This is a genomic window from Pyxidicoccus sp. M6, from assembly GCF_055568925.1.
Map to the genome: position 1 here is coordinate 2,501,614 of NZ_CM145714.1, position 454,076 is coordinate 2,955,689.

373 protein-coding genes, 17 tRNA genes and 2 pseudogenes (2 of these 392 only partly in view) are annotated in these 454,076 nt (G+C 69.9%); 197 read left to right on the plus strand and 195 right to left on the minus strand.

The window, feature by feature from the left end; all coding sequences use genetic code 11:
- From ACVTJA_RS10365 to ACVTJA_RS10375, 3 genes are all read right to left on the minus strand, one after another.
- Positions 1–202: the 5' end (the start) of an ExbD/TolR family protein gene (locus tag ACVTJA_RS10365; RefSeq protein WP_206721325.1), read on the minus strand. It extends 212 nt beyond the left edge of the window; 202 of the gene's 414 nt are visible here — the first part of the coding sequence; the start codon lies at positions 200–202; its stop codon lies beyond the left edge, outside the window.
- A gap of 136 nt (positions 203–338) precedes the next feature.
- Positions 339–1,022, minus strand: coding sequence for a MotA/TolQ/ExbB proton channel family protein (locus ACVTJA_RS10370; RefSeq protein ID WP_465836022.1), 684 nt, complete (start codon positions 1,020–1,022; stop codon positions 339–341).
- A gap of 68 nt (positions 1,023–1,090) precedes the next feature.
- Positions 1,091–1,840 (minus strand): energy transducer TonB, encoded by a 750-nt coding sequence (locus ACVTJA_RS10375; protein WP_465836024.1) that lies wholly within the window; start codon positions 1,838–1,840, stop codon positions 1,091–1,093.
- A gap of 227 nt (positions 1,841–2,067) precedes the next feature.
- Here ACVTJA_RS10375 and ACVTJA_RS10380 point away from each other — a divergent pair, with 227 nt between their 5' ends.
- The 4 genes from ACVTJA_RS10380 to ACVTJA_RS10395 all read left to right on the plus strand — a co-directional run bounded on the left by ACVTJA_RS10380 (position 2,068) and on the right by ACVTJA_RS10395 (position 8,803).
- The gene (locus ACVTJA_RS10380) at positions 2,068–5,277 is read left to right on the plus strand and encodes a TonB-dependent receptor (RefSeq protein ID WP_465836026.1); all 3,210 of its coding nucleotides are present in this window, start codon (positions 2,068–2,070) and stop codon (positions 5,275–5,277) included.
- Between the two features lie 30 nt (positions 5,278–5,307).
- A complete protein-coding gene (locus tag ACVTJA_RS10385; RefSeq protein ID WP_465836028.1) occupies positions 5,308–6,099 on the plus strand; it encodes a hypothetical protein in 792 nt (263 codons plus the stop codon).
- Between the two features lie 133 nt (positions 6,100–6,232).
- A complete protein-coding gene (locus ACVTJA_RS10390) occupies positions 6,233–7,795 on the plus strand; it encodes a radical SAM protein (protein ID WP_465836030.1) in 1,563 nt (520 codons plus the stop codon).
- A gap of 93 nt (positions 7,796–7,888) precedes the next feature.
- Positions 7,889–8,803 carry a hypothetical protein gene (locus ACVTJA_RS10395; RefSeq protein ID WP_465836032.1) on the plus strand — a complete coding sequence of 305 codons (915 nt, stop codon included), beginning with the start codon at positions 7,889–7,891 and terminating at the stop codon, positions 8,801–8,803.
- Positions 8,804–9,056: 253 nt separating this feature from the next.
- Here the strand turns inward: ACVTJA_RS10395 and ACVTJA_RS10400 are convergent, their stop codons facing one another.
- Positions 9,057–9,668: a hypothetical protein gene (locus ACVTJA_RS10400; protein ID WP_465836034.1), complete on the minus strand. Its 612-nt coding sequence runs from the start codon at positions 9,666–9,668 to the stop codon at positions 9,057–9,059.
- A gap of 9 nt (positions 9,669–9,677) precedes the next feature.
- Positions 9,678–10,250, minus strand: coding sequence for a DUF4920 domain-containing protein (locus ACVTJA_RS10405; protein ID WP_465836035.1), 573 nt, complete (start codon positions 10,248–10,250; stop codon positions 9,678–9,680).
- 89 nt (positions 10,251–10,339) lie between these two features.
- Between ACVTJA_RS10405 and ACVTJA_RS10410 the strand changes: the two genes are divergently transcribed.
- Positions 10,340–10,771 (plus strand): DUF2752 domain-containing protein, encoded by a 432-nt coding sequence (locus ACVTJA_RS10410; protein WP_465836037.1) that lies wholly within the window; start codon positions 10,340–10,342, stop codon positions 10,769–10,771.
- 10 nt (positions 10,772–10,781) lie between these two features.
- Positions 10,782–11,360, plus strand: a complete 579-nt coding sequence (gene plsY / locus ACVTJA_RS10415; protein WP_465836039.1) for a glycerol-3-phosphate 1-O-acyltransferase PlsY — start codon at positions 10,782–10,784, stop codon at positions 11,358–11,360.
- Here plsY and ACVTJA_RS10420 read toward each other — a convergent pair.
- The 3 genes from ACVTJA_RS10420 to ACVTJA_RS10430 all read right to left on the minus strand — a co-directional run bounded on the left by ACVTJA_RS10420 (position 11,277) and on the right by ACVTJA_RS10430 (position 16,101).
- On the minus strand, positions 11,277–12,518 hold the full coding sequence (locus ACVTJA_RS10420; protein WP_465836041.1) for a THUMP domain-containing class I SAM-dependent RNA methyltransferase: 1,242 nt from the start codon (positions 12,516–12,518) through the stop codon (positions 11,277–11,279). The two genes, plsY and ACVTJA_RS10420, sit on opposite strands and share 84 nt — an antisense overlap.
- A gap of 51 nt (positions 12,519–12,569) precedes the next feature.
- A complete protein-coding gene (locus tag ACVTJA_RS10425; protein ID WP_465836042.1) occupies positions 12,570–12,854 on the minus strand; it encodes an antibiotic biosynthesis monooxygenase family protein in 285 nt (94 codons plus the stop codon).
- A 127-nt stretch (positions 12,855–12,981) separates the two neighbouring features.
- The gene (locus tag ACVTJA_RS10430) at positions 12,982–16,101 is read right to left on the minus strand and encodes an FtsK/SpoIIIE family DNA translocase (RefSeq protein ID WP_465836044.1); all 3,120 of its coding nucleotides are present in this window, start codon (positions 16,099–16,101) and stop codon (positions 12,982–12,984) included.
- Between the two features lie 250 nt (positions 16,102–16,351).
- On the opposite strand from ACVTJA_RS10430, the gene ACVTJA_RS10435 reads away from it, so the two are divergent.
- From ACVTJA_RS10435 to gatB, 4 genes are read left to right on the plus strand one after another with little or no spacing between them, the layout of a single operon-like run.
- On the plus strand, positions 16,352–16,687 hold the full coding sequence (locus ACVTJA_RS10435) for a TFIIB-type zinc ribbon-containing protein (protein ID WP_465836046.1): 336 nt from the start codon (positions 16,352–16,354) through the stop codon (positions 16,685–16,687).
- A gap of 22 nt (positions 16,688–16,709) precedes the next feature.
- The gene (gene gatC, locus ACVTJA_RS10440) at positions 16,710–17,018 is read left to right on the plus strand and encodes an Asp-tRNA(Asn)/Glu-tRNA(Gln) amidotransferase subunit GatC (protein ID WP_465836048.1); all 309 of its coding nucleotides are present in this window, start codon (positions 16,710–16,712) and stop codon (positions 17,016–17,018) included.
- A gap of 19 nt (positions 17,019–17,037) precedes the next feature.
- Complete coding sequence (gatA, locus tag ACVTJA_RS10445; protein WP_465836049.1) at positions 17,038–18,498, plus strand: Asp-tRNA(Asn)/Glu-tRNA(Gln) amidotransferase subunit GatA; 1,461 nt, start codon at positions 17,038–17,040, stop codon at positions 18,496–18,498.
- 34 nt (positions 18,499–18,532) lie between these two features.
- Positions 18,533–19,972 carry an Asp-tRNA(Asn)/Glu-tRNA(Gln) amidotransferase subunit GatB gene (gene gatB, locus ACVTJA_RS10450; protein WP_465836051.1) on the plus strand — a complete coding sequence of 480 codons (1,440 nt, stop codon included), beginning with the start codon at positions 18,533–18,535 and terminating at the stop codon, positions 19,970–19,972.
- Here the strand turns inward: gatB and ACVTJA_RS10455 are convergent.
- Positions 19,969–20,157: a hypothetical protein gene (locus ACVTJA_RS10455; RefSeq protein ID WP_465836053.1), complete on the minus strand. Its 189-nt coding sequence runs from the start codon at positions 20,155–20,157 to the stop codon at positions 19,969–19,971. The two genes, gatB and ACVTJA_RS10455, sit on opposite strands and share 4 nt — an antisense overlap.
- 10 nt (positions 20,158–20,167) lie before the next feature.
- Positions 20,168–21,130, minus strand: a complete 963-nt coding sequence (locus ACVTJA_RS10460) for an isopenicillin N synthase family dioxygenase (RefSeq protein ID WP_465836055.1) — start codon at positions 21,128–21,130, stop codon at positions 20,168–20,170.
- Between the two features lie 175 nt (positions 21,131–21,305).
- Between ACVTJA_RS10460 and ACVTJA_RS10465 the strand changes: the two genes are divergently transcribed.
- The gene (locus ACVTJA_RS10465; RefSeq protein ID WP_465836057.1) at positions 21,306–23,603 is read left to right on the plus strand and encodes a protein kinase domain-containing protein; all 2,298 of its coding nucleotides are present in this window, start codon (positions 21,306–21,308) and stop codon (positions 23,601–23,603) included.
- 45 nt (positions 23,604–23,648) lie between these two features.
- Here the strand turns inward: ACVTJA_RS10465 and ACVTJA_RS10470 are convergent, their stop codons facing one another.
- Entirely contained in the window at positions 23,649–24,008 is a 360-nt protein-coding gene (locus ACVTJA_RS10470; protein WP_465836059.1) for a hypothetical protein, read from the minus strand.
- A gap of 258 nt (positions 24,009–24,266) precedes the next feature.
- Between ACVTJA_RS10470 and rplU the strand changes: the two genes are divergently transcribed.
- The 7 genes from rplU (at position 24,267) to ACVTJA_RS10505 (ending at position 30,903) form a co-directional block, all read left to right on the plus strand.
- Positions 24,267–24,575, plus strand: coding sequence for a 50S ribosomal protein L21 (rplU, locus tag ACVTJA_RS10475; RefSeq protein ID WP_206721304.1), 309 nt, complete (start codon positions 24,267–24,269; stop codon positions 24,573–24,575).
- A gap of 39 nt (positions 24,576–24,614) precedes the next feature.
- Positions 24,615–24,887 (plus strand): 50S ribosomal protein L27, encoded by a 273-nt coding sequence (rpmA, locus tag ACVTJA_RS10480; protein ID WP_465836061.1) that lies wholly within the window; start codon positions 24,615–24,617, stop codon positions 24,885–24,887.
- Between the two features lie 129 nt (positions 24,888–25,016).
- Positions 25,017–26,504: a GTPase ObgE gene (gene obgE / locus ACVTJA_RS10485; RefSeq protein ID WP_465836063.1), complete on the plus strand. Its 1,488-nt coding sequence runs from the start codon at positions 25,017–25,019 to the stop codon at positions 26,502–26,504.
- 4 nt (positions 26,505–26,508) lie between these two features.
- Positions 26,509–27,186 (plus strand): TrmH family RNA methyltransferase, encoded by a 678-nt coding sequence (locus ACVTJA_RS10490; RefSeq protein WP_465836065.1) that lies wholly within the window; start codon positions 26,509–26,511, stop codon positions 27,184–27,186.
- Positions 27,187–27,336: 150 nt separating this feature from the next.
- Complete coding sequence (lolA, locus tag ACVTJA_RS10495; protein WP_465840356.1) at positions 27,337–28,209, plus strand: outer membrane lipoprotein periplasmic chaperone LolA; 873 nt, start codon at positions 27,337–27,339, stop codon at positions 28,207–28,209.
- A 10-nt stretch (positions 28,210–28,219) separates the two neighbouring features.
- The gene (locus tag ACVTJA_RS10500; RefSeq protein WP_465836066.1) at positions 28,220–29,737 is read left to right on the plus strand and encodes a hypothetical protein; all 1,518 of its coding nucleotides are present in this window, start codon (positions 28,220–28,222) and stop codon (positions 29,735–29,737) included.
- Between the two features lie 197 nt (positions 29,738–29,934).
- The gene (locus ACVTJA_RS10505; protein ID WP_465836068.1) at positions 29,935–30,903 is read left to right on the plus strand and encodes a hypothetical protein; all 969 of its coding nucleotides are present in this window, start codon (positions 29,935–29,937) and stop codon (positions 30,901–30,903) included.
- A 56-nt stretch (positions 30,904–30,959) separates the two neighbouring features.
- On the opposite strand, the gene rimO is transcribed toward ACVTJA_RS10505, so the two are convergent.
- The 5 genes from rimO to ACVTJA_RS10530 form a co-directional block, all read right to left on the minus strand.
- A complete protein-coding gene (rimO, locus tag ACVTJA_RS10510) occupies positions 30,960–32,357 on the minus strand; it encodes a 30S ribosomal protein S12 methylthiotransferase RimO (RefSeq protein WP_465840358.1) in 1,398 nt (465 codons plus the stop codon).
- A gap of 32 nt (positions 32,358–32,389) precedes the next feature.
- The gene (locus ACVTJA_RS10515; RefSeq protein WP_465836069.1) at positions 32,390–33,496 is read right to left on the minus strand and encodes a DOMON domain-containing protein; all 1,107 of its coding nucleotides are present in this window, start codon (positions 33,494–33,496) and stop codon (positions 32,390–32,392) included.
- 12 nt (positions 33,497–33,508) lie between these two features.
- Entirely contained in the window at positions 33,509–34,006 is a 498-nt protein-coding gene (locus ACVTJA_RS10520; protein ID WP_465836071.1) for a YajQ family cyclic di-GMP-binding protein, read from the minus strand.
- A gap of 21 nt (positions 34,007–34,027) precedes the next feature.
- Positions 34,028–35,668 carry a ribonuclease J gene (locus ACVTJA_RS10525; RefSeq protein ID WP_465836073.1) on the minus strand — a complete coding sequence of 547 codons (1,641 nt, stop codon included), beginning with the start codon at positions 35,666–35,668 and terminating at the stop codon, positions 34,028–34,030.
- Positions 35,669–35,848: 180 nt separating this feature from the next.
- Complete coding sequence (locus ACVTJA_RS10530; protein WP_465836075.1) at positions 35,849–38,533, minus strand: serine/threonine-protein kinase; 2,685 nt, start codon at positions 38,531–38,533, stop codon at positions 35,849–35,851.
- Between the two features lie 404 nt (positions 38,534–38,937).
- On the opposite strand from ACVTJA_RS10530, the gene ACVTJA_RS10535 reads away from it, so the two are divergent.
- The 3 genes from ACVTJA_RS10535 (at position 38,938) to ACVTJA_RS10545 (ending at position 41,833) form a co-directional block, all read left to right on the plus strand.
- Entirely contained in the window at positions 38,938–39,132 is a 195-nt protein-coding gene (locus tag ACVTJA_RS10535) for a hypothetical protein (RefSeq protein WP_465836077.1), read from the plus strand.
- A gap of 1,006 nt (positions 39,133–40,138) precedes the next feature.
- Positions 40,139–41,032 carry a MaoC/PaaZ C-terminal domain-containing protein gene (locus tag ACVTJA_RS10540; RefSeq protein ID WP_465836079.1) on the plus strand — a complete coding sequence of 298 codons (894 nt, stop codon included), beginning with the start codon at positions 40,139–40,141 and terminating at the stop codon, positions 41,030–41,032.
- Between the two features lie 348 nt (positions 41,033–41,380).
- Positions 41,381–41,833 (plus strand): hypothetical protein, encoded by a 453-nt coding sequence (locus ACVTJA_RS10545; protein WP_465836081.1) that lies wholly within the window; start codon positions 41,381–41,383, stop codon positions 41,831–41,833.
- 79 nt (positions 41,834–41,912) lie between these two features.
- On the opposite strand, the gene ACVTJA_RS10550 is transcribed toward ACVTJA_RS10545, so the two are convergent.
- Complete coding sequence (locus ACVTJA_RS10550; RefSeq protein WP_465836083.1) at positions 41,913–43,127, minus strand: polysaccharide deacetylase family protein; 1,215 nt, start codon at positions 43,125–43,127, stop codon at positions 41,913–41,915.
- A gap of 218 nt (positions 43,128–43,345) precedes the next feature.
- On the opposite strand from ACVTJA_RS10550, the gene ACVTJA_RS10555 reads away from it, so the two are divergent.
- On the plus strand, positions 43,346–43,906 hold the full coding sequence (locus ACVTJA_RS10555) for a hypothetical protein (RefSeq protein ID WP_465836084.1): 561 nt from the start codon (positions 43,346–43,348) through the stop codon (positions 43,904–43,906).
- Between the two features lie 239 nt (positions 43,907–44,145).
- Entirely contained in the window at positions 44,146–49,569 is a 5,424-nt protein-coding gene (locus ACVTJA_RS10560) for a CARDB domain-containing protein (protein ID WP_465836086.1), read from the plus strand.
- 65 nt (positions 49,570–49,634) lie between these two features.
- On the opposite strand, the gene ACVTJA_RS10565 is transcribed toward ACVTJA_RS10560, so the two are convergent.
- The 21 genes from ACVTJA_RS10565 to ACVTJA_RS10665 all read right to left on the minus strand — a co-directional run bounded on the left by ACVTJA_RS10565 (position 49,635) and on the right by ACVTJA_RS10665 (position 56,421).
- Complete coding sequence (locus tag ACVTJA_RS10565) at positions 49,635–52,457, minus strand: AAA family ATPase (RefSeq protein WP_465836088.1); 2,823 nt, start codon at positions 52,455–52,457, stop codon at positions 49,635–49,637.
- Between the two features lie 220 nt (positions 52,458–52,677).
- The gene (locus tag ACVTJA_RS10570; protein ID WP_465836090.1) at positions 52,678–53,286 is read right to left on the minus strand and encodes a cytochrome C; all 609 of its coding nucleotides are present in this window, start codon (positions 53,284–53,286) and stop codon (positions 52,678–52,680) included.
- 244 nt (positions 53,287–53,530) lie between these two features.
- A tRNA-Ser gene (locus tag ACVTJA_RS10575) sits at positions 53,531–53,615 on the minus strand.
- Positions 53,616–53,877: 262 nt separating this feature from the next.
- Positions 53,878–54,420, minus strand: a complete 543-nt coding sequence (locus ACVTJA_RS10580) for an HNH endonuclease (RefSeq protein ID WP_465836092.1) — start codon at positions 54,418–54,420, stop codon at positions 53,878–53,880.
- A gap of 22 nt (positions 54,421–54,442) precedes the next feature.
- Positions 54,443–54,516 (minus strand) — tRNA-Leu (locus ACVTJA_RS10585).
- 58 nt (positions 54,517–54,574) lie between these two features.
- Positions 54,575–54,648 (minus strand) — tRNA-Leu (locus tag ACVTJA_RS10590).
- A 101-nt stretch (positions 54,649–54,749) separates the two neighbouring features.
- Positions 54,750–54,821: transfer RNA gene (locus ACVTJA_RS10595), tRNA-Met, on the minus strand.
- Between the two features lie 32 nt (positions 54,822–54,853).
- Positions 54,854–54,927, minus strand: a tRNA-Arg gene (locus ACVTJA_RS10600).
- Positions 54,928–54,933: 6 nt separating this feature from the next.
- A tRNA-Ala gene (locus ACVTJA_RS10605) sits at positions 54,934–55,004 on the minus strand.
- A gap of 25 nt (positions 55,005–55,029) precedes the next feature.
- Positions 55,030–55,103 (minus strand) — tRNA-Thr (locus tag ACVTJA_RS10610).
- A 130-nt stretch (positions 55,104–55,233) separates the two neighbouring features.
- Positions 55,234–55,306: transfer RNA gene (locus tag ACVTJA_RS10615), tRNA-Phe, on the minus strand.
- Between the two features lie 21 nt (positions 55,307–55,327).
- Positions 55,328–55,397 (minus strand) — tRNA-Cys (locus ACVTJA_RS10620).
- A gap of 9 nt (positions 55,398–55,406) precedes the next feature.
- A tRNA-Asn gene (locus tag ACVTJA_RS10625) sits at positions 55,407–55,478 on the minus strand.
- 21 nt (positions 55,479–55,499) lie between these two features.
- Positions 55,500–55,571 (minus strand) — tRNA-Gln (locus ACVTJA_RS10630).
- A 7-nt stretch (positions 55,572–55,578) separates the two neighbouring features.
- A tRNA-Gly gene (locus ACVTJA_RS10635) sits at positions 55,579–55,649 on the minus strand.
- A 5-nt stretch (positions 55,650–55,654) separates the two neighbouring features.
- Positions 55,655–55,725: transfer RNA gene (locus ACVTJA_RS10640), tRNA-Lys, on the minus strand.
- A gap of 74 nt (positions 55,726–55,799) precedes the next feature.
- Positions 55,800–55,871, minus strand: a tRNA-His gene (locus ACVTJA_RS10645).
- An 8-nt stretch (positions 55,872–55,879) separates the two neighbouring features.
- Positions 55,880–55,950, minus strand: a tRNA-Ile gene (locus tag ACVTJA_RS10650).
- A gap of 21 nt (positions 55,951–55,971) precedes the next feature.
- Positions 55,972–56,046, minus strand: a tRNA-Pro gene (locus tag ACVTJA_RS10655).
- 25 nt (positions 56,047–56,071) lie between these two features.
- Positions 56,072–56,158, minus strand: a tRNA-Tyr gene (locus ACVTJA_RS10660).
- A gap of 98 nt (positions 56,159–56,256) precedes the next feature.
- Positions 56,257–56,421 (minus strand): hypothetical protein, encoded by a 165-nt coding sequence (locus ACVTJA_RS10665; protein ID WP_465836094.1) that lies wholly within the window; start codon positions 56,419–56,421, stop codon positions 56,257–56,259.
- 423 nt (positions 56,422–56,844) lie between these two features.
- Here ACVTJA_RS10665 and ACVTJA_RS10670 point away from each other — a divergent pair, with 423 nt between their 5' ends.
- The 4 genes from ACVTJA_RS10670 (at position 56,845) to ACVTJA_RS10685 (ending at position 61,407) form a co-directional block, all read left to right on the plus strand.
- Complete coding sequence (locus ACVTJA_RS10670; RefSeq protein WP_465836096.1) at positions 56,845–58,551, plus strand: HAD family hydrolase; 1,707 nt, start codon at positions 56,845–56,847, stop codon at positions 58,549–58,551.
- A 41-nt stretch (positions 58,552–58,592) separates the two neighbouring features.
- Positions 58,593–60,371, plus strand: a complete 1,779-nt coding sequence (locus ACVTJA_RS10675) for an SLC13 family permease (protein ID WP_465836098.1) — start codon at positions 58,593–58,595, stop codon at positions 60,369–60,371.
- A 362-nt stretch (positions 60,372–60,733) separates the two neighbouring features.
- Positions 60,734–61,150 carry a nucleoside diphosphate kinase regulator gene (rnk, locus tag ACVTJA_RS10680; protein ID WP_465836100.1) on the plus strand — a complete coding sequence of 139 codons (417 nt, stop codon included), beginning with the start codon at positions 60,734–60,736 and terminating at the stop codon, positions 61,148–61,150.
- Between the two features lie 26 nt (positions 61,151–61,176).
- Complete coding sequence (locus ACVTJA_RS10685) at positions 61,177–61,407, plus strand: hypothetical protein (RefSeq protein WP_465836102.1); 231 nt, start codon at positions 61,177–61,179, stop codon at positions 61,405–61,407.
- 50 nt (positions 61,408–61,457) lie between these two features.
- Here the strand turns inward: ACVTJA_RS10685 and ACVTJA_RS10690 are convergent, their stop codons facing one another.
- The 4 genes from ACVTJA_RS10690 to ACVTJA_RS10705 form a co-directional block, all read right to left on the minus strand.
- A complete protein-coding gene (locus tag ACVTJA_RS10690) occupies positions 61,458–62,039 on the minus strand; it encodes a HesA/MoeB/ThiF family protein (RefSeq protein WP_465836104.1) in 582 nt (193 codons plus the stop codon).
- Positions 62,040–62,048: 9 nt separating this feature from the next.
- Positions 62,049–62,297 (minus strand): hypothetical protein, encoded by a 249-nt coding sequence (locus ACVTJA_RS10695; RefSeq protein WP_465836106.1) that lies wholly within the window; start codon positions 62,295–62,297, stop codon positions 62,049–62,051.
- Positions 62,298–62,480: 183 nt separating this feature from the next.
- Positions 62,481–63,785: a S8 family peptidase gene (locus ACVTJA_RS10700; protein ID WP_465836107.1), complete on the minus strand. Its 1,305-nt coding sequence runs from the start codon at positions 63,783–63,785 to the stop codon at positions 62,481–62,483.
- Positions 63,786–63,898: 113 nt separating this feature from the next.
- Positions 63,899–65,233, minus strand: a complete 1,335-nt coding sequence (locus tag ACVTJA_RS10705; protein WP_465836109.1) for a reverse transcriptase family protein — start codon at positions 65,231–65,233, stop codon at positions 63,899–63,901.
- A gap of 293 nt (positions 65,234–65,526) precedes the next feature.
- Between ACVTJA_RS10705 and ACVTJA_RS10710 the strand changes: the two genes are divergently transcribed.
- A complete protein-coding gene (locus tag ACVTJA_RS10710; RefSeq protein WP_465836111.1) occupies positions 65,527–66,363 on the plus strand; it encodes a phytochelatin synthase family protein in 837 nt (278 codons plus the stop codon).
- 6 nt (positions 66,364–66,369) lie between these two features.
- Here ACVTJA_RS10710 and ACVTJA_RS10715 read toward each other — a convergent pair whose 3' ends face one another.
- From ACVTJA_RS10715 to ACVTJA_RS10725, 3 genes are all read right to left on the minus strand, one after another.
- Positions 66,370–67,488, minus strand: a complete 1,119-nt coding sequence (locus ACVTJA_RS10715) for a hypothetical protein (RefSeq protein WP_465836112.1) — start codon at positions 67,486–67,488, stop codon at positions 66,370–66,372.
- Between the two features lie 182 nt (positions 67,489–67,670).
- Positions 67,671–69,032 (minus strand): hypothetical protein, encoded by a 1,362-nt coding sequence (locus tag ACVTJA_RS10720; protein ID WP_465836114.1) that lies wholly within the window; start codon positions 69,030–69,032, stop codon positions 67,671–67,673.
- A gap of 16 nt (positions 69,033–69,048) precedes the next feature.
- Positions 69,049–70,077 carry a hypothetical protein gene (locus ACVTJA_RS10725; protein ID WP_465836116.1) on the minus strand — a complete coding sequence of 343 codons (1,029 nt, stop codon included), beginning with the start codon at positions 70,075–70,077 and terminating at the stop codon, positions 69,049–69,051.
- A 222-nt stretch (positions 70,078–70,299) separates the two neighbouring features.
- Here ACVTJA_RS10725 and ACVTJA_RS10730 point away from each other — a divergent pair, with 222 nt between their 5' ends.
- Entirely contained in the window at positions 70,300–71,001 is a 702-nt protein-coding gene (locus ACVTJA_RS10730; RefSeq protein WP_465836118.1) for an endonuclease V, read from the plus strand.
- Between the two features lie 21 nt (positions 71,002–71,022).
- On the opposite strand, the gene ACVTJA_RS10735 is transcribed toward ACVTJA_RS10730, so the two are convergent.
- On the minus strand, positions 71,023–71,502 hold the full coding sequence (locus ACVTJA_RS10735; RefSeq protein ID WP_465836119.1) for a hypothetical protein: 480 nt from the start codon (positions 71,500–71,502) through the stop codon (positions 71,023–71,025).
- A gap of 304 nt (positions 71,503–71,806) precedes the next feature.
- On the opposite strand from ACVTJA_RS10735, the gene ACVTJA_RS10740 reads away from it, so the two are divergent.
- From ACVTJA_RS10740 to ACVTJA_RS10755, 4 genes are all read left to right on the plus strand, one after another.
- Complete coding sequence (locus tag ACVTJA_RS10740) at positions 71,807–74,119, plus strand: GMC family oxidoreductase N-terminal domain-containing protein (protein ID WP_465836121.1); 2,313 nt, start codon at positions 71,807–71,809, stop codon at positions 74,117–74,119.
- A 108-nt stretch (positions 74,120–74,227) separates the two neighbouring features.
- Positions 74,228–74,737: a DUF2267 domain-containing protein gene (locus ACVTJA_RS10745; protein WP_465836123.1), complete on the plus strand. Its 510-nt coding sequence runs from the start codon at positions 74,228–74,230 to the stop codon at positions 74,735–74,737.
- 2 nt (positions 74,738–74,739) lie between these two features.
- Entirely contained in the window at positions 74,740–75,585 is an 846-nt protein-coding gene (locus ACVTJA_RS10750) for an SIR2 family protein (RefSeq protein WP_465836125.1), read from the plus strand.
- 15 nt (positions 75,586–75,600) lie between these two features.
- Positions 75,601–76,158, plus strand: coding sequence for a non-canonical purine NTP pyrophosphatase (locus ACVTJA_RS10755; protein ID WP_465836127.1), 558 nt, complete (start codon positions 75,601–75,603; stop codon positions 76,156–76,158).
- Between the two features lie 3 nt (positions 76,159–76,161).
- On the opposite strand, the gene ACVTJA_RS10760 is transcribed toward ACVTJA_RS10755, so the two are convergent.
- From ACVTJA_RS10760 to ACVTJA_RS10775, 4 genes are all read right to left on the minus strand, one after another.
- On the minus strand, positions 76,162–76,533 hold the full coding sequence (locus ACVTJA_RS10760) for a hypothetical protein (RefSeq protein WP_465836129.1): 372 nt from the start codon (positions 76,531–76,533) through the stop codon (positions 76,162–76,164).
- Between the two features lie 17 nt (positions 76,534–76,550).
- Positions 76,551–77,549 (minus strand): hypothetical protein, encoded by a 999-nt coding sequence (locus tag ACVTJA_RS10765; protein ID WP_465836131.1) that lies wholly within the window; start codon positions 77,547–77,549, stop codon positions 76,551–76,553.
- A gap of 36 nt (positions 77,550–77,585) precedes the next feature.
- On the minus strand, positions 77,586–79,361 hold the full coding sequence (locus ACVTJA_RS10770) for a VWA domain-containing protein (RefSeq protein WP_465836132.1): 1,776 nt from the start codon (positions 79,359–79,361) through the stop codon (positions 77,586–77,588).
- A 303-nt stretch (positions 79,362–79,664) separates the two neighbouring features.
- Positions 79,665–80,372: a metallophosphoesterase gene (locus ACVTJA_RS10775; RefSeq protein WP_465836134.1), complete on the minus strand. Its 708-nt coding sequence runs from the start codon at positions 80,370–80,372 to the stop codon at positions 79,665–79,667.
- A gap of 411 nt (positions 80,373–80,783) precedes the next feature.
- Between ACVTJA_RS10775 and ACVTJA_RS10780 the strand changes: the two genes are divergently transcribed.
- Together ACVTJA_RS10780 and ACVTJA_RS10785 are read left to right on the plus strand one after the other, a co-directional pair.
- On the plus strand, positions 80,784–81,452 hold the full coding sequence (locus ACVTJA_RS10780) for an RNA polymerase sigma factor (RefSeq protein ID WP_465836135.1): 669 nt from the start codon (positions 80,784–80,786) through the stop codon (positions 81,450–81,452).
- A gap of 46 nt (positions 81,453–81,498) precedes the next feature.
- A complete protein-coding gene (locus ACVTJA_RS10785; protein WP_465836137.1) occupies positions 81,499–82,683 on the plus strand; it encodes a hypothetical protein in 1,185 nt (394 codons plus the stop codon).
- 59 nt (positions 82,684–82,742) lie between these two features.
- On the opposite strand, the gene ACVTJA_RS10790 is transcribed toward ACVTJA_RS10785, so the two are convergent.
- The 4 genes from ACVTJA_RS10790 to ACVTJA_RS10805 all read right to left on the minus strand — a co-directional run bounded on the left by ACVTJA_RS10790 (position 82,743) and on the right by ACVTJA_RS10805 (position 85,730).
- The gene (locus ACVTJA_RS10790) at positions 82,743–83,918 is read right to left on the minus strand and encodes an AraC family transcriptional regulator (RefSeq protein WP_465836139.1); all 1,176 of its coding nucleotides are present in this window, start codon (positions 83,916–83,918) and stop codon (positions 82,743–82,745) included.
- Positions 83,919–83,929: 11 nt separating this feature from the next.
- A complete protein-coding gene (locus ACVTJA_RS10795; protein ID WP_465836141.1) occupies positions 83,930–84,475 on the minus strand; it encodes a zf-HC2 domain-containing protein in 546 nt (181 codons plus the stop codon).
- Positions 84,468–85,115 carry an RNA polymerase sigma factor gene (locus ACVTJA_RS10800; RefSeq protein ID WP_465836142.1) on the minus strand — a complete coding sequence of 216 codons (648 nt, stop codon included), beginning with the start codon at positions 85,113–85,115 and terminating at the stop codon, positions 84,468–84,470. The genes ACVTJA_RS10795 and ACVTJA_RS10800 overlap by 8 nt, the downstream gene beginning before the upstream one ends.
- A gap of 126 nt (positions 85,116–85,241) precedes the next feature.
- Complete coding sequence (locus ACVTJA_RS10805) at positions 85,242–85,730, minus strand: PaaI family thioesterase (RefSeq protein ID WP_465836143.1); 489 nt, start codon at positions 85,728–85,730, stop codon at positions 85,242–85,244.
- A gap of 125 nt (positions 85,731–85,855) precedes the next feature.
- Here ACVTJA_RS10805 and ACVTJA_RS10810 point away from each other — a divergent pair, with 125 nt between their 5' ends.
- A complete protein-coding gene (locus ACVTJA_RS10810; protein WP_465836144.1) occupies positions 85,856–88,165 on the plus strand; it encodes an ATP-dependent helicase in 2,310 nt (769 codons plus the stop codon).
- Positions 88,166–88,183: 18 nt separating this feature from the next.
- Here the strand turns inward: ACVTJA_RS10810 and ACVTJA_RS10815 are convergent, their stop codons facing one another.
- A complete protein-coding gene (locus ACVTJA_RS10815) occupies positions 88,184–89,212 on the minus strand; it encodes an outer membrane protein assembly factor BamB family protein (RefSeq protein WP_465836146.1) in 1,029 nt (342 codons plus the stop codon).
- A gap of 101 nt (positions 89,213–89,313) precedes the next feature.
- Between ACVTJA_RS10815 and add the strand changes: the two genes are divergently transcribed.
- The 4 genes from add (at position 89,314) to ACVTJA_RS10835 (ending at position 93,491) form a co-directional block, all read left to right on the plus strand.
- A complete protein-coding gene (gene add / locus ACVTJA_RS10820) occupies positions 89,314–90,474 on the plus strand; it encodes an adenosine deaminase (protein WP_465836148.1) in 1,161 nt (386 codons plus the stop codon).
- Positions 90,475–90,542: 68 nt separating this feature from the next.
- Positions 90,543–91,322: an SDR family NAD(P)-dependent oxidoreductase gene (locus tag ACVTJA_RS10825; protein WP_465836149.1), complete on the plus strand. Its 780-nt coding sequence runs from the start codon at positions 90,543–90,545 to the stop codon at positions 91,320–91,322.
- 161 nt (positions 91,323–91,483) lie between these two features.
- Positions 91,484–92,911 (plus strand): RtcB family protein, encoded by a 1,428-nt coding sequence (locus ACVTJA_RS10830; protein ID WP_465836151.1) that lies wholly within the window; start codon positions 91,484–91,486, stop codon positions 92,909–92,911.
- A 142-nt stretch (positions 92,912–93,053) separates the two neighbouring features.
- Positions 93,054–93,491 (plus strand): hypothetical protein, encoded by a 438-nt coding sequence (locus ACVTJA_RS10835; protein ID WP_465836153.1) that lies wholly within the window; start codon positions 93,054–93,056, stop codon positions 93,489–93,491.
- An 8-nt stretch (positions 93,492–93,499) separates the two neighbouring features.
- Here ACVTJA_RS10835 and ACVTJA_RS10840 read toward each other — a convergent pair whose 3' ends face one another.
- Positions 93,500–94,015 carry a GNAT family N-acetyltransferase gene (locus ACVTJA_RS10840; RefSeq protein WP_465836155.1) on the minus strand — a complete coding sequence of 172 codons (516 nt, stop codon included), beginning with the start codon at positions 94,013–94,015 and terminating at the stop codon, positions 93,500–93,502.
- 7 nt (positions 94,016–94,022) lie between these two features.
- Positions 94,023–95,252, minus strand: coding sequence for a glucose-1-phosphate adenylyltransferase (glgC, locus tag ACVTJA_RS10845; protein WP_465836156.1), 1,230 nt, complete (start codon positions 95,250–95,252; stop codon positions 94,023–94,025).
- A 229-nt stretch (positions 95,253–95,481) separates the two neighbouring features.
- On the opposite strand from glgC, the gene ACVTJA_RS10850 reads away from it, so the two are divergent.
- Both ACVTJA_RS10850 and ACVTJA_RS10855 read left to right on the plus strand, forming a co-directional pair.
- A complete protein-coding gene (locus tag ACVTJA_RS10850) occupies positions 95,482–96,363 on the plus strand; it encodes a diguanylate cyclase (protein WP_465836158.1) in 882 nt (293 codons plus the stop codon).
- Positions 96,364–96,366: 3 nt separating this feature from the next.
- A complete protein-coding gene (locus ACVTJA_RS10855) occupies positions 96,367–96,519 on the plus strand; it encodes a hypothetical protein (RefSeq protein WP_465836159.1) in 153 nt (50 codons plus the stop codon).
- Between the two features lie 36 nt (positions 96,520–96,555).
- On the opposite strand, the gene ACVTJA_RS10860 is transcribed toward ACVTJA_RS10855, so the two are convergent.
- The 5 genes from ACVTJA_RS10860 to ACVTJA_RS10880 are packed head-to-tail and all read right to left on the minus strand — an operon-like array spanning position 96,556 to position 105,336.
- Positions 96,556–97,584: an NAD-dependent epimerase/dehydratase family protein gene (locus ACVTJA_RS10860; RefSeq protein WP_465836160.1), complete on the minus strand. Its 1,029-nt coding sequence runs from the start codon at positions 97,582–97,584 to the stop codon at positions 96,556–96,558.
- Complete coding sequence (locus tag ACVTJA_RS10865; RefSeq protein ID WP_465836162.1) at positions 97,581–102,002, minus strand: AMP-binding protein; 4,422 nt, start codon at positions 102,000–102,002, stop codon at positions 97,581–97,583. Before ACVTJA_RS10865 ends, ACVTJA_RS10860 begins: the two co-directional genes overlap by 4 nt.
- Before the next feature lie 8 nt (positions 102,003–102,010).
- Positions 102,011–103,621, minus strand: coding sequence for an NPN-dependent hydroxyacid isomerase, LarAH14/15/16 family (gene larAH, locus ACVTJA_RS10870; RefSeq protein WP_465836164.1), 1,611 nt, complete (start codon positions 103,619–103,621; stop codon positions 102,011–102,013).
- A gap of 12 nt (positions 103,622–103,633) precedes the next feature.
- On the minus strand, positions 103,634–104,299 hold the full coding sequence (locus ACVTJA_RS10875; RefSeq protein WP_465836166.1) for an HAD family hydrolase: 666 nt from the start codon (positions 104,297–104,299) through the stop codon (positions 103,634–103,636).
- Positions 104,300–104,355: 56 nt separating this feature from the next.
- On the minus strand, positions 104,356–105,336 hold the full coding sequence (locus ACVTJA_RS10880; protein WP_465836168.1) for an NAD-dependent epimerase/dehydratase family protein: 981 nt from the start codon (positions 105,334–105,336) through the stop codon (positions 104,356–104,358).
- 388 nt (positions 105,337–105,724) lie between these two features.
- Between ACVTJA_RS10880 and ACVTJA_RS10885 the strand changes: the two genes are divergently transcribed.
- The 6 genes from ACVTJA_RS10885 to hemH all read left to right on the plus strand — a co-directional run bounded on the left by ACVTJA_RS10885 (position 105,725) and on the right by hemH (position 114,074).
- Positions 105,725–106,039 (plus strand): SWIB/MDM2 domain-containing protein, encoded by a 315-nt coding sequence (locus ACVTJA_RS10885; protein WP_465836170.1) that lies wholly within the window; start codon positions 105,725–105,727, stop codon positions 106,037–106,039.
- Positions 106,040–106,216: 177 nt separating this feature from the next.
- Positions 106,217–109,318: a malto-oligosyltrehalose synthase gene (gene treY, locus ACVTJA_RS10890; protein ID WP_465836172.1), complete on the plus strand. Its 3,102-nt coding sequence runs from the start codon at positions 106,217–106,219 to the stop codon at positions 109,316–109,318.
- The gene (gene glgX / locus ACVTJA_RS10895; RefSeq protein ID WP_465836174.1) at positions 109,315–111,459 is read left to right on the plus strand and encodes a glycogen debranching protein GlgX; all 2,145 of its coding nucleotides are present in this window, start codon (positions 109,315–109,317) and stop codon (positions 111,457–111,459) included. Before treY ends, glgX begins: the two co-directional genes overlap by 4 nt.
- Positions 111,460–111,576: 117 nt before the next feature.
- The gene (locus tag ACVTJA_RS10900; RefSeq protein WP_465836176.1) at positions 111,577–112,530 is read left to right on the plus strand and encodes a TerC family protein; all 954 of its coding nucleotides are present in this window, start codon (positions 111,577–111,579) and stop codon (positions 112,528–112,530) included.
- Positions 112,531–112,590: 60 nt separating this feature from the next.
- On the plus strand, positions 112,591–112,977 hold the full coding sequence (apaG, locus tag ACVTJA_RS10905; protein ID WP_465836178.1) for a Co2+/Mg2+ efflux protein ApaG: 387 nt from the start codon (positions 112,591–112,593) through the stop codon (positions 112,975–112,977).
- Complete coding sequence (gene hemH, locus ACVTJA_RS10910) at positions 112,977–114,074, plus strand: ferrochelatase (RefSeq protein ID WP_465836180.1); 1,098 nt, start codon at positions 112,977–112,979, stop codon at positions 114,072–114,074. Before apaG ends, hemH begins: the two co-directional genes overlap by 1 nt.
- Here hemH and ACVTJA_RS10915 read toward each other — a convergent pair.
- Entirely contained in the window at positions 114,022–115,035 is a 1,014-nt protein-coding gene (locus ACVTJA_RS10915; RefSeq protein WP_465836182.1) for a hypothetical protein, read from the minus strand. The two genes, hemH and ACVTJA_RS10915, sit on opposite strands and share 53 nt — an antisense overlap.
- An 81-nt stretch (positions 115,036–115,116) precedes the next feature.
- A complete protein-coding gene (locus ACVTJA_RS10920; RefSeq protein ID WP_465836184.1) occupies positions 115,117–115,704 on the minus strand; it encodes a hypothetical protein in 588 nt (195 codons plus the stop codon).
- 144 nt (positions 115,705–115,848) lie between these two features.
- Here ACVTJA_RS10920 and ACVTJA_RS10925 point away from each other — a divergent pair, with 144 nt between their 5' ends.
- The 4 genes from ACVTJA_RS10925 to ACVTJA_RS10940 all read left to right on the plus strand — a co-directional run bounded on the left by ACVTJA_RS10925 (position 115,849) and on the right by ACVTJA_RS10940 (position 120,955).
- A complete protein-coding gene (locus ACVTJA_RS10925) occupies positions 115,849–117,066 on the plus strand; it encodes a M24 family metallopeptidase (RefSeq protein ID WP_465836186.1) in 1,218 nt (405 codons plus the stop codon).
- A gap of 129 nt (positions 117,067–117,195) precedes the next feature.
- Positions 117,196–117,609 (plus strand): low affinity iron permease family protein, encoded by a 414-nt coding sequence (locus ACVTJA_RS10930; RefSeq protein WP_465836188.1) that lies wholly within the window; start codon positions 117,196–117,198, stop codon positions 117,607–117,609.
- A gap of 251 nt (positions 117,610–117,860) precedes the next feature.
- Positions 117,861–120,332, plus strand: coding sequence for a right-handed parallel beta-helix repeat-containing protein (locus ACVTJA_RS10935; RefSeq protein WP_465836189.1), 2,472 nt, complete (start codon positions 117,861–117,863; stop codon positions 120,330–120,332).
- A gap of 128 nt (positions 120,333–120,460) precedes the next feature.
- Entirely contained in the window at positions 120,461–120,955 is a 495-nt protein-coding gene (locus tag ACVTJA_RS10940) for a group II truncated hemoglobin (protein WP_465836191.1), read from the plus strand.
- Positions 120,956–121,015: 60 nt separating this feature from the next.
- On the opposite strand, the gene ACVTJA_RS10945 is transcribed toward ACVTJA_RS10940, so the two are convergent.
- Positions 121,016–121,699 (minus strand): cyclase family protein, encoded by a 684-nt coding sequence (locus ACVTJA_RS10945; protein ID WP_465836193.1) that lies wholly within the window; start codon positions 121,697–121,699, stop codon positions 121,016–121,018.
- 376 nt (positions 121,700–122,075) lie between these two features.
- Between ACVTJA_RS10945 and ACVTJA_RS10950 the strand changes: the two genes are divergently transcribed.
- Entirely contained in the window at positions 122,076–123,284 is a 1,209-nt protein-coding gene (locus tag ACVTJA_RS10950) for an FAD-dependent monooxygenase (RefSeq protein WP_465836195.1), read from the plus strand.
- A 42-nt stretch (positions 123,285–123,326) separates the two neighbouring features.
- Here ACVTJA_RS10950 and ACVTJA_RS10955 read toward each other — a convergent pair whose 3' ends face one another.
- From ACVTJA_RS10955 to ACVTJA_RS10970, 4 genes are all read right to left on the minus strand, one after another.
- Complete coding sequence (locus ACVTJA_RS10955; protein ID WP_465836197.1) at positions 123,327–124,994, minus strand: sensor histidine kinase; 1,668 nt, start codon at positions 124,992–124,994, stop codon at positions 123,327–123,329.
- Positions 124,995–125,284: 290 nt separating this feature from the next.
- Entirely contained in the window at positions 125,285–126,466 is a 1,182-nt protein-coding gene (locus ACVTJA_RS10960; protein ID WP_465836199.1) for an MFS transporter, read from the minus strand.
- A 14-nt stretch (positions 126,467–126,480) separates the two neighbouring features.
- Positions 126,481–127,662: a sterol desaturase family protein gene (locus ACVTJA_RS10965; protein ID WP_465836200.1), complete on the minus strand. Its 1,182-nt coding sequence runs from the start codon at positions 127,660–127,662 to the stop codon at positions 126,481–126,483.
- A 451-nt stretch (positions 127,663–128,113) separates the two neighbouring features.
- Entirely contained in the window at positions 128,114–128,830 is a 717-nt protein-coding gene (locus ACVTJA_RS10970; protein WP_465836202.1) for a tyrosine-type recombinase/integrase, read from the minus strand.
- Between the two features lie 776 nt (positions 128,831–129,606).
- Between ACVTJA_RS10970 and ACVTJA_RS10975 the strand changes: the two genes are divergently transcribed.
- From ACVTJA_RS10975 to ACVTJA_RS10995, 5 genes are all read left to right on the plus strand, one after another.
- Entirely contained in the window at positions 129,607–131,118 is a 1,512-nt protein-coding gene (locus tag ACVTJA_RS10975) for an ABC transporter substrate-binding protein (RefSeq protein ID WP_465836204.1), read from the plus strand.
- 454 nt (positions 131,119–131,572) lie between these two features.
- A complete protein-coding gene (locus ACVTJA_RS10980) occupies positions 131,573–132,709 on the plus strand; it encodes a serine hydrolase domain-containing protein (RefSeq protein ID WP_465836206.1) in 1,137 nt (378 codons plus the stop codon).
- Between the two features lie 221 nt (positions 132,710–132,930).
- Positions 132,931–133,491 carry a hypothetical protein gene (locus ACVTJA_RS10985; protein WP_465836207.1) on the plus strand — a complete coding sequence of 187 codons (561 nt, stop codon included), beginning with the start codon at positions 132,931–132,933 and terminating at the stop codon, positions 133,489–133,491.
- Between the two features lie 87 nt (positions 133,492–133,578).
- A complete protein-coding gene (locus tag ACVTJA_RS10990) occupies positions 133,579–133,770 on the plus strand; it encodes a hypothetical protein (RefSeq protein WP_465836209.1) in 192 nt (63 codons plus the stop codon).
- A gap of 131 nt (positions 133,771–133,901) precedes the next feature.
- Positions 133,902–134,177: a hypothetical protein gene (locus ACVTJA_RS10995; RefSeq protein ID WP_465836211.1), complete on the plus strand. Its 276-nt coding sequence runs from the start codon at positions 133,902–133,904 to the stop codon at positions 134,175–134,177.
- 88 nt (positions 134,178–134,265) lie between these two features.
- Here ACVTJA_RS10995 and ACVTJA_RS11000 read toward each other — a convergent pair whose 3' ends face one another.
- The 3 genes from ACVTJA_RS11000 to ACVTJA_RS11010 form a co-directional block, all read right to left on the minus strand.
- Positions 134,266–135,657 (minus strand): di-heme oxidoreductase family protein, encoded by a 1,392-nt coding sequence (locus ACVTJA_RS11000; protein WP_465836213.1) that lies wholly within the window; start codon positions 135,655–135,657, stop codon positions 134,266–134,268.
- 99 nt (positions 135,658–135,756) lie between these two features.
- Positions 135,757–136,578, minus strand: a complete 822-nt coding sequence (locus ACVTJA_RS11005; protein ID WP_465836215.1) for a hypothetical protein — start codon at positions 136,576–136,578, stop codon at positions 135,757–135,759.
- 1,430 nt (positions 136,579–138,008) lie between these two features.
- Positions 138,009–138,278, minus strand: a complete 270-nt coding sequence (locus ACVTJA_RS11010; protein ID WP_465836217.1) for a hypothetical protein — start codon at positions 138,276–138,278, stop codon at positions 138,009–138,011.
- Between ACVTJA_RS11010 and ACVTJA_RS11015 the strand changes: the two genes are divergently transcribed.
- Together ACVTJA_RS11015 and ACVTJA_RS11020 are read left to right on the plus strand one after the other, a co-directional pair.
- Complete coding sequence (locus ACVTJA_RS11015) at positions 138,234–138,662, plus strand: Rid family hydrolase (protein ID WP_465836218.1); 429 nt, start codon at positions 138,234–138,236, stop codon at positions 138,660–138,662. The two genes, ACVTJA_RS11010 and ACVTJA_RS11015, sit on opposite strands and share 45 nt — an antisense overlap.
- A 329-nt stretch (positions 138,663–138,991) precedes the next feature.
- Complete coding sequence (locus tag ACVTJA_RS11020; protein WP_465836220.1) at positions 138,992–139,636, plus strand: dioxygenase family protein; 645 nt, start codon at positions 138,992–138,994, stop codon at positions 139,634–139,636.
- A 251-nt stretch (positions 139,637–139,887) separates the two neighbouring features.
- Here the strand turns inward: ACVTJA_RS11020 and ACVTJA_RS11025 are convergent, their stop codons facing one another.
- The gene (locus ACVTJA_RS11025; protein WP_465836222.1) at positions 139,888–140,544 is read right to left on the minus strand and encodes a glutathione S-transferase family protein; all 657 of its coding nucleotides are present in this window, start codon (positions 140,542–140,544) and stop codon (positions 139,888–139,890) included.
- A gap of 422 nt (positions 140,545–140,966) precedes the next feature.
- Between ACVTJA_RS11025 and ACVTJA_RS11030 the strand changes: the two genes are divergently transcribed.
- Entirely contained in the window at positions 140,967–141,983 is a 1,017-nt protein-coding gene (locus ACVTJA_RS11030; RefSeq protein ID WP_465836224.1) for a hypothetical protein, read from the plus strand.
- Between the two features lie 108 nt (positions 141,984–142,091).
- Here the strand turns inward: ACVTJA_RS11030 and ACVTJA_RS11035 are convergent, their stop codons facing one another.
- The gene (locus tag ACVTJA_RS11035; RefSeq protein ID WP_465836226.1) at positions 142,092–142,613 is read right to left on the minus strand and encodes a hypothetical protein; all 522 of its coding nucleotides are present in this window, start codon (positions 142,611–142,613) and stop codon (positions 142,092–142,094) included.
- A gap of 215 nt (positions 142,614–142,828) precedes the next feature.
- Positions 142,829–143,782 carry an AraC family transcriptional regulator gene (locus ACVTJA_RS11040; RefSeq protein WP_465836228.1) on the minus strand — a complete coding sequence of 318 codons (954 nt, stop codon included), beginning with the start codon at positions 143,780–143,782 and terminating at the stop codon, positions 142,829–142,831.
- Between the two features lie 91 nt (positions 143,783–143,873).
- Here ACVTJA_RS11040 and ACVTJA_RS11045 point away from each other — a divergent pair, with 91 nt between their 5' ends.
- The 11 genes from ACVTJA_RS11045 to ACVTJA_RS11095 all read left to right on the plus strand — a co-directional run bounded on the left by ACVTJA_RS11045 (position 143,874) and on the right by ACVTJA_RS11095 (position 161,875).
- The gene (locus ACVTJA_RS11045; RefSeq protein ID WP_465836230.1) at positions 143,874–144,962 is read left to right on the plus strand and encodes an alkene reductase; all 1,089 of its coding nucleotides are present in this window, start codon (positions 143,874–143,876) and stop codon (positions 144,960–144,962) included.
- A 337-nt stretch (positions 144,963–145,299) separates the two neighbouring features.
- A complete protein-coding gene (locus ACVTJA_RS11050) occupies positions 145,300–148,062 on the plus strand; it encodes an endo alpha-1,4 polygalactosaminidase (RefSeq protein ID WP_465840360.1) in 2,763 nt (920 codons plus the stop codon).
- Positions 148,040–151,558, plus strand: coding sequence for a tetratricopeptide repeat protein (locus ACVTJA_RS11055; RefSeq protein WP_465836232.1), 3,519 nt, complete (start codon positions 148,040–148,042; stop codon positions 151,556–151,558). Before ACVTJA_RS11050 ends, ACVTJA_RS11055 begins: the two co-directional genes overlap by 23 nt.
- A 47-nt stretch (positions 151,559–151,605) precedes the next feature.
- The gene (locus ACVTJA_RS11060) at positions 151,606–152,988 is read left to right on the plus strand and encodes a PelD GGDEF domain-containing protein (protein ID WP_465836234.1); all 1,383 of its coding nucleotides are present in this window, start codon (positions 151,606–151,608) and stop codon (positions 152,986–152,988) included.
- Positions 152,933–153,865, plus strand: coding sequence for a hypothetical protein (locus tag ACVTJA_RS11065; RefSeq protein WP_465836236.1), 933 nt, complete (start codon positions 152,933–152,935; stop codon positions 153,863–153,865). The genes ACVTJA_RS11060 and ACVTJA_RS11065 overlap by 56 nt, the downstream gene beginning before the upstream one ends.
- On the plus strand, positions 153,862–155,403 hold the full coding sequence (gene pelF / locus ACVTJA_RS11070; protein ID WP_465836238.1) for a GT4 family glycosyltransferase PelF: 1,542 nt from the start codon (positions 153,862–153,864) through the stop codon (positions 155,401–155,403). The genes ACVTJA_RS11065 and pelF overlap by 4 nt, the downstream gene beginning before the upstream one ends.
- Positions 155,375–156,748, plus strand: a complete 1,374-nt coding sequence (gene pelG / locus ACVTJA_RS11075; protein ID WP_465836239.1) for an exopolysaccharide Pel transporter PelG — start codon at positions 155,375–155,377, stop codon at positions 156,746–156,748. Before pelF ends, pelG begins: the two co-directional genes overlap by 29 nt.
- A gap of 183 nt (positions 156,749–156,931) precedes the next feature.
- On the plus strand, positions 156,932–158,497 hold the full coding sequence (locus ACVTJA_RS11080; RefSeq protein ID WP_465836241.1) for a DUF4832 domain-containing protein: 1,566 nt from the start codon (positions 156,932–156,934) through the stop codon (positions 158,495–158,497).
- Between the two features lie 195 nt (positions 158,498–158,692).
- Positions 158,693–159,892, plus strand: coding sequence for a CotH kinase family protein (locus ACVTJA_RS11085; RefSeq protein ID WP_465836243.1), 1,200 nt, complete (start codon positions 158,693–158,695; stop codon positions 159,890–159,892).
- 276 nt (positions 159,893–160,168) lie between these two features.
- Positions 160,169–160,918: a DUF6345 domain-containing protein gene (locus ACVTJA_RS11090; protein ID WP_465836245.1), complete on the plus strand. Its 750-nt coding sequence runs from the start codon at positions 160,169–160,171 to the stop codon at positions 160,916–160,918.
- Positions 160,919–160,921: 3 nt separating this feature from the next.
- Positions 160,922–161,875, plus strand: coding sequence for a hypothetical protein (locus ACVTJA_RS11095; RefSeq protein WP_465836247.1), 954 nt, complete (start codon positions 160,922–160,924; stop codon positions 161,873–161,875).
- Positions 161,876–161,942: 67 nt separating this feature from the next.
- Here the strand turns inward: ACVTJA_RS11095 and ACVTJA_RS11100 are convergent, their stop codons facing one another.
- Positions 161,943–162,905 (minus strand): L-threonylcarbamoyladenylate synthase, encoded by a 963-nt coding sequence (locus ACVTJA_RS11100; RefSeq protein ID WP_465836249.1) that lies wholly within the window; start codon positions 162,903–162,905, stop codon positions 161,943–161,945.
- 31 nt (positions 162,906–162,936) lie between these two features.
- On the opposite strand from ACVTJA_RS11100, the gene ACVTJA_RS11105 reads away from it, so the two are divergent.
- The 5 genes from ACVTJA_RS11105 (at position 162,937) to ACVTJA_RS11125 (ending at position 169,056) form a co-directional block, all read left to right on the plus strand.
- On the plus strand, positions 162,937–164,355 hold the full coding sequence (locus ACVTJA_RS11105) for a TIGR01777 family oxidoreductase (RefSeq protein WP_465836251.1): 1,419 nt from the start codon (positions 162,937–162,939) through the stop codon (positions 164,353–164,355).
- 78 nt (positions 164,356–164,433) lie between these two features.
- A complete protein-coding gene (locus ACVTJA_RS11110) occupies positions 164,434–165,363 on the plus strand; it encodes an ABC transporter ATP-binding protein (RefSeq protein ID WP_465836252.1) in 930 nt (309 codons plus the stop codon).
- Positions 165,360–166,082 carry an ABC transporter permease gene (locus ACVTJA_RS11115; protein WP_465836254.1) on the plus strand — a complete coding sequence of 241 codons (723 nt, stop codon included), beginning with the start codon at positions 165,360–165,362 and terminating at the stop codon, positions 166,080–166,082. The genes ACVTJA_RS11110 and ACVTJA_RS11115 overlap by 4 nt, the downstream gene beginning before the upstream one ends.
- Positions 166,079–167,947: a Gldg family protein gene (locus ACVTJA_RS11120; RefSeq protein ID WP_465836256.1), complete on the plus strand. Its 1,869-nt coding sequence runs from the start codon at positions 166,079–166,081 to the stop codon at positions 167,945–167,947. Before ACVTJA_RS11115 ends, ACVTJA_RS11120 begins: the two co-directional genes overlap by 4 nt.
- Entirely contained in the window at positions 167,944–169,056 is a 1,113-nt protein-coding gene (locus tag ACVTJA_RS11125) for a hypothetical protein (protein WP_465836258.1), read from the plus strand. Before ACVTJA_RS11120 ends, ACVTJA_RS11125 begins: the two co-directional genes overlap by 4 nt.
- A 25-nt stretch (positions 169,057–169,081) precedes the next feature.
- On the opposite strand, the gene ACVTJA_RS11130 is transcribed toward ACVTJA_RS11125, so the two are convergent.
- From ACVTJA_RS11130 to ACVTJA_RS11145, 4 genes are all read right to left on the minus strand, one after another.
- Positions 169,082–170,002 carry a GvpL/GvpF family gas vesicle protein gene (locus ACVTJA_RS11130; protein WP_465836260.1) on the minus strand — a complete coding sequence of 307 codons (921 nt, stop codon included), beginning with the start codon at positions 170,000–170,002 and terminating at the stop codon, positions 169,082–169,084.
- 131 nt (positions 170,003–170,133) lie between these two features.
- A complete protein-coding gene (locus ACVTJA_RS11135) occupies positions 170,134–170,544 on the minus strand; it encodes a response regulator (protein WP_206721221.1) in 411 nt (136 codons plus the stop codon).
- Positions 170,541–172,652, minus strand: a complete 2,112-nt coding sequence (locus ACVTJA_RS11140; RefSeq protein WP_465836262.1) for a PAS domain-containing sensor histidine kinase — start codon at positions 172,650–172,652, stop codon at positions 170,541–170,543. Before ACVTJA_RS11140 ends, ACVTJA_RS11135 begins: the two co-directional genes overlap by 4 nt.
- A gap of 4 nt (positions 172,653–172,656) precedes the next feature.
- Positions 172,657–172,875, minus strand: a complete 219-nt coding sequence (locus ACVTJA_RS11145; protein WP_465836263.1) for a hypothetical protein — start codon at positions 172,873–172,875, stop codon at positions 172,657–172,659.
- Positions 172,876–173,179: 304 nt separating this feature from the next.
- On the opposite strand from ACVTJA_RS11145, the gene ACVTJA_RS11150 reads away from it, so the two are divergent.
- Genes ACVTJA_RS11150 through ACVTJA_RS11160 form a run of 3 tightly spaced genes read left to right on the plus strand, consistent with a single transcriptional unit; the run spans position 173,180 to position 175,192 of the window.
- Entirely contained in the window at positions 173,180–173,668 is a 489-nt protein-coding gene (locus tag ACVTJA_RS11150; protein ID WP_465836265.1) for a hemerythrin domain-containing protein, read from the plus strand.
- Between the two features lie 58 nt (positions 173,669–173,726).
- Positions 173,727–174,401 (plus strand): DNA-3-methyladenine glycosylase family protein, encoded by a 675-nt coding sequence (locus ACVTJA_RS11155; RefSeq protein WP_465840362.1) that lies wholly within the window; start codon positions 173,727–173,729, stop codon positions 174,399–174,401.
- A 38-nt stretch (positions 174,402–174,439) separates the two neighbouring features.
- Positions 174,440–175,192: a hypothetical protein gene (locus ACVTJA_RS11160; protein ID WP_465836267.1), complete on the plus strand. Its 753-nt coding sequence runs from the start codon at positions 174,440–174,442 to the stop codon at positions 175,190–175,192.
- Between the two features lie 66 nt (positions 175,193–175,258).
- Here ACVTJA_RS11160 and ACVTJA_RS11165 read toward each other — a convergent pair whose 3' ends face one another.
- The 4 genes from ACVTJA_RS11165 to ACVTJA_RS11180 all read right to left on the minus strand — a co-directional run bounded on the left by ACVTJA_RS11165 (position 175,259) and on the right by ACVTJA_RS11180 (position 179,136).
- Positions 175,259–176,035 (minus strand): hypothetical protein, encoded by a 777-nt coding sequence (locus ACVTJA_RS11165; RefSeq protein WP_465836269.1) that lies wholly within the window; start codon positions 176,033–176,035, stop codon positions 175,259–175,261.
- A 5-nt stretch (positions 176,036–176,040) separates the two neighbouring features.
- The gene (locus ACVTJA_RS11170; protein ID WP_465836271.1) at positions 176,041–176,820 is read right to left on the minus strand and encodes a hypothetical protein; all 780 of its coding nucleotides are present in this window, start codon (positions 176,818–176,820) and stop codon (positions 176,041–176,043) included.
- Between the two features lie 65 nt (positions 176,821–176,885).
- Positions 176,886–177,668, minus strand: coding sequence for a hypothetical protein (locus ACVTJA_RS11175; protein WP_465836272.1), 783 nt, complete (start codon positions 177,666–177,668; stop codon positions 176,886–176,888).
- Positions 177,669–177,885: 217 nt separating this feature from the next.
- Positions 177,886–179,136: an MFS transporter gene (locus ACVTJA_RS11180; protein ID WP_465836274.1), complete on the minus strand. Its 1,251-nt coding sequence runs from the start codon at positions 179,134–179,136 to the stop codon at positions 177,886–177,888.
- Between the two features lie 276 nt (positions 179,137–179,412).
- Between ACVTJA_RS11180 and ACVTJA_RS11185 the strand changes: the two genes are divergently transcribed.
- Positions 179,413–180,840 (plus strand): APC family permease, encoded by a 1,428-nt coding sequence (locus tag ACVTJA_RS11185; RefSeq protein ID WP_465836276.1) that lies wholly within the window; start codon positions 179,413–179,415, stop codon positions 180,838–180,840.
- Positions 180,837–181,436: an SAM-dependent methyltransferase gene (locus ACVTJA_RS11190; RefSeq protein WP_465836278.1), complete on the plus strand. Its 600-nt coding sequence runs from the start codon at positions 180,837–180,839 to the stop codon at positions 181,434–181,436. Before ACVTJA_RS11185 ends, ACVTJA_RS11190 begins: the two co-directional genes overlap by 4 nt.
- A 45-nt stretch (positions 181,437–181,481) precedes the next feature.
- On the opposite strand, the gene ACVTJA_RS11195 is transcribed toward ACVTJA_RS11190, so the two are convergent.
- The 5 genes from ACVTJA_RS11195 to ACVTJA_RS11215 all read right to left on the minus strand — a co-directional run bounded on the left by ACVTJA_RS11195 (position 181,482) and on the right by ACVTJA_RS11215 (position 185,504).
- A complete protein-coding gene (locus ACVTJA_RS11195) occupies positions 181,482–182,774 on the minus strand; it encodes a pyridoxal phosphate-dependent aminotransferase (RefSeq protein WP_465836279.1) in 1,293 nt (430 codons plus the stop codon).
- 60 nt (positions 182,775–182,834) lie between these two features.
- On the minus strand, positions 182,835–183,641 hold the full coding sequence (locus tag ACVTJA_RS11200) for a hypothetical protein (RefSeq protein ID WP_465836281.1): 807 nt from the start codon (positions 183,639–183,641) through the stop codon (positions 182,835–182,837).
- 170 nt (positions 183,642–183,811) lie between these two features.
- Positions 183,812–184,288 (minus strand): DNA starvation/stationary phase protection protein Dps, encoded by a 477-nt coding sequence (dps, locus tag ACVTJA_RS11205; protein ID WP_465836283.1) that lies wholly within the window; start codon positions 184,286–184,288, stop codon positions 183,812–183,814.
- Positions 184,289–184,418: 130 nt separating this feature from the next.
- Positions 184,419–184,943 (minus strand): carboxymuconolactone decarboxylase family protein, encoded by a 525-nt coding sequence (locus ACVTJA_RS11210; protein WP_465836285.1) that lies wholly within the window; start codon positions 184,941–184,943, stop codon positions 184,419–184,421.
- 6 nt (positions 184,944–184,949) lie between these two features.
- Positions 184,950–185,504: a peroxiredoxin gene (locus tag ACVTJA_RS11215; protein ID WP_465836287.1), complete on the minus strand. Its 555-nt coding sequence runs from the start codon at positions 185,502–185,504 to the stop codon at positions 184,950–184,952.
- A 236-nt stretch (positions 185,505–185,740) separates the two neighbouring features.
- Between ACVTJA_RS11215 and ACVTJA_RS11220 the strand changes: the two genes are divergently transcribed.
- Entirely contained in the window at positions 185,741–187,330 is a 1,590-nt protein-coding gene (locus ACVTJA_RS11220; RefSeq protein ID WP_465836289.1) for a sigma 54-interacting transcriptional regulator, read from the plus strand.
- A gap of 7 nt (positions 187,331–187,337) precedes the next feature.
- Here the strand turns inward: ACVTJA_RS11220 and ACVTJA_RS11225 are convergent, their stop codons facing one another.
- On the minus strand, positions 187,338–188,651 hold the full coding sequence (locus ACVTJA_RS11225) for a cation:proton antiporter (RefSeq protein WP_465836290.1): 1,314 nt from the start codon (positions 188,649–188,651) through the stop codon (positions 187,338–187,340).
- A 108-nt stretch (positions 188,652–188,759) separates the two neighbouring features.
- Positions 188,760–190,118 carry a hypothetical protein gene (locus tag ACVTJA_RS11230; RefSeq protein WP_465836292.1) on the minus strand — a complete coding sequence of 453 codons (1,359 nt, stop codon included), beginning with the start codon at positions 190,116–190,118 and terminating at the stop codon, positions 188,760–188,762.
- A 114-nt stretch (positions 190,119–190,232) separates the two neighbouring features.
- Between ACVTJA_RS11230 and ACVTJA_RS11235 the strand changes: the two genes are divergently transcribed.
- The 3 genes from ACVTJA_RS11235 to ACVTJA_RS11245 all read left to right on the plus strand — a co-directional run bounded on the left by ACVTJA_RS11235 (position 190,233) and on the right by ACVTJA_RS11245 (position 193,142).
- The gene (locus tag ACVTJA_RS11235; protein ID WP_465836294.1) at positions 190,233–191,702 is read left to right on the plus strand and encodes an ABC transporter permease subunit; all 1,470 of its coding nucleotides are present in this window, start codon (positions 190,233–190,235) and stop codon (positions 191,700–191,702) included.
- A gap of 8 nt (positions 191,703–191,710) precedes the next feature.
- The gene (locus ACVTJA_RS11240; RefSeq protein WP_465836296.1) at positions 191,711–192,445 is read left to right on the plus strand and encodes an amino acid ABC transporter ATP-binding protein; all 735 of its coding nucleotides are present in this window, start codon (positions 191,711–191,713) and stop codon (positions 192,443–192,445) included.
- Positions 192,446–192,530: 85 nt separating this feature from the next.
- Entirely contained in the window at positions 192,531–193,142 is a 612-nt protein-coding gene (locus ACVTJA_RS11245; protein ID WP_465836297.1) for a Uma2 family endonuclease, read from the plus strand.
- A gap of 3 nt (positions 193,143–193,145) precedes the next feature.
- Here the strand turns inward: ACVTJA_RS11245 and ACVTJA_RS11250 are convergent, their stop codons facing one another.
- From ACVTJA_RS11250 to ACVTJA_RS11265, 4 genes are all read right to left on the minus strand, one after another.
- Positions 193,146–194,585, minus strand: a complete 1,440-nt coding sequence (locus tag ACVTJA_RS11250; RefSeq protein ID WP_465836299.1) for a cytochrome B6 — start codon at positions 194,583–194,585, stop codon at positions 193,146–193,148.
- A gap of 149 nt (positions 194,586–194,734) precedes the next feature.
- A complete protein-coding gene (locus ACVTJA_RS11255) occupies positions 194,735–195,586 on the minus strand; it encodes a 5-oxoprolinase subunit C family protein (RefSeq protein ID WP_465836301.1) in 852 nt (283 codons plus the stop codon).
- 26 nt (positions 195,587–195,612) lie between these two features.
- The gene (locus ACVTJA_RS11260; RefSeq protein ID WP_465836302.1) at positions 195,613–196,899 is read right to left on the minus strand and encodes a LamB/YcsF family protein; all 1,287 of its coding nucleotides are present in this window, start codon (positions 196,897–196,899) and stop codon (positions 195,613–195,615) included.
- A gap of 303 nt (positions 196,900–197,202) precedes the next feature.
- Positions 197,203–198,678, minus strand: coding sequence for a c-type cytochrome (locus tag ACVTJA_RS11265; RefSeq protein WP_465836304.1), 1,476 nt, complete (start codon positions 198,676–198,678; stop codon positions 197,203–197,205).
- 141 nt (positions 198,679–198,819) lie between these two features.
- Between ACVTJA_RS11265 and ACVTJA_RS11270 the strand changes: the two genes are divergently transcribed.
- A complete protein-coding gene (locus ACVTJA_RS11270; protein ID WP_465836305.1) occupies positions 198,820–199,956 on the plus strand; it encodes an aminotransferase class V-fold PLP-dependent enzyme in 1,137 nt (378 codons plus the stop codon).
- Between the two features lie 102 nt (positions 199,957–200,058).
- Here ACVTJA_RS11270 and cysK read toward each other — a convergent pair whose 3' ends face one another.
- Positions 200,059–200,982 (minus strand): cysteine synthase A, encoded by a 924-nt coding sequence (cysK, locus tag ACVTJA_RS11275; RefSeq protein WP_465836306.1) that lies wholly within the window; start codon positions 200,980–200,982, stop codon positions 200,059–200,061.
- A gap of 18 nt (positions 200,983–201,000) precedes the next feature.
- The gene (gene epsC, locus ACVTJA_RS11280; RefSeq protein ID WP_465836308.1) at positions 201,001–201,846 is read right to left on the minus strand and encodes a serine O-acetyltransferase EpsC; all 846 of its coding nucleotides are present in this window, start codon (positions 201,844–201,846) and stop codon (positions 201,001–201,003) included.
- Positions 201,847–202,112: 266 nt separating this feature from the next.
- On the opposite strand from epsC, the gene ACVTJA_RS11285 reads away from it, so the two are divergent.
- From ACVTJA_RS11285 to ACVTJA_RS11295, 3 genes are all read left to right on the plus strand, one after another.
- Positions 202,113–203,762 carry an AMP-binding protein gene (locus tag ACVTJA_RS11285; RefSeq protein ID WP_465836310.1) on the plus strand — a complete coding sequence of 550 codons (1,650 nt, stop codon included), beginning with the start codon at positions 202,113–202,115 and terminating at the stop codon, positions 203,760–203,762.
- A 98-nt stretch (positions 203,763–203,860) separates the two neighbouring features.
- Positions 203,861–204,109 (plus strand): addiction module protein, encoded by a 249-nt coding sequence (locus ACVTJA_RS11290; protein ID WP_465836312.1) that lies wholly within the window; start codon positions 203,861–203,863, stop codon positions 204,107–204,109.
- An 8-nt stretch (positions 204,110–204,117) separates the two neighbouring features.
- A complete protein-coding gene (locus ACVTJA_RS11295; RefSeq protein WP_465836314.1) occupies positions 204,118–204,441 on the plus strand; it encodes a type II toxin-antitoxin system RelE/ParE family toxin in 324 nt (107 codons plus the stop codon).
- Between the two features lie 32 nt (positions 204,442–204,473).
- Here the strand turns inward: ACVTJA_RS11295 and ACVTJA_RS11300 are convergent, their stop codons facing one another.
- Genes ACVTJA_RS11300 through ACVTJA_RS11310 form a run of 3 tightly spaced genes read right to left on the minus strand, consistent with a single transcriptional unit; the run spans position 204,474 to position 206,764 of the window.
- Positions 204,474–205,049 (minus strand): TfoX/Sxy family protein, encoded by a 576-nt coding sequence (locus tag ACVTJA_RS11300; protein ID WP_465836316.1) that lies wholly within the window; start codon positions 205,047–205,049, stop codon positions 204,474–204,476.
- Positions 205,050–205,067: 18 nt separating this feature from the next.
- Entirely contained in the window at positions 205,068–205,856 is a 789-nt protein-coding gene (locus ACVTJA_RS11305; RefSeq protein ID WP_465836318.1) for an endonuclease/exonuclease/phosphatase family protein, read from the minus strand.
- The gene (locus ACVTJA_RS11310) at positions 205,853–206,764 is read right to left on the minus strand and encodes a LysR family transcriptional regulator (RefSeq protein WP_465836319.1); all 912 of its coding nucleotides are present in this window, start codon (positions 206,762–206,764) and stop codon (positions 205,853–205,855) included. The genes ACVTJA_RS11305 and ACVTJA_RS11310 overlap by 4 nt, the downstream gene beginning before the upstream one ends.
- Positions 206,765–206,834: 70 nt before the next feature.
- Here ACVTJA_RS11310 and ACVTJA_RS11315 point away from each other — a divergent pair, with 70 nt between their 5' ends.
- Positions 206,835–208,205, plus strand: coding sequence for an MFS transporter (locus tag ACVTJA_RS11315; protein WP_465840364.1), 1,371 nt, complete (start codon positions 206,835–206,837; stop codon positions 208,203–208,205).
- Between the two features lie 120 nt (positions 208,206–208,325).
- Here ACVTJA_RS11315 and ACVTJA_RS11320 read toward each other — a convergent pair whose 3' ends face one another.
- From ACVTJA_RS11320 to ACVTJA_RS11330, 3 genes are all read right to left on the minus strand, one after another.
- On the minus strand, positions 208,326–209,924 hold the full coding sequence (locus ACVTJA_RS11320; RefSeq protein ID WP_465836321.1) for a fibronectin type III domain-containing protein: 1,599 nt from the start codon (positions 209,922–209,924) through the stop codon (positions 208,326–208,328).
- A gap of 198 nt (positions 209,925–210,122) precedes the next feature.
- Positions 210,123–212,174: a fibronectin type III domain-containing protein gene (locus ACVTJA_RS11325; protein ID WP_465836323.1), complete on the minus strand. Its 2,052-nt coding sequence runs from the start codon at positions 212,172–212,174 to the stop codon at positions 210,123–210,125.
- A 107-nt stretch (positions 212,175–212,281) separates the two neighbouring features.
- Complete coding sequence (locus ACVTJA_RS11330; protein ID WP_465836324.1) at positions 212,282–213,976, minus strand: fibronectin type III domain-containing protein; 1,695 nt, start codon at positions 213,974–213,976, stop codon at positions 212,282–212,284.
- 208 nt (positions 213,977–214,184) lie between these two features.
- On the opposite strand from ACVTJA_RS11330, the gene ACVTJA_RS11335 reads away from it, so the two are divergent.
- Positions 214,185–215,051 carry a DUF2339 domain-containing protein gene (locus ACVTJA_RS11335; RefSeq protein ID WP_465836326.1) on the plus strand — a complete coding sequence of 289 codons (867 nt, stop codon included), beginning with the start codon at positions 214,185–214,187 and terminating at the stop codon, positions 215,049–215,051.
- Position 215,052: 1 nt separating this feature from the next.
- Complete coding sequence (locus tag ACVTJA_RS11340; protein ID WP_465836327.1) at positions 215,053–215,724, plus strand: hypothetical protein; 672 nt, start codon at positions 215,053–215,055, stop codon at positions 215,722–215,724.
- On the opposite strand, the gene ACVTJA_RS11345 is transcribed toward ACVTJA_RS11340, so the two are convergent.
- The 3 genes from ACVTJA_RS11345 to ACVTJA_RS11355 all read right to left on the minus strand — a co-directional run bounded on the left by ACVTJA_RS11345 (position 215,708) and on the right by ACVTJA_RS11355 (position 218,604).
- Positions 215,708–216,955 carry a serine/threonine-protein kinase gene (locus ACVTJA_RS11345; protein ID WP_465836329.1) on the minus strand — a complete coding sequence of 416 codons (1,248 nt, stop codon included), beginning with the start codon at positions 216,953–216,955 and terminating at the stop codon, positions 215,708–215,710. The genes ACVTJA_RS11340 and ACVTJA_RS11345 overlap by 17 nt on opposite strands.
- A 36-nt stretch (positions 216,956–216,991) precedes the next feature.
- Complete coding sequence (locus ACVTJA_RS11350) at positions 216,992–218,143, minus strand: oxygen-binding di-iron domain-containing protein (protein WP_465836331.1); 1,152 nt, start codon at positions 218,141–218,143, stop codon at positions 216,992–216,994.
- Positions 218,144–218,298: 155 nt separating this feature from the next.
- Positions 218,299–218,604: a hypothetical protein gene (locus ACVTJA_RS11355; protein WP_465836333.1), complete on the minus strand. Its 306-nt coding sequence runs from the start codon at positions 218,602–218,604 to the stop codon at positions 218,299–218,301.
- A gap of 181 nt (positions 218,605–218,785) precedes the next feature.
- Here ACVTJA_RS11355 and ACVTJA_RS11360 point away from each other — a divergent pair, with 181 nt between their 5' ends.
- Together ACVTJA_RS11360 and ACVTJA_RS11365 are read left to right on the plus strand one after the other, a co-directional pair.
- Positions 218,786–219,256, plus strand: a complete 471-nt coding sequence (locus tag ACVTJA_RS11360) for a YqaA family protein (protein WP_465836335.1) — start codon at positions 218,786–218,788, stop codon at positions 219,254–219,256.
- A gap of 166 nt (positions 219,257–219,422) precedes the next feature.
- Complete coding sequence (locus ACVTJA_RS11365; protein ID WP_465836337.1) at positions 219,423–221,144, plus strand: lamin tail domain-containing protein; 1,722 nt, start codon at positions 219,423–219,425, stop codon at positions 221,142–221,144.
- An 81-nt stretch (positions 221,145–221,225) separates the two neighbouring features.
- Here the strand turns inward: ACVTJA_RS11365 and ACVTJA_RS11370 are convergent, their stop codons facing one another.
- Complete coding sequence (locus ACVTJA_RS11370; protein ID WP_465836339.1) at positions 221,226–222,407, minus strand: AI-2E family transporter; 1,182 nt, start codon at positions 222,405–222,407, stop codon at positions 221,226–221,228.
- Between the two features lie 119 nt (positions 222,408–222,526).
- Here ACVTJA_RS11370 and ACVTJA_RS11375 point away from each other — a divergent pair, with 119 nt between their 5' ends.
- Positions 222,527–222,943: a DoxX family protein gene (locus tag ACVTJA_RS11375; RefSeq protein ID WP_465836341.1), complete on the plus strand. Its 417-nt coding sequence runs from the start codon at positions 222,527–222,529 to the stop codon at positions 222,941–222,943.
- Positions 222,944–222,947: 4 nt separating this feature from the next.
- On the opposite strand, the gene ACVTJA_RS11380 is transcribed toward ACVTJA_RS11375, so the two are convergent.
- The 4 genes from ACVTJA_RS11380 to ACVTJA_RS11395 form a co-directional block, all read right to left on the minus strand.
- Complete coding sequence (locus ACVTJA_RS11380) at positions 222,948–224,204, minus strand: threonine/serine exporter family protein (RefSeq protein WP_465836343.1); 1,257 nt, start codon at positions 224,202–224,204, stop codon at positions 222,948–222,950.
- A gap of 95 nt (positions 224,205–224,299) precedes the next feature.
- Positions 224,300–225,646: a hypothetical protein gene (locus ACVTJA_RS11385; RefSeq protein WP_465836345.1), complete on the minus strand. Its 1,347-nt coding sequence runs from the start codon at positions 225,644–225,646 to the stop codon at positions 224,300–224,302.
- The gene (locus ACVTJA_RS11390) at positions 225,592–226,068 is read right to left on the minus strand and encodes a phage holin family protein (protein ID WP_465836347.1); all 477 of its coding nucleotides are present in this window, start codon (positions 226,066–226,068) and stop codon (positions 225,592–225,594) included. Before ACVTJA_RS11390 ends, ACVTJA_RS11385 begins: the two co-directional genes overlap by 55 nt.
- A gap of 14 nt (positions 226,069–226,082) precedes the next feature.
- The gene (locus ACVTJA_RS11395) at positions 226,083–226,523 is read right to left on the minus strand and encodes a hypothetical protein (RefSeq protein WP_465836349.1); all 441 of its coding nucleotides are present in this window, start codon (positions 226,521–226,523) and stop codon (positions 226,083–226,085) included.
- Positions 226,524–226,713: 190 nt separating this feature from the next.
- On the opposite strand from ACVTJA_RS11395, the gene ACVTJA_RS11400 reads away from it, so the two are divergent.
- On the plus strand, positions 226,714–227,520 hold the full coding sequence (locus ACVTJA_RS11400) for a pseudouridine synthase (RefSeq protein WP_465836351.1): 807 nt from the start codon (positions 226,714–226,716) through the stop codon (positions 227,518–227,520).
- A gap of 53 nt (positions 227,521–227,573) precedes the next feature.
- On the opposite strand, the pseudogene ACVTJA_RS11405 reads toward ACVTJA_RS11400, so the two are convergent.
- The 4 genes and pseudogenes from ACVTJA_RS11405 to ACVTJA_RS11420 form a co-directional block, all read right to left on the minus strand.
- Positions 227,574–227,768: pseudogene (locus ACVTJA_RS11405) on the minus strand (RBBP9/YdeN family alpha/beta hydrolase); the annotation flags it as partial.
- 14 nt (positions 227,769–227,782) lie between these two features.
- Positions 227,783–228,607 (minus strand): aminotransferase class IV, encoded by an 825-nt coding sequence (locus tag ACVTJA_RS11410; protein WP_465836352.1) that lies wholly within the window; start codon positions 228,605–228,607, stop codon positions 227,783–227,785.
- Positions 228,608–229,177: an anthranilate synthase component II gene (locus ACVTJA_RS11415; RefSeq protein WP_465836353.1), complete on the minus strand. Its 570-nt coding sequence runs from the start codon at positions 229,175–229,177 to the stop codon at positions 228,608–228,610.
- Positions 229,174–230,613, minus strand: a complete 1,440-nt coding sequence (locus ACVTJA_RS11420; protein WP_465836355.1) for an anthranilate synthase component I family protein — start codon at positions 230,611–230,613, stop codon at positions 229,174–229,176. Before ACVTJA_RS11420 ends, ACVTJA_RS11415 begins: the two co-directional genes overlap by 4 nt.
- 154 nt (positions 230,614–230,767) lie before the next feature.
- Between ACVTJA_RS11420 and ACVTJA_RS11425 the strand changes: the two genes are divergently transcribed.
- A complete protein-coding gene (locus tag ACVTJA_RS11425) occupies positions 230,768–231,058 on the plus strand; it encodes a hypothetical protein (RefSeq protein WP_465836357.1) in 291 nt (96 codons plus the stop codon).
- Between the two features lie 2 nt (positions 231,059–231,060).
- On the opposite strand, the gene ACVTJA_RS11430 is transcribed toward ACVTJA_RS11425, so the two are convergent.
- From ACVTJA_RS11430 to ACVTJA_RS11440, 3 genes are read right to left on the minus strand one after another with little or no spacing between them, the layout of a single operon-like run.
- Positions 231,061–234,540: an ATP-binding protein gene (locus ACVTJA_RS11430; RefSeq protein ID WP_465836359.1), complete on the minus strand. Its 3,480-nt coding sequence runs from the start codon at positions 234,538–234,540 to the stop codon at positions 231,061–231,063.
- Between the two features lie 22 nt (positions 234,541–234,562).
- On the minus strand, positions 234,563–235,573 hold the full coding sequence (locus ACVTJA_RS11435) for a hypothetical protein (RefSeq protein ID WP_465836361.1): 1,011 nt from the start codon (positions 235,571–235,573) through the stop codon (positions 234,563–234,565).
- Positions 235,560–236,780, minus strand: a complete 1,221-nt coding sequence (locus tag ACVTJA_RS11440) for a DUF559 domain-containing protein (protein WP_465836362.1) — start codon at positions 236,778–236,780, stop codon at positions 235,560–235,562. Before ACVTJA_RS11440 ends, ACVTJA_RS11435 begins: the two co-directional genes overlap by 14 nt.
- 403 nt (positions 236,781–237,183) lie before the next feature.
- Here ACVTJA_RS11440 and ACVTJA_RS11445 point away from each other — a divergent pair, with 403 nt between their 5' ends.
- Positions 237,184–237,309 carry a hypothetical protein gene (locus ACVTJA_RS11445; protein ID WP_465836364.1) on the plus strand — a complete coding sequence of 42 codons (126 nt, stop codon included), beginning with the start codon at positions 237,184–237,186 and terminating at the stop codon, positions 237,307–237,309.
- Here ACVTJA_RS11445 and mhpA read toward each other — a convergent pair.
- Positions 237,282–238,898, minus strand: a complete 1,617-nt coding sequence (gene mhpA / locus ACVTJA_RS11450; RefSeq protein ID WP_465836366.1) for a bifunctional 3-(3-hydroxy-phenyl)propionate/3-hydroxycinnamic acid hydroxylase MhpA — start codon at positions 238,896–238,898, stop codon at positions 237,282–237,284. The genes ACVTJA_RS11445 and mhpA overlap by 28 nt on opposite strands.
- Positions 238,899–238,937: 39 nt before the next feature.
- Positions 238,938–239,957: a hypothetical protein gene (locus tag ACVTJA_RS11455; protein ID WP_465836368.1), complete on the minus strand. Its 1,020-nt coding sequence runs from the start codon at positions 239,955–239,957 to the stop codon at positions 238,938–238,940.
- 245 nt (positions 239,958–240,202) lie between these two features.
- Here ACVTJA_RS11455 and ACVTJA_RS11460 point away from each other — a divergent pair, with 245 nt between their 5' ends.
- Genes ACVTJA_RS11460 through ACVTJA_RS11505 form a run of 10 tightly spaced genes read left to right on the plus strand, consistent with a single transcriptional unit; the run spans position 240,203 to position 260,625 of the window.
- Positions 240,203–240,868, plus strand: coding sequence for an FHA domain-containing protein (locus tag ACVTJA_RS11460; protein ID WP_465836370.1), 666 nt, complete (start codon positions 240,203–240,205; stop codon positions 240,866–240,868).
- A gap of 29 nt (positions 240,869–240,897) precedes the next feature.
- The gene (locus ACVTJA_RS11465; protein ID WP_465836372.1) at positions 240,898–242,685 is read left to right on the plus strand and encodes an FHA domain-containing protein; all 1,788 of its coding nucleotides are present in this window, start codon (positions 240,898–240,900) and stop codon (positions 242,683–242,685) included.
- Complete coding sequence (locus tag ACVTJA_RS11470; protein WP_465836374.1) at positions 242,682–244,346, plus strand: PP2C family protein-serine/threonine phosphatase; 1,665 nt, start codon at positions 242,682–242,684, stop codon at positions 244,344–244,346. The genes ACVTJA_RS11465 and ACVTJA_RS11470 overlap by 4 nt, the downstream gene beginning before the upstream one ends.
- On the plus strand, positions 244,343–246,559 hold the full coding sequence (locus tag ACVTJA_RS11475) for a hypothetical protein (RefSeq protein WP_465836375.1): 2,217 nt from the start codon (positions 244,343–244,345) through the stop codon (positions 246,557–246,559). The genes ACVTJA_RS11470 and ACVTJA_RS11475 overlap by 4 nt, the downstream gene beginning before the upstream one ends.
- A complete protein-coding gene (locus ACVTJA_RS11480; protein WP_465836377.1) occupies positions 246,559–248,646 on the plus strand; it encodes a hypothetical protein in 2,088 nt (695 codons plus the stop codon). The genes ACVTJA_RS11475 and ACVTJA_RS11480 overlap by 1 nt, the downstream gene beginning before the upstream one ends.
- 17 nt (positions 248,647–248,663) lie before the next feature.
- Entirely contained in the window at positions 248,664–251,888 is a 3,225-nt protein-coding gene (locus ACVTJA_RS11485; RefSeq protein ID WP_465836379.1) for a tubulin-like doman-containing protein, read from the plus strand.
- Between the two features lie 13 nt (positions 251,889–251,901).
- Positions 251,902–254,271 carry a hypothetical protein gene (locus ACVTJA_RS11490; protein ID WP_465836381.1) on the plus strand — a complete coding sequence of 790 codons (2,370 nt, stop codon included), beginning with the start codon at positions 251,902–251,904 and terminating at the stop codon, positions 254,269–254,271.
- Positions 254,268–257,033 (plus strand): hypothetical protein, encoded by a 2,766-nt coding sequence (locus tag ACVTJA_RS11495; protein WP_465836383.1) that lies wholly within the window; start codon positions 254,268–254,270, stop codon positions 257,031–257,033. Before ACVTJA_RS11490 ends, ACVTJA_RS11495 begins: the two co-directional genes overlap by 4 nt.
- Positions 257,034–257,066: 33 nt before the next feature.
- The gene (locus ACVTJA_RS11500) at positions 257,067–258,461 is read left to right on the plus strand and encodes a serine/threonine protein kinase (RefSeq protein ID WP_465836385.1); all 1,395 of its coding nucleotides are present in this window, start codon (positions 257,067–257,069) and stop codon (positions 258,459–258,461) included.
- 31 nt (positions 258,462–258,492) lie between these two features.
- On the plus strand, positions 258,493–260,625 hold the full coding sequence (locus ACVTJA_RS11505) for a protein kinase domain-containing protein (RefSeq protein ID WP_465836387.1): 2,133 nt from the start codon (positions 258,493–258,495) through the stop codon (positions 260,623–260,625).
- Positions 260,626–260,637: 12 nt separating this feature from the next.
- On the opposite strand, the gene ACVTJA_RS11510 is transcribed toward ACVTJA_RS11505, so the two are convergent.
- Together ACVTJA_RS11510 and ACVTJA_RS11515 are read right to left on the minus strand one after the other, a co-directional pair.
- Positions 260,638–261,570 carry an NAD-dependent epimerase/dehydratase family protein gene (locus ACVTJA_RS11510; RefSeq protein WP_465836389.1) on the minus strand — a complete coding sequence of 311 codons (933 nt, stop codon included), beginning with the start codon at positions 261,568–261,570 and terminating at the stop codon, positions 260,638–260,640.
- Positions 261,567–262,388, minus strand: a complete 822-nt coding sequence (locus tag ACVTJA_RS11515) for a lysophospholipid acyltransferase family protein (RefSeq protein WP_465836391.1) — start codon at positions 262,386–262,388, stop codon at positions 261,567–261,569. Before ACVTJA_RS11515 ends, ACVTJA_RS11510 begins: the two co-directional genes overlap by 4 nt.
- A 112-nt stretch (positions 262,389–262,500) precedes the next feature.
- Here ACVTJA_RS11515 and ACVTJA_RS11520 point away from each other — a divergent pair, with 112 nt between their 5' ends.
- Genes ACVTJA_RS11520 through ACVTJA_RS11530 form a run of 3 tightly spaced genes read left to right on the plus strand, consistent with a single transcriptional unit; the run spans position 262,501 to position 265,987 of the window.
- Positions 262,501–263,457, plus strand: a complete 957-nt coding sequence (locus ACVTJA_RS11520) for an ABC transporter ATP-binding protein (RefSeq protein ID WP_465836393.1) — start codon at positions 262,501–262,503, stop codon at positions 263,455–263,457.
- Positions 263,454–264,482, plus strand: a complete 1,029-nt coding sequence (locus tag ACVTJA_RS11525; protein WP_465836395.1) for an ABC transporter permease — start codon at positions 263,454–263,456, stop codon at positions 264,480–264,482. Before ACVTJA_RS11520 ends, ACVTJA_RS11525 begins: the two co-directional genes overlap by 4 nt.
- A gap of 14 nt (positions 264,483–264,496) precedes the next feature.
- The gene (locus ACVTJA_RS11530) at positions 264,497–265,987 is read left to right on the plus strand and encodes a methyltransferase family protein (protein WP_465836397.1); all 1,491 of its coding nucleotides are present in this window, start codon (positions 264,497–264,499) and stop codon (positions 265,985–265,987) included.
- Positions 265,988–265,997: 10 nt separating this feature from the next.
- Here ACVTJA_RS11530 and ACVTJA_RS11535 read toward each other — a convergent pair whose 3' ends face one another.
- A complete protein-coding gene (locus ACVTJA_RS11535; RefSeq protein ID WP_465836399.1) occupies positions 265,998–267,530 on the minus strand; it encodes a class I SAM-dependent methyltransferase in 1,533 nt (510 codons plus the stop codon).
- A gap of 104 nt (positions 267,531–267,634) precedes the next feature.
- Between ACVTJA_RS11535 and ACVTJA_RS11540 the strand changes: the two genes are divergently transcribed.
- The 4 genes from ACVTJA_RS11540 (at position 267,635) to ACVTJA_RS11555 (ending at position 275,752) form a co-directional block, all read left to right on the plus strand.
- Positions 267,635–271,534: an SDR family NAD(P)-dependent oxidoreductase gene (locus ACVTJA_RS11540; RefSeq protein WP_465836400.1), complete on the plus strand. Its 3,900-nt coding sequence runs from the start codon at positions 267,635–267,637 to the stop codon at positions 271,532–271,534.
- A gap of 85 nt (positions 271,535–271,619) precedes the next feature.
- Positions 271,620–273,662, plus strand: a complete 2,043-nt coding sequence (locus tag ACVTJA_RS11545) for an FtsX-like permease family protein (protein WP_465836402.1) — start codon at positions 271,620–271,622, stop codon at positions 273,660–273,662.
- 3 nt (positions 273,663–273,665) lie between these two features.
- The gene (locus ACVTJA_RS11550; protein ID WP_465836404.1) at positions 273,666–274,976 is read left to right on the plus strand and encodes an ABC transporter permease; all 1,311 of its coding nucleotides are present in this window, start codon (positions 273,666–273,668) and stop codon (positions 274,974–274,976) included.
- Positions 274,976–275,752 carry an outer membrane lipoprotein-sorting protein gene (locus ACVTJA_RS11555; RefSeq protein ID WP_465836406.1) on the plus strand — a complete coding sequence of 259 codons (777 nt, stop codon included), beginning with the start codon at positions 274,976–274,978 and terminating at the stop codon, positions 275,750–275,752. The genes ACVTJA_RS11550 and ACVTJA_RS11555 overlap by 1 nt, the downstream gene beginning before the upstream one ends.
- A 27-nt stretch (positions 275,753–275,779) precedes the next feature.
- On the opposite strand, the gene ACVTJA_RS11560 is transcribed toward ACVTJA_RS11555, so the two are convergent.
- Positions 275,780–289,357: an amino acid adenylation domain-containing protein gene (locus ACVTJA_RS11560; protein ID WP_465836407.1), complete on the minus strand. Its 13,578-nt coding sequence runs from the start codon at positions 289,355–289,357 to the stop codon at positions 275,780–275,782.
- An 18-nt stretch (positions 289,358–289,375) separates the two neighbouring features.
- Positions 289,376–290,875 (minus strand): hypothetical protein, encoded by a 1,500-nt coding sequence (locus ACVTJA_RS11565; protein ID WP_465836409.1) that lies wholly within the window; start codon positions 290,873–290,875, stop codon positions 289,376–289,378.
- A gap of 22 nt (positions 290,876–290,897) precedes the next feature.
- Here ACVTJA_RS11565 and ACVTJA_RS11570 point away from each other — a divergent pair, with 22 nt between their 5' ends.
- Positions 290,898–291,236: a hypothetical protein gene (locus ACVTJA_RS11570; RefSeq protein ID WP_465836411.1), complete on the plus strand. Its 339-nt coding sequence runs from the start codon at positions 290,898–290,900 to the stop codon at positions 291,234–291,236.
- Here ACVTJA_RS11570 and ACVTJA_RS11575 read toward each other — a convergent pair.
- Positions 291,200–292,393 (minus strand): cupin-like domain-containing protein, encoded by a 1,194-nt coding sequence (locus ACVTJA_RS11575; RefSeq protein ID WP_465836413.1) that lies wholly within the window; start codon positions 292,391–292,393, stop codon positions 291,200–291,202. The two genes, ACVTJA_RS11570 and ACVTJA_RS11575, sit on opposite strands and share 37 nt — an antisense overlap.
- Before the next feature lie 134 nt (positions 292,394–292,527).
- Here ACVTJA_RS11575 and ACVTJA_RS11580 point away from each other — a divergent pair, with 134 nt between their 5' ends.
- From ACVTJA_RS11580 to ACVTJA_RS11600, 5 genes are all read left to right on the plus strand, one after another.
- The gene (locus tag ACVTJA_RS11580) at positions 292,528–292,710 is read left to right on the plus strand and encodes a Xan family putative trans-acting RiPP leader peptide (protein WP_465836415.1); all 183 of its coding nucleotides are present in this window, start codon (positions 292,528–292,530) and stop codon (positions 292,708–292,710) included.
- An 18-nt stretch (positions 292,711–292,728) separates the two neighbouring features.
- Positions 292,729–293,727 (plus strand): Rieske 2Fe-2S domain-containing protein, encoded by a 999-nt coding sequence (locus tag ACVTJA_RS11585; RefSeq protein ID WP_465836416.1) that lies wholly within the window; start codon positions 292,729–292,731, stop codon positions 293,725–293,727.
- Between the two features lie 38 nt (positions 293,728–293,765).
- Positions 293,766–294,716, plus strand: a complete 951-nt coding sequence (locus ACVTJA_RS11590; RefSeq protein ID WP_465836418.1) for a c-type cytochrome — start codon at positions 293,766–293,768, stop codon at positions 294,714–294,716.
- A gap of 106 nt (positions 294,717–294,822) precedes the next feature.
- Complete coding sequence (locus tag ACVTJA_RS11595; protein ID WP_465836419.1) at positions 294,823–296,718, plus strand: hypothetical protein; 1,896 nt, start codon at positions 294,823–294,825, stop codon at positions 296,716–296,718.
- Between the two features lie 25 nt (positions 296,719–296,743).
- Entirely contained in the window at positions 296,744–297,832 is a 1,089-nt protein-coding gene (locus ACVTJA_RS11600; RefSeq protein ID WP_465836420.1) for a hypothetical protein, read from the plus strand.
- Between the two features lie 19 nt (positions 297,833–297,851).
- Here ACVTJA_RS11600 and ACVTJA_RS11605 read toward each other — a convergent pair whose 3' ends face one another.
- Positions 297,852–299,132 carry a TldD/PmbA family protein gene (locus ACVTJA_RS11605; protein ID WP_465836421.1) on the minus strand — a complete coding sequence of 427 codons (1,281 nt, stop codon included), beginning with the start codon at positions 299,130–299,132 and terminating at the stop codon, positions 297,852–297,854.
- Positions 299,133–299,277: 145 nt separating this feature from the next.
- Between ACVTJA_RS11605 and ACVTJA_RS11610 the strand changes: the two genes are divergently transcribed.
- The 3 genes from ACVTJA_RS11610 to ACVTJA_RS11620 all read left to right on the plus strand — a co-directional run bounded on the left by ACVTJA_RS11610 (position 299,278) and on the right by ACVTJA_RS11620 (position 302,407).
- Positions 299,278–300,669, plus strand: a complete 1,392-nt coding sequence (locus ACVTJA_RS11610; RefSeq protein WP_465836422.1) for a metallopeptidase TldD-related protein — start codon at positions 299,278–299,280, stop codon at positions 300,667–300,669.
- Between the two features lie 52 nt (positions 300,670–300,721).
- Positions 300,722–301,606, plus strand: a complete 885-nt coding sequence (locus ACVTJA_RS11615; RefSeq protein ID WP_465836423.1) for a pirin family protein — start codon at positions 300,722–300,724, stop codon at positions 301,604–301,606.
- A 156-nt stretch (positions 301,607–301,762) separates the two neighbouring features.
- The gene (locus ACVTJA_RS11620) at positions 301,763–302,407 is read left to right on the plus strand and encodes a hypothetical protein (RefSeq protein WP_465836424.1); all 645 of its coding nucleotides are present in this window, start codon (positions 301,763–301,765) and stop codon (positions 302,405–302,407) included.
- A 41-nt stretch (positions 302,408–302,448) separates the two neighbouring features.
- Here the strand turns inward: ACVTJA_RS11620 and ACVTJA_RS11625 are convergent, their stop codons facing one another.
- Positions 302,449–302,907, minus strand: a complete 459-nt coding sequence (locus ACVTJA_RS11625) for a carboxymuconolactone decarboxylase family protein (protein WP_465836425.1) — start codon at positions 302,905–302,907, stop codon at positions 302,449–302,451.
- Between the two features lie 136 nt (positions 302,908–303,043).
- Positions 303,044–304,516 carry a MocR-like pyridoxine biosynthesis transcription factor PdxR gene (pdxR, locus tag ACVTJA_RS11630; RefSeq protein ID WP_465836426.1) on the minus strand — a complete coding sequence of 491 codons (1,473 nt, stop codon included), beginning with the start codon at positions 304,514–304,516 and terminating at the stop codon, positions 303,044–303,046.
- A 203-nt stretch (positions 304,517–304,719) separates the two neighbouring features.
- Between pdxR and ACVTJA_RS11635 the strand changes: the two genes are divergently transcribed.
- The gene (locus tag ACVTJA_RS11635) at positions 304,720–305,031 is read left to right on the plus strand and encodes a TetR/AcrR family transcriptional regulator (protein WP_465836427.1); all 312 of its coding nucleotides are present in this window, start codon (positions 304,720–304,722) and stop codon (positions 305,029–305,031) included.
- Here ACVTJA_RS11635 and ACVTJA_RS11640 read toward each other — a convergent pair.
- A complete protein-coding gene (locus ACVTJA_RS11640; RefSeq protein WP_465836428.1) occupies positions 304,953–305,342 on the minus strand; it encodes a VOC family protein in 390 nt (129 codons plus the stop codon). The genes ACVTJA_RS11635 and ACVTJA_RS11640 overlap by 79 nt on opposite strands.
- Positions 305,343–305,723: 381 nt before the next feature.
- Between ACVTJA_RS11640 and ACVTJA_RS11645 the strand changes: the two genes are divergently transcribed.
- The 3 genes from ACVTJA_RS11645 (at position 305,724) to ACVTJA_RS11655 (ending at position 307,939) form a co-directional block, all read left to right on the plus strand.
- A complete protein-coding gene (locus tag ACVTJA_RS11645) occupies positions 305,724–305,930 on the plus strand; it encodes a cold-shock protein (RefSeq protein WP_465836429.1) in 207 nt (68 codons plus the stop codon).
- Between the two features lie 77 nt (positions 305,931–306,007).
- Entirely contained in the window at positions 306,008–306,190 is a 183-nt protein-coding gene (locus tag ACVTJA_RS11650) for a hypothetical protein (RefSeq protein WP_465836430.1), read from the plus strand.
- A 69-nt stretch (positions 306,191–306,259) separates the two neighbouring features.
- Positions 306,260–307,939 (plus strand): hypothetical protein, encoded by a 1,680-nt coding sequence (locus ACVTJA_RS11655; protein WP_465836431.1) that lies wholly within the window; start codon positions 306,260–306,262, stop codon positions 307,937–307,939.
- A 97-nt stretch (positions 307,940–308,036) separates the two neighbouring features.
- Here the strand turns inward: ACVTJA_RS11655 and ACVTJA_RS11660 are convergent, their stop codons facing one another.
- Entirely contained in the window at positions 308,037–308,906 is an 870-nt protein-coding gene (locus tag ACVTJA_RS11660; RefSeq protein WP_465836432.1) for a LysR family transcriptional regulator, read from the minus strand.
- Between the two features lie 106 nt (positions 308,907–309,012).
- Here ACVTJA_RS11660 and ACVTJA_RS11665 point away from each other — a divergent pair, with 106 nt between their 5' ends.
- Positions 309,013–310,053 carry an alpha/beta fold hydrolase gene (locus ACVTJA_RS11665; protein WP_465836433.1) on the plus strand — a complete coding sequence of 347 codons (1,041 nt, stop codon included), beginning with the start codon at positions 309,013–309,015 and terminating at the stop codon, positions 310,051–310,053.
- A 190-nt stretch (positions 310,054–310,243) separates the two neighbouring features.
- Here the strand turns inward: ACVTJA_RS11665 and ACVTJA_RS11670 are convergent, their stop codons facing one another.
- From ACVTJA_RS11670 to ACVTJA_RS11690, 5 genes are all read right to left on the minus strand, one after another.
- Positions 310,244–310,990: a DKNYY domain-containing protein gene (locus ACVTJA_RS11670; RefSeq protein ID WP_465836434.1), complete on the minus strand. Its 747-nt coding sequence runs from the start codon at positions 310,988–310,990 to the stop codon at positions 310,244–310,246.
- A gap of 49 nt (positions 310,991–311,039) precedes the next feature.
- Complete coding sequence (locus ACVTJA_RS11675; protein WP_465836435.1) at positions 311,040–311,348, minus strand: hypothetical protein; 309 nt, start codon at positions 311,346–311,348, stop codon at positions 311,040–311,042.
- 123 nt (positions 311,349–311,471) lie between these two features.
- Entirely contained in the window at positions 311,472–312,317 is an 846-nt protein-coding gene (locus ACVTJA_RS11680; protein ID WP_465836436.1) for an SDR family oxidoreductase, read from the minus strand.
- 102 nt (positions 312,318–312,419) lie between these two features.
- Positions 312,420–313,049 carry a TetR/AcrR family transcriptional regulator gene (locus ACVTJA_RS11685; protein ID WP_465836437.1) on the minus strand — a complete coding sequence of 210 codons (630 nt, stop codon included), beginning with the start codon at positions 313,047–313,049 and terminating at the stop codon, positions 312,420–312,422.
- Between the two features lie 54 nt (positions 313,050–313,103).
- Positions 313,104–313,940 carry an SDR family NAD(P)-dependent oxidoreductase gene (locus tag ACVTJA_RS11690; protein WP_465836438.1) on the minus strand — a complete coding sequence of 279 codons (837 nt, stop codon included), beginning with the start codon at positions 313,938–313,940 and terminating at the stop codon, positions 313,104–313,106.
- 71 nt (positions 313,941–314,011) lie between these two features.
- Between ACVTJA_RS11690 and ACVTJA_RS11695 the strand changes: the two genes are divergently transcribed.
- Entirely contained in the window at positions 314,012–314,776 is a 765-nt protein-coding gene (locus ACVTJA_RS11695) for a TetR/AcrR family transcriptional regulator (RefSeq protein WP_465836439.1), read from the plus strand.
- Positions 314,777–314,784: 8 nt separating this feature from the next.
- On the opposite strand, the gene ACVTJA_RS11700 is transcribed toward ACVTJA_RS11695, so the two are convergent.
- Positions 314,785–315,426: a helix-turn-helix transcriptional regulator gene (locus tag ACVTJA_RS11700; protein ID WP_465840365.1), complete on the minus strand. Its 642-nt coding sequence runs from the start codon at positions 315,424–315,426 to the stop codon at positions 314,785–314,787.
- A gap of 79 nt (positions 315,427–315,505) precedes the next feature.
- Here ACVTJA_RS11700 and ACVTJA_RS11705 point away from each other — a divergent pair, with 79 nt between their 5' ends.
- The 6 genes from ACVTJA_RS11705 to ACVTJA_RS11730 all read left to right on the plus strand — a co-directional run bounded on the left by ACVTJA_RS11705 (position 315,506) and on the right by ACVTJA_RS11730 (position 324,073).
- Positions 315,506–316,672: an epoxide hydrolase family protein gene (locus ACVTJA_RS11705; protein WP_465836440.1), complete on the plus strand. Its 1,167-nt coding sequence runs from the start codon at positions 315,506–315,508 to the stop codon at positions 316,670–316,672.
- Positions 316,673–316,813: 141 nt separating this feature from the next.
- Complete coding sequence (locus ACVTJA_RS11710; RefSeq protein ID WP_465836441.1) at positions 316,814–319,246, plus strand: DNA polymerase domain-containing protein; 2,433 nt, start codon at positions 316,814–316,816, stop codon at positions 319,244–319,246.
- Positions 319,247–319,252: 6 nt separating this feature from the next.
- Positions 319,253–320,143: a hypothetical protein gene (locus ACVTJA_RS11715; protein WP_465836442.1), complete on the plus strand. Its 891-nt coding sequence runs from the start codon at positions 319,253–319,255 to the stop codon at positions 320,141–320,143.
- Between the two features lie 90 nt (positions 320,144–320,233).
- A complete protein-coding gene (locus tag ACVTJA_RS11720) occupies positions 320,234–321,067 on the plus strand; it encodes a VWA domain-containing protein (RefSeq protein WP_465836443.1) in 834 nt (277 codons plus the stop codon).
- Between the two features lie 9 nt (positions 321,068–321,076).
- On the plus strand, positions 321,077–321,841 hold the full coding sequence (locus ACVTJA_RS11725; protein WP_465836444.1) for a protein phosphatase 2C domain-containing protein: 765 nt from the start codon (positions 321,077–321,079) through the stop codon (positions 321,839–321,841).
- The gene (locus tag ACVTJA_RS11730; protein WP_465836445.1) at positions 321,842–324,073 is read left to right on the plus strand and encodes a BUD32 family EKC/KEOPS complex subunit; all 2,232 of its coding nucleotides are present in this window, start codon (positions 321,842–321,844) and stop codon (positions 324,071–324,073) included.
- Between the two features lie 9 nt (positions 324,074–324,082).
- Here the strand turns inward: ACVTJA_RS11730 and ACVTJA_RS11735 are convergent, their stop codons facing one another.
- Together ACVTJA_RS11735 and ACVTJA_RS11740 are read right to left on the minus strand one after the other, a co-directional pair.
- A complete protein-coding gene (locus tag ACVTJA_RS11735) occupies positions 324,083–325,246 on the minus strand; it encodes an FIST signal transduction protein (protein WP_465836446.1) in 1,164 nt (387 codons plus the stop codon).
- 420 nt (positions 325,247–325,666) lie between these two features.
- Entirely contained in the window at positions 325,667–326,497 is an 831-nt protein-coding gene (locus ACVTJA_RS11740; RefSeq protein WP_465836447.1) for a DUF6597 domain-containing transcriptional factor, read from the minus strand.
- A gap of 85 nt (positions 326,498–326,582) precedes the next feature.
- Between ACVTJA_RS11740 and ACVTJA_RS11745 the strand changes: the two genes are divergently transcribed.
- Both ACVTJA_RS11745 and ACVTJA_RS11750 read left to right on the plus strand, forming a co-directional pair.
- Positions 326,583–326,990: a DUF3224 domain-containing protein gene (locus ACVTJA_RS11745; RefSeq protein ID WP_465836448.1), complete on the plus strand. Its 408-nt coding sequence runs from the start codon at positions 326,583–326,585 to the stop codon at positions 326,988–326,990.
- A gap of 71 nt (positions 326,991–327,061) precedes the next feature.
- The gene (locus ACVTJA_RS11750) at positions 327,062–327,511 is read left to right on the plus strand and encodes a GFA family protein (RefSeq protein ID WP_465836449.1); all 450 of its coding nucleotides are present in this window, start codon (positions 327,062–327,064) and stop codon (positions 327,509–327,511) included.
- A gap of 63 nt (positions 327,512–327,574) precedes the next feature.
- On the opposite strand, the gene ACVTJA_RS11755 is transcribed toward ACVTJA_RS11750, so the two are convergent.
- Both ACVTJA_RS11755 and ACVTJA_RS11760 read right to left on the minus strand, forming a co-directional pair.
- Complete coding sequence (locus ACVTJA_RS11755; protein WP_465836450.1) at positions 327,575–328,855, minus strand: RNA polymerase sigma factor; 1,281 nt, start codon at positions 328,853–328,855, stop codon at positions 327,575–327,577.
- A 71-nt stretch (positions 328,856–328,926) separates the two neighbouring features.
- A complete protein-coding gene (locus tag ACVTJA_RS11760; RefSeq protein ID WP_465836451.1) occupies positions 328,927–329,997 on the minus strand; it encodes an aldo/keto reductase in 1,071 nt (356 codons plus the stop codon).
- Positions 329,998–330,116: 119 nt separating this feature from the next.
- Here ACVTJA_RS11760 and ACVTJA_RS11765 point away from each other — a divergent pair, with 119 nt between their 5' ends.
- Positions 330,117–331,067 carry a LysR family transcriptional regulator gene (locus ACVTJA_RS11765; protein ID WP_465836452.1) on the plus strand — a complete coding sequence of 317 codons (951 nt, stop codon included), beginning with the start codon at positions 330,117–330,119 and terminating at the stop codon, positions 331,065–331,067.
- Here the strand turns inward: ACVTJA_RS11765 and ACVTJA_RS11770 are convergent.
- Together ACVTJA_RS11770 and ACVTJA_RS11775 are read right to left on the minus strand one after the other, a co-directional pair.
- A complete protein-coding gene (locus ACVTJA_RS11770) occupies positions 331,013–331,429 on the minus strand; it encodes a hypothetical protein (protein ID WP_465836453.1) in 417 nt (138 codons plus the stop codon). The genes ACVTJA_RS11765 and ACVTJA_RS11770 overlap by 55 nt on opposite strands.
- Positions 331,430–331,457: 28 nt before the next feature.
- Entirely contained in the window at positions 331,458–331,859 is a 402-nt protein-coding gene (locus ACVTJA_RS11775; RefSeq protein WP_465836454.1) for a DoxX family protein, read from the minus strand.
- Positions 331,860–332,068: 209 nt separating this feature from the next.
- On the opposite strand from ACVTJA_RS11775, the gene ACVTJA_RS11780 reads away from it, so the two are divergent.
- The 4 genes from ACVTJA_RS11780 (at position 332,069) to ACVTJA_RS11795 (ending at position 334,854) form a co-directional block, all read left to right on the plus strand.
- On the plus strand, positions 332,069–332,590 hold the full coding sequence (locus ACVTJA_RS11780; RefSeq protein WP_465836455.1) for an SET domain-containing protein: 522 nt from the start codon (positions 332,069–332,071) through the stop codon (positions 332,588–332,590).
- Positions 332,591–332,613: 23 nt separating this feature from the next.
- Positions 332,614–333,036, plus strand: a complete 423-nt coding sequence (locus ACVTJA_RS11785; RefSeq protein WP_465836456.1) for a PaaI family thioesterase — start codon at positions 332,614–332,616, stop codon at positions 333,034–333,036.
- A gap of 162 nt (positions 333,037–333,198) precedes the next feature.
- Positions 333,199–334,347, plus strand: coding sequence for an aspartate aminotransferase family protein (locus tag ACVTJA_RS11790; RefSeq protein WP_465836457.1), 1,149 nt, complete (start codon positions 333,199–333,201; stop codon positions 334,345–334,347).
- A 48-nt stretch (positions 334,348–334,395) separates the two neighbouring features.
- Complete coding sequence (locus ACVTJA_RS11795) at positions 334,396–334,854, plus strand: GNAT family N-acetyltransferase (protein ID WP_465836458.1); 459 nt, start codon at positions 334,396–334,398, stop codon at positions 334,852–334,854.
- 54 nt (positions 334,855–334,908) lie between these two features.
- On the opposite strand, the gene ACVTJA_RS11800 is transcribed toward ACVTJA_RS11795, so the two are convergent.
- Both ACVTJA_RS11800 and ACVTJA_RS11805 read right to left on the minus strand, forming a co-directional pair.
- Positions 334,909–335,220 (minus strand): putative quinol monooxygenase, encoded by a 312-nt coding sequence (locus ACVTJA_RS11800; RefSeq protein WP_465836459.1) that lies wholly within the window; start codon positions 335,218–335,220, stop codon positions 334,909–334,911.
- A gap of 35 nt (positions 335,221–335,255) precedes the next feature.
- Positions 335,256–335,657, minus strand: a complete 402-nt coding sequence (locus ACVTJA_RS11805) for a helix-turn-helix domain-containing protein (protein ID WP_465836460.1) — start codon at positions 335,655–335,657, stop codon at positions 335,256–335,258.
- 135 nt (positions 335,658–335,792) lie between these two features.
- Between ACVTJA_RS11805 and ACVTJA_RS11810 the strand changes: the two genes are divergently transcribed.
- Both ACVTJA_RS11810 and ACVTJA_RS11815 read left to right on the plus strand, forming a co-directional pair.
- Positions 335,793–336,152: a hypothetical protein gene (locus ACVTJA_RS11810; protein ID WP_465836461.1), complete on the plus strand. Its 360-nt coding sequence runs from the start codon at positions 335,793–335,795 to the stop codon at positions 336,150–336,152.
- 125 nt (positions 336,153–336,277) lie between these two features.
- Positions 336,278–336,568: a hypothetical protein gene (locus tag ACVTJA_RS11815; RefSeq protein ID WP_465836462.1), complete on the plus strand. Its 291-nt coding sequence runs from the start codon at positions 336,278–336,280 to the stop codon at positions 336,566–336,568.
- 12 nt (positions 336,569–336,580) lie between these two features.
- Here ACVTJA_RS11815 and ACVTJA_RS11820 read toward each other — a convergent pair whose 3' ends face one another.
- Positions 336,581–337,894, minus strand: a complete 1,314-nt coding sequence (locus tag ACVTJA_RS11820; protein WP_465836463.1) for a sigma 54-interacting transcriptional regulator — start codon at positions 337,892–337,894, stop codon at positions 336,581–336,583.
- Positions 337,895–338,141: 247 nt separating this feature from the next.
- Between ACVTJA_RS11820 and ACVTJA_RS11825 the strand changes: the two genes are divergently transcribed.
- The 3 genes from ACVTJA_RS11825 to ACVTJA_RS11835 all read left to right on the plus strand — a co-directional run bounded on the left by ACVTJA_RS11825 (position 338,142) and on the right by ACVTJA_RS11835 (position 345,250).
- Entirely contained in the window at positions 338,142–341,198 is a 3,057-nt protein-coding gene (locus ACVTJA_RS11825) for a tetratricopeptide repeat protein (RefSeq protein ID WP_465836464.1), read from the plus strand.
- Between the two features lie 208 nt (positions 341,199–341,406).
- Positions 341,407–342,666: an RICIN domain-containing protein gene (locus ACVTJA_RS11830; protein WP_465836465.1), complete on the plus strand. Its 1,260-nt coding sequence runs from the start codon at positions 341,407–341,409 to the stop codon at positions 342,664–342,666.
- Between the two features lie 16 nt (positions 342,667–342,682).
- Complete coding sequence (locus ACVTJA_RS11835; RefSeq protein WP_465836466.1) at positions 342,683–345,250, plus strand: family 16 glycosylhydrolase; 2,568 nt, start codon at positions 342,683–342,685, stop codon at positions 345,248–345,250.
- Positions 345,251–345,271: 21 nt separating this feature from the next.
- Here the strand turns inward: ACVTJA_RS11835 and ACVTJA_RS11840 are convergent, their stop codons facing one another.
- Both ACVTJA_RS11840 and sigJ read right to left on the minus strand, forming a co-directional pair.
- Positions 345,272–345,673, minus strand: coding sequence for a RidA family protein (locus tag ACVTJA_RS11840; protein ID WP_465836467.1), 402 nt, complete (start codon positions 345,671–345,673; stop codon positions 345,272–345,274).
- A 15-nt stretch (positions 345,674–345,688) separates the two neighbouring features.
- Positions 345,689–346,585, minus strand: coding sequence for an RNA polymerase sigma factor SigJ (sigJ, locus tag ACVTJA_RS11845; RefSeq protein WP_465836468.1), 897 nt, complete (start codon positions 346,583–346,585; stop codon positions 345,689–345,691).
- Positions 346,586–346,842: 257 nt separating this feature from the next.
- Between sigJ and ACVTJA_RS11850 the strand changes: the two genes are divergently transcribed.
- Positions 346,843–347,208 carry a VOC family protein gene (locus tag ACVTJA_RS11850; RefSeq protein WP_465836469.1) on the plus strand — a complete coding sequence of 122 codons (366 nt, stop codon included), beginning with the start codon at positions 346,843–346,845 and terminating at the stop codon, positions 347,206–347,208.
- 18 nt (positions 347,209–347,226) lie between these two features.
- On the opposite strand, the gene ACVTJA_RS11855 is transcribed toward ACVTJA_RS11850, so the two are convergent.
- The 3 genes from ACVTJA_RS11855 to ACVTJA_RS11865 form a co-directional block, all read right to left on the minus strand.
- Positions 347,227–348,078, minus strand: a complete 852-nt coding sequence (locus ACVTJA_RS11855; RefSeq protein WP_465836470.1) for a lysostaphin resistance A-like protein — start codon at positions 348,076–348,078, stop codon at positions 347,227–347,229.
- A gap of 103 nt (positions 348,079–348,181) precedes the next feature.
- On the minus strand, positions 348,182–349,588 hold the full coding sequence (locus tag ACVTJA_RS11860) for an alpha/beta fold hydrolase (RefSeq protein WP_465836471.1): 1,407 nt from the start codon (positions 349,586–349,588) through the stop codon (positions 348,182–348,184).
- Between the two features lie 90 nt (positions 349,589–349,678).
- Positions 349,679–350,539 carry an SDR family oxidoreductase gene (locus ACVTJA_RS11865; RefSeq protein ID WP_465836472.1) on the minus strand — a complete coding sequence of 287 codons (861 nt, stop codon included), beginning with the start codon at positions 350,537–350,539 and terminating at the stop codon, positions 349,679–349,681.
- A gap of 75 nt (positions 350,540–350,614) precedes the next feature.
- Between ACVTJA_RS11865 and ACVTJA_RS11870 the strand changes: the two genes are divergently transcribed.
- On the plus strand, positions 350,615–351,586 hold the full coding sequence (locus tag ACVTJA_RS11870) for an AraC family transcriptional regulator (protein WP_465836473.1): 972 nt from the start codon (positions 350,615–350,617) through the stop codon (positions 351,584–351,586).
- 11 nt (positions 351,587–351,597) lie between these two features.
- Here the strand turns inward: ACVTJA_RS11870 and ACVTJA_RS11875 are convergent, their stop codons facing one another.
- Positions 351,598–352,020 carry a hypothetical protein gene (locus ACVTJA_RS11875; protein WP_465836474.1) on the minus strand — a complete coding sequence of 141 codons (423 nt, stop codon included), beginning with the start codon at positions 352,018–352,020 and terminating at the stop codon, positions 351,598–351,600.
- Between the two features lie 47 nt (positions 352,021–352,067).
- On the opposite strand from ACVTJA_RS11875, the gene ACVTJA_RS11880 reads away from it, so the two are divergent.
- Positions 352,068–352,757, plus strand: a complete 690-nt coding sequence (locus tag ACVTJA_RS11880) for a MerR family transcriptional regulator (protein ID WP_465836475.1) — start codon at positions 352,068–352,070, stop codon at positions 352,755–352,757.
- 137 nt (positions 352,758–352,894) lie between these two features.
- Positions 352,895–353,830, plus strand: coding sequence for a hypothetical protein (locus ACVTJA_RS11885; protein WP_465836476.1), 936 nt, complete (start codon positions 352,895–352,897; stop codon positions 353,828–353,830).
- Here ACVTJA_RS11885 and ACVTJA_RS11890 read toward each other — a convergent pair.
- Together ACVTJA_RS11890 and ACVTJA_RS11895 are read right to left on the minus strand one after the other, a co-directional pair.
- On the minus strand, positions 353,824–355,653 hold the full coding sequence (locus tag ACVTJA_RS11890; RefSeq protein ID WP_465836477.1) for an aspartyl protease family protein: 1,830 nt from the start codon (positions 355,651–355,653) through the stop codon (positions 353,824–353,826). The two genes, ACVTJA_RS11885 and ACVTJA_RS11890, sit on opposite strands and share 7 nt — an antisense overlap.
- Positions 355,650–356,483 (minus strand): TrmB family transcriptional regulator, encoded by an 834-nt coding sequence (locus ACVTJA_RS11895; protein ID WP_465836478.1) that lies wholly within the window; start codon positions 356,481–356,483, stop codon positions 355,650–355,652. Before ACVTJA_RS11895 ends, ACVTJA_RS11890 begins: the two co-directional genes overlap by 4 nt.
- Positions 356,484–356,591: 108 nt before the next feature.
- On the opposite strand from ACVTJA_RS11895, the gene ACVTJA_RS11900 reads away from it, so the two are divergent.
- From ACVTJA_RS11900 to ACVTJA_RS11915, 4 genes and pseudogenes are all read left to right on the plus strand, one after another.
- Positions 356,592–357,047 (plus strand): Rrf2 family transcriptional regulator, encoded by a 456-nt coding sequence (locus ACVTJA_RS11900; RefSeq protein ID WP_465836479.1) that lies wholly within the window; start codon positions 356,592–356,594, stop codon positions 357,045–357,047.
- Positions 357,040–357,996: an alpha/beta fold hydrolase gene (locus tag ACVTJA_RS11905; RefSeq protein WP_465836480.1), complete on the plus strand. Its 957-nt coding sequence runs from the start codon at positions 357,040–357,042 to the stop codon at positions 357,994–357,996. Before ACVTJA_RS11900 ends, ACVTJA_RS11905 begins: the two co-directional genes overlap by 8 nt.
- 96 nt (positions 357,997–358,092) lie before the next feature.
- Positions 358,093–358,191, plus strand: a pseudogene (locus ACVTJA_RS11910) (hypothetical protein); the annotation flags it as partial.
- Positions 358,192–358,279: 88 nt separating this feature from the next.
- Positions 358,280–358,630: a nuclear transport factor 2 family protein gene (locus ACVTJA_RS11915; RefSeq protein ID WP_465836481.1), complete on the plus strand. Its 351-nt coding sequence runs from the start codon at positions 358,280–358,282 to the stop codon at positions 358,628–358,630.
- Positions 358,631–358,705: 75 nt separating this feature from the next.
- Here the strand turns inward: ACVTJA_RS11915 and ACVTJA_RS11920 are convergent, their stop codons facing one another.
- Both ACVTJA_RS11920 and ACVTJA_RS11925 read right to left on the minus strand, forming a co-directional pair.
- On the minus strand, positions 358,706–359,554 hold the full coding sequence (locus ACVTJA_RS11920) for a hypothetical protein (RefSeq protein WP_465836482.1): 849 nt from the start codon (positions 359,552–359,554) through the stop codon (positions 358,706–358,708).
- Positions 359,551–359,745, minus strand: coding sequence for a hypothetical protein (locus ACVTJA_RS11925; RefSeq protein ID WP_465836483.1), 195 nt, complete (start codon positions 359,743–359,745; stop codon positions 359,551–359,553). Before ACVTJA_RS11925 ends, ACVTJA_RS11920 begins: the two co-directional genes overlap by 4 nt.
- 296 nt (positions 359,746–360,041) lie before the next feature.
- Here ACVTJA_RS11925 and ACVTJA_RS11930 point away from each other — a divergent pair, with 296 nt between their 5' ends.
- Positions 360,042–360,989, plus strand: a complete 948-nt coding sequence (locus ACVTJA_RS11930; RefSeq protein WP_465836484.1) for an aminoglycoside phosphotransferase family protein — start codon at positions 360,042–360,044, stop codon at positions 360,987–360,989.
- 6 nt (positions 360,990–360,995) lie between these two features.
- Here the strand turns inward: ACVTJA_RS11930 and ACVTJA_RS11935 are convergent, their stop codons facing one another.
- Together ACVTJA_RS11935 and ACVTJA_RS11940 are read right to left on the minus strand one after the other, a co-directional pair.
- Positions 360,996–361,910: a type VI immunity family protein gene (locus tag ACVTJA_RS11935; RefSeq protein ID WP_465836485.1), complete on the minus strand. Its 915-nt coding sequence runs from the start codon at positions 361,908–361,910 to the stop codon at positions 360,996–360,998.
- A complete protein-coding gene (locus ACVTJA_RS11940; protein ID WP_465836486.1) occupies positions 361,907–362,734 on the minus strand; it encodes a hypothetical protein in 828 nt (275 codons plus the stop codon). Before ACVTJA_RS11940 ends, ACVTJA_RS11935 begins: the two co-directional genes overlap by 4 nt.
- 54 nt (positions 362,735–362,788) lie before the next feature.
- Here ACVTJA_RS11940 and ACVTJA_RS11945 point away from each other — a divergent pair, with 54 nt between their 5' ends.
- Positions 362,789–363,748, plus strand: a complete 960-nt coding sequence (locus ACVTJA_RS11945) for a WD40 repeat domain-containing protein (RefSeq protein WP_465836487.1) — start codon at positions 362,789–362,791, stop codon at positions 363,746–363,748.
- Between the two features lie 36 nt (positions 363,749–363,784).
- Here the strand turns inward: ACVTJA_RS11945 and ACVTJA_RS11950 are convergent, their stop codons facing one another.
- Complete coding sequence (locus ACVTJA_RS11950) at positions 363,785–364,432, minus strand: TetR/AcrR family transcriptional regulator (RefSeq protein ID WP_465836488.1); 648 nt, start codon at positions 364,430–364,432, stop codon at positions 363,785–363,787.
- A 95-nt stretch (positions 364,433–364,527) separates the two neighbouring features.
- On the opposite strand from ACVTJA_RS11950, the gene ACVTJA_RS11955 reads away from it, so the two are divergent.
- Entirely contained in the window at positions 364,528–365,193 is a 666-nt protein-coding gene (locus ACVTJA_RS11955) for an O-methyltransferase (protein WP_465836489.1), read from the plus strand.
- Between the two features lie 174 nt (positions 365,194–365,367).
- The gene (locus tag ACVTJA_RS11960; protein WP_465836490.1) at positions 365,368–367,293 is read left to right on the plus strand and encodes a coiled-coil domain-containing protein; all 1,926 of its coding nucleotides are present in this window, start codon (positions 365,368–365,370) and stop codon (positions 367,291–367,293) included.
- A gap of 94 nt (positions 367,294–367,387) precedes the next feature.
- Here the strand turns inward: ACVTJA_RS11960 and ACVTJA_RS11965 are convergent, their stop codons facing one another.
- On the minus strand, positions 367,388–368,206 hold the full coding sequence (locus tag ACVTJA_RS11965) for a M57 family metalloprotease (protein ID WP_465836491.1): 819 nt from the start codon (positions 368,204–368,206) through the stop codon (positions 367,388–367,390).
- Positions 368,207–368,440: 234 nt separating this feature from the next.
- Here ACVTJA_RS11965 and ACVTJA_RS11970 point away from each other — a divergent pair, with 234 nt between their 5' ends.
- Entirely contained in the window at positions 368,441–369,826 is a 1,386-nt protein-coding gene (locus ACVTJA_RS11970; protein WP_465836492.1) for a hypothetical protein, read from the plus strand.
- Between the two features lie 52 nt (positions 369,827–369,878).
- The gene (locus tag ACVTJA_RS11975; RefSeq protein ID WP_465836493.1) at positions 369,879–370,640 is read left to right on the plus strand and encodes a GntR family transcriptional regulator; all 762 of its coding nucleotides are present in this window, start codon (positions 369,879–369,881) and stop codon (positions 370,638–370,640) included.
- Here the strand turns inward: ACVTJA_RS11975 and ACVTJA_RS11980 are convergent.
- Positions 370,616–371,536, minus strand: a complete 921-nt coding sequence (locus ACVTJA_RS11980; RefSeq protein WP_465836494.1) for a ribokinase — start codon at positions 371,534–371,536, stop codon at positions 370,616–370,618. The genes ACVTJA_RS11975 and ACVTJA_RS11980 overlap by 25 nt on opposite strands.
- A gap of 194 nt (positions 371,537–371,730) precedes the next feature.
- Here ACVTJA_RS11980 and ACVTJA_RS11985 point away from each other — a divergent pair, with 194 nt between their 5' ends.
- Both ACVTJA_RS11985 and ACVTJA_RS11990 read left to right on the plus strand, forming a co-directional pair.
- Positions 371,731–372,600 (plus strand): hypothetical protein, encoded by an 870-nt coding sequence (locus tag ACVTJA_RS11985; RefSeq protein WP_465836495.1) that lies wholly within the window; start codon positions 371,731–371,733, stop codon positions 372,598–372,600.
- Complete coding sequence (locus ACVTJA_RS11990; RefSeq protein WP_465836496.1) at positions 372,597–373,817, plus strand: Kelch repeat-containing protein; 1,221 nt, start codon at positions 372,597–372,599, stop codon at positions 373,815–373,817. The genes ACVTJA_RS11985 and ACVTJA_RS11990 overlap by 4 nt, the downstream gene beginning before the upstream one ends.
- 44 nt (positions 373,818–373,861) lie before the next feature.
- Here ACVTJA_RS11990 and ACVTJA_RS11995 read toward each other — a convergent pair whose 3' ends face one another.
- Together ACVTJA_RS11995 and ACVTJA_RS12000 are read right to left on the minus strand one after the other, a co-directional pair.
- Positions 373,862–375,085, minus strand: a complete 1,224-nt coding sequence (locus ACVTJA_RS11995; protein ID WP_465836497.1) for a HupE/UreJ family protein — start codon at positions 375,083–375,085, stop codon at positions 373,862–373,864.
- A 56-nt stretch (positions 375,086–375,141) separates the two neighbouring features.
- Positions 375,142–376,368 (minus strand): DUF3500 domain-containing protein, encoded by a 1,227-nt coding sequence (locus tag ACVTJA_RS12000; protein WP_465836498.1) that lies wholly within the window; start codon positions 376,366–376,368, stop codon positions 375,142–375,144.
- 238 nt (positions 376,369–376,606) lie between these two features.
- Here ACVTJA_RS12000 and ACVTJA_RS12005 point away from each other — a divergent pair, with 238 nt between their 5' ends.
- The 8 genes from ACVTJA_RS12005 (at position 376,607) to ACVTJA_RS12040 (ending at position 388,053) form a co-directional block, all read left to right on the plus strand.
- Positions 376,607–378,940, plus strand: coding sequence for a patatin-like phospholipase family protein (locus ACVTJA_RS12005; protein WP_465836499.1), 2,334 nt, complete (start codon positions 376,607–376,609; stop codon positions 378,938–378,940).
- Positions 378,941–378,997: 57 nt separating this feature from the next.
- Positions 378,998–379,480: a DUF6232 family protein gene (locus ACVTJA_RS12010; RefSeq protein WP_465836500.1), complete on the plus strand. Its 483-nt coding sequence runs from the start codon at positions 378,998–379,000 to the stop codon at positions 379,478–379,480.
- A 121-nt stretch (positions 379,481–379,601) separates the two neighbouring features.
- Complete coding sequence (locus ACVTJA_RS12015; RefSeq protein ID WP_465836501.1) at positions 379,602–380,204, plus strand: TetR/AcrR family transcriptional regulator; 603 nt, start codon at positions 379,602–379,604, stop codon at positions 380,202–380,204.
- Between the two features lie 102 nt (positions 380,205–380,306).
- Positions 380,307–381,419, plus strand: coding sequence for an efflux RND transporter periplasmic adaptor subunit (locus ACVTJA_RS12020; RefSeq protein ID WP_465836502.1), 1,113 nt, complete (start codon positions 380,307–380,309; stop codon positions 381,417–381,419).
- A 42-nt stretch (positions 381,420–381,461) separates the two neighbouring features.
- The gene (locus ACVTJA_RS12025) at positions 381,462–384,584 is read left to right on the plus strand and encodes an efflux RND transporter permease subunit (protein ID WP_465836503.1); all 3,123 of its coding nucleotides are present in this window, start codon (positions 381,462–381,464) and stop codon (positions 384,582–384,584) included.
- 135 nt (positions 384,585–384,719) lie between these two features.
- On the plus strand, positions 384,720–386,177 hold the full coding sequence (locus ACVTJA_RS12030) for a TolC family protein (protein WP_465836504.1): 1,458 nt from the start codon (positions 384,720–384,722) through the stop codon (positions 386,175–386,177).
- Positions 386,174–387,499 carry a POTRA domain-containing protein gene (locus tag ACVTJA_RS12035; protein WP_465836505.1) on the plus strand — a complete coding sequence of 442 codons (1,326 nt, stop codon included), beginning with the start codon at positions 386,174–386,176 and terminating at the stop codon, positions 387,497–387,499. The genes ACVTJA_RS12030 and ACVTJA_RS12035 overlap by 4 nt, the downstream gene beginning before the upstream one ends.
- Before the next feature lie 2 nt (positions 387,500–387,501).
- Positions 387,502–388,053, plus strand: a complete 552-nt coding sequence (locus ACVTJA_RS12040; RefSeq protein ID WP_465836506.1) for a TetR/AcrR family transcriptional regulator — start codon at positions 387,502–387,504, stop codon at positions 388,051–388,053.
- A gap of 12 nt (positions 388,054–388,065) precedes the next feature.
- Here ACVTJA_RS12040 and ACVTJA_RS12045 read toward each other — a convergent pair whose 3' ends face one another.
- Together ACVTJA_RS12045 and ACVTJA_RS12050 are read right to left on the minus strand one after the other, a co-directional pair.
- Complete coding sequence (locus ACVTJA_RS12045; RefSeq protein WP_465836507.1) at positions 388,066–389,307, minus strand: M56 family metallopeptidase; 1,242 nt, start codon at positions 389,305–389,307, stop codon at positions 388,066–388,068.
- 14 nt (positions 389,308–389,321) lie between these two features.
- Positions 389,322–389,684 carry a BlaI/MecI/CopY family transcriptional regulator gene (locus ACVTJA_RS12050; RefSeq protein ID WP_465836508.1) on the minus strand — a complete coding sequence of 121 codons (363 nt, stop codon included), beginning with the start codon at positions 389,682–389,684 and terminating at the stop codon, positions 389,322–389,324.
- Positions 389,685–389,805: 121 nt separating this feature from the next.
- Here ACVTJA_RS12050 and ACVTJA_RS12055 point away from each other — a divergent pair, with 121 nt between their 5' ends.
- The gene (locus tag ACVTJA_RS12055; RefSeq protein ID WP_465836509.1) at positions 389,806–390,198 is read left to right on the plus strand and encodes a GFA family protein; all 393 of its coding nucleotides are present in this window, start codon (positions 389,806–389,808) and stop codon (positions 390,196–390,198) included.
- Positions 390,199–390,203: 5 nt separating this feature from the next.
- Here the strand turns inward: ACVTJA_RS12055 and ACVTJA_RS12060 are convergent, their stop codons facing one another.
- From ACVTJA_RS12060 to ACVTJA_RS12070, 3 genes are all read right to left on the minus strand, one after another.
- Positions 390,204–391,769, minus strand: coding sequence for an MXAN_6640 family putative metalloprotease (locus tag ACVTJA_RS12060; RefSeq protein ID WP_465836510.1), 1,566 nt, complete (start codon positions 391,767–391,769; stop codon positions 390,204–390,206).
- On the minus strand, positions 391,766–392,749 hold the full coding sequence (locus ACVTJA_RS12065; RefSeq protein ID WP_465836511.1) for an HmuY family protein: 984 nt from the start codon (positions 392,747–392,749) through the stop codon (positions 391,766–391,768). Before ACVTJA_RS12065 ends, ACVTJA_RS12060 begins: the two co-directional genes overlap by 4 nt.
- A 153-nt stretch (positions 392,750–392,902) precedes the next feature.
- Positions 392,903–393,199, minus strand: a complete 297-nt coding sequence (locus ACVTJA_RS12070; protein WP_465836512.1) for a LysR substrate-binding domain-containing protein — start codon at positions 393,197–393,199, stop codon at positions 392,903–392,905.
- Between the two features lie 30 nt (positions 393,200–393,229).
- On the opposite strand from ACVTJA_RS12070, the gene ACVTJA_RS12075 reads away from it, so the two are divergent.
- Positions 393,230–393,529, plus strand: coding sequence for a hypothetical protein (locus ACVTJA_RS12075; RefSeq protein WP_465836513.1), 300 nt, complete (start codon positions 393,230–393,232; stop codon positions 393,527–393,529).
- 419 nt (positions 393,530–393,948) lie between these two features.
- On the opposite strand, the gene istB (ACVTJA_RS12080) is transcribed toward ACVTJA_RS12075, so the two are convergent.
- Both istB (ACVTJA_RS12080) and istA (ACVTJA_RS12085) read right to left on the minus strand, forming a co-directional pair.
- Positions 393,949–394,737, minus strand: coding sequence for an IS21-like element helper ATPase IstB (gene istB / locus ACVTJA_RS12080; RefSeq protein ID WP_465836514.1), 789 nt, complete (start codon positions 394,735–394,737; stop codon positions 393,949–393,951).
- Positions 394,734–395,978 carry an IS21 family transposase gene (gene istA, locus ACVTJA_RS12085; RefSeq protein WP_465836515.1) on the minus strand — a complete coding sequence of 415 codons (1,245 nt, stop codon included), beginning with the start codon at positions 395,976–395,978 and terminating at the stop codon, positions 394,734–394,736. Before istA (ACVTJA_RS12085) ends, istB (ACVTJA_RS12080) begins: the two co-directional genes overlap by 4 nt.
- A 711-nt stretch (positions 395,979–396,689) precedes the next feature.
- Here istA (ACVTJA_RS12085) and ACVTJA_RS12090 point away from each other — a divergent pair.
- From ACVTJA_RS12090 to ACVTJA_RS12115, 6 genes are all read left to right on the plus strand, one after another.
- A complete protein-coding gene (locus ACVTJA_RS12090) occupies positions 396,690–397,421 on the plus strand; it encodes an alpha/beta fold hydrolase (protein WP_465836516.1) in 732 nt (243 codons plus the stop codon).
- A 749-nt stretch (positions 397,422–398,170) separates the two neighbouring features.
- Positions 398,171–398,656 (plus strand): glycine-rich domain-containing protein, encoded by a 486-nt coding sequence (locus ACVTJA_RS12095; protein WP_465836517.1) that lies wholly within the window; start codon positions 398,171–398,173, stop codon positions 398,654–398,656.
- 32 nt (positions 398,657–398,688) lie between these two features.
- Complete coding sequence (locus ACVTJA_RS12100; protein WP_465836518.1) at positions 398,689–399,399, plus strand: class I SAM-dependent methyltransferase; 711 nt, start codon at positions 398,689–398,691, stop codon at positions 399,397–399,399.
- Positions 399,396–400,274 (plus strand): hypothetical protein, encoded by an 879-nt coding sequence (locus ACVTJA_RS12105; protein ID WP_465836519.1) that lies wholly within the window; start codon positions 399,396–399,398, stop codon positions 400,272–400,274. Before ACVTJA_RS12100 ends, ACVTJA_RS12105 begins: the two co-directional genes overlap by 4 nt.
- Positions 400,271–404,593 carry an excinuclease ABC subunit UvrA gene (locus ACVTJA_RS12110; protein ID WP_465836520.1) on the plus strand — a complete coding sequence of 1,441 codons (4,323 nt, stop codon included), beginning with the start codon at positions 400,271–400,273 and terminating at the stop codon, positions 404,591–404,593. The genes ACVTJA_RS12105 and ACVTJA_RS12110 overlap by 4 nt, the downstream gene beginning before the upstream one ends.
- A 35-nt stretch (positions 404,594–404,628) precedes the next feature.
- A complete protein-coding gene (locus ACVTJA_RS12115) occupies positions 404,629–405,372 on the plus strand; it encodes a class I SAM-dependent methyltransferase (protein ID WP_465836521.1) in 744 nt (247 codons plus the stop codon).
- A 193-nt stretch (positions 405,373–405,565) separates the two neighbouring features.
- Here the strand turns inward: ACVTJA_RS12115 and ACVTJA_RS12120 are convergent, their stop codons facing one another.
- On the minus strand, positions 405,566–407,230 hold the full coding sequence (locus tag ACVTJA_RS12120; RefSeq protein WP_465836522.1) for a TIGR04141 family sporadically distributed protein: 1,665 nt from the start codon (positions 407,228–407,230) through the stop codon (positions 405,566–405,568).
- A 17-nt stretch (positions 407,231–407,247) separates the two neighbouring features.
- Complete coding sequence (locus ACVTJA_RS12125) at positions 407,248–407,487, minus strand: hypothetical protein (protein WP_465836523.1); 240 nt, start codon at positions 407,485–407,487, stop codon at positions 407,248–407,250.
- 1,306 nt (positions 407,488–408,793) lie between these two features.
- Between ACVTJA_RS12125 and ACVTJA_RS12130 the strand changes: the two genes are divergently transcribed.
- Together ACVTJA_RS12130 and ACVTJA_RS12135 are read left to right on the plus strand one after the other, a co-directional pair.
- Complete coding sequence (locus ACVTJA_RS12130; protein WP_465836524.1) at positions 408,794–413,908, plus strand: ATP-binding protein; 5,115 nt, start codon at positions 408,794–408,796, stop codon at positions 413,906–413,908.
- A complete protein-coding gene (locus tag ACVTJA_RS12135; protein ID WP_465836525.1) occupies positions 413,905–415,500 on the plus strand; it encodes a hypothetical protein in 1,596 nt (531 codons plus the stop codon). The genes ACVTJA_RS12130 and ACVTJA_RS12135 overlap by 4 nt, the downstream gene beginning before the upstream one ends.
- Before the next feature lie 102 nt (positions 415,501–415,602).
- Here ACVTJA_RS12135 and ACVTJA_RS12140 read toward each other — a convergent pair whose 3' ends face one another.
- The 4 genes from ACVTJA_RS12140 to ACVTJA_RS12155 form a co-directional block, all read right to left on the minus strand.
- The gene (locus ACVTJA_RS12140) at positions 415,603–417,114 is read right to left on the minus strand and encodes a hypothetical protein (protein ID WP_465836526.1); all 1,512 of its coding nucleotides are present in this window, start codon (positions 417,112–417,114) and stop codon (positions 415,603–415,605) included.
- A 249-nt stretch (positions 417,115–417,363) separates the two neighbouring features.
- Positions 417,364–418,437, minus strand: a complete 1,074-nt coding sequence (locus ACVTJA_RS12145) for a hypothetical protein (RefSeq protein WP_465836527.1) — start codon at positions 418,435–418,437, stop codon at positions 417,364–417,366.
- Complete coding sequence (locus ACVTJA_RS12150) at positions 418,434–419,222, minus strand: RNA polymerase sigma factor (RefSeq protein WP_465836528.1); 789 nt, start codon at positions 419,220–419,222, stop codon at positions 418,434–418,436. The genes ACVTJA_RS12145 and ACVTJA_RS12150 overlap by 4 nt, the downstream gene beginning before the upstream one ends.
- A complete protein-coding gene (locus ACVTJA_RS12155) occupies positions 419,219–420,331 on the minus strand; it encodes a hypothetical protein (protein WP_465836529.1) in 1,113 nt (370 codons plus the stop codon). Before ACVTJA_RS12155 ends, ACVTJA_RS12150 begins: the two co-directional genes overlap by 4 nt.
- Before the next feature lie 654 nt (positions 420,332–420,985).
- Between ACVTJA_RS12155 and ACVTJA_RS12160 the strand changes: the two genes are divergently transcribed.
- Positions 420,986–421,828: a protein kinase domain-containing protein gene (locus ACVTJA_RS12160; protein ID WP_465836530.1), complete on the plus strand. Its 843-nt coding sequence runs from the start codon at positions 420,986–420,988 to the stop codon at positions 421,826–421,828.
- On the opposite strand, the gene ACVTJA_RS12165 is transcribed toward ACVTJA_RS12160, so the two are convergent.
- The 3 genes from ACVTJA_RS12165 to ACVTJA_RS12175 form a co-directional block, all read right to left on the minus strand.
- The gene (locus ACVTJA_RS12165; protein ID WP_465836531.1) at positions 421,816–421,968 is read right to left on the minus strand and encodes a hypothetical protein; all 153 of its coding nucleotides are present in this window, start codon (positions 421,966–421,968) and stop codon (positions 421,816–421,818) included. The two genes, ACVTJA_RS12160 and ACVTJA_RS12165, sit on opposite strands and share 13 nt — an antisense overlap.
- A 159-nt stretch (positions 421,969–422,127) precedes the next feature.
- Positions 422,128–422,529, minus strand: coding sequence for an ATP-binding protein (locus tag ACVTJA_RS12170; RefSeq protein WP_465836532.1), 402 nt, complete (start codon positions 422,527–422,529; stop codon positions 422,128–422,130).
- A 205-nt stretch (positions 422,530–422,734) separates the two neighbouring features.
- Positions 422,735–423,046, minus strand: coding sequence for a transposase domain-containing protein (locus ACVTJA_RS12175; protein ID WP_465836533.1), 312 nt, complete (start codon positions 423,044–423,046; stop codon positions 422,735–422,737).
- 534 nt (positions 423,047–423,580) lie between these two features.
- Between ACVTJA_RS12175 and ACVTJA_RS12180 the strand changes: the two genes are divergently transcribed.
- The 4 genes from ACVTJA_RS12180 to ACVTJA_RS12195 all read left to right on the plus strand — a co-directional run bounded on the left by ACVTJA_RS12180 (position 423,581) and on the right by ACVTJA_RS12195 (position 428,017).
- On the plus strand, positions 423,581–424,432 hold the full coding sequence (locus ACVTJA_RS12180; protein WP_465836534.1) for a reverse transcriptase domain-containing protein: 852 nt from the start codon (positions 423,581–423,583) through the stop codon (positions 424,430–424,432).
- A 741-nt stretch (positions 424,433–425,173) separates the two neighbouring features.
- Complete coding sequence (istA, locus tag ACVTJA_RS12185) at positions 425,174–426,679, plus strand: IS21 family transposase (RefSeq protein ID WP_465824713.1); 1,506 nt, start codon at positions 425,174–425,176, stop codon at positions 426,677–426,679.
- Positions 426,676–427,437: an IS21-like element helper ATPase IstB gene (gene istB / locus ACVTJA_RS12190; protein ID WP_465824711.1), complete on the plus strand. Its 762-nt coding sequence runs from the start codon at positions 426,676–426,678 to the stop codon at positions 427,435–427,437. Before istA (ACVTJA_RS12185) ends, istB (ACVTJA_RS12190) begins: the two co-directional genes overlap by 4 nt.
- 100 nt (positions 427,438–427,537) lie before the next feature.
- Positions 427,538–428,017 carry a group II intron maturase-specific domain-containing protein gene (locus ACVTJA_RS12195; RefSeq protein ID WP_465836535.1) on the plus strand — a complete coding sequence of 160 codons (480 nt, stop codon included), beginning with the start codon at positions 427,538–427,540 and terminating at the stop codon, positions 428,015–428,017.
- Here ACVTJA_RS12195 and ACVTJA_RS12200 read toward each other — a convergent pair.
- From ACVTJA_RS12200 to ACVTJA_RS12225, 6 genes are all read right to left on the minus strand, one after another.
- Entirely contained in the window at positions 427,963–429,570 is a 1,608-nt protein-coding gene (locus tag ACVTJA_RS12200) for an IS66 family transposase (protein ID WP_465836536.1), read from the minus strand. The two genes, ACVTJA_RS12195 and ACVTJA_RS12200, sit on opposite strands and share 55 nt — an antisense overlap.
- A gap of 64 nt (positions 429,571–429,634) precedes the next feature.
- Positions 429,635–429,976 carry an IS66 family insertion sequence element accessory protein TnpB gene (gene tnpB, locus ACVTJA_RS12205; protein WP_465836537.1) on the minus strand — a complete coding sequence of 114 codons (342 nt, stop codon included), beginning with the start codon at positions 429,974–429,976 and terminating at the stop codon, positions 429,635–429,637.
- Complete coding sequence (gene tnpA, locus ACVTJA_RS12210; RefSeq protein ID WP_465836538.1) at positions 429,973–430,323, minus strand: IS66 family insertion sequence element accessory protein TnpA; 351 nt, start codon at positions 430,321–430,323, stop codon at positions 429,973–429,975. Before tnpA ends, tnpB begins: the two co-directional genes overlap by 4 nt.
- Before the next feature lie 24 nt (positions 430,324–430,347).
- Positions 430,348–430,593, minus strand: a complete 246-nt coding sequence (locus ACVTJA_RS12215; protein WP_465836539.1) for an ATP-binding protein — start codon at positions 430,591–430,593, stop codon at positions 430,348–430,350.
- Between the two features lie 131 nt (positions 430,594–430,724).
- Positions 430,725–431,258: a Mu transposase domain-containing protein gene (locus ACVTJA_RS12220; protein WP_465836540.1), complete on the minus strand. Its 534-nt coding sequence runs from the start codon at positions 431,256–431,258 to the stop codon at positions 430,725–430,727.
- Positions 431,150–432,001, minus strand: coding sequence for a transposase (locus ACVTJA_RS12225; protein WP_465836541.1), 852 nt, complete (start codon positions 431,999–432,001; stop codon positions 431,150–431,152). Before ACVTJA_RS12225 ends, ACVTJA_RS12220 begins: the two co-directional genes overlap by 109 nt.
- A gap of 408 nt (positions 432,002–432,409) precedes the next feature.
- Between ACVTJA_RS12225 and ACVTJA_RS12230 the strand changes: the two genes are divergently transcribed.
- The 7 genes from ACVTJA_RS12230 to ACVTJA_RS12260 all read left to right on the plus strand — a co-directional run bounded on the left by ACVTJA_RS12230 (position 432,410) and on the right by ACVTJA_RS12260 (position 440,444).
- Entirely contained in the window at positions 432,410–432,640 is a 231-nt protein-coding gene (locus ACVTJA_RS12230; RefSeq protein WP_465836542.1) for a hypothetical protein, read from the plus strand.
- Between the two features lie 343 nt (positions 432,641–432,983).
- The gene (mxcH, locus tag ACVTJA_RS12235; protein WP_465836543.1) at positions 432,984–435,737 is read left to right on the plus strand and encodes a TonB-dependent siderophore myxochelin receptor MxcH; all 2,754 of its coding nucleotides are present in this window, start codon (positions 432,984–432,986) and stop codon (positions 435,735–435,737) included.
- A 45-nt stretch (positions 435,738–435,782) separates the two neighbouring features.
- Positions 435,783–436,997 (plus strand): hypothetical protein, encoded by a 1,215-nt coding sequence (locus ACVTJA_RS12240; protein WP_465836544.1) that lies wholly within the window; start codon positions 435,783–435,785, stop codon positions 436,995–436,997.
- Between the two features lie 30 nt (positions 436,998–437,027).
- On the plus strand, positions 437,028–437,780 hold the full coding sequence (locus tag ACVTJA_RS12245) for a MotA/TolQ/ExbB proton channel family protein (protein WP_465836545.1): 753 nt from the start codon (positions 437,028–437,030) through the stop codon (positions 437,778–437,780).
- A 3-nt stretch (positions 437,781–437,783) separates the two neighbouring features.
- Positions 437,784–438,212 carry an ExbD/TolR family protein gene (locus ACVTJA_RS12250; protein WP_465836546.1) on the plus strand — a complete coding sequence of 143 codons (429 nt, stop codon included), beginning with the start codon at positions 437,784–437,786 and terminating at the stop codon, positions 438,210–438,212.
- Positions 438,209–439,048 carry an energy transducer TonB gene (locus ACVTJA_RS12255; RefSeq protein WP_465836547.1) on the plus strand — a complete coding sequence of 280 codons (840 nt, stop codon included), beginning with the start codon at positions 438,209–438,211 and terminating at the stop codon, positions 439,046–439,048. The genes ACVTJA_RS12250 and ACVTJA_RS12255 overlap by 4 nt, the downstream gene beginning before the upstream one ends.
- Before the next feature lie 43 nt (positions 439,049–439,091).
- Entirely contained in the window at positions 439,092–440,444 is a 1,353-nt protein-coding gene (locus tag ACVTJA_RS12260; RefSeq protein ID WP_465836548.1) for a PepSY-associated TM helix domain-containing protein, read from the plus strand.
- Here ACVTJA_RS12260 and ACVTJA_RS12265 read toward each other — a convergent pair.
- From ACVTJA_RS12265 to ACVTJA_RS12300, 8 genes are all read right to left on the minus strand, one after another.
- Positions 440,438–440,935 carry a Fur family transcriptional regulator gene (locus ACVTJA_RS12265; protein ID WP_465836549.1) on the minus strand — a complete coding sequence of 166 codons (498 nt, stop codon included), beginning with the start codon at positions 440,933–440,935 and terminating at the stop codon, positions 440,438–440,440. The two genes, ACVTJA_RS12260 and ACVTJA_RS12265, sit on opposite strands and share 7 nt — an antisense overlap.
- A gap of 60 nt (positions 440,936–440,995) precedes the next feature.
- On the minus strand, positions 440,996–441,607 hold the full coding sequence (locus tag ACVTJA_RS12270; RefSeq protein WP_465836550.1) for a cell wall protein: 612 nt from the start codon (positions 441,605–441,607) through the stop codon (positions 440,996–440,998).
- Between the two features lie 381 nt (positions 441,608–441,988).
- The gene (locus ACVTJA_RS12275; protein WP_465836551.1) at positions 441,989–442,696 is read right to left on the minus strand and encodes an outer membrane beta-barrel protein; all 708 of its coding nucleotides are present in this window, start codon (positions 442,694–442,696) and stop codon (positions 441,989–441,991) included.
- A gap of 299 nt (positions 442,697–442,995) precedes the next feature.
- Positions 442,996–444,519 (minus strand): hypothetical protein, encoded by a 1,524-nt coding sequence (locus tag ACVTJA_RS12280; RefSeq protein ID WP_465836552.1) that lies wholly within the window; start codon positions 444,517–444,519, stop codon positions 442,996–442,998.
- Positions 444,520–444,648: 129 nt separating this feature from the next.
- Positions 444,649–446,241, minus strand: coding sequence for a DUF1501 domain-containing protein (locus ACVTJA_RS12285; RefSeq protein ID WP_465836553.1), 1,593 nt, complete (start codon positions 446,239–446,241; stop codon positions 444,649–444,651).
- Between the two features lie 7 nt (positions 446,242–446,248).
- Entirely contained in the window at positions 446,249–447,250 is a 1,002-nt protein-coding gene (locus ACVTJA_RS12290; RefSeq protein WP_465836554.1) for a hypothetical protein, read from the minus strand.
- A gap of 1 nt (position 447,251) precedes the next feature.
- On the minus strand, positions 447,252–449,030 hold the full coding sequence (locus ACVTJA_RS12295; protein ID WP_465836555.1) for a hypothetical protein: 1,779 nt from the start codon (positions 449,028–449,030) through the stop codon (positions 447,252–447,254).
- A 253-nt stretch (positions 449,031–449,283) separates the two neighbouring features.
- Complete coding sequence (locus ACVTJA_RS12300; RefSeq protein WP_465836556.1) at positions 449,284–450,318, minus strand: zinc-binding alcohol dehydrogenase family protein; 1,035 nt, start codon at positions 450,316–450,318, stop codon at positions 449,284–449,286.
- A gap of 124 nt (positions 450,319–450,442) precedes the next feature.
- Between ACVTJA_RS12300 and ACVTJA_RS12305 the strand changes: the two genes are divergently transcribed.
- On the plus strand, positions 450,443–451,015 hold the full coding sequence (locus ACVTJA_RS12305) for a LysR substrate-binding domain-containing protein (RefSeq protein WP_465836557.1): 573 nt from the start codon (positions 450,443–450,445) through the stop codon (positions 451,013–451,015).
- 134 nt (positions 451,016–451,149) lie between these two features.
- Positions 451,150–451,350, plus strand: coding sequence for a hypothetical protein (locus ACVTJA_RS12310; protein ID WP_465836558.1), 201 nt, complete (start codon positions 451,150–451,152; stop codon positions 451,348–451,350).
- 299 nt (positions 451,351–451,649) lie between these two features.
- Here ACVTJA_RS12310 and ACVTJA_RS12315 read toward each other — a convergent pair whose 3' ends face one another.
- Positions 451,650–452,804, minus strand: coding sequence for a serine/threonine protein kinase (locus ACVTJA_RS12315; RefSeq protein ID WP_465836559.1), 1,155 nt, complete (start codon positions 452,802–452,804; stop codon positions 451,650–451,652).
- A gap of 175 nt (positions 452,805–452,979) precedes the next feature.
- A protein-coding gene (locus ACVTJA_RS12320) for a serine/threonine protein kinase (protein ID WP_465836560.1) crosses the window boundary here: on the minus strand, positions 452,980–454,076 show its 3' portion. It continues 694 nt past the right edge of the window; 1,097 of the gene's 1,791 nt are visible here — the last part of the coding sequence; its start codon lies off the right edge, out of view — the gene reads right to left on this strand; its stop codon occupies positions 452,980–452,982.

A 454,076-nucleotide genomic window follows, 5' to 3' on the forward strand; every position in this document is an offset into this window, starting at 1 on the left:
TGATGGAGAGGACGAGCGGATCAGCGTCCTTGCCCTTCTCCTTCTCGATTTCGGTGGCCTTCGGCAGCTCCACGGACTTGCCGCGCTGGAGCATGGGGGTGACGACCATGAAGATGATGAGGAGCACCAGCACCACGTCCACCAGCGGCGTGACGTTGATCTCGCTCTTGATGCCCCCCTTGGGGCCTGCTGACATTCCCATGCGTGTACCTTGCTTCCTGGATGGAGGCGCCCGCCCTCTGCCCGGCGTGCTCCAGCTCCTCTAGATAGAGGAAGCTGGAGCGCCGCTCAGTCGAGGGGCGGGCCTCGGGTCGTCCCCGGGGCTCGCCCGTGGATGCTCAGGCCGCGTGCGAGGAGTGCGCGCCGCCGCCCAGGTGGCGGGCCACGACGTCCAGGAACTCGTTGGAGGACTCGGAGATGTCCACCGAGCGAGCGTCCACCCAGCCCTGCAGGAAGTTGTAGGCCATCACCGCGGGGATGGCCACGATGAGACCGAAGGCCGTGGTGATGAGCGCCTCGGCGATACCGGCCGAGATGGTGCCCAGACCGCCGGAGCCGGCCGCCGCCATGAGGGAGAAGGCGTTGACGATACCCATCGTCGTGCCGAGCAGACCCACGAACGGCGCCGTGGAGCCGACCGTGGCCAGCAGGCCGAGGCCGCGCTTCATGCTCTGCACCTCGCGCTGCGCCTGACGCTCGAGCGCGCGCGCCACGGACTCCACCGCCACGTCCTTGTTGCTGGGGCTGATGCGGTACGCCGTCAGGCCGGAGTTGATGACGCGGCCCAGGTGGCCCACGTCCTTGCCCAGGTTGGTGTTGGCGGCCGTGTTCAGGTCGCCCTTGGCCAGGATGGTCCCCATCTTCGCGGCGAAATTGCGGCTGTCCGCGCGCGTCTTGCGGAACACGAGCATGCGCTCCGCCATGACGACCAGCGACGCCACCGACATGATGGCCAGGGTAAAGATGATGCAACGAGCGAAGAGGCCCGTGTGCGCCCAGATTTCAGCGAGAGTGAATTGCATGGTTGGGTTGAGCGCTCCTCCTCACGAGCGCGGGGTAGTCTGCGGTGATGCGGTACGGCGTGCCTGGATCAGCGCGGCAGCTTGAAGTTCAGGGTGAAGGTGTAATCCACCTGGACCGGGCGACCCTGGAAGGTGACCGGCTTGTAACGCGACGAGGTCAGGGCGTCGAGGACGGCCTTGTCCATGTGGGGCAGGGGCTTGATGATCCGGCAGCGCTCCACCCGACCTTCCACGGTAACGACGCACTTGACGATCATGGTGCCCGCCACGCGGGCCTCCAGCGCCTCACGCGTGTACTCCGGCTGGGGACCGGAGACCTTCTCCGGGCGAGTCATGCCCGCGCCGAAGGGGAGCACGTCCGTGCCCGTGCCGCCCAGCTGACCACCCACCACACCACCAATCACACCACCCACCACGCCGCCCACCACACCACCGGCGACGCCACCTTCGACACCACCCTCGACCTCTTCCTCGCTGGCCTCTTCCTCCTGAGGAGGCTCCTCGCTGGGCTCGGCCTCCTTCGGGACCTCCTTCGGAATCTCCTTCGGCTGGACGATCTGGTCCGGCTTCTTGGGCTTCTTCGGCTGCGTCTTCGGCTTGGAGGAGGACGCGGGAGGAGGCGGCGGAGGAGGCGGCGGCGGCGGGGCCATGGTGGCCTTCAGCGTGACCTCGATCTCCTTCTCCTCTACAGGAGGCGGCCGGGTCGACAGCCAGAGCGCGAGGCCGAAGAGCCCCACGTGAAGGATGACCGAGATGGTGGCCCCCACGCCAAACTTCGGCTTGGGCCCCTGACCACGGTCAAGGACTGAATCGAACATGAACTAGACTCCTCTAACCAGTGGACACCGACACGCCCTGCCGGGTGAAAGGGCGCGTCACCATACAGAAACCGGCTCCGGGTTCAAGCGACCCTGTCAAGCCTGCCTGCGCTGATCGCGCAATTGCCCCACTGGTCACCAAAAAGCAACGGTCTATTGACAACTGCTCGACCTCGGATATTTTCCCGAGTCATTTTCGGTTGCAGCCCACCTTGGAGGGGTATGGTATGCACTTGAACCGAGTGCTCCGGGAAACCGGAGTTGTTCTGGCCGCAGGTCTGCTTTACGGATCGGCGGCTTTCGCGCAGTCGAGCACGATGATCGGAACGGTCATCGACGCTCAGAGCCGGCAGCCTGTTCCTGACGTCGTCGTGACCGCGACCTCGCCCAACCTTCAGGGTGAGCAGACCGTGGTTACTGACGCGCAGGGCAACTACCGTATTCCCCAGCTTCCGCCGGGTGTGTACACCCTGCGGTTCGAGAAGGAGCAGTTCCGTCCCTACGCTCGCGCTGACGTGCAGTTGCGCCTCAACCGCACCATCCGCGTGAACGTGGAGCTCCTCCCCGAGTCTCTCGGTGAGGTGGTGGAGATCACCGGTACCCCGCCGACGATCGACGTGGGCTCCACGACCACGGGCGTCAACGTGGATCAGGAGTTCATCAAGCGCATCGCGGTGGCCCGTCCGGGTGGCAAGGGTGGCGCGGCGCGCTCCTTCGAGTCCCTGGCCGAGCTGGCGCCTGGCGCCCAGACGGACAACTACGGTGTGTCGATCAACGGCGCGACCTCGCCTGAGAACGGCTACGTGGTGGACGGCCTGTCCACGAACGACCCGGCCTACGGCGTGAACGGCAGCCCGCTGTCCATCGAGTTCGTGCAGGACGTGAACATCATCACCGGCGGCTACATGCCGGAGTTCGGTCGCTCCACGGGCGGCGTGGTCAACGCGGTGACCCGGTCGGGCTCGAACGAGTTCCACGGCTCCGTGTTCGCCAACTGGACCCCGGGCAGCCTCGAGGGCGACCGCAAGCTGGTCCGCGAGGAAGGCACGGTCATCACCGGCCTCAACGAGCTGCAGAACCTCGGTGACTTCGGTGCGACCCTCGGCGGTCCCATCCTGAAGGACAAGCTGTGGTTCTTCGCCGGTTTCGCCCCGTCGTTCACGCGCTACCAGCACACGCGCACCCTGAACGCGCTGCAGGTCGACACCGAGAACAACGAGTACGTGACCGATGCGAACGGCTTCACGGTCTCCAATGTCATCCCGGGCTCGGCGCGCCAGTACTACGCGGACTCCCGCTCGCTGCAGTACATGGGCAAGCTGACCTACCTCATCAACCAGGACCACAACGTCTCGTTCGCCCTGAACGGCACCCCGTCCTCGACGGGCGGCCGCGGCAAGCTGACGCTGGATCCTCGCACGGGTCTGCTCCCGGGCGCCCAGACGGCGCGTCCTGGTGACTTCGGCGTCACCGAGAACAACACCAACGCCACGTCGCTCGCCTTCAAGTACGCCGGCGCGTTCATGGACAAGAAGGTCCTGGTCGACGCCAACCTCGGTTGGTTCCACCAGACCGCGTCCACCCTGCCGGCGGACGGCAGCAAGCTGGGCAGCAAGGAGGGTCTGGCTGGCTACTCCCGCATGAACTACCTCTTCGAGCGCAATCTGACGGCGTTCGAGGGCCTGCCTGCGGGCCAGGAGGAGGTCTGCAACCCCCACACCTACACCGTCATCAACGACGAGGGTGAGGAGGAGGAGCACGTCCTTCAGCGGTGCCCGGTCACCGGTTATGCGGTGGGCGGCCCCGGCTTCATGAGCGACGCGAAGCTGGACCGCTACCAGATCAACGCGAAGGCCACCTACCTCCTGAACGCCCTCGGCACCCACGTGCTGAAGGCTGGTGTGGACACCGAGTTCCTGGTGTACGACCAGACGAAGGCGTACGGCGGTGGCGTGTTCTTCCAGGAGGGCTTCGCGTACGACGGCGAGACGCCGGCGATCACGGACTTCCGCCGCTACGGCTACCAGACGGGGCCTGACACGCCCATCACCCAGCTGACCCAGCAGTCGAAGACCACCGGCACCACGGTGGGCGGCTTCGTGCAGGACTCCTGGTCCATCGCGAACCGCGTCACGCTGAACCTCGGCGTGCGCTACGACGTGCAGGCGATGTACGGCGGTGATGGCGACCTGGCCCTCATCCTGGGCAACCAGTGGTCGCCCCGTATCGGCGCCATCGTCGACCCGTTCGCCAACGGTCGCGCCAAGTTCTTCGTGAACTTCGCCCGGTACTACGAGGCCGTTCCGCTCAACCTGCTGGACCGCGCCTTCCCGGGTGAGCGCCGCTACAGCGCCCGCCGCCAGCTGGCCGAGCCGGGCAGCGGCGCGGAAGGGTGCGATCCGTCCAACCGTGACAGCCTGGCCACCGCGTGCCAGTCCTCGGATTACGTGCTCGTCAACCCGGAGAGCAGCCGTAACCCGAACCGCCTCTACACGGGCGGCAAGGTGGAGAACGAGCCGGTCGACCCGGACATCACCCCGCAGTCCTCCGACGAGCTCGTCGTGGGCGCGGAGTACGAGGTCCTCGCCAACACCCGCGTGGGCGCGAGCTACACGCACCGCGACATGAACTCGGTCATCGAGGACATGAGCCGCGACGACGGCAACACGTACTTCCTCGGCAACCCGGGCTCGGGCTTCGCCAAGGAGTTCCCGAAGCCGGAGCGTAACTACGACGCCGTCACCGTCTACCTGAACCGCACCTTCGCGGACGGGTGGCTCGCCCAGGGTAGCTACACCTGGTCGCGTCTGTACGGTAACTACCCCGGTCTGTTCCGCCCGGAGACGGCGCAGCTCGACCCGAACATCCTCTCGGACTTCGACCTCGTCGAGCTCCTGGAGAACCGCACGGGTCTGCTGCCCTTCGACCGCACGCACGCCATCAAGGTGTTCGGCGCGAAGGAGTTCAACGTCACGAGCGAGCTGTCCGCCAGCGTCGGCGTGTCGTACCGCGGCAACTCCGGTACGCCGATCAACTACTTCGGCGCGCACGCCGAGTACGGCACGGACGAGTCCTTCGTCCTTCCCCGTGGCGCCGGTGGCCGCACCCCGTGGATCAACACCATCGACTCCAACGTGGGTGTGAACTACCGCGTCAGCAAGGACAGCGTCGTGTCCTTCACCCTGGATGTGTTCAACCTCTTCAACTTCCAGGGCGTTGACCAGGTGGACCAGACGTACACCACCCTCAACGTGGCTCCTCTGAAGGACGGCACTCCTAACGACATCCGGGACCCGGGCGTTCTGGAGTGGCAGGAGGGCTCGGAGCGTACGGCGCCGTTCGGTTCGGTGGACGGCGACATCAACAAGAACTTCAAGAACCCCACCCGCTACCAGCCGCCCCGCCAGGTGCGTTTCGGTGTCCGGTACACGTTCTAATCCCCAGCCATCCACGGAACTCCAAGTCACATGACCAAGAACATCCTCAAGACTGTGCTGGCCGTCGCCAGCATGGGCAGCCTGATGGCGGGTTGCGACTTCGAGCAGCCTGAGGCTGGCTGCTTCGTGCAGGACGCCACCAACTGGTACGCGAAGTACGACCTGGTCTCCGAGCCCAAGCTGGAGGACGGCACGGCCTGCACGCTCAAGCCGCCCCTCGGCGAGCGCATCGGCGTGTACAAGTTCGTCAACCCCGACAACGGGAACAAGACGATCCTGACCATCCGGCCCACCGGCCTGGTGAGCCGCGCTCAGGACGACTCGAGTCCCCCGTCCCAGCAGACGGCGACTGGCGACTTCGCCAGCGAGCCGGACGGGGACGACTTCTGCCTCGCGAACAACTTCAGCGCTGCCACGCTGGACGCGGTCTTCGTGCCCGCGGTTCCTCCCAAGGACCCGACTGACCCGGATGACCATGGCACGCCGGCGCGGCCCGCGACGAAGGTGACGTACGAGTTCAGCAACGTCCGGGTGTACTCGGCGCCGAGCTCGCCGGGCACGCAGCTGACGGGCGAGCTGAAGTGGACGAAGGACGGCTGCTCCTCGACGTACGTCGTCCGCGCCCTGTGGCCGGCGGTCATCTGCATCCCCGGCTCCACCGCAGGTGAGACGAGCTGCGGCGACGGCTCCGGTCTGAACCCGGACTTCGCGGCGGAGTGCGGCGAGCCCGCGGCCCCCAACTGCGGCGCCACGGCTGCCCAGGTCGCGGCGGGCTTCACCGGCTGCTGCATCCCGTCGAAGAAGATCCCGTCGTTCAAGTAGTGCGAAGACAGGCCTCCCATTGAGGCACGCCACCTGAGAAGGTGGCGCAACGCGGCCCCGGCAGCCCTCCCCCACGCGGGAGTGGCCGACCGGGGCCGCGGTGTTTACAGAGCTGTACCTTGCTGGAGGCGCATTGGAAGGTCGTTACTCACTGGTGGAGCATGTCCGCTCGCTGCTGGCGGACGAAGAGGGCACGCTCTACAAGGCGGCGCCCTACCGGGTGGCCCTCTGCTATCCGAGCCCCTACCACGTGGGCATGAGCTCGCTCGGCTTCCAGGCCATCTACCGGGAGCTGCACGAGCACCCCGGGGCCACCGCGGAGCGCGTCTTCCTCCCGGACGACGTGGACGCCTTCAAGAAGACGCGCGCGCCGCTCTTCACCTGGGAGTCGCAGAACCCCGTCTCCAGCTTCGACATGCTGGCCTTCTCCGTGGCCTACGAGCTGGAGCTGACGGGCTTCTTCTCATTGCTGGAGCTGGCGGGACTGCCGCTGCTCGCCGAGGAGCGCCGTGACGGGGGCTACCCGCTGGTGGTGGCTGGTGGGCCGCTGACGTTCTCCAACCCCGACCCGCTCGAGCCCTTCGTGGACGTGCTCGTCCAGGGCGAGGCCGAGGACCTCATCCACGTCCTGGTGGACGCGGCCGCCTCCATTCAAGACAGGGATGCGCTGCTGGCGCACCTGGCACGCATCCCCGGCTTCCGGGTGCCCGGCCGGGGAGGGACGCGTTACCACGTCACCAAGGCGACGGACGCCCGGCTGCCCGCCCGCACTCAGATTGTCACGCCGCACACCGAGCTGCGCTCCATGTTCCTCATCGAGCCGGAGCGGGGCTGCTCGCGGGGCTGCCACTACTGCGTCATGCGGCGCACCACCAACGGGGGCATGCGGACGGTGCCGCCGGAGCGAGTGCTGTCCCTCATCCCTGACACGGCGAAGCGGGTGGGGCTGGTGGGCGCGGCGGTGACGGACCACCCGCGCATCGTGGAGTTGCTGCGCACCATCGTCGACTCGGGGCGCGAGGTGGGCGTGTCCTCGCTGCGGGCGGATCGGCTGACGCAGGAATTGGTGGATCAGCTCCGGCGCGGCGGGGCCACCAACCTCACGGTGGCGGCGGACGGCGCCTCGCAGCGGATGCGGGACCTGGTGGACCGAAAGCACTCCGAGGAGCAGATTGTCCGGGCCGCGAACTTCGCCCGCACGGCGGGGATGAAGCAGCTCAAGGTCTACAACGTCGTGGGCCTGCCCTTCGAGGGCGACGAGGACATCGACGAGCTGATCCGCTTCACCACGGAGCTGTCGCGCATCCTCCCGGTGGCGCTGGGCGTGGCGCCCTTCGTGGCCAAGCGGAACACGCCTCTGGACGGGGCGCCCTTCGCGGGCATTCGCGAGGTGGAGAACCGGCTGGAGCGCCTCCGCAAGGGCCTGAGGGGCCGCGCCGAGGTTCGCCCCACGTCCGCGCGGTGGGCGTGGGTGGAGTACATGCTCGCCCAGTGCGGCCCGGAGGGCGGGCTGGCGGCCATGGATGCCTGGCGCGCTGGGGGCAGCTTTGCGGCCTGGAAGCGCGCCTTCGAGGCGCGGGGCTGCGAGCCATACCTGGCCCGACGGGTGCCGGACGGGCGCCGTACCCCCGTGGAGTGGCCCACCGTCCCCAAGGTGGCGCCCCCGGAGGCTCCCCCGCCGGCGTCCGCCGCCTGACGCGGAAAGTGACGTAGCGGTGCACGGCTGCCCTCACTTCCGCTAGAAGGCCGCTGGCGCCGATGGCCGGCGTCCAGGGCAGCGGAGAACCGTGTGAGCACGCAGCGTGTGGACAAGTCGTGGCAGCAGAAGGGCCTGAAGGAGTACCCGACGGAGGCCCTGCTGGGCACGCTCGGCCACTACGGGCTTCCCGTGGGCGAAGAGGATTTCCGCAAGCTGGCGGAGACGTCCTTCCCCCTGGGAATCGCCCAGGAGTGGAAGCAGAAGTGGAAGGGCACCGGCCCCTTCAAGGACTTCGTGGTGGCGGCGGCCGTGGAGCTGTGGCGCCGCTGGCTGCCCGACAGGGTGGCTCCGATGGAGCTGGCCGACTCCCTGATGGGCCTGATGAACGCCTGCGCGCAGCTGCTCAATGGCAAGCAGGATGCGCCGGTGACGGAGGCCCTGGAGAAGATGAATGGCCTGCGCTCGCGCATGCCGCTGGATGAGCGCGGCGCGCCGCAGGAGCGCTTCATGCGCGAGGCGCTCGCGCCCTTCACGGAAAAGCAGGCCGAGGTGTTCGACAGCCTCGCCGAGGCGCTCGCGTCCGCGGGCCATACCGCCCACGCGGAGGCCTTCGCCGACATCGAGGAGTTCCTCCTGCCGGACCGCAAGGGCATTGCCCGCGCCATGGTGCGCGCCGCGCGTGGTGAGGTGGACGCCGCCACGGACGACCTCGTGAAGCTCACCGAGGACACCGCGCGCAGCCCGATTGCGCGCCTGCTTGCGGTGGACGGCCTCATCCACGTGAAGGCCCACGGCCGCGCGGCCGCGGCGGCCCGCACGCTGCTCGACTCGGCGGAGAAGGGGGGGGACCTCCACCTCGCGCTGGACCTCGTTCCCCGCCTGGAGCACATCTACAAGGCGCAGAACGACCGCGAGTCGCTGCTCGACCTCATGCGCATCTCCGCGCGTCTCGAGGAGGCGCATGACAAGCTGCACCCCGGCCACCGGCGTCACCGCCACGGCTGAAGTGCCTTGAAGGAGCCCGAGCGGTCGGCATGAGCCTGCCGACCGCTCCCGCCACCCGCCGCGTCCGCGAGCGGGATGCACCTGGGATGGTCTGGCGCGCTCGAGGCGCTACCGCGCTTCGGAGCAGCCCGCCCGCGCAGTTCGCCCCGGGCATGGAGTGGCGTCCGCGACGCTCTCAGCCTGGCCCGTCAGCGCACTCCGCTTCACCGTCGAGGCGGAGGCAGGCGGGCGCGGAGCCGGAATCCTCCACGCCTCAGCCCAGTCCGTCTGGCCCGCCGGCCTCGTCCTTGGGGGCCGGCGCAGGCACCATTGGTGCCTCAAGGCCGGAGGCGGCGTCTTCGCCCTCCGCGGCGCGCGCGGAGCGCTTCAGCGGCACGCGCAGGACGCCGGACACGCCCTCGGAGACGTCTCGCACGGACACCACCGCGCCCACCGTCGTGTAGCGGATGGCTCCCGTCTGCGTGAAGGCGTGCTTGAGCGGGTAGTCCTTCGCGCGGGGGAGGAACCACTCGCGCGTGGCGCGCATGGGCAGCACGTGCAGCTCGCCCTGCGAGAGGAAGACATAAATCAGCAGGTCCGCGCCGCTGTAGAGGAAGCAGCCCGGGGTGTCCTTCTCCAGGTTGGACACCAGCTCGAAGAAGTAGCGGCGGCGGGTGGCGTTGCGGTCGCCCTTCACTTCGATTCCGCGCACCTCGCCCGAGGGCAGCTCCCAGAGGAGGTCCACGCCGCGGTGCTGGAAGCGCGGGTCCGCCTGCACGTCGTGCACGCGGGAGCCCGGCTCCGTTTCCAATAGCCACGTGCGGGCGTGCTGGACGGCGCGGTCCGCCGCGCCCTGCACACCGCGCATGCTGAAACTTCGCGCCATGTCGTCAGGTCAGCGGCGCAGCTCGACGCCCGTCGCCACGAGCTGGACCTCGCGCGGCTTGCCGTCCGCGCCGCGCGGGACGATGGCGCCCTCGGACTCGTAGTGCTGCGCGTGGCCCTCGCTCAACTCGGCGACCTTCACCACTCCCTCCACGCGCGCCTTCGAGCCGGCCGAGTCCAGCGGCACGAAGAAGCCATAGTCCTTGAACGTCACCCGCACGCCGGGGCTCTTGTCCTTCGTGTCCGTCGCAAGCTCCATCCAGCAGCCCTTGCGCTCGCACGCCTTGCGTACCGTGCCCTCCACGAGCACCGTCTTGCCATCGTGCGCCTGCGGCTTCGCCAGCACGTCCGCCAGCTTCGTCACCTGGGTGCCCTTGATGGGCTCGCCGCGCGTGAGCTTCCAGCCATCCTGGGCGGGCGCGGCGGCCGGCGTCCCGGCCTTCGCGGCTTCCGGGGCCTCGGCGGGGTGGTGACAGTCGCTCTCGGCGGCCTTGGAGGAGGCCTTGGCGGGCGTCTTGTCACCCGCGAGCGCGACCAGGGGAACTGCGACCAGCAGCATCAGGGAGGTGCGGAGCGAGCTCATGGGGCCTACGCTTAGCCAGAAGTCCTTGCTCCGGCAAGCCGGCGCTCGTACTAGAGTCTTCCTGTTCGCGCATCATCCCGCGAGGCCGCATGAAGGTCGTCATCCCTCCTCGCAACCGTCGCTTCAGCACCGTGGATGCCCTGGGGCTCGCCGGCCTCGTGGGGCTGCTCGTGGCCCGCTACATCCCGGTGGCGCGCATCATCCCGTTCTGGGGCTGTGTGCTACGCGAGCGGACGGGCTGGCCCTGCCTCGGTTGCGGCCTGACGCGCGTGGCGGACCGCGTCGCGCACTTCAACTTCGTCGGCGCCTGGGAGGCCAACCCCCTGGGGACGGTGGCCGCCTTCCTCTTCGCCCTCGCGGCGGTGGTGATGGTGCTGCACATGGTCTTCGGAATGCCCATTCCGGAGCTCCAACTCTCCCCGCGCGAATGGGGCGTGGTGCGGGTCGTCATGCCCGTGGTCATCGTCGTCAACTACGCCTACGTGGTGGTGAAGACGCGCTTCCCCCACCTGCTGCTGTAGCCTGCGCGCCGTGCCATACGCGCTCGTCGTGCTGGGCTACCTCTCCGGCTCCATTCCCTTCGGTGTCCTCCTGACGCGGTGGCTGCGTGGCGTGGACGTACGCCAGAAGGGCAGCGGCAACATCGGCGCCACCAACGTCACCCGCGTGGCGGGCAAGAAGCTGGGCGCCGTCGTGCTGCTGCTGGATGCCCTCAAGGGCGCGCTGCCGGTGGCGCTCGCCTTGCGCATGCTGCCGGGACAACCCACGGTGCACGTCCTCGTGGGGCTGTCCGCGGTGCTCGGCCACGTCTACCCGGTGTGGCTGAAGTTGCAGGGCGGCAAGGGCGTGGCCACCGCGCTGGGGGTGCTCGTGGTGCTGGTTCCGCTCGCGGCGCTGGCGGGCGCGGTGGTGTATGCGCTTTTCCTCGCGGTGTGGCGGGTGAGCTCGCTCGGCTCGCTGGCCGCGGGGGCCACGGCGGTGGGTACGTCCGCCGTGGTTTCACGCGAGGTGGAGTACGCCGGCCTCTCAGCGGTCCTCTTCGTCCTCATGCTGTGGACGCACCGGGGCAACATCCACCGGCTCCTTCGCCGCACCGAGCGGCGCTTCTGAGCCGTCCTCCGCCGCGCCTCCCGCGGGCCGGTAGCCCAGCAGCGTGCAGGCGATGGGGCCGTTCCACATGTCCCGCCTCGCGGAGGGGCGCGCGTGGAAGGCGCTCTCGAAGGCCGGGTTGCCGGAGAGCACCCAGACGCGCCAGCCCGGCACCCGCAGGGACTCGCCGAGCTTGAAATAGAAGCTCTTCATGCCCTTCTGACCGCCGGAGCCCAGCCGGTCTCCATAGGGCGGGTTGGTGATGATGAGGCCGCCACTGGCGGGCAGCGGCGGGAGCTTCGTCGCGTCGCCCTCGGTGAGCTGGATTTCCTCCGACAGCTTCGCAGCACGCACGTTGCGGCTCGCGGCCTCCAGCGCCTCCGGGTCCTTGTCGAAGCCCATGAGCGGCACCGTCACCTTGCGCTCGTTGCGCCGCGCGTCCGCGCGCAGGTCCGCGAGCAGCTCGCGCGCCCGCGTGCCCAGCCCCGGCCAGCGCTCCACCGCGAAGTCTCGGTTGATGCCCGGCGCGCGCTTGCGCGCGATGAGCCCCGCCTCGATGAGGAGCGTGCCGGAGCCGCACATCGGGTCCACCAGCGCTTCCTCGCCCGTGTAGCTCGCCGCGCGCAGCAGGGCCGCGGCCAGCGTCTCCTTGAGGGGCGCCGGGGTGGGGCGCACACGGTAACCACGCCGGTGCAGCGGCTCCCCGCAGAGGTCCAGCGAGAGCGACAGCGTGTCGCGCGACAGGTGCGCCACCACGCGCACGTCCGGATCTCTCGTATTCACGTCCGGCCGAGCACCCACCGCGTCGCGGATGCGGTCCACGATGGCATCCTTGACCTTGAGCGCGACGAAGCCCGAGTGCGTGTGCTCGCTGTCCTTCAGCGTGGCATCCACCGCGAAGGTGGTGTCCGGGTCGAGGTGCTCCTCCCAGGGAATGCTGGCGGCGGCCTCATACAGCCCTTCCGCGCCGTGGGCCTCGAAGGCGCCCAGCGGGTAGAGCACGCGCATGGCGATGCGCGACCAGAGGCACACCATCAGCGCCTCGTCGAGGGTGGCCATGAAGCGCACGCCGCCGCGGTCCTGGCGGATGCGGCGCGCGCCGAGCTCCTTCAATTCATCGGCGAGGAGGTCCTCGGTGCCGCGGGCGGCGGTGGCGAAGAGGGCAATACGTTCAGCCATGGGACACCGCCCATATGCGACGCGGGCCCGCTTGGGAACCGGCAACGCGCATCAAATGCCCACCACCTCGTAGATGGCGAAGGTGGCGCCCTCCTGCTCGGCGCTGGCCTCCTTCGCCCGCCGGAAGTCCTCGGACTGGAAGTAGGCACGCATCGACTCCCTGTCACGCCAGCGCGTCACCAGCAGCAGCTCCGGCGAGCGCTCGAAGGAGCGCAGCACCTCCAGCCCCAGGAAGCCCTCGTGCGCGTCCACGCGCCGGGTGCGGTCCTGGAAGCGGGCGACCAGGCGTTCCGCGTCCTCGGGCGCGGCGCGGAAGCGGGAGATGGCGACAATCATTCGGCACGCGTCCTTCGTGAAAGCAGAAGGGGCGCCCGGGCCCCGTGCCCGAACGCCCCCGTGAAGAAGAACCCCTTGCACCGCCGCGCCCGTTCCCACCGGCGCGACGGCCACCCGGGCCTCCGGGCTACATCGCCCCGGCGCCGGGCATTTCGCCCACGCCGCGGATGAGCACCTCGCGGGGCTTGGCCCCGTCCGCCGCGCCCACCACGCCGTCGCGCTCCATGCGCTCAATCATGCGCGCCGCGCGGTTGTAGCCGATGCGCATCTTGCGCTGGAGCATGGAGATGGAGACGGCCCGCATCTCGCTGACCGCCGCGAGCGCCTGGTCATACAGCTCGTCGGACAGCTCGTCCTCCTCGCCACCACTGCCCGCGCCCTCTTCGTCGCGCGGCTTGAGGATGGACTCGTCGTAGACGGGCTTGCCCTGCGCCTTGAGGTGGTCCACCGCCTTCTTGATTTCGTTCTCCGACACGAAGGCGCCGTGCACGCGCTGCAGGTGCGCGCTCGTGGGCGGCATGATGAGCATGTCGCCCATGCCCAGCAGGGCCTCGGCGCCCACCGTGCCCAGAATCGTCATCGAGTCCGGCTTCGAGCGCAGCATGAAGCTGACGCGCGTGGGGAAGTTGGCCTTGATGACGCCGGTGACGACGTCCGTGGACGGACGCTGCGTGGCCACCATCAGGTGGATGCCGGACGCACGCGCCATCTGCGCCAGGCGCGCCACGTAGGTCTCCACCTCGCGGCTGGCCACCATCATGAGGTCCGCCAGCTCGTCGATGATGACCACGATGTACGGCAGCTTGGTGCGCTGCTTCTTCTCCGGCGTCTCCGCCGCGGCCTCGAGCTCGTCCTCGGGCTCGGCCTCCACCTCGGGCACCTCGGGAGCCTCGGGGGCTTCCTCGGACGCCACGGTCTCGCGGATGTCGTCCTCGTCGTCGCGCGGCGCGGCCACGCCCAGGCCGTCGCTGGCCACGGGCCCCTTGTTGCTGACCTCCGCGTCCACCACGAGCACGTTCTTCGGCTTGGACTTCTTCTTCGGCGCGGGCTCGGTCGCCGCGTCCTTCACCTCGGTGGCGGTGCTCTCCACCAGCTTGTTGTAGCCGCCGATGTTGCGCACGCCGGCCTCGGACAGGAGCTGGTAGCGGCGCTCCATCTCCTCCACGGCCCAGCGCAGCGCGAGCGCCGCCTTCTTCGGGTCCGTCACCACCGGCAGCAGCAGGTGGGGGATGCCCTCGTAGACGGAGAGCTCCAGCATCTTCGGGTCCACCATGATGAAGCGGACCTCCTCGGGCGTGGCCTTGAGGAGGATGCTCATGATCATGGAGTTCACGGCCACCGACTTACCGGAGCCCGTGGTACCGGCGATGAGCAGGTGCGGCGCCTTGGCCAGGTCGAGGATGTACGGCATGCCCTCGATGTCCTTGCCCACGCACATGGTCAGCTTGCTGCTGGCCTTGTGGAAGACATCCTGCTCGGCGATTTCCTTGAGGAAGACCGTCTCGCGGTCCTTGTTCGGCACCTCGATGCCCACCACGCCCTTGCCGGGGATGGGGGCGACGATGCGCACGCGCATGGCCTCCATCGCCATGGCGAGGTCGTCCGCGAGCGCCGCAATCTTGCTCACCTTGATGCCGGGTCCCGGGAGGAACTCGTACATGGTGACGACGGGGCCGGGGCGGATTTCCACCACCTCGCCGACGATGCCGAAGTCCGCCAGCTTCGCGCGCAGCTTCTCCGCCGTGACGAGGAATGCGTCCTTGTCCAGCGCGGAGCGCTCCTTCTTGTCGCACTCGAGCACGTCCAGCGGCGGCAACGAGAAGCTCTTGCGGTCGCCCACGAACTCGAACTGGTCCTGGCTCTTCTTCGGCGCGGTGGGCTTGGGCGGGGCCTTGGGCTCCACGATGAGCGGCATGCGCGACGCCTGAGCGGCCGGAGTCGCGGGGACGATGGCGGCCGGACCCGCCGGAGCCGCGGCGGGCTGCACCGGCGCTGCGGCGATGGGCGGCACCACGGCAGGAGCCACGGGCTCGGCTTCAGCGGCCTGCACGGCGGCCAGCGCCTGCGCGGGCACGGGCGGCGTGGACGGCGTGGGGGCGGTGACGATGTTGGGCGTCTTGCGGCCACGGCGCTGCGGCGGCCCCTCGGCACCTTCCTCGGCGGCGGGCACGGGACGCGGCTCGGGCGCGAGGAAGGACGCGGCCCAGGCCGGGTCCGCGCCGGGGCCCAGGCGCTTGGGCGCGGGCTTCTCGGTGACGGCGGCGGCGGGCGGAAGCGACTCGTTCTCCTCCGCGTCGTCCTCTTCGCCGGCCACGGGGTTCTTCGCCGCGAGCTGCTTCTCCAGCTTCGCGCGCTCGCGCCCCTCCTTGAGGGCCAGCTTCGCGGAGGCGGCCTGCTCCTTCTCCTGCTGCTTCGCGAGGCGCACGGCCTCCTCGGCCATGGCCTCCGCCTCGGCGGCCTCGGCCTCCTCGGCCAGACGCTCGGCTTCGGCGAGCTCCTCCTCGTCCGCCTCGATCTGCGCGAGGAAGGCGGCCTCCTCCTCCTTCTCCTTCGCGGCGCGCTCCTGGCGCTCCTTGTACGCGACCTTCTGCGCCTCCCAGAAGACGAGGAAGGACTCGCGCAGGCGGTTGCCCAGCACGCACATGCCTGCCCACGCCAGAGAGCACAGCTTGAGGAAGGTGTACTGCGTGCCGACGATGAGCGCGGCGGCGCTGATGGCCGTCACGAGGATGACGGTGCCGACGGTGGAGAACAGCCCCTCCAGCAGGCCGCCGAGGCTCGCGCCCAGCGCGCCACCCGGCGGGTGCGCCCAGCCCTTGTCGCCCGCGAACATGAGCTGAGCGAGCACGGACACGCTGGCCGTCAGCATGAAGAGGCTGATGATTTGCGCCCCGCGCTTGCGCTCGCGGCTGCCCACGAAGAGCACCATGGCCGCGTAGACGCCACCCACCGGAACCAGGTAGGCGCACACGCCCAGCATGCCCCGCAGCGACTCCGCGATGAGGTGCCCCATGGGACCCACCGCGTTGCGGAAGCCCGGGCCCACCCTGTCCCTCGCATCGAATGTGGCCACCGCCAGCAGGGACAGCAGCGAGCCCGCCAGCAGGAACACCCCGGTGATGGCCCGCCCGGCAACCCCGTTGCCCGAGCCGGCCTTCATCCGCTTGTCCGCAAGCTGCCTGCGCCGCGTCGCGATTTCCTGCCGGGACAGGACCGCCTTCTCCGCCCGACCCTTCTTCGCCGTCATGACCCTCTTCCCTCTGCGCGTCTCAGTCGCGTAGCGGGCTGTAGCAATGCCCGTGGCGAGTGTAGGGAGGGTGGGGGGGCGGTCAATTTTCCAGCAGTCGGCCGAGGGCCTCGCGAGGGGAGCGGAAGCCAGCGGACGCGAGGCCTACATTTCGGCTGCGCCCCTCCACGAAGGGGGTATGTTGCCGACCATCAACGCCGCCCGGACGCGCAGCGTCGCGGGGTGGCTGGACTTCGCTAAGGAGCACCCCATGGCCGACGCCCGTACCGACAAGCCGTCTTCCACCGAGGAGGAGTACTTCGCCCGGGAGGAGATTGAAAAGAAGCGCAAGCTGGCCATCCAGCAGGCCGCCGAGACGGCCGCGAAGCAGCGCGAGGAGCTCAAGCAGCTGCACTACATGAAGTGCCCCAAGTGTGGCATGGACCTGCATACGCTGAAGCACGGCGAAATCGAAATCGACACCTGCTTCAACTGCCACGGCGTCTTCCTGGACGCGGGCGAGCTGGACTCGATTCTCAAGCGCCACGGCACCGAGGGCAGCGGCAAGTGGATGGGCGCCGTCCTCAACCTCTTCAAGGGCAAGTAGTCACACCGCGAGGTACGCATCCATGGCTCTCACGCTCGAGCAGGTGCGCCACGTGGCCACGCTGGCGCGGCTGGCGCTGACCCCGGAGGAGGAGCAGCGCTTCACCACGCAGCTGTCCGCCGTGCTGGACGCGGTGGCGCAGCTCCAGTCGCTCGACGTGGAGGCCGTGGAGCCGACGACCCATGCCTCGCTCGCGGCCGACCACGCCACGCTCGCGGCCTCGCTCTTGCGCGAGGACGTGACGCGGCCGTCGCTGCCGCCGGAGAAGTCCCTGGCCAACGCGCCGGCGAAGTCGGGCACCAGCTTCGCCGTGCCCAAAATCATCGAGTAGCCCGGAGGTTCCACATCCAATGCAGCTCACGGACCTCACGATGCTGGAGCTGGCGGCGAAGCTGGCCGCGCGGGAGGTGTCCTCCGAAGAGGCCACCCGCGCGTGCCTGGAGCGCATCCGCCAGGTGGACCCGAAGGTGCGCGCCTTCCTGCGCGTGGACGAGGAGGGCGCCCTCGCCGCCGCCCTCGCCAGCGACGCGCGCCGCAAGGCCGGCAATCCCGCCAGCGCCCTGGACGGCGTGCCGCTGGGGCTCAAGGACATCTTCCTCACGGAAGGCGTGGAGACCACCGCGGGCTCGCGCATCCTGGAGGGCTTCGTCCCGCCCTTCGACGCCACGGTGGTGCGCCTGCTCAAGGAGGCGGGCCTGCCGCTGGTGGGCAAGCTGAACATGGACGAGTTCGCGATGGGCTCGTCCAACGAGTCCAGCGCGTACTTCCCCACCCACAACCCGTGGGACCTCACGCGCACGCCGGGCGGCTCGTCGGGAGGCTCCTCGGCGGCGGTGGCGGCGCGCGAGGTGTTCGGCGCGCTGGGCACGGACACCGGCGGCTCCATCCGCCAGCCCGCGGCCTTCACCAACACCGTGGGCCTCAAGCCGACGTATGGCCGTGTGTCGCGCTTTGGCGTCATCGCCTACGCCTCGTCGCTGGACCAGCCCGGTCCCATGACGCGCACGGTGGCGGACGCGGCGGCGCTGCTGCAATTGATTGCACGGCATGACCCGCGGGACTCCACGTCCGCGGCGGTGGATGCGCCGGACTACCAGGCGGACCTGGAGGGTGGGGTGCGCGGCCTGAAGCTGGGCGTGCCGCGCGAGTACTTCACCGAGGGCATGGACCCGGAGGTGGAGGCCACCGTGCGCTCCGCGCTCCGCGAGTACGAGCGGCTGGGCGCGACGCTGGTGGACGTGTCGCTGCCCCACACGAAGTACGCGCTGGCCACGTACTACCTCATCGCCCCGGCGGAGGCGTCCAGCAACCTGGCCCGTTACGACGGCATCCGCTACGGCCTGCGGGCGAAGGACGCGCGCGGGCTGAAGGAGCTCTACGCGCAGACGCGCGAGCGGGGCTTCGGGCCGGAGGTGAAGCGCCGCATCATGCTGGGGACGTACGCACTGTCCGCCGGCTACTACGACGCCTACTACCTGCGCGCGCAGAAGGTCCGCACCCTCATCCGCGAGGACTTCACGAAGGCCTTCCAGCAGGTGGACGCGGTGCTGTCTCCCACGTCGCCGGTGCCGGCCTTCAAGCTGGGCGAGAAGGTGGGCGACCCGCTGTCCATGTACCTCATGGATGTCTTCACGCTGCCGTGCAACCTGGCGGGCCTGCCCGGCCTGGCCGTGCCGTGCGGCTTCACGAAGGCGGGCCTGCCGGTGGGCCTGCAGATTCTGGGGCGGCCGTTCGACGAGGGCCGCCTGCTGCGCATCGCCCGCGCCTACGAGCGCGAGCACGACTTCTTCCGCCGTCCGGTGCCCCTGTAGGGCGCACCGGGCCGCACGCCTTGGTGACTCCGCCATGCCCGTGAGCGATTTCCAGCCCGTCATCGGCCTCGAGGTCCACGCGCAGCTCCTCACGCAGTCGAAGATTTTCTGCGGCTGCTCCACCGCGTTCGGCGCCGAGCCCAACCGCAATACCTGCCCCGTGTGCCTGGGCATGCCGGGCGTGTTGCCGGTGCTCAACCAGCGCGTGGTGGAGTTCGCCGTGCGCACCGGGCTCGCGCTGGAGTGCACCGTCAAGAAGACGAGCGTGTGGAGCCGGAAGAACTACTTCTATCCGGACCTGCCGAAGGGCTACCAGGTGACGCAGTATGACTTGCCCATCTGCGAGCACGGGCGGCTCGTCATCGACACGCCGCAGGGCGAGAAGGTCATCCGCGTCCGCCGCATCCACATGGAGGAGGACGCGGGGAAGAACGTGCACGACGCGGACGTGGGCCAGAGCCTCGTGGACCTGAACCGCGCGGGCGTGCCGCTGCTCGAAATCGTGAGCGAGCCCGACTTGCGCGACGCGGACGAGGCAGTGGAGTACCTCAAGGTGATGCGCGACGTGCTCGTGTACCTGGGCGTCAACGACGGCAACCTGGAGGAGGGCAGCTTCCGCTGCGACGCCAACGTGTCGGTGATGCCGAAGGGCTCATCCACGTACGGGCAGCGCTGCGAGCTGAAGAACCTCAACTCGTTCCGCTTCCTCAAGCAGGCCATCGAGTACGAGATTTCGCGGCAGGTGGACGTCCTCGAGTCTGGCGGCAAGGTGGACCAGGAGACGCGCCTGTGGGACGTGAACAAGGGCGTCACCCGCTCCATGCGCAGCAAGGAGGAGGCGCACGACTACCGGTACTTCCCGGAGCCGGACCTGCCGCCGCTGCACGTGAGCGACGCGGCCATCGACGCGGCGGCGAAGGCGCTGCCGGAGTTGCCTCGCGCGAAGCTGACGCGCTTCATGAGCCAGTACGGGCTGCCCGCGTATGACGCGCGCATCCTCACCGCCGAGCGCCCGCTGGCGGACTTCTTCGAGGCGTGCGCGGCGCACTACGCGGACGCGAAGAAGCTGTCCAACTGGTTCCTCGGCGAGCTGATGCGCCTGCTGAAGGAAGAGGGGACGCCGCTGTCCGCGCTGCGCTTCACGCCGGCGCAGCTCGCGGAGCTATTGGGCGCGGTGGACAAGGGCACGGTGTCCGCGAACGCGGGCAAGGACGTGCTCGGGGAGATGTTCCGCACCGGCAAGGCGCCCGCGGACATCATCGCGGAGAAGGGGCTCACGCAGGTCAGCGACACGGGCGCCATCGAAGCGGTGGTGGACGACATCCTCGCGAAGAACGCGGGCGAGGTGGAGAAGTACCGCGCCGGCAAGAAGCAGGTGTTCGGCTTCTTCGTGGGCCAGGTGATGCGCGCCATGAAGGGCAAGGGCAACCCGGCCCTCGTCAACGACCTGCTGAAGAAGAAGCTCGGCGACTAGAGGGGCACGGCGACGTGGAGGCACTCCTCCATCGTCGGAGGCCTCATTCGGCGCCATGTGCTCAGCATGGCCCACCACTCCGCGAGCGCCCCGCGCGTCATCGCCGCGTTCGTGGTGCGGCAGCGGCGCACGAGGGGCAGGTGCCCCATCAACCCCAGCGCCGCGCCCACCATCTCCGGCCACACCGCGAGGGCGTTACTTCAGCAATCCAATCTCCCGCAGGCGCTGCTTGAGGAACGCATCCGCGGTGATGGGCGCGTGGCGCGCGGGATTGTCCGGCGTCTGCGTGCACGGCAGCGGTTCCAGCACGCAGTCCGCGTACGGGTGCACGAAGAAGGGCATGGAGTAGCGCACCGTGTCCTCGGCCGGGCTGCGCGGGTTCACCACGCGGTGCGTGGTGGCGGGGATGACGTTGTTCGTCACCCGGCTGAGCATGTCGCCCGAGTCCACGACAATCTGCCCTCGCAACGTGTCCACCGGCAGCCACTCGCCGTCGCGCGTGAGCAACTCCAGACCGCCCGCGGTGCCCTCGCACAGGAGCGTGATGAGGTTGATGTCCTCGTGCTCGGCGGCGCGCACCCCGCCGGGGATGAAGCGCTCCTTCAGCGGCGGGTAGTGGATGAGCCGCAGCACCGAGTTGCCATCCGTGGCCATGCCGCTGAACGTGTCGCGCTCCACGCCGAAGTACTCCGCCAGCGCCTGGAGCATCACTCCCGCCGCGCCGTCCAGCGCGCGGAAGAGGGACAGCGTGTGCTCGCGGAACGTGGGCACCTCCTCCGGCCACACGTTGGCGCCGTAGACGTCGTGGTAGCGGTGGCTCTTCGGCAGCTCGCGGCCCACGTGCCAGAACTCCTTCAAGTCACCCACCTTGCGATTCTTCGCGTGCTCCTGGCCGTAGCCGATGTAGCCGCGCTGGCCACCCCGCTCGGTGTCCGCGTAGCGGGCCTTCACCGCCTCGGGCTGGGCGAAGAAGTGCTCCACGTCGGAGTAGGTGCGACGGATGAGCGCGTCATCGACGCCGTGGCCCTCCACGGTGACGAAGCCGAATTCCTTCAGGCCATCGCCAAACACCTGCACGAAGCGGGCGCGCTGCTGGGGCGTGCCGGTGCGGTAGTGGGAGAGGTCGACGACGGGGATGCGACGTGCGGTGGAAGACATGGGGCCGCACTCTAGCCACCTGATGGATTCTCGGCAGGAGGGGCGTCCTGCGCGGGACGGTTGCCTGCGACCGCAGCACCGGGTGGTCAAGTACTACGCGACATCCGCCCGTACCGACAGTGGATGCATGACTTCCCCGGTGTCCAAGCTGTGAATGCAGGCCGGGGGGAGCGGTATGGCCGAGGTGAGCAGTCATGAGTGCGCGGCGTGCGGCAGGGCGCATGGGGCTGAGGCGCCTTGCTCGACGCTCGTGCGAGCGGATGGGGACAGTGGGGGAGCGCCCCGGCAGCGGTGTGCGCTGGGAGCCGAGGAGGTGGACCCGCTGGTGGGCCAGCGGTTTGGCAGCTTCCGTCTGATGCGCCGGCTGGGGCGGGGCGGCATGGGCTCGGTGTACCTGGGCGAGCACGTGTCCATCGGCAGCCGCGTGGCGGTGAAGGTGCTGCACGACCACCTGGCCATGTACCCGGAGCTGGTGCAGCGCTTCCACGCGGAGGCACGGGCCGTGAATCTCATCGGCCACGAGAACATCGTCAGCATCTTCGACCTGAACGCCGCGCCGCCGCGCCCGTACCTCATCATGGAGTACCTGGACGGTGCGCCGCTGTCCGCGTGGGTGGGCACGCCGCTGCCGGCCGCGGCGGTGGTGTCGGTGCTGGCGCAGGTGTGTGAAGCGCTCCAGGCCGCGCACGCGCGAGGCATCGTCCACCGCGACCTCAAGCCGGACAACATCTTCCTCGTGCGGCGCGGGCGGCACTCGCCTTTCGTGAAGGTGTTGGACTTCGGCATCGCCAAGCTGCTCGACGCGCACATGCCGCAGACGCACGCGGGCATCATCGTGGGCACGCCCGAGTACATGGCCCCGGAGCAGTCCGTGGGCGGCAGGTTGGACGGGCGTGCGGACCTGTACTCGGTGGGCGTCATCGCCTACCAGCTCGTCACCGGGCGGCTGCCCTTCACCGACGAAGGTATCGCCGCTCAGCTCGTGGCCCATCAGACGCGGTCGCCACCGCCGCCGCGCTCGGTACACCCGGGAGTGCTGCCCGCCATGGAGCGCGTCATCCTGCGCGCGCTCGCCAAGGCGCCCGAGGACCGCTACCCGACCGCGTCCGCGTTCAGCGCCGCGATGCAGGCCGCCATCGCGGAGGATTCGCGGCAGGGAGCGGGGGCTCTCGGTGCGACGCCGCCCGCGCGAGGCCCTTCCGCTCCACGCTCCGGGGGACCGGCGCCGTCTGACCGCGGAAGCGCGTCGAAGGAGCAGGTGGCGCCCGTGTCGTCCACGCCACCCGCGCGGGGCTCCTCGGATGATGGCGAAGAAACGGGGCATGTCGCGCGCGTCGCCTCCGTGCCTCCCGCGCGGGCCGTCTCCGGCGGTGACGAGGGGGCAGGGCCGGCCGAGTCTGCTTCGTCCAGGCCTCCCGCGCGGGCCGGCTCCGGCAGTGGCGACGAGGCGGGGCCGGTCGCGCCAGGTTCCTCCGAGTCTTCCGCGCGGGCCGGTTCCGGCCACGACGCCGCCGCGCACGCCTCCCCGATGCCTCCCGCCCACGCTGCGACGCCTCCCTCCCGACCCCGCTCGGTGGAGCTGCCGGTGCAGGTGGTGCTGCGCCAGGGCGAGACGCCCGTGCGGCTGACGGGCTCGGACCTGTCGCGGGGCGGCCTGTTCCTGCGCAGCGAGGGCTCGCTGCCGCCACTGTGCGCGCGGCTATCCGTGGTGCTGGAGCTGGAGTCGGGCCCGCAGTCGGTGCTGTGCGAAGTCGTCCGCCAGGTGCCTCCCGAGCAGGCCCGCGTCTGGGGCATGCCCACCGGCTTCGGCGTACAGTTCGTGGAGGCCACCGCCGCCCTCAAGGCCGCGGTGGATCAGCTCATCAGGGGCGAACCGGTGCGCCGCCAGACGCCCGGTCCTCGCGGGGACGACGCCGAGGCGGCCCGGGTGCTGGAGGCCTGGCGCCAGCGCTCCGCGGGGAACCATTACGCCGTGCTGGGCCTGCTCCCGGACGCGGACATGGAGACGGTGCGGGCCCGGACGCGCGAGGCCTGGAGCTCGCTGGAGGCCCTGCGCCAGCGGCCCCTGTCGCCCTCGCAGCGCGCGCAGCTCGACGCGGTGCGGGTGCGCGTGCGCGAGGCCGGGGACGCGCTCGGCGCTCCCGTGCAGCGGGCGCTGTACGACGCGGAGCGCGGCAACCACCTGGGCGTGGCGCGGTGCCTGGAAGGGGGGCTCACGGCCGAGCAGCTGGAGTCACTGCGGCGTGAGTTCCTCGCCCGCCACCCGAAGGCCGCGGGCCCCGCGCGCGTGCACTTCCTCTCCGGGGGAGGCCTGGAGCGCGACGGACAGCTCGCCCGGGCGCTGGAGCACTATGAGCGCGGCCTGGCGCTGGACCCGCTGGAGCCGGGCCTGCTGCAGCGCTACCGCGTGGTCCGCCGCGCCCTCGCGGCCCGCGCCGTGACACCCCGAAACGACAGGGCCCGGTCCCCCTGAGAGGGAGCCGGGCCCCGCGGTACTCCCGAGGTACTTCAGACGCCGTCAGTCCGCGAGGCAGGCCTCGCTCACGCCATTGAGCTTGGCGCCGCAGGCCTCGTAGTCCTCGGCCCACGCCGCCTCCTGGCCCGACTTGCAGCTGTCCAGGTCGTTGACGCAGTCGATGTAGTCCTTGTACTTGTCCTCGTCCGAGTCGCTGCACTCGTCGAGGCGGTCCTTACACTCGTCGATGTCGGAGTCGCTCGGCTTGAGCGCCTTGAGGAAGGTGTTGATCTGGTCACAGTCCTCGGTCTTGTCGATGAGGGTGTCGATGGAGTCCGCGGTGTCGTCGCAGAGGTCGCCGCCGCAGCCGGTTCCAAACACGAGAGACGACACGGCCACGAGGCCGAACATGAGCTTCTTCATTGTGGATTCCCCCTCGAAACGAGGTTTGGTAGAGCGGCGGCCATATAGGCCGCCGCATGCCCGCTTTCCAGTTAACAATGGATTTGGGGGCGAGTAAACCACCGGAGGGTGTGCGGGATGATCCTTCATCCGCCTTGACTCCCCAGGGCATCTCCCGTAAATCCCGCCGCCTTTGGCGCGATTGGATGGTGGACCCGTCCGAAATGCGCGGTCGATTCCAAGGGTTGACCCAACCCGAAAGCTGACAGGGGTTAGACGATGTACGCAGTCATTCGCACGGGCGGGAAGCAGTACCGAGTCGCCGAGGGCGATGTGCTCCGGATCGAGAAGATCGCCGGCGACATCGGCGCCGAGGTGACCTTCACGGACGTCCTCATGCTGGGTGGTACGGACAGCCCGAAGGTGGGCAAGCCGACCGTCTCTGGCGCTCGCGTGGTGGGCAAGGTCCTCGCGCAGGACAAGCACCGCCGCGTCCTCCACTTCCGCAAGGAGAAGGAGGGCTGGACGCGCCGCCGCGGTCACCGTCAGCCGTACACCGAGGTGAAGGTCACCTCCATCGCCGGCTAGTCCGGACGGATTCCCCCCCAACTTCAGGAGCAAGGTGTCATGGCCCATAAAAAGGGACAGGGTTCTTCGCGCAACGGGCGTGATTCCAACCCGCAGTATCGTGGTGTGAAGGTGTACGGCGGTGAGACGGTGACGGCGGGCAGCATCCTGGTGCGCCAGCTGGGCACGGTCATCCACGCCGGTTCCAACGTGAAGCTCGGCCGCGACTACACCCTCTACTCGGTGGTCGACGGCGTGGTGAAGTACGAGCGCCTGGGCCGCGACAAGAAGAAGGTCTCGGTCTACCCGGCCGCCCAGCAGCCGAGCGCCTGACGGTTCGCCGGCCGCCTGGCCGGCATGCCGTGTTGGCACCCACGAGCGGGTCGCTTCTCCAAGTCCACGCGCCCTTTTTCGGCGGCGGGACGCGAGGGCGGCCCGCTCTGCGTTTTTCCAGGAGTGTCTATGAAGTTCGTCGACGAGGTCCGCATCTTCGTGAAGGCGGGTGACGGCGGGAATGGCGCCGTCTCCTTCCGGCGGGAGAAGTTCATCGAGCGCGGTGGCCCCAACGGGGGCGACGGTGGTGACGGAGGCTCCGTCATCTTCGTGGCGGACCCGCAGCTCACCACGCTGCTCGACTATCGCTACCAGCAGCACCACCGTGCCAAGGGTGGCGAGCACGGCATGGGCAGCGACTGCAACGGCCGCGCTGCCGAGGACATGGTCCTCAAGGTGCCGGTGGGCACGCTGGTGAAGGACGCCGGCACGGAAGAGCTGCTGGTGGACCTGAGCGAGCCCGGCCAGCAGTGGGTGGCGGCGAAGGGCGGGCGGGGCGGCCTGGGCAACATGAACTTCGCCACGTCCACGCGGCAGACGCCGCGCTTCGCGCAGGATGGGACGAAGGGCGAGGAGAAGACGCTGCGGCTGGAGCTGAAGCTGCTGGCGGACGTGGGCCTCTTGGGCTTCCCCAACGCGGGCAAGAGCACGTTCATCTCCCGCGTCAGCCGGGCGCGGCCGAAGGTTGCGGACTACCCCTTCACCACGCTGGTGCCCAACCTGGGCATGGTCCAGTACAAGGACGGCCTGTCCTTCGTGATGGCGGACATCCCCGGCATCATCGAGGGTGCCAGCGAGGGCGTGGGGCTGGGGCACCAGTTCCTGCGGCACGTGGAGCGCTGCAAGGTGCTCATCCACCTCATCGACATGGGGGCGGAGGGCGAGGGGCGCGCGCCGCTGCACGACTTCGACGTGCTCAACGCGGAGCTGGCGAAGTACAGCGAGCAGCTCGCGGCCAAGCCGCAGGTGGTGGCGGCCAACAAGCAGGACCTGCCCGACGCGCAGGAGAGGCTGGCCCCGTTCACCGAGGCCCTGCGCGAGCGCGGCATCCGCGTCTACCCCGTGTCCTGCGCCACCGGCGAGGGCATGCAGGCGCTGATGGACTCGGTGGCGGAGGTGCTGTTCACCGGGCGGACGGAGAAGCTGCACGTGGAGAAGCCGGCGCCCGCGCGCAAGGCCGCTCCGGCGCGCAAGGCCACCCGCACCGGTGGTGGCGCGGTGAAGAAGGCGGCTCGCAAGGCCTCGGGCGCGGAGCGTTCCGTCGCGAAGAAGGCCCCGGCGCGCAAGGCCTCGGGCGCGGAGCGTTCCGTCGCGAAGAAGGCGGCTCGCAAGGCTTCGGGCGCGGAGCGTTCCGTCGCGAAGAAGGCCCCGGCGCGCAAGGCGGCGGCTCCGGCTCGCAAGACGGGCAAGGCGGCTGCGAAGACGCCGGTTCGCAAGGCTCCGGCTCTCAAGGCCGCAGCGAAGAAGGTGGCCGCTCGCAAGGCGCCCGCTCGCAAGGCGCCCGCTCGCAAGGCGCCCGCTCGCAAGGCGCCCGCGAAGCGCGGGGCGGCGGCGAAGCAGACGCGTTCCGCCGCGAAGAAGGCCCCGGCGCGCAAGCCCGGCGGCAGGAGGTCCTGAGGCGATGTCCGGCGGAGGTGCTCGCTACGAGCGCTACGAGAAGGAGAAGTACGAGCCCGAGCAGTTCCTGCTCGACGTGCGCAAGGAGAAGATCGACCGCGTCGTCAGTCAGCGCACGCGCAACTTCACCATCGTCCTGGACCGGCTGGAGGACAGCTTCAACATGGCCGCGGTGCTGCGCACCTGCGAGTCCTTCGGCGTCCAGGAGGTGCACGTCGTCATCAACCCGGAGGCCCCCTTCCTGCCCAACTCGAGGGTGGCCCAGGGCTGTGACAAGTGGCTCGACGTGAAGCTCTACAAGAGCTTCGCCGAGTGCCGCGAGCACCTGAAGTCGCGCGGCTTCCTCCTCTACGCCTCCGCCATCCGTGAGGGCGCCACCAGCCTCTACTCCATGGGCTTCCAGGCGAAGACGGCGATCGTCTTCGGCAACGAGCGGTACGGGGTGAGCGAGGAGGTGCTGAACACCGTGGACGGCACCTTCTGGGTGCCCATGCGGGGCTTCAGCCAGAGCCTCAACATCTCCGCCGCCGCCTCAGCGTGCATCAGCCGGGCGATTGCCTGGCGGGACGAGCACCTGGGGGGCTCGGGGGATTTGTCGCCCCAGGAGGCCCAGGAGCTGCGCGAGCGCTTCTACGTGCTGGCCATCAAACAAAGGAAGCGGCTCTTCAAGAAGCAGCCATGAATGCCGGGCCCCCGGCCCCCGTCGGTATGGGGTAGATGGACGCCGCGAGCCCACACGGCCCGCCTGGAGACGCACGCCATGTTCCTGGAAACCCTGCTCGTCACGCTGCTGTCCGCGCCATCCGCCGCCGCGGCCTCCGCTGCCCGGGCCCTGCCCGCCGCCGAAGCGGAGAAGCCCGTGCTGGTGGCCCAGGCCGCTCAGGCCCCGGCTGCCGCTCCGAAGCCCTCGGGTGAGACGGGCAAGGCGGCGAAGCCCGCGGAGACGCCGGCCGCCGCCGCCCCGGCGAAGAGCACCGAGGCCGCGAAGGCCCCCGCCGCGCAGGCTCCGGCCACGCAGCAGGGCAAGCCCGCGGAGGCCGCGAATGCCCAGGCCGCGCAGCAGGGAAAGCCGGCTCCGGCGGAGGCCGTGAAGCCGGCTCCGGCGATGACGCCGGAGGTGAAGTCGCTGGTGGACCGGATGCAGGCCTTCTACGAGAAGACGGGCGACTTCCGCTCCAGCTTCCGGCAGGACTACAAGTACAAGACCTTCCGGCGCACGCAGACGTCCGAGGGCACCGTCACGTACAAGAAGCCGGGCCTGATGCGCTGGGAGTACCAGAAGCCCACGGCGCGCACCTTCGTGCTGGCCGGCAACAAGGTCTACGCGTACGACGCGGCCGCGCAGAGCCTCACGGTGGGCAGCGTGGACACGAGCCAGCTCTCCGCGTCGGTGACGTTCCTCTTCGGCCAGGGGAAGCTGGCGAACGAGTTCGCCATCACCAAGGGCACGTGCAAGGACTGCAAGGGCACGCTGCTGGTGCTGGACCCGCTGAAGGCCGAGCCCCGCTTCCGCCAGGTGCGCCTGGAGGTGGACCCGTCCACGGCGCAGGTGCTCAAGAGCACCGTGGTGGACCCGGACGGCAGCGAGAACACCATCTCCTTCCTGGGCCTGAAGACGAACGTGGGTATCGACGCGGACAGCTTCAAGCTGGACGTGCCGGACGACACCCGCGTGGATGACTTCACCAAGGGCAAGAAGCAGTAACCTGCGGGACGTGCGCGGCGCGCTCCTCCTCACGGGTGTGTTGATGATGGCCGGGGCCGGGTGCCACCAGGGCACGACGGCCTCCGGCCCTGCGCGTCCCCAGGGCTTCGAGGGGCAGACGCTGCCCCTGCTGGCCTCGCCCGCGCTGCGGCTCACCGTGGCGGGCAGGCTGGGCACGCATGCCGTGCCGGTGGTGCTGGACGTGGCGCGGCCGATGTCCCTCGTCTCCCGGGGATGCTTCGCGGGAGAGCTCCCGGCGCCCGAGGGCACGGTGCGCGCGCCGGAGCCCGCGGGAGGCTTCCGCTCGTGGCCGGTGGTGCGGCTGCCCGACTTCTCCGTGGGGCCGGTGTCCTCGCCGATTCGCACGGCGGGCCTGTCGGGTGAGAAGGCCTGCGCGGTGACGCTGGGCGCGGACGTGCTGGAGCCGTATGCGCTCACGGTGGACCCGCTGCGGCGCGAGGTGACCTTCTCCGCGTCCCGTCCACGCGAGGCGTATGCGGCGGAGGCCGCTGTCTCCGATGCGGCGCGCGAGGTGTACGTGGTGGAGCTCAGCCGCGAGCCGCAGGGGGACTGGCCCCTGCTGGCCGCGCGCGTGAAGCAGGGCGAGGCGGACCTCACGGGGCCGTTCGTCCTCGGCTCGCGCGAGCCGTTCTCGCGGCTGGCGGTGGGCCCGGCGGAGGCGCAGGGGCTGCAGCCGCTGGAGACGGCGGCCAATCTGCCGGCGCGCACCTTCGCGGTGGACGCGGTGGAGGTGGCGAACGGCGTGGGTGTCTCGCCGCTGGTGGTGGAGGCGGCGGGACGGTGGGACTCGCCGAGCAGCCTGGGGCGGCTGGGGCCGGACGTGTGGGGACGCTTCACCGCGACGCTGGATGCGAAGGGTGGGGTGCTGGTGCTGCGCAGGCCGCGAGTGAGCGCGGCGGGTGGACCCGCGACGCCTTCCACTTCGACGTCGGTTCCTGATGCGACGGGCTCTGTCTCACCGCCGGGTCCGACTTCGGCTCCCGCGCCTGCTTCCTCCGAGCGCCAGCAGTGCGCCAGCCCGGGCGGCACCTTCAGCGAGGAAGCCTGCTACGGCCTGCACGTGCGGCGTGAGCCGGATGGCAGCGTCTCCGTCAGCGGCGCCGTCTACCGCGACCTGCCCGAGGGCGGGCGGCTGCACCTGGAGCCCGTGGGCGCTGACGGTCAGCCCCTGGAGACGGGCTGTGGCGTGGGACTGAGCTTCCCCTCGACCAGCCGGGGGCTCACCACGCAGCACCGGCTGCCATGGCTCTCGCTCGTGCAGGCGCTGCCCACCTGCGGTGCCGCCCTGTCCATCGCCACCGGCTTCAAGCTCGCCCTCTTCGAGGAGGGCCGCCAGCCCGAGTGCCCCACGGCCTGCGCCTTCGTCACCGAGACCGCTTCGCGCCGCACCGTCTGCGAGTGCCAGCCCACCCCCCTGGGTGAGGGCGTCGGGCTTCCCTCGCGTACGTCGCGCTCGCGCGAGCCGCCTCCCGAGGAGCGCGAGCTGGAGCCCGAGGACCCGAAGTAGCCACACCCGCCTGCCATGAGGGGCGCGCGGTCCGGTCGAGGATGCACAAAGCACCCACAGGCCCGGCGGCGTCACGGGCGTGGCGGCCGGGGCGGAGGGCTGGCGGGGGGGCCTCGACAGTCCCACTTCGGTTGCCTGGACAGTCGGCGGGGCCTGCGTTCTGCTCCGGGCTCCACGCCTCACGACTCTCCATCTCCATGCGACCGCCCCCGACCGAGTTCGACCGTCAGTACACCGAGCAGCGCCGTTCCATCGAGCTGGCCCGCCAGTACCTGGAGAAGGAGGGCTTCGCGCGGATGCATCGCGTGCTCGCGAAGGACATGGAGCGCGGGACGCTGTCCACCGAGGAGGCCGCGGGCGCCGTCCGCTACGCGCTGCTCGCCGTCGTCGAGCGCGTCGCCGCGCGCGTGGGCTGCACGCGCTACGTCGAGCTGATGAAGGACAAGGAGATGGCCGAGGCGATGCGCTTCGCCCTGGACGACATCAGCGAGCGGCGCGGCATCAACGCGCCCGAGGCCCGCGAGCAACTGCGCCAGTCCACCTTTCAAACGGTCCTCCGGCACTGGCACCTCGTCGCCCACGAGCAGCGCGGCCGGCAGCGCTACGAGGTGACGGCGGACCTTGCCCGGCGCCTCCTGCGAGAGACTCCGCCCACGCTGTCTTGTGACGGGGTGAAGCTGCCCGTGGACTCGCTGGTGTTGGTGGTGCCCGAGGAGGTCGGCCTCGTGGGCCGGCTGCCCGGCGGCGGCCTGGCGCCCATCACCGAAATCTACGCGGTGGAGTCTCCTGCGCCCGAGGGGCGCTACTGGTTCCTGTGGCTCTGCCTGCGCGAGCCGTCGGGCACCGCCGCGTTCTCCCTCGTCAACGTGTACCTGGGGCAGGGGATGAGGCTGGGGGACGCCATCGTCCTCACGCGCAACGAGGGTGGCCCCGCGCAGGACCCGGGCTGGGAGAATGCCTGCGTGCTCCTGGCGGGCGCGGCGCACTACCTCGCCAACGGGGGCCACACGCGCACGGAGTGGTACGACGAGACGGCGCGCGAGCTGCACGAGAAGCTGGCCGCGCTGCCGAAGGGTGCACAGAAGGAGCGGGAGAAGCTGCACGAGCGCCTGCAGGCCATCAGCCCGGGCCGCCGCATCGTCCTGGAGGATGCACCGACGAAGTGAGCTCACCGCCGGGCCGTGGCGTCCTCACACGGCCCGGAGGCACTGCGAACGACTGACTACTCCGCGTGCGTCGCCGCGCGCGGCTTGGTGCCCAGCGACACGGGCGCGGGGTGCGCGTCTCGCGCTGTGTGCGTGCGCTGCTTCGGGTCCGGGCGCTCCACCACGCGAGCCACGAGGTCGTAGTCGTGGGCCTCCGTCACCTCCACGGTGACGATTTCCCCCGGATACGCGAGGCCGTCGTTGATGTAGACCATGCCGTCGATGTCCGGTGCCTGGCCCTGGTGGCGGCCCACCAGCAGGTGCTCCGTCTCGGGCGCCGGGCCCTCCACCAGCACCTCCAGCCGCTTCCCCACGAGCTTCTTGTTCTGCTCGCGGTTGATGCGCTTCTGGATGGCCATCACCTCGCGCCACCGGCGCTCAATCGTCTTCTGCGGCACCTTGTCCGGCAAATCGTACGCCGCGGTGCCCTCCTCGTCGGAGTACTGGAAGACGCCGAGCCGCTCGAAGCGCTGCTGCTTCACGAACTCCTTCAGCATCTCGAAGTCTTCTTCCGTCTCGCCCGGCAGGCCGACGATGAGCGACGTGCGCATCACCAGCCCGGGCACGCGCTCGCGCAGCTTCGTCAGCAGGCTCTTGAGGAACTCCGAGTTGCGGCCGCGCTTCATGGACAAGAGCAGCTTGTCGCTGACGTGCTGCACCGGCATGTCCAGGTACCGGGCAATCTTCGGCTCCGTGGCCATGACCTCGATGAGCTCGTCCGGGAACACGCGCGGGTAGGCGTAGTGGAGGCGGATCCACTTCACGTCCACCTTCACCAGCGCCTTGAGCAAATCATGCAGCTTCGGCTTGCCCGGCAGGTCATGCCCGTACGCGGTGAGGTCCTGCGCGACGAGGTTCAGCTCCTGCACGCCGCTCTCCGCCAGCCGCGTCGCCTCGGTGACGATGTCGTCGATGGGGCGCGAGCGCTGGCCACCGCGCAGCGTGGGGATGATGCAGAAGGCGCAGGCGTTGTCGCAGCCCTCGGACACCTTGAGGTATGCCGTGTACTTCGGCATCGAGTTGACGCGCGGCGTGTTGGCGTCGTGGATGTAGTCGGGGTCCGGAATCACCTGACGCGGCGACGCCTCGGCGGCGAGCAGGTCGCCAATCTGCGCGTAGGCGCTGGTGCCCAGGAAGTGGTCGACCTCCGGCATCTCCTTCGCCAGCTCCTGGCCGTAGCGCTGGGACAGACAGCCCGTCACCACCAGCGTCTGGCAGGCGCCGGACTTCTTCAGCTCCGCCATCTCCAGGATGGAGTCCACCGACTCCTGCTTCGCCGGGCCGATGAAGGCGCACGTGTTGACCACGATGACCTGGGCCTCGGTGGGTTCCTGCACCAGCTTGTAGCCGTGGTGCTGCAACGTGCCCAGCATCACCTCGGAGTCCACCCGGTTCTTCGGGCAGCCGAGGGTCATCATGTACAGGCTCTTGGTCTCTTCCACTGCGTCTACCGCTTTCCGAGTTCGGTTCGCTCGAAGTGGTCTCCACTCCAGGCGAAGTTCATGGTCGCGCCGTTCGAGTAACCGATGGTCAGCGCTCCCTCTTCATCCAGCTCCATCGAAGCGGCCCGGCCCAGCGCGCAGGTGGCGGCCGGCCACTCGAGCACCCGAAGCGCCGTCTTCCCCGTAACGAGGTACAGCCCCAGCCGCACCTCGCTTTCGGCGTCACACCGACCGTCGACGGCATAGGGATTCTTCCCCGTGAGCACCGAGACGACCGGACGCCCGTCCGGCAGGCTGAGTGTCTCCGGGACATTCACGCCTGCCTGCTCCGCGTCCACCGCGTTTGGCACCACCAGCGCTCTCAACGAGGCGGGTGTCAGGGGCGCGTCTGCCTGCGCCCAGGCCGGGTAGCTGAGCAAATCCCACCCGAGCCAGCCGTCCTTCGCAGGCTCCAGCGCGGTGACGGCCTCCGGCGGCTTCAGCTTCAGTGCCTTGCGCACGTCGTCCGGCAGCCGGAGCGCCTCACCCACCATGCCGCCGTTCTTGCAGTTGGAGACGGGCACCGCCTTGCCGCCCGAGCCATCCACGTCGTCGTAGGTGAGGCACAGGTCCATCACCAGCGGCTCCTTCGGATTCGCCGGGAAGCGAGGGAAGGCGCGCACGGGGATGGCGGCCATGAGCTCCAGCGTGTTGCCCCGGCGCTGCACGGCCGCGTTCACCCTCTCCTGGGCGAAGGCCGGCGTGCCGCTCTCCGGGCCGGACGCGCGCTTGCCGTCGAAGGCGAAGCGCCACGTGTAGCCGGTTGCGGTGGGGCCGGCGCTTGGGAAGAAGAGGGACACGTTGAGCATGTCCGACGCGCCGAGCTGGTCGTCCGTCACCTCCGCGCCCACGTAGAGCGTGTCCTTGCGCAGGCCCACCTTCGCGGTGAAGGACGCGCTGGCGCCGGCCGCGGCCACGGGCTTGAGCACCAGCGGCGAGGCGATGCTCTTGAGGCCCCCCTGGAAGCCCGGCGCCTTCGTCAGCGACGGCACCGGCTTCGAGGGACGCTCGTCCTGGGCGGAGGCCACGGCCGGGGCGCAGAGCATGAAGAGGGACAGGGCGGCGGCGCGCATGGGGCGTCTTTTCTAATCGCGGAAGTTGGTGAACTGCATGTCCAGCTTCAGCCGGTCCTGCTCCTTGCGGAACAGGGCGATGGCCGCCTGCAGGTCATCCTTGTTCTTCCCGGTGATGCGGAGCTGGTCCGCCTGGATGGAGCCCTGCACCTTCATCTTCGAGTCCTTGAGCAGCTTCACCAGCTCCTTGGACTTCTCCACCGGGATGCCCTGCTGGAGCTTGATGACCTGCTTCACGTTGTGCAGGCCCGTCTTTTCGATGTCGCCGTACTCCAGCGCGCGGAGGCTCACGTTGCGCTTGGCCAGCTTCGCCAGGAGGACTTCCTTGGCGGCCTGGACGCGCTCCTCGCTGTTGGCCTTCACGGTGATGGCGGTATGGTCCGGGGCCACCACCACGTCCGCCTGGGCGCCCTGGAAGTCATAACGGGTGCTGAGCTCCTTCTTGGTCTGGTTGACCGCGTTGTCGAGCTCGGCGAGGTCGATTTTCGAGACGACGTCGAAGGATGGCATCGGCCGGGGCCCTTACCACACCTACACCCGGACGACCATGGGCACCACCAGCGGGCGCCGGGAGGTGTACAGCTTGAAGGCGCGGCGCACCGCCCGGGTGAGCTCTTCTCGCACCAGGGCGTCATCTCCCCGGAGGTGGGGGGACAACTCCTCGAAAATGGCCCTGGCCTCCTGGGCAACCCGGGGGAGCACCACCTGTTCGTCCAGGTTCAGGCCCTGGCCGGACAACTGTGGCCCGGCCACCAGCTTCTGGTTGTCCCGCTGGAGGACGACGACGGCGGCCACCATGCCCGTCTCGGACAGCTTCAGGCGCTCCTGCAGGGCGTCCGGGGTGATGATGCCGCTGCTGGAGCGGTCCTTGAGGATGCGGCCCGCCGGCACGCTGCCGCTGAAGCGGCCCCGGCCCTGCTCGAAGGTGACGACGTCTCCGTCCTGCGCGAGCAGGCACTGCGCGGGGTCCAGGCCGGCCTCGCGCGCCGTGGCGAGGTGCCGGTGCAGGTGGCGGCCCTCGCCGTGCACGGGGACGAAGTGGCGCGGGCGCACCAAATCCAGCACGCGCCGCTGCTGCGGCCGGCTGGCGTGGCCGGAGACGTGGACGCCCGGCTCCAGCTGTGCGTAGGCGACCTTCGCGCCGCGCCACTGGAGCTCGTCGATGAGCGCGCCCACGGAGCGCTCGTTGCCGGGGATGGGGCGCGAGCTGAGCACCACGAGGTCTCCCGGGTCCAGGCGCACGGGCCCGTCTCCGGAGGCGAGCTGTGAGAGGCCCGCGCGCGGCTCACCCTGCGCGCCGGTGGTGAGCACCAGCACGCGGTGGGCGGGGAGCTGCGGCGCCGTGTCCACGTGGATGAAGAGCGAGTCGGGCACGTCGAGGTAGCCCAGCTCGCGCGCCATCTCCACGTTGCGAATCATGCTGCGGCCCTGGAGGGCCACCTTGCGCCCCAGCCGCTCGCACAGCGACAGGAGGTGCCGCACGCGGTGGAGGTTGGAGGAGAAAAGCGCGACGATGATGCGGCCGGTGGCGCCGGTGAAGAGGCGCTCGAAGGTCTGCTCCACCACGCGCTCGCTGCCGGTCTCCTCCGTCAGCTCGGAGTTGGTGGAGTCCGACAGGAGGCACAGCACGCCTTCCTCGCCGGCCGCGCCCCAGCGCTCCAGGTCCGTGCGCAGCCCGTCGATGGGGTCCGGGTCCAGCTTGAAGTCGCCGGTGTGGATGAGCGTCCCCTCGGGGGTGCGGATGATGTAGCCCACCGCGTCCGGCACGGTGTGCGTGACGCGGCTCGCCTCCACCTTGAACGCGGTACCGACATGGAAGGGCTCGCGCGGCTCGATTTCGCGCAGGTCCGCATCCAGGCCCAATTCGTTGAGCCGGTGGCGCGCCATGGCCAGCGTGAAGCGCGTGCCGTAGACGGGGACAGGCACCTCGTTGAGCAGGTAGGGGAGCGCGCCCAGGTGGTCCTCGTGGCCGTGCGTGAGCACCACGCCCTTGAGCTGGGCGGCGTTCTGCTTCAGGTGGGTGAAGTCCGGGATGATGATGTCCACACCGGGCATCCCCTCCGAGGGGAACATCAGCCCGGCGTCGATGAGCAGCATCTCCCCGCGACAGGCGACGACCATGGAGTTGAGGCCGATTTCGCCGAGGCCGCCCAGGGGAATGACGTGAAGCATTTGCCGGAAGTCTAAGGACTCACCTCGTCTCGCGCGTCGGAAAGTTGCACGGAGAGGGAGCGGGTGGCCGTCCGAGCCCGGCCGCCGGCCCTCCGGGCGGGTGGCCGGAGGTGCCTCCTACCTTCTACGAGATGCGGATGGGGATGCCCTTGCCGCGCGTCCCGCCGCAGTCCATCAGCTTCAGGGCTCAGGTCCGTTGGGACCCGGACGCACGGTGGGGGCGCGGCGGCCCAGGAGCCACTCGCGGGCGTGGCCGGCCTCTTCGGAGAAGGTCGCGTCCGAGGCGTAGAACTCCAGGGCCTGGGTGGCCAGGGCGCGGGCCCGGGCGGAGTCCCTCGAGGCCAGGGCGCGCGCGAGGGCGAAGCGCGTCTTCGCGAGGTCCTCTCCCGGGCCGGGATTGCCGGTGCGCAGGGCGAGCGCGCGCTCCAGCGAAGCGAGTGCCTCGCGCGACTGTCCCTGGGCCAGCAGCGCCTGCCCCAGCGTGGTGAGCGGAGCGGCCACGTCGGGGTGGTCCTTCTGGAAGGCCTCGTAGGCCTCCACGCCGCGTCTGGCGAAGCCCACCGCGTCGCGCGTCCTGCCCTCGCGCAGGGCCAGCTCTCCGAGCGCCGTGAGGTCCGTCGCCGTCTCCGGATGCGCGGAGCCGTAGGCCTTCAGGTCGAGGGCCAGCGCGCGCTCGCGCAGCGGGCGGGCCTCGGCGTAGCGGCCGAGGGCTTCCAGCGCGTCGGCGAGGTTGTTGAGCGGGTAGCTCAGCGTGGCGCTCTCGGGGCCCAGTGCCTGCTCCTCCAGAGCGATGGCCCGTTGGAGGTAGGGCATGCCCTCCTCGAAGCGGCGGATGGAGACGAGGTGGTAGCCCACGGCGTTGGCGGCCCTGGCCGTCTGCGGATGGTCCGGGCCCATCACCCGCTCGGTCGTCTCCAGCACGCGGCGCAGCAGACCCGCGGCGCGCTCCGCGTCCGGCGTGCGGGACAGGGCCGCGGCCTCGTTGCGCAGCGACTCCACGGTGAGCAGGTGGTCAGCGCCGAAGACCTTCTCGCGCAACCGGGCGGAGCGGCCGAAGGCCTCGGCGGCCTGGACGTACTGGCCCCGGAGGAAGGCGTTGCGGCCCAGGCTCGTCTGGAGCAGGGCCTCCAGGTCCGGAGCACCACCGGCGCGCTCGATGGAGGAGCGCGCCTGCGCGACGCTCCACTCCTCCAGCGTCGGCTCGGAGGAGACGGTGGTGACGAGTCGCGCGGCGGCGCGCGCGGCGAGCTGGTCATGGCGGACGGCCTCCGCGGTGAGGAGCGACTCGCGCAGCGCGGTCCGGGCTCGGGCCTCGTCTCCGGTGACGAGCCCGAGCCGGCCCTCCAGCTCCAACGCTTCCGCGAGCACCGGCCGGGCTCCGGACGCGCGGGATTGCTCCAGGGCCTTCTTGAGCTCCTCCTGCGCCTGCACATATCGGCCCGCGTCCACCAGTGCGGTGGCGCGGTCCACGTGGGCTCGAAGGGCCTCCATGCGCTCGCGCTGCTCGGGGGACTCGGGGAGGCCGCGGCGCAGGGCCTCCACGTCGGCGCAGCCGGACACGGGCGGCAGCCGCTGCGCCGTGTCCAGCGCGGCGTCGAGCGACTCCACGTCCGTCTGCGCGAGCACGCCCGCCACCGCACCGAGCGCGGAGCGGCGCCGGTCCAGACACGCCATGCGCAGCGACAGCACCTCGTCGGACTGGTGGCCTCGCACGCGGGTGGCCTCGCAGGCCTCGCGGTGCATGCCGGCCCACTCACGTGCGAAGCCGTCGAGCACCGCCTCCACGCGGGTGAAGGCCGCGGCGGCGTGGGGCCTGCCCGTGGCGGTGAAGGCCTTCTCGAGGTCGGCCTTGCGCTGTGCGTCCCAGACACCGGCGAGCCGCGTCTCCGCGCCCACGCACGGGGCCGGGCGGCGGCTGCCCGCCCACCACGTGACTCCCACCGCGCTGGCGAGCAGCAGCACCGAGACCGCCACGACTCCGCGCTTGTGCCAGGCCACCGAGGGGTCCTGGTTGAGCGCTTCCAATAGCGCCGCCATCGTCGGGTAGCGCGCCTCGGGAGCGGTGGAGAGGCCGCGCGTGACGGCGCGGAAGAGCCAGGCGGGGACGCGGCTGCCTCGGGGCGGTGGACGCACGCGGCCCGCGAGAACCTCGATGAGGTATTCCTCCGAGCGCTTCCCCCCGAAGGGGAGCTGTCCGTAGAGCGCCTCGTAGAGCGAGGCGCAGAAGCTGAACTGGTCTCCGCGCGCGTCGGTGCGTCCGTCCTCGTGCTGCTCGGGAGGCATGTACGCGGGCGTGCCCATGACGCGGCCGGCCTCGGTGAGGGGCGACTCCAGCAGGTCATCCTGGACGACGGGGACGAGCGTGGGCGCGGTGCGCCGTCCGGCCTCCGCCGCTTCGACGTCCGCGGTGGTGCGCGCGAGCCCGAAGTCCGTCACCTGCGCGCGGCCGTCCTGATTGACGAGCACGTTGGCGGGCTTGAAGTCCCGGTGCACGAGGCCCGCCGCATGCGCCGCGGAGAGTCCCTGGCCGGCCTGACGGAACACGGCGAGCACCTCGCGCCAGGTGCGGTGCTCGGCGCGGAGCCAGTGGCGCAGCGAGAGGCCGTCCACGAGCTCCATGGCGATGAAGACGCGCCCCGCGAAGGTGCCCGCGTCGTACACGGAGACGACATTCGGGTGCGAGAGGCGCGCCATGGCCTGGGCTTCGCGCAGCAGGCGCGAGGCGCCATCGGCTCGGGCAATGGTGTTGGCGTCGGGGTGCAGGAGCTTGATGGCGACGTGCCGGTGCAACTCCGGGTCATAGGCCCTGTAGACGACGCCCATGCCGCCGGAGCCCAGCTTGTCGAGGATGTGGTAGCGGCCCACCGTGGCGCGTGAACCCTGCTCACGGCCCGCGGGGAGCTTGCGCCCGGGGACGGTGGGGACTCCGTCGGGAGAAGGAGGCGGCTCGGGCGGAGCGGAGCGTTCGGATGGCGCGACACGCTCGGGTGAGGCGGCGCGCTCGGGCGGAGCTGCGCGCTCGGGCGGAGCGGAGCGTTCGGGGGAAGGGGAGCGCGTGCCGGCTCCTGGAGCTTGCGAGGGTGGGGGAACCCGCATGCTGGCGCCCCTGGGCGGCGCGGGAGGCGGGGCGATGAGCGTCACCGGCGCGCGCGGAGTGGCGGCGGGTGCGGCGGCGGCCGGTGCAGGAGCGTCATGCTCGGCAGCTGACGCTGCGGAGTTCGGAGCAGATGGCGCCGGCTTGTTCGTGGGGGCGGCGGCGTTCGGAGCGGATGGAGCCGGCTTGCTCGTGGGAGCGGTGGCGCTCGGAGGAGCCGCGGAAGCTCTCGCTGCGGCTGCCCCCGGACCAGGAGCTGCAGGTGCTGCTGCTGACGTGGCGCTGCCCGGAGCAGGGGACGCTCGTGCCGCGGCACCGCTCGGAGCAGGTCCCCCCGAGGTGGAAGTTCGTGCCGCCGCGCCACCTGTGACAGGAGACGCAGGCGCGGAAGCTCGCGTTGCGGCACCGCCAGGAACAGACGCCGCATGCGTGGCGGCGGGCGCGGCGGAGGCCGGAGCCGCACTGGAATCCAGGGCATCGGCGCTGCTCGGCGTGGCCTTCCCAGCCGGCGCGGCTGCACCATGAGCGGCGGACGCAACGGCAGCGGCACCCGCATTCGCACCATTCGCCGGCACCGGAGTCGCGGACCGCCTGGCCGGCTTCGAGGAACCCGACGGCGCGGCACTGTTGCCAGCCACCGCGTTTGCAGTCGGAGCGGCCGCGCCCGCAACAGGCCCCGCGGTTCCCCGTGAAGTCGCCGGGCCCGGAGTCGGCAAGACAAGCGTGGGCGACCCGGGCCGCGCCGTTGGCGAGACATCCGTGGGCGGCTCCGGCGGCAGCGGTGGCGCCGACACAATCGTGGCGGGCGCACGCGGCGCGGGCGAAGGAGAGATGAGCGTGGCGGGCTCGGGCGCGACGTTGCGCTCGGTGCGTGCTTCCGCCGAGTCGTGACCTGCACCCTCGCGCGCATTGGAGAGCCGCGCGAGGACGATGGGCTCGGTGACGCTCTCCTCGTACGCGCCGTCCTGTGCCTCAATCCGTGGCGCGGGGATGTTCTGGACCGTCGCCTCGTCCTGCGGCTCCATGGACAAGGGCCGGTACGCAGCCGTCCCCGGCGGCGTCACCCGGGCCAGGAGTGACGCGCACTGGCGGCACCCCTCCGCATGGCGACGCAGCCGGTTGGCTTCCACGGACGGAAGCATCCCGGCGGCGAGCGTGCGTGCGGTCTTCTCATCGAAGCAGGACACGGTCGGGATGTTCTCCCACGCTCCGTGCCCGTGAGAAGAGCCCTACCCCCGGCGCGGGCACTTGCTTTCGCCGCGAAACCACCTCCCGTCCCGCCCGCGCCCGGCCAGACAACCGGAGACGCCCCTTCCCGTCGGCCGCGACGCGTGGTGCCATGGGCCCCGTCCGGCCGATTCACGACAGGAGCCCCCGTGTCCGCCACTCCGCAAGTCCTCGAGCTCACCTCGCCTCCGCCGCTCGCGCGGGAGTTGCTGCGCGCCGCCGTGGCCCGCCGTCCCTCACGTCCGGGCGAGGTCCCCCGGCTGGAGGTGAAGCTCCGTCACTTCGCTCCGGACCCCGTCCAGCTCGCGCGCTACCGCGAGGTCTGCGGCTTCCCCTCCGACGGCTACCTACCGCTGACCTTTCCCCAGGTCCTCGCCGCGCCGCTGCACATCGCGCTGCTCAACCACCCGGACTTTCCCTATCGCCTGCTCGGCATGATTCACGTGCGCAATCGCATCCAGCAGCACCGCCGGCTCGCGGAGGGCACCGCGCTCACCGTGCACACGTGGGTGGAAGGCCAGCGCGAGGTCCGCCTGGGGCGCGAACTGGACCTGCACACGCACGTCGAGGCGGACGGCACGCCCGTCTGGAGCGCCCTCACCACCATGCTCCGCCGCCTGCCCGGCGCCGACACACGTCCTCGCGAGCCGAAGCCCACGAACGCGCCCACCCCCGAGGAGGACCCGCTCTTCGCCCACAGCCGCCCCGCGAGCTGGAAGGTGCCCGAGGATGCCGGCCGCCGGTACGCGAAGGCCTCGGGGGACTACAATCCCATCCACCTGTATGCGGTGACGGCGCGCTTCTTCGGCTTCCCGCGCGCCATCGTCCACGGCATGTGGACGGTGGGGCGCTGCGTGGCGGAGATGGGCGAGGCCGCGGAGGCATCCGCCCTCACGCTCACCTCGGAGTTCCGCCGCCCGTTGCTGCTCCCATCCAACGTGGTGTTCCAGACGGCGAAAAAGCCAGACGGCGCCGTGGCCTATCGCGTGAAGTCCGAGGACGGGCAGCTCCACGTGCAGGGCGAGCTGGCGCCCGGCGCCTGAACCCGGTCAGCCCAATCCCACGCACAAGGAGCTGACGCCGGGAGCCCTGAGTCGCGTCAGCTCATTTCCGCGTGCAGGTGAGGTGACGCCGACACCTGGACCTCACTCATCCGCCCGTTCCCGGAGAGGGGATTCCCCGTCTTCACGGGCTCCTGGTGGGTGCATCGAGGGAGCCCGCTGGACTGGCGTACCATGGCGCGCATGACGTCATTGCCCGAGCCCGTGCGCACACTCTCATCGGAACCTGGCCCTCCGCTGTACCGGGTGCGGCGGGTGGCTCGGCGAACCACTCCGGGGGCCTCTTCGACGCACCCGTATGACCGGGGCTGGCGCCGGGTGCAGTTGCGAATGATTGCGTTCGTGGCCTTCTTCATCCTGTCCATGGGGGCGCTGCTCTATCGCAAGCTCGTCTCCCTCTACGGCGCGAGCGTGCCCGCGTTCCTCGGCGTGGGGGTTGTCGTGGTCGCGGTGGCGATGGGTGCTCGTGCGTATGCAGCACGCAGGCACCGAACGGCAGTGACCGGCGACGAGGAGCTGGAGGTATCCGGTCCCGAGGTCGAGCGCGCGCTCCAGGATGGCGGGTTCTCCCCCGGTGACCTCATCCGGGAGAACGGGCACTGGACGACGCTGGTCGAGAGCATGCGGTTCGGTGAGACCGCGGCGATTGTCGAGGCCAGGGCTCGTCGCGGCGCTCAGGTCAGGATGGCCATTGCGATTGGCCTGGGGGTTCCCGCCGCGCTCGCGCTCCTCTTCTTCTTCGCGAACTTCACCACCGTCATCCACTGGCTCATCAAGGACTGATGACAGGGAGACGGAGCTCCGCCAATCACACCCCGGGGCAGCGCGGCGGCCCATGCCGCGCCGGCCCCGAGGCGCGTGCTCAGCGCGGAATCAGCGAGATGTCATCCAGGTACACCGCGCCCTGGTCTCCGCCCGACACGTCCTGGAAGTAGAGGTCCACCAGCGTCCCGGAAGTGATGCCAAGGCTGCTGAGGGACACCGTCACCTTCTGCCACGTGCCCGCGGCGATGGGCGCTCCCAGCGCCGCGTCCAGCGACACCGCGCCCAGCGTCTGCGTGCCGTCATGCAGCACGAGCTGCACGGCCTGCCCACCGGTGGTGCCGCCGTGCACCCACAGCTCGATGGACTGGTACTGCGACACATCAATCCCCGAGTGGTGGAACATCAGCCCGGCCCAGCCGTCCGGCTCGAAGCTGATGGCGCTGGAGCCCGCGTGCACCACGCCCGTCTCGTCGAGCGAGTGCGTCGCCCAGCTCCAGTCCGCGAAGCCGCCCTCCAGTGAGTCCACGTAGATGGGCATGCCGGCCGCCGGGTCCGGCTCCGTGCGGCCCTCCATCATCGCCACGCCCTGGGCCAGCGTCACGGTGAGCGCGTTGCGCGTGCGGATGTAGTCGAGGATGGCCGTGAAGTTGGCCGTCTTGTACTGCGTGTCGCGCGTGGGCGTGCCGTCCAAGAACTCGTGGAACACGAGGATGAGCCAGCTCTTCTCGGCGATGGCCTGGTCAATCCACCCCTTCACCGTGTTCACCGTCACCGAGCGCGCCACGTCATTGGCGCGCAGCTCGTACACAATCGTGTCGGCGAAGTTGCGGCCGGCGTTCACCGTGCGGCTGCTCGCGTAGTACTGCTTGATGCCCGTGAGCACGGTGCCGTTGTAGATGCCGTACGGCACCACGAAGTTCGGCACGGAGGGCAGGTTCAGGTTGCTCACCAGCCACGCCTGCGAGTCCTGCAGCTCGGCGGTGAGCTGCGCGGGGTCCAGCGTCGTCAAATCCGGGTGCGTGAGCGTGTGGCTCGCGATGTCGTTGCCCTCGGCGACGAGCGTCCGCACCTGTGCCGTCGTCATGTAGCCGCCCCAGCTCTGCGCCTGGGCGTTGGAGATGAGCGCGTAGGTGGCGTCGATGTTCCGCGCGTTGAGCGCCGGACGCGCCTTCGTGTACTGCGTGGCCCAGCCGTCATCCAGGGTGATGGTGACCATCCCCTGGGGAAACGGGTTGGCGGCGGACGCGGGCAGCGCCAGCGCCAGCACGCACAATGTGACAATTCCTCTCAAATCCTTGCATGAATCCGACATGGTTTGCCCCCTCCCGTCGCCACGCGGGGTGTGGCGCGAGGTGAGGGGGCGATAGCAGACGTCCCGCGGGCAGGGCAATCGAACAGACATGCGCTCGAGTCCCGCCACGGCGGTCACGTTTTGAGCTGCAAGTCCTTGGAAAATGGCGGGGATTCACGAGTGGCTTCGCCCTGTTCGTGATGACTCGAAGCACTTCACTCACGAAAGGGATACGTCACATGAGGAAGATCGCGGCGCTCGCATGCCTGTTGGGTCTGTTTGCAGCCATCCCCGCCCAGGCCGCCGAGCTCAAGGACGTATTCGGCAAGGAAGTGCCCATCGGTCAGGGCCGTCCCACCCTGGTGCTCTATGCCAACAAGGGCACCCGTGACGAATTGCGTCAGAGCATCTACAAGTTCATCTACAGCGTGCGCGAGCAGAAGCCCATCGTCGTGGTCCACGTGGACCTGCGCGACGTCCCCGGCCTCTTCAAGGGCATGGCGAAGGGCGAAATCAAGAAGAGCCACCAGGAATCGCTCGACCTGATGCGCAACGAGTTCCGTGCGCATGGGCAGTCGGCGCCGGCCGAGATGGAATCGTCGCTCTTCATGGTGGCGGACTCCAAGGGCGAGCCGCATCAGTCCGTCGGGCTGAGCAAGGGCTTCAAGCAGGTGGTCGCCACGGTGCTGAACCCCTCCGGCCAGGAAGTGGCGCGTGGCCCCTTCCCCGATAGCGCCCGCAAGCTCAGCCAGGCCATGAGCACCCAGTCACCCGCCACGGTGGCCAACCGGGCGCCCTGACGAAAATTGTCAGCGGCTCGCCTCCGCTGACGCAAGCCGCTCAGGCGGCTTCTCCCTCCAAAGGGTCGCTGCGTACCTGGCTGCTCTCACTCCGAGTGATTGTCTTTGTCACGAGTGGGAGCCATACCCGGCGCGTGCTTTTCTCCCTTTCAGTCTCCCTGCTAGGAGCTTAGGCGTGCATCCGGCTGAGGGCCCGCCCACGTCGGCGAGCTCCGGATGCCGTCACGGCAGGAGACTTCATGCAAAGGCTGATGCCTGTAACGAGAGCCACGTCCCTGTGGCTCGCGATGGGTTGGCTCGTGGGATGTGGAGGCTCGAATCCTCCCACGCAGCAACCCGCCCCCCATACCCAAACGAGCGCGCTGGAGCAGTACGGCCCGGACCTGGTGGTGACGGAGGTGCACGCCCCTCCGAGCCTCCGGAGTGGCCAGGCCTTCACGGCCACCGTCAAGGTGTGCAACCAGGGCACGGACCCGGCGACCACCTACTACAGCTGGATTTCCCTCGAGCTGTACCTGTCCCTGGATGACTCGCTCTCGCTCCCGCCGAGCGGAGGTCCGTACCCGACGGACCAGCAGAGCGTGGGCTTCGTCCAGGTGCCGCCGCTGGACCCGGGACAGTGCAGCGTCCAGACGGTACAGGCCACCGCGTACCTGCCGCAGGCCGCGCAGGGCGACGGCGCCTTCTACCTGGGCGCCATCATCGACCCGAACCAGGCGCTGACCGAGGCGGACGAGACGAACAACGCCTTCGTCGCCGGCAAGGTGGGCGTGGGCAACCGCTCCGACCTGGTGGTGACGGACATCACCGCCCCCAAGAGCGTGCGTCCCGGCGATGCCTTCACGGCCCGGGTGCGCGTGTGCAACCAGGGCACCGAGGCCACCAGCTACTACAGCCAGTCGGCGCTGGAGCTGTACCTGTCCCTGGATGACGTCCTCTCGGCCCCGGGCTCGACGCCGGGGACGCCGCCCCCGACGGACCAGCGGATGGTGGGCAGCGTCAGTCTGCCTTCGCTGAACGCGGGGCAGTGCGTGACGCGCGACGTGAATGCCACCGCGTACACGCCACCGGACGCGCAGGGCGACGGTGCCCTCTACCTGGGCGCCATCGTGGACGCGTACCAGTCCGAGCAGGAGCTGCGCGAGGACAACAACGTCACCGTCAGCGGCCTCATCGGCGTGGGCCATCGCGCGGACCTCGTCATCACCGAGGTGAAGGGCCCCGTCAGCGTGCACCATGGCGATGCCTTCACGGCGACCGTGAAGATCTGCAACCAGGGCACGGAGGGCTCCAGCAGCTACGGCAACTCGTGGGTGGAGCTGTACCTGTCGGTGGACGACAGCATCGTCCCGCAGCAGCCGGGCCCTGGAGGGCAGTCCCCCACGGACCAGCGGGTGGTGGGCGGAGTGGACGTGCCCTGGCTGTCCGCGGGGCAGTGCGCGACGCGCACGGTGAATGCCTCGGCGTGGCTGCCGCCGGATGCCCAGGGCGACGGGGCGTACTACCTCGGCGCCATCGTGGACGCGTACCAGTCCGAGCCCGAGCTGCGCGAGGACAACAACACCTTCATCGGCGGCCTCGTCGGCGTGGGCTACCGCTCCGACCTCGTCGTCACGGAGGTGAGCGGTCCCACCAGCGTGCGTTCCGGTGACTCCTTCACGGCGAAGGTGACGGTCTGCAACCAGGGCACCGAGTCCACCAGTGTCTGGTATGGCCAGACGCAGGTGGAGCTGTACCTGTCCATGGACACCACGCTCACGCCGCCCCAGTTGTCGGGCCCGGGCGCGTCCCAGGCCTCGGACCAGCGCCTCATCGGCACGCTGAGCCTGCCTTCTCTGAGCGCGGGTCAGTGCATCACGCGCGACGTGAATGCCTACGCATCCGTGCCGCCGGCTGCCATGGGTGACGGCGCCTTCTACCTGGGCGCCATCGTGGACGCCTACCAGGCCGAGCCCGAACTCCGCGAGGACAACAACATCACCGTGGGCGGACTCATCGGCGTGGGCTACCGCCCCGACCTCGTGGTGACGCGCATCAGCGCTCCCGCGAGCGCGCATCACGGCAGTCCCTTCCTCGCCACCGTGCGCGTGTGCAACCAGGGCACGGAGGCCACCAGCGGCTGGTACAACCAGGCGCAGGTGGAGCTGTACCTGTCCATGGACACCACGCTCACGCCCCCGCCCATGGCGGGCTCCGGTGGGCCGCCCACGGACCAGCGGATGATTGGCTCGGTGAGCGTGCCGTCCTTGCAGGCCGGCCAGTGCACGGACCGCACGGTGAATGCCACCGCGTACGCGCCGCCGGACTCCGCGGCTGACGCCGCCTTCTACCTGGGCGCCATCGTGGACGCGTACCAGGCCGAGCCCGAGCTGCGCGAGGACAACAACGCCTTCATTGGAGACCTGATGGGCGTGGGCTACCGCTCCGACCTGGTGGTGACGGCGGTGAGCGGCCCGGCCAGTGTGCAGGGAGGTGATTCCTTCACGGCCTCCGTGACGGTGTGCAACCAGGGCACTCAGCCCACCAGCGGCTGGTACGGCAACCGCGTGGATGTGTACCTGTCCATGGACCGCGAGCTCACGGCGCCCACGACGACGGGCCCGGGCGCACCGATGCCCTCGGACCAGCGGCTGATTGGCTCCGTGGACCTTCCCTCGCTGAGCCAGGGCCAGTGCGTGACGCGCGCGGTGAATGCGTACGGTGGCATGCCTCCCGATGCCATGGGCGACGGCGCCTTCTACCTGGCCGCCATCGTGGACCCGCAGCAGAACGAGCAGGAGCTGCGCGAGGACAACAACATCTTCGTCGGCGGCCTCATCGGCGTGGGCTACCGCTCCGACCTGGTGGTGACGCAGGTGAGCGCTCCGGTCAGCGTGCACAGCGGGGACTCGTTCATCGCCACGGTGAAGGTCTGCAACCAGGGTACGCAGAGCACCGGCTGGTATGGCGCGCAGGTGGAGCTGTACCTGTCCATGGACAAGGAGCTCACGCTGCCGGGGACGTCGGGCCCATACATGCCGATGCCGGGCGACCAGCGCTTCGTGGGCAGCCAGTCGATTCCGTATCTGTCCGCGGGTCAGTGCACGAACCTGTCGGTGAACGCGTACGGCGCCACGCCTCCCGATGCGATGGGCGAGGGCGCCTTCTACCTGGTCGCCACCGTGGACCCACAGCAGAACGAGCAGGAGCTGCGCGAGGACAACAACGTCACCGTGGGCGACCTCATCGGCGTGGGCTACCTCTCGGACCTGGTGGTGACGCAGGTGAGCGCTCCGGCCAACGTGCGCTTCAGCGACGCCTTCACGGCGACGGTGAAGGTCTGCAACCAGGGCACGGAGCCCACCAACGGCTGGTCCAACAACCGCGTGGAGCTGTACCTGTCCATGGACCGGGAACTCTCATTCCCCTCGTCCAACCCGTACCCGACGGACCAGCGGATGATTGCGACCCTGGACCTGCCGACGCTGGGCGCCGGGCAGTGCGTGACGCGTGACGTGACTGCCGTCGCGTCGACTCCGCCGGACGCCATGGACCAGCGCGTCTTCTACCTGGGTGCCATCGTGGACCCGCAGCGGAGCACGCCGGAGCTGCGCGAGGACAACAACACGTTCGTCAGCGGCCCCATTGGCGTGGGCTCCGGCCCGGACCTCGTGGTGACGCACATCAGCGCGCCCGCGAGCGTGCACCAGGGGAACTCCTTCGCGGCCGCCGTGAAGGTGTGCAACCAGGGCACGGAGAGCAGCTACTCCTCGTGGGCTTCGGTGGAGCTCTACCTCTCCCTGGACACCACGATTACGCCTCCGCCGATGTCCGGCCCCGGCGGGCCTCCCATGGACCAGCGGATGATTGGCTCCGTGGACCTGCCGACGCTGAGCGCGGGCCAGTGCGTAACGCGCGAGGTGAATGCCAATGCGTACCTGCCGCCGGAGGCCACGGGTGACGGGGCGTACTACCTCGGAGCCATCGTGGACGCGTACGCGTCCGTGCCGGAGCTGCGCGAGGACAACAACACGTTCGTCGGCGGACTCATCGGCGTGGGCTACGCCTCGGACCTCGTGGTGACGGAGGTGAAGGGTCCCGCCAGCGTGCGTTCCGGTGACTCCTTCACGGTGACGGCGAAGGTGTGCAACCAGGGCACGGAGGCCTTCTATTACGGCACGTCGCCCCAGCTGGAGGTGTACCTGTCCACGGATGACGCGCTCTCGTTCCCGCAGAGCGGAGGCCCGTACCCGGAGGACCAGCGGGTGGTGGGCTCCGAGAGCCTGCCGTCGCTGCAGCCGGGTGAGTGCTCCACGCGCACCCTGACCGCGTACGCGTCATTGCCTCCGAATGCGCAGTGGGACTCCGCCCTCTACCTGGGCGCCATCGTGGACGTGTACGCGTCCGTGCCGGAGCTGCGCGAGGACAACAACGCCCTCGTCGGCGGGCTCATCGGCGTGGGCAGTCGCGCGGACCTCGTCGTCACGGAGGTGAGCGGCCCCGCCAGCGTGCGGCCGGGAGACTCCTTCACGGCCACGGTGAAGGTCTGCAACCAGGGCACGGAGGCCACCGGTATGGGCTCACCCGCGCAGCCACACCTGGACCTGTACCAGACCGTCACGGAGTCGGTGCTCATCCCCGCGCAGGGGACACCGTACCCGCAGGAAGGCCAGCAGCTCATTGGCGGCGTCAACGTGGACCCGCTCGGCGCGGGCCAGTGCGTGACGCTCAGCGTGCCCGCGTACGCCAGCATGCCGCCGGGCGCGCAGGACGTCACCGCCTTCCACCTCGCGGCCGTCGTGGACGCGTACCGCACCGAGCAGGAGCTGCGCGAAGACAACAACGTTACCGTGGGCGGGCTCATGGGCGTGGGCAACGCGGCGGACCTCGTCGTCACCCACGTGAGCGGGCCGGCCAGCGCGAAGCCCGGCCAGTCCTTCGTGGCCTCGGTGGAGGTGTGCAACCAGGGCACGGAGATGAGCACCGGGTTCAACAACGCACGCCTGGAGGTGTACCTCTCCACGCAGGCGACGCTGACCCTGCCCGGGCCGGGCATGCCCATGCCGTCGACCACCCAGGTGCCGGTGGGGTCCGTGGACGTGCAGCCGCTCGCGGCGGGGCAGTGCCAGACGCTCGACGTGCAGGCCTCCGCGAACACGCCGCCGAGCACGCCGGTGGATGGGGCCTTCTACCTGGGCGCCATCATCGACGTGGACCGCTTCGTGAGCGAGCTGCGGGAGGACAACAACATCACCGCGGGCGACCTCGTCGGCGTGGGCCACCTGCCGGACCTCGTCGTCACCGAGGTGAGCGCGCCCACCAGCGTGCGCAACGGCGACCCCTTCACTGCCACCGTGAAGGTCTGCAACCAGGGCACGACGCCATCCGGGGGCGCCTACGGGTCCTCGGTGGGGCTGTACATCTCCACGGACACGGAGCTGTCGCCCATGGGGCAGAACCCGTCTCCCACGGACCAGCGCGACGTGGGCATGATGCAGCTGAACCCGCTGGCTCCGGGCCAGTGCGAGACGGTCACCTTCCAGTCCGGGGCGTACCTGCCGCCCGCGGCGCAGGGGCCCGGGAGCTACTCCCTGGGCGCCTACGTCGACCCGTACCGCACGGAGTACGAGCTGCGCGATGACAACAACGCGCGGGCGGACTTCGCTCTCGAGGTGACCTGGTAGCGAAGCACTCACGGGGGGGCAGGAGCCCGGCGTGGCTCCTGCCCTTCCCGGCCCCGACGCCCGCTTCAGCTCCCCGTGGCGGGGGGCTCCGCGGGCGGACGGGAAATCCACGCGGCGATGAACACGTCCAGCTCGCCGCGCATCACGTCCTTCACGCGCGGGCTGCCGGCGCCGGTGCGCGGGTCCTCCACGCGGGCGCCGCGGCCCACGTAGTAGCGGCGGCACTCGTCCGTGGAGCCTCCCTGTCCGGCCACCACTCGCGCGGCGATGTCCTTCAGCTCGTCCAGCTCGCCCGCGCCCGTGAGGGTGAGCACGCGGCCGGTGGACTCGTCCTTCACCGTCACCTCCGTGCGCACGCGCTGCAGGTAGGAGCCCTCGTGGCTCTTCACCGGACGGCCCTGCACGTCCAGCAGCTCCATGAGGTCTTCCGACAGCGTGCCGCCCCGGTGCACGCGCACGTACGCGCGCTGGCGCTTCTCGTCCTCCAGGCGCCGGTGCAGGCCCGCCTCGCCGGCGAGGAAGCCATACGCGCCCGGGCCGGCGATGCGCACCACCACGCGCGCGGGCTCCTCCGCCTCGGCCACCGCCACGGCCTCGTAGCCGCGCCGCTGCGCCCAGCCCAGGTACATGGTGGCCAGCTCCTGCACCCACGCGTCCTGCGCCTCCGCCGAGTCGCTGGCGCAGATGTCCACCAGCGCCTCGTTGTCCTGCTGCGTGGCTCCGGACGCGTGCAGCGCCTCGGCCATCTGTACCTCGCGCGCCACGTCCTCCACCTGCTTCGCCGCGGACGCGAGCTGCACCTCGTTCTTCGCCTCGCGCACCAGCCGCCGCGCGAAGAGGCACGCGGCCTCCAGCCGCTCCAACTCGTTGAGGTGCGCCTCCACCGCGCGGAAGGCGCGGATGACCTCCGCCGCGCGCGTGGGGTCGTCCCAGAGGTTGGGCGCCTGCGTCTCCGCCAGCAGCGCCGCGCGCCGGTTCTCCAGCTCCGGCCGGCCCGAGGACACCGCCAGCGCGCGCGTCTTGCCCACCAGCCGGTCCATCTCGAAGAGAAGCGACTTGCGGTCCAGCCGCCGCTTCACCGGGGCCGCGCGCGCGGACGGCAGCAGCAACTGCGCGGTGGGGGAGGGCGTCGGCGGCGCGGGCTCGGCCACGGCCACCACGCGGCCACCGGGGCGTGCCTCCACCCGCACCGGCGTGCCGGGGGGCAGCGGCTTGCGCGCAATCTCCACCGCGAGCGCCGCGGTGAGCGTCTTCTCGATTTCGCGCTGCAGGTAGCGCGCGCCGAACTGCGGCGAGTAGCCGCGCTCCACCAGCAGGTCCACCACCTGCGGTGTCACCTCCACGTCCAGCGAGCGCGCGCGGATGCCCTCGCGCTCCAGCACGCGGCCCACCTCGCGCTGCGCAATCTTGCGGATGTCCACCTTGGACAGCGGCCGGAAGTGACAGATGGCGTCGAAGCGGTTGAGGAACTCGGGACGGAAGGCCTCGCCGATGCGGCGGTCCACCTCCAGCACCATCTCCTCCGAGCGCTTGTGGCCCACGAAGCCCATGCCGGACTCGCGGTACACCTCCGCGCCCACGTTGGACGTGGCGACGATGAGCGTGTTGTTGCACGACACCGTCTCGCCCGCCCCGTTGACGAAGGTGCCCTCGTCGAACAGTTGCAGGAAGCGGTCGTGCACGCTGCGCGCCGCCTTCTCGAACTCGTCGAGCAGCAGCACGGTGAACACCTTGCCGTCCAACAGCGCGCTCAATTCTCCGCGTCGCGTCTCCAGGGCCGGGGCCCACGCCGCGCCGAAGGGGACGCTCTCGTCGCCGTCGTTGGGGTAGTCCGCCATGTTCAGGCGCACCAGCCTGTCCGCCGAGCCGAAGAGGTACTCCGCCAGGAGCTTCGCGAGCTGCGTCTTGCCCACGCCCGTGGGGCCCGCGAAGAGGAACACGCCCAGCGGGCGGCGCGGGTCGTTGAGGCCCGCCTTGAGCAGCGCCACCGAGCGCAGCACCGCGCCCACCGCGTCCGTCTGGCCGAGCAGCCGCTCCCCGAAGAAGCGCTCCGTCTCGTCCAAATCCAGCGGCATCGCGTCGTCCACCACGAAGCGGGGCAGGCGCGTGGCGGAACAGAAGCGGGTGAGCACGTCCTCGGGACCGACGTGGTCCTTCGCCGCGCCCGCGGCCTCCGCCGCCGTCTCCTTGAGCAGCTCAATCGCCTTGCGCGGCATCCGCTGCGCGAGGAGGAACTTGGCCGACAGGCGCAGGGCGAGGTCGCACGCGGCCGGGTCGATGGGCAGCCGCAATTCCTTCTCGAGCTCCTCCGCCACGCGGCCCAGCACCCAGCGGGCCTTCTCCAGCGGGGGCTCGTGCAGGGGCAGCAGGTGGAGCCGCTCGGCGAGGGCCTCGTCCGAGCGCAGCAGTTCCTGCACGCGCTTGGGCTCGGTCTCGAAGATGAATCGCAGTCCGCCGGTGCGCAGCGCCCGCACGGCCACCGGGGCCAGCGGGCCTCCGAGGGCCGCCGGCAAATCCCGGATGTAGACGATGGGGCAGGAGTGCCGCCCCAGGCGCGCGAGAAGCTCCTCGAAGCTCTCCGCGGCCTGGCGCTGCGTGCTGCGCGCGAGGATGTTGGCGACGGACACCTCCACCAACCGGCCCTGGGCCAGGTCGGCGTCCACGCGCCCTTCCGCGATGCGGCGCGCCACTTCCTGCACGAGCGCGCTCTTGCCCACACCGGGCTCGCCCGCCAGCAGCGGGTGCTTGCCGCCCCGTGTGAGCAGACCGAGCACCTCCGTCACGGCGGCGTCAACGCCGTGGGCGGCCGGCAGCTTGCCCTCCCGCGCCAGCGCGGTGAGGTCGCGGTCGATGAGCCGTTCCTGGTCCTCGCTCTTCCTCGTCGCCATGTCGTCAGACGCCCCCTCGCCGGTTGCGCACTCTAACCTTGCTGAACCGCCGTGGTGAGCGCGCAATCCCGAGAGGACACTCGCGGGCGCCGAAGGGTTCCCGAAAGGGCGTGAACGGCCCCTGGATGGCACCCGGAAGGGGCGCCATCGGCTCTGGACGACGCCCGGGAGGAGCGCCATTGATGTCGGACGGCCGGGGCCGGGCGGCGAGCGGCCGCTCTCAGGGCGCCGGGGCGGGCGTCGTTCCGGGCTGGGCCGGGGGAATGGCCCGCAGGTATTCGTAGACGGCCCGCAGGTCCGCGTCCCGCATCTTCCCGTAGATGTGCCACGGCATCACCTGGAGGATGGCGCCGCTCGGCTCGCGGCCGGTGCGCATGAGGTTGAGGAACGCCTCGAAGGTGAGGCCCGCGGGCAGCCCCTGCGCGTCGGGTGTGAGGTTGGGAGACACGACGCCCGGGGGGAAGGGCCGCCCGCCCGCCAGGAAGTGGGGGGTGTTGATCTGCTCCGGCTCGCCCAGGAAGGGATTGCCCCCGGGAGCAAAGGGCGGGTTGGTGTGGCAGTCATTGCACGCGGACTGCGCGTTGACGATGTAGCTGCCCAGGCCCGCCAGGTCCCTGTCCAGCCCCGTCAGGTTGACGGGGACGGGGGAGAGCGTCAGCCCCATCTCGATGCGCTCTCGGTCCTCGGCCCCCACCGGGTCCTGCGTCTGCTGCTGGTCCTTGGGCGTGTCCGACGAGGAGCCCGACCCGCAGCCCAGCGCGATTCCCGCCGTGACGGTGAGGAAGCCCAGCCCCGCCGCCGCCCAGTGGCCCAACCGAAAGTGCTTCATGTGCGCGTCCTTTCCCAGCACCGGGTGTCCCGGTGGCGGGGAGGTAAGGACGACGCGTCCGGCGGCCATGCTGCGTGTTGGTGTGGGGCCCGAGTCACCCGGTGCACAGGCGACGCGGGACATGGCCCCCTGGGGCAGGGAGAGCGGAAGTCGGAGGACTCGAACCTCAAGCCGGAAGTCCGGCTCGCACCCGGTAGCAGCGGGGCCTGGCGCCATCGCCAGTCCAACTTCCATGAAGAAAAGACGGAGCAAGGTGGAGTCGAACCACGAGCCCCAAAGGGCTCTCCTGGTCTCCAGCCAGGCGGCCGGCCACCCGGCCCGCATGCTCCAGAAAGGACAGCGGAAGGCAGGGGACTCGAACCCCAAGCGCAGTGCGCTCGCACCGTTTTCGAAACGGGCCGCCGGCCTCCGGCGTCGACCTCCCAGATGAAAAGTGCCGGCAGCAGCGTTCCCGCCTGCCGGCGCGCGGGGAGGTTTCACGGAGCGGGAGGCCCACCTCTGGTGGTACCTCCTACCCCCTTCGTGCACCGTCCCGGGACGGTGCGGGGGCGGAAGCCACCTCTGGTGGCCTCCCTTCATTCCGTGGCCTCACTACTCCTGCAGCTCCACGTGCCAGTACGCCATGTCACCCAGGAACTTGGCCCACGACACGGGCATGCCCTTCTCGAACAGGAAGGTCAGGTGCATCGTGTCCGGCAGCTTCTTCGGCTTCGCCGGCTTGCTCCGCAGCGCCATCTTCGCGACCTCGGGCGTGCGGTTACCCTTCTTCTGGTTGCAGGGCACGCAGGCGATGACGACGTTCTCCCAGCACGTCTTGCCGCCCTGCGCGCGGGGGAGGACGTGGTCGTACGTGGCCTCGGGCCGCGACACCTTCACGCCGCAGTACTGGCAGCGGCAGTTGTCGCGCAGGTACACGTTCTCGCGGCTGAACTTCACGCCCTTGGGGCCCTTGCGCAGCCCGCGGATGAAGCGGATGACGGAGGGCATGCGGACCGCCACCGTCACCGAGCGCACGAAGCGGTCCTCGTACTCCTCGACCACCTCGACCTTGCCCTGGAAGATCAACATCACCGCGCGCTGCCAGGAAATCCGCGCGACGGGCTCGTAGGACTGACTCAGTACCAGCGTCTCCATGACACGGCGCCTTTCGGATTGTTGTCCACGGCGAGATTCGAACTCGCACTCGGCCGGGTTTGAGCCGGCGGCCTCTCCCAGTTGGGCTACGCGGACGTGCTTCGGGAGCTTCCTCTGACCCCATTGCTGCACTGCTGCTCACTGCGACTGCATGTGCCGGGAGCGGGAGTCGAACCCGCACTCGCCAGGTTCTCGACCTGGTGCCTCTACCGATTGGGCTATCCCGGCATGGGACTGCTGAAAGAGAGTGCACGCCCCGGGGATCGAACCCGGCAGATACGGTGTGTGGGACCGTCGCCGTCTCCAGCTGGCTCGGCGTGCATGAAGAGTTGCGGAGCAGGGAGTCGAACCCTGCGACCCAGGCTTATGAGGCCCAGTGGGACGTCCGGTCCCACTCCGCATGAAAGGTGTTGTTGAAGCGTGGTGTGACAGATGCCTCTGGCAGGAATTGAACCTGCGGCCTCACGGTTCGGAGCCGTGCGCTCTCATCCACTGAGCTACAGAGGCGTGAAGTGGAACCACCGGGATTCGAACCCGGACATCTCGGGTGCAAGCCGAGCGCTCTCCCATTGAGCCATGGCCCCATTGATGCGGACTGCGGTGCGACAGTGCTCCCGGTCGGGCTCGAACCGACGACCCCCGGTTTACGAAACCGGTGCTGCTACCATCTGAGCTACAGGAGCGTTTGGAACAGGCCGCCGGGGTGTTGATCCCCGCTGGCTTCGATTTGGAGTCGATGCTGCTCAATCCGGAGCGCGGCCTATAAAGGACTGCATGCTGCGTGCTGCGGTGCTACTTGCTGCGGTGCTTCAGTACCGGCCCCCGGAATCGAACCGAGTCCTCCTGTGCTTCAGACAGGCGCGCGGACCACCTACGCCAGACCGGCATGTGCTTCTGTGAAACAGAGAGGCCTGTGCGGGAATTGAACCCGCCCCAAACGGTTTTGCAGACCGCTGCCGCCCCGGGCGGAACAGGCCATGAATCAGCTCCCTGGGAAGGACTCGAACCTTCAACTCCGCGGTTAACAGCCGCGTGCTCTGCCATTGAGCTACCAGGGAATGTGCTGCTTTTGCTGCGAGAACCAGGGGCAGGAATCGAACCTGCACTTATGGAGTCAGAATCCACCGTCGTAGCCGTTTGACCACCCTGGTATGTGAAAGCGGGTGACGGGATTCGAACCCGTGTCCTCGGTATGGGAGACCGAAGTCCTGCCGCTGGACGACACCCGCGTGAGTACCTCCGGAGGGATTCGAACCCTCACCGCCCGGGTAAGAGCCGGGTGCTCAGCCGTTGAGCTACGGAGGTGTTTGCGTGCCGCCCCTGAAGAGAGCGGGCGGCGTGCTTTCACCACTGCGATTCAGTTGTCAGAGAGCTGCTGCTGGTTGACCAGAGGGAATCGAACCCTCTTCCCCGGGGTCACATCCCGGTGGCTCACCATTCGCCTTTGGCCAACATGGTGTCGGGGCACCCGGAGTCGAACCGGGACCGCCCGCTTATCAAGCGGGTGCTCTACCTTTGAGCCATACCCCGTGAACTGCATTTGCTGCTGTATCTGGGTGACAGGATTTGAACCTGCGGCCTCACGGACCCGAACCGTGCGCTCTGGCCAGACTGAGCTACACCCAGGAGTGGTGCTGCGATGCTGCGGTGATGGGGACGCTGGGAGTTGCACCCAGCGGGCCCTCGAGGGGCTCCGGCTCTACAGGCCGACGCGTCTTCTCTAGCGCTCTACGTCCCCGGAAGGAGTCGGGAGCCCAAAAGCCGAGAGGCCGGGGTCCCTTTGGGGAGCCCGGCCTCTGCGTGGCTTCGCGTGTCGGAGATGACACGACGGGAGCGTCAGCAGGAGTCGGGCCTGTCGTAGCCGCGATACAAAAAGCTTCCCACGAGAATGCTGGGGGCGGCGGCCTGATGGATGCACGGGAGGACAGAGATGCCGTGCCAGAGGCTGTTGTTGGAATTCTGGGACATCGTCGGGCTGCTCTTCCGGGTCGTCGTCTTCATGGCCACCGCTCCTTTCATGGGGAATTGACGCGGCGGAAATTCATCCCTGACAACGAGGTGATTTCTTCGCGGGAGCAGGGGAGGCGGCGAGCGCTCTGGTGGGGAAGAAGGGTCGTACAGGGGGAGTTGCCAGGATGGAGGTCGAGATGCGCACGTTGCCGCTGCCAGCCCAGGGGAAGGACCGTACCCTCCGGGCAGGGCCGCGCCTTCGTTCGTGCGTCCGCCACAGGGCCGCCGCCTGGCTCCGCTCACGCGCCGGGACACCTCGCGCGTAGAGGTGTCTCGCGCTCGTTGATGGGTGGAGGCGCTTGCCTCCCCGCATGCCGGAGCCCGGGCCGCGCCTCGCGCCGTGGGAGCTCCCATCCCACGCGTGATTCAAGCTTTCTCCAAGCATTCCCCCTCCCTCCTGCCCCAGAGGACACCATGCGCTACCTGGCCCTTGCCCTGAATCTGGATGGAACCCTCGCCATTGGCGGCCGTGCGGATGCGGCCGCGCTGAAGGCCCTCGCGCGCCTGCGCGGCACCGGGCGCCGCGTCGTCCTGGTCACCTCCCGGAGGCTCGCGGACCTCGTCCCGGTCTTCTCCTCCCTGGAGCCCTTCGACTGCGTCGTCGCGGAGAACGGCGCGCTCCTCCACTGGCCCGCGCGCCGCGAGAGCACCTCCCTCTGCCGCCCGGTCCCCGAGGCCTTCGTTCGCGCGCTGGTCCAGCGTGGCGTCGGCCCGCTCGTGCGCGGTCAGGCGGTGGTCTACGCCCCGCGTGCCCACGCCGGCGCGTTGGTCGAGGCCGTCGGCGAGCTGGGCCTCGAGCTCCAGGTCATCTTCGCCGGAGAGCGGGCCCTCGCCGTGCCCCCGGGCATCAACAAGGGAGAGGGACTGCGTGAGGCCCTGCTGTCGCTCGGGATGTCCGTGCATGAGGTGGTCAGCCTGGGGTGTGGCGCCAGTGACCACTCACTGCTGAGCGTGAGCGAGTGCGCGGTGGCCGTCGCCAACGCCCTGCCGGCTATCCAGGAGCGGGCGGCCTTCACCACGCGGGGCGCGGCGGGCGAGGGCGTGGCCGAGCTCGTCGAGGAGTTGGTGCAGCACGACCTCCAGACCGCGCGGGCGTGGACGCCCCGGGATGCGCTGACCCTCGGGTACGCCAGCACGGGCGAATGCGTGGGCATTCCGCCCTACGGTGAAAACCTGCTCGTGGCCGGGCCGCGCGGAGCCGAGGGGGACAGCTACCTCCAGGGGTTCCTCGGACGCCTCCTCCAGAGGGGGTACCAGCCCTGCGTCATCGACTGCCTTGGCGGCTTCGAGCCGCGCGAGGACATGGTGAAGCTGGGCGGCCGGCTGCAGGCCCCCACCGTGTCGCAGGTGATGGCCGCCCTGACGGCGCCCGCAGTGAAGCCCGTGGTGAATCTCTCCGCGCTGCTGCCCGGGGCGCAGCCCGGCTTCTTCCGCGAGCTGCTCCGGGCGCTCGAGGGGATGCGACTGCGGACGGGGCGGCCCCACTGGCTCATCATCGACGGCGCGGAGCGGCTGTGGCCCGCCCGCGCGGAGGTGGCCCCGAGCGACGCGCCGAGGCTGCGTGAGACGCTCCTGCGGGTAGAGGACGCGGAGGCGTTGGCGCGTCCCATCCTCGAGCAGATGGATGTCGCGGTGGGGGTGGGGCCGGTGCCCGGGCGGGCCATCCATCAGGTGGCCCGGGCGCTCGATGAGACGGCGTTGCACCTGCCCCTGTCCGCGGGAGCGGAGGACGCGGTGCTCGCGTGGTTCATCACCGAGGAGCGCTGGCCGATGCGGCTCAGGGCACCACCGCGCCGGGCCGAGCGCCTTCGCCGGGTTCCCGAGCACGTGGAGGGGGACCTGGGGGCTCGCGGCTTCATCTTCCGGGGCCACCAGGGGCAGGGCGACGTGCGAGCCCACAACCTGCGTGCCTTCTGCCATCAGGCAGCGCGGGTGGACGACGACACCTGGCTCTTCCATCTCTGGCACGGAGACATCTCGCGCTGGATTCGGGACGCCCTGCACGAAGACGCACTCGCCCGGAAGGTCGCGGCCATCGAGCGCCGCTACGACCTGCCCGCGGCCGACAGTCGCCGCGAGGTCCGCGGCGCCATTGCACACCACTACGCGCTGGCGGCCTGAACCGGGCCCGCGGGGCGCCCTGAATCCCCCAGGAGGGGCTCATGTCGACGGACATCCTGCTCGTGCTGGCCATCGTGCTGGCGACCATCGCCCTCTTCTCCGTCGAGCGAATCCCGCTCGAGGTCACCTCGCTGGCCGTGGTCTGCCTGCTGGGGCTCACGGGCGTGCTGACTCCGGCGGAGGCCTTCGCCGGGTTCTCCAACGAGACGGTCATCTTCATCTTCGCGCTGCTCGCGATGACGGAGGGGCTGGCCTCCTCGGGGGTGATGCACCGGGCCGGCAGCTGGCTCTCCCACCTGGGCCGGCTCGGGCCGAGGGGCTTCCTGGTGGGAGTGATGTTCGTGGTCGCGACATTCTCCCTGGTGGTCTCGAACACGGTGACGACGGCGGCCTTCCTGCCGGTCGTCCTGCGCGGGGCGGCGGCGGTGGGCATGCACCGCGGTCGGGTCCTCATGCCGCTCGCCTTTGCCTCCATGCTGGGCGGGATGGGCTTTCTCTACGGCACCTCCACCAACCTGGTGGTCTCCGCGCGTCTGGAGGACCTCGGCTTCGGGCCCATCGGTCTCGTCGAGCTGACACCGGTGGGCGTTCCCCTGGCGCTGCTGGGCATCGTGCTGGTCGTCTTCCTCGCGCCCCGGCTCCTCCCCGCTCGCTCGGGTACGGAGGCGGACGGCGAGCGGAGCCGTCTGTTCCTCACCGAGGCCGGGGTTCCCCATGGCTCCCGGCTCGTCGGCAGGAGGCTGGGCTGGCTCGAGCGCCGCCTGGGGTTGGAGGTGGTGTCGCTCACGCAGTCAGACTCCGCGCGAGCTCCGGAGCCGGACGTCGTCCTCGCGCCAGGGGACCGGCTGCTGCTCAGCGGGCGGCGTCGCGACATCCTCCGCACGGGCCAGGTGCGCGGTCTGGTGACGGCGCACGACCTGGAGCTGCGGTCGGCGCGGCGCGGGCCGGAGCCCGTGCTGGCCGAGGCCATCGTGCAGCCTGCGAGCGGGCTTTCGGGAACCCGGGTGGGCGACGTGGGCTTCTCGCGGCGCTTCGGCGTCCGTCTGCTGGCCATCCACCGCCACCCGTCTCTCCACGGCTCTCCGCATGCGCGAGAGGCGGGCTCGCTGCGCAACGTGCGGCTTCAGCCGGGAGACGCCCTGCTGCTCGCGGGCCCTCGCGAGCGGCTGCATGCACTGGTGGATACTCCCGCGCTGCTCCTGATTCCGGACGTGGGCTTCCTGCCGCTCCCGCGCCGCTCGCGGGCCCTGCTCTGCGGCCTCATCTTCACCGCCGCGCTCGTGCTGGGCTCGAGCGGTGCGCTCCCCCTGGCGCTCGCCGGAGTGGCCGGCGTGTTGTGCATGGTCCTCACTGGGTGCCTGGACGCGAGGCTCGTCTTCCGCATCGACTGGCGGGTGGTGCTGCTCATCGGCTCGATGATGGCGCTCGGGCTCGCCATGGAGAAGAGCGGGGCGGGAGCGTGGCTCGGCGGCTTCGCGGCGGGGCTCGCCGAGCTGGGCGGCCCGCGGCTGGTGCTGCTGTGCCTGATGGTGCTGACGGTGGTTCTTTCCATCCCGATGAGCAACCAGGCCGCGGCGCTCGTCGTGCTGCCGGTGGGGCTGAGCGCGGCGGCGGGGCTGGGCGTGGAGCCCCGTGCCTTCGCCATGGGGATTGCGCTCGCGGCCTCGTGCTCGTTCCTCACGCCCCTCGAGCCGAGCTGCATGCTCGTCTACGGACCGGGGCGTTACCGCTTCAGCGACTTCCTCCGGCTTGGAGGGCCGCTCACCGCGGTGATGCTCGCAGCCCTCGTGCTGCTCGTTCCGTGGGTGTGGCCCCTGTAGGCGTTGGTGGCCTGACGGCCCGGGGCCGGTGTGGATGCGTATGGGATTGGACGCCGTGCGCTCACGGCACGTTGCCAGATGGCATCGGCGTATGTATTAAACTGCCGTCATGACCCGCGTGCCGTCAGCCCTGATGAGCGTTGGAACCCGCCAGGGCGCGGGCGGCCGGGTCATGCTCGCGCACGGCCGGGCCACTGCCTGGCTTGGGATGGACGCCTCACGCCTTTCCTAGCGTGCGGCGTCCCCATCCTCCCATTCCCCTCTGAGCCCTCCATCGCCCCTGGCCGTCGGCGGCATGGCACACGTGTGCCTTCCGGCCGGCGGTGTCATCTCATCCATCACCGTCATTCTCGAAGGTCCCCATGCATACACCCCACACGGTTGCTGTCACCGAGCTCGACCTGGAGCGCCTGCAGCGCGTGCTCGACCTCCACGGAGAGACCTCCCATCCCGAGTCCGTCGAAGCGCTGGAGTGGAAGCTCTCGAAGGCGCTCGTCACCCATCCCGAGGCGGCGCCCGCGAGCCTCGTGACGATGAACAGCACCGTCCTCTTCGAGGACGAGGGGAAGGGCGAGTTCCAGCAGGTGACGCTCAGCTACCCCAAGGACGCGCAGGGGACACCCGGCCGTGTCTCGGTGCTCGCGCCCGTGGGAGTCGCCCTGCTGGGCCTGTCGGCGGGGCAGCGCGTGGAACTGGAGGTGCCGGGTGGACGCAAGCGCCGGCTGCGAGTGGTGGCCGTGCCCTACCAGCCCGAAGCCGCGGGACACTTCCACCTGTGAGCGCGTCCGAGCCCGGGAGCCACTCCATGCGAGAGGACCGCTGGCAGCACCTGCTCCACACCTCGCTCCTCCTCGAGGAGGACGGGGAGGCACGAGTCGTGGAGGGCACGCCTGGACGCGAGGAGCGCCAGCGCCGCGCGAAGCTGCTCCTGGGAAGCCTCCTCGAGGTGTTCCCCTCGAGCCTCGACCCCGTCGATGACTTCGAGGGCTACGCCGTGCGGCGGCTGGCCCAGGCCCTCCTGCGGACGTTGGAGTAGGCAGGGGGGCGAGGCCCCTGAGCGCGCGAGCTCCGGGGCCTCGTCAGCCTTCAGACACCGGCGGTGGGAAGGACGGCCGTCAGGTTCACCAGCGCATCGCGCTTCACGCCGCGCTTCACGAAGTCCTGCACGGCGCGGGCGAGCGTCGCGGCCAGCAGGCCCAACAGCGGCAGGTGCGCGCCGCCCTCGCAGGTGTCCTGGCCCGCCGTGTCCTCGGCGTCCGGGGTGAAGCGCTCGTCCCAGCGCACGAGGCCGAAGGTGCCGTCCGCGCTCACCGCGCCGTGCACCAGCGGCTTGCCCGCCCTGCGCGAGTACTCGCTGAGCAGCAGGCGGCTGTCCTGGTTGTCGAAGCAGTCCACCAGCAAGTCACCGCCGCCGCACAGCGCCTCCACGTTGTCGCGGGTGAGGCGCACGCCGAAGGACTCGGCCTTCACTCCGTGCAGGTTGAGGAGCTGCAGCTTGAGGGCCTCGGCCTTGTTCTTCCCCACCGAGGGCTTCACGTACGCCTGCGCGAGCAGGTTCTTGGACTCCACCCGGTCGAAGTCGATGAAGGCGAGCTGAGCCTCCAGGTTGCGGCACAGCACCGCCGCCGAGGAGCCGATGGCCCCCACGCCACAGAAGATGATGCGCATGGCTTCACCTCAGCGGGCGCCGAAGGGCACCTTGGGACGCAGGTAGATGCGCTCGTCGCCGCGCGCGCCGCGGAAGCGGTCCACCACGTAGTGCTGGAACGCGTCCTCGCGGAGGGTGGACAGGTGCAGCCCGGGAACTCCGCCGGAGCGCACCAGCTCCGCGGCGATGCGCCGCACGTCCGAGTCCGACACCGGCCGGTCCAGCTCCACCGGCACGTCCGCGGACATCCCGTCATAGGTGATGTTGAGCGTCGCCATGGCTCCTCGTGCCTCCTCACACCCGGGGTGGGACGCGAAGAGCGCGGCCGGCCGGGCACTGTCGCCGGGACGCGGGCGGAGCGGGCTTCCTGACGTTTCCGGGCGCCAGGGCCCGCAAAGCAGACAGCCCGACTCCCGTAGGCGGGGAGCCGGGCTGCCTGGAGCACCTCCGCGTGGGAGGGGTTACCGCGGGGTGCCATCACTGACGGGCGCCGGTGCCTGGATGCGCTCCTGCATCACGGTGGGGAGCAGGGGCACGGCGCCGATGAAGCCCGAGTACGCCATCCGGTTGGGCGAGCACCAGCCGGGGTTGGCCACCTTGTCGGTGCTGAAGTTGGTCATCATCGCGGTGGTGATTTCCTCCGGCGTGGCCTTGGGGTTGAGCTCCAGGTAGAGGGCGACCACGCCCGTCACGTGGGGCGACGCCATGGACGTGCCGCTGAGGACGCGCGTCTCCTTGTCGCCGTAGTGCCACGAGGAGGTGATCTTGTTGCCCGGCGCGAAGACGTCCACGCAGTCACCCCAGTTGGAGAAGGACGCGCGCCGGTCCCCGTCGTCGGTGGCGGCCACGGTGATGGCGGCCGGCGTGCGCGCGGGAGAGTGCTTGCACGCATCCGCGTCCTCGTTGCCCGCCGCGACGACGTAGGTGACACCCGAGGCGATGGAGCGGGCGACCGCGTCATCGAGCGCCTGGTCCGCGGAGCCGCCGAGGCTCATGTTGGCGACAGCGGGGGACTGGTGGTTCTTCGTCACCCAGTCGATGCCGGAGATGACGCCGGAGATGGAGCCCGAGCCGTCGCAGCCGAGCACGCGCACGGAGTAGAGGGTGGCGTTCTTCGCCAATCCGTACGTGCCACCCGCCACGGTGCCGGACACGTGCGTGCCGTGGCCGTTGCAGTCATCGCCCTTCATGCTGTCGCCGATGGCGTCGAAGCCGCGCTGGGCCCGTCCGCCGAACTCGCGGTGCGAGAAGCGCACGCCGGTGTCGAGGATGTACACGTGCACGCCCAGGCCGGTGGCGTTGTACATGTAGAGCTTGTCCAGCGGCAGGTCGCGCTGGTCCACGCGGTCGATGCCCCACGTGGGACGCGGCTGGCTCTCCTTGATGGAGACGACGCCGTTCTCCTGCACGTAGTCCACCGCCGGGTCATTGGCCATGGCGCGCGCCTGGGCCTCGGACATCTTTCCGGCGAAGCCGCGCAGCGCGTGCTCGTACACGGCGAAGGGGCTGCCGCCGTACTTCGCGGTGAGGCTCTGCGTGGCCTGCGTCACCGCCATCGCCGTCAGGCTCTGCTCCGGCGCCTTCAGCACGACGATGTACTCACCGGGCACCTTCTTGCTCGCGGTGAGGAACTTCCCGGTGCGCTGCTGCTTCAGCGTGAGCTGCTTCGCGGCCGGGTCCCTGCACGGCACCTGCTGCGACGCGCAACCACCCAGGAACACCAGCGCGCCCACGGTGAGCGTCCACTTCACGATGTTTCGAATCATGTTTCACCCACGGGAAAGGAGTTGTCCGGGTGAAACGAATCGACGCTAAATGCGGTTTATCCCTGATTTGACCCTCGGGGATGAGACAGCGGTCCGTCAATGAACAGGCATGCTCAGCGAGCCCAGTCGATGCGCTCGAAGAGCGAGCGCAGGCGGGCGCCGCGCTGTGGGTGCAGTGACGCCACCCACGCGACACGGCCCTGCAGGTGCGCCTGGAAGTCAGGATGACCTGTATGTTTTTGCGTCGAGGGGCCGTGACGCACGCAGTTGGTGAGGATGGCCTTGAGTGTATCGAAGTCGACGCGCGAGACATTGGGGCGCGCGTTGACCACGACACCGGCCACCTGCTGCCGGACGCTCTGGCGCAGCACGCGCGTCTTGCGCGGGTGGGGCACGAAGCCCTCGTCGCGGATGATGTCCTCCACGCGATGACGGAAGCGCTCCACGGCTTGGGAGAAACCGTCGTCACCGGAGAAGACGAGGTCATCCGCGTAGCGCGAGTAGCGCGCGCCCATGGACCCGGCGAGCGCGGACAGGCGCACGTCGAGCCCGAAGGCACACAGGTTGGCGAGCGCGGGCGAGGTGGGCGCGCCCTGCGGCAGGTGCGGCTCGGAGAGGCGGACCCGTGCGCGCCAGTGGGCGTCGATGTCCTCGGCGGAGGCGGGGGGCGGCAGGTCGCGCAGCGCGAGGAGGGGCAGGCGGTGGGTGCAGAGCGAGGCGAGGGTGCTCGACACGGCCTCCGGGTAGCCCGCGGCGCGGAAGAGGCTGTACACGCGGCCGGCGGAGATGGAGGTGAAGAAGTCCTCCAGGTCCATGCGCAGCAGCACGCGCTGGCCCACGTGGGGCGCGGCGAAGGTGACGACGGAGCGGCCCTGCTGGAAGGCATGAGCGGACGCGTGGGGAGGAATGACGTCCAGGATGGCGTGGAGCACCTGCCGCTGGAGCGCCTTGAGGCGGGCCTTGGGAGACTCCAGGAGCCGCACGCCGCCGGTGCGCTTGGGTACCCAGCGCCACTGGTAGTGAAGCAGGCGCGAGTCACGCGCGGTCCGGCCGAAGCCCTTGCGGTCCGCGAGCCAGTCCAGGTCCGCGTCGGACAGGCCGAGCCATGCCGCGAGCTCACCCGTGGTGGGCAGGGCAGGCACGGGGAAGCGCATGCGCCCCATGGCGGTGGGAGCGACGAGCCAGTGGCGGATGCGCGGGCGAGGGTCCGGATTGGCCACGCCCTTCCGGAAGGAGGGCAGGCGGGCGATGTACCGGGCCAGCAGGTCGGGTGCGTCCACGGGTGGGCGGTGGAAGCCGCGCCGGACATTGCGCAGGACGCCGGTGAGCCACTGTGGGTGCTGCCCGAGCGCCGTGGCGGCGCGCTCGTGCATGGCGCTGGGGGTCCACGCGCCCGCGAGGAGCGCGCTGGCGAGTCCACGGGCGACGGTGTGAACGGGCTTCGTCATCGAGTCAGAGGAGGGTGTGCGGCGGCGGACCCCATCCTGTCCTGTCCTACGTGCCCAGTCGTGCGCAACGCGCACCGCCGGGCATGTGATGTGAAGCTCGGCATCCAACGGCATCCCCGGGGTAACCCCGGAGAGGGGACTCGCCGCCCGAAGACGACTGCGTCACCCTTCGAATTGAGGCCCACCGCCGCACGGCGCGGAAGGTAGCACCCGGCGGCGGATTTTCACCGTGTCCGCGCTCGTGGCAGGCTTCGTGTCTGTGCGCCGTGCGCACACTCGCAGGTACTGCTTCCATGAAGATGCTCCGCACCACGCTGCTCGTGCTCGGCGGTGGGCTCGCCGCCCTCGCGCCGATGACGGCTCCCGCCCGGGGGACCCGGCCCGCGGCCCCGGTCCTCGTCACCTTCACGGCCCCCGAGTCCATCAAGCGCCTCGAGCGCAGCCGCTACAAGGTGGACTTCTTCCACCTGGCCAACCAGTTCGAGTCGCAGGGCAACAAGGCCTTCTGCGGCCCCACCTCCTCCGTCATCGTGCTCAACACCGTGCGCATGGGGAGCGATGCGGTGGAGAAGCCACAGGACCCGTTGCTCGTGTCCGCCGAGGACCGCGCGCAACTGCCCCCGGACTTCGACCCGCTCTTCCACCGCTACACGCAGAACAACTTCTTCGACGAGAAGGTACGCGAGGTGAAGACGCGCGCCGAGGTCTTCGGCCAGCCGCGTGGCGAGGGCGCGAAGTCCGACGCCGGAATCCAGCTCCGGCAGCTCGCGGGGATGCTCGCGGCGCAGGGGCTGGACGTGAAGCTGCGCATCCTGGACGACGCGCTGAAGGACTCGGCCGCCCGTGAGGAGCTGAAGCGCAACCTCAAGACGGAGGGCGACTACGTCATCATCAACTACTTCCGGCCCACGCTGGGACAGCAGGGCAGCGGGCACATCTCCCCACTGGCGGCGTATGACGCGAAGTCCGACTCGTTCCTCGTCATGGATGTGAATGCCACGGACCAGCGCTGGGTGTGGGTGAAGGCCTCGGCGCTGTTCGCGTCCATGCGCACGCAGGATGGGCAGGAGAATCGCGGCTACCTGCTGGTGAAGGAGGGCAAGGCCGCCCTGGCGCGCGACACGCCGTAGTCCGCGCTACCACGGGCGCACGGTGGTGCCCCACCAGTAGAGCGCGGCTTCCAGGGGCTGCTTGCGAGGCTGCTCCAGCGTGGCGCGGATGCCCATCTCCCTGGCCGCGTTGAGCAGGTGTGCATGCCATTGCCCGTGCTCGCCGGAGAGACGGGTGGCTGCGATGGCCAGGGCGCTCGCGCCCACGGAGTAGCCTCCGAAGACGAGCGGACCGCTGGCGGCGTCTTCCCGTCCCTTCACACCGCGCGGCCACTCGCGGCAGGCGGCGAGGGGCAGGGCGCTCCCGGCGGGATGGGCGCAGTAGTTGTCCACCAGCGTGGCGGTGAAGCGCCGTGCCTCGGGATGCGAGGCCATGGCCAGGAAGGCGCCTGTCCATGCGAGCGTGGTGGCGCGTTGCGTGGGCTCCACCAGGCGTCCCTTCGCGTCCACCCGGGTGGGGAAGCCGGTGGGCAGCTTCGCGAGCTCGACGAGGCGTGCGACGAGCCGTTCGCCCGCGGCCCGTGACTCGGCGCTGTTTCGGAGCCGTCCGTGCAGCAGCAGGCCCGCTGCCGCCGGTGCGCTGTCACAGGGCCAGATGGAGCTGCCGAAGCTGGGCAGCAGGAGCTGTTGCGAGAGCGACTCCACGAGCTGCGCGGCCAGTGCGTCGAAGAGGGCGGTGGACTCCGCATCCGCGAGCCCCGCGCGCTCCATGCCCGCGAGCATCAGCAGCACATAGCCCCGGTAGAGCACGCTGCTCGGGAGTGAATGTCCCGCGACGGGCTTGCCGCCCGAGGCGCTGAAGGGCTTCTGGGCCCGTGAGAGCGCATCCGCCAGCAGGGCCTTCAGCCGGCGCCGCGTGTCCGGAACCGGGTGCCCGTCCAGGGTGGCCTGGACGAGGATGAAGGACAGGTGCGCATCGCAGAGGAGCTGCGCCTCGACGAAGCGTCGGCGTGAGTCGCCGAGCAGCTTCGGCTCGCAGCCCTTGCCGAGGATGCGCTGCTCCAGCGCCTCCAGCGAGTCCTGGGGCAGCGAGTCGGTCGTGAGCTCCGGTGACGAGCCGGGCGCGGTGACTCCTCCGTCTGCCGGAGGCTCCTCCGCGCGTGCGGCGACCGGCAGGGTGCAGCACAACATCAGGAGCGGGAGCAACGACCGCCAGCGACCGAGTGAAGACGAGGCTCCGGACATACGAGGAGACGTCACCACGGCCCCAGGCATCCGGGGCAGACCGGGCGCTCATCGGTCCCGGCGCCGGAAGGAACGGTCGTTCCAGGAGGGTGGGCGGCCGGAGAGCCCATCCCGGAAGGAACGTTCGTTCCGGCCGCCGTCGCTCAGGGCGTCTCGCGCTGGACCTTGAGGTCGTTGAAGCGACCTTCACGCTCCAGCCGCCAGAGGTCCTCATCGGTGACGAACTGCTGCCCCAGCAGCTCGCGAGCCCGCTTCACCTTCGCCATCAGCACCGGGTCGGTGATGGGCGTGCTGTTCTCCTTCGTCGGCCGTGGCGGCGGCCGCATCACGGAGAACGTCCCCCGCGCTGGGTGCCCGTCCAGCGTGTTCCCCTCCAGCGCGTAGGTGACGATGGCCACATCCGGCTCGGCCTTCGTGTCCAGCGACACCTTCACGTCCACGCCCGGGCCCTCGGGGATGACGTCCATGCCCAAGGACACCTCGGACGCGTCCTCCGGCAGCGGCGGCGCGCCCTTCTCCGGCACGTGGGCTCGAAGGAGTGTCACGCGCTCCAGGCGCACCAGCCCCTTCCACTGGTGATACAGCCGGAACGTCTGCCGGACCACGCCATCCTCCCCCATCTCCGGGAAGCGCGGAGTGCCGCGTGCCAGCAGCGTGACGACGCCCTTCTTGTCGAAGTTCTCGAAGGACGTGTTGAGCACCTGCATGGACGAGCGCCCCGTCAGCTTCCGCCCCTTCGCGTCGAACACGTCCACCTTCACGAGGTGCTGGAGGTACATGGCCCAGGGCTGCGTGCCCGGACCGCTCAACGTGTGCGTCACGACCGGAGCCGTCGTCGTCACCGCGGGCGCGCCGTCGAAGGTCCACACGTACTTCACCGGAGCGAAGGGCGTGCGAGGCGCCGCGTCCCGCCGGGGCAGCTCGACGATGCGGGCGAGGAACTCGTAGTCCTCGTCGGCATTGGGCAGGCGCCGGGAGAGCACCTCCACCAGTCGCTCGGGCTCGCAGGACTTCACCGTGTAGCGAGGCACCGGCACCGTCGTGGCCACGTTGTCCTTGCCGAACACCGTCACCACGGGCTGCGCATACGTCCCATCCGGCTCCAGCCACACGCGCAGGGGCACGCTCATGCCCGTGCCCGTGCCGATGGTGGAGTGCAGATACGCGTCATTCCCATCCGGCGAGTGCGCCCGGACGCTGATGAGGTTGTCCTCGCCGGAGCACACCTCCTGCTTCTCCACCGTCACCTTGTCGATGATGGGCGGAGGCACCGGCGCAGCCGGCGGCGTGGCCACCGCCACCGTGGGCGGTGGCTGGGCGGGCACGGGCGGTGGAGCAGGGGAGAGGCGCTCGGGCTCCGAGGCCCGACTGGCCGCCTCGGAAGCCGGAGCCGCCGGCGCCGGCAGCTCGCGTGAGAGGAACCATCCGGCCACGAGCACCAACGTGGCCAGCGCAATCATTCGTGCCCAGCGCCGCTTCCACCAGGGCCGCTCCACCGGCTTCATTCGAGGTGCCTTTCCGTTACTGCCAGCAGCCGTACACGTTGCCGCCCGAGTTCCACTGGAGCTGGTGCGAGTAGTCGCTCGCCCACAGCGTGGAAGAGATGGGGTGGACGCCCCAACCGCCGACGCGGTCCGGGCTGACGGACGTGGCGGTGGTGGAGGCGTTGTCCCGCACGCCCTTCCAGATGCTGCTGCTGCTCGTGTCGCAGCGGTTGGTGGACATGCAGTTGGCCACCTGGTTGCCGGCGTTACCGCACACGTTCCAGAAGATGGGGCAGATGACCGTCAGCGCCGCGTTCTCGAACCACCCGAGCGATGCCTTGCAGTGGTTGTAAACGCCCGTGTAGAGCGAGTTGGACGCGTTGGCGATGCGGTCATGCGAGTACGTGTACGCGGAGACGTAGCCCCGGCCCGCGTAGTGGTGCGCGTAGGCGAGGAAGGTGGAGCACACCATGCCGTTGTTCGCCGCGCTGCCCGGCATCTGGTTCACCGTCTCGAGGTCTCGGTACTGGAAGAGCGAGTAGGGCACCCGCTGGCCATTCCACAGCGGCCGGTCGATGTACTGGCCCGAGTCCACGCGTGACGTGTCGCTGACGTACGGGTGGTTGAACCACATCGCGTCCGCCACCTGGGCCGCGCCCATGGCGTCGCCGAGCTGCCACGCGGTCCACTCGGGGCCGCTGCCGTCCGGGTCGTACATGTAATGGTAGATGCCGCCCTGGTTGACCTGCTCCAGGCCCGGGTAGCCGTATTGCAATTGATTCACGTTGAGCGGCGTCCCACAGACGGTGGGCCAGCTGTTCTGGTCCGGGTCCTCCATGGTGGCGTGGGACGCGGCGCCGATGGTGCCGTGGGAGAGCATGGAGTGCGTGCGGTACTCGCCGATGGCGTCCATCACGTTGCGGATGGGGCCTTCTCCCCGGTCGAACACCACCGCGCCATTCGGGGCGTTCCAGCCGGCGGCGGTGTAGCCACAATCGGACGCGTGGGCGGAGTGGGCGAGCACCAGCGCGGACACTGCGAGACAGCCTGCGAGAAATCGTCGCATCAAGACCTCCCCCGTACTTGGGAGGAACCACGCTACGCCCGCCATCCCTGACAACCACAAGAGGGGGCCCCTGGGGCTGAGTGGGCAGGCGACAGGGGATTTGCCCCGGAGGGCAGCGTCGCGTCCGGTAGTCCACGGTCGGGTGTGAAGCACCTGACGTGATGGGTTGCCTCGGTGTGGGGAAGGGGCAGATTCAGCGGGAGTGCCGGGAGGGCCACGCGCATGGAGCTTCAATCAGAGGTGGGCCGCTGGGACGTCACGCCCACGGAGGCGGTGGCGCTGCAGAAACGGCTTCGCGAGCTGCTGGTGCTGAAGCCTCCGGCGGGGCTGAAGGTGGAGCGCGTGGCGGGCGCGGACATCTCCACGGAGAAGGGGAACGACACCGGCTTCGGCGGCCTCGTCGTGCTGGACGCGGCCTCGCTGGCGCCGGTGGCGCAGGCGGGCGCGGCGGTGACGCTGACGTTCCCCTACGTGCCCGGCCTGCTGTCGTTCCGAGAGCTGCCCATCGTGAAGGCCGCGTGGGAGCGGCTCACGGTGCGGCCGGACGTGGTCATCTTCGACGGGCAGGGCACGGCGCACCCGAGGCGCATGGGCATTGCCTGTCACGGGGGGCTGCTGTTCGGCGTGCCCTCCGTCGGCTGCGCGAAGTCACTGCTGGTGGGGACGTACGGGAAGCTGGGCGACGCGCGAGGCTCCACCGCGCCCATCACCCACAAGGGCGAGGTGGTGGGCATGGCGGTGCGCACGCGCAAGGGCGTACAGCCCGTGTACGTGTCGCCGGGCCACCTGATGGATTTGCCCACCGCGGTGGAGCTGGTGCTGAAGATGAGCCCGAAGTACCGCGAGCCGGAGACGACGCGGCATGCACACCGGCTCGTCAACGCGCTCCGCCGCGCGGGTGGAGAGGCGGCGGAGTTGGAATAGGGGTGCCAGCGTGAAGAACTGCTAGCGCCGTCCGCCGCGAGCCCCGGGCGTGCGGGCGCTGCCGGTGCGAGTGCCCCTGCCCGTGCGGGTCGGCGTGCCGCCGGTGCGCTTCGTGGCCGCGCGCTTCGTCCGGGCGGCGGTGCCCTTGCGCGCGGGCGTCTTCTTGGTGGCCTTCTTCTGCGCGGCGCTCGGCTTGCGGCCCGCCACGCTCGGTCCGGCCTTCCAGCCGCCGCTCTTCTTGGCCGCCGCGGCGCTGCGCTTCCGGGTGCCCTGACCGGGGGTGGCCTTCTTCGCCGCCTTCTTCGCACCGCGGGGCGTCTTCGCCTCCGGCTTGCGCTTCGCGGCGGTGCGGCCCTTGCGGGTGGACGGCCCCGACTTGCCCGGTGAACGCCGGCTCACCGCGCCCTCATCGGTGGGCGTCAGCACGGTGGTGGCGAGCTCGGCCGGAGCCTGTTGCGGCGGCGTCTCGGCTTCAGTCGGCGGGCGTGCCTCGAATGACATGCAGTGTCCTCCTGGACGTGAGGCAGGCAGCGTGGACCACCGCGTGAGCGCCGCACAGGGGGCCCGCACGTCGAGTGAACGCCAGCGGACGGATTTTGACCGAAGCCAGAAGCCCTTCTATGTCCAGGACGAGGGCAGGGGGGCCTGAGAGCCCAAGAATTGGCGGCTCGGGCGTCTGTCTCCCCGGCTGCCCTTCCACGCCTGCCTGCACTGGCTGTAGCACCACGGGCGAGTGAGGGGCGGAAGCGGGCGGGAGAAGCCATTGGGAGCGTCGATGCGCAGGCTGTCGTCACCTTGGAGCGACTTGCAGTCCCATTACTCCGTCGTGGTGGTGGGCTCGGGGTATGGAGGCGCCATCAGCGCCAGCCGCCTGGCGCGGGCGGGGCAACAGGTCTGTGTGTTGGAGCGCGGCCGCGAGTTGCTGCCCGGCGACTACCCCCGCACCGAGTCCGAGTTCTTCAAGGAGCTGCAAGTCCACTTCGACCCCGAGAGTGGCCTGGACGTGGGCAACCCCACCGGCCTCTTCGAGGTGCACCGGGGCGGGGACGTCTCCGTCGTCAACGGGTGCGGCCTGGGCGGCACGTCCCTCATCAACGCCAGCGTGGCCCTGCGGCCGGACCCGCGCGTCTTCCTCGACACGCGCTGGCCCCAGGCGCTGCGCGACGACGTGGAGGGCCTGCTGGAGGACGGCTTCGCCTGGGCGGAGCACATGCTGCGCCCCATGCCCTACCCGGAGTCCGCGCCGCCGCTGGCCACGCTGCACGCGCTGGAGCGCGCCGCGAAGAAGCTGGGCGGCACCTTCCGCCGTCCGCCGCTGGCGGTGACCTTCGAGCCGGGCATCAACGCCGCCGGAGTGCGCCAGCCGGGGTGCTCGCTGTGCGGTGACTGCATGACGGGCTGCAACGTCGGCGCGAAGAACTCGGTGCTGATGAACTACCTGCCGGACGCCGTGCGCCACGGGGCCCGCATCTTCACCGAGGTGGGCGTGCGTCACCTCGCGCGCGACGGCGGGCGCTGGCGCGTCTACTACCGGCCGATGAACGCGGGCCGCGAGCGCTTCGACGCGCCGGACCTGTGGCTGACCGCGGACCGGGTCATCCTCGCGGCGGGCACGGTGGGCACGACGGAAATCCTGCTGCGCTCGAAGGCGCTGGGGCTGCCGCTGTCGGACCAGCTCGGCAAGCGCTTCAGCAACAACGGCGACGTGATGGCCTTCGGCTACAACACGGACGTCACCATCAACGGCGTGGGGCACGGGGACAAGCCGCACGACACGCTGGAGCCGGTGGGCCCCACCATCAGCGGCATCATCGACGACCGGGCCACGCCGAATCAGGAAGACGGCATGGTCATCGAGAACGGCGTCATCCCCGGGGCCATGGCCCGGCCGGTGACGGCGCTGCTCGCGGCGGCCTCGGCCGTCTCCGGAGAGGACACGGACCGCGGCATCAAGGACAGGCTGGAGGAGATGGCGCGCATGGCGGAGAGCGCGCTGCGCGGGCCGTACTTCGGGGCCATGCGGAATACGCAGACGTTCCTGGTCATGTCGCACGACGACGGTCGCGGCGAGCTGCGGCTGGCGGGAGACCGGGCGCGCGTGTACTGGCCGGACGCGGGGCTCCAGCCCGTCTTCACGCGCGTGGACGAGCGCCTGCGCCGCGCCACCGAGGCGCTGGGCGGCACCTTCGTGCGCAACCCGCTGTGGAGCAAGCTCACGGGGCACGAGCTGCTGTGCACCCACCCGCTCGGCGGCTGCGCCATGGGCGAGCGCGCGGAGGAGGGCGTGGTGGACCACGAGGGCCGCCTCTTCTCGGACGCGTCCGGCACGGGCGTGCACGAGGGGCTCTACGTCAGCGACGGCTCGGTGGTTCCGAGACCGCTGGGCACCAATCCGCTGCTCACCATCTCCGCGGTGGCGGAGCGCTGCGTGGCGCTGATGGCGCGGCGCTACGGGTGGACGGTGGACTACTCGCCTGTCTCGGAAGGCCCGGCCCCGCTGCCGGCGCGACCGCTGTCCGTGCAGTTCACCGAGACGATGTACGGCTACATCTCCGAAGCGGTGGACGAGGACTTCCTGCGCGCGGGCGACCCGGAGCGGCCGGACACCTCGCCCTTCCGCTTCATCGTCACGGTGGAGGCGAGTGATTTGGAGGCGCTGTTCGCCCACCCGCTGCACCCGCTGAGCATGTCTGGCTGCGTGCAGGCGCCGATGCTGTCCTCCCGCCCGCTGACGGTGGAGGGAGGCGTGCTGCACCTGATGACGAGGGACCAGGCCCGCCCGGGCGGACGGCAGATGCGCTACCAGCTCCCGCTCGTCTCCGAGTCGGGCGAGCGCTACTTCCTGGACGGCTACAAGGACGTCCACGACGACGCGGGCCCGGACCTCTGGGTGGACACCACGCGGCTGCTCGTCTCCGTGTACCGGGGCGCGGACGCGTCGGGGCCGTGCGTGTACCGTGGCTTCCTGCGGCTGAATGCGAAGGACTTCACGGTGCAGCTCTCCACGCTGCGGGTGCTGCACGCGAAGGAGCCGGCGCAGCGGCTGGCGGCGCTGGCCCGCTTCGGGCGCTTCTTCTTCGGCACGCTCTTCGACACCTACGTGCGCAAGGCGGCGTAGCGGCCGGGGAGGCGAACGCGCCCGGTGCCTGAAGGCTTCGGGCGTGCTCCTCCGGGAGTGCGTGGGCACCGTGATGCCCAGACAGCAGCCCCGGAGGAATGACACCCCATGGCCGATGACCCCAGGCAGCAGGGAAAGGGCGCCCCGCAGGAAGACGAGCGGCCGACCAGCCGTCGTGACCTCCCGCTCGAGGTCCGGCGCGCCCGGCGGAGCGAGGCTCGCGCCAGCCAGACGTACAAGGCCTTCCTCAACCACCTCTGCGAGCGGGGAGGCATGTCCCCCGCAGTGGCCCAGCAGGCCGCCGTGTCCGTGTTGTGCGCGCTGGAGCAGCGCATCTTCTTGGAGGAGGCGGCCGACCTGGAGGCCCAGCTTCCACGCAAGCTGACCGATTTGCTGCACCGCTGTGAGCGGCACGAAGAGGAGCTGCCGGAGAAGTTCGGCCGCGAGCACCTGCTGAAGCGCGTGGGCGAGGATTTGTCGCTCAACCCCGACGCGGTGGAGCCGGTGGTGCGCGCGGTGCTGGACGCGCTCCGCGACCAGATTTCCGAGGGCGAGGCGGAGGACGTGATGTCCCAGCTCCCGCACGACCTGCGGGACCTCTGGGGCCGGGCCATCTGACCATGGCCGTCCTCGAACTGGCCCAGGCCGCGCCGTTGCTCCAGCAGGAGTACCGGGAAGGCCGGCTCATTCCCTTCCTGGGCGCGGGCTTCTCCAAGCCGCTGAACCTGCCGGACTGGAGCGAGCTCATCGCGGCCATGGCGGAGCCACTGGGCTTCGAGCCGGAGCTGTTCATGAAGCATGGCAGCGCCGAGCAGCTCGCGGAGTTCTTCGCCGTGGCGCACCCGAACAACTTCGAGCGCCTCGTCTATGGCATGGCGCGGAAGTTCAACTCGGAGGAGGCCGCGCAGCTCCGCAAGGACTCTCCCACGCACAAGGCCCTGGCCCGCCTGGACCGGTGGCACACCATCTACACGACCAACTTCGACTGGCACATCGAGTGCGCGCTCAGGGAAGCGGGCAGGAAGGTCGCAGTGCTGGCCTCCTTCGTGGACTTCCAGGACGAGAAGGAGGCCGGTGCCTGCGATGTCATCAAGTTCCACGGCACGCTGGAGATGCGCAACACCATCGTCCTGTCGGAGAGCAGCTTCTTCGAGCGGATGGCCCTGGAGGATGCCGCGGACCAGCGGCTGCGGGCGGACCTGCTCAGCCACAGCTTCCTGTTCATCGGCTACAGCTTCAGCGACCTGAACATCCGCTACATCTGGTACCGCATGCACCAGCTCCGCCAGCGCAGCCAGGCAGGAAGCCGCGTGCCGATGAAGCCTCGCAAGTGTTTCTTCGCCACGCATGGCTCCGGGCCGGTCCAGCCGATGCTGCTCGAGCAGTGGAACATCGACGTCATCCAGCTCGACCCGGAGGACAAGACCGCGAGTGTCGCGGAGCTCCTGAAGTGCATCGGCGGGTGAGTGAAGGGGACGGGAATGAAGACTGCCTATTACCTCACGTCGAATGCCAACAAGCTCCGCGAGGTCGAGCACTTCTTCCAGGGCTCGTCGAAGCTGGGCTTCGTCAAGGTGCGCACGGGCGTCGTCGAGATTCTCGAGACGGACCTGAGGACGCTCATCCTGAACAAGGCCGCGGCGGCCTACGCCCGGGTCCGGTACCCCATCATCGTCGAGCATGGTGCCTTCGGTATCGAAGACCTCGGCGGGCTTCCGGGGACACTCATCCGGCCATTCTGGGAGACGCTCGGGGGAAGGCTCTGCGAGCTGGTCCGTTCCGACCGCAAGCGGGTGATGCTCCAGTCCGCGGTCTGCTTCTGCGATGGCAGGCAGCGGAAGGTGATTCTCAAGGAAGTGGAGGGGACGCTGGCGGATGCACCGCGCGGCAAGGGCGGCTTCCATTGGGACCCCATCTTCATTCCCAAGGGGCACACGAAGACCTTCGCGGAGATTGCAGAGGCCTCGCTGGACGACAAGCTGAGCCTCTCCGCCGCGGGGCTCGCCTATGCCGAGCTGAAGAAGGAGCTCGGCCTCTGACCGTCAGGCCAGGGCCATCGGCTCGCGGCGCATGCCGGACGCGCGGCGCAGGGGCTCCGCCCACCATGGCTCCTCGGAGAGGAGCACATCGCGCCCGTCCACGCGCGCCACCATGCCCCCGGGCGCCACCACGGAGAACCGCAGCGTGCGCCCGAGCGCGGAGGTGATCGCGGACATGGTGCTCTCGTCCTCGGCGGAGAAGCCGAGCGGGCCCTCGGGGTGGCTGTGCGCCACCTCCTCCAGCTCCGCCCGGTTCTGCCAGATGGCCTCCCACCGCTCGCGAGAGTCCGGCAGGAGGAACGGATTGTCGGACGCGTCGCTCCACAGCACGTCGCCGTCCCGGCCGATGAGCAGGCACACCTCTCGCGTCGTCATGACTTCCTCCCTCCCGTCTACGCGTGCCGCGTAATCACCAGCACGCCCGTGTCGATGGCCTCGCGGATGACGGACGGCAGGCTCTCCAGCGTCACCTCGCTGTCCGCGCCCGCGAGGCATACGCCCGCGTCCACCACCTGCAGCGACTGGGAATCCACGATGGAGATGAAGCGCTCGCCCATGAAGGCATACGTCACCTCCAACCGATTGCCGCCCAGCCGCCGCACGTCGCGCACCCGCGCGCCCGCGCTGTGAAGCGCCCGCTCCGCTCGCTCCACGCCATCCTCCTGCACCCCACGCCGCCCATGCCGCCCCGCCCGGCGCTGTGCCTCGGCCAGCACCTGCGTCGCGTACACCCGCGCCTCCGCCGCCTCGCGCTCCTCCCGCGTCCGCGCCACCTGCACTGCCTGCGCGCGCAGATGCGCCTCGCGCTCGGTCACCAGGTGACGCAGGCACTCCTCCGCCTTCGCGCGGCCGCCCTCCGCCACGTCCAGCACCCGCGCACGCACCTCGGCCGGCGCGAAGCGGATGGCCAGCGCCCGAGACGCCCCCTCCAGCAACGCGTAGCCGAACGCCGCCCGCAGCGCCGCGCTCACGCCCTTCGCATCAGAGAGGGACTGGCCCTCCTCCAGCGCGCGGCGCGCCGCGTCCTCCGCCTCGCCCTCGAACTCCAGCCCGTCGAACAGCAGCGAGCCGTCATGCCACCGCCGGGCGCTCACCAGCGCCAGCCGCGGTGGCTCCTCCTCCGGCATCAACTCCATGGGCTCGGCCACCGCGCCCTCGCGCACCAGCCGGCTGCCCCACACATGACCCCGCACGCGCGGCAGCCCGTCCAGGCCCTCCGGCCCGGCCGGCTCGCGCGCCGTCGCCACGCGACCCTGCACCTCGAAGCGCCACCACCCCGGGCGGACCGGGGTGGCGACACGGAGGCGGCGCGAGGGGGCATCCACGGTGCCGCCGCCAAAGTACGGCAGCACCGCCGACTCCACCTTCCCGAGGAACTTCCGGTAGTCCACGCCGCCTCCTCCTTCCTCACTGCAACCGCTGTGACGTCACGCCACCTTCAGCAGCGGCGTGCGCATGACGCGCTCCACCCACCCGGACTGCACGGTGGTGGCCACGCCCTGTGCCGCCGGCGCGTCCAGCAGCGCCTTCAGCACGCGCGGCACCTGGTAGGGGTCCGCGAACTGGTCCACGTTCACCTCGCTGAACGGCACCTTCAGCTGCCCCGCGCACGTGCGCACCGTGTTGCCGCGCGCACCCGCCACGGAGACCAGCAACGCCATGGCCGCCACGGTGTAGCCGAAGTCGCGGAACGCCCGGGCGAACTGGTCACCCGCCTCGCCCGCCTCGTCGCCCACCACGATGACCACCAGCTTCGCCCCCTCCGGCACCCTCACGCCGTCGCGGTGCAGTGCCTGCAACGCGGCCGCGTGCGTCGTGCCGCCCGCCGCCTTCAGCCCGGCCAGCATGTGCTGGACGGCGGTGCGGTTGGCCGCCTTCGGCTTCAGCACCGTGCCCATCGTGTCGAACGCCGCGATGTGCAGCTTCTCCATCGGGAAGCCCGCGAGGATGCGCGCCAGCGCCTCCTTCGAGTTCTCGATGGCCCCCTCCATGGAGCCCGACTTGTCGATGAGGAACATCACCCTCACGTCGGTCTCCGCCGTCGCCTCCGCCACCGCGTTGCGTGCCGCGTTGTCGCTCGCCTCCTCCAGCTTCTGACGCAGCACCTCGCTGCGGACGTTCTTCGCGATGTTCAGCGCCCGCTGGTCCGTCGCCGTCTGCACGGCCTTCTCCCAGCGCGCACGCACCGTGGGCTCCGCCAACAGCCCCAGCTCCTCGAGCGTCGGCGTCATCAGGCGCAAGTCCCTGTCCGACAGGGACGGGAGCAGGGCCGCCATGATGGCCGGCGTCATCCCCACGTCCTTCGGCAGCCGGCCCACGACCTCCTTGTAGGAGAGGCGCTCGTGCTCGACCCACTCGCAGATCTCCGCCTCGGACAGGCCGTCGAAGCGCTCGCGCTTGACCAGCGTCAGGCCGCTCAGGCCCACCGTGCGGTGCCCCTGCGCGGACTGCTTCTGCTTCCAGCCGAGCACCTCGAAGAAGCCCTGCGTGGCCGGCTTGTAGCCCGCCTTGCGCGCCAGCTTCTTCAGCGTCTCCTTGTACCCGGCCTTCACCAGACCCTGGAGCATCGGCAGGTTGGCCTCACGCGCCGCCAGCCACTTGGACGCCACGCGCTTCCAGCGGCCCAGCGGCGCCTTGCGGGACGCGGGGTCACCGAAGCCCGCCTCGCGGTTGAGGCGCGCGATTTCCGGCTGCTCGAGCAGCTCCGCCACCCGCAGCACCGCCTTGGGCGTCAGCATGCGCGTGGACTTGCGCTCGTAGTGGAGCACCATGGCCTCGCCGATGGCGCGCCAGTCGTCGTCGTGGAACGCGACCTGGCCGTGGTCGTCGCGCACGGGCTGGCCCGCGTGCTCCTGCACCAGCATGAGCGCGCACGTGGCCACCTTCAGGTCACGCCAGTCCGTCTGCGTCAGCGCGTACGACGCGAAGTGCGCCATCAGCTCCGCGTTGAGCTTGTAGATGTCCAGCAGCTGCCGGTACAGCCGCACCGCCGCCGGCACGAAGAGGCCCGGCTTCACCGGCCGGCCCGCGGCCTTCTGCGCCGGGGTGGCGTGCGCCGCCGCGTACCACGTGCCATTCACGTCCAGCCCGGGCCGGTTGTGCCACAGGTGCGCCGAGCCCCCGAGCACCAGGTCCAGCAGCCGCTCGGCAGGGCCGCGCTGCGCCTCGGGCAACAGGTTCGTGTTCTGCGTCGGGTTCGTCATGGGTGTCCCCCTTTCGGGACGTGCCGCGGGTCAGGCGCGGGGCGGACCTCTCGCGTGAGGGGCGAGGGGAGTGCACCGCGCGTGGTTCTCACGTGCGCCCTTCACGTCAGCGAAGGCACGCGCGTGGAAGTGGTGAAGAGAGAGGAAAAGACGCGCCTGAGTGACGAGGCCGGTTGAACCTCTGGATCCCAAATCCAGCGCTCTCCCATTGAGCTACAGCCGCATGGAGCGGCTGGCGGGATTCGAACCCGCACCTCTTTGCGTGTAGGACCCCGTCGGCCGGGCGCGAAAGCTGTCAGGTGCTCACGAGTAGACGCACACGTCGCCGTGCACCGGGAACTTCGCCACGTCTTTGCCGCCCCGGTATGCATTCCGGGCCGGCACCGAGACGAGCTCCCAGGTGGGGAGCACCACGGCCGTCAGTGAGCGGCCGTACACGCAGCCGGTGTCGATACCCACCGCGTGCTCGGTGACGAGCGGCTTGTCGAAGACGGTGTGGCCGAAGATGACCCGCTCCGGGCCCTTCCAGTGGTGCGTCCAGAATGTCCACCCTTCGGGCGCCTTGGAGGGCCAGAAGCTCTTGGTGGACGGCGGCTGGATGCACTGCACGTGGAGCAGGTGGTAGGGGTCCTGCGCCTCGACCGTCCGGTCGGGCAGCATGCCGGCGTGGACGACGATGGCGTTGTGCTCCGGCAGACGGATGAAGTGGGGCAGGCCCGCCATCCAGTCGTAGTGCTCCGGGTCGAGGACACGGCGCGTCTCGAGGTGGTCCGGCAGCAGGCGCTCGTCCGGCCGGCGGCGCTGCTGGAGGTGCTTCTCCTCGTGGTTGCCGAGGATGGCCTCGTGCCGCATGGCCAGCTCCACGCACTCGCGCCGCTTCGGGCCCCGGTCCACCAGGTCCCCCGCGAAGATGATGCGGTCGCTGGAGGTGGCCCCGACCGTGTCGAGCAGCTCCAGGGCCTCGTCGAGGCAGCCATGGAGGTCTCCGATGACGATGGTGCGGGCGGACATGACACGGGACTCCGGAAAGAGATTGAGCGCCCGAGTGAAGAAGCCGGTTGATGCTGACGTGACAGGTCAGTGTCGGACCGCCGACTTTCACCTACCGGGGTAGATGCGTGGAGTCGAACCACGGCTTGTAGGGCCGCTTCGGCCGGGCGCTCGAAAGCGATGCGGGCAGGGACGCGGCTTTCTGGCGTTCCTGACGGGGCCATTTCCGGGGGGCCGGGCGCGTTTTCCTCCTTAGATGGCCCCGAGAGACATTTTGTCAGGAAAAAGGCGCGGGGGGCGTCGGCCCCCTGGAGGTTGAAGGTTTCGTCTCGGAGGCTGCCTGCGGATGCCAACGTGGTACCTTGCCGCGCCACATCCCTGTAACCCCATCTCCCGGGAGGGGACTCCCGGCGCAGGCCTCAGGTCCTTCCGGTGTACGAGCAGCTCACGGATGACGAATTGTTCGCGGAGGTGGTCCGCCGCCGCGCCGCTGGCGAGCCCGTCGGGGGCCCCCTCGGTTCGTTGGTGGACCGGTGGGGCCGCCCCGCGCGCTATGTCATCAGCAAGATTCAGGCGAGCTACGGCCGCGGTTCCCCGGCGGACGCGGACGAGCTCTTCCAGGACGCGGTGGGGAAGTTCATCGACCGCGGCCTGGACCAGTTCCGGGGCGTCTCTGAACAGATGCCCGGCCGGAGTGCGTCTCCCAAGACGTTCTTCCTGCGCATCGTCAAGCACGTGGCCATCGACTTCTACCGGCGGCACCGCGAGGAGCTCGCGGCGCCTCCGTCAGACCCCGATGACGCCATGGAGGAACCGCCCTCCGAGGTGGCCCGCGCTGTCGAGGCAGGCAAGCGTCGCGAGGAGCGCGCCGAGGCTCAGGAGCTGTATTGGGCCGCATTTGCCCGACTCCAGCAGGAGCATCCGAAGGAGGCCTCTGCCTGGGAGCTGTACCACCACGAAGACGTCGAGGATCACGAGGAATGTGCTCGGCGCCTGAACATCACGGTGGTCAACTCCTACAAGCGCGTCAGCCGCGCGCAGGCCTACCTCAAGCTCTACCTGCTGGATCTCCAGCGCGAGACGCAAGGGGAGGAAGCGTGAGCCTCCTTCCCGGCCATACCCCGGGTTACCCAGGAGGATTCAATCCATGAACGACGTACTGTCCCGCTATTCCGCCCGCCGCTCCGTGCTGTCCTCGACGAAGTCATCTCCCGGTGAAGTTCTGGAGGTTGCGGGAGATTTGCTGCGGCGCTCTTCTCGGGTCGGTATCGAAGGTGTGGACGCAGCTCTTCGTGGATTGGGTCGTCCCCAGGTCGAAGCGTGGTTGAAGGCCCAGAAGCCGCAGTCGTTGCAGCCGGTGCTGTTGAGGGCCGCGGAAGAAGCTGTCGAAGTTGCGCTGGATGGGGGGGAAGAGGCGGAGATGTGGAGGGCCTCGGCGATGGAGGGAATCGCCGCCCGCGACAGGGCCGCCTCCGCCGCCCGCGCACTGGCCGCCTGGGAGGCACTTCATGGCGGACTTCAGGGTGACTCCGCGCAGCTCCGAGATTCATATCTCGCCGCGCTCGGGACGTTGGACTCATCACTCCGCCCGAGAGCCCGTTGGTTCATCCCGTTGAATCCGCAGCGTCGGCAGGAGCGCGACCTTCTCGAGCCCGCCGAGCAGGACACGGCCTGGTGGTTCTCCGCCCGGGCCGGCTGCGATGACCTGGTGGCCACCTGGACGGGGCAGCCCCAGACACTGACCGCTCACCTCCAGGATTGCGTTGATTGCCGCGCGGACATGGCGGATGCGGCGCCCGTGGATGCGCCCCCGCGCCGTCACCTCACCGCGGACGACCTCTGGCGCTTCGACATGGGGCTGATGTCCGAGGACGAGCGCTCCAAAGTCGACGCGCATACGGCCCGCTGCGGCGAGTGCGCCCAGGCCGTGCTGGCGCTGGGCGAGGGCGAAGAGGCGATTGACGAGGCCCTCGACATGGAGCTGGAGGAGGGCGCCGTGGGCCGCGCCGCGCGCAGCTCCCGCGCTCCGGTGTCGCATCGTCCGTCCGCGGCACGTCACCCGGAGCAGCGCGAAGTACTCGACGAGCGTCGCGACTTCCGAGTGGTGCTGGTGCGCGAGCGCCAGCGCGTCCGCCTCCTGGTGCAGCCCCTGTCGGGCCGCGCGGTGACGGCGGCGGTGTTCCTCAGTCCCGGCCGGCCCTCGCTGAAGCCCACGAGTGGGCCCGAGGGCATCTCCTTCGATTTGACGACGGCGTCCTCCACCGGCGCGCACTCTGCCCACCTCTCGGTGCAGGCGGGCAGTGAGACGCTGGAGCGCGACTTCTCCTTCTGACTGAAGAGAAGGACTGCGGCTCCGGATGACGGGGCCCGTGAGACACGGGCCCCTCGCACTCACGGGGAGTCGGTGCCGTTGACGCCGCGCTCGGTGTCGAGCGCCTGCCGGCTGCGCACCGGCGGCTGCGGAATGGGGAACGTCTGCGGCGGCAGCGTGGCGCGGAAGCCGTTGGCCAGCAGGGCCACCACGAGCTGCGCCGTCGGCGGGCGGGTGCTCAGCGCCGCGCCGCACACGTCAATCTGGTCCGTCACGCGGGGCCCCTCGCTGACCTGGTAGCGGTTGCACGTGGCGTCCACCTGCGGGCTCTTGTCGCGCGGCAGCTCGCGCGTGAGACGGCCCCAGCGCATGACGAGCTTCTCCGGCGAGATGAGGATGTTCACCGGCTCTCCGCCCCACGTCCCGTCGACGAGCGTCTTGGGCCCGCCCGCCTTCACCTTCAGGTCCACCGCGCGCTGGCCATAGGTGCCCGTCACCTCGATGCCGTGCTCGTAGATTTCCTCGGAGAGGATGCTCACCCAGACGCCGTCCTTGCGCTTGGTGTACGGCTTGTCCGTGGCGACGCGGCCATGGTTGAACCAGACGTCGCCCACGCGGCCCATGGGCACCTGGTCGTTCTTCGCCACGGGGAAGGGCTCGTCATCCAGGCCGGCGGGGCCGGTGGAGGCCACCACGGGGCGCGAGGCCAGGAGGTCCGTCACCGGCACCGCGGCGTCCACCATCTCGAAGCGCACGCCGTCCAGCCAGGCCTGGCCGGTGCCGCTCATGATGAGGCCCGCCATGATGGCGGTGGCCTCTTTCGGCACGTCCAGCACCACGTCGTAGCGCTTGCAGCCGGCGGTGCCCACGAGGGCGCGCGACTGCATGTTGTCGAAGGCGAGGGGCTGCTTCGCGTCCGGCCCCTCCACGCGCATCCACAGGCCGGCCCAGCCGTCCACGTCCTTGATGCGCACCATGGCGGAGAAGCGCAGCCGCTTGCCGCGGTAGTCCTGCGCGCCGAAGACCTGCATGAAGGTGCCGTAGCCGTTCTCGTCCTGCGTCAGCGAGCGGAGATAGGCGCTGCGCGAGCCCTCGCAGGTGGAGGCAGTGTCCACTCCCGCCTCGTAGCGCTTGGGCGCGCTCTCCGTGACGTACCAGCCCACGGGCAGCTTCTGGGCGCTGCCCGACGGCTGCGCCCCGGCCGCGGTGGCGGCCAGCGCGAGCAGCAGGGCGGCGAGTTTCTTCCGGAAGTCCATGACGTGGGTCCTCACAGCGACACGGGATGGCGCGCGCTCAGCGCACCCTCGGGGAGGCCGGTGCGGGCCTCATAGCGCGGCACCTCGCCCGTGCCCCAGGGATTCTGGACGAGCAGCCCGCGCTCCGCCGCCTTCGCCGTGCATGAGTCCTGGGTGGCCAGGTCCGGGCATGCGACGACGATGGCCTGCGGCACATTCACCTCCAGCTCCAGCGCGGGCGAAGTCAGAGCGCCGGCGCCGCCGCCGGATGGGTGGTGGCCGCGGCCGCCGGGCAGCAGGACCAGGGCCAGCGACGCCGCCGCCGCGAGCGCCGCGCCGACCGCGCCCGCCGCCGCGCGCCGCACGTGCCAGCGGGCGGGGCGGATGACGCGGTCCTCCCGAGGGAACGCCTGGGCCACCTCCTCGAGCTGCTCGGAGAGGACGGCCTCCTCCTGCAGCAGGCGCGCGCACGGCTCGCATTCGAGCGTGTGCGCCTCCAGCGCGGCCGAGGCCTCGGGTGACAGCGCCCCCAGGATGTATTGCTCCGCGGAGTCGCGGGTCAGGTGGGGCTTAAGCATGGGTCTCCTCCTCGAGCGCGGACCGCAGCTTCTTGCGGACCTCGCACAGGATCTGTCGGACACGCTGGACGGACAGGCCGACCCGCGCGGCGACTTCGGCATGGGGAAGCTCCTGGCCGTCACAGGCCAGGAGGAAGACGGTTCTGGCGCTGGGCGACACCTGCGCCAGCGCGGCATGGGCACGCGAGAGCTGCTCCTCCGAGAGGAGTCGACGCTCCGCGGACACGGAAGGGTCCACCGGGTGCTGCCGCTCCGGCAGCTCCTCCACCGCCCCGGAGATGGACTCCCGCCGGGAGCGGCGGGCATCGTCCGCGGCCAGGAAGGCCGCCTGGGTGAGCGCGAGGTTGGGCAGACGCAGCTCCGTCAGCAGCCCCCGCTGCTGTTGTTGGATGAGCCGCGCCCACGTCTCCTGGGCCAGCTCATGCGCCCGGTCCACCCGGACGCCTTTTGCGAGCAGCGATACCACGACACGCCGGTGGTGGCGTGCCACCAACGCGTCCCAGGCCGCCCGGTCGCCGGCCAGCGCGCGCCGCGACAGGGTCTCCTCATCCCCCACGCGCGGCGCTTCGGCTTCCACTGGCTCCTCGGCTTCCTTTGGCATCCGAAGCGTCATCCGCAGGCCCTGCACGGCTGCACTCATGCCGTCTTCCCGTCGCTCTGAGGCGTCTCCGGGAAGGGTCTGCTCCCCGGTGCCGGGGTAACGTGTGTCCGTGGCGGACATATCGTCGGCGGGTGTCGGGAGGATGTGGGGCGGGGTGGGCAAAGGTCAGTTCGAGGCGGGGCTCTCGCCGTTGGGCCAGGGGAGGTTGGACAGCTTCACCACGCCCTGGCAGCGGGCGCACTCGCGGCCCTGGCTGTCGTAGGCGCGGGCGGTGGCGAAGAGGAGGGAGACGCTCTTGTTGCTGACCTCCGCCTCCACGCGGCAGACGTCGCCGGTGACGGCGCGCTCGAAGTTCATGGACAGCTGCACGGTGGCGCAGCGGCGGCTGGGGTCCACCAGGGCGCCGCTGCAGCCGATGGCGAGGTCGAACATGGCCGCGAGCGTCAGGCCGTTGACGGCCGCGCCGCTGCCCAGGCCCCCGCGGTGCTCGGGGCGGAGCTCGGGGACGGTGACGAGCACTTTCCTTCCCTCCGGAAACGACAGGTGCGCACCGAAGTGACGCAGGGTGAGGCTGCGGTTGAACTGCTCGGCGTAGCGGTCCAGGTCGGCCTGGGCGGGCAGCCGGGAGGGGGGGCCGGACGGGGTGTCGGACATGTGCTGTCCACTTATACCCGAGCGCCCGCCGCAGGGGGACCGGGCAGGCGGAGGCGTGCGTGGTGGAAGGACGCCCACCGGAGGAGGAAAGACGTTAGAAGCAGGGGTTCCCTTTCGAGTCCTCCGTGAACCCCCACGAATCCGTCCTCCTCGAAGACCTGAACCCGCCCCAGCGCGAGGCCGTGCTGCACGGCGACGGTCCCCTGCTCGTCCTGTCGGGCGCCGGCAGCGGCAAGACGCGCGTCATCACCCGCCGGGTGGCGCACCTGGTGATGGTCCGCCGCGTCTTCCCGTGGCGCATCCTCGCCGTCACCTTCACGAACAAGGCCGCGCGGGAGATGCGCGAGCGCCTCACCCAACTGCTCGGCTCCCAGGCGAACGACCTGGTGGTGAGCACCTTCCACTCGTCGGCGGCCCTGATTCTGCGGCGCGAGGCGGAGCACGTGGGCCTCACCCGCTCGTTCGTCATCTACGACGACGGGGACCAGCTCAACGTGGTGAAGCGGGCCATGCGCGACGCGGGCATCGAGGTGCCCATGCAGCCGCGCGAAATCCTGCACCGCATCGACCAGGAGAAGAACGCGGCGCGCCTGCCAGAGCACATGCAGGTGGAGCCGGGCGACGAGCGCGGCCAGCTCATCCGCAAGGTGTACGCGGCCTACCAGGAGCGCCTGCGCACGGCGAACGCGGTGGACTTCGGAGATTTGCTGCTCCTGCTGGTGACGCTGTTCCGCACGCGGCCGGACGTGCTGGAGAACTACCGGCGCCGCTTCCACCACGTGCTGGTGGACGAGTTCCAGGACACCAACCCCGTGCAGTACGCGCTGCTCAAGCAGCTCGCGCCGCCGCCGTCGGCGAACCTGGTGGTGGTGGGTGACGACGACCAGTCCATCTACCGCTGGCGCGGCGCCAACGTGGACAACATCCTCGAGTTCCCCCAGCAGTACCCGGGCGCGAAGGTGGTGAAGCTCGAGCAGAACTACCGCTCGGACCAGAACATCCTCACGGCCGCGCACGAGGTCATCAGCAAGAACACGCGGCGCATGCCGAAGAAGCTCTGGTCGGACCGGCAGAAGGGCGAGACGCTGAGCCTGCTGCTCAACCGCGACGAGCGCGCGGAGGCGCAGGAGGTGGCGCGGCAGATTCTGGCGCTCCAGCGGGAGGGCTTCATCAAGTTCTCCAGCATGGCGGTGTTCTACCGGGTGAACGCGCAGAGCCGCGTGCTGGAAGAGGCGCTGCGGCTGGCGCGCATCCCGTACACGCTGGTGAGCGGGCGCAGCTTCTATGACCGGGCGGAGGTGCGCGACGCATCCGCGTACCTGCGGCTGATGGTGAATCCGCGCTCGGACGCGGACCTGCTGCGCATCATCAACACGCCCGCGCGCGGTATCGGCGACACCACGGTGGAGCGGCTGACGGACCACGCCAACGAGAAGGGCGTGAGCCTGTACGAGGTGCTGGCGCAGCCGGAGGAGATTCCCTCGCTCAACTCCACGGCGGTGAAGCGGCTGAAGGTCTTCCGCAACCTGCTGTCCTCGCTGGCCTCCTTCGCGAAGGACGCGAAGGACGCGGCGAGCGCGGTGGACGAGATGCTGCGCGAGACGAAGCTCGTGGAGACGCTCGTGGCCGAGGGCAGCGACGAGTCGCAGACGCGCGCGGAGAACCTGAAGGAGTTCCTGGGCGCCGCGCAGGAGTTCGACCTGAATCGCGCGGCCGCGGCGGTGCAGGCCGCGCAGAACGCTCCGGCGGAGGTGCCTGCGGAGGTGGACGCGGCGCCGCTGACGGCGGACACGCCTCCGCTGCAGGCCTTCCTGGAGCAGATTTCGCTGGTGGGCGAGGCGGACGCGGAGGTGGGGGATGGCCGGGTGGCGCTGATGACGCTGCACGCGGCGAAGGGCCTGGAGTTCGACGCGGTGTTCCTCACCGGCCTGGAGGACGGAGTCTTCCCGCACTCGCGCGCCCTCAAGGGCGAGGACCCGGACGACAGCGAGGACATGGCCGAGGAGCGGCGCCTCTGCTACGTGGGCTTCACGCGTGCGCGCAAGCGGCTCTTCGTGAGTCTCGCGCAGTGCCGCTCGCTGTTCGGTGAGCTTCGCTACAACCCACCCAGCCGCTTCCTGCGCGACGTGCCCCCGGCGCTCTTCGGCATCAGCGAGCAGGACGTGCCCGAGCCGCCCCGGCCCGCCGCGGTGGCCCCGCGCAAGCGCACGTGGGACGAGGACGACGGGCCGCGCATCGACCGCTCGTACTCGCAGGCGTCGGACATGGACGGCGTGACGGGGGACGTGCGCGGCATGCGCGTGCGTCACGAGCAGTTCGGCACCGGCCGCGTGGTGTCCACGGACGGCAGCGGGCCGAATGCGAAAGTCACCGTGGAGTTCGGCGGAGGCGTGGGCCTCAAGCGCGTCATCGCCCGCTTCCTGATTCCGGGGTGACTCCGGGCCTGACGGCGCTCACTCCTCCGGAGGCTTCAGCCGCCACGCCATCACCCGCCCGTCGAGCCCCAGCACGAAGAACTCGTCGCCCAGCACCACGGGCGCGGTGCGCAGCGGCGTGTCCGTGCGCAGCGCGAAGGCGCGTTCCCACGCGGGCGGCTTCAGCGCGAGGAGCCGCCCGTCGCGCCCGGCGGTGGGCACGAGCAGCAACTCCCCGCGAATCGGCGTCACTCGCGAGAGGAGCGGGTCGGGCAGGGTGACGCGCGCCACCTCCCGGCCATTCTCCCGGTCCACGCCCAGCAGCGTGGGGGATGTCCCCCCGGCCCCGACCCACAGCGTCCCCAGCGCCATGGCCGGGGGACTCGTGAGGCCGTCGGCCATGGACTGCTCCCACAGGGGGCTGCCGTCCTTCACCCGCAGCGCCAGGAGCCGCCCCGGCCGCATGCTCACGTAGACGGCGTCCCGCCACGCCTCCAGCCCCACCACGTCCCGCACGTCCCGCGCCCAGGCCTGCGTCCCGTCGCCCATGGACAGGGCCACCAGCCCCGTGCTCCCCCGCGCCACCACCAGGAGCCCTTCCGCCAGCACGGGGGCCGGAAGGCCGCGGGGACTGTCCGGCGCGGGCCCGGTGGCCTTCGGAGCGGCGGAGCGCCAACGCACCTTTCCCGTGTCCACCGCGTGCGCGCGCACGGCGCCATCCGGGGCCACGAAGTACACGGAGGTCCGTGCCTCGTCCGTCACACCAGGAGTGAGGACGGGAGGCTCGCCCGTGACGCGCCAGCGCTCCGCGCCGTCCTCCAGTCCCAGACGCACCACGTCACCCGCCACGGTGCCTACGATGACGCTGTCGCCCACCACCACGGGCCGTGTGGCCACCTCCCGGCCGAGCGACACCCGCCACACCACGCGTCCGTCCCGGTCCAACCGCACCACCACGCCGGCCTCGTTGCCGGTGATGACGCCATCCGCCACGGCGGCCAGCCCGGCGCGAGACGACGCGTCGGTGGAATACCGGAAGGCCGAATCCGCGGGCTCCCGGCACCCCACGGCCGCCACCAGTGTCAGCGCCAGGGCTGGCAGCAGGGGCGTGCATGGACAGGCGCGGGGCGACATGGTTTGGAGGATGGCGCAAGGAAGGAACTTCGACCATGCCTACCATTCGTGAAGACGAGTTTCCCAGCGCGACCGGCATCCCCTCCTCCGCCCGGCGGACGGACTTCGTGCCGCCCCCGACGCTGGCGGTGACGGAGGAATTGCTCCTCGCGCTCCCCAAGACGGACCTGCACTGCCACCTCGACGGCTCCATGCGGGTGAAGACGATTCTGGAGCTGGCCGAGCAGCAGAAGGTGAAGCTGCCCGCCGACACCGAGGACGGCCTCGCCAAGGCCATCCACATGGGCGAGGTGTGCAAGAGCCTGGAGGAGTACCTCGTCGCCTTCGACGTGACGCTCTCCGTGCTCCAGACGGCGGACGCGCTCTACCGCTCCGCGTACGAGCTGGCGGTGGACGCCGCCGCGGAGAACGTGCGCTGGCTGGAGGTGCGCTACTCCCCCGCGCTCCATCTCCAGAAGGGCCTGAAGATGACCACCGTCATCGACTCGGTGCTGGAGGGCCTGCGCGCCGCCAAGCGCGAGACGGGCATCAAGTGCGGCGTCATCGTCTGCGGCATCCGCCACATCAACCCGCAGACGTCCATGCGCCTGGCCGAGCTGTCCGTGGCCTACAAGAACCGCGGCGTCATCGGCTTCGACCTCGCCGGCGCCGAGGCGAGCTTCCCCGCCAAGGACCACCGCGACGCCTTCCAGCTCATCCTCAAGAACAACGTCAACTGCACCGCGCACGCGGGCGAGGCCTACGGCCCCGAGTCCATCTCCCAGGCCATCCACAACCTGGGCGCGCACCGTATCGGCCATGGCACGCGCCTGCGCGAGGACGGGGACCTCCTCAACTACGTCAACGACCACCGCATCCCCTTGGAGGTCTGCCCCACGTCCAACGTGCAGACGGGCGCGGTGTCCAGCCTGGCCGCGCACCCGCTGAAGTTCTACTTCGACTACGGCCTGCGGGTGACCATCAACACCGACAACCGCCTCATCACCGACACCACGGTGACGAAGGAGCTGTGGGTGGCGCACAAGGAGCTGGGCCTGTCGCTGGAGGACCTGACCACCGTCATCGTCTCCGGCTTCAAGAGCGCCTTCCTGCCGTTCCGCGAGAAGCAGGACATGCTGCGCGCCGTCAACCAGGAGATTGCGACGACGCTGGCCGCCTTCGACAAGAAGCGGACGGCGATGAAGCAGCCGGCGTGATGGCGTAGCTTCCTCGCGCGAGGAGGCGCCAGCACGTCCAAGCCTGGCGCCAGCGAAGGAGAGGACACGTGGACCTGGAGCTCGGTGGCAAGGTGGTGCTGGTGACGGGGGGCTCGGACGGGCTGGGGGCGGCGGTGGCCCGGAGGCTCGTCCGGGAGGGCGCGAAGGTGGCGCTCTGCGCGCGGGGCGTCGAGCGCCTGGAGGCCACCGCGGCCTCCCTGCGCGCCGAGGGCGGGGACGTGCTCACCGTCCAGGCCGACGTGTCCAAGGCCTGGCAGGTGGAGCACTTCGTGGACGCGGCGCACGCGCGCTTCGGGCGGGTGGACGCGCTGGTGAACAACGCGGGCACCGCGGCGGCGCGGCCCTTCATGTCGGTGACGGACGTGGAGTGGGAGGAGGACCTCAACCTCAAGCTCTTCGCCGCCGTGCGCGCCGCGCGGCAGGCGCTGCCGCTGATGCGTGAGGCCGGCGGTGGCTCCATCGTCAACGTGTTGGCCATCGCTGGGAAGACGCCGGGGGCGCACTCCACGCCGTCGTCGGTGTCGCGCGCCGCGGGCATGGCGTTGACGAAGGCGCTGTCGAAAGAGTTCGGCCCGCATGGCGTCCGCGTGAATGCCGTGCTGGTGGGCATCATCGAGAGCGGCCAGTGGGTGCGCCGGGCCCAGGAGGTGGGCAAGCCGGTGGAGTCCTTCCAGACGGAGATGGCTCGCCACGCCGGAATCCCCCTGGGCCGCGTGGGCAAGGCCGAGGAGTTCGCGGACCTCGTCGCCTTCCTGCTGTCCCCGCGCGGTGGCTACGTCAGCGGCACCGCCATCAACGTGGACGGTGGTTTGTCCGCCTCCGTGTAGTCCCGTCAGGAAACGCCCCCGCTCCCGTCCGTGCACGGTGAGGACGGCCTTCGGGCCGTTCCGGCGACCGCGGCTGCTGAACCCTGGTCCCACCATCTCATCCGTCACGTCCCCTGGTACCGCGCATGCGTGTGCGAGCCGGGCCATTCCTGAGCTGGGTCATGCAGCCGAACCTGAATCGGCTCCTGCGGGCGCTTGCCCGTGAGGGGCTCGAGGTGACCTATGACGGTCGCCTCTACTCCGTGCGCCTCCTGGGTGACGCCAATGCGCCGCCCGCCGAGGTGCTCCTCCCGCCGGACCTGCCCGTGGAGGGCAAGGCCTTCCGGCAACTCGCCAACCTCGCTGCCCTGAAGCACCCGGGCGGCGGCCAGGTGCTGCGCGTGCGCGCCACCCCCGACTTCCACCCCGGTGACTCCGGCGTGGCCATCGGCTCGGTGCTGCACACGACGCGGAATCTCGTCGTCCCCGGCGCCATCGGCACCGACATCAACTGCGGCATGCGCCTGCACGTCGCGGACCTCACCGTGGACGCCTTCCTCGCGAAGCGAGACGCCTTCGTGGAGCGGATGAAGGGCCACTACTTCTTCGGCACGCGGGACGTGGCCATGTCCTCGCGTGCCTCGGAGGCCCTGCTGCGCGACGGCATCCCCGGCTGGCTGCTGGAGACGCTGGAACGCCCGCTGGGCTGCGCGGCCCGCTCGGACCTGCCGCAGCTCGACGCGGAGGTGGAGCGCATCCACCTCGGCGGCGCGCTGAAGGGCAACCCGTCCTGGGCGCCGGACATCTTCACCCGCGAGGGCGTGGTGCGCGACGCGGGGCTGGCCACCATCGGCGGAGGCAACCACTTCGTCGAGGTGCAGCGCGTGGAGGCCGTGGAGGACCGTGCGCGGGCCTGGCAGTGGGGCGTGCGCGAGGGACAGCTCGCGTTCATGATTCACTCCGGCAGCCGCGACGTGGGCAAGCACGTGGGCGTGGCCTGGCAGGAGCGGGCGCGCAAGGCGTGGCCGGAGGGGCAGCCCTTCCCGGACAGCGGCATCCTCCCGCTGGGCGACGAGCGTCTCGTGGCCGAGTACCTGGAGGCCGAGGCCACCGCCGCCAACTACGCCTTCCTCAACCGGCTGCTGCTGGCGGAGCTGCTGCGCCAGACGCTGCGCGAGCTGTTCGGCGAGGTGGAGGCCCCGCTCGTCTACGACGTGCCGCACAACCTCACGCTCCCGTACGAGGGCGGGTGGCTGGCGCGCAAGGGCGCCTGCCCGGCGGGCGAGGAGCAGCCCGTCATCATCCCCGGCTCCATGGGCGCCACGTCCTTCCTCATGGTGGGGTGCGGCGACGCGAAGTCGCTGGAGTCCGCGTCGCACGGGGCGGGGCGGGCGCGCTCGCGCTTCAGCATGGGGCGGGGTGGGGCGAACCAGAGCGAGGCGGCGCTGGGCCTCACCGGGGTGGACTGCATCAGCCTCCGGGCCGAGCGGCGGGTGGAGGAAGCGCCCGCGGCCTACAAGCCCATCCGTCCCGTGGTGGACTCGCAGGTGGAGGCCGGCATCGTCCGCGAGGTGGCGAGGCTTTCGCCCCTGCTGACGTTCAAGGCGTGACGCGCGGGGCCGGAAAGTCGGCCTCGGACGCGTTTCTCCTGGCGGGCACGTCATTTAGCTTGGCGTGCCCGCCGTTCTCCGGGTGGAATGCACGCGCCCGGGCCGGTGCCCGCGCACCACGCATGTCATTCGAGGGGAGAGCATGGAGAACAACTTCGGCACACCGATGTCGCCCGGGGGCTCGCCCGCGCAGGCCCGCGAGGCCGTTGCGCTGCCCGCAATCCTGCTGATGGTGATTTCCGCCATCGGCATCCTGCTCGCGGTGACGAGCTTCTTCACACCGGCGTTGATGAACACGCTCATCAACAACCCGAGCCTCCCCGCGGACCTGCGCGACCAGCTCGCCGCCCAGCAGAGCCAGTCCTCCGCGCTCAGCTCCGTGCCCCTGCTCGTCTTGAGCGCCATCATCTTCTTCGGCGCGCTCCAGATGAAGAACCTGCGCAACTACGGCATGTCGCTGGCCGCGGCCATCATCGCCTGCATTCCCTGCATCGGCTCCTGCTGCTGCATCGGTATCCCGGTGGGCATCTGGGCCATCGTCGTGCTGCGCAAGCCGGAAGTCCGCGCCGCCTTCACCTGAAGCCGCGCTCAGCGCGAGGCCGGCTCCTCACGGTAGGCGGCCGGCCTCCGCTTCTGCATCCTCACGCACGCCAGCTGCACGTCGGGCGTGAGCGGGCGCCGGGCCGCGTGCATCCACACGTAGCCGTGGCGCCGGTAGAAGGCCTCCGCGTTGAGGCTCGCGTCCAGTCCCAGCAGCGGCACGCCCACGTGCCACGCCGCGGACTCCAGCGCCGCCAGCAGCGTGGAGCCCACGCCGTGGCCCACCTCGTCCGGCACCACGTAGAGGGCCTCCAATTCGCCCGCGCGCGTGTCCACCTGGCCGAAGCCGATGATGCGCCGGCCGCGCTCGGCCACCAGCACCGTGCGGGGCTTGTCCGGCCGGAGGTACCCTTCCGGCCGGAGCAGCCGCACCCAGGTGCTCACCTCGTGAGGCGCATACACGCCCTGGCAGAGCGTCCGCACCGCCTCCGTGTGGATGCGCCACAGGGTGCGCCGGTCCGACTCCCTCGCAGGCCTGAGGTGGAGTCCCTCCGCCGCACCCATGGCCGTCTCAGGTCACCTTCATGCCCTTGGGAATCACCACCACGCCCCCGGGCGTGACGTGGAAGCGCCGCTTGTCCTCCACCGTGTCGTAGCCAATCGTCATGCCCGGTGGAATCTCCACGTTCTTGTCGATGATGGCCCGGCGGATGCGGCAGCGCCGGCCGATGGTGACGTTCTCGAAGAGGATGGAGTCCTCCACCTCCGAGTACGAATTCACGCGCACCTTCGGGGACAGCACCGAGCGGTTCACGTGCCCGCCGGAGATGATGCAGCCCTCCGCCACCAGCGAGTCCGTGGCGTGGCCCACGCGGTTGTTCTCCTTGTCCGCGAAGACGAACTTGGCCGGCGGGTAGTTGTTGGGCTGCGTGTGGATGGGCCACCTGTCGTTGTACAGGTTGAAGATGGGGTCCACCTCCACGAGCTCCATGTTGGACTCGTAGTAGACGTCGATGTTCCCCACGTCCCGCCAGTAGCCGCGCTCCTTCTCTTCCTGGCCGGCAATCTCGTTCTGCGCGAAGTCGTACACGTACACCGGCGCGTTCTTGTACAGCTCGCTGATGATGGACTTGCCGAAGTCGTGCGCGCTCGTCTCGTTGGCCGCGTCCCGCACCACCTCCTGCACCAGCACGTCCGTGGTGAAGAGGTAGTTGCCCATGGAGGCCAGGCACATCTTCGGGTTGCCCGGCATGGGCGGTGGATTCCTGGGCTTCTCCAGGAACTGGAGCATCCGCCCGTCCGGCCCCACGTCGATGATGCCGAACTCGCGCCCCTGCTCAATGGGGACGGGAATGGCGGCCACCGTGCACGCGGCCTTCTTCGCGCAGTGGAAGTCCAACATCTGCCGCGTGTCCATCCGGTACACGTGGTCCGCGCCGAAGACGAAGATGTGGTCCGGTTCCTCGTCGGTGATGATGTTGAGGTTCTGGTAGATGGCGTCCGCGCTGCCCTTGTACCAGTCCACGCCGGTCCGCATCTGCGCGGGCACCGACTCCACGTAGTGGCCCAGGAAGGCCGTCATCCGCCACGCGCGGGACAGGTGGTTGTTCAGCGAGTCGCTCTTGTACTGCGTCAGCACCTTCATCCGGTACACGCCGGAGTTCGCGAAGTTGGAGAGGACGAAGTCGATGATGCGGTAACGGCCGCCGAACGGCACCGCGGGCTTCGCGCGCTCACGGGTGAGCGGCTCCAGTCGGGTTCCCGCACCTCCTGCCAGAATCATCGCCAGCACTTTGGACATAGGCGGGCGACGTTAGCCCTCAATGCCCGTCCGACAAGGGCACACGTGCCCGCTCGCCCGCCTTCGTTGAATGCCGAACCGCCTGTTCAGGTCCTCCGTCCGCCGCGCGAGGCGCCGGATGTGGGAGAAGCGCTCCGTGAGGGCTTCCCGGAGGCCTCCGGCGCCGGAGGGGCCCGGCCAGGTTGCACGGCTTCCCCGGAGAGGGGCGGGCTGCTAGCCTTCCCTCGCGATGTCCGGAGACGAAACCCGCGTCACTAAAATCTCCACGCTCAAGGACGTGCGCTCCGAGCGCAGCACCGAGTGCTGCCTCGTGCAGATCCACGGTCCCGAGCTGGGCAAGAAGTACCTCATCGACTCCGAGCTCACCATCGGACGAGACCAGGGCAACCACATCTGGGTGGACCTGGACAACGTCTCCCGGCGGCACGCGCGCGTCCTCGGCCGGGGTGGACGGATGTTCGTGGAGGATTTGGGCTCCACCAACGGCACCTACCTGAACGACCAGGAGGTGCTGCAGGCCTCGCCGCTGCGCAGCGGGGACCTCATCAAGGTGGGCGGCTCCATCTTCAAGTTCCTCGATGGCGACAACATCGAGACCCAGTACCACGAGACCATCTACACGCTGACGATTGCCGACGGTCTCACCGGCGTGAACAACAAGCGCTACTTCCTCGAGTACCTCGAGAAGGAGATGGGGCGCTCGTCGCGCTACCAGCGCTCGCTCACGCTGATGATGTTCGACATCGACCACTTCAAGCAGATCAACGACGTCCATGGCCACCTCGCCGGGGACTACGTGCTGCGCGAATTGGCCCAGTCCATCAAGCGCATGGTGCGCCGCGAGCAGTGCTTCGCGCGCTACGGCGGTGAGGAGTTCGCCCTCGTCATGCCCGAGGACGGGCCGGAGAAGGCGCGCCTGTTCGCGGAGAAGATTCGCCGGCTCGTCGAGGAGAAGTCCTTCGTCTACGACGAGAAGGAGATTCCCGTCACCATCTCCATCGGCGTGGCGGAGATGACGCCCGACATGACCGAGCCCGCGCACTTCATCAAGGTCGCGGACGCCAACCTGTACAAGGCGAAGAAGACGGGCCGCAACCGGGTGGTGGGCTAGGCCGTGGCCAAGGACGCGGGGCCCTCCGCCTTCGCTCGGCTGCTGTTGATTCTGCTCGGGCTCGGCTTCCTCGGCGCGGCCTGGGTGTGGAGCCACCGCTCCGAGCCCTGGGCCGCGCGCCTCGTGGACGAGGCGCAGCGCCCGCTCCACCGGTAGGCCCGGCTCGCGGGCCCCAGAGGATGCACTTCAGGCTCAGGTGCCTTCGCGCAAATCCGCGAGGCGGCCCTTCGTCCCTGGCAGGGCCTGGGGCGGCATCTTCCCGTAGATGAACTGCACCGTCTCGCTGAGCGTCTCGTGGATGTCGCGCGCGCGGAAGCCCAGCTCGGCCTCCGCCTTGGCCGCGTCCAGCCAGAACCAGTGCTCGCCGATTTCGACCTCCTGCGGGTCCAGCACGGGCTTCGTGCCGCGCACCTTTGCCCAGCGCTCCAGCAGCTTGCTGCCCAGCACGTTCACCTGCGAGGGCAGGCGCAGCCGCGGCGCGGGCACGCCGGTGATTCGCTCCAGCCGCTTGAAGAAGTCCACCATGGAGAGATTCACCCCCATCAGGTGACGGCCGTACACCTCGCCCCGGGTGAGCGCGTTGACGAAGGCATCCGCCGCGTCGCGCGCGTCCACGAAGGAGATGCCGCCGCCCGGCATGGCTGGAATCTCCTGGTTGAGGAACTTCACCACCGTCCACGTGGAGGAGAGCCTGTCATCGCCCGGCCCCATCAGCAGGCTGGGGTTGAGCACCACGAGGGGGATGCCGTGCTTGCGGCAGTACTCCAGCGCCAGCTTCTCCTCGTAGATTTTGGACAGGTAGTACGGCCAGCGCCCCACCACCGTAATCGGGTAGTCGTCGTCCTCGGTGCCGACGCGCTCCTCCTTCGACACCGCAATCGTCCCGGACGTGGAGGCCAGCACCACGCGCTTCACGCCGGCCTCGCGCACGTCGCGCAGCAATTCGCGCGTGCTGTCCACGTGCAGCTCGAACATCTTCCGCGCGTCCTTCGGCTGGAAGGAGACGAGCCCCGCGAGGTGGTAGACGCCCTCCACGCCCTGGAGCGCGCGGCGCACCGCGTCCCTGTCCTTCAAGTCACCGGCGACGTACTCCGTGCCCGCGTACGCCGGGCCCGAGGGCTTCGAGCGGCCGATGAGCCGCACCGAGTGCCCCGCCGCCACCAGCCTGGGCACCAGGTGCGTGCCCAGGAATCCCGTGCCTCCCGTCACCAGCAGCTTCACGAGTCCTTCCCTCCGGTTCCGGTGGAGGCGCGGGTGAGCGCCGTCGTCGTGTGGGGCGCGGGCTCCTGCGCGTTGAGGTCCAGCACGCGGCCGGACTTGAGCGCGCGCATCGCGTCCTCGGCGATGCGGGTGGCGTAGCGGTAGCCCTCCGAGCGCGCCATGCCCTGCACGCGCGCGCGCAGCGTCTCGTGCCCCAGCACCGGGCCGATGTGCACCTCGAGGTTCTTCGACTTGGGGAACACCGAGCCCTTGGGCAGCGCGTCGAAGGCACCCTCGATGTAGAGCGGCAGCACGTCCACGTGGAAGGTGAGGGCGAGGTAGCCGAGCGTGTTCTTGAACTCCAGCATCTCCCCCGTGGTGGAGCGCGTGCCCTCCGGGAAGATGAGGACGTTGTAGCCCTGGCGCAGCGCCTCGCCCGCCATGCGCAGCGACTCGCGCAGCGAGCCCTGCCGTTCAATCGGGATGAGGTTGGTGAAGTTCTCGAACCAGGCGCGCTTGAGCGGCGTGTTGAAGAAGTAGTCGCGCGCCGCCAGGGACACGAGCCGCTCGCCCTGCTCGCCGAGCGCCATGCGCACCAGCCCCGCGTCCAGGTGGCTGGAGTGGTTGGCGATGACGAGGAAGTTGCGGTTCTGCGGGATGAAGGGCTTGCCCGTCACCTTGGTGTCGAAGACGCCGCCGTAGAGCACCTTCTGCCCGAAGGCGAGAATCTGCCGGCCCACGTCCGCGACGACTTCGGGCACCGGAATCTCCACCTCCTCGTCGCGCGCGTTCTCCTTGCTGATGTCCCTCGCGCGAGTCTCCGCGGAGGGGCGCTTGCCCGAGGCCGCCACCACCTTGCGCAGGTCCTCCACCGTCTGCACCTGCGTCAGGTCTTCAATCGCCGGCAGCGGCACGCCCGCGCCCTCCAGCGCCGAGGACAGCTCGGTGAGCATCAGCGAGTCGAAGCCCAGGTCTCCGGAGAGCAGCGCATCCGGCCGCACGTCGGCCACCGGGCGGTGGCACACCTCGGCGATGAGCGGGTAGAGCCAGTCCGCCACGCCGCCGCTGCCGGGGTGGGCCACCTTCTCGCGCGCCTTGCTGGCGCTGGCGGCCATGCGCTCCAGCCGCTGCAGCTCCTCCACCACCTGCTTGCGCTTCACGCTGCGCTTGGCGGTGCGGGGCAGCTCACCGTCCCACAGCCGCAGCACCTTCACGCGGCGGTAGAAGGGCATGTCCGCGCCCACCTTGCGGAAGTGCTCCTCCACCTCGCGCCGTACCTCCTCGCGTGGGCGGTCGCCGTAGTCCGGCACGCACAGGCACGCCACCTTCTCGCCGCCCGCCTCGTCGGGCAGGCCGACGATGGACAGCTCCTTGATGTGCGTGTGCTCCTGGTACAGCTCCTCCAGCTCGTCCGGGTAGATGTTCTTCCCGTTGTGGTCGATGATGACGTCCTTCGCGCGGCCGACGAGGTACAGCCGTCCCTCCGCGTCCAGGCGCCCCAGGTCTCCCGTGTAGAGCCACCCTTCCTTGAGCACCGCGTCCGTGGCGTCGCGGTCCCCGAAGTAGCCGGGCATGACGTTGGGGCCCTTGGCGAGCACCTCGCCCAGCCCGTCGTTGTCCGGGTTGAGGATTTTCAGCTCGATGCCGGGCAGCGGCCGGCCCACCGTGCCGGGCTGGCGCTTGTTGCCGGGCTCCGTCACCGACAGCACCGGCGCGGCCTCCGTCAGGCCGTAGCCCTCGGTGATGTTGAAGCCCAGCTCGTGGAAGGCCTTGTGGACCTCATCCGGCAGCGCCGAGCCGCCCGAGACGAGCACCTTGATGCGCCCGCCGAACTTGCGGTGCACCGGCCAGAAGAGCAGCTTGCCCAGGTTGATGTTGCCCCGGTTGCGCAGCTCGCCGTGCGTGGCCATCAGCGCCTTCAGCGCCTGCTCGATGAACGGCGGGCGGCTGGCGAACTCCTGCGTAATCTTCCGGTGCAGGAGCTGCCACAGCGCGGGCACGCCCACCATGGCGGTGATGCGGCCCGTCTCGAACACCTCGCCCAGCCGGTCCGACGTCAGCTCGTCGATGTACGTGATTTCCGCGCCGCGCCAGAAGGGCGTGAGGAAGCCGGCGGAGAACTCGAAGGTGTGGTGCAGCGGCAGCACGGACAGCACGCCGTCACCCACGCCGATGTCGAACTGGCCGGCCAGCTTCGCCACCAGCGAGGCGAAGTTGCGGTGCGTGAGCATCACGCCCTTGGGCGTGCCCGTGGTGCCGGAGGTGAAGATGACGCTGGCCAGGTCATCCGCGGACGCGGACTTCTTCACCGGGCCGATGCGGTCCGGGTGCGCCGGGTCGCCCGTCATCGCCTCGGCGAGGCTCGCCACCGTGACGCCCTCGCCCAGCGCGGTGACGAGGCCGGGGAAGTCGTGCACGGCGTCCTCGGACAACAGGCACGCGCGCGCCTCCGCCCGGCGGGAGATGTTGAGCAGCTCCGCCTCGCTGAGGCCCGGGTCCACCGGCACGGCCGTGGCGCCCGCGCGCAGGATTCCGAAGTAGCAGATGCCCCACTCGGGCCGGTTCTCCGAGACGAGCAGCACCCGGTCCCCGTGCTTGATTCCCTTGCTCAGGAGGAAGCTGCCCACGCGCGAGGCGTAGCGGTGCACCTCGCCGAAGGTGAAGCGCTCCTCCTTCTCGCCGGCCACCATGCGGAAGGCCACGCGGTGCCGGTACGCGTGCACCGTGGCCTCGAGCAGCTCCAGCAGGTCGCGGTGCGCGGGGATGACGGTGCGCTTCTCGCGCTCCTCCTCCAGGCCGGGGAACACCCACTTCTCCAGGCCGGGCAGGTGCGTCTCCATGAAGTAGGCGCGCCAGTCGATGTGCTCGGGCGCCCAGGGCACCTTCATCCGGTCCGCGTGCACCATGCGCGCGTAGACGGAGCGCGTGTTGTCGCAGCGGAAGACGTAGCGGTTCTCGTAGAGGAACGGCAGGAACAGGTCCGTGAGCGCGATGAGGCCCTGGTTCTGCTCCTCGACGTCGTTGAGCGACACCTTCGCCTTGTCCAGCATGGCCTGCACGGCGGGGGCGCCCCACGCGGGCCGCACCTCGTCGATGGCCTTCTTCAGGAACTTCGCGCCGCGCACCAGCATGGGCGCGCTGAACAGCTCGAACTCCTTCTTGCTGACGGGCTGCGGCTCCAGGCGCGAGCGCAGCGAGTTCATCAGCTTGTTGCCCGTCTCGCGGTTGCGGTAGTAGCGCCGCCGGTACAGGCCCACCAGCTCCACGGAGCGGCTGGCGTAGAACGGATTCACGTCACCGGACGCCAGATGGTAGACGCGCCGCTCCTCCACCTCGATGGCGTGCGCGGTGATGCCGATGGTGGCCCCGGCCACCTGGTCCACCGGGATGATGTCCAGGATGGTGCTCTCCCCGGCGGGGATGCCACCCGGCCCCTTGATGCCCGCGAAGGCCAGCGGCGCGGACGTGGTGAAGCCCTCGTTCCACCCGGGGAAGGGGAAGTGCATCGCGCTCTCGACAATCGAGGGACGCACGATGGAGTAGCGCAGCCCCGGCGTGCTCGCGAGCACCTGCTCGCCCAGGGACTTCGTATACGTATACGTATTGGGCCAGCCCCAGTGCGCGGCGCGCTCCATGCCGGCGCGCACCAGCTCGCCGCTCAGCCACAGCTTGCGCTCGCGGCCCACCGCGAGGCGCAGCGTCTTCTCGTCGTTGACGTCGCGGCCTTCCTCGGCCAACCGGTCCAGCGCCTTCTTGCGGAAGGTGGACGTGAGGGCCTTGTCGTCGGCCTGCTCGCGCAGCCGCGCGACGATGCGCTCCGCGTCCGCCAGCTCCTGGTCCAGGCTGAAGTCGCGCCCGTCCAGCTCGTCCCGGCGCGGGAAATAGCCGCGCACCTCCTCGTCCTCGAAGACGAGCCCGTCGCGGTTGCCCGCCACGAAGGCGGTGGACATGTGCACCAGCGGCACGCCCCAGCGCACCGCCAGCTCGGCGGCGAACTTCACGCCGTGGGTGTTGACGTTGAGGCCCACCTCCAGCGACGGGTTGAACGACACCAGGCCCGCGCAGTTGACGAAGGCGTGCACCTTGCCGGTGAGCTCCGCGACCTGCGCCTCTTCCAGGCCCACCCACGGGTCGGTGATGTCGCCGTCGAGCACCTGGCACTTCTTCTTGATGAACTCCAGGGCGCCGGCCTCGCCGTACGCGTCGCGCAGGGGCTGGAAGGGCTCGCTGGTGGCCACCTTGTCGAAGAAGCGCCGCTCGGCGGAGGCCGCGCTGCCCTTGCGGACCAGCACGTACACCTTGTCCAGCTCCTGCCCGTAGCGGTGCAGCAGCATGGACAGCGTCACCTTGCCCACGAAGCCGGTGGAGCCCGCGAACAGGATGCGCTTGCCGGTGAAGACGCGGGAGACGTTCAGCTCGGGGAGCTGCGGCTGAGTCATGGGCGGCCTCACTTCACGTCCACCATCACCGTGGGGGCAATGCGCAGCAGGCTGATGGTGGCCGAGCGGCCCATGAAGCCGCGCGCCTCTTCAATCGCCTCGGTGAGGGTGTCGGTGCGGTCCCAGCCCATGAGGGCGGGGACGTGGTTGTTCTCCGCGCCCGCGACGATGACCTTGCCCACGTGCTGGCGGCCGTTCTCGCCCCAGTACCACATGTAGAAGGGGTGCACGCCGTGGTAGGCGTTGCCCTTGCGGTACAGGTGCACGTAGCTGGGGTTCTCCGCGAACTCCTTCTCGTACTTGTGCTCCAGCTTCATGGAGTCGCGCGTCTCCGGCAGCAGCCGGTTGAAGAACTCGATGTAGCTGGGGTGGTGCTCGGGGTCGAACTCGTCGTAGGCCGGGTGCAGCAGAATCAGCACGCCGCCCTTCTTCACCAGCGGCACGCCGCGGTTGAGGTTGAAGAAGTAGCCCAGCCCCATCACCTGCACGAGCAGCGGGTTGAGGATGGAGTTGACGCTGTACGGAGAGATGAAGGGGATGGGGAAGATGACGATGTCGCTCTGCCCCTCCACCGGCACCACGTACTGCTTCCAGCTCGCCTCCAGCGTCTTCTGGTGCGCGGGCTCGGTGGCCCCGGCGAACACGCCCGTGACTTCATAGGGCGCGGGAACCGCGCTGAGCACCTTGCGCGCCGCCGCGCGCGGCATCTTGGACAGCGCGTAGCGCATGGCCTGGAACTTCAGGCGGTCGCCTTCCGTGTAGTCCTCTTCCTTCTTGGCGAGGAAGTCCGTCGGCCCGCCGAACATGCGGTTGTTCAGCGACGTCTCGATGTGGAAGACCTTCAGGTGCTTGTCGATGTTGCGGCCGATGCGCTCGTTGCTGCGGTAGAGCGCGCTGGCCTTCGGCTCCATGTAGCTGTCGGAGGCGCGAATGGTCTTCGGGTTGTGGTGGTGGCGCAGCGAGGCGTAGTTGGACACGCCCGTGCCCATGGACTTGTGCCCGCCGTTCATGGGCACGAAGTTCACGTTGACGTAGACGATGAGGTCGCTCTCCGCCACGCGGCGGTTCACGGAGACTTCTTCACCGTGCGACGTGCGCTCCAGCGCGACGATGCCGTCCGGGTCCTCGGCGTCGTGGTTGTAGTAACGGTCCGGGTAGAACTCGTCGTAGATCTTCTGGCCCACCATGCGCCGCATCTCGCCTTCCGTCATGCGGCGGTGCAGCGCGTTGGCGATGACGAGGTGGATGTCATCCACGCCGCTGTCGGCGGCCAGCTCCAGCACCACCTCCAGGATGGACTGGCGCACGTCCGGCGTCACCATGGGCGGCAGCGGGACGCTGATGTCGTCGATGACGCACGTCAGGCGCATGCCCGGCTTGAGCAGGGCGTGCAGCGGCTCCATGCCCTCCGGGTGGTTGATGGCCCAGCGGATGGCGGCCTTCACGTTGGGCACGCCGGCCAGGGGCGGGCGCGGGAAGATGACCCGCGTACCGACGGGCAGATCTTCCTGCAGGAAGCCCTCGCCGTAGAAGAGCGCCCGAGGGGGGCTGCCCTTCTCCGTGATGACCACCTGGCTTTCCTCGTCGTACAGCTTCTGGAGCGTCTTGAACGGGCGCATGGGGAACGGGGCCTACTTGAGGTCGAGGATGGGCCAGTTGTACGCGCGCGCGATGGAGCGCAGGCGCATGTCCGGATTCACAGCGGTGGGACGGCCCACCACCGCGAGCATCGCGTAGTCGGAGGCGCTGTCGGAGTAGCCGTGGCACTGGTCCAGCGCCAGGCCCTCCTTCACGCAGTAGGCGCGGATGGCGTTGGCCTTGTTCGCGCCTTCGATGATGGGCGGAATCACCTTGCCGGTGGCCTTGCCGCCCACGAACTGCATCTTGTTGGCGATCATGTCGTCCACGCCCAGGTGCCGGGCGAGCGGGCGCATGGTGAAGTCCAGCGCGCCGGTGACGAGCACCACCTTGCAGCCACTGCGACGCGCCTGGTCGATGAGGTCCTGGGACTGCTCGAAGAGGGCCGGCTGGAGCACGTCCTCGAACATGTCCTGGGCAATGGTGAGGAGCCGGTCCTCGGTCAACCCCGCGTAGTAGCGGTAGAAGAACTCGTTGAACGTCTTCCGGTCGACGACGTCCATGACGCCGAAGAGGGGCACGCTGAGGGCCGTGCTGAGCGTCCTTCCGGCGATGCCCAGGACCGAGCCACGGTTCATCGCGTAGTACGCGTAGACGTGGACGACGTTCGTCTTCACGAGCGTCCCGTCGACATCGAAAAAGGCAGCTTTCGCGGGCATGGGGGCAGCGGGCTTCCTGACACTCCTAGGGGGGTGTGGTCAACGATGGTGGCGCTCTATAACCAGCCCTGCTGGCGGTACCACTCCGCGCTGCGGCGGATGGAGTCCGCCAGGTCGCGCCGGGGGTGAAAACCGAGCAGCCGCTCGGCCTTGGCGCCGGAGCACGTCCAGGCGGGGGCGAGCAGCTGCCGCGCCAGCTTCCGGTTGAGGGGCAGCTTCCGGCCCGTCACCTGCGACATTCCGTCCGCCACCGAGGCCAGCGCCTGGAGCACCCCGGGGCTCAGCCGCACCGTGCGAGGGTGCAGCCCCAGGGCCTTCGCGCCCAGGTCCTGCACCTCCTCCAAGGTGAGGGGCGCGCCGGGGCCGGCGCAGAAGAAGGCCTCGCCCAGCGCCTTCGGGTGCTCGGCCTGGAGGAGCATGAGGTCCACCACGTCCTCCACGTCCACCATGGTGAGCGGGCGGGGGCCGCCCTTGAGCTCCAGGCGGATGCCCTTCTTCGCGAGCTTGAAGAAGGTGAGATTCTCCCTGTCCCCGGGCCCGAGGATGCGCGGCGGGCGCGTCACCGTCACCGGCAGCCGGTCCGCATAGGAGAAGGCGATGCGTTCGGCCTCCGCCTTGCTCTCGCCGTACCACTCGTGCGGGTGGAAGGGGTCCTCTTCAATATGCGGCCGGGTAGGGGAGGAGGGCCCCATGGCCGCCAGCGAGCCGGCCAGCACCAGGCGCGGGCGGTGGCCGGCGGCCACCATGGCGTCGCAGAGGATGCGGGTGCCCTCGGCGTTGACGCGCATGAAGTCCTCGCGCGTCGCGCCGCGTCGCACGCCGGCGAGGTGGAAGACGACATCCTGGCCGGCGACGGCGGGGCCGAGCGAGGCGGGCACCGTCACGTCCCCGTCCACCCGTGTGTAGGAGATGCCGGCGAGGCCGGAGGCGTCACCCCCCGGTCTCAGGAGGCACGTCACGACGTCGCCGCGCGCCGCCAGGGCTCTGGCCAGCCAGATTCCCAGGAAGCCGCCGGCACCGGTGATGAGGGCTTTCATGGGCGATTCATCCAAAAAAACACACCACGTCCGCAAGGAGAATTCCGGCCGGATGTCCTGTTCTACGCCGAGGAGGCGGACGCGCCGGAGCCTGATTGTCGGGCTCGGGAAGCGTTCCGAAGGCTATTTCCCGAGGAGAAACGCGCTCCGGAGCCGATTTTTCGGGCTCGGGAGACGCCAAGAGCGCGTCATTCCCGAGGAGAAACCGCGCTGCGGGGCCTGATTCTCGGGCTCGAGAGGCGTTCTTCCGAGGGAGTTCCGAGGGAAAAACGCAGGAGAGGGCTGTTTTTCGGCCTTGGGCGTGCTACTTCTACGCCGCATCGGCATGAGCTTGACAACAAGCCACGCCGCATAACGTCCCCTTCGGAGGGGAGGAGACTCGAGACGAATGGCCGCCAAGAAAGCTGCTGCGAAGAAGGCTCCCGCCGCCAAGAAGACCGCTGGCGCGAAGCGCAAGCCGAACGCGTCGTTCATGAAGGAGATGACCCCTTCTCCCGCGCTCGCCGAGATTGTCGGCGCCAAGCCGCTGCCCCGCACCGAGGTCGTCAAGAAGCTCTGGGCCTACATCAAGAAGCAGGGCCTCCAGGACGCGAAGAACAAGCGGCAGATCAACGCCGACGACAAGCTGAAGCCCATCTTCGGTGGCAAGAAGAACGTCACCATGTTCGAGATGACGGCGCTGGTGAACAAGCAGCTGAGCTGAGCACCGAGGCCGGCTTTGTCCGGCAGCGGGTCGTACTCGAGGGCTCGTCGCGCTCCCTGCGCGGCGGGCCCTCTGCTTTTCCCCGGTCACCCGTCATGCCCCCAGAGCGTTGGATAGAGGGCGGACGAGCATCTGCGTGCTGGCGGAAGGTCTCCGGCGGACCTACCTCACGTCGGCATGCTTCGCGATGGTCTGGAAGAAGAGGGCACTGCCTCCACCGGGGCGGGAGGCGCCACCCTGAGCGCGGAGGCCGTGGCCGAGGGCCTCTATACACGTGTGCAGGGGGAGCTGGGCTCCCGGCCCCACACGCCGCTGTCCACCTACCGGGTGCAGCTCCACAAGGGCTTCACCTTCCAGCAGGCCCGTGAGGTGGTGCCGTACCTGGCCCGCCTGGGGGCCAGTGACTTGTACGCCTCGCCGTACCTGAAGGCGACGCCGGGCAGCACCCACGGCTACGACTGCACGGACCACCAGCAGCTCAACCCCGAGGTGGGCACGCCCGAGGACCACGCCGCCCTGTGCTCCGCCCTGCGGGAGCACGGCATGGGGCAGGTGCTGGACGTGGTGCCCAACCACATGGGCATCGAGCGGGACAACCGGCTCTGGTTCGACGTGCTGGAGAACGGCCCCTCGTCCGTCTACGCCAAGTACTTCGACATCGACTGGGCCCCCGTGAAGGAGGAGCTGCGCGACAAGGTGCTGCTGCCGATTCTGGGCGACCAGTACGGCATCGTCCTGGAGCGCGGCGAGCTGAAGCTGTCCTTCCGGGATGGAGCCTTCTTCGTCCACTACTACGACCACCTCCTGCCGGTGGCGCCGCGACAGTACGCGCGCATCCTCCGGCACGGGCTGGAGCGGCTGGAGGCGAAGCTGGGCGCGGAGCACCCGTGCATGGTGGAGCTGCTCTCCGTCCTCACCGCGATTGAGCACCTGCCGGCGCGCACCGAGGTGGAGCGGGCCAAGGTGGTGGAGCGCCACCGCGAGAAGGAGGTCATCAAGCGCCGCCTCGCCGCGGTGGCGGCGGGCAGCCCCGAAGTCACCGCGTACATCGAGGACAACGTCCGCGTCTTCAACGGCGAGCCCGGCAACGCGCGCTCGTTCGACTTGCTGGACTCGGTGCTGTCCTCGAGCAGCTACCGTTTGGCGCACTGGCGCGTGGCGGGGGAGGAAATCAACTACCGTCGCTTCTTCGACATCAACGGCCTGGCCGCCATCCGCGAGGAGGACCCGGACGTCTTCCAGGAGGCGCACACGCTCATCTTCCGCTGGCTGCGCGAGGGCTGCGTCACCGGCCTGCGCATCGACCACCCGGACGGCCTGTTCGACCCCACCGCCTACTTCCTGGACCTGCAGGAGCGCTTCTTCCTGGAGCGCGCCCGGGCCCTCTTCCAGCAGGACCTCGGCGAGGCGGACACGCGCTGGACGGCGGTGGAGGCGGCGCTGCGCGAGCGCTGGCGCGCGGAGGTGACGGCGCACCCGGACAGCCCGCTGCGCAAGGCGCTGTACGTGGTGGTGGAGAAGATTCAGGGCGGCCGCGAGCGCATGCCCGAGTCCTGGGCCGTGCACGGCACCACCGGCTACCGCTTCGCCAACGCGGTGAGCGGCATCTTCGTCCAGCCCGAGGCGGAAGACGCCCTGACGGACGTCTACGAGCGCTTCGTCGGCGAGAAGACGGACTTCGCCGAGCTCGTCTACCAGAAGAAGCTGCTCATCATGCGCGTGTCCATGGCCAGCGAAATCAACGTGCTGGCCCATGAGCTCAACCGCATCTCCGAGATGAACCGCCGCACGCGCGACTTCACGCTCAACTCGCTGAGGCGCGCGCTGGTGGAGTTCATCGCCCTGTTCCCCGTCTACCGCACCTACGTGGACGGCTGGCGCCCGGAGCTGGACGCGCGCGACGTGCAGTACATCGAGTGGACGATTCAGCGCGCCAAGGAGAAGAACGCCACCACCAACGCGTCCATCTTCGACTTCCTGCGCGACATCCTCCTGCGCCGCTACCCCGAGCACACCCACGAGCAGGAGCGCGCCGTCATGCTCCGCTTCGCGATGAAGCTCCAGCAGGTGACAGGCCCCGTCATGGCCAAGGGGCTGGAGGACACCGTCTTCTACATCTACAACCGGCTGGTGAGCCTCAACGAGGTGGGCGGCGAGCCGGAGCGCTTCGGCGTGCGCGCCACCACCTTCCACCTGCGCAACCAGGAGCGCGCGGAGCGCTGGCCCGCGAGCCAGCTCACCTCCAGCACCCACGACACCAAGCGCAGCGAGGACGTGCGGGCCCGCATCAACGTCCTGTCCGAGCTGCCCGAGGAGTGGCGCAAGCGGGTGAGGAAGTGGTCCCGCCTCGTGGAGAAGTTCGTCACCCCGCTGCCCTCCGGCCCCGCGCCGTCGCCCAACGACACGTACCTCTTCTTCCAGACGGTGGTGGGCGCGTGGCCCATGGGCGAGCAGCACTCGAAGGACGAGCTGGCGGACTTCCAGCGCCGCGTGCGCGAGTACATGGGCAAGGCCATCAAGGAGGCCAAGGTCCGCACCTCGTGGACCAACCCGGACAGCGCCTACGACGACGCGGTGGCGCGCTTCGTGGACCGCTGCTTCGACGATAAGGACGGCGGCGCCTTCCTGGAGGACGCGCACGAATTCAAGCGTCACCTCGAGCGCGCGGGACAGCACAACGCGCTGGGGCAGCTCCTGCTCAAGCTGGCCTCGCCCGGCGTGGTGGACACGTACCAGGGCTGCGAGCTGTGGGATTTGTCCCTCGTGGACCCGGACAACCGCAGGCCGGTGGACTTCACCCTGCGCGCGCGGCTCTTGGATGCGTTGGACCAGGAGGCCGCGGCCGACAGGGCCGGGCTGTGCGCGCGGCTCGTGGCGGACATGGATGACGGCCGGGTGAAGCTCTACGTGCTGACCGAGTCGCTGCGGCTGCGGCAGCGCCAGCCGGTGCTTTTCCGCTCGGGCGGCTACCGGGCGCTGGACTTGACGGGCCCTCGCGCCAGGGCGGCCGTGGCCTTCGCCCGCGAGCACGGGGACTCCGTGGTGCTGGCGTGTGCACCGCGCTACACCTTGTCCGCCCTGGATTCCCCGGAAGGACTGGCGGGCGCTTATGGCAGCACGTTCCTCGACCTTCCCGAGGCATATGCGGGCATGATGTTCCGCAGTGTCTTCACCGGGCGCCAGGTGCGGCCGGAGCGTGGGCCGGGCGGCGTGGTGCTGCCCCTCGGACCGCTCCTGGCGGAGTTCCCGGTGGTGCTGTTGGAGAGGAGCACGGGATGAGGCGGGCCGAGGTGCTTCCAGGGAAGCCGTACCCCCTGGGCGCCACGTACGACGGGCACGGGGTCAACTTCGCGGTCTTCAGCGAGCATGCGAAGAAGGTGGAGGTCTGCCTCTTCGACCCGAATGAGCCTTCCAAGGAGACCCGCCGCTTTCCCCTGCTGGAGACCACGAACCACGTCTGGCACGGCTACGCGCCGGACCTGGAGCCCGGCACGCTCTATGGCCTGCGCGTCCACGGCCCGCACGAGCCGAAGAAGGGCCTGCGCTTCAACCCCGCCAAGCTGCTGGTGGACCCGTACGCGCGGGCCATCCACGGCAAGGTGGACTACAAGGCCCCCATCTACGGCTACCCGGCCCCCGCCACGGGCAAGGATGAAGACCTCATCCAGGACACGCGCGACGACGCCGCGGGCGTGCCCAAGGCGGTGGTGCTGACGGACACCTTCGACTGGGAGGGTGACAAGTCCCCGCGCATCCCCTGGCACGACACCGTCATCTACGAGGTGCACGTCAAGGGCTTCTCCAAGCTGAACCCGCGCGTGCCGGAAGCCCTGCGCGGCACCTACGCGGGGCTGGCCCACCCGGCCAGCATCGAGCACCTGAAGAAGGTGGGCGTCACCTCGGTGGAGCTCTTGCCCATCCACCACATCGTGGACGAGCCCTTCCTCGCCCAGCGCGGGAAGGTGAACTACTGGGGCTACAACACGCTGGGCTACTTCGCGCCGGACTCGCGCTATGCCTCGTCGGGCTCGCGCGGCGAGCAGGTGGACGAGTTCAAGGGCATGGTGAAGCTGCTCCACCGTGCCGGCATCGAGGTGATTCTCGACGTCGTCTACAACCACACCTGCGAGGGCAACCACCTCGGGCCCACGCTGTCCTTCAAGGGCCTGGACAACGGCGCGTACTACCGGCTCACGGAGAAGGACCCGCGCTACTTCAATGACGTCACGGGGACGGGCAACTCGTGGAACGCCACGCACCCGTACGCGCTGAAGCTCGTCATCGACTCCCTCCGCTACTGGGTGGAGGTCATGCACGTGGACGGGTTCCGCTTCGACCTGGCCACCACGCTGGGCCGCGACAGGCACGGCTACGACACGCGCGCGGCCTTCTTCCAAATCATCCACCAGGACCCGGTGCTCAGCCGGGTGAAGCTCATCGCCGAGCCCTGGGACGTGGGTGACTTCGGCTACCAGGTGGGCAACTTCCCGGTGCTGTGGAGCGAGTGGAACGGGAAGTACCGCGACACGATTCGCCGCTACTGGAAGGGCGATGACCGGCAGGCGGCGGAGATTGGCTACCGGCTCACCGGCAGCTCGGATTTGTATTCGCTGTCCGGCCGCAAGCCGACGGCGAGCGTCAACTTCGTCACCGCGCACGACGGCTTCACGCTGCACGACCTCGTCACCTACAACGAGAAGCACAACGAGGCGAACGGCGAGGAGAACCGGGACGGCGCCAACGACAACCACTCCTGGAACTGCGGGGTGGAGGGCGAGACGGCGGACCCGAAAATCAACGCCCTGCGCGAGCAGCAGAAGCGCAACTTCCTCGCCACGCTCTTCCTGTCCCAGGGCGTGCCCATGCTGCTGGCCGGCGACGAGATGGGGCGCACCCAGCGGGGCAACAACAACGCCTACTGCCAGGACAACGAGCTGTCCTGGGTGCACTGGGAGCTGAACGAGACGCAGCGGGCGCTCCTGGAGTTCACCAGCCGCATGGCCAAGCTGCGGCGCGAGCAGCCGGTGCTGCACAAGCGGCGCTTCTTCCGCGGCGCCCACATGTGGGACAGCGAGCTGAAGGACCTCGCGTGGTTCCGGCCGGACGGCAAGGAGATGAAGAAGGACGACTGGGAGAAGCCCTACGTGCGCTCCCTGGCCTTCCTCCTGGGCGGTGACGCCATCGCCACGCCGGATGACGAGGGGAACCGGATTGTGGGAGACACGCTCCTGGTGCTGATGAACGCGCACCACGAGCCCATCACCTTCCTGCTGCCGGCCATTGAATGGGGCGCGGACTGGGAGCTGGTGGTGGACACGGCGGCGGCGGGCGAGTCGCAGCGCACGCACACTCCGGCGGGAGGCAAGGTGCAGGCCGCCGGGCGCTCCGTGGTGGTGTTGCGGCGGCCGGCGACGGAGTAGCTCTCGGCGGGTGGGGGGTGGGGTGGAGTCGAGAAGGGCCCTTCGTTACGGAAGGGTCGACGCCCGGACGCGCCGCCGATAGGGTGCGCCCGGCTGACACTGCACCAGGAATCACACGTGAACACGCAAGCCGCGCTCTGGGTGGGTTTCAACGTCTTCGTCCTCGCGATGCTCGCGCTGGACCTTGGGGTCTTCAACCGCAAGGCGCACGTGGTGAAGCCCAAGGAGGCGGGCGTCTGGACGGTGGTGTGGATTTCCATCAGCCTCGCCTTCTGCGCCTTCATCTGGCGGCACTTCGGCCCCACGGAGGGCCTGCAGTGGCTGACGGCGTACGTGGTGGAGTACGCGCTCTCCGTCGACAACCTCTTCGTCTTCCTGGTGGTGTTCAGCTACTTCCGGGTGGCGCCGGAGCTCCAGCACCGGGTGCTCTTCTGGGGCATCATCGGCGCGTTCGTCATGCGCGCGGTGCTCATCATCGCCGGCGCGGCGCTGGTGCAGCGCTTCCACTGGCTCATGTATGTGTTTGGCGCGTTCCTCGTCTACACCGCGGTGAAGATGCAGCTCTCCGAGGACGAGGAGATGGACCCGGAGCAGAAGGGCATCGTGAAGTTCGCCCGCCGGGTGCTGCCGGTGTCCCGCCAGGGCGAGGGCAGCCACTTCTTCATCACCGAGGACGGCCGCCGCAAGGTGACGCCGCTGTTCATCGTCCTGCTGGTGGTGGAGGCCACGGACCTGCTCTTCGCCCTGGACTCCATCCCCGCCGTGCTGGGCATCAGCCAGAACGCCTTCATCATCTACACGTCCAACGTGTGCGCGATTCTGGGCCTGCGCTCGCTGTTCTTCGTGGTGGCGAGCCTCATGGAGAAGTTCCACCTCCTGAAGATGGGACTCAGCGTGATTCTCGCCTTCGTGGGCGTGAAGATGCTGATTACCTACTTCGACATCCACGTCCCCATCGGCATCTCCCTGGGAGTCATTGGCGGGGTGCTGGTGCTGTCGATTCTGGCCTCGCTCATCTGGCCCAAGCGGGAAGAGGCCACTTCCCCGTCCAAGTCCGAGCAGAAGACCTGAGGCGCGCGTAACCCTGCGTTTTGCTTGCAACCGGGGTGGCTTGGCGCCAATTGTGGAGGCATGTCCTCCACCGCCACCACCGACGGTATCCGTGTCACCGTGAAGCCCGCCTTCTGGCCGGAGCGCAGCGCGCCCGAGTCCGGGCAGTTCGCCTTCATGTACACGGTGGAGATTGTCAACGACGGCACCGCGCCGGCGCAGCTCAAGTCGCGCCACTGGGTCATCACCGATGCCACCGGGAAGGTGGAAGAGGTGAAGGGCGAGGGCGTGGTGGGCCGCCAGCCCAGCCTCGGGCCGGGCGAGCGGTTCGAGTACACGAGCTGGGCGATGCTGCGCACGCCCTTCGGCACCATGCGTGGCACCTACGACATGGTGCGGCCGGACGGCTCCCGCTTCGAGGCGCGCATCGCCGAGTTCGCGCTCACCCTTCCCAACTCCCTGCACTGATGGCGAATCCGACGTCGAAGCGAGGGCTGCTGCTCGTCAACCTGGGCACGCCGGATGCGCCGGAGACGGGGCCGGTGCGCCGCTACCTGCGCGAGTTCCTCAGCGACCCGCGCGTGGTGGACATCAACCCCGTGGGCCGCTGGCTGCTCCTCAACCTCATCATCCTCCCGGTGCGTCCCGCGAAGAGCGCGGAGGCGTACCGGAAGGTGTGGATGCCGGAGGGCTCGCCGCTGCTGGTGTACAGCCGGGATTTGACGGCGAAGGTGGCCGAGCGGCTGAAGGGCGAGTACGAGGTGGCGCTGGCCATGCGCTATGGCAACCCGTCCATTCCGGACGCGGTGGCGGCGCTGCGCGCGCGCGGCGTGTCTGACTTCACGGTGCTGCCGCTGTACCCGCACGAGGCCGCGTCCTCGTCGGCGTCCTCGCTGGCGCGCACGTACGAGGTCATGTCGCAGTCGTGGGACGTGCCCAACGTCCGCGCGGTGCCGGCCTTCCACGACCACCCGGGCTTCCTGGATGCCTTCACCGCCGTCGCGCGGCCCGTCATCACCGACCTGCGCGCGGACCACGTCCTCTTCAGCTTCCACGGTGTGCCGGAGCGGCACGTCCAGAAGAGCGACCCCACCGGGAAGCACTGCCTCATGTCGGCGGGCTGCTGTGAGGTGATTTCGGACGCCAACCGCCACTGCTACCGCGCGCAGTGCTACGCGACGGCGCGCGGGCTGGCGGAGCGGCTGGGGCTGGGCGCGCAGGGAGACCGCTGGAGCGTGTCCTTCCAGTCGCGCCTGGGGCGCACGCCGTGGGTGAAGCCCTACACGGACCTGGTGCTGCCGGAACTGGCGAAGCGGGGCGTGAAGCGGCTCGCCGTCATGTGCCCGGCCTTCGTCGCGGACTGCCTGGAGACGCTGGAGGAGATTGGCATCCGCGCCCGGGAGCAGTTCGTGGAGGAGGGGGGCGAGGATTTGCGCCTCGTCCCCTCGCTCAACGCCCACCCGGCCTGGGTGGACACGGTGGTGCGGATGGTGCGCGAGTCGGACGGCGCGCCTACTTCTGCGGCTGCGCCAGGGGCTGCTGGGGAGCCGACTCCAGCGCGGTGAGGCGCAGGGTGAAGTTCCCCTGCGGCACCAGCAACGCGGGCGGCGGGAAGGGGCCCTTCGTCACGGTGGAGAGGGTGCCCTCCCAGGAGCGCCAGCGGCCGGCCTTCACGAGGAACTCGCCGCGGCCCTTGATGGTGACCTCGGCGCTGACGTCGGCCTCGCCCGCGCCTCCGCTCTCGCGTGCCTCCTCGGCCTGTCGAGCCGGGACGGTGGGCGGCTTTCGCGGAGTGCGCAGCTTGCCGGTGCTCGACTCGTAGAGGTCGTACTCCACGGTGGCCACCTGCTCGCCGCCGTCGGCGGGCTCCAGGCCGACGAGCTTCACCTGGTTGCGCCGCTCGGGCGGGCTGCCCTTGAACTGCGTGCCGAGCGAGTCCGGGGAGACCAGGTCCGTGGCCAGCGACCAGGTGTCGCCCTTGCCCACCGCGTCGCGGGGCAGCTCCAGCACCAGCGTGGCCGTGTTGCGGGTGATGCCCTGCAGGCCCTCGAGCACGAAGCCGCGCTCGCTGATGGAGGCCTCGTCCGGCGTGGCGCCCTTGCCCTCGAGGATGACGCGCAGCCGGGCGTCACCCGTGTCGGTGCGCTCCAGCACGAAGGTGAGCGCGCTGGGGAACGCGGCGGCCTCGGGGGCCGATGCGTCGGGGGCCTCCGCCTTCGCATTGCCTCGGGCCTTGCGGCCCTTGGCGGGCTTCTCCTCCGGCTCGGGCTCGTCGGCCTCGGGGGCGCTGCCCGAGCGCTCCAGCGCGAGGCGGTAGACGGTGGGGGTGCCGGCGGCGAGCTTCCAGCGCAGCAGCGCCTTCGCGGCATCCACGGCGGGCTTCGCGGGCGCGGGCTTCGCGTTGGCCTCGGGGGCCGTGTCCTTCATGTCCGGTGGGCGGGGAATGGGCTCCAGCTTCCCTCTGGGTTCTTCCGTGCAGGCGACCAGGGACAGGACGACGACCAGGCCAGACAGGCTTCGCTTCACGTGGGGCGCTCCTCGGGGGGTACCTCGCGGGATATCGGAGCCGGTGAGGGCATTTCAAGTCCGTCACCCGGCCGCGTCGCGTCACTGCTTCTGCTGCTCGCCCTCCTTGGCGACGTAGTAGTCGATCTGCTCCTTGACGCGTCCGGCGAACTCGGGGTTGACGCGCGCCATGATGGCCCACTCGAAGGCCAGGTCGCGGCGGATGGCGGCCCGGCTGGCGGAGCTGCGCCCCATGACGGGCTCGACGGCGAGGAGCACGGCGGGGGTGGTGTTGGGCTGCTCGTCCGGATTCACGTGGACGGAGGCGGCGAAGCCGGGCAGGAGCTGCGTGCGCGCGGGCATGTTGGCGGCCGTCTCGTAGGCGCGCACGACGAAGCGGCCATCGGGGAGCTTGTGCCCCTCGACGTAGCGGCGGGACCAGGCGGTGTAGACGTCGAAGTTGCCGCTGACCTTCCACGGCGTCTGGAGGAAGTACGGGTCCGTGCTGGGGAGCAGCGAGTAGCCGCGGGCGCTCAGCTCCTCCTCCGCGGCGCGCATCACCTGCTGCGGGGGCAGGTCATAGACCACGTAGCTGCTGGTGCGCTCCATCAGTGTCGTCTTCGGGTTGCCTGCGCAGCCCGACATGACCAGCGCGCCCGCCAGTGCCACGAGCCAGTGCTTCGTTGTCATATGCGTTCCACCCCTGCCGCGCATGCGAGGCCAATCCGTGCGGCACGGGATGGAGAACGTGGAGCGCGGTTGCGCATATCGCGCGGGGCAGGGCGGGGGTTGTTCAAGTACCGTTCCCGGGTTACCGGAGCGGGAGGGTGAACCGTGGAGCGTGTCCATTCGGCGGCCGAGAGCGCGGAGTTCCAGCGGCGGCATGACCGGCTCGTCGCCTCGATGGAGGAGCGGGGCGTCGAGCAGCTCGTGCTCACGTCGACGGAGAGCATCTTCTACCTCACGGGCGCCACGGCCGAGCCGCTGGAGCGGCCGTTCTTCCTCGTCGTGGACGTGGCCCGGGCCCGGCGCTTCCTGGTGGTGCCGAGGCTGGAGCAGGAGCACCTGCGCAAGGGCTGGGGGCCGGGGACGCAGCAGGAGGTGCTGGCGTACGCGGAGTTCCCGGCGCCGCCGGGGCAGGGCTGGAAGGATGCGCTGATGGCGCTCCTACGGCCCGGGTTCGTCTTCGAGCCGAGCACGCCACATGAGCGGGCGGCGGTGCTGGTGGCCTCGGGTGGGCACGCGTTGGAGTTGCTCGAAGAACAGCGGATGGTGAAGTCGGACTTCGAGGTGGCTCGAATCGAGCGGGCCGCGTACTACGCGATGTGGGGCGTAGAGCAGATTCTGCGCTCGGCGTACCAGGGGTCGACCGTCATCGAGGGCTACATGACGACGACCTCGCTGCGGCGGAAGATCATCCAGGAGGAGGAGCACTTCGACGCGCTCGCCACGGATGTTCTCGCGGCGCCGTGGCCCGCGCCGCTGAGCAGCGAGCCGCACTCGGTGCCCGGCGCGACGATGAAGCTGGAGGGAGGCCCGCATGTGGCGTTGGTGCTCACGCGCGTGAATGGCTACGCGGCGGAGTGCGAGCGGACGTTCTTCACGGCGCGGCCCACGAAGGAGCAGCAGCGGTTGTTCGCGCTGATGCTGGAGGCGCGGCAGGTTGCGTTCCGGCTGGTGCGGCCTGGCGTGCACGCGGCGGACATCGACGCGGCGGTGAACGAGTTCCTCGCGCGTGAGGGCTTCGCGGACCCGGCGCAGCGGCTGCACCGCACGGGGCATGGATTCGGGCTGGGGAACCATGAGCCGCCGTGGGTGGCCGTGGGCAGCGAGCACCGACTGGAGCGGAACATGCTCATCTCCATCGAGCCGGGCATCTACGTGCCGGGCGTCGGCGGGTACCGTCACTCGGACACCGTGCTCGTGACGGACAGTGGCTACCGCGTGCTGACGGGGCGCGTGCCGACGGACCTCGGGAGCCTCACATTCGGCAGGCCGAGCCTCGCGCAGCGTGCGCGGGCCTCGGTCATCAAGCGGCTCGCGGGAGTGTGAGGCCCGCTCTGGCTGTGACGCGGGCTGGAGATGGTTCCCGCGAGCGGGCTGCCGAGCACTCGCTCGGGCTGCAACTCCTGAGACCTGCCGGACGAGCCAGTTCTCGTTTTCATGCCCCCATGAGGAGGGATGAGCGAGCGATTCAACAGATTCGCCCATGCCGCTGCCGAGCATGTCGGCACTCCGCGCGCCTTCGTGACCGCGTTGGTGGTCGTACTTGGCTGGGCGGTGACCGGCCCGCTGTTCCACTTCAGTGACGCCTGGCAACTGGTCATCAACACCTCCACCACCATCGTCACCTTCTTGATGGTGTTCCTCATCCAGGCGACCCAGAACCGGGACGCGAAGGCGCTGCACCTGAAGCTGGATGAGCTGATTCGTGTGCAGGCGCGGGCCCGCGGCATCTTCGAAGACCTCGAGGACGCGAGCGATGAAGAGCTCGCGGAGCTCACACGCCAGTTCAAGCGAGCGCGCCAGGGGGCCGAGGAACGCCGCCACCACGGAGCGAAGGAGGACGCGCGGGAGAAGGCCGACGCGCACTGACAATCAGGCCGTCGTGCCACGCCAGGACGTCTGGGGTTGATGCCTCTTCGTGAAGAAGACGACCCCAGGGAGTGGCTCGTGATGTTGCAAGTAATTTCAGCGAGAGGGGAAACCGCCGTCGCGACTGGTATTGATGAATGGCATTGACGTGCATGTTTTAGACATGACAGCTTGAGAATATGGAAATCCCATATTCGACCCGGGAAGAGAGCCTCTCGAAAATACAACGCGTGTTTCTGCACGGGGTCCTCATGGCCGGACTGGCACTCCCGGCGCAGGGTTTCGGAAAGGAGCTGGTGGAGGCGTCGCCCTGGCCCACGACGCCGCCGGCCGCCATCTGCGGCAATACCGCGCTCCTGAGCGGCCCGAGTGTCGCGCCCGAGGGCGCGGTGACGGTTCCGGCCGGTGACAACAGCGGCTTCAACTTCAACCAGCCGGGCGCGACGTTCTGGTTCGAGCCGGGGGTACACACCCTGGCCAATGACGTCTTTGGCCAGATTGTCGCCCGTGCCAACACGACCTACCTTGGCGCACCCGGTGCCATCATCGACGGGCAGCACCTCAACCTGTATGCCTTCACGGGTGATGTTCCGAACGTCACCATCAAGTACCTGACCATCCGGAACTTCGGCCGGGGCCTGGATAACAACAACGAAGGCGTGGTGAACCACGACTCCGGCGCGGGCTGGCGGATTGAGTACAACACCATCTCCGGCAATGACGGCGCGGGTGTCTTCCTGGGCACCGGCAACATCGTCCGTTTCAACTGCTTGAAGGACAACGGGCAGTACGGCTTCAGCATGTTCAAGCCGCCGGTCGAGGGCGACTCCGCCATCAAGAACGTCGTCCTGGACCACAACGAAATCACCGGCAACAACACCGACGACTGGGAGAGCCGCATCGAGGGCTGCGGCTGCACCGGCGGCGGCAAGTTCTGGGATGTCCGTGGCGCGCAGGTGTCCAACAACTGGGTCCATGACAACCGGGGGACCGGCCTGTGGGCGGACACCAACAACATCGACTTCCTCTTCGAAGGCAACTACATCGAGAACAACGACGGCGAAGGCATCTGGTACGAGATCAGCTACAACGCCACCATCCGGAACAACACCCTTCGTCGCAACGCCTGGGTGAGCGGCACCAGGAACCAGGGCTCGCCCGGTCCGGCCATCTACCTGTCGGAGTCGGGAGGTGACGCGCGGCTGGCCTCGACGGTCAGCGGCGCGCCGAAGGTCCGGGTGTACGACAACCTCTTCGAGGACAACTTCTCGGGCATCTCCATCTACGAGAACGCCAACCGCTTCTGCAACTCCAATGGCAACACCAGCAAGGGGTACTGCACGCCGTTCATCACCCCGACGCTGATTCCGCAAGCGCCGCGCAACTACGATTACCCCAATCCCATCAGCGACAAGCATCCCTGCTACACCCAGGTGGCCAGCGAGCCCTACAAGACGGACTGCCGCTGGCACTCCAAGAACATCGAAGTGAACAACAACGAGTTCCACTTCGACCCCACCGTCGTGCCGTGTGCCGGGACCTACTGCGGCGTGCAGGCGCTGTATGCCACCGGCGCCGACAACATGCCCTGGTCGCCCTATACAGTCTCAGGGGTCCAGAGTGATGTCATGTTCAACAACGGCAATGTCTTTCATGACAACAAGTACTTCGGGGCCTGGCGTTTCGCCAAGGGGTTTGGCGAGTCGGTGAGCTTCGGCACGTGGCGGGCCGCGCCCTACAGTCAGGAAGTCGGGAGCACGATTGAAGGTGACACGGGTGGGCCGCCTCCCAATCCGGCGCCTTCCTCCAACGACCTGGATGCGGACACCGCCACCCTCGAGGGCTCCATCGGCCGGTGGCAGGACTGGTACTCCGCGGCCCTGACTCGGAGCTCGGAGGAAGCGCATGCCGGTACGCACAGCCTCCGTGTGGACGTGACGGCTGCCTGGGGCTGGGGCGCACAACTCTCGAACTGGCCCGGCTTTGCCACGGCTCCCGGCATCAAGACGATTGGCCTCTGGGGCAAGGCTGGCTCCGGGAGCGGGCTGATGCCCAAGATGACGGTGAAGTGGCTGGATGCCGGCAACGCGGTCCTCCAGACGCACGAGGTGACGCTGCCCGCGTTGACGGCGACCTGGCAGAAGGTGTCCGCCGTGGTTGACGCACCGGCGGGGACGAGCACGGTCCTGGTGTACCTGACGGGCTCGGGCAGCCCCGGGGATTTCTTCTATCTCGATGACCTGGTCGTGGGTGATGCGCCCAACGCGCTCGACTCCGGCAGTGCTGGAGGGGAGGGCTCCGCCGGCCAATGGCAGTCCTGGTATTCCGCCGGGATTTCAGCCACCACGCAGGTCGCCTATCGCGGGACGGGCAGCCTGCTGGTGGGTGTGACCGACCCGTGGGGCTGGGGAGTGCAGTTGGCGAACTGGCCCGGCTTCGCCACCACGGCAGGCAACAAGCGCATCAGTTACGTGGCGAGACAGGGCTCCGGCGCCATCTCGAACGTCACGGTTCGTGTGAAATGGCTCGACGGCAACCAGGCACTCGTCCAGACCGACCTGGTGCCACTCAATGGACTGACTACCGGCTGGCAGCGGGCCACCGCGGATGTGACTGCGCCCGCGGGGGCGACCCACGTCTATCTGGATGTCTACAGCAACTCAGGTGGCGCGGGTGACAGTCTGTATCTGGATGACATCGTCGTCACCGACCTCCAGAATTGATACATCCCGCTCGTACCGGGGCCCGCCTCGAAGCTCGAGCCCGGCGCCCCGGTCCAACCCCGCCTCGACATGGAGCACGACGTGAACATGGAACCCATTCGATATGTCGCGAGCATCGGAGACCGTCCGTGAGCGCGTCCGGTGATTCGAAGAATGGAGGGGCCGCGGTGCCCTCGCTGTATGAGTGGGCCGGAGGTGCCGAGGCGCTCAATCGGCTGACGGAACGGTTCTACGAGCGCGTGCGAGACGACGCCCTCCTGGGCCCCGTCTTCGCTCGGATGTCCGCGGCGCACCCGGCCCACGTCGCGCTCTTCCTGGGTGAGGTGTTGGGTGGGCCCGCGCGCTACAGCGGCGAGAAGGGCGGCCACCCCGAGATGATTCGTCATCACCTCGACCGGCATCTGACGGAAGCGCAGCGCAGGCGCTGGGTCCAGTTGCTCCTGGATACCGCCGATGAGACAGGGCTGCCCGCGGACCCCGAGTTCCGCTCGGCGTTCGTCGCCTACATCGAGTGGGGCACCCGGCTCGCGGTCATCAACTCCCAGGGTGACGCGACCGTGGACCCTCATGCGCCCATGCCCGTGTGGGGGTGGGGTGTTCCCGGCGGTCCCTACCGTCCGTGAACAACCGAACGCGATTCTCGCGCCAGACCGTCCGGGGCGAAGGAACGCTCGCACCGGGAGTCACCAGGTCGCGATGAGCCGGACGGGCCCACCCGTTGCCCCACCGACCTTCACGGCACCGACGAACACGGTGGCTCCCGCCGGGGGAACGCGGCCCAGGTTGGCGACACATTCAACAGCCCATTTGCGGCCCGCGAGCCACGTCCTGTGGGTGTTGAAGTGGGCGTCCCTTCCCGGGTCGATTGAAAGCGTGTCGACGCCGATACCGGCGGCGTTGCGCTCGTTCCGCAGGAACCTGACTGCCTCCGCGGAGAACCCCGGGAAGTGAAGGGTGTTCGAGCCGTCGGCATTCAGATACGCCTTCGCGTCACCCACCCGTTCCTCCCAGCCCGAGTACATGAACACCGCGGCACGGTCTGGAATCCGGCCGTGCCTGGACTCCCAGGCGCGGAGGTCCTCGATGCCGACCTCGGCGTCGGCATTGGCGCTCGCCCGCTGGCGGATGTCGATGACGACGAGCGGCACGATGAGGTCCTCCACCGGAAGGGCTTCGAGCCCGGGGCCATGAGGGTCGAAGTGGCTGGGGGCGTCGATTTGTGTGCCGAGATGCTCGTGGAGCGTCCAACGGTTCGCCGCGACGCCATTTCTTTCAAGGGTGGCGATGGGTTCGATTTCGAACGGGAACGTGATGCCCGGCACGGGGATGAATGGGAACTTCGGCGTGAGGACGTGCGTGAGGTCCACGATGCGCGAGGCGTGGATGATGGAGACGAGGTCGTGGTCAGCCGCACGGCGAGCCTTCGCATCGAAGGGCGAGCAACTGTTGAAGAGCGAGCCGACGGCACAGAGGAGTCCAGCCACGATGATTCGAGGAGGGTTCGGCATGAAGGGCCCTTTTCTCGTCGACCTGGAGGAAGAAGCCGGCGCATCGGCGGGCTGATAGTGAGCGCGAGAGAGGGCGTCAACGCACCAGGTGGTGCGTTGACACGGGCGCGCGTGAGTATGTGGAAGGAGGCACTTGCATCACCCCGCGGGCGCTCTACACGGGAGCAGGGCCAGGCCTCAAGGTGGACTGGATGCAGCCAGCGGCTCACTCGGGCCTGGACGGCGGGAGGGGCAGATGAGAATCGTTTGTGCCGGTGGGGGCCCAGCGGGGCTGTATTTCGCAATCCTGGCGAAGCTGGCCAGCAGGGACCACGACATCACCCTCATCGAGCGCAACCCGCCGGGGGTGACGTACGGCTGGGGCGTCGTGTTCTGGGAGGACCTGCTTGAAATCCTCTACCGGAACGACCCTGAGACGGCTCGGGAGATAGCAGAGGCCGCCGTCCGCTGGGACCAGCAGGAGGTCCACATCCGGGGCGAGCGGGCGCTCCACGTCGGTGGGTACGGCTTCAGCATCGGCCGTGAGCGCCTGCTCGAGATATTGACCCGGCGGGCGATGAGCCTCGGTGTCGACATCCAGTTCCAGCGTGAGCTGGAGGACCTGTCCGGGCTCTCGGACGCGGACCTGGTCATCGCGTGCGATGGCGCCAACAGCACGGTGCGCCGGCTCCACGGCAATCCCTTCCAGACGCAGATAGAGGAGGGGAGGAACAAGTACATCTGGCTGGGGACCGACAAGGTCTTCGACGCCTTCACGTTCGCCTTCGAGGAGACCGCCGCCGGCTGGCTCTGGTTCCATGGCTACCGCTTCTGCGGCGAGGCCAGCACCTGCATCGTCGAGTGTCCGCAGGAGACCTGGGAGGGGCTGGGCTTCGACACGCTCGGTCCCGACGAGACGCTGAGGCGCCTGGAGGGCATCTTCAAGCGCCACCTGGCGGGCCATTCGCTGTTCAACCAGAGGCGGGAGCTCGGCAAGACACCGTGGCTCAACTTCCGGCGCATCACCAACGAGCGCTGGCATCACGACAACGTGGTGCTGATGGGCGACGCGGCGCACACCACACACTTCTCCATCGGCTCGGGGACGAAGCTGGCCATTCACGATGCCATCGGGCTCGCCAAGGCGTTGCGAGAGAATGGCGACCTCCAGACGGCGCTGAAGGCCTACGAGCAGGAGCGTCGCACGGCGCTGCTTCCCATCCAGAACGCGGCGCGCAGCAGCGCCGAGTGGTTCGAGAATGTCCCGAGCCTGGTCTTCCAGCCCACGATCCGGTTTGCCTTCGCCCTGTTCAATCGGCGCGGGGGCTCGTCGTGGTACTACCCCTTCTACCTGGCCACCCAGACCGAGGCGTTGAGGGGACTGGTGCGCTCGCTCCACTCCGCCAGGAGGTGGGTGCGCATGGGTCGGACGGAGCTCCCTCCGCGGGTGTCCGACGTGCGCTGATTCACGGCGCTGCTGGACGCACGTGGGGAGCCCCGGTGGGCCCTACATTTCGCGAGGGGCTTCCTGCCGCGGAGGGAACGCCACCTCCCGCTGGGCCTCGCGCAGCTCGGGGAGCGTCACGACGAAGGTGGTGCCCCGGTCCACCTCGCTCTGCACGTCGATACGCCCGCCGTGCCGCTCCACCAGATTCCGGGTGATGTAGAGCCCGAGCCCCAGTCCTCCAAAGCTCGTCGCCGCGGTGGTGTGGGCGCGGAAGAAACGCTCGAAGAGCTCGGGAAGCTGCTCGGCGGGAATGCCGACTCCCTCGTCCGAGACCGACACGCGAGCCTCACCCTCGCTGTGCGTGAGCTTCACCCTGATGGCTCCGCCCTCGGGACTGTATTTGATGGCGTTGTCCAGGAGGTTGTTGAAGACCTGCGTCAGCCGCGCCTCATCTCCCTTCACGAGAGACTCCCCCTGTAGAAGCTCCAGGGTGAGGTGGTGGCGGGGAGAGAGGGGACGGAAGCTCGCGATGACTTCGGCGAGGAGCGAACCCAGGGAGACGGTGGCTTGCTGCAGCTCCAGGTGACCACTCCGGATCCGGCCGACATCCAGGAGGTCGTCGACCAGGCCGGTGAGGTTGGAGACCTGGCGCCGGGCACGATGGAGATGTTCTTTCGGCGCCTCGCACCCTGATTGGCGCTTCCGCTCCATCGTCTGCAAGGTCAGCGAGAGGGACGTCAGGGGCGTCCTCAGCTCATGGGAAGCCACGAGGAGGAATTCGTCTCGGAGCCGCAGCGCCTCCGAGGCCTGACGGTAGAGCCTGTCCAATTCCACCAGCTGCTCGTGGTTGGTCCTGGCGCTCGCGTTGAGCTGGTCCACCATGCAGTTGATGCCCTCGGCGAGGTCGCCGAGCGTGTCGGGCTGTTGCACCGGGATGTATCCCACGTCCAGGGTGGACGAGCGCTCGACCACTCCGTCCACGGCCTTCCGGATGGCGTTGACCTGCCCGGACACGGCCTTGGTGACGAGGAACGCACTCATGGGGGCCCAGATGAGCGCGGTGACGGTGAAGAGGAACATCGTGCCGGGCGTTGGCGAGGGAGCAAGGAACGCGCAGGCCATCCAACACGTCGGCGTCAGCGCGAGACAGGAGGTGAAGACCAGCAGCCTTCTCCGGAAGGAGATGAGGCGGGGCAGGGTGAGCAGGTGCCGCTGACGGGCGACGAGCGAGAGCTCCCGGGTGGTGGGCGCGAGTCGCCAGATGAAGAGTGGAGTCGCCACGACGAGCTTGGCCGAAACCGTCGCGAGGACGATGAGCCCGGTGAGCAGCAGCTCTCTTTCCCCCAGGCGCACCCGCTCCGGCAGAAGCAGCGCCAGCACTGCTGCCAGGCTCGACAGCGCGAGGGCCCAGGAGCACGACCACGCCACCGTGAACCATCTGGGGGTGTAGTAGGCGCGAACCAGGGCCTCATGGATGACCGCGTCCGTCTCGTCGCGAGTCCCTCGGACGCTCCGCCAGCGGTCCACCGGCCGCAGCGCCCACCGAAGCAGCAGGGCCAGCACGAACGCCTCGCAGGAGAAGACGACCAGGGCGACCGCTACGTAGGCCTCGGTGGCTTGCCAGGCCGACAGCGGAAGGAGCTTGGCGTAGCAGATGGAGGTCAGGAGCTCGAACGGGATGCCAACGACGAGGCAGTCGATGATCCTGCGCGTCCATAACTTCCGCATCCAGGCCATGAAAGAAGACTGAAGCTGGACGCGAGTGTCGGGGAGTGAGGCGCCTACAGGCCTCCCGCATCATCGCAGTCCCGCTTCCCGGCCAGGAGCCTTGACGAAGCGCCAGGCCACGGCCTCGTCCGGATGCTGAACGCCCGACGAGTCCATCGTTGTCGACACCCACGGCTCGGTGGAGACGGCCCGCTTCCTTGCGCCGCCAACGGGCGGAGTGGCGTGCTGACGACCTTTGTCGGAATGGTGCGGCGCAGGTGCCCCTTACCCCGTGAGTGCCATGCGGCACCTCATGCGTCCGCCGACGAGCGCACGGACGCGGCGCCCGCCGCGGTGCCCCCCAGGAAGATGGCGAGCAACCCCAGGGCCACCGGCAGGCCCATGCTGGTGGCAATGAAACCGACGAGCGGGGGGCCGGCCACCACCCCCGCGTAGCCCGCGGTGATGACGGCGGAGATGGCCGTCCCCGGCGGATGCCCTGGAGTGCGGCCGGCCGCCTGGAAGAGCATGGGGAGGATGTTGGACAGCCCGAGCCCGACGCAGCTGAATCCGACGATGGCGGCAACCAGATGGTTCAGCGGCAGCGCCGCTCCCAGCACGCACAGTCCACCCGCGGCCAGGATTCCGCCCGTGCGCAGCAGCGCGACGGGTCCGACGGCGGCCACCAGCTTGTCCCCCGCCAGTCTCCCGGTGGCCATGGCCATCGAGAAGACGGCATAGCCGGCTCCAGACAGGTAGGTCCCAACCTGCGGCAGCCGGCGCAGGTAGACGGCGCTCCAGTCCGCCATGGCCCCTTCGACCATCAGGGTGGCGAAGCCCATCAGGCCGAGCAGCAGCAAGGGACCGCGCGGCAGCGCGAAGGTGGGCCCGGTGCGCGACCTGTCCGCTGAGGTTGGCAGCAGGAAGCCCCCTGCGCCGCCCATGAGCAGCAGACCCAGCAGGATGGCTCCCCTCATGTGGACGATGGGAGCAAGGCCGGAGGACAGGGAGAGGATGGAGCCGACGGCCCCCAGCAAACCCCCGATGCTGGCCAGCGCGTGCAGCGAGGACATGGCTGGGCGACACAGGTGCTCCTCGACGGTGATGCCGTGGGCGTTCATCGCCACGTTCATGGTGCCGTTGGCGGCACCGAACGCGAACAGCGCCAGGGCGAACATGGAAAGCCGGCCGGAGTGCACGGGTAGCGCTGCCATCAGGCAGAAGAGCAGGGAGCTGCCCAGGAGGACGCTCCGGCTGCCCCACCTCGCGACCAGGGCGCCCGCGAGCGGCATGGAAACCAACGACCCGGCAGCGCACCCGAGCAGGGCGAGCCCGAGCTGACCCGGGGTGGCGCCCAGTCGGGCCTGCACCGTCGGGATGTGCGGCACCCAACTGGAGAAGACGAAGCCGTTGACGAAAAAGATGACGGCGACGGCGGTACGCGCGGCGCGGGCCTGGAGGTGCCCGTCCGCGGCGAGGTCAGGTCTACTCATGAAGGGGACCGGGCTCAGTACTTGGAGTCCACTGGCACAGGCGGCTCATACGATGTCGAGCCGAAAAGGATTGCCGGCCAGTGTCTCGGCCTGTTCTGTCGGAGCTCCTGATACATCCTGACATAGGGATGAAACAGGAAGCGCATCGGGGTGCGGCAGTAATCCGACTTCTCGCTGAACAGCCCTGCATCGGGAATGTACTGGGGCGGCTCGACATAGGTTCCAAAGAGCCTGTCCCAAAGCGTCAAGCGCGCGCCGAAATTGCACCCGTCGGTGATGTTGTGCTGCTCCTCCCTCGAGTGGTGGGTGAAGTGAACTCCAGCGGTAACGAGGACCCGTCGGAGCATTCTCAGCGCGCGAACATGAATCTCGGCGTAATAGATGGTGACTGAATGAGATGAGTCGGTCCACGCGTCCAGCGCCATCACAGCGATGAGCGTCCAGCCGCTACCCCGGATATCGAGCGCGAAGAGCTTCGTCATCACTGGAAGCAGTATCAGCACGAACACCTTGCCCCCCGCGGTGTCCAGGATGAGGGCATGAGGATCGACTGCCTGCGTCAGTTGTGACAGGTTGCGGGAACGGTGATGGTTGACGTGCCCGAGGTTCCAGAAGAACCGGATCTTGTGGCACCAGCGGTGTGACCAATAGAAACAGAAGTCTCCCACGAAGCAGGCGAGCACCAGTGCGAGTGCGCCATTCAGTGGGATGATTGTCGGGACATGCTGCACCAGTGCTTCGTATTGAAGCAGCAGCCCCTCCAATGCCGGGTTCATGAAGGTGAACGTGGCAGTGAGCAGGAACACGACATTGACCACGGAGAAGTTGATCATCGCCTCCCAGTCGAATGGCCTGCCCGTGATCTTCTTGTAGAAAGCCACATCGGCCAATCCGATGATGATTCCAAACAGAATCCGCGCGACGCTGGCCGTGATGAGCAGGGAAGCAATCGACGCATCTACATCGGATAGCAATACCGCCTTGACGTTGTAGAAGACCACCACGCTCCTGGCCGCCAGGGCATCCTGTATGCCCAGAGCACCATGGTGATAGGACAACTCCACGATGAGAGCGATGGCGGATAGGATGACCAGCAGGATGGCCTGGGGTCCGCTTCGCCGCAGCTTTATGTCCTTATCCCAGACCCAATGCTTCAGCCGGAACAGGCCGTTGGTCTCCTTGTACGTGTCCGCCATGGACTCATGGGTCGTCAATCTTTCCTCCATTCTGGTGGCGCCAGCTTGACGCCGGACGCGCAAAGGCCTCGGCAAGGCCAGCGCCCGTGTTGTCAGTGTTGCCTGCTATGTCTGGGGCCTGGTTGTTCGTGAGCAGGGCCTGGGAGAGCCCTCGCGGCGTTCAATCCCTGAGACATGACGAATCGCAGGGGCTCCCGGCCTCGTAATTGGGGGTGGAGGAATTGGCTGTGAATCGCAGTCTCCCAGGAGGCGGGCCCGTCCCGTGGGAGTCCGGCCAGGCTCACGACAGAACGAATGGTCGGCCGGTGACTACAGGCGGAATGGGGGCCCTGCTTGCCGGGACTCGCTCACGCTTCTTCGAAGCGCGTGTGCCGGCGCGGGTTTGGGGCACCCCGTGTCCACGGGTTCAAATCCTGTCTCCCCGACCACCTAAGTAGTCAGAATTACTTGGTTACGGGCTGGAGATCTTCATGGTCTCCAGCCCGTCTCCATTTTGGGCCTCCGGTTTCGGCCCCTCCAGCATCCGGATGGCCGCTGACCTGGCCGCCGGGCTCAGGTGCATGTACCGCTGGGTGGTGGAGAGGTTCTGGTGCCCGGCCCGCTCCTGGATGGCCTTCGCCGGGGCGCCCGCCATCGCCAGCCGGGAGCAGAAGGTGTGACGGAGGATGTGGATGCCTCCCGTCACCTTCAACCCGGCCAGCCGCTGGATGCGGCTCATCCACTTGTTCAGAAGCACCTGGGTCACCTTCGGGTGGCCGTCAGCCCGCCAGAGGATGCGCTCGCCCCGGAGGTGCCGCTGCTTGCGGAGGGTGTCTGCCAACCGGGTGGTCATGTTCACCTGCCGGGCCCGTCCGCCTTTGGGCAGGGTGACGTGCCCTGCCCACTCCGAGCGGCGGACATGGATGACGCCCCGGGTGAAGTCCACGTCCGTCTGCTCCAAGGCGATGATTTCGCCGCAGCGCAGCCCCGCCTCTCCGCCGAGCAGGATGAAGACGAGGTGCTGGTGGTCCACCTTCATCGCTGCTTCCACCATCCGCTCGAACTCGTGCGGCTCGTAGAACTCCATGATGGATGGCGCCACCTTCAACAGCTCGATGGTGGCCGGCATCTGCTCGATGACGCCCCACTTCGAGATGCGCCATTGAAAAGATGGGAGAAATCTTCCCATGCCTCAGGATCAGATTGCAGAAGATGTCCAGCGCGAACGTCCTACGCAGCAGTCCAGCGAGAGCCCAATCGCAGCGTGCGCTCCATCGTCGACTCCACCGTCGCAGCCTGGGCCGGGCTCTCCTCCTCCAGCCCCGGCTCCGCCCCCGCTTGGCAGGACCAGAGGGACTGTCCCCGGGCGAGGCACGCGACGGTTCGCGCGCGGACGGCAATGGGTCTGGGTGTGCGCCAGCCCACCGGCGCTGGAGGCGAGCACCAGCGCTGTCGCCGGCGACAGCGCAGATGCAAGCCTCCACCCAGCCAAGGCCCAGGGGCCCTGGCAACACCCCACCTTGACGGTGAGCAACAGCGCTGCGCGCGGCCGTGATGCGTCAGGCCCCTCGCAGTGAGATTTCCGCGACCCTCGCGAGCAGCGGCACGACCCGCCCCATACGCGCATGGAGCCCCCGCTTCGACCGCTCGGGGATTGGCGAACGAAGAGGACCCTACCAGCCCCCTCTGACATGGCGCCGGAGGTCGCGTCGCGCGGGCCCAGGTCAGCAACGGCGAGCATCGAAGCCTCCATCGAAGCTCGATGCTGACGTTGCCATTCAAAGACATATTCAAATCACCCACGATGACCGGCGCCGTACGGCCCGCTGGCAGGCGCGCTTGTTTTCACAACTTTCGAGGGAGGAATCAAAACCCAGACACAACAATCAATGTCAGACCCGTGCGGTATGAATCATTTCGAGCGGCGCCATTCCGGACGCCGCTTCTCAACGGGATGTCATCATCATGAAGAGCTCATTGTTTTCCCTCGGTCTCCTCGTCGGACTGACGGGGGTCGGCTGCGCGGGCCTCGAGGAAGGCGAGGCGATGGATACCTCCGTCTCGGAGGACTCCGCCGCCCAGGTCATCCAGGGACTGAACACCCAGGTCACCGGTACGAGCCCGGTGACGTTCGTCACCTCGTCAGGCAACGTGACGGCGCCCTACAACCAGTCCGCCACGTCGGTGGTGGCCTACACGCGGGATTCGACGACGGGGGCGTTCACGGCGTATCCCGGGACGGGCGCCGCGGATGGCAGCATCTCCGTGCCCAACGTCCCTTCCGGCCGCATCTACCTGAAGGTGGGCACGCGCTACCTGGTGAGCACGGGCCGCACGTTCGACCTGGGCTCCACGGAGTGGGGGCGTGATGGCTCCTTCGCCTCGCTGTCGACCCCCGTGACGGTGTCCGCCTCCGGCCTGTCGCCCTGGCAGTCGGGCGACTACATGGACATGTATTCATTGAACCCGGGGGCGTTCGGCTACCTCTTCGGCAACGAGGCGGGGTTCCCCCTGGCGGGCGCGACGTCGTTCTCCGCGCTGAGCTTCGATTACGCCAACATGCTCAACCCGATGCTGCTCGACAGCAGCCTGGGGGATGTGTTCTCGCTGGCCCAGATGCGGCTGCAGTCGAGCCCGAATGGCGTGCCCTACCGCTCGATGCACAAGGTGCTCAGCGCGAACCTGACGCAGACGGAGGGCCAGTCGGCCAGCGTCAGTGGGACGTTCACCCAGCCCGCCGCGACGGGCACGTTCTCGGTGGACTGGAGGCGCTCGGCGTTCGACGCCCTGCGCGCCCAGGTGAACCCGAGCGCGGTGAGCACGTACAACGAGATCTGGATGTCCGCGCGGCCGGCCGCGGTGGGTCAGGCGCTCGCGTCCATCAGCGGGCCGCCGCTCCTGGTGAAGCTCAATCCTGACGCGCTGAAGACGGACATCGTCACGGGGAACATGGCCTACAACAACCCGCTGCCGGCGACGTGGCAGAAGGTGGCCTTGGCCGCCGCGGGCTTCACGAAGACCTACGCGCTGGGGACGGCGACGCCCGTCACCATGAGCGTGGACATCCGCGTGGACCAGGAGGCGAGCGCGTTCTCCTCCGCCCCGGTGGAGCCCCTCGTCGGGCCGGTGCAGGCGCCCCTCGTCAACACCCGTGGCGCGTTCCAGAACCTCACGGGCGTGGGGACCGACGCCTCGCTGCGCTGGTCGAAGCCGGCGATTGGCACGGCCACCAACTACGTGGTGAACATCTACCGGCTGAGCACGAGCAACGGCGCCACCATCGCCAATCGCGTGACGTCGCTGCACACCGACCTTCAGAGCGTGTACCTGCCGCCGGGCGTGCTCCAGTCGGGCCAGACGTACTTCGCTGAAATCCAGAGCTGGTACCAGCCCGGCTCCGACCTGGCGACGAGCCCGTTCAAGCGCGCCCTGCCCCGCGCCCGCGCCAGTGTGCTCACGGGTACCTTCAGCCCGTAGTCTGTGAAGTCTTGGGGAGGGAGGGGGCTTGCTCTCTTCCTCCCTGTCGTTCGTCGCGACGGTTCAGCGCGGGCAAGCCGTGCTGAACCGTCTTCCGGCATCACGGCGCGCCGGCTCGACTGTCCGATGAAGCACCACGGGCGACTCGATCCGCGTCACACCGCAAGCTTCGAGACGGCGACTGGTATAGCCCCCAATAGAACGTGCAGGGCGCGACGCCGCCCGGTTGGCCACCAGGGCTTCGGTCGCCGCGCCTACCTCTTCGGGGGTGGGCTCGCCCGCCACAGGGCTCCCATGCCGCCTGTGCTCGACGAAGAAGACGAAGACGAAGGGGTCCTGGACTCCGCCCAACGCCTGCGCATGCGCCCCTGCTACCACAAGGCGCCCCCCGAGCGCATGGCTCCGACCTGGGTGTTGTGCGAAAATGTCCACCCCACTCTGTAAGATGCGCCTGATGAATAAACTCGCCGTAGCCATTGCTGGAATGACGCTGGTGTTGGCAGCTTGCAAGACGGCTGGCTCTGCGCCAGCACGCGATATTCCCACGGCAATGAACCAGGCCGCGACAACCCTGCTTCAGTCAAGACTGCTGCACGCAACCTCGATCGCGGTGGTCTATCGCGGCGAGGAGTTCATCCTGCATCGGGGCGAGCTGGAGACCGGCAAGTCCAATCCGCCCGACGATACGACCCTCTATGAGATCGGGTCGGTCAGCAAGACCTTCGCGGGTCTGCTGTTGGCGAACGCTGTCCTCGAAGGCAAGGCGACCCTCGACGATCCGATACAAAAGTATCTGCCGTCCGCCTATCCGAACCTGCAGTCAGACGGCGAGCCCATCCGTCTGCGCCATCTGGTCACCCACACCAGCGGCATGCCGGGGATGTTGCCACTGCAAGTGAATGAGGTGTTGAGGGACTTCACTGCGCATGCCACCCCGGCAAAGCTCAATGCCGCCTACGCGGACTACGGGCAACCGCGGTTCTGGCAGGACCTGCACACCGTCAGCATCAAGGGCCCGCTCGGCAAGGACTATGCTTACTCGAGCGCCGGCACCGAGTTGGTCGCGCACGCCCTCGAGAAGATCCACGGGGCTCCCTACGAATCGTTGCTCGCAGAGTTCCTGGCGAGGGAAGCCGGTATGCACGACACGTGGCTGCGCCTGCGTGCCCAGGACACCAGCCGTCTGGCGCCTGGCTACCACAGCGACAACCCGGTCGGCACCACGCCGATGCCACTGTTGCCCTGGGGTGCTGCGGGAGCCTTGAAGGCGACGATGCCGGAGATGGTCAAGTACTTGCGCTTGCAGTTGAGCAACCATCCCGCGGTGACAGAGTCACACAAGCCGCTGGTGCGCTTCGCGGAGGACTTCAGCATTGGCTATTTCTGGAACATCGGCCAGAGCAGCCAGTTGGGCACCCACTACGTGCATCACGGCGGCGTGCCTCGCGCGCAATGCTATCTCTACATCGTGCCGAAGTACCAGCTGGGGGTGTTCATCATCACCAACCAGAGCGGCGATGCGACGGCCAACGCCATGGAAGGCGCGCTGGCGCCCCTCTTCGACAGGGTTGAATCCATGCAGGGTCGCTAGGAGCGTGTGGCGGTAAGGGCCTGCTCGCAATCTACTTGGCCATGAGAGGCGTTCTCACCCCCGAGAAATCGGCCTCGGAGCGCGAAAAGCGGACAAGTAATTTCTGAGCGGGCCCTAACGGGTTCGCGAGCAGTTACCGAACGGCGTGATGGCTGCCTCGCCACTCTGCTGGGGCAGGCCGCTACGCGGCCGCCGCGTGGAAGAGCGGCATCTCCGATGCCATGGTCACCTGGACCGCCACCCTGGACGGCGAGCGCTACGAGCTCCTCGGCGACACGCGCCGCGACTGCGCTGACGCCCTCTCTCCGACGCCGCTGGGGGGGGCCCTCGGACGCCTCCTGCAACTGCACGACGCCGTCACCGGGAAGATGGCGGAGACCCGCGGCCTCTTCGAGCTCGCGCTTCTCTCCACCCCCGACGACGTCTATCCGTCACAAGCCACCGATACCGAGCCCCCCATCGGCATCCTTCCCGGCGACACCCCCGCCCTCGGCATGACCTGCTCCGAGGACATCCAGTGCCCCGCCTCGGCTCCCTTCTGCGTCACCGCCGACCACGACGAGCGTTTCGGAAGTTGCACCCGCTCATGCGTCCTCGACGACGACTGTCTCTCCACCCGGGGCAGAGGCCGCTGCGGCAACCTCGTGGGTGACATCCCTGGCGTCCATCCCATCCGCATGTGCGAGCTTTCCTGCGGCGCGGACCTCGTCTGTCCCGGCCTCCTGCAATGCCAGCGCGCCCTCGCTCCCTGCGTGCCGGCCCAGGCCCACTCCGCACCGTGAAGCGGCTGCTCCGCGGCACGCTCCGCCGCGGCGGGGACTTCCGAGACACCTCTCTTTCAAGTCCCCTGCGGTGGCGCCGAGGCGGGCATGGACGAGGTCTCGGGCCACACGGACGAGTGCAGCGTGGCACCGGACGGCTCCACCCCCGCCAACAACTCCTTCTACGACCGGAGCCTGCTGGGCGAGTGGACGCTGCTGGTGGACTCGGCCAGCTTCACCTCGCTGGGCGAGGTGCGCGCGGTGGAGGTGGTCTTCATGGCCACAGGCCCCGTCATCTGACACACAGCACCCCGGACGGGCACGCCTCTCACCGCGTGCCCGTCTTTCTTCCTCGCGGGGCTGGCCATGTCGATTTGCTGCATTACCCTCGAAAAGCAGTGACACCCCGAAGCTCGGTTCGAGAGGCACTCATGCAGGCAAGGAACGTCATCGGAAGCGCGCTGCTGGCCGCCGGAATGCTGATGGCCGGGGGCGGAGGCGCCACGGCCGAAGCGGCGGAGTCCCACTCCATCACCACGAGCGGGGACGCGCAGCAGGACCGAGCGGGGCAGGACTTCGAGTACACGTATTACAGCGAGCCGGCCAAATGGAACGTCATCGGCGGTCAGGGTCGCTTGTCTGGTGCCTGGTTCCGGTGGGGCTCCACGTCGTCCTACTACGACTACACCTCCGACACCGGCTTCTGAGACTGCCTCGGTAGGGCTCACGGCCCGCCCCGGATACCTGCCGGAGCGGGCCGCTGTTGCTCCGGCGAGCCCCTCGTCACCGCGGGACTCAGAGCGAGTCGAGGAACGCGAGCAGCGCCTGTCGGTCCTCGCGGCGCAACCGCGTGTAGCGTTCCCGCGCGGGGGCCGCCTCGCCGCCGTGCCACAACACGGCCTCCTCGGCGTTACGCGCCCGGCCGTCGTGGAGCAGGCGCGTGTGGCCGTTCACCGTGTGCTGCAGGCCGAGCCCCCACAGCGGCGGCGTGCGCCACTCCTGGCCGCTGGCCTCGCCGTCGGGCCTGCCGTCCGCGAGTCCCTCGCCCATGTCGTGCAGGAGCAGGTCGGAGTACGGCTGGATGCGCTGTCGGGACAGCTCCGGGAAGCCCGGGACGTCGCCGGTCTCCATCGCCTGGTCCACGTGGCAGGCCGCGCAGCCGAGCGCGCGGAAGACGCCCTTGCCTCGCAGCACGGTGGGGTCCGTCCAGTTCCTCCGCTTGGGCGCGGCGAGCAGCCGGTTGTAGAGGACGAGCCGCTCCAGGTCGTACGGCTCCACCTCCGGCTTCGCGGCGGCCGCGGCCGCGCCGGGCTCCGGGGCGCGCGGGAACACCTCCGACGTCAGCCCCATGTCCACCACGAGCGCGTGCGCCACCTGCTGCAGCAGCGTGGGCTGGTTGGCCTTCCAGCCGAAGCGGCCCATCCGCTTGCGCCCCTCCGTCACGTCGTCCACGTGGTTCGCTCGACCGGAGATGCCGTCGCCGTCCCGGTCGTCCGGGTCTGCTCGCGCGAGCAGCGTGTCCTCGGGCACGGCCTCCAGCAAGCCCAGGCCGAAGTTGGCGGGCGCCACCCGCGCGGAGAAGGGGACGTCCGGGCCCAGCGGACCGCCGGAGAGGTCCAGGACCCGGTAGCGCGGACGCAGCAGCGTGAAGGACTCGCCGGTGGCGAACTCCCCGTCGACCTCCTCGAACGTCACCTCGACGCGGCCTTCGCCCCGGTCCCCGCCCAGCCGGTGGGGGTCGAGCTGCTTGCCGTACTCGGGATGGGGACCGCGTCCGCCGGGCGCACCCAACTGGAAGACGATCGACACGGGCTCCTCGGAGGGCGTCTCGGGCGGCCGCCCGCGCCCATCCTTCACGTGGCAGGTCATGCACGAGACGGCGCTGAACAAGGGGCCCACCTGGGGTGCGACGTGCGTGGGCTCGCTCCAGTCGCGGTCGAAGACGCGCTTGCCCAGGTGGAACTCCGGCCACTTCGCGCGCGCCATGTTCGGCGGAGAGCGGCCGAACGCGTTCCTCCCCGCCTCCTCCACCGTGGCGCCACCGCCGGACAGCTCCTCGCCGGGCTCCGCCGTGACGTCGAGCGGTCCCAGCTCCAGGAGCTCGGGGCGACGCCGCGTGTCCGCCCAGACCGCGGTGAGCACGAGCACGCCGAGGGGGAGGCCCAGCCAGTACATCCGCCGTCGCATCGAGGTATCTCCGGGAGAGCGCCTGGGACTTGGGGACAACGGACGCCGGGCGGGCGGGGGTCTGTCTGCTCCCGCCCGGCGTCGGAGACCACGGGGCGACTACTTCGCCAGGACGACGGACTCGCTCTGCACCAGGATGCCCTCGCCGGCCGCCTTCACGTCGATGCCCGTGAAGCCGGTGTACGGGTAGTGGCCGTCCTCGATCTCCTCGACGAACTCCATGGTGTCGCCGGTGATGACCTTGCCGTCATCCAGCGTCACGTTGAAGGTGTCCTTCCCGGTGTTCAGGCGCCAGCCGCAGGCGCCCACGTTCTCCGGCGCGGCGGGCCTGTCGCCCGTCTTCGCCCAGATGATGTCCAGCTCGTAGAAGTCCGCGACGGCCACCAGCCAGCGGAAGAAGTCCCGCCAGTTGGTGAAGTAGATGTAGGCGTTCGCGGGGTTCGACTGGCTGCCCTGGAGCACGCCGTCGCGGTAGATGTTCATGCGGTAGCCGGAGCCACCCGGCGCGCCGGTGAAGAGGGGCGCGACGCGCGCGGAGTTCGCCTCGCGGCCCGGGAGGATGCTCAGGGAGCTGACCACCTGGTCGCCCGAGCGCGCGTCGAGCTGGAGCGCGCCCCCCGCGCCCAGCTTGATCTGCGACGTCTGCCGCCAGCTGGCGGCGCGGCCGAACGTGCTGGCCAGGCCGTCCGACTTCACGTTCTGCAGACCGGTCACGGCCAGCCCGCGCTCCGAGCTCGCCAGCGTGGCGTTACCCGTCGCGCAGCTCGTGATTCCGTCGAACGCCTTCACGCACTTGGACTCTGCGTTCGCCTCCTGGGCCGCCAGCGTGCCCTCGCCTGGCTGGGTCTCGTCACCCGCGCAGCCCGCCGTCACGCACATGAACACCGCCGCCAGCAGTCGGCTCATCATCTTGAACTGCATGTCTCTCCACCTCTTGAATGGGAAGGTGCTGCTTCCGTTCGGAGGCATCGCGCCGGACCCACGGCGCCTCGCGACGGCGTTCGCGTCTTCTGCACCGTTCGAGCCAAGCGACGTGTTTCATGTATCGCCCCTCTGTGTTGCCCGGAGGGAGCGATGTTTCAGGGCGTGGTTTGTGGCGCCTGTCGTTACGGCGGCGAAGGTCCGTGTGTCATTGGGCGCAACAGCCCGGTCTGGATGTCTTTGTGGTCTTTTCTGTGGGTGAAAGTCATTAACCTGGGTCAAGGCGTGGGTGATTTTGATGTGTCGAAACGCGGGGAACCCGGGGTTCAGGGGCCGGCGCTTGTAGCGGCGGAGGTCACTGTCCAGGTCGACCCGTACGGAGGTGGGGGGGCCAGGAGGGACGCGGACCCGGGATGGTAAGGGGATGAGCAACCCGGTCCACCTCTATGTGTGGTAGGCGGCCATCGTCGGGAACGCGCGGCTCGGGGGGCAGGACCTCCGCGCGTTGATGCTGGACGACCCGGACGTGGCGTCGAACTACCCGAGCCGGGACGTTTTTCGCGGCTTCGCATGGGATGAGAAGTTCGAGCCCTCGTTCTACGTGTGGCTGGAGCATCAGCATCAGCGGGGCCCTTCGACGTGCGCTTCGAGCCGGTGCCGGAGGAGTCCCGTCCGGCGACGCTGGTGCCCCTGGAGGTGGCGGAGCGGGAGCTGCTCGCGGCCACCCTTCGCCGCGGCGGATGCGTTCAACGCGGCGTTGAACGCGCGCTAGGGCGAGCCGCGCGTCACCGGGCGGCGGTGAAGAGCGTGGCGACGAAGTCGAGGAACACGCGCACGCGTGAAGGCAGGTGGCGCCCGGGAAAAGTATAGGACGGATAGGAGCCCTGTTGAGGGCGGCGGGCTGGTGAAGAGGGGCCAAGAAGGGCCGCTGGAGGGTGACACGCGGGCTCCGCATTCCAGGTACCTGGCGAAGTCCCGCACCACGTACCGGGGCAGGCCGCGTCCCAGCTCACCTGCCTCCGCCAGCAGCGTGGCGAGGTTGTCCCTCACCGCCTCGTACAGCACCGTCCCCTCCGGCTGCCTCCGCCGGTACTCCCACCCGCGCTCCTCCACCTGCCCCTCCCCAGCCACACTTCGCCAGGGCTCACGCTACGGAGGGGCTCCCACGGGCTTCCGTGGAGCCCCTGGCTGCTCGGGTGGTTCGAGGCGCGACCAGGACAGCGCGTCAGGAGGGGCGAACCCTGGACCGCTTCCCCGGCCTTGGTTCGGGACCAAGTGGCGGCAGCTTCCAGTCCCTCACGCCTCGCCCATAGAGGGGCTCAGTGAGCCCCTGGCTTCGTCTCCAAAATGTCTCCAAGACTGGAGGGGACTCCGGGTGACAGATGGGACTGGCGAGGACTGCCCCGTAGACTCGAGATGCCCGGATTCACTCACGATTGAGCGAAGGGCGTGTGCCGTCGCGGGTTTAGGGCACTCCGTGTCCACGGGTTCAAATCCTGTCTCCCCGACCACGTCATGAAGTGGGCTGGAGGCCTCAAGGTCTCCAGCCCGTTTCCATTTTGGACCTCCTGCTTCATTCCCTCCAGCATCCGGATGGCCGCCGACCTGGCCGCTGGGCTCAGGTGAATGTACCGCTGGGTGGTGGAGAGGTTCTGGTGCCCGGCCCGCTCCTGGATGGCCTTCGCCGGGGCGCCCGCCATCGCCAGCCGGGAGCAGAAGGTGTGACGGAGGATGTGGATGCCTCCCAGCTTTCGCACACCCCGCGGGGCGAGCTCGTCGCTCCGGCAGCGCTGGGCGCGGACGGCAAGCCCTCGGACTTCTCGACCATGGAAGCGCAGATGAAGCGCACCTACGAGAATGCCGAGGTGCTGCTGGCCGAACTGGGCGCGACCATGGCGGACGTGGTGGAAGAAACGCTGTTCGTGCTCGACGTTCCGTCTGCCTTCGCAGCCAGTTCGAAGGTGCGGCCGCTGGTCTACAAACAGGCGGTGCCGCAGGTTGCCAGCAATCTGATCGGCGTGTCTGCCTTGGCCTTCCCCGAGCAGCTGATCGAGATTGCATTCAGGGCGGAAGTCCAGGGCTGAGCCCGGCCGCGCGCTCGCATCGGCGAGCCGTTGCCGGCTACGCCGAAGCGCCCAGCGACGCCTGTGCAAGATGGGCGAGCTGGCGCGCGGCGACGATCAGCCCGTCGATGACGAACTCGCCCACGTGTTCGTCGTCTTCGGACCTGGTGCGTGCGTCGCCCTGCCGTGCCGAGAGGCCAGTTCTTGTCGAATACGTCAGCTGGCGCTGGCCTTGCGGCTCCGCGCGCTATCGACATGGCGGCCCCTCACCGTTGAATCCGCGCACGCTCGGGGCCCGGGGCGACAGGAATTCGCGCGCGGGTCGCCTGTTGTCCGTCTTCATGAGCGCGTTGAGTCGACGTTCCGTCGTGCTGGGATTGGGGTCCTGCGCCGTGGGCGCGGTGGCCTGCACCTGCGCGTCCCAGACCGAGGCTGTCCCCGTGGCGCCCCGCGTCAGGGCGCGGCTTTATGTCTGCGAGGGCTGTGAAGCAGTCGCCGAGCGGGCCTCGGAGCGCTTGACGCCCACCGTCCAGTTGGCCAGCGCGGAGGAGCCGGGAGCGCGGATGACGTTGACGGGGCGCGTGTTGAGCGCCGCGTCACGCGAGCCCGTCGCGGATGTCGTCATCTACGCGCATCACACCAACGCGGCCGGGCTGTATGCGAACGGCACGCGAGAGTCCGAGTGGAGCCGTCGTCACGGCCGGTTGCGCGGGTGGGCCAGGACGGGTGCGGATGGCGTCTATACGTTCGACACCATCAAGCCCGCGCCCTATCCGAATGACACCCTGCCGGCGCACGTGCACCTGTTCATCGGCGAGCCGGGACGACCTCCGTACTACGTCGATGACGTCGTGTTCGACGGCGAGTTCGGCGTGACGCCGCAGTACCGCGCGCAGCAGGAGCTTCGAGGCGGAAGCGGCATCGTGAAGCTGTCACGCACGGCCGCCGGCGTGTGGCTCGCGAGCCGGGATATCGTTCTGGAACGGCACCCCTGACGTGAGCGAGGGCGGCGCTCAGCGCGGCGTCAGTTGAAAGGCTTCCATGATGAGCGGCAGGGGCGCGCGCTCCACAGCACGGGCCATTGCCGTATCATCTCTCTGAGCCTCCCTCGGCTCCGTAGCGCCCCACGGGAGACTCCCGAGGCGCTGAGCGGGGGAGGGGAGTGGGCCCTCCCGGATTCGAACCGGGGACCCATCGGTGAAGGACGGACGGCACCGGATTCAGTCCCGTGACGGCCATGGTGCATCTATTCCCTGCGCGCTTGCTGCTTCGTAAAAACCGCCAGCTGCGCGGCAAACGCGCGCTGGAACGCGGGCCGAGCCTCACCGCGCGCGATGTAAGCGGAGAGGGTTGGATATTCGCCCAGGGTCCCCGAGCTTTTCAGCCGCTGCAGCACCGACACCATCAGCAGGTCGCCCGCGCTGAAATCGCCGTCGAGCCAATCGGCACTGCCAAGGCGAGCGCTCAGCTGGTTCAGCCGGACACGAAGGCGATCCTCGACCAGGTGAAGGCGCTCTTCGAACCACGGCTTGTCGCGTTCCAGAAACGTCGCGACTTCGCGCTCGACAATCGGCGGCTCGACCGTGCTGAGCGCAGCAAACATCCAGGTAATCGCGCGCGCACGGGCATCGGCATCATCGGGCAGCAGTCCCGCATGGTGCTCCGCGATATGGAGGATGATCGACCCGGACTCGAACAGCGCGAGACTGCCTTCTTCGTAGGTCGGAATCTGTCCGAAGGGATGAAGCGCGAGATGCGCGGGCTCCTTCATCTCGGCAAACGACAGCAGGCGAACGTCGTAAGGCTGTCCCACCTCCTCGAGCGCCCAGCGAACCCGCGTATCCCGCGCCAGCCCTCGGCCGCGATCGGGGGAAGTCGCAAAGGCGGTGATGGTAGGGGGCATGGTGAGGCTCCGGGTTTGCCAGCGAACAGCCGGTCCAGGCGAGAAAACGTCCGGTGCGGTCCTATATCAATGGTCGGGCGACACGAAGCCGAATGACCGCTTTCGACCCATGGTGGACACCAGGCGGGTTCGCGGACAGGCCACAGCAGTACGCGTCCCAGCGCGCGAATGACGCTGCAACCGTTTCAACAGACTTGTCGTCATGGTCGAAAAAATACAACGGCTGTTCATCGCGGGTGCTTGGGGCAGCGCCTTCCGCAAGGCCCTGGAGTACATGCTGAAGCCGTGGCTTGTATCAACAGCAACACGTTTGCAGTGACAACCCGCATCGTACTCAGTACCTTGAGAAGACCTGAAGGCAAGGAAGGGGCTCGAGGATGTTTCAGCGTGCATGGATGCAGGGACGGCGGAAGCGACGGGCCATGGGAATCGTCGCCTTGGGGGTGCTCCTGGTTGTCGGCGGGGCGTGCATGGGGGATGCCTCGGCAACGCCTTCAACGCCCGCGCAGCCGGCCTCAGCATCCAGTTCCGGGAACACGTTTCCTGATCGTTGGAGTGTTGGTGCGCCGGGTGTCGGAACGTACAGCCAAACCGACGCCCATCTTCCGGTGCCAGCCGGCTACACGGAGATCTTTCCACCCAACGGCGAATACGACCTCTATGACTGCGGAACCGTTGTACTCGACCACGTCTACATCCACGGATTCATCTACCTCGGGACGAACTGCTCGGGCACGGTGACGATCAAGAACTCAATCATTGCGCCTCCCGCGGGGACCAACCAACGGAGCATCCTCAACAACTCGAACGGTGGACTCACGCTCAACATCATCGACACCACCATTCGTCCGGAACCCGTGCCGTTCGGCGGAACCAACGCCGCCCTCACGGATCACGCCACGAACGGATGCGCTCCGAACTGCTCCGTCAACATGAACCGTGTGGACGTGGCGAACAGCGGTGGCATGTGTCTCTGCGGGGAGAACACCATCATTGAGAACAGCTGGTTGCACGACAACTACATCGCTCACCTGGCCGACCCATCGGAGGCGCACACGGGTGGCGTGTTCCCGTACGGCGGTAGCGGTCCGGTCACGATTCGGAACAACCGTCTCGAGCCGGGCTTCAATGCCGGGACCGGGCAACCCGTGAACAACTACTGGCAGGCGATCACCGCGGTGCTGTTCACGCAGGGAGAGGGTGGCTCGGTGTTGCGCAACTACGTCGCCGAGGGCAACTTCATCTCTCTCGGGGCATTCGACGTGGGTATCGAGAACGGTGAAGGTCTCGTCTTTCGCAACAACGTGTTCGGTCCGAACCACTGGGGAGAGACCACAACGTGTAGCACGAGCTGCGGCGTCACCTACGCCGACTGGTCGGGCAACGTGAAGGGAGATATCAACGGCGTGAAGACTTCCGTGGTGGTGCCGCACCCGTAAGGCTTGAGAACGCCACCTGCGGCAGCTCGTCGCAGGTGGCGTTTGCGTCTCTGGAAAACAAAGGACCTGGAGACGAAGGGGACTGGTGTCCGCCCTTCCTGGCGCCCGTCAGAGCACTCCCGGGGACGCCTTCGCCTGCGTCGTGGCGAAGAGTTGGCGCAGGCGGGTGGCGACCTTGGGCATCACATCCTCGAAGGCGAATGCGGCGGACTGCTGAAGGGCTTCCTCACCAGAGAATGCTCCGCCCATCCACGCGGTGCCGCCCTTGCCCTTCTTGGGAGTGGCCTCGAACAGGTCACGCTCCTGGATGTCGCCGCTGCTCCCACGGGAGCGCACCGTCAGCCTCATCTGGGACACGAAACCGCCGCCGGTGACGTCGAAGAAATCGATCTCCGGGATGATGAGCACGTCCGCGTCGCCCATGTCCTCGGGGCCCTTGGCCTCCTGGACGGACTGGAAGACGGTGCCCAGCATCTGCGGGAAGCTGCTCGTGAGCGCCTGACCGATTTCAATGTTCCAGGTGTGCGCGGCACCCAGGGCGAAGTAGTTGTCCGAGTCGATGCGTGCCTTCTGCTCGGGGGAGATGAAATAGCGCGCACGGAGCGCCAGCGGCGCTCCCTGTTTGGACATGGGCGCGGGATTCGGTCGCACCTGATGGGTACAGCCAACACACGCGAGCAGCGCGAGCAAAGGGAGAGCAATGGTTTTGGGCATGGCGCATTCATAGCTCACGATTTGCCGTTGCCCAATCCCTCGACTCTTCTCCGGGGAGATTCCTGTCCAGGTCGGTTCAACCCCTCACGGTATGCCGTGACCCTCCGGCATCCGCGGGCCTTCAAATCCTGTCACCCTTCCCCGAAGGTGCCGTGACGTCCAGGGCTTCGGCGGTGGTCGCGCCGGTACGCCCCCGGCGTGCTCCCTCCCCAGCGTTTGAAGGCCCGATTGAACGAAGCCTCGCTCTGGTAGCCGATGACCGTCGCGAGCTCGCTCAACGGAAGCTCGCTCTCTCGAAGCAGCTGGGCGGCCTTCGTCATCCGCCACCGCGCGAGGTACTCCAGGGGAGGCTTTCCGACGAGCGCGGTGAAGCGGGCGGCGAAGCCGGAGCGTGAGAGGGCGACGGCCGACGCGAGGCTGTCGACCGTCCACGGGGCGGCGGGGCTCTCGTGGATGAGCGCGAGGGCCTTTCCAATCTGGGGGTCCGCGAGCGCGCACAGCCCATGCTCCCGGCATTGACCGGTCGCGATGTGCGCCCGCAGGGCCTGCACGAACAGGATGTCCGCGAGCCGGCTCATGACGACGGTCGCACCCGGGCTGGACGAGGCACTCTCGGTGATGAGCAATTGCGCGGTCGACGCCAGCGACGGGGCTATCGCCGGGTCATCCGCGGCGACGTGGACGAGGCGCGGGAGCCGCTCGAACAGCAGCGTGCGCGGCGCGGCGCCGAGCCGGAAGGAGCCCGCGACCAGGGTGGTGCGTTCGCCATCGCCTCCGAGCCGTATCGGCCCTCTCCCCCGGGTTCGCCTGCATTCGCCCTGACCCAGGATGTGGAGCGGGCTTCCTTCCGCGTCGCGGAGCGTGTGCTCTCCGCCGTGCGGAAGCAGGGCCAGGTCTCCGGCCGACAGGGTGACGGCTCCCTCGACTCCCTCGACCTCCAGGCGAGCGCTTCCTCGCGCGAGCAGGACCATGTGCGCGACGGGTCTCTCGCAGAACCGGATGCCCCAGGGCGCATTCAGCTCGAAGCGGCCATACATGACGGTCGACAGGCGCATCGAGTCCAGCACGTCGGCGAGGACATCCAAGCCCTGTTCGTCCCGCGGCTCTGGACGCCCTGCAAATTCTTTTGGACTGGATGACATGGCACGTCCATAGCGGCGCCGGCATTCCCAGGCCATGCCAAACACCTCGAAGCTGTTGTCTCCCTTTCACCTCGGCCGTCTCGAACTGAAGAACCGGATGGTGATGGCGCCCATGACGCGCAGCCGGGCGCTGGTCGACGGAAATGTGCCCAACCCCCTGGCGGGGCCCTACTACGCGCAGCGCGCCTCCGCGGGGCTCATCGTCACCGAGGGCACACCGGTCAGCCCCCAGGGCGTGGGGTACATCCGCACTCCTGGCATGCACTCGCCCGCGCAGGTGGTGGGCTGGAGGAAGGTGACGGAGGCCGTCCACGCGGCGGGCGGAGTCATCTTCGCGCAGCTGTGGCACGTGGGGCGTGTCTCGCACCCGGACTTCCATGACGGCCGCTTGCCGGTGGCTCCCTCGGCGATTGGCTACGAAGGGGAGGTCTTCACGTTCCAGGGCAAGAAGCGCGTCGTGACGCCGCGAGCGCTGGAGATTGAGGAGCTGCCCGGCGTCGTCGAGCAGTTCCGGCGCGCGGCCGAGAACGCCCGGGAGGCGGGCTTCGATGGCGTCGAGCTGCACGGCAGCAATGGCTATCTGCTGGACCAGTTCCTGCGGGATGGCTCCAACCAGCGCACGGATGCGTACGGCGGCAGCATCGAGAACCGGGCGCGCTTCCCGCTGGAGGTGGCGCGGGCGGTGGTGGGCATCTGGGGCGCGGAGCGGGTGGGGTACCGGCTCGCGCCGCAATCATTTCCCTACGCGGGCGTGACGGATTCCACGCCGGCCGAGACGTTCACGTATATGGCGCGCGAGCTGGGCCGGTTGGGGCTCGGCTACCTGCACGTAACCGAAGCCGTGTCGGGCCAGGGAGTGCCGAGCCCGGAGCAGCGCATCTCCCCGCTGCTGCGCAAGGCGTTCCAGGGAGCGTTCATCGTCAACGGTGGCTATGACGCGAAGACTGGCGGGGCGGCGATTGCCCTGGGCGAGGCGGACCTCGTGGCCTACGGCGTGCCGTTCCTCGCCAACCCGGACCTGCCCGAGCGCTTCCGGCACCAGGCGCCCCTCAACCCGGTGGACGCCTCCACCTTCTTCACCGGCGAGGAGAAGGGCTACACGGACTACCCGACGCTGCGCTGAGCCAGGGAGTGCCTGAACCGGTCGAGCTCCGTCCACGGGACGATGCGGGTGTTGCCTCGCTCCGTGAGTGAGGAGGAGCCACTGCTCCAATTTCTTCTCCACGGACTGCCCTGGATGTGCCCTCTGGAGGATTCACGAGGGACTGGAGTCCGTCACGACAGGGCACTGCGAACACCAACGCCCCAACCTGCCCCTGAAGACACCTTGTGGAGGGAACCTCGCCTCCCAACCTTGGCAACGGAATCTCCGCTCCTGTGGAAAAGGGGTGCCGGGGACTCTTTCATCGGGCGGAGTCGGGGGTGGGGGGATGCGGCGGAGTGGGTTGGGGTTGGCGCGTGTGCTGTATGCGGTGGTTGTCATTGTCTCGGCCGCTCGGGCAGATGCGAGTCCGGCGGCAACTGCTTTCTTCTACGGACAGACAGTCCCCGTAGAGGAGCTGCGCCACTACGAGCGGGTGGTGGTGAACCCCGCCCACGTCAGCGCGCAAGAGCTCCTGCGGCTGCGGTCGCGTGGCGCCGAGGTGCTCGCCTACGTCAGTGTCGGTGAGGTCAGCCGCGCGGCGCCTCAGCACCGCGAGCTCCAGCCGGCATGGCTCCTGCGTGAGAATTCCGCCTGGAACAGTGACGTGCTCGACCCGGCCCAGCCCGGGGTCCAGGCGTTCCTGGGCCGCCAATTCGAGGCGCTCTGGCACGAGGGCTACCGCGGCTTCTTCCTCGATACGCTGGACAGCCCACTGGCGGTGCCGGGCACCCCGGCACAGCGCTCGGCACGCAGGGAGGCATTGGCCAGTCTGGTGCGGGGCCTGCGCCAGCGCTTCCCGGAGGCCCGCCTCTGGGTGAACCGCGGCTTCGAGCTCCTGCCCACGCTGGCGCCCGCCATCAACGGCGTCGTGGCCGAGTCGCTCTTCACCACCTATGACGCCGCCACACGCCGCTACGCGGACGTGCCGGCCGAGGACCACGCGTGGCTCAAGGCCCGGTTGGAGGAGGTGCGCACCCGGTACGACCTGCCGGTGGTGGTGGTGGACTACGTGCCCCCCCGGGAGCGTGCGCGGGCCCGCGCCGTCGCCGGGAGCATCGCCGCGCTCGGCTACACGCCCTGGGTGGCGGATGGCCTGCTCGACACCCTCGGGGTGGGGCTCCTCGAGAACGTTCCGCGCCGCATCCTCGTCCTCTACGACGGGAAGGACTTCGCCGCGCCGGACCTCACCCCGGTGAACCTCTCGCTCGCGTTCCCGCTCAACCACCTGGGCTACGCGCTCGACTACCTCGACGTGGGCAAGCCGCTGCCTGACGCGTCCCTGGTGGGGCGCTACGCGGGCGTGGTGACCTGCTTCACCTCGGGCCAGGTGCCGAGAATCGAGCAGTGGCACGCCTTCCTGAACCGCCAGCTCGATGAGGGCGTGAGAATCTTCATCTTCGGCGAGCTCGGGCTCACCGATGACGCCGGAATGCTCGCGCGGCTCGGCCTCGCGCCTGCTCCAGCGCTGGTTCCTCCCCTCGCCATCGACCCGCGCTCGCCGCTCGTCGGGCTCGAGGCCGCCCCGGTCCTGGCCAGGAACGACCTGCCGATGTTCACCGCGGTGGACCCGCGCGTGGAGGTCCACCTCGCCATCCGCGATGCGGCCGGCCAGCACGTCGCCGCCATCCTCACCGCGCCGTGGGGCGGGCTCGCCACCGCCCGCTACAGCCTGCAGTCTGGCTTCGACCGGCGGCAGCGCTGGACGGTGGACCCCTTCGCGCTGCTGCGGAAGGCGCTCGCGCTCGAGCCGATGCCCGCCCTGGACGTCACGACCGAGAACGGACTGCGCCTGCTCACCTCCCACATCGACGGGGATGGCTTCGGCATCAAGGCCCAGATGCCAGGCACCCCCTTTGCTGGCGCCGTGGTGCTCGACAGGATTCTCACGCGCTACCGCATCCCCACGACCGTCTCGTACGTCGAGGGGGAGCTCTCGCGGGCAGGGACGCAGCCGCTCGACAGCGAAGCGCTGGAGCAGCTCGCGCGCCGCATCTCCCGGCTGCCGAACGTGGAGCTGGCCAGCCACACCTTCAGCCACCCCTTCGCCTGGGGGGAACTGTCGCTCGAGCCTCCGCCCGAGAAGGCGCAGCACCTGCCCATTCCCGGCTACCGGCTGAGCGCGGAGCGCGAGGTGGAGGGGTCGGTCCGCTACATCAACGAGCAGCTCGCGCCGCCGGGCAAGGCCGTGCGCGTCTTCCTCTGGTCCGGCGATGGCGAGCCCGCTCCGGACATCGTGGCGCGCACGCGCGCGCTCGGGCTGCGGAACGTCAACGGTGGCTTCACCCGCATCAGCCCCGAGTTCCCCTCGCTCACCGCCGTATCGCCCTTCAGCCGCCCCTTCGAAGGCGCCTTCGGGGCGGACCTGCCCACCCAGGTCTATGCCGCCGTGGCGGATGACAACGTCCTGACCAATGACGGGGCGGGTCCCTTCTACGGCTACCGCGATGTCATTCCCATCCTGGAGCTGACGGAGGGTCCGCGGCGCTTCAAGCCGCTGTCGCTGTACTACCACTTCTGGTCCGGCGGGAAGCTGGCCGCGCTGCGGGCACTCGAGGACGTTCATCGCTGGGCCACGGCCCGGCCCACCTTCCCCATCTACCTGTCGGACTACGCGAGCAAGGTGGAGGAGTTCGAGCGTCTGGTGGTGCTGCGCACGCTCGACGGACAGCTCCGCTTCGCGGGGATGGACCGGCTGCGCACCGTGCGACTGCCCGACGGAGGCGGGCTGCCGGACCTCGCGCGCTCCAACGGCGTGGCCACCGTGAGCGAGCTGCCCCAGGGCCGGTACGTGACGTTCTCCGAGGTCGACAGCCCCACGCTGGCGCTCGCGCCGGCGGCGCCGCGAGGCCCACGGCTCGCCTGGGCCAACGGTCGCGTCCGCCGCTGGGCGCCGGATACGCGCGGCGTCTCGCTTCACCTGGTGGGCCACGTACCGCTGCGCTTCGCGGTCGCCGGGCTGGAGGGCAGGTGCCACCTGAAGACGGCCTCGGGCACGCGCAAGGGCGTGCGCAAGGGTCGGTTGCTGGAGTTCTCCCTCGCGGAGACGGAGACCGGTGATGCGTTCCTCGTCTGCCGCTGAGCGCGCGCTCGTCCACCCCGTGGCCCTGCTGCTGCTGGTGCTCTCCGTCGCCGGAGCGCTCGGGGGGCTCCTGCTGCGTCCACGCACCGCCCCGGCGCAGGGCAGCCCGGACACCGTGGAGCTCGCCTACCTGCGGGCCGCGCTGGCCCACCGTCCGGGAGACGCCGGGGCACGTCTGGCGCTCGTCGACGCCCTGGGCCGCACCGGTGCCCTGGACGAGGCGCTCGAGGTGCTCTCCCCGCTGCTGGCCCCGCCGGGCGGCCCGGACGCGCGCCTCCGGGAGCTCGACTGGGAGCTTCGCCTCCGGCGCTGGCGCCAGCTCGCCGCCGGGGACCCGCGCCGCCTGGTGATGGGCCAACAACTGGTCGACGCGCTTCGCCGCCGGCTGGCCGCACTGCCCGCGGCCCAGCACCCGGCCTGGGTGCCGGTAGCGCTCGAGCTGGGCGGTGTCTCACTCACCTCCGAGCTGTTCGGCCCGGAGCTGGCCGTTCACACCGCGACGCCAGCAGACCCGCTGGCCGGGGCCGACAGACTGCTCGCGGAGGCGCGCCGCGCCCCGGACCCCGCCCATGCGGAGCGGCTGGTGCTCCAGGCCATCTCACTGCTTCGGAGAGTGCAGGACTCCGCCGTGGTGCTCGAACGGCTGGAGCGGGTGGTGGCTCGCTTCGGTGACCGCGCCGCCGTGCTGGACCGCGCCGTGGCCCTGGCGCTCGAGCGCTCCGCGCTTCCGTCCGCGCGGCGCTGGCAAGAGCAGCGCGTGGCGCTCACGCCCCGGGACGTGGAGGCGCTGCGCAAGCAGATGGAGCTGGCCCTCGCCGCGGGTGACCCGGGGGCCGCCCTCACACCGGCGCGCCGCTTGGCGCGGCTGCTCGGCACCGTCAGCGCCCACCGGAAGGCCGCGGAGGTGGCTGGCTGGTCCAGCGCGCTGGAGGCCTCGCTGGAGGAGTGGATGTGGCTCGCGCGCCACGAGGGCACGGCCGAGCAGGTCTCGCGAGCGATGGCCCTCAGCCGAATGATGTGGGACTTGCGCGCGCAGGTGGAGTTGCTGCTGCTGCGTGCGCGGCATGGCGGGCTCGACGACCGGGAGCGCGTGGAGCTGGTGGGCCTGCAGGAGGCGCTCGGTCAACCCGAGGCGGCCGAGCGCTATCTCATGCTGTACCTGCGTCAGCACCCGGGGGACGCGGCCACCCTGGCCCTGCTCGCGGGCGTGCGCACCCGGGTGAGCGACCTCGATGGCGCCCTCGCGGCATGGGAGGACCACCAGCGCCAGGCCGGCCCTTCGATTGAAGTCGCGCTGCGCCAGGCCGAGCTCCACTGGCGTCGCGAGCGTCCCCGGCCCGCGCTCGCCGCCCTGCTGGCGGTACGGCACCTGGCCACTCCCGAGGACGACGCGTACTGGCTGATGCTCGGGCAACTGGCCCTGGCGCTGGACGACGACGCGGTGGGGCTCGAGGCGTGGCGCGCGGTACACGCGAGGGACCCCCGGAACGTGGAGGCCGCGCGTCACGTGGTCGGACTGCTGGGCCGCGCCCGGCGGCACGCGGAAGCCCTGGCGTTCGCGCGCGAGGCGCTGCGCGCCGAGTTCGACCCCATCGTCCTCTTCTTCGGACTGGAGGCGGGCGTGGTGGCCGAGCGGTGGGACGAGGCGCTCGTCCTGGTGCGCGAGAGCGAGCCACACCTGTCCCGCTTCGCGGGCGACGCGCAGCTCGCGCTCCTCGTGGCGCAGGTGCTGCGCGGCACCGGCCAGCGCGAGCAGGCACTGGAGTGGGTGCGGCGCGCGCTGGCCCTTACTCCCCGCTCCAGCCATGCGCGGCTCGCGCTGCTCTCGCTGCTCCTGGAGCAGAACGACACCCCGGCCGTCCTCGCGCGGCTGTCCGACTGGGAGCGGGACGCCGTCGTGTCACCGGAGTACTGGGAGACGTACGCCTATGCGTACGTCCAACTGGAGCAGCCCGCGCGCGCGGCGCCGTGGTTCGCGCGCATCGCCGGGACTCGCCCGGATGACCCCTTCCTGCGCATGGACTGGGCCGAGGCGCTCTCGCGCGCGGGGGACGCCCGGGGGGCCCGCGGCGTGTGGCGTGACATCCGCGCGCTGCTCGAGCCTCGCGTCCAGCGGCTGCTCGCTTCCACCACCGTCCCGAGCGCCGAGGACCAGCGCGCACTGCTTCTCTATCTCGACGTGCTGGGCAGGCTGGAGGGGGACGAGGCGACGCTTGCGTGGGTGCCGCTGGTGGACGGGCGGCTGCGCGACAGCGTGGAGGCGCAGAAGTGGCTGCTCGGACATCACCTGCGCCGCGACGCCGTGCGCGAGGCGCGCGAGGTCGCAGCACGCCTCGAGCGCGCCGGGCACCGGCTGGAGCCCTGGCAGCAACTGGCGCTCGCCGCGCGGGAGCAGGACACCCGCGCGCTGGAGCGACTGCTGAAGGAACACGGCGCGACGCTCTCACTGGAGGACCAGATATACGCGCGGCGGCTGCTGGGGCAGGACGGCACCGCCTACGCCCTCGCCACCCGCCCCCCGGAGCCGGGCGGCTCCGAGGGGCTGCGTCAGCAGCGCCAGGAGCTGCGCGAGCGGGTCGCCCCTCGCGTGAAGTTGGACGGCGCCATGGTGAAGCAGCAGCACTTCGACCAGCGCGAGCTGCTGGTTCGCGCGAGTACCGGCCAGTTCCTCGACAGCCTCTTCGAGCTGGAGGTGGGAGTGCTCGAGCACCGCGCGCGGAGCGCACCCGCGGGGGCGCCGAGCGACGCAATGGACGTGGGCGTGGCGGGGAGTGCCACCTTCGGGCCGCCCAGGCGGCGCACGGAGTTGTCGCTGGGCGTGGAGGCGCGTGGCGAGGCGCTGCTGCCGCGCGCCTCGGTGGCCCGGGAGGTGGGCCTTGGCCCGGGCGGGATGGCCCGCGCCGAGCTCGCGCTCAACGCGCCCGCCGAGGAGGACGGCCCCCTGCGACTCTCCGCGCTGCGCCACCACCTGACGCTCTCCGGGAGCGTGCTGCTGGGGAAGCACACCGATGTCTTCCTCACGCTGTCGGGGATGCAGTTCCGGACCCGGGGCTCGGCGCTGCTGGGCCACGGCGCGCGGGGGACCGCGGCACTGGAGCGCATGCTGCCGCTCGGCGGCTTCGAGCTGCGGGGTTACCTCGCGCAGGAGCTGGCGCTTCACTGGCTTTCGGAGCCCGCGCCAGGCTGGGAGCACGCGCATGCCGCGCCCTTCCTCCCGCCCTTCGCGGCGAGCTCGGGCGCCGGGCTCACGCTGGCGCGGGGGGACGTGCGCGAGGCCTCTGGCGGCGCCCCGGTGCGACTGCTGGCGGAAGCCTGGGGCGGCTGGCTCTGGCCCAACCACCGGCCGGGCTACCGGCTGACGCTGGGGCTGGGGCTGCCAGTGCTCGGGGACACCCAGGTCGGTCTGGAGACGACGCTGGCGAACACCCTCGCCAGCGGCACGTCCGACACCTACTTGCGCTTCGGCCTCGGCCTGCAGCAGCGCTTCGGGCCGTAGCGCGACGACGTATCAGTTGGCGGGACAAGGGGAGGGGGAGGGAAGGGATGCGTACGTTTCTCAAGAACCTGATGGCCGCGCGGCAGCCCGGAGCCCGGGCCATGTGCCTGGAGACGGGCGCGCTGGCGCTGGCGACCGTGGCGCTGGGGGCGGCACTGCGGCGCGAGGACCCGTTCTTCAGCGCGAGCACCTTCGCCTGGAGCATGCTCGGGCCGCTGCTGGCGGGGCTGCGCTACGGCTTCGCGGGCGGGATGGGCTGCGCGCTGGTGCTCATCCTCGGGAGGCTGGGCTACCCGCACGTCGTCACCGGGGTGGAGGACACCTTCCCGGGCCAGTTCGCCTTCGGGCTCCTCGTGGTGGGCATGGTCAGCGGCGAGTTCCGCGATGTGTGGGAGCGGAGGCTCGAGCGCAGCCGCGCTGAGGGCGCCTACCACAAGCAGCGGCTGGCCGAGTTCTCCAACGTCTACCAGGTGCTGCGCGCCTCGCATGAGCGCCTGGAGCAGCGGGTCGCCAGCGGGGGCGGCAGCCTGCGCAACGGGCTCGCCGAGCTGCGCGCGCGGCTGCCGAGGATGGAGCCCGGAGCGAAGCAGCTCGAGGTGATGGGAGAGACTTTGCTGCGGCTGGCCGCCGTGCATTGCGGAGTCCAGGCCGGAACGGTCCACGTCCCGGACGAGCGCGGTGCCCTGGACGGAGCTCCGATTGCGGCGTTCGGAGACGTGGGCCCGCTCGAGGCCGGAGACCCGCTGCTCGCCCGCGCCATCGAGACCGGCGAGGTGGCGGTGAGCAGGAGCCCCTCGCCCGGCGGCTTGCTGGCGGTGGTGCCCCTGCGGGACGTCGAGGGCCACATGCACGGCGTGCTCGCGGTGCGGCGGATGCACTTCCCGTCCATCCACGCGGAGACCTTCCGGACCCTGGCCCTGCTCGGCACGCACGCGGGAGACCTGCTGTCGCACGCGCCCGAGGCGGGAGCGCCCCCTGGCACCCGCCTGGGCCATGCCCTGCGGCGCGCGCTGAATGACGTGTCCCGCCACGGGCTTCCGTCCTCGCTGGTGATTGTCACCGGCGAGGCCCCGCACGCGAGGGCCGTGCTGCAGCAACTGGCCGCGCGGCTCCGGGGACTCGACGAGCCGTGGGTCACCCGGGACGAGCGCGGGCGGCCGGTGCTGCTGGCGGTGCTGCCGCTGACGGACGCGGCGGGCGCGAGCAGTTGCCGCGCGCGCCTCGAGAAGCTCCTCCCCGCGCTCGCGGGGGACGTCTGCAATCCGGCCGAGTTCCTGTTCCACACCGAGCCGCTCGCCCCGCGGGACCGGGCCGAGGACGTGCTCGTTCGTAGCCTGGGGAGGCTGAATGTCGAGGACGACAAGACAGTTACTGGTGGGGTCCGCGCTCCTGACCGCATTGGCGAGCTGGGCGGCACTGCCATGGGGTGAGCGCCCCGGCCCGTGGCTCGTCGCGTTCGTCCTCGTCCACGCGCTGGCGTGCGCGCTCGGGGCCCTCGGGCTCGGGGAGGGGATGCGCGAGCGGTGGCTGTACTTCGCGCTGGGCTTCTGTACCCCGCTGGTGGGGCTGCCCGTGCTGGTGGCCTGTGCCGTGCTCGCCAGGCCCGCGGCCGCGAAGCGCTCCGCGCCGATGGACACCTATGCCGCCCCGGCCCTGCCGTACCGCGCCCGCCCGCACCGGGCGGGCCCGCGGGCCACCGACTTCGACGTGGCGTCCATCGTCCGCCACGCCGACCGGGCGGAGCAGCGGCTCGACGCGGTGCTGTCCGCGGGCCGGCTGCCCCCGCACATCGGTGTCCCCATCCTCGAGCATGCGCTCAAGGACCCGGACGACGAGGTCCGGCTCCTCGCCCACGCACTGCTCGAGGCGCGCGAGCGCGAGCTCTACGGCAGGGTGGCGGCCGACCTGGAGGCGCTCGCCCGGGCTCCGCTGTCCGAGCGGGCCGGGCTGCACGCCCGCCTCGCCTTCTGGCAGTGGGAGTTGGTGTTCACGGGCCTGGCCCGGGGCGACGGCGCGGAGCACCTGCTGTCCGAGGCACTCGCACACGCGGAGGCGGCCTGCCTGATACGGGAGGACGGCGAGCAGCGTCTGCTCATCGGCCGCATCCACCTGCGCCGGGGAGACGCGTGGTCCGCGCGCGACGCGCTCACCCGGGCGCTCCACGCGGGCCTCGCTCCGCACCTCGTCCATCCATACCTCGCCGAGGCCGCCTTCCTCCTCGGCCGCCGTGACGTGCTCGACTTCAGCGCGCGGCAGTTGAGCCACGGCCCCACGCCCACCCGCCGCATCGCGGAGTTCTGGCAATGAGCACCCCTCCCGTCCTCGAGAAGGGGCAGGACGCGGACGTCGCGCTCCTGCTCGAAGGGACGTACCCGTTCGTGAGCGGCGGCGTGTCCTCGTGGGTCCACCAGCTCATCAGCTCCCTGCCGGAGCTGCGCTTCGCGCTGGTCTTCATCGGCAGCAGCCCCGAGCACTATGGCGCCATGCGCTACACGCTGCCGGACAACGTGGTGCACCTGTCGGTCCACTACCTGGCCGAGCAGTTTCGCGACGTCCCGCGCAGGGTCCGCGAGGGCAACGCGCGGGCCTTCGCCGACCTGGAGGCCCTCCACGCGGCGCTGCGCTCGGATACGCCCCTGCCAGCCGCGCTCTTGAGTCGGGTGGCCCGGGACCTCGGCAGCCCCGATGGCATCCCACCGGAGGACTTCCTGCACAGCGAGCGGAGCTGGGAGTACATCCTGCGCGAGTACGAGCGCGAGGGGGGCGAGGGCTCCTTCGTGGACTTCTTCTGGACGGTGCGCACCATGCACGCGCCGCTCTTCCGGCTGGCGGAGATTGCCCGGCAGGTGCCACCGGTGCGGGTGCTGCACTCCGCGTCCACCGGGTATGCCGGCGCGCTGGGCGCCCTGCTCCAGAGCCAGCGCGGGCTGCCCTTCATCCTCAGCGAGCACGGCATCTACACCAAGGAGCGGAAGATCGACCTCAGCCACGCGACGTGGATAAAGGACCGCTCCGGTCAGCACGGCGGCGCGGAGGGGCAGCTGCGCCGGATGTGGATTCGCTTCTTCGAGGGGCTGGGCCGGCTGACGTATCACGCGGCCGACCCCATCATCGCGCTCTACGAGGGCAACCGGCGGCGTCAGGTGAAGGACGGGGCGGACGAGGCCCGCACGCTCATCATCCCCAACGGCGTGCGCATCAGCCGCTTCGCGCCGCTGCGGGAGCGGCGTGGAGAGCGGCCTCCACCGGTGGTGGGGCTCCTGGGCCGCGTGGTGCCCATCAAGGACGTGCGGACCTTCGTGCGCGCCGTGCACACGATGGCCGCCGAGATGCCCCAGGTGGAGGGGTGGATCATCGGGCCCGAGGACGAGAACGCCGCCTACGCGCGGGAGTGCCGGGAGCTGGTGCACGGCCTCGGCCTGTCGGAGCGGGTGAAGTTCCTCGGCTTCCAGAAGACCGAGGAGGTGCTGCCGCGGCTGGGGCTGGTGATGCTCACCTCCATCAGCGAGGCGCTCCCGCTGGTGGTGCTGGAGGCGTACGCCAGTGGGCTTCCGGTGGTCTGCACCGACGTGGGCAGCTGCCGCGAGCTCGTCGAGGGGCGGGACGAGGAGGACCGCGCGCTGGGCGCGGCGGGGGCGGTGGTGCCCATCGCCTCACCGGAGGCCGCGGGACGGGCGGCGCTGCGGCTGCTCGGGGATGTGGAGGCCTGGCGACGGGCGCGCTCGGCGGGCATCGCCCGGGTGGAGCGCTCGTACGACGAGGCGCAGATGATTGCGAGCTACCAGGCGGTGTACCGGAACGCGCTGGGGAGGGGACATGGCGGGGATAGGGTTCGAGCTTCGTAGGCTGCTGAGGGACGACAGCTTCTGGGGGCTGCTGCGGGGCTACGGCTACGCCGGCATCATCTCCTCGGGTGCCTGGGTGCTCTCCATCCTGGGCGTCCTGCTGATGGGCGAGCTGGTGACGCCCGTCGCGAGCGACCCGGAGCGCGTCACGCGCTTCCAGGTGGCGGTGACCTATCTGATGGCCGCGTCCCTGGTGCTCACCGGGCCGCTGCAGTTGTTCTTCTCCCGCTTCGTCGCGGACAGGACCTTCGAAGGGACCGAGGAGCGCATCGCTCCCAACCTGGTGGGGGCGATGCTGCTCACCAGCGCGGGGGCGGCGCTCACCGGGGTGCTCGTGCTCGCGCTGCTCTTCCCGCCCGGGCAGCTCGCCTACCGGCTGGTGTTCCTGTCCACCTTCGTCGTCGTGTGCAACCTGTGGCTCCTGGTGGTGATGCTCTCGGGGCTCAAGGAGTACCACGGCGTGCTCCGCTGCTTCTTCATCGGCTACGCGCTGTCCGTGGGCCTCTCGGTGGCGTTGCAGGGCGCGGGGGGCGCGGGCCTGATGGCCGGCTTCCTCATGGGGCAGGCGTGGATGCTCTTCGGCTTCCTGCGCATGGTGCTCACCCGCTATCCGTCCACGCAGCTGTGCTCGTTCGAGTTCCTCACCCGGAGCCGGGGCTACCGGGAGCTCGCGCTCACCGGGGTCCTGTACAACCTCGCCATCTGGAGCGACAAGCTGCTGTTCTGGTTCAACCCCGCCACCTCGTATGAGGTGGATGGGCCGCTGCGCGCCTCGGTGCTCTACGACTTGCCGATGCTGCTCGCCTACCTCTCCATCGTGCCCGGCATGGCGGTGTACCTGGTTCGCATCGAGACCGACTTCGCCGAGCAGCACCGGATGTTCTACGAGGCGGTGCGCACCGGGGAGCCGCTCGGCGAGCTGGAGCGGCTGCGAAGGACGATGACGGCCACGGTGCGCCAGGGCTTCTACGAGGTCTTCAAGGTGCAGGGGTTGACCGTGCTGTTCCTGGTGCTCGCCGGCCCTCACCTGCTCCGCCTGCTGGGGCTCTCACCCGCGCACCTCCCGCTGTACACACTCAATCTGGTGGGGGTCGGGCTGCAGGTGGTGCTGCTCGCGGTGCTCAACGTGCTCTACTACTTCGACCAGCGGCGCGTGGCCCTGTGGCTGAGCGCCGGGCTGCTGGCGGCGAACCTCGCTTTCACGTTCCTCAGCCAGCAGGCCGGTCCGCGCTTCTATGGCCTGGGCTTCGCGTGCGCGGTGGCGCTCACCGCCGTCCTGGGGCTGGGCTGGCTGTCGCGGAAGATGCAGCGACTCGAATTCGAGACCTTCATGCTGCAGCGCTAGGCGCTGACCGGGGTCTGTGGGGTGGCCTGCCACCCCGGAGTCTCTCGACAGGCGCGATGGCGCCTGGGGGCTCGCTTGCTGCTGCGGGAATGCGGGTGACGATACACCGTCACCATGCATTCGTTCGGACTCAAACAGCACTCCTGGCAACCACGGCCCCGTCGGGGCCTCGCTGTGGCGCTGATGGCCCTCCTGCTGCTCGGCGCGTGCGGCGAGCAGGCGGGAGCGACGCACGACGACGACGACACCCCCTCCACGCTGGACCCGACGGCTCCAAGCCCCGACAGCTCCCCGACAGGGCCAGACACACCGGCGCCCGAGGAGCCAACACCGGCTCCGGCGGAGCCCGCCCCAGCGGAGCCCAACCCGGTGGAGCCGATGCCGGCGCCCGAGGAGCCGACTCCCGCGGAACCGGCGCCGACGCCGGCCGAGCCCACCCCGGAGGAGCCGGCACCGGCGCCGCTCCCGCCCCCCGCGGAGTCGACCACTGGCGAGCCGGTGCTCCAGCGCCTGCGCTTCACCGCCGCCACGGATGACATCCTCAACCCGGAGCGGGGGTTCTATGGCCATGTGAGCCTGCTGGGGAGCGGCGAGCTCAGCGGCATCCGCACCAAGGGGCAGACGCTCGCGTACGCGGCGGTGAACCTCGGCGCATACCGTGGGACAGCGCTGCCCGACAGCCTGCTCGCCAGCCTGGACGCGGGCTTCGCGCGGGTGCGGCGCGCGGGAATCAAGGTCATCCTGCGCTTCGTCTATACCGAGACGATGAACGGGCAGGATGCGCCGCTCAGCCGTGTCGAGCAGCACCTGGCGCACCTGACCCCCGTGCTGGGGCGCAACGCGGATGTGATTGCGGTCCTGCAGGCCGGCCTCATCGGCGCGTGGGGGGAGTGGCATGCCTCCAGCTCCGGGCTGGATACGCCGAGCGGGCGCGCGGCGGTGATTCGTGCGCTGCTCGCGGCGCTGCCCGCCTCACGCATGGTCCAGATTCGCACTCCCCAGTTCAAGAAGGAGTCCTTCGGGGGCCCGCTGACGGAGGCGCAGGCCTTCAGCGGCTCGGGGGCGGCGCGCGTGGGGCACCACAACGACTGCTTCCTGGCCAGCTCGACCGACATGGGCACCTACCCGTCGAACAACATCGAGCAGTGGAAGTCATTCATCGCCCAGGAGGGGCGCTTCACGCCGGTGGGCGGGGAGACGTGCGCGGTCTCCTCTCCGCGCAGCGACTGCGCCAGTGCGACGGCGGAGCTCTCGCGCCTGCACTGGACCTACGTCAACTCCGCCTACAATACGGACGTGCTCGGCCGCTGGACGAGCCAGGGCTGCATGCCGGACATCCGGCGGAAGCTCGGCTACCGTTTCGAGCTCCTCTCCGCGGGCCTGAACCGCACGGTGCGCGCCGGTCAGGCGCTGACGCTCGAGCTGGAGCTGCGCAACACGGGTTACGCCGCGCCCTTCAACGCGCGGCCGGTGTACCTCGTGCTCGAGGGCCCCGGTGGACGCCACGCCCTGGCGCTCGAAGGCGCCGACCCGCGCCGCTGGGAGTCCGGGAAGACGCTCACGCTGCGCCACCAGGTGGTGGTGCCGCAGGGGCTCGCCGCGGGCACCTACCGCGCGTCGCTGTGGCTGCCGGACGCGGCGAGCACGCTGCGAGACCGGCCCGAGTACGCCATCCGCCTGGCCAACCAGGGCACGTGGGTGGCGGCGAGCGGCCTCAACCTGCTCACGACAGAGCTGCAGGTGCAGTAGCGCATTCCCGCTGGGTGGAGCCGGTGTGCGCGCCGGCTTCACCCGCGGGACGTCGTGCATCGGGGCCTGGTCCCTCCCTCCAGGGCCTCTTCCTGGCCACTGGCATCCCGCGCCGCCGTCACCACGTTGTTGCGCCATCAGCATGCGCGCTCCCGCGTGGAGGGCGCGCGTGCGGATGGCGTGGGAGACGGTCACATGGAGCGGAAGCGTCAGGGATACGGGAGTGCGCGGCGGCACGGGGCGTGGGCGCTGTTGCTGGGCGGAGTGCTGCTGGCGTGCGGGGGGGACGGGACGGCGGGCACACCGGCGACGCCCATCCCGCCTCCTCCGGAGAACCCTTCGCCCCAGGAGACACCGGGGCCCTGTCCTTCCATCTACGCGGACGACCTGCTGCCGACCTTCGAGGTGGAGGTGGCCGAGGCCGACTGGCGGGCGATGGAGACGACGTACCGGGAACGCACCGAGGACGGTGAAGAGGTGGAGGACTACTACCCGGCGGTGTTCCGCTACGGCGACCAGGTCATCCCCGAGGCCATGATTCGCCTCCGGGGTGGCAACTCCAGGTGCGGCGACAAGATGCAGTTCGCCATCTCGTTCAACCAGGTGAACCGGCGCGGGCGCTTCCAGGGCCTGCGGCGCATCAACCTCGACCATGGCGGCTGCCACATCTTCAACGAACGGCTGGCGCTCTCGTATCTGCGCGACCTCGGGCTACCGGCCGCCTGCGCCAACCATGCCCGCCTGGTGGTCAACGGCCAGTACTACGGCCTCTTCACCAACGTGGAGGCCATCAACAAGGACTTCCTCGAGCGCCACTTCACCGAGGCGAATGGCAACCTCTACAAGCAGGGCTATGAGCTGAAGACGAACGAGGACTCGGGCGACACCTCCGACATCGATGCCTTCTGGGAGGTGCGGGACCTGCCCTCGCTCGAAGCGAGCGCCGACCTCGAGGAGGCCGTCCGCGTGTGGGCCGCCGAGGCCGTCCTCCCGGCGAACGACGGCTATTGGCTCACCGACTGGAACTACTACCTCTATCACCACCCGACGCGGGGCTTCCTGTGGCTGCCCACCGACATGGACGAGGCCTTCCCCCTGAGTGACGAGGAGGCCCTGGTCGACATCTTCTTCCCCAAGGAGATGCAGCAGCACGGGCGCATCGCCCTGAGCGCTCCGAAGTGGCGCGCGGCATATGAGCGGGAGGTGGCGCGGGCCATCGCCGCGTTCGACCCCGCGGAGTTCGAGGCGCGGCTCGACCGGTGGGCGGCGCAGGTGCGCGAGGCCCAGGCGACCGATCCGCACATCCTCTCCGAGCAGGACGAGCTCGAGTGGCGCAAGGCGGTGCTCTACCGGCGCGCCGCGTGGCTGAAGACCTGGAGCCCGCCAGCGCGGTGAACGGGAGTCGGCGCGGCCGCGGGCGGTGGCGCGCCCTGCGTATTGGCGGTAGCCGGTGGGTTTTTCCTGCCGCCGGGCGGGCAGCGCACCGCTCCGTGCTCGGCTTGGGGACGGCGTCACATGGGAGCCACCGACGCGCCGCGAGGTACCCGGCCGAGTTGCCCTCCTGGGCTGGCACCAGACGCTTCCCCTGCCGAGCATCCCGGACGCGCACCCTGGCCCCCAGAGTCCTCTCATGCCTGGCCTTCCAGGCCGGGCACTGGGGAGGAGACCGCAATGGCGCAATTTGGCGTCGAGGGCATCCGCTACTTCGACCACGCACGCGCAGCCGGCGTGAGCACGTCCGCGGATTTGACGTACACGTTCAACCGGAGCAACGGCTTCGACCGCGTTTTGCGCGAGGCCGGCCACACGCGCACATTCTACCTGGCCAACACCGACTGCTGGGAGACCGACATCCGCGATACCGACCAGGGAGGGAACGATTCCGAATGGGTCGACAACGTCGACCTGTTCTGGATTGAAACGCACGGCAACCACACCGGCGATGGCCAGGCCTTGTTTCTCTACGACACGCCGCAGACTGACTGGTTCACCTACTCCGGCCAGTGGCAGTTGGGCGAGAACTGGAACGCCGAGTGGGTCATGGCCTATTCGTGCGATACGGTTGACCGCAACAACGTGTCCGGGCTGTGGAACATCTTCGCCGGCCTGCACATCTACTGCGGCGCTTGGGATTTCATGTATGACGGGACCACGACGGACGAGTGCGGAGAGGATGTCGCCTCCAACCTCGTCGACGGCGACACCATCTCCGAGGCCTGGCACGACGGCGTCTCGGATTGGTACGTCGACAACCATCCAATCACTGTTTGTGTCGGTGACGCGGCCACGTGGAATGGCGGTGCCATCCAGTGGGATCGCAGCTACCTGAATCGTGACCATCTCTGGGGCGAGGGCAACGTGGAGCCCGACCTGCCACCCGCGCAGCAGGCCTGCATCCTGTGGCGATGGTCAGAGGGTTGAGCCATGGATAAGCAAGCACTGATTGAAACGCTGACTTCCGCCCGGCAGGACATTCCAGACCGGGTGGACATCCTCAAGCTTCGCCGCTGGCCGGTGGAGGAGTTGCACCGGCGCCTGCACAAGCTGCTCAAGAGCGGTGGCGCGGTGGCCCAGCGCTCGTTTGAGCACGGCGACTGGACCACGCGGGAGGACCGCTCCCTCGTGCGCCTGCCACAGGGTGCGCGCGCGGTCGTCTTTCACGCCTCCGGCGCGATGACGCTGAAGACAGGGCTCGCGCCGATGGAGCAGCTCTTCAAGACGCCCGAGAGCAAGGCAGACCTCACACGGCGCGCCAAGGACCTCGTCGAGTCACTCGGACTCAGCGAACTGCTTGGCTACGGCGAGACGCTCGACTTCGAGCGCCTGTGGCACATCAAGGCCAGTGCCGCTGACCGCACCGGTAGGACCGTCGAGCCGGTACTTTGCCGTGCGGTCGGCGCGTTTCGCCACCACATCAATGGAATCCCCGTGCTTGGCCGTGCATCCGTGGCCGTGCAGTTGGCCGCCGACGGCGTGCTCGACACGGTCTCGATGCTCGTGCGGACGCCAGAGGGCGAGATGCTTGACCGCGCCAAGGTGCTCGCCCCCGAGCGCGCGGCCCAGGAGCTGACGCGGCAGCTCCACGGCATGCTCGTCGATGGCGGTAGGGAACCGGTATCGGTGAATGCGATACAGGGCATGCGCTTCGGCTACCTCAGCCTTCCCAGGCGCCAGGCACAGCGCGTGCTAGCACCCGTGTACCTCGCAACCTTCGAAGTGGCACATTCCGCGGTACGTCAGGCGGTCGTGCTCGCGGTGGCGGCGACCGAGAAACCCTATCTGCCACTGAGCACGCCCGGGCAAGAGAGCGCTGTCGGCTCGGTCCGCAAGTCGCAGCGCCCGGTGGGAGCTGACATACGGCACGCCAGCTCCCACTGACGTGGCGAGCCACCATGGGCTTGCATCACCCTGGTTGCCTCCAGCGGCTGAGTCGACTGCAAGGTCTTCAGCCACGGGGAGCGGCGGCGCGTGCGAGCCGGTCTCGCACGGCGATGCCCAGGCCGCTCGCTTCGGGCAGACATGCCACGAGCACGTCATGCCCCTGCTCGTCCGCCTCGCGCAGCCTCGCGTACAAAACGCGCGCGGCTGCGGCCGGGCCCTCCGGCACGTCGAAGCGAGGCACGTCCGGCGGCAGCGAGAGGCTCGCCGGTCCGAGCACGCCCACTCGCATTCCCTGACCGCGCAGTGCCTGCACGCGCGCCAATGCCTCACGCGGCTCCACGAGCACCACGCCCGCGCGCGGCGCGTAGTGCGAAGCCAATGAGCCCGACACGCGCACCTTGGACTCGGCGCGCACCGGCACCGGCATTCCCAGCACGCGCTCCACTTCCTCTGCCGCCAGTCCTCCAGGCCGCAGAATCGCGGGCGCGCCCGAGCTCAGGTCCACGATGGTCGACTCCACGCCCACCGTGCACGGACCTCCATCCAGCACGAAGTCCACGTCGCTGCCCAAGTCGCGCGTCACGTGCTCCGCCGTGGTCGGGCTCACGCGGCCGAAGCGGTTGGCGCTCGGCGCCGCGAGTCCACCTCCGAGCCTCTTCAGCACTTCGAGCGCCATCGGATGATTCGGCACGCGCAATGCCACCGTGTCCTGCCCACCCGTGACCGCATCCGTCGCGCGCGTCGTGCGTGGCAGCACCAGCGTCACCGGCCCCGGCCAGAACGCGCGGGCCAGCTTGAGCGCCGTCTCCGGCACCTCACGTGCCCACGAGGACAGGTGCTCCACGCCCGGGATGTGGACGATGAGCGGGTGCGTCGCGGGGCGCCCCTTGATGGCGAAGACGCGGCGCACGGCCAATTCGTCCTCGGCGTTGGCCGCGAGGCCGTACACCGTTTCCGTGGGCAGGGCGACGACACCGCCGCGGCGCAGCAATTCCACTGCGCGCTCGATTGGGTCCGGGGTAAGCATTCTCGGCCGCACTGTCGCCCCGGGAGGGAACATGGGCAAGTCGCACGTCTTCGATGCGCGCAGCCAGATGCCAGTCTCCGCCGCCGAGCTGTTCACCTGGCATACCCGCGAGGGAGCTTTCGAGCGGCTGACGCCCCCCTGGGAGCGCGTGGAAGTCGTGGAGCGCACCGGCGACGGCATCCGCCAGGGCGCCCGCGCCGTCGTCCGCATGAAGCTGGGCCCCATCTCCCAGCGCTGGGTTGCCGAGCACACCGCCTACGAGGAGGGCTCCTTCTTCCAGGACCAGCAGCTCTCCGGCCCCTTCTCCAAGTGGGTCCACACCCACCGCACGCTCCCGGACCCGGCTTCGCCCAACACCTCCATCCTCGAGGACGCCATCGAGTACGTCCTCCCCGTAGGCCCGCTGGGCAGCGCCTTCGGCAATGGCTTCACCCGGAACAAGCTCTCCCGCATGTTCGCGTACAGGCACCGCGTGACTCGCGAGGACCTGCGCCGTCACGCCGCCTTCCCGGGCCACGGCCCGCTCGCCGTGGCCATCACCGGCGCCTCGGGACTCGTGGGCACGGCGCTGACACCCTTCCTCACCACCGGTGGCCACCGCGTGAAGCGCCTGGTGCGCGGGAAGGCAGATGCCTCGAAGGGAGAAATCTCCTGGGCCCCCGACAAGGGACAGGTGGATACCGACGCACTGGAGGGCGTGGACGCGGTGGTGCACCTCGCCGGTGCCAACGTGGGCCAGCGCTGGTCCCCTGAATACAAAGACCTCATCCTCAAGAGTCGCACCGAGGGCACACGCACGCTCAGCGAGGCACTGGCGCGCATGAAGCGCAAACCCCGCGTGCTCGTCTGCGCCGTGGGTAGCGGCTTCTACGGCGACCGCGGAGACGAGCCCCTCACCGAGACGAGCGCTCCCGGCACCGGCTTCCTCGCCGACGTGTGCCGCGCGTGGGAGGCCTCCACCGCCCCAGCCGAGGCCGCCGGCATCCGCGTGGTGCACCTGCGCATCGGCCCCGTGCTGGACGCGCGCGACGGTGCGCTCGCGAAGATGCTGCCCGCGTTCAAGGCGGGTGGCGGTGGTCCCATCGGCTCCGGGCGTCAGTGGTTCAGCTGGGTGTCTTTGGAGGACCTGCTCGGCCTCATCCACTTCTCGCTCTTCACGGAAGGAGCGCGCGGCCCCATCAACGCGGTGGCGCCGGGGGCGGTGCGGCAGGCGGACTTCGCCCGGACGCTCGGCCGGGTGCTGCGGAGGCCGGCCTTCTTCCCGGTGCCGGCCCCCGTCATCCGCACCCTCTTCGGCGAGATGGGCCAGGAGACGGTGCTGTCCGGAGCCCATGTCCTGCCCACGGCCGCCGAGCGGCTCGGCTTCTCCTTCCTGCTTCCCGACCTGGAGGACGCCCTGCGCTTCACCCTGGGCCGGACGACGGCAGGGCCGGAATACCGACTTTCGTAGGGCGTTGGTTGCGTCGCTTGACAACCCCCACGGCTGCGCCAGAAAGAACGCCGCTTCCGAAGGGGAGAGGACACCCTGATGATTCAGGTCGAAGGGCTGACCAAGTACTACGGTGAGCACGCGGCCATCCGCGAGCTGGCCTTCACGATTGGCCAGGGCGAGGTCATCGGCTTCCTGGGCCTCAATGGCGCGGGCAAGTCGACCACGCTGAAGATTCTCGGCTGCGTGCTGCTTCCCACCGCCGGGCGCGTCGTCATCGACGGCCACGACGTGGTGAACAACCCGCACGAGGTGCGCCAGCGCATCGGCTACCTCCCGGACGTGCCGCCGCTCTACGAGGAGATGACGGTGGGCGAGTACCTCGCCTACGTCGCGCAGCTCCGCGGCGTCACCTCCCGGGACACCGCGACGCGCGTGGGCGAGGCCGAGGAGAAGACCGGCCTGCGCGAGGTGGACGGCGAGCTCATCTCCACGCTCAGCCACGGCTACCGCCAGCGCGTGGGCGTGGCGCAGGCGCTGGTGCACAAGCCCGCGCTGCTCATCCTCGACGAGCCCACCAGCGGTCTCGACCCCAAGCAGATTGTCGAGATGCGCGACGTCATCCGCGGCCTCAAGGGCGCGCACACGGTGCTCGTCTCCAGCCACATCCTCCCGGAGATTTCCCAGACGTGCGACCGGCTCCTCATCATCCACAAGGGGACGCTGGTGGCGCAGGGCACCGAGGAGGAGCTGGGCTCGAAGATGGGCGGTGGCGGCTCCATCGAAGTCGAGGTGCGCGGTGACAGGGCGCGCGCGGTGGAGGTGCTGAAGCCCTTCGGCGCGGTGGACGTGGGCCGGGTGGCGGACGGCGTGGTGGCGCTGACGGTGCGCGCCTCGCCGGACCAGCGGCCTCGCGTGGCGCAGGCGGTGGTGGGCGCGGGGTTGGATTTGTTGCGCCTGGACCAGGGTGGGGGACAGCTCGAGTCCATCTTCCTGCGGCTGACGCACGGCCAGGAGGTGAGGGCGTGAAGGCGCTGCTCATCGCACGTCGCGAGCTGGCCGGCTACACGCGCACGCTCAGCGGCTACGTCATCATCGCGGTCATCCTCGCGTTGAACGGCCTGCTCTTCAACGCGCACGCCATGGGCGGCGCGAGCAAGCGCTCCGCCGAGGTGTTGTCGCTGTTCTTCTACGACGCGAGCGGCTTCGTCATCATCGCATCGGTGTTCATCTCCATGCGCCTGCTCGCGGAGGAACGGCAGACGGGCACGCTGCCACTGCTGTACTCGTCGCCGCTGCGCGACCGGGACATCGTCCTGGGCAAGTACCTGGCGGGCCTGACGTTCCTCGGGCTGTACGTGCTGTGCACGCTGTACATGCCGCTCTTGATCATGGTGCACGGCAAGGTGTCGTTCGGCCACGTGGCGGCGGGGTACCTGGGCCTGTTCCTCCTGGGCAGCGCGTCGATGGCGGTGGGGACGTTCGGTTCGGCGCTGGCTCGCAACCAGTTGCTCGCGGCGATTACGTCCGCGGTGCTGCTGACGGCGCTCGTCCTCTGCTGGCTGCTGGCGCGAATCACCGAACAGCCGCTGGCGGATGTCTTCAGCGCGATGTCGCTGTGGAACCTGCACTTCCCGCCCTTCCAGTCGGGGCTCGTCCACATTCGCGACGTCGTCTACTACCTCGTCGTCACCTACGTGGCGCTGTTCGCGGCCACGCGGGTGCTCGAGGCGCGGAGGTGGCGATGAGCACGCGTCCTGTCGGCAGTGGGCTGCCCATGACGCTGGCGTATGTCGCCGGACTGCTCGCCATCTTCATCGGCGAGCGGGTTCTCGGCGTGGGCACGGGCCGCAACGTCCTCACCGGGCTCGGTGTGGTGCTCGCGGTGGGCGCGGCGGCGTGGCGCTTCACCCGTCTGCGCTCCGCGGCGGCGGACCGGCGCGCGGTGGATGGGTGGGTGCTCGGCCTGTATGGCGTGGGCCTCGTGGCGCTGCTGCTCTACTTCCTCCAGTCGGACGTGGGGACGGCGCTCTTCGGCGGGCCGCTGTCGCAGAAGGCCCCGAAGCTGGCGGTGGTGCTGGCGGCGCTCTTCCCCGCGCTGCTCCTGTGCACGCTGCTGCCGCTTGCGCTGGTGGAGGCGGCCTCCGCGGCCATGGCTCGTGCGCCGGTGCTGGAGACGGGGCGTGCGCGCAGCGCGCTCTACTCCGGGCTGGGGCTGGCCTTCGTCGTCATCTTCGCCTTCGCCACCATGTACGTCGCCACGCAGGCGGACACGACGTGGGACCTCTCGTACTTCCGCACCGCGAAGCCCGGCGAGTCCACGCGCAAGGTGATTCGCGGCCTCAACGAGCCGCTTCAAGTCACCCTGTTCTTCCCGCCCGCCAACGAGGTGGGTGAGGCCGTGGCGCAGTACTTCCGCGACCTGAATACCGAGAGCCCGCAGCTCAACGTGGAGCGGCTGGACCAGGCGGTGGAGCCGGCTCGCGCTCGTGCGCTGGGCGTCTTCAACAACGGCACCGTGGTGCTCGCGCGAGGTGACCGGAAGGAGCCGCTGACGGTGGGGCTCGAAATCGACCGGGCTCGTGGTCAGCTCCAGCGGCTGGACCAGGAGGTGCAGCGCCGGCTGCTCGCGGTGGCTCGGCCCCGTCGCGTCGTCTACCTCACGGCGGGCCATGGCGAGCGCGCCGAGTCCCGTCCCGTGCCGGGCGAGGCGCCGCGTCCTTCGATTGCGCAGCTCAAGGAGTTGCTGCGTGCGCAGAACGTGGACGTGCGCTCGCTGGGCGTGTCGGAGGGGCTGGGCTCCGAGATTCCGAAGGACGCCGCCGCCATCGCCATCGTGGGCCCCACGCGCGAGTTCCTCCCCGAGGAGCTGACGGCCCTCAACGAATACGCGAGTCGCGGTGGCCGGCTGTGGCTGGCGCTGGAGCCGGACGGACCGGACTTCAAGCAACTGCTGGAGCCGCTGGGCTTGAAGTACCTGAAGACGCCGCTGGCCAATGACCAGGTGTATTTCCGTCCCACGCGGCAGCAGAGCGACCGGGGCAACCTGGCCACGGCGAGCTACTCCTCGCACCCGTCCATCACCTCGCTGTCGGCGCTGGCGGGACAGGCGCCGGTGCTATTCCCCGGCGCGGGTGCCATGGAGCAGCTGCAGCCACTGCCCAACGGCGTCATGCAGGACATCTCCGTGCGCGCGCACGGAGCGACGTACGCGGACGCCAACGGCAACTTCGCGCAGGACGCGGGCGAGACGCGGCGCACGTGGCCGCTGGTGGTGGCGGTGGAGAAGCCCTCGCCGGCCGGCAAGGAGACGACGCGCGCCGTGGTCATGGTGGACGCGGATGCGCTGAGCGACGGCGTCATCACCAACCTGGGCAATGCGTACCTCGCGGTGGACACGGTGCGGTGGCTCACGGGCGAGGAGGCCATCTCCGGCGCGGTGTCCACGGAAGAGGACGTGCCCATCCAGCACACGCGAGACCAGGACGTGGCCTGGTTCTACGCCACCGTCTTCCTGGGGCCGGCCCTGGTGCTGGCGGTGGGCTTCGTGAAGACGCGGCGGCGGGGGCGGCGCGCTCCACGGGCCGCGGCGGCGGCTGGAGGTGAGCGATGAAGGTGCGTGACCTGGCCCTTCAAGGGGGCCTCGCGGCCGTGGCGCTGGTGGCCGCCTTCTTCGTCTGGCAGCGCGAGCCCGCGGGCTCTCCGGGCGAGGTGACGGTGGTGGACGCTCCGTCGCGCGCGCTGGACCGCGTGCGCTATGAGGACGACACGCGCTTCGTGGAGTTGTTCCGCGACGAGAAGGACCGAGACCAGCTCTGGGTTCGCCTGGGCTCCAAGCCACCGAAGCCGCCGGTGGCGGGCGCCACGGACGGTGGCACGGCGGTGGCTGCGCCAGGCGCGGATGGCGGCACGGGTGACGCGGGCACGGCCCTGGCGCAGGCGCACGGTGCGGACGCGGGCACTTCGCCGGTGGCCGGGACGACAGAGCCTCCGCCGCCCCCGCGAGAGCTTCGCGCCAACGAGACAGCGGAGAAGCTGTTCACCCGCTTCGCGCCGCTGCGGGCCCTGCGCGCGCTGGGCGAGATGGACGGGAAGAAGCTCGACGAGGTGGGCCTGGCCAGCACCGCACGCAAGCTGACGCTGACGGTGGGTGGCAAGCCGCAGGCCTTCTCGCTGGCGTCACCGCCGGGAGGCTGGGGCACGCCGTACCTCCGCCGCGAGGAGGACGGGCGCGTGTTCCTGCTCGGCCCGTCGCTGTTGCCGGACCTGGAGAATGCCTCCAACCGGCTGGTGGACCGGCGGCTGCACACCTTCGACGTGGGAGACTTCGATGCGCTGGTCGTCACCGCGGGTGGCACGTCGCGCACCTTCACCGCGAGCGGCAAGGCGCCGGGCGCGGTGGCGCTGGCGCCGGAGGAGACGCCGGACCGGCCGGACGAGTTCGCTCGCAACTGGCATGACAAGGTGTGGCGGCTGATGCCGCTCGACTACCTCGGCCGGGGCGAGTTGCCTCCAGGCGGCGAGCCGGAAGAGGCCTTCCGCGTGGAGTACCGCAAGGGCGGCAAGGCCGTGGGCGAGCTGACGGTGGCGAAGGGGTTGGGCGGCTTCTTCGCTCGCACCGAGCACACCACCGGCTGGACGCGCCTGCACGCGGGCGTGGACACACTGGCCGCCGAGGCGGCGAAGGTGTCCGCGCCGGTGTCGTCGGCTGTGGGGAAGTAATGCGGCTCGCGGCGGCCTTGGGGTTTCAGGCCGCCGCTTCGGGCTCCAGCCCCAGCCGCATGTCCACGAAGCTGTAGGGTGCCCAGGGGCCGGTGAAGCGGAAGGTATAGGTGTCCCGGCGCGCGGCCAGGGTCTTCACGCGCGCCTCGAAGGACTCCACCCAGTCGCGTCCCACGAGGAAGGACGCGTTGAGGAGCATCCGGTCCCCCACGGGCGGCGACGTGCGCGAGGCGAAGGCCAGCGGGCGCAGGCCCTCCAGCAGCTCGGCCATGTCGCGCTCGACTCGGTCCAACAAGGCGGCCCCCATGCGGTGCTCGTGGTCCGCCTCGGACTCTTCCTCGCGGCGGCACAGCGTCGCGTCGTCCAATTCCAGACGCCGGGCCAGGTGCTCGCGGTGGTAGAGCACCTTCAGCCCCAGCTCCACCTTGTCCTCCAGCGCCACGAGCGTTCCGGACAGCGCGTCGTGCTCGACACGCAGCAAGTCACGCACCTGGGCCTCGGAGCGCAGCACCGTGCCGAAGGCCACCGGCAGCAGCGTGTGCTCGCGCAGCACGGCCTCGGTGACACGCTGGTGCACGAGGAGGTGTGCGCGCGTCGGGTCCACCACGAGCGCCGGCGAGGTGGACACCAGCGCCGCGAGGTCGCCCTCGCGCACCGTGCGCACGTCCGCGGGCGGCACGCCCAGGCCGATGAGCCCGAAGTCCAAATCACCCGCCGTGCGCACGATGCCGTAGAGGTACTGCGGGCTCTCCTCCGCCTCCAGCGTCACCGCGCGGCCCGGTGCGACGCCTTCATCGGTCGTCGCCTCGGTGCTCACATCCATCGAGGGCTTCGTCCCGGCGGCCGGTGCGAAGCGAGCCGCGACGCGCGGGCGCTGAGCCTCCGGTGCGTCGCCGTGCGGCAACGTCTGTGAAGGAAGCACCGTGCCCTCCGGGGACGCCGTCACGGTGGCGGTCTCCGTCTTCGCACCGGGCCTCTTCGCCCGGGGCTTCCTCTGCACCGGGCCGGAGGTGTTCCCGCTGCCAGCCCTGGCAGTAGCGCCTTTTCGGGGCCGTGACGTCCGAGGCATCGCGCGTCTCACCCGGGCCGGGCGGCTCCCTTCGTGGCCAGCACGCGGCGGACCTCGTCCACCAGCGCGTCCGGCAGGCATGGCTTGGTGACGAACGAGTCGCAGCCCGCGCCCTTCGCTTCATCCGACTGGCCCGTCATCGCGTGGCCCGTGAGTGCCACCACCGGAATGGTGCGCGTGCGGTCATCGTTCTTCAGCCGCCGCGTCGCCTCCCACCCGTCGATGATGGGCAGCGACAAGTCCATCAGGATGATGTCCGGCCGCAGCTCGAAGGCTTTGTCCAGCGCCTCCTGCCCGTTCTTCGCCTCGGCCACGCGGAAGCCCGAGAACTCCAGGTACTCGGCGTACATCTCCCTCGCATCCTGGTAGTCGTCGACGACCAGCACGAGCGGCTTCGTTGTCGGAGCGGGATTGGTCATGCACGCCTCGCGCGTCGTGGGAAGTGCAGGGTGAACGTCGAGCCCTGGCCCGGGGCGCTCTGGAGGGTGACGCGCCCTCCCAGCATGGTTGCCAGTCGACGGCAGATGGACAGCCCCAGACCCGTGCCTCCATAGGCCCGCGTCGGCGAACTGTCTACCTGCTGGAAGTCCTCGAAGATTTTTTCCTGATACGCCGGATCAATTCCAATCCCCGTGTCCTGCACGGAGATGGTCACCGTCGACGTGGCCGTGACGTACTCGGCCAGCACCGTCACCGAGCCTTCATGCGTGAACTTCAGCGCGTTGGACAGAAGGTTGAGGACAATCTGTTTCACCTTCTGCCGGTCGCTGTGCACCGCGGGCAGTCGCTCGCCGAGCTGTGTGCTCACCGCCAGCTTGCTGCGGGCGATGATGGGGTCCAGCTCGGCGACGACTTCCTGGAGCAGCTCCGGAATGCCGAAGTCCGACAGGTGCAGCGGCATCCGCCCCGCCTCGATGCGGGTGATGTCGAGAATCTCGTTGATGACCTCCAGCAGGTGGCGCCCGTTGGAGTCGATGCGTGCGAGGTTGCGCTTCTGCGCCGGTGACAGCTCGCCCGACACGCCCTGCAGCAGCATGTTGGTGTAGCCGAGGATGGCGTTCAGCGGCGTGCGGAACTCGTGCGACATGTTGGCGAGGAACTGCGACTTGGCCGCGCTCGCCTGCTCCAGCTGAATCGCCTGCCGCCGCAGCTTCTCGTTCTGCTCGGCCAGCTCCGCGGTGGCCACCTGCACCCGCGCCTCGAGCTGGCTGGACACTTCCTTCACCCGCTCCAGCAGGCGCGCCTTCTCCAGCGCCTCGGTGCGGTCATGGAACAGCGTGACGATGCCGGTGAGCTCGCCGTTGTCCCCGAGCACCTTGCTCGCCACCGCCTCCACGGGAATGGACGCTCCGGTGGCCGGGTCCGCGAGACCGAGCTGACCGCGCCAGCGCGTGCCTGTCCCGCCATCCACGAGGTTGGCGAGGAACGACGAGAACGTCGCATCGTTCGAGCGCACGCGGCGCTGCGCGGCCTTGCCGCCGTCCGGGGGCAGGGCGAAGAGCTTCTCCGCCGGGTCGTTCATCATCACCATGCCGCCGGACGGGTCCGACAGGATGATGGGGTCCGCCACCGAGTCCAGCACCCGGTCCAACCGGTGGCGCTCGCTGCGCGCCTCGCGCTCGGTGGCGCGCAGGCGGCGGTAGCTCTCGCCCAGCGCCTGTGTGGCGCGGCCCAGGTCCGTCACGTTGCGCAGCACGCTCACCATGGCGTCGGTGCCGTCCGGCGCGTGCACGGGCGTGCTGATGAGCTCGAAGAGCAGGTCCATGCCCTCCGCCGGGTCCACCAGCGGCACCTCGCGCCGGCGCGTGCCGGAGGCGCCTCCGCTGGACGCGCTCGCCAGCGCGGTGGAGAACACCCGCTGGTTCAGCTCCACCGCGCGGCGGCGACCCTCGCTCGCCTCGGGGCCCGCCACCAGCAGCGCCTCCGCGCGCGCGTTGGCGATGCGCGGCCGCCCGTCCAAATCCGTCAGCAGCACCGGGTCCACCACCGCGTCGATGATGCGGCGGAGCAGCCCGTTGCCCGCCTCGAAGCGCCGCGCGGCGGGCACCAGGCGCGCCAGCGTGGGCCCGGCGTGCGCTGCCACCCACGCCACCTCCGGCGGCAGCGCGGGCCCGCTCGCGGACATGAGCAGGAGCCCCACCGCGGGAGCACCGGTGCGGCCGAGCGGCACCGCGAAGGAACCCCCGCTCCCCAGTGCCGTCAGCGGCGCGCGCGCGGCCGGGAAGTAGCGTGGCGCCGAATGGACGAGCACCTCCACCAGCGGCTGGCCACCGTTCTCCCATTCGCGCTCCAGCGCGGTCCACTGCGCCTCGGAGAGGCCCCGCGCCGCGAGGCACTTCAGCCGGTCCCCGGGCTCCTCGCGCACCAGGCATGCGGCCACGTCCGCGCGTGCGTGGCGCATGAGCCACTCCACCACGGCCTCCGCGCACGGACGGGCCGCGTCGCAGGCGAGGAGTGTCTCCGCCAGGGCGAGGCGCGCCTCCGCGTCGGGCGCGTGGGCAGTGGGCAACGGAGCGGGAGAGGCCAACGCGTCAGGCTCCAGGGGAAGGGGCTCGTGGGAGCGCTCCACGGGCGGGGGTGTCGTCGGTACGTACATCCATGAATGTCACCACGATGCGCGGAGCGCCCCAGGTGGTGGCGGTCTGTTCCGGCGCCACGCGCGTATTCGCGTCCCAGCGCAGGCCCCGGTCCAGCACCCGGTCCAGGACATCGACGAGGCTGGTGCTTCCGGCCGTTCTCTCCACCGGCATCCGTGTGACTCCTCAATCTCGGCGCGAGGTGGGTTGCGGCCCACGTCCAGCCATCTTGTAGCGCGGGGGAGCGGGTCGCCCCAGAACCGCTTCCCGGCCACCGTGACTTGCCAACATCCGAAGGTAGCCACTGTCCGTTCGTACACATCTCAAAGGCCCTGAAGCAGGGCAGGCAGGCAGGCGAACGGGGGCAACGCGCCGGGTTATCGCACCCGCACCCCGTTCCTAGCTTGGGCGGTGGACGGAGGGTGAGCAGACACACGCCCCCGCGCGACGTTCAAACCGCACCTGCGAGCCGGAGACCATGAACGCACTCGACCTCTTGAAGCAGCAGCACGACGAGGTGAAGAAGCTCTTCAAGCAGTACGAAAAGCTCCCGGACCACGCCGACGAGAAGCGCCAGGAATTGTTCGAGGCCATCGCCGACCGGCTCGGTGCGCACGCCACGATTGAGGAGCAGTACTTCTATCCGTCCGCCAAGGCGGAGGACACCGAGGACCTGCTGCGCGAGGCCGCCGAGGAGCACCTGTCCGTCAAGCGCATCATCGCCGACCTGCTGGAGATGGACCCCGGCGACGAGGAGTTCGACGCGAAGATGCAGGTGCTCCAGGAGCAGACCGAGCACCACGTCGAGGAGGAGGAGACGGAGCTCTTCAAGAAGGTCCGCAAGCTCCTCTCCAAGGAGCAGCTCGAGGACCTGGGCGTGCAGATGCAGCAGGAGTTCGAGGAGCTCATGGAGAGCGAGCCGCGCGTCCAGGTGCCCGCCGAGACGGACCAGGCCGCGCCCATCTGAGGCGCCGCCGAAGAATCGGGTTGCGCGGGCCGGCCGGAGCGGCAGCATGCGGCACACCATGCCGCGTCCTGCTCCCGCCGCCCCGCGCATTCCCGATGACTACACGCCCGCGGTCCGCCGCGCCCTGGTGAAGGCGGACCCGGTGCTGGGCTCGCTGATGAAGCGAGTGGGCCCCTTCCGCCTCGAGCTCAGCCCGCTGCACAGCCCCTTCGCCGCGCTTGCGCGCTCCATCGTCTACCAGCAACTCCACGGCAAGGCGGCCGCGTCCATCTTCGCGCGGGTATGCGAGCGCGTGGGCGAGGGCCGCAAGTTCACCCCGGAAGCGCTGATGGCCGTGTCGGACGCGGCGCTGCGCGAGGCGGGGTTGTCCGCCAACAAGCTCGCCGCCATGAGGGACCTCGCGCGCAAGTCGCTGGACGGCACGGTGCCGCCGCTGGCGCGCGTGAAGCGCATGGACGACGCGGAGCTCATCGAGCACTTCACGCAGGTGCGCGGCATCGGGCAATGGACGGTGGAGATGCTGCTCATCTTCCGGCTCGGCCGTCCGGACGTGCTGCCCGTGGACGACTACGGCGTGCGCAAGGGCTTCATGCTCGCCTACGGACTTCCCGAGATGCCCCGGCCCAAGGAGTTGCTGGCCCACGGCGAGCGCTGGCGTCCGTGGCGCACGGTGGCGAGCTGGTACCTGTGGCGCGCGACGGAGCTGCCGCCGGAATCCTTCAAGACGACCTGAACGACGTCGGTGCAGGGCAGGCGGGCGAGCGGCGGCCAATGGAGGCGGGCGCGCCCACGGTGCTCACCTGGTGCAGCAGCACCGTGCGCAAGGGCGGCAACGTCTCCATCGTCGGTGTGTACGGGCCGCCGTGGAACTTCATCCCCATTGGCACCGCGATGAACAAGGGGCTCACGCTGCGGATGAACCAGTGCAACGTGCGCCGCTACATGCCGCGCCTGCTGGAGCACATCCGCAGCGGGCGCGTGGATGCGAAGGCCATCATCTCCCACCGCTTCGTTGGAGCAGGCGCCCGAGGCCTACCACCTCTTCGCGCAGAAGCGCGAAGGGTGCATCAAGTGAGTCCTCACCCCCCACGGCCACGCATGACGACGAAGTCGACGAAGAGGAGGCGAGCCACGCCCGAGAGACCGATTCCCGGCGCCGCCGCGGACCTGGAGCCGTCCAGCCGCCCCGGCGTCCCCATGGAGAAGGAAGCCCAGCCGCTGCCCGGTGCGCGCGTGCCGATTACGCCGCAGCACTCGGAAGTGCCCGTGTACAAGCACGCGGGGCGCAAGGACATGCCACCGGTGTACGGCACCGCGCAGCCGCCCAAGGGGCTGAGCGGCGTGCTGCGCAAGGCCGCGTACAACGACCCGGACCATTGGGCGCGGCACTGGATGGTGCTGCTGCTCGCGGACCGCGTGGACGTGTGGGAGCACCGGCTGCGGAGGTCCCTTCCATGGGGGCTTCCCGCTGTTACGGCGCTCGTCGCAGGCGGGCTGACGTGGCGGCGGCTGTCGCGAGTCTGAGGCCCGCGAAAAGAAGTCCGGCCGGAAGGCGTGAGGAGGCGCCTTCCGGCCGGAGGCGTCACCCGGCTACTCGCCGTAGGTGAGCACGTCGACGAATCGCACGAAGCGACGGTCGCTGCTCACCGCCGCGATGACGAAGCCGTTGAACCAGCCGCTGTGGTAGCTGCCGGAGTAGTAGCCGATGTAGAGCCGGTTGCTGTTCCGGTAGATTTGGTAGATGTACGCCAGCGCGCCCTCCACCTCGTCCACCGTGGGCTTGTTGGAGAAGTACTGCGTGCCGAGCACCTCGATGAGCTCCTGCGTGGTGATGGGCGTGAAGTAGCTCACCCCGTGGCTGCCCGGCCGGCCGATTTCGGCGGTGGAGTTATAGGTCTCCACCAGCGTCACCTGGTTGGCCACGCCCTGGCCGTTGGGGATGTAGCCCTCGCGGATGACGGAGTAGCTGGCGAGGTCTCCATCGGCGCCGTACAGCTCCGCGGGCGTCTGGGCCACGGCGAAGTTGCCCAGCGGCGCGGCGGTGGTGGCGGTGTCGTTCAGCTCGTACGTGTCACTGAGGTACTTCTTCGCGGAGCCGTTGACGCCGGTGAGGAACGTCGTGCTGCTCAGCTGCGCGCCCATGTGCGCGCGCTCGGCGGCGTCCACCTTGCCGTCGTCCTGGAGGAAGAGGTCCACCGCATCCCGCATCTCCGCGCGGGTGACGGTGGTGCCACCCGGGCTGGAGGCGCCGCGCGCGGTGGCAATCTTCGCGTTGAAGGCGGGGATGGTGGTGGTGCTGTCGGCGAAGGCCGAGGCCGAGGCGAGCAGGGCGATGCTGGAGAGAAGCGTCTTCCAAGAGGTCTTCATGAGAGTCACTCCGCCCACGAGGTGAAGTTCACCATGCGCACGAAGCGCCGGTCGCTGCTGACGGCCGCGACGATGCGGCCCGCCGCCTCGCCGGGGCCGCTGCTGCTGCCCCAGCTGTGCCAGTGGGCCACGTAGAGCCGGCTGCTGTTGCGGGAGATTTCGGTGATGTAGGCCAGCGCGCCGTCCACCTCGTCGGACGTCGGCGTGCCGCCCTCCACGTGCTGCTTGAGCAGGAGCGTCAGCTCGCGCAGGGAGATGGGCTCGAACCAGAGCTGGTCGTCCCAGCCGTCGCCGAAGTACGAGTAGTACGTGTTGGTGAGCGTCACCTGGTTGGCCACGCCCTGGCCGTTGGGGATGTAGCCCTCGCGGATGACGGAGGTGGAGGCCAGCGGGCCGCTCGCGCCGTAGAGCTGCGAGGCGGGCGTCGTCACCGCGGTGGAGCCCAGCGGCGCCGGAGTGTCCGAGCCGTCCTCCAGCTCGTAGAAGTCCTGCAGGTACTTCTTCGCGGGGCCGCTGATGCCGGTGAGGAACGTGCTGCTGCCCAGCTTCGTGCCCAGGTACTGGTGCTCGGTGGTGTCCACCAGCCAGTCATCGGTGCGGAAGGACTCCAGCGCGGAGCTCATCTCCGCGCGGGTGACGCTGGTGCCGCCCGGACTGGTGGCGGCGCGGGCCGAGGCGATGCTCGCCTCGAAGGCGGGGACCGACGTGCTGCTGTCGGCCAGGGCTGCTGAAGACACCAGCAGCGTGGCGCTCGCGAGGAGCGCCCGGAGGGGACGGGTATGCATGGATGAACCTGCCTTGGGTGAGGGAGATGCGTTGGATTGTCGGGAGAGGCGTGCCGGGGTTGCGGCTACTCCACCCAGGTGATGACCTTCACCACGCGCACGAAGCTCCGGTCGCTGCTCACTGCCGCGATGACGTAGCCGCCCACGTCGCCCTGGCAGCCGCGGAAGCAGGCCCAGCTGGCCTGGTAGAGGCGGTGGGTGTCGCCGGAAATCTCCTGGAGGAAGGCCGCCGCGCCGCTCACCTCTTCCTGCGAGGGCGTCTCGTAGTCGAAGCCCGCGGACTGGGAGAGCGTCTCGATGAGCTCGGACGGGTTGATGGGGGAGAAGCTGCTGTTGGGGGAGCCGTAGCCGAACTCCTGGGTGGTCCTCAGCGCCTCGAGCAGCGTGCGCTGGTTGGCCACGCCCTCGCCCTCGATGTTGCCCTCCAGGATGGTGGAGGCGTCCGCCAGCGGGCCGCCCGCGCCGTACAGCTCCTCGGGCGAGGCCCACAGCCAACCCAGGTACAGCGGCGCCGGGGTGGTGGCCGCGTCGTTCAGCTCGTAGAAGGCATCGAGGAACTGCTTCGCCGAGGCGTCGACGCCGGTGAGGAAGGCCGCGTCATTCACCTTCGTGCCCAGCCAGGCGCGCTCGGTGGCGTCCACCACGCGGTCGTCGCCGTCGAGGAGGGCGTGGAGCGCGCCGGACATCTCATCTCGGATGATGGTGGTGCCACCGGGGCTGGTGGCGCCGCGCGCGGCGGCAATCTTCGCGTCGAAGGCCGGAATGGAGGTGGTGCTGTTGGCCAGGGCCAGGGGCGCGGACAGCAGGATGGCACCGCTCAGGAGAGACTTCAGGGACGAGGAGGACATGCGGTGGACCTCTCGTGGGCCGGGGGGGCTCACGGGTTGGAGTGCACAGCGGCCTCGCAGTTAGCACGCCCGACTGACGTGTTTCACGCGACATACAGGTGTCACGAAGGTTTCAAGTATTGCTGTCGCACAATCACGCATCATGCGGGGGCGGGCGCACGGCCCGTCCCACCGTCGAGCTTCGCCAGTGCGTGGGGACGCCAGTGCGTCCCCGGACTCACGTGACGGCGCTGGCCGGAGACTCCACGCGCCGGAGGCGCCGCATGGGCAACAGCAGCACGAGGAACGCCACGGACAGGACGATGCCGAGCATGAAGACGCGCGGGTAGCCCAGCCCCACTCCATGGATGGGGTCCGCGAGCCAGGTCGCGAGCGGCCCCGCCGGGGCCTTGCCCCACACCTCGAGGCTGGCCAGCAGCGTGTAGTGCGTGGCGCCGATGCGCCGGTCCACGCGCGACATCATGAAGGCGAACATCACCGTGGTGAGCGCGCCGCCGAAGAACTCCTCCGCCAGCGTCACGCCGATGACGCTGGCATCGCTCACGCCCGACGTCGCGAGTAGCCACCGGCCCACGAGCGGCACCACCCGCAGCGTGGCGGTGAGGGCCACCGCGCCCAGCAGCGGCATGCGCGTGGCCAGCAGCCCGCCCGTCACCGAGCCGAGAATGGAGGCGGCGGTGCCCCACGTCGACACCCACAGGAAGATGCGCGCGGTGGGGATGCCTGCGTCCACCAGGAAGGGCTTGTAGAGCACGTCCGACATGCTCTCGCCGAACTTGTACGTGCCCACGAAGAGCAGCAGCCAGCCCGCGCCGGGCAGCAGCAGCGCCTGCTTGAGCCGCCCGAGGACCTCCTCCCAGTCCATGCGCGTGGCGGCCGGGCCGTCACGCGGCGGGGGCTCGCGCACGAAGAGCACCACCACGAACGCGGCGAGGCTCAGCGCGGCCATGGCGAGCAGCAGCCCCGTCCAGCTGACGCGCTCGCCCGTCCAGGCGATGAGGCCACCCCCGGCGAACATCATCCCGAACTTGTAGCCCACCACCTGCGCGGTGTTGCCCAGGCCGAGTTCCTCGGGCCGCAGCGTGTCCACCGCGAAGCCGTCCACCGCGATGTCTTGCGTGGCGGCGAAGACGTTCATCAGCAGCACCAGCCCGAACAGCAGCGGCATGGACTGCATCGACGCGGCGGCGGCCGCCAGCGCGCAGCTCGCCGTCAACCCGAGCTGCATGGGAAGAATCCACGAGCGGCGCCGCCCCAGCCGCACCGAGCCGTACCGGTCCACCAGGGGAGCCCAGAGCGCCTTGAGCGCCCACGGCAGCGACAGCGCGCTGGCGAAGCCGATGGTCGTCAGCGTCACGCCCTGCGTGCGCAGGTAGACGGGCAGCGCGGTCGTCTGGAAGCCGAAGGGCATGCCCTGCACCAGGTAGAGCAGGCTCAGCAGCAGCAGCCGGGGCGACGGAAGTCTCATGCGCGGAAGAGCATAAGCCGTGGAGCGAGCCGCCGCCCGGTGCGTTGCGCGCCTTGGAGGACTGTCGGGGCGCAGGCCGTCCGATGTATGCGCTCCAACGGCCCCGGGGACCTGCGCCCGTTGCTCCGCCCGTGGTGCGCTGACCACGAGGACGCGGAGGAGCCCCACGGCGCAAGAGCGCGGGGCTGGGGGCCAGGAGTCTCGTGCTCGCCGGACCCACACTCCGGGCTCAGGTTGTGGCGTGCGGTGGACGGTCCCGACACGCGGAGCGAGGCAATGCGAGAGCAGCGGGCGATGGCGGGCGGCCGGCGGGTGAACGACTCCCGGGAGCGCCTTGCCGCTCCCTCGCCCTCGCTGCGCATCGTCGACACGATGGCGCTCACCGTCGGCATCGTCCTGGGCGCCGGCATCTTCAAGGCGCCGTCCCTCGTGGCGGCGCAGACGGGCAGCGGTGGGGCCATGCTGCTGGCATGGCTGCTCGGCGGGGTGGCCTCGGTCGTAGGAGCACTCTGCTACGCGGAGCTCGCCAGCGCCTGGCCCAACGCGGGCGGCGAGTACCACTACCTCTACCGCGCGCTCGGGCGCGGGCCCTCCTTCCTCTTCGCCTGGGCGCGGCTGACGGTGATTCCCACCGGCTCCATCGCGCTGCTGGCCTTCGTCTTCGGCGATTACGCCTCGCAGCTCGTCCCACTGGGGCCCAGCTCATCCGCCGTGTACGCGGCGGCGGTGGTGGTGGGCCTCACGGCGCTCAACATCGCCGGGCTGCGGCAGGGCACGCGCACGCAGAACCTGCTCACCGCCCTGGAGGTTTCGGGCGTGCTGGCCGTCAGCATCGCGGGGCTGCTGCTCGCCCCCGCCGCGCCGGAGTCGGCACCAGTGACGGCCGCCGCGCCGCCGGGCACATCGTGGGGTCTGGCCATGGTCTTCGTGCTGCTCACCTATGGCGGGTGGAACGAGGTGGCCTACCTCTCCGCCGAGGTGCGGGGCACGCGGCGCAGCCTCGCCTGGGCGCTGCTGGCGAGCCTTGGCTTCGTGACGGCGCTCTACCTGCTCGTCAACGTGGCCTACCTGCGCGGCCTGGGGCACGCGGGCATGGCGGGCTCCGAGGCGGTGGCCGCGGACCTGATGCAGCGGGCCGCGGGCACGGGTGGTGCGGCGGCCATCAGCGTGCTCATCGCCATCTCCGCGCTCACCTCCGCCAACGCCACGGTGCTCACCGGCGCGCGCACGCACTACGCCTTCGGGCGCGACAGCGTGCTCTTCAACGGGCTGGGGAAGTGGCACGCGCGGGCCAACACGCCCACGCGCGCGTTGCTGGTGCAGGGCGCGATTACCCTCGCGCTGGTGGGGCTGGGCACGGTGACGCGCCAGGGCTTCCAGACGATGGTGGAGTACACCGCGCCCGTCTTCTGGCTCTTCTTCCTGCTGACGGGCGTGGCGCTGCTGGTGCTGCGCGTGCGCGAGCCGGACACCCCGCGCCCCTTCCGCGTGCCGCTGTATCCGCTCACGCCGCTCGTCTTCATCGGCCTGTGTGCGTACGTCCTCTACTCGAGCATCGCGTACACCGGGCCCGGCGCGCTGGCGGGGCTGGCCGTGCTGGGCACTGGCGGCGTGCTGCTCGCGGTGGAGGTGGCCCGGGCCCGCCGCGCGCCGCGTGTGGCGCGGTTCTTCCCCAGGCTGCCAAGGCAGAAGGAGGTCACATGAAGCGCTCCATCCTCATGCTGTCGCTCGTGGTGGGAGCCACGGCGCTCGCGCAGGACGTCAACGTCCACCAATCCGTCCCGGTGCCGGACCCGGCAGAGACGCCGCTGGTGCGCGCTCCGGAGGTGCCCTATGTCCCGACTCCAGAACCGGCGGTGGAGGCCATGCTGGGCCTCGCAGGCGTGAAGTCCGGGGACGTCGTCTACGACCTCGGCAGCGGCGATGGGCGCATCGTCATCTCCGCGGTGAAGAAACACGGGGCGGCGCGCGCGGTGGGTGTGGACATCAACCCCGAGCGCATCGCCGAGGCCACTGAGAACGCACGCCGCGCGGGAGTGCAGGACCGGGTGGAGTTCCGCCAGGGGGACTTGTTCGACGCGGACATCGGCGACGCCACCGTGGTGACGCTGTACCTGCTGCCCTCCGTCAACGAGCGCCTGAAGCCGAAGCTCCTGTCCGAGTTGAAGCCGGGCACGCGCATCGTCTCCCACGGCTTCGACATGGGCGACTGGGAGCCCGACAAGGAAATCCACGAGGACGGCCGCACGCTGTACCTGTGGGTCATCCCCGAGCGCGGTGGCGTCCGCTCCGCGCGCTGAACCGCGAGGCCCGGCGCCCTGCGTGGGAAGCCGGGCCGTCTCGCGTCACGGCTTCGGCGGGACGGAGTGCGGCGCGTGCGTGTAGTGCAGCACCATGGCCTCCAGCCGCGACAGCGCCTTCTCCAGCACCTCCAGCGAGGGGCCGAAGGACAGGCGCACGTAGTTGCGGAAGCGCGAGGGCCGCCGCGCGCGGCGCTTGCCCGGATTCACGTCGAAGAACTCACCGGGCACGGTGATGATTTTCTGCTCCAGCGCGGCGCGGAAGAAGCCCATGCCCTCGTTGAGCGGCGGCGGCAGGCCGGACACGTTGCCCCAGACGTAGAACGTCCCGTCCGGCGCGCGGTCCGTGCGGATGCCCAGCCGCTCCAGCCGCGAGTGGAAGAGGTCGCGCTTCTCGCGGAAGGCCTTGTGGATGGCCTGCGTCTCCGCCACCACCACGTCCTCCTGGAGCAGCGGAATGGCCGCGCGCTGCAGCGGGCGGCTGCCGCCACCGTCGAGGAAGCTGCCCGCGCTGGACACCGCCTCGATGACCTGGCGCGGACCCACCGTCCACGTCATGCGCCAGCCCGGGTAGCGCCAGTTCTTGGTGAAGCCGTCGAAGATGACGATGGGGTCCTTGTTCACGTCCTCGACGTAGCGCGCCGCGCTCTCCACCGGCAGGTGCCCGGGGCGGCCCGTCCAGATGTAGTGCGAATAGAACTCGTCGATGAGCAGCGAGCACTCCTGCTCGCGCGCCACGCCCACCCAGCGCGCCAGCTCATCGCCCTGCACCAGCTTGCCGGTGGGGTTGCACGGGTTGGAGAAGAGCAGCGCGGACAGGCCGCGGCCCTGCACCTCGCGGCGCAAATCCTCCGAGGTGAAGGTGTAGCCGCGCTCGCCCTCCAGGAGGATGGGGATGGCGGTGAAGGCCTTGAAGACGTCGAGCAGCTCCTCGTACGCGGTGTAGTCCGGCAGGAAGTGGCCCAGGTTGATGGAGCCCAGGCTCGCCGCCGCGCGGGTGAGGGCCGCGCGCCCGCCGCCGGAGAGGCAGACGTTCTCCGCGCTGTACTGGCCAGGCATGCCCTTGCGGTAGAGCTTGTTGTAGAGACTCGCAATCGTCTCGCGCAGCTCCCACAGGCCCGCCACGGGCGCGTACTCCATGTCCGCCACGTCGATGTTGACGGAGCCCAGCCGGGGCGGTGCGCCGGGCAGCTCTCCCGTCTCCGGCTGGCCCTGGCCCAGGTTGCACCATTCGGGGTCGCTGGAACGGTAGCCGCGGCGGGTCGCCTCGGCGGTGACGTAGATGACGCCCGTGCGGGGCACGGAGCGGAAGGCTGGAATCGTGACGTCGTCGCTCACGGCCGCGCACCCTAGCGGAAGTCGGGCGCCCGTGCGCTGCCCGTGGGGCTTGGAGACGTGTCAGCGGACGATGGGCACCGTCACCGACTCCTTGTCATCCACCGTGACTTCCACCTTGCCCACGCGCCACAACACCTCCTGGAAGCGCGCCTCCAGCCGGTGGCCGTCCGCCGTCTCCAGCACCGCGGTGCCTTCCTTCGGCAGGTACTGGCCCACGTCGTACAGCAACGACGTGAGGGTGAGGGTGTCCGTGCCGTCCGGGCCCGTCAGCGAGCCGGGCCCGTTCAGCACCAGCTCCGAGCCGCCGATGACGGGCACGCCGCCGCGCAGGCCCACGCGACCGTCGATGTGGAAGGAGTGGTCCTCGCGCCCGGGCACGCCGCCCGCCACGTCCGCGAACAGGCGCGTCTCGTCACCGCAGGTGCCGTAGCCCACCTCCGCCTGGAGGTTGTGCCCGTCCACCGACAGGCCGCGCAGGTCCGCGCCCACCTCCATCAGGTCTTCACCGCCTCGATACAGGAAGGCCACCTGCCCGGTGAAGCGCAGGCCGTGCACGTCGCAGCCACCCTCGTTGAAGGTCAGCACCACCGCGTCGGTGACGGCGTCGTGCGCCTCCACCGTGGCGGTGGCGCACGCGTATTTCGCCCGCACGCCTTCCGCCGCGCGGCCCACGAAGGAGCGCCGGGGCTCGCCGCACGTGTACACCGGCAGCACACCCAGGACTTCCAGCGCGCCGCGCACCTGGTGGGCCGCGGCCACCGCGCGCTCCACCTTCACCCGCGCGGCCTCCACCTCCTCCTTCGAGGGGACTTCGCTGCCACAGGCGGTGGCGAGGACGGCGAGGGACAGGCAGGCAATGCGTCGCATGGGGCGCTCCTGGCAAAAAGGGGGACCCACCCCACCAGAGCAACCGCCATGCCCCGCCCAACCCCTTGAAACAAAAGGGGTGGCCCTGGAATGGGCCACCCCGGGTGCGTGAAGCGCGCTGCACACACCGGGCGAGCCGGCCCGGGTGCGCGGCGCCTCGGGTGCGCGTGTCAGCCTTCCAGCGACGCGCGCAGGAACCAGGCGTGCTTCTCGAACTCGGTGATGATGCCCGTCATCAGGTCCACCGAGTCCGTGTCCTGGTTCTCCTCGAACGTCTTGCGGCTCTGGCGCAGGCCGTCCAGGTAGACCTCGATGCGCTCGGCCAGGAGCTTCACGTGCTCCATGTCCTTCGTCGTCTCCTGCGGGTAGTCCGGCAGGCGGCTCGTCTTGCCCACGTGGCGGCTGGTGCCGTAGGCCTTCCCGCCCAGCGTCACCGCGCGCTCGGCGATGGAGTCATTGTGGTTGGCCAGGCTCACCGCGAACGTCTCGAACAGCGGGTGCAGCGCGGCGAACTGAGGGCCCTTGATGTTCCAGTGGGCCACCTTGATTTGCGAGTGCAGATCCAAGCCGTCGGCCAGGCGGGCGTTGAGCGACTCGGCGATGGTGGAGCGGGCCTTCTCGGGGAGGGGGCTGGGGCTTCGGTACATGGTGTCGTTCCTTTCTGTCTCTCTCGTGCTTTTGCGCATTCAGATGCGTGGCCGCGAAAAAGGGAGCGCCCCCCGGTGTTTCCACCGGAGGGCGCCCTGAACCTTCAGCGATGTCTCGCGACAGGAGGCCTTACGACTCCAGGCCCACCGCCGCCGCGTGAATCACGGCGGCGATGCGGACCGCGTCGTGCACCTGGTCCTCGGTCAGGCCACCCTCGAGGATGACCTTCTCGTGGGTCTTCATGCACATCTCGCAGCCGTTGATGGCGCTGACCGCGAGGCAGACCAGCTCGAAGTCCACCTTGTTCGTCAGCACCTGCGCGAGCCGGTTCATCCGCAGCCCGGCGCGCTTGGTGGAGTAGGACTCCTTCCCAATCATGTGCCGGAAACGGTAGTAGACGTTGTTCATCGCCATCAGGGACGCAGCGGCTCGCGCGTCCTCGATGACCGGCTCCGGGGTCGTCAGGGCCTTCTTCGCCTCTTCGAGAATCGCGTCCTTCAGCCGCTCGTTGCGCGCGGCGAAGGCACAGGCGACGGCCACGCCCCAGCGCTGCTCCGGGGTGAGGCTGCCACCCTCCAGGACGGCCTGGAGGTTGAGGCGGGTGTCCTTGTGGGCGTCCGCGAGCTCCGTGCGGACGACTTCGAGCGAGGCCATGGAGCGTTACCCCGCCTTCGCCAGCTTCTGGGTGAGCGTCTCCTCACCCTTGGTCCAGTTGCAGGGGCACAGCTCGTCCGTCTGGAGCGCGTCCAGCGTGCGCACCGTCTCCGCGACGTTGCGGCCCACGGACAGGTCGTTCACCGTCACGTGGCGGATGATGCCCTCGGGGTCCGCGATGAACGTCGCGCGCAGGGCCACGCCCTCCTCCTTGTGGAGGATGCCCAGGGCGTTGCACAGCTCGTGCTTCAGGTCCGCCAGCATGGGGAAGGGCAGGTTCTTCAGGTCCGGGTGGTGCGTGCGCCACGCGTGGTGCACGAACTCGCTGTCGGTGCTCAGGCCCAGCACCTGCGCGTCGCGGTCAGCGAAGTCCTTGTTCTTCTTGCCGAACTCCGCGATCTCCGTGGGGCAGATGAAGGTGAAGTCCTTCGGCCAGGCAAACAGCACCAGCCACTTGCCCTTGAAGGTCTCGTTCGTGATGTCCTGGAACTCCTTGCCCTTCTCCAGGGACACAGTGGCCTTCACCTTGAAGCTCGGGATCTTGTCGCCAACGGTCAGCATGTCGTTACGACTCCTTGGGGGGTTAAGGGGGCGCCCTCATGGACGTCCCGGGGAACGTTGCTTGTGCCAACTTCCAAAGCAGGCCCCGTGCCAGTCTTCTGCTTCAATGATTCCAGGGGTTTGACTTCAGCCCCCGACCAGTCGGTGCCAGCGGGCCGGTGAATAACGAAATCTCGGTGGGTTTCGCCACTGCAATTTCGGTGGACCGCTATTATTCGTGCAGCATGTCGGATGAAATGTCAGGCCGCAACGAAGGCGCGCAGGATGCTCGGGACCTGGTCGAGCTGGCAACCACGGAAGACGGAGTGGGGGAGCTGCTCCGTCGAGGACTGGACTGGCTGACGCGGGTGGTGCGCTTCGACCTGGCGACAGTGTTCCTCTTGAAGGAGGGGCGGCTCGTCGCGGTGGCCGCGCGAGGGCCGCTGGCCAACGCGAAGGTGCGGCAGCACGCGCTCAACCTCGCGGAGTTCCCCTCGCTGCGACAGGCGCTGGAGACGCGGCGCGCGCGCGCCTTCACGGAGGAGGACCACTCGCACGGAGATGGGGACCCGTTCGACGGGGTGCTCGACTTGCCGCCTGGCCACTCGTGCATGGTGGTGCCGCTGTGCGCGGGCGAGCGCGCCTACGGCGTGCTGTCCTTGGATAGGGCCGAGTGCGAGTCGTATCCGCAGCCGGTGGTGGACCTGGTGGAGGTGTACGGGCAGATGCTGGCCACGGCGATTCAGTCCGCGGAGCAGCGGGCCACCTTCGAGCGGATGCACCGGCAGGACCATGAGCACGCGAAGCTCTTGGAGGCGCAGCTCGGCGGTGAGTCGGAGGGCATCCTCGAGACGTCGCTCAGTCCGATGATGCGCGACCTCGCCCGGCGCGCGAGGCAGGTGGCGGAGACGGACACGCCGGTGCTGATTACGGGCGAGACGGGCACGGGCAAGGAGCGGCTGGCGCGGGCCATCCACCGTTGGAGCGCGCGGGCGGACCAGCCCTTCGTCACCCTCAACTGCGCGGCGATTCCGGCAGGCCTCCTGGAGAGCGAGCTCTTCGGCCACGTGAAGGGCGCCTTCACCGGCGCCACGCAGAACAGGGCGGGCCGCTTCCAGATGGCGAGCGGAGGCACGCTGCTCCTGGACGAGGTGGGTGAGCTGCCGGTGGAACTGCAGGCGAAGCTGTTGCGCGCGCTGCAGGAGAAGACCTTCGAGCCGGTGGGCGGTGACAAGACGGTGCGCGCGGACGTGCGCATCCTCGCCGCCACGCACGTGGACCTGCAGCAGGCGATTGCGCAGAAGCGCTTCCGGGAGGACCTCTACTACCGGCTGAGCGTCTTCCCGCTGCGGCTGCCGCCCCTGCGCGAGCGGCGCGAGGATTTGCCGCAGCTCTGCACCTTCCTCCTGGAGGAGCAGTCGCAGCGCACGGGCCGGCGGGGGATGCGCGTGACGCCGGCGGGGCTGTCGCGGCTGGAGGCGTACGACTGGCCGGGCAACCTACGCGAGCTGGCCAACGCGCTGGAGCGCGCCACCATCCTCTCGCGAAGCACGGAGCTGGGGCCGGACGCGTTCGATTTGCCGAACCGGAGCGACGAGGGGGCCCGGGCGGAGGCTCCCTCGGGAGAGGTCACCTCGGGCGAGGCGCCGCTGAAGCAGGGCGCGGTGCCCACGCTGGCGACGGTGCAGCGCGAGCACATCCTCCGCGTGCTGACGCTCACGCGCGGTCGCGTCTACGGGCCGGGCGGCGCGGCGGCGCTGCTGGGGCTCAAGCCGTCCACGCTGCAGAGCCGGATGAAGAAGCTGGGAATCGCCCGGCTGGACCAGTTCGTCGTGGACGAGGTGTGAGGACGCCTCAAGCGGTGGCTTCACGCCGCCGCTGCGCGCGTCCCTCGTAGCGCGCCATCAGCGGGGTGACGGAGATGCCGTGCACGACGATGGACACGGCCACCACCCACAGCACCAGCGGCAGCAGCCGCGCGGTGAGCCCGTCTCCCAGCCCGTGCGCAATGGCATAGAAGAGGTAGTAGAGCGAGCCGATGCCGCGCACGCCGAACCAGGCCATCAGCACGCGCTGGTGCTTGTCCGCGCGTGAGCCCACGAGCGAGAGCACGACGGACAGCGGCCGCAGCACGAGGAAGAGCAGCGGCGCCAGCCACAGGACTTCCGGAGGGAAGGGAGTGCGGGCGAGCAGCAACCCCAGTCCCACCACCACGGCCACCTCGGCGATGCGCTCCAGCGCCTCGTTGAAGCCCAGCACCGCGTTGGCCATGTACGCGTGTGCGTGCCGGGGGTTGGTGGCCGCCTCCAGCTTGTCCGCGGCGCGCGCGGCCTCCTCCACCTCTTGGGGCGGGCGCGAGCCGGTGTGCTTCCGTTCGATTCGCCGCAGCGCGAGGCCGGCGGCGAACACCGCGAGGAAGCCGTAGCCCTTCGCCACCAGCGCGGCCCCGTACGAGAGCGCGATGAGGCCCAGCGCGAGCAGCTCGTCCATGCCCACGGCCTCCTGGTGGTGCTTGCGCAGGTAGAGCACCAGCCGGCCCACCCGGTCTCCCAGCACCACGCCCACGATGAGGCCCATCGCCCCGGCCCACAGCACGTCCAGCACCACCCAGCGCCACAGTCCGGGCCCGACTTCATGCAGGCCCAGCAGGCCCAGTCCCAGCATGACGAAGGGGAAGGCGGTGCCGTCGTTGAGGCCGGCCTCACCGGTGAGGCCGAAGCGCAGCCTGTCCCTGTCCAACGCGTGGGACACCTGCACCTCGGACGCGAGCACCGGGTCCGTGGGAGAGAGGATGGCGCCCAGGAGCAGCGCCGCGCCCACCGGCAGGCCGAGCGCGCCCATGCCCACCAGCGCCACCAGGGCCACGGTGAGCACCATGGCCCCGAGCGCCAGACGCACGGCGATGCGCCACTCCCGGTCCTTCAGCGGCAGGCGCAGCTTCAGCCCCGCGCTGAAGAGGGAGATGATGACGGCCACCTCGGTGATTCGCTCCAGCAGTCCGGCCTGCTTCACCGGGTCCAGGTGGCCCAGCCCCAGCCGCCCCACCGCGAAGCCCACGCCCAGGTAGAGCAGCGACGTGGACAGCGGCAGGCGCTTGAGCACGGAGCCGCCCAGCGCCATCGCCACCAGCAGCAGCCCGATGATGAGGTACCAGGCGATGGACTCCATGGGAGTGATTGACGTTGCTCACTCCCTCGCCCGCTCCCAAGGTGCGGGGGCGCTGCACACCGCCTGGCCGGCCGCTTGGGGCACGGCCGGGCGGAACCTTCCTTCAGCTCAGCGCGGCGCGTTCGGCAGCGGATACGTGGTGCTGCGGCCGAAGGGCTGGTCGAACAGGTGCGGGTCCGACTGGCGCGAGCGGAACAGGTCGATGATGTAGTCCATCCGCTGGCCCAGCTTGCTCCAGTCCTTCGCGCCGGTGCCCTTCAGGCTGTCGGGGCTGTGGTCCAGCTTGCCGAGCAGCCCCTTCAGCTCCGGGTTCTGGATGGTGCGCAGGTGCGGCGGGAAGAGCGTGGACTCCATGCCCTTGGGCGGGGGCAAATCATTGCCAATCTTGAGCGCGCCACCGGGGACGGCGAGCTTCATCATGTGCTCGGTGGCGATGCCCCGGAACACGCCGGCGATGCCATCCACCACGGGATTCAGCAGCGCGTCCACCGCGCCCGACTTCAGCGCGGCCTTGCCGGCGAGGTTGGCGGGGAAGGGGAGCGCGTTGATGGCCCCCTCGACGGACTGCTTGAGGATGTTGCGGAAGGTCTCCTGCACCGGCGCGTTGAGCGCCCGCTCCACGTAGGGAGTCAGTTGCGTCTGCTCGTGCAGGCCCACCTTGTCGTTGGCCATGAGCATCAGCTCGGCCTTCTTGTTCGGGTCCTTCTCGTTCATGGCCTCCGCGTAGTGGCTGAAGGCCTCGCGGAGCAGCGGCTTGTCCTTGGGGAAGCCATCCAGGTACTGCTGCAACTTCGCTGCGTCAGGCTTGGTGTCGCCCTTGAAGGTGTCGATGAAGCGGGCGAACTCCTGGCCGATTTCGTTGAAGACGAACTGGTTGCCGCCGGCGATTTCGTTGCTGACCCTGGAGAGCGCGTCCTGACCGGCCATGCCAATGTCGCCGATGGGCAGCCCGGGCAGGCCCAGCTTGCGCATGAAGTCGTCCACCTTGGCCAGGGGGCCCGAGACATTCGCGGCGCCCTTGAGCACGTCGGTGAGGACCTTGGGCATGTCCTCGCCGCGGATGCTGACGCCGGCCTGCTTCGAGGCCCACGTGCCGAAGGTGGCCCAGTTGGCGTTGTCGCTACCGACCAGCTTGCCCATGGCGTCGGACAGGTCGTGGTAGCCCTGCGTAATCGCGTAGTTGCGCGCCACCGGGTCCTTCATGGCGGCAATGGCCTTCACGTCCGCGGCGGTGGGGTAGCTGCCCGGGGCGATGCCGCTGGGGGGCGGCGAGCCCACCGGCGTGGCCAGGGCCACGTTGGGCTGGCGGCCCTTGGCGGAGTCGAACTGCGACACGCCGACGGTGTCGGAGCGCGCGGCCTTGGGCTGCGGAGCGGGCTTCACCTCGTTGCGAGGGGCCTGCTTCGGCTGGGGAGTCTCACTGGTGCGGGGAGCCTGGGGGCGGGGGCCCGAGACGGGGGTCTTCATGACCCCGAGTATCGGACATTGAGGAATTGAAGTTGCGTGGTGGGCACAAGTCCGCACCGGGGGGCATGGCACCTTGAACCCGGAGTGGAGGGTGCCCATGTCCCGGGACGCTCCATGGACTTCCTCCGCTCCTCGCGCCACCGGGCCTGGGCTCCCGGGCTGGTCCTGCTCGGCCTCGTGTGGGGGTTGTTCGGGGGCATGGGCTGCCGGGAGCCGGCGGGGCCGTCGTCCAGAGGCGACTGGAAGGGCCGGACGCTACGCATCGGGACGGATGCCACCTATCCGCCCTTCGAGTCGGTGCGGGACGGCGAGCTGGTGGGCTTCGACATCGAGCTGGGCACGCTCATCGCCGAGGAGCTGGGCGCGAAGGTTGCGTGGACGAATACGTCCTTCGACGGCGTGTTCCCCGCGCTGATGGCGGGGAAGTTCGACCTGGTGATGTCCGCCGTCACGATTACGCCCGAGCGCCAGGCGCGGCTGGGCTTCTCGGACCCGTACTACACCGCCGGGCAGACGGTGGCCGCGCGGGAGGGGGACGCGCGAATCCAGGGACTGGAGAGCCTGCGAGGGAAGGTGGCCGGCATCCAGCTCAACACCACCGCGGCGCTGGTGTTGCAGAAGTACCCGGACGTCACGGTGCGGCAGTACCCGAGCATCGACCTGGCGCTGCAGGATTTGCTCAACGGCAACCTCGACGGCGTGGTGGGGGACGCGCCGACGCTGCGCTACTTCATCACGCACGGCTTCCAGGGGCTGCGCACCACGGGCGGCCTGCTGACGGAGGAGCACTACGGCATCGTGTCCAGGCCGGAGGACACCGCGCTGCGCGAGGCCGTCAACGGGGCGCTCCGGCGGCTGCGGGAGAGCGGCCGGTTCGCCGCGCTGGAGGAGAAGTACTTCGGCGAGGCGGCGCGGAACGCTCCGGTGCAACCGACGGGTGTTCCGTGGGGCCGCGTGGCGCGGAGGCTGGCGGAGGGGCTGGTGCTGACGCTGGGGCTCACCGCGCTGGCGCTGCTGTCGGGGCTGCCGCTGGGGCTGCTGGTGGCGCTGGGGAGGCGGGTGCGCTTCAAGCCCGTGGCGTGGCTGTGCGCGGCGTACGTGGAGGGGCTGCGCGGTACGCCGTTGCTGGTGCAAATCATCTTCATCTATTACGCGCTGCCGCAGTTGTTGGGGGTGGACCTGGCGCCGATGCTGGCGGCGGTGCTGGCGCTGACGCTCAACAGCGCGGCGTACGTGGCGGAAATCTTCCGCGCGGGCATCGCCTCGGTGGACCCGGGACAGTCGGAGGCGGCGAGGGCGCTGGGCATGAGCCCCGCGCAAGCCATGCGCCACGTCATCCTCCCGCAGGCGGTGCGCAACGTGCTGCCTCCGCTGACGAACGAGGGGATTGCGCTGCTGAAGGACTCGTCGCTGGTGTCCATCATCGGCATGGCGGAGCTGACGCGGGCGGGGCAGGAGCTGGCGAGCCAGCTCGCGGCGCCGCTCGCCATCTGGCCCGCCGTGGCGGTGTTCTACCTGCTGGCCACGCTGCCGCTGACGCGGCTGGCCTCGGCGCTGGAGCGGCGCCTGCACCGTCAGCGCTGAGGCGTCGCATGCCGCTCGTGGAAGTGCGCAACCTGCACAAGCGCTTCGGGACGCTGGAGGTCCTCCGGGGCGTGGACCTCATGGTGGAGCCCGGAGAGGTAGTGGTCTTCGTGGGCCCGTCCGGATGTGGCAAGTCCACGCTGCTGCGGTGCCTGTGCGGGCTGGAGATGCCGACGGAAGGCGAGGTCGTGGTGGGCGGCGTGCCGGTGCGCGACGAGCCGAAGGCGCTCCAGGCGCTGCACCGCCGCGTGGGCATGGTGTTCCAACGCTTCCTCCTGTTCCCCCATCTGAGCGTGCTGGACAACGTGACGCTGGCGCCGCGCAAGGTGCTGGGCATGCCGGACGCGGAGGCGGAGGCGCTGGGCCGGCGCATGCTGGAATTGGTCCACCTGGGAGGGAAGGCGGAGGCATGGCCGGAGCAGCTCTCCGGCGGTCAGCAGCAGCGGGTGGCCATCGCGCGGGCGCTGGCGATGAAGCCCGAGGTGATGCTGTTCGACGAGCCCACCAGCGCGCTGGACCCGGAGTTGGTGGGCGAGGTGCTGGAGGTCATGCGCGAGCTGGCGCGCGAGGGGATGACCATGTGCGTGGTGACGCATGAGATGGGCTTCGCCGAGGACGTGGCCCACCGCGTGCTGTTCATGGACGCGGGGAAGGTGGTGGAGGAGGGCGCGCCTCAACAGGTGCTGCGCGAGCCGAGGCAGCCTCGCACCCGGGAGTTCCTGTCTCGCCTGTTACGTAGGTAGGCGACAGCCGGCTGTCAGACCCAGTGAGTAGGAAGGAGTGGACACACCATCAAGGGTGGGGTTTCACTCCTGGGAGGCTGGGCTGATGATGGACGGGTTGGAGGTTGGCGGAACGGGGAGCATCGCGATGGGCAACGAGACGAAGCGGCGCGCGACTTACGCGGACATCGAAGCGCTGCCCGAGAACATGGTCGGACAGATCATCGACGGCGAGCTCATCGCCATGTCGAGGCCCGCGATTCCGCATGGCGTGGCACACACTGTGATTCAGAGTCTACTGGCGACGGCCTTCCAGATTGGGCAGCGGGCCCCAGGTGGCTGGTGGATTCACGATGAACCCGAGCTGCACTTTGGCGAGGATGTGCTGGTTCCCGACATTGGCGGCTGGCGGCGCGAGCGCATGCCGCAGTTGCGCCGGATGCCGTTCTTCACCGTGGCGCCGGACTGGGTCTGCGAGGTGCTCTCTCCATCCACCGCGTCGCTGGACCGCAAGCGGGAAATCTATGCGCGCGAGGGCGTGGAGTACGTCTGGCTGGTGGACCCTGCCACGCGCACGTTGGAGGCGTTCCGGCGGCAGGGAGAACAATGGGTCGCGCTGGGCACGTACTCCGGCACAGCGCGCGTGCGGGTCGAACCATTCGACGCGCTGGAGCTGGACCTCGGAGAGCTGTGGCCTCCGGAGCTGGAGGCTCCTTGAGCGTCAGAGCACGCGCATGTACTGGACGAGCGCGTCCTTCTCCCGCGAGTCCAGCTTGAGACCGAGGACGAGGTTGAAGAACTCCACCGTGTCCTCGAGCGTCAGCAGGCGCCCGTCATGGAAATACGGGGGCGAGTCCTTGATGCCGCGAAGCGTGAAGGACTTGATGGGGCCATCCGCGTGGATGGCCTGGTCATTGAGGGTTTGAGGCTTGAAGAAGCGCTCCACGTGCAGGTCGTGCATCTGGTTGTCGAGGAAGAACGGGGGCGGGTGGCAGGTGGCGCACTGGCCCTTCCCGAAGAAGACCTGCTCGCCGAGCTTCTCCTGCTCCGTAGCCAGCGTCGGGTCCAACCGGCCCGTGGGCAGCAGCTTGGGCGCCGGAGGGAAGTCGAACATGTTCTGCATCTGGGCCATGTTCGCCACCTGGGTGGGACGGTCCGGCTCGTTCACTCCCTTCTTCGCGGCGTCCGCGATGTCGCCGTTGAAGTACGCGGTGCGCTGCTCGAACTCGGTGAAGTCCTCGATGGAGCGCAGCGAGCGCTTGGAGCCGTGAATCTGCTGGTTGAACACCCCGCGCAGGCTGACCGTGTCGAGCCGGAAGCGCGCGGCCTGGGGCCGGGTGTCCGGGTTGAGGTGGAAGGCCGCGTTGGTGTGGCCATTCGTATGGCAGTCGAGACAGGTGACGCCGAAGCTCCCCTCGGTCACCTTGCGGGCGTCCGTCGCGTTGAACTCCGCCTGGGGGAATGGCGTGAGGAGCTGGCGCAGGCCGTCCATCTGGACGGGGGTGAGCTTGCCGTTCATCAGCTCGTAGAAGTTGCGGATGGTGAGGACCTTGCCCTGGGAGACGTCCCCCAGCTCGGGGCGCTGCGAGAGGAAGATGGGCGGAGGGAATTCCGGCAGGAAGTGCTCGGGGATGTCGAAGTCCACGTCGAAGCGCTCCAGCGAGCGGGCCTCCTGCTTGCGAATGTCGTCAATCTCCATCCGAGGGAAGACCTGGCCGCCGACGGCGTGCTTCACGTGAGGCAGCGGGAGGAAGCCCTGCGGGAAGAGGCCCTTCTCGCGAATCTCCTCCGGCTTCATCGCGGCGAGCTGCTCCCACGTCACACCCTGGGGGAGCTTGACGCGGACGCCTGTCTGCACGGCCCTGCGGCCTCCCGACATCATGAGTTTCGAGGACCGGTTGCTGAGGTCATACCGGGACTCGAGGAGCGCCTGCTGGCGGCGCATGACGCCGGGCTTGTCCCGGACGTCGCGGTCCATGACGGCCTTGAAGCTCTCCTCGGCGACGATGGGAATGGTGTACGTCTGGTCGCCGGTGTCCTTGGGGGCGGGAGTCTTCTGGCCACCGGGCTTGGGGTCCTTCGTCGCCTGCGCGAAGGCAGCTCCTACTGCCAGGATGACAGTGATTGCGACCAGCGCCGCGGGGCGTGGATTCCGAGACATGTGCGGGCTCCTGAGGGGGCGTTGGAGGACGCGGAGGCTATGCGCGCCGGGAGGAGCCGCTCCGGTGCGCGTCAGCGTGCTTCCCGGAGCGTGTCCTTGCTCCGACATTCGAGCGGGTGCGGTGTTCCGGACCGGACGCCCGGGGGCCCTCAGCGTACGGGGGAGCGGAAGCGCTCGACGTGTCGGTGCCAGGCCTCACGGGCCTCTTCGACACTCACCGCGCTGAAGAGCACGGGTGTGCCCGGACGGCGCGCACAGAGGCGGCCCCAGTCCGCGCGGATGACGGTGGCGATGAGCGGATACCCGCCCGTCGTCGGGTGGTCCGGGCCGAGGACGATGGGCTCTCCCGACAGCGTCACCTGGATGGCCCCACGCACCATGGGGCGCGACGTGCCGGCGCCTTCATCTCCGTGCGTCAGTGCCGCCCCCTTCAGCCGCATGCCCACGCGGTCGCTCGCGGGGGACACGGTGAAGGTGTTCGCCAGCAGTGCCTTCCGTGTCGCCTCATCGAAGCGCTCCACGTCCGGGCCGAGCGTCACGCGGATGGGCGCTCCCACGTCCAGCGCGTCTCCCAACTCCAGCGCCTCCGGCGTGCCGCCACCGTTGCCCAGTGGCAATGCGTCTCCCGGACGCAGCAGCCGGCCCTCGTGTCCGCCCAGCTTCGCGACCAGCAACGTGCCGCGTCCGCCCAGCACCTCCGGCACCGCGAGGCCTCCGTCCACCGCGACATAGCGCACGCTCGCGGACTCCGGAGCGGGCACCGTGAAGGTCTCTCCGTCCGCCACGGTGATAACGCGGCCATCCACGGACACGCGCATCCCGCGTCCGCGCCCCCGCAGCTCCAGCCTTCCAAACGTCTCCAGCGCCGCCGCGCCCCACGGGTTGCCCACCGCGCGGTTGGCGAGTGCCAGCAACTCCGGCACCAGCGCTCCACCCGGCGGCACGCCATGGTGCATCTGTCCCGGCCTGCCGGCGTCCTGCACCGTGGCGGGGCCTCCCACGCCTGTGACTTCCAACCCACCCGCCATCAGTCCACCCGCTCGAAGCGCACCCTGTCTCCCAACCGCAGCATCGCGCCCTGCTCCGGCGTGAAGGCGGTGAAGTCCAGCGCGGTGCCGATGAGGTTCCACCCGCCGGGCGACGCGAAGGGGTACACCCCCGTGCGCCCACCGGCGATTCCCACCGCCAGCGCCGGCACTCGTGTGCGCGGCGTGGCAAGACGGGGCACGACGATGCGTGAGTCCACCTCGCCCAGGTATGCGAAGCCCGGCAGGAAGCCCACGCACCGCACCGTGTACTCGCGCGCCGCGTGGAGCTTCGTCACCGCGTCCTTCGTCAGCCCCGTGCGCGCCGCCACCGCCTCCAGGTCCGGCCCGTCGTAGCGCACGCGCAGGACGGTGGGTGGGCGCGCGTCCGGACGCGGAGGCACGTGCAGCAACCTCGCGAGCGCCAGCCGGGGCTCCTCGGGCGGAGCGTCCGGGTCGAAGTACACGCAGGCGTGCTCCTCGGTGATGACGGCATCCACCACGCGAGGCACCGCGCACAGTGCTTCTCGCGCGGCCCGGCGCTCCAGTCCCTCGGGAAGGGCCACCCGCAGCGCGCCCTCTCCGAGCGCGTCCACGCGCAGGGCGAGCGCATCCAGCGTAGCGCGCACCTCGCGAGCCAGCTCCACCGCGCCCGGCGTGTCTCCGTGCACGCACAGCGTGTCCACCGTGTCGCCAGTGGCCAGGCGCACGGTGTTCTCCCGGGCCCTCGCGACGTCCGTGAGCACGGCTCCCGGCTGCCCGCGCGGAATGAGCGAGCCGTCCGGCCGAGTGCCCCGGTCCGCGAAGCCCTCGCGCGCATAGGCGAGCCCCGCCGCGCGGGCCGCATCGTGCAGTGCACCCTTGCCCGGGCCGATGAAGGTGATGCCCCGCCCCAGGGCCTCCACCACGCCGTCCACCACCGCGCGGGCCAGCTCCGGCGATGCGTTGGCCGAGTGGTAGAGGGCGCCGTGCGGCTTGGCGTAGCGCACCGGCACGCCCTGGTTGGCCGCGAGCCGCGCGAGCCGGCCGCACTGTCCGGCCACCTGCCCACGCATCACCTCGGGCGAGACGTCCAATGCCTTGCGGCCGAAGTTCTCCCGGTCCTCGTAGGACGGGTGCGCTCCGGCGCGCGTGCCGTGTCGGGCACAGGACTCCAGCGCGCGGCGCATGGACGCGTCGTCCCCGGCGTGTCCTCCACAGGCGATGTTGGCCACGTGAGCGAGCGCGTAGAGCTGCTCGTCCTCCCCGGGCAGCTCGCCCAGGTCGATGTTGAGGAGGCACTCCGTCATGAGGCCCACCCTATGCGAGGAGGGCTTCCGGCGCAGCCATCCCTCCTCGGGGGCAGGCGCGGGACGACAGTCGAAGGCCATTGGAAGTGACACGTGCCACCCCGGGGCAGGGGCCGGTTAGCACCGGAGTGGCACGCGCCTCGAGAGTGCAACCAAGAACCACTCGCGAGGAACTTCCACACCGCATACGTCGCGCCGGCTTTTCCCTGGCAATTTCGGACGTCATTTCCCACCCCGCCCGGGTGGGAATGACATGCGGTCACGCCGCGAGGGCGTGGCGCCGCCACTGTCGGTGCGGGCCGCTCAACGCGAGGACGGCAGCGAGGCCGGGCCGCCAGCCTTCACCCACCGCACCAGGGCCCTCGCGGTGCGCTCATCAATCAGGTCCGCGTAGGTGGGCATGGGTGTGCCCGGCAGGAACTGTTCGGGGTTGCGCACCCAGCGCACCAGGTCCGCGTCGCTCTTGCCCGAGGCCCGCGCGAGCCGGTCCTGGTAGCGGGCCCCCGGGCCATGGCAGCTCGCACAGCCGAGCTGCACGAAGAGCTTCGCCGCGTCGACCTTCGGCGCGGAGGAATGCGGCTTCCGCACGGGCGCCGCTGGGGCGGAGGAGGCCACTGGCGCGCTGCCTGTCTTTTGCGGTGTACCGCTCGACGCCACGGTGCTGCCCGTCATGGGTGACAGCGCCACCTCCGTGCCGGCCTTCGACGGTGGAGTGCCTGCTGTCGACACGCCGACACCGGCCGTCGTGGTGCCCGCCGCCGCCGTGGAACGCTCGGAAGCGGAGCTCGCGGTGTCCGCATCCGGGCCCTCATCGACAGCCGTGTCCGCGCTCGCCACCACCCAGGCCGGGCGCACGGAGGTGGCGGTGAGGCGGGGCCGGGCCCCCTTCACCTCGTTGTCCTTCTTCGGCACGGAGCGCAGGTAGTCGTAGAGCGCCTGCGCCTCCACCGCGTCCATGCCCCGGAAGCGCGGCATGGGCGAGCGCAGCGCGGAGCCATCCGGGGCAATGCCGTCCCGCACCGCGCGCGTGAAGTCCTCCAGCGTCCAGTACGCCAGCCCCGTCTCGTGGAAGGTGATGTTGCTGGAGCGGACCTTGTTCCCCTCCGGGTCGATGAACGACATGCCGCCAGCGAAGACGTCATCGCCCTCCGTCTTCGTAGGGCTGAAGCCATCCGTGTGGCACGACGCGCAGTCGTACACGGCATGCGCCATGTAATGGCCGTACTCCGGCGTGGCCGCCTTCGCCGGCACGGGGATGCCCGACGCGGGCCGCTCCGCCGGCTCGTTGCCGGTGATGATGCGGAAGCCCAGCCCGCCGAAGAAGCTGAACTCCGACTTCGGCGCCGGCCGCGCATCCGGAGCGAAGAGCGGGTCCCCCGAGCGCATGAACCCCAACACCGCCGCGACGTCCGCGTCGCCCATGGCGTAGCTGGGCATCACCATCAACCGCCCATCGCGGCTCACCGCGTAGCGGATGGCGCGCGCCAGCTCCTCGTCCGTCGCGGAGCCCACGCCCGCCGACGGGTGCGACGTGAGGTTTGCCGCGTAGAAGCTGCCCATGTACGAGGGCAGCTCGCGCAAGGGCGCGCCGGACACCGTCTCCGCGTCGCCGCCCCGGTGGCACGCCTCGCAGCTCGCATGGAAGATGGTGGCGCCGCGTGCCAACGCCGTGGGAGACGTGTCCGCGCGGATGGGAGGGTAGGGCGCGTGCACCGTGCCCGCGCAGCCCGCCAGCAGCGTGAGTCCCGCCAGCAGAAGGTTCCTCACATCTCGGCGCATGCGGTGTCCTCGTCTCGTGGGAGGCACCCGACGAATATCGCATCCGCCTTCCTCGCGGGAGGAGGGGGCCGGTGCCGCGGGGTGGACACCCACCTCACGTGAGGCGCGCTCCACCGGGTGCCCGGCGGGTAGAGTCCGCGCATGACGCGCTCGCTCGAGTCATACCGCGCCCTCTTCCCCGTCCTCCAGGAGCAGCTCTACCTCAACCACGCCGGTGTGGCCCCCACCAGCCTGCGCGTCGCCGAGGCCGTGCGCGGGTGGATGGATGACCTCGTCTACCACGGCATCAAGCACGAGCGCGGCTGGGAGGCCCACTGCGAGCGGGTGCGCGCGTTGGCGGCGAAGCTCATCAACGCCGAGCCAGGTGAAATCGCCTTCGTGCGCAACACCAGCCATGGCCTCGGCCTTGTCGCGGAGGGGCTGGACTGGAAGCCCGGGGACGAGGTGGCCGTGGCCACTTCCATCGAGTACCCGTCCAACGTCTACCCGTGGCAGCACCTGAAGGACCGGGGCGTGGAGGTGCGCGAAATCGAGGCCTCCTCCGGCGACGTCACGCTGGAAGCCGTGGCCGCCGCGCTCACTCCGCGCACGAAGCTGGTGGCGCTGTCCTCGGTGCAGTTCGCCAGCGGCTACCGCGCGGACCTGGATGCGATTGGCGCCCTGTGCGAGCGCGCCGGTGTCCTCTTCTGCGTGGACGGCATCCAGAGCGTGGGCTGCATGCCCGTGGACGTGAAGAAGAGCCGCATCCACTTCCTCAGCGCGGACAGCCACAAGTGGATGCTCGGCATCTCCGGCATCGGCATCCTCTACGTGGCGAAGGACGTGCTACCCCGGCTGCGTCCGGTGATTGTGGGCTGGCGCAGCACCACCGACGCGTGGAACTTCAACCGCAGCCACTTCGAGCTGCGCGCCGATGCCGGCAAGCTGGAAGAGGGCAGCGTCGCGTATACCGGCATCTACGCGCTGGGCGCCGCGCTGGGGCTGCTGCACGAGGTGGGCGTGGACGTCATCGAGGCGCGCATCCGCACGCTGCTGGCGCGGGTGGAGGCGGGGCTGCGTGGGCTGGGTTGCGACGTGGGGCCCGCGCCGGAGCACCGCGCGGGCATCCTCACCTTCCTGCCGCCGAACACGGAGGCACGCCCGCTGGGTGCATGGCTCGCCGAGCGCAACGTGGCCCACTCCGTGCGCCGCGGGCGCATCCGCCTGTCGCCCCACTTCTACAACCTGCCCGAGGAGATGGACCGGCTGGTGGAGTTGGTGAAGACGCGCCTCGGTTGAAGGTCTCCGCTTCGCCAGGCCGCGCGGCCCGGCGGAGGAACACGGCAGCCCGAGGAGACGGACCGGCGCGTGGAGCGGGAGCGCACGCGCCGGGGATGACAGCTACTGCTGGGCGGGGAAGAGCGTCTCGATGGAGAGGTAGCGCTCGCCGGTGTCGTAGCAGAAGCACAGCACGCGGCTGCCGTCGGGCATCTCGCCCAGCTTCTGGTTCACCGCGGCCAGCGCGGCGCCCGAGGAGATGCCCACGAAGATGCCCTCCTCGCGCGCGGAGCGGCGGGTGAACTCGAAGGCGTCCTCCTCGTTCACCTGAATCGTTCCGTCGAGTGCCTCCTTGTGGAGGTTCTTCGGAATGAAGCCCGCGCCGATGCCCTGGATGGGGTGCGGGCCCGGCTGGCCGCCGCTGATGACGGGCGACTTGGTGGGCTCCACCGCGAGCACCTTCAGCTTCGGCCACACCTTCTTCAGCTCCTCGGCGCACGCGGTGATGTGGCCACCCGTGCCCACACCCGTGATGAGGTAGTCCAGCCCGTCCGGGAAGTCCTTGAGGATTTCCTGCACCGTGGTGCGGCGGTGGACCTCGATGTTGGCCTCGTTCTCGAACTGCTGCGGCATCCACGCGTCGGGCACCTGGGAGACCAACTCCTGCGCGCGGGCAATGGCGCCCTTCATGCCCTGGGCGCGCGGGGTCAGCTCGAAGGTGGCGCCGTAGGCGGCCATGAGGCGGCGGCGCTCGATGCTCATGGAGTCCGGCATCACGAGCACCAGCTTGTAGCCCTTCACCGCGGCCACCATGGCGAGGCCGATGCCGGTATTGCCGCTGGTGGGCTCGATGATGATGCTGTTCTTCTTGAGGAGGCCGCGCTTCTCCGCGTCCTCAATCATGGACAGGGCGATGCGGTCCTTGATGCTGCCGCCCGGGTTGGCGCGCTCGAGCTTCATGTGCACCGTGACGCGCGAGGGAAACAACCGGTTGATGCGCACGTGCGGCGTGTTACCGATGGTCTCCAGGATGTTGTTCGCCTTCATGTCATGGGCCTCGTCGGGTCAGATGTGGAACTCGAGTGCGTCCAGCGTTCCATCCGCGCCGCGCGGACGCACCTCGCTGCGGCGGGTGACGACGGACTGCGGGGGGACGCTCTGCGTGAGCCAGGCGTTGCCGGCGATGATGCTGCCCCGGCCCACCACCGTCTCGCCGCCGAGGATGGTGGCGTTGGCGTACACCACCACGTCATCTTCGATTGTCGGATGGCGCTTCTTGTCCGCCAGCGCCTTCTCCACCATGAGCGCGCCCAGGGTGACGCCCTGGTAGAGCTTCACGTTGTCACCGATGAGCGTCGTCTCGCCGATGACGACGCCCGTACCGTGGTCGATGACGAAGCGCCGGCCGATGATGGCGCCGGGGTGGATGTCCACGCCGGTGCGCTGGTGGGCGTATTCGGTGAGCAGGCGCGGCAGCAGCGGGAAGCCCAGCGCGTGCAGCGCATTGGCCACGCGGTAGATGGCGATGGCGTAGAAGCCCGGGTACGTGAGGATGACCTCGTCCACGGTGCGGGCGGCGGGGTCGGCCTCGAAGATGGCCTGGGCGTCCTGGCGGAGCCAGTCATAGAGACCGGGCAGCCGCTCCATGAAGCGCGTGGGCAGGGACGGATTGATTTCGGGGTACAGCGGCGCGAGCGTCTCTCGGATGCGGTGGAGGCTGGCCTCCACGGTGGTGACGTCTCGGCGGACGGCGGCGGCGGTACACTCCAGGCGCTCGGCGAAGTGGGGGAAGAGCAGGGCGAGGACCTGACCGACGAACTCGGGCGCCGCGCGGCGCACGTCGGGAGGGAAGCAATGTCGCTGCCGGGCCTCGAGGAGGGCCGCGACCAGCCGGGAGTGGGAGTCGTCCATGAGCGGCTCCATTTAACGCGTCGCGTGCGAGCGCCGCACGGCTTGAATGCCGGCTCAATGCCAGGAAGCGGGTGAGCGGCCCTGGAGATGTAGGACAGGGGACAGGTGGACGCGGCGGGGCGGGAGGCACGGGCGGGCCGCTCCGGCCGGAGACCGGGCAGGCGGCAGGGGGGCTTCTCGTGCGCGGCACCGGGGTGGACATCCGCCGGGTGGCCCAGCACTGCTTGCCCTTGCCGCACCCCGGGTGGGGGCGGGACGATGGCCGCATGAACCACGCTCCGGCTCTTTCCTACGTCCACGGCACCAGCTCCACCCCGCTGCTCGGCGAGACGATTGGCCAGAACCTGCGCCGCACCGTCGAGCAGTACGGAGACCGGGAGGCGCTGGTGGTGGCCTCGCAGAACTACCGGGCCACGTACCGGCAGCTCTGGGACACCACGACGCAGGTGGCGTTGGGCCTGCTGGCGCTGGGCGTGGAGAAGGGCGACCGCGTGGGCATCTGGTCCCCGAACCGTTTCGAGTGGGTGGTGGCCCAGTACGCCACCGCGCGCATCGGCGCCATCCTCGTCAACCTCAACCCGGCCTACCGCAGCTCCGAGCTGGAGTACGCGCTCAACCAGTCCGGCGTCAGCGTGCTGCTGCTCGCGCGCGGCTTCCGGCAGACGGACTACAAGGCCATGGTGGAGGAGGTCCGGCCGCGCTGCCCCCACGTGCGCGTGACGCTGGTGATGGATGACGACTGGCAGCTCCTGCTCTCCAACGCGAAGCACGTGAGCGAGGCGACGCTGGCGCAGCGCGAGGCGACGCTCCAGTTCGACGACCCCATCAACATCCAGTACACGTCCGGCACGACGGGCTTCCCCAAGGGCGCCACGCTGTCGCACCACAACGTGCTGAACAACGGGTTCTTCATCGGGGAGATTCTCCGCTACGGGCCGGAGGACCGCGTGTGCATCCCCGTGCCCTTCTACCACTGCTTCGGCATGGTGATTGGCAACCTGGCCTGCACGTCGCACGGCTCCACCATGGTGATTCCGGGCGAGGCGTTCGACGCGCTGGCGGTGCTGCAGACGGTGCAGGCGGAGCGGTGCACGTCGCTGTACGGCGTGCCCACCATGTTCATCGCGGAGCTGGACCACCCGCGCTTCGGCGAGTTCGACTTGAAGTCACTTCGCACGGGCGTCATGGCGGGCTCGCCGTGTCCGGTGGAGGTGATGAAGCAGGTGCAATCGCGGATGAACATGCGCGAGGTCACCATCTGCTACGGGATGACGGAGACGTCGCCGGTGTCCACGCAGAGCGCGCTGGATGACCCGCTGGACAAGCGCGTGTCCACGGTGGGGCGCATCCATCCGCACCTGGAGGTGAAGATCGTGGACCCGGACAGTGGCGCGGTGGTGCCTCGGGGCCAGCCGGGCGAGCTGTGTACGCGCGGGTACAGCGTGATGCTGGGCTACTGGGAGAACCCGCAGGCCACGGCGACGGCGGTGGACAAGGCCGGGTGGATGCACACGGGTGACCTGGCCACGATGGACGCGGACGGCTACGTGAAGATTGTCGGCCGCATCAAGGACATGATCATCCGCGGCGGGGAGAACATCTACCCGCGCGAGGTGGAGGAGTTCCTCCACACGCACCCGGGCGTGAGCGAGGCACAGGTCATCGGCGTGCCGAGCAAGAAGTACGGCGAGGAGGTCATGGCCTGGGTGAAGCCGAAGCCCGGCGTGACGCTCACGGCAGAGGAACTGACGAAGCACTGCACGGGGAAGATTTCCACGTACAAGGTGCCGCGTTACTGGAAGTTCGTGGACGCGTTCCCGATGACGGTGACGGGCAAGGTGCAGAAGTTCCGCATGCGCGAGCTGTCCATCCCCGAGCTGGGACTGGAGGACGCGGCGGGTATCAAGACGGCGTGAAGCGGTGGGAAAATTCGCCCGGCTGCCTGACTGCCGCGTTGAAGACTTCTCTAGCCGTGCGGGCAGCCGCGCGCCAATGCCGGTGCTACACTTGAGGCATGGCCTCCTCTGCGGACGAACTCCTGCCCGACGCACTTCAGCTTCCGCCCGAGGAGCGGGCCCGGCTCGCTCACAAGTTGCTTCTCAGCCTCGAAGAAGGGGATGACGGGGCTGACGTCGAAGCCGAGTGGACGACCGAGCTCGAACGCCGCGCTCAGGATGTGATTTCAGGCGAGGCGAAGACGTACGACGCGCGCCAGGCCATCGAGGAAGTCCGCGCACAGTTGCGCGTGCGTCGCGGAGGCTGAGTCCGTCCGTGCGCGCCGAGTTGAATGAGGAGGCGCGGAGCGAGCTGTCCACTGCCGCCACCTGGTACGAAGGACGCAGCCCTGGCCTGGGAGAGGACTTCGCGATTGCGGTGCTCCGGGCGCTCGACGCCATCGAAGAGGCCCCGGAGACCTGGCCTCCGTGGCCTGGAGTGCGTCAGGGCCCGGTCATTCGCCGCTTCCTGCTGTCCGGGTTCCCCTTCGTGCTGCCGTATGTCGTCCTGAAAGACCGGGTCGTGGTCCTCGCCATTGCGCACGTGCGCCAGCGTCCGGGGTACTGGCTGAAGCGCGCACGGACGTTGCGGATCCAATAACCCGGCTCGGGTGACGCAGGCGCAGGGGTCAGTCAGGCCTTGCGTGTCGCCTTCTTCGGCGCAGCGAGTTTCTTCGCGGCCTTCTTCGAAGCAGCGGGCTTCTTCGCTGGAGCGGCCTTCTTCACGGCCACCGCCTTCTTGCGCGCAGGCACCTTCTTTACCGCCGCAGCCTTCTTCGCCGCAGCCTTCTTCACGGCCACCGCCTTCTTGCGCGCAGGCACCTTCTTTACCGCCGCAGCCTTCTTCGCCGCAGCCTTCTTCTTCGGCGCCGCCTTCTTCAGCGCCGCCCGCTGTGCCGCGTCCACCGCGCGCCGGGCCCACGGCAGCAGCGCATACGCGTCATCCGCCGCGTCCGCAGGCGGCGTCCAGTAGCCCATCTCCACCGCCTTGCCCGCGCCCTCGTAGACGAAGGGCCGGCACCCCGCGGCCTGGAAGTCCGGCTTCGTGACGTCATCCACCTTCAGGAAGAGCTGCCCCTCCGCGATGAGGCCGAACATCCTCCCGCCGAAGTACAGCCCCCACCCGCCGAACATCGACCGCGCCTGCACCGGCCCGAGCTTCTCCAGCAGCTCCACCGTGTACTCCACGAAGCTGTCCATCCTCGCCATGTCACCCTCCCGAATCCCTCAGCGGAACGTCGCCACCAGCGGGTTGTGGTCCGAGATGTCTCCCACCTCCAACACCTCCGCCGACGCCAGCCGCTCCGCCATCCTCGGCGAGGCGAAGACGTAGTCCGTGCGGTAATCAATCGTCACGCCGCCCCGGTTCCTCCGCGCCGTCACCCACTTCTGCGTCGCCGGCCTCGTCAGCAGCGTGTCCACCCAGCCGTACTCCTCCACGTCGTCGATGACGTCGAAGCGCGGCGGATGCCCGTACTTGTCCGTCCCCGCCTTCCGCAGCCGCTCCTCCAGGTCCACCGGGTACGGGTCCTTGCGCGACAGCGAATTCAAGTCGCCCGCGAGCAGGTAGTTCCCCTCGCGAAACGCCGCCGCGTCCATCAGCGAGCGCAGGTAGCGCGCCTCCACGTACCGCAGCTTCTCCTGGTGCGCGTCGAAGTGCGTCCCGAACAGCGTCACCGGCTCCTTCATGTCCAGCTCGCACTGCACGATGCAGTGCCCCAGGAAGTGCCGGTTGTTGTGCACGCTCACCGAGCGCAGCCCGGGTCGGCTCACCACCGCCACGTGGTAGCAACGCCCGCTCCCTCGCGAGCGCGACTGTCCCAGCACCATGTGCGCGTCGTCCTGCGGCACCTCCAGCGCCTCCGCCACGCGCCGCAGCCGGCCGCCGTCGTCCCAGCCCAGGCACTCCTGCAGCACCAGCACGTCCGGGGACGCGCGCGCCAGGAAGGTGAGGATGTCGTCGAAGCGTTCCTCTCCTCCCTGCAGCACGTTGAACGTCATCACCTTCGTCGTCATGGCGGCCCTCTTCCCCAAGGCTCGGGCATCGCACGCACGCTGTCCACGATGAAGGTCTTCAGCGCCCGCGCCGCCGCCGTGAGGTAGCCCTCACCCCGGTGCACCAGCGCCACCTGCCGCTTCGGACTGCGCACCAGCGGCACTACGTCGAAGCCGCGCGCCTGGTGGTCTCGCGTCATGAGCTCCGGCACCAGCGCCACGCCCAGCCCGCGCTCCACCATGCGGCGGATGGCCTCCGCGTTGTCCGTCTCCAACGCCAGCTTCGGCGTCACCCCGCGCGCCTCGCACTCCGCCTCCAGCGCGCGCGTGCCGCTCATGCCGGGGATGACAATCCACGACTCCTCCACCACCTCGCCCAGCGCCACCGGCTTGCCCTGCCTCGCCAGCCGGTGGCCTCGCGGCACCACCAGCGACAGCCGCTCCTCCCACAGCTTCTGTGCCACCAGGTCCGCCCGCCGCACCGGCAGCGACAGGATGGCCAGGTCCAGCGTCCCTCGCGCCACGCCCTCCTCCAGCGCCGGAGCCATGCCCTCGCTCAGCCGGGGCCGCACTTCCGGGAAGCGCTGCGCGAAGGCGGGGATGATGTCCGGCATCAGGTACGCGCCCACCGTGTGCAGCGTGCCCAGTGCCACCGAGCCCTGAGGTGTACTCGACAGCCGCTCCAGCTCCGACGTGCCCTTGGACAGCGCCTCCAGTGCCCGCTGGGCGTGCGGCAGGAAGCGCTCTCCTGCGTCGGTGAGCACCGCCCCGCTCGGCGTGCGGACGAGCAGGCGCGTGCCCAGCTCCGCCTCCAGCGACTGCAACTGGCGCGACAGTCCGGACTGGGACAGTCCCAGCCCCTTGGCGGCGATGGACAGGCGGCCCTCCTGCGCCACCTGGAGGAAGGCCCTGAGCTGTTCGGTGGTCATGCGGTTTCCGCAAGAAGTCTATGCGCAAGGTGCGGTTTCCGCATGGCCATCCGGGGCGTAGACCATGAGCATGGATGGAAGCGGCTTGACGGTGGAGCCCCTGGCCAGCGCGCGTCCGGGCACGGCGCGGCGGATGGCCACCGGGGCGGTGTTGCTGGCCCTGGTGGTCAGCGCCTTCGAGGGCACGGTGGTGACGAGCGCCATGCCCACCATCACCCGCGAGCTTGGCGGCCAGCAGCTCTACTCGTGGGTCTTCTCCGCCTTCCTCTTCGCCTCCACCGTGGGCGTGCTCATCTCCGGCAAGCTCGCGGACCGGCTGGGACGCCGGCCCGTCTTCTTCGGCGGCATGGGCCTGTTCCTCGTGGGCTCGGCGCTGTGCGGCCTGTCCGAGTCCGTGCCCATGCTCATCGCCTTCCGAGTCATGCAGGGCCTGGGCGCGGGCGCGCTCCAGCCCACCACGCTCACCATCAGCGCGGACCTCTACACGCTTCGCGAGCGCGCCGCCGTGCAGGGCCTCTTCACCGGCGCGTGGGCCGTGGGCAACAGCCTGGGTCCGCTCATCGGCGGCTGGCTCGTCATGCACGCCTCGTGGCGCTGGGTGTTCCTCGTCAACGTGCCCGTGGGCCTGTTCGCCGCGACGCTGCTGTACCTCTCCTATCGCGACCCGCCGCGCCGCACCGACGTGAGCCTGGACAAGTGGGGCCCCGTGCTGGCCGGCACCACCGCGGCGCTGCTCCTCTTCTCGCTGGAGCCCGGACACGCGGACGCGCGGTGGCTGTGCGCGCTGGGCGCGGTGGCGGTGGGCACGGTGCTGGTGCGCCAGCAGCGCGGCGCCACGAATCCGCTGCTGCCCTCGGAGTTGATCAAGGACCGCACCGTGCTGAGCGGCGTGGCGGGCAGCGTCGCGGGTGGCGCGCTGCTCTACAGCATGGCCGCGTGGGTGCCTTTGTGGATGACGGAGCAGGGCGGGCATACGCCGGTGGGCGCGGGGCTCGCGCTCTTGCCGATGCTGCTGGGCTGGTCCGTGGGCTCCACCTTCGGCGTGAAGCTGCTGGTGCGCGGCGGCATGCGCCTGAGCGCGGGCGTCAGCTTCGCGGTGGCGGCGGTGGGCGCCGGGTTCCTCTCGCTGTCCGCCGCGCTCGGGTGGGGCGTGCCCGCGGCGCTCACGGGCCTGGGGATTCTCGGCCTCGGCCTGGGGCCGGCGGCGAGCACCTCGCTCATCGGGCCCCAGTCCCGCGCGCCGTGGCACCACCGCGGCATCGTCACCAGCAGCCTCTACGCGACGCGCCTCCTGGGCGGCGCGTTGTCGGTGGCGCTGCTGGCGCTGGCTCGCGGCCACTTCGCTTCGCAGTTCGCCATCGCCGCCGGGCTCACCGCCACCGCGGCGCTGGTGCTGGCGGTGTTCGCTCCCGGAAGGGCGGAGCCCGCGTCCGGCGCTTGAGGCGTGAAGCCTGGGGCCGGCGGAAGGGCGCTGGAGATGCGCGCTTCCAGAAGGGCGGAGCTCGCGTCGTGAGCGTCAAGGCCGGGCCGGGGACGTGACTCCCACCGGCCCGGCCCCATGTCACTGCGCGGGCGTGGTGAGCAGCCCGCTGAGCGCCGAGGCGTCGCTGTAGTCCGCGAGGCTGTTGAGCAGCAGCGGCTTGTCCGGTGTGTACCCGTCCGCGTCGACGGCCCGCAGCGTGAGGTAGTACAGCGTCGAAGGCCGCAGGAGGCCGGCAGGGAGCTGGATGGAGGTGGCGCTTCCCTCCGCGTAGAGCCGCGCGTCCCTCACGAAGGTGGGGCCATTCAGGCCGCTGTAGTCGCGCCTGTACAGCGTCACCACGTAGGCATCCGGACGCATTCCCTGGGGCGGCTGCCACCCGAGGACGTGGGTGCCCGTCGAGAGGTGCCGCGAGCTGTACGCCTCCGTTCCGTCCAGGGTCAGCTCGCGAGGCGGCATGATGCTCGGGACGAAAGGCCGCGTGTCCCCAGGAGTGACACGGCGGCTCGCGGCGATGCTGCCGGAAATCCGGAACGTTTCTCTGTTGTCGGCTCGGACCGTGACGCTGAAGGGAACCGTGGCCGTGGCCACCAGGCCCCAGTCAGAGGGATAGGGATTGCCGTAGACGAGGGTGCCCGAGGTATTGGTGGCGAGGCCCAGGGGACGGTCGAGGTTGAGCAGGTATCCCGAGCGCCCGAACCAGCCGTCCGCCAGCCCGTACGCGGTCGGGTACAGATAGAAGGTGGGGCCGCGAAGCACCGCCGCCGGGTTCACCTCGGTGGCGTGGGCCGCGAAGTCGGAGACCTTCCAGTCCAGCGGGAGCTCCTGCATGGGTATCGGCTCGAGCGTTCCCGCGACGGGCAGCTCCTGGGTGCCGTCGTGGGAGAACGGGGGAAGACGCAGGGCGCGGACCGCCGAGACGTATTCCTGGATGCCGCCATCGGGCAGTGGGGCGCTGTAGAGCGGTTGAGGAGACAATTGAACCACTCGCGCCCTGTCACCCCGGGCTTCCTCGAACCGGGGCATCGGGTCCGTTCCGATATAGAGCTCCACCGAGCCAATCGCATACTCCCAGCCGTCCCTCACATAGTCGGGCGTCATGTCGGCATTGAGGCCGAGCTCCTCCGAGAGGAATTGAAGCTGGGAGTAGGTCGTCTCCGCGAAGAGGCCCACGGAAGAATCAAAGATGTACGAGTACCAGGGGTCCAGTCCACGCAGGTCCAGGTTGGCCGTGGAGGGATATTGGAGGGTCTGGCTGTCCGGGCGGCCCAGCTTGTTGATGCTCAGGTCGATGCTGCGCTCGTCCGTCTTGACGTAGTCGGGGCCGACCTTCAGGTAGTACGCGACGCGGGGCACGTCGGAGAAGACGAGTTCCCCAGGCCCTCCGGCCTGGCCTGGGACGGGGACGAGCGCGTCGCCGTCCTCGATGAACAGCTCCACCGGGTTCTTCGTGAAGTCTTCAGGCACCTCCGTGATGCCGGCGGCCGTGCGGTAGCGCGTGAAGCGCCGCACATGCACCGAGCCGTCCACGGGGCCCGTACCCGCGTCGGGGTCCTCGCCCGCATCGCTTCCACTATCCACCGTCGTCCCGCTGTCCGGTGCCGGCTCCGCGTCCTTGGAGCAGCCTGGCGACAAGGTGGTCAGCAGCACCGAAAGCAATATCAAACGCCACGTCTGCATAGGCCCATACCGCCCCACTATTCGCTTGGGCTGCATGCCCGGTCCCCGGTGGTGGCGCAATCACCGGGGACCATATAGCGCTCCGGGCGGCGGATGCGTCATGGACTCATCATGAATCCAGACGCACCGCCCGGGAATCCCTCTCTTGTGCGACATGCGGGCCGGCGGGCGTGACGCTTCCCGCCGGCCCGGTACGGTTCAGGGCGCTGGAGCGGGAACGGTGAGCAGGCCGCTCATCGTCGACCCCCGGTATTGGGTTGCCCAGTCGGCGAGCGTCAACGGCCTATCGCTCATCCGGTACGCGCCCGCGTTGATGGCATCCACGGTGATCATGTAGCCCACCCCCGGCTCGAACAGGTCGGGCGGCAGCAGGACCGAGGTGGTGCTGCTGTCCACGAAGAACGTGGCGACCTGGATGGGAAACGCGAAGTTCTCGTCGAGGACCTCGAAGCGCCGCACCCTTACCGTGTACACCTCCACGTCTCCGGAAGCGGGCGGCTGCCAGTCGACGCGGTGGCTGCCGACGGCGAGCTCTCGCGGCCCATACGCCAGCGTGCCATCCAGCAGGAGCGCGCGCGGGGGCCGCATGAGCGGGGTGATGGGGCCGGCCACCAGCGCGGAGAGGCGATTGGCCACCAGGATGTTGCCGTTGACGATGACGCTCGGCCCGTTGGGAAGCGTGTATTGCATCCCGAAGCTGGTGGTCGCGGTCGCCACCAGTCCCCAATCGGAGGGGAAGGGGTTTCCATAGACGAGGGTGGCCTGGACGTCGGACGCGTCGCCACGAGGACGGTAGTAGGTGAGCAACTCGCCCGACCAGCCTACCCAGCCTTCGGGCGTGTCGTGCGGCGACGGATTCACGCTGAAGGAGAGATTGCGCAGGCTGGCGGAGGGATTCACCTCGGCGGCGAGCGCCGCGAACTCGGAGATGCGCCAGTCGAGCCGCAGCTCCCGCGGGGGCAGCGCTTCGAGCGTGCCCTCGATGGCCATGGGCGCGGTGCCGTCATAGTCGAGCGGCGGCAGGTGCATGGCGCGAACCGTGGTGAGGTAGCCCTGCACGCCTCCATCGGGCAGCGGGTCCAGGTATCGAGGCGACCGTTGCAGCATCCAGGCGCGGTCTCCTCGCGCCTGCTCGAAGATGGGCATGGAGGGCGCCGCCTCGTTGAAGATGCTCACCCCCTGCTCCTCGACGCGGATGTCCCCGTCTTGTGGCGTGAGGGGGCTGACAGTGCTCGTGAAGTCCAGCTCGCCAGAGATGAGCTGGAAGTCGGAATAGGGGTTCGTCTGGGTGTACGGCGGCTTGTTCGTCACCCAGGGATCGAGCCCGGACAGTCGCAGGTCCCCGAGGTCTCCCTGCTCCGAGGGCTCGACGGCCCGTGCATCGGCGCGGCCGAGGCGGTTGACGCCCAGGTCCAGCTCGCGTGCATCCGTGATGAGGTAGTCCCTGCCGACCCTCACGTAGAACTGGGTCTGGGGCACATCCCGGAAGATGAGCTGGCCGGAGCCGATGGCTTCGCCGGGGATGGAGACGAAGGTGCCTCCGTCGAGGACGAACAACTCCACGGGATTCGCGGTGAAGTCCTCCGGCACCTCCGTGATGCCGGTGGCCGTGTAGAAGCGCAGGCTGCGGCGGATGTGCACCGCGTCGTCCGAGGGGCCTGCGTCGGCTCCGGCATCCACTCCGCCGTCACTCGGCCCGCTGCCGCCGTCGATGCCAGCGTCACCCGGGTCCGTGCCGCCGTCGGTGCCCGCGTCCACGCCCGCATCGACCGGGTCCGTGCCGCCGTCCGTGCCCGAGTCCTCCGGGCCGGGCCCCGCGTCCGTGCCCGAGTCCGCTTGGCCCGAGCCGCCGTCCGTGCCCGAGTCCTCTGAGCCCGTGCCTGCATCCGTGCCCGAGTCGGCCGGGCCCGAACCTCCGTCAGTGCCCGAGTCCTCTGTGCCCGTGCCTGCATCCGTTCCTGAATCGGCCGGGGTCGGGCCGGCGTCCGTGCTCGCGTCAGCCGGGTCCGTGCCCGCATCCGTACCCGAGTCCTCCGAGCCGGTGCCCGCATCCGTGCCCGAGTCGGCCGGGTCCGTGCCCGCATCCGAGCCCGCGTCGGTCGGAGGCAGGCCCGCATCCGAGCCAGCGTCCCGGGTCGTTCCCCCGTCCGCCACTGTTCCACTGTCGGGTGTCGGGTCCGGGTCCTCGTTGCAACCCAACCACGTCGTGCAGAGGAACAGCGAAAGCAATATCAGACGTCCGTTCTGCATAGCCCCCTCCCGCCAACACCATGCGCCGGGCTGGATGCCCGGTCCCCCATGCTGGCGCGGTCCGAGGACTATACAGTTACGGATGCAATAGGGATGTCATGGGCCGGTCATGCCGCCAAAGACGCACGCGGGGCAATGCTGAGCAGGCCGCAGAGCGCCGCTGCACGGCTGATGATGTAGCGGTCGTTCAGCATCAGCGGCCGATTCCACACGGCGTACCCCTCGGACACGACGGCCTCGACGGTGAGGGAGTAGTGATTGCCCGGCTCCAGGAACCCCGCCGGCAGCCGGACGGAGGTGGCGTCGCCGTCCACGTAGAACTGGGCCACGGGAACGGGCTGGGGATGCGCCGGGTCGTCCAGGTCGATGCACTGGAGCCGCAGAAGATAGACATCCGGCGCACCTCCCGAGGGCGGCTGCCAGCCGATGACATGCGCCCCATCGTCCAGGATGCGTGAGCTGTAGGCCTCCGTCCCGTCGAGGGTGAGGCCGCGGGGCGGTTGGATGCGAGGCAGCAGCGGCCTGCCGGAGAGGTTGCCGGGCCGGTCCTGCACGAAGACGGAGGCCGTGAGGTGGAAGGCCACTCCGTCGGGCGTCTGAACGGGGACGGCGAAGGTCGTCGCGGCCCGCGCCACCACGCCCGTGCGCGTGAGAGAGGGATTGCCATAACGCACCGTGCCCGCGAGGCGCTCCGGTGCGTTCGGGGACACGCTCATGCTCATCAGCTCGCCCAGGAATCCCATCCAACCCACGGTGCAGGGCTCGGGCGAGGACGGTCGCATGGACAGCCGCGACGTGGCGCACACGGCCTCCGGGTGGACCTCCGCGGCGAGGGCCGCGAAGGCGGAGAGCCTCCAGTCCAGCGCGAGCTCATGCTGGGGCAGCGGCGCGAGCGCCCCTTCGATATTCAGCAGCCCGGTGCCGTCGTGCGAGAGCGGGGGGAGGTGGAGGGCGCGAACCGCCGTGGAGTAGCGCTGGACGCCACCGCCGGGTAGGAGGCACAGCTCGCGCGGCGCGTGCTGCACCACGCGAAGCCTGTCGCCGCGCTCCGCCTCGATGCGGCGGGCCAGGTAGAGCTCGACGTCCTCGTCCGCCGAGGTCGCTCCTTCGTGCATGTCGTAGAGGACCAGGGACGTGCCGAAGCCGAGCTGCTCGGAGACGAGTTGCACGTCGGAGTAGGGCGGGCCCTGCTCGCCCTCCGAGTGATTGAAGCGGTCATGCCAGGGCTCCAGATTGCCCAGGCGCACGCTCACCAGCGAGTCGGTCTCCAGGTCCGCGATGCCGTCCCGGAGCAGCTTGTCGACGCCCAGGTCCACCTTGCGTGCGCGGGTGACGAAGACGTTGTCGCCCTCCCGCAGGTAGTAGCGGCCGTCGGGCACCTTCGCGAACACGTAGTCGCCCGCCACCCCGGGAGCGCCGCGCATGGGGACGAAGGAGCCGCGTTGCCGGACGAAGAGGTGGAGGGAGCGTGGTGGGAAGAACCAGGGATGCTCCTCTTCTTCCTCCTCCTCTTCCTCCTTCGTGAGGTCCCGCATGGAGCCGGAGATGCGCACCGGGCTGGAGCCCGGCGCCTCACCCTCGGCGTCGCCCTCCTCGAGCGGGTCGCCCTCGGATTCGGACTCGGATTCGGCGGGCTCCTCACCCGTCTCGTTGCCGAAGTGGAACGTCTCCGACCTGGAGTCCGACTCCGCTGGCCGTTCCTGCTGCATGGCTCCGCGCTCCGCGGTCCACGCGGACTCGGCACAGCCTGTCCCGGTGAGGCACAGGAACGCGGCCAACGACAGCAATTGCCAGGTGTGCATGGTGTCCCCCGGCCCGGCCCGTGACTCGGCCCCGGGCCCGGCTCCAGATGGGTCAACCATACAGAGTCCGACCGCCGGGAACCGGAAGATTCTCGGAGAGGCCGCGCGGCGTGTAGGCCGACATCCCATCCACGGGCAGCGTCCGCGGCTCGCCGGGTGACAGGGATTGCGGCGGAAGCACGCGGAGTCGCGACGGGGTCCGCTCGCCGTGAGCCGTGCACGGCGGTGTGCACAGGCGTCTCCGGCACTGTGCACACCGCTGCACGCGGGGGCTCAAAAGTGGGCGTGCCGCCTCGCGTCAGGCATTGGCAGGGCGGCTGCAATCCGGGCTCTTCCGCGCGCCGACACATGGCGAAGGAGGAATCGGATGCACACGACGACGACGAAGTGGGACGTGAAGGTGCTGGGAGGCGTGGGCGGTGGCCTCCTGGCCCTGGCGGTGGTGTTCCTCTGGAGAGATTTGCAGGTGGCGCCCGAGTGGCTGCTCGCGGTGGCCACGCTGGGAGCCGCGGCGCTGGCATTCGTCGACGTGCCCCGCACGCGCGGGCTCCTGGGGCCCATCTCGGTGCTCGCGTGCGCGATGGCCGGAGGGCTCTGGTACGCGGCGACGAAGCAGGAGTCGCTGCTCGTGGGGCTGGCGCTGACGCTCGCCGTGGCGGCCCTGTTGGTGTGGCGCGCGGGCGCGCGGGCGGGGGAGGCCTCCGAGCGCGTGCGGAACGTGCTCGTCTGGCATGGCTTCACCATCGCCGCCGTCGCCGCGTCGTGGGCCTTCTACTTCCACTTCCTCACGCTCGGCATCGCCGAGGACAACGTGGCCCGCCGCCTGGTGCTCACGCTGGGATGGCTCGTCGCGGGTGTGGCCCTGGTGCTCATCGGCCGTCGGCGCGGCACGCCTGTCATGCGCGACGCGGGCTTCGGCTTCGTGGCCATCTCCGTGGGCAAGGCGCTGCTCTATGACACCGTGAATCTCCACGGCTCGCTGCGCGTGATGGGACTGGCCGCCGCGGGCGCGCTGCTGGTGGGCGCGGCCCTGCTGTCCTCGCGCGCGTCCGAGTCTCCTTCCCGGAGCGCGTGACATGGGGGCCCTGCTCTCGCTCACCGGCGCGCTGTGGCTGGCCATGGCTCCCGCCGGGACGTGCTGGCTACCCGATGACCAGACGGCGGGCTGGAAGCGCGTGGAGCTGCCGCCGGAGGCGCCCGCGCTCGCCGCCCCCGAGGACGTGGACCAGTTCCGCGTGGGCGAGCCCGCGCGCCTCGTGGAGTCCGACGCGAAGGCCTACGTGGGCGCCACGCACCCGAAGCCCGGGCGCATGGCCTATACGTTCCGCTTCCCGCCCGGCACCTCGCGCCTGGAGATGTCCTTCCTGGAGCCGCTGCGAGGGGCCAAGGTAGACGCCACGGCTTCCGCCGAGGGGCGCACCTTCCCGCTGCTGAGCGAGCGGCGGCAGTCGGGGAACACGCTCGTACTCGACTGGAACGCCGCGGACGTGGACGGCGTGGTGGTGGAGGTGCATCACCACCTGCGAGAGCGGCCCGTGGTGCGTGCGTGGCGCACGGGGCGGAGCGTCTGGCCGGAGCGGGAGGACTCCGTGCCCGCGGCCTTCAAGGCGCCGCGCTCGCTCTACTTCCTCCACCCGGGCGGCGGGCGCTACGTCACGCTGTGCCAGGCACCGGGGCGGATGCTGTCGCTGTCGCGCTGGCCCGCGGACGGGACGCCCGCGGGGGTGTCGCTCAAGCGGGCTCCTTGAGGAACACGTACGGCCACAGCTTCCCCAGCGCGGCGCGCAGCGAGGCCGCGTCGGGGAAGCGGTCCTCGGGGCGCTTCTCCATCAGCTTCAGGACGACGTGCTCGAAGGGCTCCGGCAGGTCCGGGCACAGCGTGCGCGGCGGTGTCGGGGCCTGCTGTACCTGCATGAACATCAGCGGCATCGGCTGGGCGTGGCGGAAGGGGAGCTGCCCGGTGAGCAGCTCGTACGCCACCACGCCCAACGCGTAGAGGTCCGTGGCGGGCGACACGGGAGGGCTGCCCATCACCTGCTCGGGGGCCATGTACTCCGGCGTGCCGAGCACCGCGCCCTGCGCCGTGGCGCCGGCCACGTGCGTGCTCTTCGCGAGGCCGAAGTCCATCAGCTTCAGCACGCCGGTGCGGGTGATGAAGAGGTTGGCGGGCTTCACGTCCCGGTGCAGCACGCCGCGCCCGTGCGCGTGCTCCAGCGCCACCGTGGCGTGGGTGAGCCAGCGCAGCGCCTCGGCCCGCGTGGCCCGGCGCGTGGCCAGCAACTGACGCAGGTCCGAGCCCTCCAGCAGCTCCATGGTGAGGTAGTGGCGCTCTCCGTCCACGCCGGCATCGAAGACGCGGAGGATGTTGACGTGCTCCAGCGCGCGTACGTGCTCCACTTCCTGATGGAAGCGCGCCACCAGGGCCTCGTGGGCGTATGGCACCGCCAGCACCTTGAGGGCGACGCGCAGGTCCTGACGCAGGTCCGTGGCCTCGTACACGGTGGCGCTGCCGCCCGCGCCGAGCCACCGCTCCACGCGGTAGCGCCCGGCAACCACCTGTCCTGGCATCAGCCCCCGGACGTTGGGAGAAGGAGGGAGCGGCGTCACCACGCCTTGCAGGAGCGTGCCGTGAGGCGAAGACACCGGCGTGAGCGGGCGCAGCGTCTCTCCCAATGAAAGCGCGGGCGGAGGCGTCGAGGAACGGAGCAACGCGTCCGCGGGTGTCGCACCGGGCGCGTGCGCGAGTGCGGGCATGGACGGCCCGCCCGGGAATGGCACGTCGGAAGGCATCCCGGAGGGCCGCTGCTCTCGCGACGGCGCGAGCGGCCCGCCGGGAGGCGGCGCGGCGGGTGTCCGAGGCTGTGCCGGCCCTGGCGTCGCGGCGTGCGCCATCGCGGGAGGGCCCCGCGGCGCCTCCGCCTGCTCCACCGCGCCTCCGAGGTACGCCACATCGCCGGCTTCATCATCCGTCGAGTGCACCGGGACCTCCGTCTCCTTTCTCCGGGCCCGCCGGGCTCAGGGGTCCAGCAGCGACACGTGGGACGGCGCTCCCGTGCCCTCGAGGTCCAGGTGCGGCGTGGGCAGGTTGTACTCGGCGGCGGCGCTGGTGGCCTCGACGATGATGGGGCCCGCGATTTCCGGCGGCTCGCCGTGGCACAGCAGGTCCACCACGTGCTCCAGCGTCCACTTGCCCAGCCGGTTCACCACCAGGTGCGTGCCGTCGTACTGCGCGGTGTCCGCCAAATCCTTGCTGGCCGCCAGCTTCGCCTCCACCGAGTCACCCAGGTAGCCGCGCGCCAGCGTCAGCACGCGGTCAATCACCACGTTCCACGCCTGGAGGTGCGTGCGGTCCTGCGCCTCGTCCATGATGTCGAGGCCCACCTGCAGCTTCTCCATGCGCTCCAGGAACTGATGCACCAGCGGCCCGCGGATGACGCGGCCGTGCTGCGGCGCCAGCATCTCCACCGCCGGCGTCAGCTTGCGGATGGCCGCCACCGCGCGCACCAGCGCCGCATTCACGGGCATGTAGATTTGATGGAAGGCGCGGATGCCGGCCCAGTCGGACTCGTCCGCCCACAGCCCCTTCGCGTTGGAGTCGGTGAGGCCGCCGAAGAGGTCTCCGGTGAAGAGCACCCGCGTCTGCGGGTCATAGAGCATCACCGCGCCCCGGAAGTGGCAGAAGGGCGAGGGCACCGGCACGAGCTTGTGCCCGGTGGGCACGCTCAGCCCCTGAGCAAACTTCTCCGTGGGGATGAAGCGGTGGCGCGGCAGGTTCTGGTGGACGATGAGCCGCCACGTGTCCTCCGTGCAGAGGATGCCCGCGCGGGGCGCGTAGCGCGCGGAGATGATGCTCGCGGAGGAGCCCACGTCCGGGTCCTGGTGGTTGATGAACATGGCCGACAGCCGGTCCATGCCACCAATCAGCGACGTCACCTTGGTGTGGATGGTGGAGAAGTCGCTGCTGGAGCCCGGGTCGATGAGGAGGTTGAACTCGGTCTGCCGTTGCGTCTTCGTGTCGGCACCCTTGAAGCGGCGCAGGTAGGGATTGGCGAAGAAGATGGCTCCGGGCTCTCGCTTGCCCACCCAGAACGTCTCGGGGGCAATCTCCACGGGGACGAGACGGAGGTCGGGGGAAGGGCTCGGGACTGGGGCAACGGTGCTGCTCATGGGCTCGGCGTTCCTTCGCGGGGGAGAAGACGTCACCGTCACCCATGGCAAGCCCCATGCCGTCCATGACGCACGAGGTCCAGACGCACGCTTGCCCTCCGAAGGGCGCAGTTCCTGCGTTCCTCCGCGAAACAGCGCATTTCGTGCGCGGCGAGTTACTGCTCGAGCGGGGGTTGCAGCGTTCCGAAGCGCTCGATGCCCTGGTCCACCGCGGCGCGCACCGCGTGCAGCACGGCGTCGTCCGTGAGCTGACGCACCAGCACCAGGCGCGTGGCGAGCAGCGACGGCGCGTCCGACAGCCTCCGTTGGAGCGCCTCCAGCGGCACCAGCGTGAGGGTGAACCCCCGGCCGTCGCGAAGCCGCACCACCACGTCCAGGCCGTCCCCCTGCTGCGACAACTCCGGGTCGTCCGCGACGAGGATGGAGGCCACCCGGGCGTCTCCCGAATCCATGGACCGCATGCACCCTCCGTCAAGACACGAGTCTCGAGGCCCGATGTGGGCCTTCCAGCAAGCATGAGCACCAGTGTGGGCAGCCGAGCAACCCGGCGCATGGGACGGTTGCTCGGGAGCGGACGATGGGAAACCCACCCGCGCGCGCCGGGACATGGCAGGCTCGCGGCGCTTCCCGAGCCCGTGCTCCATGCCTGACGCGTCCACACTCGCCACCTGGGGGCTCCCGGGCCTCTTCCTCGTCGCCATGCTCGCGGGCTCGGTGGTGCCGGTGCCCTCGGAGGCGGCGCTCGCCGCGCTCATCTACGGCGGCACGCCTCTCGCGACGGCCATCGCCGTGGCCACCGTGGGCAACGTGCTGGGCGCGCTGACGCTGTACGCGCTGGGCCGCTGGGTGGCGGCCGGCGGCGGTGGGCCCCTGGGCCGGTGGTATGCGCGGCGGCGCGCGAAGGAGGGCCCACGCCTGGAGCGCATCGAAGCACGTGTGCGCACCTGGGGCGCGCCCGCGCTGCTCATGTCGTGGATGCCGGTGGTGGGAGACGCCTTCGTCATCGCCGGGGGCATGCTCGGCGTGCGGCCCGTGCCCTTCGTCCTCTTCGTCACACTCGGCAAGGGGCTGCGCTACCTTTTCGTCGCGCTCTCCACGGCCGCCGCGATGTAGCCGGCGGCGCTGGGTATATTTCCAAATATTTTCACCGGACTTTGACGCAGCACCCTCCTGGAGAGATTGGATAAACCGGGCTGGTTCCGCGCGTGCTGTCGCACGCGTGAAACACGTATCAGGTGTCTCATCCGACCCCTCACCGCTCCTCACTTCCGGAGCAGGAATGGACCGCGTGCGAAACGACAAGCCCCCTTCGAAGCAGGTATGGCGTTACGTGGCGTTGATGTTCTCCCTCGTGCTCTCCGCGTGCGGCGGTGGCGTGGAGCCGGAGTCCGTATCTCCGGGGGACGAGGCCGCGGTAGGCGTCCGCGAGGACGGACTGGCGAGTGTCCGTCTCCGACTGATGGCGGCCAACCTCACCAGCGGCACGGGTCAGGACTATGACCCGGGCCATGGCATCCGCATCTTCCAGGGCACGGACCCGGACGTGGTGATGCTCCAGGAGTTCAACTACAAGACGAACTCCGCGGCGGACCTGCGCTCCTTCGTCGACACCGCCTTCGGCACGGGCTTCTCGTACTTCCGCGAGAGCGGCAGCGGGATTCCGAACGGCATCATCAGCCGCTATCCCATCCTCTCCGCGGGCGAGTGGGATGACACGTCCGTCAGCGACCGCGACTTCACTTGGGCGCGCATCGACATCCCGGGCTCGAAGGATTTGTGGGTGGTCAGCGTGCACCTGCTGACGACGAACAGCAGCACGCGCAACACCGAGGCCACCAGCCTGGTCAGCCGCATCAAGGCGAGCATCCCCACGGGGGACTACCTGGCCATCGGCGGTGACTTCAACACCGGCAGCCGCAGCGAGGCGTGCTTCACCACCTTCGCCCAGGTGGTGTCCACGGCCAGCCCGTACCCGGCGGACCGCAATGGCAACACCAACACCAACGCGAGCCGCGGCTCGCCGTATGACCACGTGCTGGTGGACAGCGACCTGCGCGCGTACCAGACGGCGGTCGTCATCGGTGGCAGTTCCTTCTCCGCGGGCCTGGTGGCGGACACGCGCGTGTACTCGCCCATCTCCGAGATTTCCCCCGCGCTCTCCGGCGACAGCGGCGCGTCCGGCATGCAGCACATGGGCGTCATCAAGGACTTCCTCGTCCCCAGCGACACGACGAGCGCCAGCGTCACCGTGACGTCGCCCAACGGCGGCGAGAGCTGGGCGGGTGGCAGCTCGCACAGCATCACCTGGACCTCCTCCGGCGTGACGAGCGTGAAGATTGAGTACTCGCTCAACGGCGGCAGCACCTGGACCACGCTCACCTCCAGCGCCTCGGCCTCGACGGGGAGCTACACGTGGACGGTGCCCTCCAGCTCCACCACCACCGCGCGCGTGCGCGTGAGCGACGCGGCCGATGCCAGCGTCACCGACACCAGCAACGCGGGCTTCACCATCACCACGTCTGGCGGTGGCACGGCCAGCGTCATCATCAACGAGGTGATGGTCAACGAGCCGGGCTCGGACGTGACGGGTGAGTTCGTGGAGATCGTGAACGTGGGCACGGCTTCCGCGGACCTGAGCGGCTGGACGGTGGCGGACGCGGCCAGCGTGCGGCACACCTTCCCGAGCGGCACCACGCTGGCGGCGGGCGGAGTGGTGGTGGTGTTCGGCGGCTCGGCGGGCATTCCCTCGGGCACGCCGGGCGCGGTGGTGGCGTCCACCGGCACGCTGGGCCTGACGAACAGCGGGGACACGGTGACGCTGAAGAACGCGTCCGGCACGGCGGTGGATACCGCGACGCTGAGCTCGGGCGTGAGCGGCACGGACGGCGTGTCCGCCAACCGCAGCCCGGATGCCTCGGCCAGCGGCACCTTCGTGCTGCACACCAGCCTGTCCAGCCTCACCTCGTCGCCGGGCCGGCGCGCCAGCGGCTCGTCGTTCTGAGCCTGAGCGAAGGCCTTGGAAACACCGCGGCCCCGCCTCCCGTGAGCATCGGAGGGCGGGGCCGCCTTTGTTTCGTGAGACTCAGTGCGCCTCGGAGGTCGGCGTCGGTGACAGGGGCACCCGCTCGCCCGTCTCCGCGCGCACGGTGGGGGTGCCACGCTCGCCCTCGCTGCCGGGGCCTGGCGTGGCCGGGTCTCCGGGGCGCGGGCTGGAGCGGCCGTAGTCGCGCTCCCAGATGCGCACCAGCGCGAGGAAGAAGGCGACGATGAGGGGCCCGAGCAGCAGGCCCACCGTGCCGAACGCGGCGAGGCCGCCGAGCAGCGCGAAGAAGACGATGGCCCCGTGCTGGTGCATGCCGCGCTTGGCGAGCAGCGGCTTCACCACGTTGTCCACGAGGCCCACCACCACCGTGCCCCAGATGGCGAGGAAGAGCGCCGCCCAGGGGTGGCCGCTGAAGAACATCAACGCCGCCGCGACGAGCACCACGGAGGCCGCGCCGACGGCGGGGATGAGCGCCACGAAGAAGGTCAACCCACCGAAGAACAGCGGCGCGGGCACCCGCGCGATGAAGTAGCCGATGAGCGCCGCCACCGCCTGCACGCCCGCGGTGGCCACCGAGGACAGGAGCACCGCGCCGGACACGCTACGGAACTCGCGCATGATTTCGCGCGTCTGCCCGCGCTTGAGCGGTGACACGCTCTCAATCCACTCCACCAGCCGCGCGCCGTCCGTGAAGAAGAAGAAGAGGGCGATGATCATCATCACCGACTGGAAGACGATGGAGCCGGTGGCCGCCACCGCGCCCGTCACCGCCTTGGCCGCGGTGCCGCCCTGGGTGGTCACCTGCTGCTGAATCGTCTGGTCCAGGTTCTGCTCCTCGACGGGCATCTTCTCCAGCAGGCTCTTCACCGTGCCGCGTACCGGTCCGGGCAGCCGCTCCACGAGGCCGGTGACGCCCTCCTGCTGCACCGTCTTGGTGACGAACTGGGCCCCCTCCGAGACCTCGGTGACGACGAAGGCGGTGAGGCCGCCCAGGGGCAGGAGCAGGGCGAGGACAATGCCGGTGCAGATGATGCTGGCCGACAGGTGGCTCCTGCCGCGCAGCCGCCGCGTCAGCCGCTTGTGCAACCCGTAGAACGCGGCCGCGAGCACCGCCGCGAGGAAGAAGGCCTCGGCGAAGGGGCGGATGACCAGGGCCAACAGCAGGATGGATAACAGGATGAGGCCGGTGAAGACCCGGCGGGCGGTGACCTCGGATGCCATGGCGTCAAGGTAGGGACGCCATGGTGGCAAGGCAGCAACGCACTGCGCCCATGCCTGCCTGGACGCCCTCCTGACGAGAAGACTTGGGCCCGGGCGCCAGGCGGCTAGAGTGGCGCGCCATGCCGTCCTTCGAATCGACCGCCTTTACCCTCTGGCTGCTGCAGGCACTCTGCTCGGCCTTCCTCGCCATCCTCTTCCTCCAGTCCGGCCTGGACAAGGTGTTCGACTGGAAGGGCAACCTGGGGTGGCTCACCGGCCACTTCGCCAAGAGCCCGCTGCGGAGCATGGTGCCGCTGATGCTGGCCACGCTCACGTTGCTGGAGCTGGCCGCCGGCGCGCTCAGCGCGGCGGGCCTCGTGGCCCTCTTCGTCACCGGCAGCGCGACGCTGGCCTTCTGGGGCGCGCTGCTGTCCGCGGTGTCGCTCATCGCCCTCTTCTTCGGCCAGCGCATGGCGAAGGAGTACGCGGGCGCCGCGGTGCTGGTGGCGTACTTCCTGCTGTCGCTGGTGGCGGTGTACGTCACCCGGCTGCACTGAGACGTCAGAGCACCTTGCGCGGAGGCACGAGGGCGTTGGCGGACAGCAGGCCCGCCGCCAGCGCCACGGCCACCATCAGCATGTTGAAGGCCGTGTCCACGCCGGCCACCACGTCCCGCTCCAGCAGCGAGGACAGGCTTCGGAAGCCCACGCTGCCGGGCACCAGCAACATCAGGCCCGGCACCACCGTGGTGACGGACGGCCGGTTGCGCAGCCGCGCCAGCGCATTGCTCGCGATGCCCAGCAGCAGCGCTCCGACGAAGGCACCGAGCTGCGCGCCCAGCAGCAGCGCCCCCAGCCGTGAGCCCACGAAGGCGAAGGTGCACGCCGCCGCAATCCAGCCCCAGTCGCGAGGCCCCGCGCGGAAGAGCACGCCCACCGCTACCGGCGACAGGGCCAGCGCCACCATCTGCGTCCACATGGGCAGCGCCGGAGGTAGCGGTGCCAGGGCCGGCGGGGGCAGCAGCGTCGCGAGCCGGCTCCCCAGCGCGACGCCGAACCCGAGCTGGAGGAACACCAGCGCCGCCGCCGTGAGCCGCGAGGTGCCGGAGATGAGGTGGCGCGTGGCCAACTCATTGATGGCCACCGTCAGCGACAGCCCCGGCAGCAGGACGATGAGCCCCGCCACCGTGGCCACCTGCACGGACAGAGGGCCGAAGAAGCTCGCGGCCAGCACCGCGAAGGACGAGGAGAGGATGGCGGCCACCGGCTCCAGCACCCGCGCGGTGCTCGGCTGCCGCCGCGTCAGCTCGCCCAGCGTGCCGATGACGAGGCTGCTCAGCGCGGCGACGCACATCTCGCGCAGGCCACCGCCGAAGAGCCGCCCCGCCGCGCCGCCCGCCAGCGCCCAGCAGAAGAGCTGGAGCCCCGGGCCGTAGCGCACCGGCATCTCGAGGATGGCCTCCACCTTCCGCGCGCCCTCGGCGGGGGTGAGCCGCCCCTGGATGACGTCATCCGTGAGCACGTCCAGCAGCGTCAGCCGCTCCAAATCCAAATCACCCGGCTCCACGCGGATGAGGCTGGTGCGCAGCGACTCCGGCGGACCGAAGGACGCGAAGAGCGAGGTGGGCGTGGAGAAGAAGCGCCCCTCCAGTCCCAGCCGCTCCGACACGCGCTGCATCAGCCCCTCCAGTCGGTGGGCAGGCGTGCCGTAGCGGTGCAGCGCCTCGGCGAGCCGGAGCGTGAAGGCCACGGCGGCGCCCGGCGGCGGGGGAGACATGGAGGCGAGGATTTCAGAGGGGACGGCCACGGCGGCGCACATGGCAGACGCAGCCGGCCCAAGTCAAACGGAAGGGGAGCAACGGCCCCCTGGCCGCTGCTCCCCCTGTCACCGTGTCGTCACGTTTTGCGTGGCTTTCAGTGCACCTTCGTCACGTCATCCAGCGGCGGGAGCGGAGGGATTCGCGACGAGCCGGAGGGCGACGAGGCGAGCGCGTCCGTGCTGTCCTCCGTGCCCGACACGCTCACCCCCGAGGTGCTCGCGGAGCCCAGTCCGGAGGCGCTCGTCGGCGTGGAGGAGCTGATGCTGCTCGCCCCGAAGCCGGTGGTGGTGGAGGCCGGCGTGTTCAGGTCCGACGTCGAGGACATGCTGGAGGCCGAGTAGCCCTCGCGGTCCTCGTACGTGGAGGCCTGCGACTCGCGGGGCTGGAACCGCTGGTTGAGCTGGTCGCCCAGGTGCGAGATTTCCTCCCCGGCGCGGCGTTTGGCCGGCTCCATGAGGCGGCGCTCCTTGTTCGACACGGGGATGAGCGTGGAGGCCAGCATGCCCACGGCGATGCCGCCCAGCGCCAGGAGGAGGGGCTGCTCGTCCAGCGTGCGGTTGAACCAGTCGGTGCCGCGGGACCGCATCTCGTCGCGCGAGGGGATTCGCTCGCGCAGGTGTGAGGCCCGCTCGCGCAGGTGGTGCGCCGCGCCCGCGGCGCGCTCACGCACCTCGGAGGCCTTGCCCACCGCGCGCTCCTTCACGTCGACGGCCCTGTCCTTCACGGTGTGGGCCGCCTCGGAAGCGCGCTCCTTCACGTTGGCCGCGGCCTCGGAAGCGCGCTCCTTCACGTTGGCCGCCGTCTCGGAGGCCTTCGCCTTCAGGCCGCCCTCGCCGGTGTCGATGTCGCGGCTGGAGGACACGTCGTAGTCGGAGGACACGCCCTCGTAGCCCACGGGCGCGGAGCCCTGGTAGCCCACGTCGCCGTAGCTGGTGCCCGCGCCGTAGCCGATGTCGGTGCGCTCGGCGGAGGCATAGCGGTCGTCATAGCCGCGGCCGCGCATGCCCTCGTAGCGCCAGCGGTCCTCGTCACGCCACCGGTTGTCGCGGTGCGTGTCGTACCGGTGCTCCTCGCGCCTGGTGAAGGCCTTGCGCATCAGGGCCGAGCCCACGCCGGCGCCGATGATGGCGCCCAGCAGGCTCCACCCCTTCGGGGTGTCGGCACGTTCCCTCAGCTCCGTCGTCCTCTGCATCACCGTCTCCTTGGCGTGTGTCTTGAGCTCCGTGGCCTTCTCCACGGCGGCATCCTTTGCGTGCTGCTTGAGCTCGGCCGTCTTCTCGACGGCAAACTCCTTGGCCTTCACCTTCAGCTCCTCGGCCTTCACCTGGGCCATGGCCTTCAGGCGGTCCGGCTCGGCCTTGCGGGCCAGCTCGTCGGCCAGCTCGCTCAGGCGTGCCCGTGCATCTGAGATTTCATGGAGTGCGCGGTCCTGCTCGCCCATTGCCCATCCTCCTTGAGGGTTTGAATCGTCCGTTGAGGTCCGTGGACCCGCTTCAGTCTGCCGAGGCCCGCCCAGGCGACCGCGCCACCCACCGCCAGCAGCACCACCGCCACGATGAGGGCCGAGGCCCACACGGGAATCACCTCCGCCAGCGCCGCCACCAGGAACGCGACGAAGGTCAGCGCTCCGAGGAGCAGCACCACGCCGCCGCCCGCCAGCATTCCGGCGCCGGCTGACGCCTTCTTCACCTCGTCGCGCAATTCCGCGCGCGCCAGGCTCACTTCCGCGCGCACCAGGCGACGCGCCTGCTCCATGAACTCGGAGAACAGCGCTCCGAAGCCGCGGCCCCCGAAGGCACTCTCGGAGGAGGAGTCGCGTGTCTCGTAGCCGTCTCCGTCATGGCGTGGAGTCGTGGGTTCCATCCGCGTGCCTCCCGTCAGACCTTGATGAACCGGCCGAGCGCGAAGCCCACGGCCACGCAGCCCGCGATGAACAGACCGGGCCGCTGGCGCACCTGCGCCTGCGCGTCCGCGAGGAGCTCCTCGGTGGTGCCGTTCTCCAGCCGGTCCGACGTCTTGCGCAGCAGCCCCACCGCGCCGTTGAGGAGCGGGCGCACCATGGCCGCTTCCTCGTTGTTCGATGCCGACTCCAGCGTGGATACCAGCCCCTGGATGCTCTTCACGAGCTCACCCTTACGGCTCTCCACCTGCGAGTAGACGCGGCCCTTGGCCACGCCGCTCAGCTGCTTCACCTGCTCCTTGCTGGCCGCCGCGATGCCGCCCGTGGAGTGCGAGTCACCGGAGCCATCCGTCGCGCCCACCGGGCGCTGAGAGTAGGTGCTGCCCTGAACGTTCGACCCTTCCTGTACGCTGCCCATGCAGTCTCCTCCAGTGCGAGAAATGACCTGTCGAGAGGGGGCTGCCCGGCGCCCATGTGCCCGCGCCCCGTTGTTCCTGAAGGTAGGCACGCCATGTTGAGCGCTCGACGCCGTGGCCGCCTCGAAGGGAGGGCGGGCGGGAGAGGAGGCGGTGCTTGCTGGCGGGGAATGAGGATGCGAGGAAGCAGGCATGGCACGCAGGCAGCGCACCCCGAAGTGGCTGGAGGCGGCCCGGCGCCGCGGGCCCGGAGACGTGCCGGCGGACGGACGCGCGGACTGGCTGTCCCGGGCCCTGGGGCGGGCAGGCGTGCTGACGCGCGCCGAGGCGGAGGCCGCGATTCGCGAGGGGCGCGTGGAGGTCGACGGGCGCGTGGAGCGCGAGCCCTTCGCGCCGGTGAGGCCCGGCACGGTGGTGCGCGTGGACGGCCGCGTGCGCGAGCTGGATGCGCAGCTGTCGGCGCTGATGTTCCACAAGCCCGCGGGGCCGGTGGTGCACGGCTCGGACCCGGAGGGTGTGGGCACCGTCTTCGAGCGTCTACGCGCGGTGCTGCCCGAGGAGCTGCGCGGCTACGAGTGGCTCGCGGTGGGAAGGTTGGACAGGGACACCACCGGGCTGCTCCTCTTCACCAACGACGAGCGGCTGGTGCGGCACGGGACGTCCCCGGAGACGCACGTGGCCAAGCGGTACGTGGCGCGCGTCGCGGGCCGGCCTGCGGAGGCCGCGCTGCAGCGCCTGCGTGAGGGGCTGGTGCTGGAGGACGGGCCCACGCGGCCCGCGGGTGCGAGGCTGCGCGCGCCGGACGTGGTGGAGCTCACGCTCACGGAAGGGCGGCACCACCAGGTGAAGCGGATGCTGGCCGCCGTGGGGCACCCGGTGCTCGCGCTGCACCGCGAGGCCGTGGGCGGCGTGGTGCTGGACGTGGCGGAGGGCGCGTGGCGGATGCTGCGCGAGGACGAGGTTCGAGAGGGGCTCGGGTTCGCGCCGCGCGTGGGGTAGCGGAGAATCGTCTGGCACCCCACGCTGTGCCCGAGGAGGACGGTGGACGGCGAAGGCACCGGGCCCACCGCGTCGCGGAGCGCGGACACCCAGCCGTCGATGGTGGGCGCGCCCGGCGTCGGCATGTCGAGCGTGCGAACGGAGTCGAAGCGCGCCGGAGGCTGGCGCACCTTTTCGTCGAGCCACGGGTAGAAGTCGGTGTTGGGACGGCCCGCCCAGCGGTGGACGATGACGAGGGTGCGGCTCATGGGGGCAGTGTGCCTCAGGTCTCGCGTCGCGCCACCGCCTCGACGAGGACGCGGACCTGCTCGGCGAGTGACAGGCTTTGCGGCAGCTCGCGGCCGAGAAGGCGCGGCACGCCCGTGGCCAGCACCGCGGCGTTGGTGAAGAAGCAGGCACGCACGTCCGCGAGCCGCGCGAGGGGCACCGGCCGCTCCACCACGGACAACCCGTCCACGTGGCCGGCCTCCAGCAGCACCTCGCGGATGATGCCCGGCAGGCACGGTGCGTCCCGCGGTGGCGTGACGAGCGCGCCGTCGAGGTGGAAGAAGAGGTTGGCGGTGGGCAGCTCGCAGACCTCGCCGGCGTCGTTGCCGAGGAGGGGCAGGCGCTCCATCAGCGCGTACTGGCGGAAGTAGGAGAGGCCCTTGTGGTTCAGCGTGGGCTCTCCGCGCCGGTACGCGCCCGGCTCCACCGCGTCCAGGGCGCGGCCTTCACGAAGGTGACGCTCGGCCTCGGGGCTCGCCGGGCGAAGGGTGAGCAGCACGTGCCCATCGCTCACGGACAGCTTGCCCACGCCGGTGAAGCCCGCGCCCAGTGCCGCATCCGCACCCAGGCAGCGGCGGAGCGTGTCACGCACCGTGGCCTCGGAGAGTTGCTCCGGAGAGGGTGCGCGGACAGCGGTGGGAAAGGCCGCGACGCTGGCCCGGAGCCGCGCGAGATGTCGGGCGAGGAAGAGCGGAGCGCCCGAGTCGATGCGGAAGGTGGTGAAGAAGCCCGCGCCGAAGAAGAAGCCCTGCGCGAAGTCGTGCAGGCGCAGGTCCTCCCAGCGCCTCACCTCTCCGTCCACCGCCACCGTCGAGAACATTCAGCGCTCCGGCTCCAGGAAGTTGGCGAGCAGCCTCGGACCGTGGGGCGTGAGGAAGGACTCGGGATGGAACTGGACGCCCTCCAGTCGCGGCAGCTCGCGGTGCCTCATGCCCATGATGAGCCCGTCGTGCGAGGCCGTCACCTCCAGGCACCCGGGCAGCCCCTCGCGCGCGACGACGAGCGAGTGGTAGCGCGCGGCGGTGAAGGGCGCGGGCAGGCCCCGGAACACGCCCTGGCCGGTGTGCTCCACCTCCGCCGTCTTCCCGTGCACGGGCACCGGCGCGCGCACCACCTTCGCGCCGAAGACCTGGCCCAGGCACTGGTGCCCCAGGCACACGCCGAGCAGCGGCACCTTCCCGCCGAAGGCACGGATGACGTCCATCGACGCGCCCGCCTCCGCCGGAGTGCAGGGGCCGGGGGAGATGACGATGTGGCTCGGCCGGAGCGCTTTGACCTCCTCGACGGTGATGGCGTCGTTGCGCACCACCTCCAGCTCCGCCCCCAGCGCGCCGAGCGCCTGCACGAGGTTGAAGGTGAAGGAGTCGAAGTTGTCGATGAGGACAATCATCCCGCCCTCCCGCACGCGGACAACGCGAGGAGCTGCGAGCGCGCCTTGTTGAGCGTCTCCTTGTACTCCTGGCGCGGCTGCGAATCGTGGACGATGCCCCCGCCCACCTGCGCGTAGGCGCGGCCGTCCTTCACCACCAGCGTGCGGATGACGATGTTCAGGTCCAAATCTCCCGTGAAGGAGAGATAGCCGAGCGAGCCCGTGTAGAGGCCGCGCGCGTGCGGCTCCAGCTCGGTGATGATCTGCATCGTGCGAATCTTCGGCACGCCCGTAATCGTGCCTCCGGGGAAGAGCGCGCCCACCACGTCCAGCGGCTCCACGCCCGGCGCGAGCCGCCCCGTCACCTCCGATTCGATGTGGAGCACGTGGGCGTACTCGACGATTTCCATCAGCTTCGCCACCTCCACCGTGCCGTAGGCGCAGACCCGGCCGAGGTCGTTGCGCTCCAGGTCCACGAGCATCGCGTGCTCGGCGCGCTCCTTCTCGCTGGTGCGCAATTCGTGGACGAAGCGCGCCTCCTCCTCGGGCGTGCCGCGCCGCCGGGTGCCCGCGATGGGGCGGGTGATGGCCTTGCCGTCCTCCACGCGCACCAGTCGCTCCGGCGACGCGCTCACCACGTGGAAGCCGTCCCCTTCGAGGTAGCTGGCGAAGTGGACGGGGTTGGTGGCGGAGAGCGTCTCGTAGAGCGCGAGCGGCTCGCCCGTGAAGTCCACCTCCAGCCGCTGCGAGAGGTTGACCTGGTACGTGTCTCCCGCGCGGATGTACTCGCGCACGCGCTCCACCGCGTCCAGGTAGGCCGGCTGCGTGAAGTTGGAGCGGTACTCCACCGTGGGCGCCGGCAGCGACGGAGGCGCGGGCGGCGGCGTGGGGACGGCCTCGCGCACGCACGCCTCCAGCGCGTCCAGGCGCCGCGTGCAGTCCTCCCAGTCCGAGCCCGTGGCCACCGCGAGCAGCTGGCCCTCCTGGTGGTCCACGGCGAGGAAGGTGTCCACGAAGGACAGGGCGATGTCCGGGAGCTTCAGGTCGTCGTTCGGGTGGCGCGGGAGTGACTCGAAGTAGTGGCTCGCCTCGTAGGAGAAGAAGCCCACCGCGCCACCGCAGAAGAGGGGCAGGCCCGTGAAGCGCACGCCCCTCCAGCGCCGCAGCAGGCCGCGCAGCACGTCCAGCGGAGCACCTGCTTGCGGCTCACCATCGATGAAGCACCGGGCGCCCTTCGCGGTGAAGTGGAGGAAGGGTCGGCTGCCGAGGAGGGAGTAGCGCCCCTCCGCGCTGGTCCGGGTGCTCTCCAACAGGAAGCGGTGGCCTTCCGGCAGGGCGCGCAGGAGGTCTGTCGGACGCAGGGCCCCCAGTGCCAACCGCCGCACCACGGGCACCTGGTTGTAGCCCCGGGCCACGAGCGCGTCGAAGGTGGAGCGAGTCTGAGGCGGAAGGTCCATGCCGGGGCGCTTCCTAGCAGGAACGTCCCTCCCGGGCCGGGCCTTCCTCGGCCATGGAATGTGGCACCGCCCGAACAGATTATTCTGCTTAGTTTTGTTTTGCTGTTTTGAGGTTGATAAATATCGCGGTGCAACCCACACCCCGGGAGCACCCATGAAGCTGCATCGGCTGTTGTCGCTTTCCGCCGCCGTCCTCCTCTTCTCCGCCTGTGGCGCGGGCCTCGACGAGTCGCAGGCTCCGGAGCAGGAAGCCACGCCCACCGTGGAGGAGGGCGGCACGGTGAACGCGTTCGTCTGTCCGCCGACGTCCACGGTCTGTACCCCGTGGGAGTTCCAGGGCAACGCCACGTGTGGCGCTGTCTACAAGCGCGAGTGCGAGAGGACGACCTACTCCACCGGCTGCATCGAGCACGTCACCATCTTCACGCAGACGAAGTGCGAGTAGCCTCAGCGCGAGCCGCCGGCCCGTGATGTGCCGGCGGCCGTGCTCCTGCTCTTCTCCAGCGTCTGGCGCGCGAGCTTGAGGATTTCATCCTCGGCGAGCTGCTCGGTGCGCATGACGGAGCGGTCCGCCTTGAGCTGCTGCACCTTGCCTTCCCCGAGGACATGGAACTGGCCTCGTTTCTGAGAGGGCAGCTTTGCATCCGCGTCCACGCGGGCCTCGGTGAACATGGGGCGAAGCTTCTTGAGCGCCGTCTCCTGCGTGACCGCTCCCACGAACCAGGTGCGCACGTTCTCGCGGCACTTGTAATCGAAGTCGCCGGGACTCTGGGTAGCGAGCATCACCCCGAGTCCCGCCGAGCGGGCACGCTTGAGCAGGTCCTCCATGGGCTGCTTCGTGGCGGGCTTCATCGTCGCCGGGAGGTACAGGTCCGCCTCATCGAAGAGGAGCACGGCCTGGAGCTGCGCGGCCGGGTGCTGACTCGTCCAGCGGTTCGCCTCCAGCAGAAGCTGAGACACCCAGAAGAGGACGCGGTTGGTGTCCCCGAGGAACTTGGTGCTGATGATGCTCAGCCGCGTCTTGCCTGGTGTCGCCGACGCGCCCCGCCCGAGTAGCTCTTCCAGGTCCAGTTGCTCTCCTCCCGACGCCAGCAGGGTGCGCAGGTTGAGGCGGAGGACCCCGAGGTCCTGCGCGAGCTTGGCGAAGGTCTTCGTAGGAATCCCATCGACTTCGCGGAGGAGGGACTCGTCCTGGCTGGCAACGAACTGCTGCACGACGTCCAGTGTGAGCTCACGGCCAATCGGACGCTGCACGAGCATGCGGAGTGCCTGGGCGAGCAGTGCGTGCGCCGCCCCATCGCTCTTGCTCTTGTACTCGAGCATCCCCGCGATGGCGTCCGCCGCCTGCTGCACTCCCTGCTCTCGCTCCTCGGCCTGGAGCAAGTCGAGGCCCCGGGGCACGATGGGAATGGCCAGGGGCCGCCCGTCCGAGCGGCCCGGGGTGTAGACGGCGACGTCGACGCGCTCGCGCAGGAGTCGGCGACGCTCGGAGAGGGTGGGGTCCTCCAGCTTCTCCTGCCACGAGAGCTCACGCGCATACGTGGCGAGGTCGCCCTTCCGGTCGATGAGGATGGCGGGCACGCCCCGGAGCAGGAGTTGCTCCAGCACGTTGAGCGCGAGAGTCGTCTTGCCGCTGCCCGTGCCTCCGAGGAAGGCACTGTGGCGCGTGAGGTCAGAGGGTTCGAGCGTGACGGTCTGGCTGAAGATGCCCTCGGAGACGCCCAGCCGGACCGGACCGGTGAGCATGTCACGCGCTTGTGGAACCTGCGTCGGCGTGACGGTACGCGTCTTGGTGCCATTCGGCGGCGTCACCGTGGGAGCTGGTGGGGGCAGGATGCCCGCTGCGGCGGTGAGCCCGAATGAGGCTTCATCATCGAGCGGCACCGGAGGCGGAGTGGTGCCTTTGGGCCGCAGACCCGCGGGGCCGGGAGACCTGCTCCCCCCTGTGCCTTGGTTTCCGGCTTGGGCCAGCGCAGGGTGCTCTGCTCGCGCACCGGAGGTCACGCTGGCCGTGCTCTCGAAGAGGTTCGACTGACGTGAAGGCGCGGCGCCGTGAGTGCTCGCACCCGTGTTGCGAGCCGTGGGCTCTGATGGCTTCGTTGAGGACGGTGGCGGACCGGATGGCGGAGGCGGAGCGCCCAGGCGCTCCAGTCCGAGGATGTCGCCCACGGCCTTCAGCCGGGTGATGGGCCGCGTTGTGCGGCTCCACTCCATCAGCGCGCTCTGCCCTGCGTGCCGCTCTCGGAAGGCACGCAGCGTCACCAACGTGCGCAGCTCAGCGTCTCCCACAACGACTCGCCGCCCGCCCTTCCGGATGAGCAGGCCAAGGTTGTCCGCGACCGCACCGCCTGCCCTGGCAGGGAACTCGGAGGTCCTGACGAGAACGGGAGTGCTACCGGCTGCGGCCCTGAGCGCTTCCGCCATCTGCCTCGACAGACCACCTCCGCGCGGGTCCTTCTCACACAGCGACACGAAGAGCTTGCTGCCCTGGGGCTGCACGTTGACGTCCATGGCCTCTTCATCCCTGGGCACGACGGCGAAGCGCGGCGCGCCTCCCAGCTCGTCGCTGCCCACCTCGATGGCCCACGCCAGCAGCAGGGCGATGTCCGAGGCCTCCTCCGGGAGCTTTGGCTTGAATGTGGCCTTGAAGTCCGTCCACGCCTGGTCGACATCCATCTTCGGGGGTTGAGGAGGCGCCACCGGCCTTTCTTCGGGACGTCCGAGCGGAAACGACTCGGGAAGGCGCTGGTCCTGCAGGGCCCGCTCCCTGTAGCGGTGGCACTCGTTCAGCACGTCGCGCGCCCGCCGCCCCGCGAGCAGCTCGATGCCCTCCGCTGGAATGGGCCACGTCGGTGCAGCCGGGTCGATGGCCACGCCGCGCTGCTCGTACAGGACGTGGAGCCTGCGTGCCGCAATCTCCCGGGCCGTATCGGCGGTCACCTGGGCCTCCAGGAAGATGGGCTCCGGGTCGTTCTCGATGCGGTCCAACTGCGGGCGGGGCAGGTTCGGCCGCATCCTTTCCCAGTAGTCGGAGAGGCAGCAGATGACGACCACGGCCCGGGGCACCTTGGCCGCGAGCGCCGTGAGGCTGCTCATCGCCCGCCGGAAGGAGCTCTCCATCTGTGGGCGCTCCTCGAAGTCGTGGAAGTCTTCCACCTGGTCCACGCACAAGACCAGGGCGTGCCCGAGCGCTCCCATCACCCGCCCCAGGTGCTCAATCATCCGCGCCGGAGCGTCGTCCGCCGTGCGCGGCACGAGGTTCCCGATGACCTGCCGGTCCTCCTCGGACAGCTCCTCGCAGCGCAGCCAGTGGAAGATGCGGCGGTTGATGCGCGGCTCCCTGCGCTGCAGGTAGATGAGCGCGCGCAGCAGGTCCACCTCCACGCTCTGGAAGCGCGGGTCCTCCAGCAGCTCGTCGGCCACGGCGCGGATGGTGCCGTGCAGTTCCTCCTCTTCCAGCACCTTCTCATCCGGAATGAGCGGGGCGAAGGCGCTCTTGCAGTTCGCCATCAGCGCGTCGGACAGCCGCATCAACCCGGTGTCCTCGCCCGTGTTCAGGTCATACGGCCGGTCCAGCGAGTCGATGAGGTTGGAGAGGATGTATCCGTCATAACGGTTGGCATCGACCGTCATCGGCATGTAGCCGACGAAGCCCTGTCGCTTGCCGTGCGCCAGGTTGCGGAAGGCCCGCACCAGGTGCGTCTTGCCGCTGCCGGACTCTCCGAGCAGGAGCAACAGCTTGCCCGCTGGGGGAGGCGTGTTCGAGGCGGCGCGCTCCAGCAGCCGCTTGAAGGCGCGGCGAGCCGGTGCGTTGAGGGACTCCACATCGAACGGGTCCGCCTGCCAGAGTTGCTGGCCCTGCTGGACGCTGTTGAAGACCTCAGGGCCGTCCGTGAGGAAGGCTTCGAGTCGAGGGTCGGTGGGCACGGGGCGCTCCAGGATTGACGGTCTAGATGACGACGAAGTGGAAGCTGGCGCCGAAGGAGCGCACCTCGGACTCGGCCACGTCGCGAGGGTCCATGGCCGCCACGAGGTCCGCGCGCGTCAGGGACAGGCGCCGCGTGCGGTTCGCTTCCAGCAGCGCCACATCGAAGGCCTCGCGGCTGCTCCACTCGGGTTGGAGGGCCTTCCACACGTGGGAGATGAACACCTTGTTCCTCCCGAAGCGGCCCGTGGGCAGGGCGCGAGCCACCGAGAGCACGCGCTCGGCGAAGCTCGCCACCGTGTCCTCGGAGTGGGGGGGCGCCTCCTTCGGCGGGGCGGGGACTTCCACTTCCGTGGGCGCGGGCGGCGCGGACTCCGGCAGGGCCCACTGGCGCAACAGGGCCTGGCGCACGGCCTCGGCGTCCCCGCGCGCGGCTCCGGCGGAGCGGGCAGCGAGCTGCTCCACGCCCTTGCGCGGGTCCTTGACTTCCGCGTCCAGCATCTCCCCGAGGAGATGCGCCTGCACGGCGCTCAACGAGAACGGACGGTCCGTCTCCACGCCGAGCTGCCGCCACAGCAATCTGTCTCTGACTTGCGCGAGCGAGAGGTTGTCCCCGTCCGCCATGCCGTGCTGCCGCTTCAGGAGCGTGGCGCGCACACCGTCGGCGCTCGCCAACCGCGCCACGATGTTCTTCGTGGGAGGAAGGTCCAGCGTGAGGGCCAGCAGGTAGGTGGCCTTCAACTTCTTCCAGGTGAGCGCTCGCGGGGCCTGCTCCAGGTGGAGGAAGCGCAGCGCTCCGGCACGCCCGTCCGCCGTCAGCTCCAGGCCGCCGCGCTTGCGCTCCGTCACGAGCGCGTCGCCGAGGAGCCGCGTCACCATCGTTTCGAAGCGGGCCTTCGACTCGGCGTTGCTGAGGCGGTGCTCCACGAAGGGGCGCAGCGCCGTCTCCAATTCCTTGCGCGTGCCAGGCTTCTTGCCGCGGGTGAGGAGCCAGCACAGGGCAATCCCGGCGAGCCGGGGGTCAGCGGGGTTCATGTATTACCTCCGGCCTGGAGAGCTCCTGCCTCCGGGCGGCAATCAGCGTGTCGAGGGTTTCGAGGATGTCTTCGAGTCGAGGCACGACGTCGTCGGCGAGGAAGCGGACGACCCAATAGCCCGCGCGCTGCAGGGCGAGGTCCTTGCGCCTGTCGCGGCGGAAGCGCTCGTCGTCGCGGAAGTGGAAGTGGCCGTCGAGCTCCACCGCCAGCCTCAGCTCGCGGCACAGCAGGTCCACCTCCAATGGGCGGCTGCCGTGCCCCACGTCGACGCGGGCGTTGAGGGCGAAGAGTCCCCGGGTGGAGGGAAGGTTCTCGAGCAGGTCGAAGAGGAAGCGCTCCTGCTCGCTGCGGGCGCGGTCCTCGACCTCACGGCGTGCGTGGGCGATGGCGCGGGCCGCTTCGGCGTACCGCGCGAGGACGGCCTCTGGGATGCCGTCCTTCTGGAGCCGGGCCAGCGTGGGCGCCGTCGTGCTGATGGGCGTCGGGGCCAGGGCCTCGGGTGGGGCTTCCGGCAGGTCCAGCCGGCCCTCGCGCAACAGCGCCTGGACGCGGGACTCACCACGTCGCAGGTGCGCGTCGAGGGCTTCCGGCGTGAGCACGCACACCAGGTTGAGCGCGGGTGCCTCGGCGCAGAGGGACACGGCGGTACGGAGCGCGCGGAAGTCGGACGGCTCCGCGCGGACGCGCAGCACGGGCGCACTGCCGTAGGGGACGAGCGCCAGCAGGGAGTGGAGCGCAGCCGCCGGGTCATGCTGGATGGCGTCACGCACCACGGGAGGCAGGTCTCCGCGCGTGGGCAGGACAGGAGACTTCAGGAGCTCGCCGCACAGCTCCCAGGGCGCGGATTCGGAGCGCGGCGGTGTGAGCCCATCCAACAGGACACGGCGCTCATGGGCCGTCTTCCCCCGGAAGCGCAGCTCCCTCCGAGGACCCATGGCCTGCGAGAGGGCGATGAACGTCTCCGCGTCCGATGCCAGGTCCCGCTCGCGCGCAAGCGCCGTGGCCCATGTGGTGGCCATCGTGCGTGGGTCGTCCCCCTCCGCGACGACGACACCGAGCCCCCGGCGATGAATCCATTCCGTCAGCACCGCGAGCCCCTGTTCGGGTGGGCCCACGAGGGTGCTCAGGGTGGCAATGCCTTCCGCGCGCCGCCGGGCGTGCCGGTCCAGCGAGTCGAGCAGTGCGGTGTGCACCGGTGGCAGCAAGCAGACTCCCCCCACCTCGCGCGCGGCTCCAATCCGTCACGCGGAGGTGGAAGCCTGCGCCTCCCGCCGGCTTCGTTGCAAGTCGAGGGGGAGGTATTGACAAGCCATTGATTCAATTCCTTGCACCGGGTCGTCTCGCACATCCAGGAGGTCACCAGGGCCCCATGGGACGTGCAAGGTCGTGCGTCAGGGGCCGGGAGTCAAGGGCGAAAATCCTTCGATTTCGAGGGTCTGGCGGCGCGGCGGAATGACTTCCACCAGTGGGGCCGCTGGTCTCCCTACGAGAAGCTCGACCCGAACATGACGAGGCGCATCGAGGGCCCGCCGTCGGGTCCGGGCGCCACCTGCTCGTGGAGCGGGAACAGCAAGGCGGGCGAGGGGCGAATCACCATTCTCGATCGACATGGATGCGATGCTGGGGAAGAACTTCGAGGAGGGCCTGGCCAACCTCGACGCGGCCGTGCAGTCCGGCGGGCAGAAGGCCGTGGAGGCGCAGGCGCCTCAGGCCGCGCCCGCCCTGGCGCTCTGAGTGTCTCCCGCTCGGTCCACGCCCAGCGCGGTGCGCAACTCCTGGAGCCGTGCCAGGGGCACCGCGCCGAAGACGAAGCGGTCCGGCCGTACCACCACCACGTCCACGCCGTGCCGGGTGAACCACTCCGCCAGCCTGCCGGTGTGGTCCTCCACGCCGCGCGAGTCCGTGCTGCTCAAGCCCGCGGGTCCCACCATGACGTAGGTGCCTCCCAGGGCCCGCGCGAGCGCATGGGCCGCTTCCGTCGCCGGGCTGTTCTTCCGGCTCAGCACGGCGAACCCGGAGCCCAGCATGTCGTCGAGCAGCCGCTCCTCTCCCGTCGCGAGCCGCACCCTCGGCTGGGGGAAGTAGCTGCCCTCCGGAGCCCGTCGTCCGGAGCGACGGCCGCCGAGCAGCCAGCCTTCTTCGATGGACGGGGGTGGCTTGAAGCGGAAGCCCTCCACGAAGCGGCGGACGTTCGGGATGCGCTGGAGACCTCGCAGCACGGTGTCCCGGAGCAGGGCCGCCGGAGTGTTGCGCGCCTGGAACACATAGCCCAGGCGCACGGTGGCATCGAGCATGGTGCGCACGTGCGGGCCGCGCTCCTGCTCGTACGTGTCCAGCAGCGCCTCGGAGGCGCGCCCGTGAATCACGCGGGCCAGCTTCCACGCGAGGTTCGCCGCGTCGCGCAGGCCGGAGACGAGCCCCTGGCCCATGAAGGGCGGCATCATGTGGGCCGCGTCTCCCGCGAGGAACGTGCGGCCCTCTCGCCAGCGCGGAGCCATGAGGCAGCGGAACGTGTAGAGCTGGGCGCGCTCCACCTTCACCTTGTCCGGATTCACGTAGGGAGCAATCAGCCGGCGGACGGAGTTGGGCTGCACCATCTCCTCGGCTGTCTCTCCGGGGCGCAGGCGGAACTCCCAGCGGAACTGCCCCACGGGGCCTCGGCCCAGGAAGCCGGGACGGTGCGGGTCGCAGACGATGCTGCACTCGGGCGGGGCGTCCTCCTCCGGCACGGTGCCGGAGATGGCAATCCACGGCTCCTCGTAGCTGCGCCCCTCCATGGGGATGCCCAGCAGGCCGCGCACCGTGCTCCGGCCTCCGTCGCAGCCGACGAGGTAGCGGGCACGCACCGAGCCGCGCTTGCCGCTGACGAGCTCGCGGGTCCGCACCGTCACCCCGGTGTGGTCCTGTTCGAGCGCTTCGACCTCGGTGCCCAGGCGCAGCGTCGCGTGCTGGAAGCGCTCGAGCCCCTCGCGCAGCACCTTCTCCAGCAGGGGTTGGTAGAAGAACCAGATGGGCGTGTAGCCGAAGCCGAAGTCCACCTCGCTCAGGTGCAGCTCCGCGATGGGCTTGTTCCCGACGCCCGTGTAGGTGACACGGCGGCTCTGGCGCAGGTCCGGCTTCAGCGCGTCGATGAGGCCCGCGGACTGGTAGATGCGCAGGGCCTCGTCGTCACAGGAGAAGGCGCGGGGTTGCCCGTGGGGCGTGGCCTCGCGCTCCAGGACAAACACGCGTACCCCATGGAGCCCGAGCAGGCTGCCGGTGAGCACGCCGACCGGGCCGCCTCCCGCGATGACGACGTCGACTTCTTCTGTGTTCCCCGCCATGTCCTCCCCCCGGAGTTCAGCAGTCACTGTCGTGCCTGGTCAGACGACACGCATGCTACCTGCCTTGGAGACGAAGTCTTCGGGAGCCAGGGGCTGCACCGCGCCCAGGCCCTTGCCGCGGCTGAGCTTCATGGCGTGGACGAAGCTGCTCACCACATCCGACGCGTCGGCCCGGTCGAAGTGGATGCGCTCCATCTTCTCGCGCGGGCAGTAGACGGAGACCAGGGTGGCGTCCTCGAAGTGGCCGCTCGCCGAGTTGAGCAGCTCACCCTTCACGTCCACCAGCACGGCGCGAAGGGGGAGCACGGCCAGCAGCTCCCGGGCCGCGCGAAGCGCCGCGCCGCAGACATGGTCCTGGTACACCTCCATGCGCCGTGCCGCGGGCATCTTCTTCGTGGACACCTTCCCCGTGGACGTCAGGGACTTCTCTTCCGAGGGGACCACCGAGTCCTGCTCCGTGCGGAGCTCCAGCCGGGCCAGCGTCGCGTCGTGCCACCACACCTGGACCTTGCAGCCGAGCTGCTCCAGTTCCTCCAGGCACGCGGTGTCCCGCAACACTTCGTTGTAGAGGGACTGGTCACCCGCCAGCACCGCCTTCGCGTACTCCCGGTGTGCCTCGCATTGCTCCACCGCCGCCGTGTGCTCCTCGTCGAGCCGGGTCTGCTGCGCGGCCTCGGCCGCGAGCGCGTCCGCCAGCCGCTGCTCCAGCTTGCTCCTTGCGTCCATGCCGAACAGGCGCGCGAAGAAGCCGGGCCGGTACCGTTCGAGCGCCTCCCTGGCCGCCAGGCTGGCGCGGCGGTCCAGCGCGGAGGGCTCGGGACGTGGAGCGGAGGCGTGCGCATGCCAGTCCACGGAGGGGGTGGCCTCGCGGTGCAGGGAGGTCAGCAGCTCGAGCTGGTTCTGGAAGACCTCGACCTCGTAGGCCGCCTGCTCGCGCTCGGCCCGGCGTGCCGCTTCCTTCGCCATGGCCTGCAGCTCCCGCTGCCGCCGCCGCGACGAGCGCTCCGCGTCCTTGATGGCGGCGCGCACCAGCTTCCCCATCACACTCCGTCTGGCCATGGCTCCTCCGCGTCTCCTTGCAATGAAATGACTCGCCGCGCGAAGCGTATGCGAATGCATTGCCTGACCGCACCTGGCTGTGATTGCAGTGCGCTCGGCGCAAGACATCGCGAAGTCGGGTAGGACCCGGACGAGGTGATTTGATGTCCTCGCGTGGCAACGCCTAGATTGGGGTCCCTGTGAAGCGCTGCGCCTACTGTCAGAACGAGAACCCGGACGGAGTCTCCTGGTGCGAGATGTGCGGCATGGAGCTCGCGCCCCCCAAGCGGGCCACGACGGTGGAGCCCGAGCGGCCACCCGCGCCGGAGCCGGCCCCGGCCACTCCGCACGTCAAGCGCCGCACCGTCTTCGAGCCCGAAGCCGCGCCACCGCCCGCACCCGCCGGCCCGGCCCGTTCGGAGCACGCTGACTACTTCGGCAGGCCTCCTCCTCCGCGTCCCGCCATCGACCCGAGGGACCCGTTCGGTGGCGCCGTCCAGGCGCCGGCCCAGGCTCCCGCTCCGGCCGCCGGTCCCGCGGGCGCGCGGCCCAAGTCGCGCACCATCGTCGAGTCCGCTCCGGCCTCGCAGCCCATGGCGGGCAAGGTGCGCGCGGCCCTCTTCGAGTACCGGGGGCCCACGGATGCCGGACGCGTCCACCCGCTGCACACCGGGCGCAACACGCTGGGCCGGGACGAGGGCTGCTCGGTCGTCCTCTCCGACGGCCGGGTCAGCGGGCAGCATGGTTTCCTGTTCATCCGCGCCGAAGACGCGAGCTACATGGACGTGTCCTCCAACGGGAGCGTGGTGGACGGACGGGTGGTTCATGGAGAGCAGGTGGTGCTCCAGAACCACGCGGTGCTGAAGCTGGGGGAGACGACGCTGGTGCTCGTCATCGTTCCAGAGAGCGTGCTGGCCCGGCAGACGCGCTGAGGTCTTTCGCAAGGAGGGGGAGGTCCACGATGGAAGGGCGAAGGGCTGTCGCATGCGCGGAGGTCTCGCGGAACCTGCTCCGCACGGGAAGGTCCCTGGCGCTGCTCACGGCGCTGTGCATGGTGCTGCCGGCGACCGCGGCGGAGAACGGGGTGCGCGTACTCGCCGTGCCACCGGCCTCGGGAGGCACGCTGCAGCTCCAGGTGGAGGTGGACCCGGACCTGGACGGCAGCCTCCGACAGGGCAACGGGCTGGACCCCTCGCGGTTCCGCGCGCTGCTGGAGCAATCCGGCGGGCGCGTCACCGCCGTGCGTCGCATGGTGGAGGAGAACCAGGACGCCTACACGGTGCTGGCCTTCGACCAGTCCGGCTCGTTCTCCACCTACTGGCCGCAGGCGCTGGAGCTGGCCACCGCGTATGTCGGGGCGCTGAAGGGCCCCAGGCATACCGTGTCGGTGATGAGCTTCGGCATGAAGCGGAACACGCACTGCGAGGAGAAGACTCCCGCCGCGCTCACCGCGTGCCTGAAGGGCCTCCAGTCGCTCGGCGCCTCCCAGCAGGTGACGCGGCTCAAGTACTACGTCCAGGAGGCCGTACGCGAGGCCCACGAGAAGCAGCGACTGACGAGTTTCGGCTCGCGCGAGGTCATCGTCTTCACCGACGCGGGTGACGAGTCGGATGCGCTGGACGTGAAGACGGTGGCCGAGGACGCGCGCGAGCAGGGTGTCCGCGTGCACGTGGTGTGCTTCACCCGCACCGCGAAGGGCCGGAAGCTGGCCCAGCGGCTGGACGAGATGAAGCAGCTCGCGGATGGCTCCGGCGGGCGCTACGTCCAGGTGGAGGACGTGAAGGACCCGGCCCGGGCCATGGTGGAGCTCGCGGAGGCTCTCGACCGGCTGTACTGGCTGGACGTGGCCCTGTGCGGAGTGAAGCCGGGGCAGGTCTACGACAACGTCTCCATCGAGGCCGTCACGGGCGGGCAGCGCAGCCACTGGAGCGAGCCCGTGCGCTTCCGGCAGAGCACGGATGGGGGCGCGACCCAGCCGTGCACGCTCCAGCCCGCCGCTTCGCCCACGCCGGAGTCACAGCCGGCGGCCACGACGGCCCAGGCCCCCGCGCCCGCGTCTCCCTCGTGGTGGTGGTTGCTGCTGGTCGGCGCCGGGCTGGCGATTGCCGGCACGCTGGTGGGGCTCCTCGCCCGACGGCGTCCACCCGCCGCGACTCCCGCGCCGCCGCAGCCTCCGGCGCCCCAGGTGGCCGCACCGCAGCCGCCACCCGTCCAGGCGCCTCCTCCGCCCACGGCGCCTCCTCCGGCTCCCGCGGCGCAATGGAAGGACCCCTTCGTCACCCTCCCCGAGACGCGGCTGATGGTGAAGCAGGGCCCCTCCGGAATGGAGCCCTACTACCGGGTCCACAAGGCGGAGTTCTCCATCGGCGCGCGCGCGGGGGAGATGGACCTGGCCATCGAGCATCCGGCCATCAGCGGTCACCACGCCACCGTGCAGCTCTACAAGACGGGCAACGTGTTCGTCATCGACCAGCGCTCGACGAACGGCACCTGGGTGGACGGACGCAGGCTGGAGCCCGGGCAGCGTGTGCAGATGAAGCCGGGGCAGAGCCTGCGCCTGTCCCAACACGTGGAGCTGGTGCTCATGCAGCCCGGCACCCAGCCGCGCGCCGCCGAGCCCGCTGCGGCTTCGTCCGCACCCGCGCCCGTCGCGGCCCCGCCCACCCAGGGGAGCGCGGCGCCCGCGGCGGAAGGCGGACGCGTCAAGGCAAAGACCCTCTTCGCGCCCGCGCGAGAGGATGAGTCATGAGCTTGCCGCTCTACATCCAGGGACACTCGGACACGGGGCGGCAGCGCGCGCAGAACGAGGACTGCTTCCGCGTCCAGCAGCGCACGGACGGCTCGTGGGTGCTCGTCGTGTGCGACGGCATGGGCGGACACGAGGCGGGCGAGGTCGCCAGCGCGGTGGCGAGTCAGCGCATCATCGAGGTCCTCCTCGCCAGCTCCACGGCGCAGCCGCCTCGCGCGCTCTATGACGCGCTCTCGGAGGCGAACCGGGCCGTGGTGGAGACGGCGCTCGCGCGAGGCACACCCGGCATGGGCACCACGGCCGTGGCCGCGTGGGTGCTGGGCGCGCGCTGCTACGTGGGCTGGGTGGGGGACAGCCGGCTGTACCAGTTCCGCCAGGGACGGCTCATCGAACGCTCGCGAGACCACACGCGCGTGGAGCAGATGGTCCAGCACGGCATCCTCACGCCCGAGCAGGCGAAGCAACATCCGGACGCGCACGTCCTGTTGCGCGCGCTCGGCGGGAGCGTAGGCGTCCAGCAGGATTTCAGGCCGGAGGTCTGGAACGAGCCGCTGGAGCTGCAACCCGGTGATGTGGTGCTGCTGTGCAGCGATGGGCTCTACGACCTCATCGAGGACGCGGAGCTGTACCCGCTCATCGAGCGCCGGGACCTTCTGGGCGCCGTCGACTCGCTCATCCGCGAGGCCAACGCACGCGGGGGCACCGACAACATCACCGCCGTCCTGCTCGTCGCGGGACAGCCGAACGTGCCCGCTGTGGGCGCTTCGCCAGCGGCCGTTCGCAGGGACACCCTTCCGGAGACGCCCCGGGTGGCCGCGCCCGTGGCGTCCACCGAGGCATCTCACGCTGCTTCACCCCGGCAGTCCGTGCAGGAGCCCGCGTCTTCGTCCCGACGGGAGACGTTGTCGGAGGCTCCGCATGGGGCTGCGCCCGCGCCTTCGTTCCGCCAGGAGATGCAGCCGGAAACGCCGCATGGGGCCGCACCCGCGCCTTCGTTCCGCCAGGAGACGCTGCCGGAAACTCCGCGGATGGCTGCTCCCGCGCCTTCGTCCCGTCGGGAGACGCTGCCGGAGACGCCCCTGGTTCCCCTGGCGGCCGCGACGCTTCCGGCGGAGGCTCCTCGCGAGCAGCCCGTCGCCGCGAGCGCAGGGACGCCAGCAGGCTCTCGCAGGGTGTCGATGATGTGGGCGGTGGGCCTCGCCGCGGGAACGCTGCTCGTGGGTGCTCTGCTCGGCTGGGCGTTTGGACGCGGCTCCAAGACCGAGGGCGCGGAGCCCGGCGCGGCCGTGAGCACCTCTTCGGTGTCGGGGACGCAGGTTGGAACGAACGTTCCTTCCGGGAGCCTCGCGACTCCGCCGGCCGTACCTCCGACTCCCGTGGTGGCAGTGCTGGCCGCTCGAGATGCGGGGAGCGAGGACGCGGGTGTCGCGCCCGCCGCGGATGCCGGAGCCTCCTCGGCCGCGATGACCGGAGCCGTGGGAGCCGATGCGGGGGCGGGTGGCAGCGCCGCCGATGCGGGCTCGGCGGCGGAGGTCACCGTGGGCGCTCCCGGTTCCGCCGCGCCGCCGGCCCCGAAGTCGAAGAAGAAGGCCGCGCCGTCGAAGGCGCCCTCGTCCGGAACCCGGGCTTCGGGCTCCGCCTCGGAGGGGAAGGGGACGTGATGGCTCGCGTCCTCGTCACGCTCGTCGCGGCGCTGGTCCTCTCGCTGCTTCCGTCCGCCGCCTCCGCGCAGCTCGGGAGGCCCGGGGAGACGTACTGCGTGGGGGGATACGAGGGGCGTCCTCCCGACGTGGACGCCGCGTGCGCACGTCCGGAGGTCAGCAGCAAGCACGACGACTGGCACGAGCACATCTACGTCTTCGACACCGAGAAGGGGACGTGCTCCGTCTGCTACGACGAAGAGGACAACACCTGTGAGTCGGTGTTCCTCCGGCGCAATCCCCGCTTTCGCGCGGCGGACCGGTACGACTGCGCACGCCTGGGGGAACAGCACACCTCCGACGTGGTGCTCTTCCACGTCAAGGATGGACAGGATGTGCCGGCGTCACCGCCTCCTCCCAAGCCCATTCCGCTGGAGGCGAAGGTCGAGCGCATCACCCCGGGTCCCTACACCGCGGGAGACAGCATCTCCCTGGTCGGCGCCGTCCGCGACGATGGCGGCACGCTGCGACAGGTGACGGGCGGCATCTTCCGGGTGACGGACGCGCAGGGCGGAGTGACGGAAGTCGCGGGCTCGGTGCAGCCAGACGGCACGGTGACGGCGGACTACACGCTGCCGGCCACCTCGGGGCTCAAGGTGGAGTTCGTCCCCCGCGTGACGGTGGGAAAGAACGAGGTGCTGCGCTCCGCCGCGTCCGAAGCTCAGTCCCTCCAGGTGGAGGTCTGCGGCCTGCGAGCCCGGGTGGTGGCGCCCGCGGAGGGCGAGCCGCTCGTCGCGGGCCAACAGGTCTCCCTCCGCGCGGCGCTCTTCGATGCGTCCGGAAAGGTGCCGCTGGCCACACCGCCTCCGGGCACCACGCTGGAGTTCCGGGTGCAGGTGGACACGGAGGTGGCGCAGACGTTGCCCGCGAGCGGCGCGCTGGAGGCCGGGTGGACGCCCGCTCGCCTGCCTCCGTCGTCATCGCCACCGCCGCCCCGGCAGGTGCGCATCAGCGCCTCGGGCCGCGCGGGGGACCGGGTGGTGTGCCCGCTGGCGGAGACCACCGCGACGGTGAGCGAGCTGGGCCTGGGCTTCGACATGTCCGACCTGCCACGGACCTGCTACGTGGGGCTGCCGTGCCGGGGGACGGTGTTGCTCAAGCGACCCGCGCCGGGGCCGGGCCGCGCCCAGGTGGACGCGAAGCTGGCGGAGCCCGGACTGCGCGTGCGGCAGGTGGACACCGGCGACACGTTCCGCGAGGGGCCTCCCACGCCGGATGACCGCTACACCTTCGAGACCACCTACACCCAGGTGAAATCGGCGAGCTGGTCGATCGTCCTCTCTTCTGCACAGGGAGAGGAGGTCGCCGCCATGCCCGGACATCCGGTGCAGGTGCGGCCGGCGTTGAAACTGGAACTGCCATCCGAGCTGGACTTCGGCACCGTGGCCGCGGGCACCGCCGTGGCCTCCGCGTGCCAGCGCCTGGACTTCGGCAGCTCCGAGGCGGTGGAGGAGCACCGGTGGAAGCTCCAGGCCGAGGGGCTCGAGGGGTGCCAGGCGCGCCCGGTGCTCTACTTCACCAACGGCGCGGGCCAGGTGGACACGCGGCGGCTGGACGCGCCGCTGACCATCGAGGCCCTGGACCCTCGGCAGCGCTGGCTGAACGTGTGCCTGGAGGTGCCCCGCTGCGCGGCGGACGTCTCGCCCGCCGGGGCCGTGCTCCGCATCGCGCCCCTGACTCCGGAGTTCGCCTCCCAGGCCAAAACCGTGCACCTGCGCTGGCGGGTGGAGGGACGCAGCCCGTTGGCCTGTCACGGCTTCTGGCTGCTGCCCACGCTGGGCAGCCTGGGCGCGGTGGTGTTGCTGGCGGGCTTCACGCGGCCCGCGCGCTTCCCACCCGGAGCGGCCGTGCGCATCGCCGGCAGCGAGCGCGGCATCCGCCAGGCCGCGTCCGTGCTGCTGCGCGCGTGCCCGGGCAGCTCGCCCGGCTTCTTCCGTGATGCGCGCCTGGGGATGCAGGGCGACGGCAACGTCACCGGCCGGGTGCGTGGTGCGTCGGTGGTGCTGCGCGCGGTGCAGGGCGGCGGCGTGGTGCTCATGGGGACCGGGCCCGTGGAGCGGCAGGACCGCCGCACGCTGAAGTGGGAGCCGGTGGACGACCTGGCCTCGGGGCATGTGCCGTCCATGGGCGCGCTCTACCGGTCCGGCGGCACGTTCTTCCAGGTGGAGCTCTGATGAAGGCGCTGAGCCTGCTGTCGCTCCTGGTGCCCGTGCTGTCGGCCTCCGCGCAGATGAGCGGCCACGAGGTGGCGCTCCTGCTCGACAACAGTTGCTCCATGGGCGTCGAGAGCCGGGACGAGCGCACGGGCGCGCGCATTCCTCCCAATGACCCGGAGCGCGCGGCGGTGCTCGGCACGCTGCTGGTGGAAGGGCTCGCGCGCGGCTCCGCGGACCGCGTCTCGGTGATTGCCTTCGGTGACGACGCGAATGCGCCGCCCCTGCCCGCGCTCACCGCGGACCAGATTCGCGCGCTGCCGTACTCGAAGGGCACGTTCTTCCGGCGGCCCCTCGAAGAGGCCGGGCGGCGGCTGCGCGAGTCGTCCCTGCCGCGCAAGCTCTTCCTCTTCTTCACCGACGGCGCTCCGCAGGACCTGAGCGACCCGCGAGACGGCGTGACGGCGCTCGGCCTGGGCTCGACGCCGAACGTGGAGACGCTCGTCATCGGGCTCTATGGCAGCGATGACGCGCGTCAGGTCGGCGAGGCCTTCCTCCAACCGCTGACGCACGGCCCGCAGGACCTGGTCTTCGTCCAGCGTCCGCGCGAGGTCGTCGGCGCCTTCACGCGAGGCTATGCGCGCGTGCTGGGCTCGCGGCCGGAGACGGGCACGCTGTCCCCGAGTGGGACGAAGACCTTCGAAGTGGGGCGCTACGTGGTGGAGGTGCTGGTGGCGACGGCCTCCGCCGAGCCCGGCGACGCCTACTCCGCGACGTTGACGGGTCCCCAGGGCGCGGTGCCCGCACAGGCGTCCGGTGACAATGGTTGTCCGCCCCACCTGCGATACGCCAACGCGCCCCGGCTCTGCCAGCCGCCGCACCGGCACTACCAGGTCTTCCGCGCGGCCAACAATCCGGACGCGCCGAGCCGCTGGACGCTGGCGCTCCCGCAGGCTCCCGGCGACGTCGACTACGGCCTCATCCTCCGTTACGACCTGGTGGCCACCCTGGCCGTGCCTCCCACGGCGCGCGTGGGCGAGCCGGTGCAACTGGACGCACGGCTGCTCTTCCGGGGGAAGACCTTCGACGACGCGGCCTTCTTCGACGCGGATGGCTTCGCGGCGGTGGCCCATGTCGAAGGGAAGGACGTGCCTCTGCGGCACGCGGGCGGCGGGCGCTTCGTGGCGGACTGGACTCCGTCGGAGCCCTCGCTGGACGGGAGCCCGACTCCGGTGCAGGTGACGTTCCGCAACGCGTGGATGGAGCAGACGGCGCGGCAGGCCGTGCAGGTGGAGGGCTTCCTGGACCTGGCGCTGGTGCCCAATCCCCCGGCGCTGGACTTCGGCGCGTGGCGGGGCGAGCGTGGTGCGACGCGCCGGTGCCAGGTCATCGACCTGTCGCGCTCCACCAACGCGGACCGCGTCCCCATCACCTGCTCGCCGAAGGGCAGCGTGGAGGGCGGCACGCTGACGTGTGAGCCGGTGCCGGGCTCGGAGGCGGACCTGGGCGGAGGCCGCAAGGGTCAGCCGCTGCACTACGAGGTGTGCTTCGAGGCGCGGGGCTGCTGCCAGGACCTGGCCCCCTCGGAGCCAGGCGCCACCTTCCAGGGCGCGCACGCGCACTACGCTTCCTCCGCCGTGACGGTGCCCGCGCGCGTGCGCGTGGAGGCCACCGGGTGGCTGCGCTGCTGGTGGCCGTGGCTCGCGACCGCGGCGGGAATCCTCTTCGCCATCTGGCTCGTCCTGGGGTTCGTGAGGCCCCATGACTTCGACGCGGCCACCTGTGTCTACGTCGCCGGCTCCGAGGCCGGGCTACGACGCGCCAGCGCGCAGGTGCTGCGCGAGCTGCCCGGCGGCCTGCGCGGCTTCTACCGGAATGCACGCATGTGCCTGACGGCGGGAGGCGACTTCACCCGCACACCGCGCGCGGCCGCGGTGACGCTGGAGGCGGGTCCGGCGGGAACCACCCGCTTCGTCAACGCGGGCGGGCTGGAGCGGAAGGTCCAGCGCACCGGAAGGTGGGAGCCGGTTCCACCCGAGGAGCTGGCGGCGGGCTTTACTCCTCACGTGGTATATCGCGTGGGCAATCTCTACCTTAAGTGGAGCTGAGCAAGGGGGACGACGCCTTGGGGCTGTTGGCTACGGAGAAGTTCAACCCGACCCTGTTCGTGGGCCTGGGCGGCAACGGCGGGAAGATCGTCCAGCTCCTGGCGCAGCGTCTGCGGCGCCATCCGAACTGGGAACGCATCCAGTCGATGACGCACTTCGTGGCCATCGACACGAACAAGGATGACCTGGACAAGCTCCGGGACGTCCCGCCGGAGAACCGCTTCCTCATCTCCGCGTTCGACCAGCGCGCGTACATCGAGCGCAAGCGCGGCCAGCGCGAGCTGCCGGAGGACCCGCTCGTCACGCAGTGGGTGCCCGCCAGCTACGGTTTCCGCGCCGCCCAGGGCGCGGGCGCGGGGCAGATCCGCATGGAGAGCCGGCTGCGGCTCTACTACAACCTGGAAGAGGACCGGCGCGGCATCCGCCGCACGCTCCAGCGCCTGCTCGACGAGTCCACGCGCCGAGAGAACCCGTGGCGTGACAACGAGAACAAGGTCGTCCGGGTGATGCTGTACGGCTCCGTGGCGGGAGGCACCGGCTCCGGCGGCTTCCTGCCCATGGCCTATCTGCTGCGGCAGATGGTGCAGGACGCGGGCTGGGGACGGCCGCAAATCGTCTCCATGCTGACGCTGCCCACCGCCTTCCGCGAGAAGGTGCGGCCCCAGCTCCAGGCGGACATCATGGCCAACGGCTATGCCGCGCTGAAGGAGCTGGAGTTCCTCAACCGCCAGCTCGACTACGCGGGCGGCACGGACTCGCTGGAGTTCCACTACGACCCGGGCACCCGCGACACGAGCCGCCAGTTCGTCGGCGAGCGCCCCTTCGCGCTGACGTACCTCATCGACCGGCCGGACCAGATTTCCATCGAGAAGTACGAGCACGCGGTGGCGGATGCCTGCTACGTGCAGCTCTTCTCGCCGCTGTTGGGCGCGCAGGCCGGCGAGTACGACAACTACGAGAAGCACCAGAAGAAGCTGGCCCTGGGCCACTTCTCCGTCCACTACGGCGCCTTCGGCACGGCGCTGCTCCAGCTCCCGCGGCGCGACATCCTGCGCTACGCGGGCCTGCGCTACGTGGCGAGCGCCTTCCGGCAGTTCCTCTGCTTCGGCGCGGACCACCCGGACTTCCAGGTGCCCTACGGCGACCCGGCCTTCCAGCGGCTGGACGTGCTGGAGAAGAACCGGCGCATCGACGAGAAGTTCAAGGGCTACGTCGCGTTCCGCGCGGGCGAGGAGGAGCGCCGCGACGAGAAGGGCCAGTTCTTCGGCATCCAGGCGCAGCTCGGCAAGGGCGGCAGGCCCCTGGCGGATGCGTTCCGTACGCGGCTGGAGGAGGTGTTCGGCCGGCTGGACGAGAAGATCGACATCCCGGACGTGGAGAAGCAGTCCATCAACCCGGGCAACCCGTCGCTGAGCCGGCCCATCGCGGTGCTGCGCCGCTCGAAGGACGAGTCGCGCGCCCGCGTGGTGGGCGAGTACCTGGAGGCGCAGCGCGGCGAGGTGCGCACCGGGCGCTTCTTCGAGACCTTCTTCAAGGACAACGAGGTCAACCCCATTGCCCAGCGGCTGTTCCTCATCCGCCTGCTGGAGCAGCCCTTCCTCGTCCCGTTCCAGGACCCGGAGGACGGCGCGTACCTCAAGTCGGACGTGGCGCCGCCGGATTTGGACAGCCCGGAGGTGCGGCAGGAGATTTCGCGGCTGGACGCGGAGATGGCGCGCAACGCGCAGCCGGGCCTGCTCAAGAGCCTGACGGACCGCGACAACAAGGCCTTCAGCGCGGCCAAGCTGCGCGCGGTGTCGCGGGTGGAGCAGTGGTCCAACGACTTCCGCGACGAAATCAAGCGCACCTTCTGGCGCGCCTTCGAGAGCGAGCTGCGAAAGGACGCGGAGGCGCGGCTGGAGTCGTTCCGCAAGGTGGCGCAGGTGGCGGACGAGCGCGCTCGTGACGCCGAGGCCCAGGCGGAGCGCTTCCGCAAGGACCCGGCGGCGGTGGACACGGGCTCGGACGTGGCGCAGTTCTACCTGGACGCGGAGGTGCTGCGGGATGACCGGCGCCGCGAGCGGCTGTGGCGCGAGCTGTACCTGCACAAGCTGGACAGCGACTCCAACTTCCGCGCGGCGGACATCTTCGACGCGGTGACGGAGGCGTTCAGCCCGGCGCGCGACGCGGACGGCCGGCTGCGCGCGCGGGACGCGGGGGAAATCGTCCAGAAGGTGCGGGAGCGGCTGGAGGCCCAGGCCACGGAGGTGTACGGCCGCGTGCTGAAGGACATGGGCCTGGACCTGGCGAGCGCGCTGGAGCTGGAGCAGCGCTACGTGGCCCTGCACCGCGCGGGCAAGGACCTGGAGGCGCTCAAGCGCACGGGCAAGCTGGACGAGGAACTGCGTGCGGTGCCGGCGCGCGACGTGCGCACCGGCATCGAGGACCGCTTCAAGCGGCTGGCGGAGGAGTGCGTGCTCCTGGCCCACGTGGACGCCACGCGCCGGGACGACCCCACGGTGGTGCCCGCGGACGTCTTCTACGCGGGACTGCACGAGCGCTACGCCAGCGACGAGGAGGGCGCGCTGTGGAACCTGCTGCGCGGCTCGGTGGCGGGGACGCAGCGGGTGGCGGGCTGGGAGGAGCAGGACGCGCTGGTGCTGTACCGCGCGCTGCTGGGCGTGCCGCTCTACTGGTTCCGCAACATCCAGACGGAGCTGTACTCCGCCTACAAGAAGGTGAAGGCGGACGCGAACCGCACGTACCCGCTGCACATCGAAGCGGCGTGGGAGGGCGACCCGGGCCTACCGGACCTGGACCCGGTGGAAATCAAGCGCGCCGAGGAGCGCCGCACCGCCGAGCGCGCCGCGCAGGCCGCTCGCCAGTCCCGGGACGCGCGGCTGCGCGCCTTCACGCTGTGCATGCTGTTCGGCAACATCATCCGCGACGAGCAGGGCTACCACTGGACCTTCGCGGGCACGCGCAACAAGCTGGCGCCGGAGCGGGCCCAGGCCTTCGAGTCCTTCGAGGCGATGGACCCGACGTTGAGGGCAGACCTGGAGACGAGCGCCCAGGACGCGTGGCGGCAGCGGACGGTGGAGCGCTCCGAGCGTACCCGGCTGCTGGAGGAGGCGCAGGCGCACCAGCGGCGGCTCACCGAGACGTACGCGCGGGCGGTGGCGGAGGGACGCGACGCGGAGAAGCGCTTCCTCCAGGAAGAGCGCGCGGTGGTCGAGTCGCTCCTGGCCGAGCTGAGGGCGTGAGTTGAGCGGCGCCGTGGCTTACCCCACCGTGCTGGTGGGACTGGGGCGGTTCGGCCACGAGGTGGTGGACCGGGCGCTGTTGTCGCTGGACGCGGACGAGTCGCTGCTGGCCCCGCTCAAGTGCGAGGCGGGCTCGGCGGTGGCGGCGGGGCTCCATCCGTTGCTGGAGGACCTGCTGCGCGCCGGGCGTGGTGGAGGCGAGCGGAGGGACCCACGGCTGGACGTGGTCGTCTTCGCGGCGGCGCTCCAGGTGGGTGACGAGGACCTGCTCACCGCGTGCGAGGACGCGGCGAGGCTGGTGGCGGAGGGCTACGGCTCCATCTTCCCGCCGGACCGGCCGCCGGAGCAGCGGGCCGCGGCGATGCACCTGGTGGTGCAGGTGCCCGCGCTGTCGCACTCGCGCGCGGCGGTGGCGCTGTCCCGGCTGGCGGCGGTGGAGGCCTGGGCGCGAGGCCGGCCCGCGTACCCGCTGCTGTCGCGCATCTGGCTCGTGGCCCAGCAGACGACGGCGGGCACGTTGACGTCGCAGGAGCTCGTGGCCACGTGCGCCGCCTTCGGCGTGGCCCTGGTGGGCTCCGGACTGCGCACCGAGGAGGGTATCGCGCAGCGCATGGCCCACCCGGCGCATGGGGAGGGGCTGCTGGGCTTCGTCTCGGTGGCGTCCGCGGAGGTGCCGGAGGCGCGCGTGCGCGAGTACGCGGAAGCGCGCGCGGCGTATGACGGGCTGGGCTCGCTGGTGGCGCGGCTGGAGCCGCCCCGGGTGGACGCGGCGCTCGCCGAGGGGACGGCGGCGGCGCTGCAACCGGAGAAGTGGCTGGCGCCTCTGGTGGATGGCGAGCCCGCGCAGCGGTGCCGGCGCGAGGCGGCCTCGCTGGCGAACGTGCCTCGCGAGCTGCCGGCCATGGACGTGCGGGTGGGGCCCTTCGATTCGGCCGCCACCCTGCGCGCCCGCTATCCGCTGCTCTTCGAAGCGGGGGACGCGGCCCGGCCTTCCACGCGCGCGGGAGACGTGCGCCGCGAGGAGCTGATGCGCGCGCTGGACGCGGCCGAGTACGAGGTCGCAGCCACGGTGGAGCACGGGCTGCGAGGAGCCTTCGACCAGGAACTGGGCCCCACGTCGGGACTCGTGCGGCTGCGCCATGTCGAGGCGGGACTGGAGGGGCTCGCCGCCCGGCTCAAGGACGCCCGGGCGTGCGAGGCGGCCGCGAATACTGGCGCGGAGATAACGGGCGCTTCCCCGGGGAGCGCGGCGGCTCCTGCGGCCACGGAGGCGCTGGAGCAGGCCGTGAAGGCGCTGCCCGAGAGGAGGCAGGCGCTGGCGACGGCGGCGGCGCTCTTGGCCGCGGTGCTGTTGGCGGCGGTCGCCACGGGCCTCGCCTTCTCCACGCCGGCTGTTACCACGGCGGGTGGCGCGGGGCCGTCGACGCTGGTGGTGGCGGCCGCGACGGCGCCCACACAGGGCGCGGCGGTGGACTGGACGGAGGTGTGGCCGTGGCTCGGCGCGCTGGTGCTGGCGCTGGCGGCGGGCCTGGGAGGTCTGGTGCTGGCCGGCTACCCGGCGCGGCGGCGGGTGCGGCGCGAGCTGGAGGCCCGGCGTGAGGCCCTTGCCGCGGCGGCGCACCAGCGCGAGGGGAGCGAGGTGGGGCGGCAGGCGGAGTCGCATTTGAGGGTCCGCCGGCTGCGCGGCCTGCGCGGGGCCCTGCTCGCGGTGGAGGGCGCGGCGGAGCGATTGTGGCTGGCGCGGCGGACAGTGCGGGAGGCCCGGGACAGGGCGCGCCAGCGGATGGGCACGCTGGGACTGACACCGGCCACCGAGGCGCGGCAGGACGACCTGGGGCCGCTGCTGGGGGCTGGAGGACTGCTGCACGTTCCGTTGCTCCCGTCGCCGGTGCTGGCGCGCCAGGTGGCCGCGTGCCGCGAGGTGGCGGAGGAGCGCGTCTGGGCGGACCGGCTGCTGGAGGGGACGTGGCCCGCGGGCGGGCTCTTCGAGGGCGCGCCGTGCGGCGACGACGCGCGCATCGGCGAGCTGGCCCGCCGTCAGGTGGCGCCGCTCGCCCGGCGCAGCTTCTTCGAGGACGCGGAGGCCGCGCTGGCGATGCGGGACTCGCTGGCGGACTTCGGGACGCGCGTGGGCGCGGTGCTCGCGCCGCCATGCCAGCCGCTGGACGCGCAGGGAGACCCGGTGGTGGGCACGCGCCAGGGAGAGGGCTTCGTGCTGGCGCCGGCGGCAGGCCGTGAGGTGATGCAGGACGCGCTGCGCGACATGCCCTTCCGGCTGCCGGTGCTCTGGTCTCCTCGGCCGGCGGCCCGCGTCGTCTTCGTGCGGACGTGGGAGGGACTCACGGTGGAGGACGTGGCGCGCGGCGCCCGGGGGCTGTCATGAGCTTGCAACCCGTGCCGCTGCCGCTGCTCCTCGTCGTGGCGCTGTGGGCGCTCGTCCTGGCCACGCCCGTGCTGGCGTGGGTGCTGTCCGCGCTGCTGGTGGGCGGCGACGCCGGCACGCGCTGGCACCGTGCCGCGCTCCCGGTGGGGAGGACGGTGGGCGTCACGCTGGCCGCCGTCGTCCTGGCGCGACTGCTGGAGGCGGCGAGCGGTGCCATGCAGGATGGGCCGCTCGGCTGGCTGCGTGCGCTGGACACGGCGCTCACCGGCAACACGTCGAGGCTGTGGTACCCGCTGCACGCAGTCCTGATGCTGGCGCTGGCGCACGCCGTGCTGTTCCTCATCGCGGCGCCCATCCTCGCGCTGCGCGAGCGCAACCGGCGGGGCGAGCCCTTCCGCGTGCCGCTGGCCTCGCCGCTGGCGGTGGCGCTGGTGGGCGTGCCGGTGCTGTCCCTGGTGGCGCTGCACGGGCCCTATCTGCAGGACCGGCCGGGCCGCGTGCTGCTGGACCTGGCGTCGGTGCTGCCCATGGTGTGCGTGGCGCTGGCGGTGTGGACGCGCTCCGAGCGCGCCGCGCCGGTGGTGGCTTCCACGGCCGTGGCCGCGAAGCCCGTGACTCCCGTGGAGGTGGCCGCGCTCTGGCAGCGCGTCGGCGCGGTGGAGGGCCGGGCGCGTCCGCTGCTGGCCACGCCGGGTGTCGTCGCGTCGGGTGTCGCGGCGGCGGATGGCACGTCGCGGGCCTGGCAGGCAGCGGGCGGCCTGGGGCCCGCGCCTCGCGCGCTGGAGGACGTGAGCGCCGCCTGGCGCGAGCCGCGCCAGGGCTGGTTGGTGGGAGACCTGCCGGACCCGACGGAGCGCCACTTCCTCGCGGCGTGCCTGGCGCTGGCGCTCCAGCGCGAGGGGCTGACGTGCCTGGTGGTGGCGGACGCGCCGGAAGCGCTGCGCGACGCGGTGGAGGAGGCCTTCGCGCGCCTGGGGCGATGGCCGCCGGGCGCGTTGGTGGCGGGGGCGGGCGAATTGCGCGACGCGCTGGTGGGGCACCGCATGCCCGCGGCCGTCTTCCTGGACGTGGAAGGGCTGTCCTCGGAGGGCATCGCCGCGCTGGGCGGCGCGAGCGACGGCTGCGGCCGGCTGTGGGCGCGCTCGGTGGGGCTGGTGCTGCTGTCCCAGGTGGACCGCGGCACGCCACTGGCTACCTCGCACCGCATGTTCACGCTGCGCCGCCTCGGGCTGGCGCTCTCCAGCGCGGGCTCGCGGTGGGGCGTGCTGGCCACGGGCGTGGGCGGTGTCGGCACGCGCTCGCTGGTAGAGGGCATGTTCCCCGGCTTCCCGGTGCGCGAGGTGCCGTACGCGCCACGCGCCGCCGCGCAGGTGCGTGCGTGGCGCGTGGCCCCCGGCTTCCGGGACACGCCGGGGACGCCGTGGGTGCGCCGTGCGTTGGAGCCGGTGACGGCGGCGGGCCTGCCCGCTTCCGTGGGAGACCCGGGCGGCGCCTTCGACCGGAGCGCGGCCGAGTTCTGGGGCCGCGACGTGCACTTCACGCGCGACGTCTCGCTCGCGGGGGCCGCGTCCGTGGCGGACCTGGGCGAGGCCTGGCTGGTGGCCGCGTACCGCGCGCTGCCGCACCTGGCGCCCCTGCCGGGTGGAGGCGCGCATGATGCGCTGTGGTCCCTGCCGGACACGCCGCTGGTGCGCTTCCTCCTGCGCGACAGCAACCTGGAGGGCCTGGCGCGCAACGGCATGCTGCCGCCGCCCCGGCCGCTGGTGGGGCGACACAACGCCTCGTTGGCCAACGCGCACCTGAAGGCGGCGCTGCGCGAAGGGACGCAGGACTACGCGGCCCTGGCCGCCGTCTTCGGACGCTCGCGGGTGGACGCGGCGCTCGGCCAGGGCTTCCGCGCCGAGCGCCACGCGGTGCGCCGGCCACCGGGACAGGACGAGGTGGTGCGCAGCCCCGTCATCCCCGCGATGCCCTCGGCGGTCGGACACGGCGGCCCGCTGCGCCGCACCGTGAGCGACCAGGTGGTGCACATCGTCGACGGGCAGGGCGGCCAGCAACTGCTCGAGGTGGACCGGCTGCTGGTGGACACCCGCTTCTATCCGGGCCGGGTGTTCGCGGTGGGGGACGCGCGCTACGAGGTCCCCCTGAATGCCTACGACACGAAGCGCGGGGAGATTCGCGTCCACCCGGTGCCGCATGACCGGCCCCTCACGCGGCCCCAGCTCCAGATTCGCGTGGAGGCGGCCAGCGTCGTGGAGTCTCCGCAGACGGTGCACAGCGGACGGACCACGTACCAGGTGAGCACGGTGGAGGCGACGGTGGTGGAGCGCGTCACCGGCTTCATGCAGGTGGGCCGGCCGGGCCGCGTGGACATGGGTGAGGTCACCTGCCGCTACCGCACGCGCGTGCGGGCCCTCCTCTTTCCTTCGGGCGGGACAGCGGCTGCGCTCTTCCACCTGGCGCGCTCGGCGGACGGCGTGCTGCTGGCGCACCTGCTCGCCGGGGACGAGGACATCGAGGTCGTTCCCGTGGGGCCTGGGCTGTACGCCGGGGCGCCCGCGGGCGTCGCGGTGGTGGACCGCCACCTGCAGGGCATGGGTGTGGCGGAGGCCATGGACCTGTCGCTCATCGACGACACCTTCAAGTGGGTGCGTGCGCTGCTGGCCGGTTGCGGATGCGCGCATGGCTGCCAGGCATGCACGCCCCAGGACGTGCTCGATGCGGGGCCGGACAAGGCGGGCGTGTTGGAACTGCTGGGATAGACACGCGGGGCTGGCGCTCGCGGGGAGATGGCAATGAGTGGCACGGAGGAACTGCAGCCGGGGACCCAGCTCGACGGCCGGTACGAAGTCGTACGGCTGGTGGGGCAGGGGGGCATGGCGGCCGTGTACGAGGTGCGCCACCTGGGGCTGCACAGCACGCACGCGCTGAAGGTGCTGAACTCGGACCTCGCGAAGGACCCGGAGCTGCGCGGCCGTTTCCTGTCGGAGGGGCGCATCCAGGCGCGGATGCGCCACCCCAACATCGTGCAGGTGACTGAAATCGTCACCACGCCGGTGGCCGGGCTGGTGATGGACTTCGTCGAGGGCCCCACGCTCGGGGACCGCGTCCACCAGGAGGGCGCGCTGAAGCTGGACGACGTGCTCGCCGTCTTCCTGCCCGTGCTGGACGCGGTGGAGGAGGCGCACAAGGCCGGCGTCGTCCACCGGGACCTCAAGCCCGACAACATCATCCTCGGCCGGGACAGCCGGGGCCGCCTGCAGCCGAAGGTGACGGACTTCGGCATCGCCAAGCTGCTGCGCGACGAGGAGCTGCACAACAAGCAGCGCACGCGGGCCGGCGCGCGCATGGGCACGTTGCTGTACATGAGCCCGGAGCAGGTGCGGGGCGCGGAAGAGGTGGATGCGCGCTCGGACATCTTCTCGCTGGGCGCCATCCTCTACGAGGTCGCCACCGGCAAGGTGGCCTTCGCCGCGCCGAGCGACTTCGGCACCATGAGCCGCATCGTGGAGGGCACGTTCGAGCCGCCCGAGCGCGTCGTCGGTGGACTGCCGCCGGTGCTGGCGGGCTGCATCCGCAAGGCGCTGGCGGTGGACCCGGCGGAGCGCTTCCAGGACTGCGCCGCCTTCCGCGTGGCGCTGGAGTCTGTGAACGACCCGGCGGCGCAGGCCCCGGCGAAGCCCTCGCGCTCGTACGCGGTGACGAGCCCGGGCGTCGTGGGCACCATGAACGCGCCGCAGCCGGAGAAGCACGCCGCGCCCCCACCCCGGAACGAGCCCGCCGCGCCCGCCTACTCGACGGCCGCGCCCGCGCCTCCGCCCAGGGTGCAGCGCCCCCTGGCTTCACCGGTCGCCGAGCGTCCGCCGGGAGTGGCTACGGTGGGCACCGTGGCGGTCCCCGCGGTGATGCCCCCCCGTCCAGGGGCCATCGCGCCGACGCCGGGGGCCTCGCCCATCATCGCGGCGCTGGCGAGCTTCTTCTGCATCCCCGGTGTGGGGCAGCTCTACAACGAGCAGATCGCCAAGGGGCTGAGCCTCATGGTGACGTGGCTCGTGCTGGTCTTCGGGTTGACCGCGGCGGGCGGGCCCTGTCTCGCGCTCACCATGAACCTGCTGTTCGCCATCGACGGGTATCTCATCGCCGGCAAGCGCAAGCGCGGGCAGTACGTGGGGGCCTGGGAGTTCTTCTAGCCAGCACGGGGGAAGACGCCCGAGGAGGAGCATGATGTTGCAGCCGGGAGTGGTGGTGGAGCCCTACGAAATCGAGCGCGAGCTCGGTGGCGGGGGCATGGCTCGGGTCTACCGCGTGCGCCACCGGGTGTTGGGGAGCGTCCACGCGCTGAAGGTGCTGGACCCGGAGCTGACGGTGAACGCGGAGCTGCGCGCGCGCTTCCTGGAGGAGGGGCGCATCCAGGCGCAGCTGCGTCACCCGAACATCGTGGCGGTGACGGACCTCGTGGTGGCCCCGGGCGTCGCCGGGCTGGTGATGGACTTCCTGGAGGGCCAGTCGCTGGAGGCCTTCATCGAGTCGCGCGAGGGCCGGGCGCCATCCCCCGACGAGGTGCGCGACATCTTCCGGCAGGCGCTGGCGGGCGTGGGCTTCGCACACGCGCAGGGCTACGTGCACCGGGACCTGAAGCCCTCCAACATCTTCCTCCACGAGGTGCACGGCGACCGGGTGGCGCGCATCCTCGACTTCGGCATCGCCAAGGCACCCGGCGCGGAGGGGAAGCGCGCCACGCGCACCGGAGCCCGGCTGGGCACGCCGCACTACATGAGCCCGGAGCAGGTGAAGGACCCGAGAGACGCCACGCCCCGCTCGGACATCTTCTCGCTGGGCGTCACCCTGTACGAGCTGGCGACGGGCAAGCGTTGCTTCGACGGGGACAGCGAGTTCCTCATCATGAGGAGCATCGTCCAGGCGGAGTTCCTTCCCCCGGAGCAGGTGCATCCCGGCATCGACCCCGGCCTCGCCGCGGTCATCCACAAGGCCATGGCGCCGGAGCCCGCGCAGCGGTTCGCCACATGCGAGGAATTCTCACAGGCCCTGGACGCGCCTGCACCCCGGCCGGTGATGTCCATGTCGCAGGTGAAGGCCGCGCCCGAGCCGAAGCCTCCTCCGGCGGCGCCTCCCGCCGTGGCGCGTCCCTCGCAGAAGGTGGCTGCCGCAACGGAGGTACGGCCCGTGCCACCTCCCGAGCCGAAGGCGGTGGAGCGCCGCTCTCCGCTGAAGTCGGCTCCGCCCGCGCGTGCGGAGGAGCCGCGTCCCGTCTCGCGGGGCCTGTCCAGCGAGGCCAAGGGAGCGGGGCTGCTCGGCCTCTTCGGACTGTTGTTGCTCATGCTGTGGCTGCGGCGCTCGGAGCAGACAGCAGCGCCCGCCAAGGCTCCCGCCGCGACACCGGCTCCCGTCACCGCGCCGGTCCCCAGTACCACCACGCCGCGCACCAACATCAATACACCGGGCCCCACCACCAACACTCCAGCCCCGTCCTCTGCGCGCCCCTCGGCCGCGAAGTCTTCACAAGCGTCGAAGGTCCCCGTCGCGACGCCCCCGGTGATGCCGCTTCGCGAGTCCCCTGCGGTTCCTGCCCCCAGCCCGCGCGCCGAGCCCGCCTCGGCGCGGCTGCGCGTCGAGGTCCGCCCCGATGCGGGCGCGCGCATCGAGGTCACGAATCCTCGCGGGGAGCAGCGCTTCCTGGCCGCGGCATCCTTCGTGGACGAGCAGGCGCTCGTGGGGCGGTGGAAGGTGAGGGCCACCGCGCTGGGGCACGAGCCCCAGGAGCGCGACATCGAGGTGAAGGAGGACACGGTGCATCTGGTGAGGCTCACGCTCGCGCGTGCGGCCGCCCGGCCCGAATCCGTCCCGGAGCCGGAGGCTCCCCCCGAGGAGGCTCGGGCTCCATCATCCGAAGCATCCCCCACGAAGCTGCGTGAGGAGCCGCCCCAGCCACACGAGGCCACGGCGCCCGAAGCACCCGAGCGTGGGGCGCCCGAGCGCTTCGTGGTGCAGGGCCCAACGGTGCGTGACACGCGGACGGGGCTCGTATGGACGCGGCGACTGTCCGACAACGCGTACTCGTGGGAGGAGGCCCAGCGCTATTGCGGTGCGCTTGTCGTCGACGGCGGCGGCTGGCGCCTGCCGGAGCGAGGCGAACTGGCGGAGCTCGTCAGCGACCCGGGCGTGCGCAATGCGCTGTACCAGGCCCTCTCCGGAGCCATCGGAGGCAAGGTGTGGTCCGCGACATCGTTCGGGGGCAACAGCTTCGGGCAGGTGGCCTGGACGGCCCACCTCGGCACGGGCGGCGTGGAGGGACTGCGGACGTCCCTCCCGATTCGAGCGCTCTGCGTGCGCTGAAGCCCCGGCGCCTCAACCGTGAGGCAACGGCGCCGACTCCCGGTACATGCGCAGCATGTCCGCGACGCTGTACTTGTATTCGAACCCCGTCGCCTCCAGGAACCGGCGGTTGTCCACGACGATGGGGAAGCGCAGGTGGTCCAGCGCGCCCACGGACAGCCTCGGGAACCCTCCGCGCCCCAGCAGCATCCGCAGCACCGGTGCCGGCAGCGGCACGCCCGTGCGGCCCGTCTCCCTCACAATCACAGAGAACGGAATCGGCGGCGGTCCCGCGACGTTGTAGATGCCCCGCAGCTCCCCGGTCAGCGCGAGCACCAGCGCCGCCACCACGTCCTCCTCCTGGAGCACGTGGAACAACGGGTCATACCCCAGCACCAGCGGCACCCGCCGTCCCTTGAGGAACGACGCCAGCGTCCCCGTGCCCGGCGTCCCCAGCGTGTACGGCAGCCGCAGAATCGCCGTCGTCACCTTCGGCAGCCGCCACAGCGCCGTCGCCGCGTACAGGTCCGCGGCCACCAGGTCCGCCAGCTCCGGAATGGCCTCCAGCGCCCGCGGCGGCTCGTCCTCCGAGTGGTACAGCGGCGAGTCCGCCGCCGCCCCGTAGAACGTGTGCCGCCCCACGAAGAGCATCTGCTTCACGCCGTGCGCCGCGCAGTGGTCGAACACCGCCTTCGTGCCGTCCAGGTTGATGCGGCCCCGCTCCGCGCCCTGCACCGTGAAGGCCGTCACGGTGGCCATGTGCACCACCGCCTCCGGACGCCAGCGCCGGAAGACGTCCTCCGCCGCCCGCTTGCGCACGTCGCCGCGGAACACCTCGATGCCCAGCTCGCGCGCCTCCTCCCACGGGCGGATGTCCACTCCCGCCACCTGGTGCCCCGCCTCGTGCAGCCGCAGGGCCAGCTTGCGCGCGATTCCTCCCGCGATGCCCGGAATCAGCACCCTCATGGCAACAGCCTCCTGCCCGACCGCCGGCCGTGGCGCTCCGCCCGGCCCCGCTCGATGAGTCCCGCGATGCGCGCCTTCACCTTCGCCACATAGCCCTCGATGACGTGGTCCTCTTCGTCCCCCGTCCCGTGGAAGACGAGCGGCTCGCCGTAATGGATTTCGAGCTGCACCGGAAGCGGAACCGGAAACAGCCACGGCGTCACCGGCACGTACGGCACCCCCATCAGCTTCCCCAGCGCATACGCGTTGAACACCGTGGGAATGGCCGAGCCGCCGCCCAGGAAGGCGAAGGGGATGATGGGCGAGCGCGTCTGCAATGCCAGCCGCACGAAGCCCGTGCCGAAGTCCACCAGCGAGTAGCGCTGGTTGTACAGCTTCGCCGTCCCGCGCGCGCCCTCGGGGAAAATCATCAGCAGCCGGTCGTCCTCCAACAGCCGCTTCGCGTGCTCGGGCAGCCCGGTGAACTGGCCGGTGCGGCTGGCCCACAACGAGCTGATGGGGAACTTGTGGAGGAAGCGCTCCACCATGCCCTGCGACAGCCGCGGCGGGTCCATCTCCAGCATCGTGGAGGCGAGCACCATGGCCCCGTCCACCGCCACGCCGCCCGAGTGGTTGCCCACCAGCATCCCCCGGCCTCGCGCGGGGATGTTCTCGATGCCGAAACACTTCACCCGGAAGTAATACCGGTACAGGACGGAGAACACCTGGAGCGCATGCAGCACGTGGCGCTTCGAGATGCCGTAGGGGTCCACACCGTACTCGTTGAACGGCAATTCCAGCCGTTCCACCCGCGCTTCCAGTGAGTCGCTCTGGGACACGGGGAGGGACCGTAGCACCCTCGGCACGGGGCCGCTGCATTCCCGCCAGCACGGAGTGGGCACCGGACAATCGTTACGCCATACTGGCCGTCCACCCCTCGCCCCCCTCTCAATGACTCCCAAGGACGAGCTCGCCATCGAGGTGAAGGGCCTGGTCAAGCGCTTCGGTGACGTGGTGGCCGTGGACGGCGTCGACCTGGACATCCGCCGGGGCGAGTGCCTCGGTCTGCTCGGCCCCAACGGCGCGGGCAAGACGACCACCGTGGAGATTCTGGAGGGGCTCCAGGACGCCACCGCGGGCGAGGTGAAGCTCCTGGGGATGAGCTGGAAGCAGGACGCCCGGGCGCTCCGGCGGCGCATCGGGATGACGCTCCAGGAGACGCGGCTGGTGGACCAGCTCACCGTGGAGGAGATGGTCCGCCTCTTCGCGTCCTTCTACCCGCGCCCCCTCGACGTGGAGACGCTCATCGGCATGGTGCAGTTGGGCGAGAAGCGCCACGCGCGGGTGGGGAAGCTGTCCGGAGGCCAGCGGCAGCGGCTGGCCCTGGCGCTGGGGCTGGCGGGCGACCCGGACGTGCTCTTCCTCGACGAGCCCACCACCGGCCTGGACCCGCAGTCGCGCCGCTCGCTGTGGGACGTGGTGGCCCAGCTCAAGGCGCGCGGGCGCACGGTGGTGCTGACCACGCACTACATGGACGAGGCCGAGGTGCTGTGCGACAGGCTCGTCATCATCGACCACGGCCGGGTGATTGCGCGGGGCACGCCCCGGGACATCATCGCCTCGCTGGGCGCCGAGCAGGTCATCGAGTTGGAGGCGGACCCCGCGCCGGAGCCGGAGCGGCTGCGTCCGTTGCCCGGCGTGGTGACGGCGCAGCGGCACGCCGACCGCATCACCGTGCGCGTGCGCGAGCTGCACCTGTCGCTGCCGGCGGTGCTGCGAGAGGTGGAGGCGGGGGGCGGGACGCTGAAGCACCTGTCCACCCGCCGTCCCACGCTGGACGACGTGTTCATCGGACTGACGGGCCGCTCGCTGCGCGAGGGCGAGGGCGAGGAAGAGAAGGCGGCATGATGGGAGCCCTGGGCCAGCTCGTGCTGATGCGGCTGCGCATCCTCTGGCGTCAGCCGGACGTGTTCTTCTGGACGTTCGTCTTCCCCGTCATCGTCACGCTGGTGCTGGGACTGGCCTTCCGCAACGAGGCGCTGCCGCCGGTGCGCGTCGCCGTGGTGGACGGGCCGGAGGCGCCGACGCTGGTGGCGCGGCTGGAGGGCGTCCCCGAGCTCCAGGTGCAGCGACTGGATGCGGAGGCTGCCCGGCGCAAGCTGGCGCGCGGGCAGGTGGCGCTGGTGCTGCTGCCGGGCGCCTCGCCGGAGGCGCTGGTGGACCCGAGCCAGCCGGAGGGTCGCACCGCGCGGGTGCTGGTGTCGCAGGCGCTCGCGGCCAGCGGGGGCGGGCCCCGCCTCGAGGCGCTGAAGGCCACGCCGGTGGAGGAGCCCGGCAACCGCTACGTCGACTTCCTCGTCCCGGGTCTGCTGGGCATGTCCCTGATGTCCACCAGCATGTGGACGCTGGCCAGCTCCATGGCGTCCATGCGCGGGGGCAAGCTGCTCAAGCGGATGGCGGCGACGCCCATGTCCCGCTTCGACTTCTTCCTCGCCTTCATCCTGGCCCGCGGCCTCTTTGGACTGGTGGAGGTGCTCTTCTTCTGCGCCTTCGCGCGGTGGCTTTTCGGCGTGCCCATGTTCGGCAGCTACGTGCTCTTCATCGGCATGGGGTTGCTGGGCGCGCTGTGCTTCGCCGCGGTGGGGCTGATGGTGTCCGTGCGGGCGAGCTCGGAGGAGAGCGTCGGAGGGCTCGTCAACCTGGTGATGATGCCGATGATATTCATGTCCGGCGTGTTCTTCTCCTCGGAGAACTTCCCCGGCTGGCTCCAGCCCTTCATCCACGCGCTGCCGCTCACGGCGCTCAACGACGCGCTGCGGGCCATCATGCTGGAGGGTGAGGGCGCGCTCGCGCTGGGCTTCCCGCTGGCGGTGATGCTCGTGTGGACGCTGGTGCCCCTGCTGTTGACCGTCCGCTGGTTTCGCTGGAGCTGACAGGAGCCTGCCCCATGTCCGAATCCACCGCTGCCCCGGCCTTCGTCCAGCGCCTGAACTTCCACGCGCGCGACGCGAGCAACGAGTCCGCGGCGTTCCAGGCGGCGCTCTCGCTGGGGCTCCTCGCTCACCTGCCGGAGGTGGGCACCGGCGACCCCGTGCCGCTGGACGCGCTGGCGCGGCTGTCGGGCGGCACACTCCGGGGCACGCGCGCCGTCATCGAGCCGCTGGTGGCGCTGGGCTTCGTGCACCTGGACACGGGACGTGGCTACGCGCTCCCCGCCACCACGGCCGCCTTCCTCCGGGATGAGGGCTTCGTGGCGCGGCTGCGCGAGGCGGCGCGCTGGTGGCACGTAGCCGCGAAGCTGCCGGAGGCCGTGCGCACCGGCACCGCCGTGACGTGGGCGGATGGGACATGGGATTTGCTCGGCAGGTACCGCGCGCTGTTCCTGGGGCCCGACGTGCCGGCGCCGGGCGCGGAGGCCGCGGACTTCCATGACCGGCTCGCACGCAACTTCCTGCGCACCCAGGCCCTGGTGACGGCCGCGGAGCTGGGGCTGCTGGAGCGCCTGGTGTCCGGGCCCGCGCCGCTGGCGGAGCTGGCGCGCGCGGTGGGTGCGTCGCCAGAGGGGCTGAGGGTGCTGCTGGAGGTGCTGGCCACGCTCGGCATCACCCGCGGGGACGCAGGGGCGTGGGGCTTCACGGAGGCCGCCGGCCACGCGCTGGACGCGCAGAGCCTGCCGTACTTCCAGCGGGCGCTGCCGGCCACCATGGCCTACTGGGAGGCCTTCGGACATACGGACGAGGCGGTACGCGAGCGGAAGTTCCGGTTGGACCTGCGCGAGCCGGAGACCGCACGCCGCATCTACCAGGAGAATGCCTCGCGCATCTCCAGCATCTTCGCCTCGCACCTGCGGCTGAGCCGCAAGGCGGCCGAATTGGTGCGGAGCATGCGCCCGCTGGCGGGGGCTCGGGTGCTGGACGTGGGCACCGGCTCGGGCGTGTGGGGCGCGGCCTTCGGGCTGGCGGACGCGGCCACGCACGTCACCTTCCTGGACTCGCCGCACGTGCTGGACGCGGTGCGCCCGCACCTGGCGAAGCTGAAGCTGGAGGCGCGCTCGCGGCTGTGGGCCGGGGACTGCCTGGACGTGGACTACGGCGAGGCCGCGTACGACGTCATCCTGCTGCCGCAAATCATCCCCGCGTTGCCGCCCACGGAGCTGCCGGGCTTCTTCGCCCGGCTGGCGCGCGCGCTGAAACCCGGCGGCGTGCTCCTCATCTCCGGCTACCTGCTGACGGACCGGCGCGACGGCCCGCTGGACGCGCTCTACTTCGCGCTGCGCCGGTACGTGTCCAACGAGGGCGACGTGTTGTCGCTGCCGGAGTTCCGCGCGCTGCTGACGCCGGTGGGCCTCACCTCGGCGCGCGCCTTCGACATGCCCATTCAACAGGTCGTCGTCGCCCACCGCGGCGACGTGCCCTGGCCAGAGGCGGCACCCCGCTGAGGCGGACGCTTCAGCCGGCGCGCCGGCCCGCGGGAGCCGGCGCGGGCGCCAGCTCGGTGGGGAGCACCACGCCGGGACGCGCCGCGAGCAGCAACTCCTGCGTCGGCAGCGGCAGGCACACCATGGAGGTCAGCCCCACGTCCGCCAGCAGCCGGCGGTACTCCGAGGCCGAGAGCAAGTCCCCTTCATTGGTCATGAAGCGCCGCAGCCCGAAGTAGAGGTGGTCCTCAGGGCCGTCCCTCCGCTCGTGGAGCACGTACTCGGCGATGACCAGGATTCCGTCCTGGCGCAACGCTCTCGCCGCGCGGCCGAGCAGGCCGGGCACGTCCTCCGGCCGCAGCACGTTGAGCACCTGGGGCAGGATGACGACGTCGAAGTCCGCCGTGCCGAAGTCCTGGGTGAAGAGGTTGCCGGGCCAGAAGCGGGCCCTGTCCGAGACCTTCAGGCCCTCCACGTTGCCCCGTACCTGCTCCAGCACCACCTGCTGGTCGAAGTAGGTGACGTGCGTGGTGGGCGTGGCCCGGGCGAAGGCGGCGCCCCACACGCCGGAGCCGGTGCCGATGTCCAGCACCGCCGCGCCCTCCAGCGGACGGGCCCGGGCCACGGTGGCAGCGGCGCGCCGGCTGAGCTGGAAGTGCGAGGCGAACACCGCCGTAATCTGGCTCGAGTTGTCCGCGTAGAAGCGCTGGCTCACCTCCGGGTCCTTCAGGTCCAGGAAGAAGCGCTCGTGGCGCACCGTCTCGTCCAGTCGCTCCAGCGCCTCCCAGTAGCGCGCGGTGACGGAGAGCGAGCGCAGGAGGTAGTCCAACGCCTTGCCCTCCAGGAGCTGCCGGGCCTCGGCCGTCAGCGTCCAGGTGGCCCCGTCCCGCTCGCTGATGCCGAGCGTCTCCAGCACCTCCAGGAGGAGGCGCAGGCCCGGGCTGCTCATGTAGGTGGCCGCGCCCAGCTCCGACACGGAGTGGGGCTTCGACACGAGCGCCGCCAGCACGCCCAGGCGGCCCGCGGACAGCAGCACCTGCGTGCGCGCGGCGCTGCGCGCGAAGCGGTCGAAGAAGTTCTCCGCTGCTGTTTCCGTCGAAGGGCCCGCGGGCGCCGGCGCCAGGAAGAGCTCCCGGAAGTGGCCGAGCACGTCCCAGCTCCGTCCTCCGTGGGCAAGGGGCTCGCCGCGCTTCACCGCCTCGTCGAGCTGTCCGCACGGGCCCCACCACGGCAGCTCCGCGTCGAGCCGTTGCCGGAAGCCGGGCTCGCGGAGGAATGCCGCCACCGGCGCCGGAAGGGACAGCGCGCCCGCGTCGTCCGCGTGGACGAGGCCCAGGCATACCAACAGCTCGGCGAGCGCGCGGATGCCACGGGCCGTGCACCCGGTGCGCTCCGCCAGTGCCGCCACCGTCACCGCGGGCGCCGCGTCCTTCACGGGCAGCGTGTCGAAGAGGCCCACCTGGAGCGAGGCGCGCAGCAGGGCCGACTCGTTCGAGGCGTTGCGGGCCCAGAAGTGGAGGGACTGTGCCAGGGGGCGGCTCGCGGCGCGCTGCGGGGCGGTCATCGACACCTCGTCCGGGGAGGGGCGCGAGCTTCGCCCCTCACGCGCTGGGGCGCAACCTCACGGGGCCCCGGTTTCCCCAGCGGGCCGTGCGGTACGATGGCGGCATGGCCCCTCCAACGAACGTCGCCCTGGATGCCGAGCAACTCCTCCGCGGAGACGCCCGCGTCCAGGACGTCTGCATCGTCGCGGAAGGCGCGTCCGCCACGGCGTGGGTGGTGCCGCGCCGCGCGGTCCGCGCCGACGTGCTGGACGCGCTTCTGCGCGAGCACCTGGGCGAGGCCGCGCCGGGCGTCGCGTTGCTCGACGCCATTCCCCGCCTGGACTCGGGCGAGGTGGACCTCGGGGCCCTCTCACGGCTGCGGCCTCCCACGCCCGCTGCCCTCGAGCGGTTGGAGTCGCGGCTGCGGCAGGCCGGCCACGAGGCGGTGGCGATGGCAGGTCCCCGGGTGCGGGACGAGCGACACACGCCGCTCGATGAATTGCTCCCCGCCGCGCTGCTGCCTCGGGCGCGGCCGGCCTCCACCGTGCCAGCGCCCCGCGTGGCGTCCTCCGGTGCCGGGACGGCGCTGCCCTCGCTCCTCGACGGCGGGCCCGCGTGCCGGCCCGAGGGCGAGCCCCGGACGCTGGGGGCCATGCTGCGCAGGGCGGTAGCGCTCCACCCGGAGGGCACCGTCACCTTCCTCGACGTGGACGGCCGGCGTGAGGTGCTGCGGTTCGCGGACCTGTGGCGCGACGCGCTGCGGCTGTGGAGTGGCATGCGGGGGCTCGGGCTGAAGCCGGGGGACCGGGCCGTCCTGGTGACGGAGCGGCCCGTGGACGCCATCCGCGCCTTCTGGGCGTGCACGCTGGGCGGCGTGGTGCCGGCCCCGCTGGCCTGGCCCGCGTCGCTGGAGCGCTCGCACCCCACCTTCGCGCGCGTGGTGTCCGTGGCGCAGCGGCTGGGCGGGCCGCTCGTCCTCACCACCGCCGCGGCCACGGGCGCCCTGGAGGCCGCCGGGCTTCGGGCCGTCGCGCTCGCATCGCTGGAGGGGAGCGGGGAGGAGCAGCCCTGGGAGGCCGAGTCCGGCGCACCGGCGCTGATGTCCTTCACCTCCGGGAGCACCGGGCTGCCCAAGGGCGTGGTGCTCACGCACGACAACCTGCTGGCCATGTGCGACTCGATGATGGCGGCGGGCTGGTACACGCCACGGGACGTGGGGATGAGCTGGATGCCGCTGGACCACGTGGCGGGGCTCGCCTACTCGCACCTGCTCTGCGTGCGGGCCCGCACCTCGCACGTGCTGGTGGCCCGGGATTACGTGCTGGCGGACGTGCTGCGGTGGATGGACCTGCTCACCGAGTTTGGAGGCACCCATAGCTGGGCGCCCAACTTCGCGTTCGGGCTGGTGGCGGACCGGCTGGAGCGCGGGGAGCGCCGCGCCTGGGACTTGTCCCGCGTGCGGGTGCTCAGCTGCGGGGGAGAGCCCCTCGTCGCGCGGACGCTCCGGCGCTTCACGGACGGGCTCGCGCGGGACGGGCTGCGGCAGGACGCGGTGTGCCCCGGCTGGGGCATGGCGGAGACCACCTCCTACTTCACACAGACGCGGGGGGTGAGGACGGCGGGGGAGGAGTCGTATGTGGAGCTGGGGCCGCCGCCGGCGGGCTCGGCCCTGCGCGTGGTGGACGACGCGGACGCGCTCGTCCCGCGGGAGACGGTGGGGCACCTGCAGGTGCGCGGCGCCGCCGTGCTGGGCGGCTACCTGGATGACCCGGAGCTCAACGCCCGCTCCTTCACCGCCGATGGCTGGTTCCGCACGGGCGACCTCGCGCTCGTGCGCGGCGACCAGATGGCCATCACCGGGCGCGAGAAGGAGGTCCTCATCATCAACGGCAACAACATCTATCCCCAGGAGATAGAGGCGGTGGTGGAGGAGGTGCCGGGCGTCCTGCCGACGTACTCCGTGGCCTGCCCCACGCGCATGGGCTGGGCGCAGACGGACGAGGTCGTCGTCTTCTTCGTCCCCACGCCGGACGCGCCGCCGCTGGAGTCACTGCTGCACGCCATCCGCGACGCCGTGGGGCGGAGGCTGGGCCTGCACGTCGCGTGGCTCGTGCCGCTCGCCCGCCAACAGGTGCCGCGCACGGAGCTGGGCAAGCGCGGGCGCACCGAGCTGCGCCGGCGGCTCGAGTCGGGAGACCTGGCCGCGGAGCGCCGCGTGGCGGAGCGGCTCCTGGGAGGCCCCTTCGCGCTGCCGCCCTGCCTGGCGGTGCCCCGGTGGCTCCCGCGGCCCCTGCTTCCGACGGGAGCGCGGGAGGGCGGGGTGCTGGTGGTGGGAAGCGAGGCCTGGGCGGCGGCCCTGCGCGAAGCGCTGCCCGGTCGCGAGGTGCGGCACGTGGTGCCGGGCCCGGAGGCCGGGGCGGCGGTGCGCGCCCTCCTCGCTCGGGAGCCGCGCGTGCAGGACGTGGTCTACGTGGCGAGCCGGGGCCGCGACACCTTGGACATGGACGCACTGGAAGCCGCGGTGGCGCCGCTGCTCGCGTGCGTCCGGGCGCTGGAGTCGCCCGTGCGACTGCGCGCCGCAGTCCCCCACCCGGCGGGAGCCCGGCCCGCGGAGGCGGTGGGCCTGCTCGTGCCGGGCCTGCTCGCCTCGGTGGCGGCGGAGGTGCCCGGCCTGGAGACGTCGCTCGTCTGGGTGCCGCACGACGTTCGCGAGGCCGCCCGCGCGGTGGCCGTGGAGCTGCGGGGCGCGAGCGCGGCGCGCGAGGTGTCGTGGCAGGAGGGGCAGCGCCGCGAGCGCGCCTACGCGCCCTGGTCGCCCGCGCCCGTGGAAGCGCCCCGGAGGCTGCGACAGGGCGGCCTCTACGCGGTGACGGGGGCGCTGGGCGGCCTGGGGCAGGCCTGGGCGCGCCACCTGCGGCGGGCCCTGGGCGCGCGCCTGCTGTTGTTGGGGCGCAGGGCGCGCGACGCCTCCGCCGAGGCGCTCGAGCGCGAGCTGGGCGACGCCCTGTACCGGCCCGTGGACGTCACCGACGCGGCAGCGCTCCAGGAGGCGCTGCGTGCGGCCGAGGCGCACTTCGGCCGCGCCATCGACGGCGTCTTCCACTTCGCGGGGACGCTCGAATCGCGGCCCCTCCAGGAGGAGACGCCGGCCTCCATCGCGAGCGCCGCGAAGGCGCACGTGCTGGGCGCCGTGCGGCTCGCCGAGGCGCTGCGGGAGCGGCCGGAGGCGCCGCTGGTCCTCGCCTCGTCGCTGATGGGGACGGTGGGCGCGGGCCTGCACGCGGGCTACTGCGCCGCCACCGGCTTCACGGCCCGCTTCGCGGAGGCCCTCGCGGCGGAGGGCCGGCCCGCGGTGGCGGTGTCCTTCAGCTCCGTGCGCGACACAGGCATGGCGCGCGGGCTGACGGCTTCGCCTCCGGGGTACCGCGTGCTGGAGGTGCCCCAGGCACTGGCGATGCTCGGCCTGGCGGTGGAGTCGGGGCTGGCGCACGTGCTGGCGGGGGTGGAGGGCACGGCGGTGCCGTGGCGCCCCGTGGGACTGGGCGCGGGGGAGCCTCTGGAGCAGCCCCACGTCTACGTCGAGGCGGGCTCCGGCGCCCCGCCACCCTCGGAGGTGGAGGGCGCGGTGGTGCACGTGCTGCCCGCGCTGCCGCGAGGGCCCGCGGGGCAGGTGGACCGGGAGGCGCTCCGCGAGGAGCTCGCGGGCAACGCGGGACGCGCTCCCACGGGGCCGATGGAGGAGGTGGTGGCGGAGGCGTTCCGCGACGTGCTGGGCGTGGCGGTGATGGGCGCGCACACGGACTTCTTCTCGCTGGGCGGCAGCTCGCTGCAGGCCACCCGCGTGCTCTCCCGCATCCAGGAGCGCACCGGGCTGCGACTGCCGGTGACGGTGCTCTTCGAGCACTCCTCCGTCGCGAAGCTGGCCGCGCACGTGCGGCGCGTGGTGGACCCGGCGCAGGTGGATGTGTCGCAGCTCTCCGACGCGCAGGTGGGCCTGCTGCTGCGCGTGCTCCAGGCGGACTGAGGCCTCGGGCGCTTGTCTTCGCTCGAGCCGCGTCCCTACACTCCCGACTCCCCCGACACGCCCCTCATCCAGGTCTTCCCAGGTGATGCTCCTCCACTTCGCCCTGCAGAGCGTGCGCTCCCGCCCGAGGAGCTGGCTGGTCGGCCTGCTCGCGGCCTTCATGGCGGCCCTGCTCACGCTGGGGCTGGCCCTGGTGGGCAGCATCTATGACGGGACGCGCCGCAGCATGATTGAGAGCGGCGCGGGCCATCTCCAGGTCTACAACTCCACCTCTCCGGAAGGGCCGCAGATGTCGCTGGGGCCTGGGGGCGCGCCGCAGCTCGTGCCGCTGCCGGACTTCGGCGCCACCGAGCGCCTCCTGCGCGAGGTGGAGGGCGTGGACGAGGTCGTGCCGCTGGAGGTGGGGGCGGGCCAGGTGTTCCGCGGCAACTACCTCGACGAGAAGCTGGCCTCGGTGCGCGCCGTCACCCGCGAGCCGGCCTCTCCCGAGCGGAGCGCGCGACTGGCGCGGCTGGCGGAGGACCTGCGGCGCACGCTGGAGCGCGTGGCCCATGACGCGGGGCGACGGGCAGAGGCCTTCACCTCCGGCCCCGAGGCCGAGGAGGACCTGCGCGCGCTGGAGGAGGCGGTGTCCCCCGCCTTCTGGGAGCGCTTCGCGGCCGAGCCCCTGCCCGCGCTGGAGTTCCTGGAGAACCGCGTGGCCAAGCAGGCGGGAGAGGGCGAGTCCATCTACCTCGACTATGTGGGCACGGACCTGCCGCGCTTCGCGAAGATGTTCGCCCGCTTCGAGCTCGTCTCCGGGCAGCTCCCGCCGCCGGGCGCGCGGGGCATGCTGCTGGGGCAGGGCGCGTACGAGCAGTCCTTCAAGCTGCCCATGGCCGCGCGGCTGGACGAGCTGAAGCGCGAGCGGGAGCGTGGCGCCACCTTCGCGGGCGACTCACGGCTGGCCACGCTGTGCGAGCGCAGCCTCGCGGAGGTGCCGGACCTGCTGTCGCGGCTGGACGTGGAGCGGGCCACGGCGCTGCGGGCCGCGCTGGCGCGGGTGCTGGCCCGCACCGGGGAGCTCGAGGAGCTGTTGAAGGCCTTCTGGGCGCTGGACGACGACAACTTCGACGCGCGCTTCCAGGCCTTCTACGCGGAGCTGGCCCCGCACCTTCCGCTCCACCTCATCCGGCCGGGGGACACGCTGGTGCTGCGGGGCACGCTGGATGACGCCTCGGGCGTTCCGGTGAAGGTGTGGGGCACGTACCGCTTCCACGGCCTGGGGGGCGACGGCAGCCAGGCCAACGGCGCGTCGCTGCTGGACCTGGCCACGGTGCGCCACCTGTCGGGCCGGCCCACCCGCATGGAGGTGGAGGAGGCGCGGGCCCTGGTGTCCTCGCTGGGGATGACGGTGGCACCGGAGAAGCTGTCGCCGGACGCCATTGCCCCGCCGCAGGTGGTGGACGTGGAGCCCACCCCCGCGGCGGCCGAGGCCCCCGCGCCCGTCTTCGAGCGCACCGGGCCGCCACCGACATTCTCACCGGAGGACCTGGAGGACGGCATCCTCCATGCCGCCCTCGTGCTGAAGCCGGGCGCGGACCCCGAGGTGGTGGCCGGGCGCATCGGCGCGCTCGCCACGGCGAAGGGCCTTCCCCTGGCGACGGCGGGCTGGCGCGAGGTGGGCGGCTTCGTCACCGGCATGGTGGGGATGACACAGTTGTTGCTGGTGGCGCTCGGCGCGCTGATGGGCCTGTTCGTGCTGGGGATGTCCTCGGGCACGATGCTGCTCCTGGTCCGCGAGCGCGTGGGCGAGGTGGGCACCCTGCGCGCGGTGGGCATGCAGCGCCGCGACGTCTTTCTCGGGCTGCTGCTGGAGGCGCTGGTGCTCGGCGTGGCCGGGAGCGCGCTGGGCCTGGGGGCGGGGACGCTGCTGCTGCGCGGCCTGGTGGGGCAGGGCCTGGCCATCCGCGATGAGTCCCTGCAGTTCTTCCTCGGCGGGGCGGTGCTGCAGCCCCAGCAGGAGGCGTGGCATGCGGCGCTGGTGGGGCTGGTCGTCACGGGGGTGGTGCTGGTGGCCGCGTGGCTTCCCGCCTGGCGTGGCGGCGCGGTGACACCCGTGGTGGCCATGCGCCAGAGGGAGGACTGACGAATGCTTTCACTGGCGGGCATCGCGCTGCGCAACCTGTTCCTCCGCCGAGAGCAGGGCCTGCTGCTCTTCGCCGTCATCGCCGCCGCCAGCGCGGCGCTGGTGGGGGTGATGGCCCTGAGCGCGGGGGTGGCCGCGAGCCAGCGGGACGTGGTGACGACGTTCCTCAGCGGCGAGCTCAACGTGGGCGGCTTCTTCAAGGTCCACCCCGACACCATCTCCCCGGTGGTGGGGGACGCGGTGCGGGTGCGCGCCGTGGTGGAGCCGCTGGTTCCGGCGGAGTGCAGCCTGCGCGAGCGGGGCCGCGGACATGCCACCGCCGGCGCGGGCCGCCACCGGGTGCGCTCCTACGTGGTGGCGCTGGACGTGGCGGGCGAGGGCGCGGCCCTGAACCGCTTCAAGGTGAAGGAGGGCGCGCTTCAGGCGCTAGCGCGGCCGCGCACGGTGGCCCTGTCCACCCAGCTGGCCGGGCGGCTGCACGTGGGCGTCGGGGACATCACGACGCTCTTCACCCGGACGGTGGCCGGCCAGCGCAACGCGCTCGACGTGGAGGTGGTGGCGGTGACGGAGCGCTCCGGCCTGCTCGGTGAGAGCGCGGGCCTGCTCGTCTCCAACGCCACGCTGCGGGAACTGGACGGGTACCGGCCGGGCTCCGCGGGCGTGTTGCAGGTGGCGTGCGGCGGCGCGTCCGGCGAAGGGCTGGACGTGGACGCGCTGGCGGACCGGCTGCGCGAGTCGCTGAAGCAGGCGGGGTTCGCGGTGCTGCCCCCCTCCCACGAGGCCTATGGCGACAAGCTCGCTCCGCTGCTGCGCGAGGGCTGGGCGGGCCAGCGGCTGGACGTGACGACGTGGGAGGACGAGTCCGCCTTCCTCGACTTCATCGCCGCGGGGCTGGCCGCGCTGACCGCGCTGCTGGGCGCCATCTTCCTGGTGGTGGTGATGATGGGCCTGTTCATGTCCCTGAGCGTCGCCGTGCGCGAGCGGACGCGGGAGATTGGCACGCTGCGCGCGGTGGGAATGCAGCGCCGCTCGGTGGTGGGCCTGTTCATTCTGGAGGGGATGCTGCTGGGCGCGGTGTCCTCCGGGGTGGGGGCCGCCGTGTCGGTGGGCCTGTGCGTGCTGCTGCGCGACGCCATCCCCCTGCCGGAAGCGCTCGGGGGCTTCCTCTTCAGCGGCACCCTGCCGCTGGCGCCGTCGCCCGGCCACGTGGTGGCCGCCGTGCTGCTGGCCACCGTGGGGGCCGCCCTGGCCTCCATCATCCCGGCGGCGCGCGCCGCCGCTCATTCACCGCGGTCCGCCATGGAGTCCCTCTGATGCGCCTGCGCGTCCTGAAGCCGTCGCTCGTCGTCGTGGCCCTGCTCCTGCCGGTGCTGGCCGGCGCGGCGGAGTCTCCCCCTTCCCCGGACGCGCTGCTGCGCCAGGTGGACGCGCGAATGGCCATGCAGAGTGACTACCGGGGCGTCGTCCGCATCCGGGAGACGCGCAAGGACGGCGTCGAGCGCGTCTTCGAGATGCAGGTCTACCGCCGCGACTCGACGCAGAACTTCATGATGCTCGTCACCCAGCCGCGCAACATGGCGGGCAGCGGGTACCTGCGCATCGGGAAGAACCTCTGGGAGTACAACGCCGCCCTCGGCCACTGGGAGCGCACCACGCGGCGGGCCAACATCGTGGGCACCATCGCCTGCGAGGGGGACTTCGACCGCTCGCGGCTGGCCGAGGACTACACCGCCGTCGACGAGGGCGAGGAGACCCTCCAGGGCACGCGCTACCGCAAGCTGCTGCTCACCGCGCGGCAGGAAGCCGATGTGAGCTTCCCCCGGCTGCGCCTGTGGCTGGACCGGGACCTCAACATCGTCAAGCGCGTGGGCTACGCGCCCTCCGGGCGGGTGCTGCGCACGGACGTCATCCGCACCTACCAGCGGCTGAAGGACCCCGCCAACCAGCAGCCCGTTCTCCACTACCGCGAGGTCTTCGAGATGGAGGAGGAGGAGGGCACGCAGCTCGTCGTCCGCTACGAGGACGTGCAGCTCGGGCCCTTGAGCCCCAACATCTTCACCAAGTCGTGGCTGGAGGGCCGCCTGCGGTAGCACCTCCCGCGCAAGGCGGCCCGCCCGTCACCCTCCGCCGCGGCACCGGGCCAGGAGCCGTGCCGCCATCGCGTCCACGAAGGGCGGCCTCAGGACGGAGGAATGCCCGCCCGGCAGGACGACCAGGTCGATGCGCTCACGCGGCATCTCCTCGCTCCAGCCCAGCGTCTCGTCCTGGGCGGGCGAACCCTCGGCGCGGAAGAGCAGGAGCCGCGAGCGCACGGACGGCATGCTCCAGCCGCGCACCTGCGGCACCAGGAGCTCGCCGATGAGATGCCACATGTGCGCGAGGTCTCCTCCAGTGAAGTGGAGCGCCAGGTTGCCGCTCTCGCGGGCGCGGGTGGCCAGGTGCTCCCACCGGGCGCCCGCGTCGTCCAACAGGGCCAGCTCGCGCTCCAGTCCACCGTCGAGCACCCCCAACATCTCCGCCACCTGCAGGACGGGCGGAAGGGGCGTGGGCTCCACGGCATTCACCGCGCGGACGGTGATGGCCTCGACGAGGGCCAGCACCTGCACCTCCTCGCCCGCGGCCTCGAGCGCGGCGGCGACGCCCACCGCCGGATAGCCTCCGTAGGAGAAGCCGGCGAGCCGGTAGGGCCCGTGCGGCTGCACGGCGCGGACGTCCCGTGTGTACGCCGCGATGCGCTCCTCGAAGGTGGCGTAGCCGGGCTGCGACAGCGTCTCCGGCGCCTGCACGCCGTAGCAGCGCAGGTGGGGTTCGAGCCGCGGCACCAGGTGGCGGTAGTGGTGCAGCTCGCCGTCACCAGCGTGGAAGAGGAAGAGGGCCGGGGCCTCCGCCGGCACGTCCGGCCCGGACAGCCTCACCACGCTGGACGTGGGAGGGCCCTGCGCCAGCAGCTCCCTGAGCGCGTCCGCGGCCTCTCTCAGCACGGGGTATTGGAAGAGGGTGGCCAGGGGAATGGGCATCCCGAACTCCTCCTCCATGCGCCCCAGCAGCCGCATGCCCAGCAGCGAGTCGCCGCCGTGCTGGAAGAAGTCGTCGCCGGGGCCCAGCTCCGGCTTGCGCAGCACCTCGCGCCACAGGCGCAACAGCCGCAGCTCCAGCGTGGAGCGGAAGGCCAGCGCCGACAGGATTTCGCCCTTCGGCGCCTGGGGCGCGGCGGGCACCGCCTCCGGGTCCGGCAGCGCGTGGCGGTCCACCTTGCCGTTGGCGTTGACGGGCAGTTGCTCCATGACGACGAGGGACGCGGGCACCATGTACGCGGGCAGCTGCGCGGCCGCGTGGGCCCGCAGCGCGTCCGGAGTGACGGCGTCCGGCGGGGCCTGCACGTAGGCGGCGAGCTGCTGCGTGGCGGTGGAGGCCTGGCGGACCACCACCACGGCCTCCTCCACGCGGGGGAAGCGCCGCAGGCATGCCTCGATTTCCGACAGCTCGACGCGGAAGCCGCGAATCTTCACCTGGTGGTCCGAGCGGCCGAGGAAGCGCAGCCGTCCGTCCGGCAGCAGCCGGGCCAGGTCTCCCGTGTGGTACATGCGCGCGCCCGGCTCGGCGGAGAAGGGGTCCGGGATGAAGCGCTCGGCGGTGAGGTGCGGCGCGCCCAGGTAGCCGCGGGAGGGCGCGGCCCCGCCGATGAACACGCGGCCCGGCAGGCCGGGCAGCACCGGCGCCAGGGCCTCGTCCAGGAGGTAGAAGCGGACGCGCGAAATGGGCCGGCCGATGGGAAAGGTGGCGTCGGTGCCCAGGCCCTCCGCGCCGGGGATGTCGCAGGTGGCGGACGTAATCGTGCACTCGGTGGGGCCGTAGACGTTGAGCCAGGGCGCGTGGCCGCCGCCCACGCGCACCCAGGCCTCGAAGGTCTCCCGCTTGAGGACGTCGCCGCCGGGGGCCAGCAGCCGCAGCCGGGGTGGCACGCGCTGGCCGTGGGCCTCCATCTGCCGAATCCACTCCTCGATGTACGTGGGCGGCAGGCTGATGACGGTGATGTCCGTCTCCTCCAGGTACGGCGTCATGGCGTGCGCGGGCACCAGCCCGCTGCGCATCACCACCGTCGCGCCCACCACGAGCGGCGGGTAGAGGTCCTCCGCGGCGGCATCGAAGCTGAGCGGCGCGAACTGAAGCATCCGGTCTCCGGGCTTCAGGCCGAAGCGCCGGGCCAGGGCGACGTTGTGGTTCACCACCGAGCGGTGCTCCACCATGACGCCCTTGGGCTCGCCGGTGGAGCCGGAGGTGAAGACGATGTACGCCAGCTGCGAGTCCGTCACCGCTCGCGGCCCGGGCCCGAGGTCCTCCGCCACGTGCTCCGGGCACGGGGGCACTTCCACCACGGGCGCGAAGTCGTAATGCGTGGACAGGGCCTCGGCGTCCACCCACAGCCGCCGCACGCCCGCGCGCTCCAGCACCGTGTGCTTGCGAGCCTCCGGCCAGCCCGCGTCCAGCGGTACGTAGGTGCCGCCCGCCTTGAGGATGCCCAGGAGCGCGGCCATGCCCTGGTTGGAGGGCTCCATGATGATGCCCACGCGCTCCTCGGGACGCAGGCCCTGCGCGAGCAGGTGCGCGGCCAGCAGGTTGGCGCGGGCATTCAGCTCCGCGTAGCTCCAGGTGATTCCGTCCCGGGCCACGGCGGGCGCGTGCGGGGTGCGGTGCACCTGGGCCTCGAAGAGGGTGTGCACGCACGCGCCGGGCGGCACGTCCTGGGGGTGGGGGCCGCCGTCGAGCGCCGCCAGCACCCGCGAGCGCTCCTGCGCGGACACCAGGGAGAGCGCGGACAGCGGCGCGTCCGGGGCGCGGATGGCGTGGGACAGGAGTGTCCCCAGTGCCTGGGCCAGCCGCTCGGCCGTAGTGGGGGTGAAGAGGGCGCTGTCCGTCGCGAGCAGCCCCTCCCACCCGCCTCCGGGACGCGACTCGAGGCTCACCACCACGTCGTAGGCGGGGAAGACGCCGTCGTCGGGCAGCTGCGCCACGGAGAGCCCGTCGAGAGAGGGCGTGCCGAAGCGGTTCATCAGGAGCAGGGCCTGGGCCAGGGGCGGCGCGGCGCGGGACGCGTCGGGCTGGACGGCATCCGCGATGCGCTTGAAGGGGACCTCCTGGTGGGCGGTGGCGTGCACCACCACGCCGTGGGCGCGGCGCAGCAGCTCGCGGAAGGAAGGTGCGCCCGAGACGTCCGTGCACAGGGGCAGGACGTTGGCGAAGTAGCCCACCCGCTGCTCCACCTGCGGCAGGACGCGCCCGGAGACGGGCGAGGCCACCACCACGTGCGGCTGGGCGGTGAGCCGGTGGAGCCAGGCCTGGGTGAGCGCCAGCGCGGCGGTGAAGCTCGACACGCCCTCCTGTCGCGCGAGGGCCTCGAGCGCGGCCATGTCCGCCGGGACGAGCTCCAGCCGCGTCGGGCGCATGTTGGCGTTGAGGGCCGGGGCGCGGCGCGGGAAGTCGAGCGGCAGGTCCAGCACGGGCGGCGCGTGGGTCAGCGCCTGCTTCCAAGACTCGAGGCTCGCGTCGAGCTGGCGCAGGTGCTCGGGACGGCGCTGCCAGAGAGCGAAGTCGCCGTACTGGATGGGCGCTGGGGGCAGCAGCTCCGGCTGGCGCGCGAGCGCGGCGCGGTACGCCGTGGCCAGCTCCTCCAGGAGGGCCTGCGTGCCCACGCCGTCGTTGACGAGGTGGCTGGCCGAAACGACGAGCGCGTGCCGGGTGCCGGCGGCATCCAGGCGGGCCAGCTCGAAGCGGTACAGGGGGCCGGTGCGGACGTCGAAGGGCTGCTGGACGTGGCGTGCGGCGACGGCGCGGGCGGCGGTCCTCGCGGACTCCGGGGGCAGGTGTGACAGGTCCGTGCGGGTGAGCACGGGACGCGTCAGGCCGTGGACCACCGCGAAGACGGCCTCGCCTTCCTGGGCGAAGGTGGTCCGCAGCGTCTCGTTCCGCTCCACCACCGCTTCGAGCGCGGACTCCAGCGCGGCGACGTCGAGCGGGCCTTCGAGCGCGAGCGACGTTCCGACCACATAGGGCGGGGCCTCCGGGAGCTGGAGCGCGTACCAGAGCCGCTCCTGCACCAGCGAGGCCGGGAAGCGCGAGGGCCTGGGTGTGAGGGGCCGCAGCTCATCCCGGGCCCCGGCCGCGCCCGCGAGCGCCGAGGCGAGGCCTGCGACGGTGGGCAAGGAGAAGAGGGAGGTGAGAGGCAACTCGACGCCGAAGGCCTGACGCACGCGGGCCACGAGGCGCACGGCGCTCAGCGAGTGGCCACCGAGGCGGAAGAAGTCGTCCTCGCGCCCGACGCGCTCGACGCCCAGCACCTGGCAGAACAACTGCGCCAGCACCTCCTCCACCGGCCCGCGAGCAGGCTCCCCTCGCGGTGCGGACTCGTCCTCAGGCACCGGCCGTTTCGCCAGCGCGTCACGGTCCACCTTGCCGTTGGAGGTGGTGGGCAGCGAGTCGAGGGCGACGAGGCGCGAGGGCACCATGGGCGCCGGCAGCGACTGGGCCAGCGAGGCGAGCACCGCGTGCGAGGAGGTGCCTTCCTCCAGGCGGACGAAGGCCTCCAGGCGCACGTCGGAAGTGCCTTGGGCCGAGCGGGCCAGCACCGCCGCCTGACGCACGCCGGGAAGGCGCGAGAGGGCCGCCTCCACCTCCTCCAACTCGATGCGCACGCCGCGCACCTTCACCTGGAAGTCGGTGCGGCCCAGGTAGCTCAGGGTGCCGTCGGCATTCCAGCGCACCCGGTCTCCGGTGCGGTACAGGCGCTGGCCGGCGGAGGAGGAGAAGGGGTGGGGGACGAAGCGCTCCGCGGTGAGGTGGGGAAGGGAGCGGTAGCCACGCGAGAGGCCCTCTCCGCCCAGGTACAACTCTCCGGGCACGCCCACCGGCACCGGCTGCCCCGCCTCGTCCAGCACGTAGGCCTCCACGCGCGGCAGCGGGCGGCCCAGTCGCGAGCTCGCATCGGGCCTCAGTGCGTGGAGGGTGGAGAGGCACGTGGCCTCGCAGGGGCCATAGCCGTTGAGCAGTTGGACGGGGCCGGAGGCCAGCCGCTGCACCAGCGCCTCCGGCGCGGGCTCTCCACCGAGCTGCAGCCAGGACAGATGTCGCAGGGCCTCTTCGGCGCCGGCCTCTTCATCCAGGGCCGCGAGCACCACGGACGGCGTCGCCAGCAGGTGGGTGACGTCGTGCTGTCGCGCATCCCGCGCGAGGCCCTGGGGCCCGGTGGCCCGCAGCACCACGCGAGCGCCGCGTGTCAGCGGATAGAGCAACTCCAGCACGTGGACATCGAAGGCCACCGAGGCCGCGGCCAGCGTGGCGTCATCGGGACGGGAGGGATAGCCGGAGTCCGCGGCCGCGAAGAGGTGGCAGAGGTTGCGGTGAGAGAGCTCCACGGCCTTGGGTTGGCCGGTGGTGCCGGAGGTGAAGAGGACGAGGGCGAGGTGCTCGGCGGAAGGCGGAGTCAGCGGGGCGACGAGGCCGTGCGAGTCCGGGGTGAGCAGGTGCGCGACGGGCGGAGGCTGCGGGAAGAGGCCTTCCGTGGCCACGAGGAAGCGGGCACCGGACTGGTGCAGCAGGGCCGCCCTGCGCGCCGGAGGATGCGTGGGCTCCAGCGGCAGGTACGCAGCTCCGGCCTTGAGGGTGGCCAGCAGCGAGATGAGGAGCGCGGCGGAGCGCTCCACGCACACGCCGACGACGGACTCGGGACCGGCACCGAGGGCGGCGAGGTGTGAGGCCAGGGCCGAGGCCCGCGCGTCCAACTGGGCGTAGGTGAGGGCCTCGTGGGAGCTGGCGACCTCGAGCGCCAGGGCGTCGGGGCGCAGGGCCACCTGGGCGTCCCAGAGGGAGACGAAGGTGGCCTGAGCGTCGAAGGGACGCTGGGTGGCATTGAAGTCATGCAGCACCTGCTGGCGTTCCGCGGGCGTCAGCAGGGGCAGCGTGGCCAGGGGCGAAAGAGGCGAGCTCAGCGCGCCTTCCAGCAGCCGCAGGTAGTGGCCCAGCAGCCGCCGCACCGTGTCCGCCTCGTACAGGTCGCTGCTGTACTCGGCGCTCACGTGGAGGGCTTCCTCGTCGTGGAGGACGTGCAGCGTCAGGTCGAACTTGGCGGTGGTGGAGGGCAGGGGGCGTGAGCGGACGGTGAGGCCGCCGAGGTGGGGCGAGGCAGCGGCGCGGGTCCAGACGAAGGCCACCTGGGCCAGCGGCGCATGAGCGGGGCCGCGCTGCACGCCGAGGTCCTGGACGACGCGCTCGAAGGGAGCGTCCTGGTGGGCGAAGGACTCCAGGGCGGTGGAGCGCACCCGGGTCAGCAGCGAGGCGAAATCGTCACCGGGCCGCAGGCGGGTGCGCAGCACCACGGTGTTGACGAAGAGGCCCACCACGTCCTCGGTGGCCGGGTGCGAACGGCCGGAAACGGGCACGGCCACGCAGACATCCGCCTGGCCCGAGTAGCGGCGCAGCAACTCGGCGAAGGCCGCATGCAGCACCATGAAGGGCGTCACGCCCTGCTGCCGGCAGAAGGCCTCCAACGCCCGCGACAGCTCCGCGGACAGGGGCGCCCCTTCGATGGCTCCGCCCCTGCTGGAGAGGACGGACGGGCGCGGCTTGTCCATGGGGAGCTGGAGCATTCGCGGCGCGTCCGCGAGCTGCTGGCGCCAGTACTCCCGCTGCCGTGCCTCCCGCTCCTGGAGCGGGGGCGTGCGCTGCCACTCGGCCACGTCCGCCCAGTCCAGCTTCACGGGTGCGAGCGCGGGCTCGTGTCCCTGGAGGAAGGCACGGTAGGCCTCGCCCAGCTCGTGCATGAGCACGGAGAGCGAGAGCCCATCCACCAGCAGGTGGTGGAAGACGAGCAGCAGCACATGGTGCTCGGGAGCGAGCCTCCACAGGTGGAAGCGGTACAGCGGGCCTTCGCTCATGGAGAAGGGACGCCCGGCTTCCTGTCGCAGGCGCTGCCCCAGGGCCTCGCCGGAGGAGCTGTCCGCCTCCAGGGACTCCACCATCAACACCCGGCCGGGCACCGGGAGGAGCACGGGCGCGGGCTGGCCCTCGTGCGAGGGCACCGCCAGCCGGAGCACGGCGTGGCGTTCCACCAACCACCACAGCGCGGACTCCAGGGCCTCCACGTCCAGCGCGCCGTGCAGCTCCAGGGCCTCCGGGATGTGGTACGCGCCGGAGTCGGGCTGGAGCTGGTGCAGGAACCACATGCGCTCCTGCGAGAAGGACAGCACCTCGGCCGTGGGGTTGGCGCGAGGCGTGGGCCCGGGCAACAGCGGTCCGGCCGCCCCCTCCTGAAGTCCCGCGAGCGCCGAGGCCAGGCCGGCGACGGTGGGAGAGGAGAAGAGGGAGGTGAGGGGCAGCTCGACGCCGAAGGCCTGCCGCACGCGGGCCACGAGGCGCACGGCGCTCAGCGAGTGGCCGCCAAGGCGGAAGAAGTCGTCCTCGCGCCCGACGCGCTCGACGCCCAGCACCTGGCAGAAGAGCTGCGCCAGCACCTCCTCCACCGGCCCGCGAGCAGGCTCCCCTCGCGGTGCGGACTCGTCCTCAGGCACCGGCCGTTTCGCCAGCGCGTCACGGTCCACCTTGCCGTTGGAGGTGGTGGGCAGCGAGTCGAGGGCGACAAGGCGCGAGGGCACCATGGGCGCCGGCAGCGACTGGGCCAGCGAGGCGAGCACCGCGTGCGAGGAGGTGCCCTCCTCCAGACGGACGAAGGCCTCCAGGCGCACGTCGGAAGTGCCTGCAGCCGAGCGGGCCAGCACCGCCGCCTGACGCACGCCGGGAAGGCGCGAGAGGGCCGCCTCCACCTCCTCCAACTCGACGCGCACGCCGCGCACCTTCACCTGGAAGTCGGTGCGGCCCAGGTAGCTCAGGGTGCCGTCGGCATTCCAGCGCACCCGGTCTCCGGTGCGGTACAGGCGCTGGCCGGCGGAGGAGGAGAAGGGGTGGGGGACGAAGCGCTCCGCGGTGAGGTGGGGAAGGGAGCGGTAGCCACGCGAGAGGCCCTCTCCGCCGAGGTACAACTCTCCGGGCACGCCCACCGGCACCGGCTGCCCCGCCTCGTCCAGCACATAGGCCTCGGAGCGAGCCAGGGGCACGCCCAACCTCACGGCCCGCCCCGTCGCCACCCGCTCCGCCACCACGGCGATGGTCGTCTCCGTGGGGCCGTACGTGTTGAGCAGCCGGGACGCGAGCTGTTGCGCGAGGGCATCCGGCAGCGCCTCGCCGCCACAGATGAGCGTCTTCAGCGCGCGCAGTGCCTCCGGGCCTCCGGGCTCCTCCAGCGCCGTCGCCAGCGACGACGGCGTGGTGCTGACATGGGTGACGCCATACCGCGCGACGTCCTGTCCCAGCCCCAGCGGCCCGACGGCGCGCAGCACGACGCTGGCGCCCCGGGTGAGTGCGTAGAAAAGCTCTTCGAGGTGGATGTCGAAGGAGAAGCTGCTGGAGGCGGCCCAGCAGTCACCAGGACGGGTGTCGTAGAGAGAGTCGAAGGCGTCGAAAGCGTGGACGAGGTTGCGGTGGGAGAGCTCGACGCCCTTGGGCTCGCCGGTGGAGCCGGAGGTGAAGAGGACGTAGGCGAGCGAGTCGGGCGAAGCGGAGGGCAGCGCCACCCGGGCAGCAGCGGGCAGCAGGTGGGGTTGCACCAGCGGCACCGGCAGCTCGGTGCCCGCGAAGAGGTGGGGTGAGGAGAGGACGCAGCGCGCACCGGCACGGCGCAGCAGCAGAGCGCGGCGCTCGGGCGGATGGCTGGGCTCCAGGGGCAGGCAGCCGGAGCCACTCAGGAGGATGGCCAGCAGGCCCACCACCGCTTCGGCCGAGCGCTCCAGGCACAGGCCGATGACGGACTCGGGCCCCGCGCCCAGGGCCACCAGGTGCTGGGCCAGGGCCAGGGCGCGCGTGTGCAGTTGGGCGAAGGTGAGGGCCTCGTCGCTGCCGGCCACTCGAAGCGCGAGGGCCTCCGGCGAGCGCGCCACCTGCGCCATCCAGAGCGAGGCGACGGTGGCGTGCGAGTCGAAGGGGCGCGCGGTGTCGTTGAAGGCGCGCAGCACCTGCTCGCGCTCCTCGGGCGTCAGCACGGGCAGCGCATCCACGCGCGTGGCCGGAGCGTGCAGTGCCCCTTCCAGCAGCCGCAGGTAGTGCCCCACCATCCGCTGGATGGTGGAGGCTTCGAACAGGTCGGTGCTGTACTGCACCGCCACTTCGAAGCCCCGGGCGCTCGCGTGGACGGTCAGCGAGAAATCGAAGTGGGTCGTCCGGATGTCCAGCTCCACCGGCCGGGCGGAGAGACCGGGGAAGGCACCAGCCAGCGAGTCCTCTTGTTGGTACAGGTCGAACATCACCTGGAAGAGGGGCGAGTGGCCCGGGCTGCGCTCCACGCCCAGCGCCTGGATGACACGCTCGAAGGGAGCGTCCTGGTGGAGCATCGCCTCCAGGGTGGTGGTGCGCGCCTGGGCCAGGAGCGCCTCGAACGAGTCGCCGGTGCCCACGTGATTGCGCAGCACCAGCGTGTTGACGAGGGGGCCGACGACGTCCTCGGTCGACGGGTGGGAGCGGCCAGCGACGGGGGTGCCCACGCAGAAGTCGGACTGCTGCGAGTAGCGCCGCAGCAGCGCGGTGAAGGCCGCGTAGAACACCATGAAGGGTGTCACCTGCCGCTCGCGGCATAGCTCCCGCGCCGCCTTCACCAGGGAGGGTGGCAACGGCTGCCGCTGGGTGAGGCGCCCCTGCGGCGAGAGCCGGGTGGGGCGGGGCCTGTCGATGGGGAGCGACAGCATCCCCGGAGCGCCGTCGAGCCTGCGTGTCCAGTACTCCAGTTGCGTCTGCGCATGGGCGCGCACGGCGTCGGTTCGCTGCCACTCGGCCACGTCCGCCCAGTCCAGCTTCACGGGAGCGAGCACGGGAGCCCGCCCCTCGTGGAAGGCGCGGTACGCCTCGCCCAGCTCGCGCACGAGGATGGACAGCGACAGCCCGTCCACCAGCAGGTGGTGGAAGACGAGCAGCAGCACGTGGTGCTCCGCCTCCAGCGTGAGCAACCCGAAGCGGTAGAGCGGCCCTCGCGCCATGTCGAAGGGCCGGTGAAGCTCCTCGCGGAGCCAGCTGTCGCGCCGCGCGGACGCGTCGCTTCCTTCGGCTGGCGTCTCGTGCGCCAGCACCCGGCCGGGCACCGGGAGCAGCACGGGCGCGGGCTGGCCCTCGTGCGAGGGCACCGCCAGCCGCAGCACGGGGTGGCGTTCCACCATCCAGCGCAAGGCGCTTTCCAATGCGCGCACGTCGAGCGGTCCCCTCAGCTCGACGGCCTCCGGGATGTGGTACGCGCTGGAGTCGGGCTGGAGTTGCTGGATGAACCACAGCCGCTCCTGGGTGGAGGACAGCACCGGTGGCGCATCCGCCGGCCTCGGCGATGGCGAAGGCAACCGCGGAGCAGCCGCACCCTGAAGCCCCGCGAGCGCCGAGGCCAGGCCGGCGACGGTGGGAGAGGAGAAGAGGGAGGTGAGGGGCAGCTCGACGCCGAAGGCCTGCCGCACGCGGGCCACGAGGCGCACGGCGCTCAGCGAGTGGCCGCCAAGGCGGAAGAAGTCGTCCTCGCGCCCGACGCGCTCGACGCCCAGCACCTGGCAGAAGAGCTGCGCCAGCACCTCCTCCACCGGCCCGCGAGCAGGCTCCCCTCGCGGTGCGGACTCGTCCTCAGGCACCGGCCGTTTCGCCAGCGCGTCACGGTCCACCTTGCCGTTGGAGGTGGTGGGCAGCGAGTCGAGGGCGACAAGGCGCGAGGGCACCATGGGCGCCGGCAGCGACTGGGCCAGCGAGGCGAGCACCGCGTGCGAGGAGGTGCCCTCCTCCAGACGGACGAAGGCCTCCAGGCGCACGTCGGAAGTGCCTGCAGCCGAGCGGGCCAGCACCGCCGCCTGACGCACGCCGGGAAGGCGCGAGAGGGCCGCCTCCACCTCCTCCAACTCGACGCGCACGCCGCGCACCTTCACCTGGAAGTCGGTGCGGCCCAGGTAGCTCAGGGTGCCGTCGGCATTCCAGCGCACCCGGTCTCCGGTGCGGTACAGGCGCTGGCCGGCGGAGGAGGAGAAGGGGTGGGGGACGAAGCGCTCCGCGGTGAGGTGGGGAAGGGAGCGGTAGCCACGCGAGAGGCCCTCTCCGCCCAGGTACAACTCTCCGGGCACGCCCACCGGCACCGGCTGCCCCGCCTCGTCCAGCACGTAGGCTTCGGAGCGAGCCAGGGGCACGCCCAACCTCACGGCCCGCCCCGTCGCCACCCGCTCCGCCACCACGGCGATGGTCGTCTCCGTGGGGCCATAGGCGTTGACCAGCGCCGTGCGCGTCAGCGCCAACTGCGCCACGAGTGGCTCGAGCAATGCTTCGCCACCCACCACGATGACCTTCATGGACCGGAGGGCCTCGGGGGCCCCGGGCTCCTCCAGCACCGTCGCCAGCGACGAAGGCGTGGTGACGACGTGGGTGATGCCGTGCCGGGTGATGTCGCGTCCCAGCCCCAGCGGACCGACCTCACGCAGCAGCACCCGCGCCCCGCGCGTCAGGCAGAAGAGGACATCCTCCAGGTGCATGTCGAAGGAGAAGCTGCTGGAGGCGGCCCAGCAGTCACCAGGACGGGTGTCGTAGAGGGAGTCGAAGGCGTCGAAAGCGTGGACGAGGTTGCGGTGGGAGAGCTCGACGCCCTTGGGCTCGCCGGTGGAGCCGGAGGTGAAGAGGACGTAGGCGAGCGAGTCGGGCGAAGCGGAGGGCAGCGCCACCCGGGCAGCAGCGGGCAGCAGGTGGGGCTGCACCAGCGGCACTGGCAGCTCGGTGCCCGCGAAGAGGTGGGGTGAGGAGAGGACGCAGCGCGCACCGGCGCGGCGCAGCAGCAGAGCGCGGCGCTCGGGCGGATGGCTGGGCTCCAGGGGCAGGCAGCCGGAGCCACTCAGGAGGATGGCCAGCAGGCCCACCACGGCTTCGGCCGAGCGCTCCAGGCACAGGCCGATGACGGACTCGGGCCCCGCGCCCAGGGCCACCAGGTGCTGGGCCAAAGCCAGGGCACGCGCGTGCAGTTGAGCGAAGGTGAGGGCCTCGTCGCTGCCGGCGACTCGCAGGGCAAGGGCCTCCGGCGAGCGCGCCACCTGCGCCATCCAGAGCGAGGCGACAGTGGCGTGCGAGTCGAAGGGGCGCGCGGTGTCGTTGAAGGCGCGCAGCACCTGCGCCTTCTCTTCCGCGCCCAGCAACTCCAGCGAGGACAGGGGCCGCTGGGGCGAGGCCAGTGCCCCCTCCAGCAGCCGCAAGTAGTGCCCCACCATCCGCTGGATGGTGGAGGCCTCGAACAGGTCGGTGCTGTACTGCACCGTCACCCCGAAGCCCTCCGCGCTCTCGATGAGGGTGAGCGACAGGTCGAACTGACTCGTGCCGGTGTCGACGTGCACCGGCCGCGCGGACAGCCCGGGGAAGGCACCGGCCAGCGAGTCCTCTTCCCGGTACAGGTCGAACATCACCTGGAAGAGGGGCGAGTGGCCGGGGCTGCGCTCCACGCCCAGCGTCTGGATGACACGCTCGAAAGGCGCCTCCTGATGGGCGTACGCGGCCAGGGTCGTCTCGCGCGCGTGGGCCAGCACCTCGGAGAAGGTCGCCTTGGGCTGTACGCGGGCGCGCAGCACCACGGTGTTGATGAACAGGCCGACGATTCCCTCCAGCGACAGGTGGGAGCGGCCGGCGACGGGGGTGCCCACGCAGAAGTCGGACTGCTGCGAGTAGCGCCGCAGCAGCGCGGCGAAGGCCGCGTAGAACACCATGAAGGGTGTCACCTGCCGCTCACGGCACAGCGCCCGCACCGCCTGCGTCAGGGGTGGGGCGAGGGGCATCAGCTCGGTCTGCACGCCCTGGTCCGTGCGGGGCGCGGGCCGGGGCTTGTCCGTGGGGAGCTCCAGGACCTGGGGCGCCCCGGCCAGCTGCCGCTGCCAGTACTCCAGGTGGGTCGCCTCCCTCGCCGCGGCGGCGGGCGTGCGCTGCCAGGTCGCGAAGTCCGCATACTCCACGGGCAGCGGCGCCAGCGCGGGAGGCTGCCCACGCACGAGCGCCGTGTAGAGCGCGCCCAGCTCGCGCATCAGGATGTTGTAGCTCCAGCCATCCACCACCAGGTGGTGCAGCGTCAGCGCGAAGACGTGCCGTGTCCCGGACAGGCGGAAGAGGTGGAAGCGGTACAGCGGCCCCTGCTCCAGCACGAAGGGCCGTGCGGCCTCCTCCCGCAGTCGTTGCGCCAGCAGTGCCTGCTGCTCGTGCTCGGGCACGGAGGACAGGTCCTCGAGGGCCAGCACGCGCGCGGGCACCTCCTGGATGCCGAGCCGCGGCTGCCCCGCGGCGGCGGACATCACCGAGCGCAGCGCCTCGTGCCGCGCCAGCAACTGGCACAACGCCCTGTCCAGGGCGGGAGCATCCACCGCGCCGGACAGCTCCACGGCACGCGCCACGTTGTAGGCCGCGGAGCCCGGTGCGAGCTGGTGCAGGAACCACATCCGCTCCTGGGCGGAGGACGGCGCTCCGGGCGTGCCCGCCTCGCGCCGCACCGGGCCCGGGTCGCGCACGGTGTTGGCGTCTTCGGCCCGAGGGGACGGAGTGTTGCGGGTCAGCAGCCGCTGGAGCAGCGCGCGCTTCTCGTCCGGAGTCAGGGAGTCCAGGTCGGTTCGCGAAGTCATGTCAGGTGCTCGGGAACTTCACATCCGGATGAGGACACTGAGCCCGGCCCGGAAGACGGGCGTGCCCATGGGAGGCAGCTCCGTCACGGTGGGGTCGGGCTGGAAACGGAACTCGGTGCCGCGCTCGCCCAGGGGGGCCTCCACGAAGGTCCGGGCGAAGACATCCCGGAGGACGGCCACCTCGAACTCGACCCGCCCCAGCACCGACGGGTCGCCCAGGTTCGCCAGGGCGGTGAGCGTCAGCCGGGGCTCGTACTGACTGCGACGGTCCACGCTCAGCTGCGCCATGCCGTAGGTGCGTCCGAAGAAGAGCGGCAGGTAGTCCTCGGTGGAGCGCAGCCAGGTGAGCTGGGCGCGTTCATCGGTCCCCAGCTCGTTGTAGAAGCCCTCCAGTCGGATGGAGGCGCGGTAGACATCCGCCACGCGGAGCTCGCTCGTCACCCCTCCGCTGACCTGCAGCTTCGGTGACCCGAAGGGACGCTCGACGAAGCCCTCCTCGCCGCGCTCCCACAGGCGCACGTTCGTATCGCGCAGCAGCGCCGCCTCGACGTTGAGGTCGAACGGGCCCACGCCCAGGGACCAGTCCAGCCCGTAGCGCGGTCGCCGGCCCTGTCGGAAGGCGGCGGTCGCGGCCAGCTCGCTCGGGCCAAGCGCCACTTCCGCGCGCACCGCTCCGCCGTAGCGCACCGGACGCTCGTCAGGCCCGGTCAGGTCCGCGGTGACGACGAACCACAGATTGGCGGCCATCGCCTCCCACGGCACATTCACCTTCAGCATGTCCACGCCGGTGCGCAGGTCCACCGCGTCCAGCGGCTTTGGGTTGGGGGGCTGGAGGAAGTCGGTGGGATTCCACACCCGGGAGCTGCCCCACTTGACCTGCTGCCGCCCGACGGTGACGAAGACCCGGTCCAGGAGCCCGAAGTAGAACCAGAACTGGTCCAGCACCGTCTGTGGCGTGGCGAGCTGCTTGTCGAGCGGGTCATACAGGAGCCGCCCGCGCACGAAGCCGCGCAGGTGCTCGGCGGGCCTCACATCCAGGTACACGTCCGTGAGCGAGGGCAGCACGGGCACCATGGACTCGCCGGGGCCTCCCTCGGAGCCGCTCAGCTCCGCCCGCTGGTAGTAGAGGCCGCCCAGGGTGAGCAGGTCCTGCTCCTTGCGCGCGGCCTCTGATCGGAGGGGCTCTGTTTCGATGATGGTGGGGCCCGGGGGAATCTCTCGCACGTCGCCTGAGCCGGGCGCCGCCTCGGAGGGAGGCGCGGCGCTCGTCGCCGGGCTCGCGCCGCTGTCGCCCGGAGGCTCCTCCACCACGACGGGCCGCAGCCACGCATCCGCCGGCGCGGTCGAGGCAGGGGGCGCGCTGCTCCCGGGGACCTCGATGGCGGCGGGCGCGAGCTCCATGGCGGCCGTCGGGGAGCCGGAGGCCTCTTGCGCGCGGGAGGGAGGCGCCCCGACGGTGGTGGAGGCCACATCGGAGGCCACATCGCCCGGGGCAGGAGGCGGTACGAATTCAGCCATCCCGGAAGTGGCGTCCTCCGGTGTGAGCGCGGTCTCCGTCTCCGAAGCCGGCGGGGACGGCTTCGGGGTGCGCCGCATCTTCGTCCTGGAAGCGGAAGGGGACGGGGACGTGCGCCGGACCTTGGACGTCTTCTTGGGCGTCTTCGACGTCTTCTTGGACGTCTTCGATGGCCTGGTGGACCGGTGGCGGGCCGGCGGCTCCGTGTCGGGCGTGGAGGGAGGAGGCTCCAGCGCGGCCATGGCGGTGCCGGCCCAGAGCAGGAGCAGCACGGCGACAGCGGAGGAGGAGGGCATCGGGGGCAGGGGGCCGCGAGGAGAAGCCGTTCAGTTCGTGGGCGGGAGCTCTTCCCGCGCGAAGTAGTTCGTGCCCTGGGCGTTGCGCTCCACCATCGCGGCGAAGGCCCCGGGCTGGGACGGGATGGGGTCTCCCGAGGCATGGAAGACGAAGTGGCTGTAGTAGCGGGCGAGCTGCCGGCGCAGGAAGTCCGGCACCCTCGCGACGAAGCCCCGCGTCTGGGTCCGGTGCTCCGCCTGCTCGGGCGTCTCCCCCGACTCCGCATCCGGGCCCTGCGCGTCCACCGGGGCCGGGGCGAAGACGGTCCGCTCGTAGAGCCGCCAGGCCCGGGCCCGCTGCTCGGCGGTGGCGCCGAAGAAGTGGCGGATGCCCCGCGTCACGTTCTCGCCCATCTCCCCCAACTGCTCGAACGACGCCCCCAGCACCCAGTTGTTGACCATCACGTTGAATCCGAAGGACTCCACGTGATGCCACCACATGGGCGGGATGTAGAGGACCTCGCCCGGCTCGACCACGGCGACCCGTGCCTCGCGCAGCGCGTGCTCGAAGAGGGGGAACCGCGCCCGGTCCAGCTCCAGCAGCCGCACGTGGCTGGCCTGGGCCTGCTTGATCATCCGGTCGAAGGGCGCGTGGTACATGAAGGGCATCAGGTCCGGCGAGAACAGCGTCACCCGCTTGGTGCCCTCGAGCATGCAGATGAAGTTCAGGAAGTCGTCGTAGTGCAGGTTGACCACCTGCCCGTCGGAGCCCACCCACATCAGGGGCCGCACCTGTTCCTCCGACAGGTACGGCAGCACCCGCGGCCCGAGCATCCCGTGCAGCGGCGTGCCCTTCTTGATCAGGTGCGACTGCAGGTACACGTACTCGTCGGACGCGCCGCTCAGGCTTCTCGACATCCGCTCGGAGAACCGGGCGAACGGGACGTCCTCCGTGGACTCGGTGAAGGTCAGCCCCTGGAGGTCGTCGGCGAAGTGGTAGTGGCCCCGGCGCTGGCGCGGCAGCGTCTCGAAGCACACCAACTGCGCGCCGAGCAGCGAGCCCAGCAGGGCCAGCTTCTCCTCGTGGCCCGCCCGCGCGTGCAATTCCTTCAACAGCGCCCAGTCCTCCATGCAGCCGGTGAGGAGCACGGGCTCGCTGTGGGCGAGCTCCCAGAACGCTTCGGGCTCGGGCCGGTGCAGCCGGCGCACGGGACGCGCGTCGAAGGGCAGCGGAGGCAGAGGCATGGCCTCATGCTAGCAGGTGCTCCAGAGCCAGGGGCACCGGAATTTCTCACTCCGCGAGATTTCCCAATCCGTGAGTTGACACGCGCTCGCGGGGCACGCCAGCATGATCTCCCTCCCACCCCTTGGAGCCACGCATGGCGTCGGAAGAAGCTCTCCCGCAGGTCGCTCACGCGTCCGCCGTCTCTCCGTCCACCGAGCAGCCCGTGGCCTCCGCCACCGAGGTTGCCGCGGCCCCGGAGAAGCTCGATGAGATCGAGGAGATCGACTTCCTCCTCGAGGAAATCGAGAGCAAGATCGCCCCGCTCGCCCTGGCGTGAGCCCGTCCGTCCGCCACCGTGCGCCCCTATAACGAAGCCTTCGCCCCGTACTGGCACCCGGTGGCCTTCTCACGGGAGCTGGGTGAGCGCCCTCTGGCCGCGCGTCTGCTCGACACCGACCTGGTGGTGTGGCGCACGGGCTCCGGCGTCGCGGCGACCCAGCGCTACTGCGCGCACCGCGGCGCGGATCTACGCGACGGGCAGCCCACCCCCGAGGGCCTGCGCTGCGCCTTCCACGGCTGGACGTACGGCCGGGACGGCCGCTGCGTGCGGGTGCCGTCCCAGCCGGGCGTGCCGGCGCCTGCGGGCGCGGTGCTCGCGTCGTTCCAGGCCACGGAGCGCTACGGCCTCGTCTGGGTGTGCCTGTCGGCCACACCCGCGGCGCCGCTGCCCGAGTGGCCCGAGTTGGAGGACGGCAGCGTCGCCACCGTGGAGCTGCCCCGGCTCGACTGGGACGTGGCCGCGGGCCGCATGGTGGAGGTGGTCCTCGACGTGGCGCACCTGTCCTGGGTGCACCAGGGCACCTTCGGCAACCCGGATCAGCAGGAGGTGCCCGCCTATGACGTGGAGCGGCGCCCGGGTGGGCTGCGCTCGCAGATCATCTACCCCGCGCTCTCGCCGTCCATTGGCGGAGCCCCGCCCCGGGTGGACCGCACCACGCTCACCTATGACGTGACGTGGCCCTTCGCCGTGCGCCTGTCGTTCAAGCCCACGCTCTTCTACGTCCACACGGTGTACGCCATCGCCTCGCCGCGCTCCGAGGAGAAGATGGAGTGCTTCTACTTCTCGTCGTACCACCCGCGGCTGCGCGGCCACTTCCCGGACATGTTCGTGAAGAGCGAGCAGGCCATCCTCGAGCAGGACCGCCGCGTCCTCGAAGGCGTCCGGCCCCGGGCCCACCCGACGGACTTCTCCGGCGAGGTCCTCACAAAGGCGGACCGGCTGCCCATTGAATACCGCCGGGGCGTGATCGCCATCCGCGAGGGCCGCCCTCCGGACGGCCCCCTTGCGGAATGAACGTGCCGGGGCCGCGCTCCGGGAGGCATGACGTGTTGATGAGGTCCATCCCCCTCGCCCTGCTGGTGGCGCTGTGCGCGTGCAAGTCGCGCAAGGAAGAGGCGCCCCCGCCCGCGCCGGCCGCTGCCGCCCCGGCGAAGCCGCCCGCCGTCGACGCGGCGGCCTCCGCGCGCCTCGAGCGCGGGCGCTATCTCGTAGAGCGCGTGCTGGCCTGCGGCGCCTGCCACACCGAGCGCGACTGGACGCGCTACGGCGGGCCGGTCACCGGGACGCCGCTCTCCGGCGCCTGCATGGGCGAGGACTGGGATCTGCCGGGCCGCGTCTGCGCCCCCAACCTCACCTCCGACCCCGAGCACGGCGTGGGCCGCTGGAGCGACGCCGAGCTCCTGCGCGCCCTGCGCGAGGGCTTCGGCCGCGACGGGCGGACGCTGGTGCCGATGATGCCCTACCTCTCGTATCGCGAGCTGTCGGACGAGGACGCGCGGGCCGTCATCGCCTGGCTGCGCACGGTGCCCCCGTCCCCGCGCGCGGTGCCGCGCACGGAGCTTCCCGAAGAGATGATGAAGGAACTGGCGGGCCTCGCCTCGCCGCTGCCGGGCCCCGTGCCTCAGCCCGCGGCGGACGCCGTCTCCCGGGGCCGCTACCTCGCGCAGATCGCCCAGTGCACCGCCTGTCACGCGGGGATGGACGAGGCCGGCACGCCCTTCGCCGGAGGACGGCCCATGGCCACCCCCTACGGGCCCGAGGTCGTCTCCAACCTGACGCCGCACGCGCGGGGACTCCACGCGCTGGACGAGGACGCCTTCGTCGCCCGCTTCACCGCCTTCCGCGACGCGGCCCCCGCGCCCAGCGGCCCCGGCCGCGTCAACAAGCTCGTCATGCCCTGGGGCTTCTTCGCCGGAATGACAGACGACGACCTGCGCGCCCTCTACCGCTACCTGCGGACCGTGCCCGCAGCGGCCCCCACCACTGCCCGTGCGGCTCCATGACGGTTCCTGGTCTCCCACGGAGCCTGCCGCTAGACTGCGCGCTCGCAGGCTTCGCCCCCTTGCCGCCTCCCCTCACCCCGGGGGAGCCGCAGAGGATGTGCCCCCCATGAAAAAGCTGCTCACGCTGCTCCTCCTGCCCCTCTGGGTGCTTGCCTCGGGCTGCGACCTCCTGAAGACCTCCGATGCGGAAGGAACCCGCGGGCGCGGCGCGACGGCGTTCGACCCGTACGCGAGCTCCGCGTCCGGCGCCATCTCCCTCAGCCTGCTGGCCTTCAACGGCTGCGCCATCCTCCCCAACGGCGAGCCCGTGGCACGCGGCAGCGTCAACCTGCCGGAGGGCGCCTATCCGGCGTCGTGCGCGCGGTTGAACTCCGGCATCCCCCTGGGACCGGCCGTGGCGCCCGCGGCGCGGCAGAACATCACCCCGGGCACGCTCTACTTCCTGCGCGAGCTGTCGCTGGTGGACACCGTGTTCAACGTGCACGTGGACTTCAACGACCGGCAGGCTCCCGCGACGTGGATGCGCAAGCAGTCGCGCTTCAAGGCGCTGGACTGGAGCGGCCTGACGGTGGGCGAGGAGCACTGGAGAGACCGCGGCGGCGGCAACTTCATGCGGGAGATCTTCTACGAGAACGCGGCGTGGATGACCTCCGACGACGACAGCTTCCTCCTCGAGGTGCTGGACACGGACGGCAACGTCCGCGCATCGCAGACCTATCTGCGCCACGACTTCCTCGCGGAGAACGCCACCACCGGCCGCACCCGTGTGTCGTGGGAGGTAGACCGGCTGGAGCGCCCCCGCTTCCCCAATGACCCGGTGCCACAGCCCGAGGGCGGCGACTTCCAGTACGCGACGGTGGTGAAGGTCTCCTTCGCCAACGCCACCAACCCGTTCAAGTCCTTCGCCATGCCGAACCTCACCGGTGACGGCGCCATCCGCGTCACCTGGAGCCTCATGCCCGGCAGCCCCTTCTACTTCCCGGTGACGTTCGTCCCGGAGAAGGAGCGCCCGGCCACCTGCTACAAGCTGGGGCCCGACGGGCTGGCCACGGAGGAGGTCGTCCCCTGCGGCTTCGGCCTGGAGCAGGCCGTGCGCATCCGCCCTCCGGAGAACCGCCGCTACTTCCAGCCCGGCGAGACGGTGGACTTCATGCTGTCGATGCGTGACGGCGACGGCCATGGCCTCCACTCGCGCGACCTGCTGCCCTCCTTCGACGAGTACCAGAGCGACCAGTCCAACGGGTTCGCGTACTTCACCGACTACATGCTCGTCTCCTTCCGGGACGCGAGCAGCACGGAGTCCGGCTTCAAGGTGGTGGGTCCGCTGCAGGAGCTGCGCATCGCCAATGGCACCTACCAGCTGCCGTACTTCTCCTATCCGGCGACGAGCGAGCCCCGCTACATCGTCGAGCCCGGAATGCCCGACGCCCTCCCCGGCTACGCGGCTGCCCACCCTCCGGCGCGCTATGCCGTCACCCTGCCCGAGGACGCGAAGCCCGGCACCTACGCCATCATCCTCAAGGGCCACCGCAACTTCATGGGCGAGCGGCTCAGCCGGATGGACCCCTTCTTCTTCCAGGTGGGCCAGGAGCAGCCCACCACGTACCCGAACCGCATCGGCAACTGCCAGCTGTGCCACAACGGGCCCAACTCGCTCTCCAACGTGCACCACGGCCTGTCCGTGGACCATGTGGAGCTGTGCAAGACGTGCCACTTCGAGCAGGCCGTCGGGCAGGTCTCCGACATCGTCCACCGCATCCACGCCCGCTCGCGCAAGTACGCGCAGAACCGGGCGGACTGCACCCTGTGCCACCTGACGCGCGAGAGCGCCCTGCGTCCCAGCCTGATGGCCTGCGACGGCTGCCACGTGAAGTCCCACGGCACGGAGTACTTCGACCTCAACTTCGAGGTGATGCAGAACACGCCCAACGCCTACGGCAACTGCGCCAACGCGTGCCACGCCGAGACGCCTCCCACGTTGCACATCCTGCCGGCCGAGTGAGTCGGAGAGAGCCATGAGGACCGCCATGAGGGCATCCGCCACCATCTCCAGCATCGCGCTGGCCTCGCTCGTCGGCTGTTCCGGGAGCGACGCCCCCACCCAGACGCCGCCCGCCAACCACTACACGGAGCTGCCCGAGTCGCTCACCACGGTGGCGGGCGTCGCCTTCGACCCGGAGGCGTACTTCTTCGCTCTCGCCACCGCGCCGGAGCCGCCCGTGGGCCCCGAGCCCGACCCTCCGTTCCTCTTCGAGGGGACGTCGTACCTCATGCGCTCGGCGGCCGTGGGCGCCCGGGTGGACCTGGAGCGCAACGGCCTCCGCGCGGACCAGAGCGGTCCGGTGGCCCCCAACGGCGCCTGGCAGGTGCGGGGAGTGCCGGTGGGCGAGGAGGACGACTACCGGGTGGTGGTGACTCCGCCGGTGGGGGGCCTCACCCTCGGCGGGGACCCGGAGGAGTACTCCCCCGATGATGGCTACGAGCCCATTCCCCAGGCGACCCATTTCCCCACGTCGACGCTGGTGCCCTTGAAGACGGGCGGCGCGTCCTCGTGCCTCGCGCAGCTGGTGGGAGTGGTGGGAGACGGCGGGGCGGTGGGCGCGGTGGCCAACCTGCTCACGGAGATGGGCACCCCCACCACGCCGGCGGACCTGCTGGACCCGTCGAAGACGGGCGGCGTCGCGCTGCTGTGGGTGCACGCCCCCAGCTTCGCGTTCGACCTGGTCAACATCCCCGCGGACGACATCGCCGCGGAGGCGTCGGCGGGCACGCTCTATGCCATCGACTGGGCGCCGCCGGGAGCGGTTCCGGGCGCGTCGTCCATGGGCTACTACGCGTCGCCGGACCCGGTGAGCCCGCTGGGGTACTTCGCCCTCGTCCTGCCGCCGAACACCTCGAGCCCGGTGACGGTGCGCTTCGTGGACCGCGTCACCACCCCACCCGAGGAGCAGGACCCCACCGCCATCCGCCCCTGGCGCATCACGTCCGTCACCCTGAGCCTGGAGCCGGGAAGGGTGGGCTTCATCCGCCGGCTCGCCAGGTACGCGGAGGACCTCCCCACCGACCCGGACAACGAGCCGGAGCCGGAGCCGGACTTCGGCTGGATGTGCCGCTGAGGCGCGGAGCCCGGGCGTTCTAGCGCCAGGGCTCCACGTGGAGCTGACGGAAGCGCACGGTGGGCTGCCCGAAGGACACGGGCAGCGGTCCGTGGTCCAGCTTCCGGCAGCCGCGCGTCGCGAAGAGGTTGCGCGCGTCCGCGCCCACCGCGTCGATGGCGGCCAGCGCCTCCAGGCCATTGCCCCGGAGGATGCCGGGGCCCACGCGGGGCCCCAGCCGGCCGTCGCGAATCTCCCGCGCCTCCACCACGTAGAAGCTGAAGTCGCCCGACAGCAGGTCCATCTGCCGTGGGGTGAGGTGCTGCACCATCAGCCCGTGGGGGAGCTCCGCCACCAGGGCCTCCAGGTGGCCCTGGTGCGGCTCCAGGCGGGTGTGCCCCATGCGCGGCAGGGGCGGGTGCCGGTAGCTGACGCGGCGGCCATGGCCGTTGGGCGGAAGGCCCAGCGCGGCGGCACTGCGCGAGTCCAGGAGCGGCGTGCCGACGACGCCGTTGCGCAGCAGCGGCACGGAGGTGGCGGCGTGGCCCTCGTCGTCCCAGGGGTAGGCGCAGGAGTCCGCGCCGTCCGTGGGGTCGTCCGACAGGGAGACGTGCTCTCCCGCCACTCGCTGGCCCCGCCGCCTCGCGAGGTACGAGCCACCGCGCGCGACGACGTCCCCCTCCAGCGGGTGCCCGCACACCTCGTGGAAGAAGCAGGCGGACGCGGCGCCGGGAGGGAACACCACCGGAATGGAGCCTCGGGGGCAGGGCACCGCGGGGGTGGCGTCGCGCAGCTCGCGCACCAGCGTCTCCACGTCGGCCACCAGCCGGGGCAGGGCCGCATGCAGGTGGTGCGTGTCCGGCCAGGCGGTGCAGCGCCAGGCGTCCGTGGTGACGCCGCCAGCGGTGTGGAAGGCCTTCACCTCGAGGAGGGCGTAGCGCTGGCGCCCCTCCACCTGGCGGTCCTCGTTGGCGAAGAGCGTGCGCCGCTCCGCCTCGCGCAGCAGGACGTCCAGGTGCGCGGCCCCGGCGGCGCGGGCCGTCTCCACCAGGCGGCGCACGACGTCCTCCGTCACTTCGCCCAGGGGAGGAAGCAGCGCTGTGGGGGAGAGGAGCTCCTGGCACCGCGCGTCCAGCTCGCGCGGCAGGGCACCGGGCGGCGGCGAGCGGCCCGCCAGCTCCGTCCAGCGCCACTCCTCGCCTCCGGGCACCGTCGCTCCGGTGGACCAGCCGCGCTCGCACAGCGAGGGCTTCACGCGAAGCCCCGAGCGCACGTGGACGGCCTCGCTCACCTCGCGCCGCTCCACGAACCAGTCCACCACGTGAGGGCTCCTCGTCATCCGGATGCGCCGCGCGGCTTCGCGGCCCCGCGCCTTCTTACCACCCACCCGGGTGGAGCGGAGCCGGGGGCCGCGGGCCGAAGCGCCAGCCCTGAACACGCGGGTGGGGCATGATGGAGTCCCCACGGTGAGCACGGAGCCGGAGATTCCCGAGACGAACGAGACGACCTGCGCGGGCGCGGAGCTGGGCGCGCTGCTGGACGCGGCCCGCGCGGCGGCGGGGGAGGGCACGGAGCTCTTCCTCCTGGCGGAGCGCCAGCTGAGCCTCGAGTACGAGGCGGGGACCGGCCGCTTCACCCTGAGCCGGGGCGAGTCCGTGGGCGCGGTGGCGAGAGTGGAGGTGGAGGGCGGAGCGCTGGGAGTCGCCGCGCGGCCTCTCGGTGCAGGGGACGCGCTGAGTCCCCAGTGGGAGGATGCGCCGCGGGCCTCGTCCGGAACGGCGCGGCCCTTCGGAATGGTGGAAGCGCTGGGCTCCCTGCGCGAGGAGGCCTTCCGCGCCGCGTCTGGACCGGGGCGACTTCCCGAGGCCCCCGCCACGGGAGCCCCCCTGCCACCGTCAGCGCTTCCGGTGGTTTCTCCGGAGCGCGCTCGGAGGTGGGCGGAGCGCGCGGTGCGGACGGTGGTGCCTCACGGCGCCGTCGTGCAGGCGGTGGTGGTGGGCCAGGCCCACGCGTGGACGGCGCTGGCGCGTGCCGGCGCGCTCGGCGGCGAGGTGGAGCGACGGGAGACACTCTTCGTCCGCTGCGAGACGGCGCGCGGCGCGGTGGTGGACGCGGCCGTGCTTCCTCGCGAGGAAGACGCGGACACGCTCGAGCCTCTCCGGTCGCGGCTGGCGGAGGCCTTCGCGGCGCTGGAGGGGCCGGCGGAGGCGGTGGACCCGGCGCTGCCCCTGGTGTTGCGCCCCGCGGTGGCCGCGCCGCTGGTGGCGGGGCTGGGATGGCTCCTGCGCGGCGACGTGGCGGCGTCCACACCGGCGCTCGCAAGAGCCCTGGGGCGCAAGCTCTTCCCCTCGGTGCTGAGCGTGGAGGACGACCCGCTCCACTCCGGCGGCACGCGCCGCCGCCACCTGGACGACGAGGGCCTGCCCGCACGTGCACTGCGACTCGTGCACGAGGGGCGGCTCCAGGACTTCCTGCACTCGGCGTCCACGGCGGCACGGCTCGGAGTGACGCCCAACGGGCGCGGCCTCCGGGCTGGCCTCGGGGCGCCCTCGCCGTCCGCGCTGAACCTCTTCGTGGTGCCGCGCGGCGACGCGCTCCCGGAGCGGTGCACGGAGCTGGTGGCGCGCGTGGAGACCTTCACCACGATGCCGCACCCGGGCCTCGTTTCCCTGGTGGCGGCGGGCTGGGAGCTGCACGCCGGCCGGCGTGTGCGGCGCGTGGGCCCGGTGGAGCTGGACCTGCCCGTGGTGGAGACGCTGCGCGCGCTCATTGGCGTGGGAGCGGACCTCTGCTTCTTCCCCGCCGCGGACGGGTGCGGCACTCCGACGCTCGTCTTCCCGGCCCTGCTCGCTCGGTGAGCGACAGGTGGGCGGTTTCCCGTTTCAGGCCCGGACGGTGGAAGATGGGCGCATGCGCATCGAGTCCTTGAGTGGCGGTCCCCACGCGCTCCCGCGCGAGCGTGAAGTGAAGGCCCTGTGGCCCGCGAAGTCCACGGAGCTCGTGGGAGACACCCGCGTCATGCGCGCCCTGCCCCGGGTGGAGCTGCGCCGTGTGGGCCCCTTCGTCTTCTGTGACCACTTCGGCCCGTCGCCTGCCGTGCGCGCGGCGATGGACGTGCCCGCGCACCCGCACGCGGGCCTGCAGACGGTGACGTACCTCTTCTCCGGCGCCATCCGTCACCAGGACTCGTTGGGGACGGTGCAGGACATCCATCCGGGCGATGTGAATTGGATGACCGCGGGGCGCGGCATCGTCCACGCGGAGGAGGTGCACACGGGCCCGGACGCACCGCCGCTGCACGGCGTGCAGACGTGGGTGGCCCTGCCGCGCGAAGACCGGCAGACCGAGCCTTCCTTCGCGCACGTCCCCGCCGGGCGGCTGCCCTTGGTGGAGCGGGATGGCGCGCGGGTGCGAGTCATCGCCGGCTGGCTGGGGGACGCACAGTCGCCGGTGGTGACGTTCTCCTCGCTCACGTACCTGGACGTGGAGCTATCGGCGGGGGCGCGCGTGTCGCTGCCCGTGGACGCGACGCACGCGCTCGCGCTGTACGTGGCGGACGGCGAGGTGTCGGTGGGCGGGAGGGCCGTGGGCCGGGGCGTGCTCGCGCACCTGGAGGACGGGGCTCCGTCGCTGACGCTGGCCTCGGAAGCGGGCGCGAGGCTGCTCGTCCTCGGCGGCACGCCGCTGCCGGAGCCGCTGGTCATCTGGTGGAACTTCGTGGTGGAGAGCGTGGCCGAGGGCCGGGCGCGCTACGCGGACTGGGAGGCTGGCCGCTTCCCGTCGCTCGTGCCCTGAGGGCGCGGACGGAGCCTCTGTCCTTCTCCTGCCCACCCGACGGCCGGGCTAGCGCGGATGGACGCAATCCGGTGCATGCTGGGGCCCGCGTGTCGAGCGAGGCCCCGCACTCCAGGCAGGGCACACGGCTCGGGACGCGACCACGGAGGACGCGGAATGTCAGGTCAATCACTGGCGGCGAAGCTGATGGAGGGCGCGCGCGAATGGGCGAAGCGTCTGCCCACGGCGCTCGGTGAGGACGTGGCGGTGGACGTGGGGCGCAAGCGGCTGCGCCTGTCACACCCGCGCGTGGAGGCGGTGGTGCGCCAGCTCCTGCGCAAGGTGAAGCACCTGGAGCTGCGCGAGTGGACCGCGAAGTCCGACGTCTACGACGTGCGCCTCTCCGTGCAGGGCTGGAAGCTGCGCGTGCACGCGACGCTGGAGCGCGTGGAGCTGGCCTCCGGTCGCTACCGGGTGTGGCTGCACACGCCAGGCGTGGTGGAGCTGGAGGAGTCGCGCACGGCCTCGTCGCTGGTGATGGGCGTGCTGCGCGCGGGCGCCGGACAGGCGGCGCTGCGCGCGGTGGCGGAGCGGCTCCTGCCGCCGGGCATCCGCTGGGACGGCAATGTGCTCCAGATTGAGGGGAAGCTGCCCGCGGAGGGACCGCTGCCAGCGAAGCTCTTCGACAACACCTCGCTGGCCGTGAACGCCGAGCACAGCGCGGAAGGGCTGTGGCTCGGCGCGGAGGCGTGGCCCGGGTTGATGGACCTGCTCCAGGTGCTCTTCGGCACCGAGCTGCCGCGCACGCCTCCTGGCACCTGAGGCTCAGCGCCGCCGCGCCGGCCTCACGGGCACCTGGGGCTTCAGCGCTCCTGCTTCGGCGCCGGAGCCTTGTACGTGCCCGGCGTCGTCCGCGAGGCGATGGCCAGGCGGTTCCACGCGTTGATGGTGGCCACGGCGAGGGTGAGGTCCGCCAGCTCCTTCTCGGAGAAGTGCGGCTTCACCTGCTCGTACACGCTCTGCGGCACGTGCCCTTCCGTCAGGAGCGTCACCGACTCCGTCCAGCGCAGCGCCGCGCGCTCGCGCTCCGTGTAGTACGGGCTCTCCTCCCACGCATCCAGCCCGTAGAGCCGCTGCTCCGACTCACCGGCGGCGCGCAGGTCCTTCCAGTGCATGTCGATGCAGTACGCGCAGCCATTCACCTGCGACGCGCGCAGCTTGAGCAGGTGCAGGAGGTTCGCCTCCAGGCCGCACTCGTGCAGGTACCGCTCCAGCCCCATCATCGCCTGGTACGCGCCCGGAGCGACCTTCCCTGGGTTCATCCGCTGTGCATCCATGTTCGTCCTCCCGTGTGGCCGGGCGGTGTGCCCCCCGGCGTTCATGGGGCCGATGTAACGGCGGGCTCCACGCCGGACGAGAGCCACTTGGACGCCAGGTCATGGGGCCACTTGCGCCCCTTCAGCGTAGGGCGCGCGCGAGCCGGGGCACGGCCTCGGCCAGCTCCACTTCCGGCACACAGGCGTAGCCGAGCAGCAGCCCCCCGCGCCCCTGGCTCCGCATCCGGAAGTCGGAGAGCGGGTACGCCACGAGCCCCGCCCGCTCGGCGCGCGTTGACGCGGCGCGGTCCTCCACGCCCTCGGGGAGCCAGCCCACCAGGTGCATGCCCGTGTGCAGCGGCTGGACGTCCAGCAGCCCCCGCAGCTCGCGCCGGGCGGCCTCGACGAGCGCCTCCTGCCGCGCCGCGTACAGCACGCGCATGCGCCGCACGTGGCGGCTGAAGTGGCCCTGGGTGATGAAGTCCGCGAGCACGGCCTGCTCGAGCACGGGCGAGTGCCGGTCGAAGGTGCCGCGCGCGGCGCTGAAGGCGTCCACCAGGGACTCGGGCACCACGAGGTAGCCCAGCCGCAGCGCAGGAGACAGCACCTTGCTGAACGTCCCCGTGTAGAGGACGCGCGCGTCCGGCGCGAGCCCCTGCAGCGCCGGCAGCGGCCGCCCCTCGTAGCGGAACTCGCTGTCGTAGTCGTCCTCCAGCACCCACGCGTCCGAGCTCGCCGCCCACGCCAGGAGCGCCTTGCGCCGCCGCTCGCTCATCACCACGCCGGTGGGGAACTGGTGCGCCGGCGTGACGACGGCCAGCCGCGCGTCCGGGCACAGCCGCTGTCCCGTCGCCACGTCCAGCCCCTCCGCGTCCACCGGCACCGGCACGCGCACGGCCCCCGCGGCGGCGAAGACGCCATGCGCGGGCACGTAGCCCGGGTCCTCCACCCACACGGAGTCACCGGGGTCCAGCAGCACCTGCGCCACCAGGCTCAGCGCCTGCTGCGTACCGTTGACGATGAGCACCTGCTCCGGGACGCAGCGCACGCCGCGCGCGGTGGCGAGGTAGTCCGCGACGGCGCGGCGCAGCGGCGGGTGCCCCGCGGCATGGAAGTGGGACATCAGGTCATGCCACGAGCGCCGCCAGCGGTTGTGCAGCAGCCGGCCCCACAGCTCGCTCGGGAAGGCGTCCAGCGCCGGAAGGCCCGGGCGGAAGGCCATGCGTCCGGGCCCCATTCCGGCCGAGGGGCTCTCCACCCCCAATCCCGCGGCCACCGCGGCGCCGCGCTTCGACAGCCTCGGCGCGTCCGCGCGCTTCACCGGCTCCCGAGCCGCGACGCGGCGCACGGACAAGAGCCGCTCCGGCAGCTCGCGCGCCACGTACGTCCCCGAGCCCGTCTGTCCGACGAGGTAGCCCTCCGACAGGAGCCGCGCGTACGCGTTGAGCACCGTGTTGCGCGCCACGTCGAGCTGCTCCGCCAGCGCGCGCGTGGACAACAGCCGCGTGCCCGGCGCCAGCCGCTCCGCGAGGATGGCCACCCGCAGCGCCTCCGCGAGCTGCTCGTGCAGCGGCGCCCCCGTGGACGCGTCCAGCACCAGGGACGTGGCGGCCATGACGGGCGGCCGCTTCCGGACTCTCTGCTTCGACGTCACGGCTGATTCACCTCGGTGATGTCGGGCATCACCAACCATCACTGGGATTAACGGTAGAAAGCGGGCACCGTCTCCGTCGTAGGCATGAGTCCAGGAGTACCCGCCCTGGCGGGTATCCGGGGAGAGGCGGGACGGGCCCGCCTCGTGCGCAGGGGGAGGAAAGCATGTTCGGGCTGCCTTGGTTCGACCTCATCGTCGCGCCGGTGCGCATGAAGAACGAGGAGGGAACGCGCGACAGGCTGCTCAAGGCGGCGGCCGGGCTGGTCCGGGAGCAGGGCCCCGAGGCACTCACCGTCGAGGCCGTCGCGCGGCGCGCCTTCGTGGGGCCGGGCGCGCTGCGCTACCACTTCGGGGGCAAGCGGGGGCTGCTCCAGGCGCTGGAGGACCGGCGGGTGCTTCAGCGGCCCTCGCCGTCCCACACATTGGCCCGCCCGTCGAGCGTTCCCCGCTGGGGCCGCACGACGCAGAAGCGTTGACCGGTGGGCGCCTCCATCACCCACCACGTCCGGATGAGCTCCACCCGCTTCGCGCCAAGCGCCTCCAGCCGCTTCACCTCCGCCTCGACGTCGTCCGCCTCGATGTCCAGGTGGATGCGGCTGGGGTGGGTCACCTGCTGCACCAGCAGCATCGGCTCGTCCACCTCCGTCTTCAGCTCACGGTACTTCGGGCTCGTCTCGTCCACGGGTTGGACGGGGCGGCCCAGCGCCTGGCTCCAGAAGCGCGCGGCGGCGTCCACGTCCTCCACCTTGCAATCCAGTACGAAGGTGCTCAGCCGGCTGCGGTGCATGTCTCCTCCACGAAGGACGGAGGGCGGGCGGCCCTCCGTGCGGGGCCTCCCGGATACACGGAAGCAGCCGGGCGGGTGAGGGCTCCGCGCACCGCCGGCCCCCCCTTGTCGGCTCGCGGATAATCCGCCGGCCTGGCGTGCCGGAAACGAGCGGAACGGCCCCCGGCGCATTACCTTGACATCACCGTGAGGCGCCTCCCTGGGAGGCAAGGGGCCGGAATTCTTCCGTTTCTCTGGTCGTTTCTCTTCACGGCTGACAACCGGCGGATATTCGGGGCCTTACACATTCGACTTTGGTCCCCCGACAGGTTAGAGGCTGCTCCAATCACGTCGGGACCGGTGGCGGCGGCCCCCGGAGCCGCGAGCAGAAGGAAGAAGCACATGGCGACTGGAACCGTGAAGTGGTTCAACGACTCGAAGGGCTTCGGCTTCATCGCCCAGGACAATGGCGGCCCTGACGTGTTCTGCCACCACACCGCCATCCAATCGGATGGGTTCAGAACCCTGGCCGAGGGCCAGAAGGTGGAGTTCGAGGTCAAGAAGGGCCCCAAGGGACTTCAGGCCGAGAACGTCCGCGTCGTCAGCTGAGAGCGTCGGCTCCAGCATCCGTTGGCCCGGCTTCCTCATGGTGAGGCCGGGCTTTTGTTTTCCGTGAGGGAGGCTCAATGCAAGGAAGATCCACCAAGCGCCAGAAGGAACAGGCCCGCAAGCAGCACCAGCAGGAGAAGGACGCCAAGCGCGAGGAGCGCAAGAAGGTCAAGGCCGAGCGTCCGACCCGCCAGCCCGGTGACGTCGACCCCGACATCGCCGACATCGTCCCCGGCCCGCAGCCGCCGGTGGAGTATTGAGTACTGAGTTGCAATCTCGATATCCTTGAAAAACGCGCTTAGTTAGCCAGGCGCGTACAAGGAGACGAGATGAACACCATTGCACGCTGCTTCTCGCGGGCCACCCGGCCCGCGCTCCTTTCGCTGCTGTTCCCGGTGCTGTCGCTGGGGACGGCGTGTGGTGACGCGGAACCGGGTGACACGCAGGAGGCGCCGTTGGCCACCGGGGCGCAGGCCGCCTCGGACGCCAACCTGTATGACTCCTTCACCCGGGCCAACCACGACTCCCGCCTGTACAGCCTGGAGCAGGGCTTCCACGCGTGGACCCCGAATCCCTACTGGGGCAGCGCCTGGGGCATCATGTCGGGCCGCGCCTACCTCTCCAAGGACGACGGCACTTGGTGGGACCACTACGCCACGGTGCCCGGCACCTCCGACGTCCGGGTGATGGTGACGCTGGCCGCGCTGGGCGAGTTCTCCGGCCTCACCTTCCGCCACATCGACCGCGGTAACTGCTGGAAGCTGGCGACGGACCTGGGCGCGGGCAAGTACTTCCTCACGAAGTACGTGAGCGGCACGCAGTACTTCCCGCTGCAGATTGCGCAGGCGCCCGTCGCGGGGGACGTGCTCGAGGTGCGCGCGTCCGGCACCCGCATCGACGTGTACATCAACGGCGTGCACAAGGGCGGCGTCAACGACTCCAGCCACCAGTACGCCACCCGCGTCGGCCTGCTCGCGAGCCAGGACAACCTCGCGCGCTTCGACGAGTTCAAGGTCTACACGCAGGGGACGCGTGACGCCACGCTGCAGCCGTTCCAGTCGAGCTCGGTGTGGAACCTGCCCATCGGCCAGGGCGCGACGTACGCGGACACCACGGACCCGGCGACGAAGGACTTCCTCGCCACCTGGTTCGACAACAGGACCGTCACCGGCTGGGCCAACTGGAACGAGTACTCGCATCCCATCAGCCTCGCGGCCGGCACGGACCCGTGGGCGACGGTGGCGGACCTCAACGACTCGGCGCGCAGCAGCGCCTACAACGTGCCTGCCACCGCCACCATCGCCAATGGTGGTGACAAGCACATGCACATCATCAACCCCTGGCGGACGTACATCGACGAGGCCTGGGCCACCACGCGCGTGTCCACCACGTCGTACACCGTGGGGCGCCACCACAAAATCGACCTCTACGGCAGTGGCCTGGGGCCGCAGAACGGCGTGCGCGCATATGGCGGCGCCGCGGTGGGGGGCCTCATCCGCGCGTGGGAGACGACGCCCACGCACCCGAAGTACACGGGGAAGATTCAGCACGCGCTCGCCCTCGCCGTGGACCGCTCGATGCTCTACTACAGCGGCGGGTCCAGCGGTTACGACTCCAAGGGCTACGGCACCGCGAAGGGCTACGTCTGGCCCGCCACCGAGCAGGACTGGGGCAGCGAGTCGAACTACAAGGGCCACATCCCCATGGGCTCGTACTTCGCCATTCCGCCGTCCGTGGACATCAACGCGCAGGGGCTGACGGCGGAGGGGAAGATGGTGGCGCAGGCGCTGCAGGACTACGGCGCCTACGTGACGGACGCGACGTGGGGCGCGGTGACCTTCTACGTGGAGCCCGCCGCGCCGTCGGCCTTCGCGAACAACCTCCGCAAGGACGCGGCGAAGCTGCGCGCGCTGCTGCGGCGGGTGACGAACAACAGCGCGGCCACGCCCAACGGCCCCGGCGCGCGACGCGTGCCCATGCTGCCGGACCTGGCGCCGCCCCAGCCGTAGCCAGCCCGAAGCCCGGTTGACCTGAGCGGCGATGCTCGAGGCGCCGCCGCGAAAGCCGGAGGGGCGGCAACGTCTCGCCCCTCCACCGGGTCCGGCGTTACCGGAACAGCGGGCCGATGAAGTCGATGAAGGCCCGCAGCTTGGGCAGCCGCTCGCGCCCCGGCGGCCAGAGCAGCCAGTACGCCCCGCGCTCCCCCACGTGCTCGCGCAGGACGGCCACGAGCTGTCCTGACGCGAGCGCGGGGGCCACGACGAGCTCGGGCAGGTGGGTGATGCCCATGCCCTCCATGGCCGCGAGCTGCACCGCCTCCGGGTGGTTGAAGACGAGCGTCTGGGGCACGTGCACCGCCGAGTCCCCGCCCTCCGCCGGGAGCGCCCATGGTTCCAGGCGCCCGGTGGAGGGGAAGCGGAAGTGGATGCAGTCATGCTCCGAGAGCTGCGCGGGCGCGCGGGGCGTGCCGCGCTTGCGCAGGTAGTCCGGTGAGGCGCAGAGCACGTAGCGGATGGGCGCGAGCCGCCGGGCCTTGAGGCGCGAGTCGGAAGGCTCGCCCATGCGAAGGGCGCAGTCGTAGGAACCTCCAGCGAGGTCCACGAGCTGGTCATCCAATTCCAGCTCCAGCTGCACGTCGGGATATCGCTCGCGGAAGCGCCGGAGCTGGGGCACCAGCACGCGCAGGCCGATGATGGGCGGCACCGTCACGCGCAGGCGGCCGCGCGGCTTCATGAGGCTTTGAGAGACCTCGGCCTCCGCGTCGCTCACCTCGGTGAGGATGCGCACGCAGCGCTGGTAGTAGAGCGTCCCTTCCTGCGTGAGCGACACGCGGCGGGTCGTCCTGTCGAGCAGCTTCACGCCGAGCCGCTGCTCCAGCCGCGCCACGCTCTTGCTCACCGCCGAGGCCGTGGTGCGGAGCTGCCGCGCCGCCCTGGTGAAGTTCCGCGTCTCCGCCACGCGGACGAACGTGGCCATGGTGGTGAGGGTCTCCATGGGGGACGCATTTATGACATCCGTGTCCACAGTGTCATGCCCCGTGTCGGTCTACCGGGAAAGGGGGCCGGGCCGTACAAGAAGGGCCATGACGACTCCTGCGCTTCCTTCCTCTTCCGAAGTGGTCTCCCGGCGTCAGGTCCTCGCGAGCGGAGGCGCCGCGCTGGGGGCCGCGGCGCTCTCCGCGTGCGGCACCGTGAGCCAGGCCAGCGGCGGCTCGCCTTCTTCACCGGTGGGCGGCTCCCAGCCCGCGTCCGACGCGAAGGGCTTCCGCTACCGCACCGTGGACGTCAACGGCCTGTCCATCTTCGTGCGCGAGGCGGGAGACCCGTCCGCGCCCACGCTCCTGCTGCTGCACGGGTTCCCGAGCTCGTCGTTCATGTACCGCGAGCTGATGGACGCGCTGAAGGACGAGTTCCACGTCGTCGCGCCGGACTACCCGGGCTTCGGGCACAGCTCGGCGCCGCTCCGCGGTGAGTGGCCGTACACGTTCGAGGCCATCACAGACGTGGTGGACGCGCTGACGGTGCGGCTCGGGCTGGAGCGGTATGCGCTGTACGTCCAGGACTACGGCGCGCCGGTGGGCTTCCGGCTCGCGACGCGGCACCCGGAGCGCATCACCGGCATCGTCACGCAGAACGGCAATGCGTACGAGCAGGGGCTGACGCCGCTGTGGGCACCCATCCGGGCGCTGTGGGCGAACCGGAACGACGCGGCGGCGGAGGCGGCGGTGCGCGGCATCTTCACGCGCGAGTTCCGGAAGATGGAGCACACCACGGGCATCCGCGACATCAGCCGCATCAACCCGGACGCGATGCTGCTGGACCAGTTGCTGCTGGAGCGGCCGGGCATGGCCGACGTGCAGCTGGACCTCTTCTACGACTACCGAACCAACGTCGCGGCGTACCCCGAGTGGCAGGCGTCACTGCGCAAGCACCAGCCGCCGCTGCTCGCGGTGTGGGGGAAGAACGACCCCGGCTTCGCGCCCGAGGGTGCGCTGGCCTTCAAGCAGGACGTGCCGAACGCGGAGGTGCACCTCGTCGACAGCGGCCACTTCGCGCTGGAGGACCACGGCGAGGTCATCGCCGCCCACGTGCGCGGCTTCCTGCGCAGCATCTCCCGCGTCTGACCTGGACTGCCCGCTTCTACGCGCCGCAGTTCCTGGCCATGGGCTTCCTCATGCTCGGCATCACGCTGTTCCTTGCGTGGGAGAACCGCGAGGCCTTCAAGCCCATGTTGAGGGCCCGCCGACCCGGTGGCCCGTGCCCGTCCGCCGCGGGTCCTGGATGCTGGACTCATCGACGCGGTGGGGCGGGCTCTCACGGGGCCTGAGAGTCACTGGCCGCGTCCTCGGCCGCCTCTTCGTCACTGACGAAGGTGCCGTTCTTCATGTGGCCGCGCTCTTCCAGGCGGTACCAGGCGTTCTTGTCCTTGGCCATCGTCCCGTCCTTGCCGACCAGCTCGAACGTTTCAGGGTCAGCCCCTGCGATACGCCGACCAACGCTGTACACGGACTTGCCGTCCGTCCCGTAATAGGGGCTGAGCAGCCGGAACCGCGAGGCGTCCACCTCGGGCAGGATGTCGGCGCCGTAGAACACCGTGTTCTTGTCCTTCGACCAGTACGAAGCCTCGGACAGGATGACGAAGCTGTCCCGGTCCACCCCGGGCAGCCTTTGCGTATGGAAGTAGATACCGTGCCTGTCTTCACCGAAGCCGTGATTCCCAGCCCGCATCTCCCGAAACGTCTCGGCATCGGCACCAGCGACCTCGGACAGACCGATTCCCGCCACGTGGTAGAGGACCTTGCCGTTCTTGCTCTCGTAGCTGTTCTTGAAGAGGAGGGCGAGAAAGCCCCCTGAGATGAAGAGGACGACAACTCCCAGCAGGACCACCGCGCCCAGGGAGAGCAACACGATTTTGGTGAGACTCATGACGTCGAACCTGGCTTGAGCCGGAGCCAGCGCGTGATGACTCGCGTGGTCCCGCGTCGGCAGTGCTTCCCGCGTGAAGAAGTCATGGAACGCATGCCGCTCCCGGGTTGCAAGTTGTTCTACCACTGCGGTCACCCTGCGCTGGTGAAGACGGAGTGGGTGGCCTCGTTTTCACGAGGCGTCATCACGTGGATGGAGAGGGTGGGCGTTGGCTGCGGAAGAGAGCGACAGCTCGTTCCATGCACTTCTTCACGTCCTTCATGCTCATGTAGCCGGCGTCGAATGTGCCATCGAGCCACTTCTCTTCATGGCGCCAGCCTGCAACCTGCTCGAGATCGACAAGCACAGGCTCCGTGCCTGGGGACGCAACAGAGAGCGTCCATGCGTCCCAGCGAGCATAGAAGTAGAACGGCTGCCCATCGACTTCGCCCGAACCCTCCACAGGCGTCTCGCCTCCGAAGTGTCCGCTCCACCCATCTCCCTTGAGCTCCATCCGGTAATACCTCGTTCGAGAGCAGCTCCTGTGAGCCGGCTCGTACGATAATAGGCGCAAGGGCGATATCGAGGTCTTGCAGCAATCTGGAAGGGGCGAGTCAGCGCGGAAGTACCGCGCGACTCAGGAGTACGCTCCCCGGTGCTCCTGGCACCACTGCTCGAAGCTGCGCGCCGGGCGGCCGGTGACGTGCTGCACACCGTCCTTCAGGATGCCCCCGTTGCCACTGCGGATGGCGGTCCACAATTCCATCAGCCCCTCCACCATCCACTCGGGCGCGCCAGACTTGCGAACGTTCTCTCCCGCCACGGTGACGGGCACGTCCACGCACTGGATGGTCCGGCCGAGGACGCCCGAGAGGATTCGCGCCTGGTCATGCGAGCTCAGCAGCTCCGGTCCGGTCAGCTCGTAAACCCGTCCCTCATGTCCGGAGGAGGTGAGTGCCACGGCCGCGACGGCGGCGATGTCCTTCGGGTCGATAGGAGCCACCTTCCCATCCGCCGTCGGAGTGAAGACCTTCCCCTGCGCGCGGATGGGACCGGCCCACTGGAGCGCGTTGGACATGAACGAGCCCGGGCGCAGGAACGTCCACCCCATGCCCGACGCCTCGATGAGTTGCTCCTTCTCCCGGTGCATCTGCCCCATGCGGCTCTTCCCCGCCGTGCCCAGCGACGACACCTTCACCACGTGCCGCACGCCGGCTCGTTTCGCCTCCTCGATGAGCATCGGGTCCGCCGTGTCCCCCTCGCCCGTCAGCAGCGTCACCATGAACAACCGCTCCACGCCGCGCACCGCGCGCTGCACGGTGTCGCGCTCACTCAGGTTGCCGATGACGCGCTCGATGCGCGCATCCAGGTGAGCCACCTTCCGCTCGTCGCGCGTGACGATGCGCAGCGGCGCCCCCTGTGCCGACAACTGCTGCACCAACTCGCTGCCGATGTTTCCCGTCGCTCCGGTGATGAGGATCATCTCTCGCTCCTTGCCGTGGGTACCGCGTTTGAATCGAGTAATTGATTGGTCATTCATTAATTAGGCGTGAAGAAGCGGCGCGTGCCGATGACGTGTCGTGACTCAACGGCGGGAAGGGCGAGCGGGCGCGAGTCCCACCCAGAGGGCCTGCACGACGCCGCGCACGTACGCCTGCTGCGCGGCGGGCTGCTTGCGCGCCTTGTCGTGCATCACCTGCAGGAAGTTGTGGTGCCACAGGGCGCCGATGAAGGTCTGCGCGACGATGTCGAAGTCACCCGCGCGGGTGCGGCCCAACCGGGCCTCGGCGGCGAGGTAGTCGGCCACCTCGCGGACCCGCTTCGACGCGCGTTCCGTGGCACTGGCGATGGGTTGATGCGCGCCCGAGCCCGTCTCCGCGTCCTGGCGGTTGCTCCAGGCCATCATCGTCGTGGGCGTGAAGCTGGAGAACTGCTCCAGCAGGTGCGTGCCCAACTCCACGAGCGTGTCCTCGACGCTCCCCTTGCCCACTCGCGCGCCGAGGTCGATGGGGAGCAGGCGCTCGGCGTCTCCCCGTGGCGTCATCGCCGCGCGGAAGAGCGCCTCCTTCGTCTTGAAGCGCTTGAAGAGGATGCCCGGCGAGACGCGGGCGCGCTCGGCGATTTCCAGGCTCGTCGCCCGCATGCCGCGCTCGAGGAACACCTCGCGCGCGGCCTCGAGAATGTCTTCGTCCTGGATGGTGACGGGCCGGGCCATGATTGGGTTATTGACTGGTCAATATCCTAATGGGGCGCCCGGGGCCCTGCAACTTCAACCGCGGGCGGAGGCTGCGCCCGGGGGCAGCGCGGGCGTCCGGGGCTTCATCACCCGCGCGATGAGGCGGACGGTGAAGCCTCGGGGGAAGAGGCGGGGCAGGGCGGTCTGGACGCGGTTGCGCCAGCCCGGCATGACGGAGACGCGGCCCTGCTCCAGGGCGCGCAGGCCCGCCGCCGCGACGCCCTCCGGCGTGGCCATGGTCCCCACGGCCACGTCGCGCGTGCCCACCGCGTCGAAGAAGCCCGTCTCCACGGGACCGGGGTTCAGGGCCACCACCCGGACGCCGCGCTCGCGCGTCTCCGCCCAGAGGGACTCGGTGAAGGAGAGGACGAAGGCCTTGGTTGCCGCGTACACGGCCATGTACGGCACGGGATGGAAGCCGGCGGTGGAGGCGACGTTGATGACGCCACCGGCTCCGCGCGCCAGCATCGCGGGCAGGAAGAGGCGGGTGAGGTCCACCAGGGCGGTGACGTTGAGCATCACCTGCTCGTGCTCCCGCTCGAAGGGATGGGAGTCGAAGGGGCCATACGAGCCGAAGCCCGCGTTGTTGATGAGCAGGTCCACCGGCAGCCCTCGCGCCTCGCACGCGGCATGGAGCTGGCGCGGGGCATCCGTCCGGCTCAGGTCCGTGGCCAGCACCTCCGCGCGGATACCGTGGGCCTTGGACAGCTCGGCGGCCAGCGCGCGGAGCTTGTCCTCCGAGCGCGCCACGAGGATGAGGTCCATGCCACGCGCGGCGAGCAATCGGGCGAAGGACTCACCGATGCCGCCCGAGGCGCCGGTGACGAGGGCGCGGTGGCCCCGGGAGAGGAGGAGTTTCGAAGGGGTCATGTGCTAAAGAATGTGAGCGCGGACTCACGTTCTCAACTCGCCTACCGCTCACGTTTTGGAAGGAGCCCTCCATGAAGTCCACCGCCCCGCTCGCCCCTCGGAGAAGGCCCCGCCAGTCCCGCGCGCAGGCGACGTGTGACGTCATCATCACGGCTACTGCTCAGATTCTCGTCAGAGACGGGTACGACGCCGCGAGCACCAACAACGTCGCGCGCGTGGCGGGCGTGAGCGTGGGCTCGGTGTACCAGTACTTCTCCAGCAAGGAGGCGCTGGTGATGGCGGTGATGGAGCGCTACCGGGCGGAGGGGCTCACGGATTTGGAGGAGGGCATGGCCCGCCTGTCCGGCGCGACGCTGCGGGAGGCGCTCCGGTTGCTCATCCGGCAGGTGCTCGCGAAGAAGGCCGAGAACCCCCGGCTGCATCAGGTGTTGGTGGAGCAGCTTCCCAGGATGCGGCAACTCCAGCAGGTGGACCCCTATGCCGTTCGCATGCTGCGGCTGGTGCGCGACTTCCTGCAGCCCCACGCCCGCGAGGTGCGGCCGCGGGACCTGGACATGGCCGCCTTCATCATCTTCAACACCGTGGAGTCCCTCACCCACGTGGCGTTGTCGAGCCGCCCCGATTACCTCACCCGCGAGTCCTACGTGGACGAGTTGTGCGCGCTGGTTCTCGGCTACCTCCGGCCCGAGCGTGAAGTGGTGAGGCGCGGCGGGCGGCCACCGGCGCGGACGACTCCATTGCGCACTGTCGCCGCCCGCAAGGCGCGCCCCTCCGAGGCGCGGAAGCCCTCGCGCCATGATGTGGCCCGTAAGGCGCGCTCAGCCGGGAAGCGATAGCCCACCCGTCACGGCGCCGTGCGCAGCACCTCTGCGTGGGTGATGCGGTCCAACCGGAACGGCCGGCGCTCGTCCTTGTCCAGCTCCACGGCGTCGATGCGCGTCTCGTGCCGGTCCATGATGACGGACATGATGCGCACGTCGCGCGTCGTCTCCAGGTAGTTGCTGTCCACGTAGGTGATGCGGACCGGCTGCTGCTCGAACCAGGCCCGCTCGATGGCCTCGCGCACGGCCTTCTTCGCCGGAAGCGCCGGCACCCCGAGGAATGACAACTCCTTCAGCCGTGTCAGCAGCTCGCGCTGAGCGGACGTGGACAGCGCGGCGCGCACCTTGTCGAGCGCGGACTCCAACGTGTCGCTGAAGGGCATCAGCCGCATGTCGATGGCGAAGCGCCCCAGCGCAACGATGAGCGCCGCCTCGCGCGCGGTGAAGTTCACCGGCGGCAGGCTGTAGCTCCGGTCCAGCGCGTAGCCGCCCCCGCGTCCGCGCTCGGCGGCCACCGGCATGGCCGCGGCGCGCAGCGCGTCCAAATCCCGGTAGATGGTCCGCACGGTGACGCCGAAGCGCTCCGCGAGCGTCTCCGCGGTGACTCCCGTCCGGCGACCCCGGAGGTATTCGGCGAGGGCGAAGAGTCGCTCGGTCCGCTGCATGGCGAGGAAACCTGACATACCACTGTCATTGCCCCGCCTCAATATGACGCTCATCCAACGCCGCACGAGGGAGAACGTCATGGACACCGCCACCGCCGCGCCGCCGGCCGACACCACCATCTACCCCTTCCTCATCGACGTCCCGCAGGCCGACCTGGACGACCTGAAGGCCCGTCTGGCCCGCACCCGCTGGCCGGACGCGGCGCCGGGGGCGGGCTGGAGCCAGGGCGTGCCGCTCGGGTTCCTGAAGAAGCTGGCCGCGTACTGGGCGGATGGGTACGATTGGCGCAAGCAGGAGGCGCGCCTCAACGCCATCCCGCAGTTCACCACCATCATCGACGGCGCCAACGTCCACTTCCTGCACCTGCGCTCGCCCGAGCCCGGGGCGATGCCGCTGCTCCTCACCCACGGCTGGCCGGGCTCCGTCGCGGAGTTCGTGGAGCTCATCCGGCCGCTCACCCACCCTCGCGAGTATGGCGGCAACCCGGCGGACGCCTTCCACGTGGTGTGCCCGTCCATTCCGGGGTTCGGCTTCTCCGGTCCTACCCCTGAGGGAGGGTGGGGCCTGAAGCGCGTTGCTCGCGCCTTCGCGGAGCTGATGCGGCGGCTGGGCTACTCGCGCTACGGCGCGCACGGTGGGGACTTCGGCTCCATGGTGTCGCGTGAGCTGGGCATCATCGACGCCGAGCACGTCGTCGGCGTCCACGTGCTCCAGGCCTTCTCCTTCCCCTCCGGTGACCCGGCGGAGCTCGCGGCCCTCACCGGCGACGACAAGGCCCGCCTCGGCCGGCTGGGCCGCTTCGAGTCGGAGCAGTCCGCCTACTCGAAGCTGCAGGGCACCCGGCCGCAGACGCTGGCCTACGCGCTCACCGACTCGCCGGTGGGGCAGCTCGCGTGGAACCTGGAGCTGTTCGCCGGCTTCGGGGACTGCGAGGGCGCGGTGAGCCCGGACCACATCCTCACCAACGTGATGCTGTACTGGCTGACGGGCACGGCTGGCTCCTCCGCGCGCATCTACCAAGACACCACGCGGGAGGGGGCCTGGGCTCCCACGACGCCGTCCTCCACGCCCACCGGCGTGGCCGTCTTCCCGAACGACTTCCTGTCCATCCGCCGCTTCGCGGAGCGTGACAACACGAACATCGTCCAGTGGACGGAGTTCGACCGGGGCGGCCACTTCGCGAACCTGGAGGTACCGGGGTTGCTGCTCGGCGACGTGCGGACGTTCTTCCGCCGGTTCCGTTGACGCGAGGCCCGCCGTGGCGCCGACGCAGGGCGGCGCGACAGCGGGGCCCTTCCCACCTTGCATCGCGTGCACGGAGCGGCTTGCATCATGGGCGTTCTCGACGGTCACCCGCGGAAGGGCACTGCCCCTGTAGCCACCCTCATGGCCAACCCGATGGAGGATGAGTGGCTCTGGGGCTGGGACCCGACACCCGGCATCGTCTCGGTGTGGGCCGAGCCGGATGGCCGCGCCTTCGTGTGGCGCCGGCTGCCCGGCGGTGGCGGGCTGGTGCGCGAGGACGTGCGCTTCCGGCCGTGGCTCCTCCTGTCGTCGCTGGACGACCTGGCATACCTGGGGACACGGCTGCGTCCCGAGAAGGAGGGCCCCGCGCCGAACGTCGTGACGTGGGAGGAGTTGGAGGGGCCCGGAGCCCTGCGCTACCTCGTGCGCGCGAATGACGGGCGGGCGCTGACGTCGGCCTTGCTGCACGGGGCGTCGCGGCGGCTGGGGCGTCCCCTCGGGCACCTGAGGGACTTGGACCCGAACACGGTGCTCTCGCTGCCGCCCGAGGAGCAGTACCTCACCGCCTCCGGGCGCACGTACTTCCGAGACCTGGGCTTCGACGATTTGCGCCGCCTCCAGTTCGACCTGGAGACGATGGGCCTGGACGCGGAGAAGGACCGCATCTTCCTCGTGGCGCTGAGGGACCCGGCGGGCGGGACGGAGGTGCTCGACGCGCACGGCAACGACGACACCGCCGAGGCGGACCTCATCCTGCGGCTGATGGAGCGCATCCGCTTCCACGACCCGGACGTCATCGAGAACCACAACCTGCACGGCTTCGACCTGCCGTTCCTCGCGCGCCGCGCGCGGTTGCTCGACGTGCCGCTCGCAATGGGACGCGCGGGTTCGCCGGGGCTGCGCCAGCGTCCGGCCTCGCGAGGCGCCGCGGTGGGACGCGGGCCCACGGGGCGCTCGGAGGCGATGCGCCGCAGCCGGTACACGGTGCCGGGCCGCGAGCTCATCGACACGCTGGACGCGGTGCTGCGGCACGACTTCTCCGCGAGGGACCTCCCGGGCCACGGGCTCAAGGTGGTGGCGAAGCACCTCGGCATCGCCGGGCCCGCGCGAGAGCTCATCCCCGGCGCGAAGGTCCACGAAGTGTTCCTGAAGGACCCGGAGCGGGTGCGCCGCTACGCCCGCGAGGACGTGAATGAGGCCGCGGGCCTCGCGCGCCTGTTGGGCGGAGCGGCCTTCGCATTGGCCCGCATGGCGCCGCGCCGCTACGAGCGCCTCGCCGACGCGGGGCCCGCCACCGGAGTGCTGGACCCACTGCTGGTGCGTGCGTACTTGAGAGCCGGAGCGGCGCTGCCCGCGCACGAGCAGGGCGACGGCACCTCGCACAGCGGCGCGGCGCTGCACCTGTTCGCCACCGGCGTCGCGAAGCACGTGGTGAAGGCGGACGTCGCGAGCCTGTACCCGTCGCTGATGCGCCAGTACCGCATCGGCCCGAAGCGGGACAGGCTCGGCGTGCTGCTCGCGCTGGTGGACCGGCTGGTGGACCAGCGCCTGGCCGCGAAGGCGAAGGCGAAGACCGCGCCGCCCGGCTCACAGGAGCGGTACACGCACGAGGCGCTGTCCGCGGCGATGAAGATTGTCGTCAACTCGGCCTATGGCTACCTGGGCGCGGTGGGCCTCACGCGCTTCTCGGACGTCCACGCCGCCAACGAGGTGACGCGGCACGGGCGCGCGGTGCTGGCGCTCTTGTGCCGTGAATTGGCGCGGCGGGGCGTCACACTGCTGGAGGCCGACACGGACGGTGTGTACTTCGCGGTGCCGGAGGACTGGCGCGAGTTGGACGAGCGTCGCGTGGTCTCCGAGGTCGCCGCGCTGCTGCCGCCCCGCGTGAAGCTGGAGTTCGACGGGCGCTACGAGGCGATGCTGTCGCACGAACCGAAGAACTACGCGCTGCAGCCGTACGACGGGCCGCTCGTCCTGCGCGGAGTGGCGTTCCGCTCCAGCCGCGCGGAGCCCTTCGGCGAGGACTTCCTGCGCCGCGCGCTGCGCTTCCTGCTCGCGGGGGACGTCCCCGGCGTGCGCGATGCCTATCTCTCGACGGTGATGGCGCTGCGACGGCGGCAGGTGCCCACGTTCGACGTGTCCTCGCGCGTGCGGTTGACGAAGAGCCCGTCGCAGTACCTGGCCATCCGCGAGCGCCGGCGCGAGTTGCCCTACGAGGCCATGCTCTCGGGAGGCCGTAAGGACTGGGCCGTGGGCGAGCGCGTGCGCGTGTACCGCGCGGTGGGCGGACGCGCGGGCCTGCTGCCGGACCCGGAGGACGACAGCGGCGCCAGCGCTTCGAGCGACCCGCGCGACTACGACGTCGAGTACTACGTGCGGCTGCTGAAGGAGACCTTCGCCGCACGGCTGGTGCGCGCATTGAATCCCGAGGACTTCGCCACGGTATTCGAGGACCCGGGCCAGCCGTCCCTCTTCGCGCCATTGCTGTCGAATGCGCGGCCGGTGCTCACCGTGGTGCTCGACCCGACTCAGGTGGAGCCCACCGAGGACGGCGAGCCTCCGCCTCCGAGGTAGCCGCCCATGCTCGCCGCGTTCTTCACGGACGGGGTGGCCGTGGACGCCGACACGCTCGTCGTCAGCGCGGGCCTCACGGGCGCGGCGGCCTCACGCCTCTACGTGAAGCTCGCGGGCACGTGGCTCCGGCATGACGTGGCGGACGACGTCCTCACCTCGGTGGCTCACCATCACGGCCTCGTCTGCGCGCTGGGCCGGCGCGGCCTCGTGACCTGGGCGGGGGAGTGGGCACGACCGCTGACCCCCTGGCGCATCCGGGGCCGCTTCCGCGAGTACGTCATCACCGAGGCCGAGGCGCGCGGCCCGCTGGAGCGCGTGCGCGCGGTGGACGGCGCGTTCTTCGCCTGTGGCCGGGGCGGGCAGTTCTACCGCGTGCAGTCGGGCTCATGGCTACGGCTGGAGCGAGGCCTGGACCCGTGGCGGGAGAATGCCTTCCTCGACCTGGATGGCTTCGCGCGAGACGACCTCTATGTCGTCGGCATGGACGGTGTGGCGGCGCACTTCGACGGCTCGCGCTGGCGGTACCTGCACCCGCCGACGCGCGCGCACCTGTACGCGGTCCGCTGTCTCTCCCGGGGCGAGGTGGTGGTGGCGGGCGCCGAAGGCACGCTGTATCGCGGAGGCCGGCACGGCTGGCGTGCGCTGCGGCCTGGCGGCACGGCGGAGAGCTTCTGGTCCATCTGCGCCTACCACCGGAAGCTCTACCTCACCTCGGGCCTGCGCGGCCTTCATGCCTACGCACGCGGCACGCTCTCCGAGGTGACGCCCGGAATGCACCGCCCGCTCCTCCATCGCCTGGACGTCGCGGGAGACGTGCTGTGGTCCGTGGGGCCCGACAGCCTGCTCCGCTTCGACGGGACCACGTGGTCCGAGGTCGCCGGCCCTGACACCGGGTGAGTGGGGCACGGCCCGTTCCGGCTATTCGGCCCCGGCCCTGCTGCATTACGCTTTCCGTCCCTGTCACCACGACTTAGCTCAAGGGGGATCATGGCGTACTCGGCGGAGATCAGCCGGACCAATCCGGCGTGCATCCTCATCCTCATCGACCAGTCCGGTTCCATGGAGGAGCCCTTCAGCGGCTCGCAGCGGCGCAAGGCGGACGGGGTGGCGGACGTCACCAACCGGCTCCTGCAGAACCTCGTCGTCCGGTGCGCGCGCGAGGAGGGCATCCGCGACTACTTCCACCTCGGCGTGCTCGGCTATGGCGGAGAGGTGGCGCCCGCCTTCCGGGGGCCACTCGCGGGGCGCACGCTCGTCCCCATCAGCGAGATTGGCCACGCCCCGGCGCGGCTGGAGGAGCGCACGCGCGAGCGCGAGGACGGCATGGGCGGGCTGGTGCGCGAGAAGGTCCGCTTCCCCATCTGGTTCGAGTCCGTCGCCAACGGCGCCACGCCCATGTGTCAGGCGCTCCAGCGCGCCACCAGCCTCATGGGCGAGTGGGTGCGCCAGCATCCCGAGGGCTTCCCGCCCATCGTGGTGAACATCTCCGACGGACAGCCCACCGATGGAGACCCCGCGGGAATTGCCTCCGAGCTGCGCGGGCTGCGCACGACGGACGGACAGGTGCTGCTGCTCAACGTGCACCTGTCCGCGCACCCGGCCACGCCCATCCAGTTCCCCCATTCAGAGGCGGCCCCGCCGGACGCGCATGCGCGGCTCCTCTTCCAGATGTCCAGCCCGCTGACTCCGGGGATGCTCTCCGCCGCGCGCGAGGAGGGCCTCCAGGTCAGCGAGGGCGCGCGAGGCTTCGTCTTCAACGCGGACATCATCTCGCTCATCAAGTTCCTGAACATCGGCACGCGCCCGAGCAACCTGCGCTAGGGGACGACCGTGCGCATCCACATCGAAGCCGTCTCCCTCCAGAAGGACGGGAACGCGCCCTCCGAGAACGAGGACGCGTTCGCCCCCGAGGGCAGTGGCACGCTCGAAGCCATGACGTTCCACGCGGCTGTCGCGGATGGCGCGACGGAGAGCCTGTTCTCGGGCTACTGGGCGCGGCTGCTCGCGGGAGCCCATGCGCGGGGCGAAGTCCCGGATGCGAAGGGGCTCCTCTCCGTGCTCCCCGGGCTCCAGCGTCAGTGGCACGAGCACGTCGGCGCGAAGCAGCTCCCCTGGTACGCGGAGGAGAAGCTTCGCGAGGGCGCCTTCGCCACGCTCCTCGGCGTGAGGCTCCGGGAGCGCGCCACGGAGGATGGCATCGGCACGTGGGAGGCGCTGGCGGTGGGGGACTCGTGCCTCTTCCTGCTCCGGGACGGCGGGCTCGTGCGCTCATTCCCGCTGGAGCAGTCATCCGAGTTCGGCTCCACGCCGTTCCTCCTCTCGACCCACGTCCATCAGAACGCGCGCGTGGGGACGCAGGTGCGCAGCGCCTCGGGAGACCTTCGCGGCGGAGACACGCTCTTCCTGATGACGGATGCGCTGGCGTGCTGGTTCCTCGCGGAGCACGAGCGCGGCGGTGCTCCGTGGACCGGGCTTCCCCGCTCCTTCTCGGGCGAAGGCCGGGCCGCGTTCGAGGCGCTCGTCGGCCGGCTGCGCGCGGGCAAGGCCATGCGCAATGACGACGTGACGCTCCTCCAGCTCACCGTGGAGGAGTGAGTGAAGCTCCCTTCCGACAGCGACTACCAGGCGGCCCTCCAGAACCCGCGCCAGGCCTTCGCCGACCCCGAGCTCCAGGCGGGCGTGCCGGAAGTCATGGAGAGCGGAGCCATGGCCGGACTGCCTCGGCCTCGCGCGGGGAACTTCGCCACCGTCTACAAGCTGCGCTGTGGAAGGCGGGACTTCGCCGTGCGCTGCTTCACCCGCCCCATCCAGCAGGACCAGGCGGTGCGCTACGCGGAAATCATCCGGCACCTCTCCACGAACTGGGTGCCATCCGCCGTGGAGGTCGCCTTCCTCTCGCAGGGCATCCAGGTGCAGGGGCGCTGGTTCCCCATCGTGAAGATGGAGTGGGTGCAGGGCGAGTCCCTCGCCGCCCACGTCGACAAGCACCATGCGTCGCCGAAGGCGCTCTTCGACCTCGCGGCCTCATGGCTGGAGCTGCTGAAGGACCTGCGTCACGCGCGCGTGGCCCATGGCGACCTCCAGCACGGCAACGTCGTTGTCACGCCCGAGGGGCTGCGGCTGGTGGACTACGACGGCATGTTCGTCCCCGCGCTCGCCGGGCGGAAGAGCCACGAGCGCGGGCACGCCAACTACCAGCACCCGGACCGCTCCCCGGACTTCTTCAATGACAGCCTGGACCACTTCTCCGCCTGGGTGGTGTGGGGCTCCCTCGTCGTCCTGGCCCACGAGCCCTCGCTCTGGAAGCGTTTCCACGGCGGCGATGACTGCCTGCTGTTCCGCAAGAAGGACTTCGTCGAGCGCGAGCGCTCCGCGCTGTTCCAGGCCCTGCTGGCCTCTCCTCATCCGCGCGTGAGGGCGGTGGCGTCCTTCATGCTCGGCACCCTCCTGCCGAGCCTTCCGCAGCGCGTGCCGCCCCTGGACGACGCGGCCTTCGTCGGCATCGAGGTGCCCGGAGTGACGCCAGCTCCGGCACCGGAGGCGAAGGCCCTGCCGTCCCGGACCACGGTGCCAGAGCTGCTTCGCCTCATGGTCCCCGAGTCCTCGGCTCCGGCGGTGCTCGGCGCGGTGCCGCTGGAGGACCGGCAGGTGGCCAACGGCATCCTCCTCGCGAGCGGCCTGTCCGCCGTGCTCTCCGTGGCCATGTCCCCCATGTGGCTGATGGGGCTGGGCCTCACGGGAGGCCTGGGGTGGGCATGGGCGCGCTCCGCGTACCAACGGACGCGAGGCCTCGAGCGGCTCCGGACGGCGGAGGCGGCGCTCGCCACGACGCGGAAGGACCTGGAGGAGGCGGAAGCCCGGCTCCAGCGGCTGCGGGAGGACCACGCCCGTGTAGAGCGGGAGACGCGCTCGCGCTGCGCGGAGCTGCTGTCCGCCCTGGGGACGCTGAGCAACCAGCAGCACCTGTTCGTCCAGAAGGTCCGCGACGCGAACCAGGAGAAGTTCGCCCGCTACGCCGAGCGGCGGAAGGAGCTGAACGTGCAGGAGGAGCACGCACGTCAGTCGTTGGAGGGCGAGCTGCAGTCCCGGGAGGTGGAGCTCCAGCGGCGCCTCGCCAACCTCACCTCGGTCGACCGGGCCCGCGCCGAGGCGCTCCGGATGCTCCAGGAGGAGCACGTGGCCACGGTGCTGCGGCGCGAGCACATCGACAAGGCCCGGGTCCGCGGCGTCGGGCTGACCACGCAGGCCATCGACCGGCTGCGGAGGAATGGCGTGATGACGGCGGCGGACATCGTCCCCGGCAGCGTATCGGTCATCCGGAAGCTCCCCACCCACTACAAGTCCCTCCTGTTCGAGTGGCGCGCCGAACTGGAGAAGTGGGCGCGCGAGTCGATGCCCACGCGACTTCCCGAGGCGCAGCGGGTCGTCCTCGACGAGAACTGGCGCGAGTTCCGGGCCCGGACGGAGCGAGCGTTGGAGGCGCTCCAGGCGGAGCGCGCGAGCCGGACCGAGGCCCTGGCCGCCAGCTTCGTCGCGCAGCGCGAGGCCCTGAGCGCCGAGGAGTCCGAGGCGGCGGAGCGGCTCTGGCTGGAGGCGCCGGACGTCTCCGGCCTCATGGAGCAGGAGTCGCTGCGCCTCACCCGGGAGCTGAAGGCCCGGAGGGCGGACCTGGACGCGGTGGGCCTGGAGGTGGAGTCGGCCCGGCGCGACTGCGCCAGCCTCCACTGGCGCCGCGAGGAGCTGGAGCGCGAGCTGGCGTCGCTCGGCAGCCTGCGCTTCAGCCGCTTCCTGACGCTGCTCATCAAGGACAGCCAGGAGGCGGCTTGAGCGCGGACGTCACGGCGTGGCGCCGAACACCAGCGCCGTCAGCGTCGTGTTGAGGTTGAAGCCCGAATAGATTTCGAACTGCACGTTGGCGCCCACGGCCGGCGGCGCGTACCGCAGCGTCTGGCCGAGCGCGGGCACCATGCCCATCGCCTGCGCCACCCACATCCGCCCGCTGCAGTGGAACAGCAGCGCGGCCTGGGGGTTGGGCACGCGGCGCGGAATCTCCTCGGTGAAGAAGCGCCGGGTGGACTCCACCATGTCGCCCAGCCGCATCAGCTCCAGCTCCATGTCCTCCGACAGCAGGTTGGCGAAGAGGATGGAGCCGTCCTCCAGCGGCTTCCACGGCGAGCGTATGAAGTACTCGCGCCCCACCTTCAGCGCCGCGGGACGCAGCGAGAAGCCACGGGGCTTGCCGAACTCCAGCTCGTCCACGCCCACGCCCAGCAGCTCCGCGTAGCGGCGGGCCGCCGGCTGGCCGTCGATTTCCAGCGCGCGCGTGTGCGTCTCGTCCACGCGGGTGATGCGCAGCCGCTCCCCGGTGGGCACGTAGAAGTGCGAGCGCATGGCGGCCCACGGCGCCGTGGTGTGGAGGAGGGCAATCCACGCCGCATCGGTGACGACCTCACCGTCGACATGGAGGATGGCGGACTGCTTCGCGGGGTTCGTCTCGTGGTCGCTCGCGCCGCCGCCGATGAGCACGAGTCCCTGGTTGCGGTCCAGCAGGCCGAGCAGCAGCTCCTCCTTCTTGTTGCGGAAGCCGTCATCCATGACGATGCCCACGTGGTGGCGCGGATCCAGGTCCTCGGGGCGGATGCCCAGCTCCCGGCAGGCGCTCAGCATGGCCCGGTGCCCGGCGCCGAGCGCATCGAAGGACAGGCCCGTGCCCAGGCCGAGCCCCACCTCGAAGTCGCCCGACAGCGCGCCCATCACCACGGAGCCCGAGTGGATGCCCCGGTTGTCCAGCTCGCCCGCCGTCGTCGCGCCCACCAGCCGGGTGCCCTTCGGCAGCCGCTCGCGCAGGGCGCGGTTGAGGGCCGACTGGTCGCGCTCACGCGAGGCGAAGAGGGTGACGAGCTTCGGAGCGGGGCCGGAGAGCTGGGACACCAGCTCCTCCGCGGCGGCGACCGGGTCCTGCTGTGCGGACCGGGCCGTCTGCATCTGGATGCGAGGCATGAAAGGGACGTTCCTGTTGGGGACAGGGGAGGTGCGGCGGAGAGGTTGTCGGGAGGCTACACGCCGCGCGGGGGATGACGCCGCCGGGGGGAGCGTCGTGCGAACGCGGCGTCAGTAGAGGAGGGGGCTCGCGAGGGAGCGCTCGGGTGACACATCCGGCCGGACTCACGCGTGCCGGGGCCGGTGATTCATGTTTCACCTCGTGGGTTGCCCTTGCCCCGCCACACTAAAAGCAAACATTGATGCAATCAAGCGTCATTAAAAGTTTATGCCTATCCGCCTCTCGGGCTCCTGGGTCTTCTCGGGGCTCCAGAGCCGAAGAAACCGACTCCGGCTTCAAACCAGACATGGCGCTGAAGTGCGCGAGCCCGGTGAGCCGCCAACTGTGTGCAGGTGTTCCGGGGTTGCAGGCGTCGGCGCTCACTGCCGTGAGGCCATCCTGGCCGCCCGTGCCTCCGCGACGTACTGCGCGGGTGGGCGGCCCACCACGGCCTTGAAGTCGCGGATGAAGTGCGACTGGTCGAAGTACCCCAACTCCAGCGCGAGGCCCGCCATGTCCGGCACGCCCGCCTGGACGAGCCGCTCGGCGGCCTCGTGGAGGCGGTAGCGCTGGAGGACCCACTTGGGGCTCACGCCGACGGCCGCGTTGAAGCGGCGCTGCAGCTTGCGCGGCTCCATCCCCGCGAGCGCGGCGACCTGCTCCATCCGGGTGAGGCTCGGGTCCGCGGTGAGCCGCTCCACCAAATCTCGCAGCCGGGCCGTCTCCTCGGGCATCGGTGGCAGCCGCTTGCGCAGGAACTCCTCCGCGAGCGCCGCGCACCTGCGCGGGTCCGGCTCTCCGAGGATGGCGTCGCGCAGCGCGTGGCTCTCCGGGCCGAACACGGTGCGCAGGCTCAGTCCCCGGTCGGTGAGGGTGGAGAGCGGGGCAGGGAAGAAGGGCTGGAAGGCGGCCGGGCGGAACTTGATGCCGAAGACGCGGTCCACCCCTCGCAGGTAGCGCCGGAACCTCCGAGCCGTCTGCACGCCCAGCACCCGGGCGCGTCCCTTCTCGAAGACGATGTGCACGCACGGGTGCGGCAGCGTCTCCGCGAGGACGGGTGGCTCGCCGCGCAAGTCCCACCGCACCGTCCAGAAGTGCTGGACGAACGGCTCCAGGGCGGCCGAGGGCGCGAGGCGCTCATGCGCAATCCGGCCCTCGGGGGCGCGGCGCTGGAGGACGCCACGAGGCGCGTCGAGACGGGGGCGGCTCACCGGCCGGCATTCTGGGCACGTGTCGCGTTTTTGCAATCGAGCCCGGCACGCAGGGCGTATCTCCCACGGCAGGAGAGACGACCCCATGACGAAGCGCGCGAGCGGACCTTTCGACGTGAAGCTGACCCCCATGGCTCCGGACCCGGGTGCCGAGGCGGCGGCCATCGGCCGGATGAGCATCGACAAGAAGTTCCACGGGGATTTGGAGGCCACCAGCCAGGGGCAGATGCTCGCCATCCGGGACGTGGCCCTGGCTTCCGGCGGCTACGTGGCCATGGAGCGCGTCACCGGCACCCTGCACGGCCGCACCGGCACCTTCGCCCTCCAGCACTACGGGACGATGACGCGCGGCGCCTCCCACCTCACGCTGACCGTGGTGCCCGACTCCGGGACGGGGCAGCTCCAGGGGCTCACCGGCTCCATGAAAATCATCATCACCGAGGGGAAGCACGCCTACGAGTTCGACTCCTCGCTCCCCTCCGGAGAAACCTGACACAAGGCTGTCACTGCCGGGGCCTACAACTCCTCTCGTTCCTTCACGACGCACCCACCGGAGAACACGCCATGTCCGAGACCCAGACCCAGACCCAGCAGACGCAGAGCCACGTGAAGACGCACAAGGGAGGCTGTCTGTGCGGCGCCGTCCGCTTCGAGGCCGACGTGGACCTCACGCAGCCGGTCGGCCGCTGCAACTGCACCATCTGCGTCAAGGTGGGCTCCACCGGCGCCGTCGTGAAGCCGAGCGCCTTCCGCGTCGTGTCCGGTAAGGAGCACCTGGGCCGGTGGAGCAAGAGCGGCGGTCCCAACTACCGCGTCTTCTGCAAGCAGTGCGGCACCCAGGTCTACGGCGAGGGCAACGTGCCGGAAATCGGGGGCGAGTTCCGCTCCGTCTACGTCAACTGCCTGGATGACGTGGACCTCAGCGAGCTGAACATCGGCTACTGGGACGGGCGCAACGACAACTGGCAGGCCGGCATGCGCCCCCAGCCGTGGCCCACCCGCGCGCGGGCCTGAGACCTCGGGCCGCCTTCCCGGCCTCGGCGGCGCTCGTCCCTGACGGAACCTGCTTCGGCTCGCTCAGCTCCGGGAACGCGCGGATGCGGCGCACGCCTCGGCGCGCTCCAGGAGCAGCTTGCGCTCACGCTCGTTGCGGGTGAGCGAGGCGGCACGCTGGAACTCCTTCCGGGCCTCGTCGAAGCGGCTCAGTTTCTGGAGCAGGTCTCCACGCACGCTGGGCAGCAGGTGGTAGCTCCTGAGCGAGGGCTCCGGCAGCAGCGCGTCCACCAGCTTCAGCCCCTCCGCCGGGCCGTAGGCCATGGAGATGGCCACGGCGCGGTTGAGCTCCACGACGGGGGAGGGCATGAGCTCCACCAGCTCGCCGTAGAGCTCGGCGATGCGTGCCCAGTCCGTCTGCTCCGCCGTGCGCGCCCGCGCGTGGCACGCGGCGATGGCAGCCTGCAGCACGTAGGGCCCGCGCGGCCCATCCGCCTTCTCGGCGCGCTCCAGCGCCACCAGCCCGCGCCGGATGAGGAGCTGGTCCCACAGCCCGCGGTTCTGGTCGAGCAGGAGGATGGGCTCCCCTGTCGGCCCGGTGCGCGCCCGCATGCGCGACGCCTGGATTTCCATCAGCGCGACGAGGCCGTGCACCTCCGGCTCGTTGGGCGCGAGGCCGGCGAGGATGCGGCCCAGGCGCAGCGCGTCCTGACACAGCTCCGGTCGCATCCAGTCATCCCCGGCGGTGGCGGAGTAGCCCTCGTTGAAGATGAGGTAGATGACGCCGAGCACCGACGACAGCCGCTCGGCGAGCTCCGGCCCGCGAGGCACCTCGAAGGGCACCTTCGCCTCGGCGAGCGTGCGCTTGGCCCGGACGATGCGCTGCGCGACGGTGGGCTCCGGCACGAGGAAGGCCCGCGCGATTTCGTCCGTGGTGAGGCCCCCGAGCAGCCGCAGCGTGAGGGCCACGCGCGCCTCGGAGGACAGCACCGGGTGGCAGGCGGTGAAGACGAGCCGCAGCAAATCGTCGCCCACGTCGTCATCGAGCTTCGCGTCCAGGTCCGGCGTGGACGCGTCCTGCTCGGCCTGCAGCTCGTGACCCAGCTCCTCGTGCTTGCGCTCCAGGCGCTGGTTGCGGCGCATCTCGTCGATGGCGCGGTGCTTCGCGGTGGCCATCAGCCAGGCGCCCGGGTTGGACGGGACGCCCGTCTTCGGCCACTGCTCCAGCGCGGCGACGAGCGCGTCCTGTGCGAGCTCCTCGGCCCGGCCCACGTCGCGGATGAAGCGCGTGAGGCCGGCAATGAGCCGGGCCGACTCGATTCTCCAGACTGCCTGAATCGCTCGCTGCGTCTCGGTGGCCGTCACGGCGCTCGACTTACGCAGCCCCGCGCATCAGTTCAAGTCCGGGTGATTGAGTCCCACCCGGGCCGCGTTCCTCACACACGCGGCAGGGGCTTCGCGCCGCCGTAGATGACGTTCTGGACGAGGGGCGAGTCCATGAAGTCATGGGGGAAGCCCCGCTCGACGGCGCTGACCGCCTCCAGGCGCGCGAGCGCATCCGCGGGCAGCTCGACCTCCAGGGCGGCGAGGTTGTCCTCCAGTTGGCGGAAGGTCCTCACGCCGATGATGGGCGAGGCGACGGCGGGGTTCTGGAGCGTCCACGCGAGCGCCACCTGCGCGGGCGTGCGCTCCAGCTTCCGGGCCACGTCCTTCACCACGTCGGCGATGTCGAGCGAGCGCGCGGAGAGCGCGCCGTTGGCCATGGCCACGCCCTTGCGCGTCCCCACCACGCTGGTCGCGCCCTCGTCCTGGAGGTCCGCCCGGGTGTACTTGCCCGTCAGCACGCCGCTGCCCAGCGGCGACCAGGGCGTGACGCCCAGGCCCATCTCACGGGCCATGGGAATCAACTCCCGCTCCACCGTGCGCTGGATGAGGCTGTACTCGATTTGCAGCGCGACGAGCGGGGACCAGCCGCGCAGGTCGGCGATGGCCTGCATGCGCGACACCTGCCACGCCGGTGTGTCGGAGATGCCCACGTACAGCACCTTGCCGGCGCGCACGAGGTCGTCCATGGCGCGCAGGATTTCCTCCACCGGCGTCGTGTAGTCCCAGGCGTGGAGGTAGAGCAGGTCGATGTAGTCCGTCTTCAGCCGCCCCAGGCTCTGCTCCACCGTCTGGAACATGTTCTTGCGGTGGTTGCCGCTCGAGTTCGGGTCCCCGGGGCGGCTGTGCAGGGTGTACTTGGTGGCCAGCACCAGCCGCTCGCGCTTGTCGGCGGCGAAGGTGCCCACCAGCTTCTCCGAGGTGCCGTTGGTGTAGTTGCTCGCCGTGTCGATGAAGTTGCCGCCGCGGTCGACGTAGGCGTCGAAGATGCGGCGGGACTCCGCCTCGTCGGCGCCCCAGCCCCAGTCGGAGCCGAAGGTCATCGTCCCCAGCGACAGCGGCGAGACGCGCAGGCCGGAGCGGCCCAGCAGGCGGTACGTGTTCAGGGAAAGCTTCGCGTTCATGACAGTCTCCGCGTCGGCGGCCGCGCCATTGCGGCTGCTTCACGGCGCCAAGAATGGGACCTGCGGCTTTTTAGAGCATGGTGCAGAATCTGAATGGGCTTTGAAGCAGGAGATACAGAATGCGCGGTAGCGAATACGCGGAGCTCACCGCCTTCGTCGCGGTGGCGCAGCACCAGAGCTTCTCCCGGGCCGCGGCGCACCTGCGCATCTCCCCGTCGGCGCTGAGCCAGACCATCCGCCAGCTCGAGGAGCGGCTCGGGGCGCGCCTGCTGAATCGGACGACGCGCAGCGTGGCGCTCAGCAGGGCGGGGGAGCGGCTGCTGGCCCGGGTGCTGCCCTCCATGTCGGAGCTGGACGCGGCGGTGACCGAGGTGCGCGAGTCGCGCGACGTGCCCTCGGGGAGCCTGCGCATCAACGCGCCCCGGTTCGTCGCCACGCAGCGCCTGGCGCCGCTGTTCGGCCGCTTCTGCGCCGCCTATCCCGACATCGTTCTCGAGGTGGTGGTGCAGGACGCGCTGACGGACATCGTCGCCGGCCGCTTCGACGCGGGCATCCGGCTGGGAGAGCGCCTCGCGAAGGACATGGTGGCGGTGAAGCTCGGCGGAGACCTGGAGCTGGCGGCGTGCGGCTCACCCGACTACTTCGCGCGCTTCGGTGTTCCGAAGACGCCGCACGAGCTGCACAAGCACCGCTGCATCAACTGGCGGTGGTCGGATGGCGCCCTGTACCGCTGGGAGTTCGAGAAGGACGGCCGCGAGTTCGAGGTCGCCGTCGAAGGGCCGCTCATCATCAATGACTCGGGGCTCCTCATCCAGGCCGCGCTCGACGGCGTGGGCCTGGCCTACCTGGTCGAAGAGGAGCTGCGGCCCTGGCTGGAGCTGGGGCGGCTCAAGCGCGTGCTGAAGGACTGGTCGCCGAGGTTCCCCGGCTTCTATCTCTACTACCCCAGCCACCGGCAGGTGCCCGCCCCGCTGCGCGCCTTCATCGACTTCCTCAAGCGCGAGGAGCGCCAGGCTCAGGCGCCCGGGCGGAAGCGCATGGCGCTCCACACGGAGTCCACTGCCACCTGACGCACGCCCTGGATGCCCTGCTGCTCCAGGTGCCTCCAGAGGATGTCCCGGTTGAGGTCCGTGTCGAGCTGCCCCGCCTTGGGGTATGCGACCCAGGCAATGCGGTCCGCCTTCGCGGCCTCGATGAGGGGCGCGCACTTCGCGTCCACGTCGGCGAGGTTCTTCACGAAGACGAGGAGCGCCTCCGCCTTCGCGGAGGTGGTGGTCACCACGTCATCCAGGTCCACGCCCGAGGGCTTTCCGACGACCCGGACCTTCATTCCATCCTTGAGGTTCAGCTTCTTCGCGAGGCTCATGGAGGGGCTCGCCTCCGGTGCGAGCGTGGCCATGTGGAAGATGAAGTCGAAAGGCAGGAACAGCATGGCATGCCTCGGTGGGTGGGGGAGGGCTTCAGCTTCCCGGCACCTCGCGGGCGAGGAGGAAGGCGCGCAGCCGCGGGTTGCGCAGGACGAGCCCGCCCCACAGCAGGGCCGCGACGTAGGTCGGGAAGAGCACGTGGGTGAACAGGGGGTTGCCCACCCGCACGTGGGTGGCGATGGCGCCGCCGAGGAAGCCCGTCAGGTAGATGGCGCCGAGCACCGAAGTCTTGGGGATGACGTACAGCACCGTGCCCACCAGCACGAGCACGCCGATGGTGAGCACCGTGCTCTCGGGGTAGCCGAGCTGGAGGGTGCCCTCGACGACGGGGGCGGGCTTCACCAGCTTCATCACCCCGTCCATGAGGAGGAAGAGGGCGGCGATGCCGCTGAGGATGCGGCCAGTCCAGAGCTGCGGCTTCGATACGTTCTGCATGGGGACCTCCCGGGTTCGTGCTGCCTTCACCGTGGCGACGAATGAGCCATCGGGAGATCGACACGCCCATTTCGCGGGACTTTTCGTCCGGGCAAGCCCCCGGAATCGCAGGACCTCCCCCGCCTACCTCGAAGGGCCATTGCGCGCCCCGGGGTCCCAGATTAGAAATTGATTCTAGAATCATATTCTAGTGAGCGAAGGAGCCGTGCATGCTCGACATCCAGGGCTGGCTGAGGCCCGGCCTCTACGTGGGTGCCTCGTCCATCCAGGGCAAGGGGCTCTTCACGGACGTGCCCATCGCCGCGGGCGAGCTCGTCGTGCGCTGGGGCGGCCGCATCCTCCCGGCCGCCGTGCGCGACTCGGGCGGCGTGAGGGACCACACCTCGGTGGCCATCGCGGAAGGCGTGGTCATCGCGGCGCTGCCCGACCAGGAGTTGAGCCCCGACGACTTCATGAACCACGCCTGTGACTCCAACCTGTGGATGCACGACGCGCTCACCCTCTGCGCGCGGCGGCCCATTCGAGCGGGTGAGGAGCTCACGGCGGACTACGCGCTGTGGATGGACGCGGAGACGTACGTCATGCGCCGCGAGTGCAACTGCGGCGCGTCCGCGTGCCGTCGCACCGTGACGGGACGCGACTGGAAGCTCGCCGCCGTGCGCGAGCGCTACGCCGGTCACTTCTCGCCCTTCCTCTTGCGCCGCATGGCCCGCGAGCCGGCGGCACCTTGAGCTCAACGATGGAGGTAAACCGCATGGATGCGCTGTTGGAGTTTGGCCGTCAGGTGCTCGGAGAGCAGTCCTTCAGCACGTATCTGGGAGCGGAGCTGACGCACCTCGAACCCGGCAATGCCGTCCTCGAGCTGCGCCTGCGGAACGAGCTTCGCCAGCAGCACGGCTTCGCCCACGGCGGCGTGCTGAGCTACCTGGCCGACAACGCCCTGACCTTCGCGGGTGGCACCGCGATGCAGGTGCCCGTCGTCACCTCGGAGTTCAAGATCAACTACGTGCGTCCGGCCGTCGGCACCCGCCTCATCGCGCGCGCCCACGCGGTACACGCTGGCCGTCGCCAGGCCGTGTGCCACTGCGACATCTTCGCCATCTCCGAGAAGGGCGAGACGCTGGTCGCCGTGGCCCAGGGCACCATCGCCGCGATGGGCTCGCGCGAGGACTCCTGACGACGGCCAGCGGTGGAGCTGGATGCATATGATGGTGCATATTCAAGGGGCCGAGCTTGCATTCTCCTCTTGCGTAAGCGCTTGCGTCACGCATGTGTCTGCATAATATGCGCCGCCATTCCCATCGCGGCCGCATGACGGCCAGGAGCGCACGCCACCCCCATGTCCATCCAGCCCGGCCTCCCGGCCCTGCTTCCGACCTACGCGCCCTATCCCTTCCCCATCCACCGGGGCGAGGAGGACCGCGTCTACGACGACCAGGGGCGGGCGTACCTGGACTGGTACGGCGGGCACTGCGTCTGCGCCACCGGCCACTCGCACCCGCGCGTGGCCGAGGCCGTGGCGGCCCAGGCCCGTGCGCTCCTGTTCTATTCGACGGCGGCGTCGCTGCCGGTGCGCGACGTGGCCGCGGAGAAGCTGGTGGCCTTCGCCCCCGAGGCGATGGCGTCCGTCTTCTTCTGCAACTCGGGCGCGGAGGCGAACGAGAACGCGCTGAAGATTGCGCTCCTGCTGACGGGGCGGAAGCGGCTGGCCGCCATCGAGGGTGGCTGGCACGGGCGCACGCTGCTGGCCCTCTCCGTCACGGATGACCCGAAGCTGACCGAGCCGCTGGCGGACTTCCTGGTGCCGAAGAAGGTGCTGCCCTTCAACGACGTGGCCGCGCTGGCGTCGGTGGACCTGTCCGACGTGGCGGCGGTCATCGTCGAGCCCATCCAGTCCATTGCCGGCGTGCGCACCGCGACGGCGGAGTGGCTCCTGGCCCTGCGCCGGGCGTGTGACGCGAGCGGTGCGCTGCTCATCTTCGACGAAATCCAGACGGGCATCGGGCGCACGGGCTCGCCGTTCGCCGCGCAGCACTTCGGCGTGACGCCGGACCTCATCACCTGCGCCAAGGCCATGGCGTCCGGCGTGCCCATGGGCGCGGTGTTGATGACGGCGAAGGTGGCGCGGAGCCTCAAGTCCGGAGACCTGGGCTCCACCTTCGGCGGAGGCCCGCTCGCGTGCGCCGCGCTGAGCGTCACGCTGGACATCCTCCGTGACGAGCGGCTCATGGAGCGCGCGCTCCACGTGGAGGCCGTGCTGCGCCGAGAGCTGGAGGGCACCGTGGTGCGGGAGATTCACGGCGCGGGGCTGCTGCTCGGCCTGCGCGTGGGCCCGAGGGCCTCGGCGCTGCGTCAGCACCTGCTCGCGTCGGGAATCCTGGTGGGCGGCTCGCACGACCCGGAGGTGCTGCGCCTCATGCCGCCGCTCGTCGTGCGCGACGAGTCCGTCGCCGCGCTGGTGAAGGCCATCCGCGCCTTCCCGGGGTAGGGCGACGGCGCGGTGGCGCATCCGCGGAGCTTCACCTAGATGGGGGCCATGGCCCCTGTCACCTTCCGCATCGCCACCGCCGCCGACCTGCCCACCATCCTCGCGCTGCTCGCCGATGACGCGATTGCGCGCTCGCGCACGGGCTATGTCGAGGAGCCCAACCCCGGCGTGCGCGCGGCCTTCGACGAGATTGCCGCCGACCCGAACAACGAGCTCATCGTCGGAGAGCTCGCGGGCGAGGTCATCGCCACGCTGCAAATCACATACATCCCCGGCCTGAGCCGCGGCGGGATGCGCCGCGCGCTGGTGGAGGCGGTGCGCGTGCGCTCGGACCTGCGGGGCCAGCGCATCGGTGAGCAGTTGATGGAGGACGCGATGGCCCGCGCCCGGGCTCGCGGTTGCGGGTTGATGCAGCTCACCACCGACAAGCGCCGCGCCGACGCCCACCGCTTCTACGCGCGGCTGGGCTTCGAGGCGAGCCACGAGGGCATGAAGCGCGCTCTCTGACCGCCAGGCTTCGAGGCGGCCAGACATGGAGCGCGCCGTGAGCCTGCCGCGCCTTCACACGGTGGCCGCGAGTGCGAAGCCCTGGAGCACCTCCACGCGCTCCACCCGGGGCGGCTCCGCCAGCAGCGGCGCCGCCTGCCCGAGGAAGGCCTTCAGGTGCTCCGACTCCATGTGCGCCGCGAGGGCCGGAGCATCCGCATAGGCCTCGTAGACGAACCAGCGATTCTCGGCATCGAGGCTCCGCTGCACCGTGTAGATGCGCGCTCCGGGCTCTCCGCGGGTGCGCTCCACCAGCGAGCGGAAGGCCTGCTCGAACCGCGAAGCGTGGCCGGGTTTGACATTCAGCGTGGCGATGACGGCGTGCATGACTCGCGTCCTCCTGGAAGGGAAACGCGAGCAGGCTAGGAACGACGCCCCCGAGAGGGATTGTAGAAATGTGTCAGGCCGCGCGCCGTCGCGAGGAAGCGCCCCGGCGTGGTTCCCAGCACGTCCTGGCAGGCGTGAATCACGTGCGCCTGGTCGAAGAAGCCGAGCGCGAGCGCGCGGTCCAGGTACCTGTCCCCGCGCTCCAGCAGCACGCCCTGGATGAGCCGGTGCACCCGGAGAATCGTCTGGAAGCGCTTGGGCATGAGGCCGGTGGCGGCCCGGAAGCGGCGCTGGAAGGTGCGCGACTCCAGGCGTGAGGTCTCCCGGACGGATGCGAGGCTGTCCGAGGGCTCGCGCATGAGGTGGGCGATGGCCGCGTCCACCCTCCCATCCGGACGAGCATGGTGCGCGAGCACCTGCCGCAGCCACGCCGCCACGAGGTCCGCGCGAGCGACTCACCCCAGATGTCCAGGGCGGACCGCATGCCCGTGAAGCGCTCCAGCGAGGGCTCGGGGAGGAGATGGCGCAGGGCCCCGGCCCGGAGGCGGACCGCGAGCAGGTCCACACCTTCCATGGCTTCCAGCGCCAACGGCTCGTCGCGCAGCGCGAGCAACTGCACGGGGGCCCCGCTTCCTCCGGACGCGCCCGCGCGGAAGGACGCGCCGAAGTGGAGGACCAGCTCCGCTCCCACGCCCGGTGCGAGCCGCGGCGACACGCCGGCCATCATCCACATCGACATGCTGGCCGGGCGCTACAAGGTGCACCGCGCCACCGCCGCCCGCTGGGTCGCCGCGGCTCGCACCGAGCTGGTGGACCGGGTGCGCGCGCGTCTCGTTCAAGAGCTGGCCTTGAGCGAGGCCGGCGTGGACGAGGTGATTACCCTCGGCAACCTGCAGGACAGCCTGGGCGCGCTGCTGCGGCGCACGCGCTGAGAAGGCGGTTGCGAACGCGCTCGAAACCGTCCTCGACAGCAAGGAGCCACCGATGGCATGTCAGCAATGCCCGGCTGCTCACGTCGGCGGGGGCGACCTTTCCGGAAACAGGGGTAGACCGAAAAATGGAGTACTTGAAGAAGCTGGGGCTGGGCCTCGTCGTCGCAGCAGCCGTGATTGGCTACAAGTTCTACAGCAAGAGCAGCGCGAAGACCGAGGTGCGCACGCAGCTCGAGAACATCTGCGAGAAGGACGCCGAGTGTCTCACCAGCGTCGGGCAGCACTTCGAATCCTGTTTCGAGCAGCACTACAAGCTCGGCGGCCGTCGCCGCGCCGGCGGCCTGGACGAGAGCGCCATGGTCTCCTGCATCAACGGCAAGGCCGGCAAGCAGCTCTTCTCCGTCAGCGCGGAGTAGGAACTTCCAGCTTCACGAGGGGGGACTCAGCCCCCACCGCTGCATCAACCGATACAACTGCGTGCGGTGCAGCCCCAGCGCCCGCGCCGCCGCGCTGACATTGCCGCCGTGCGCGGCCAGCGTGGCCTCCAGCGTGGCGCGGTCCGGAGTCGTCGAAGAGGAAGGCGCGGCGGGCTCGGATGGGCCCTCCAGCGCCTGACCCGCCTCCGCATCCAGGTGCTCGGCGCGCAGGGAGCGATTGCCTGAAGCCTGGGCCTCTCTCGCCGCGCGCCGTGCCTCCCCCAGCAGCTCGCGCACATTGCCGGGCCACGGACGGGAGAGGCAGGCCTCCACGAAGGTGGCGTGCACCGCGGGTACGGGTGCGTCTCGCAGCGCGTGCGCGAGCAGCCACGGCACCTCCTCCAATCGCTCTCTCAGCGGCGGCAGCCGCACCCGGGCCTGGGCCAGCCGGTGGTAGAGGTCCGCTCGGAACTGGCCGGCGGCCACCGCGGCGCGCAAGTCCTTGTGCGTGGCCGAGCACACGCGCACGTCCACCGGCTGCGCCCGCGACGCGCCGAGCGCCAACACCTCGCGCGTCTCCAGCACGCGCAGCAGCTTGGCCTGCACCTCCAGCGACAGCTCCGCCACCTCGTCGAGGAAGAGGACCCCCTTGTCGGCGGCCTGCACGTAGCCCTCCGCGTCCGCCTCCGCGCCCGAGTAGGCGCCGCGCCGCGAGCCGAAGAGGAGCCGCTCGGCCACGCTGGCGGGCACGGCGGCGCAGTTGATGGCCACGAAGCGCCCTCGCGCATTCGGGCCGGAGCGGTGGAAGGCGTGCGCGGCCAGCTCCTTGCCCGTGCCGCTCTCGCCGGTGATGAGCAGCGTGTCACCGGCCGCGGCGGCTGGGGATACCTGCTCCAGCACCGCGTGGAAGGTGGGGCCCAGCACGACGTCCGGACCTGGGACGACGTCCGCGCCCGCCAGCCGCCGCACGTCCTCGCGGAAGAGGGCCAGCGTGTTGCCCAGGCGCAGCACGCGGGGCGCGGTGAAGGTGCGGCGGCCCACCACCTGCTCGCCGTCCACGAAGGTGCCGTTGCGGCTGCCCAGGTCCTCGACGCGCCAGTGCGAGCCCTCGCGGCGCACCTCCGCGTGCTGGCGCGAGAGGCGCTCGTCGGGGAGCGGAAGGTCGCCCGCGCCCTCGCGTCCCAGGGTGAGCCGTCCGTCCACGAGCGGCACGGGACGGAACAGCGGCGTGCCACCCGAGAACACGAAGACGAGGCCGGGCCGGGGTGGCTCCGGCGCGGCCTGCTCCAGTTGGCTGTCTTCCTGCGTCTCCAGGTCCTTCCGCATCGTGTCCCCGAGGTCCCGGCTCCTGCCTGGCGAGAGGCTGGCACAGGCGACTCCGCACCCGCCAGTCACGAGGGCGGCGATGCTCTCCCCAGGGGTTCGGCCTGGGCGGCGCCGGCCACGCCACGTCGTTGGGCACCCGACATGCGGACCCCATCATGACGGTCTCCCCGGAAGCCGGGTCCAGGCGTTTGCGTGACGACGCATCCGTGTCAGCCTTCGGCGCCGGGACTCCGACGGAGGGAAACGCATGGACTGCCCGGACCGGGAGACATGGCAGGCCTGGAGCCTCGGCGCGTTGCCAGCGGAGCTGCTGCGCGAGCTCACGTCACACCGCGAGGGCTGCGAGCACTGCCGCGGCCTCGGCCACGTTTCGGGGACTCCGACAGCCGACGACGTCTCCACGTCCACCGGCAGCAGGTCCCGGCTCGCGTCGCGCCCGCTGATGCGGGGCACGAGCGTGGGGCGCTACGTCGTGCTGGAGCCGGTGGGCTCCGGCGGCATGGGCGTGGTGTACGCGGCCTATGACCCGAAGCTGGACCGCAAGGTGGCCCTCAAGCTGGTGCGCACGGATGCGGACGTGCCGGGCGCGGCGCGGCAGCAGCGGCTGCTTCAAGAAGCCCAGGCGCTCGCGCGGCTCTCCCATCCGAACGTCGTCTCCGTGCACGACGCGGGCAGCTTCCTGAAGGACCAGGTCTTCCTCGCCATGGAGTTCGTCGACGGCGGCACGCTGCGCGACTGGCTGAAGGACGGCTCCCGCTCCTGGCGCGACACGGTGCAGGTCTTCCTCCAGGCGGGGCGCGGGCTGGCGGCCGCGCACGCGGCGGGACTGATTCACCGCGACTTCAAGCCCGACAACGTCCTGCTCGGCAGGGACGGGCGCGCGAGGGTGACGGACTTCGGGCTCGCGCTGCTGCACACCGAGGTGGAGCGCGAGGGAGCCAGCAGCGTCTCCGTGGTGGGCACGCGCGGCTACCAGGCACCGGAGGTGCTCGCCGGCCGTCCCGCGGATGCGCGCGCCGACCAGTTCTCCTTCTGCGTCGCGCTGTACGAAGCGCTCCACGGACGCAGGCCCTTCGATGAAGGCTTCGACAAGCCGCTCGTGCTACCGAGAGACATCCGCGTCCCCGCGAAGGTGCGGCGCGTGCTGCGGCGCGGCTTGTCCCTGGAGCCAGGAGAGCGCTACCCATCGCTGGATGTCCTGCTCCAGGAGCTGACACGAAGCACGGGCGCAACGCACGTGCGCCGGCTGGGCCTCGCGGCAGTTGCCCTGGCCATGCTCATTGGAGTGGGCCTCTTCCCATACACGCGCTGGAGAGAGAGTCGTGCATGCGCCGAGTCCGCGAGCCTCGCGGGCCTCTGGGACGACTCGAGCAGGGATGCGGCTTCGCGGGCCTTCACCGCCCTTTCAAAGCCCTTCGCGACGGAGGCCTGGAGGCGCGCCGAGCCGCTACTGGATGCCTATGCCAACGCCTGGGCCGCCCAGACGCGGGACAACTGCGAGGCCACACGCGTGCGTGCCACGCAACCGGAGGAGGAGTATCGCCAGCGCGCCACCTGCCTGGAGCGGCGGCGCGACGAGCTGCGCGCGCTGGGAGACCTGCTCGCGCAGGCGGACGACGAGGTAGCGGGCAAGGTGGTGCAGGCCGTGCAGTCGCTGAGCCCCGTCACGCAGTGCGGCCCGGATACGACGCCGCCTGGCGGCACGGCGGAGGAAGCCGGGGACACCAAGACGCTGTGGGCCCAGGTGGCGCGGGCCCGCGTGCTGCGCGCGGCGGGCCGGTACACCCAGGGCATGGCGCTGGCGAAGGACGTTGCCGAGCGTGCCGCCCGTGGTTCCTCGCTCCAGGCGGAGGCCCTGCTGTGGCTCGGCGCGCTCCAGGACCTCGCGGGGGACGCCCGGGCCGCGGAGAAGAGCCTCGACGAAGCGCTGTTCGCGGCACAGCGTTCGCGGCAGCGGGAGCTCGAAGCCTCGGCGTGGATTCACCTCGTCAACACAGTGGGCGTGAACCAGGGGCGCGCCGAGGAGGGCCGGCGCTCCGCGCGCCATGCCGATGCGGTGCTCGACTCGCTCGGCCGGCCTCCGCGGCTGGAGATTGCTCTGTCCACGGCCCAGGGACAGCTCGCCTGGCGCGAGGGGAAGCCGGTGGAGGCGCTCCAGCACCTGGAGCGGGCGCTGGCCCTGCAGGTGAAGGAGCTCGGCCCCGACCACGTGGACGTGGCGCGCACCCTGACAATGATTGCCGTCGTCCAGCTCGGGCAGACGCGCCTCGCCGAGGCGCGGGCGACGTCCCAGCGCGCGCTGGCGCTGCGTGAGAAGGTGCTCGGCCCGGAGCACCCGGAAGTGGCGGCGTCGCTGCATGTGCTGGGCGCCATCGTCCGGCAGATGGACGAGCTGCCCACGGCGCTCGACCTGACCCAGAAGGCGCTCACCCTGCGCGAGCGGGCCCTGGGGCCCGAGCACCCAGAGGTGGCGGCCTCCGCCAACAACCTCGCCATCATCCTGACGGAGCTGGGCCGCCTGGAGGAGTCACGCCCGTTGTTGCTGCGAACCCTGTCCATCCGCGAGCGCGTCCAGGGGCAGGACCACCCGGAGACGGGCACCGCGCTCAACGGCCTGGGCGTGCTCGCCTTCCTCCAGCACGACAATCAGGAGGCGCTGCGCTACTTCCAGCGCTCGCTGGCCATCAAGGAGAAGTCGCTGGGCAAGGAGCACCTGAGCGTCGCCTTCGCGGTCTGCAACATCGCCATCGTGTTGCACCGGCTGGGACGCGAGCAGGAGGCTCTGGCCTGGCACCAGCGCGCCCTGGAGGTGCGCCTGAAGGCCTTCGGCGAGCGGCATGACGACGTGGCCTACTCGCTCGCGGAGCGGGGCGAGGTGTACCGCGCGCTCGGCCGTCTCTCCGAGGCGTGGGACGACTACGCGCGCGCCCTGCGCATCTATCGCGAGATGGGACGCGAGAAGGTCTCCACCGTGGCCGCGCCCCTGCGAGGCATGGCGGAGGTGCACCTGGCGCGCGGGCACGGCGCCGAGGCGGTGGCCCTCTTCGAGGAGGCCCTGAAGTTGCTGGAGTCGATTCCCGCCACGGCCCAGGACATTGCAGAGGCGCGCTTCGCGCTGGCACGCGGGAGGTACGCGACCGGGCATCAGGCGGAGGCGCTCGCCGAGGCCCACCGGGCCCGAACGGAATTGGAGTCCGCGGGAGAGTCCGCGCGGCACACGCTCGATGAGGTGCGCGCGTGGCTGGCCCGTCACGAGCGCCGCACGGTGGCCACGGCCCACTCCGAGCACGAGGCCCGCCACTGACCTGACACAGCCGTGTCGTCACGTGACAGTCCCCGGTGACAGCGCGCTCACCGGCACGCTCGCGCAAGTGCGCTGAATCCCGAGCCTTCACGCTTTTCACGGATGCTGTGCCGGCTGGCACATCCGTTGCCATTGCCCTGGCCGCAGCCCCCGCCCTCGCGGAGCGCAGCCGCTTCGCGCGGGCGTCCCCCCAGCAAAGGACAGCACCGTGTCTGTGATTGATGACTTCAGGAGAGCATCGTGGCGCCAGGGCGCCCTGGCCCTGGTGGCCGGGACGGCCCTCGTGTCCGCCCCGGCGCTCGCGGCCACCACCATCGTCGCGCAGCACTCGAACAAGTGTCTGGATGTCCGAGGCGGTCCCACCGCCACCCAGGACGGCGCGCTCATCGAGCAGTGGAGCTGCACCGGCCAGGCCAACCAGGCCTGGACGCTGAAGGACATGGGCAGCGGCCAGTACGAGCTCATCGCGAAGCACAGCGGCAAGTGCATCGAGACCATCAACGGCGGCACCGCCAACCTGACGGGCCTCCAGCAGTGGGATTGCAACGGCCAGCCCCGGCAGCTCTGGCGCATGCAGAGCACGGGCGCCACGGGTGAATACCGCTTCGTCCACGTCGCCAGCGGCCGCTGCCTGGACGTGACGGGCGGCCCCACCGCGACGGCGGATGGAGTGCTGACCGAGCTCTGGGATTGCACCGGTGAAGCCAACCAGTCGTGGACAGTGGGCACGCCCACCACGCCGCCTCCACCGCCGCCTGGCACCGGCCCCTACGGCCAGGACGCGAGCCAGTACGTGCTGGCCTTCTCCGAGGAGTTCGACGGCTCCAGCCTCGACACCAGCAAGTGGACGGACCACCTCTGGTACCAGCCCGCGGACTCCACTCCCAACTACGTCATCAGCAACGGCAGCCTGAAGATGTTCCCCGTCGCCGGCACGAGCTACATCCGCGACTACCGTCACATCACCACGGACGGGAAGTACTACCAGACGTATGGCTATTTCGAGATGGAGGCGAAGCTGCCATATGGCCGAGGCCCGTGGCCGGCGTTCTGGCTCTACAACCACGACCAGCCGGACCCGTACCGCCCTGAAATCGACATCATGGAGGCGTACCCCGGCGGCGGTCCGAACAGCGGCTGGTCCGATGCGAACCTGCACCCCACGACGTATGCCGCCACCATCTGGACCGGCTGGCCGGGAGAGCAGGGCGGCACCCGGATGTACAACGCCGGCGTGGACCTCTCGGCCGGGTACCACAAGTATGGCTTGAAGTGGGAAGCCAACCGTCAGTCGTTCTACCTGGACGGCAATCTCATCTACACGACGACGGTGAGCATGCCCGAGCGCATGTACCTCCTGCTGAGCTTCCAGTTCGGCAGCGCCAGCGGCGCGGGTGACTCCACGACGCCGACGGGCCAGGGCAATTCCTTCGACATCCGCTACGTGCGCTCCTGGAAGTTCAAGTGACGCCCCGGAGGACTCCATGAGACTGCATCAAAGACTCTCAGGATTTGCCTATACGTTGCTGCTGGCCGTCTTCCTCCTGGCGCTGAGCCCGGAGGCGCGAGCACAGAGCACCACGGTGCAGCGGCTGGGGACTCCCAGCCTGTCCGCCGCGCCGGGCCAGTCCGTGACGCTGGCCATGCGCTTCAACGCGGTGCCCATGGCCGAGGACTACGGCGTCTTCGTCCACCTCATCGACGCGAGCGGCACCAACCGCGCGCCGTCCAGCTTCGACCACGCGCCGCCCACGCCCACGTCCCGGTGGAGCGGGGCCATCGCCTACAACCGCACGGTGACGCTGCCGTCGTCACTGCCGCAGGGCACCTACTCCATCCGCGTGGGCCTGTATCAGACGCACTCGCCCTGGGGCCGCGTGTCGCTGGCGATGGGCACGGGCGTCACCGTCGACGACCAGCTCCGCTACACCGTCGGCACGCTCACCGTGGGGCCGGTGACGTCGGAAATCCTCCAGCTCGCCACCCCGAGCCTCACCGCGCAGCCCGGGCAGAGCGTGACGCTGGGCATGCGGTGGAACGCCGTGCCGCAGGGGCAGGACTACTACGTCTTCGTCCACTTCGTGGATGCCAACGGCGTGCAGATGCCGCTCAGTGGTGACCACCTGCCGCCGGTCAGCACCACCACGTGGAGCGGGACCGTCTCCTACAATCGCACGGTGACGGTGCCCACCAACTTCCCGTCCGGGCAATACACCCTCCGAGCGGGCCTCTACCCGATGTCCTCGCCCAACAGCCGCGTCACGCTGAGAGCCGGCCCGGGCGTCACCGCCGACAACGAGACGCGCTACATCATCGGCACGCTCACCGTCAGCGGCGGCACCTCGTCCTCCGGCGGGCCCGTGGGACAGGACGCGAGCCAGTACGTGCTGACCTTCTCCGAGGAGTTCAACAGCGGCTTCGACACCAGCAAGTGGAATGACCACATCTGGTACGAGACCTCCAACCCGACCATCAACTACGCGGTGAAGAACGGCGTCCTCAAAATCTGGCCGCAGCGCGACGGCAGCGGGAACTTCTTCAACCGCACCCTCGACACGGACGGGAAGTACTACCAGACGTATGGCTATTTCGAGGTGGAGGCGAAGCTGCCCGTCGGCAAGGGCGTGTGGCCGGCCTTCTGGCTGTTCAACCACCCCGGTGACCGCCGGCCGGAAATCGACATCATGGAGGCGTACCCCGGCGGTGGTCCGAGTTCCGGCTGGGGTGACAGCAACCTGCACCCGGTGGCCTTCGCCGCGACGGTGTGGCCCAACGGCGCCAACAACCCCGCGGCCGGAAGCAAGACACTGCAGACGGTGGACCTGTCCGCGGGCTTCCACACGTACGCGGTGAAGTGGGAGCCGGGGAAGCAGACCTTCTACTTCGACGGGCAGCCGTTCTGGACGCTGAACGTCAGCATGTCCGACCCGATGTACATCATGCTGGACCTCTGGTTCGGCAGCGCGAGCGGCACGCCCGACGGCACCACGCCCACCGGCGAGGGCAACTCCTTCGAGGTCAACTACGTCCGCGCCTGGCAGTTCAAGTCGTCCACGGCGGCGCCGGCCATCGACTACCTGGGCCGGTTCGACACCTCGGACGCCGCGGGGCCGCGCTTCACCTGGTCCAACTCAGCCATCGTCGCGCGGTTCACCGGCCCCTCGCTGGCGGTGACGCTCAACAACACCGAGGACCAGATTCACTTCGCGTACTCCATCGACGGGCAGCCGGCGCAGCGGCTCGCGACGTCGGTGGGGACGAGGACGTACACCCTGGCCACGGGGCTCGCCTCGGGCACGCACAAGGTGGAGCTGTTCCGGGACAACGAGGGCAACGTCGGCGTCTCGCAGTTCCTCGGCTTCAGCTACGGCGGCGGCCAGCTCCAGGCACCTCCCACGTATGCGAGCAACGTCCGCCTGGAGGTGATTGGCGACTCGAATGCGTGCGGTTACGGAGATTTGGGCGCGGACCCATGCCCGTACTCCAATGCGACGGAGAGCGCGTATCACGCGTATCCGCAGCAGACCGCGCGCATCCTGGGCGCGCGGCCCGCGACGAACCTCTGCTACTCGGGCATCGGCGTGTACCGGAACTGGGGCTACGACGGGCCCAGCACCGGCTTCCCCGCCATGCCGACGTACTACCTGCGCACCCTCACCGAGTCGTCGGCGCAGTATGCGTTCCCGACGGATGCGTCCAGGCACCCCAACGTGGTGGTGATTCAACTGGGCGGCAATGACTTCTGGGACGGTGTGGGGCCCACGCAGTCGGACTTCGTCAATGCCTGGGTCGGCCTGGCGAGGACGGTCCGCTCGAAGTACCCCAACGCATGGCTCATCGCGGCGTCATCGCCGATGAACGCCTCGGCGAGGGGATACATCCAGACGGCGGTGAGCCAGCTCCAGGCCTCGGGCGAGTCGAAGGTGCGGTTCCTCGACATGTATGACCCGGACGCCTTCACGAACATGGGCTGCAATGGGCACCCCAACGCGGCGACGCAGCAGCGGGTGGCCACGAAGCTGGCCAGCGTGATTCAGACGCTGGGCATCTAGGAATGCAGGTGGCGCGCCCCTTCAGGCTGGGGGCAGCACGACGACGGCGTCCAGCCCGAGCAGGGCGCCGCGTGGAAGCCCCGACACCTGAAGGGCCGTGCTCGCCGGGGGCGCGGCCTTGTTCACGTAGCGGTCCCTCACTTCGTGGAACACGGGGAGCTGCGCGAGGTCCAGGAAGGTGTTCTGGAGCTTCACCACGTGCTCGAACTTCGCGCCCACCGCGTCCAGCGCGGCCTTCAGGTTCTCGAAGAGCTGCTCGGACTGGGCGCGGAAGTCCCCGGCGAGCGTCCCGTCGCTCCGGGTGCCAATCATGCCGGCAATCCAGACCGTCCGGCCCGGGCCGGTCATCTCCACGACGTGGGTGTAGCCCGGCGGACGGGCCAGGGTGGGGGGATTGATGAAGCGCAGATTCGTCGTCGTCATGTGTTGCTCCTGTTGTCAGTGCTCTTGAACTGCCGCCACGCCGTCCAGGCCGGTGAGCTTCTCGGGGTTGCGGATGATGTAGATGTCTGTCGTTCGGCCGGCCTCGTCATAGGCAAACGAGACGGCGGCCACCGTGTGCCCCTCCTTGCGGAGGACGAGTCCCCGGCCGCCGTTGAGGTCGGCCACGGCCCACTGGTAGCCGTCCCAGTACTGGCGGAGCTTCTGCTCCAGGTACTCCAGCACCTCGGCCTTGCCATGCAGCACCTGGAGGAGGGTGGGCACCTTGCCTCCACCGTCGGCGCGCAGCTCGATGTCGTCCGAGAGCAGCGCCGCGAGCTGCTCCGTGTTGCCGCCGAGGATGGCGACCTTGAAGGCGGCGAGGAGCTGCTCCTGCCGCTCCACTGGCGTCACGTGCCGCACCTTCGCCTGGTCGATGCTGGCGCGGGCACGGGAGATGAGCTTCCGGACCGCGGGCTCCTGGAGCTCGAGCGTCTTCGCCGTCTCCGGATACGAGACGTCGAAGACCTCATGGAGGAGATACGCGGCCCGCTCCTTCGGTGTGAGCCGCTCCAGCATCAGCAGGAACGCCGTCGTGAGGGACGACGCGAGCACGAGGGCGTCCTCGGCGCCGCCCTCCGTGGGGGTGTGGACGGGCTCGGGCAGCCAGGGGCCGACGTAGTCCACGCGGCTGCGGTGGGCGGACCGCGACAGGTCGATGCACCGGCGCGTGCAGGCGGAGGTGAGCCACGCGGACGGGTTGTCGATGTCGCCCTTGTCGGCCTGCTTCCACTTGAGGAACGTGTCCTGGACCGCGTCCTCGGCGTCCGCCCGGGAGCCGAGCATCCGGTAGGCCAGCCCCAGGAGCGTGGGGCGCAGTTCCTCGAAGAGCGCTGTTTCGTCGTGGGAGGTCATCTCGGCGTCCAGGTAACGGGGTGGACCGTCAGCTTCACCGGGACGACGATTGCCCTCCGGAATTTGTGACGTGGCCCGTTCCGCACAGCCGGACTTGCATCGCGGTGCCGAGCCCCTTACCTTGCGCGGCGGTCGGAAAACGGCAGAGCGGTTCGGTGAGCCCCGCTCACTCCCTCGGTGGGAGCACTTGTTCCACCTCGTCCAGGTGAGAACCCACGGCCATTCGAGGCACGCGTGTGCCTTCGGAGGCTCCCATCATGAAGCTGAATCACCTCGACCTGCAGGTCCCCGACGTCCAGCTCACCGCCCGGTTCTTCGAGCGCTACTTCGACTTCGAGCACACCTCGAATCGCGCCTCGCCGGCCATCGCCATCCTCTCGGACCGGGAGGGGCTCGTGCTCGTGCTGCAGAAGCACAAGCGCCCGGAGGAGGCCTACCCCGAAGGCTTCCACATCGGCTTCTACGTCGACAGTGAGGACCGGGTGACGGAGTTCCACGCCCGCGCGAAGAGCGACGGGCTGGAGGTCTCCGACGTCACACGGAACAACCGCGGCACCATGGTGTACTGCCAGGCGCCGGGCGGCATCCTCGTCGAGGTCAACTGCCGGCCACGCGCCGCCTGAGCCGAAGCGCTTCGCTCTTCACCGCCCATCTGTCGCGGCTGCCAGCACGGGAGCCGCGACGGACCGGCGCAGCAGCACGAGCGTGCCCGCCACGAGCAGCGGGCACCCGATGAGCAGTGCCACGTGCTCGGAGGTGGAAAGGCCCGATGTCGCGAGGCGCGTGAGCACGAAGGACGTCGCGTTGTTGAGGATGTGTACGAGCACCGGCAGGCGCACGCTGCCGGTGTGTTCGGCGAGCCAGCCCAGGTACAGGCCAATCACCAGGGCGACGGGCGAGTGGATGGGGTCCATGTGGAGGATGCCGAAGAGCGTGGCCGCGCCAGCGATGCCGGCCGCGCGGCCCCAGCGCTCCACGAGGCGGCTCTGCATGTAGCCGCGGAAGAACAATTCCTCGGCCGTGCCCGCCGCCAGCGTGCCGAAGATCATCAGCAACGTGAACGTCCCGGGAGAGGCCCTGCTGCTGGCCTCCAGCCCCTTCAGCGTCGTGGTCCACGTCCACACTCTCGTGAGGACGGTGGCGCTATCCAGCGCCTGGCCCAGCGCGACACAGCCCACCACCGCGGCCACCCACGCCACGAGAGGCAGCGGTGTCCCGGGCAGGAGGCGCAGCCGCTCACGCCACGGAGTAGGAGACAGGCGCGCGCACACGAACGCCATGGCGAGCCCGACGGTGCTCGACGTCATCACGCCCATCACCTGGACCCAGGGCTCCACCTTGAGCTTTTCGACGAATGCGTTGATGGCTTGCGAGTCCTGGGGTTTCACCCCGGCTCGCGCCGCCTCCATGACCAGCACCACTCCGAAGATGGTGCTCCCAATCATGACGATGGTGGTCAGCAGGAATACGTAGGCGACGAAGACCGTCCACACGCGTGGGCGCGCAGGGGTGACGGCTATCGTCGCGTGGGGGAGGGGAACAGGGGAGCCGGCCTCGGAGGAGGCATGGTGCTGGGAGTCCATGGCGCGCGTGACGTTAGCGCGGGACCATTTCTGACGTCATGAACGCACGGATGTTCGAAATCACTTCACTGGTGGTGTCTTCAAAAAAGAAGTGGTGGGCGTGGGCGAATTCGACGGTTCTGTGATTGGGAAAGACCTGCTCCCAGCGCTCCAGGTCGGTGCGAGGGAAGCCCGGGTCCTCCAGGGCCCAGAAGATGAGCGCCTGTTTGTCTTTGAGCGCGGGCAGGCCGGCCTCCAGCTCCGCGAACCAGTCGCTCGCGGCGGTAATCTGCCCCGGGTAGAAGGCGGCAATGCCTCTCCGGTCGAGCGGGCGGAACGGGCGCACGTAGACGTCGGCCACATCGGCGGGAAGCTCGCGGGCGATGCTGTCCTTCAGCGCGAGGGTGGCAATTCCGTTGAAGTTGGCCTGGATGAATTCGCCCACGGGCCCACCGGCGATGACGGACCATAGGCCGCGCGGCTCGCTCGTGTTCGTCCTCCAGGCCCAGGTGCTTCCCAGGATGACGCGCTTCACGAGCTCGGGACGGCGCTCCGCGAGGGCGATGCCGATGGGGCCTCCCCAGTCCTGGAGGACCAGTGTCACGTTCTCGAGCCCGAGGCGGTCGACGAGCTCTTCGACGACGCGGCTCTCCTCGCGAGGCGCGAAGCCGAACCCGGCCGGCGCCTGGGACAGGCCGAAGCCGGGGTAGTCGAGGGCGATGCAGCGGTAGGAGCCGCGCAGCCCATGAATCAGGTCACGCCACTGGAAGGACCAGGACGGATTGCCATGCAGGAAGAGCAGTGTCTCGCCCTGGCCCTCGTCCACGTAGTGCACGCGCGCGCCGCTCGGCAGGTCGATGAAGCGGTGCTCGACGTCGAACATCGTGCGCGGGATGTCGAAGGCGAGACCGGAGGGGCCAGGCGGCGAGAGGCGTTCGCTCGCGAGTGCGGCGACCACGCCCGTGGCTTCGAGCACACCGAACAGCACGAGTGCCACCGTGCCCGCGCTGAAGCGCCAGGGCCGCTCGACAGCGCGGGGGACGAACCATGCAGTCGTCACTGCCACGGTGACGACTGCGGGGAGCCCCGAGAGGGCCAGACCGGGAGGCCCCATCACGGCCATCCCGAAGAGGAGAACCACGGCAAGCCCCAGAAGGGCCGCCGCCAGCAGCAGACGCGGGCGGCGCGAGCGCTCCGAGAGTGCGCGCCAGGCACACGCCGCGCCCACCGCGACGAGCACGCACGCGGGCGTCACCACCGCGTACCGGAGCTGGGGGAAGAAGAAGAGCCCTCGAGTGCGAGGCACCACTTCGACGGCGAGTGTCGCGAGCAACACGACGGGCACGGACGCCAGCCATCCCGCCGCGAGCGTGCGGAGGAACCTCGCAAGCGTCCAGGTTCTTGGCATCGCAACGCCCGGGACCACGGATTCCAAGCTCATGTCCCTCTCCTCGGCATTGCAACGCGCGGGGCCAGGGGCTCGCCGCTCCCCTGCATCGCCGCGCTCATGGCTACAGGTTCCAAGCGCATGTCATTCACCTCGGGCCTGACGGAACGCGGCGGCGTTCTGCTCCGTCCAGGCCGCGAACGTGCGCGGCTTTCGTCCCAGCACCTGCTCGACGTCGCGAGTGACGGTCTCCGCGCCGCCGGTCTTGATGCGTGCCATCACCTCCAGCATTCCCTCGACGAGTGGCGCCGGCATGCCCGTCTGCAGCATCGCGTCGCGCGCCGTCGCTGGCGGTACGTCCACGAAGCGCAGCGGCCGGCCCACCACCTTGCCGATGATTTCCACCTGCTGGGCGAAGCTCAGTGCCTCCGGTCCCGTCAGTTCGTACCGCTTGCCCTCATGTCCGGGCCGGCTGAGCACGGCGACCGCCACGGCCGCGAGGTCCGCCGGGTCCACCACCGCGACCCTGCCCTCACCCGTCGCCGCGAACGCCATGCCCTGGGTCGCGAGGGTGGGCGCCCAGCCGAGCGCGTTGCTGCTGAACCCACCGGCGAGCAGCACCGTCCACGCGATGCCGGATGCCGCCAGGTGCGACTCCACCGCGCGGTGCCAGTTGCCGATGCGCAGGGCGTCCCGCTCCGGGCCGAAGCCCATGGAGGAGAACTTCACGATGTGCCGGACACCGGCGTCCCGCGCCGCGTCGATGGCGTTGATTTCAATCGACTCCGGCCCCGTCGATAGCAGGAAGACCCTCTCCATACCGGAGAACGCCGGGCCCAGCGTCTCCGGCCGCGCGAGGTCCCCGACGGCGACCTCCACCTCGCCGCCGTGCTTCGCGGCCTTCGACGCGTCCCTCACGAGCACGCGCACCTTCCGGCCCGCCTCGACCAACTGCCGCACCACCAGGCTGCCGACCGTCCCATTCGCTCCAATGACGAGAATCACGGTGTGACTCCTCCTTGATGCGAAGTACCCTAAGTCCAGGGTGGAGGACTGTCAGTGCCTGGAACGCCAGAACAAGTGCTCAATCGTCCAAACCTGAAGGCGCTGTCGAGCGTTGACCCCTTCAGCGACGTGTTCACCGCGATGCGCGTGCGGAACGCGCTGTACTGCCGGCTGGAGGCGACGGCGCCGTGGGGCGCGAGGTTCCCCGGCTCACCGCACGCGAAGTTCGGGCTGGTGACGCGCGGGAGCTGCTGGCTCGAAGTGGCGGGCGAGCCGAAGCCCATCCCCCTGCGAGGCGGTGACTGCTACGTCGTCGCGGCCAATACCGCGATGACAGTGCGCGACTCGCTCCGCACCCGTGCCGTGGACGGGGAGGCGCTCATCCGGACGAAGGTGGGTGACCTGCTGCGCCTCGGTGGCGGTGGCGTGCCGACCGACCTCATCACCGGCCTGTTCGAGTTCGACGAGTGGAGCAGCAGGCCCATCATCGAATTGCTCCCGCGAGTCCTCTGCGTGCGGGGTGACGAGGCCCAGACGGGCGCGCTGGGCGCGACGCTCAACCTCCTCGCACTGGAGACCGCGACGTCCACGATTGGCGCCCCGGTGGTCATCAACCGGCTGGCGGAAATCCTCTTCGTGCAGGCGATTCGGGCCCACTACGCCTCGGGCCGCGCGGGGGAGCTCGGGTGGCTGGCGGCACTCGGCAATGGGCCGCTCGGCGCCGCGCTGCGGGCGATGCACCACGCGCCCGCGCACCCCTGGTCGGTGGAGGCGCTGGCCACCGTCGCGGGAATGTCGCGCTCGGCCTTCGCGCTGCGCTTCAAGGAGCAGGTCGGTGAGACGCCGCTCGAATACCTGACGCGCTGGCGGATGTACAAAGCCGGGTGTCTGCTGCGCGAGAGCGAAGCCGGCCTCGCCGAAATCGCCGACACCGTCGGGTACGAGTCTCCCGGCGCCTTCAACCGGGCATTCCAGCGCATCTACTCACAGACTCCGGGCGAGTTCCGACGGCTCGCCAGGCAGGGCACGCTGGCGAACGCCGGGTAGGCCGGCGCGGCTCATGCGGCGGAGATTCCCGCGAAGAGCAGTCCCAGCCCCGCCGCCAGCAGTCCGAGCGTGAGCGAGCCCGCGCCCACCCAGAGCAGGGCCATGAGCCGGTTGGGGCGCTGCGGGTCCTTGCCGAGGACGGACAGGAAGAAGCCCGCCGGCATCAGCAGCGCGGACACCGGCACGCCGAAGCGCGCGACCAGGTCGAAGGCGAGCGGCAGCCGGGCCGCGTCGATGACCGCCAGGATGGCGATGCTCAGCACCAGCAGCACCGCCGCATGGGCGTGGCCCGCGCGGAAGAAGTTCTTCTGCAGTGCGTTCGCGGGGACAATCCCCCGGCCGACGCGGGTGAGGAACAGGCCCCCCGACTCCACGGTGATGAGCGACAGGAGCAGGGTGCCGATGAGGATGAGGGTGTGGGGTTGGATAGTCATGGTATCCAATGTTAGATAGCGTTGGTATCCAACGCAAGGGAATCGGCATGCGCATCTCGGAGCTGGTGGAGCGGACAGGGGTGCCGCTCGCGACCATCAAGTACTACCTGCGTGAGGGGCTGCTGCCCGCCGGAGAGGCGACGGCCGCGACGCGGGCGGAATACGGTGAGGAGCATGTGCGCCGCGTCGCCGTGATTCGCGCCCTCACCGAGACGGTGGGCCTCAGCGTGCAGAAGGCGCGCGAGGTGCTCCGGCTCATCGACCAGCCGGAGGAGGACCTGTTCGAGACGCTGGGCAGGGCCATCGAGAACCTGCCGCCGGACGTGACGCGGGGCGGGGAATCCGACTACCCGCGCGCCCGCGCAGTGCTGGAGAAGCTGGGGCAGATTTACGACCCGCGCTTCGCCGCGGTGGCGCAGCTGGAGCGCGCGCTCGCCGCGGCCGAGGCGGCTGGCATTCCACTCGATGATGACCGGCTCGCCGCCTACGGGCCGCACATCCGCGCCATCGCCGAGTTCGACGTGAGCCGCATTCCCCCGGACCCCAAGACCGCCGTCGAGTACTCGGTGCTCGGCACCGCGCTCCATGAGCCCGTGCTCATCGCGCTCCGCCGCCTCGCGCACCAGGACATCGCGGCCCGGCGATACGGCATCCCGCCCGGGGAGTCGAAGGCCGCCTCCACGAAGGGTGCGCGCAAGGCGCCCTCCGTGCGAGGTCGTCCGAAGGGTGGGGGATAGGAACAGGGGGCCCGGGTCCGATACGACCGCCGCGCCCGAACGTTCCTGGATGCACGGGGCCGCTGTCTCAGAGGTTCACAACCTTGAATGCCACATCGGGCGCATCCCCCAGCGCGGGGCCTCGCTGCGTCGAAGTCGTGGGACGGGTCGAGCTCTTCGAGCAGAAACGGAGTCTGGCGTGGCTTCCCCATCGTCGTCCCGGACGGCTCCTGGACGTCCTGGGGGTGTGGAGTCCGGTGCGGCTCACCGACTTCGGCACCGCGCGAGAGCGCTACGCCGTGGACGACATGTGGAAGGAAGAGCAGGTGCTGGACTACCTGAGGCTGCGCGCGGACCTGGCGTCGTCCATCCTGCGTACACCGCTGGAGGTGGGCGTCATCCTGCCGCGGGACGAGGGCGCCCGGAGTCCCGCCTTGCCGCATGTCCCTCAAGAGCAGCTCGACGTGCTCCCGCGCATTCATGCCGTGGACGCACAGCCCGGAGGTGTGGCGCTTCCGCGGCTGCTCCAGGGGCCACCCCTGTCAGCGGCGGCATCGCGTGGCGTGCTCGCGGCCATGCTCTCGGGGCTCGAATCGATTCGGCGCTGGGGGACGTCTCCCGCGAACACGTCGCTCCTGCCGGGGCACCTCGAGCTGGAAGTCTGGGTGGGCTTCGATGGACACGTCGAGGTGTGTCCGCTGTTCCGGTTCATCCCCAGCGAAGACTCCATCCATCCCCTGGGACATATTCCCCCGGTCGCGCCCAGCTTCGCGCGCACCGAAAACCTGGAGCCGATGCTCGGGTCGCTCCTGAAGCTCGCCGGAGTCGCCGGCCACGGCGCTCTCCTGCAGGTCTGCCGGAGCATCGATGAACGGCTGGACGACTGGGGCCACGTGGGGACCGAAGTCCCCATGCTCGACAGCGCGGGACGTGCCGCCCTCGCGGAGCACCTGCGGCTTCACTTCCACGACGAGGCGGTGAAGCAGCGCAACGCGGCGGCCTCGCTGCAGGATATTCCGCGCGCGGGCCCGGAAGTGCGGACGTGGAAGACGCAGCCGCTGTCCGCGACGAGCTCCGGAGTGCCTGCTCAGTAATAGTCCTTCAGCGTGAGCCGGCGCTCGCTGCCGTCCTTCAGCGTGAGCACCACCGTCTGTCCGGCGGCGCGGTAGCGCCAGCGCGCGAGCTCCGTGCCGGCGTAGTCGGGGCCGATCTTCTGTCCGTCGATGGCGACGACTTCATCCCCCACCTGCCAGCCCGCGGCGGCGGCCGGGCTGCCGGGAGCCACCAGCTTCACCACGAGCCGTCCCTCCGAGGGAATGGCAATCAAGCCGGAGCGGTCCTTGCGGAAGGGCTGGCGCAGCGCGCGGGCATCCGGGACGAGCATCAGCGTGTCGGTCGCATAGTCCGTAATCATCCGGAAGCGTCCGAGGACGGCAAGCCCCAGGTTGCCGAGGAGCCGGTCCGAGGCGGAGACACTGCCGCCCGCGTCATCGAACACCGTGGGCACGTCCTTCAGGGTGACGCCCGCGAGCTGGATGCGCTTCAGCGTCGCCACGTCGCGCTCGCGCAGCCCGCCCACCGCGCCGGACAGCGTCTTGGAGCTGCGCCGGCCCGTGAGCAGCCCGGCCTGCTGCCAGTACGAGGGGAAGAGTGAGAGCGCTCCGGCATTGCCCACGTCGAAGAGCACGGGAATCGTGGGCCGGCCCTCGACGGAGATGTGGACCGCGCGCTGTCCGCCCGCGGACTCGACGAGGGGCAGGCGCACCGCTCGCGGCGGGGCCTTGAAGCTCGAAGCCTCGTGGAAGGCGACGCGCCGGTTGGGGAAGTCCACGTCCACGACGAGCTGGTTGAAGGCCTCCTTGCCGAGGACGACGGGCAGCGGATGGCCAATCTGCCGGGCCACTTCGGCCAGGTCGATGATGGCGACCGTCAGTCCCGAGAGCCGCAGGTCTCCGATGGTGATGTCCACGCCGCCCGCGAGCTGGGCCTGCGCCTGTCCGCCGCTGCCCACCGCCGCGAGCTGCCCCTGCGTCTTCAGCCCCAGCTCGCGTGCATAGGCCGTATCGACCACCGTCATCTCGGCGCCGCTGTCCAGCAGCACCTGGGTCGCGTGGCCATTCACCTGGGCCGGGATGTAGACGCGGTTTTCGTTGAAGAACTCGAAGGGGATGAAGCCGGTGCCGTGGCGGCCGTTCGCGAAGCTCGCCCGGCGTGTGTCCTGGGGACGCTCGAAGACGGCGGGAGGCACGGGCACGTTCAGCTCCAGCGACTCCACCACCGTCCGTGAGTCGGCGTCCGGGTTGTCGGTGAGCTCCTCCTCCAGGAAGGGCATGCGCACCCCGTGCACCTGGCGCCAGTCCCCCAGCCGCACGAAGCGGGTGTCGTTGTCCTCGCGGATGCGCAGGCCGTGCAGCACCCCGTCGGTCTCCGCGAGGAACAGGTCATAGAGGTCCTCGTCGCCGAAGGTGACGCGCACCACCTTCCACGTCTTTCCGTCGCGCTGCTCGTCGGGTTGGAGCACGAGCTTCGCGCCGGCCCCGCCGCGCAGCGCCGTCCCGAAGTCGAGCGCCACCCGGTGCCGCGCATCCCGCGCATCCGTGGGCGACGCATCCTCGACCTGGCCGCTGGCGTTCAGCTTCCAGCCGCCCTCGGCGGTGATGGCCAGCGAGTTGCGCAGCACCCCGTAGTCCGCGTCCTTGCGGGCGCGTCCGTCACGGTGGCTCCAGGACTCCATCGGGCCCTGCAGTCCGCCCGTCGCGGTCTTCCCCTTGGCGTGGACACTCTCCAGACGCGCGAAGGCGTCTCCGCCACGCCACGTGAGGTGCCGTTCGATGAGCGATTGCAGCGCGTCCGCCCGGGAGGTGGTGGGGACGAGCACGAGGGCGAGGGCCAGCAGGGCCGTGGTGAGGAGTCTCATTCGGTGTCTCGGTGCTTGGAGGAGGAAGGGGGCTGTCCCACGAGGTGGCGCAGGCCGGGCGGGCTCGAGGCGATGAGCGAGAAGGACCGCGACAGCCGTGCGCGCACGGACTGCGGCGCGCTCAGCCGGACCTCCGCGGACAGGCCGCTGTGTTGCAGGCAGGAGAGGTAGACGCTGTCGCTCCAGATGGCCTGCTTGACGCCGGTGCCATCCGGGGTGAGCAGCGCCACCAGGAACTCGCGCGCATCGGCCACGAGCGTGAGCTGCGCGCCCGGCCAGCGCTCCCGCACGAAGTCCGCGCTGGACGAGCGCACGCAGTCGAAGGGCACCTTGGGAGTGTCGTCGTAGACGAGCCCGGCGATGGCCACGCGCCGGGTGCTCGCCTCGGTGAGCGATGGGGCGAGGGCGTCAAAGGGGGAAGGGAAGAGGTCGAAGAGCACCAGTTCCTTCGCGCCGGCAATCATCGCCCGCGCGCGCTCCATCACCTGGGCGGTGCTCTTGAGGTGATAGATGCGGTCGTCCTGCACGGGAGCATGGAGCTTGCGCAGCGCCTCCGAGGCCTCGCGCCTGCGCGTCTCGAAGCCACGCTGCAGCGCCGCCAGCACCTCGTCCGGCGGCACGGGCCGGAAGGAGCGGGGCTCGCCCTCCTCGACGAGCACTGCTCCCTTGTGCTCCAGGGAGGCGAGCGCCTGGTAGATGCTCGGAGGCGCCTTCCCCAGCGCCTGCGCGAGCCGGTACCCGGTGGCGGGCGCTCCCTTCAGCAGCTCGCAGTACACCCGCGCCTCAACCTCGGTGAACCCAAGGGCCACGAGCCCTTCGTCCGCGTCCATGGGTCGTTGTTATTACTCAGGACTAATAATAGTCAAGCCGGACGCGCCCGGCCGGGCGCCCGCGACTTCGCCTTGACGTCGTGGCGCTCACGCAACATAAGAAGTTACATGAGACGGGACAGCCGGCTGTCGGTGGCGCTCCATGTGCTCCTCCACATGGAGGAGATGGGGCCCGTGGTGACGTCGGAGGCCATCGGAAAGTTGATGAAGGCGAACCCGGTGGTGGTGCGGCGGACCATGGCGGGCCTGCGCGAGGCCGGCATCATGCGCTCGGAGAAGGGACATGGCGGCGGATGGTCGCTCGCGCGCAAGCTCGAGTCCGTGACGCTCGCGGATGTGTACGAGGCGCTCGGCACGCCCGTCCTGTTCAGCATCGGCCATCGGAACGAGAGCCCCGGGTGTCTCGTCGAGCAGGCCGTCAACGGCGCGCTCGGGAAGGTCCTCGGCGATGCCGAAGCGCTCCTGATGAAGCAGCTCCGGAGCATCTCGGTGGCGGACCTCGGGAAGACCGTTCAACGCAACCACGCTCGGGCCACGAAGAAGGGAACGACTGCCCATGGCTGACATCACGCACCGCACCGTCGAGACGAACGGCGTCCGTCTCCACATCGCCGAGGCTGGTGAAGGACCGCTCGTGTTGCTCCTCCATGGCTGGCCCGAGTCCTGGTACTCGTGGCGCCATCAACTCCGGGTGCTCGCGGCGGCCGGCTACCACGCCGTCGCGCCCGACGTTCGCGGCTACGGGCAGAGCGACAAGCCGGAGGCCCTCGAGGCGTACAGCATGAAGCACCTGCTCGCCGATTGCGTCGGCCTGCTGGATGCGCTCGGGGAGAAGACGGCCATCGTCGTCGGCCACGACTGGGGCGCGACGATGGCGTGGAACTGCGCCGCGCTCCATCCGGACCGCTTCCGCGCCGTCGTCGGGATGAGCGTCCCGTACCTCGGTCGCCCGCCCATGCCGCCGACGCAGCTCTTCGAGCGCATGTTCGGAGAGCAGTGGTTCTACATCCTGTACTTCCAGGAGCCGGGCGTCGCGGAGGCCGAGCTGGAAGCGGACATCCCGAGGACGATGCGCACCCTGCTCGCGGGCGTCGCCGGTTTCGACACGACGAACGACGTCGTACGGGCCCGGAAGAAGGGAGACGGATTCCTCACGGGACTCGAGGTGCCGCGCACGCTTCCGGGTTGGCTCACGGAGGCGGACCTCGCGTACGTGGTGGGGGAGCTCCAGGGCAGCGGCTTCCGGGGTGGGCTCAACCGCTACCGCAACATGGACCGCGACTGGGAGGAATTGCCCGGGCTCGCGACGGCTCGAATCGAGCAGCCCGCCCTCTTCCTCATCGGGGAGAAGGACCCGGCGCGCGCCATGGCTCCGGTGGACCTGATGAAGCCGCTGGTGCCCCGGCTCGAAGAGGTGCGCGTCATCCCGGGCGCGGGCCACTGGGTGCAGCAGGAGCGCGCGGCGGAGGTCAACGCGGCGCTGCTGGCGTTCCTGGAGAGGCTGCCCGGCTGACGGAAGTCGCTCCGGGGCGGACTCTGCGGACGAGGCGGCACGCATCCCGAGGACCGGGAGCGCTACGCCGCCACGAAACGTGAGCTCGCGAAGCGGGAGTGGAAGTACGTGCAGAACTACGCCGACGCGAAGACGGGCGTCGTGCGGGAGATTCTGGCGAGGGCCCGCGCCGCGAACGGAACGGGAGCCGGGTGACTCAAACCTGACATGAGGCTGTCAACAGCGTGGCCGAGCATCCGAGGCGCATGACGGGATGCACCGTCGCTTGCCCAGGAGGATGACCATGGAGAGTCCCGCGGACGTGGTGAAGGCGTACTTCGATGCGTGGGAGACGAAGGACGAGGCGAAGCTGCGAGGCACGCTGGCGTCCAACGTGACCTTCGTTGGCGCGCTCGGCACGGCGGAGGGCGCGGAGGCGTGCGTGAAGGGGCTCGTCAACGGAATGTGGAAGGTGTCGCCGCGCACGACGGTGCTGCACCGCTTCGTGGATGGCAACGACGTGCTCACCTGGTCCGAGATATTCCCCTACGACGGCGCGCCCGTACCGGTGGCGAACTGGAGCCACGTCGAGAACGGACGCATCAACAGCATCCGCGTCACCTTCGACCCAAGGTCCATCCTGGCGAAGCGCTGACGCTCCCCAGGGGCTCTTGTCCGAACGGGGAGGAGCCCGGCCCCTGCGCGGAGACGCGGAGGCCGGGCGCGCCGGCTAGGCGGCGCGAAGCGATGCGGCGGCTTCCGGCTTCACGGGCTCGGGCTCCAGCACCACGCACTGGAGCACGCCCGCGAGGCCCTTGAGGCAGATGGCCGCGGTACGGGCCACGGCGAGCAGCGCGAGGGAGCCCTGGACGCGGTCCCACTGGTGCGCGTCGTAGACAATCCACATGGCGCCCGAGGCCGCCATGGCCCACCACGCCCAGGCGAGCTTCCCGCCGCGCATCATGTAGGCCACCCGGAGGATGGGCGCCACGAGCACGATGGTGACGATGTCGCCGAGCGCGGAGACGACGCTGGCGAGCGTCTGCGGAACGGAGGCGCCGCCGTCGAGGAGCAGCTTCACGTTGCTCGACAGGTGCGGCAGCACGATGGCCAGCGCCACCGCCGCGCACAGCGCCCACAGGGCGTTCGTCCTCCAGCTGCGCGGCGGCTGCAGGCCCGAGCGGCGGTAGGTGAGCGCCAGCAGCACGAGCGCACCGGGGTTGAGGACGTTCAGCACCACCACGGCGAGCGTGCGCACGGGGGCGAGCGGCGAGTGCTCGAAGGGCACGTCCTGAACGGAGAGCATCCACCCCACGCGCAGCGAGGACGCGACGAAGAGCAGCACGGCGGAGATGGCGAACATCGTCCACACGCGGCGCAGGTAGTCCCCCGGGGAGAAGGCGCGCGCCGCCATCACCGTGCCCGCGGTGCTCAGCAGCGAGGCGGCAAGCCCGGCGAGCTGGTGGATGAGCGGGAGTCGCTCGGGGGACTGGAGCGAGAAGAGCACGGCACCTGCGTGCAGCAGGACCAGGCCGGCGCCAATCGCCGCCGCCGTGCGCTCATTGAAACGGAGGTTCATCGCATCTCCGGATGGAGCGACAGTTGTTCGATGACGCTCTTGGCGCGCGCGGCGCCCAGGAAGGTGTTGAGCATGGGCCGGAGGCCCTCGATGAGCGCGGGAAGGTCCGCGGGAGTAAGTTGCTCCAACGGGCGCTTCGCGCTGCGCAGCGCGGCGGTCTGCATCGCCATCTTCGCCGTGAAGTCACCCAACAGCGCTCCGAGCTGACGCTCGATGCCCTCTTGCCAAGTGCCGGCGGGGGCCGGTGTGCCTGTCGTTGAAATGGAACGCCTCGCTCGCGTTGCAGGACGGCGCGCAGTTTGTCCTGAACATGTTTCGTCCGCCAGCGCAACGAACGCCCCGCGTCATGACGGCGCTCCGCATGACTGCCTGCCTGCCCGGTATTCCAGCAGTGCGTGCCGACTACTCCGCAATTCTCGGTGTCTCACCGCAATTCCAGTAATTGAATGGCGAGAGCCCCGACTCGGGGAAGCACAGGAGGTGGCCGATGACAGCCAGGCGTAGCGGGCTCGAAATCCCGGAGCCGGTGCGGCTCAGGGCCCTGGCGCTGGGCGCCGTGGGAGAGGCCTGGCTGGCGGAGCTGCCGGGTGTCCTGGGGGGGCTGGTCGGGGACTGGGGGCTGGAGCCGGGGCGAGTCCTCACGGGCGGCACGGATGCGCTGGTGATGGAGGTCTCGCTCACGGACGGCCGCGAGGCGGTGCTGAAGATTGTCGGGCCGACGCGGGAGCCGACGGAGCGGGAGCTGGACGCCCTGCTGGCGGCGAAGGGGCGAGGCTACGCCGAGGTCTACCGTCATGACCGGGCGCGGGGCGCCATGTTGCTGGAGCGACTGGGGACGCCGCTGGCCGCACTGGGGTGGTCCGCGGAGGCGGAGATGAAGGCCATCTGCGCCACGCTGAACTCGGCCTGGGCACGGGCCGATGAGCCGTCGGTCTTCACTTCCGGAGCGGAGAAGGCCGAGCGCCTGGCGGTCTTCATCCAACAGTACTGGGAGGCAATGGGGCGGCCGTGCTCCGAGCGGCTGGTGTCGCGAGCCCTGGCCGCGGCGGAGGCACGCCGGCGGGCCTTCAATCCGGACACGGCGGTGCTGGGCCATGGCGATGCCCACTCATGGAACACGCTGAGCGTCCCCGGAGGCGGGGAGGAGCGGTTCAAGTTCATCGACCCGGATGGGCTCTTCATCGAGAAGGCCTACGACGTGGGAGTCCTCATGCGCGAGTGGACTGCCGAGCTGTTGGCGGGCGACCCCGTGGCGCTGGGCCGGGCGCGGCGAGACCGGATGGTGGCACTCACGGGAGCGGACCCGGATGCGGTCTGGCAATGGGGCCTGATGGAGTGCACCTCCTCGGGCCTGCTGTGCCTGCGGATTGGATTGGAGGGAGGCCAAGAGATGCTCACGGTGGCCGAAGCCTGGGCAGCGGTGGACCCGGGATGACCGAGTTCAGTCCAAGAATCGGCGCAGCCAGCGGCGCTCGAAGGCCTCGTCCAGCAGCCAGGGAGTGCTCTCCTGATGGAGTTGGGGATCGAGCACCCGGGCAAGTGCACGGTAGGGAGACATGTCGTCCTGTGCAGATGCGTCACCCGCCCGAGGCCATTCGCCCAGGGATAGCAGGAGGCGCCCATCCCCCAGAGGCTGGAGGGAAACGGAGGGGGGAAGTCGCTGGCGAAGGGACTCGGGGCCGCCCAGTTGCTCCAGCAGTGGCGAGCCCAGGAAGGTCAGCCAGTAGGCCCCTCGGGCCCGCGTGCCAATGGACCGGGCCGCGGGGCGGAGATTGTAGACATCCAGGCCCGGATAGCGAAGGCAGAGTTCCTGGACAGCTTGCCTGGCGGCGCTGCGAAGGCCACCCGGGGAGACGAACGCAGGGCTGACGTAGCCAAAGCTCCAGGGCAGCTCCGCTGCCAGGGCGAGCGCGAGCTCGCGTACGCGGCCGGGGCCGTGCTCCAACAGGAATTCAGTGGGGAGGGTGAAGGCCGCTGCGCTGACAGCCTCTTCGTTGCCCTGCCACGCAGGGGCATCCAGCCATTTGCCCGAGTACTCGAAGTTGTGGGCCCCTACTTCGTCGTGGCTCTCCTGCAGGCGCGCTTCGCTTCCGGTGGGCCGGGGGCTTTCGAGGACTTCCTGGCGGACGGACTCCCAGCCCGCGTCGTCCAGGGGCGCCCACTCTCCATCCGGCATGACGTACCAGTTCAATGCCTGGGCGGGGACGGCGGCGCGGTAGGTCTGCAAGGCTCGCCACAGGCCCGCGGCCACGTCTCCGTGGGAGCGCCTCATGAAGAAGGAGAACAGGAGGCCATCGCGAAGCACCACGCGGCCCCGGCTGTCGTGGATGCGGAAGGAGGGAAGCGTCGCTGTCACCGGAAGACTCCCGCCGGCGAGATGATGACGGGCCGGCAGCTCAACGCTTCCATGTAGATGGTTCCCTGGTCGGCTCCAGCAAAGGCGCTTTTCGGGCCATACCGTGTCCACTGCGGCTGCTTGCCTTCCAGGCACGGAAACTTGAAGTCGAAGACCCGACATGCAAGTGGCTGGTTGTCCCTGCCGTGGAGGACGATGTCAGGCTTGATGGTCCGCCACAGGCCCCTCTTACAGCCGCTGGCCAACAGACGTTTCTCCTCTTCGCGGCTCACGCTCTCCAGTAAGCGGGGCTGCCGAAAGAAGCGGTAACGCGGCTCGATGCTGTAGAGGTCGCCCCACTCCTCGTCCAGGACCCGGCGGGCGCAGGCCAGCGCCACGGCATGCTTCTCATGGCCCAGCGCCGCCGCGCGTGTCATGGATTCGAGGCAGCCTTCCACCTCCACCTCGACCTCCTCGAAGCACTCGTCATCGTTGGGGCGCCGGCCTCCAAACCAGCGACGGTTGACCTCCAGGTCGGCCTGAACAGCGCATTCCTCCAATCGCCGCTCCAGCTCGTCCTGAGGCTCCGTGTCGCGAAGCGCAAGCGCGGCGACGACTGGGGCGGCACGGGTGGCACCAGAAGCCACGGTCAGTGCTTTGGATGCAGCGGATTGTTTCTCCGCAAGCTCGGTGCACGTGGCGGGGTACTTGCCGCAGTGGGTGGAGTAGGTGTCCAGCCGCAAGTCGCGCGACGACGATGCACCGGATTGTGGCGGGACGGTGGCGCAGGCCGTCAGCAGGACAAGTGCGGGAAGCAGGAGGACGCGCTGCGAGAGCAAGCTCATACCCAGCACGGAAACCCAGAACCTGGATTCGAGCAACTGCTGTAGGTTGGTGACATGTGGCGCCGCTATCGCCAGAAGCTCGACCCGGACGAAAAGTCTGGAGACCCATTGGGGCCACCGATGTTGTGGCCCGACGGGCGCCACGTTGCCGCCAGCGGACGTGGCCGCATCTTCCTCTGGGACCTCGCGACAGGGGCGTGCTCACAGGTGCTGAAGACCGGCGCCATCGGTGAGTCATCGTTCCGTCTGGCGTGCGAGCCGGTGCTGGGGCGCGTGCTCGAAGCCCACAAGCTTCGCGGTGTCGCCATCTGGGACTCGACGGACTGGCGCTGCATCCAGACCTTCGCCGGGCACGGGGAGCCGGTAGAGGCCGCCACGTTCGTTTCCGGGGACCGCGTCCTCTCCATCAGCGGCGACAGCACCGCGCAGGTATGGGACGCGTGGACGGGTGAGCGCCTGCGCATGCTCGACACCCTGCCGCTCTACGGGCTCGCGAAGAACGATGCGAGCGGCCTCGTCGCTGTCAGTGGGCATGACGGTGTCGTGCTCCTGCTCGACGGCCCCACGCTCGATGTTCGCGCCAGCTTCCACCTGCCGAAGGCGACCGCGCGACATGCGCCACTCTCCGAGGAGCGCAAGCGACAGCTTGGCATCGTGTGGGACCGCCCGAAAAACCTCATTCCCGCGCTGACCTGGCACCCCGATGGAGAGCACCTGCTCTGCGGGAGCTGGGACTTCGTGGCCAGGATGGTTCACAGCCGCACCGGCCACGTCGTGCGGGAGTGGCACGGCCACGCTCACTGGGTCGACGCCGTCGCCGTCGAGCCATCGCGCGGACTGCTGTGCACCGGCAGCTCCGACGGCACCGTGCGCCTCTGGTCGCTCGACTCGCCCGAGTGCCTCGCCGTCCATGACGTCGGCCACGCCGATATCGGAGGTCTGCTCCTGCACGACGGCGCCATCTACGTGACGTGCCGGAGCGAGCTGCTGGTGATGCCCCTGCCCGCGACGTGAGCGGGGAGGGCGCTCACTCGAAGTCGCGAAGCCGTCTCACCCCAGCCCGGTGGACGAGGCCGCGACCTGCTGGAGATAGGCACAGAGCATGTCGGCCAGTTCCCCGGCGCGGGCGTCGATGTCCTGCTCGGTGCGGTCCTCCTCCGAGAGCCGCTTTCCCACGGTGTTGAGCGTCATCATGACCATGTCGCCCGCGAGCACGCGCTTCTCCTCCGGCACCGTGGGGAGCGCCTCGCGCATGAAGGCCTGCACCACGTGCGTGCCGTGTACGCGCGGCTCCCGCGCCTCGGGGGCCTCGCGGTAGCGCGGCGCCGCTTCGTCGAGCGCCATCCGCACCCGGACCTCCTCGCACTCGGACCGGATGAAGGCGTGCACGAACTCGCGCAGGCGCTCCAGCGGAGGCCGAACCGAGTCCCCGAGGATGCCGCGCAGCCGCTCCCCCGTCTGGCGCCACTCGTCCGTCTGCAGGCGGAAGAGGATGGCCGCCTTGTTCGGGAAGTATTGATACAGCGACCCGATGCTGATTCCCGCCTTCTCCGCGACACGGATGGTGGTGAAGCGGTCCGCGCCCTCGCGCTCCAGAACCTGAATAGCGGCGGCGAGGATGTCGGCGACGAGCTGCTCGGAGCGCGCCTGCTGGGGCTTCCTTCGCGAGGAAATGCGTGGGGTTGAACGGGCCGTCACGAAGCGCCTCGGGAACGCGAATGGGAAACACAGGCAATCAATCGTACTCCTCATCGCGGCGCAAGGACGCGCTCCCCACCTGATTGGGATTACCGATGAATACACTTTCCACTGCCCCTCTCGCCCCATTGCTCCAGCGGCTGTTCTCGCAGGCGGACCAGACCTCGTCCGCGAGCATCCAGGCCTTCGCGCGGATGCCGGACGAGGAGCGCGCCCGGCTGCGGTCGAGCAAGACGGAGTACCTGAAGTTCTACGCGATGCTGAAGGACGACGCGCTCGCCGTCTCCCGCGAGACGGGCACGCTGCTCTACATGCTGGCGCGCTCCTGCCGCGCGCGGACGATTGTGGAGTTCGGCACCTCGTTCGGCATCTCGACGCTGCACCTCGCCGCGGCGCTCCGCGACAATGGCGGCGGCCGGCTGATTACGAGCGAGTTCGAGCCCTCGAAGGTCGCCCGCGCGAGGGCGAACCTCGAGGCGGCGGGGCTCGCGGACCTCGTGGAGGTTCGCGAGGGCGACGCGCTCCAGACGCTCGCCAAGGGCCTGCCCGAGCAGGTCGACCTGTTGCTGCTCGACGGCGCCAAGGCCCTCTATCCGGACATCCTCGCGCTCGTCGAAGCCCGGCTGCGGCCGGGGGCCTGGATTCTCGCCGACAACGCGGACTGGAGCCCGGAGTACCTGGAGCGCGTCCGCTCGCCCCAGCACGGCTACCTGTCGGTGCCGTTCGCGAGCGAGGTGGAGCTGTCGATGCGGCTCGGCTGAGCGTCTCGCGCACGCAGCGCGGCCCCCGGGCGCCGGATGCGCCGAACGCGCACCCCGGGTAGCGGAAGGAGCCTCCTGGCGGGACGCGAAGTGTGATGCGCGACTGTCCTGCTCGTCGGGGAGGCGAGCAGGCATGGAGACGCCCGGAGGAAGCTGGTGGTAGAAGGGCGGCGGATGAGCGCTTCAGACGCGCTGGTGGTGAGCTCCGTCGCCCTCGCGCGCAACCAGACGGATTCCGACGTTGCCGTCGCCGAGGCCGAGCGGCGGCTCCACGCATTGCTCGAAGAGATTTCCGCGCTCGACCTGGAGGTGGAGACCCTCTCCTCGGAGCTGGCCACCTTCTCCGCGTTCTACGAGCACGAGCTGGCGGCGGCCTTCGCCCACCTCGAGCGTTGTGAGCGCCTCGTCCGGCGGCTCCAGGCGCTGCAGGACGAGCTGGCCCGGCTCGACGCGGAGCTGCGCGCGCCGCCGTCAGCGGAGGCGTCCGTCCGCAAGACCAAGGCGAGGAAGAAGAAGTCGGCCCGGTCGTATCGGGCTGCCTGGGAGGACGAAGACGCGGAAGGGGAGGAGCGCCCCTGGACGCCCGGAGCCACGCTCGACGACGACGTGCCCGAGCCGCTCTCGCCGCCTCCCGACCTCGCGTCCGAGGAGCAGACCCTCAAGCGGCTCTATCGCAAGCTCGCGCGACTGATTCACCCGGACCTCGCCCGGACGGAGGAGGAACGGAGCCGGCTCCACCAGTTGATGATTCAGGTCAACCTCGCCTTCGAGAAGGGAGACCGGACCGCGCTGGAGCTCTTCCTCCTCCGCGTGGACAAGGGCGAGCTGCTCGACACGGCGCTGTCCGCGGACGAGCGGCTCGCGCACGTGGAGAAGCGCAGCGCCGCCCTCACGCAGATTCGCCGCTCGCTGCTCACGGACCTGGACCGCCTGCGCGCCACGTCCACCTTCCGGCTCCATGCCGAGTGGAAGGGGCGGGAGGAGCAGGGACGCGATTATTTCCAGGAGACTCTCACCGAGCTCGCCGAGGACGCCGAGCGCACGATGCGCGACGCCCTGGCGCGCATGGGCCGGATTGACCGGGCGGCCCGGGAGCTGACCGCTTTGAAGAACTCGCTCACCGAAGCGAAGCCCGAGGGGGCGCTGCGCACCTTCGACCCCGTCCTCGAAAGTCCCCTCGTGCGCAAGGGCGCGGAGCGGCTCGAGCGCCATCGGGCGACCTCCGAGGCGCGTGCGCTCGCGCAGACGCTGGAGGAGGCGGTGGAGCGGGCCCCGTGGGAGGCCGCGCTGGTGTTGCTGGCCTTCTTCGCCGAGCGGGCGGGGCGTCCGCCGGATGCGCTCGCCAACCGCGAGGGCTGGGCCGAGCGCTACGCCGCCATGGCCAAGGCATGGCCGGAGGCACCGTCCTTCGAGGCGCTGCTCACGCGGCTGCCTCCGCCCCTGGAGCTCGGGCTCCGCTACCAGGGTGGGAAGGTGCGCTTCGGGCTCCAGCTCAAGTCCGTGGAGCTGCTCGCCGGAGTGCCCATCGCGCTGGAGCGTCAAACCGTCGCGACGCTGGCGCAGCGTGTGCTCGCGCACCTCGGTCCGCGCGAGCAGTGCAAGGGCTGTGGCGTGGACGTCTTCCTCGTGCACCTGATGCGCACCCGGGGGCTGGACGAGATCAACGGGCTGGTGTGCCCGGCCTGCGGTCACGTCGCGAAGAGCTACTTCCTCTTCAACTGGTCCGAGGGCCAGGAGGCGCTGCTGCCTTTCGCGCTGAAGGTCGGCCTCGTCGACGAGGTGGTGGTGAAGCTGGCGGGGAAGGGCATTGCCTTCCAGCTCGTGCCGGTGTCGCGCGAGGCGCTGACTGTCGGAGCGCTCAAGCAGCTCTTCGCGGACCTGTACCTCAAGCCGTACGGAATCTCGGCGCAGCACGCGGACCTGGTGGTGAAGGCGGCCTCTCGTGTGCTGAAGGACGAGGCACCGGTCGAGGCTCCCGTGCTGACGCTCGGCATCCGCAAGGCGGGCCGGGACTCGCTCGCGTCCGAGCTGGCCGAGGGCGAGCAGGAGCTGGTGGCGCTGCTGCGCTCGCGAATCGAACGCCGCTTCCGGCCGGGGTAGCCCCGCACTTCGCGGCCTGGAAGAACAACGCCTCACCGCTTACTGCCCGGCGCGCCTTGGGCTCGCGCCGAGCAGTAAGCGATGGACGTCCCCCTCAGTACAAAGTCTGCAGTGCCGTGATGTCGCTCGCGGTGAACTCGCCGGTCGTGCCCGCGGGGTAGCAGGAGTTCATGATGGAGCCCCCCGCCGTGGCGAGGGCCGGGGTTCCCGGAATGAGGACCGCGCCGACGCTGCCGACGCCTTCGTTGGTCGCGGTTCCGCCGCAGCTGATGGCGCGGTTGTAGTAGTCCGAGTGGCGCAGTCCGAGCGCGTGACCGATCTCGTGGGTGATGACGTGCTCGATGAAGTCGTGCGAGTAGCTCGACAGAGAGGCGCTGATGGCAAGGAGGGCGCCTGGCTTGCCACCCGAGGGGGCCTGGGTCGTGGCGAGGCCTCCCCCGGTGCTGGGAGTGGCGGGATTGATGATCATTTCAATATCCGCGTACGGAGGCCGGGGCGGACAGTTCGGATCATTCACGCACGGCTCGGGCAGGAAACGGATGTCGAAGCCCAGGCCCAGCGCATTGAAGTTGGCAATCGCGTCGTCGAGGCCGATCCGGATTGCGATGGGGATGGCCGCCGTCGACCTGATGGTGATGAACTGGATGTTGGTGGAGATCACATTGGTGGTGCGGTACTGCTCCTGGCTGCTGCTGTCCCTCTCGAGCATCTCCCGCGAGGCCTGGAGGCTCACCGCCATGTCGCCTCCCACGATGACGGCACCGTCCACGACCGTGATTTCGCTGGCCGGGAAGCCCGCCTCCTCGAGGTTGGCGATGGTCTCCTGCGTTTCGTCCACGGCGACTGACTCGGCGCCGCAGCCGAACATCCACGCGCTACAAATCAATGCGAATACGGTCGCTTTCGCGGCCATCGGTCACTCCTGACAAGTGTTGGAGGCTGGAGCACAACGATTCTGTTGGAGTTTATGGACCGGTCCATTTCGAGATTATGGCGAAACACGCGCGAAGTAAACGCAATCAGGTATCAAAAGTAGTCGCGAAATATTCCGTAATCATGCCGAGAGGCGCCTGACGCCCTCCGAGCGGATGGCCGCGCCCGGCTCTCCAATTTGAATGGACCGGTCCAATGGTGATACCAATGCATCATGCGACATATGGGCATGGTGTGGGCCGTCCTCTGGCTGGTGGCGGGCTGTAGCGAAAGCGGAGACCCGGCGGACGCTGGAAGTCCGTCGGACGGCGGTGTGTCCGAGGACGCGGGCGTCTCCGAGGATGCGGGCAGTCAGGGCGATGCAGGCAGCTCGCCCGACGCGGGAGCGCCGGGCGGCGCGGTGGGCGACGGCGTGTCCTGGAAGCGCGAGCGGTTGGGGGACCTGGAGGTAGACACGTGGACCTGGGAGGACGCGGCCGGCCGTCCCCGCACCGTCTCCTTCAAGCGCGAGGGTGACGGCAATCCAGGGCACGGCGGGGTGGCGGTGCGGCTGACCTGGCAGGTGCCCGACGGCGCGGGGTGGCGGACCGAGTCCGCGGATGGCCTCGGTGGAGGCGAGGCCGGCTTCGGCACCTTCGTGGCGCATGAGCGGGGCCGCACGTTCGACGACGGCAGCTCGGGCACCATCGCCGGGCTTCACGGAGAGGACGACTCGCCGCTGGGCATCGGCTTCCCGGTGAGCATCACCCGTAGCGCACTGAGCGCCACCTCGACTTCGGGCTTCGAGGCCTTCGCCAGCACCTACCCGAAGTGGGGCACGGTGGCGCCGATGGCCGACGTCGACGGGCAGACGCCACGCTCGGCGGCCGCGCACCGGCGCTTCCTCCTGCCGGTCACCACCCGCTGGCACTTCGCCAAGGGGTTCAATGCGCCGCGCATCGACGTGGAGGTCGACCTGGCCCAGGTGACGGCCGGTCAACTGACCTTCGACGTGCGCGGCCCCTACGGTGTCCTGGAGTTCGCCAACGCCGATGTGAATGCCCCGCTCAACAACGTGCAGTGGGGTGACTCGGCCTACCACTTCACCACGCTGGCGCCGGCCGCCGGAAACCTCACCACCGCGGCAGGGTGGACCTGGGACGAGCCCATGGGCTCCACCCGCCCGTACCATGCCCTGCTCGCGCGCTCGGGCACGGTGCTCTACGAGCTGGGCCTCGTCGAGACGGAGCCGGCGCTCGTCTACAGCGGTTGGTCCGCCAACCGCGGCACCTCCAGCGCGAAGAGTGGACACCGGCTCCTGTCCGACGAGTTCGCTGACTGGGAGTGGCCCTTCCAGTCGGCCCAGTACTCGGGCGTGAGCGCCAATGCGCCCACCACCTTCAAGAAGTTCGCCTGGGGCAGCAGCAACCTCTACGGCTCCAGCGCCGATACGCAGTGGCTCAACGACGAGCGCTCGGTGCCGCTGGTCGCCACGCCACCGGTGCTTCGCTATCGCACCTGTCTCATCGTCGGGCGCTCCACCTTCAGCGACGGGGCACGCCGCGGGCTGACCCGCACCGCGGCCGGGGCGGCTTCACTTCCGTGTCCCACCGCTCCGTGACGTGCATCGCACCCCAGCGCCTACGGCCGGGCCCGGGGTATACGGTGTGGCCATGACGGTCACGGCGCTGAAGGGGCCCCTGCGCGGGGTCCGCATCGTTCGCGAGGGGCGTACACCGGCCTGGCGGCAGCTCCACACCCAGCTCTCCTCGCTCATCGCGGCGGGACGCATCGGCGAGGGGGCCAACCTCCCCTCGGAGCGCGACCTGGCGGCGGCCCTCGGAGTGAGCCGCGCCACCGTGAAGCGCTGCTACGACGAGCTGCGGCGCTCGATGGTGCTGGGAGGCCAGGGCCGCGCCGGTAGCGTGGTGCGCTCGGTGAGGCGCGTCGAGCCGGCCCTGGGCAAGCTGCGTGGCTTCACCGAAGAGATGCGGGACATGGGGCTGACGGCGTCCACCGAGGTCGAAGAGAGACAGGTGACGACGGACCGGCTCATGGCGTCGATGTTCGGCCGCCCGTCGAACGCGCTCTTCCTCCGGCTGGTGCGCATTCGCAAGGGCAACGGCGTGCCGATGACGCGCGAGGTGGCCTGGTACGACCTGACCCTCGCCCCGGCGCTCGGCGAGTACGATTGCCGCGGCTCCGTCTACGAGTTCCTCCGGGAGGAGTGCGGCGTGTCCCTGCGCTCGGCCGAGCAGACCGTGGAAGCCGTGCTCAGCTCGTCCGCCGAGACGCGTGCCCTGGGCTTCGAGCATCCCCAGCCGTGCCTGCTCTTCAAGCGCAAGACGTACGATGACCGCTCACGGCTGGTGGAGTACGCCGAGGGCACCTTCCGCGGCGACGCCTACGTCTACCGGGTGCGGCTGGGGATGTGAGGCCTGCCCCTGGGGAGCGCTTCCAGTACGCCGGCACGCGCCGCCACGTGGGCGCCGCAGGCGTTGCCCAGCTCGAGCGCTTCCTGGAGTGACGCGCCTTCGGCCAGCGCGGCACACAGCCCGGCCGAGAAGGCGTCGCCCGCCCCGACGGTGTCGATGGCCGACACCGGGAGGGCCGGTGCCTGGAGCGCGTCGCCGTCGCGCTCGAAGGCGAGACAGCCGCGCTCACCCACCGTCACCACCAGCCGGCGGCACGCGGGCCAGTTCGTCCAAAGAGTAGGCAGTGATGGGCGCAGTGCCGCGAGGCTCGACGGTTCGATGCCCAGCAGCCGGGACGCCTCCACTTCGTTGACGACGAGCGTGTGCGTCGTCTCTCGTAACGCGGCCGGCAGCTCCTGCCACGGCGAGGGATTGAGCACCGTGGGGATGCCACGCTCATGGGCCCGGCGGAACGCGGCGGTGAGCACCTCCACGGAGGCTTCGAGCTGCCCGTACACGAGCCGGGCACGGTCCAGGTCGGCGGCGGCACGCTCGACGTGCGCGGACGTGAGGAGCAGGTTCGCTCCCGGATGGACGGCGATGGTGCTCTGACCGTCGGGGGCGACGAACCCCGCGCCCCGGCCGGAGGATGCCGCCTCGAAGCGGTGCACGTGCCGGGTGTCGAGTCCCTCCGCACTGAGGACTCGCAGGAGGCGCTCACCCGCTTCGTCGCGCCCGCAGCCGATGAGCGCGTCGACCTCCACGCCGAGGCGGTGGAGGCCTACCGCGACGTTGAGGCCCTTGCCTCCCAGGCCCACCTCGAGACGTGAGGCAGCGAGGCTCTCCCCCGCCATGGGGAGCCGGGGAACGAACCAACACAGGGCCTCCACGAAGCTCGCCACCACGAAGACGCGCACGCCCGACTCTGGAGCACACGTCCGCCACCAGCGTCAACCGAGCCACGTCCACACCGCTGCGAGGACGGCAAGTTCCACCCAGGATTCAGCGGTGCGCACACACTGCGTCCTGATGACCGGCAGGGGGCAAGGAATCCTTGTACCCCTATCGGGAATCAAGCATGGGTATTCCCCAAACCTGGGAGTCCATGACCATGACCCGGTCCATTTCAATCCCACGCATCCCGCTCGGTGTCTGTTTTTGGGGCCTGCTGTTGGGGCTCGCCCTGCTTCCGCTGACGGCTCGTGCCGAGGTCTCCTCCGACGTGCGGCGGTATGTGCTGTCCATCCATCGGCTGATACAGGACCTCGCGTACGAGCGGGCGCTGGAGCAGGTGGCGCGCGCGAAGAAGGTGTCGAAGGGGCCCGAGGACGATGTGGTGTTGTCCCTCTACGAGGGCATCGTGCTCGCGGAGCTGAGCGCGGGCCGGCAGGACGAGTCGGACGCGGCCTTCAAGGCGGCGCTCTTCCTGAATCCGGAGGCGAAGCTGCCGCTGAACGTGTCCCCCAAGCTGAGGCGGCGCTTCGAGGCCGCGCGACAGCAGGTCCTGAAGGAGCTGGCCGCGCGAGGGGAGCATCCCGACGCGCTGAAGATGGACCCTCCCGCGTCCCGCGTCGCGGATGCGCCGCGAGAGCCGCTGCCACGGGCGGCGGTGCCGGCGGCCACGTCCGCTCCCGCGGCGGAGGTGTCCGAAGAGCGCTCCTCGTTGCGGAGGCAGGCGCGGATTCCGGCCATCGCGGGCGGCGTGCTGGCGCTGGCGGGTGGCGCGTTCTGGGTGGCCGCCGAGGGGCAGAAGTCGAAGCTGGAGGGCGGGGGCGATGGCATCCGCTCGAGGGATGACGCGCATGACGTGGCGTCGCGGGCCCGCACGCTGCAGACGGTCAGCGTGGGCCTGCTGGTGGGAGGCGTCGTGGGGCTGGGAGTCGCGACGGGCATGTACCTGATGGGTGGGCCGAAGGACCCGGTGGCGGTGACGCTGGGGACGGATGGGACGTCCGCCTTCGTGTCCGGGAGGTGGCCATGAAGGCGCTCCTGCGTTTCATGGTGCCGGTGGCGCTGGGGCTCGGCCTCCAGCTCTCCGGATGCCTCGACGTGGACGACGCGGTGAATGATTTCTGCGACAGGAACCCGAGCATCTGCGCGGATGGTGGGACGGATGTTGGCAAGGATGCCGGGCCCGACTCCGGTGTGGATGGAGGGCCGCCGGGCTGGAAGTACGAGCGCACGATGCACACTGCCCGCGCGGAGCACACGGCGACGGAATTGAGGGATGGGCGGGTGCTGGTGGTCGGTGGAAATACCGGGGGCGGAGTCCCCACGGACACGGCGGAGGTGTACAACCCGAGCGACCACATCTGGACGGAGACGAAGCAGCACCTCCAGACGGCCCGCATGAACCACACCGCCACCCTGCTGCCGGACGGCAGGGTGCTGGTGGTCGGGGGGCGGGGCGCCGGTGGAACCATCCTGAGCAGCGCCGAAATCTATGACCCGACCCGGGATACCTGGGAGCCCGCGCCATCGCTGAGTATCGGGGGGCGTGCCGATCATGCCGCCATCCAGTTGCCCTCGGGGAAGGTGCTGGTGGTCGGTGGAGCGAACCCGGCGGAGCAGATGGAGCTCCCGACCGCGCTCTATGACCCTGATGCAGGCACGTGGACGAGCGCGGGGGCACTCCGCTACGGGCGTGCCTTGCTGACCCTCCTCGTGATGGATGGGAAGGCGTTGGCCGTGGGTGGCTACAACGGCAGCGGCGCTCAATCGACTGCCGAGGTGTACAACCCGAACCCGCCGGATGCGGGGTGGACGCTCCTTCCGGGGGGCATGTCCGAACCCCGGAGCGGTCACGCCATGGCGCTGACCTCGGACGGAGTCCTGGTCACCGGCTCACTGGTCGGTTCGTCTCCGGCGAGGGTCAGCAAGGTCGTGGAGCTCTTCAATCCGACCGCTCAGACGTGGTCGCGCAGGGCCGACATGACACAAGCCCGATTCGCCCACACGGCAACTCTCCTCGACTCGGGCGAGGTGCTGGTCACGGGCGGATGGACTGACGACTACGAGACCTCGCTCTCATCCGCGGAGATATACCGGGCGGATGGAGGCTGGAAGTCCATCGAGAGTATGTCGACTGCGCGCGTCTATCACACGGCCACGCACCTGAGGTCTGGAGCGGTGCTCATCACCGGCGGCAGCAGCAACGGCAACACCTCTCTGAGCACCTCCGTGGAGTACGTCCCCTGAGTCACGAGTCGTACGGCTCGGTGTCTGGGGGGGGCCGCGCGATGCTACCCGAGCGCCTCCGTTCGGCCGCCCCGCCGGGACATTCCCAGCGACACCACCGCGAGCACGGCGAGCCCCACCCAGGCGTGCCGGGACGCGGCCTCGACCCAGTGCCCCAGGGGCGTCGTCACGCCCAGGGCCCGCTCCAGCACCCAGCCGCACGCGGCCGCGCCGCCCACCGCCGCGCCGCCCATGCGCAACACGGTGAAGCCCGGCCCCCGGCTCCAGAGCAGGAGCCAGGGCAGGACGAGCAGCACCACCGCGGCCTGCATCACCTCGATGCCCAGGTTGAAGCCCAGGATGCTCATCGCCAGCGCTCCCGAGTCGAACCCCATGCCCGCGAGCACCGTGGCGAACGCGAGCCCATGCACGAGCCCGAAGCCGGCCGCCACGAGGTGCTCGCGGCCCGGGAAGAGCGGGCGCACCGCGTGCACGGCGGACACGAGGATGCTCACCGCGATGAGCACCTCCACGGGCTGGCTCGGCAGGCGGAGCACGCCCACCGCCGCGGCCGCCAGCGTGAGCGAGTGGCCCACGGTGAAGGCCGTCACCACGCCGAGGACACGCTTCAGGCTCTTGCCCAGGCGGTCCGGTTCCCGCCAGCGCCCTCCGCGCACGAGCAATGGCGCGGGCAGCAGCAGCACGAGCAGGAAGAGCAGGTGGTCCGTCCCCTCGGCGATGTGGCGCAGGCCGAGCTGGAAGACGGCCTTGAAGCCCGTCCACCACGTGCCGTGCGTCCGGTCGATGCGGAGCGACGGTGCCTGGGCGCTCACGTCACCCACCATCTCCTGGCCCTCGCCGAAGAGGCCGGTGCGGAAGTCGCGCCGCACCGACACCAGGGCCCGGTGATTCATCACCTGATGCAGCACCAGCGTGTCGGTGAGGGTGAAGGCGCGCGCCGAGGCGCCCGGAGGTGCCCGCAGCGTGACGTGCGCCAGGACGCAGTCCCCATCCTCCACGCGCGCCACGCCCACGGGGCCGACCTCGACGTCGAAAGGCCGGCCGTCGGGTGTGCTCGCCTTCAGGTGCTCCCGGATGTAGGCCGGGAGCGTCGCGGCGCGCTCACGAATGACCTCCGCGGGCACCGCGTCGAACGACTGCGTCAGCGCGAGCGCGAGCTGGTCCAGGGGCAACTGGACCTCGGCCTCCACGGCGTGCTCTCCGATGTCGAGGAGCACGGCCGTGTTGCGCACGAGGTGCGCGCGGGCGGACACCCCCACCAGGAGCACGGCGAGTCCCAATGTCCATGCCCAACGTTTCGTCGTGCTCCTGGCGGGGATGGCAATCATTGGCTCAGCCGGTTCCCGTAGTCCGTCTGCTTGTCTCGGTAGATGGTGTGGTAGTGCGTGATGTTCCGGATGACGACGCCGCTCTGGCATGCGACCTCAATCCAGACGCGCGGGCCGTCGATGCGCATGTACGTACCGCTGGCGTCCACGTCGACGCCCGCGGACTTCGTGCCGCCCCAGGCGATGTACGTGTGGGCGTAGGCGTCCGGTGAGGTGTACGCCGCCACGAGCGGGTCGGAGATGGCGGGCGCGAAGTCGGCCACCCACTTCTTGATGGCCGCCGTCACCAGCGCCTGCTGGCTCTCGGAGAGCGTGGAGACGAGCAGGCCCGCCTGGGTGGGGAAGACGACCTTCGAGTAGCTGCCGCTTCCGTACTCCACGGGCCCGAGCACGACATCGGAGAAGGAGCCCGTGAGGTACGCGGCGTCGAGCTGCTCGGCGCTCAGCGAGTCGTACATGGCCAGCATCGCGTTGCCGTCATCCTCGAGCGGCGCGTAGGTGGCACCATTCACTTCGATGGCCGACTTGGGCTCGGCGCCGAGGTGGTTGGGCGTCGGGTAGCCCGTGCCGTTGAGGTACGTCACGTTGAAGGCCATGTGGTGGCCGCCAATCTGGAGCATCCAACTGCCCGTCGTGGACGGCGTCCCGATGAACGCGATGACGTAGTTGTTCGACGAGTAGTCGAACGCGATGCCGCCCATGCCTCCGTCGCCGCCGGGAGGACCGCCGAAGCCACCGTCTCCGGGCGGAGGGCCGCCCATGCCGCCATCTCCGCCGGGAGGACCGCCGGGGCCCGCGGTGCCACCGTCGTACGCGCCGAGGTAGTCATCCGCCGCGAACACGCCCGTCATGTCCGCGTATCCCTCCTCCGTGAGGACAAGGGAGGCGAGCTTCAGCGCGGCCGCCTTGCTCTCGGCGCTCAGCGTGCCCCACTTCAGGCCGTTGCGCGTGACGCCGGGCAGGTTGCTCCAGTACGTCTTCGCCACCGGGTCCGTCCACGCGTAGACCACCGAGGCCCGCTGCTCCTCCGTCAGCGTGTCGAGGAAGGCATTGGACGCGCAGACCACCTGCTCGGCGTGCGTCGCGGCGGTGGAGCAATCCGCCGTGGTGGTGCCCGCGTCGGTCGTGGTGCCCGGGTCCGAGTCTCCATCGCAGGCGCTGAGAGCCAGGATGGAGCAGCTCACTCCGAGACACAGCCATTTGATGACATGTCGTTGTTGCATCCTCTACCCCTGGGCAAGGTTTCCCAGGAGACGGCTTGTAGCGACGAGTCCTTAAGACATTCTGACGCCCCCGGGACACGCCCTACCGAGCAGCCGAGCGACAGGTACACCTCCGCACCGCCGCCTCATGAGCAGAGGCCGCGATGCAAGCGCGCAGCCGACTCGGAGACAGAGAGAGGCTTGTTTCGACCAAATGACTGGATTAGTAATTCGGTCAATGGGTCGGATGAAGGCGTCCATGACCGATGCGTGCAGCGCGGCCGGCCCGGTTCGCGCGGACAGACGCGGCTTCGGGCGGGGCGGCTTCCAGCGCCTGGGGCGCGGCGCCGTGCTCGCCGCGCTCCTGCTCGTCGCCAGCGTGGCGAGGGCCGAGGTTCTCGAGGGGACCCTCGGTCCCGGCTCCGGTACGGGCGCGTACTCCCTCACCGTCAGCGGCGGGGTGGCGCTGGGCTCCTACGAGGCGGGCTTCCTCGCGTACGCCGCCGCCGCATCCCGCGCGGACCGCATGGAGCGCATGCGTCTGCTGACCGGGGCCTCGGCTGGCAGCCTCAATGTGTTGCTGGCCGTCCTCGCGGCGTGCGGAGAGGAGGCGCCCGGGCCCACCCAATCCCTCTTCTGGGGCACGTGGATTCCCGTGGGCTATGAGCGCCTCTTCGTCCCCGAGGACGTGACGCCCCTGGGCGCCTTCTCGCGTGCGTGGCTGGAGGCCCAGTCGCGTCGCATCGAGGCGGCGTGGAACCGCGGCCTGTCGCCTGGCTGCGACGTGGTGCTGGGCGTGTCCGTCACTCGCGTGGAGCCGCGCCTCGTGCACGTGGCGGGAGGACGCCTGCCGCTGCCGCGCATGGAGGAGAAGTTCGCCCTGCGCATCCAGGGGCGCGGCCCGGGCCAGCCGCCGCGCGTGACGAACTACACCGCCCCTGGCAGCACGCGGCGCGAGCCGCTGCTCGTCACCGATGAGCAGGGCGAGGTGGCGTTCACCGAGGTGCGCGACCTCGTCCTCGCGTCCATGGCCTTCCCGGTGGCCTTTCCGCCCAAGGCGCTCGCCACCTGCGCGGCGGGTGCGACGGCACGCCCTGGCGTGTGTCTGCCCGGCGAGGCACACGTGGCCGACTACATCGATGGCGGCATCTTCGACAACACACCGCTGCGTCTGGCCGTGGGCCTGGCGCGCGACGGGCTCGAGCCCACGCCGGAGGGCGGCCCCCTGCGCTGGCGTGACGCGCCCGAGCCCGGTGGCCGGGGCTCCCCCACCGACGTCTTCTTCGTCTTCGTGGACCCGGACGCCACCGAGTACCCGGCCTCGCCCGTCCCGCAGGGCCCCCGCACGTCGCGGCAGTTGCCGCAGATGCTCGGGGGCGTGGCGTCGGCCTTCATCGACACGGCGCGCTCCAAGGAGCTCGCGCTGCTCCTCGAGGAGGAGCCGGAGATTGCCTGGCGCCTCTCCCTGCCGCGCCGGCACTTCCCGGCCGCGAGCGCTCCATTGGGCGCCTTCCTCGGCTTCTTCGAGACGGCCTTCCGCAGCTTCGACTTCTACCTGGGCATGTACGACGCGCGGGCCATGATGAGGGAGTCGGAGGCGGCGGGACTCGGGCGCTTCGTGCCGCCCGAGGGACAGGGCACGGACTGGACACCCTTGTGGTGCATGCGCGCGGTGTACGACGGGCTGCCGGGTGCAGCGGCGGACTGCGCCGGCGAGGAGCTGGCCGACTTCCGCGCGCTGCTGAAGGTGTCGCTCGACCGGCTGTACGCGGTGTGCCGTGACGCGAAGGCCGCGCCGGGCCCTCGTGGTTGGCGCAACGCGCACTGCGAGCGAGCCGCGGCAGGTGAGGCGCCACCACGGGTACCGGGGCTCTCGCCGAAGCGGTGGCCGGACTGGCAACAGGGCGCGCACGAGACGGAGCTCGCGCACACCCTGCGGCTGCTGGGTGGCTACGGCTTCCACTTCCGCGACCTCGATGCGCCTCCGGGGCGTGACGACATCGCGCTCATGCGCATCCGTCAGGCCATCGGGCGCGCCGTGCAGCGGCTCGCCGAAGTGCAACCCGGCGACGGCTCCGGGGTCGTCGAGTTCGCCGGAAAGCTCCTCGCCGACAGCGTGGCGTACGCGCCCCCGCGCGCGTCGTTGCACCTGGTGATGGGACCCACGCTCACCGAGCTGGGCGTGAGCCTCGGCACCGACTCCCCGGAGATGCCTCGCGGGCTGCGGCTCGCGGGCGCGCTCGGCCTGCGGGGGCTGCAGCGGGTGTTCTCCTCGGGCGGAGGGGAGCCCTTCGCGCTGGCCGCCGTCGTGGGCCCGGAGCTCCGGCCGTCCGCGCTGCAGGCGGCGCTCGTCCAGGGTCGCATCGCGCTGCGCGCCGGCTGGCAGTTCAGCACGCGGGAGTCCCTGGGCGACGAGGACTGCGACTCCGCGGGGGTGAGCTCGTGCTCGCGCCCCGTGGTGCAGGGCCTCCTCGGCGCGACGTTCCTCGAGCGCCTCCGCGTGCAGGTGGTGGGGGAGTGGTACCCGCCCTCGGGTGGTCACCGGGGGCTGTGGTCCATCGCGCCGGGCATCGGCGTCGAGCTCAACCCATGAGCCTTCGAAGCGAGAGGTGACGGCGTGCCAGAGGGGCGACATCACGACGAGGCTTCCGTGGGAACGACAGCGCCCCTGGCGGACGCGACGACGGCGGTGGACGAGGTGCTCTTCGAGTCAGACGGCGTGCGGGTGACGACACGGCGCGTGGTGGTGCGCGGCCGTGCATGGGGCCTGGAGCACGTTCGCGGAGTCACCGTGTTGCTCCAGCCACCCGCGGAGCGCCTGCTGCGGATGCAGGCCGTGCTCGTCGGGGCGCTGCTCCTGGTCTACGGGCTCGCACGGGGCCCGCTGGCGGCATTCGTCCACGATGGCAGCCCCGAAGGGATGGCGTTCAGCGTGGCGGCGCTCATGGGCTACGCGGCCCTGTCCCGGAGACTGTTGCGCTCCGAACGCACGTACATCTGGCTGCACACCCGGTTCAGCTCGCAGCTCGTGTACCAGGGCCGTTCCCTGACGACGGCACGCGCGCTCGCCCACGCACTTCGGAGGGCCCTGCCACAGCGCGGGGCGGATGAGGTGCCCGGGGACGCGGCATAGGGACGCGTCCAGCCCGGGCGTACGTGGGAGCGCTTGGAGGACTCGCCCGCGGAGCAGGCTGGGGGCCTGAAGCAGGGAAGGGGCTTGCACTGACTGACTGACCGGATTATTAATCTGGTCAATGAACTCGGACCCTCGCACCGCCATCATGAACGCCGCCGGCGAGGTCTTCGCACGGTATGGCTTCAAGAAGGCCTCCGTCGAGGACATCGCCCGCCGTGCCGGCGTCGGCAAGGGCAGCATCTATCTCCACTTCGAGAGCAAGGAGGCGATGTTCGAGGCCTGCGTCCGGGCCTCGAACGCCCGGTCGACCGCCGAGCTCGAAGCCGCCGTGCGTCGTGCCACCACCCCGGAGCTCCAGGTCCGTGCATTCATCGACTGCAAGCTGGAGCAGATGACCCGCGGACTGGGTGAGCATCGCATCATGATGGAGCATCTCTTCGAGCTGGGGGCCCAAGCGATGCGCTTCGTGCCCGAGCTCCAGGCGAAGGAAGCCGCGGTTCTCGCGCGCGTTCTTGCCGAAGGCACCTCGCAGGGAGTGTTTGCCGTCGCGGCCCCCCACCGGGTGGCCACCGGCTTCATCGAGATGCTCACGGGGCTGACCATCAAGTTCCTCACACAGGGCCTCGAAGCACCGTTGAAGGACGCGTTGGACGCCTTCTTCGACGTCTTCATCCGCGGCCTCGCTGCCTCACGAGAGACGACGCGCCCCAGGAAGCACTGAAACGCCACGCACCCCATGCGTCTCGCTTGGGGTTTTTTCACGCCCGAGACTGACCAGAAAACCAGTTCAGTCAGCTGGTGCCGGGCCACGAGGAACGAAGCCATGAAGATGTCCCTGAGAGCAGCAGCGGTCGCGGTGGCGGTGGTGGCGGCGGGGTGCGGTGGCAGCAAGCCTGTCGCCCCCCAGGCTTCCGCCGCGCAGGTCGTCCAGAAGCCAGTGGGTGTTCGCGCCGTCGCACCGGCCACGCAGCTCGAGTCGAGCGTCCTGCAGGCCACGGGCAGCGTGCGCGCCCGGCAGGCGGCGACGCTGAGCGCGCAGGCGTCCGGCACCCTCACGCGCGTCACCGTGGACGTGGGTGACAAGGTGAAGCGCGGCCAGGTGCTGGCACAGCTCGACACCTCGAACGCGCGCATCGCCGTGGACCAGGCGCGCGCCTCCAAGTCGGCCGCCGACGCCGCGCTCGACGGCGCGACGACGGAGGTGGAGCGGGCGAGGACGCTCGCGCAGTCCGGCAGCCTCGCGCGCGCCTCGCTCGACAAGGCCGAGGTGGGCTTCCGCCAGGCGCAGGCCCAGGCGGCGCAGGCGGCCGCGGCGCTCGCCAACGCACAGGAGAACCTGCGCGACGCCTCCCTCACGGCGCCCTTCGACGGCGTCATCACCAGCAAGAGCCGCAACGAGGGCGACTACGTGTCTCCGGGCACGGCCATCTTCGGCCTCGTCAATACGCAGGCGCTCGAGGTGCGGGCGGCCGTGCCCGAGGCCTTCGTGGACCGCGTCCAGGTGGGCACCCTCGTCAAGGGCACCCTCAACCCCTCCGGCGCGCCCTTCGAGGCGAAGGTGCGGAGCCTCGGCGCCACCATCGACGAGCAGACGCGCACCGTCGAGGTGCTCGCGGACGTGCTGCCGGCGAAGGACGGCGGGGCGCAGCTGCGCGCGGGCGCCCTCGTGGAGCTCGACTTCTCCGCCACGCTGGCCTCCGACGACGGGCAGGGACAGGCGGGGCTCTTCCTGCCCTCGCAGGCCGTCAATGCAAAGGGCCAGCAGGGCTTCGTCTGGGTGGTTCAGGACGGCAAGGCGCAGCGCCGTGACGTGAAGGTGGAGCGCGTGCTGCCCGGCTTCGTGCGCGTCGTGCACGGCCTCGGCCCCGAGGAGCGCGTCGTGGCCGACGCGAGCCTGCCGCTCCAGAACGGCACCGCGCTCCAGGTCGTCCAGTAGCCCGGCGCTTCCTTCTCATCCTCTTTCCGACGCACGCCACCCATGCTCAAGACCTTCATCAAACACTCCGTCTTCACCGTCATGCTGATGGCGGCGGTCGTCGTCTTCGGCCTCTACGCCTTCCCACGCATCGGCGTGGACCAGTACCCCAACGTCGACATCCCCGTCGTCACCGTCACCACGCTGCTGCCGGGCGCGGACCCCGAGTCCATCGAGAAGAACGTCACCAAGCCGCTGGAGGAGGGGCTCAACACGCTCAACGGCGTGGACGAGCTCAACTCCATCAACCTGGAGAACGTCAGTCAGGTGACCATCAGCTTCAAGCTGGGCACCAACGTGGACGTGGCGGCCCAGGACGTCCGGGACCGCGTGCAGGCCACGCTGCGCCAGTTGCCGGATGACATCGAGACGCCCGTCGTCGAGAAGTTCGACATCGGCGCGGCGCCCATCCTGACGCTGTCGCTCTCCGGCGCGCTGCCGATTGAAGAGCTGACGCGCGTGGCCGAGGACGTGGTGAAGCCCTCGCTGCAGAGCCAGGCGGGCGTGGGCAGCATCGACGTGGTGGGCGGCCGCAAGCGCGAAATCCAGCTCGTGGTGGACCCGCAGCGGCTGCGCGGCTACGGGCTGGCCATCGGCGACGTGAGTCAGGCGCTCCAGTCGCAGAGCGTGGACCTGCCCGGCGGGCGCGCCACGCAGGGCGGCCGCGAGCGTATCGTCCGCCTGACGGCCGAGGCTCGCAGCGTGGGGGAGATTGGCGACATCATCATCGCCAGCCCCAACGGCACCCCGGTGCGCGTGCGTGACGTGGCGGCGGTGGTGGATGGCCCGCAGGAGGCGCGCGGCCTGGCCCGCTCGGACACCGGCGCCGCGCTCGCCCTCGTGGTGCGCAAGCAGTCGGGCGCCAACACGGTGCAGGTCGCCGAGAGCGTCAAGGAGTCGCTCGCGGAAATCAACGCCGAGCTTCCCCAGGGCGTGACGGTCAGCACCATCAGCGACAACTCCACGAACATCCGCGCCTCCATCCACGCGGTGCAGGAGGACATGCTGCTGGGCGGCGTGCTCGCCGTCATCATCGTGCTCGCCTTCCTGCGCAACTGGCGCTCCACGCTGGTGTCCGCCATCGCGCTGCCGGTGAGCGTCGTCGGCACCTTCGCGGTGATGGCCATGCTGGGCTTCACCTTCAACATCATCACCATGCTGGCGCTGACGCTCTCCATCGGCCTGCTCATCGACGACGCCATCGTGGTCATCGAGAACATCGTCCGCCACCTGGAGGAGGGGAAGACGCCCATGCAGGCGGCGCTGGAGGGCACGCAGCAGATTGTCATCGCGGTGCTCGCGGTGACGCTCGCCATCGTGGCCGTGTTCATCCCCGTGGCCTTCATGGAGGGGACGATTGGCCAGTTCTTCTACCAGTTCGGCGTCACGGTGGCCGTGGCGGTGCTCATCTCCTACGCGGTGTCGATGACGCTCACGCCCATGCTCTCCAGCCGCCTGCTCAAGGGGCACAGCCATGGGGGCCCCACGGGCCGCATGAGCGCCGCCATCGAGCGCGCGCTCGTGGGACTGGAGAACTGGTACCGCCGCATCCTCGGCCGCGTGCTGGAGCGGCGCGGCCTGGTCGTCGTCGCGGCCGTCGGCGTGCTGGTGCTGACGCTGGGAATGGCCCGCTTCCTCAAGTTCACCTTCATCCCGCCCTCGGACAACGGCACGGTGCGCGTGACGCTCGAGCTGCCCGTGGGCTCCACCCTCGAGGACACCGAGCGGGAGCTCGCCACCGTGGCCGCGCAGGTGCGCGGCCTGGAGGGCGTGAAGGAGACGTTCAGCACCGCGGGCGGCGGCACGCTGGAGGAGGTGCACAAGGGCGAGGTGCTGGTGAACCTGGTGCCCCGCCGGGAGCGCGCCTTCGACCAGGAGACCTTCAAGGCGCGCCTGCGTGACGCGCTGCCGCGGCTTCCCGGCGTGCTGCTCTCCGTGCAGGACGTCTCCGGCGTCGGCGGTGGTGGCCGCAACCAGCAGGTCCAGTACGTGCTGCGCGGCATGGACTGGCCCCAGGTCGTCGCCGCCAGCGAGAAGCTGCTCGCCACGATGAAGTCCAACCCCGGCCTCACCGACGTGGACACGACGTACCGCGCCGGCAAGCCGCAGTACGACGTGAGCATCGACCGCGAGCGCGCCGCGAAGCTGGGCGTGCCGGCTGCGCAGGTGGGCATCGCCCTGCGCTCCTACCTCGGCCGCGACGAGTTCATGACGTACCGCGAGGGCGGCGAGACGTACGACGTGAAGCTGCGCCTGCCGGACGCCACGCTCGCTTCGCAGGAGGCGCTGGGGCAGCTCACCGTGCGCACCACGAGCGGGCAGTTGGTGGAGCTGCGCAACGTGGCGAACATCGTCCCCTCCGAGGGCCCGGTGCAGATCGACCGCCAGAACCAGAAGCGGCAGATCACCCTGCTCGCGAACCTCGCGCCGGGCTACACGCTGGGCGAGGCCATGAGCTCCGTCACGGCGCAGGCCCAGCAGGTGCTGCCGCAGGGCGTGGTGGGGAGCTTCGCCGGCAACGCGAAGGAGCTGGGCAAGACGGCCGTGGCCTTCGGTACCGCGATGGGGCTGGGCATCCTCCTGCTGTACATGATTCTGGCGGCGCAGTTCGGCAGCTACATCCACCCCTTCACCATCATGCTGTCGTTGCCCTTCGCGCTCATCGGCGCCATCGGCGCGCTGCTCCTGTCGGGCAACGCCCTGTCGATGATTGCCCTCATCGGCGTCATCATGTTGATGGGCCTGGTGGTGAAGAACGGCATCCTCCTGGTGGACTTCACCCAGCAGCTTCGCGACGCGGGCCGGAGCGCGCGCGACGCGCTCTTGCAGGCCGCTCCGGTGCGCCTGCGCCCCATCCTCATGACGACCATCGCCATGGTGGCCGGCATGGTGCCGGTGGCGCTCGCCAAGGGGGATGGCGCCGAGACGCGCGTGCCCATGGCGCTCGTCATCATCGGCGGCCTCATCAGCTCCACGGTGCTGACGCTGGTGGTGGTGCCCGTCGTGTACTCGCTGCTGGACGGGCTCTCCGAGCGCTTCAAGCGCAGGAGCGCCGCTCACGCGGAGGAGGCCGCGGTTGCCTCCGCCGCCGTGAACGGCGACCTCATGAGCGAGGGCTCCCACTGAAGAAGAAGCCCGCGACGCGCTGATGGTGGCGCTTCCTTCAACCCCACCCACGAGGTCGACGCTCCAGCCCTTCGGGGTTGCAACGCACCTCGTGTGGCCTCTCACATCCTGACGCCTCCACCTCGGTTCTTCACCATGCTCATCCGTGCTCTTCTCTCCAGCGTCCTTCTGACACAGGCCCCCAGCGCCTCCGGCACTCCAGGACGCGCTCCCACGTCCCAGGCCGCTCCCGCCACCACCGACGCGCCGGTGCGGGAGTCCGCTCCCCAGGCGGCTCCCAGCACTGCCGGCGTACCGGCGTCTGCCTCCGACGCCTCGGCTCCCGACGCGGCTGCGCTCCCGCTGCTCACCTTCGATGAGGCCATTGCGCTCGCGGAGAAGCAGAGTCCCAACCTCGACGCCGCGCGCGCACGGCTCCAGCAGTCGCGGGAGCTCGGCAACAAGGCGTGGTCCGGCTACCTGCCCAGCATCACCGCGAGCGGCTCGTACATCCGGAACCCGAAGGAGCTGACGTTTACCTTCCCCGGTGCCCCGGACCCCATCACGCTGCAGAAGGCGGACCAGCTCTCGGGCCAGCTCTCCGCGCGGCAGGCGCTCATCGTCCCCACGCTGTGGCCCGCCATCAAGAACGCCTACCTGGGTGAGCAGGCGGCGGCGCTGACGGCGGAGAACACGCGCCGCGAGATTCTCTTCGCGGTGGCCCAGGCCTATCTCGGCGCCGCGAGCCTGCGCGAGTCCGTGGTGGTGCAGGAGCAGCTCCTCGAGGTCCGCCGCGGCTTCGAGCGCGACGCGCAGACGCGCTTCGAGGTCGGCGACGCGGAGAAGCTGGCCGTCCTGCGCGCGACGCTGGACCGCAAGCAGGCCGAGCAGGAGGTGGTGCGCAGCCGCAACGCCTATGCGACGGCGAAGAGCGCCCTCGCGGCGCTCCTCGGGCGGCCGGTGGACTTCGAGGTGGCGCCGCCCCAGGACGTGAAGGTCGCGGTGCCTGCCGAGGCGGGTGACGCGGCCACCGCGGAGAAGACGGCGCTCGACAAGCGCCCGGACGCCGCGGCAGCGCGCCTCAACGTGGATGTCGCGCGCGGCGGCCGCCGGCAGGTCCTCTTCGAGTACCTCCCCAACCTGTACGCCACGGGCAACTACTCGGTGACGAACACCGGTGGCCTCACGGGCCAGTCGTCCACCTGGACGGCGGGGCTGGCGCTGTCGTGGACGCTGTTCGACGGCGGGCTGCGCGAGGCCAACCTGCGCGAGTCCTCCGGGAAGATTGCCGAGGCGAGCGCCAACCTGCGTGGCACCGAGGAGAAGATTCGCGACGAGGTGCGCAAGGCGCGCGGCGAGCTGGAGACCGCGGAGGCCAACCTTCGCACGGCCGAAGAGAGGGTGAAGCTCGCGTGGGAGAGCGCGCGGCTGGCGAAGCAGAACTTCGACGCCGGAGCGACGACGTACCTCCAGGTGACGGACGTCAACGCGACGCTCGCGGGCGCCCAGCTCTCCTCCGTGGCCGAGACGCTCAACGTGCAGCTCTCACGCCTGGCGCTGGCGCGGGCGATGGGCCTGTTCGACCCCACCGGCAACTCCCTGGTGCCGCGATGAAGAGCGCAGCCTCGATGACCCCGTCGCTGAGCCACGTCCGTCTCCTCGCCGTGCTGCACGCGGTGGGACTCTCGGGCGGGGCCTGGGCCCAGGACGTGAAGCCCGCGCCATCCTCTGGAGCCCTGACGCTCGAAGCCGCCGCGCCGGAGCCCGAGCCGCTGACGGGGCGCATCGAGTTCATCGAGCTTCGAGGCAACACCCGCACCCGGGAATCCGTCATCCTCCGGGCGCTGCGCATGGCACCGGGTGACGTGCTTGCCACGGGCGATGTCGCCGAGCTGAAGCGACGGCTGCTCAACCTGAAGCTCTTCACGAGCGTCGAGGTGCGGACGCGTCCCGAGGGCACGGGCGTCGGCCTCCAGGTCGCCGTGGAGGAGCGCTGGACGCTGCTGCCCATCCCCGTCTTCTCCTCCAGCGAAGGGCGGTGGCAGGCCGGTGTCTTCGCCGTCGAGAGCAACCTGTTCGGTCTCAACAAGACCCTGGTGGGGGGCGGCATGTGGGGCAACCGCGGAGGCACGCTGTTCTCGATGTACCGGGACGCGGGCATCGGCGGCAGCCGCTGGACGGGCCTCGCCTCGTTCTCGTTCTCCAAGTCGGACCGCGAGCGGCGAGTCGAGGACGTCGTCGTGGACGCGTATACAGACAGGCGCTTCGACATCGCGGGCACGCTCGGCTACCAGGTGACGCCCGAGCTGAACATCGGCGCGGGATGGTTCACCCTCCTCAACAAGCCGCTGGCTTCGAAGGACGGCGCACCGCCACCCCAGCGCGGCGAGGTGTACGGAGCCACCGTCTCCGCGGAGTACCTGGGCCAGGACTTCCACTTCTATTTCAACGAAGGGCTGGTGGCCCGGGCGCTCTATCGCGAGGGATTGGACTTCCTGGGCTCGTCCCGCGAGCTGCGTCAGGTGTCGCTCTTCGCGAGCTACACGCTGCCCGTGCTGGGCGACCATGCACTGACGCTGACCGTCATGCATGGACAGACGCGGGGGGACCCGTTCCTGGATGCGCAACTGCTGGGAGGCCGCACGGGGAGCCGGGGCTTCGCCACCGAGTCCCTGTGGGCGGAGATGTCGAGCTCGGCGACGCTGGAGTATCAGGTGCCCGTCTGGAGTCCCCGCCTGGCGACGCTCACCGCCCATGCCTTCGTGGATGTCGGAAGGGTGGAGTGGGAGGACTCGGTGACCCGGTATGCCACCCCCGGCTTGGGAATCCGGGTCTACGTCCGCGATGTGGCCATTCCGGCCGTGGGGCTCGAGGTGTCGCGTCACCCGCAGACTGGGAAGCTCGTCACCAGCGCGGCGGTGGGGTTCGGCTTCTGAACATGATGACGGTCGTCTCGATGGTTCCCAGACAGCGTGCCGCCGTGCTCGCGGCGGCACGTGAGGCCTTTGCCCGGGTGGGATTCACGGAGGTCTCCATGCAGGAGATTGCCCGGCGCGCGAGGCTGTCGCAGGGGCTGCTCCATTCGTACTTCAAGACCAAGAGGGACCTGTTCGACGCGGTGGTGGACCTGGTCTGGGATGAGGCCCTGACAGAGCTCGAGGCGGCCGTCTGGGAGGCGCGGACTCCCGAGGTGAGGCTGCAGACGTTCATCGAGATGCGCCAGGGACTGGCGCGGCGGATGATTCGCGAGCTGGGAATCACAGCCGCGGCGCTGCGTGACATCCTCCCACTCGTCGAGCCGCTCCTCGCCGGGCCGCGAGCCCGCGAGGTGGCGCTGCTGGAGGCCATCTTCGAGGACGGGAGGGCCACGGGAGTCTTCACGGTGCGCAGTCCCCGGGCCGTTGCACGCGCGCTGGTGGCGGGCCTCCAGAACATCGAGTGCGCGATGGTTCGCTTCTGCCTGGCACCCGGATCGCACTTCCAGCTGTGAGCGACGGGCGGGTCAGGTGCCGGCTTCAGCCGCGGTCAGCGTGACTTGCAGCTCGAGCGCTTCGGGCTTTCCGCCCAGGTGCGGGTCGCTGTTCGTCCGAATCGTACCGGGCTGGCCGCTGAGCAGGCCAAGCTTCGGCGAAGCGATGACCTGACCGTCCCGCTTGATGGACGCCTCGAGTATCAGCACGTCGGGCCGCTTGCCCATGCCGCGCCCGACCTTCCCGTCAAGGGTCCACTCGTGGCCATCCACGGAGTCGGTGAGCACGATGGAGCCGCCGGGCACCGTCACGAACGTCGTGGTCCTGGGCTCGCCGCCATTGAGACGCAGCACGGCCTTCACGTGGATGCTGCCCGCGGGGAGGTGGGATGGGGCCTCTTCGCCCGGCTGCGCGGCCCAGGCGGCATAGCCACCGGTCAATGTCAGGGCGAGCACACACGCGCTGCCGGACAACCAGCGCCTGAAAGAGGGAAGGGGTTGCTTGAGCATGAGGATTCTCTCCTTGAGCGGGTGACTGCTGTTCCAGTGACACCCCAGCGGCGAGGCCTGCGTGGCCAACTGGGTCTTCAACATCGCCTCGCCGTAGGCGCGGCGTGATGCGGGGTGGCGTGCCATGACGCGCTGGTCGCAGGACAGCTCCTGGTCCTGGCGGAAGTGCCGCGCGGCGTAGTGCGGCAGTGGGTTGAACCAGAACAGACAGCGCAGAAGCGCCACGATGGCATTGAGCCGCGTGTCGCCACGGACGAGATGCTGGTGCTCGTGCTCGCGCAGCAGCACCCGTTCCTCCTCGGAGTAGCGCGCCTCGAAATCCATGGGGACGACGATGCGCGGCCTCCACAGGCCCACGGCGGCGGGAAGGCCGGCAACCGACTCGGACTGGTACAGGCCGTCATCGCGAAGATGCATATGTCCCAGCGCCCGGCTGAAGCCACGTTGTCGCGCGGCGAACCACAGCCCGGTGGCCGCCGCGCCCACCAGCCAGGCCGCCAGCAACCCCGCTGCCCAATCCAGCGTGGAGCCAGCATCGCTCGCGTGCGTCCGCGGCAACGCTGCATCGATGAACGCCAGGACCGGTGCCGGAGCGGGCCCCGCACTCGCCGCCGGCAGCAATACGGCCAGCAGCGCGGCGGGCACCAGGCTCCACGCGGCATACGCAACCCGCGCCCCGAACGCCGCGCGCAGCACTCCGCGTAGCATCAGGACTCCCAGCACAGCGGCGCTGGTGGCCAGCGTGGTCTCCAGCAGCGTGCGCAACGCTCCGGCGACAGTCATTTGTCCAGCTCCTCGAGCAGCTTGCGCAGCTCGGCGACGTCCTTCTTGCTGAGCTTGCGGTGCTGACTGAAGTGCGCGACCAGCGGCGCGACGCGGCCGCCGAAGAGTCGCTCCAGCAGGCCCTGGCTCTCCTCCAACACCCAGTCCTCGCGCCGGAGCACCGGGGTGTAGAGATAGCGGCGGCCTTCCTTCTCCGCGGCAATCGCGCCCTTGTTGAGCAGGCGATTGAGGAGCGTCTTGATGGTGGCCTCCTGCCATTGCCGGGCCTGGGCTAGCGCCGCCACCACCTCCTCGGCGGCCAGCGGGTGCTGACTCCAGAGCACTTCCATCACGATTGACTCGGCTTCGCTGATCTTCATCGTTTACACACGTAATCTGACGTTGAGATTACGCACGTAAACGTTCATGTCAAGGACATGGATGGGGGAGGGGAGGAATCCCGTTGGGGGCCTGCGCGCGGGTGTGCTGTAAAGCAGGCCCATGAACACGGGTGGCTGCTTCTGCGGAGCGATTCGGTACGAGGTGAGCGCGCCGATGACGGCAGTGACGTACTGCCACTGCTCGAAGTGCAGGCGGTGGCATGGGCACGTCGGTGCCTACGCGGCGGTGGACCGCGAAGGATTCCGACTCACCGAGGCTCGTGGCCTCAAGTGGCACACTGTCTCATCCACGGTGAGGCGCGGCTTCTGCGTCGAATGCGGTTCGAGCGTGCTGTTCGACGAGAGTCCCGCTCCGAAAATCTCCATATGCGCCGGCACGCTCGACGCGCCCACCGGCATCCGCGAGAAGGCCCACATCTACCTGGCGAGCAAGGGCGACTACTACGAGGTCTCGGACGCGCTGGTGAAGTACGAGACCTTCCCCGGAAAGTGATGGGGCTATTCGAGCCTCCGTCCGCGACGGCGCTTCAGCCAGACGAGCAGGAGCCATGAGCAGGGTCCGCCGGACGCGGCGCCACAGCCGCCGCCGTCTTCCGGCGGAGGTGGCTCAGGCTCCGTGCCTCCATCCACATCCGGCTCCACGCCACCGTCGGTGACAGGACCCACGCCACCGTCGACGCCAGCGTCCGTGCCACCATCAGGCCCCGGCTGCACGGCGACACAGGGAGCCCCGGACGCTTCGCCAGTGATGCACAGCCGACCATAGCGGCCGAGTCCCTGCAGCCGGCCATCCACCACCGCGACCACCACGTGCGTCGCGTCCGCGGCCTCGACGCTCGCGGCCAGGATGCCAGCCCCATCCGCCCGGGAGACTCTCAGCACGGCGTCGTCCGTCACCGCCGCGACCAGCAGGTGGGCTCCGCCGGGCACCTCGCCCGTCTCGGGCTCGAAAGTCGCGGAGACCTTCGGCGCGCCGCCCTCGACCTCGAAGTAGCGCGTCGATGCGGCCGCCACGCGCACGGAGGACTCGTCCACGGGCAGCGTCCTCGGGGAGACCGTCACTTCCGCGTACCAGCCACCGCGCGCATAGCCAGGGGCCCGGCCCGCCCTCTCGCCCGTGGCGAGGTTCCACAGGGCGAACTCCGCGAAGGCGGTGTCGAAGTCCGCGCCCCAGTCCCGGCGCAGGACCGTGTCCACCAGCAGCGGCCAGCGGACATCCTGTGTCACGACGCTCTCCTCCCACAGGGAGCGGAGGACCGCGTCCCCGAAGCGCTCGCCGAGGAACTGGAAGTAGAGGCCGGCACCGTAGCTGAACGACACCGCGGGCCCCTCCGGGTCCAGCACGAGGCTGCGGTCCGGCCGCGCCATATACGCGGCGGTGAAGTGCTCCAAGTCGTCCAGGCCGGGCTCGAAGCGCTCACTGGCCCAGACCGCGGTGCCCTCCGACGCCACGCTCCCCAGGTCCGGGTGGTAGGCGGCCTGCACGGCGTGGAAGAACTCGTGGCTCGCCAGCGTGGCCACCGCCTGCTCGTAGGAGCCGTAGCCGTAGCCCGCGAAGTCGTTCTCCTGGAGCATGTGCCCGGTGCAGCGCGAGGACGCGTCCAGACAGCCGTCCAGCCGGAAGGCACCATCCGCGCGCCCGGCGAAGTCCACGAGGTAGACGTCGAAGCGACCATCGCCGCCGACGTCCTCTCCCAGCCAGGCGTCGTCCCGCGGCCTCAGGAAGCCCAGCCCGGCGTAGAAGGCAGACACCCGGTCATACGCGCGGGCCACGGTGTCCACCGCGTCCGGAACGCCATTGCCGTCCACGTCCGCCGCCTCCACGGCGTTGGGCCCGGAGCGGGAGAAGTGAATCCGGAAGCTCCCTTCCGGCGAAATGACGGACTCCACCTGCTCACCCTCGGCGAAGCGAGGCGGCGTCGCCGAGGGTGAAGTGGGGCGCGCTCCCGCCAACAGCCCCGTCCTCGACTCCACGAAGGGCTCCTGCCGCTCATGGGGCTCGCGCGGAGCCTGGACCTGGCCACAGCCGGAAAGGAGCAGCAGGAGCAGCGCCCGGGCCCTCATGGCAGGAAGGCCCACCTGACGCGCAGCTGGCCCGAGCCACTCGGCTGGGGCACCGTGCCCGTCTCGTTGCAGGCCTGCTGCGCGGTCGGCTCGTAGTAGGCCGTCACCTGCAGCTTCACATGCCGCCCGTCCGCCGTGCGGACGATGAAGACGTTCCCCGTCATCTGCACGCATGACTTGGGGTACTCCCAGAAGTGGCTCATCGCCATCAGGGGCCCCGAGAGGCCCGAGTCGTCGGGGATGAACGTGCAACTGTTGTCGTACCAGGCCTCCGTCTTGAACTCCCAGGTGGAGTCCACGGCCGTCACCGACTCGAAGGTGGTGCCCTCCGGTGTGCTGGCCACCGAGACACAGGACGGACCGGAGGTGCCGCTGTTCACCCGGATGTAGTAGCGGCGGAAGGCGATGTCCCAGTCCGTCCGGGCGAGCGCCGCCTGGTCATCCACCGAGACGCGGGCCAGGCCCTGCGAGGTGAAGCGGGCATAGGTATAGGACTGCGTCGGCGCCACGCCGCCCGCGCGCGCGTCGATGTACGTGAGGAACTCGCCTTGCGGTGCCTGCTCCTCGCGCACGTCACCCGTGGACAGGGTGGTGAGCAGGCCGAGCTTGTCGATGCTCTGCTCCTTGCACGGGACTTCATTCAGGCACTGCGTGCCCCCATCCGTACCGGCGTCCGTGCCCGTCTGCGTCCCAGCGTCCGTGCCGGCGTCCGTGTCGGTCTGCGTTCCAGCGTCCGTGCCCGCATCGGTGTCCGTCTGCGTGCCAGCATCCGTGCCGGCGTCCACCGGGTGCTGACCGGCATCCGTGTCGGTCCCCGTTCCCGAGTCCGCCACGGTGTCGCCCGGACTCGGGTCGTCAGAATCGTCGTCGGACGAATCGCAGTTCACCAGCAACACCAGTGCCGTCACCACGGCGGCCAGCACCCACAGCCCCTGCTGCCCGTGACGCCGCGGCATCTTCTCTTCCAGCTGAGTCCTCATTCGCTGCCTTCCTCCCTCTGGCTCGTCGAACCCCAGGCCCGATGCAGGGCAGGGCCGGCCATCAGTCCCGGCGCGGCAAGTTACTTGATATCGATTATCAAATTCAATATCTAGCCACCCAGTTACAGGAAGGGCGAGGCGCTCGACGTCGGGCTACGTCCCCTCACGGCGTCGGAACGCATCGCCGCACGTCTCGAACAGCAGCGAGCGTGCCCAGCGTTGGCTGGGGGCTCGGTGCGTTCGCTCGTGCCACACCGCGACCTTGGTGAAGCTGGAGACTTCGACGGGAGGAGGGAGCGACACCAGGCCCTCCGTGCCCGCGAGGAGCCGCCGTGGAACGACCGCGATGAGGTCGCTCGTGCGCAACAACTCGGGGAGGACGAGGAAGCTGGTCACCGACACGGTGACGCGCCGCTCCCGCCCGAGCCTGGCCAGCGCGATGTCCGTCACGCCCCTGACTATGTGTCCAACGAGACCATCGTGTCCGGCCTGAGCGCCGCCGAAGTGTGGCTGTACCTCAACAACACCTCCGCATGGCCGACGTACTACAGCAACGTCTCGGACATCCGCTTCCACGGTGTCCAGGGCCCCGAGCTGCGCCCGGGCGTCCGCTTCCGCTTCACCACGGTAGTGGCCCGGCTCCTCACCGCGCAGGCGTGCCGTTTCGATGAGGGAGTAGAAGAGCGCGGCCACCTCGGTGCCTCGCTTCGATTTGCTGCCGTAGTGATTCTTCCTGCCCATCACCATGTCGCGCATCTGCCGCTCGACGTGGTTGTGTGATGCCTGGAGGTACTCTGAAGTTGCCCCGGTTTCGCGGAGTCCCACTCGCTGTGCGAAAAGGACCCCACGATGCCGAAGACACGTCCCCCGCACGCCCCGCGCCTTACGCACCTGCCGCCCCTGCCGCACCATGCGCTTCACCGCCGAGCAGCTCGCCGCGAAGCCCTCCACCTCCAGCCGCAGCCTGTCGTGGATGGCGCGCGCGCCCAGCCCTTGCCCGAGCAGGGCCTCCACGCTGTCAGGCGACAGGAATTTTTGACCCCCATACGTCACTAAAACTGACCCCCTCCCCAGGGCCAGTTGGACTGCTCGGTGATGCTACGTCGTTTCCCTGCGTGCGTCCGCCGGAGCGCGCCCTCGCTGCATCTCAAGCGAGGGCGCGCGGAGGCGACTTCCGAGGCACTGCGCTCGTGCCCGGCTCAGCCCTCGTGAGCTGGGGGGATGCTGCGGCCCAGTAGCCCCGCCTTGCGCTTCTGCCGGAGCCGGTAGCTCTCTCCCTGGATGAGCACCGTATGGCTGTGGTGCAGCAGCCGGTCGAGGATGGCAGCGGCGAGCACGTCGTCCCCGAAGACGCTGCCCCACTGGCCCACCAGCTGGTTGGTGGTAATCAGCAGGCTGCCCTTCTCGTAGCGCCGCGCCACCAACTGGAAGAAGAGGTGCGCACTCCTCTTCTCGAAGGGCAGGTAGCCCAGCTCGTCAATCACGAGCAGCTTGGGCTTGGCGAAGTAGTTGAGCTTGTCCTTGAGGGCCCCTTCGCTCTCCGCCTTGGCCAGCGCCGCCAGCAGGGCCGTGGCGCTGGTGAAGAGGACCGAGTGCCCGGCCTCCACCGCCGCCCGCCCCAGTCCAATCGCCAGGTGCGTCTTGCCCACGCCCGGCGGGCCGAAGAGCAGCACGTTCTCGGCCTGCGCGATGAAGCGTCCGGTGGAAAGCTCCCGCACCAGCTTGCTGTCCACCGAGGGCTGCGCCTTGAAGTCGAAGTCCTCCAGCGTCTTCACCGCGGGGAAGTGGGCGATGGTGATTCCCATGCTCACGCGCTTGTTCTGCTTGGCGTCCATCTCCTCGCGCAGCAGCGCGTCGAGGAAGTCCAGGTAGGTGGGCTCGGTGCGAGCCGCCTCCGATAGCAGCGCGTCGAGCCGCTCGGCCAGATGCCCCAGGCGCAGCCGGCTCAGGTGCTCCCGCACGCGCGCGTGGACCAGTTCGTGGCTCATGCGGCACCTCGCTTCGCGTCCTGCTCCACGACGGCGGCGTAGTCCTCCAGCGAGCGCCCGAGGACTGCCAGCGACGAGTCCTTCGCGGACCTCTCCACGGGGCGCGAACGCCACAGGCCCTCCCAATGTGCCGGGTCGACGACACGCGCATGCGGCTGCCGGTTGCGCGCGTGCGTGGCCACCACTTGGCCGGCGTGGAAGATGCGCACCTCTTCGTCCCCCACCTGCACCTCGACACTCTGACGCACCAGCCGGTGCGGCACGCTGTAGCGCACCGTGTCCACGTCCACGAGCGCGTCGTTGGCCACCTTTCGCTTCAGCCGCTGGTGACGGCGCGGCAGCACTCGCAGGGGCAGCGGGCGCAGGGCGGCCTTCTCCTCGCGCTCGAAGCGCTCCAGGGGAGGCTCATGCGTGGTGCCGTGCACGCGCTCGTCCGCCTCGCCCATCCACTGCACCAGGTGGGCCTCCAGCGCGCCGAAGGACTCGAAGTCCCGGCCCGCCAGCGCGTTGCGCTTGACGTACTTGACGCCCGACTCCGTCTTGCCCTTGGTGCGAGCGCGGTACGGCCCGCAAGCCTTGGGCGTCACGTCCCAGTCCTGGCAGAACTGCACCCAGGCCGGGTTGAAACGCACGGTGCCCGCCTGCCGGTTGTTCTCTTCCACCAGGGGCCGGGCATTGTCCGAGAGCACCTCCAGCGGCACCCCGCCGAAGTGCACGAAGGCCGCGGCCACGCCCTCGCGCCAGTCGTCCCCGCGCTGGTTGAGGAAGGCTCGCACGAACAGGCGCCTGGAGAACGAGAGCACCGCCACCAGCAGGAAGACCTTCACCACCTGCCCACCCAGCCGCACCTTCTTCTCGCCGAAGTCCACCTGCAGCTGCTGCCCTGGCTTCGTCTCGAAGCGCACCGTCGCCGTCTGAGCTGCGTGCACCTGGCGCCGCCTCTTCTCCACCGCGCGTTGCACGGTGCGCACGCTGGCCTCCACTCCCTCCTGCGCCAGCAGCGCCTTGACGACAACGGCGTTGCCTTCGGCGACCGAGTCCCAGAGCTCCACCGCGCGCTGCTGCTCGGTCTCGGTGAGCCGCCGGGCCTTCGGTCGGACCTGCTTGTCGGCCGCAGGGCCCGCACGCAGGTAGCGCCTGACCGTGTTGCGCGCCACGCCCACCTCGCGCGCGATGCGCTTGGCGCCCCAGCCCGCCTGGGCCAGCACGCGCATCTGCCGCACCACTTCCTGCTCGACCATCGCCTCCTCCGCTGTCGAGCGGAGGGCTACTACTGCCGTCCCTTCCATTGCTGCCTACCTCCCTGGTTTGCAGGCCCGGGGAGGGGGTCAGTTTTAGTGTCGCGAGGGGGTCAATTTTGCTGTCGCTCTACACACGCGCGGCTGCCACTCCACCAGCGACGATGTTTGCTGCGGTGGCAGCCTCGGTGGCAGGTGCACTTGCACCAACGCCTTGAGCACCTCCAGCTCGGGCACCTCTTCCGCGGGGCCCTCCAGCACTCCGGCAGCCGCGAGCGCCGCGCGGTACGTCCTCTCGGTATTCGGGCCCATGCCCAACAGCCGTGCCACTTCGCGCGCACCCGTCCCCATGCGGTGCAGCCGCACCAACTCTCTCAACCTGTCCATGTCGACTCTCCGGTAGCTCATCCGCGCGCGTCCCTGGGAGCACCGCGCTGGCGGTGCTCGTGGACGCTCGAGGATGCACGGGATGACCGGTCAGGTAGGCGCTCAGCCCACCTACTGGCCGCGTTTCTTCCAACCGTCTTGAGGGTGAACGGACCGCCGCCCTATCTGCTCCGGATTGCGATCCGCTTGGCCGACCCCGTCGCGATCCGCTTGGCCGACCCCGCTACGAACAGCTTGGGTGACCCGTCTGCGATCCATTACCCCGGCCCGTCACACTCGTTGGCGGGCGAGGCCGGGTTCCGAGAGTGGTTCGCGCGCTATCTGCGCATGGCGGCCAGCCCCGGCAGTGCGGCCGCCCTGCTTCGGATGAACGCGGCCTTCGACCTCCGGGCGGTGCTCCATTGCATCCATGTGCCCTCGCTGGTGCTGCACCGCACTGGGGACCGTCTCGCTCCGGTGGGCAGTGCCCGGTACCTGGCGGAGCACATCCCGGCCGCGCAGTTCGTGGAGCTACCCGGTGACGACCATCTGCCCTTCGTGGGTGACTCAGCCGCCATTCTTGATGAGGTGGAGCGATTCCTGGCCTCGACGCGCGAGGTGCCCGCGGCGTCGCGTGGGCTCGGCATCCTTCTGGCGGCGTGGGTTCCGGAGGAGACTTTGGACTGGCTCCTCCACGAGGGGACGGCCCAGTTGCTCGCGCGTTTCGGAGGGGAGCAGCTCTCCGTACAAAGCCATGGGTGGGTGGCCCGGTTTGATGGGGCCGCGCGCGCCCCTCAGGCCGCGTGCGAGCTGGCCACGCGCGCCGCCGCCGCAGGTATCAGAGTTTCCCTCGGCATGCATGCGGGGGACTGCGCGCTGGAGGGAGATGTGTCCGCCGAGCCTTCGGTGCTGCTGGCCACGCGCATCGCCGCAAGCGCGGCCCCGGGAGAAGTACGGGTGAGCGACCCGGTCCGCGTGCTCCTGGGGGGCATGGCCTACACCTTCGTACCAGGGGTTGGCATCCCATCGCAGACGGGCGAGGTGCTCGTCCATACCGTGCGCCACCCCGCCGGGCGCTGACCGCACGAAAAACGCTCTCACTTTCTTCGATAGCGAAGAGCTTGGGCACCTGTTTGATGGTGATGAGCGCCAGGCCAAAGACGAAGTCGGTGCGGAGGGAGACAGAGGGCCGCGCCTCCACTCAACACGTACTCTTCAGCTCCATGCTGCGCCCGGGCGCTTGGCTGGAAATTGCTCGTGGCGAATGCCTCGACGCCCTTTCGTCGCGGCACTCCGGTGATGGCCCAATGAGTCGAAGGGTCGTTGCCGAGGACTCCTGCCGAGTCGCCGCCGAGGTGAACGCCGCAGCGTCTGGACTTTGAGAAGCACTCGCAGCAGGCACCTGCCGCATCAAAGGATGCACTGCTGCGGTCAGACTGCACCCACTTGGAGCACACTCGCTCCCAGGCCGGCTGTTGCGTCGCCCAAGCAATCCGTACTTGTCTAGCCAGTGGGCGGAGTCGGAAGCCTACCTCTGCAGGGGTATGGCGGTGGGCCTACACCTCGGCGGAAGCTTTCAAGTGGCCTTTGCGCCAGGACTTCATGACCTTCCACCAACCAGAGGACAGCATGGGCCTGCCGGGAACACGCGTCGCGGTACGCAACGCTCTCCTCGCAAGCCTCACCGCCATCCTTCATCCTTTCCTGCTCGTCTGGCGCGTAGGGTCCACAAGGGCCTCCCGGGCCGCCCAATGGCTGCCGCAGCCAGGCTTGCGTTGCTAGGCTAGGCGAGCTAGCAATCAAACAGTCCGTCCAGATTGGAGCCTTGCATGCAAGCTCAGGTGTCTTCCCTGCCGATGACCTTTGAACAATCCCAGATGTTCGTCCAGGTAGATGCGCCGCTGGCCAGGGCGCTTGCCCAGGTGGCGGAAATCGACTTCAGCATGCTGAAGCGCAAGCTCATGGAGGAGAAGAGCTGGACCGCCGAGTACTGCAATGAAGTGGAGGGGCTCTACCGCAAGTTTCTGGCCCTGAATATCAGGTACCCTGACCGCAAAATCTGTCCCACCGGTCCCATCGATGAGTTCTGGCACGCGCACATCCTCGACACCCGGGCGTATGCTGAGGATTGCGAGCGACTGTTCGGCCAGATGCTGCACCACTTCCCGTACTTCGGCATGCGCGGCGCTGCGGACCGTCAGGCGCTGGAGCAGGCATTTGCCGAGTCGCTCGAGTTGTTCATCCTGCACTTCGGTGTGGACCCGACGGCCGGCGACACTGGAGCAAGGAGCTGCAAGCCTCAGCGCTGTCCTTGAGCCAGTGTGGTGCGTGCTTCAATACGCACGAAATGACCCAGCCGGTCCTCTCTGTCATGCGCAGCCGGTTCTTCGAAAGCCTGGACGAGGACGAGCAGCTCGAAGCTTCGAATGAGGTCTTCTGGGACTGCTTGCTTCATCATGTACGAGAGGATGGCTGGAGCAGCCCACCGGAAGCCATTCTTGACATTGGCTGTCACCGTGGCGGGCTGCTGGTGCGTCTGGCATCCCTCTGGCCACTCAAGCAGGCCTATGGCATCGAGCCTATCGCCGCCGCGAGGGAGCAGGCCCGGGCTCGGGTCATGCAGCGAGTGCAGGAAGTCCAGATGCTGGATGTCCCCGAGTGGCATCGGGTACCCACTGGCTCCATCCACCTCATCACCTGCCATGAGGTGCTTTACCTGGAGCCTGCGCTAGACCTCTTCATGGCCCGAGTGCGCCGCGTACTGGCTCCAGCCGGCCGGGCTTATGTCGTGCTGGGCTGCCATGCGGACAACCCAGTCTGGCCGACGTGGAAGCCTTTGCTTGAGGAGATGGGGCACACGACCTATGACCACAGGCCCATGGAAATCCTTGCCGCCGCAGGGAGAGCTGGGCTGATGCCCTCCGTGAGACCGCTACGCTCAGAGGGGTGGATTGACCATGACCCCCGGCTCACGCCTTTCACCTTCCCCGATGTGGCGACCATGGTTGACCATCACTTCAAGCACAAGCTGCTCTTCAGACTGGTCCGTCCCGAATGACCCCGCACTCCACCGTGCCGGAGTTGCGCATCGGTCCTGAGGTCGCAGCCTGGCTGCGTTCGTGCTGTGAGCGGCCCGATGCGCTCGTCCATTTCGAGAAGGCCGCGCTCGAGGGGGCCTTCGATGACCCCTTCCTGACCTCCGAGGCCTGGATTCGCTTCACTGAGCACGTGCACGAACTTTGGAAGAATCACGACCATGCCGTCATTCGAGGAGTGCCAGACGCAGGAGAGGGCGCCTCGCTGCTCCTTGTCTCTTCCTGCCTGTCGAGGCGGTTCAAGCCCTACCGCAAGGACAGGGTGGTCAAGCACTTCCGCATGTCGCCCTGGACCACCGAGTTGTCCCATACGCTCCAGGCCGGGCACTTCCACACGGATATCAATACTGCTCCCGCGCCTCCAGTGCTCACAGGCATTCAGTGCAAGGCCCCCGACCCGGGAGCTCCGCGCTACGGCGAACTGCGTGTCGCTCGCCTGAGCGAGTTGCTCGTGGCGCTACGCCAGCAGGAGGCGGCCAGCACCCTGGCGTTCCTGGAGCGGAGCGATGTGACGATGGTCAACGAGACGTCTCCTGGCGGGTGGACCGGGCGTATCGTCGAGGATGGGCGGATTCGGTTCCATCCCGAGACCCTCCGGGCCGGACAGCTCCGTTATGGCAGCAACCCCTCGGATTTCGAGGAGCATCTCCGGGTCATTCATGAAGCCGCGCTCGCTGTGTCGGCCCCCATCCATCTGGCGGCTGGCGAGGTTCTCCTGGTCTCCAACACGAGGGCTCTGCACTACCGGGGAGAGTGCTCCGTGGTGTTTCAGTCCTTTCCCAGGCACTTCACGTCCAGGGAGGTCTACGTCCTCCACCTGCTCGACGAGCCCCTATGACCCAGAGGAACGTGTCCTCCAAGCCCGCGGCTGACCTCGAGATTATTGGCGCCGACGCGAACAACCTTCGTTGTGTCGACGCCCGCATTCCGGTGGGCAGGGTGACGATGGTTGTCGGCGTATCGGGCTCGGGGAAGAGCTCGCTGCTCGAGGACACACTCGCCACCGAAGCTGCCCGGCGCATGCACACCTTCCTCGGCATCCAGCAGCCTCAGCTGGACCGGCCGCCTCCAGGTGCGTTCATCGGAGCCATGCCAGCCACCCTACACGTCGGGCAGCGCGCCTTCCGGGCATCTTCGCGGACGACCGTTGCGACCGCGACGGGTCTGCTCGGCGCGTTGCGCCGGCTCTTCCTGGCGGACGCGAGGCCCTACTCCGATGAGCTTCGGCGCAATGTCCAGGAGCCCTCGCCAGAGCGCTATGCCGACTGGCTCTTCCGGCATTACCGCGGGCTCCTGTCCATCTGGGCTGTGCCGGTGCGCTTTGTCGCGACGGACGGTATGCGCGCGGTGGAGCACCTGCGCGAAGTGGGCATCGAGCAGGTGACTGTCCGCAGCGAGACGGACAGTCCGGCGGTCTGGGAGCGGGGGCGTAACGTGCGCCTGGACAAGTTCAAGCCGCTCAAGCCGACGGTCCGGCACATCATCGAGGCGCAAGTAGGCGCGGTCACGCTCGGCGGCAAGCCGGACCGCGCGAAGCTGCTGGCGTTGCTCCAGCGGGCCTTTGATGCGGGCATTGGCGCGGTGGTTGTCGATTTGCCAGAGGCCCGACAGCCTGAGCTACGCGGTCCCTTTGGTCCCCGGCTCGACTCGAAGACGCACTATGTAGAGCCGGAGCTGGCGACGTGCTTCTTCCCAGCCAACCCCCACCTCCTCTCATTCAACGCGCCGGAGCACCCGGAAAGTGGCGCCTGTCCCTCGTGCCTCGGCACGGGACGGGCGGTGGTGCTCCAGGAGAGCGCACTCGTCGTCCATCCTGGCCGTTCGATGCATGAGGGCGCCTTCTCTCTTTGGACGGAGAAGAACTACAAGTACGTCAACATCCAGCATGAGACCATCGAGGGACTGCGCGGCCTACGTGGCTTCTCTCCCGATGTTCCCTGGACGAAGCTGCCCCCGGATGCCCAGCGGCTGGTGCTGGAGGGTTCTGGTGGAGAGCTGGTTGTCGACAAGGACCCGAAGACGGGACGCAAGATGAGCTCCGGGCGGCCCTTCGAGGGGTTCCGCCAAGCCATCCTCGAGAGGATTTCACGCGGGACGAAGGTGTCTCAGAGCCTGTCCCCCCTGGTGTCCGAGGGCCCCTGTATTGCGTGCGAAGGGACCAGGTGGGCATTCCAGGCGCGGGCGCTGCGGGTGGGAGGCACCGGAATCCATGAGCTGCTGCGTAGGCCGTTCATGGAGTTGATGGACATCACGAGGCGGGAGGGGCCATTCGCCGCGGCCGTTTCGGCGGGGGCTCGCAAGTGGGTGGACCTCATCCACCACCACTCCCGGGCCTTCGTCTCCGTCGGGCTCGGCCACCTCTCGGGAGAGCGGGGGATGCAGGAGGTCAGCGAAGGCGAAGGACGTCGCGCTCGGCTGGCCGGGCTGCTCAACGTGCGGAGTACTGGGCTGTGCCTCCTGCTCGACGAACCTGCACGCGGGCTGCATGAGCAGGACCTGGCGGGGCTCGCGGAGTCTATCTTGAGCCTCGCACCTGCTCACACCGTTGTGATGAACGAGCATCGCCAAGCCCTCGCGAGGGCGGCGGACCATCTCATTCAGCTAGGAGATGGAGCGGGAGAGAATGGTGGGCGTGTCATCTACGAGGGGCCGCCGGTGGAGTCCCCCTGGCGGGACGTGCCACCCATTGAGCGCGCTCGGTTGTCGGTAGGCGACAAGACGCACCGGCTGTCCTTTCAGGGCGCCACCATCCACAACCTCAGGGATGTGAGGTGCTCCATTCCTCTTGGGTGCCTGACCTGCCTGACGGGGGTCTCCGGCTCCGGGAAGTCGAGCTTCGTCCGAGGCATCCTCGTCCCCGCAGTTGCCGCCGCGCTTGCGTCTCCCCCCCAACTTGAGGACTTCGAGTTTCGCCAGGGCCGTTGGGAGCGCGTGTCGGGGAGCGAGCACCTGCGTGGGCTCGTCGCCCTGGACCAGAAAGTCCCGCCACCCAACCGCCGTAGCATCGTCGCCACCTTCATCGAGGTGGCGGATGACCTCCGTTCCCTCCTGGCGGCCTCCGAGGGGGCTCGGGCCGTCGGACTCTCTGCCACGGACTTCGGCCTGAATGCCGGGCGTGGACGCTGCCAGTACTGCCTGGGAGTGGGGGAGGTGGAGCAGCAGGCACACTGGTCCCCCTGTCCGGTCTGCGGAGGAACCCGCTTCGGGGAGGAGGTCCTGTCCGTGCGGGTCGATGGGCTGAACATCAGCGACCTCCTCGCCCTGTCAGTGTCCCGGCTCCAGCAGCGAGCGCGGACGCTCGTCACGCCCCATTTGCCACTGCTGGAAGCGATGGTGGAGCTGGGCATCGGCCACATCAGCCTCGGGCGCAGGGTAGATACCCTCAGCGGTGGTGAGGTTCAGCGCCTACGCATCGCGCGAAAGCTGGCCGAGCATGGGCAGGGGGGGCTGTTGTTCGTGCTCGATGAGCCGGCCGCAGGGCTCCATCCCCGGGACGTAGGACTGCTGGTGCGTGCGCTCGACCGCATCCTGGACCAGGGGCGCAACACGGTGGTCCTCGTGGAGCACAACCTGGACATCGTTCGGGCGGCGGACTGGCTCATCGAGTTCGGTCCCGGCAGCGGGCCTGCGGGAGGACAGGTCGTCGCTGAAGGTACGCCGGACCAGCTCCGTCAGACGAAATCGGCGACGGGGCTCGCGCTCGCCGGGCGCCTGAAGGCGGAGTCGCGGCACCTGAGGCAGCCCTCTTCTCGTACGGACAGGGCGGAAACCGCGGCCGGCTCCATCGAGCAGGCCTCCAGGGCCCAGGCCTGGATACGCCAACTCATGGGGGATGACGTGGCCATCCCCGAGGAGCCATCCGAGGAAACTCCGCCCGCGCGGCCCGCAGTCGTATTGGGAGAGCGATTCTGGAAGGGGCGTCTGCCCTGGGAACTGGGCGGGCTTGACGAAGAGCTCGGCAGGTTCCTGCTTGAGATGTGGGCAGACAGCTCGGGCACTGTGGCATCTCAGGACTCGCTCCTGGAAACATGGACCCGAAAGGAGACAGCCCGCCTGGTCATTCACCCCTTCCTGAAGGAACTCCAGGTATGGGGACTCAAGCTGCCGCACTCCGTGGTTGCAACCGCCTGCGCGCATGCCAGGGCGATGGGACTCAAGCTGCTGGACCCTGACGGAGACCCATTGAAGAAGGGCGCACAGGCGGACTGGCGACAGGTGCGCGCCACTGGCGCCCGTTTCGTGCCGCGGCAGGCCTCGGGTGAGGAGCGGCACCGGGCCTTGATAGATGCGCTGGCGCTCGGGGGCGGTTACGTCGAGCTGCGAGGGCCCAAGTGGGAGCTGCTCGGAACACTGCACACGCGGCTGATGGACCTGGAGCGAGGCATCGTCGCTCCGATGAAAGCCACGTCCTTCCACTTCTCGCGGCACGATGCCCGTGGGCGCTGCCCCATGTGCCGGGGAACAGGAGAGGTGCTGGCCCTGGGGGAGGAACTGCTCATCGGTAACCGGCGTGCTGCGCCGGAGGACGAGGAGCTACTGCACCCCGCGGCCGCCGCCATCCTGAAAGGCATTCGCCGGAACGAGCTGCTGCCGTTCCTCAAGCGGATGTCCCAGGAGGGCCTCTGGGAGAAGGGGGTGGCCTTCCATCGTCTCGGCGAGGACGCGCGCCACTTGTTTCTGTTCGGCTGCTGGACGCGTCCGGGCCATGGGACCTTCTTGAAGGACGCGAAGGCCGACCCTCAAGAGGTGAGTGCCTGGCTTCGGTGGGATGGCCTCTACGCCTACGTTCAGGGACAGCTCGAGAGGAGCACGGATGCGAGGTGGAAGGAGGCCGTTGAGCGCTCTCGGTCCGCCCATTCCTGCCCGGGGTGTGAAGGCACGGGCCTGGGCGCCGTCAGCACGTTGCTGAAGCTGGGGGAGCGCTCCTGGCGGGAGTGGGTCCGGGATGGAACCGTCAGCGAGCTTTGCGTCGCGCTGAAGCAGTTGAGGACGTCTTCCGAGCGCCAAAGGCGTTCTTGTCAGCGCCTGCTTCAGTGTCTGGAGCCGTTGGCTGGTGGCACGCACGCGCTCCGGTCGTCAACGGACCTCCCCAAGTTGAAGGAAGTCAGCCAGGGAGTCGTCCAGGCCTTCACGGATATGCCGGTGCTGTCCAGTTAAGGGCGTGCCGCGCCGTGCCCCGAGGTTCATGTCCCATGTACCGGCTGTTCAACGAGCTCGCCCACCGCTACGACCTGCACACGCCAGCGCACCATTATCAGGACGACCATGTTTTTGCCGTCGAGTGGGCTCGGCAGTGGGGATGGCCGTGCCGGTTGCTGGATGTCGGCTGCGGGACGGGGGTGTTCCTCGAGAAAGCGCGCACGGCCGGAATCGATGCGGTGGGTATCGACGCGTCTCCGGGGATGGTCCGCGCCGCAGAGGCGCGACTTGGGGTGGGAGTCGTGTCGCTGCTGGGAATGGAGGAGGTCGAAGCGGAGCTGGCGTACCACGCCATCGTTTCGCTCTCCTGGACGCTCAATTATTGCGCCGGATATGAGGCCTTGTCGGAGGTGCTGCGGCGCTTCTATCGGGCGCTGCTCCCCGGTGGCGGGCTCCTGCTGCAGGTGGCGCATGCGGCTCATACGGATGGCCGTCTCCTGGAGGACCGTGAGGCGGGGCCCGAAGGGGAGCCCGACGATGTCCTCCTCCTGTACCGCTTCCAGCGCACCAGCGGTGTAGAGGATGGGCTGCTGGCGGAGTACGTCTACGCGTGCAAGTCCTCCAGGGAGTTGCTCCACGAGCAGCACCAGTTACGCGTCGCCGATGCACACGTGGTCGCGGAGTGGGTACGTCAGGCCGGCTTCACGGAGGTCTCGCTCTTCGACTCCTTCCGCCAGGACGCGTTCGCAGGCTCTCCGAGTCCATTCATCGTGGGTTACAAACCGAAGAGCGGATGACGGACGGGCCAGACATGAACCATGCCCCTGAGTACCGGAACGTCGGGCTCGTGGCCGCAAACCACCTGCTCGCGGGCGGGGGAGTGCAGGGAGGGAATTGTGGCCCGCTCCCTACCGCGGGCTACTGGCCAGGGTGCACCGCCATGAGCGGCCCTCGTGATGAACGCGATGGCACGCCTTCGTGTGGGCCGCGCTATGCGGCCGCGGTGGCCCGCTTCCGCTGTTCCTCGATGCGGCAGATTCCCACGCGGAAGCCAAGCAGTTCGAGCCGCTCCGCCGCGATGGTGAGGTTCAGCTGGCTGAAGAACGGCAGTGACAACGGCCACGGAGCCCGGACCCTGGAGGCTCCCACGACGACAGCGAAGATGATTTCGAACTCGCCCGCGGTCGGCTTGCTCTCGGGGGGAGGCAGCAGCTTCGCGAGGGCGGGCTTGGTGGCCATGACTCGTTCCTTCAGGTCCTTCCGAAAGCCCGCGTCCTTGAGGAAGGTCTCAGCGGACACCAGTCCCTGGGAGAAGAGGTGGCTGAGGGTGGAGGAGCGCGTCTTCCGCTTGACGTGAATGAACTGGCGGGCGTCCGAGAACAGGTCGCACGCCTCGATGGGGGTGCGGGCCCCTGTGCACTTGATGAGCTCCTCGTCCAGTAGCGCGAACGACTGGGACGCCTTGCTGACGGACCGGTTGTAGGCCCCCTCCTTCTGGTTGAGCCGGGCGGGAGGCAGGCTCGGCATGTCCCGGGCAAGCCGGGCCGCTTTCGCCTCGATTTCGGAGACGAAGGACTGACCGATGCGAAACCACTGCCCTCCCGAGAGGACATAGAGCGCGTCATCCAGTTGGAGTTCGAGGACGAGGCAGTCGTAGAGCGACCACCGCTCTGGCTCCCGGGCAGACTCGTCGTAGACGGCCCTGATTTTGTAGCGCCGCTTCAGGTCTTCGGTCGTCGGCTCGAAGCCGTCCGGTGCCCCACGCTCGAATTGGTCAATGGCGTCGAGGCACTCCTCGAGGTCCAGGTCCGGATGCACGTCCTTGCCGCGCTCGCCGGGATAGTGGAACCCGGCCACGTCCTCCCACCCGACCATGTCAGGGGGCGCGAGGTGGGCCTTGTCGAGCTTTCGCTCCCGCAGCATCACCAGCATCCGCTCGTTGAGGCTCGCCACCTGCACCGGGTCGCGAATCGACTGGATGTGGTCCACCCAGGGGAACGTCGTCCGGTACTCATGGCTCTCGGAGGCCACCAGCAGCAGGGCGCACTTCTGCGGAAGGTCGGAGAAGGCACAGGGGCCCGTCAGCACCAGCGCGTCCTTGCCCGTGAACCGCTTGGCCAGGCTGGTGTCGCGTGGCTCACCGGTGAAGGCACGCAGCAGGTCTCGGGTGATGTCGACGCCGAAGGCATCGAGTGAAGCACCCCGGCTCACCTGGCGGCGGGTGTGGACGGTCATCTCCTCGAACGTGCGCATGTCCAGGCTGCGCAGCTTCGTGGGGTCGGCCGTGTTCAGCGTCACTTTCAGCCCGAAGTCCACCTCGAAAGCCTCCGGCTTGAGCAGGTGCCTGCCCTGGCCGAACGTCACGGCGAACAGCCGCGAGCTCGCGCGGATGAACAGCACTCCCGATGCGACACTGCTCGTGAGCGGTGGAAATGCCTCGGTGGTGCCCTCCCTCAGGAAGTCGAACCACCGCGGCTCGCGGCTGACGTTGGGCGCCAGGTAGAGCCAGTGCTCCACGTCGGGCGCGCCCTCCAGGGGATGCGGTATCAGCGAGCCGGGGCTCTTCAGCGCGTCCTCGGGCGTTTCAATGCCCTTACGCAACAGCAGGAGGGTCAGGGTGCGCACCTTCGCCTTACGGGAGCCAGGTTTCTTCATGGTCTTCCGCGCTCCTCTTAGAGAATGGCGTCCACGAGCTCGAGTGCGACGCCACAGCCCGGGCAGGAAGGCAGCACGCTCTCATCGAGCATGTGGCCGAGCGCCGCGCCGAGGCCGGCGCCCAGGATGGCTGCCAGCGGGTGCTTGCCCGCACTCCCACCCATCAATCCCAGGGCGACCGCCATTCCGAGCTTGCCCATGACTCGCTGGCCGCTCTTCTTCTGAGGGCCGCACTGCTTGCAAATCCCAACCTTCATTCAGAACGCCTCCGGTATGAGAGGGCAACGCATCGCACGCTGCCCCCGTCTGCCTGGGAGAACGTCAGGCACGGGGGGCCTCTGACAGGTAAACCCATCCCCTTGAATTTCTCGTTTTGAATGGCGTCAAGCAGGAGAGAGGCCAAGGATTGGCGGTTTCCCTCCCAGGTGGGTTCTCCCTAGAATGGGGCCGCACGTCTGGGATGGTGGCGGGGGCGCGACGTCTCCCTGACGGCGAGGAACATCCTGCATGGGTTCATCCAAGGGGGGTAGTACTCGGGGCTCCAATGGCGCGAAGGGGAGCCTCCTTCCGCAACTGGCGCCGCTGGCCGCATTTACGGGCGAGGTCGCCTCGTCTGGTGCCGGCGTGGAGCCGTTGGTATCCCGCTTCGCCCCGCTCAACCCTCGTGGGCCACTGCCGCCGTCCATTTCCAACCACCTCGTCAAAGAGGTGTACAGGTTCAACAAGACGTGGCCGAGCCGGGTGCTGACCCTCGCGGGTCTCCGGTCCGGGTCGGACTCCGATGGACAGATGCGGAATCGGTTGGATGACCCGGACTTCCGCCGGAAGCTGGAAACCCTGGTGCTCTTCAGGTCGCGCTCCGGCAAGGTGGTGCATGCTTGCTTCCACCGTCGACTCTACGACTACCTGCGTGACTCGCGAGGTCAGAAGGTTTATGCCGACGTCATCAGCCAGGCGCAGGTTCGCCGCGGGGATGCGTTGTTCCTGGACCCAGCGAAGTTCCGGGACGCAGTCGCGGGATTGAGGAGGAAGCAGCCGACGGTCGTCATCCGGCCGGGCGGCCACGATGAGGCGCTCGCGCTCTTCGCGCTGGCTTTCGGGCTTCTCCAGCCCGAAAGCGCGGCGAGCTTTGTCCGAGTCCTGCTCCCTCTGGGCAGTGGTTTCGCCAGGTACTTCGAAGTCCAGCAGGCCGCGTCGAAGGAAGTCCTCACAGGAGCACCTTCCCATCTGGCATTGGTTCCAGGCGTGGGAGAAGTCCCGTCCCAGGAACTGGCGGCTCCGCCCCCCATCCCGCAACTCGCCCGCGCCCTCCTGTCTTCGCCCGTCCCCCACAGCGTCCCTGTGAGCCCGCCGGTCCTAGAGACGCCTGCAGCGGTCGCCTCTCAGCCTGGACCGCTCTCTCCCGCCACGCCCCTCGTACCAGAGTCGTCTTCCGCCGAATCCTCTGCGGAGCCCGTTGCGCAGGCCCCGGCCGTAGCCGCTCCAGAGCCACCACCTATGCCGGCCGCGGCGGTGTCCGAGGTGGTGACCGAGCCGCATCCACCCTCGCCGGAGCCAGAGGGGATGAGCGCAGCGGCCTCCGACCCGGCGGATAACGAGCATTGGCAAATCATTGAGTCCTGTGCCTCCCAGCTCCTCTCGACGTACGAGGAACTCCAGCAGTACTCAGCCCAGTTCGAGCAGCTTCAGCGGGAGCTCAGCTCCCAGTTCGTCGCCGTGGACGCGGCGGGAATCGGGCTTACCCAGGAGCGCATCAAGGACCTCATTCCCCTGCGGCGCAGAGCCCAGGACCGGGTAACGTCCGCGTGCGACGGGCTTGAGCAGCAGCTCGAGCGGCTGCGCATGGTCCTGGAGGAGGAGGGCGTCAGTGGTTCGGCGTCCCTGCCAGAGCGCATCCAGAAACTCATCTCGAAGGCCCGGCAGTCCTCCGACCCAGAGGTCGCGCAGAAGCTCCAAGAGTGTGCGGCCGAGGTCCGTACCCACTTGCGCGACGCGCGCGGGCGGGCGCTCCATGGCCTGGAGGAGCAGCTCCAGGCGGCCTGTGCACGGCTTGAGGGCCTCGGCGCACCCAGGCCCGAGCTGAGGGCCATTCTGGAGGTACGCCCGTACCTCGACTGGTCCCTCGACCGAAGCCAGGCTCGGCTGAAGAACGAGCTGGCGATGCTGGAGACGCTCATCACGGAGCGCAAGCACGCGCGGGCGCTTGAGTCGCTGGACCTGCTCGACCAGTGGCTCGATGTGTCCACGGAAACCAGCTTCTCGGAGCTTGAGGAGCTCACCCTACGGCTGGAGCAGGCGGCCGAGGTGGGGGAGCAGGCGCGGCTGCCCGGCATCGCCCTGCGCCTGGCCCAGCGCATCGCCACCGCCCACCTCTCGTTCAGGAATGCCCTCAACCTGTGGCACCGGACGGTGAGTTGCGCCTGGGACGACGGCTCCGCGGCGAGCCGGCTGGCCGCCGTCATCGCCACGCTCCCCCGGCCGCCTTCGTCCATAGCGCCTGCCGAATTGAGGGACGATGCCGAGCTGCTGCTGCTGGACGTCGACCATGGGGGAGAGGACCCCGCAGACTTCTGGCCCGTCCTGAAGGGGCTCGTCGCTGAAGGCCAGCTCGCGTGGGCTCAGGCCTTCTTCGCATGCCTCTGGTCCGACCGACCGCCTCCCACGGCGCTGGCGCGCTGGTGGGTCCTCACCAAGGGCGAGGGGCTGACGGAGGAGCGGGTCAACGAAGTCACCTCCGGGCTGCCGGAACTCGAGGCATACGCAGTGCGCTGCTGGGCCGAGCAGCAAGCGCCAGGCCAGGCCCACCCAGGCCCCCACCCGCTGCTGGCGCCCTGGCTGGCCCGTCAGTCGCCCTTTCCCTCCCTGGTGGCCGCACAGCAAGCCATCGACTTCGCGGGCGCGGTGCACGAGCCCGCCAGTGACGTCCTCCTGGGCGCACTTGCGGCGCTGACGGGGCAGACCGCTCTTCTCTTCCAGGGCCTCCCGGAGCGGCTGGTTGCGGCGGGCTTCCCCACCATCGGCCAGCACCTTGGGACCTTCACCGCTCACTCCCACGAGGACCTCGCCCGGCTCCAGAAGCGCCACCACCAGAAGGCCCAGGCGATTGAGACGCTGGTCCGGACCGAACAGAAGAATCCGGGGGGAGGGCCGGCCTCGCAGGTCTGGAAGCTCATCGTCCTCCGGCTCAACGCGCTGCGAGGTCGGCTGGAGCAGCCCACGCAACGAGAGTCCGCGCTGAAGGAGCTGGCGGCCATCAGGCCCGCCAACCTCTGGAAGCAGGGGCTGGAGGACGCGGGCTTCCGCGGGCTCAACCCCAAGGCCGAGGAACTCATCCCCCAGTGGATTGAGGACTATCAGCGCGACCTTCCCGCCGCGACCGAGGCCCTGGCCGAGCTACCTGCGGGGTTTCTGTCACCCGCGGGCGCTAGCGTCCTGCGCGATGAGCTGGAGGTCCTCAAGCGGCGGGGGGCGTTGGGGCGGATTGCCGCCGAGTACCTGTCGCGGCTGCTCGACGCGCCGACTCGGGTCCACACGCCGGAGGGCGGTCCCTCCTTCGAGGAGGAGGCCCGGGAGATGTTCCGGCAGGGGCTGTCCCGGCCCTGGCTCCGCTGGCGGTTCCAGCTCGCGGGCGACGCGGACTGGGTGCAGTGCGCCGGCGAGGACATCCTGGAGGAACTCGCCGGCCTCTGCGCGCCCCGCACCGTGGCGGGCACGTACCTGTCGAAGAAGCGCCTGGACCTGGCGGAAGCGCTTGTCGAGCACCTCGAGGGCTCCGAGAAGGACGCGGTGGGGGCCGAGGTGAATGCCGCCATCGACGACGCCCGCCAAGACCTGGCGGCGATGGTGAAGATTTTCCTGCTCGAGCCCATCGAGAAGGCTGTGAGTGGGGGAGCCCACGACGACGCAGCACTGAGCCAGCAGCTCATGGAGCTTCAGAAGCGGGCCGCAGGCATGCTGCGGGAGTTGTCGCGGCTGCCCTATGCCGTCGCGGATGACCAGTTCAACCGTCTGTTGGAGGAGACGGAACGGGCTCTGGCCCGTTGGGAGTCGTTCAACCAGCGGCGGCGCCAGGAAGTTCATGACCACTTCATGCCCGCGCTGGACGCCATCCTGAAAGGCCGGCGGCTGGAGGGAGGCCCCATTCTGGCGAGGGCGCTGGAGGCCGCGCTCGCGGGCGACCTCTTGGAATCCCGGCGGAACCTGGCGCTGTTGTCGCTGCCACCCAACCACCCTAGCCGCAACCTCCCTCCCATCCTTCGCACGGGCGCCACGGCCTTTGCGTCGCCCCGCGCCCCACGCATTCGGGCCGTGTCTCCCGTGGAGGTCGGCTCTCTCAGCCGCTTCGCCCGGCAGGCCTGGGACCGGATGGATGTCCCCGCCGACTTCCGGCCGCCCTCGTCCCAGTCCACGGGACTGCTGGCTCAGCACGAGCGTCAGGCCATCCAGCTGCGCAGCGCGAAGATGCTCCACGCGCAGCAGGGGCGGTGGCGCCCCGTCCTTGCCCGCTGGGCCCTGGACGAGGGATTCGCCCACGCGAGGGAGCGTGGCTTCGGGCGTGCCTCCGAATACGCCCGAGACGCCACACTGCTGCTGGCCAGTGAGCCCGACTCGGAGGAATCCCGCTGGTCCCTGGATGAGGCCCTGACGCTGTGGCTCGCCGCCCGGCTTGAAGGCAGCCACTTGGCCCGCGCCCGTGAGTCACTGCCCTGGGACGAGCTGCGCAACCACCTGCGTATCGCCTTCCTCATCCGCCGGTTCGTGGAATACCGCGGGCTCGATATCCTGGCGTCCATCATGCTTGAGGTAGCGGCCATCGGAGGCTGGGCGCTGCCCCGGTTGCTGTCCACCCTGGGCGAAAACGAGCACCACCTGCGCGGGTTGCTGCTCCGGGACGTGCTCCGCGTCGGCGCCGACCAGGACACCCGGCTGGTGGCCCGGGTGGTCGTGGACCTGCTCAACCCTTGGCTCGCCTCCGAGGTCGCGGAACGGGTGGAGGAGCACTTCTCGCACTGGTCCGGCTCCTGGACGCAGCAGTCCCTGGACGAGTGGCTCGCCCAGCTCATCCATTCGTTGGAGGAAGCCGGCGTTCCTACCGAGCTGCGCGCCCGGGTCGAGGAGTCCTTCCAGCAGCGGCTGTTCTCTCCCAACACACCGTCCAGCGACACGCGTTTCTCGTGCAGTCTGGCGACCACCCTCGTCTATCTCTCCTCCGCCGAAGAGTCGGACGAGGGCATCCAGTTGGTGGCCAACGTCACCTACCGGAATGGTGTGGGCCATGCCCAGGACCTGAAGCTGGCCGCCACCGTGGAGCACCCGACCCTACGGCTGGAGTCAGCGAACAAGATTCGCGAGCTGGGGCTGCTGCGCCGGGGTGACGTGAAGGACGTCGTCTTCCCGCTGGTCGCCGCTCCCGGCAGCGAGCGGGGAGGCGAGGCGGCCAAGGCCCAGGTGACCTTGCTCTTGTACCGGGAGGACTCCCGGGGCCAGGCGGAGCAGCTCGCCCGCCGGACGTTCCAGGTCAGCGTTGTCGCCAGCTATCCCCACCAGGAGGTGGCTACCCCGTACGTTACGGGCAAGTGCCTCAACGAGCTGACCATCTTCAAGGGGCGCAACAAGGAGGTCGAGGAGATTCTCGGCAAGCTGCGGGGCCAGCACAGCGACAACTTCGTGCTCATCTACGGCATGCGCCGCATCGGGAAGTCGTCACTGCTGCAGCGCCTGAGCTTCGAGGACCGCTTCCGCAAGCACTACGAGATGGTGCATCTGGACCTCGAGCGCCACCTGCTGACGGGTGACACGCCCGCGATGCTGTTGGAGAAGGTTGCCCACCACATCCGTGAGGAGCTGACCCACGCGGGGGCGCGCGCCGTGGAGCCTCGGCTGCGCAAGGCGCCGGACTGCTACTCTGGTTTCGAGAAGTACCTGCGGGGCGTGGCCGAGGCGCTCGGGCCCTCCAAGCGGCTGTTGCTGCTCTTCGACGAGTTCCAGATGCTCTTCACGAGCGAGCAGAAGGCGCTTGGCTTCGGAGACCTCATCCGCACCCTGCGGCACTGGATACAGTATCTGCCCATTGGCTTCATCGTCGCGGGAACGCCCGAGCTGAAGAAGGCCACCTTCGGTCCGGAGCAGCGGCTGTTCCAGCTGGGCCTGCCCGTGGAGCTCAAGGCCCTGGACGAGCGCGCCGCGCGCGAGCTCATCCAGGAGCCGGTGGGGAAGTACTTCCACGTCACCGGCCCGGCCACCCAGCTCATCCTCGACGAGACGGACCGGCTGCCCAACCTCATTCAGATTGTCTGCCACGAGCTCTTCCTGCGGATGCTTCAGCGGCAGCAGACCGTGGCCACGCACCGTGACGTGCTGGAGGTCGTGGAGGCCGTCTCCCGGCGTGAGGCGCACTTCTCCTTCCTGCTCAGCGCAGTGGGGGATGACCCCCTGCGCAAGGCGGTCATCCGCGCGCTCGCCGAGTTGGGCGTGGATGACAAGCGCGGCTCCGTGGAAGACCTGCTCGAGCACCTGCACAACCATGCCTATGACAAGACGGTGGATGCCGCCGCCCTGGAGCGCTGCCTCGAATGGCTCAGCGAGCACCACCTGACGGCGCGCTGGAGGGAGGAGCTGCGGCTGCGCCCGGCGCTGCTCGCCAGGCACGTCCTTCAACGCCAGGAGTACGCCCTGTGAAAGCCTCCATCGACTCCCAGCCCTTTGCGTCCCGGACGGCGCTGCCGCCGGGGGCGCCGTCGTTTGCTGGACTGCGGCGGCTTCGCAAGCTGCTCATGACCCTGGGCGGCACGACGACGACGAACTCGGTCTCCGTGGTGGGGCCGCGGCAGAGCGGGCGCTCCAGTCTCCTGCAGCAGCTCTCGCACCCCGAGTTCCTGACTCAGCCGGCGCTGAAGGAGGCCGTCATCGTCCAGGCGAGCTTTCGCGAGCACAAGGGCGAGCCGCAGGGCGCCATCCGCTACCTCATCCAGCGCATCGCGGACACCCTGGCGCGGCGAGGGCTGCCGCACCATGCGGTGGCGGATGCCGGCTCCATGGTGGTTGCCGTCAAGCATGCGCTGGCCGTCTGTCCCGGCCGGCTCATCATCGTCATCGACGACTTCGAAGCCGTAGGCTCTGACCTGCGCAGGGACCACCAGACCGACCTGCGGCAGGCCGTCTACAACGGGACGCGCGTGGGCTACGTGATTGCCAGCCGGCTCCCGCTCGCCCGCTGCCTGCAGGAGTGGAAGGACGAGCTGAGTGACCTGGCGCCCTTGCTGAATGAGATGCAGGAGCTGTTGGAGCCGCTCAGCCGCCGAGAGATTCAGGAGATGGTCCAGCGGGCGGCCGGCTTCCCCATCGACTCACGGCAGCCGGAGCTCGTCGCACGCTTTGTCCATGAGCGGGTCGGCGGCTATGCGCTTTGGGTCCAGCAGGCCTTGGCGGTGCTCACTGAGGAGGACGAGCTCAGGAATGAGAAGCTCGGGCAATCAGGGGCGACGTGGGAGGAACTGGAGTTCCGTTTGATGCAGCGGCTGCGGCAGGACTGGACTTCCTCGTACCGGCGGTTGTCACCCAGCGCGCGGCGTGTCCTCGAGCAGCCGGTGGAGGTCGCCGAGTGGATTCTGCACGAGCTTCAGATGGCTGGCTGGGCCGCTCCTGGGACGAAGGAGTTCAGGCCCGCCGGCTCGCTGCTGAGCCGTTGGCTCCAGGCGCGCTCCTGGGAAGCTGACACACCCACAGCGCCACGCGAGGAGGACCCCTATGACAAGTTGGTGCAGGTGGTCGACTCGCTGAATACGCGCTTCCAGCGGTTGACGGGCTCCCACGACCGCATCATTCGCCCCGACGTCTTCACGACCGCGCAGGACGTGCCCTTCCTGAGACGGACCATCAACAGCCAAGAGGACTTTGGGCGCTTGGTGCTGTCGCTCGCCCGCCTCCTCTATGACGGCACCGGAGGCGCGACCAAGGGGCCGCTGAAGCTCCCCGAACTCTGCTACGAGCATCCGGAATGCGTCGTGCGGCAGGTGATGACCCTCCGGAATGCCTGGGTCCACGTGGTCCACCCGGACGAAAAGCAGCGTGAGCGAAACCTGCAGGCGGAGGCCGCCGTGTACATGCGCTACATCGGGACGGCGGACCCACAGACTCCCGAGCATTTCCAGCAGCTCGCGGATGCGCTCCGCCAGGAGACCATTCGCTTCATCAAAGACCTGACCCCCGTCTGCCCCTTCAGCAAGGACCTGGCGGTGGAGTTACTCTTTTCCCGGAACACCGCCGCCTGAGGGGCTGCTGGCGGCCCGTGCACCGGCGCGGGCTGCTGGCAGGGGAGCCATCCTCAAACGCCAGAGCAGAGCTCACCCACCCGGGTGGAAGGCCCACCTGCTTCAATAGGGATACTCTCGCGCCAGGATTTCCGCGCGTTCCCGAGGTTCTGTCACCCCCTTCAGCAGGCGTGAGGCCGGGTGGATTTCCCGGTGGGCGAGGAGGTCGCCGAGCACGGGCTCGGGGTCTTCCCCCTGCTCGAGCAGATGGTCCAGGCGGGCCAGGAGCGCCTCGAAGCATCCCTCCGGCAACCGCTGACGAGTCTCCGCTGCTTCTTCCCACTGCCCCGTGAGGTATTGCGCCCGAGCAAGCCAGCGAAGCCTGGGGTACTGGACGTCATCGCGCATGGTGTCCCAGGCGAAGTCCGCCGCGTCCCCAAGCACTGCCAGGGCCGCATCGGGCTGGTTGAGTAGCACGCGGGCGCGGCCCAGTGCCAAGCGCAGGAAGCCTCGTGAGTCCGACGAGAGAAGAGGGCTGGCGCGGAACTCGCGAAGGAGGGGCTCGAGCCTGGAGAGCGCGTCGGCATCGCGCAGGATGCCAATGACGCGAAGAAGCTCACAGAGGGGATAGGAGGCTTCATGGATGCGTCCAAGCTCCCGCCAAGCGTCGACTGTCTCACGCAGGTAGTCTCTTGCGTCCTCGTAGCGCCGCAGCGATGCCAGCGCGCGCCCGGCTGCCCCGCGAAGGATGAGTTGGGGTTCGTAGCACTCCCGAGCCTCGGGTAACTCCTTCTGAATCTTGCCGACAATCTCCGCCAGGGCGAGGGTGCCGGCATCATTGGCCGATTGGAGCACGTGCGCCATGTGGACCTGACGCAGCGGCCGGCTCAGCCGTAACAGGAATTCCTCGTCGGGCCACGGCATCAGGCTCAGCTCGCCCGTGTGACGCCGAGCAATCATCCCGGCGGTGGTGACCTCGTTGTAGGCGTTCTCGCCTTCCTCCAACTGGGAGCGCAGGAGGTCCGCGCCGCGCGCCACCGCCTTCCAGTCGAGGATGGGGGAGCTTGAGCCCAGCGCCATGAGGTACAGCCTGCGCGCGGCCCTCCTCACGTCGCCGGGGTCGCGCCATTGTTGGGCCAGCTGCTGGTGGGCCTCGTTGAACACCTCGGCGAAGGCCTCGCGTGCGTTTTGTACGCCGAGCACTTCGAGCGAGCCCTGGCAGGTGGAGACGGCCTTGCGGGCAGTCTCGGCCTGGGAAGCGGCGACCATCAACCGTCTCACCCCCAAACCCGAGCCGACCAGGAGCGAAATCTTCTCGGGGAGCGCCTCGACCGGCCCCAGCGAGCCGTCTTCCGAAACGGTCGCCGCCGCCACCATGTCTGGTGGCAGGGGGACCTGCAGCAGCAGCGATGCGGTGGCGAGCAGGAATGCCAATCCATAGGAGGTGCCGTCCAGGGCTTCGTCGCGCCACTTTCCCGTCTTGTAGATGAGTTCCGCATACCAATCGCCAGGGACCTGGAGCGGCTCCATGGAGAGGATGAAGGGTAGCCCTCGTGTGACGATTTGCTCGGCGATGCGGAGGGCGCGCCGCGACTCGTTGACGAAGTGGGCCTCCGTGCCGCTCGAGTCTTCCACTCGGGGCCTACGCCAGAGCTTCCACAGGCCCAGGCGATAGCCCCCGTCTCCCGGCGTCGCGGAGATGAGGAGCGTCACGCCCGGGGTGGGCGCCGCAGGGCAGGGGAGTCGCTTCACGGCCTCGTGCTCCAGCAACTCGGGAGTCCGCGGCCAGCACCACGGATAACGCAGTGCCTTCGCGACCTGGGCCCTCTCCACGTAGCCAAGAGAGGAAGCCTTGAGCAGTTCTCGAAGCACACGGACCTCCTCTCAGGCGCGCGCGAGCCGCCCCCACCAGGCGTCCGGCTCCTGCCAGGAGACGGCACGCAGACGCTCGTCACCTTCCAGCTCCAGCAGTGCCCAGTAGGAAGGAAACTCCGAGGCCTGCGCGTCCAGGTTCCTCAGGCCCTCCTCCAGCACGTCGCCCGTCCCGGAGCGCTTCAGCAGGAAAAGGACGCCCTGGAGGTCATCTCGACGATGCAGCCACGAGCGCCCCAATACTTCGGCCTGCTCAGGGTCTTCCATGGCGACATCCTCCAGTTCCTGAAGCCGCTCCTGCAGGGCGCCCACCTCGAAGAGCGCGGACCGCTCGACGCTCTCCCGCGTATCGGCCGGAAACGCGCTGAACCAGGCCGCGGCCAGATGGGCGGGGCCCTCGAAGTCCGGCGAGAGATAGCGAGCGCGCTCGCTCCGGGACGCATGGCTTGAGGGAGACCACAGGCGGGCCACCAGCCCTGCTGAAGCGACACGGGCCAGGTTCCACTCCTCGTTGGCCAGCCGCTCCGATGCCTCCATCAGCCATGAATCGCCAGGACTGCGTTCGAGCCACGTGCCGACTTCAGGCACGGGAACCTCGGGAGGCTCGGCCGGGGTCCATGTGGCCGCCCGCGCTGGCTGGGCGCGAGGCTGACTCCGCGAGAGGGTGATGTCCCCCAACTCGAAACGTAACAGCCAGGCCACGTCGCCCTGGTCCACCCGAAGGCATGCGGGCCGCCAGCGCGAGTCGAGCAGCATCGTGGACTCATCCAGGTCCAGCCTGTCGCCGCTGCATGCGAAATGGCGCCGTCCGCCATGCTGGAAGACGGCAATCTCCGGCCTCAAGTCCCACCGCTGCAGGCTCGTGTTAGGCGCAATCTCCTGCCAGCACTTCAGCGACACCGGCGAGACGTGCGGCTGCTCGCGAAGCAAATCACGCACACGCTGCAGCGGGGCATCCGCCTGGGCCGTCCCCGCCTTGCCAAGTGCCACGGAGCGCTCCGGGGCCAGTTCCTGCTCCACCAGCTCGAACTCCACGTCCGCCGCCAAACCCAATGCCTCCAACTCCTCAGGGGCAAGCTTGTTCATGATGGGTCCCCACGCTCCACCCTGGCTGTCTCGTTTTCCTCGTCATCCAATACGCCTGCTGCGGGAAGCCTCTGACACCTGTTCAAATTCTCGATTAATTGGCGCGCCATGGCTGCGTCGTCTTGGGAGAAAAGCCCTTTGCGTGCCAGGGCGTCCACGGTGTTGCGCAGGTGCTTCCGCAGGCGGCTGTGGCTCTGGTGGACCCGCTGCTGGGCCATCTTGCGCTCCGCCGGAGTGTGGGCCTGCGTCACTCCTTCATCCCTGCGAAGGATGAGTTCAATGTCGCCGTTCATGAAGCTCAGCTCGCAGAGTTGAGCCCAGGCCCGCTCCAATTCGGCCCGGAATCGTGGAGCACGCCGCGCGTGCAGTTCCTGGTAGACCCGCTCGAGCAACTTGCGGGCGGCCTCCACCCCATGTGAGCTAGCAGGGGCAGGCACCGCTGCCTCCTCTGACTCCTCGCGAGCAGCGGCCTGGACGAGCTTCTCCTGGTGGACACGTCGACGGTGCTCGTCAATCCATCGGTTGCGCAGCATCCGCAGCAGATAGCTCCTGCACTCCCCATCGCTCTTGCCGGCTACAGGGAGCGGGCTGAGCTGATGCACCTTGATGGCCACGGCCTGTACGATGTCCTCCCGGACCTCCTCCGGAATTCGCATGGCGCCACCTGAGGCTGAGCCGAACTGGGAGCGGCTGAGCGCATCCAAGAGCGCGTAGAGCTTGGGCCAGGCCTCGTGGCGCCGAGGGTGCTTGGGAACGATGTCCAGCAGCAGCTCCCCGATGTTCATTGCACCACCTCCTGCCCTGAGCCCGTCCCCAGCAGCGTCATGCACGTCTCCGCTTGCTCCCGGCTCCATCGTGGATGCACCGCTGTCAGGTCGGGGGGAGGAAGGCCCGACGACGCCGAGAGGATGGCTTGCTGGGGCGTGCCGTCCGCCGCGAGCGTGGGGAACTTCTGCATGCCGCCGACCGTCAGCTCGATGGGCAGGGCCAGTTGGCTCTGAACCGCTTGTCGAACCCGGGGCCACGGCAACGTGCTTCCGCGGACCAGGATGAATCGCAGTTGGTTTACCACGTAGTCAGCGAGGGTCAGTCCCGGATGGACGCGCGTGCCGTATCGCTCCGGAGGCTCCGGGGCGAGTTCGAGCCGCATCCCGCCAGGTAGCGACGTGCGAGTCACCCTCTCGGCGAGGCTGACCAGGTCCTCACGCGTGAGTTCGCTGGCACGCTCCATGCGCAGCACCCGGCGAGATGCGACTCGTAGGACGATGCGTGGGTGGGGCTCCGTGAGGCGAGCCAGTTGAACGAGCCGCTCGCAGAGGACGGCCAGCAGGTGGAGGTAACGCTCCTCATCCAGGCCGAGAGGTTGGCGCGGGCCGCCGCGGGACTCCACCGCCGCTACCGCCAGCGCTTTGCAGGTGGAGGCGTAGTAGGACAGTACGCTCCAAAGCTTCTGGTAGCAGCGGTCCCTTGCGGACTGAAGCGCCCGGAAGGCCTCGGGCGCTCGGGCTTCCAGCCACTGGTCACACCTGATGAGCAGCTCCATGGGCGGGTTGTGAGGCGCAGCATTCAGCTCGGCGGGCGCATCCGGGAGCTGCGCGATAGCCTTCGCCGCCCTTTCGAGCGAGCCGGCCAGGGATGAGGGGAGCGTCTGCCGGATGTGGAGGGGGAGCCCATGCCAACTCATGAGGTGGAACGAGAGCCGGTTGAACTCCGCCGCGTGTGGCGGGTAGGCCAGGTGGGGCAGCGCATCCTCCACGGCCCTGCGCAGGGCCTGGGCCAGCTCGGCGGAATCCGCCGCCCGGAGGAGGAGCCCCCCCACACAAACGGCCTCTCGCGGGTCATCGAAGTTCCCCGACTCATCCACCAGGGCTAACCACTCAACGCTCTCGGCCACGTGCACCTCTCTTTCTGCCTGGCTGCGGGTCCACGCGTCACCCCCTCCAGGAACCGCCGGGACGCTGAACGCACCGCCGCACGTCCTCCAGCCTCAACGTCACCATCCCATGCTCGCACACCGGGGGTAGCAGGTCCCCGACGTGCCGGAGCAACCGATCCACCTTCTGCCTTTCCGCAGAGGTGACATGGTGCCCCATGGTGCTGCGCGTCCCCATCGCCCTCGCCAGCTCCTGCCGCTCACTGAACAGCAGGTGGCTTCGGAGTCCGTCGCGCGGCTGCCCCGAACGGGGATTCATTTCAAGATGTAGCTGAGCGACGCCCTGATTCGTATCGGCAGCCTTTAGGCTCACTGCGAGTAACTGGGTTGGCGGCAGCCCGCGAGATGAGCGCGGGTCATAGGTGCTACGAAGAACTGGCATCGCAGGACCACCAGGTGGGTTCGCTTCGGGCTTCAAGCACGCTCTTCCCGGCTCAAGGGGCCGGGAAGACGAACACCGAAAAATCCCTCTGACAGTCCTTATCCGCAGCAACAAGCACAACGCCCCAGGGCGTGTGTCAGTGCCTTTGAGCCGCAGGCGTCTCCCTCGCGATGGGGCACGACTCCGCACATCCGGGTCACTGCGCCGCACAACCTTCGTCAAAGGGCACGAGCATGAGTTGGACTCTCCAGCCGGGGCAGTTTTCATTCACGTGGGGAAAGAAGCTGGGGGAGGGCGGGCTCGGCAGGGTCGATGAAATCATCGTCACGGCTTCGAACCAAGCCCATCCCGTGGGGGCACACCTCGCCTGCAAGCGGCTCAGCGACAAATGGAAGAACGAGCCGACAGCGCGCGAGCGCTTCGAGCGTGAAATCATCGCTCTTCGCGGGATGTCGCACCATGCCATCGTCACGTGCGAGGGGGAGAGCCTGGCCGGCTCCAGCGAGCGCTTCTACGTGATGCCGCTCTACAAGCGCAGCCTGCGCGAGGCGCTCGCGGCGGCGGCCCACGGCTTCGAGTGGACGTGGACGGCCCGATTCGTGGCCAGGATTGCCGACGCCATGGCCTATGCCCATGGTCAGGGCTTCATCCACCGGGACCTGAAGCCCGAGAACATCCTCTTGGATGGCAACCACAACCCCGTCATCGCGGACTGGGGCGTCGGGTACTTCGTCCACAAGCACTCCAAGGTGCTGCAGCAGCTCACCCGCGGGGGCATGGGCACGGAGTACTACTGCAGCATGGAGCAGTGGTCCTCGGGCAAGTGCACCCAGACTGGTGACGTCTACTCCCTTGGGCTGATGCTGGCGGAACTCATTCATGGCAGCCAGCTCTCCATCACTCTCGGCATGGGCATCCAGCAGGACGTTGTGGCCAACGACTCCCGCGGCGCGCGGATGCTCAACGAGCTCATCAAGACCATGACCGACCTGCTCCCGCAGCGGCGCGTCCAAACGATGACCGAGGTTGCGCAGCGGCTCCGAGCCGCCGCTGCGTACGCCGCCTACGCCGCGTAGGGCACGCCCACCAACGGGTTGATGCGCTCGTCCCAGACGAAGCGTTCTCCAAGCGGGGCAGAGGCGAAGCATGCGCTCGCCGTGCCTCGTTCCGACACCGAGCTGACCTGCCAGGGATGCACCGCAGGGGCCGTCGTCAACTCTAACTCTTCGGGAGGGTGACGGTGCCGGGGGTTGATTGCGTATTCCGGCCATGCCAATCAGCGATTCCGGCCGAAGCCGATCACCCGTTCCGGAGCATGCCGAACACCGGGATGACGACGCTGGACGGGGCTACTTCGCCGCCTTCTTCCCGCTGGTCAAACTCTCGGCTTGCGAATCGACTCGCCGCCAAGCTTGAGGCGGTGGGCGTTGTGGACGAGCCGGTCGCAGATGGCATCAGCCAGCCTCGCGTCGCCGATGATGGCGTGCCAGTCCTTGGGCTCCAGCTGGCTGGCCACAATCGTCGAGCCGAGCTGGTAGCGGTCATCAAGCACTTCGAGCAGTTCCTTGCGCTGCGTGGCTGCCAGCGGCTCCAGCCCGAAGTCATCGAGGATGAGCACCTTCGCCTTGGCCAGCCTGCGCAGCAGGTGCGGGTATGATCCGTCCGCTCGGGCCTGCGCCAGCTCGTCGAAGAGGCGTGAGGCCCGGCGACACACCACGCTGTAGCCATCGCGGCACGCCTTCTGGCCCAGCGCGCACGCCAGGTAGCTCTTGCCCACGCCCGTCGGCCCGGTGCGCAGGATGTTCTGCTGGCGCTACGCCCACCGCGACGAGGCCGATCTCCATCAACCACCGTGCTCAGCAACAACAGCCCTCGGGCGTGCGCTTAGTCGATGTCCTCCACGCACGCAGTATCCGCTGCACGAGCCCCGTCTTCCGTGAGCCGGGCGGTCGCATCATCCTGACAGGGTGAACAGGACTCTTTCAGCGCGGCGGCGACTGCTCTTCGGACGAGGTCGCGAGCGGCTCCGGGAGGGTGAGCTCGCCCACCTCGGCGTCGAGCTCGGCGGCCACGAGGCGGGAGCGCGTGGCGGCCCAGTACTTGGGGGCCAGTTCCAGGTAGCGCTCGCGGGGCCAGTGGGCCAGCACGCGCAACAAGTCTCGGAGGTAGGTCTCAGGGTCCAGACGGTGCAGCCGGGCGGTGGCGATGAGGGTGAAGAGGTGGCCAGCGCTCTGGGCATGGTCATCGCTGCCGACGAAGAGCCACGCCTTTCTGCCGACGGCAATCCTCCTCAATTCCCTCTCAGAGCGGTTGTGTGATGCCTGGAGGTACTCATGGATCCGTAGGGTGCGAGTCCCGAAGCGGCAACAGGTCGAGGCCGCATAGCTGGGGTGGCGCTCGCGGGGGAGATGCCCGAGAGCGAAGCCCACCGACGAAGTCCCGCCTCGGGCGGGATGAGCGAGTGCGCGGGCCGTAACGACGCGATGAACGGCCGGTCGAGGCCCCGTAAGCAGATAGGTTCCAAGCGCCGAGTCACCACAATCATGGCGAAGGCAGCAGGTCCGTTCCGAAGTCGACCAGGGGAAGGACCGCTCGGCGGGGTAAAGGCCACGGCACGTGCACAAGGCCATGGGTTGAAACAGGGAAGGGCTCCTCGCCCCGCGGAGAAAGCCCGCGGAAGCAAGGTAGCCGGGCGAGCCGAAAGGTGAAGCACGGCGAAGGCGAGAGCCCGACGGATGGGTCCGTAGTAGCGGCGAAGCGGGGTAACGCCCGTGGAGCGAAGGGGCCCTACCGGAGGCATTCCAAGTGAGGAGCGAGGCAGGAGCGGGATGACAAAGCCCACCATCAGTCTGCAGGAGCTTCGAACGAGGATAGGCCATCGGGCGAAATCCGCCCCGACGCATCGTTTCTGGGGAATGTACGTCCACCTCACGCGACTGGAGACCCTCGAAGCCGCCTACCTTGAAGCCCGCCGCAATGGCGGTGCTCCCGGGGCGGACGGCGTGACGTTCGAGGCCATCGAGAGCCAGGGGCGCGGCGAGTTCCTGTCGGAGCTCGCACGGGAGTTGGAGGAGGAGCGGTACACCCCCAAGCCGTACCGTCGAAGAGAGATTCCGAAGGAGGGCGGCAAGGTCCGCACCATCTCGATTCCAACGATTCGAGACCGGGTGGTCCAAGGCGCGCTCCGGTTGCTGCTGGAACCGCTCTTCGAAGCCGACTTCTCGGCACATTCGTTCGGGGCGCGACCCGGGCGCTCGGCACATCAAGCCGTGGACGAAGTGCGCAAGGGGATGAACCACCAGAAGCACCTGGCTGTGGACGTGGACCTGAAGTCGTTCTTCGACACCATCCGGCACGACCGGATGATGGAGAAGGTGGCACGCAGAGTCCAAGACGGCCGGGTGCTCGCTCTGGTGAAGCAATTCCTGAAGAGCACGGGTGGGTGCGGAATCCCGCAAGGGTCTCCGCTCTCGCCGCTACTGGCCAACGTGGCGCTGAGCGACCTGGATCACGTCCTGGGGAAGGGCAAAGGCTATCTCACGTACGTGAGGTATCTCGACGACATGGTGGTGCTCACCTTCAACTCGAAACGAGGGAGGCGGTGGGCGGAGCGTGCGCTGGAGCGCATTCGCGAAGAAGCGGAGGCCATTGGCGTGCAGTTGAACAAGGAGAAGTGTTGATGGTCTCCAGGAAGCGCTGATTCCTGGTCATCGGTCGCCCGGAGTTCCGTGACTTCGTGGCCGGCACCGTCGGCGCGTGCAGCCAAAAAGTTGAGGGGTGGGGAGTGCGCCGGTGGAGTCCGCGGTCGCGCGCGTCCTGAAAAACGGAAGGCCCACCAGCGACACCTGGAGGGCCCTCCTGGAGGCGCGCCCTGGTGTGCGAGAGGGGCGGGCCGGTGAGGCAGGGGTAGCGCAGTCCGGGGCGTAGCGCCAGAAGTCGGCGCGCGCGGGAGGCTGCGCGTGGAGTCGCTGCGGTTGGCGGTGTGCGGTCGGCCGGAGTGCCGACGGCTGTTTCAGCTGTGCACCGGATGCGACCGGGGCCAGCGCTACTGCGAGCGGGCCTGCGGCAGGAGGGCGCGCGCGGAGTCGGTGCGTGCGGCCGGGCGGCGCTACCAGCGCACGCGGGACGGGCGGCACGCCCACGCTGCGCGCCAGGCTGCATACCGGGAGCGACGCAGGAAAGTGACGCATCAGGCTCCCCCGGAGGCGGCTCACGAGGCGACGGTGCCACTCGCGCCGGTCCAGGCCACCACGCAGGTGGCCTCGGAGCCGAGCGCAGCGAGGCCCCCTCCGCATGCACTGCCGCCTTCTCCCGCCTGCACGTTCTGCGGGCGCCAAAGCCCCTTCCTCCGCCACACCACCTTGGCGCGCACCCGAGTGGGCCCGCGTTGGCGGCGCGGCCTTCCGTGAGGAGGTGGGCGGATGATTGCCCCGGAGGTACGTGCCCGCATCCGCCGGCTGCACTACGCGGAGCACTGGCCGGTGGGCACCATCGCCACGGAGTTGGGCCTGCACCACGACACCGTGGAGGCGGCCCTCGAGGACGTGCAGGTGGCCCCTGCCGATAGGAGCACGGTGAAACCCACCGTGCTGGGCCCCTACACGGACTTCATCGACGCCACCCTCAAGGCCCACCCGCGCCTGAGGGCCACGCGCCTTTTCCACATGGTGAAGGCCCGGGGCTACCCGGGGGGCTACGAGCAGGTGAAGCGCTACGTGCGGCGGGTGCGCCCTGGGCCCCAGGCCGAGGCCTTCCTGCGCCGCTGCACCCTACCTGGCGAAGAGGCGCAGGTGGACTGGGGCAGCTTCGGCAAGGTGCAGGTGGGGCGGGCCTCCCGGACGCTCTCCTGCTTCGTGCTGGTGCTGGGCCACTCGCGCGCCATGTACGCACGCTTCTTCCTGGGGCAGACGATGGAGTGCTTTCTGCAGGGCCACGTCCAGGCCTTCGAGGCGCTCGGGGGCGTGCCTCGCAGCCTCCTCTACGACAACTTGAAGTCCGTCGTGCTGGAGCGGGCCGGAGACGCCATCCGCTTCCACCCCCGCGTGCTGGAGGCCGCCGGGCATTACCACTTCGCGCCCAAACCCTGTGCCCCCTACCGCGGCAACGAGAAGGGCAAGGTGGAGCGCACCATCCGCTACCTGCGCGATTCCTTCTTCGCCGCTCGCAGCTTCCACGGCCTGGACGACCTCAATCGGCAGCTCAAGCGCTGGGTGGACGAGGTGGCCCACCAGCGTCGGGTGCCCGGCGACGCCTCGGGCCGCACGGTGGCCGAGGCACTGGAAGACGAGCGTCCCCGCCTGCTGCCGCTGCCCGCCCACCCATTGCCCACCGACGTGGTGCGCCCCGCCTCCTCCGGCAAGACGCCCTACGTGCGCTTCGACGGCAATGACTACTCGATTCCGGATGGCCTGGTACGCCGTCCTCTCACGCTGGTGGCCTCTGCCACCACGGTGCGCCTGCTCGACGGCGCCCAGCAGGTCGCCTCGCACGTGCGCAGCTGGGACAAGGGCGCCCTCGTCGAGGACGCCCAGCACCTGGCCGCGCTGGCCAGGAAGAAGGCCCACGCCCACGAGCTGCGCGGACGGGACTTGCTGCGCGCCCGCTGCCCACGCGCCGACCAGATGCTCCAGGCGCTCGCCGACCGCGGTGACAACCTCGGCAACCACACCGTGAAGCTGCTGGCGCTAGCAGAGCGCTACGGCGCCGCGGAACTGGACGCCGCCCTGGCCGAGACGCTCGAGCGCGGCGCACTCGGGCCCGCCTCCGTCGCCCACGTCCTCGACCAGCGACGCCGTCAGAAGGGGGCGCCTCCGCCGCTGCCCCTGGTGCTGCCAGATGACCCGCGCGTGCGTGAGCAGCGCGTCCCCCAGCATTCCCTCAACGCCTACGACGCCCTCCTCGAGGGCGACCCGGAGCAAGCACCATGATGCCCCTGAAAGAACGTCTCACCGCCCTCGGCCTGAGCCACACCAGCGACGCACTCGATGACCTCATTGCCATGGCCACCAAGCGCAGGTGGGGGCCGACCGAGCTGCTGGAAGCCATCGCCGAGGAGGAGACGAAGGACCGGGCTCGTCGCAGCGTGGAGCGGCGCCTGTCACGCAGCAAGCTCGGCGCGCTCAGGACGATGGCCGACTTCGACTGGGGCTGGCCCAAGCGCATTGACAGGCCGGCCGTCGAGAGCGCCCTGGCCCTGGACTTCATGGCCCGCCCCGCCAATGTCGTCCTTGTCGCCCCTCAGGGATTGGGCAAGACGATGATTGCCCAGAACATCGCCTACAACGCCGTGCAGGCTGGCCACTCCGTCCTCTTCACCACCGCCTCCCAACTGCTGCTCGACCTGGGCAGTCAGGACTCCGCCAGGGCCCTGGACCGGCGCCTGAAGCACTACTGCACCCAGGCGGGTCTGCTCGTCATCGACGAGATTGGCTACCTCTCCTACGACGCCCGGAACGCGGACCTGCTCTTCCAAGTGGTGTCGCGCAGGTATGAGAAAAAGCCGATTGTCTTGACGACCAATCTGCCGTTTTCGGAATGGACCACCATCTTCCCCAACGCCGCGTGCGCCATCGCTCTCATCGACCGCGTCATCCACCACGCCAGCATCATCAGCATTGAGGGCGACAGCTACCGCCGACGCGTGGCCGAGGAGTCCCGCGCCGAGCGCAAGGCCAAGAAGGGCTGACCCCCTCCGCGTCCCACTGCGGCCAGCCGGCCCCGCTCTCCCGCTCCGCGGTGGGGGCGGGGCCGAGCTGCATCCGATGACCAGATTTCCGCGCTCCGCGATGACCGCCAACAAGAAGACCCGGACGGTGTTGCTGACCCAGAAGGGGGCCATGTTCGCGTTCCTCGGCTTCGAGTTTCGCTGGAAGCCGAACCCAACCATTCGGAAGGGGTATGCACACACGAGCCCGCGAAAGAAGAAGCTCACCGAGGTTCTCCGCAAGGTCAGGGACGTCCTCCACGGCAGCCGGCACCTGTCGGTGCAGGAGGCGGTGGTCCGGGTCAACCCGGTCCTTCGCGGTTGGGTGAATTACTTCCGAGTGGGGAACTCGAGCCGAGCATTCGACAAGGTGAAGTGGCAGGTCGAACTCAAGGTGAGGCGGTTCGCGGTGAAGAAACTGAAGCGAAGGGGCTTCGGCTGGACGCGGTGGAGTAGCGACGTCGTGTACGGGATGTGGGGTCTCTTCAACGACTACCGCATCCGGTACTACGTCGCCGCGAAAGCGAGCGCCCTGCCGGAAGGACTCATAACCCCGGTGTGATGACGCCTTCGCGGCGAGCCGGATGCGGGAAATCCGCCTGTCCGGTTCGATGAGGCGGGGACCGGAGACGGAGTGATGGCGCGCTCTACACGGGCACGAAGCCGGAAACGGCGGATACAGCCAAGGGCAGCCTGAACACCACCGCGCCGGTCCCCGACCCGACTCTCCAGCAGCAGCCGGCCGTCCTCGAGGAAGCGGCCCAGGGCCTCTCGCTGCCGCACGGCGTAGCCGAGCGCCTTGCGCAGCAGCCCGCGCTCCTCCCGCACCTTCTGGTGCTCTGCCTCGGCCCAGGCGAAGAAGGCTTCCACGTGCGCACGCAGGTGCGCCTGCCGCAGCCGGTGAATCTCCTCGGGAGGCTTGTCTCTCCACGTCGCCTCCAGCTCGAAAATGCGGCCGATGCGCGCCAGGCCCTCGCGGGCGACGGCACTCTTCGCCGCCGTCGCCTCCCAGAAGCCTCGGCGGCAGTGCGCCCAGCACGCTACCTCGTGCCGCACCTCGGCCTCGCCGTCCGGCGGCTCGTCGTCGGCGGGACGGAAGAGGGCATCGTAGACACTCTTCGCGTCGGCCTGCACGTAGCCGCGGAAGCCCTTGAAGAGCTCCAGCACCGCGGCGCTCGTCTCACGCGGCGTGTACTCGAAGAAGATGGCGTCCTTGTCCACCACCTGCACGAAGTAGTGGCCCCGCCGACACGCCTGGCGCTGCCCTTCGACGGGCACCGGCTGCACCGCCACGCCCGTGGCGTCCGTGGCGATGCAGAAGGCGGTGGCGAGCGCCTCCTCGCGCATGGCGGCCACCACGGTGGTGCCCACCGTCGCCCCCACGTCCTCCATCCACCGCGCCATCGTCCCCCGGTCCACCGGCACCCCGTCACGCGCGAAGCGCTGCTCCAGGCGGAACAGCGGCAGCCCCTCGCAGTACTTCCCAATCACCAGGTGGGCCAAGAGCGACGGCGCGGCCAGGCAGCGGAAGAAGAGCTCTTTGGGCGTCATCGCCGACGCTAGGAAGGCCTCACCGTCGGCGTCGACGGTGCGGTACTTCACCCGGGCGATGACGAGCCGGCGCATGCCGCCCCGCTGCCACGCCAGCTTGCAGCTCTCCTCGAAGCCGATTCGCTCCGCCTTGCCCTGGGCCACCAGCGCGTCGAGGACGGGGTCGGCAATCTCCACCCGCTTCTCTTCCAGCGGCAGGCTCCTCAAGTCGCGCCGGCCCTTGGGCTTGCGCTTCTTCTTCTTCGCCCCCGCGTCGCCTGACGTCTCGTCCGAGGCCATGCCCAACGTACCGGCTACCTCTTCCAAGGCGCGCAGCTTCTGGGCGAACTCCAGCTCCAGTTGCCGGCTGTCCACCCTCTCGGCCTTGGCCACGAAGAGTCGTTGCTTGAGAAGCTCCAACTCCAGCCGCAGCCTCTCGTGCGAGGCCTTCAGTACGTCCCGTTCCCTCTCCAACTGCGCGCTGCGCTGCTTCTCGGCGCTCAGCAGCGCTTCGAGCTCTGCAATGCGTGCCTGGGTGGCTGTCGGGGACTCCTGCATGGACACCGCGCCCTTGTAACTCCCCACGGCGGCGCTGTCGACGCCCTCCTGTCAGGTAGGGCGCCTCGTGCAGTCTCGCTCTCCAGCTGCGTCAATGCGGGCGAGGGCCGCGAGGCGGCACCTCGACGCGCAGCCTGTCCAGCAGCTCCTCCAGTACGTGCTCCTCCACCGCCACGCTGGTGGCCCCCGACTCCAGCCCTTGCGGTACCTGGAAGCAGCCGGAGTCCAACCGCTTGTAGAAGAGGCACAACCCACTGCCGTCGTAGAAGAGGACCTTGAGGGCGGTGCGTCGCTTGCCGAAGAAGACGAAGAGGGCGCCGCTGCGCGTCTGGCGGCCCAGCCGCTCGTCCACCAGTCCCGCCAGCCGCTCGAAGCCCCACCGCAAGTCAATCGGCTCCAGCCCCACGAAGATTTCGACGCCGTGCGGAATCATCGCTGCGCGCCCCGCCTGGCGTCCTCAAGGGCCTCCAGCGCGACCCGGACTGTCGCCGTGTCCGCGCCAGGTGGCACCAGGACACGCGCCCCGTGCGCTTCGATGATGACCTCGGTGGCTCGCGGCGTAGTCCGGGCGAGGGCCGGGGATTCCTGCACCGGCTCTCGTACCAGCCGCACCAGGGGGACTTGCGCGGTCAGCTTGCCACGCGCCGACTCCGCCAAACGACTGGACCACCGGTACAGCGTGCCCGCCGTAAACTCCTGGCCCTTGCAGTACTCCGCCGCGCCCAGTCCGCTGGCGCGCCATTCCTCGACCCGCTTCTTCCACAGCTCCGCGTCTGCCATGCGCGACACCTTGCGCGCGGAGGCTCAGTGCCGCCAGACGGGTCTCATGCAGCGGATACCGCACGCATGCTGCCGCAGCTTCGCGTTCTTCAGCCGCTGCTGGAGCTTGCGGTTATCGCGGTGCATCTGCTCCGCATCGACGAGCAGTCCGAGCACATCCTCGGGCGTCAAGTCCTTGCCCTTGGGTTGCTCCAGCCACTGCTTCAGCGCCTTCGCCATTCCATGCAGCTTCATCTCGTTGAGCTTCTCGAGCGTCTGTTCCACCAGCATGCGTGTCTCCTTGGATAGCGGCGGGTCCGTTGCCTGCGCGGGGCTTCGTAACGTCTTGGCAGCCTGGGCGCGTGCACCGCGCTCCATGGCCCTTGCTGGAGCACCGCGAGGCCGTCCTCGGCGCCCAGCGGTCAGTGGTAGTAGCCGGGGCCCCGCACGTTGCCGTGCACGGGCAGCGCCTCGGGCCGTGGCTCTTCCCGCACCGGCTCGCGGTCGAGGTTGTTCTTGAGAATCGCCGCGACGCTCTTGTATGTGCAGGCCCTCAGTCGCAGCGCCCGGGCGCACGCGGCCTCAATGCGTTCCGCCTCGTACCTGCGGCCCAGGTGCAGCACGCCGAGGCAAGCCTGGAAGCCGTGCCGCGTGTGCACCCGGCGCCGCAGGATTTCCTCCACCAGTGCCGCGGTGGCCGGCCCCGTCTTCTTCTCCCACTCCACCAGCTTCAGCGGCGTCCATTCCGCCTGCGCCTGGTGGGACTTGGGCATGTGCTCACACTTCGTCGTGTGGCCGCCCCTTTCGAAGCTGCGCAGGGGCGAGGTGACGCGGCGTCCGCCGTGCATCACCTCCAGGGCCCTCGCCGTCGCGCGCACGTCCAGATGCTGGCCCACCAGCTGATACGGCACGCTGTAGCAGTGGCCGTCGAATTCGACGTGGTAGTCGACGCGCACTCTCGGGCGCGCCCACTCGGCGTACTCGTACCGCCGCGCTGGCAGCGGCCGCAGCGCGGCGCGCGCCACTTCCTCGAAGACGTCCCGGCGCGACTTCCCCAGCTGTCCGGCGCCCACACCTGCGTCGCGCCGCCCATGTACTCCAGCGCGTTGACATGGCACTGCACCCACGTGGGCAACTCCGCACTCAGCACCGGCTCCGCGTAGGTGAAGTTGCTGGCGCCCAGCACCGCCAGGAAGAGCTTCGCCTGGCGACGCTCGCCCGTCTTCGGGTCCACCACGTCAACGCCGTCTCCGCTGAAGTCCAGGAAGAGCTTCTCCCCCGCCACGTGCGTCTGGCGCATCGTCACGCTCAGCGTCGCGGCCCACCGCGCGTACTTCTCGCAGAACTGGCTGAACTGGTAACCGTCTGGCTGCTCCGCCTTGTACTCCTCCCACAGCAACTGCTTCGTCACGTGCTTCTTGCGCAGCTCCGGATGAAGTCGCGCCCAGTCGGGTTCCGGCCGGCTCGGCCGCGACTTCCTCTCATCAGCCAACAGCAGCCGCGTCAGCGCCACGTCCTCATCGAACTCCGGTGGCAGCGGCCATGTCAGCTTCGCCACCCGTACCCGGCCCAGGTAGCCGCTCACCGTGCCCGGCGACACCGAGAGGCTGCGCGCTATCGCCCGCGGGCCCAGCCCCTTCTCCAGGTGCAGCCTCAGAATCTCTCTCATCTGCCGCATGGACAGCCTCTCTGCCGCCACCGCCGCCTCCTTTGGGAGGCGGCGTGGTCGGCGCTCTGTCCAGCGTCGTCAACGTTCCAGTCCAGGCCTTCAGCCCCAGAGGCCCTTGGCGCTGCTCCAGCCCCGGTGCTTCAACCTGCTACAGGTGTTCGGCTTGCTCCGGAATCGGTGTTCGGCTTGTCCCGGAGCGGGTGTTCGGCTTGCTCCGGAATCGGTGATCGGGATCGTCCGGAGCACGCCTGCCTCCGCGCCTGCTCGGGGAAACGTCAGGCGCCACGTCCGACGCCGCAGGGCCGGCGTCACGATGGCGTGAAGCCTTCGAGACGGGCTGTGCTCCATGCCACGCATCGGGTGCGCCGAAGCGGGAGCTTCGAGGAAGGCGCAGCCCAGATGCAGTAGCAAGGCGCGTTCGACCTGGGCGGCGGTCCCTTGGGACACCCGACGGGGTACAACAGGTACGTGGCCCGCTTCACCTCCACGGGGACGCGCCTCTGGTCGCGAACGGTGGACCTCGCCCAGCACGTGCTGGGCCTGGGGGCCACGGCGGATGGGAGCACGCTGCTGGTGGGCGACGCCGACGACCCCGTGACGGTCAACGGCCAGCAGGACCTCCCGTCAGGCGGGGCCACCAGGGTGTTCTTCCTACGCTTCACGCCGTAACAGCCCGCGATTGCTGATGTAACGAAGAGGCCGGATGCCTGTGGCCCAGCGTCTCCGTTTTCTCCACACCGTCGCGATTTCGCTCTGCGAACGCGAGCTGCCGACATCGGCTCCGTTACAGCGCGTTACAGCTCAACTGTGCGGGCGTTCCTCTCTTGACAGTGAGAACTTCGCGTGCGACGAGAATGCGAACTACTCGCGCTTTCGTTCGGTGCCCGGAGCCATGTCCCCCTCGTCACACGCTCCCGATGTCTCGGTGTCCCTTCGTGTGGGCGCCCGCCAGCGCACCGACGCGGGCGCGGCCCGCGCCGGCAGGGTTTCAAAGTGGCGAGTCCCTCGCATCATGAGGGGGAGCCGTAGCCGTCGCCCCGGGCTGGGGCTCCAGCTCCTCGTCCTCGTCGCCGTGGTGGGTCTGGGCTTCGGTGCCCACGCGCAACAGGCCGCGGGGGCCGCACCCGCCACGGGGCTCGGGCCGCCGACGCTCATCGAGTCCGTCGAGCCCGACTATCCAGAAGACGCTCGCGCGCAGCGCCTGGAAGGCGAGGTGGTGCTGCGGCTCAGCATCGACGCGGAAGGGCGCGTCACCGCGGTGGAAGTCGTTGAGGCGCTTGGCAATTCGCTGGATGAAGCGGCGCGCGAGGCCGCGCTGCGCCTGCGCTTCAACCCGGCGCGCCGGGACGGGCAGCCCATCGCGGCCCGCATCCTCTACCGCATGGCGTTCCACCTCCCGCCCGTGCCGACCACGGGGAGTGTGGCCACACAGGTGTTCGATGCGAACGGCGCTCCGGGTACGGCCATCGAAGTCTCACTGATTGGACCCGACCAGGCGGCGGTGCGCGCGGTGACTGACACCGAGGGGCGTGCGCGATTCGAGGACGTCACGCCGGGCAACTACCGGCTGCAGGCCTCCAGCAGCACGGGCACGGTGCAGGGCGACGTGGCCGTGGGAGCGGGGAGCGAGGCTCGCCTCGAGCTTCGACTTCCCGCCGCGCCCGCGCCCGCCGCGCCCACTCCCGTCGAGGTGACGGTGCGCGGCACGCCCTCCGAGGCACGCCAGCGGCAGGAGTCCGCCGAGGCGGTGAACGTGGTGGACCTGCGACGGGCGCGGGTGCAGAGCGCGGACCTGGGAGAGGTCGTCACGCGGACGCAGGGCGTGTCGGTGCGCCGCTCGGGCGGCCTCGGTAGCGGGGCGCGGTTCTCGCTCAACGGCCTCTACGACGACCAGATCCGCTTCTTCCTGGACGGTGTGCCGCTCGAACTGGCGGGGTACACGTTCGGGTTCTCCAACGTGCCGGTGAACCTCATCGACCGCGTGGAAATCTTCCGCGGCGTCGTGCCCATCCGCTTCGGCGCGGATGCGCTCGGAGGGGCCCTCAACCTCGTCACCGACCAGAGCCACCAGACGCGGCTCGGTGCGAGCTACCAGGTCGGCTCGTTCGGCACGCACCGGGTGACGCTCGACGGGCACTACCGCCACGACCTCAGCGGCTTCGTGGCCGGCGCCGAGGGCTTCTTCGACTCCGCCCGCAACGACTACCGCATCAGCGTCGAGGCTCCGAACGAGCAGGGGCAGCCGCAAGCCGTCTCCGTCCCGCGCTTCCACGACGGGTACGGTGCGTTCGGCGGCTCGGTGGAGCTGGGCTTCGTCGAGCGGCCCTGGGCGCGCAAGCTCCTGGTCCGCGCGTTCGCGTCGTCCTTCGACAAGGACATCCAGCACAACATCGTGATGACCGTCCCGTACGGCGAGGTCTCCTACGGGGAGAACGTCGCGGGAGTCACCGCGCGGTACGAGCAGTTGCTCGCACCCAACCTCGAGCTGTCGGTGCTCGGCAACGTCGCGCGGCGCAGCATCGACTTCGTGGACCGCGGCGAGTGGGTGTACGACTGGTTCGGCAACCGCATCCGCGAGCGGGCCGTGGATGGGGAGACCCAGACCGACCCGTCGGACCAGACGCTCTGGGAGGACAGCGTCCTGGGCCGCGTGTCGCTGGAGTGGGTGCCGCACGCCGAGCACGTGCTGCGGCTCGCGCTGTCGCCGACACACGTGAGCCGGACCGGTGACGAGCGCCTCCAGGCCGACCCCACCGCGCGGGACCCGCTCACCGCGAAGCGCAAGCTCTTCACGTTCGTGGGCGGGCTCGAGTACGAGCTCAACGCGCTCCCGGTCTCCGACGCCTCGGGCGTGCTCATGGAGCGGCGGCGCGGCACCGACTACCTCATCCAGAACAGCTTCTTCGTGAAGGCCTACGTCTACCGCACGTCCAGCGAGGAGGCGCTCCCGGGCAACATCTTCCGGCCGCTCTCGCAGGACACCCAGGCCTTCGGCATCGGCGATGGCCTCCGTGTCCGCCTCACCGACTGGCTCTACGCCAAGGCGTCGTACGAATACGCCACGCGCCTGCCGCGGCCGGACGAGGTCTTCGGCAACGGAGTGCTCATCTCGCCGAGCCTGGAGCTCGAGCCCGAGGTGAGCCACAACGCCAACCTCGGTCCGCGGCTGGAGCTGCGCCACGCCTCGCTCGGCGACTTCACCGTCGACCTCAACGCCTTCTGGCGCGACAGCAGCCGCCTCATCGTGCTGCTCGGCAACGACCGTTACTTCACCTACCAGAACGTCTACCGCGCCCGCTCCGTCGGCATCGAGAACGCCCTGTCGTGGAGCTCGCCGGGGCGCCTGCTGAGCCTCGATGGAATGGTGACCTTCCAGGACGTCCGAAACGCGTCGAGCGAGGGCACCTTCGGCGATTTCGAGGGCGACCGAATCCCCAACCGCCCCTGGCTCTTCGCGAGCTGGGGGGCGCGCGTGCGCCTCCCGGGCATGCCCGGACGCGACGACACGCTGGAGCCCTTCTACGCGGGCCGCTACGTCCACTCGTTCTACCGGGGCTGGGAGAGCCAGGGCCTGCGCGAGTTCAAGCAGGTCGTCGACGCGCAGCTCACGCACAACCTGGGCGTCTCGTGGAGCATGAACCACGGCGCGCGCGTGACGAGCACCCTGGAGATGCAGAACGTCACCGACGCGGCGGTCTACGACTTCTTCGGTGTGCAGCGGCCCGGCCGGGCCCTCTTCCTGAAGGTGACGGGAGAGCTGCTCTGAGGAACAAGCAGTGAGCGCCTCTCGTACGGCGCGAGGAGGAATACCGTGACGCTGAGCAGGAAGATGTGGACCGTGGGCGCGCTCGCGCTCGCGCTCGCGGGGTGCAGCGACAAGTCCGACGAGGGCCCCGAGACGCCCGCGCCGGAGGGCAAGCGCTACGTGCTCGGCTCGGTGAGCATCGACGCGGACGGCAACCGCGTCAGCTACGCCCAGATTGTGAGCAAGCTGGAGGGCCACTTCACCAACGAGCACGGCATCGAGGTGAACGGCAACGCCGTCTTCCTCGCGCACGGCAAGAACTTCTTCTACGGCCTCGCGGAGTCTCCGGTGTGGGTCCGCTACTCCACCGAGAACGGGTTCAAGGAGACCGGCCGGCTCAGCTTCCTGAACTACGGCATCAGCTACATGGACTTCGCGAACGTCATCGTGGACGACGAGACGGCCGTCTCCGTGCTCACGGAGGCGTACGTGGCCGTCATCTGGAATCCGGAGACGATGACCATCAAGGGCAACGTCGACCTGTCGTTCCTCCGGAAGGAAGGCTACTCAATCGAGTCCTTCACGACGACGACGCACAACGGGCTCGTCTACATCCCCGGCAAGTGGGTGAACTGGACCACGGCCAACGTCGAGCAGTCCGTGAGCATGATCATCCTCGACCCCAAGGCGATGAAGGTCGTCGGGGTCGCCGAGGACCACCGCTGCGGCGCCGGCGGCCGGGTGACGTTCGACGCGAAGGGCTACGCCTATGTGATGGGCGACGGCCGCAACCAGTCGATGCAGACGTTCGCGGCGGCGAGCGGCAAGTCCTCGGTGCCCAACTGCCTGCTGCGCATCGCTCCGGGCACCACCGACTTCGAGGAGAACTGGTTCTACGAAATCCCGTCGCTCACGGGCGGGCTCGACTCGATGACGGAGCTGGAGCACGCCTCCATCACCGGAGGGGTCGGCTTCACGATGATGAAGTACGAGGACCGCATTCCCACCAACCTCGACCGGGTGAACTTCGAGCACTGGAGCGTGCCCGCCTACAAGATGTGGCGCATCACCCTCGGGGACACGCCGAAGGCGGAAGAGGTCCAGGGCGCGAACTACTCCGTCGTCGGCTTCAGCGGCAGCGGCGTGGACGGCAAGTTCTACACGAGCGAGAGCCCCGACGGCGTGAAGTCGACCGTGTTCGAGCTCGACCCGGCCACCAACGTCGCCGTCCAGAAGTTCACGATGGACGGCTACTTCTCCGGGCTGATGCCCATCGAGTGAGACACCCGCACGGGTGTCGGGGAGCCAGACATGATTGAGAGACTCACCTATCTGATGGTCGGGTCGGGCGCCACGTGGGTGCTCTGGCTGCTCATCGCGCTGAGCCTCGCCTCGGTCGCGGTGGCGCTGGAGCGCGCGTGGGTCTTCCGCCGGATGAACGGCAGGATGGACCAGCTCGTCCCCGAGCTTCGCAAGCTCCTGCGCGGCGGGGAGTACGAGCGCGCGCGGCAGCTCCTCGAGGGCGCGAACAGCGTCGAGTCACGCGTCGTGGCCGCGGGGCTCGCCGAGCTGGAGCAGGGCGCCGCGTCCGCCGAGGAGGCCATGGCGGCGGCCATGGGACTCGAGCGCAAGCGGCTCGAACAGCGTATCCTGTTCCTCGGCACCGTCGGCAACAACGCGCCGTTCGTGGGGCTGCTCGGCACGGTCATCGGCGTGGTCGGCGCGTTCGAGGCGCTCGGGCACACCCAGCCGGCGAATGGCGCGATGGCCGCGGCGAGCGCGCTGGCGCCCGAGCGCATCATGGGCGCCATCTCCGAGGCGCTGGTGGCCACGGCCGTCGGCCTCGTCGTGGCGATTCCGGCCGTGGCCGCGTTCAACTACTTCCAGGGGCGCGTCACGGCGGCGCTCGCGGACGCCGAGACGCTGGGGCACGTGCTGCTGGCGCACCTTCGCGAGGAGCACGCTCCCCGGGGCGTTTCGCGGAATGGCGCCCAGCGCGAGGCCGCGAGCCACCAGGTGCATGGCCACGGGGCGGCCGCCTCCCTGGCGACGGCCACGGAGTGACGCATGGCGGGCTTCTCTTCCAACAAGCCGAACGCGCCGATTACGGGCATCAACGTGACGCCGCTCGTCGACATCACGCTCGTGCTCCTCATCATCTTCATGGTGACGGCGAAGATTGTCGTGTCGCGTGCGATGCCCATGGACCTGCCCAGGGCCGCGACGGGCGGCGAGGTGCAGCAGGTCTTCAGCGTCTCGCTGCGCGCGGATGGCTCGATGTACGTGGACAGCCAGGCGGTTCCCCGTGACGAGCAGGTGCTGCAGCTCGCGCGCGCCGCGCTCGCGGCCCACCCGGACCTGCGCGCCGTCGTGCAGGCGGAGGGCACGGTCCCGCACAGCCGCGTCATGCATGCGCTCGACGTCCTCCGGCAGGCCGGTCTGTCCCGCATCGCCTTCGCGGTGGAGCCGGGACCGCCGGTGGAGGTCGCACCTTGAGTGGCCGGGGCGCGTCGCCCGAGAGGGCACCTCGCGCCCGCGTGGGCGCGCGAGCGTCGATGCTGGACGGCTCACCGCGCCGCTCGCCGGGGCCGCTCATCGTGGCGGGAGTCGGCGCGGCGCTGCTTCATGGCGCGCTCGCCCTGGGAGCGAGCCTCATGGGGCCGTTGCCGGAGGAGGGCGGCGTCGCGAAGAGCGCGCCCGTGACCCAGTGGGTGGAGGTCGAGCTCCCGCCTCCGCCTGCTCCGCCGGTGGCCCCGCCTCCTCCTGTCGAGGAGCCGAAGGTGGAACCTGCCCGCCCGAAGGTTGCAGCCGCGGCGCGGGCTGCCGCTCCGCGCACCGCGAACGCGCCGCCGCCCGCCGCCGCTCAGGCCGCGCAGGTGGCGACGGCCGCCCCCGAGGTCGTCGACTTCGGTGACACGTTCGTGGTGGGGAAGGGCTCGGCCTATGCCGGAGGAACGACGGAGTCCGGCGGCACGGCGACGCACGCCGTGCGCGACCCGAATGCGCGCGCGGGTGGTGTCGAAGGCGGCACCGGCACCGACCTCAACGGAGACCGCTCCCGCAGGCCGGCGCTCGCGGGCGGGGCACGCTGGGACTGTCCGTTCCCTGTCGAGGCGGATGACGCGGGCATCGACCACGGTGTCGTCACGCTGCGCGTCGAGGTCGACGCCGAGGGCAGCGTGCTCTCCGCCGCCGTGACGGCGGACCCGGGGCATGGCTTCGGGCGTGAGGCGCGGCGCTGTGCGCTGTCCAAGAGGTGGTCCCCCGGTTTCGATAGAGCCGGTCAGCCCACGCGCGCGGTCGCGCTCGTGAACGTGAGATTCGACCGATGACTGCTCCCGCCTTCGCGGCGGGGCAGGCTTCGAGGAGGCCGTGATGCGCGCATTCTGGACCGTGGTTCACCGCTGGATGGGGCTCATCACCGCCGCCTTCCTCTTCGTCACCGGCCTCACCGGCGTGGTCATCTCCTGGGACCACGAGCTCGATGAGTGGCTCAACCCCCACCTGACCCAGGCGCGTGCGCAGGGCACGCCCCTTTCGGCACTCGAACTGGCCCGTCAGGTGGAGGCCCGCCATCCCGAGGTGCGCGTCACGTACATGCCGATGGCCGCGGAGGCGGGGAAGTCGCTCGCGTTCAGCGTCTCGCCCCGGGTCAACCCCGCGACCGGCGGGCTCTTCGAGCCGGGCTTCAATCAGGTGTTCGTCGACCCTGTCTCGGGTGAGGAGCTCGGCCGTCGCGAGTGGGGCGCGGTGTGGCCCGTCACCCGGGAGACCGCGGTCTCCTTCCTCTACAAGATGCACTACACCCTGCACCTGCCGGTGATGTTCGGCACGGACCGCTGGGGGCCGTGGCTGCTCGGCGTCATCGCGCTCATCTGGACCCTGGACTGCTTCGTCGGCTTCTACCTCACGCTGCCGCTACGCAAGCGGAAGCGCGAGGCCGCCGCCGAGCCGGCCGCGGCGGAAGGGGACAAGCCGCAGGCCTCGGGGCGCACCTTCTGGCAGCTCTGGAAGCCCGCGTGGAAGGTGAACTGGAGCGCCGGCCGCTACCGGCTGAACTTCGACCTGCACCGGGCCTTCGGGCTCTGGACGTGGGTGCTGCTCTTCATCCTGGCCTTCACGGCGTTCTCGATGAACCTCTACCGCGAGGTCTTCATCCCGATGATGTCGGTCGTCTCGAAGCTGACGCCCTCGCCGTTCGACACGCGCGCGCTGGCGGCGCTGCCGATGGAGCCCCGCGTCGGCTACGCGGAGGCGATTGCGGTCGCGGAGCAGGAGTCCCGGCGCCGCGGCTGGACGCAGCCTGTCGGGTACCTGTTCCACTCCGAATATCAGGGCATCTACGCCATCGCCTTCTTCCACCCCGAGGAAGACCACGGCTCGGGTGGCGTGGGCCATCGCCAGCTCTACCTCGACACCCAGGATGCCCGCCTCCTCGGTGACCGCCAGCCGTGGAAGGGCACGGCCGCGGACATCTTCGTGCAGGCGCAGTTCCCGCTGCACTCCGGCCGCATCCTCGGGTTGCCCGGGCGCATCCTCATCTCGCTGATGGGCCTGGTGGTGGCCATGCTCAGCGTCACGGGTGTCATCATCTGGTGGAAGAAGCGCACGGGCCGCGTCCGGTCCACGCAACGGAGCCCCGCGCGAGCGGAAGGCCTGCCCACCGCCAGTGCCCCGGCGACGCGCGTCATCGAGCCCCCGGCAGGCGCCCGGGAGACCGCTCAGTGAGCGCCGTGCTTCCGGCGCTTCGCGCTGCACGCTGAGCACCGCCCCGACAGCTCCATGACGTGCTCGTCGAGCTCGAAGCCGTAGCGCTCCGCGATTTCCCGCTGGAGCGCTTCGAGCGCCTCGGATTGGAACTCGACAACCTTGCCGCACATGGAGCACACGAGGTGGTCGTGGTGCTCCTGCTCGAACGCCGCCTCATAGAGCTGGCGGTCTCCCCGGGAGACGAGCGCCGGCTGGATGATTTTCGCTTCGAGCAGGAGGGGCACGGCCCGGTAGACGGTGGCCATGTGCGCGCCGGCCACGCCCCGGCCGTGGAGCACCTGCACGAGGTCCTCCACGGAGAAGTGCCCGTCGTAGGTGAGGGCCGCCCGGACGATGGCCTCTCGCACCGAGCTCATGTTCTGGGACTTGGCGCGCAGGGCGACGCGGAACGCCTCCACCGCGCGCGAGATGACGTCTTCCCCCACCTGCTCTTTGCGAGCAACTCGCATCTTTCTACTGTGCCAACGTCACCCGGCCGTGGCAACCGAAGCGAGGCTCACGCGAGGGCCTCACGCCCCCCGCTTCGCGGCGAGGAAGTCGCTCACCCAGCGCTGCGCGGCGGCGGTGGCTCGCTCGTGCTCGCTCTCCTGGACGGGGCGTGTGGCACCCGTGCTCGCTCCGTTGGGGCCGCCAGGGCCGGCGCTCGCGGCCGTCGCGGCGCTGTCCGACTCGAGGCCGAGCGGCAGCACGCCCTGCCCCTTCTTCCGCACCCATACCCGGGGCGCGGGCAGGGGAGCCTGCACCTCCGCCTGAGGCATGGGCTCTCCGGCCCTGGGCCTGCGCCCACGCGGCAGGATGACGTCGGGGATGCTGTGGGGCGCCGCGTTCTCCACCCAGGCGGAGTGGAGGCGGCCGGTGGCCACCATGAGGCGCCGCTTCTGGTAGTGGGCCGCACAGTAGCCCTGGCTGCGGAGGGGCCGCCGACAGCCGATGACGGCGCAGTGCCGGACCGTGGGCCCGGGCGCGGCGGCCGCGGGCAGGGTGGCCTGAACGGAGGCGAGGACGGGCGCGACCGCCGCCAGCAGCTCCGTGTCGCGGCCGGTGCTCGCGGGACGGACCGCTCGCGGCTTCCCGGTGAACCGCTTCGCCAGGCGCTCCAGGGCCGCCGCGAGCGAGGCCACGGGGCCCCTTGCCTCCTGGCGAATGGCGGCACGGAGCGCGGTCTCGATGGACTGTGCTGAAACCAGTTGGAGCGGGACGGGCTTCGCAACGCGACGACGATGAAGTCTCTGCATGTGTAAAGGCTCGAGCTGTACGAGTCGAAGGCAGCGCCGGATGAAGCGTGGCGCCGCAACGTAATAACCGCGAGGGATGATTACCATTCCTCGCCAAAAACAAACACTGCGACACGCACGCCGTGTGCGACATCTCCTGTTACCAGGCCTCGGGAGGCGACCGGGTCGAGCCCTTCCGCCACGCCGGAGCACCTCCGGGGCTTCCGGCCGCACCGCGTCGCCGACGGAGACCCACATGTGCGGCGCGAATCACGCTTTCGAAGGCGTCTAGAAACGAGCCTGGAGGCGCACCCTACCACTGAGCCACCCGTGAAACCTCTTGTCCTCGATGTCCTCCGTGGTGTCGGTGGCCTGCACCACGGGGTTCTCGGGCCGCGCCTCGATGTGGATGTGGCTCGTCCGGTACTGCCCCGCGGTGAAGTTGAGGAAGGGCCCCACGGAGAACGTGGGGTTGATGCGGTAGTCGAGCCCGCCCTGGGCGGCGAGCTCGATGCCCCGGACGTAGCCATCCGTGCTCACGGGGCCACCAACGGTCAGCTCGAAGGAGCTCGATGACTGGAGGCTCTCGACGCCGACGCCCAGCCCCGCCCAGGGCTCGAGCGCTCCGCTCGGCTGGAAATGGTAGGCCGCGTTGAGTCCCAGGCGGAGCTGGCTCACGCTGCAGCTGACGCCTTCCGAGCAGCCCAGCGCGAGCTTGCCGAAGCCATACTGGAAGGAGGCCCCCAGGTAGAAGCGGGGGCTGAAGAAGTAGCCCGCGTCGACCTGCAGCGGAATGACTCTCGAGACGTAGTCGGCCAGCTGCTGGTCGTCATCGGCTGGCCAGCCGCGCGACTTGCCGAAGGGCATGCCGTAACCCGCGCGAAGCCCCACGGAGGGCCCGCGCCCCTGTTCCTCATCCGCCAGGGCGGAGGACGCGCTCACGACGAGGGTCAGCACAACGAGATTCTGGACGGAGGACATCTTCATGGGGTTCATGGTCCGGGCGAACGTCTGCTCGCCCCATACCATGCAACCGGGCCGTCGGAGCGACTCCCCGCATCATTTGCCCACCGAAGCGCCCGAGCTGGTGGGCTACTTCGACACTGCACCCGCGCGAATCAATGGCACATCAACTCGAGCCGGCGTGACCTCGACCTCGTGGGGCCGACCTCGAGCGACTACCTCTACCAGCCCTGCGTCCCCGACACACGGAACACCTGGTGAGCCCCTTGAAGAGCCGAAGGCCCTGCCATTGCTGGCAGGGCCTTCTTGTTTCCGCTCACGTCATCCCTGGCTCAGGGGAGCCGGAAGACGCGCAGGTTCTCCTCGCCCTTGCGCACGTAGACGAGGGCGTCGTGCGTCGCCAGGTAGAAGAAGCGGTTCTTGACGAGGTCGTGCCACCCGCCGAAGGCACCGGCCTCCCACTGTGGCGCCTCGGTGAGCTTGAGGGTCGTCGGGTCCACCTCGAAGGTCCGGTACTCGTAGCTCCCATCCCCGCCGCGGTCATACGGGAACGCGGCGATGTAGCGATTGAGCGGCGGCACGTAGGTGAAAATCATTCCCTCGAAGTACTCGGTATAGGTGCGGGCCACCTGGAGGTCGTGCGCCAGGTCGAACCGATCCCACTTCGTCGTGTCCAGGTCGTAGGTAATCAGCCGCGGAGGGAAGGTGTCATGCTGCGCCTCCGGGTAGGGGAAGCTCACCAGCTTGCGGCCCACCCGGGTCATCTGGGCGAAGAACCAAGCGGGGGGCGTGATGGTCTCCCAGTTCCAGGCCTGGTCGTCGGTGTCGAAGGACCACCACTTCGAATAGTCGTAGTTCTCCGTGGGGCCGAAGAGGTAGCGGTGCTTCACCTCGTCCCAGAACGTCCAGCCGGCTGCGCCGCCGTAGCCGGTGGCCCCGTCGTACTTGGAACCCGGGGTGTTGAAGGGGTTGTGACGCGTCCACTTGTGGGTGGTCAGGCTGTAGCGCCACATCCGCCGGACGCCCAAGGCCACCTCCTGGAGGTCCGGGTTGTAGACGAGCCCGTTGTACGTGTGACGGGCCACCGGGTTACCGGTCGACGCGGCGGGCCGGTCCGGGTCGTAGAACTCGTCATTGAAGACGTCGCTGTCCGGGTGGGCCTTCGAGTACTCCCCGGCGGGCGGGTAGTAGCTGTACGTGTTCCCCCAGGGGACTCCCGTCCAGTTCGCCGAGTTGTCGGGGAGCTGCTCGATGCTCCAGCGCATCTTCGCCATGTCGAAGCGGTAGAGGCCGTTGTTGGAGCTGTCGGCGTGCCCGCCACCGAAGGCCCACCAGCGGGCGCGAGGCGCGTCCACCGCCAGGCCGGAGTAGGCGTTGATGACTCCGGCGATTCCCCCGGAGCCGAGGTCCCGGAAGCCGGGAAGCGCCGCCTTGACCTCCGCGTCGAGCGTGGTGATCGGCGTGCTCGCGACCTCAATCCACTTCCCCTTCGGGACGATGGCCCACGACGAGGCGTTCACGATGCCCGTCGAGTCACGCCCGGGGGTCCACACGTTGCCCTCGAGCTTGCCGGTGTCCGTGCCGTTGCCCCAGGTGAAATCAGGAGGCGGCCCCGCGTCGACCCGTCCCGCGTCGGGACTGCCCGCGTCAGGGTTTCCTGCATCAGGATTCCCCGCGTCGGAATTGCCCGCGTCGGAATTGCCCGCGTCGGTGCTCCCCGCATCACGGGTTCCTGCATCGGTTTGAGGATTCTCGGCGGGCGGGTCATCCGAGTCGCAGCCAGCGAACGCTCCCGTGACCGAGAGCGCCAGGACGAGAATCCAAGGTGTCGAACGTGTTGGTCTGACTGCGGTCATGCTCCACTCCTCGAGGGGGGATTGCTGGACGGCCACACTGCGGTGTGAAGGCGCACGGAAGCAGGGGACTCCCAGGATGCACGAGGCTCTGACGCGGGCGCCGGGTACACGCCCGCGTCACCTTCTCGCTCAGGTCCTCACGACGCCGTCGAAGACGCCGTAGCCGCCCGGAATGAAGAAGTCCTTCCCGGGGACGAGCCCGTAGGCGGCGAGCACCGTCGCCGCGACGTCCTGGGCGCGCGGCGTCCGCGTCACCGGGTCGCCGGACTCCTCGATGAGCTTCACCGGAATGCCCATGGGCGAGCCCTCCATCGTCTCGTCGTAGCCGCCCAGCATCTGGTTGCCCTGGATGCCGCCTCCCACGAGGAGGGCGCACGTCGCCGGGTGGTGGTCGCTGCCCGTCTTGGGGAAGGTCCGCCCGAAGTCGCTGTAGACGTAGACGAGCGTCTCATCCAGCAGCGAGCGCGAGGGGTTCGAGCGGCTGGGCGTGAGGCTCATCTCCAGGCACACCCGCCCCACCATCTCCATGGCGATGCGCAGGTAGTTGGCATGCACCACCTGGCCATTCACGTAGTGGGAGTCGAAGGCGTAGCCGTTGATGCTCGACGCCCGCAGGGTGACGGTCGAAACCAGGTCGGACTTCAGCAACTGGAGCGCGAAGGCATAGTCCCCCATGGACGAGGCCTGACCACAGGCATCCGCGTAGCCGACGCAGGCCCCCCAGTCTTCGGGGTAGGCCGGGTCCTTCTTGAGATTCTCCCAGGTCTTCGTGGTGCCGAGCACCGAGAGGATGTCCCGCCGGATGGTGCGGCTGGCGCCCTTGTACGTGTCGTAGAGCTGCTCCAACTGCGCGTCCGTGCCCGCGGTGGAGAGGGCGCGCTCGCGGCGCAGGGCCTTGAGCACCGCCGCGTCCACCGCCGACAGGGGCACCGTGCCGGAGAGCTGGGAGCCATCGAAGGCGAGGTCGGGCTGGTCCTGCCGCGCGCGCAGCCCCTTCCATGCGCTGTCGCGCCGGTCCGAGATCGTGGGCTCCACCGTCGCGCTGGAGGCCAGCAGCGTCGGGTTCGCCAGTGCAGGCAGTCCGAGCGCCATGGGCAGTGGCCCGCCGAGCGTGACGTTGGGCAGCGGCCTGTCCGGGAAGCGCGATGCCATGGCGTTGGCGACGACGGCCTGCACCGCCGGGGCCCGGAAGCTGGCGCCCGCGACACCCGACAGGCTGGCGACGATGCCGCTCCCATGGGCGGCGGTGCCCTGGTCCGCCGCCACCAGCAGCGCCGCCTTCTCGTAGAGCTTGTATGCCGGGTTCGCCCAGACATACCCATACGGACGATAAATCTGTGTGTTGTTGACGATGGGATTGGTGCCGCTCGTGTCAGCCGGGTTGGCCCAATTCCAGTACACGGGAGTGCGCAGCTTGCGCACGGGCCCGGGGGCCTCCAGGTCCACCGGCGAGCGGTCCAGGTTCTCCACCTGCTCGGGGTTGTACCCATAGGGATACACGGCCCCCTGCGCGGGCGGAATGAACTTCAGGATGCCCGCGCGAGACATTGGCGCGAAGAAGGACTCCCAATGCAGTCCACCATCCAGCCAGATGGCCAGCATCTTCGTGGGCCGGCCCGAGCTCGATTGAGCCCTCGCCGTGGGCAGTCCGTAGCGCGCCAGCAGCCCGACCTGCGCGGCCCCGAAGGCCGCCTGAAAGAGATTGCGACGAGTGAGCTTCATGGGCGCCTCAGTAGAAAATCCAGTGCGGGTGGCGGATGAAGTACGAGCAGGCTCCCACGTAGGCGGGCTCGGTGTCGGTGGGAGTCGAGAGCGGTACGAAGACGTCCGTGTACAGCTCGTCCACCTGCGCGTCGGTGAATCGCTCGCCCAGGAAGTGGAGCGACCAGCGCTTCAGCGTGGCCTTGACGTCGGCCGGATTCGCCGAGCGCGTCGTTCCCTGCGGAAACAGCACCGTGTTCCCCGACTTGGAGAGGGCGAGCCGGCACCAGCGCTGGGAGACCTGCGTCAGCGTGAGGACGAAGGTGGGCGGCGTGCCCCGGTCCGCGGAGACCTGGTACATCACCGAGCCTCCTCCGAGGCCGTGGTAGCGCGCGCCGGTGACATGCTGCCGGGGCGAGGGGATGACGTCCGGCGACTGGAGCGGGTAGAGGTCCTCTCCTCGCGACTCCGCCATGTCGAAGCCGAACTCCTTGGCGGGGATGAAGAAGTCGTCGTAGCCCAGCCCGAGCTGCTTGTAGAGCGCGCGCTGGATTTGCATGGCCGTCATCCGGGTGATGCGCCGGGCCTGCGGGTCCGGACGCGGGTCGCGCTGCTGCGCGCCGAGCCCCTGAATCCATGCGCGCACCGCGTCCACGGTGAGCGTCGCGGTGCCCTCCGAGACGAGCTGCGAGTAGGTCTTCTGGCCGGTGGGCATCTGCTTGAAGGCGCCGGTTCCGCGCCCATCCAGGAGCCGCACCAGCTCGCTGTTGTCGGGGTCTCCCGCCTTCACCAGTCGGGAGTCGGAGACGAGCAGGCTCTGGAAGGCCTCCGCCGAGGCGAAGAAGCCGCGCGCGCCCTGCGTGTGACAGCCCTCGCAGTGCGGCCTGAGGCCCTCCATGACGCGCAGGGTCTCCGAGGTCGCCGGCGTGCCACAGACTCCCTGGGCCTGGCGACGGGTGGTGGATGGAGTCACCTCCGAGCCACAGGAGAGGACCCAGGGGAGCACGAGGAGCAAAACGTAGCGGTTCATCTCAGCGCCCCCTCTGGAAGAGGTCCGACTGCGTGAGTGCCTTGACGTACGGCCGGACCTTGCGGCCCGCGGCAATGAAGCGCGCCACCTGGTCATCCAGGTAGCCCGCCTCCTTCGTCGGGTCGATGTCCCGGCCCATCACCTGCGCGTGCAGGTGACGCACGACACAGCGGTCGAAGGAGCCCGAGGCGACGATGAGCTTGGCGAAGCCCAGTGGCCCCACCGTCCCGTCGCTCACCTGGCCCAGCAGGGTGTGCTCTGGCGGGAGGAAGTCGATGAAGACGGCCTCCGGGTTCGCCTGGGCCTGGGCCTGGGTGACGGGCGTCAGGAGGGTGTCGGGCGAGTACCAGCGGTTCCAATGGCTGAACGGGTCGCCGGTGTAGGGGTACTCGCCCCGGCGCCACTGCGCGGGCCAGTGCCACACCGTGCCCACGCCCGGCATGGGGTAGGAAGCGCCAAAGCCCTCGAACCCGTTCCCCTGCTTCGAGAAGCGCTTGAAGTGGATGGCCGCCGGGTCCACCCGGCGGTGGCAGTGCTGGCAGGGGCCTTCCGTGCCCGGGTCCCTCCGGTACTCGTTGAAGGTCTGTCCCTGCGGAGGGGAGAGCACCTCGCAGGCCAGCATCTCCAGCGCCCTCGCGCCCCGCACGCGCTCGCGGGGATAGGCGTTGAGAAAGCCGAAGCTGGTGAGCATGCCCGCGGCGGGAATGCCATTCATGGGCGCGGTCGTGGTGCGCGGGTCGTAGCGGTAGTCGCGCTCCGCCAGGAAGAAGGGATTGCGAGCCGGGACGGAGTACTCGCGCCAGGCGAGCGGGTCGCCCTGCGTGTGCTCGGGGTCGACCGGCGCGGTGGTGAAGCGCGACGGCCTCCACCACGAGTCGTCGTCGATGAGCGACGTCTGCCCGCCGAAGATTCCCTGCATGACGTAGGCGGCCTGCAGGCGCGTGGGCCCCACGGAGTAGGTGCCGAGGATGAGGTCCGTCATCGGCCGGTCGTGCCAGCCGATGTGCGCGAACAACCGGGCAGGCTCCTCGGAGGCGAGCCGCCGCTGCCCCTGCGGGTTGTAGGGCGCGTAGTTCTCCCAGCCCGCGTACGAGCCAATGTCGGCATGGCAGCGCACCGCGTTGGGACCGCAGCCGCAGGTCCCTTCGGGGCCCGCGGTGACGCAGTTCACCGTCACCGGATTGCCATTCACACTGCCCGTGCCCGTGGCCGACGTGTTCGCCGCGTAGCCCACCAACACCGCCGTCGTGCCCGGCGCCCACCAGGGCTCGAGGCTGCGCTCCTCCGCAGGCGTTCCATCTGGCTTCTGGCCCTGACAGGCCTTGTCGTCGCCGCGGAAGTACCTCCAGGCCCCTGCCTTCGGGGTGCCGGCCGCGCACTGGACGATGGCGCGCTGCTGCTGCAGGCCGTACTCCGGAGCGTCCGCCGTCGGCCCGATGGGAGGGATGTTGAACCAGTCGCGCGCCGTCTCGAACAGCGTCCGGTAGAAGAGCGGCTGCTGCAGCGTCCGGTCCACGTAGGCCGAGACGAACGCGCGCTGCGCGGCCTCGTCTCCGGCGGCCTCCTGCGCGGCGTACTCCTCGTCTGTCGGAGGCTCGCCCGTCAGCGCCAGCGCGGTGCGCCGCAACAACCGGCTGGGAGCGAGCACGTCGGCCGGCTCGCCCGCGTCGGCAGTGTTCTCGGGTGGAGGCTCGACACATCCAGCATCAACGTTGCTGCTGCCATCAGGATGCGGAATCGAGGCACTGCCAGTGCAGCCCAGCCAGAACAGCAATGGCATGAGCCACAACACGGAGTGCGTGTGATGCGACGCCGTCTGCCGTGGGGGGAACTTCCGGCTGAACCCGGAAGTAGTCGAAAGACACGGAAGCATCCGCGACCCCGACGCAAGTCACATGCCATGGGGCGCTCGCGCGTGCTCACGGGGGAGCACGGTGCGGGGGGCTCGTCATGCGCCGTGGATTCACGGGGGGGCCACCCCACACCGTGTGGCCCTCATGCCCCACAGACATCCGCCGCGGAAACATGAGCCTTCATTCATGAGAAGGCGCGAATCCCTCCAGCACCACCTTGCCCACCGCGCGCCCGCTCTCGATGAAGGAGTGCGCGCGGCGCAGGTTGGCGGCGTTGATGGGGCCGACCATCTGCCCGACGGTGGTTCGCAGCTGCCCCTCATCAATCAGCCGCGCCACCTCGGTGAGCAGGACGCCCTGCGCGCCCATGTCCTCGGTCTCGAACATCGAGCGGGTGAACATCAGCTCCCAGTGGAATGAGAGGCTCTTCGCCTTGAGCGCCATCACGTCGATGGCGCCGGCCGCGAAGTCATCAATCACAGCCAGCCTTCCCTGCGGCGCCAGGGCTTCCACCAGCGAGGTGAAGTGCTTGTCGGTATGGGACAGGCTCGCGACATAGCGCACGGGAGGCAGGTGGAGCTCCTTCAGTGGAGGCGCCAGCGGCCGGGTGTGGTCGAGCACGGCGTGGGCGCCGAGCTGCTCAATCCAGGCGCGCGACTCCGGGCGCGAGGCCGTGGCCACGACGGTCAGGTTCGTCAGCTTGCGCGCGAGCTGGAGGAGGATGGAGCCCACGCCGCCCGCTCCCGCGGTGACCAGGAGCGTGGCGGGCGCGCCCTTCGAATCCCGCGACACGCCGAGCCGGTCGAAGAGCAGCTCCCACGCGGTGATGGCCGTCAGCGGCAGGGCGGCGGCGTGCGCATCGGAGAGCGTCCGGGGGGCGAGCGAGACGATGCGCTCGTCCACCAGGTGCAGCTCGCTGTTCGAGCCGGGCCGGGTGATGGCGCCGGCATACCAGACGCGGTCGCCGGGCTTGAACGCGGTGACGGCGGAGCCCACCTGGTCCACCACGCCCACCGCGTCCCAGCCGAGCACCTCGGGGACGCCCGCCTTCGGCGCCCGGTTGCGCCGCACCTTGGTGTCCACCGGGTTCACCGACACGGCCGACACCCGGACGCGCAAGTCACGCGGGCCGGGCACCGGCTCCGGCAGCGTCAGGTCCACCAGGGACTCGGGGTTCTCGACGGGAAGGGACTTGAAATAGCCGACGGCCTTCATGGCGACCTCCAGGAGGTGATTCGGATTGGCAGAGAGATAGGGCCGCCAGCTAGGCTTGTGAATCAACATGGGATTGGTGGATTACCAACTCAGATTTGAAAGTCTGTCGGAGCTCGTCCTCGTCGTGGAGTGCGCCTCGGGACGCAACCTCACCGAGGTGGCGAAGCAGCTCGGCCTCACGCCGGCGGCCACGAGCGCGATGCTCCAGCGAATCGAGCGCCGCGTGGACGCGAGGCTGTTCAACCGCACCACGCGGGCGCTGCGGCCGACGCCCGCGGGAGAGGTGCTGGCGGAGTATGCGCGACGTGCGCTGGAGCTCGTCCAGGAAGGGACGGCCCTCGCCCAGCACGAGTGCCTCGTCTACCACGGCACGGGCGCGCGGACGGCGCGCTGGCGCTTCTTCCGGAAGGATGGGGCCTTCGAGGCGGAGGTCTCCGTCCGGGGCCGCCGCACGTGCAACGACGCCGAAATCAGCAGGCGGTGGGCGCTCGCCGGGCGGGGAATCACATACAAGAGCGAGCTGGACCTCCGCGAGGACCTGCGGCGCGGCGACCTGGTGCCCGTCTTCCCGGACCTCGTCGGTGAGCCCGCGCCGCTGCACGCCATCCTTCCGAGCCATCGCTTCGTGCCGGAGCGGGTTCGCGCCTTCATCGACCACGTGGCTCGCGCCGCGAGCGAGGAGCGCGGTGGCGCGTAGCCGCACGCGCCTTTCCCTCGCATCCACGGCGCCTTGCACGGCGACGCTCCCGCGCAAGCGAGTTCGCGCGCATCCGCAGGTCAGAGGGCACCGCCAGAACCCTTGGCATCCTCCTGGGTGGCTTCGCCATCTGCATGGGCCTCGCCTCGCTGCGGCCCTTCCTGGGCGAGAACCTGGTCATCCCGAACTTCGTGGCGGGCGTCGCACTCCTGGGGCTCGCCACCTGGGGCAGGTCGAAGCGGGTCCTGACGTTCGCGGGCGTGGTGTTCGCGGTGGCCCTCTTCGCGCCCTATCTGCACGGCCTGAGCGGCGACGACCGCTGGCATTTCGGCTGAGCTGGGGCAACGGGCACGAGGGCGCGTCGCGCGGAGGCGGGGGACGAGCCCGTGAGCTGAACGGAGGATCTCGATTCTCAAACAACCGCTGCACTGGCTTCCTCGCTCGCTGGGAAGCTCAAGCGGAACGCCGCATCAATGGACATGCCGAGTGCGATGCACAGGCTCCGTTGCGTGCCGACGCGCGGAGCCAGCAGGCCGCACTCCAGGCGCCCGTGAACCTCCGTGGCAACGCTCCTGCTGGCTGCTACCGGCCTTCATGGCGGCGCGAACCGGGGTTGGAGTCCGGGCGGGCGACCTCACGGCGGAGTCGGCTCCGTGGTGATGTGGTCTTGGCAAAAGGCACTCTGTGCCCCGTCCACGTCGTCGGCCACGGCCTCACCTGCCCGACGCAGCGCCGCTTGGATGGCGTCGGCTGCATTCTTGGCGCTGTACCCCCCGCGCTCCCGGAGCACGTTGGACAAGTCCTCTTGCAACTCCAGGGCGGAGGCGTAGCGCTCTGCCGGTTCTCGGCGCAGCAGCTTGCGGAAGACGGCCCGCGTGGGCTCGGACAGCCCTTTTGTTGCGGCGTCCACGTCCGTCGGGGTGAAGGTGGCCGCCCGCAGCACGGTGTCCTCCGGGTCTACCCCTCCCCATTCGTCATGCACTCGTGCAACGGCGCCTCCCAGCCGTTCCCGCTCCCCTTCGGGCACCAGTTCCCACAAGTCCCGCGTTAGCAGGGTGGGCGCACTGAGCAGGTGCCGCCCGGTGGCGAAGTCCACCAGCACCATGCCCAGCGTGAAGAGGTCCGAGCGCGCATCCTCGGGCTGGCCGAGCAACGCCTCGGGTGCGGCCCAGTAGACTTCGCCCCGTGCGCCGGGGCGGCGGGTGCTCCCCTGGCCTGGAAGCCTTGCGGAGGCAAGGCCGAAGTCCGTCAGTTTCACTTCCCCGGCCAGCGTCATGCGAATGCGTACCGGGTCAATCGCCCGGTGGACGATGTGCAGCGGCTTGCCCTTCTCACTCTGGCAACCGTGCGCGTGGGCCAGGGCCCCGGCCACCTGGGCGCCGACGTAGAGCATGAAGGATTCGGGAAAGCGGCGCTCATGCGTCAGCGCCACTTCGGTCAGGGTATTGAGCGAGCACCCGGTGACGCACTCGGTAATCACATACAGAGCGCCCTTGGCTCTGTGCATGTCATAGACGCGAGCAATGTTGGGGTGGCGCAGGTAGCTGGCGAGCATCACCTCTTCCTCCAACCGCTTGCGCGCCAGCTTCAACGCGGCCGTGACAGCGGGCATGAGCACCGCCTTGAGGATGACTTTTCCATACGCTTCCCCTTTGACGCGCCGGCGCGCCACGAGCACCCGCTCGCCGTGGTGGCCGGGCCCCAGGTCCTCCACCATTTCGTAGAGGGTCTTTCCACGCGAGAAAAGGACCGTCCCCGGAGGAAACCACGGGGCACCAGCGTAAGACATGAGGGTGTCTCCTTCCTGGAAGCGCGGCGTTGGACGCCGCGCGAGCACAGGGAGGAAGCTACTGGTGAGTAGTCCCGGATGGGAACGACTCCCCAGGTTGGAGGCTCAGATTATCGCAACGCTATTGCTAGAGCCATCCGGGCCGATTTTCTGCAAAGGCCCTTTACACCCGGCCTTACGGCCACCGCCCGAGAATGATGCGCGCGTCTGTCTTGCCCTCCACTCGCGCGGCACCAGGCTTGGAGCCGGGCTTCTTCGGCTCGCCGCCGTTGAGCCCGAGCACCGCGCAAATGGGGAACTCCCGTTCCGTGCCCTCGGCGTAATACCTGGTTATCTCGGGCGAAATCACGGCGCGGGTGTAGCGGATGACCACCTCGTCACCGCCCGTCCAGACCTGGCCGAAGAGCCGCGTGCCGTCGGGCAGGCCGTACCGGCCACGCGTGACGACGCTTTCAATCTTCCCGTCGCTCAAGGTGACATCGGGGCAAATCTTCCCCTCCGTGCACGGCTGCCTCACGTCAACGTAGACTTCGAAAAAGGCGTCCTGCTCCAGGCGTCGTGACTGCGCGGCCCGCACGGCTTCCTTGGGGCACGTCTCCCGCGAGGGCGTCACCTGGGCGCCGGGGCACCCCATCAACGCGGCGACACTCGCACCCGCCACGGCGCATTGCTTGAGGAATTCGGGGTTGAGGACGGGCGCGGCCTTCTTCGGCTTCTTCGCGGCGGACGGACTCGGGGGCGGATTCGTGGGGGCACTCACAGAGGGGATTTCCTTCTCGACAGGGGACACCTGGGGCGGGGACGGTACTGCACCCGCAGACGGCGCGGGCGGGGAAGGTGGGCTGTCCGGGGCTGCCGCACGTGGGAGGCGTGGCACCTCCGGCGCGGCCTGGAACGGCGGCGTATCCGGTGAGGGGCCCGCGCGCAGCCACGCGAGCGCCGCGACAGCCGCGAGTACGCCAGCGGCCACGGCCCACGCCAGCATGCGCCGCCGTGTCCGTGAGAGGGCGCGCTCGGGGGCCGGGGGGCCCTCTTCCGGTGGAGGCTGGACGGAGGCCAGCCACTCCGCGCCGCCTTGCTTCGCCAACTCCTCGAGGGCGCCGGGCATGGCCGCCAACGCCGGCCGCCGCGTCTCCACGTCGCGCACCAGCCACCGCGCCCCCCATGCGCTCAAAGCCTCGGGCACGCGCGGGTTGACGTTGCGTGCCGGAGGCGGTGGCTGGGTGGGGCTGTTGACGTTGAGGCGCGGGGCCTTGCGTGCCTCGGCCTTGA

Bases quoted from the DNA above. Each gene is read 5' to 3' on its own strand.
- ACVTJA_RS11710 (WP_465836441.1), top strand. From the start codon at position 316,814: ATGGCCAACCCGATGGAGGATGAGTGGCTCTGGGGCTGGGACCCGACA.
- ACVTJA_RS11510 (WP_465836389.1), bottom strand. From the start codon at position 261,570: ATGAGGGTGCTGATTCCGGGCATCGCGGGAGGAATCGCGCGCAAGCTG.
- ACVTJA_RS10725 (WP_465836116.1), bottom strand. From the start codon at position 70,077: ATGCGACGATTTCTCGCAGGCTGTCTCGCAGTGTCCGCGCTGGTGCTC.
- ACVTJA_RS10670 (WP_465836096.1), top strand. From the start codon at position 56,845: ATGCGCTACCTGGCCCTTGCCCTGAATCTGGATGGAACCCTCGCCATT.
- ACVTJA_RS10955 (WP_465836197.1), bottom strand. From the start codon at position 124,994: ATGCGGAAGTTATGGACGCGCAGGATCATCGACTGCCTCGTCGTTGGC.
- gatC (WP_465836048.1), top strand. From the start codon at position 16,710: ATGGCTCTCACGCTCGAGCAGGTGCGCCACGTGGCCACGCTGGCGCGG.
- ACVTJA_RS12040 (WP_465836506.1), top strand. From the start codon at position 387,502: ATGATGACGGTCGTCTCGATGGTTCCCAGACAGCGTGCCGCCGTGCTC.
- ACVTJA_RS11370 (WP_465836339.1), bottom strand. From the start codon at position 222,407: ATGGCATCCGAGGTCACCGCCCGCCGGGTCTTCACCGGCCTCATCCTG.
- ACVTJA_RS10980 (WP_465836206.1), top strand. From the start codon at position 131,573: ATGAATAAACTCGCCGTAGCCATTGCTGGAATGACGCTGGTGTTGGCA.
- ACVTJA_RS11270 (WP_465836305.1), top strand. From the start codon at position 198,820: ATGACGCGCTCGCTCGAGTCATACCGCGCCCTCTTCCCCGTCCTCCAG.
- rpmA (WP_465836061.1), top strand. From the start codon at position 24,615: ATGGCCCATAAAAAGGGACAGGGTTCTTCGCGCAACGGGCGTGATTCC.
- ACVTJA_RS12100 (WP_465836518.1), top strand. From the start codon at position 398,689: ATGACCCAGCCGGTCCTCTCTGTCATGCGCAGCCGGTTCTTCGAAAGC.
- ACVTJA_RS11385 (WP_465836345.1), bottom strand. From the start codon at position 225,646: ATGGGCGAGCAGGACCGCGCACTCCATGAAATCTCAGATGCACGGGCA.
- ACVTJA_RS11820 (WP_465836463.1), bottom strand. From the start codon at position 337,894: ATGCGGAAGGACCTGGAGACGCAGGAAGACAGCCAACTGGAGCAGGCC.
- ACVTJA_RS10995 (WP_465836211.1), top strand. From the start codon at position 133,902: ATGCAGGCAAGGAACGTCATCGGAAGCGCGCTGCTGGCCGCCGGAATG.
- obgE (WP_465836063.1), top strand. From the start codon at position 25,017: ATGAAGTTCGTCGACGAGGTCCGCATCTTCGTGAAGGCGGGTGACGGC.
- ACVTJA_RS11545 (WP_465836402.1), top strand. From the start codon at position 271,620: ATGCTCCTCCACTTCGCCCTGCAGAGCGTGCGCTCCCGCCCGAGGAGC.
- ACVTJA_RS10805 (WP_465836143.1), bottom strand. From the start codon at position 85,730: ATGTCCGACACCCCGTCCGGCCCCCCCTCCCGGCTGCCCGCCCAGGCC.
- ACVTJA_RS11505 (WP_465836387.1), top strand. From the start codon at position 258,493: ATGATGTTGCAGCCGGGAGTGGTGGTGGAGCCCTACGAAATCGAGCGC.
- ACVTJA_RS12115 (WP_465836521.1), top strand. From the start codon at position 404,629: ATGTACCGGCTGTTCAACGAGCTCGCCCACCGCTACGACCTGCACACG.
- ACVTJA_RS11170 (WP_465836271.1), bottom strand. From the start codon at position 176,820: ATGCATACCCGTCCCCTCCGGGCGCTCCTCGCGAGCGCCACGCTGCTG.
- ACVTJA_RS10560 (WP_465836086.1), top strand. From the start codon at position 44,146: ATGCAAAGGCTGATGCCTGTAACGAGAGCCACGTCCCTGTGGCTCGCG.
- ACVTJA_RS10800 (WP_465836142.1), bottom strand. From the start codon at position 85,115: ATGAGTGCAGCCGTGCAGGGCCTGCGGATGACGCTTCGGATGCCAAAG.
- ACVTJA_RS12265 (WP_465836549.1), bottom strand. From the start codon at position 440,935: ATGCGAGTTGCTCGCAAAGAGCAGGTGGGGGAAGACGTCATCTCGCGC.
- add (WP_465836148.1), top strand. From the start codon at position 89,314: ATGCCTACCATTCGTGAAGACGAGTTTCCCAGCGCGACCGGCATCCCC.
- ACVTJA_RS11535 (WP_465836399.1), bottom strand. From the start codon at position 267,530: ATGACCGCCCCGCAGCGCGCCGCGAGCCGCCCCCTGGCACAGTCCCTC.
- ACVTJA_RS11310 (WP_465836319.1), bottom strand. From the start codon at position 206,764: ATGACCACCGAACAGCTCAGGGCCTTCCTCCAGGTGGCGCAGGAGGGC.
- ACVTJA_RS11035 (WP_465836226.1), bottom strand. From the start codon at position 142,613: ATGTCCAAACAGGGAGCGCCGCTGGCGCTCCGTGCGCGCTATTTCATC.
- ACVTJA_RS12035 (WP_465836505.1), top strand. From the start codon at position 386,174: ATGAAGAGCGCAGCCTCGATGACCCCGTCGCTGAGCCACGTCCGTCTC.
- ACVTJA_RS11945 (WP_465836487.1), top strand. From the start codon at position 362,789: ATGTGGCGCCGCTATCGCCAGAAGCTCGACCCGGACGAAAAGTCTGGA.
- ACVTJA_RS11420 (WP_465836355.1), bottom strand. From the start codon at position 230,613: ATGGACCTTCCGCCTCAGACTCGCTCCACCTTCGACGCGCTCGTGGCC.
- ACVTJA_RS11030 (WP_465836224.1), top strand. From the start codon at position 140,967: ATGGGAATCGTCGCCTTGGGGGTGCTCCTGGTTGTCGGCGGGGCGTGC.
- pelF (WP_465836238.1), top strand. From the start codon at position 153,862: ATGAGCACCCCTCCCGTCCTCGAGAAGGGGCAGGACGCGGACGTCGCG.
- ACVTJA_RS10710 (WP_465836111.1), top strand. From the start codon at position 65,527: ATGAAGATGCTCCGCACCACGCTGCTCGTGCTCGGCGGTGGGCTCGCC.
- ACVTJA_RS11220 (WP_465836289.1), top strand. From the start codon at position 185,741: ATGTCAGGCCGCAACGAAGGCGCGCAGGATGCTCGGGACCTGGTCGAG.
- ACVTJA_RS11125 (WP_465836258.1), top strand. From the start codon at position 167,944: ATGAAGGTGCGTGACCTGGCCCTTCAAGGGGGCCTCGCGGCCGTGGCG.
- ACVTJA_RS11700 (WP_465840365.1), bottom strand. From the start codon at position 315,426: ATGCAGCGGACCGAGCGACTCTTCGCCCTCGCCGAATACCTCCGGGGT.
- ACVTJA_RS11955 (WP_465836489.1), top strand. From the start codon at position 364,528: ATGAATACACTTTCCACTGCCCCTCTCGCCCCATTGCTCCAGCGGCTG.
- ACVTJA_RS10750 (WP_465836125.1), top strand. From the start codon at position 74,740: ATGGCCGTCCTCGAACTGGCCCAGGCCGCGCCGTTGCTCCAGCAGGAG.
- ACVTJA_RS11100 (WP_465836249.1), bottom strand. From the start codon at position 162,905: ATGCTTACCCCGGACCCAATCGAGCGCGCAGTGGAATTGCTGCGCCGC.
- ACVTJA_RS10735 (WP_465836119.1), bottom strand. From the start codon at position 71,502: ATGTCATTCGAGGCACGCCCGCCGACTGAAGCCGAGACGCCGCCGCAA.
- ACVTJA_RS11715 (WP_465836442.1), top strand. From the start codon at position 319,253: ATGCTCGCCGCGTTCTTCACGGACGGGGTGGCCGTGGACGCCGACACG.
- ACVTJA_RS10465 (WP_465836057.1), top strand. From the start codon at position 21,306: ATGGCCGAGGTGAGCAGTCATGAGTGCGCGGCGTGCGGCAGGGCGCAT.
- ACVTJA_RS11355 (WP_465836333.1), bottom strand. From the start codon at position 218,604: ATGCGGTCCATGGATTCGGGAGACGCCCGGGTGGCCTCCATCCTCGTC.
- ACVTJA_RS12090 (WP_465836516.1), top strand. From the start codon at position 396,690: ATGGCGGCCAGCCCCGGCAGTGCGGCCGCCCTGCTTCGGATGAACGCG.
- apaG (WP_465836178.1), top strand. From the start codon at position 112,591: ATGTCCTCCACCGCCACCACCGACGGTATCCGTGTCACCGTGAAGCCC.
- ACVTJA_RS11260 (WP_465836302.1), bottom strand. From the start codon at position 196,899: ATGACGGAGTGCCTCCTCAACATCGACCTGGGCGAGCTGCCCGGGGAG.
- ACVTJA_RS12150 (WP_465836528.1), bottom strand. From the start codon at position 419,222: ATGAACATCGGGGAGCTGCTGCTGGACATCGTTCCCAAGCACCCTCGG.
- ACVTJA_RS11850 (WP_465836469.1), top strand. From the start codon at position 346,843: ATGAAGCTGAATCACCTCGACCTGCAGGTCCCCGACGTCCAGCTCACC.
- ACVTJA_RS10865 (WP_465836162.1), bottom strand. From the start codon at position 102,002: ATGACTCAGCCGCAGCTCCCCGAGCTGAACGTCTCCCGCGTCTTCACC.
- ACVTJA_RS10840 (WP_465836155.1), bottom strand. From the start codon at position 94,015: ATGGGTGCGGCGGAGGGACTCCACCTCAGGCCTGCGAGGGAGTCGGAC.
- ACVTJA_RS10580 (WP_465836092.1), bottom strand. From the start codon at position 54,420: ATGGAGACGCTGGTACTGAGTCAGTCCTACGAGCCCGTCGCGCGGATT.
- ACVTJA_RS10430 (WP_465836044.1), bottom strand. From the start codon at position 16,101: ATGACGGCGAAGAAGGGTCGGGCGGAGAAGGCGGTCCTGTCCCGGCAG.
- pdxR (WP_465836426.1), bottom strand. From the start codon at position 304,516: ATGGCCGCCACGTCCCTGGTGCTGGACGCGTCCACGGGGGCGCCGCTG.
- ACVTJA_RS11200 (WP_465836281.1), bottom strand. From the start codon at position 183,641: ATGCGACGCATTGCCTGCCTGTCCCTCGCCGTCCTCGCCACCGCCTGT.
- dps (WP_465836283.1), bottom strand. From the start codon at position 184,288: ATGTACCGAAGCCCCAGCCCCCTCCCCGAGAAGGCCCGCTCCACCATC.
- ACVTJA_RS12285 (WP_465836553.1), bottom strand. From the start codon at position 446,241: ATGAAGCTCACTCGTCGCAATCTCTTTCAGGCGGCCTTCGGGGCCGCG.
- ACVTJA_RS12245 (WP_465836545.1), top strand. From the start codon at position 437,028: ATGATTGAGAGACTCACCTATCTGATGGTCGGGTCGGGCGCCACGTGG.
- ACVTJA_RS10380 (WP_465836026.1), top strand. From the start codon at position 2,068: ATGCACTTGAACCGAGTGCTCCGGGAAACCGGAGTTGTTCTGGCCGCA.
- ACVTJA_RS11695 (WP_465836439.1), top strand. From the start codon at position 314,012: ATGAAGTCCACCGCCCCGCTCGCCCCTCGGAGAAGGCCCCGCCAGTCC.
- ACVTJA_RS10885 (WP_465836170.1), top strand. From the start codon at position 105,725: ATGGCCGCCAAGAAAGCTGCTGCGAAGAAGGCTCCCGCCGCCAAGAAG.
- ACVTJA_RS11090 (WP_465836245.1), top strand. From the start codon at position 160,169: ATGGCGCAATTTGGCGTCGAGGGCATCCGCTACTTCGACCACGCACGC.
- ACVTJA_RS11190 (WP_465836278.1), top strand. From the start codon at position 180,837: ATGAAGCGCTCCATCCTCATGCTGTCGCTCGTGGTGGGAGCCACGGCG.
- ACVTJA_RS10460 (WP_465836055.1), bottom strand. From the start codon at position 21,130: ATGTCTTCCACCGCACGTCGCATCCCCGTCGTCGACCTCTCCCACTAC.
- ACVTJA_RS10850 (WP_465836158.1), top strand. From the start codon at position 95,482: ATGTCCGGAGACGAAACCCGCGTCACTAAAATCTCCACGCTCAAGGAC.
- ACVTJA_RS11895 (WP_465836478.1), bottom strand. From the start codon at position 356,483: ATGGACGCGGACGAAGGGCTCGTGGCCCTTGGGTTCACCGAGGTTGAG.
- ACVTJA_RS11890 (WP_465836477.1), bottom strand. From the start codon at position 355,653: ATGAGACTCCTCACCACGGCCCTGCTGGCCCTCGCCCTCGTGCTCGTC.
- ACVTJA_RS11105 (WP_465836251.1), top strand. From the start codon at position 162,937: ATGGGCAAGTCGCACGTCTTCGATGCGCGCAGCCAGATGCCAGTCTCC.
- ACVTJA_RS11150 (WP_465836265.1), top strand. From the start codon at position 173,180: ATGAACGCACTCGACCTCTTGAAGCAGCAGCACGACGAGGTGAAGAAG.
- ACVTJA_RS11240 (WP_465836296.1), top strand. From the start codon at position 191,711: ATGCCGCTCGTGGAAGTGCGCAACCTGCACAAGCGCTTCGGGACGCTG.
- ACVTJA_RS11905 (WP_465836480.1), top strand. From the start codon at position 357,040: ATGGCTGACATCACGCACCGCACCGTCGAGACGAACGGCGTCCGTCTC.
- larAH (WP_465836164.1), bottom strand. From the start codon at position 103,621: ATGCGCCCGTTCAAGACGCTCCAGAAGCTGTACGACGAGGAAAGCCAG.
- ACVTJA_RS10570 (WP_465836090.1), bottom strand. From the start codon at position 53,286: ATGAAGCACTTTCGGTTGGGCCACTGGGCGGCGGCGGGGCTGGGCTTC.
- ACVTJA_RS10705 (WP_465836109.1), bottom strand. From the start codon at position 65,233: ATGACGAAGCCCGTTCACACCGTCGCCCGTGGACTCGCCAGCGCGCTC.
- ACVTJA_RS11940 (WP_465836486.1), bottom strand. From the start codon at position 362,734: ATGAGCTTGCTCTCGCAGCGCGTCCTCCTGCTTCCCGCACTTGTCCTG.
- ACVTJA_RS11500 (WP_465836385.1), top strand. From the start codon at position 257,067: ATGAGTGGCACGGAGGAACTGCAGCCGGGGACCCAGCTCGACGGCCGG.
- ACVTJA_RS11795 (WP_465836458.1), top strand. From the start codon at position 334,396: ATGGCCCCTGTCACCTTCCGCATCGCCACCGCCGCCGACCTGCCCACC.
- ACVTJA_RS11650 (WP_465836430.1), top strand. From the start codon at position 306,008: ATGCAAGGAAGATCCACCAAGCGCCAGAAGGAACAGGCCCGCAAGCAG.
- ACVTJA_RS10545 (WP_465836081.1), top strand. From the start codon at position 41,381: ATGATTGCGTTCGTGGCCTTCTTCATCCTGTCCATGGGGGCGCTGCTC.
- ACVTJA_RS11010 (WP_465836217.1), bottom strand. From the start codon at position 138,278: ATGGCGGGCGCCCCGGCGAAGGCCATCCAGGAGCGGGCCGGGCACCAG.
- ACVTJA_RS11225 (WP_465836290.1), bottom strand. From the start codon at position 188,651: ATGGAGTCCATCGCCTGGTACCTCATCATCGGGCTGCTGCTGGTGGCG.
- ACVTJA_RS11495 (WP_465836383.1), top strand. From the start codon at position 254,268: ATGAGCTTGCAACCCGTGCCGCTGCCGCTGCTCCTCGTCGTGGCGCTG.
- ACVTJA_RS11000 (WP_465836213.1), bottom strand. From the start codon at position 135,657: ATGCGACGGCGGATGTACTGGCTGGGCCTCCCCCTCGGCGTGCTCGTG.
- ACVTJA_RS11625 (WP_465836425.1), bottom strand. From the start codon at position 302,907: ATGAACCCAGGGAAGGTCGCTCCGGGCGCGTACCAGGCGATGATGGGG.
- ACVTJA_RS11175 (WP_465836272.1), bottom strand. From the start codon at position 177,668: ATGTCCTCCTCGTCCCTGAAGTCTCTCCTGAGCGGTGCCATCCTGCTG.
- ACVTJA_RS11590 (WP_465836418.1), top strand. From the start codon at position 293,766: ATGAGGTCCATCCCCCTCGCCCTGCTGGTGGCGCTGTGCGCGTGCAAG.
- glgC (WP_465836156.1), bottom strand. From the start codon at position 95,252: ATGTCCAAAGTGCTGGCGATGATTCTGGCAGGAGGTGCGGGAACCCGA.
- ACVTJA_RS11320 (WP_465836321.1), bottom strand. From the start codon at position 209,924: ATGCAGACGTGGCGTTTGATATTGCTTTCGGTGCTGCTGACCACCTTG.
- ACVTJA_RS11435 (WP_465836361.1), bottom strand. From the start codon at position 235,573: ATGAACCCCGCTGACCCCCGGCTCGCCGGGATTGCCCTGTGCTGGCTC.
- ACVTJA_RS11880 (WP_465836475.1), top strand. From the start codon at position 352,068: ATGCGCATCTCGGAGCTGGTGGAGCGGACAGGGGTGCCGCTCGCGACC.
- ACVTJA_RS10795 (WP_465836141.1), bottom strand. From the start codon at position 84,475: ATGCTTAAGCCCCACCTGACCCGCGACTCCGCGGAGCAATACATCCTG.
- rimO (WP_465840358.1), bottom strand. From the start codon at position 32,357: ATGACCCTCGGCTGCCCGAAGAACCGGGTGGACTCCGAGGTGATGCTG.
- ACVTJA_RS10375 (WP_465836024.1), bottom strand. From the start codon at position 1,840: ATGTTCGATTCAGTCCTTGACCGTGGTCAGGGGCCCAAGCCGAAGTTT.
- ACVTJA_RS11985 (WP_465836495.1), top strand. From the start codon at position 371,731: ATGACCCGGTCCATTTCAATCCCACGCATCCCGCTCGGTGTCTGTTTT.
- ACVTJA_RS11360 (WP_465836335.1), top strand. From the start codon at position 218,786: ATGCCTGACGCGTCCACACTCGCCACCTGGGGGCTCCCGGGCCTCTTC.
- ACVTJA_RS12250 (WP_465836546.1), top strand. From the start codon at position 437,784: ATGGCGGGCTTCTCTTCCAACAAGCCGAACGCGCCGATTACGGGCATC.
- ACVTJA_RS11155 (WP_465840362.1), top strand. From the start codon at position 173,727: ATGCCGCGTCCTGCTCCCGCCGCCCCGCGCATTCCCGATGACTACACG.
- ACVTJA_RS11760 (WP_465836451.1), bottom strand. From the start codon at position 329,997: ATGAACGCGAAGCTTTCCCTGAACACGTACCGCCTGCTGGGCCGCTCC.
- ACVTJA_RS11145 (WP_465836263.1), bottom strand. From the start codon at position 172,875: ATGCCGGTGGAGAGAACGGCCGGAAGCACCAGCCTCGTCGATGTCCTG.
- ACVTJA_RS11555 (WP_465836406.1), top strand. From the start codon at position 274,976: ATGCGCCTGCGCGTCCTGAAGCCGTCGCTCGTCGTCGTGGCCCTGCTC.
- ACVTJA_RS12315 (WP_465836559.1), bottom strand. From the start codon at position 452,804: ATGTCTTACGCTGGTGCCCCGTGGTTTCCTCCGGGGACGGTCCTTTTC.
- epsC (WP_465836308.1), bottom strand. From the start codon at position 201,846: ATGGACGACTCCCACTCCCGGCTGGTCGCGGCCCTCCTCGAGGCCCGG.
- ACVTJA_RS10760 (WP_465836129.1), bottom strand. From the start codon at position 76,533: ATGACGACGCGAGAGGTGTGCCTGCTCATCGGCCGGGACGGCGACGTG.
- ACVTJA_RS11660 (WP_465836432.1), bottom strand. From the start codon at position 308,906: ATGGCCACGTTCGTCCGCGTGGCGGAGACGCGGAACTTCACCAGGGCG.
- ACVTJA_RS10830 (WP_465836151.1), top strand. From the start codon at position 91,484: ATGCAGCCGAACCTGAATCGGCTCCTGCGGGCGCTTGCCCGTGAGGGG.
- ACVTJA_RS11250 (WP_465836299.1), bottom strand. From the start codon at position 194,585: ATGTCTCGGAATCCACGCCCCGCGGCGCTGGTCGCAATCACTGTCATC.
- ACVTJA_RS12300 (WP_465836556.1), bottom strand. From the start codon at position 450,318: ATGAAGGCCGTCGGCTATTTCAAGTCCCTTCCCGTCGAGAACCCCGAG.
- ACVTJA_RS10555 (WP_465836084.1), top strand. From the start codon at position 43,346: ATGAGGAAGATCGCGGCGCTCGCATGCCTGTTGGGTCTGTTTGCAGCC.
- gatB (WP_465836051.1), top strand. From the start codon at position 18,533: ATGCCCGTGAGCGATTTCCAGCCCGTCATCGGCCTCGAGGTCCACGCG.
- ACVTJA_RS11330 (WP_465836324.1), bottom strand. From the start codon at position 213,976: ATGCACACCTGGCAATTGCTGTCGTTGGCCGCGTTCCTGTGCCTCACC.
- ACVTJA_RS12180 (WP_465836534.1), top strand. From the start codon at position 423,581: ATGACAAAGCCCACCATCAGTCTGCAGGAGCTTCGAACGAGGATAGGC.
- ACVTJA_RS12005 (WP_465836499.1), top strand. From the start codon at position 376,607: ATGACCGATGCGTGCAGCGCGGCCGGCCCGGTTCGCGCGGACAGACGC.
- ACVTJA_RS11445 (WP_465836364.1), top strand. From the start codon at position 237,184: ATGGATGCGATGCTGGGGAAGAACTTCGAGGAGGGCCTGGCCAACCTC.
- mhpA (WP_465836366.1), bottom strand. From the start codon at position 238,898: ATGGCGGGGAACACAGAAGAAGTCGACGTCGTCATCGCGGGAGGCGGC.
- ACVTJA_RS11180 (WP_465836274.1), bottom strand. From the start codon at position 179,136: ATGAGACTTCCGTCGCCCCGGCTGCTGCTGCTGAGCCTGCTCTACCTG.
- ACVTJA_RS12110 (WP_465836520.1), top strand. From the start codon at position 400,271: ATGACCCAGAGGAACGTGTCCTCCAAGCCCGCGGCTGACCTCGAGATT.
- ACVTJA_RS11735 (WP_465836446.1), bottom strand. From the start codon at position 325,246: ATGCCTCGCATCCAGATGCAGACGGCCCGGTCCGCACAGCAGGACCCG.
- ACVTJA_RS10470 (WP_465836059.1), bottom strand. From the start codon at position 24,008: ATGAAGAAGCTCATGTTCGGCCTCGTGGCCGTGTCGTCTCTCGTGTTT.
- ACVTJA_RS11300 (WP_465836316.1), bottom strand. From the start codon at position 205,049: ATGGCGAGGATGGACAGCTTCGTGGAGTACACGGTGGAGCTGCTGGAG.
- ACVTJA_RS11290 (WP_465836312.1), top strand. From the start codon at position 203,861: ATGGCCTCCTCTGCGGACGAACTCCTGCCCGACGCACTTCAGCTTCCG.
- ACVTJA_RS12275 (WP_465836551.1), bottom strand. From the start codon at position 442,696: ATGAACCCCATGAAGATGTCCTCCGTCCAGAATCTCGTTGTGCTGACC.
- ACVTJA_RS11215 (WP_465836287.1), bottom strand. From the start codon at position 185,504: ATGCTGACCGTTGGCGACAAGATCCCGAGCTTCAAGGTGAAGGCCACT.
- tnpA (WP_465836538.1), bottom strand. From the start codon at position 430,323: ATGGCAGACGCGGAGCTGTGGAAGAAGCGGGTCGAGGAATGGCGCGCC.
- ACVTJA_RS11965 (WP_465836491.1), bottom strand. From the start codon at position 368,206: ATGGCCGCGAAAGCGACCGTATTCGCATTGATTTGTAGCGCGTGGATG.
- ACVTJA_RS12000 (WP_465836498.1), bottom strand. From the start codon at position 376,368: ATGCAACAACGACATGTCATCAAATGGCTGTGTCTCGGAGTGAGCTGC.
- ACVTJA_RS10835 (WP_465836153.1), top strand. From the start codon at position 93,054: ATGGAGAACAACTTCGGCACACCGATGTCGCCCGGGGGCTCGCCCGCG.
- ACVTJA_RS11325 (WP_465836323.1), bottom strand. From the start codon at position 212,174: ATGCAGAACGGACGTCTGATATTGCTTTCGCTGTTCCTCTGCACGACG.
- ACVTJA_RS11675 (WP_465836435.1), bottom strand. From the start codon at position 311,348: ATGGAGCTCAAGGGAGATGGGTGGAGCGGACACTTCGGAGGCGAGACG.
- ACVTJA_RS11825 (WP_465836464.1), top strand. From the start codon at position 338,142: ATGGACTGCCCGGACCGGGAGACATGGCAGGCCTGGAGCCTCGGCGCG.
- ACVTJA_RS11540 (WP_465836400.1), top strand. From the start codon at position 267,635: ATGGCCCCTCCAACGAACGTCGCCCTGGATGCCGAGCAACTCCTCCGC.
- ACVTJA_RS10965 (WP_465836200.1), bottom strand. From the start codon at position 127,662: ATGGCGGACACGTACAAGGAGACCAACGGCCTGTTCCGGCTGAAGCAT.
- ACVTJA_RS11915 (WP_465836481.1), top strand. From the start codon at position 358,280: ATGGAGAGTCCCGCGGACGTGGTGAAGGCGTACTTCGATGCGTGGGAG.
- ACVTJA_RS11860 (WP_465836471.1), bottom strand. From the start codon at position 349,588: ATGAGCTTGGAATCCGTGGTCCCGGGCGTTGCGATGCCAAGAACCTGG.
- ACVTJA_RS11060 (WP_465836234.1), top strand. From the start codon at position 151,606: ATGCGTACGTTTCTCAAGAACCTGATGGCCGCGCGGCAGCCCGGAGCC.
- ACVTJA_RS11775 (WP_465836454.1), bottom strand. From the start codon at position 331,859: ATGCAGAACGTATCGAAGCCGCAGCTCTGGACTGGCCGCATCCTCAGC.
- ACVTJA_RS11530 (WP_465836397.1), top strand. From the start codon at position 264,497: ATGTCCGAATCCACCGCTGCCCCGGCCTTCGTCCAGCGCCTGAACTTC.
- ACVTJA_RS10950 (WP_465836195.1), top strand. From the start codon at position 122,076: ATGAGAATCGTTTGTGCCGGTGGGGGCCCAGCGGGGCTGTATTTCGCA.
- ACVTJA_RS11745 (WP_465836448.1), top strand. From the start codon at position 326,583: ATGACGAAGCGCGCGAGCGGACCTTTCGACGTGAAGCTGACCCCCATG.
- gatA (WP_465836049.1), top strand. From the start codon at position 17,038: ATGCAGCTCACGGACCTCACGATGCTGGAGCTGGCGGCGAAGCTGGCC.
- ACVTJA_RS11600 (WP_465836420.1), top strand. From the start codon at position 296,744: ATGAGGGCATCCGCCACCATCTCCAGCATCGCGCTGGCCTCGCTCGTC.
- ACVTJA_RS11565 (WP_465836409.1), bottom strand. From the start codon at position 290,875: ATGGCTGAATTCGTACCGCCTCCTGCCCCGGGCGATGTGGCCTCCGAT.
- ACVTJA_RS12215 (WP_465836539.1), bottom strand. From the start codon at position 430,593: ATGCTGGTGGAACAGACGCTCGAGAAGCTCAACGAGATGAAGCTGCAT.
- ACVTJA_RS12130 (WP_465836524.1), top strand. From the start codon at position 408,794: ATGAGCGCAGCGGCCTCCGACCCGGCGGATAACGAGCATTGGCAAATC.
- ACVTJA_RS10515 (WP_465836069.1), bottom strand. From the start codon at position 33,496: ATGCGCGCCGCCGCCCTGTCCCTCTTCATGCTCTGCGCCCCGGCCGTG.
- ACVTJA_RS12290 (WP_465836554.1), bottom strand. From the start codon at position 447,250: ATGAACCGCTACGTTTTGCTCCTCGTGCTCCCCTGGGTCCTCTCCTGT.
- ACVTJA_RS11640 (WP_465836428.1), bottom strand. From the start codon at position 305,342: ATGCACCGCAGCCGGCTGAGCACCTTCGTACTGGATTGCAAGGTGGAG.
- ACVTJA_RS12095 (WP_465836517.1), top strand. From the start codon at position 398,171: ATGCAAGCTCAGGTGTCTTCCCTGCCGATGACCTTTGAACAATCCCAG.
- ACVTJA_RS11265 (WP_465836304.1), bottom strand. From the start codon at position 198,678: ATGCGCCGAGATGTGAGGAACCTTCTGCTGGCGGGACTCACGCTGCTG.
- ACVTJA_RS12310 (WP_465836558.1), top strand. From the start codon at position 451,150: ATGGGCCTCGCCTCGCTGCGGCCCTTCCTGGGCGAGAACCTGGTCATC.
- ACVTJA_RS10410 (WP_465836037.1), top strand. From the start codon at position 10,340: ATGAAGGTCGTCATCCCTCCTCGCAACCGTCGCTTCAGCACCGTGGAT.
- ACVTJA_RS10920 (WP_465836184.1), bottom strand. From the start codon at position 115,704: ATGACAACGAAGCACTGGCTCGTGGCACTGGCGGGCGCGCTGGTCATG.
- ACVTJA_RS11415 (WP_465836353.1), bottom strand. From the start codon at position 229,177: ATGATTGTCCTCATCGACAACTTCGACTCCTTCACCTTCAACCTCGTG.
- ACVTJA_RS11655 (WP_465836431.1), top strand. From the start codon at position 306,260: ATGAACACCATTGCACGCTGCTTCTCGCGGGCCACCCGGCCCGCGCTC.
- ACVTJA_RS11315 (WP_465840364.1), top strand. From the start codon at position 206,835: ATGGATGGAAGCGGCTTGACGGTGGAGCCCCTGGCCAGCGCGCGTCCG.
- hemH (WP_465836180.1), top strand. From the start codon at position 112,977: ATGGCGAATCCGACGTCGAAGCGAGGGCTGCTGCTCGTCAACCTGGGC.
- ACVTJA_RS10930 (WP_465836188.1), top strand. From the start codon at position 117,196: ATGAGCGAGCGATTCAACAGATTCGCCCATGCCGCTGCCGAGCATGTC.
- ACVTJA_RS12055 (WP_465836509.1), top strand. From the start codon at position 389,806: ATGAACACGGGTGGCTGCTTCTGCGGAGCGATTCGGTACGAGGTGAGC.
- ACVTJA_RS12105 (WP_465836519.1), top strand. From the start codon at position 399,396: ATGACCCCGCACTCCACCGTGCCGGAGTTGCGCATCGGTCCTGAGGTC.
- ACVTJA_RS11165 (WP_465836269.1), bottom strand. From the start codon at position 176,035: ATGAAGACCTCTTGGAAGACGCTTCTCTCCAGCATCGCCCTGCTCGCC.
- ACVTJA_RS11470 (WP_465836374.1), top strand. From the start codon at position 242,682: ATGAGCTTGCCGCTCTACATCCAGGGACACTCGGACACGGGGCGGCAG.
- ACVTJA_RS11055 (WP_465836232.1), top strand. From the start codon at position 148,040: ATGCGTTCCTCGTCTGCCGCTGAGCGCGCGCTCGTCCACCCCGTGGCC.
- ACVTJA_RS11800 (WP_465836459.1), bottom strand. From the start codon at position 335,220: ATGCACGCCGTCATCGCCACGCTGAATGTCAAACCCGGCCACGCTTCG.
- ACVTJA_RS10880 (WP_465836168.1), bottom strand. From the start codon at position 105,336: ATGAAAGCCCTCATCACCGGTGCCGGCGGCTTCCTGGGAATCTGGCTG.
- ACVTJA_RS10690 (WP_465836104.1), bottom strand. From the start codon at position 62,039: ATGCGCATCATCTTCTGTGGCGTGGGGGCCATCGGCTCCTCGGCGGCG.
- ACVTJA_RS11780 (WP_465836455.1), top strand. From the start codon at position 332,069: ATGCTCGACATCCAGGGCTGGCTGAGGCCCGGCCTCTACGTGGGTGCC.
- ACVTJA_RS11375 (WP_465836341.1), top strand. From the start codon at position 222,527: ATGCCGTCCTTCGAATCGACCGCCTTTACCCTCTGGCTGCTGCAGGCA.
- ACVTJA_RS11285 (WP_465836310.1), top strand. From the start codon at position 202,113: ATGAACCACGCTCCGGCTCTTTCCTACGTCCACGGCACCAGCTCCACC.
- ACVTJA_RS12160 (WP_465836530.1), top strand. From the start codon at position 420,986: ATGAGTTGGACTCTCCAGCCGGGGCAGTTTTCATTCACGTGGGGAAAG.
- ACVTJA_RS11365 (WP_465836337.1), top strand. From the start codon at position 219,423: ATGGACCGCGTGCGAAACGACAAGCCCCCTTCGAAGCAGGTATGGCGT.
- ACVTJA_RS11815 (WP_465836462.1), top strand. From the start codon at position 336,278: ATGGAGTACTTGAAGAAGCTGGGGCTGGGCCTCGTCGTCGCAGCAGCC.
- ACVTJA_RS10435 (WP_465836046.1), top strand. From the start codon at position 16,352: ATGGCCGACGCCCGTACCGACAAGCCGTCTTCCACCGAGGAGGAGTAC.
- ACVTJA_RS11765 (WP_465836452.1), top strand. From the start codon at position 330,117: ATGCGCGGTAGCGAATACGCGGAGCTCACCGCCTTCGTCGCGGTGGCG.
- ACVTJA_RS10960 (WP_465836199.1), bottom strand. From the start codon at position 126,466: ATGAGTAGACCTGACCTCGCCGCGGACGGGCACCTCCAGGCCCGCGCC.
- ACVTJA_RS11350 (WP_465836331.1), bottom strand. From the start codon at position 218,143: ATGAGCAGCACCGTTGCCCCAGTCCCGAGCCCTTCCCCCGACCTCCGT.
- ACVTJA_RS11960 (WP_465836490.1), top strand. From the start codon at position 365,368: ATGAGCGCTTCAGACGCGCTGGTGGTGAGCTCCGTCGCCCTCGCGCGC.
- ACVTJA_RS10490 (WP_465836065.1), top strand. From the start codon at position 26,509: ATGTCCGGCGGAGGTGCTCGCTACGAGCGCTACGAGAAGGAGAAGTAC.
- ACVTJA_RS11635 (WP_465836427.1), top strand. From the start codon at position 304,720: ATGTTCGGGCTGCCTTGGTTCGACCTCATCGTCGCGCCGGTGCGCATG.
- ACVTJA_RS11160 (WP_465836267.1), top strand. From the start codon at position 174,440: ATGGAGGCGGGCGCGCCCACGGTGCTCACCTGGTGCAGCAGCACCGTG.
- ACVTJA_RS10785 (WP_465836137.1), top strand. From the start codon at position 81,499: ATGAACGACGTACTGTCCCGCTATTCCGCCCGCCGCTCCGTGCTGTCC.
- cysK (WP_465836306.1), bottom strand. From the start codon at position 200,982: ATGAAGGCGAACAACATCCTGGAGACCATCGGTAACACGCCGCACGTG.
- ACVTJA_RS11835 (WP_465836466.1), top strand. From the start codon at position 342,683: ATGAGACTGCATCAAAGACTCTCAGGATTTGCCTATACGTTGCTGCTG.
- istA (WP_465824713.1), top strand. From the start codon at position 425,174: ATGATTGCCCCGGAGGTACGTGCCCGCATCCGCCGGCTGCACTACGCG.
- ACVTJA_RS11550 (WP_465836404.1), top strand. From the start codon at position 273,666: ATGCTTTCACTGGCGGGCATCGCGCTGCGCAACCTGTTCCTCCGCCGA.
- istB (WP_465836514.1), bottom strand. From the start codon at position 394,737: ATGAGCCACGAACTGGTCCACGCGCGCGTGCGGGAGCACCTGAGCCGG.
- ACVTJA_RS11455 (WP_465836368.1), bottom strand. From the start codon at position 239,957: ATGGCCAGACGGAGTGTGATGGGGAAGCTGGTGCGCGCCGCCATCAAG.
- ACVTJA_RS11460 (WP_465836370.1), top strand. From the start codon at position 240,203: ATGGAGCTCGCGCCCCCCAAGCGGGCCACGACGGTGGAGCCCGAGCGG.
- ACVTJA_RS12125 (WP_465836523.1), bottom strand. From the start codon at position 407,487: ATGAAGGTTGGGATTTGCAAGCAGTGCGGCCCTCAGAAGAAGAGCGGC.
- ACVTJA_RS10685 (WP_465836102.1), top strand. From the start codon at position 61,177: ATGCGAGAGGACCGCTGGCAGCACCTGCTCCACACCTCGCTCCTCCTC.
- ACVTJA_RS11185 (WP_465836276.1), top strand. From the start codon at position 179,413: ATGCGAGAGCAGCGGGCGATGGCGGGCGGCCGGCGGGTGAACGACTCC.
- ACVTJA_RS12025 (WP_465836503.1), top strand. From the start codon at position 381,462: ATGCTCAAGACCTTCATCAAACACTCCGTCTTCACCGTCATGCTGATG.
- ACVTJA_RS11785 (WP_465836456.1), top strand. From the start codon at position 332,614: ATGGATGCGCTGTTGGAGTTTGGCCGTCAGGTGCTCGGAGAGCAGTCC.
- ACVTJA_RS10420 (WP_465836041.1), bottom strand. From the start codon at position 12,518: ATGGCTGAACGTATTGCCCTCTTCGCCACCGCCGCCCGCGGCACCGAG.
- ACVTJA_RS10755 (WP_465836127.1), top strand. From the start codon at position 75,601: ATGAAGACTGCCTATTACCTCACGTCGAATGCCAACAAGCTCCGCGAG.
- ACVTJA_RS10770 (WP_465836132.1), bottom strand. From the start codon at position 79,361: ATGACGAACCCGACGCAGAACACGAACCTGTTGCCCGAGGCGCAGCGC.
- ACVTJA_RS12295 (WP_465836555.1), bottom strand. From the start codon at position 449,030: ATGCCATTGCTGTTCTGGCTGGGCTGCACTGGCAGTGCCTCGATTCCG.
- ACVTJA_RS10535 (WP_465836077.1), top strand. From the start codon at position 38,938: ATGGAGCCGGCTTGCTCGTGGGAGCGGTGGCGCTCGGAGGAGCCGCGG.
- ACVTJA_RS11685 (WP_465836437.1), bottom strand. From the start codon at position 313,049: ATGGCCCGGCCCGTCACCATCCAGGACGAAGACATTCTCGAGGCCGCG.
- treY (WP_465836172.1), top strand. From the start codon at position 106,217: ATGCTTCGCGATGGTCTGGAAGAAGAGGGCACTGCCTCCACCGGGGCG.
- ACVTJA_RS10970 (WP_465836202.1), bottom strand. From the start codon at position 128,830: ATGGGAAGATTTCTCCCATCTTTTCAATGGCGCATCTCGAAGTGGGGC.
- ACVTJA_RS11005 (WP_465836215.1), bottom strand. From the start codon at position 136,578: ATGCAGTTCAAGATGATGAGCCGACTGCTGGCGGCGGTGTTCATGTGC.
- ACVTJA_RS11425 (WP_465836357.1), top strand. From the start codon at position 230,768: ATGAAGCTGCATCGGCTGTTGTCGCTTTCCGCCGCCGTCCTCCTCTTC.
- ACVTJA_RS11110 (WP_465836252.1), top strand. From the start codon at position 164,434: ATGATTCAGGTCGAAGGGCTGACCAAGTACTACGGTGAGCACGCGGCC.
- ACVTJA_RS11135 (WP_206721221.1), bottom strand. From the start codon at position 170,544: ATGACCAATCCCGCTCCGACAACGAAGCCGCTCGTGCTGGTCGTCGAC.
- ACVTJA_RS11230 (WP_465836292.1), bottom strand. From the start codon at position 190,118: ATGAAGACCCCCGTCTCGGGCCCCCGCCCCCAGGCTCCCCGCACCAGT.
- tnpB (WP_465836537.1), bottom strand. From the start codon at position 429,976: ATGATTCCGCACGGCGTCGAAATCTTCGTGGGGCTGGAGCCGATTGAC.
- ACVTJA_RS10385 (WP_465836028.1), top strand. From the start codon at position 5,308: ATGACCAAGAACATCCTCAAGACTGTGCTGGCCGTCGCCAGCATGGGC.
- ACVTJA_RS11750 (WP_465836449.1), top strand. From the start codon at position 327,062: ATGTCCGAGACCCAGACCCAGACCCAGCAGACGCAGAGCCACGTGAAG.
- ACVTJA_RS10405 (WP_465836035.1), bottom strand. From the start codon at position 10,250: ATGAGCTCGCTCCGCACCTCCCTGATGCTGCTGGTCGCAGTTCCCCTG.
- ACVTJA_RS11840 (WP_465836467.1), bottom strand. From the start codon at position 345,673: ATGACGACGACGAATCTGCGCTTCATCAATCCCCCCACCCTGGCCCGT.
- ACVTJA_RS11790 (WP_465836457.1), top strand. From the start codon at position 333,199: ATGTCCATCCAGCCCGGCCTCCCGGCCCTGCTTCCGACCTACGCGCCC.
- ACVTJA_RS11620 (WP_465836424.1), top strand. From the start codon at position 301,763: ATGTCAGGTCAATCACTGGCGGCGAAGCTGATGGAGGGCGCGCGCGAA.
- ACVTJA_RS11595 (WP_465836419.1), top strand. From the start codon at position 294,823: ATGAAAAAGCTGCTCACGCTGCTCCTCCTGCCCCTCTGGGTGCTTGCC.
- ACVTJA_RS11380 (WP_465836343.1), bottom strand. From the start codon at position 224,204: ATGTGCGCCGCCGTGGCCGTCCCCTCTGAAATCCTCGCCTCCATGTCT.
- ACVTJA_RS12050 (WP_465836508.1), bottom strand. From the start codon at position 389,684: ATGAAGATCAGCGAAGCCGAGTCAATCGTGATGGAAGTGCTCTGGAGT.
- ACVTJA_RS11080 (WP_465836241.1), top strand. From the start codon at position 156,932: ATGGCCCTCCTGCTGCTCGGCGCGTGCGGCGAGCAGGCGGGAGCGACG.
- ACVTJA_RS12260 (WP_465836548.1), top strand. From the start codon at position 439,092: ATGCGCGCATTCTGGACCGTGGTTCACCGCTGGATGGGGCTCATCACC.
- ACVTJA_RS11120 (WP_465836256.1), top strand. From the start codon at position 166,079: ATGAGCACGCGTCCTGTCGGCAGTGGGCTGCCCATGACGCTGGCGTAT.
- ACVTJA_RS11045 (WP_465836230.1), top strand. From the start codon at position 143,874: ATGCCAAACACCTCGAAGCTGTTGTCTCCCTTTCACCTCGGCCGTCTC.
- ACVTJA_RS11580 (WP_465836415.1), top strand. From the start codon at position 292,528: ATGGCGTCGGAAGAAGCTCTCCCGCAGGTCGCTCACGCGTCCGCCGTC.
- ACVTJA_RS10425 (WP_465836042.1), bottom strand. From the start codon at position 12,854: ATGATTGTCGCCATCTCCCGCTTCCGCGCCGCGCCCGAGGACGCGGAA.
- ACVTJA_RS11975 (WP_465836493.1), top strand. From the start codon at position 369,879: ATGACGGTCACGGCGCTGAAGGGGCCCCTGCGCGGGGTCCGCATCGTT.
- ACVTJA_RS11690 (WP_465836438.1), bottom strand. From the start codon at position 313,940: ATGACCCCTTCGAAACTCCTCCTCTCCCGGGGCCACCGCGCCCTCGTC.
- ACVTJA_RS12030 (WP_465836504.1), top strand. From the start codon at position 384,720: ATGCTCATCCGTGCTCTTCTCTCCAGCGTCCTTCTGACACAGGCCCCC.
- ACVTJA_RS10525 (WP_465836073.1), bottom strand. From the start codon at position 35,668: ATGCTTCACGTCATTCCCCTGGGCGGCCTCGGCGAAATCGGCCTCAAC.
- istB (WP_465824711.1), top strand. From the start codon at position 426,676: ATGATGCCCCTGAAAGAACGTCTCACCGCCCTCGGCCTGAGCCACACC.
- rnk (WP_465836100.1), top strand. From the start codon at position 60,734: ATGCATACACCCCACACGGTTGCTGTCACCGAGCTCGACCTGGAGCGC.
- ACVTJA_RS10990 (WP_465836209.1), top strand. From the start codon at position 133,579: ATGGACGAGGTCTCGGGCCACACGGACGAGTGCAGCGTGGCACCGGAC.
- ACVTJA_RS10875 (WP_465836166.1), bottom strand. From the start codon at position 104,299: ATGCCCGCGAAAGCTGCCTTTTTCGATGTCGACGGGACGCTCGTGAAG.
- ACVTJA_RS10790 (WP_465836139.1), bottom strand. From the start codon at position 83,918: ATGGACTTCCGGAAGAAACTCGCCGCCCTGCTGCTCGCGCTGGCCGCC.
- ACVTJA_RS10775 (WP_465836134.1), bottom strand. From the start codon at position 80,372: ATGTCCGCCCGCACCATCGTCATCGGAGACCTCCATGGCTGCCTCGAC.
- ACVTJA_RS11875 (WP_465836474.1), bottom strand. From the start codon at position 352,020: ATGACTATCCAACCCCACACCCTCATCCTCATCGGCACCCTGCTCCTG.
- ACVTJA_RS11305 (WP_465836318.1), bottom strand. From the start codon at position 205,856: ATGACGACGAAGGTGATGACGTTCAACGTGCTGCAGGGAGGAGAGGAA.
- ACVTJA_RS10935 (WP_465836189.1), top strand. From the start codon at position 117,861: ATGGCCGGACTGGCACTCCCGGCGCAGGGTTTCGGAAAGGAGCTGGTG.
- ACVTJA_RS11525 (WP_465836395.1), top strand. From the start codon at position 263,454: ATGATGGGAGCCCTGGGCCAGCTCGTGCTGATGCGGCTGCGCATCCTC.
- ACVTJA_RS10745 (WP_465836123.1), top strand. From the start codon at position 74,228: ATGGCCGATGACCCCAGGCAGCAGGGAAAGGGCGCCCCGCAGGAAGAC.
- ACVTJA_RS12065 (WP_465836511.1), bottom strand. From the start codon at position 392,749: ATGAGGACTCAGCTGGAAGAGAAGATGCCGCGGCGTCACGGGCAGCAG.
- ACVTJA_RS10400 (WP_465836034.1), bottom strand. From the start codon at position 9,668: ATGGCGCGAAGTTTCAGCATGCGCGGTGTGCAGGGCGCGGCGGACCGC.
- ACVTJA_RS12280 (WP_465836552.1), bottom strand. From the start codon at position 444,519: ATGACCGCAGTCAGACCAACACGTTCGACACCTTGGATTCTCGTCCTG.
- mxcH (WP_465836543.1), top strand. From the start codon at position 432,984: ATGAGGGGGAGCCGTAGCCGTCGCCCCGGGCTGGGGCTCCAGCTCCTC.
- ACVTJA_RS10720 (WP_465836114.1), bottom strand. From the start codon at position 69,032: ATGAAGCCGGTGGAGCGGCCCTGGTGGAAGCGGCGCTGGGCACGAATG.
- ACVTJA_RS11645 (WP_465836429.1), top strand. From the start codon at position 305,724: ATGGCGACTGGAACCGTGAAGTGGTTCAACGACTCGAAGGGCTTCGGC.
- ACVTJA_RS10675 (WP_465836098.1), top strand. From the start codon at position 58,593: ATGTCGACGGACATCCTGCTCGTGCTGGCCATCGTGCTGGCGACCATC.
- ACVTJA_RS12195 (WP_465836535.1), top strand. From the start codon at position 427,538: ATGACCGCCAACAAGAAGACCCGGACGGTGTTGCTGACCCAGAAGGGG.
- ACVTJA_RS10520 (WP_465836071.1), bottom strand. From the start codon at position 34,006: ATGCCATCCTTCGACGTCGTCTCGAAAATCGACCTCGCCGAGCTCGAC.
- ACVTJA_RS11810 (WP_465836461.1), top strand. From the start codon at position 335,793: ATGGCTTCCAGCGCCAACGGCTCGTCGCGCAGCGCGAGCAACTGCACG.
- glgX (WP_465836174.1), top strand. From the start codon at position 109,315: ATGAGGCGGGCCGAGGTGCTTCCAGGGAAGCCGTACCCCCTGGGCGCC.
- istA (WP_465836515.1), bottom strand. From the start codon at position 395,978: ATGGTCGAGCAGGAAGTGGTGCGGCAGATGCGCGTGCTGGCCCAGGCG.
- ACVTJA_RS12060 (WP_465836510.1), bottom strand. From the start codon at position 391,769: ATGAGGGCCCGGGCGCTGCTCCTGCTGCTCCTTTCCGGCTGTGGCCAG.
- ACVTJA_RS11410 (WP_465836352.1), bottom strand. From the start codon at position 228,607: ATGTTCTCGACGGTGGCGGTGGACGGAGAGGTGAGGCGCTGGGAGGAC.
- ACVTJA_RS10565 (WP_465836088.1), bottom strand. From the start codon at position 52,457: ATGGCGACGAGGAAGAGCGAGGACCAGGAACGGCTCATCGACCGCGAC.
- ACVTJA_RS11705 (WP_465836440.1), top strand. From the start codon at position 315,506: ATGGACACCGCCACCGCCGCGCCGCCGGCCGACACCACCATCTACCCC.
- ACVTJA_RS11095 (WP_465836247.1), top strand. From the start codon at position 160,922: ATGGATAAGCAAGCACTGATTGAAACGCTGACTTCCGCCCGGCAGGAC.
- ACVTJA_RS11770 (WP_465836453.1), bottom strand. From the start codon at position 331,429: ATGCTGTTCCTGCCTTTCGACTTCATCTTCCACATGGCCACGCTCGCA.
- ACVTJA_RS11395 (WP_465836349.1), bottom strand. From the start codon at position 226,523: ATGGGCAGCGTACAGGAAGGGTCGAACGTTCAGGGCAGCACCTACTCT.
- ACVTJA_RS10700 (WP_465836107.1), bottom strand. From the start codon at position 63,785: ATGATTCGAAACATCGTGAAGTGGACGCTCACCGTGGGCGCGCTGGTG.
- ACVTJA_RS11340 (WP_465836327.1), top strand. From the start codon at position 215,053: ATGGGGGCCCTGCTCTCGCTCACCGGCGCGCTGTGGCTGGCCATGGCT.
- ACVTJA_RS10730 (WP_465836118.1), top strand. From the start codon at position 70,300: ATGGAGCTTCAATCAGAGGTGGGCCGCTGGGACGTCACGCCCACGGAG.
- ACVTJA_RS10370 (WP_465836022.1), bottom strand. From the start codon at position 1,022: ATGCAATTCACTCTCGCTGAAATCTGGGCGCACACGGGCCTCTTCGCT.
- ACVTJA_RS11025 (WP_465836222.1), bottom strand. From the start codon at position 140,544: ATGCCCCCTACCATCACCGCCTTTGCGACTTCCCCCGATCGCGGCCGA.
- ACVTJA_RS10695 (WP_465836106.1), bottom strand. From the start codon at position 62,297: ATGGCGACGCTCAACATCACCTATGACGGGATGTCCGCGGACGTGCCG.
- ACVTJA_RS11720 (WP_465836443.1), top strand. From the start codon at position 320,234: ATGGCGTACTCGGCGGAGATCAGCCGGACCAATCCGGCGTGCATCCTC.
- ACVTJA_RS12120 (WP_465836522.1), bottom strand. From the start codon at position 407,230: ATGAAGAAACCTGGCTCCCGTAAGGCGAAGGTGCGCACCCTGACCCTC.
- ACVTJA_RS12015 (WP_465836501.1), top strand. From the start codon at position 379,602: ATGAACTCGGACCCTCGCACCGCCATCATGAACGCCGCCGGCGAGGTC.
- ACVTJA_RS11930 (WP_465836484.1), top strand. From the start codon at position 360,042: ATGACAGCCAGGCGTAGCGGGCTCGAAATCCCGGAGCCGGTGCGGCTC.
- ACVTJA_RS10550 (WP_465836083.1), bottom strand. From the start codon at position 43,127: ATGTCGGATTCATGCAAGGATTTGAGAGGAATTGTCACATTGTGCGTG.
- ACVTJA_RS11465 (WP_465836372.1), top strand. From the start codon at position 240,898: ATGGAAGGGCGAAGGGCTGTCGCATGCGCGGAGGTCTCGCGGAACCTG.
- ACVTJA_RS10975 (WP_465836204.1), top strand. From the start codon at position 129,607: ATGAAGAGCTCATTGTTTTCCCTCGGTCTCCTCGTCGGACTGACGGGG.
- ACVTJA_RS11390 (WP_465836347.1), bottom strand. From the start codon at position 226,068: ATGGAACCCACGACTCCACGCCATGACGGAGACGGCTACGAGACACGC.
- ACVTJA_RS11970 (WP_465836492.1), top strand. From the start codon at position 368,441: ATGCGACATATGGGCATGGTGTGGGCCGTCCTCTGGCTGGTGGCGGGC.
- ACVTJA_RS11245 (WP_465836297.1), top strand. From the start codon at position 192,531: ATGATGGACGGGTTGGAGGTTGGCGGAACGGGGAGCATCGCGATGGGC.
- ACVTJA_RS11920 (WP_465836482.1), bottom strand. From the start codon at position 359,554: ATGAACCTCCGTTTCAATGAGCGCACGGCGGCGGCGATTGGCGCCGGC.
- ACVTJA_RS12020 (WP_465836502.1), top strand. From the start codon at position 380,307: ATGAAGATGTCCCTGAGAGCAGCAGCGGTCGCGGTGGCGGTGGTGGCG.
- ACVTJA_RS11575 (WP_465836413.1), bottom strand. From the start codon at position 292,393: ATGCCTCTGCCTCCGCTGCCCTTCGACGCGCGTCCCGTGCGCCGGCTG.
- ACVTJA_RS11210 (WP_465836285.1), bottom strand. From the start codon at position 184,943: ATGGCCTCGCTCGAAGTCGTCCGCACGGAGCTCGCGGACGCCCACAAG.
- ACVTJA_RS11680 (WP_465836436.1), bottom strand. From the start codon at position 312,317: ATGATCCTCATCACCGGAGCGACGGGAAACATCGGCAGCGAGTTGGTG.
- ACVTJA_RS11615 (WP_465836423.1), top strand. From the start codon at position 300,722: ATGCGCATCGAGTCCTTGAGTGGCGGTCCCCACGCGCTCCCGCGCGAG.
- ACVTJA_RS11400 (WP_465836351.1), top strand. From the start codon at position 226,714: ATGGCACGCAGGCAGCGCACCCCGAAGTGGCTGGAGGCGGCCCGGCGC.
- ACVTJA_RS11235 (WP_465836294.1), top strand. From the start codon at position 190,233: ATGGACTTCCTCCGCTCCTCGCGCCACCGGGCCTGGGCTCCCGGGCTG.
- ACVTJA_RS10985 (WP_465836207.1), top strand. From the start codon at position 132,931: ATGGTCACCTGGACCGCCACCCTGGACGGCGAGCGCTACGAGCTCCTC.
- ACVTJA_RS10505 (WP_465836068.1), top strand. From the start codon at position 29,935: ATGCGACCGCCCCCGACCGAGTTCGACCGTCAGTACACCGAGCAGCGC.
- ACVTJA_RS11560 (WP_465836407.1), bottom strand. From the start codon at position 289,357: ATGACTTCGCGAACCGACCTGGACTCCCTGACTCCGGACGAGAAGCGC.
- ACVTJA_RS11520 (WP_465836393.1), top strand. From the start codon at position 262,501: ATGACTCCCAAGGACGAGCTCGCCATCGAGGTGAAGGGCCTGGTCAAG.
- ACVTJA_RS11085 (WP_465836243.1), top strand. From the start codon at position 158,693: ATGGAGCGGAAGCGTCAGGGATACGGGAGTGCGCGGCGGCACGGGGCG.
- ACVTJA_RS11990 (WP_465836496.1), top strand. From the start codon at position 372,597: ATGAAGGCGCTCCTGCGTTTCATGGTGCCGGTGGCGCTGGGGCTCGGC.
- sigJ (WP_465836468.1), bottom strand. From the start codon at position 346,585: ATGACCTCCCACGACGAAACAGCGCTCTTCGAGGAACTGCGCCCCACG.
- pelG (WP_465836239.1), top strand. From the start codon at position 155,375: ATGGCGGGGATAGGGTTCGAGCTTCGTAGGCTGCTGAGGGACGACAGC.
- rplU (WP_206721304.1), top strand. From the start codon at position 24,267: ATGTACGCAGTCATTCGCACGGGCGGGAAGCAGTACCGAGTCGCCGAG.
- ACVTJA_RS11900 (WP_465836479.1), top strand. From the start codon at position 356,592: ATGAGACGGGACAGCCGGCTGTCGGTGGCGCTCCATGTGCTCCTCCAC.
- ACVTJA_RS11665 (WP_465836433.1), top strand. From the start codon at position 309,013: ATGACGACTCCTGCGCTTCCTTCCTCTTCCGAAGTGGTCTCCCGGCGT.
- ACVTJA_RS11480 (WP_465836377.1), top strand. From the start codon at position 246,559: ATGAAGGCGCTGAGCCTGCTGTCGCTCCTGGTGCCCGTGCTGTCGGCC.
- ACVTJA_RS12145 (WP_465836527.1), bottom strand. From the start codon at position 418,437: ATGAACAAGCTTGCCCCTGAGGAGTTGGAGGCATTGGGTTTGGCGGCG.
- ACVTJA_RS10665 (WP_465836094.1), bottom strand. From the start codon at position 56,421: ATGAAGACGACGACCCGGAAGAGCAGCCCGACGATGTCCCAGAATTCC.